The following is a 450974-nucleotide window of genomic DNA, read 5'->3' as shown; positions in this document are numbered from 1 at the left end:
ACGATTCAGGCGGGTGAAGATTTCTTCGATGCTGTCGGCGGTCTCGATCTGCAGCTTGACGCCGAGATGGCTGGCGAAGCGCTTGACCAGCTCATACTCGAAGCCGGCTTCGCCGTTGCGATCCTGGAAATAGGTGGAAGGGCTGTTGCGGGTGATCACGCGCAGAACGCCTTCCTCCTTTATTCGCTCGAGTGCGCTGGGCGGTTCAGCGCAGCTGCTGAGCATCAGGAAGAGTCCGGCCGCCAGCAACCAGGAGGTGCAGCGAGTGCGGAATGCAGTTTGGGCAAACATCGGCGCAGTATACGCAAAGGCGAACCGCCACCATATCTCGACAGGATCGACGGACTTTGCTAGGCGAAACGGCGAACCCTTGCAGCCACTGCTACCCGCGGCTTGGCTGCCGGTCGCTCGCTGACGACAACTGTGTCGGAACATTGCGGCAGCGTTCAAACGCGACGGATTCGAGACCACGCTGCACACTTTCGGCTTTTCGGTCGGCAAGAGCAGTCTTGCCCTGGCAGGCGCGGCCCGGGAAAATCCAACCGTCTTCTCGAGAGCCTGCTACATGAGCATCGCTGCTAGCAAACCCTGGTTCGTCTATCTGGTACGCGCCGCCAACGGCTCGCTTTATTGCGGGATCAGTGACGATGTACAGCGCCGCTTTGCCGCTCACCAAAGTGGGCGAGGGGCGCGGTTCTTCCATTCCAGCCCGGCGGTGGCACTGGTCTATGTCGAGACGCTTGGCAGCAAGAGCGACGCGTTGCGGCGTGAGCGCGCCATTAAGCAAATGAAAAAATCGGCCAAGGAGGCGCTGGTTTCGGTGCAGTCCGGCAGTGGCCCGGTGAATGTCCAGGCAATCAGCTGAACGGGTAGGCTGCCTCCGTTCGCGCGGGTAAGCTGCCGTTCTACCTAACGACTGGCGGAGCCTGCTATGCACGAAGTGATCCTGCACCACTATCCCACCTCGCCCTTTGCCGAAAAAGCGCGACTGATGCTGGGTTTCAAGCAGCTGTCCTGGCGTTCGGTGCAAATTCCTCCGGTCATGCCCAAGCCTGATCTCACGGCTCTGACAGGCGGCTACCGGCGTACTCCGGTGCTTCAGGTCGGCGCCGACATCTATTGCGATACCGCACTGATTGCGCGTCGCCTCGAAGCCGAGAAAGCCACACCCGCGCTGTTTCCCGAAGGGCAGGAGTTCGTTGCGGCGACGCTGGCACAGTGGGCTGACTCGGTGCTGTTCCTGCATGCCGTGAGCCTGGTGTTCCAGCCGGAATCCATGGCCATGCGTTTCGCCCAAGTGCCTAAAGCGTTCATCGAAGTGTTCAGCAAGGACCGCGCCGCCTTGTTCAGCAGCGGCTCGGTGGCCCGCATTCCGCTTGAACAGGCGAAGAATCACTGGCCGGTCCTGATGGCGCGCCTGCAACAGCAATTAGCGCGTGGTAGCGGAGAGTTTCTGCTTGGTGCTGCACCTTGCGTGGCGGACTTCGCTGTCGCCCATTGCCTTTGGTTCCTTAAAGGCACACCAGTGACCGCGCCGCTGGTCGATGCCTATCCGGACGTGGCGGCCTGGCTTGGCAAGGTGCTGGCAGTGGGGCATGGCTCGCTGTCCGAACTATCGGCGGAAGAGGCCGTGTCTATTGCCCGCGACGCGACGCCCGCGGACTTGCCGGATGAGCCGTTCTCCGAGCCTAATGGATTCGAGGCGGGGCAAGCCGTGACCATATCCGCAGTGGATTACGGGACCGATCCGGTTGAAGGTGAGCTGGTCTTCGCTGGCGTGGAAGAGCTGATTCTGCGACGTGAGGATGAGCGTGCCGGCGTCGTCCATGTGCACTTCCCTCGCATCGGCTATCGCATCGACGCCCGTTGATGCTTCTGGCCCGCGCAAACCCGTTGCGCGGGCCTTCTTAAGTCGCTCGTCAGAGCGCGATGAATAGCAGCGTCACACCCAGCAGCAAGCGATAAATCACGAAGGGCAGCATACCCAAGGCGTCGAGCGCCTTGAGGAACAGCTTGATGCAGAGAAACGCCGCAACGAACGACAGTGCGGCGCCAATGAAAATGTCATTCCACGGCGCGGCTTCACCTGACTGGGCTAACTCGACCGCTTTCAACCCGCCTGCAGCGAGGATCAGCGGTATCGACAGTAAGAAGGAGAAGCGTGCCGCGGTCTGCCGGGTGAAACCGAGCAGCAGGGCCGCAGTCATGGTGATACCCGAGCGCGAGGTGCCGGGAATCAGCGCTAGCGCTTGCGCAAAGCCGATGATCAGTGCGCTTTTCCAGGTCAGCTGATCCATTTCGGCGACACGCCGTCCCTTGACGTCCGCGTACCACAGCAGCAGGCCGAAGATGATGGTCGTAGCCGCGATGAAGAGCATTGATCGGGTGTACTGCTCGATGTAGTCCTCCAGCAGCAAGCCGATGATGCCCGCCGGCAATGTGCCGATGATGATCGCCCAGCCGAGACGGCTTTCAGCGCTGACCTGTCGGCGGAACACGTGTGCCAGCCAGCCACGGGTGGTCGCGATCACCTCGTGACGGAAACAGATCAATACGGCGAGCAAGGTGCCGACGTGTACCGCGACGTCGAATGCCTGGCCCTGGTCGGGCCATCCAAGCACTTGCGAAGGAAGGATCAGGTGGGCGGAAGATGAAATCGGGAGAAATTCAGTGATGCCCTGGACCAGGGACAGAATAATCAGGTGCAGCCAATCCATTGTGAATCCTTAGCCGTAGCGGGTCGTACAGGGTTGCAGCAGCGATGAGCAGCCATCTGACTGGCAGATGGCCGTTTCATTCCAGCGAGGAGACAGATTTTCGTAGCGGCGTGCTTGGCTCGGGCTTCCGACACCCCTCAGGAGCTGCGGCATGTACAGGCGTCGCCCCTCAGGGCTTATCCCTTGCGCCGCTTGAGCTGATCGGTCAGCTGCGTTGGCAGGTTGCGAATAATCAACATGTCGCGGGCTTCGTCGTATTCGACTTTCGAGCCCAGCAGGTGTGATTCGAAGCTGATCGACAGTCCTTCGGCCCGGCCAGTGAACCGCTGAAACTGGTTCAGGGTGCGCTTGTCAGCGGGAATCTCCGGCGAAAGTCCATAGTCCTTGTTGCGGATGTGATCGTAGAAGGCGCGTGGGCGCTCCTCGTCGATGACCCCGGACAGCTCCTCCAGCGACATGGGCTCGCCGATCTTGGCCTGACTGCTGGCATAGCCCACCAGCGCGCTGGTCTTCTCGCGTGCCTTTTCGTCAGGCAGGTCTTCGCTTTCGACATAGTCGCTGAAGGCTTTGAGCAGCGTGCGCGTTTCACCGGGGCCGTCGACACCTTCCTGGCAGCCGATGAAATCGCGGAAATACTCCGAGACCTTCTTGCCGTTTTTCCCTTTTATGAAGGAAATGTACTGCCGGGACTGCTTGTTGTTCTTCCACTCGGACAGATTGATCCGCGTCGCCAGGTGCAGTTGACCCAGGTCCAGGTGCCGGGCTTCGGCGACATCCAGCGTGTCGGTAACGGTCACGCCATTGCTGTGGTGCAGCAATGCGATCGCCAGGTAATCGGTCATGCCTTGCTGGTAGTGGGCGAACAGAACATGGCCGCCGGTGGAAAGGTTGGATTCCTCCATCAGCTTTTGCAGGTGTTCCACGGCTTGCCGGCTGAACGCAGTGAAATTCTGGTTGCCGTCCATGTACTGCGTCAGCCAACCGCTAAAGGGGTAGGCGCCCGATTCGTCATGAAAGTAGCCCCAAGCTTTGCCCTGCTTGGCGTTATAGCTTTCGTTTAGATCGGCCAGCAGGTTCTCAATGGCCTGTGAATCGCCCAGCTCCGAGTCACGGGCATGAAGAACGGCAGGTGTGCCGTCCGGCTTTTTTTCGATCAGGTGAACGATGCAGTGGCGAATCGGCATGGAGGTACTCGCGTCGAGAAGGCAGACAGGCGGCAGTTTACCCGAGCAACCCTCCGCTCGCCGTTCGCCTGAGTAAAAAGGGGGAGGTGGATGACGAGGTGGTTGCGAGTAAGATGGATCCCCCTCGATTTTTGCAAAGCGTGTCAGTGATGAATGCGATTTGGCGCAACAGTACCTGGATCCTGCTGGGTGGCTCCTTGATCCTTGCCCTTTCCCTGGGAATCCGACACGGATTCGGCCTTTTCCTGCCACCCATGAGCGCGGAATTTGGCTGGGGGCGTGAGACCTTTGCCTTTGCCATCGCCCTGCAGAATCTGATCTGGGGGCTGGCGCAGCCGGTTACCGGCGCGCTGGCGGACCGTTTCGGTGTGGCCCGTGCGGTGCTGCTCGGTGGCGTGCTTTATGCGGTCGGCCTGTTGCTGATGGCGGGTGCGGATTCCCCGGTATCGTTGTCCCTCAGTGCAGGCCTGCTGATTGGGCTGGGGCTTTCCGGAACATCGTTTTCCGTGATCCTTGGCGCAGTCGGGCGCGCGGTGCCGGTCGAAAAACGCAGCATGGCGATGGGTATTGCCAGCGCAGCGGGGTCGTTCGGTCAGTTTGCCATGCTGCCCGGCACGCTCGGTCTGATCGGCTGGCTTGGCTGGTCGTCGGCCTTGCTGGCGCTGGGGCTTTTGGTGGCGCTGATCATGCCGCTGGCGTTGATGCTGCGCAGCGGGCCAGCAGCGCCAGTGACCGGCCCGCAGCAGACGCTGATGGAGGCGCTGCGTGAAGCGGTCAGCCACTCGGGCTTCCGCCTGCTTGCGCTGGGTTTCTTCGTCTGCGGGTTTCAGGTCGTATTCATCGGCATACACCTGCCCGCATATCTGGTCGACAAGCAGCTACCTGCGATGGCCGGCACGACGGTGCTGGCGCTGGTCGGGCTGTTCAACATCGTCGGTACCTACACAGCGGGCTGGCTGGGCGGTTGTTATTCGAAGCCGAAATTGCTGACCGCGCTTTATCTGGCCCGAGCGGTTGTGATCAGCGCGTTCTTCTTCGCTCCGCTGACGCTCTGGACCGCCTATGCCTTCGGCATCGCCATGGGGTTGCTGTGGCTGTCCACCGTGCCCTTGACCAATGGCACGGTCGCTACGCTGTTCGGCGTGCGCAATCTGTCGATGTTGGGCGGCATCGTGTTTCTGTTCCACCAGATCGGCTCGTTCTTCGGTGGCTGGCTGGGCGGGTGGGTCTATGACACGACTGGCAGTTACGATCTGGTCTGGCAGATTTCCATCGCGCTGAGCTTGATGGCGGCTGCGCTCAACTGGCCAATTCGTGAGCAACCCGTCGAGCGCGTGCGCTTGGCTGCAGGTACGGCCTGATGCGCCGCGCCTGGTTATGGACAGGCGGCGCCGTGTTGGCGTCGCTGCTCTTGGTTGCGGCTTGGTGGGGCTGGCAGCAGGGCGGCCTGGCTCTGCTACAGCTGGGTGTAGGTATCTGCTGATCAATCGTTCGGGTAGTTTTTGCCTCTGGTAGGGAATCAATTGCGCAACGGGTGGCTCCAACAGGCGAGACGAAGGAAGGTTGTCGTTGAATCGTAACCTAAGGCCTGTAAAAAGCTGCGGCATGCAGTTATCTGGAGCTACCGAACCATGTCCACTCTTACCGAACTCGCCCAACAGATCGCCCAGCTCTATCCGCTGCAGGACAAGCGCGTCGGCAAGCGCTATCGCGTTGTCGGCGAACTCGCCGGGATGACCGAGCTGGAGGAAATCAACGGGGAGCCTCGGTATATCCAGACGCTGGCCCTGAAAGATCGCCAACGCTGGGATATTGCCGTCTGAGGTGAAATGCTTCAGCTGATCGTAGCGGAAACGATCAGCCTGCCTAGCGGTTCGACCAGCGATCAGCACGCCACTTCGCGCGCTGTTCATCATCGAGGTAGCTCCAGGCCACGAAGCGACTGCGCTTTTGCCCCTGGGACATTTCGCATACGCGGACCTGCTGGGCGCCGAGCTTTTTGAGCCGAGCCTGTAGCGGCTGTACGTTGCTTGCTTTCGACACCAGCGTGCTGAACCAGCAGACCTGCTGGCTCACGCCGCGACTTTCTTCCGCCAGCAGCGCAATGAATGCTGCCTCCCCGCCTTCACACCAAAGTTCTGCCGCCTGACCGCCGAAATTAAGGGTGGGCAGTTTGCGCTTGGGGTCGAGCTTGCCAAGGTTGCGCCACTTGCGCTGGCTGCCACTGCTGGCCTCTGCTTGGGAAGCATGGAAGGGCGGATTGCAAAGCGTGACGTCGAAGCGGTCGTCGGCCTGCACCAGGTTTTCAAATATGTGGCGGGGGTGCTGCTGCGGGCGCAGCGCAATGCTCTTGCCCAGCTTATTTGCGGTGACGATCGTACGGGCCGACGCCAGTGCAGTTGCGTCGATATCCGACCCCGTGAAGTGCCAGCCGTATTCGCGCAGACCGATCAATGGATAGATGCAGTTGGCGCCAGTGCCAACGTCCAGCGCATGAATGCCTGTGCCGCGAGGAATCTCTCCAGCGTTTTCGGCCGCCAGCAAGTCGGCTAGACCGTGCAGATAGTCGGCCCGGCCTGGTACCGGTGGGCACAGGTAACCCGGCGGTATATCCCAATGCGCGATTCCGTAGAACTGCTTGAGCAGTGCCCGGTTGAATACGCGGACCGCATCCGGGTCGGCAAAATCGATGCTCTCCTTGCCGTAGGGATTGATGACGACGAACTTCGCCAACTCGGGGTTGCCCGCTATCAGCGCTTGAAAGTCATAGCGCCCGGTGTGGCGGTTCCGTGAGTGCAGCACGGCCTTTTTGACCGCAGGCTTGGCCTTCTGCGATGGCGGTGTGGCGGGTCTGGATGTCATGTTCGGCTGTCGCTAGCGGTAAAAACCGTATTGTCCCAGCTTTCAGGCTCGACGTGGCACCAGCAGCATCCAGATCAGCCCCCACAACAGCGCGCCGGCACCGAGCCAGAACGCGCTGTGCAGTGAGCCGCCCATGCCTAGCCAGACGCCAGTGAGCCAAGGGCCGGCCAGCTGGGTCAGGCTGTAGAGCGCAATCAGTGCTGCTGACAGTCGCGGTCCCTGGTGCGGATGAAGGGCGCGTGCCAGGCGTTGGGTCAGCAACACGGTGCCAAGAAAGGTCCCGCCGACCAGTACGGCACATAACAAAATCCCCCACGCGCCGGGCAGCAAGAGCGCAGCCAGGACACCGGCCAGTTGCGTGACATAGCTTAAGCGCAGTGCCAGTGTGTCGCCGAACAGAGCGCCGAGGCGATTCCAGAGCCAGGGTGAAGGCAGGGTGGCCACTGCCACCACCAACCAGCTGCTTTCCACCAGCAAGTCGCCTGGTTCAACCTGCAGCCGGGCAACCATGGGCAGAAAGGTCATCGGCAAGATATAGCCCATGCCGGCGCCGGCATACGAGAGAAACAGGGGAGTGCTGGCACGATCCAGCAGGCGTCCGCTTGGAGGCTGTGTCGTTTCCGTGGGCGGCTCGTCCGGCGGCATGTCGAGGTTCGCCAACTGACGCCAGCCCCACCAGGCTAGCGGGATAGAGAGCAGTGCTGCGGGCCACCAGCGGTCGGCGCCCTGCAGTACACCGTTGCTCAGGCTAACCATGAAGCTGGACAGGATCAGCCCCACGCAGACGCCGAGATAGACTAGGCCGCTGGACGACACGCGACGATGACGCGCTAACCATTCCAGAATCAACGAAGGTGCCTGGACAAAGACCAGGCCGTTGCTGATGCCATTGAGCAGGCGCAGCGTCGAAAGGGCTTCCACCGATTCGGCCTGGGTCTGCGCCAGCGTTGTCACGACGTGCAGTACCAGTGCCCACGGCAGGCTGCGACGTATCTGCGTGACCTGATGCCAGCGCAGGGCGAGTAGCGCGCCGACCAAATAACCCAAGTAGTTCCAGGTGGCGATACTAGCGCCCTGTTGTACGGTCAGTAAGCCGTCCTCTACCAGCCACGGAAGAAGTGGTGTGTAGACAAAACGTCCCAGCCCATGGACAACCAGCAGCAAGGCGGCACCAGCGAGCAGAACCGGGAACAGGGTGGGGCGTTGAGACATTGACGACTAACCGTGCAGGCGAAGAGGTCCACAGCTTAGCGGCACGCCTGGCAAAGGACCACGCTACTGATGGTTAAAGGAGGCTTTGCGAGCACGCGGATGACGTGAGTACGCACCCGCTCGTCCTGCCGGGTTCACTGAGCGGAATTGGAGCAGTTAGGTATTCTGCGGGCAGTCACGGATAGCCGAGAACGGATTTGATCTGCGCCAGGTTGCGTTCGATCCATAGCCGGTCAATCGCGCCCCAGTTATGGATCTGGTAATGGCCGGCGTTATGCCGCTCACCGTCGTCCTGAGTGAATCGGCAATCAATGTCCAGATCGGCAAGGGCCGCTAAGGTGTCCTGTGCCGTCCTGCGCGGCATTCCGGTCGCTTCTACCAGAGCAGGCACGCTCGTGGCGGCACCGCTGTCAATCAGCCAGGCGACATATAAACGGCGATAGAAACTGCTCTTGGTTTTGCTGACTGTCATCACGATTCCCAGAACTTTAACGGCTAGGCTCGCTGACCGGCTTTGTGCGCTCAGCGAGCTAGACGGTAGTGCATCAACGCAGTGCGAGCATGCCTATATAGGTCACGGCGCCGGCTGTGTAACCAAGGAAAGCCAGCAGGCTGACGCGCTTGACGTACCAGGTGAAGCTGATCTTTTCCATGCCCATGGCTGCTACGCCCGCGGCTGAACCAATGATGAGCGTGCTGCCACCCGTCCCGGCGCAATACGCCAGCATCTCCCAGAAATTGCCGTCGACCACGAATTGCGACAGCCAGGCGACTTCGGCGGCGGGCGCTGCATCAAGCGTCTCCGGGCTGATCAGCGGATACATCTTCATCGAGCCGGCAACAAGTGGCACGTTGTCCACCACCGCCGACAGCAGGCCGATGCTGTAGTTGATCGGATAAATATGTCCGAGGGTGTCACGCAGCGCCGTGGCGACCTGGGTCAGGTGACCGGCTGTAGCGAGCGCCGCAACCGCCAGAAGGATGCCAAGGAAGAACAGTACGCTCGGAGTATCGACCTTGCGCAGAACGCCCACGACCGAGAGCGGGTGCTTGTGATCGTCTTCTTTGTGACGATGTAGAAATTCGGTAGTGACCCAGAGCACGCCGAGTCCGAACAGGATGCCCATATACGGCGGCAAGTGGGTGACGGTCTTGAAGACCGGCACGAACACCAGCGCGCCAATACCGAGCGCCAATACCAGATTGCGCTCGAATGCCGTAGTCGCTGGCGGATTGCTTTCGGCCAGGTGCGCTCGAGCGCCAGGGCGGGGCACTTCGCCGCGCATGCTAAAACTGAGAATCAACAGTGGGACCAGCAGGCAGACCAGGCTCGGGATAAACAGCCCGACGATCACGCCAGAGGCGGTGATCTGGTTACCGATCCAGAGCATGGTCGTCGTAACGTCGCCAATCGGTGACCAGGCGCCGCCAGCGTTGGCAGCTATCACCACGACGCCGACGAACAACCAGCGTTCTGGGCGGCCGCGGATCAGTTTGCGCAGCAGCGAGACCATGACGATGGTGGTGGTCAGGTTGTCCAGTGCGGCGGACAGGAAGAAGGTTAGGAAGCCGATGATCCACAGTAGATGCACGCGCTTTCGCGTCTGGATACGGTCAGTGATGACCTTGAAACCTTCGTGCGAATCGATGAGTTCGACGATGGTCATGGCGCCGAGCAGGAAGAACAGGATCTCCGAGATTTCGCCCAGATGATGCCGCAGTGATTCGACTACATAGGCTGACGGATCGGCGAGGTCATGGCCGGCTGACGGCAACAGCGGCACGATGGATTCTGCGCCAAGTATCAGTGCGGTCCAGCACAGCACTGCTGTGAGAATTGCCGCGGCGGCCTTGTCGATTTTCAGCGGATGCTCGAAGGCTATGCATAGATAGCCCAGAACAAATAGAACAGCCATGAGTACATACATCGGAGGGGCTCCATTTTTTTAAAAACCGTACCGGGCCATTCGGATTGTTGTTCTGGCTCGGGGCTGACAGGCTTAAAAATGGGCGACTTGCGGTGCGAGAGAATTAAGTAACCGTGATACGGAAGGTCATACCTGCGTCGTGGACGGCTGCGCGTAAAGCAAACTACCTGGGCTTACTTCGCTGCTGACTTACTTCATGTCGTGGAGCTTTCCGCGTTGGTTCAGGCCTGTCAGTTGCAATTCGTTATTGTCGTGTGCGGCATAGTGTATCAGCGGCACTGAAGGCGACTTGTCATCAATCAAGAGCAGATGCCTAAGCAAAAAGGCCAGCACATCAAGTGCTGGCCTCTGGCTTCATTACAGGCTGGCGATGCGCTCGCGCTGCTCGAGCAGCCTGGCTTTGGCCTGCTCGGCCTCGGCCAGTTTGGCGCGCTCCTTGTCGATGACTTCGGCCGGCGCCTTGTCGACGAAGCCGGCATTGCCGAGCTTGCCACCGACCCGCTTCACTTCGCCGTCCAAGCGGCCAATTTCCTTGTCGAGGCGGGCAAGTTCGGCGTCCTTGTCGATCAGGCCTGCCATGGGCACCAGCACCTGCATGTCGCCCACCAGCGCCGTTGCTGACAGCGGCGGTTCTTCGCCTTGAGTAAGGGCGCGAACGCTTTCCAGTTTGGCCAGTTTCTTCAGTAGCGGCTCGTTATCGGCGAGGCGACGCTGGTCTTCGGCCGAGGCGTTGGCCAGCACTACGTCGATGCGTTTGGCCATTGAGATATTCATCTCGCCGCGGATCTGGCGGACACCCAACATGAAGGCCTTGACCCACTCGATATCACCTTCGGCGGCTTCATCGATGCGCTCCGGGTTGAATTCTGGCCACGGCTGCAGCATCAGGGTCGGGCCGGATTTGCCTGCGAGCGGCGCGACGCGCTGCCAGATTTCCTCAGTGATGAACGGCATGAACGGATGTGCCAGACGCAGTGCCGTTTCGAGTACGCGCACCAGGGTGCGGCGCGTGCCGCGCTGGCGTCCAACGCTGGCGGTCTCGTCCCAGAGCACTGGCTTGACCAGCTCCAGATACCAGGCGCAGTACTCATCCCAGATGAACTCGTAGAGCGCCTGCGCTGCCAGGTCGAAGCGGAAAGCCTCGAGCTGACGGGTGACTTCGGCTTCGGTGCGCTGCAGCGCGGAAATGATCCAGCGATCCACCGACGACAGCTCATCAGGCTCGTCATTGATCCCTGTGTCTTTGTCTTCGGTGTTCTCGAAGACGAAGTTGGCGGCGTTCCAGATCTTGTTGCAGAAGTTGCGGTAACCCTCGACGCGGCCCATGTCGAACTTGATGTCGCGCCCGGTGGAGGCCAGCGAGCAGAAAGTGAAGCGCAGGGCGTCGGTGCCGTAGCTGGCGATGCCCTCAGGAAACTCGGAGCGGGTCTGCTTGGCGATCTTCTCCGCCAGCTTGGGCTGCATCATGCCGCTGGTGCGCTTGGTCAGCAGCTCGTCGAGGGTGATGCCGTCGACGATGTCCAGTGGGTCTAGCACGTTGCCCTTGGACTTGGACATCTTCTGACCTTGGCCATCACGCACCAGGCCGTGTACGTACACGGTTTTGAACGGGATTTGCCCGGTCAGGTGCGTGGACAACATGATCATCCGTGCGACCCAGAAGAAGATGATGTCGAAGCCGGTGACTAGTACGTCAGTGGGGTGGAAGGTCTTGAGGAATTCGGTCTGCTCTGGCCAGCCGAGGGTGGAGAAGGTCCACAGCCCGGAGCTGAACCAGGTGTCCAGCACGTCCTCGTCCTGGCGCAGTTCGACGTTGTTGCAGAGGTTGTACTTGCTGCGCACCTCCACTTCGTCACGGCCGACATAGACGTTGCCCGCTTCGTCATACCAGGCTGGAATGCGGTGGCCCCACCAGAGCTGACGGCTGATGCACCAGTCCTGAATGTCGCGCATCCAGCTGAAGTACATGTTCTCATACGGCTTGGGCACGAACTGAATCTCGCCGCTTTCCACGGCCGCGATGGCTTTCTCGGCCAGCGGCTTGGTGGAGACGTACCACTGATCGGTCAGCCACGGCTCGATGATGGTGCCCGAGCGGTCGCCGCGCGGCACTTTCAGCGCGTGGTCGTCGATCTTTTCCAGCAGGCTCATGGCGTCGAACTCGGCGACGATGGCCTTGCGTGCATCGAAGCGGTCCATGTGCGCGTAGCCGTCCGGTAGGCTGGCGTCGACCTTGTCGTTTACTGAACCGTCAATGTTGAACACCTGGGCGCGAGCCAGGATGCAGGCGTTCTGGTCGAAGATGTTGATCAGCGGCAGGTGATGGCGCTTGCCGACCTCGTAGTCATTGAAGTCATGGGCCGGGGTGATCTTCACGCAGCCAGTGCCGAACTCGAGGTCGACGTAATCGTCGGCAACGATCGGGATCAGGCGATTGACCAGCGGCAGCATGACGTGGCGGCCAATCAGGCTCTTGTAGCGCTCGTCCTCAGGGTGCACGGCGATAGCGGCGTCGCCCAGCATGGTTTCCGGACGAGTCGTGGCGACCACTAGATAATCCAGACCGTCGGCGGTCTTGCAGCCATCGGCCAACGGGTAGCGCAGGTGCCAGAGGTGACCTTTCTCGTCGTGGTTTTCCACTTCCAGATCAGAGATTGCGGTGTGCAGCTTGGTGTCCCAGTTAACCAGGCGCTTGCCACGGTAGATCAGGCCATCCTCATGCAGCCGCACGAAGGCTTCCTTTACGGCGTTAGACAGGCCCGCATCCATGGTGAAGCGTTCGCGCGACCAGTCCACCGAGGAACCCAGACGGCGGATCTGGCGGGTGATGTTGCCGCCGGACTCTTCCTTCCACTCCCAGACCTTGTCGAGAAACTTCTCGCGGCCCAGGTCGTGGCGGTTGACGCCCTGCGCGCTCAGCTGGCGCTCGACTACCATCTGAGTGGCGATGCCGGCGTGATCTGTACCCGGCTGCCACAAGGTGTTGCGACCCTGCATCCGCCGGAAGCGAATCAGTGCATCCATGATGGCGTTGTTGAACCCATGGCCCATATGCAGGCTGCCGGTGACGTTCGGCGGCGGGATCATGATGGTGTAGGGCTCGCCTGAACCTTGGGGTGCGAAATAGTTATTCGTTTCCCAAGTCTGGTACCAGGAGGTTTCGATGGCGTGCGGCTGGTAGGTCTTGTCCATGCGGCGGGACCCTTAGAACGGCTGATCGGAAAAGCGGGCAAGTATAAAGGCAAAGTGGATGATCGGCAGGATTGCGACGCCGCTTTTGTCCCGCCGGCACAGCTGAGCCGTGCGTAAGTGTCTATTCCGGCGTGGCGTTTGCCTCGGTTGGCTGCAACTCAGGAACGATGGGACTTGATCAGCTGCTCGGCGCGCGCTTCCAGGCGGGCGCGCAGCTCGGCTTCGATCTGCGGGACATAGTCGTCGATGACCTCCTGCAGAATGAGTTGCGCAGCATTGCGCAATTCATGGTCGAGATGACGCTCGGCGAGCGTCCTAAAAGCTGTACGCACGGCAGGTTCGCGCGGCTCGACCTCAGGTTCGGCGGCCGGTGCGGGTGGGTGTTCGACGATTTCCGAAAGCAAGGGAAAGCTGTCCGGGTCCAGCGTATCGCTCAGCAGTGGCGGGTCTTGGTCACCCAGCAGCGCACGAATGGATTCCAGATCATCAAGAAGATGGGCTTTTGGGGGGCGCGATTGCGTCATGTACGGGGCATCCGGAATTGAGCGTCCAGGCGTGTAAGGGGGTGGTCCTGATCGGGCATTAGCCCAGTAACTATCGTTGCTGATCGGCGCTGACTTGGCGGCTCCATCGCGTTCGGCCAGTGCGCCTTAAAGCTCGACTCTCTTTGGATCATAGCCACGCTGCCGATAGAGGCGAAAATTGTCCCGGCAGACGGTCAGCAGCTCAGGCTGCTGATTGACGATTTCGATCACCCGGCTGAACTGATCAGTGTGCGGCGATAGCATAGGTGAGAGGTTGATCAGCAGGCCTTGTGCCGCAGCGGGTGGCTGCTCCGTGCCAATCACCACGGGTGCGTGGGGATCGTCATCATGAAACTCATGCGGTATGAAGCGCTCTGCACGAAACGTCCAGAGCAGCTCGTCCAGTTCGCTGCACTGCTGGTTATCCTGACAGCGAATAAATACCGATATGCCGTGCTGCCAGCCTTTGCTCGCCAACTGGCAGGCCGCTCTAGCACGACCCACCGGCTGGCTGTCCGGCAGCACGTAAAACTCGATTCGAGTCATGCCCGGTATCCGCTCGCTTTGCTCATGCCTGCTCGGCTCGGTCCAGCAGGTACTGGGTCAGCAAGGGGACCGGGCGTCCCGTCGCGCCTTTTTCTTTACCGCCACTGATCCATGCGGTACCAGCGACGTCCAGATGCGCCCAGGGGTAGGCCTTGGTAAAGCGTGATAGGAAGCAGGCCGCGGTGATGGTGCCGGCCTTGGGGCCACCGATATTGGCAATGTCGGCGAAGGGGCTGTCGAGCTGTTCCTGATACTCATCGAACAATGGCAGTTGCCAGGCGCGGTCGTCGGCTTTCTGGCCGGCGCCCAGTACTTGCTGCAGCAGTTCGTCGTTGTTGCCCAGCAGGCCGGACGTGTTGCTGCCCAGCGCTACGATGCAGGCACCGGTCAGGGTGGCGACATCAATTACCGCGCGCGGCTTGAAACGCTCGGCATAGGTCAGGGTATCGCAGAGCACTAATCGACCTTCGGCGTCGGTGTTGAGGATCTCAACGGTCTGCCCGCTCATGGTGGTGACAATGTCGCCGGGGCGGGTGGCGTTGCCGCTCGGCATGTTTTCTGCGCAGGCGAGCAAGCCGACCAGATTGATCGGCAACTGAAGTTCCAATGCGGCGCGGAAGGTGCCGAGCACGCTGGCAGCACCGCACATGTCGTACTTCATTTCGTCCATGCCCTGGCCGGGCTTGAGGCTGATGCCGCCCGTGTCGAACGTGATGCCTTTGCCGACCAGTGCGTAGGGCTGCTCGCCTTTTTTGCCGCCGTTGTATTGCATGACTACGATGCAACCGGGCTGATCGCTGCCCTGGGACACGGCGAGAAACGAACCCGCGCCAAGTTCACGCAGCTTCTTTTCGTCCAGAACCTCGACTTTAAGGCCTTTGAAGGTTTTGCCGAGCTGCTTGGCCTGCTCGGCCACATAGCTGGGATGGCAAATATTCGGCGGCAGGTTGCCAAGGTCGCGGGCGAAGCTCATGCCGGCGGCAATCGCTGCGGCGTGACGAGCAGCCTGCTCGACGCGTGCCTGATCCGCTTTGTCAGTTAATAGGGTGATCTTGCCGAGCTTGGGTTCGTCGTTCTTCTTGCTCTTGAACTGGTCAAAAACGTACTGACCATCGGCCAATACTTCGACCAGCATGCGAGCGCGTGCATAGGTGTCACGGTCTTTGACCTGGACATCCTGCAGCGCGAAGGTCGCATCGTTGCCGGCCAGGCCTTTAAGCACGCCGAGGGCGGCTGCGGCGATCTTGCGCCACTGGCGCCCGTCGCGCTCGTCATCCTTGCCGGTGCCAACCAACAGGACGCGATCCGCCTTGAGGTTTGGCAAGTTATGCAGCAGCAGGGTCTGTCCCGGTTTCCCTTTCAGGTCGCCGCGCTTGAGCACCGCACTTATGGCGCCTCCACTGGCCTGGTCCACAGTCTGGGCTGTCGCGCCGAGCAGACCCTCTTCGCCAACAGGCAGAACAAGGGTGGCTGTTTTGGCTGCAGCGGCTTTGGTGTTCTTTACAACGAATTCCATGGCGTCGAGTCCCCAAGACAAAGAGTCGGGTTTGCAGGATAATGCCGGGCTTGTTTTCCGGTGGTTCGTCTACCGGGGCGTTGGAAAATGCTGAGTGAATCCAACGTCCTGTTACGGGCGGGCCGGCTGCTTGGTGGCTAGTTTGATCGTAGCCGCCGGAGCCTGACAACCCTGGAGTGTCCGGTTTGATCGTCTTTCGTTACCTGTCCCGTGAGCTTCTGGTTACCCTGAGCGCTGTAAGTGCCGTGCTGCTGGTGATCATCATGAGCGGCCGTTTCATCAAATATCTGGCGCAGGCCGCACAGGGGCTGCTCGATCCGGGTGTACTGCTAATGATCATGGGGTTCCGCCTGCCGGGGTTCCTGCAGCTGATTCTGCCGCTGGGCCTGTTTCTCGGCATTTTGCTGGCCTACGGCAGGCTGTACCTCGACAGTGAAATGACTGTTCTCTCGGCTACCGGCATGAGTCAGCGCCGCCTGCTGACCTATAGCCTGGCGCCGGCTGCACTGGTTGCCGGCCTGGTCGGTTGGTTGAGCCTCGGACTGGCGCCGCAGGGTGTGGCTGAGGTGGATCGCATCCTCAACGAGCAGGACTCGCTGACCGAGTTCGACACGCTGGTGCCGGGCCGCTTCCAGACCCTGCGCGACGGTACCCGTGTGACCTATACCCGCGAGCTGACTGCTGATCGCACCGAGTTGGCTGGTGTGTTCATCTCCGAAACCAACCTTTCCAGCTCCACTGGCGATAAGCGCGGGCTCTCAGTGCTGGTGGCCGAACGCGGACGTCAGGAAATTCAGCCTGATGGAAGCCGCTATCTCATTCTTGAAAACGGCTATCGCTACGACGGCAATCCGGGTCAGGCAAACTACCGGGCGATCCAGTACGACACCTATGGCGTGCTGTTGCCCAGGCCGGAGGTCAGTGTCGAGCTGAGCGAGCGTGAGTCAATGCCGACGCTCGATCTGCTTGGGCGCGACGATATTCGCTTGCAATCCGAACTGCAGTGGCGCCTTTCTTTGCCGCTATTGGTGTTCATTGTCACGCTGCTCGCGGTCCCGCTGTCGAAGGTCAATCCACGCCAGGGGCGCTTCCTGAAGCTGCTACCTGCAATTCTTCTGTATATGGCTTACCTCGCGTTACTCATCGCTGCACGTGGCGCTTTGGACAAGGGTCGAATACCCCCGGCCTTGGGGCTCTGGTGGGTCCATGGAATCTTCTTTGCCATAGGGATGTTGATGTTGTACTGGGAACCGCTGAGACTTGCCATTAGCAAGCGCCGCAGCCTGTCGAGGGCCGCCCATGCGTAAGCTTGATCGCTACATTGGCATCCATGTTCTGCTGGCGATTCTGACGGTGCTCGGCATCATTGTCGGTCTGGCCTTGTTGTTCGCCTTCATTGACGAGTTGGGTGATGTGAAGGGTGGTTACGGCACCTTGAACGCCGCCGTTTACGTATTACTGACCACGCCGTCGCGGATCTACGAGATGCTGCCTATGGCGGCGTTGATTGGCTGCCTTATTGGCCTTGGCACGCTTGCGAGCAGTAGCGAGCTGACCATCATGCGTGCCGCAGGCGTGTCTTTGGGGCGAATCGTGTTGGCCGTAATGAAGCCAATGCTACTGCTGCTGCTGATAGGGGTGCTGATCGGGGAATATGTATCGCCGTGGAGCGAGAATATTGCGCAAGCCAGCCGTTCCTCGGCACAGGGTGCTGGTGAGGCGCAAAGCAGTAAACGCGGGCTCTGGCATCGTCAAGGTGATGAATTTGTGCATATCAATGCAGTGCAGCCGAGTGGTTTGCTCCTTGGAGTTACCCGCTATCGTTTCGATGAGCAACGGCAGCTGCTGTCGGCAAGCTTCGCCCGCCGAGCCCGTTACGACGGTGATCAGTGGCTACTCAGTGATGTCGCGACGACGCACTTTCGAGGTGATCATACCGAGGTCACGAAGGCGGCTCAGGAGGCGTGGGATGTGCAGTTGACGCCCCAGCTGGTCAGTACTGTTGTGATGGAGCCGGATGCATTGTCCATCACGGGGTTGTGGCGCTATATCCACTATCTGGGTGAGCAAGGGTTGAACAATGGCCGCTATTGGTTGGCGTTCTGGAGCAAGGTGTTGCAGCCGGCGGTAACGGTGGCGCTGGTATTGCTGGCGATCTCGTTTATCTTTGGGCCGTTGCGCTCCGTAACGCTCGGCCAGCGCATTTTTACCGGTGTCATTGTTGGCTTCGTGTTCCGCATTTTGCAGGACCTGCTGGGTCCGGCTAGCCAGGTGTTCGGCTTCTCGCCGCTGCTGGCGGTGGCTGTGCCAGCGGGCATCTGTGCGCTGGCAGGTGTCTGGTTGTTGCGGCGTGCGGGTTGATTGGAATCCGCAGCAAGCTCCAAAGCCTTGAGCTGTCTCAGTCGTGCAGGAGAGGGAGATTGATTCCGGGCTTAAGGCTATTTCTTATGGATGTTTTTCGGTAGCTGCACGACTTGGCTCTCCGAATAGATGTCGTGCCAGGTTCGGTGTTGCTTGTCCCAGAGCATCCACCAATAGCCCAATCCCAGGGCGAGCCAGGACATGATCGCAATCAGGAAGCGTAGCAGGGCCTGCCACAGGTCGATGGCGCTGCCATCGGAGTTCTGGATGCGCACACCCCAGACCTGCATGCCGAGCGTCTGACCGTTATGCGTCCAGAATTTGGCAAAAAAAGCGAACAGGGCGAACAGTAAGAGTGTCGAGAGGATGGGGTCTATATCCAGGCCGCCTGCTTCCGCTACTGCTCTAAGTCCTTCGCTCCCATAAAAAAAACGCAAGATCACTTGTTGGTAGAAAAGCGTGACCACCATCATCAGTGCAATCGACAGAAAAGCATCGTAGAAGAGAGCGGCGAGTCTACGAATCAGGCCGGCGGCAGGAAACTGGCCCTGCGGGCTTAGCGGGTGGTTGCGCATGCTTGTTGTCTCGCGAGGAAAGGCGGTGGCGCATTCTACGGAAACGCGCGCATAAAAAAGCCCCTGATGTTGTCATCAGGGGCTTTTCGGGGTGGGGCTTATTCCTGGATTTGAACCTGGTCAGCCTGCATGCCCTTTTGACCTTGTACAGCTACGAAGCTGACCTTCTGGCCTTCTTTCAGGCTCTTGAAACCGTTGCCTTCGATCGCGCGGAAGTGCACGAACAGATCCGGACCGCTTTCGGGAGTGATGAAACCAAAACCTTTTTCGTCGTTAAACCACTTGACGGTACCGTTCTGACGATTCGACATAGCTTTGTATCCTTGAAACTCAATAGTGGAAACGCCCCTGCATGCGCAGAAAGCGGAAACTGGTTGCAAGGAGAAAAGAGTCGAACGGATGTAGCGGATCTGAAGATCTACTGCATCAGGCCACGATTCAACAGCGACCCATGCAAACACAGTGGGCACACTCTACGATAACTCGCTGGGCGATGCCAAGCCCTTTGGAGCCATAGAATTAGCCCACTGCAAGCGGTGCTTTCAGTGCTGTTTGGTGTTGCCGAAATTCGGGTTATCGCAGTTTGATTCAGCTGATGCAGCCAGCGGTGTCGCCAGTACGAATCTGCATTTCGATGATGCGTAAGGCTTGCTTCGGCAGGCTGCTGTTGGCCTGTCGTAGGGGTGAAGCCGCTGTTCAGATGCGGTTTCCCTTCACCAGAAGTAATAGCTGCCTCTGGTCACTGATAATGGTGCCTCGAGAGAGACTCGAACTCTCACGTTGTTACCAACGGCGGATTTTGAATCCGCTGCGTCTACCGATTCCGCCATCGAGGCACAGTGGCGGCGCAGTATAGGGATGCATTGCGAAGCGGTCAATCGTCTGGCGTGGTCAGAATGAGGTGTTTCCGCTAAGCTTTGCGCCCCTGATGCCCCGTGCTGATCTTTCAATGCAAGTCTCCGCTTTTTCCTTCGATCTCCCCGATTCGCTAATTGCCCGACATCCTTTAGCCGAGCGTCGTGCCAGTCGGTTGCTAACGCTCGATGGTCCGACCGGTTCTTTGGGTCACCATGGTTTCGTCGAGTTGCTCGATTACTTGCGTCCCGGCGACCTGATGGTGTTCAACAACACGCGGGTCATTCCGGCGCGCCTGTTCGGCCAGAAAGACACTGGCGGCAAAGTCGAGGTGCTTATCGAGCGCGTGCTCGATGGTCGTCGGGTGCTGGCGCATATCCGCTCCAGTAAATCCCCTAAGGCAGGCGCCAGAATTCATATTGAGGGGGGCGGTAAGGCCGTGATGCTGGCGCGGCAAGATACATTGTTCGAACTGGAATTCGAGGAAGACGTGCTGCCGTTGCTTGAGCGCGTCGGCCATATGCCTTTGCCGCCCTACATAGATCGGCCGGACGACGTGGCAGACCGAGAACGCTACCAAACGGTTTATGCGCAACGGGCGGGCGCAGTTGCTGCACCAACGGCGGGATTGCATTTCGATACGGAATTGCTGGCGGCCCTACGTGATAAAGGTGTTGAGAGTGCGTTTGTGACGCTGCACGTAGGGGCCGGAACCTTTCAGCCGGTGCGTGTCGAGCGTATCGAAGAGCACCATATGCATCGCGAATGGCTCGAGGTCGACCAGGGTGTCGTCGATGCCGTGGCGGCTTGCCATGCTCGCGGTGGTCGGGTGGTAGCCGTCGGTACCACCAGCGTGCGATCGCTTGAGAGTGCTGCGCGCGACGGTGTGCTCAAGCCATTCAGTGGCGATACCGACATCTTTCTTTACCCGGGCAAGCCGTTTCATGTTGTCGATGCGCTCGTCACTAACTTCCATCTGCCTGAATCAACCCTCTTGATGCTGGTGTCCGCGTTCGCTGGCTATCCAGAAACGATGGCCGCCTATGCCGAGGCTATTGCCAAGGGTTATCGCTTTTTCAGCTACGGTGATGCCATGTTCATCACTCGCAATCCGGCCCCGCGCGGCCCCGAGGATTCCCAATGAGTCGTACCTGCCACATGTCTTTCGAGCTGCTCGCGACCGAGGGGCGGGCGCGCCGCGGGCGCCTGACCTTCCCGCGTGGCAGCGTGGAAACCCCAGCGTTCATGCCGGTGGGTACCTACGGTACTGTGAAAGGCATGCTACCGCGTGACATTGAAGGGATCGGTGCCCAGATCATCCTCGGCAATACCTTCCATTTGTGGCTGCGCCCCGGTACCGAAGTGATCAAGGCGCACGGAGACCTGCATGATTTCATGCAGTGGCAGGGTCCGATCCTGACTGACTCCGGCGGTTTCCAGGTGTTCAGCCTGGGTGCGATGCGCAAGATCAAGGAAGAGGGCGTTTATTTCGCCTCGCCGGTGGATGGGGCCAAGGTTTTCATGGGGCCGGAAGAGTCGATGCAGGTGCAGCGTGATCTTGGCTCCGACATCGTGATGATCTTTGATGAGTGCACCCCCTATCCGGCTGACGAAGACGTCGCACGGCGTTCAATGGAGTTGTCGCTGCGCTGGGCCAAGCGCTCCAAGGATGCTCACGGCGACAGTCCAGCTGCACTCTTCGGCATCGTGCAAGGCGGCATGCACGAGTCGCTGCGCAAGCGCTCACTAGAAGGGCTGTGCGAGATCGGCTTTGACGGTCTGGCGATCGGCGGGCTCTCCGTCGGGGAGCCGAAAGAGGAGATGATCCGCGTGCTGGACTTTCTGCCGCCACTGATGCCGGCGGACAAGCCGCGTTACCTGATGGGCGTCGGCAAGCCAGAAGACCTCGTTGAGGGCGTGCGCCGAGGGGTGGACATGTTCGATTGCGTGATGCCAACCCGCAATGCGCGAAACGGGCACTTGTTTACCGATGTCGGGGTGGTCAAGATCCGCAACGCTTCGCACCGCTACGACGATTCTCCACTGGATGCCGGTTGTGATTGTTACACCTGCAAACACTTCTCTCGGGCCTATCTGCACCATCTGGATAAATGCGGCGAAATGTTGGGCAGTATGCTCAATACCATCCACAACTTGCGGCACTACCAGCGCCTGATGGCTGGTTTACGCGACGCTATCCAACAGGGTACATTGGCGGCCTTTGTCGACGCCTTCTATGCCAAGCGTGGCCTGCCAACGCCGCCGCTTGCGTGACGAATCCATAACTAAATTGATCTCTGCAACAGGAGTGCTACATGAGCTTTCTGATTCCCGCCGCCTATGCTCAAGAGGCTGCCGCTGGTCCCGCTGGTAGCGGTTTCGAGTGGCTGTTTCTGGTCGGCTTTCTGGTCATTTTCTATCTGATGATCTGGCGCCCGCAGGCCAAGCGCGCGAAAGAGCATAAGAACCTGATCGGCGGCCTGCAGAAGGGCGACGAAGTGGTGACTTCCGGTGGTATCGCTGGCAAGGTCACCAAGGTTTCCGATGACTTCGTCGTGATCGAAGTCTCCGACTCGGTGGAGCTGAAGTTCCAGAAGGTGGCGATCGCCGCAACGCTGCCCAAGGGCACGCTGAAGGCGATCTGAGCTGACTTCTACTCAACACCAACGACGGGGCGCGCAAGGCGCCCCGCGTCATTAGACGGGCTGCGTCATGCTCAATAGATTCCCCCTCTGGAAATACCTGCTGATAGTGGTAGTGCTTGGCATTGCCTTCATTTATTCGGCACCCAACCTTTATCCGGATGATCCTGCGGTGCAGATCACTGGCGCTGCGACTTCGCTCAATGTCACTGAAGCCGATCTAGATCGTGCCAGCAAGGCACTTGCCGAAGCCGGTATCGAGGTCAAGTCGGCGAACCTGGACGAGCAGGGGCGGGGCGGCCTGTTGCGATTGACCGTTCAGGACGATCAGCTGCCTGCCAAGGACGTAGTGCGTCGGGCGCTGGGCGACGCCTATGTGGTTGCGCTCAATCTCGCACCCACGACCCCAGAGTGGCTACGCGATCTGGGTGCAAGCCCGATGAAGCTAGGCCTGGATTTGTCTGGCGGTGTGCATTTCCTGCTCGAAGTCGACATGGAAAAAGCCATCGAGACCCGCCTCAACGTATACGAAGGCGAGGTCAAGAGTTTGTTGCGCAAGGAGCGAGTGCGCTATCGCAGCCTCCCTCAGCTGGAAAATGCTGTGCAACTCGGTTTCGCTGACGAGGCCACGCTTTCTGCTGCCCAGTCTCTGATTCGCAAGAGCTTCAACGATTTCGAGCTGACCTCCACTGAGCGTAATGGCCAGCAGGTACTGCGCTTGGCGATTACCGAGGCCAAGCTGGCGGAAATTCGTGAATATTCAATCAAACAGAACCTGACCACGGTCCGTAACCGGGTCAATGAGCTGGGCGTTTCCGAGCCGCTGGTTCAGCGTCAGGGTGCCAACCGCATCGTCGTTGAGCTTCCAGGTGTACAGGATACAGCCGAAGCCAAGCGTATTCTGGGCAAGACCGCCAACCTTGAGTTCCGACTGGCCGCCGAAGCCGATGCTGCCCGTGCATCAACGGAGAGCTTTGAGTTTCGTGAGGAGGGGCGTCCGCCTGTCCAGCTTGAGCGCAACCTGATTATTACCGGGGACCAAGTTACCGACGCTCAGGCCAGCTATGACGAGAATGGCCGGCCTCAGGTCAACATTCGCCTGGATGGCCATGGCGGCGATCTGATGAATCGTGCCACTCGCAACAATGTCGGGCGCAGCATGGCAGTGGTGTTCATCGAGCAGCGGCCTACTACTCGCTACGTCAAGCAGATGGTTGACGGTGTAGAGCAGGAAGTTCGCGTCGAGACCTTCCAAGAAGAAAAGAAAGTCATCAGCTTGGCGACCATCCAGTCGCCACTGGGTAGTCAGTTCCGTATCACGGGTCTGGACGGCCAAGGCGAGTCGTCCGAACTGGCACTGCTGCTTCGTGCCGGTGGCCTGGCCGCGCCAATGTACTTTGCCGAAGAGCGCACCATCGGTCCGAGTCTGGGCGCCGAAAACATCCAGCTCGGTGTTGAGGCGGCGATGTGGGGCTTCCTCTTCGTCGCGGTGTTCATGGTGCTGATCTACAAGTTCTTCGGGGTGCTGGCTACGGTCGCGCTGCTGTTCAATATGATCGTGCTGACGGCTTTGATGTCGATGCTGGGTGCCACGCTGACGCTTCCGGGTATCGCCGGTATCGTGTTGACGATGGGCATGGCGGTTGACGCCAACGTGCTGATTTTCTCGCGTATCCGGGAGGAAATAGCCAACGGCATGTCGGTGCAGCGTGCCATTCATGAAGGCTTCGATCGGGCATTTTCGGCGATCGTTGACGGGAACCTGACGACCTTGCTGGTTGGGGGCATCCTGTTCGCAATGGGAACCGGTCCTATCAAGGGGTTCGCCGTTACGCTCTCGCTCGGGATCATGACTTCCATGTTCACCGCCGTCATCGTGACTCGCGCCATGGTCAACCTGATCTACGGTGGCCGTGATCTCAAGAAATTGTGGATTTAAGGGGCTAGCACGATGAAACGCGTAATTAATTTCATGGGCGTACGTCACGTGGCGTTTGCCCTGACCGTAGTGCTCACGCTTGTGTCCCTAGCTAGTCTGGCGGTGAAAGGACTGAATTTTGGTCTGGATTTCACTGGCGGCACGCTTATCGAACTCTCGTACGAGCAGCCGATCGCTCTGGATCAGGTGCGCTCTCAACTAGCTGGTTCCGGTTTCAATGAGGCGGTAGTTCAGAGCTTTGGCGCCACCACTGACGTCCTGGTGCGCATGCCGGGCGATGATCCGCTGCTGGGCGAGCGCATTGCCGAAGCGTTGAGAGGTGGCGACGCGGGCAGCGCTGTAACGGTTAAGCGAGTCGAGTTCGTTGGGCCGGCGGTGGGTGAAGAACTGCGGGATCAGGGCGGTCTGGGCATGTTGCTCGCGCTCGGCGGCATTTTGGTCTATGTCGCATTCCGCTTTCAGTGGAAGTTTGGCCTTGGTGCCGTGCTGTCGTTGTTCCATGACGTGATTCTGGTGCTGGGAGTGTTTTCCCTGTTTCAGATCTCCTTTGATTTGACGGTGCTGGCGGCGGTGTTGGCAGTGATCGGTTATTCATTGAACGACACCATCGTCATCTTCGACCGAATCCGGGAAAACTTCCGCATGCTGCGTAAGGCGGAGTTGCTCGAGAACATCAATATATCCACCACCCAAACACTGTTGCGGACCCTTGCTACCTCCGTGTCCACACTGCTTGCAGTGGGCTCGCTGATGTTTTTCGGCGGCGAGAATTTGTGGGGGTTCTCGCTGGCACTGTTGATCGGGGTTGGTGCTGGTACCTACTCATCTGTCTACGTGGCTGGCATGTTGCTGGTGTGGCTGAATCTGACGCGTGAAGATCTCATCCCCCCTGTTGTCGAAGAGGTGGACGAACTTCCCTGACTTGGAACTTCTCGCGGCGTAACAGGTCCAACGCGCCGCCGCGGGCCTCGCCCGTAGAAGAAGGAAGACGCAGTGAACAAGTCGATGCTGGTGGGTGCTGTTCTGGGGGCGGTTGTGGTGAGCGCTGGCGGTGCCTTTGCAACTTATACCTTGGTCGATCGAGGGCCTGAATTTGCCAGCGTGCTGGCCGTGAGGCCAGTCAAGGAGACCATCCAGGCGCCTCGTGAGGTGTGCAAGGATGTGACGGTCACGCGCCAGAGGCCCGTGCAGGACAGCAATCGTCTTGCTGGCACGGCCGTGGGTGCGGTCGTTGGTGGGCTGCTCGGTAACCAGGTTGGCGGCGGCAATGGCAAGAAGATTGCCACGGTCGCTGGAGCCGTAGGCGGTGGCTACGCTGGCAATCAGGTGCAAGGCCGCATGCAGGCGAATGACACCTATAGCACAACGGAAACTCGCTGCAGTACGGTCACCGATAGCCATGAAAAAATCGTCGGCTACGAGGTGGAGTACGATCTCGAGGGCAAGACTGGGCAGGTTCGGATGGATCGCGATCCTGGTCAGAGAATTCCGGTCCATGATGGTCAGCTGGTGCTGACGCAGCAGTGACAAGACATAAAAAAACGCCCAGAAGGGCGTTTTTTTTGGGGGATTGTGGTTACCGCTTCAATGCTGGAGTCAGATGAGGCTGGATGGCGGTTAGCACCGCCTTAAAGCACTTAGTGTTGCCCGCGACGATCTGGCCTTTCTCCAGATATTCATGGCTGCCGCTGAAATCGCTGACCAAGCCGCCAGCTTCTTGAATCAATAGCGCGCCTGCGGCCATGTCCCATTCGGACAGGCCGAACTCCCAGAACGCGTCATAGCGACCGGCTGCGACGTAGGCCAGATCAAGACTGGCCGCTCCGGCGCGGCGAAGCCCGGCGGTTTGGCCTACCAGGCTTCGGAACATATTGAGATAGCTATCGAGGTTGTCCAGCTGGCTGTCGCGGAACGGGAATCCCGTGCCAAGGAGTGCACCTTCCAGGCTTTTCCGAGCGCTGACACGCAGGCGGCGCCCGTTGAGTGCGGCACCACGGCCCCGGCTGGCAGTGAATTCTTCCTGGCGAACCGGATCGATCACCACGGCGTGTTCGAGGCGACCACGGTATTTGCAAGCGATGCTGACTGCGTAGTGAGGCACGCCACGCAGGAAGTTGGTGGTGCCGTCCAGCGGGTCGATCACCCAGAGGTAATCTTTGCCGTCCCCGCTGCCTTCCAGCTGTCCGCCTTCCTCGCCAAGGATTCCATGGTTTGGATAGGCTTTGCGCAGCGCAGCAACGATCAGTTGTTCGGCTGTGCGGTCGATTTCCGAGACGTAATCGCGCGCGTCCTTTTCGCTAACCGAGATCACGTCCAGGCGCTCGGTGGAGCGAACAATCATTTCGCCAGCGCTACGGGCGGCGCGCAGCGCGATATTCAGCATGGGCTGCATCGATCAAATACCTGGTCGTTTAAAGAAAGCCGGCAATTCTATCAGAAACCTATGCGGCGTGTTGCTCGGCAAGGGGTCGTTCAGACGGTTAATGGCGAAGCTGCGGATCCTTCCTGTAAGCTTTCGGTCTGCTTCCTGATAGAGAAAAAACCGTGTCGCTACAGAGCATTCGCGTGGTGTTGGTCAATACCAGTCACGCCGGGAATATCGGGGGTGCGGCCCGTGCCATGAAAAATATGGGTTTGTCCCGCTTGGTGCTGGTGGATCCGGAGGACTTTCCGAGCCCGAACGCCGTCGCTCGGGCCTCGGGTGCAACCGATATTCTTGACTCCGCGGAGATCGTTGCGACGCTCGAGGAGGCGTTGGTGGGCTGCAGTCTCGTGCTGGGCACCAGCGCACGCGATCGCCGCATACCCTGGCCGCTGCTGGATCCGCGCGAAACCGGAACGGTCTGTCTTGAGCAGGTCGAGCGGGGCGGTGAGGTTGCGTTGGTGTTTGGGCGGGAATACGCCGGGCTTACCAACGAAGAGCTTCAGCGTTGCCAGTACCATGTGCATATCCCATCAGATCCTGACTTCAGTTCGTTGAACCTGGCTGCTGCGGTGCAGGTGCTCGCTTATGAAGTGCGCATGGCCTGGCTGGCAGCGAACGATCAGCCGACCAAGCAGGAGAAACTCGAAACAACCTCGATGCTTGATACCCAGCCGGTTACCGCTGATGAGCTCGAGCTTTATTACGGTCATCTAGAGCAGACCTTGGTCGAAATTGGCTTCCTCGATCCCCAGAAGCCCCGGCATCTTATGCCTCGCCTGCGCAGGCTTTACGGCCGTAGCGGTATAAGCAAGCTGGAGATGAATATTCTGCGCGGAATCCTTACCGAAACCCAGAAGGCCGTCCGCGGCGAACCCCACAAGCGGAGAAGTGATTGATGTTCGAAGGCATGCGCGAAGATATCCAGAGCGTTTTCCATCGCGATCCGGCAGCGCGTAACGCATTCGAGGTCATCACTTGTTATCCGGGTCTGCACGCTGTCTGGTTTCATCGGGTGTCTCACTGGCTTTGGGTGCACGACTGCAAGTGGCTGGCACGGATGAATTCGAATCTGGCGCGTTGGCTGACGGGCATCGAAATCCATCCAGGCGCGCAGATAGGACGCCGTTTCTTTATCGATCACGGGATGGGCATCGTCATCGGTGAGACGGCGCAGATCGGCGATGACGTGACGCTCTACCATGGGGTGACCTTGGGCGGTACAAGTTGGAGCAAGGGCAAGCGTCACCCAACACTTGAGGATGGGGTAATCGTTGGGGCAGGTGCGAAAATTCTCGGCCCGTTTACGGTGGGTGCAGGCGCTAAGATTGGGTCCAATGCGGTAGTGACTCGTGCGGTTCCGGCCGGCGCCACCGCAGTCGGTATTCCGGGTCGGGTTATTGCCAAGTCCGATGACGAGCAAGAGGCCAAGCGCAAGGCCATCGCAGAGAAGATCGGTTTCGATGCATACGGTGTGACCGAGGATATGCCGGATCCGGTGGCGCGCGCTATCGGCCAGTTGCTCGATCATGTTCAGGCAGTCGAGGAGCGCATGGACGGTATGTGTAAGGCGTTGACCGCACTTGGCAGCGATTATTGTGCAAAGCAGATGCCCGAGCTGCGTGAGGAGGATTTCGCTGAGGTCAAGCGGGCGGGCGAAGAGCCCCGCTCCTGAAAGTGCGGTAGGGCGGGCGTGCTGTTATGATGATTTCCTGTCTGCGGGCAAGTCGGTGGAGTCTACGCCCCGTAGAAATCATCTCATGCGGCTAAAGTCCGAGTGATTTAATGGGGCTTATAGTTGATCTAAATAGTCGGGTATTGCATACTTGCCTCAAACCATGATGCTTGGTGCGAACCGATGCGATTGACTACCAAAGGCCGTTACGCCGTCACTGCGATGCTCGACCTTGCGCTGCATGCGCAACACGGGCCGGTATCCCTTGCGGATATTTCCGAACGGCAAGGCATCTCGCTTTCCTATCTCGAGCAGCTGTTCGCCAAGTTGCGTCGTGGCAGCCTGGTGACCAGTGTTCGCGGGCCAGGTGGTGGCTATCAGCTCTCGCGTGAAATGGCGGGCATTCAGGTCGCACAAGTCATCGACGCGGTCAACGAGTCGGTAGATGCAACACGCTGCCAGGGGCTGGGTGACTGTCATTCGGGAGACACCTGTCTGACCCACCATCTCTGGTGCGATTTGAGTCAGCAGATCCATGAGTTTCTGACTGGCATCAGTCTGGCGGATCTGGTGATGCGCCGCGAGGTTCAGGAAGTGGCTCTGCGTCAGGATATGCGCCGCGCCAATGGACAGACTCCGCAACTGGATAAGATTGAAGCGTCCGCCATTGAATGAGCAGGACGACAGCCTGATAGGAGATACCTGATGAAGTTGCCGATTTACCTGGACTACTCCGCTACCACGCCGGTTGACCCTCGCGTCGCCGAGAAGATGGTTGAATGCCTGACAGCTGAAGGTAACTTCGGTAACCCGGCTTCGCGCTCCCACGCTTTCGGCTGGAAAGCCGAGGAAGCAGTCGAGAATGCGCGCCGTCAAGTTGCCGAGCTGGTCAATGCAGATCCTCGCGAAATCGTGTGGACCTCTGGTGCGACCGAGTCGGATAACCTGGCTATAAAGGGTGCGGCGCATTTCTACGCGTCCAAGGGCAAGCACATTGTTACCAGCAAGATCGAGCATAAAGCCGTTCTTGATACAACCCGCCAGCTCGAGCGCGAGGGCTTCGAAGTAACCTACATCGAGCCTGGCGAAGATGGTGTGATCACGCCGGCGATGGTTGAAGCTGCGCTACGCGACGACACTGTGCTGGTGTCCATCATGCACGTGAACAACGAAATCGGAACGATCAACGATATCGCGGCTATTGGTGAGCTCACCCGTTCGCGTGGTGTGCTGTTCCACGTCGATGCCGCGCAGTCGACCGGGAAGGTGGAGATCGATCTGGAGAACATGAAGGTCGATCTGATGTCCTTCTCTGCTCACAAGACATACGGTCCCAAAGGGGTCGGCGCCCTGTACGTGCGGCGCAAGCCGCGTGTGCGTCTTGAAGCGCAGATGCATGGCGGCGGACATGAGCGTGGCATGCGCTCGGGAACGCTGGCAGCGCATCAGTCAGTGGGCATGGGTGAGGCGTTCCGCATTGCTAAAGAAGAAATGGCTGCAGAAAACGAGCGTATTACTCAGCTGCGCGACCGCTTCTTCAAGCAGGTTGAGCACCTAGAAGAGCTTTATGTGAATGGCAGTATGACTGCGCGGGTGCCGCACAACCTGAACCTGAGTTTCAACTACGTTGAAGGCGAGTCGCTGATCATGGCGCTCAAGGACCTGGCGGTTTCTTCTGGTTCGGCCTGTACCTCTGCTTCGCTGGAGCCGTCTTACGTGCTCCGCGCGTTGGGTCGTAATGACGAATTGGCACACAGCTCGATCCGTTTTACCTTCGGTCGCTTCACCACCGAAGAGGAAGTCGATTACGCCGCGCAGAAGGTCAGCGAGGCGGTCACGAAATTGCGTGAGCTTTCACCCTTGTGGGACATGTTCAAGGATGGCGTCGATATATCTCAGGTCGAGTGGGCTGCCCACTGATTCGAGACGTCGAGTTCCGCATAGCCTGATTCAAAGAGGATTGCACCATGGCATACAGTGATAAGGTCATTGACCATTACGAAAATCCCCGCAACGTCGGCAAGTTCGACGCTGAGGATCCTTCCATCGGTACCGGCATGGTCGGCGCGCCGGCTTGCGGCGATGTGATGCGACTGCAGATCAAGGTCAACGAGCAAGGCGTGATCGAAGATGCCAAGTTCAAGACCTATGGCTGCGGTTCGGCCATTGCTTCCAGCTCCCTTGCTACCGAGTGGATGAAGGGCAAGACGCTGGAAGAAGCGGAAACCATCAAGAACACTCAGCTCGCTGAAGAGCTGGCACTGCCGCCGGTGAAAATCCATTGCTCGGTATTGGCAGAGGATGCCATCAAGGCAGCCGTTCGCGATTACCGCGAGAAAAAAGGGTTGCCGCAGGCCTAAGGGGGTATCGATGGCTATCAGCATGACAACCGCCGCTGCCGATCACGTGCGCCGCTCTCTGGAAGGGCGCGGCAAGGGGCTTGGGGTCCGGTTGGGCGTACGGACCACGGGCTGTTCCGGCCTGGCTTATGTGCTCGAGTTCGTGGACGAAGCAGCTACAGAGGACTCGGTCTTCGACAGTCATGGCGTGAAGGTGATCATCGATCCGAAGAGCCTCGTGTACCTCAACGGGACGGAGCTCGACTTTGTCCGCGAGGGGCTGAACGAGGGCTTTAAGTTCAACAACCCTAACGTGCGTGGCGAATGCGGCTGCGGCGAAAGCTTCAACATCTGAGGACGCTGTGGGAACTCCCTGTCACTACGCGCTGTTCGAGCTGCAGCCGACATTCGATATCGATCCGGGGATGCTGTCGTCTCGTTACCGCGAGCTGGCGCGTAAGGTTCATCCCGACCGGTTTGCTGATGCTGGTGAGGCCGAGCAGCGTTACGCAATCGAGCGCTCGACGAATCTGAACGAGGCCTATCAGACCTTGAAAAGCCCGTCGCGTCGGGCTCGTTACCTGCTGACGCTCGAAGGTCGTGAGATGCCGTTGGAGGCGACCGTTCAGGATCCTGCTTTCCTTATGCAGCAGATGCAGTGGCGCGAAGAGCTCGAGGAGTTGCAAAACGATGCGGATATCGCAGGCGTAGCTTCCTTCAAGGCTCGCCTCAAAGTGGCTCAGCAAAATCTCAATGATTCTTTCGCCGGCATCTGGCGGGATGAGTCGCAGCGCGAGGAGGCGGAACGGCTGGTGCGCCGCATGCAATTCCTCGACAAGCTGTCCCAGGAAGTGCGCCAGTTAGAAGAGCGCCTCGACGATTAACCCCGCGTAGCGCCAGACGCTGCGCCCGATATCAGACAGACATGGCCTTACTTCAGATAGCTGAACCCGGACAAAGCCCGCAACCTCACCAGCGTCGCCTGGCGGTTGGCATAGATCTGGGCACTACCAATTCACTCGTTGCAGCCCTGCGTAGTGGCGTTACGGCGCCGTTGGCCGATGCAGATGGAGAGGTCATTCTGCCGTCCGCTGTGCGTTATCACAGCGCTCAGGTTGAGGTGGGGCGCGCGGCGAAAGCTGCTGCGGCCAGCGATCCGTTGAATACCATTCTGTCCGTCAAGCGTTTGATGGGGCGCGGTATTGGTGACGTGAAGCAACTGGGTGGGCAGCTGCCGTATCGATTCAGTGAGGGGCAATCACAGATGCCCTTCATCGAGACGGTGCAGGGCGCGAAAAGTCCGGTAGAGGTCTCTGCGGAGATTCTTCGCGCGTTGCGTGAGCGTGCGGAGGCAGTCTTGGGGGGCGAGCTGGTCGGTGCGGTGATCACGGTGCCGGCATATTTCGATGATGCGCAACGTCAAGCGACCAAGGATGCTGCGCGTCTCGCTAATCTCAACGTGCTGCGCCTGCTAAACGAGCCTACCGCCGCTGCCGTTGCCTATGGTCTGGACCGCGAAGCTGAAGGGGTCGTGGCGATCTATGACCTGGGGGGCGGCACCTTCGATATTTCCATCCTACGTCTGACCAAGGGTGTGTTCGAGGTACTGGCTACTGGTGGCGATACAGCGCTAGGTGGGGATGACTTCGATCATGCGGTTGCCGGCTGGATTCTGGCTAAGGCTGGTGCCTCACAGGATCTCGATCCGGGCACCCAGCGTGAAGTGCTGAAAATCGCCTGTGATGCCAAGGAGCAGCTCAGCGAAACCGAAGCTGTCGAAGTACGCTACGCCGGTTGGCAGGGCGTTCTGACACGTGCCATGTTCAACGAACTCATCGATCCGATGATCGCTCGCAGTCTCAAGTCGTGCAGGCGCGCGCTGCGTGATTCGTCTGTAGAGCTGGAAGAGGTCCATGCGGTGGTCATGGTAGGCGGCTCCACTCGTGTGCCGCGGGTTCGTGAGCGGGTTGGAGAGATGTTTGGCCAGGATCCGCTGACCGATATCGATCCCGATCAGGTCGTCGCGATCGGTGCAGCAATTCAGGCTGAGACGCTGGCCGGCAACAATCGCGATGGAGAGGAGTTGTTGCTGCTGGATGTGATCCCTCTGTCGCTCGGGCTGGAAACAATGGGTGGTCTGATGGAAAAAATCATTCCGCGCAATACCACCATTCCGGTCGCCCGAGCACAGGAGTTCACCACGTACAAAGACGGCCAAACGGCCATGATGATTCATGTGCTGCAAGGCGAGCGTGAGCTCATTGCCGATTGCAGGTCTTTGGCTCGCTTCGAGCTGCGGGGCATCCCGCCAATGGTGGCCGGGGCGGCGAAGATACGTGTCACCTTCCAGGTCGATGCGGACGGCCTGCTCAGTGTATCGGCGCGTGAGCTGGCGTCCGGTGTCGAGTCGAGTATCCAGGTGAGGCCGTCTTATGGGCTGACTGATGGTGAGATTGCTCGCATGTTGGAAGATTCGTTTCATAAGGCCAGTGAAGACAAAACGGCCCGAGCGCTTCGTGAGCAGTTGGTCGATGCGCAGCGATTGCTTGAGGCGGTTGAGGGGGCATTGGCGGTTGATGGCGAGCGTTTGCTAGATGATGAAGAGCGCGCGGCGATCAAGTCGCAGGTGCACGAATTGCGTGGTCTTCTTGATAGTCAGGATGGCCTCGCCATCGAACGCCAGGTCAAGCGTCTTAGCCAGATTACGGATGCTTTTGCAGCACGCCGACTAGATTCCACCGTCAAGGCCGCGTTGGCCGGCCGGCGGCTTAACGATATCGAGGATTGAACCAGATGCCGCAGATTGTTTTCCTGCCTCATGCCGACCATTGTCCGGAAGGGGCGGTAGTAGATGCTCAGCCCGGTGAAACGGTGCTCGACGCTGCGCTGCGAAATGGCATCGATATCGAGCATGCTTGTGAAAAATCCTGTGCCTGCACGACGTGCCATGTGGTGATCCGTGAGGGCTTTGCTTCTCTGGAAGCCTCCGACGAGCTGGAAGATGACATGTTGGACAAGGCGTGGGGGCTCGAGCCTACGTCCAGGCTGTCCTGTCAGGCTGCTGTCGCGGATATCGATCTGGTGGTCGAGATTCCGAAATACACCATCAATCAAGTGTCCGAAGGTCATTAAGGCGAGGTGAATCATGGCGCTTAAATGGTCTGACGTATTGGATATCGCGATTGAGCTGGCTGAGCGCAAGCCTGACGTGGATCCCCGCTACGTGAATTTCGTCGAGCTGCATCGTTGGGTTGTCGAGCTACCGGGTTTTTCTGACGATCCGACGCGCGGCGGCGAGAAGGTTCTGGAAGCCATACAGGCGGCCTGGATCGAAGAAGCCTAATCGCACGCCGCCCGCTGGGCGCTGTTACAGAGTCAACCGGCGCTGACTGCTTATGGTGGTCAAGTTCGGGCTTGAGGCTACCCTTATATTTTTCGTCGTGACCCGCGTATAATTCGCGGGTTTACTCGTTCGCTTTAACCTATCGTTTTCTGGAGTTTCAAATGGCCCTGCAACGCACTTTCTCCATCATCAAGCCTGACGCCGTCGCCAAGAATGTTATCGGTGAAATCACCTCTCGTTTCGAGAAGGCTGGTCTGCGCGTCGTCGCTTCGAAGATGGTCCAATTGTCCGAGCGTGAAGCGGGCGGTTTCTATGCCGAGCACAGCGAGCGCGGTTTCTTCAAAGATCTGGTCGCTTTCATGGTTTCTGGTCCGGTCATCGTTCAGGTTCTAGAAGGTGAAGACGCGATCGCCAAAAACCGTGAGCTGATGGGCGCTACCAACCCGAAGGAAGCAGCTCCTGGCACTATCCGCGCCGATTTCGCCGTCTCCATCGATGAGAACGCTGTTCATGGTTCCGACTCCGAGGCGTCCGCCGCTCGCGAAATCGCCTACTTCTTCTCTGCCACCGAAGTGTGTGCCCGCATTCGCTGATCAGGCGAAGGTGAATCCAGATGACTCCGATTACCGGTAAAGTAAATCTGCTGGGGCTGACCCAGCCTCAGCTGGAAAGCTTCTTCGATTCAATAGGGGAGAAGCGCTTTCGTGCCGGTCAGGTCATGAAATGGATTCACCACTTTGGCGTCGATGACTTCGATGCCATGAGCAATATTGGCAAGGCCTTGCGCGAAAAGCTCAAGGCCACTGCCGAGATCCGCGGCCCCGAAATTGTAAGCGAAGACATTTCCACCGACGGCACCCGTAAATGGGTGGTGCGGGTGGCTTCGGGTAGCTGTGTGGAAACTGTCTATATTCCCCAAGGTGGACGGGGTACGCTCTGCGTTTCCTCCCAGGCTGGCTGCGCGTTGGATTGCAGTTTCTGCTCGACGGGCAAGCAAGGTTTCAATAGCAACCTCACCGCTGCCGAAGTGATCGGTCAGGTGTGGATTGCCAACAAGTCGTTCGGCACGATACCGGCGAAGGTTGATCGCGCCATCACCAATGTCGTCATGATGGGCATGGGCGAGCCCTTGCTCAACTTCGATAATGTCGTAGCCGCCATGCAAATCATGATGGACGACCTCGGCTACGGTATATCCAAGCGCAAGGTGACGCTTTCTACATCAGGCGTGGTGCCGATGATCGAGGAACTGTCCAAGGTCATCGACGTGTCGCTGGCGCTGTCACTGCACGCGCCGAATGATGAATTGCGTGATCAGTTGGTCCCGATCAACAAGAAATACCCGTTGGAGATGCTGCTCGCGGCTTGTCAGCGCTATATTTCCAATCTCGGCGAAAAGCGTGTTCTAACGATCGAATACACGATGCTGCAGGGCGTCAACGATCAGCCTGAACATGCGGAGCAGATGATCGCCCTGCTGGCGAAAATTCCCTGCAAGATCAACCTGATTCCCTTCAACCCCTTTCCGCATTCCGGATATGAGCGGCCGAGCAACAATGCGATCCGTCGTTTTCAGGACATCCTGCACAAAGCCGGGCACAATGTGACGGTGCGTACCACTCGCGGTGAGGATATCGATGCGGCCTGCGGCCAGCTAGTCGGGCAGGTGTTGGATAGAACACGCCGAAGCGAGCGCTACATCGCAGTGCGCCAGCTGCAGTCCGAGCCAGTGACGGCGCCCATTGCTACGAACCGTTCCTGAGGGGGATTTTGATGACCTTGCGCGTCGCGCTGCTGTTTGTGTTCGCCAGCCTAATGGTTGGCTGCGTATCTTCCGGGTCGGTAAATCCGATGCGTACCTCCGAAGGTCGCGACGAAGCGCGAGATGCCTATATTCAGCTTGGCATCGGCTATTTGCAGCAAGGCGAGGCTTCTCGTGCCAAATCTCCGCTACGCAAAGCGCTCGAGTTGGATCCAAACAGTGCAGATGCCCACGCGGCATTGGCCTTGGTATTCCAAAACGAGATGGAAAATCAGTTGGCAGACGAGCATTACCGCAAGGCCCTGTCTGGCCACAGCGACGCCCGTATCCTCAATAACTACGGCAGCTTTCTTTTCGAGCAGAAGCGCTACCCCGAGGCGATGGAACGGTTCGCAAAGGCAGCCGAAGATAATCTCTATTCTGGGCGCTCCCATGTCTTTCAGAACATGGGCATGACCGCATTGATGCTGGGTCAGCGAGAGCAGGCCGAAACCTATTTCACTCGCGCCCTGCGCCTCGACAGTCGGCAACCACGCGCACTGCTCGAACTGGCCATGATGGCGTATGAAGACAAGCAGTACGTTCCTGCAAAACGCTACTACGACGGTTTCAGCAGTCTTTCTGAGCAGAATGCCCGCAGTCTGTTGCTGGGCATCCGTTTGGCGAAAATCCATCAGGACCGCGATCAGGCCGCAAGCCTGGGTTTGCAGCTCAAGCGCCTGTATCCGGGGACGCCTGAATATCAACAGTTTCTTTCGGAGCAACGATGATAGCGCCCCATTCTGAAGCCGCTGCCCCGACGGCCTTGGCCAACCCTGGCGAAACGTTACGCGCCGCACGCGAAGGCAAAAACTGGTCCCTCTCTTCGGTAGCCAAGCAGCTTAATTTGTCGGAACGATCGCTCACCCAGATCGAAGCGGGTGACTTCAGTCAGCTGCCTGGTCACACATTTGCCCGCGGTTACGTTCGTGCTTACGCCAAGCTTCTGGGCCTGGACCAGAATCGTCTGGTACAGCAGTTCGACCAACATACCGGTACGGATGCAACCGGCAGCAGCGTCAATAGCCTCGGCCACATCGATCAGCCCGTGCGCCTATCGCGCAGCATGGTGCGCTTCTTTACCTTCATCCTGACGCTAGTAATCGGCGTAGGTGCATTCTTGTGGTGGCAGGATCGCTCGGCCCGTACCGAGTCAGGCCCGTCGGTCTCCGCGCTTGAGCGAATTGAGGTCGAGGCTGCAGACGGTACCACCGAGATTCATCTGCTCGACCGAGCTGAGGAGCCTGTTGAGCCTGTAATCGAGGAGCCGGTTAACCCGATCCCATCGGAAACCGGCGACGAGGCCCAGGTAGCCAGCACCGAAACGTTGCAGTCAGATGCGCAGCCGGCAGTCGAAACGGCAGCTGGAATGCCAATGCAACAGGACGAGACTGCACCGTCCAGTGAGGCGCCTGCCGCTGCGGAGGCCGATGCGACGCCAGCCCAGGTCGCCGAAGTGGAGGCGGTCGCACCGGGGGAGGGTCGTCTGACTTTGGACTATACGGCGGATTGTTGGACGCGGGTTACCGATGCGAACGGCGAAGTTCTCTACAGCGGCCTGGCTAAGGCTGGCAGCAGTCGCACCCTGGTCGGTGAAACCCCGCTAGATCTGCATCTGGGCTTCGCGTCTGGTGTGCAGGTCAGCTTCAACGGTGAAGCCGTCAGTCTTTCTGGCAAAACGCGCGGCGAGACTGCGCGTCTAAAGCTCGGACAGTAATCATGCATAGTGAGTCCCCTATCAAGCGTCGCCCTACTCGAAAGATCTGGGTAGGCAACGTACCGGTCGGCGGCGATGCGCCTATCGCCGTACAAAGCATGACCAATACCGAAACCTGCGATGTGGATGCCACGGTTGCCCAGATCGAGCGGCTAGGGAATGCCGGAGCTGACATCGTGCGTGTGTCAGTACCTTCGATGGAAGCAGCCGAAGCGTTCGGCAAGATCAAGCAGCGCGTCAGTTTGCCGTTGGTAGCAGACATTCATTTCGACTATCAGATTGCTCTACGCGTCGCCGAGCTTGGTGTCGATTGCCTGCGCATCAACCCAGGTAACATCGGGCGCGAAGACCGTGTCCGCGCCGTCGTCGAAGCTGCGCGGGACCGCGGCATCCCGATCCGCATTGGCGTCAATGCCGGTTCGTTGGAAAAGGATCTGCAGAAAAAGTACGGCGAACCAACACCCGAAGCGCTCGTGGAATCTGCGTTGCGCCATGTCGAGCATCTCGACCGGCTGAACTTCCCTGATTTCAAAGTCAGCGTTAAGGCCTCTGACGTGTTCATGGCTGTGGCTGCCTATCGTCTCTTGGCTGACAAAATCGAGCAGCCTTTGCACTTGGGCATTACCGAAGCCGGTGGCTTGCGTTCGGGTACGGTGAAGTCGTCGGTGGGTTTGGGCATGTTGCTCGCCGAAGGCATCGGCGACACCATCCGTATTTCGCTGGCAGCCGACCCGGTAGAAGAAATCAAGGTCGGTTTCGACATTCTCAAGTCGCTTCGTCTACGTTCACGCGGGATCAATTTCATCGCCTGCCCGAGTTGCTCGCGCCAGAACTTCGACGTGGTCAAGACCATGAACGAGCTTGAGGGCCGGCTTGATGATTTGCTTGTGCCTATGGACGTCGCGGTGATCGGCTGCGTCGTTAACGGTCCTGGGGAAGCGAAAGAGGCGCACATCGGCCTTACCGGCGGATCGCCGAACAACCTCATCTATATCGATGGCAAGCCGGCACAGAAGTTGAGCAACGACAATCTGGTCGATGAACTGGAGCAGCTGATTCGTCGCAAGGCTGCGGAAAAAGTCGAGACAGACGCTGCGCTGATTCTGCGCAGCTGAACTAAGGAAACGAATTGAGCAAGTCCCTGCAAGCCATTCGTGGCATGAACGATATTCTGCCGGCCCAGACGCCGGTCTGGCGCTACCTCGAGACGACCTTCGCACAGCTGCTCGATAGCTACGGCTACAGCGAGATTCGTCTTCCGATTCTTGAGTTTACCGATCTGTTCGCCCGTGGAATCGGTGAAGGGACCGACGTGGTCGACAAGGAAATGTACACCTTCCTAGACCGTAACGAGGAATCACTGACGCTGCGTCCTGAGGGCACTGCCGGTTGCGTGCGCGCGGTGCTCGAGCATGGCATGACTGGGGGCGGGCAGGTACAGAAACTCTGGTATGCGGGGCCCATGTTCCGCTATGAAAAGCCACAGAAAGGCCGCTATCGTCAGTTCCACCAGATCGGCGTTGAGGTATTCAATCAGCCGGGGCCGGATATCGATGCCGAGCTGATCGTGCTTACGGCTCGACTCTGGAAGAAGCTTGGCCTATCCGGTGCAGTCACCCTGCAGCTGAACAGCTTAGGTTCCAGCGAGGCGCGGGCGACCTATCGGGACGCGCTGGTGGCGTACCTGCAACAGCATTTCGAGCAACTCGACGAAGACAGTCAGCGCCGTCTGACGAGCAACCCGCTGCGTATTCTCGATAGCAAGAATGCGCAGACCCAAGCACTGCTCGCCGATGCGCCGACCTTGCATGATTATCTCGACGAAGAGTCACGTACACACTTCGAAGGCCTCAAGGCCCATCTCGAAGTGGCAGGAATCGACTACCAGATCAATCCCAAGCTGGTGCGGGGCCTGGATTACTACGGCAGGACCGTGTTCGAGTGGGTGACCGATAAACTGGGCTCGCAAGGTACCGTTTGTGCGGGTGGTCGCTATGACGGGCTTGTCACTCAATTTGGCGGCAAGCCGACGCCGGGCGTAGGTTTCGCCATGGGCATCGAGCGTCTGGTGTTGCTACTCGAGACGCTCGAATTGGTGCCTGCGGAGCTTAATCGGCCGGCCCATGCCTACATCTGTGCCTTTGGTGAGGCGTCCGAACTGGCTGCACTCGGCCTGGCGGAGCGATTGCGCGATGCGCTGCCCGGCCTGCGCTTGCTGGTCAACGCGGGCGGCGGAAGTTTTAAGAGTCAGTTCAAGAAAGCTGACAAGAGCGGCGCCCGGTTCGCACTGATTCTGGGTGACGACGAACTGGCCGGTCGCGTGGTAGGTTGCAAGCCGCTGCGCGACGATAGCGAGCAACAAAGCATTGCCTGGGATGCTCTGCCCGAGTGTCTGGCTGCCTGTTTGGCGTGAGCAAACAGGTCCGATTTCAGCGAATGTAAGGAGTGACAGTGTGACCTCGGGTACCGAAGAAGAACAACTGGCGCAAATCAAGGAATGGTGGCAGCGGAACGGCAAACCATTGCTGATGGGGGGCGCGCTTGCTCTGGTGCTGGTATTTGGCTGGCAGTTCTGGCAGAAGCACCAGCTCAATCAGTCCCAGAGCGCCTCGACGATCTACCAGCAGTTGCTGAATGCCGCGTTGGAAGAAGGGAAAGCAGATACCGCCGAGATTTCGCGCTTGGGCAATCTGCTGCAGAAAGAATTTGCAGGTTCTCACTACGCTCAGTACGGCAGTCTCTTTGTCGCCAAGGTGGCGGTGGAGTCCGGACGTCTCGACGAGGCCGCAACAGAGTTGCAGGCGGTGCTGGACAAGCCTGCCGACAAAACTCTGGAAGAGCTGGCTCGCCAACGTTTGGCCCGTATCCTGGCGGCTCAGGACAAAGCCGAAGAAGGGCTCGCGCTATTGGAAGGCGACGCGGTTGAAGCATTTGCCGCCAGCCGCGAAGAGTTGCGGGGTGATCTGCTGGTCAAGCTTGAGCGTCCTGACGAGGCCCACGCTGCCTATTCCAAGGCGAAAGAATTGCTGTCGCAGGATGCTGCAATTGGTGGCCTGCAGCTGAAACTTGACGATCTGGCTCGTGGAGAGGCGTGAATTGATGCATTGGAAAACTGCAGCATTGCTGACCCTGGCCGTCCTGGCGGCAGGTTGCAGCAGCAATGACAAGAAAGAACCCGAGCCCGCCGAACTGGTCAAGTTTGACGCTGAAATCCAGCTGAAAGAACAGTGGAGCCGCTCCATCGGCGATGGTCAGGGCGAGACCTATAATCTGCTGGCTCCCGTTGTCTACGGTAACGAGATATTTGCTGCCGACGTTGAAGGGTTGGTCGTGGCAATGGACCGTACGACCGGCAAGGTCAACTGGAAGAACGACCTGGAGGTCCCGATCTCCGGTGCAGTGGGCGCTGGCTATGGTCTGGTTCTGGTCGGTACGCTACGGGGTGAGGTGTTGGCGCTGGATGTTTCGACCGGCGAAGAGCGTTGGCGCAGCCAGGTCAGCAGCGAGGTACTTGCTGCGCCTGCCGTGAACGGCGATGTCGTAGTGGTGCAGACTCAGGATGATCGCGTCATTGCGCTCGAAATCGACACCGGAGCGCAACGTTGGAGCTACGAAAGTTCGCCGGCGGTGCTGACGCTACGCGGTACTGGAGCGCCACTGCTGACCAATGAACTGGCAATCGCCGGCCTTTCCAGTGGAAAGGTGGTGGCGCTTGACACCCGTCGCGGGTTGCCGATCTGGGAGCAGCGGGTCGCCATTCCACAAGGCCGTTCCGAGCTTGAACGCGTAGTCGATATCGACGGCGGGCTGCTACTTTCAGGCGGAACCTTGTATGTCGCGTCCTTCCAAGGGCGCGCCGCAGCGTTGGATCTCGAAAGCGGTCGGATTCTCTGGCAACGCGATGCGTCCACCGCGACCGGCCTTGCGATGGGGTATGGCAGTGTCTACGTGAGCCAAGCCGACGGTACGGTGCTAGGCATCGATGAGCGATCGACAACCGTGCTGTGGAGCAATGATTCGCTGCTACGTCGGCAGCTTTCCGCCCCGGCGGTTTTTTCCAGCTACGTCGTGGTGGGAGACAAGGAGGGCTATTTGCACTTCCTCAGCCAGGTTGATGGGCGTTTCGTCGCGCGAACTCGCGTCGATAGCGCCGGGGTGCGAGCTCGACCCGTGGTCGAAGGTGACTGGCTGTATGCCTACGGCAACGATGGCAAGCTTGTCGCGATGACCATTCGCCAGGCGGATTGACAGCCTCACGTCATGCGCCTTGTTCCGTCCAGGCGGAACAACAAATATTCGGCCGCTGCCTTGCAGCGGCCTTCGTGTTTTCTGAAATATCGCAGTGGAGAGCCGTATGGTTCCCGTAATCGCCCTGGTGGGCCGCCCGAACGTTGGCAAGTCCACCCTGTTTAATCGTCTGACCAAAAGCCGTGACGCCATTGTCGCGGAATATGCCGGTCTGACCCGTGACCGCCAGTATGGCGAGGCCAAATGGCAGGGCCGAACTTACATCGTCATCGATACCGGCGGCCTTACCGGGGACGAGCAGGGCATTGACGTCAAGATGGCCGAGCAGTCTTTGCAAGCCATGCAAGAGGCCGATGCGGTCATGTTCATGGTCGATGCACGTGCCGGTATGACACCCGGCGACCAGATGATTGCCGAGCACCTGCGCAAGATGAACAAGCGCCACTTCCTAGTGGCGAACAAGGTCGACAGCATCGATCCAGATATCGCCCGAGCGGAATTCAGCCCGTTGGGCCTGGGTGACGCCCTGCCGATCGCCGCTGCCCATGGCCGTGGCATCACCCATATGCTCGAGCAGGCACTCGGTGTGTTTCCCAAGGACAACGCCGAAGTTGCCGAAGACGAGGGTGAAGAGGGCGAGGCGGTTGCCGAAGGAGAAGAGCCCAAGCGCATCCCTGGACCGAGCGAAAAGGATGGCATCAAAATCGCCATCATCGGCCGGCCCAACGTGGGCAAGTCGACATTGGTCAACCGCATGCTCGGTGAGGAGCGGGTCATTGTTTATGACCAGGCCGGTACAACCCGCGACAGCATCTACATTCCGTTCGAGCGTGATGACGAAAAGTACACACTGATCGACACGGCCGGCGTGCGTCGCCGCGGCAAGATCTTCGAGGCCGTGGAAAAGTTCTCGGTGGTCAAGACGCTGCAGGCGATTCAGGACTCCAACGTCGTGATTTTCGTCATGGATGCCCGCGAAGGCGTGGTCGAACACGATCTGAACCTGCTCGGCTTCGTGCTGGAAAGCGGCCGCGCGCTGGTTATCGCGCTGAACAAGTGGGACGGCATGGAGCCGAGTGAGCGAGACTATGTGAAGACCGAGCTGGAGCGCCGGTTGTTCTTCGTCGAGTTCGCCGACATCCACTTCATCTCCGCTAAACATGGCACCGGCGTTGGCAATTTGTACAAGTCGGTGCAGGCCTCGTTCGCTTCAGCCGTGACCCGGTGGCCCACCAGCCGTTTGACGCAGATTCTTGAAGACGCGGTTCGCGAGCATGCGCCACCGATGGTCGCCAGCCGTCGAATCAAGCTTCGCTACGCACACCTGGGCGGCGCCAACCCGCCGCTGATCGTGATCCATGGCAACCAGGTCGACTCGATTCCAAAGTCCTACACCCGTTATCTGGAAAATACCTACCGACGCGTTCTGAAGCTGGTCGGTACGCCCATCCGTATCGAGTACAAGGGCGGAGAAAACCCTTACGAGGGCAAGAAAAATACGCTTACCGACCGCCAGGTCAACAAGAAGCGCCGTCTCATGTCGCACCACAAGAAGGCCGAGAAGAAGCGCCGCGACAAGCGCTAGTTTCTCAGGTCTCGTCGAACGACTGGTCCATGTCCAAGACCGGTCGTGCATGCCTCGGCTTGCCGACTTGGCGGGGCGGGTTGCCGACACACGGTCGTGTGTGGTGAAACGGCTTGCAGCAACACGCTTCCGGCACCGACACTCGTGTCCTCGCCGATTGCGATATTGCCGAGTATCTTCGCGCCTGCGTCGATCATCACACCGCTGCGTATCTTAGGGTGCCGGTCGCTGCTCACCCTGCCGGTCCCGCCCAACTCCAGAAGCTAATGCCGCAGGCCCGGACGCCCTCGTATCCGCCCGCCATGATCGGCTATTCTGTTTTCCCCTGCCGAAGCCCCGTACGGCAGGCCTGTCGGAAAGCTGTCATGCTCATCAGTAAGTTGCCTAATGTCGGCACCACCATCTTCACCACCATGTCGCAGCTGGCGGCTGAAACCGGCGCGTTAAACTTGTCGCAGGGATTCCCCGACTTCGATGGGCCTGATGCGCTGCGCGAAGCGGTTGCCCGTCATGTGATGGAAGGGCACAACCAATACGCGCCAATGACCGGCTTACCAGCACTGCGCGAGCAGGTGGCACTCAAGGTCAGCTCGCTATATGGCCGTCAGGTCAGCGCCGAGGCCGAGGTCACGATCACGCCCGGGGCGACGCAAGCAATCTTCTGTGCGATTCACGCGGTCATCCGCCCAGGCGATGAGGTCATCGTTTTCGACCCCTGCTATGACAGCTACGAACCTGCCGTGGAACTCGCCGGCGGCGTCTGTGTGCATCAGGCGCTGAGCCTGCCGGACTTTGCCATCGACTGGCAGAAGCTCGCCGATGCGATTACCCCACGCACCCGAATGATCGTGTTGAACACGCCGCACAATCCCAGTGGCGCCTTGATCGAAATGGCTGATCTGGATCGCCTGGCGGTGCTGATCCGCGACCGCGACATCTATCTGCTCAGCGACGAAGTCTACGAGCACCTGGTCTTTGATGGTCGGGAGCACGCCAGTGTGTTGCGTCATGCTGAGCTGTATCAGCGCGCCTTCGTCATCAGCTCCTTCGGCAAGACTTACCATGTCACCGGCTGGAAAACCGGCTATGTAGTGGCGCCCGCCCCGCTCACCAACGAGCTGCGCAAGGTGCATCAGTATGTCAGCTTTACCGGCGTAACCCCGTTGCAGTGGGCGCTTGCCGATTTCATGGCGGCGCATCCTGAGCATCTGGCGGAACTGCCTGCGTTCTACCAGGCCAAGCGTGATCTGTTCTGCGATCTGCTGGCCAACTCGCGCTTCCGCTTCACGCGCGCCGCGGGCACCTATTTCCAATTGGCCGATTATTCCGCGATTCGCCCGGATCTCGGAGATGTCGCCATGGCTGAGTGGCTCACCCGTGAACACGGTGTGGCCAGTATTCCGATTTCGGTGTTCTACCAAACGCCTCCTGCAGAGTCGCGGCTCGTCCGCTTCTGCTTCGCCAAACGAGAGGAGACGCTGCGCCAAGCAGCAGAACGACTATGCGCGATCTGAATAATTTACCCGACCTTGAACTGGCCCTGATCCAGACGACGCTCGTCTGGCAGGATGCCGCTGCCAATCGTGAGCGCTTCATCGGGTTGCTGGATGACGCCCGCGGCGCGGACTTGATCGTGCTGCCCGAGATGTTCACCACGGCCTTTTCGATGAACTCCGCCGAGCTCGCCGAGCCTGAAGAAGGCCCGACCTACGCCTGGTTGCGCGAGCAGGCGGCCCGTATGGAGGCGGTGATCACCGGCAGCGTAATCATCGAGGCCGCCGATGGCAGCCATCGCAACCGTCTGCTCTGGGCCCGGCCGAACGGCGAAATTCTGCATTATGACAAGCGCCATCTGTTTCGCATGGCGGGGGAGCATAAGCACTACACGGCGGGCGAAAAACAGGCTCTGTTCGAACTCAACGGCTGGCACGTGCGCCCTCTGATCTGTTATGACCTGCGCTTTCCGGTGTGGAGCCGCGATCCCCACGACACCGACCTGCTCCTTTATACAGCGAATTGGCCGGCAGCCCGGCGTAATGCCTGGAATCGCCTGTTGCCCGCGCGCGCGATCGAGAACCTCTGCTATGTCGCGGCGGTGAATCGGGTCGGGGAAGATGGTAAAGGCTACCCTTACAGTGGTGACAGCCAAGTACTGGACTATCTCGGTGACCCGCTGCTGGAGGCCGGTGATGCCGATGGGGTGTTTCGCGTTTCACTTCGCGCTGCCGATCTGGCCAAGTTCCGCAGCAAATTCCCCGCCTACCACGATGGCGACGCGTTTGAACTGAGCCTATAGGCGCTCAGCCATGCTTACGATGGTATGGCTGCTAGCGCGGCCAAACGGCTTCAGCGTTCTGCGGCCTGTCGGTGACGATTGCGCCACAGCAGGCCCCCGTAGATCAGTAGGTTGACGACGACCACCACGGCGGCCAGCAGGTACTGCACCGGTACGCTCAACCAGGCCGGGTAGATCAGCGGCAGCAAATAGTGCTCGACGAAGCCGGCCTCGTAGCCTGCGTTCCCGGCCAGCCGCCTCAGCAGGTTTTCCCAATGAGTGAGTGGGCAGGGGCGCCCGCTCAGCTCGACAAATATTCCCCACGCCATCGCGGGCAGATGCAACAGCAAAAAGCCACGCTTCCAGGCGACCAGCAAGCCCCCCAGCAATACGAAGAGGATAAAGCCGAGGTGCAGCATCAGCACGGCATCGGCCCCAATACGATAAAGCATGGCTTACTCAGCCCTGCCCGAACGCTCCAGCTGAGCGATGTGTTTGTCTTGAATGCGCGCCAGAAGGGTGACAGAGAGCCCTGCGCCGATCAGCGCCATGAGCATGTCCGACTGGGTATCCCATGGATCGCCCTGCGTTCCCAGGAAGTCCTCGGCACCTTGGCCGGCGATAAGCGCTACCCACCATTCGATCAGCTCATAAAAGGCACTGAATGCCAGCGCGACGCAAAGCGCTAAAAAGCCCAGCATTTTGCCGCCGGCGATGAAGCGACGACGCAGCAGAACTTCCCGCGCCAGCAAGGCAGGTGTTACGCCCTGTATGAAATGGCCCAGCTTGTCATAAGGGTTGCGGGCCAGATCAAACCAGTCCTGCACCCAGAACCCCGGCGGCACGCGGGCATAGGTATAGGTGCCACCAAGAATCAACACCAGCGCATGGATGGCGATCACCCAATAAAGCAGGTGGGTCAACGGAAAGCGCCGATGACTCCAGATCAGCAGTGGGGCGGCGATCAGCACTGGCGCTACCTCAAGCAGCCAGGTTGCGCGGTCGTAGGGAGCAACAGCGGAACAGATCAATGCCAGCAGTACACCCGATCCCAGCGCTGCGTAAAGCGTACGGTCTTGCATTGGCGTCGCCATGATTAACGGTAGAGCCGGCAGCATGCAGTGCTTGCCGGGTTAGCCGCAACTGTAAGCGCGGCGAGCCCCGGCTTGGCAAAGGTGTGCCAGCTAACCTTCTCGGCCAGGTGCTGAGGCCGCACGCGAAAGCGAACGGCCGCAGCGCCGCAAATCGACTGCACCGATGTATGGGTTGGCGTTGCCCTGAATGCAGGCGACGCTGCGGTTGCGCCACCGTTCCCACTCGTCGATTGGGAATTGGCGATTCCATATGTCATACAGGCGGCGATCCTGCTTCGACAGCCGCAGGCCGTAGCGCTCGCTCATGTACAGGTAAGTGCGGGCAATGGCGCCGCGGGCGTAGGCCGGTGGCATGGCCGTGCGCTGCTTGAAGTTCACCACGAAGGGGCAAGCGCCGTACTGGCTGGGCTTTTCGCTGAGCATGCCGAAGCCGTAATTGCTGCGGTCGCCGTTCACTTCACCAACCACCGGTACCAGATTGTGCAGATCCGCTTCCGCCTGGCTGAACACCGGGTCGGTAGACGTGCAGTGTTTGCGTCCACCGTCCTGCCAGCATTGGCGCTGATGGCCGATAACCCATGCGGGAACGATGTGTTCCCATTCCACCCTCGCGGCACGCTTGGGCTGCTTGCGCGGAATGTAGCCACAACTGGCCAGATCGATCTGTTTGCCCTTGAAGGCGCAGCGGCAATAGAAATCCATGGGTCGCTCGGCGTATAACTGCCAGGCGATTTTCTTGGCCTCGCGAAAGGTGCGTGGAGCATCAGCGTGTAGCTGAACAGGAAAAAGCAGGGCGAGCAGAAGCAGGCTGTAACAGCGCATGGGATTCTCGACGACTGACTGAGAAATGCATCCATGCGGGGCGCGCTATCTTACCTATTGCGCTGATAAATCCACATATAACAATAACTTACATAATGTCATTGAGCCTGCTTGTGACCCAGCCGGTTGATCTGCAGCGAGGCCAGGATGATCAGCCCGCCAACCGTCAGCAGCAGAAGATTGGTCTGCGTGCCCCAGAACAGCAGATTGAGCACCAGCCCCACAGGCACCGCCATGTTGTTCATCACCGCCAGGGTGCCGGCATCCACCAGAGTGGCGCCCTTGTTCCAGCAGAACTGCCCGAGCGCGGTGGCCAGCACACCCATCCATATCAACACTGCCCATTGTTCGGTTGTGGTGGGCAGTTTTTCCGGGTTGCCGAACAGTAGCCAGGCCGGCAGTACGATCAGCAGCGCACCCATGAAGAAGTAGCCGAAGCGACGATGGAGTGGAATATCGGATGGATAACGCTGTGCCAGATGCTTGTAGCCAACCTGGCCGGCGGCAAAGGTGAAGTTAGCCAACTGCATCAGCAGGAAACCACCTAGAAAGTCGCGAGAAACGCCGTCATAGCGAATCAGCCCGGCACCGAATACCGCAACGGCGGCCGCTACCAGCGCCCAGGGGTTGAAACGGCGGTTCAACGCGTCGTCAATCAACGTCACGTGCAACGGCGTCAGTACTGTGAATAACAGGACTTCGGCGACCGTCAGTACGTTGAAGCTCAGGTACAGGCAGAGGTAGGTGACGCCGAACTGCAACGCGCCGACGAGCGTGACGCCCGCTATGAAGCCCGGTGCAACGCCGCGCCAGCGAGTCAGAGGCAGGAATACCAGGCCGGCCAGCACTACGCGGGTCAGCACAGCGAAATAGCTGTCCACCTGGCCGGCGAGGTAGGCACCAATCAGGTTGAAGGAAAACGCCCACAGCAGGGTGACGAAAATCAGGTAGCGCATGCCGACTCCTCAGAAGGTCGGCGACCTTAGCGGCTCGGCGGCAAAGAAGGAAGGGCCGGTTTGAGCCCGCTGTTTTTGATCACGGGCGCGCTTCGGCCAGGCGCGCCCGTGGTGGGTGGATTACGCGGGCTTCAGCGAGGCCATGTCGATGACGAAGCGGTACTTCACGTCACTCTTGAGCATGCGCTCGTAGGCCTCGTTGATGGTCTGGATATCGATCATCTCGATATCCGAGACGATGTTGTGTTCGGCGCAAAAGTCGAGCATCTCCTGGGTTTCGGCAATGCCGCCAATCAGCGAGCCGGCCAAACGACGGCGCTTAAAAATCAAGCCGAACACGCTCGGCGAGGGATGCGGCGAAGCCGGTGCGCCCACCAGGGTCATGGTCGCGTCGCGCTTGAGCAGCGACAGGAAAGCATCAAGATTGTGGGGCGCTGCAACGGTATTGAGAATGAAGTCGAAGCTGTTCAAGTGCGCGCTCATCTCGTCCTGGTTCTTCGACACCACGACTTCGCTGGCCCCCAGACGCAGGGCGTCTTCCTTCTTGTCGGGCGAGGTGGTGAAAAGCACGACATGCGCGCCCATGGCATTGGCGATCTTCACCGCCATATGCCCAAGGCCTCCGAGACCGACCACGCCGACCTTTTGACCAGGGCCGACCTTCCACTGGCGCAGCGGCGAATAGGTGGTGATGCCTGCACATAGCAAGGGCGCGACAGCGGCAAGCTTGTCTTCGGTATGCGAGATGCGCAGGACAAATTTCTCGTTCACCACGATGTTGTCGGAATAGCCGCCAAAGGTGTTCTCGCCACCGCCGAACGCGGGACCATTGTAGGTGCCGACAAAACCATTCTCGCAATACTGCTCGAGGCCCTCGCCGCAAGAGGGGCAGTTCTGACAGCTGTCGACCAGGCAGCCGACGCCAGCGATGTCGCCGACCTTGAAGCGGTTGACCGACTCGCCAACGGCACTGACCCGGCCAACGATCTCGTGGCCCGGAACGGAGGGGTAGAGGGTGTTGTGCCATTCGTTGCGGGCGGTGTGCAGATCCGAATGGCAGACGCCGCAGAAGAGAATGTCGATCTGCACATCGTTCGGCCCTACGGCACGGCGCGAGAAGGTATGAGGTGCGAGTGGTGTGCTTGGATCAAATGCGGCGTAACCGATGGTTGTGCTCATGAGCGCTCCTGTGGCGTTTTATCGGGTGGCGGAAGTGCTCAAGCCTATGCCTATAGCGAACAGGACCGGTTGCACAATCCTGCCGATGACTCACGCATTTCTGCTGGAATGAGATAGACCTGGCCCAGGCGCAGGTGTTCGGTACGTGATGCGCCGGGTTCTTTGGCGAGGGATTGATCGTCTGTCATGCTGCGACGAAACGCTGGGGCAGATGCTGCCGTCAGAGTAGCGGCAAGCGGTGGGCCATCGTGCCGCCTCCCAGGCGGCTCTAGTTGCAGCGTGGCGGGCCCTACGCAGAACCCGCCATTTCCGGTCAGGCTGCTTTCAGCTCGGCCTCACGCAGTGCCCGGTTGAGGGCGCTGAACAAGGCGCGAATGCTGGCGGTGGTGATGTTTTCGTCAATGCCGATGCCATGCAGCGGGCGCTCGCCATCCAGACGCACTTCGATATAGGCCGCGGCCCGTGCATTGCTGCCGGCACCGATCGAGTGCTCGTGGTAATCCATGATCTCCAGCTTCACCGGCAAGCCGGCGACCAGCGCTTCCAGCGGCCCCTTGCCGATCCCGCGCCAGTGCATGGTTTCACCCTCGCTGGTGACTTCCACCTCCACAGCGCTGGTGCCGTTTTCTTCCTGCAAACGATGGCTCTTCAGGGCGTACGGCGCCGTGGCTTGCAGGTATTCACCCTCCAGCAGGGAGTAGATCTGCTTGGCGTTCATCTCCAGTCCCAGACGATCGGTTTCCTTCTGCACCACCTGGCTGAACTCGATCTGCATCCGGCGCGGCAAGCTGATGCCGTACTCCTGCTCCAGCAAGTAGGTGATGCCGCCTTTGCCGGACTGACTGTTGACGCGAATCACCGCCTCGTAGCTGCGACCGATGTCAGCCGGGTCGATTGGCAGGTAGGGCACTTCCCACACGCCATTCGGATCCTGTTGGCTGAAGCCTTTGCGAATCGCGTCCTGGTGTGAGCCGGAGAAAGCTGTGTGAACCAGATCGCCGACATAGGGATGGCGCGGATGGACCGGCAGCTGGTTGCATTCCTCGACGACCTTGCGCACGGCATCGATGTCGGAAAAATCCAGCTGCGGATCGACGCCCTGGCTGTACATGTTCAGCGCTACGGTCACCAGATCGACATTGCCGGTGCGCTCGCCGTTGCCGAACAGGCAGCCCTCGACGCGATCCGCACCGGCCATCAGGCCCAGTTCGGTGGCGGCCACGCCCGTGCCGCGGTCGTTGTGGGTGTGCAGGCTAATCAGCACGCAGTCGCGCTTGTTGATCTGGCGGCCGAAATATTCGATCTGGTCGGCATAGATATTCGGCGTGGCGGCCTCAACGGTGGCCGGCAGGTTGAGGATCAGCTTCTTCTCAGGCGTCGGTTGGAATACGTCGATCACCGCGTTGCAGACCTCGACGGCGAAGTCGGTCTCAGTGGAGCTGAACACCTCGGGCGAATATTCGAAGCGCCAATCGGTTTCCGGCGCCGCATCGGCGAGACGCTTGACCACCTGCGCAGCGGCGACGGCGATGTTCACCACACCAGCCTTGTCCTGGTTGAACACGATGCGGCGGAAGCTCGGTGCCGTCGCGTTGTAGTAATGAACGATGGCCCGCTTGGCACCCTTGAGCGATTCGAAGGTGCGGATGATCAGGTCCTCGCGAGCCTGGGTCAGCACTTGAATGGTGACGTCATCCGGAATGTGCCCGCCCTGAATCAGCTCGCGAACGAAATCAAAATCGGTCTGCGATGCCGAGGGAAAGCCCACTTCGATCTCCTTCAGGCCGATCTGCACCAGCGTCTTGAAGAAACGCATCTTCTTCGCCGCGTCCATCGGCTCGATCAGCGACTGGTTGCCGTCGCGCAAATCGGAGCTCAGCCAGATCGGAGCCTGAGTGATGGTCTGCGATGGCCAGGTACGGTCAGGCAGATTGATCACCGGAAACGCGCGATATTTGTTTGAAGGATCTTTGAGCATGGTCATGGCGATTTCCTTGAGCAGCTCCCCGAAGCGCGGCGCGAAGCAGGGAGGGCAGAGCAGGTCGATGCGTATTTATGGTCCGAATGTAGGGCGCGCATATCGGATATTGCAACTGTCTTGAAAAAAATGGTGGAAAACACTAATAAAAATCCATAAATGAAAATAAGCAGTCGATTAGTCGCCGTAATCGAAGATTGATTGCTCGGCTCGATTGCGGCCCCGTGTCGCACTCACCCTGCGCCTCGGGGCGTGCGATCATCCGGCCACGATGAGCAGTAGCCGATCCACGGCAGGATTTACGTGAGACGCAAAGGACAGTTCACAGCGGGTCTCTGGCTTGGCCTTTTTGCCATGCTGATGATCCATGTGGGACCGCTCTATTCAGCGTCGCAGCTTAAGGCTGCCCAGCCCGACGCTGCAGCTCCGATCGCGCACCAGCATCATCATCACGATGCAAAAGCTCATCCGACAGCGGTGCATTCTCCATCGCGCTCGGATAGCCAGCCGGCCTGGCTCGCTTCGCTCGACCTCTGCGGTTACTGTGAGCTGTTGACGCTGAGTCCGCCGTTGGTGCTGGCCTTCGCACCTGCGTTGCCTTATTTCGCGCCTGTTTACGCACGGCTGATTCCCCAACAGCCCCTGCCGGCCATGCCACGCCTCACCGGCGGACATGCGCGGGCACCCCCCGTATTCCACTGCTGATTTCCGAGCCGCTAACGCGCGGTTCCTCCTAAATCTCAGAAGTGGAAGATCTTTATGTCCAGAATCATTCCTGTGCGGGCGGTAGCCTCGCGTCTGCCCGTCAACCTTTCCCTGCAGCCTTTGCGCTTGCGTTGGCAGTTGGCTCACCTCGCGCTGTTAAGCGCCTTGGCGGGCCAAGGCATGGCCGCTGAAGCCAACCCCGAATCGACCATCCAGCTCACGCCCATGATCATTACCGGCGTGGCGCAGCAATCCCCGCTTAAAGTGGTCACCGATCCGAAGATCCCGCGCCAGCCAATGCCGGCCAGCGACGGCGCGGATTATCTGAAGACCATTCCGGGCTTCTCCGCGGTGCGCAACGGTGGAGTAAACGGCGATCCGGTGTTCCGCGGTATGTTCGGCTCTCGGTTGAAACTGCTCAGCAATGGCGGCGAAATGCTGGGTGCGTGTCCGAACCGCATGGATTCGCCGAGCTCCTATATCAGCCCGGACACCTTCGACAAGCTAACCGTCATCAAAGGGCCGCAAACCGTGCTCTGGGGGCCCGGCGCTTCGGCGGCCACGGTGCTTTTCGAGCGCGAGCCGGAGCAGTTCAGCGAACCCGACTATCGCCTCAACGCCAGTCTGCTGACCGGCTCTAACGGTCGCTTCGACCGCAACCTGGACGCCGCCGCGGGTAGCACGCAGGGCTACGCGCGGCTGATGGCCAACAGCTCGCAGGCTGACGACTACGCGGACGGCGATGGCGATACCGTGCCGTCGCGCTATGACAAGTGGAACACCGATGTCGCGCTCGGCTGGATGCCGGATGCGGACACCTTGGTCGAGCTGACCGCAGGCCGTGGCGACGGCTTCGCCCGCTACGCCGGACGGGGCATGGATGGCAGCCAGTTCCAGCGTGAAAGTCTCGGGCTGCGCTTCGAGAAGAACAATATCGGCGAGACCTTCTACGGGCTGGAGGCGCAGGTCTATTACAACTACGCCGACCACGTCATGGACAACTACAGCCTGCGCGACTTCGTTCCGACAATGATGATGACCCAGCCGACCCTGTCGCGGGTCGACCGCCGCACGCTCGGTGGCCGACTGGTCGGCACCTGGCAATGGTCCGATGTCGACTTGAAGGCCGGCATTGATGCGCAGCGCAGCGAGCATCGCAAGGTCATGAACCCGGCCGGTGCGGTCAATCAGATGGTGGCGGCGGCGGGTAGCGACACGCTGCCCTGGGTGCCGGATGCCGTCCTGCACAGTTACGGCCTGTTCGGCGAGCTGACCTGGCAGCTCAGCGAACGCGAGAAAGTCATCAGCGGTCTGCGGCTGGATCTGCACGAGGCGACCGATGAGCGAGCATTCTTCAACAGCCATCACCCGACGCTGAAGAACATGATGGGCATGCCGGTCAGTCAGGATTGGACCAATCCGACGGCAGGGGATACCCGGCGTGACACGCTCTACAGCGGCTTCATGCGCTACGAAAAAGAGCTCGCCAGCATGCCGGTCACCGGGTACGCCGGCCTCGGTCATGCCGAACGGTTCCCTGATTACTGGGAGCTGTTCGTCTCCAACCCCGGTCCGGTCGGCAGCGTGCAGCCGTTCGATTCGGTGCGGCCGGAGAAGACCACGCAGCTGGATATCGGCCTGCAGTATGCCGATGGCCCGCTGCAGGCCTGGGTCTCCGCGTACGCCGGTTTGGTCGAAGACTACATCCTGTTCAGCTATGTGCCCGGCGTGATGCCCAGCATGCTCCGCGCGGAGGTAAGCAACATTGACGCCGCCATTGCCGGTGGCGAGATGGGCGCAAGCTACAGGTTCACCCGCAACTGGAAAGGCGATGCGAGCCTTGCCTACGCATGGGGAAAGAACCGCAGCGATGACCGAGCCATGCCGCAGATTCCACCGTTGGAGGGGCGGTTTGGTCTGACCTACGAGCGTGACGACTGGAGCACCAGTGGCCTCTGGCGAGTGGTCGCGTCGCAGGGCCGGGTTGCAAAAAACCAGGGTACCGTCGTCGGCAAGGACTTCGACGAGAGTGCCGGCTTTGGCGTGCTGGCGGTCAACGGTGCCTATCGTTTGGATCAGCACTTCAAGGTAAGCGCGGGTGTGGACAATCTGTTGGACAAAGCCTACAGCGAGCACCTCAACCTAGCCGGCAGCGCGGGCTTCGCCGACTACGGGCTCGACGCAACCCGTCGTGTCAACGAGCCGGGCCGCACCTATTGGGCGCGGGTCGACATGAGCTTCTGACGCGCATTTTCAGCAGGCATGAAGCAGCCAGCGGTGGTCTTTCCACTGCTGGCTGCAATCAGCCGTCCTGGGTCTTGTCGTCGTCGAGCCGGTCGCTCGGTTGGGGCAACTGCGGCATCGGTCGGCTAAGCAGCTGGCTGACCGAGCCATAGCCCTCGCGCATGTCCGCACCGCTCGGGTGCTGGAACACGCGCAGACCGAACTCGGGCAGAATCGCCAGCAGGTGATCGAAAATGTCTGACTGGATGGCCTCGTACTGGGTCCAGGCGACGGTGTTGGTGAAACAGTAAATCTCGAGCGGCAAGCCGTCAGCGGTAGGGCTGAGCTGGCGCACCATCAGGGTCATGCCTTGGTGAATGCCTCCATGGCTGCGCAGGTAGCGCTCTACGTAGGCACGGAAGCTGCCAATGTTAGTGATGCGTCGAGTATTCACCGGCTCCTTGCCGCGCTCTTCAAGCTTGGCATTCCACTCGTCAATCTCTCGGCGTTTTTCGGTGAGGTATTCATCGAGCAGGTTGAAACGATGCAGGCGCTCGCATTCGTCGCTGCTGAGAAAATGCACGCTTTGCTGATCCAGAAATAGGCTGCGCTTGATCCTGCGGCCGCCGCTTTCCTGCATGCCCCGCCAGTTCTTGAACGAGTCGCTGATAAAGCGCTTGGTCGGGATGTTGCTGATGGTCTTGTCCCAGTTCTGGACTTTTACCGTATGCAGAGCAATGTCGATGACATCGCCGTCGGCGTTTAGCTGAGGCATTTCCACCCAGTCGCCAACACGGATCAGGTCGTTGGAGGTGATCTGCACGCTGGCCACCAACGAAAGAATGGTGTCCTGAAATATCAACATCAGTACCGCCGCCATGGCGCCAAGGCCGGACAGCAGGATCAGTGGCGAACGGTCGATTAGGGTGGCGATGATGAGGATGGTGGCGACCGCGTACAGCACGATCTTGACCACCTGCAGATAGCCCTTGATGGGGTGCACATGCGCATCGGCGCGGCGCTGGTACATCATGTTGATGATGTCCAGCAACGCACCCAGGGCGAGGGCGATGGTCAGCACGATGAAGCCGCCGCAGACATTGCGCACGACGGTGACGGCCGCTTCCGGCAGGCCCGGTACGGCATTCACTCCAATCGACAGCACCAGCGCCGGCACGATGTTGGACAACCGGCGAATGATGCCGAAGTCCTGCAGCTGAGTTTCGCGTGTGCTGCGCAGTATTTTGTACAGACCGCTCACCAGGATCCGCTTGACCACCCAGTTGGCCAGCCAGGCCGCGAACACCAGCGCCGCGCTGGCGACCAGCGTCTCCAGTTCGGCATGCTCGCCCAGCCATTCCAGCCAGACCTTCATTTCTTCCTGCATCGTACCGCTCCGTCAGTTGGCGTCAGACCACAACCACATGCCAGCGGGTGTCCTGTCAGCGGATGAACTCGCGGCTAATCGAGCGGAAGAGGTCGGTCCCTGCCTGTTCCATCCATTCAAACGCAACCATTTCTCGCGAAACGATGCTGGCACCGGCTTGTTGCATGCGTGCCAGACCAAGCGCTTTGTCGCTGGCGCGGCGCGATCCGACAGCCTCTTCGACCACGAACACCTGATTGCCGCGGGCCAGCAGGTCGAGCACGGTCTGCAGTACGCAGATATGGGTTTCGATGCCGCTGATGATGAACTGCTTGCGGTCGCCACCGGGACGCCTGAACAGTTCGCCATCGCGCGCTGCGGAAAAATGCAGCTTCTCGATGATCGCCACGTCAGCCATGCCATCGCGCAGGGCTGCGATCGTAGGCCCGAGGCCCTTGCTGTACTGCTCGGTGACCAGCACCGGCACGCCGACGCGTTGGGCAACCTGGATCAGCCAGGCGCTGTGCTCGGCCAACGTGGTGTGGTCTTCGATGGCGGGAAATAGCCGTTCCTGAATGTCGATGATGACAAGCGTCGAATCCTGCGCATTGATGAGCATAAGGGGTCCTTGGGGCGGGTCAGGGTTTGAACGCACCGATGAAGATCGACGGGTCGACCCGTGCATCGTTGAGGCTGACGTTCCAGTGTAGATGCGGGCCGGTGGCTCGGCCGGTGGAGCCGACCTTGCCGAGCACGGCACCACGGAAAAGCTCGTCGCCGACCTTCACATCAATCTGCGACAAATGACAGAACATGCTGATCAGGCCTTGGCCGTGGTCGACGAACACAGTTTTGCCATTGAAGAAGTAATTGCCGGTGAGAATGACCTTGCCGGCAGCCGGTGTCTTGATCGGTGTACCGGCCTTCGCAGCGAAGTCCAGCCCGGAATGCGGGTTGCGCTCTTCACCATTGAAGAAGCGGCGCAGCCCGAACGGCGAGGACAGCGGGCCGTTGACCGGCTTGTCGAACAACAGGTTACTGGGCTGGCGTGGGCTGAACTGCCTATAGGCCCGTGTCTGTTCGTCCAGTTCGCGCTCGATACGTTTGAGGTCGGCCGGGTTGGGGTTGACCTGGCGCTGGTTCTTTAAGGTGATGCGCTGTTCGCGGTAGGTGCGAGGTTCGACACGGAAGCTATGTGCTTGGCCGTCGACATCCAGCGACTGCTGACCGGCTTTGACCGACAGCGGGATGCCGACAATGGCGATCCAGCGCTGGTCATCTTCGCGAACCACCAGCACGGGTTTGCCGTCGTACCGTGCTGTTGGCGCGCTGGCATCGTTACCGAGGTCGATTACCGCGACGCCGCCGGGTACGGGTTTGTTCAGCAGGCGGGTGAGAAAACCTTCGGCGTGGACGGGAAGTGAAAGGCAGAGCAGCAGGGCAAGGGCAAAACGCATAAGAGTCCTGGGCAAAAAGTGGGTTAGTCCAGCAGTGACAAGGTGACGGGCGTCTGATGGTTGTCTTCGACCCTGACGTCCAGCTCGCCTTCGCCCAGACGCGCCTTGAGTCGTTGGCCGGGCTGGGTCTGGCCCGCATGCCGAATAGCCTGGCCGCGCTCGTCGAGCAGGATGCTGTAGCCACGTGACAAGGTGGCGAGCGGGCTGACGACATTCAGCGTCTGCGCCAGTCCCTGTAATTGTCGGCGATGGCCTTTCAGGGTGTCCTGCATTGCTCGGGGTAGGCGGCTGGACAGATGATCGAGGCGTTGGCGTAACAGGTTCAGGTTTCGGCCTGGGTGCTGGCCCGCAAGGCGTGTTTCGAGGAGGGCGAGGCGTTCCTGCCCGGCGCAGAGTCGACGGTCGATGCCGCGCAGCAGGCGTTGTTCAAGATCGTCGATGCGCTGGGCCTGTTGTTGCAGGCGCTCGCCGGGGTGTCGCAGCCGGCGTGTCAGGCCTTCGAGGCGCGATGCATCGCGGTGTAAACGGTCCCGCATCCGCAGCAGCAAGCGCTGGCGCAGGCCATCGAGTCGCTGGCGCACGTCGGCGCTGCTGGGTGCCAGGAGTTCGGCTGCCGCGGAAGGCGTCGGTGCGCGTACGTCGGCGACGAAGTCGGCAATGGAAACGTCGGTTTCATGACCTACGGCGCAAACGATCGGCGTCTCGCAGGCTGCCACGGCGCGTGCGACCACTTCTTCGTTAAAGCACCACAGGTCTTCCAATGAGCCGCCGCCGCGCGCCAGGATCAGCGCATCGAAGCCGCCACGGTCGGCCAGTTCCAGCGCACGGACGATTTGTGCCGTCGCTTCGCGGCCCTGGACCGGGGTCGGTACCAGCGTCAGGGCAACATGCGGCGCCCGTCGACGGAACACCGAAATGATGTCGCGGATCACCGCACCGGTGGGCGAGCTGACGATGCCAATACGTTGCGGGTGAGCGGGCAGGGCGCGCTTGCCGGCGGCGTCGAACAAGCCTTCGGCGCTCAGCTTCTCCTTTAGCGCTTCGAATGCCAGGCGCAGCGAGCCGTCGCCCGCTGGCTCGACGTTGTCGAGAATCAACTGGTAGTCGCCGCGGCCCTCGAACAAGGACACTCGTCCGCGTACTTTTACCGCGAGGCCGTCGCGCAATGCCTGCCGCACACGCAAGGCATTCTGTCGGAATAGCGCGCAGCGCACCTGGGCGCTCTTGTCCTTCAGCGTGAAGTAGACGTGGCCTGATGCCGGCTTGGACAAGTTGGATATTTCGCCTTCTACCCACACCTGGGCGAAGACATCTTCGAGCAGCAGCCGCGCGCGACCGTTGAGCTGGCTGACGGTCAGCACCTCACGGTCGAGATTGAGGCGTTGGAAAGGATCTTTGAGCATGCCGGGATGATAAGGGAAAACTATGGTTAGGGGCTGAGGGCGAATGGCCAAACGGACAACAGGCGACGCCGCGTCGTTGACCTACGCTGAGTAGTCATTATGCTGCGCCGCTTTCTTCGCCTCCTTTCGAGTCACTCATGAGTCACAGTCAAGCGATCGTCGTGCCGCGTATCTCATCCTTTCCTGGCCATGAAGCCAAGGCGCGAATGATCCTGCGTTGGCTTGCCGAGCGGCGCATCGTCGAGGCGCTGCCTACCACCTGTGGGCGCGGTGTTGGCGGCATGGCCTATGCGCTTGGATCGGGTGCGCGCAACGTTGTGCTGCACCCTGAGCGGTTGCCGTTCGCTGAGCCGATCAATGGCTTGGAGGTTGTGACCAAGCGCTGCATCTACACGCCGACCCGGGCGTTTGCCGAGGAGGCCGGATGCCCTGAATGTCGGCAAGAAATTGGTGAGGCGCTGTTCGAGAGTCTCGACGAGTGGATGCCTGCACAGACCGACACCTTCACCTGTCCGGAATGCGGGTACGAGGATGACATCAATGGCTTCCTGTTCATTCCGGCCTGCGGCTTTTCCAATCTTGGCTTCATCTTCAACGGGTGGGGCGAGGCTGTATTTGCCCAGTCCTTTCTTGACGAGTTCGCTGGACGGCTGGGATTCAAGGTGGCGGTGGTGGTTGCGTAGGCGGGACCGGTCAGTCATTTTTTCGGCGTAGCGAAGCGAAACGCGCGCGGCGGACCTTACAACTGCATTGAGCGTAATGGTGTGCGTGGGTATAATGCCGCGCTTCCTTTTTCCCGCCTGGGAGCCCCCGCCATGCTGCGTATCAGCCAAGAAGCCTTGACTTTCGATGATGTTCTCCTGATCCCGGGTTATTCCGAGGTCCTGCCGAAGGATGTCAGCCTCAAGACCCGCCTGACCCGCGAAATCGAGCTGAACATTCCCCTTGTTTCGGCGGCAATGGACACCGTCACCGAAGCCCGTCTGGCCATCGCCATGGCGCAGGAAGGCGGCATCGGCATCATTCACAAGAACATGAATGTCGAGCAGCAGGCTGCCGAAGTGCGCAAGGTCAAGCGCCACGAGACGGCCATCGTTCACGATCCGGCGACCGTGACGCCTGAAACCAAGATCAGCGAACTGCTGCGCAAGGCGCGGGAGCTTGGTTTCTCTGGCTTTCCTGTGGTCTCGGGCAAAGAGCTGGTGGGTATCGTCACCGGGCGCGACCTGCGCTTCACGCCGAACGTCGGTGATTCGGTTGCCGCGATCATGACGCCGAAGGAAAAGCTGATCACCGTTCAGGAAGGCACCGGGCTCGAGGAAATCAAAACCAAACTCTACGAGCACCGCATCGAAAAGATGCTGGTGGTCGACGGCAATTTCCATTTGCGCGGCCTGGTGACCTTCCGCGATATCGAGAAGGCCAAGACTTACCCGCTGGCCTCCAAGGATGATCAGGGCCGCCTGCGTGTCGGTGCTGCCGTTGGGACTGGCGCTGATACCGCTGAACGTGTCGAAGCGTTGGCTGCTGCCGGCGTCGATGTGATCGTCGTCGACACCGCACACGGCCACTCTCGCGGTGTGCTCGATCGCGTTCGTTGGGTCAAGGATAACTTCCCGCAGGTCCAGGTCATCGGCGGCAACATCGCCACTGCCGAAGCCGCGCTGGACCTGGTCAAGGCTGGCGCCGACGCGGTCAAGGTCGGCATTGGCCCAGGCTCGATCTGCACCACCCGCATCGTTGCTGGTGTCGGCGTGCCGCAGATCTCCGCCATCGCCAACGTCTCCGCCGCGCTCGAAGGCACCGGCGTGCCGATGATCGCCGATGGCGGCATCCGCTTCTCCGGTGATCTGTCCAAGGCCATCGTGGCCGGCGCCAACGCCGTGATGATGGGCTCGATGTTTGCCGGTACCGAGGAAGCTCCGGGCGAGATCGAGTTGTTCCAGGGCCGCTCCTACAAGGCCTACCGCGGCATGGGCTCGCTGGGCGCCATGTCCCAGGCGCAGGGTTCGTCGGATCGTTACTTCCAGGATTCCTCCGCTGGTGCCGAAAAGCTGGTGCCGGAAGGCATCGAAGGGCGCGTGCCGTACAAGGGCTCGCTGGCAGCAATCATTCACCAGCTGATGGGCGGCCTGCGCGCCTCCATGGGCTATACCGGTAGCGCGACCATCGATCACATGCGCACCCACCCGCAGTTCGTGCGCATCACCGGTGCCGGCATGGCCGAGTCCCATGTGCATGATGTGCAGATCACCAAGGAAGCGCCCAACTACCGGGTTGGTTGATATTTCTGTCGCTGGAGGCTGATCGCCGAGCGGCTGGATGGGCAATGCCTCGTTCAGCCGCTTGCGTTCAGCCTTCAGCCGTTTTTCCCAGGGGAAAAAAATGGCCCATCAAGACATTCACGCTCACCGCATCCTGATTCTGGACTTCGGCTCGCAGTACACCCAGCTGATCGCCCGTCGCGTGCGCGAACTCGGCGTTTACTGCGAATTGCATCCGTTCGACATGAGCGATGAGGACATTCGCGACTTCGCGCCGCGCGGCATCATCCTGGCTGGCGGCCCGGAGTCGGTGCACGCCGAAGGTAGCCCTCGCGCGCCGCAGGCCGTGTTCGATCTCGGCGTACCGCTGTTCGGTATCTGTTACGGCATGCAGACCATGTCGGAGCAGCTGGGTGGCAAGGTGCAGGGTTCGGATGAACGCGAGTTCGGTTACGCACGCGTCGATCTGGTTGGCAAGTCCAAGCTGTTCGACGGCATCGAAGATCACATGGACGACGACGGCGTCTTCGGCCTCGACGTCTGGATGAGTCACGGCGACAAGGTAACGACGCTGCCGGAAGGCTTCCACATCCTGGCCAGCACACCGAGCTGCCCAATTGCTTCCATGGGTGATGATGACCGTCGCTACTATGGCGTGCAGTTCCACCCGGAAGTGACCCATACCCGTCAGGGCGGGCGCATTCTGTCGCGTTTCCTGCTGGAAATCTGCGGCTGCGAAGCGCTGTGGACGCCGTCCAACATCGTCGATGATCTGGTCGAGCAGGTTCGCAATCAGGTCGGTTCGGCCAACGTACTGCTCGGTCTGTCCGGCGGTGTCGACTCCTCGGTGGTTGCGGCGCTGCTGCACAAGGCCATCGGTGATCAGCTGACCTGCGTGTTCGTCGACAACGGCCTGCTGCGCCTGCACGAAGGCGACCAGGTAATGGCGATGTTCGCTGAGAACATGGGCGTCAAGGTGATCCGTGCCGACGCCGAAGCCCAGTTCCTCGATAACCTCGCCGGCGAAGCTGATCCGGAAAAGAAGCGCAAGATCATCGGCCGTACCTTTATCGACGTGTTCGATGCACAGGCCAGCAAGCTCGACAACATCCAGTACCTCGCTCAGGGCACCATTTACCCGGACGTCATCGAGTCCGCGGGTGCCAAGAGCGGCAAGGCCCATGTAATCAAGTCGCACCACAACGTCGGTGGCCTGCCGGAGGAGATGAACCTCAAGCTGGTCGAGCCCCTGCGCGAGCTGTTCAAGGACGAAGTCCGCAAGATCGGCCTTGAACTCGGCCTGCCTTACGACATGGTCTACCGCCATCCCTTCCCAGGCCCGGGTCTGGGCGTGCGCATCCTCGGCGAAGTGAAAAAGGAATACGCCGACCTGCTGCGTCGTGCTGACCACATTTTCATCCAGGAACTGCGCAACTTCGACTGGTACCACAAGACCAGCCAGGCCTTCGTGGTGTTCCAGCCGGTTAAGTCGGTGGGTGTCGTGGGCGATGGCCGCCGCTACGCCTGGGTCGTCGCGCTGCGTGCGGTCGAAACCATCGACTTCATGACGGCCCGCTGGGCACATCTGCCGTATGAGCTGCTGGAGAAGGTATCCAACCGCATCATCAACGAAATCGACGGTATCTCGCGCGTGACATACGACGTATCGAGCAAGCCGCCGGCGACTATTGAGTGGGAATGATCGGGTGTCTGGCGCCGGCCGACACTGATTAGCAGAAAAGCTGAAGCCCGCGTAACTGCGGGCTTCTGATTGTTTGTCGCTAAACCACAGCGACCTCAACCCTGTTACGCCCAGCGGATTTGCTTTCGTAGAGCGCAACGTCGGCGCGTGCGATCGCATCACTGAGCAACTCGTCTGCACGATACTGGGTGATGCCGATCGACAGCGTAATGCAGACTCGTATGTCATCGCTGTAGAGTTCCAGTTCCTCGACACTCTTGCGTATACGCTCGGCACTGTCGCCCGCATGGCTGAAATCCGTATCCGGCAGAATCGACAGAAACTCTTCGCCGCCCCAACGGCCGATGAAGTCCTGGTCACGCATTGATTGTTTGAGTAGATCGCTCACCGCTTGGAGAACGCGATCGCCCATGTCGTGACCATACTGGTCATTGACCTGCTTGAAGTGGTCAATGTCCATCAGCATCAAGGTGAGGTTGGTGGGGTGGCGCTGGTGTCGCGCCAGGACCTTTTCAGCGAGTTCAATCATGTGTCGACGATTGAATAGACCGGTCAGTGAGTCGGTGGTTGCCATTGACGCCAGCTTCCTGTGTGCCCGGGTCACCGTGGCCACATAGAACAGCGCAAGATAGCTGAACATGCAGAAGACCACGGTAAGGTTGAACACGTGCACGCCCAGCAGCGCACTGGAGGAGATGGGTTGCAGCGGTTCAATGAACCACATCAATACGTCCAGTCCGACGTAGTAGGCCCATAGCCACCCCGCGTATATCCAGGCGGTGCGCGTGGGCATGCTGACGAACAGGGCAGGAATAAACATCAGCAGAAAATAGTGGAAGCCGCTTTCCCAACCAATCAGCACCGTTCCCAGTCCGGCATGAACAAGCACTTCAATGCGTATCAGCATGACCGCGAGCTGATTTCTTCGCTGTTGGAATGCGCGATAGGCATAGATATACATCGCCACGCTGACCACGTTTATCCAGGCCAGAATCGGTGAGCCAAGAATGAGGAAGATGAATAAAAAGGCTACATCGACGCTACCCGCCAACTGACAGCAACGCATTGAAAGCTGCCAGAACTCCGGGCGGGCGTCGCGCTGGCGAAGGTGTTCCGGTTGTGTTCCTTGCATCAATGCTGTTCCTTGAAATCCGGTTCTATCGCGTCGGCTGTTTGAGTTGACTGCCTCGGAAACACAGTAAAAGAGGGAGGGAAGAGAGCCGTTCGCAGCGCATCTGAAGCACGGTACGAGCCTGGAGGGCGGCTGTCTAGTGGCCACTGGCCCTGTGCTTGATAGCCATATGTCCCAACAGGTTTACGATCCAGTCGCAGCTGGCGCCGACGACATGCCAATGTCGTACCTGCTTTTTTCAGCAGTTCAGAGGGGAGTGAATCAACGCGGGGCGTTCGTCCATGCTTGTGTTCGTACTCGATTGGCCGCAAAGCTCAAGCGCGCAGGGCAAACACTTATATCACTAAACAGCGGTAGCTTTTGGAAACGTTGCGCTGCGAGTTTCGAGAGCCTTAGTAACCGCTGGCGATCCCTGTATTCACTCGCGTTCGAACAAAACTTTCTTGGTTCGGTCGTGTTCCAGCGAGGACGGTAGGGCGGTCGCGTCTACGTTTTCGGCACCGCTCGCGTCCGAGTTCTGCGAACCGCTCTGGTCGAAAATTGCCGTCCGCGTCGAAGGTAACCTAGCCGTACCATCCCCGGACCGCCTTGGCGAGTAGAAGCCCCGACGTGCCGGAGCTTCTACTCGCGTTTAGTCAGTGCATGACGGCCGGCGTATCGATACGGCGCCAGATCGCTTCGGAGAAGCTGTAAATAGCGAAGGCCACTAATCCAAGGCCAACCAGCGATAGCCAGAACGTGCCGAAGGGCAAGTTTTGCAGAGCGTTCAGAGCGTCTTCCAGGCCCGGCGGGTTGGTTGGCTCGTAGTGGCTGCCACCTGTGAAGAGCATGCCGGCAACAACGAGAAAGGCGACGCCGCGTGCGATGAGACCTGCGCGGGAAATGGGGCGAACCCATTTCATGACGTGTTCGGATGCGTAGAAGTACTTTTCGAACTTGGCTTTCCAGCCCTTGATGATGTGGGCAATACCAACGCCCAAGGGTACCAGCGCAACCAGATAGATCAGGTAGTTCGAGTATTTCCAACCAAGCAGGCCCGAGAGGAAATCGCCGCCTGACCCGCCGCTGCCGCCTGATCCGCCGATGGAGCTACCAAGCAGGCCAAGGGTGAATAGAGCAAGCAGGGTATAGGCCACGGCACTTCCTACGAGACCTGCCCGGATCACTAAGCCCTTGGCATCGGTGCCATGGCCTTCCGGGTCGGTAATCGCCTGAGTTAGGCGCCACGCCACGTAAGCCACGAGTCCGACAACCATGATCCAGAGCAAGGTCTCCCCAAAGGGCTGCCCTAACAATTGTTGAATGGCGCCTTTGGTACCGACGGTATTTCCGCTGCCGATGCCGGCCATAAAGGCAAATATGCCGACGATCAGATAGACAACGCCTCGTGCGGCGTAGCCGCTTCGAGCGAGCCAGGTGATGCCTCGGCTGACTTCACCTTTGGCCTGGGCTGCAGTGGGGTGCATGGCGCCTCCTCGATATGGATGGATGTCTTCTTAAGTAGACGCGGGATTAGGCGCTAGGGTTCGCTGTTATTAATTGAGGGGCTTGCTAGGGGCATTGCTTGCATGCTGCGACATAGCGCACGAAGCTGTAGCATGATGCAAATGCGAGCGATTCCAATCTAGTTGTTTGTGCCACTGCTCGTGCCAGTTTTGATGAGAATGAAATGACTTTTACCCGAAGGAAAGTGCTGTCCGGGTTAGCTGGGCTAGCGGCGTTGGGCGTTGCCGGTGGCGGCGCACGCTATTGGCTTGGGCGTCCCGCTGATCCCGTGACCCATGATTACGAGCTGATCGCAGCTCCAGCTGAGATCGAGTTGATCGCCGGCACCAAGACCCAAGCATGGTGCTACGGTGGGCAGGCGCCGGGCGTCGAACTGCGCGCCAGACAGGGGGAGTGGTTGCGGGTGCGCTTCACCAATCACCTGCCGGAGCCCACCACTATCCATTGGCATGGCATCCGCCTGCCGCTGAACATGGATGGGGTTCCTTATGTTTCCCAGCTGCCTGTCTTGCCCGGCGAGTCGTTCGATTATTTGTTTCAAGTGCCGGACGCAGGTAGTTTCTGGTATCACCCACACACGTCGAGCGCCGAGCAGCTGGGGCGCGGCCTGGTAGGGCCGATGATTGTCGAAGAGCGCGAGCCGAGCGGGTTTCGCCATGAGCGAACGCTTAGCCTTAAGAACTGGCATGTCGACAAGCAGGGACACTTCACCGATTTCAGCGTACCGCGAGAAGCTGCCCGAGGAGGAACACCTGGCGTGTTGTCGACCATTAATGGGGAGCACGCGCCAACCCTTGAACTGCCGGCGGGCCAAGTGGTGCGTTTGCGCATCATCAACCTCACCAACACCGTCACCTATCGGGTGAACCTGCCGGGTGGTAATGCGCGTATCTATGCAATCGATGGCAACCCGATCGCGCCGCGCCCGCTGGGCAAATCCTATTGGCTGGGCCCGGGCATGCGCATCGACCTGGCCTTGAAAGTGCCGCCTGCGGGCGAGCAGCTATCTTTGCGCAATGGCCCATTGCGGCTGGCGACGCTCGCTTCGATCGCCACGACAGAAGACGAGGGTAACTGGCCGGCACCGCTGCCAGCCAACCCAATCGCTGAACCGGACCTGCAGCGGGCCGAAACGCTGCGCTTCAACTTCGAGTGGGCCGGCACGTTGTCCAGTGACGCGGGGCAGGGCGACGCGTTCACGTTCTGGCAGATCAATGGTCAGGCTTGGGACATCAATGACAAGACCTGTGCGGATCGGCCCATTGCCACGTTGAAGAAAAACGGTCATTACATATTCGAGCTGCGCAACCTCAGCCAATATCAGCACCCAATTCATCTACACGGCATGACCTTCAAGGTCATCTCGTCCAACCGCAAACGAATCGATCCCTGGTATACCGACACCTACTTGCTCGGCAAGAACGAGACGGCACGAATCGCGCTGGTGGCGGATAATCCAGGTGTATGGATGTTCCACTGTCATGTGATCGATCACATGGAAACCGGGCTAATGGCGGCGATTGAAGTGGTTTGATGGAAGCGACAGTCGGGTGGAATAGATGAAGAAGCCGATGATCATTGATCGTTCCCGCGATGATGAGTTCATGCGCGAGGCGTTGTCGCTTGCGGCCGAAGGCGCAAGACGAGGGGAGGTGCCGGTCGGTGCGGTGGTCGTACAGGATGGCAAGGTTATCGGCCGCGGTTTCAATTGTCCGATCTCCACTCACGACCCCAGTGCTCACGCTGAGATGGTCGCTATTCGCGATGCAGCGGCGAGCCTGGAAAACTATCGGTTGCCGGGCAGCACGCTGTACGTGACGCTGGAGCCTTGCAGCATGTGCGCAGGCTTGATCGTCCACTCGCGTATTCAGCGGGTGGTGTATGGCGCCACGGAGCCCAAGGCTGGCGTTGCGGTCAGTCGCGGAGAGTTCTTTTCGCAGCATTTCCTCAACCACCGCGTATTGATCGAAGGTGGGGTGAGCGCGGAGGCGTGCAGCCAGGTGCTGAGCGAGTTCTTCAAGGGGCGCCGCCTCAAGACACACGGTGGCGAGGCGGCGCAAGGATCGTTGGAGGGCTAAGGCGCAGCGCTGTCAGCGATCAGACGCTGCTGCTGTAGCGGCGCACGCCCGCGTCTGGCAGCTTTTCATGGGCGGCCACGCTGCCCTGCGCAGGAAACACCACCAAATGGTCGGCAGCAATGGCAATACCGACTTCCTGGCCAGTCGGATAGTCCGCGTGGCTGGGAAATATCCCCTCCAGCTGATTGCCGGTAGGGAGCTGCAGGCGATACAGCGTCGAGGCGCCAAGGAATGTCTTGCCGACAATGAGCGCCTTGAGTCTGCTTTCCGGCGAATAGACGATGTCATCCGGACGCAACAGGACGTCCACCGAGCTGCCAGCCGGCATGGTGTAGGCGCGGTTGCCGCGAATGACGCCCAGTTCGGTCTGTACCGTCTCCGGGTCAATCAGCTGGCCGCGGATGAAATACCCCTGGCCTATGAAACTCGCCACGAAGGGTGTAAGCGGCTCATGGTAGAGATTGAACGGCGTGTCCCACTGTTCCAGCCGACCATCCTTGAACACACCGACCTGATCGCTGACGGCGAAGGCCTCTTCCTGATCGTGGGTGACGAGAATGGCGCTGGTGCCACGCGCCTTGAGAATTTCGCGAACCTCGTGGCTCAAGCGCCGGCGCAGGTCGCCATCGAGGTTGGAGAAAGGCTCGTCTAGTAAAAGCAGTTCCGGCTCGGGTGCAAGGGCTCGGGCGAGCGCAACACGTTGTTGCTGGCCGCCGGAAAGCTCGTGCGGATAGCGCTTACCGAGCGGCGAGAGGTGCACCAAGTCAAGCATCTCTCGCACGATGCGTTGCGATTGCGGATGCTTGCGGATGCCGAAGCCAATGTTTTCCGTCACGGTCAGATGCGGGAACAGGGCATAGTCCTGAAACACCATGCCGACCCTGCGCTTCTCGGGCGCCAGGGTGAAACCACGGCGCGAAAGCACGGCGTCGCCGAGTTGGATCTCGCCTTCGTTGACGTGCTCGAATCCGGCGATAGCCCGTAATGTAGTGGTTTTACCGCAACCGGACGGCCCCAGGAGACAGCCGATATCGCCGCGATTCAGGTGCAGATTGAGACTCTGCACGATGCTCTGGCCGCCATAGCCGCAATCGAGGTTGCGCAGATGCAGCAGCGGTTCATGGCTCATGCGTGGTGGTAAGCCGGCTCGACCAGAAACTCAAGCAGAGCTTTTTGTACATGCAGACGGTTTTCGGCCTGTTGCCAAGCGACTGCTCGCTTGTCGTCGAGCAGGTCGTGGCTGATCTCCTCGCCGCGATGCGCCGGCAGGCAATGCATGAACAGGACGTCTTCGGCTGCCGCGTCGAGCAAGGCGCGGTCGACTTGATAGGGGCGGAAGGTGGCAATACGAGCGGCGACTTCGTCTTCCTGGCCCATGGAGGCCCAGACGTCTGTGCTGACCAGGTGTGCACCCGCTACCGCTTCGCGTGGGTCACGGAAAACCTGCACTCGGTCTCCAGCCTTCGCGAGCAGCTCGCCTTTGGGCTCATAGCCCTCCGGGCAAGCGATGCGCAGCTGGAAATCGAACTGAAGCGCGGCCTCCATATAGGAGTTGCACATGTTGTTGCCATCCCCGACCCAGGCGACGGTCTTGCCCGCGATACTGCCGCGCAGCTCATGAAAAGTCTGCATGTCGGCCATCAGTTGGCAGGGGTGCAGATCGTCTGAAAGACCGTTGATCACCGGCACCGAGGAGTTCGCTGCAAACTCGGTCAGCGTTGAATGAGCGAAGGTGCGGATCATGATGGCGTCGAGCATGCTCGACATGACGATGGCTGAGTCGCTGATCGGTTCGCCGCGCCCCAATTGCGTGTCGCGCGGCGAGAGAAACACGGCTTGGCCACCGAGCTGAATCATCCCCGCTTCGAAAGACAGTCTCGTGCGGGTCGAGGCTTTTTCGAAGATCATGCCCAGGACGCGGTTTTTCAGCGGCTCGAACAGAATGCCGCGCTCGCGCAGATCCTTCAGCTCGATGCCGCGACGGACCAGGCCTAACAGCTCCTGGGGCGTGCAATCCATCAGTGAGAGAAAATGCCTTGCGCTCATATCAACTACCTTTCATTGCCGCAGTCGAGGCCGGAGATTTCGACGAAAAAGAAGGGCCTACGACAGGGGTCGCATAGATGGCGACGAAACGGGAAAGGCGCGATCTTATCCAGAAAGTCTCAGCCGGCGCAAATCGGCCTCAGCGCGCCAGATTCCTGCGCTGCAGGCGAGCTGTGTCGGATGCGAGCTGATAAAAGCCGAGCCCGTGACTCGGCTTTTAGGCTGCTGTTCTGTACAATGCGCGGCAACCGAGACTAGCCGAGGTGCCCCATGGATATCATCGAAACCATCAAAGAGCAGATCGAAAAGAACCCGGTGCTGCTTTATATGAAAGGCTCGCCCAACGCCCCGCAGTGTGGCTTTTCTGCCCGTGCGACCCAGGCTGTGATGGGCTGTGGCGAGAAGTTCGCCTACGTCGACATCCTGCAAAATCCTGAAATTCGCACCAATCTGCCGAAGTATGCCAACTGGCCGACCTTCCCCCAGCTGTGGGTGGATGGCGAGTTGGTCGGTGGCAGCGACATCATCCTGGAAATGTTCGAAAAGGGTGAGCTGCAACCGCTGATCAAGCAAGCCGTTGAGAAAGCTAACGCCTGATCGCGACTCCAAAAAGAGAACCCGCCTGGCCGCGGGTTTTTTTTCGTCTGCATCTCGGCTCGCTCAGGTCAAAAAGCGGCTCGTGTTTACAGCGAGGTGCTAGGCAATAACGAAGAAACGGGAGCCGAGGCTCCCGTTTCATTACAGCTCGAACGCTTTTACTCGTCCATCTGCGACTGCAGATAGTTCTCCATGCCGACCTTGCCGATCAGGCTCAGCTGGGTTTCCAGCCAGTCGATATGTTCTTCTTCGGATTCCAAGATGTCTTCGAGCAATTCGCGGGTGCCGTAGTCACCGACGCTCTCACAGTAGGCGATCGCGACCTTGAGATCCTGGATGCCACTCTGCTCGAGCTTGAGGTCACATTCGAGCATTTCGCGAGTGTTTTCACCGATCAGCAATTTGCCGAGGTCCTGCAGGTTAGGCAGGCCTTCGAGGAACAGGATGCGCTTGATCAGCTTGTCAGCATGCTTCATCTCGTCGATGGATTCTTTGTACTCATGCTTGCCGAGCTTGCCGAGTCCCCAGTCTTCATACATGCGCGCATGCAGGAAATACTGGTTGATTGCGACCAGTTCGTTGCCAAGGATCTTGTTCAGATGCTGAATGACCAGCTTGTCGCCTTTCATGTTGGTGCCCTGCGTCGAATCGGGTTCGTTGATAAGCGCAGTCTGGCCACGAACCTAGGCACTGTCAAACCTAAGTCCTTGAATGATAAAGGGTAAAGCGGAATAAGAATAAGTCTGTTCCGCGACTTGGCGCCAAGGCGTTGATTCGCGGGCAGAAAAAAGCCGGCATGTGCCCGGCTCCGGAATATCGACAGGGTTTCAGGCGGGCGCAAAACCTGCAGGGTAAGCGAGAGAAGTGTTGGCGCTCTGGATATCGCTCAGGGTTTCGCGAACAACCTGCTTGGCAACGCACGCGCATTTACCGCATTGCGTGGCCACGCCAGTAGCATCTCGCACTTCACGATAGCTGCAGCAACCTTCGTAAATGGCTTCACGGATCTGGCCGTCGGTAACGCCCTGGCAAAGACACACGTACATATGAACTTCCCGTTGGGTCTGCGAATAAGCGGATGCTAAATATAATGAGAACGATTGTCAAAGAACGCTCGTCGGATTTTACCCTCTCCGGGCGGCGCGGGAACCCACGCTGCGGTCGCCTCTGAGGCTGTGCCAATAGGCTAAACTGCGCCTCCTTTTGCCGCCTGGAGCTGTCATGGCCCTGCAAGCCACACCTTATAAGGTAGAGATCAATCTCACCGATCTTGACCGCCACGTGTATCAGGATCTGCGCTTCACTGTTGCTCGGCATCCCTCGGAAACCGAGGAGCGGCTGGTGGCACGGCTGATCGCTTACGTGCTTTGGTATGACGAAAAGCTCGCGTTCGGCCGGGGGCTGTCGGATGTCGATGAGCCGGCGCTCTGGGAGAAGAGCCTCGATGACCGCGTGCTGCACTGGATCGAGGTCGGCCAGCCGGATGCCGAGCGGATCACTTGGTGCTCGCGGCGCGCCGAACGTTTCAGCCTGGTGGCCTACGGCAATCTGCGGGTATGGCAGACGAAGGTGCTCGACAGCGTGCGCAGCCTGAAAAAGATCAACGTGGTAGCGGTGGGGCAAGAAGCGCTGGAAGCCGTCGCGCGCGATCTGCCAAGGTCGGTCAGCTGGAGCGTGATGGTCAGCGAGGGCGCACTGTTTATCACCGACGAGCGTGGCCAGCACGAAGTGCCGTTGGAGTGGTTGGTTGGCGATCGCGGCTGAGCCTTCAGCGGCTGACAAGTCTGGCTTCTAGGCCTGAGCCAGGATTGTCAGTACTGCGCCTGCTCGGACACTTACAGGCTGGTCAGCCGTGCATGGTTTCGCGCCGCTGACGCCGTTAGTGCCACTGGGCGAGCAACAGCCGTTGCTCGCGTTGCGCGGCTTGCAGTGCCACCGGTTTCAATTGCACCTCGGTGCCTGGCAGGCACTGCGCCAGGCGTGCGACCGCAAGTGGTGTCAGCGCTCCCAGTCTCGGGTAGCCGCCAATCGTCTGCCGGTCATTGAGCAATACGATGGGCTGGCCATCTGGCGGGACCTGGATGGCGCCCAGCGGCACGCCTTCTGAAATCATCGTTTGCCGTGAACAGCGCAGCATTGGCCCTAGCAGACGAATGCCCATGCGGTCGGCACGCTGATCCACTGTCCATGAACAATTGAACGCCTCGAACAGGCTCTGGCCGCTGAAGTCTCCGATCTGCGCCCCTAACACGACATGGAGCTGGGTTTCGGTAAACAGTGCTGGGGTCTGTTCAGGCCTCAATTCGCGCTTGCTAGCTAGGGCGCCATTCCAGGCCAGAAGGTCGCCTGTAACCAGTGGCTGGCCATTGCCGTGCAAGCCGCCGAGTCCCTCTCTGCGTACCGTGGCGCAGCTGCCCAGAAGTTGCGGCGCCGTGAATCCGCCGGGGGCGGCGAGATAGGCGCGCGCGCCCAGCTGCGGCGCGCCGAAACGCAGGCGCTGGCCCTTGCGGATGTTGAAGTTGCGTCCTGGCGTGATGGGTTTGTCTTCCAGTGTTGCGGCGAGGTCGGCGCCGCACAAGGCCAGGTAGCCGTCCGCTTCAGCAAGCAGAACAAGATTGCCCAGGGTGATTTCCACTGTCGCGGCCTGAAGCGGATTACCCAGCAGCCAGTTGGCCGATGCTTGCGACACCCAATCGGCAGCGCCACCCTGAGTCACGCCCAGATGACGAACGCCAAATCGACCGCCGTCCTGCAGACTGGCCAGGGCGCCGCTGCGCTCGATCAACAGGCTCATGGCGCTTCCTCGTAGGGCGTGTCGTCCCCGCCAAGCCGCAGGAATTCGGCGCGATCAATGGGTTGGAAACAGACCCGGTCACCGGGTTGCCAGATGCTGTAGCCGTCCAACTCCCGGTCAAACAGGCGAGTTGGGCTGCGTCCTATGAGGTTCCAGCCGCCTGGCGATACCAGCGGGTAAATGGCCGTCTGGCGATCGGCGATCCCCAGGCTGCCGGCTGGCACTCGTTTACGCGGCGTTTGCAGGCGCGGGCTGGCGAGGCGTTCGTCGACCAAGCCCATGAAGGCGAAGCCCGGTGCAAAGCCGAGCGCAAAGACCTGATAGGTGCGCGCGCTATGCCTTTCGATCACGCCTGCCGTGCCGAGCCCGCTGCGTCGGCCCAATACCTCCAGTTCAGGTCCGACGCTCGGGTCGTACCACACCGGAATGTTCAGTTCGCGTACCTGTCCGCCTGTATCCGGCTGCAGATCATGCAGCGCTTCAGCCACTCGCTGACGCGCCTGATCATCATCCAGTTGGCTCAGGTCGTAATGCACCAGCAAGGTTGTGTAGGAGGGCACGAGATCTAGCAGCGCCCCACCGAAAGCCTCGCGTAGCCGCCGGGCCGCTGCGAGTAGCCACGGCATGTGGGTTTCGTCGATCTCGTCGAACAGGCGCAGCATCAGACAATCGATGCCGACCACTTCGATTCGTGGCTTCATCCTGCCAGGCTCTGGAGTGTCTGGCGTATCCGCTGGACTGCGGCGACGGAGCCGGCGTTGTCCCCATGTACGCAGAGGCTGTCGGCGCGCAGCACCAGCGCGCTGCCGTCGCTGGCGGTAAGTGCTTCGCCTTTAGCCAGGCGTAAGGCTTGGGATGCGACTATATCGGCGTCGTGATGAACGGCGCCGGGCTGACTGCGAGAGATCAGCATGCCGTCCGGGTCGTAGGCGCGGTCGGCGAACACTTCGAACCACAGGGTCACACCAAGCTCGTCGGCTAGCATCTGGGCAGTGCTGTTGGCACGAGTGGACATCAGCATCAAGGGCAGCGCCGGCGAGTAGGCGATCACGGCTTTCATCACCGCGCGGAGCAGTTCGGGCTTGCGCATCATGTCGTTGTAGAGCGCGCCGTGCGGTTTGACGTAGCGAACCTGAGTGCCTTCGGCGCGGCAGATGCCGTCCAGTGCGCCGATCTGATAGAGCAGCATGTTCTCTACTTCATCCGGGCTGCAGGCCATGGAGCGCCGACCGAAGCCGACCAAATCGGGGTAGGCGGGGTGCGCGCCGATCTTCACCTCATGTTGCGTTGCCAAGGCGACGGTGCGGCGCATGATCTGCGGGTCCGACGCGTGAAAGCCGCAGGCGATGTTGGCGCAATCGATGAAGGGCATGACCTCGGCGTCCAAGCCCATCGTCCAGGCCCCGAAACTTTCGCCGATATCGCAATTAAGTAGCAGGCGCTTCATGGCGGTCTCCGGGGTAATGGCGGGTTTCGTATGGCCTAGTGCGGTCGCCACGATGATAAAGCATTGATCTGCGATTGCTGATCATTGGGCACACGTCGGCGGGCGGCCCGGCAACATTTCATTCCTGTATGCTTGCGGCCGGTCCAAGCGGCGCAGGTCGCGTCAGCGCTTCCCGCTGCGACTGTCTGGCCCTTTGCGTCAATAGCCGACCCTGCCAGTCGCGTCTGCCACGTCCTGCGTTTGGCTGCCCGGCCCCGCTCGCTACATCAATGTCACTCACTTCAGTTGCACTGGATAATCAACAGATGCGCATCGAACCCCGTCCTCTTCCCGAACAGCTCCCCGACCTGGGCGACCTGCCGCCGCTGCTGACGCGTCTCTACGCAGCCCGTGGTGTGCAGTCGATCAGCGAGCTGGACAAGGGCCTGGCGCGGTTGATCCCCTATGGCCAGCTCAAGGGCATCGATGCCGCCGTGGTATTGCTGGTCGATGCGCTGGAGGCCCGCCAGCGCATCCTCTTCGTTGGCGACTTCGATGCCGACGGCGCCACCGCCAGTACGGTGGGTGTGCTGGGGCTGCGCCAGCTGGGCGCAGCGCATGTAGATTATCTGGTGCCCAATCGCTTCGAGTACGGCTACGGCCTGACGCCGGAAATCGTTGCTGTCGCCCTCGAGCGCCAGCCTGATCTGCTGGTGACCGTGGACAACGGCATCTCCAGCGTGGATGGCGTCGCGGCGGCCAAAGCGGCGGGGCTCAAGGTGCTGGTGACCGACCATCACCTGCCGGGCGCAGAACTGCCGGCGGCCGATGCCATCGTCAACCCCAATCAGCCGGAATGCGCCTTCCCGAGCAAGTGCATCGCCGGGGTCGGGGTAATTTTTTATGTGCTGCTGGCCTTGCGCGCCGCGCTACGTGATAGAGGCTGGTTTACCCGCAATGGCTGGGCCGAGCCGAACCTGGCCGAGCTGCTGGACTTGGTTGCGCTCGGCAGCGTTGCCGATGTGGTGCCGCTGGACGCGAACAATCGAATCCTCGTTCATCAAGGTTTGGCTCGGATCCGTGCTGGTCGTGCACGGCCCGGGTTAAGGGCAATTCTGGAGGTCGCCGGGCGCGATCATAGCCGCATCACCTCGACTGATCTTGGCTTCATCCTTGGCCCGCGATTGAACGCAGCGGGGCGGCTGGACGACATGGCGCTGGGTATCGAATGCCTGCTTTGTGAAGACGAAACACTGGCGCGCGACATGGCCGTTCAGCTCGATCAGCTCAACCAGGACCGCAAGGGTATCGAGCAGGGCATGCAGCGCGAGGCGCTGGCGCAGTTGAAGGATTTGCCACTCGAAGACATGCCATTTGGCCTCTGCCTGTTCGAACCGGACTGGCACCAGGGCGTAATCGGCATCCTCGCTTCACGGCTCAAGGAACGCTATCACCGTCCGACCATCGCCTTTGCCGACGCTGGCGAGGGCGTGCTGAAAGGCTCCGCGCGTTCGGTGCCGGGCTTTCATATCCGTGATGCACTGGATGCTGTCGCGGCGCGCCATCCCGGCCTGATCAGCAAGTTCGGCGGCCACGCGATGGCGGCTGGTCTGTCGTTGCCGGAAGCGAATTTCGGTGCGTTCGCGGCGGCCTTCGACGCTGAGGTGCGGCGTCAGCTGTGCGAAGACGACCTCACCGGGCGACTGTTAACCGATGGGCAGCTGAGCATTGAGGAGTTCCATCTGGAGTTGGCCAAGGCGTTGCGCAATGCCGGGCCCTGGGGGCAGCACTTTCCCGAGCCGGTGTTTCACGGGGTGTTCCAGCTGGTGCAGCAGCGACTGGTCGGCGAGAAGCACCTGAAGATGGTGCTCAAGAGCGAATGCGGCTCGCTGACCCTCGATGGCATCGCCTTCAACATCGATCGCGAGCTTTGGCCCAACCCCACAGTGCGCTGGGCCGATCTGGCCTACAAGTTGGATGTGAACGAGTTTCGCGGTCGGGAAAGCGTGCAGCTACTTGTGGCGCATATAGCGGCGCGCTGACCGATCGAATCTGCCCGCTGGGCATGTAGAGGCTCAGGAGCCTTAGGTGAGTTTCTGCTGCGTGGAGGCCTTGATCGCGAGCAAGCTCGCTCCTACAACGCGCTGATCAATGCCAATTCCGGGCTCGCGCAGCAGGTGCGCGACGTGGATGAGCAGATCAACGACATGGAGCGCGACATCGACGAAGAGTGCATTCGTATCCTCGCGCGCCGGATAGCGGCTCGCTCCACATCGATGCTGCCAGCTTGTCGGTGGCTCGGTGTTGGGATGTCTCCGGCAGAAAGGCTGCTCTCGCTCCAAGGGTAACGGGCAGCTGACGAAGATCGGTTATCTGAATCGCCCCATATATGCCACGACGTGCATGATTGGCGCCGGCCTGGCTCCGGCCTAGAGTGATTGGATTACAAGAACAATCCTCCGGAGCCTGCGATGAGCGAAACGACCCAGCACCACCGTGCCTGCCACCTGTGCGAGGCTATCTGTGGCCTGACCATCGAAACCCGCGATGAGCAGATCGTCTCCATCAAAGGCGACGCTCAGGACAGCTTCAGTCGCGGTCACATCTGCCCCAAGGCCGTCGCGTTGCAGGACATCCAGAACGATCCGGACCGCCTGCGCCATCCGATGCGTCGTGTCGGCAACGAGTGGCAGGCGATCGAGTGGGACGAGGCGTTTGCGCTGGTCGCCGAGCGCCTGGCTGAGATCCGCGAGCGGCATGGCAATAACGCCGTGGCGGTCTACCAGGGCAACCCCAGCGTGCACAACTACGGGCTGATGACCCACAGCAACTATTTTCTCGGTCAGCTGAAAACCCGCAATCGCTTCTCCGCCACCTCGGTCGATCAGCTGCCCCACCACCTGACCAGTCTGATGATGTACGGCCACGGCCTGCTAATCCCGATTCCCGACATCGACCATACGGATTTCATGCTCATTCTCGGTGGCAATCCGCTGGCCTCCAACGGCAGCATCATGACCGTCCCAGACGTGGAAAAGCGCCTCAAGGCCGTGCAGGCGCGCGGCGGCAAGCTGGTGGTAGTCGATCCGCGCCGTAGTGAAACCGCCGCTATTGCCGATCAGCATGTGTTCGTCCGCCCGGGTGAAGATGCGGCGTTGCTGTTCGGCTTGCTCAATACGTTGTTCGATGAAGGCCTGACACGTGCCAGCCATCTTCCGGTAGAGGGGCTGGATGAACTCCAAGCCGCGGTTACGCCGTTCACTGCGGAAGCGATGGGGCCGCGCTGCGGCGTGCCGGCAGAGCAGATTCGACAACTGGCGCGGGACTTCGCTGCCGCAGACAAGGCGGTCTGCTACGGGCGGATGGGCGTCTCGACTCAGGCGTTCGGGACGCTGTGTCAGTGGCTCGTGCAGTCGATCAACCTGGTGACAGGCAACCTGGATCGTGTGGGCGGCGCGCTTTGCACGGAGCCGGCGGTGGACCTGGTCGCGAACACCTCAGGTGGGCACTTCAACCGCTGGCAGAGCCGCGTATCGGGCCTGCCGGAATACGGTGGCGAGTTGCCGGTATCAGCATTGGCCGAAGAAATGCTCACCGAAGGGGAAGGACAGATTCGGGCGCTGGTCACCGTTGCCGGCAACCCGGTGCTTTCCACGCCGAACGGGCGAAAAATGGAACAGGCGCTGGACGGATTGGAGTTCATGCTCAGCGTCGATTTTTACATCAACGAAACCACCCGCTACGCCGACCTGATCCTGCCGCCGACAGCGCCGCTGGAGCATGATCACTACGACACTACCTTCAACGTCTTCGCCGTGCGCAACGTTACCCGCTTCAACGAGCCGGTCCTCCGCAAGCCGGCGGGTGCGCTGCATGACTGGGAAATCTTCGTCGGTCTGGCCCGGGCCTTCGCAGCGCGGGTCGGCGCTGAGCTCAAGCCCACCATGGCGCCAGATCAGATGATTGACCGTGGCTTGCGCGCCGGCCCGTATGGCGAACAAAGCGAGCTCAACTTGAGCCTCTCCAAGCTGCGCGACTATCCGCACGGGCTCGATCTCGGTGCGCTGAAGCCGAATCTGGCCAGCCGCTTGAAAACCGAGGGGCAGCGGGTCCAGGTGGCGCCATCGCTGTTCCTCGGTGATCTCCAGCGTTTCGCTGCGGCGACCAGTGTGCCTGCCGGTCAGTTGTTGCTGATTGGGCGCCGTCATGTGCGCAGCAATAACTCCTGGATGCACAACTATCACCGTCTGGTGAAGGGTAAGCCGCGTCATCAACTGCTGATGAATCGGGCAGATTTGAGTCGGCTGGGACTGCATGACGGTCAGCGCGTGCGGGTGCGCTCGCGGGTTGGCATGATCGAAGTTGAAGTCGCCACCAGCGACGAGATGATGCCCGGTGTGGTCAGCCTGCCGCATGGCTGGGGCCATGGTCGTCCCGGCGTCCAGCTGGAGATCGCCAATCGTCAGCCGGGCGCCAGTGCCAACGACCTTACCGATGAGCGCCAGCTCGATGCCTTGTCTGGAAACGCAGCGCTCAATGGTGTGCCGGTCGAGGTTGAGGCGGCGTAACTGAAAGCATTGGTTGATCGGGGCGGGCAAGCCGATCTTCTGATGCTCTAACTCTTTCTAGACAAGCTGGAGCCCGAAGCCCGCGGCATTAGCCAACGTTGCGCGCGACGCCGCCCCGGATGCATCTTCACGTTGTGCGGGCGTTGCGCCGCACCGGTGACGGGATTTCGCTCGCGCACAGCTTGCAACACCCCGTCACCGATTCTTCGGCAAACACAGTCCAAGCCGAGCAAAGTCACCGAAACAGTCTGTACTGAAGGATGTCCAAAACGCATCCCATGCAGTCGAGGTTTCCATGACACAGCTCTTCCAGCCGCTCACCCTGCGCCAGCTGACCCTGCCCAATCGTATTGCCGTATCGCCCATGTGCCAGTACTCGGCTAAGGCTGGCATGGCCAACGATTGGCATCTGGTGCATCTGGGCAGTCGTGCGGTGGGTGGCGCGGGGCTGGTGATTATCGAGGCAACTGCAGTTACAGCCAACGGGCGGATTTCGCCAGAGGATCTGGGCATATGGTCGGATGAGCACGTGGAGCCGCTGCGGCGTATTACGCGCTTCATCGAGGCTCAGGGTTCGGTCGCGGGCATTCAGCTGGCGCATGCTGGCCGCAAGGCCAGCACCTGGCAGCCGTGGCTAGGACGCCACGGTAGCGTTCCCATCGCCGCTGGAGGCTGGACACCGGTGGGGCCGTCGACCATTGCCTTCGACCCGGAGCATGCGGTGCCCACTGCGCTCGATGACGCAGGGATCGCAGACGTCATCCAGGCATTCGTTCGTGCCGCCGAGCGTTCCCTGGCGGCGGGCTTCAAGATCGCAGAGATACACGCCGCCCACGGCTACTTGCTGCATCAGTTTCTCTCACCGCTTTCCAACCAGCGTCAGGATGGCTATGGCGGTTCGTTTGAAAACCGCATTCGGCTGCTACTGGAGGTTACCCAGGCGGTGCGCACCGTATGGCCGGAGGAGCTGCCGCTATTCGTTCGCCTGTCGGCAACCGACTGGGTTCAGGACGGATGGAATTCGGAAGAAACCGTCGAACTGGCGCGTCGGCTGAAGACGCTGGGCGTCGACTTGATCGACGTATCGTCCGGCGGTACAGCGGTCAACGCCGAGATTCCCGTTGGGCCGGGTTATCAAACCCAGTTTGCCGAGCAGGTCCGCCGCGAAGCGGGTATCGCCACTGGCACGGTCGGCATGATCACCGAGGCGGTCCAGGCCGAACACATTCTGCGCACAGGTCAGGCGGACCTGATCCTGCTCGCCCGCGAGCTGCTGCGCGACCCTTACTGGCCGCTGCATGCGGCCGAAGATCTGGGTGATAACTCGGTGCCCTGGCCTGCCCAATATGTACGTGCAGCCCATCGTAATACGCCGATCCGGCAGGTCCCCGATTCGCTCGACTAACCCCTCCATTCGTAAGCAGGAAATATTATGAAAGCCTCCGGTTTGCTCGATCAGCTGCTCAAGTCTGGGCAGGACCTTCTACAAAAACAGCAGAACTTCGTTACGCCTCCAGGCGCTCCGAAGGGCAGCAGCAGCGGCTCGCTCGGTGACATGCTTTCCGGCGCAGGCGGACCACTCGGCAGCTTGCTCGGAGGTGCGGGCGGCGGTGGGAAAGGTGCGCTGGCAACCGGCGCGCTTGGCATGTTGCTCGGTAGCCGACGAGGGCGTCGCATGGGTGGCAAGGCCGTCACCTATGGCGGGCTGGCCGCGCTCGGCATGCTGGCCTACAAAGCCTACGGCAACTGGCAGGCACAACAGGCGCAGCAGGGTGGGGCTGGGGTGAATCAGCCGAACCCCGTTCAGACCGAGCCAAAGACCGTGGACCGGCTGCCACCCGAGCAAGTGGAAGAGCACAGCCGGGGCATCCTCAAGGCGCTGGTCGCCGCGGCCAAAGCCGATGGACACGTCGACGAGCAGGAACGCAAGATGATTGAGGCTGAACTGGCCCAGCTCACTGATGACCCAGCTTTGCAGCATTGGCTTGAAGCCGAGCTGAACAAACCACTCGATCCGGTAGACGTCGCCGCGGCTGCTACCACGCCCGAAATGGCGTCGGAGATGTATATCGCCAGCGTGCTGATGGTGGACGAGGAACAGTTCATGGAGCGTGCCTACCTGGACGAACTGGCCCGCCAGTTGAAACTCGATGCGGGGCTGAAGGCCGAGCTGGAAAGCCAAGTGCGCGGCGTCTCCGCCTGACCGCATGCGGGGCGGTCACTGGGCCGCCTCCGCTCGTTCCTAAACTAAGTCCGCTTGACTTTTGCCGCTCCGGCGGTCCCGTGTGGGCTGTCAGCGGCGGCCTGCTGCGCTATAATCGCCGGCTTTTCGCACCGTCCGATTGAGAGCTGCCGACCTATGGAAATCAACCCGATCCTCAACAGCATCAAGGACCTGTCCGAGCGCACCCAGTCAATTCGGGGGTATCTTTGACTACGATCAGAAGCATGATCGTCTCGTCGAAGTAAACCGCGAACTCGAAGACCCGAACGTCTGGAACAAACCTGAGTACGCCCAGAACCTGGGCCGCGAGCGCGCCACCCTGGCGCAGATCGTCGAGACCATCGACGACCTCGAGGGTGGCCTGGCCGATTCCCGCGACCTGCTCGACATGGCTGTCGAAGAAGACGACCAGAGCGCCGTGGACGATGTCGCCGCCGAACTCGACCGCCTGCGCGGCATCCTCGAAGGGCTGGAATTCCGTCGCATGTTCAGCGGCGAAATGGACCCCAACAACGCCTACCTCGACATCCAAGCCGGTTCCGGCGGCACCGAAGCCCAGGACTGGGCCAACATCCTGCTGCGCATGTACCTGCGCTGGGCCGACAAGCGCGGTTTCAGCGCCGAGATTGTCGAGCTGTCCGAGGGCGAAGTCGCCGGTATCAAGGGCGCCACTGTGCACATCAAAGGCGAGTACGCCTTTGGTTGGTTGCGCACCGAGATCGGCGTGCACCGCCTGGTGCGCAAGAGCCCGTTCGACTCTGGCGCCCGCCGCCACACCTCATTCTCAGCAGTGTTCGTCTCGCCCGAGATCGACGACAGGGTCGAGATCGACATCAATCCGGCCGACCTGCGCATCGACACCTACCGCTCTTCCGGTGCCGGTGGTCAGCACGTCAACACCACCGACTCGGCGGTACGTATTACCCACGTACCAACCAACACGGTGGTGGCCTGCCAGAACGAGCGCTCCCAGCACGCCAACAAGGACACCGCCATGAAAATGCTGCGGGCCCGGTTGTACGAGCAGGAAATGCAGAAGCGCAACGCGGCCTCCCAGGCGCTGGAAGACACCAAATCCGATATCGGCTGGGGTCATCAGATTCGCTCCTATGTGCTCGACGACTCGCGCATCAAGGATTTGCGTACCGGCGTGGAACGTAGCGACTGCCAGAAGGTGCTGGACGGCGACATCGACCAGTACCTCGAAGCCAGTCTGAAGCAAGGGCTTTAACGCTACTGAGCTTGGCCAGCGTGGGTGGGCCGAAGCGGAACGCCGCCCGGCCCACCCAACTCGAGTTCCAGTGTCCAGATGTAGGGTGGGCTTCAGCCCACCAAAGTAGGGGCAGGCCATGGTGGGCTGAAGTGAAACGCCTTCCAACACACCCTCCCCGGGATTCATTCATTCGATCTAGGCATTTTTAAACCATGAGCGAACAACCGCTGAACCAGCACGCCATCCACGAGGAAGAAAACAGCCTGATCCTTCAGCGCAAGGAAAAACTGGCTGCCGAACGCGCCAAGGGCAACGTTTTCCCCAACGACTTCCGTCGCGACAGCTATTGCAACGACCTGCAGCAGAAGTACGTCGACAAGACCAAGGAAGAGCTGGCTGAAGCGGCGATCCCGGTAAAGGTTGCCGGACGCATCATGCTCAATCGCGGCGCCTTCATGGTCCTGCAAGACATGACCGGGCGCATCCAGGTCTACGTCAATCGCAAGACGCTTCCGGCCGATACCCTGGAAGCGATCAAGCACTGGGACCTGGGCGACATCATCGCTGCTGAAGGCACCCTGGCGCGTTCAGGCAAGGGCGATCTTTATGTCGAGATGACCGACGTACGCCTGCTGACCAAATCGCTACGCCCGCTGCCGGACAAGCACCACGGCCTGACCGACACCGAGCAGCGCTATCGCCAGCGTTATGTCGACCTGATCGTCAACGAGGAGACTCGCCACACCTTTCGCGTGCGTTCGCAGGTGATCGGCCATATCCGCAAGTTCCTCAACGAGCGCGACTTCCTCGAAGTCGAAACGCCGATGCTGCAGACCATCCCCGGTGGCGCCGCGGCCAAGCCGTTCGAAACTCACCACAATGCGCTGGACCTGCCGATGTTCCTGCGTATCGCGCCGGAGCTGTACCTCAAGCGCCTGGTGGTCGGTGGCTTCGAGCGTGTCTTCGAGATCAACCGCAACTTCCGTAACGAAGGCGTTTCGACCCGGCATAACCCCGAATTCACCATGCTCGAGTTCTACCAGGCCTACGCCGACTACGAAGACAACATGGACCTCACCGAAGAGCTGTTCCGCGAGCTGGCGCAGCTGGTCCTGGGCAGTACCGATGTGCCGTACGGCGACAAGCTGTTCCACTTCGGCGAGCCCTTCGCCCGGCTCTCGGTGTTCGATGCGATTCTGAAGTACAACCCCGAAATCAGCGCCGCCGACCTGCAGGACATCGACACCGCACGTGGCATCGCCAAAAAGGCCGGCGCCAAGGTGCTCGGCTTCGAAGGGCTAGGCAAGCTGCAGGTGATGATTTTCGAGGAGTTGGTCGAGCACAAGCTGGAGCAGCCGACCTTCATCACCCGTTATCCGTTCGAAGTCTCGCCGCTGGCGCGTCGCAGCAACGACGACCCAAGCGTCACCGACCGCTTCGAGCTGTTCATCGGCGGCCGTGAAATTGCCAACGCTTATTCCGAGTTGAACGATGCCGAAGACCAGGCCGAGCGCTTCCATGCACAGGTCCGCGACAAGGACGCTGGCGACGACGAGGCCATGCATTTCGATGCCGACTTCGTCCGTGCGCTGGAATACGGCATGCCGCCGACCGCGGGCGAAGGCATCGGCATCGACCGTCTGGTGATGCTGCTGACCAACTCGCCATCGATCCGCGACGTGATCCTGTTCCCGCACATGCGTCCCGAAGTCTGACCATGGCGCGCAGCCGCTCGGATGTTCGGTCGAGCGGCCGTCTTACCCACGCTGTGATTTGAGGTCGCGGCGCGGGTTACAAGGGGAACTCCGCCAAGGTCATGCTCAGGCCTAAGCGGCATCGCTGGGGTTACCCAGCTGGCCTCTTCGGCCGGGTTCAGATCGGTCGATGTCCGCCGACACACTTCCATACGCTTAGCGGGCCGTTCGCGAACCGGGCACGGATTGCCATGGCCCGCTGGTGTATAACTTGAAGGCGACGGCTCATCACTGACGAGGTACGGATGAATACCCGCAACAACCTGGATGAATACCAACTCACGGTGCGCGGCCTGTCCGATCGCATCGTCGAGGCGCAAACCCCGGTGCGGGTGCTCGATGCGGTGAAGTGGGACGACAACGTCCGCCAGGGCTTTTTCGCCGCCGGCGGCCGTGAGCTGCCCAAGGTCGACCGCGCCTACTACGAGGGCCGTCCGCTGGGCTTCGATTCCAGCGCCAAGAAGGAAGAGTTCCAGAACATCGAGCGCGACATCACCCGTCAGCTGGGGCAATTCAACCCGGTCGGGCAGATCATGCGACGCATGTGCAAGGAATACCGCATGGTGATCCGCATGCTCGAGGCCCGCGGCACCGCCGATTTCGGCCTGATTTCCCAAGAGCTTTATGGTGCCGCTTCGGACGCCTTCCATGCCGGTGATCCGACGCTCGCCGACCTCGGGCTGATGCTTTCCGACTACCTGAACAACATCGCCGACCGCGGCGACCTGAAAGACGAAGCCAAGATCCTGACCGCACCGCAGGCGGTGGATATGCTCCAGCGTCGCCTGGACTTGGTGTTCGGTGAAGGCGAGGGCGTGATCCGGGTGTTCGAGTCCGACGGCATCCTCGCTGATGCCGCCGCTGGCGCCGACTACATCAAAATCCGCAGCGATGCGATGTTCAACGAACGCGACGTGCGTGCGCTGGAGGTCCACGAGGGGCTGGTGCATGTCGGCACCACGCTCAACGGGCAAAACCAGCCGATCTGCACCTTCCTCGCCAAGGGGCCGCCGTCGTCGACGGTGACCCAGGAAGGCCTCGCAATCCTGATGGAAGTCATCGCATTCGCGTCTTACCCGACCCGCCTGCGCAAGCTCACCAACCGCACCCGCGCCATCCACATGGCCGAAGAGGGCGCGGATTTTCTGGATGTGTTCGGCTTCTTCCGTGAGCAGGGTTATTCGGAGGAAGACAGCTACGGCAATGCCAGCCGCGTCTTCCGCGGGTCGACGCCCGATGGCTTGCCCTTCACCAAGGACCTGTCCTATCTGAAGGGCTTCATCATGATCTACAACTACATCCAGCTGGCGGTGCGCAAGGGCAAGCTGGAGCAGATTCCGCTGCTGTTCTGTGGCAAGACCACGCTGGAAGACATGCGCACCCTGCGCCAGTTGGTTGAGGAGGGCATGGTGGTGCCGCCCAAGTATCTGCCACAGCAATTCCAGGATCTGAATGCACTGTCGGCCTGGATGTGTTTTTCAAACTTCCTCAATCACCTGAGCCTGGATCGGATCGAAGCGGATTACGCCAATATCATCTGACCGGAGCGCACAAAAAAGCCGGAGCTTTCGCTCCGGCTTTTTCGTTTCAGCGACCCGTCGTCAGAACAGCGTATTCGGCAGGTAGGTTGCGATCTCCGGGAATAGCATGATGATGCCCATGCCAATGATGTTGACGATCACGAAGGGTATGACCGACCAGTAGATGTCTTTCATGGTGATGCCGGGCGGCACGATGCCTTTCAGGTAGAACAGGTTGAACCCGAACGGTGGCGTCATGTAGCCGATTTCCATGTTGATCACGAACAGCACGCCGAACCAGATCGGATCGAAGCCGAGTGAAGCGACGATTGGCAGGAATACCGGCAGCGTGATCAGCATGATGCCGACGGGGTCGAGCAGCATGCCCATGACAAAGACGATCGCCATCATGACGATGATGATGGCCCAGCGGCCCCCAGGCAGATCCATCATCAGCCCTTCGATCAGCGACTGCGCGCCCATACCCTGATACGCCGAGCTGAACGCGTGGGCGGCGAACAGGATCCAGGCGATCATGCCGGTCAGTTTGAACGTGCGGATGGCGGCTTCCTGCAGCACAGGCCAGTTCAGCTTGCGGTAGACGGCAGCGGAGATCAGCGCGCCGAATACACCCATTGCGGCTGCCTCGGTCGGGGTCGTCAAGCCGCCAATGATCGAGCCGAGCACCATGACAACGATGCCGATGGGCAGCAGCACTGCACGTATCGCGCGCAGCTTGTCGCCCCAACTGCCTCGCTCTTCCTTAGGCAGTGCGGGTGCCAGATGGGGCTGCAGGAACGAGCGCACCAGCACGTAGGTAACGGTCAGCGCGACCAGTAGCAGACCCGGCAAGACGCCTGCCGCGAACATCTTGCCGACCGACTGGCCGCTGATCATCGCGTAAAGGATCATCATGATGCTCGGTGGAATCAGGATGCCCCAGCCGCCGCCGGTGTTGATGCAGCCAAGCACCATCCGTTTGTCGTAGCCGCGTTCGAGCATCGCAGGCAGGGCAATAGTGCCCATCGCCACGACCGCCGCGCCGCTGATGCCGACCATGGCACCGAACACCGCGCAGATCCCCAGCGTGCCGATTGCCAGCCCGCCACGCATGCCGCCGCACCACAGGTGCATCATGCGATAGAGGTCGCGTGCTACGCCGGTTCGTTCGAGCAGCATGGCCATGAATACGAAGAGCGGAATGGCGACCAGCGTGAAGCTTTCCATGGTGCCCCACATCTGCGAGGCGACCATATAAAAGGCGTCAACGCCCCAGGTGAAGTAAAGGAACAGCACCGAGACACCGCCCAACACAAAGGCCAGCGGCAAGCCAAGTACCAGAAAGAAGACCAGTGTCAGGAAGAACAGCAGCGTGGTGATTTCGATGCTCATTGCGCATCCCCCGCGTGACTGGTGTCGCTGGGTGATTCATGTCCTAGCGCAATAAGGATGTCCTGCAGCAGCTTGGCGATCCCCTGCAGCAACAACAGCAAGGTGCCGAGCGGGATCATCGCCTTGATCGGCCAGACCGGCGGATTCCAGGCGGAGTAGGAGGTTTCCATGCCTTGAACCGACTCCCAGGCCATGGAGCTGCCGAAATACAGCAGTGCGGCCATAAACAGGAAAAACATGCTTGAGGTGAAGATATCGACCCAAGCGCGTGTGCGCGGACCGAAGGAGGCGTAGAGCAAATCCACATTGACGTGGTCCCGGTGCGCCATGACATAGCCACCAGACAGCACGACATAGGCCCCGAACAGCATCTGTCCGAGTTCGTTGGTCCAGGAGGTCGGGCTCGAGAACAGATAGCGCATGAAGACTTCGAGCAGCAGCAGCATGAAAATCAGGAAGATTAGATAGGCCACCCAGCGGCCAATGAATTCGTTGAGCCGGGTGATGCCGTTGATGTAGGCATGAATCAGGCGCATGACAGGCCCCACGAGCAAGGATTGAGCGAATCACACCCCCGGCGCGTGATCGCGCCGAGGATGGGTCAGGCGAGGGGTTTACTGGTAGCCGAGGTCACTGAGGAAAGTCTTGAGCTTTTGCAGGGCTTCGGCCGACTTGTCACTGCGCTTGCCTTCTTCTTCCCAGGTCTTCTTCGCCACTTCGCGGAGCCGAGCCTGAACGTCTTCCGGCAATACGTTGACCGTTACGCCCTGTTCCTTGATGGCTTTCTGCAAGGCGATCTGTTCCTGATACAGGTACTCGTTGGTGCGATACCAGAACTGCTCATCAAGGATCTGTTTGACGATCTCCTGGTCGCGCTCGGACAGCTTGTCCAGCGCTTTCTGGCTGATGATGATCACATCGGTGCCGGCGATGTTCAGTGCTGGCCGCACGTGATTCTTCGCCACTTCGTAGAAGCTCATGCTGGCGGCACCTTGCACGGCACCCCAATGGGCACCGTCAACCACGCCGGTATCGAGCGCCGGGTACAGTTCGCCGCCAGGCAGATAGGTGGTCGAAGCGCCAGCCTCGTCGAGAAACTTCTGCAGCGCACCGGATGAACGAATCTTCAGCTTGGTGAAATCCTCCCAGCTGTTGATCGGCTTCTTCACCACCATTTCAGTTGGGTAGACCTTGTCGGTCGACCAGTACACGCCGTGTTGCGCGGCTTCTTCACGAAGCATGTCCTCGAAGCCCATCTGCTTATGGAAGTACGCGGCCTCCCAGACATTCTGGAAAGCGAAGGGCAGGCCGGAGGCGATACCGGCGAGGGTCATCTTGTCCTGTGCGTAACCGGGGGAGATGGTGCCCATCTGGACGATACCGCGGCTGACGGCATTGAAGGTTTCCTGCGGCTTGAACAGCGCGCCGGACTCGAACAGCTGCAACTCCAAACGACCATCGGTGCGCCGCTCGATTTCGTTCTTGAGTCTGACGAGGCTGTCTTGATAGGAACTGCTGGCACTCGGCCAATGCGATTGCACGCGCCATTTGGTGACGTCTTGTGCGGCCGCCATCTGCGGAGCCATGGCGGAAACCGCCAGTGCTACCAGACCGGCGGGAACGAGTAGCTTTTTGAGCATGGATTTCATAACGCGTCCTCTTGTTGTAATTGTCTGGCTGAGGCCATCTTCGTATCACGTGCGTCGCATGCTTGTTTCGCACAGCAGAACTGACTTTTGCAAAGCTGATCGAAAGCTAACATAGCGCGGGGCTTTTTCAAGCGCTAGCAGAAGGCTATCGCGCCCTTTCTCGATAATGAGTTCGGCGTCCTGCGACTGGCTAATCATTGCCTGTCCAGCAAAGGTTGAGCTTAGACGGTTCTGTTTGTGGGGCATCATAATTCTGCCTGATGGAACTGGATTCCGAATTGACTCAGCGTTTCCTACATGCCAGCTTCGAAAAGAAGAGGACTCCCCACGAAAACAATCGAGATGACTCGTCATGCGCCTCGACGCAAGAGACACCCAGACGCAAGGTCCGCGCTCCGGTTATCCAGCTGCCGGTGGCTATGCGGTAGTGACACGATGAAAGGGCAGGAGACGGAGCTGCCGGTTGACGATAGCCGGACGAATCATTTGCCGATCAGCGGAGGCAGCGACCTGCCTGGCTTTCACCAGGTGCTTGGCTATCGTCAGGTGTCCTGGACTGAAGACGAAGCCGTGATCGAGCTCGATGTGCAGGCCTGCCACCTGAATATGGCCGGCGTGCTTCATGGCGGCGTGATAACTGCGCTGCTGGATGTGGTGCTCGCGGAAGCTGGCACCTATTGCCCTTATCCGGGACGCGTTCGCAAGGCCATCACCCTGGTGCTCAACACCACCTTTACCGGCCAATGCTCGGGCGGTGTGATACGCGCCATTGGACGGCGACGTGCCGGTGGGACTCGCATTTTCAACAGCTCTGGTGAGGTGCGCGACGCAGATGATCGCCTGCTGGCGATTGGTGAGGCGACCTTCCGACTGCGCTCCGGCAGCGAGCAGGCGCAAGGCGTGCCGATGGATTTCCTCGCTCCTAACAACAAGAAGGAAGATGGCAATGTATGAACTGACCGGCAAGGCGCTGGAACTCCAGCAGCAACTCACGGCGTTCATGGATGAACATATCTACCCGAACGAACATGTCTTTCACGAGCAGGTCGCCACCGCCAGCAATCGCTGGGCACCGCCGCCTATCCTCGAAACACTCAAGGCTAAAGCCCGAGCGCAGGGACTGTGGAATCTGTTCCTTCCGGAAAGCGAACACGGCGCCGGGCTGACCAATTTCGAGTATGCCCACCTCTGCGAAATCATGGGCCGCTCGCATGTCGCTGCTGAAGTCTTCAATTGCTCCGCACCGGATACCGGCAACATGGAGGTGCTGGCCCGCTATGGCACGCCAGAGCAGCAGGAACAGTGGCTCAAGCCGCTGCTCAACGGCGAGATTCGCTCCTGCTTCTCCATGACCGAACCCGAGGTTGCGTCATCCGACGCGACCAACATCGCCTGTGAGATCCGCCGCGAAGGCGACGAATACGTGATCAACGGGCAGAAGTGGTGGTCGTCAGGCGCAATGACCACCACCTGCAAGATCGCCATCGTCATGGGCAAGACCGATCCCTCGGCCGAGCGGCATCGGCAACAGTCAATGATCCTCGTGCCGCTGGATGCACCTGGCGTCGAGATCGTCCGTGCGCTCCACGTGTTCGGTTACGACCACGCGCCTCATGGCCATGCCGAAATCCACTACAACAATGTCCGGGTGCCTGCCAGCAACATGCTGCTCGGCGAAGGCCGCGGCTTCGAAATTGCCCAAGGGCGACTCGGCCCAGGGCGCATCCACCATTGCATGCGCACCATCGGCGTAGCCGAGCGGGCGCTGCAAGCCATGTGCGAGCGGGTGCATTCGCGCGTCGCGTTTGGTAAGCCGCTGGCTGACTTCGACTCCATCCGCAAGGACATCGCACGTTCGCGCATCGAAATCGAACAGACCCGCCTGCTGACGCTAAATGCGGCACGCATGATGGATACCGTCGGCAACAAGGTGGCGCGTCAGGAGATCGCGATGATCAAGGCCGCCGCACCGAGCATGGCGCTGCGGGTGCTGGACCGCGCGATTCAGGTCCACGGCGCCAAGGGCGTCAGCCAGGATAGTTTTCTGGCAGCGGCTTGGGCGCACCAGCGCACCCTGCGTCTGGCCGACGGCCCGGACGAGGTACACCTAGACACCATCGCCAAGCTGGAACTGAAGAACTACGCCAGCAAGCGCTGAGCCTCCGACAAAACCAACAAAAGGATGCCGTCCGATGACCAACCCATTATTCGACCTGTCCGGAAAGGTGGCGCTGATCACGGGTTCCACTCGCGGTATCGGTCGCTCCATCGCCGAAGAAATGGCTCGTTGCGGCGCACGGGTGGTGATTTCCAGTCGTAAGGCTGACGCCTGCGAAGCGGTGGCTGCCGAGCTGAAAGCGGCTGGTTACGAGGCCATCGCCGTGCCGTGCCATGTGGGGCGCAAGGAAGACCTGCAGCGGCTGGTCGACACCACGCTGCAGGCTTGGGGGCGCATCGACGTGCTGGTCTGCAATGCTGCTACCAATCCGGTTTATGGACCGACCAGCGAGCTGACCGACGACGCCTGGGACAAGATCATGGACACCAACGTCAAGGGCACCTTCTGGCTCTCGAACATGGTGTTGCCACAGATGGCCGAGCGAGGGGAGGGGGCGGTGATCATGCTCTCGAGCATCGCCGGGCTGCGCGGCAATACGGTGATCGGCACCTACGGCGTATCCAAGGCCGCCGAGGCGGCGCTGGCGCGCAATCTGGCGGCGGAATGGGGGCCGAAAGGCATCCGCGTCAACGCCATCGCCCCGGGACTTGTACGTACCGATTTCGCCAAGGCCTTGCTCGATGATCCGGAGCGAGTCCGCCGAGCTGCTGAGAAAACGCCACTGCGGCGTATCGGCGAACCGGTGGACATCGCCGGGCTGGCCGTCTTTCTCGCGGCGCCCGCCAGTGCGTACATCACCGGGCAGGTGATCGTCGCGGATGGCGGCGAAACCGCATGCTGAGGGCGCAGCGATGAACGAACCCGAACTGATCGACGTGCTTCCCGCGCATCGTTTTGATGAGGCGGCGCTGGCTCAATACCTTCGGCAGCAGCTGCCCGAATTGGGCCCCGAGCTAAAGGTTCGGCAGTTCCAGGGCGGCCAGTCCAACCCCACCTACCTTCTGGAAAGCGCCGGGCGCCGTTACGTGCTGCGCAAGAAACCGCCGGGCAAGGTGCTGCCCTCGGCGCATATGGTCGAACGCGAGTACAAGGTGATCCGCGCGCTCTCCGAACACAGCAGCGTGCCGGTGCCCTCTGTGCATCTGCTGTGCGAAGACGAAAGCATCATCGGCACCGCGTTCTACGTAATGGACCATATTGAAGGACGAATCTTTAGTCACCCGGCCCTGGACGAATTGCCGGTCGCCGAACGCCGATCTATCCACCTGGCCGCTATCGATACGCTGGCCGCGCTGCATCAGGTCGACGTTGAAGCGGCGGGGTTGAGCGATTTCGGCAAGGCTCAGGGCTACTTCGCCCGTCAGGTGAAACGCTGGTCCGGTCAGTATCAAGCGTCTCGCACCGGCGACATGCCGGCGATGGAAAGTCTGATGCAATGGCTGCCGGAGCAGGTCCCGCAGCATGACGAATGCGCCATTGCCCACGGTGACTACCGCCTCGGCAATCTGATCTTCGCGCCGGGCGAGGCGAAGGTCGCGGCGATTCTGGATTGGGAGCTGTCCACCGTCGGCCATCCGCTGGCGGACCTGGCCTACTTCTGCCTGCCGTATCACCTGCCAGCCGGCGTCGACGGTTTGCGTGGTCTGATCGGCATCGATCTGCAGGCGCAGGGTATTCCGTCAGAGCACGAGGTGCTGCAACGGTATTGCCTGAAGAGCGGGCGTGACGGCATCGACGACTGGCATGTGTTCGTGGCGTTTTCACTGTTCCGGCTCGCAGCAATTCTGCAGGGCGTCTATGCGCGGGCGTTGCAGGGCAATGCCAGCAATGCCGATGCGTTGCAGGTTGGCCAGCGCGCCGGCCTGCTGGCAGAAGCAGGTTGGCGTATCGCCCAGAATGGCAGCGGGGTAACCGTATGAGCGCTCCGTTGCTACGCCGCGTTTTATTGACCAATGATGACGGTATTGCTGCGCCGGGGCTGGCGTTGCTCGAGCGGATCGCCGCGCAACTGGCCGAAGAGGTCTGGGTGGTGGCGCCCGAGCACGACCAGAGCGGTACCGGTCAGGGCATTTCCGTGCACGCGCCGCTGCGGGTGTATCACCATGGTGAGCGGCGTTTCGCCGTCTCGGGTACGCCATCGGATTGCGTGATGTTCGCCATGGCTGAATGGCTGCAGGACTCGCCGCCTGATCTGGTGCTGTCCGGCGTCAACAGCGGGGCGAACATCGGCGATTCGGTGCCTTATTCGGGCACCCTCGGCGCGGTACTCAGCGCCGACCTGCTGGGCATTCCGGCCATCGGCCTGAGCCAGGCCTTTCTTGATCGCACAGGAATCGATTGGTCCTGTGTCGAGACCTACGCGGAAACCACGATCCGTGCGCTCTGGGCGCGTCGTGAAGAAAACGGCTGTTGCTGGAACGTGAATTTCCCGGCTTGTTCAGCTGACCTCGTCAGCCATCTGCGAATGACCCAGCAATCGCGCGGCTCGATCACCCGGCCGCGTTTGCAGGCAGGGCGTGACGGGCGTGGCTTGCCGTACTGGTGGCTTGGCTTCGAGCATTCGTCTGCACATATCGTCGCCCCTGAGGCCGACGTCGCTGCGCTGCGTGAAAAGCGCATCGCGATCACACCTTTGCGCGACACCCGGGGCTGGCTCGAGTGGGGCGAAGAAAGGGCCATGGCCGACCTGGCCCTTTAACAGCGATTCAGGAGTTCAGAAATGTTCACTCGCCATCATGCGGTCTGGCCCGAGGATCTGCCTAAGCACCTGAGCGTGCCGGAAACCAGCCTGTTCACCAATCTCGAGATTTCCACGCGCCGTTTTCCGGACAAGACGGCGATCGTTTTCTACGACACCCTGATCACCTACGCTGAACTGCTGCGTGAAGTCGAAGCGATGGCCGGTTATCTGCAGCAGTTGGGCGTCGCCAAGGGCGATCGGGTGCTGCTGTATATGCAGAACTCGCCGCAATTCACCATCGCCTACTACGCGATCCTGCGCGCGGACGCGGTGGTGGTGCCGGTTAACCCGATGAACCACAGCGCCGAGTTGGAGCACTACCTGCACGACACGGGCGCGGCCGTATGTATTTGCGGACAGGAGCTGACCGGCTTCATCGCACCGCTGGTCGGCACGGCGCAGCTGCGTCAGGTAATCGTTGCGGCCTACTCGGAGTATGTCCGCCAGCCCACCGACCTGGCGCTGCCGGCCGAAGTGCAGGCGCCCGTCGCCGCGCCGACGTTCTCAGGCGGCACCGCCTGGCGCGAGGCTATCGCGGCCGGCCACGCACCCGGTCCGCACACGGCCGGTCCGGACGATCTCTGTGTGTTCCCCTACAGCTCCGGCACCACGGGCGCGCCGAAAGGCTGCATGCACACCCATCGTTCGGCCATGGCCACCATCATCCACCGCGTGGTGTGGACGAACAGCTCCAGCGAATCGGTAATCCTCGCGACACTGCCGTACTTTCATGTCACGGGCATGCAGGGCGCCATGAGCGGGCCGATCTACAACGGCGGAACCGCCGTGATCATGACCCGCTGGGACCGCAAGGTTGCGGCGCAACTGATCGAGCGCCACGCCGTGACCGGCTGGGTGAATATCGCCACGATGGCCATCGACTTTCTCTCCGATCCGGACCTGGAGCGCTACAACCTGTCCAGCCTGGTCAGCGTCGGCGGCGGTGGCGCCGCGATGCCCAAGGCGGTTGAGGAGAAGCTGCATCGGCTTACCGGCCTGCGTTACATCGAAGGCTATGGGCTTTCCGAAACCATCGCGGCCACCCATATCAACCCGGTGCCGCGACCCAAGGCGCAGTGCCTCGGCATTCCGGTGTTCGATGTCGACAGCCGCGTCATCGATCTGAATACCGGGCAAGAGCTTGGCCCCGATGAAGTAGGCGAAATCATCAGCCGTGGGCCACAGCTGTTCCAGGGTTACTGGAACCGTCCGGAAGAGACCGAGCGCGCATTCATCGAACTGGACGGCCACAGGTTTTTCCGCACCGGCGACATGGGCTACTACGATGAAGAGGGCTATTTCTTCCTCGTCGACCGGGTCAAGCGGATGATCAACGCCTCCGGTTTCAAGGTCTGGCCATCGGAAGTGGAAAGCCTGATGTACCGCCACCCGGCGATTCAGGAGTGCTGCGTCATTTCCTGCCCCGACCCCAAGCGCGGCGAGACGGTCAAGGCATGCGTCGTGCTACGCGATGGGCAGGCCGGGCAGGTCAGCGAGCAGGACATCATCGACTGGTGCAAGGCCGAGATGGCGGCGTACAAGGCGCCGGTCTACGTGGAGTTCGTCGCATCGTTGCCGCGGTCCTCCACGGGCAAGCTGATGTGGCGTGCACTGCAGGAAGAAGAAAACCGCAAACACGCCGCCAGCACCGAGCAGGCCTGACGGCAGCGAAGCCATTGCAAGGCCACGCGCCGGCTGGCGCCTTCGAAATCAACGGAGCAGATGCTATGCAAGATTCAACCGCTACGAACCGGGAAGCCGAATGGCAGGTGCGCAAGGATCTGGCGGCGGCCTATCGACTGGTCGCGCATTTTGGCTGGGATGACTTGGTGTTCACCCATCTCTCCGCCCGTGTACCCGGGCCGGAACACCATTTTCTGATCAACCCCTACGGTCTGCTGTTTCAGGAGATCACCGCCTCGTCGCTGGTCAAGGTCGATCAGGAGGGGCAGATCGTTCAGAGCGGCAGTCTGCATCGGGTCAACCCGGCCGGTTTCACCATCCACAGCGCGGTACACATGGGCCGCGAAGATGCGGGTGCGGTCATGCACCTTCATGCCGCTGACGGTGTCGCGGTTTCGGCGCATCGCGATGGGCTCCTGCCGCTGAGCCAGACGGCCATGCTCTGCCTCGATCACCTCTGCTATCACGAGTACGAAGGCGTCGCGCTGGACCTGAGCGAGCGCGAGCGGCTGATCCGCGACCTCGGTGACAAGCGAATGATGATGCTGCGCAACCACGGCGTGCTGACGGCAGGCGGCACGGTCGCCGAAGCCTTCACCTACCTCTATTTTCTGATGAAGGCCTGCGAGATTCAGGTGCGCGCTCAGGCCTGCGGCCCGACCCATATGCCTTCAGCGGCTGCCATCGAGACGACTCGCCAGCAATCGGCCGAGCTGGGCAGCGCCGCCAAGCTGACCTGGCCCGCATTGTTGCGTCTGCTGGAAGCCAATGGTCATGTCTATGCGATATAGCGCTACGCTAGCGCGCTCCGGACGTCTTCCAAGGAATAAAGCTGAGTGACCATGAAAATCCTTTTCGTCGCCGCCGACCCCAAGCCAGAGCGTTGGACCAGTCTGATCCAGCAACACCTGCCAGACGCCGAAATCCAAGTCTGGCAGCCGGACAATCCGAGTTGCGCCGCTGACTACGCCATCGTCTGGCATCCGCCCGCGACGCTGTTCGATAAGGAGCCGCAACTGAAGGCGGTGTTCAACCTTGGCGCAGGCGTGGATGCGTTGGTGCGGATACCTAACCTGCCGCGTGATATCCCGATAGTGCGCCTGGAAGATGCGGGTATGGCGGTGCAGATGGCGGAGTACGTTGCCTATCACGTGATAGGCATCAGTCGCGACATGGACGCCTATCGTGAGCAGCAGGCGGCCGGACAGTGGAAGTTACGGCGGCCCATCGAGCGCAGCGACTGGCCGATCGGTGTGCTCGGGCTCGGGCATATCGGCCAGCGGGTCGCCAAGACGCTTGCGACGCTGGATTATCCGGTTATGGGATGGTCGCGTTCCGCACATGGCATAGACGGGGTGCGCAGTTTTGCTGGCGAGGTGGAGCTCGATGACTTTCTGGCTGAAACGCGCGTGCTGGTCAACACGCTGCCGCTGACCGACAGTACGCGCGATCTGATTGACCACTCGCTGCTGTCGCGGCTAAGGCCTGACGCGGTAATCATCAACGTTGGGCGCGGCGAGCACCTGGTCGACGAAGATCTTTGCCGTGCCATCGAAGAGGGCAAGGTGACCCGAGCAGTGCTCGACGTGTTCCGGGAAGAACCGCTGCCGTCGTCGCATCCGTTCTGGCAGATGCCGCAGGTCACTATCACTCCGCATGTTTCGGCGCGAACCCTGCGCGAAGCGACCATTGCCCAGATCGCGGACAAGATCGTGGCGCTGGAAGACGGGCGACCTATCAGCGGCGTGATCGACATCCAGCGCGGATACTGACCAGCTTCGGCTGAAATTGAGGAGGGGCGCGCCGGGACGCGGCCCTCACCCCGATACGATACGCGAGTAATTGCACACCGAATCCCATCGCGTGCAAGCCGCAGCGATGGGCTGTACAGCAATTAGCGGCGATGGGGCAGCCGATGGCGATCAATCAGCTGTTCCATGCTCGGCCAGGTATCGATCGCGAAGTTCCCGCTTGAGTATTTTGCCGATGGCGCTCCGCGGTAGCTCGTCGATCAGCTCCAGCCGGGCCAGTCGCTGCGTCTTGCCCACGCGGCTGTTGAACCAATCCAGCAGCGCCTCGGGCGCCTCCGGCTGACGCTCCGAAAGCACCACGAAGGCCACCGGCGTTTCGCCCCAACGCGTTGATGGCACGCCGACCACAGCAACGTCCGCTATGGCCGGATGATCACGCAGTATTGCCTCGAGATCGCTTGGATAGAGATTGAAGCCGCCGGAAATGATCATGTCTTTCTTGCGGTCGACCAGCGTCAGGAAGCCTTCAGTATCGAAGCGGCCGATGTCGCCGGTACGAATGAACCGCTTGCCGTCGGGGGCGAACCATTCGGCTTCAGCCGTTTTGTCAGGCTTGTTCAGGTAGCCGGTCATCATCGCTGGCGAATGCCCGACGATCTCGCCAATGGCACCTTCGGGTAATTCGTTACCCGCATCATCTATCACGCGGATATCATGCCCCTCGGCTGGCTTGCCGACGGTGTGCAGTTTGTCCGGATGCTCGTGGGCGGCGAGGATGCAGGTGCCGCCGCCTTCGGTCATCCCATAGGTGTCGATCAGCCCGCCCGGCCAGCGAGCCAGAACATCCGCTTTCAACGCCGCGCCGAACGGCGCGCTGGTACACATCTTGTAGCGGAAGTGGCTGAGGTCGTACTGCGAGAAGTCCTCGCGTGCCATCAGCCGCTGGTATTGCACCGGCACCAACATCGTATGGGTCACAGCGTGCTGCTGGGCCAGGCGCAGGTATTCGCCAGCCTCGAACTTGCTCATCAGTACAACGCAGCCGCCCAGGGCCAGCGTTGGGAGAAAGGCCACCAGCGTGGTGTTGGAGTACAGCGGCGTGGAGATAAGCGTGGTGGCGTCATCACCGTATCCGTAGGCGGCACTGCGGCGTACATGGGCCCAACGCATGGAATGCGATTGCACGATGCCTTTGGGCTCGCCGGTGGTACCGGAGGAATAGATGATGTTGAACGCCCATTCCGGCTGGGTCGCTACGGGCTCCGGCGTTGCATCACTCAGCCAGGCGGACAAGCCGTCCTCTGTCGTCTGCTCCAGGCGCAGGGCTGGGCAACGAAGGCGAGTTGCCACCGGCTCCAGATGCTGGGCCGCATGGGTGTCGACGAACAGCAGGCGGGGCGCGGCGTCAGCCAGCATAGTGAGCAGGCTTTCGGCGCTGGCAGAGGGCGCCAAAGGGGCAACTGCCACGCCGGCGCGCAACGCACCGAGAAACACGACGGCGTATTCGATGGAGTTGTATGCACAGATCGCCAGCACATCGCCGGCGTGCATCCCATCGCGCTGCAGGGCCGCAGCAACGCTGCTCATCAGCGCATCGAGTTCGGCGTAACTCACGCGGCGCTCATCCTGTATCAACGCGGCACGGTCGGGCCGATGCCGGGCCCAATAGGCGATAAGGTCTGGGACCGCAGCGAATGGTTGGTTCAGATCGAGAGCGTCGGGGCTGGCGGAAAGATCCATTGCGGACTCGTTCTATCGAAGGCAAGAGGACGCTTGCATGCAACGGCAAGCATGGCAACACAGCAGATCGAACAACCTTCGGCAATTAGCGCCTGCGCTGGAAGCGCTATTCGCCTCGGCAATGACGGGTGATTACTGATATTCACGATTGCTGGCATTTGCATGGCAAACCCGCGATGCCAGACGCGCGCTTAGCTTGGTCGATTGGTGTCGGGCGGTCAGCGGATTTCGCGCTGAGGCCGTTATTTTTGCGACAATGCCGGCTCTTTGATCAGGCGAACCCGTCATGTCCGAACGCAACCCCATCCCGCTGATTCTCACCGCTATCGGCAGCGTCATCGGCACCGTTGCGGTGCTGTCCTACTACGGTTATGTGCACATCGCCAAGCCGGAGGACGCCCTCTTGCTGGCCGACTACACCATGCTCAAAACCGTTCCCGGCGAGGACTATCGGGTCTCGCTCAAACCCGCGCCACAGGTCGCAGAGTGCATAGACGGCGTGCTGGTGCTTTTCGATACCGAGCAGAAGGGCTTGACTGGCGTGCTGGTTGACAATCGCAAGCGCGCGATCCGCTGTATGGGGCAGCAGGTGCCGACCGAGAGGGCGCCGGCAAACAAGCCATAGCGTCGCTGTTTAAGGCTGCAAAACAAGAAGCCCGCCATAACGGCGGGCTTCGGTGTCACCGTATGGTTCGTGACGCCGTCACTCCATCGAAGAGCGCGGTGCTACACGCTTGTCGTCGTTGGAGATCGTCACTTCAACGCGGCGGTTTCTTGCCCGGCTGGCAGGCGAGTCGTTGCTCGCAACCGGATACGCTTCACCGTAACCGACGGTCTGGATTCGATCGATTTCTACACCGGAATGGACGAGCGCGCGGCGCACCGCTTCAGCTCGACGCTCGGATAGCTGCTGGTTGTACGAATCCGAGCCCGTGCTATCGGTATAGCCTTCGACCATGACCTTGCGCTCCGGATTCTCGTTGAGAAACTCGGCGAGCTTCTGGACGTCGCGCATACCGGCAGCCTTGAGCTCAGCCTTGTTCAGGTCGAACAGCACGTCGCCGAAGGTCACCAGGGTGCCGCGCTCAGTTTGCTTGGCCTGCAAATCCTGCTGTAGCTGGCGGATCTCGTTCTGCTGACGCTTGAGCATCGCTTCACGGGATTCCAGCCGCGCTTGTGCGCGCTGCGTGGAAGCCTGCTCGATCGCTTGCTCGGCCTTGCGCAGTTCGATGGTCTGTTCGGCCAGGTCAATCCGACGGTTGGCCAGGTAGGCTAGCTGGTTGACGCGCTCTTCATCCGCGTCGTTCAGATAGGCCTTGTTGGCTTCGTCGAGTTGCTTGGAGGCGTCCTGAGTTTCCAGAGCGGCGTATTTCTGTGACAGCGGATTGCTCTGCAGTGACGAGAACTCGCTGCGTGCCGTTTCCAGATTCTGGTTTGGCTGCGACGAGCAGGCAGCAAGGCCGATGCTCATGGCGATCGCTGTGGGGATGGCTACTAGCTTATGCATGTCGATTCATCCTCTGCTAAATGAGAGTGCGGAAGGGAAGGGGTTATTGCTGAAGGCCGCGCATGCTTTCTTCGCGCAGCTCCTGAATCCCCTTCTGAGCGTCCTCAACGGCCTTCTGGGCCTTGGCGGCTTGTGCCTTGCGCTCTGCAACCCGGGCGTCCCACTCGGCCTGCTGGGCGAGTCGACGGGCTTCCTCATAGTTTTCTTTCTGCATCGCGAGTTCGGCCTGCTTCCACTTTTCCTGAGCGGCGCGCATGTCCACAGGGGCGTATTGGGTGGCCCCAGCGCTCACCGCGCCACGCACGGCCGATTCGGTCACGGCGAACTGCTCGTTTGGTGGATTGCCGGCACAACCAACCAGCAACAGGCCCCCAAGTGCAACGGCTGCCAGCTTGGGCAGCTGAAATCGCGATAGAGGGCTTTCGATGGTGTTCATTTTCATGGCCAGTCTCCAGTGGGATATCGGATGGGATATCGAGAACAGTGCCCGTTAGGCTGTGCTTTGAACTCGTCAGGAGCGGTCAGCAAATAAAACGGGCATGTTTTTGTGAGGCCGGCTGGGCGTAATCGTTCCAGTAAAAACAAGCCCAACGAGTAGAAAAGGGCTGCCTAGAGCCATTTAGCAGGCGCGAGGGGACGATGACACGTCACCTCAGTACGCCCATTTGACGTTGGTGCCCACGTTCGAAATCGATCAGGCTTGCTCTGCGCGCTCGGCAAGCAGGCGCTCAAGATGCTTGCGTGACAAGGCCAGGAAGCGCGGCGTTGGCCCGATGTCTTCATAGATCGGGTCGCCTTGCTCGTCCGTCGAGATCACCTTGGAGCCCTGCTCGTAGGGGAGGCTGGTCTCGATCCCTTCGAGAGCCGCACCCACCAGTTCGCCTAACAGCTCTTCAGTGCTGCGCTTGGGATACATCTCGGCAAGCGCTGCCAGCCTTGCCGCGCTTTCGACATCCAGCGGAATGGTGTACTGCGCGGCGCTCATGCGGCCGGTGGCGCTGCTTTCCCATTCCCGGACCAGTTCTGAAATTTTCATCTAGCTCAATCCTTAGCTCGCTTGGCGAGCAATATTGGCGGGTATTGCGAGCCAGCATCGACAGGCTTGTTCTGCTATGCCTTGTCTTCGTCGTAGACGCTGTGCACTCTGTTTGGACGGTTCATACAGCGTAGCCGTTCAGCATGGGCAGCATTGTTTACGTGCGTCCGATGCGGCGGCCTGTAAAAGAGAGGCGAACATGGCGAAGATCGACGCGCGTTTGCGCGAAAACGTTCATCTGCTCGGTGAGCTACTGGGCAATGCAATTCGCGAGCAACACGGCGATGCCTTCTTCGACAAGATCGAGCGCATTCGCAAGGGCGCCAAAGGCGCGCGCCGTGGCTCGGCTGATGGGGCCCAGCTGTTGCAGAACACGCTCGACGGGCTGGGCGATGACGAGCTGCTGCCGATGACCCGCGCCTTTAGCCAGTTTCTCAACTTGGCCAATATCGCCGAGCAGTATCACCAGGTGCGCAGGCGTGGACCTGACGAAGCGGCCCCGACCGAAGCTGGTGCATTAGGTGACTTGCTCGAGCGCCTGAAGGGTGAAGACTTCGGTCAGGAGTTTCTGGCGCGCCAGGTTGGCCGCCTGGACATCGAGCTGGTGTTGACCGCGCACCCGACTGAAGTCTCACGACGGACCCTGATCCAGAAATACGACGCCATCGCCGCGCAATTGGCGGCGCGGGACCACACCGATCTTGGCCAAGGAGAACTGGCCAAGATCGAGCTGCGTCTGCAGCGGCTCGTGGCCGAGGCCTGGCACACCGAGGAGATTCGTCGCAGCCGACCGACACCGGTAGAAGAGGCGAAGTGGGGCTTCGCCGTCATCGAGAATTCATTGTGGCAAGCGCTGCCGAACGTGCTGCGCCAGACCGATCAAGCACTCAAACGCAGCACTGGTCTGCACCTGCCGCTGGACGTCGCGCCGATCCGTTTCGCGTCCTGGATGGGCGGCGATCGTGACGGCAACCCCAATGTGACGGCGAAGGTGACCCGTGAGGTTTTGCTGTTGGCACGCTGGGTCGCGGCAGACCTGTTCCTGCGCGATATCGACGGCCTGATCACGGCATTGTCGATGCAGACCGCCAGCGATGAACTGCTCAACCGCAGCGGGCAGTCGGCCGAGCCTTACCGGACCTTGCTCAAGACCCTGCGCGAGCGCCTGCAAGCCACGCGTGACTGGGCGAACGGTGCAATCGAGCATGACCAGCCGGCACCAGCGCAAGTGTTGTTCGATAATCAGGACCTGTGCGAGCCGTTGGAGCTCTGTTACCACTCGCTGCACGCCTGCGGCATGGGCATGATCGCTGATGGCGACTTACTCGATACGTTGCGCCGGGCTGCTGCCTTCGGTCTGTTTCTGGTGCGCCTGGATGTCCGCCAGGACTCGTCCCGGCATGTTGCCGCGTTGGCCGAAATTACCGATTACCTGGGGATCGGCCATTACGATCAGTGGGACGAGCAGCAGCGTCTCGACTTCCTGCAATCGGAGTTGGACAACCGTCGGCCCTTGCTACCTCCGAACTTCCAGCCCTCGGCCGAAACGGCCGAAGTGCTGGATACCTGCCGCGTGGTGGCACAGGCGCCAGCTGCATCGCTCGGCTCCTATGTCATCTCCATGGCAAGGGGCGCCTCGGATGTACTCGCCGTACAGCTGTTGCTCAAGGAGGCTGGGCTGCGACGGCCGATGCGGGTCGTGCCGCTGTTCGAGACGCTCGCCGATCTCGACAATGCCGGGCCGACCATCGACAAACTGCTCGGGTTGCCGGGGTATCGTCAGCGGCTCCACGGCCCGCAAGAGGTAATGATCGGCTACTCGGATTCGGCCAAGGATGCCGGCACCACTGCGGCTGCCTGGGCGCAATACCGTGCGCAGGAAAGCCTGGTCGAGATCTGCCGCGCTCACCAGGTTGAATTGCTGTTGTTCCATGGCCGTGGCGGCACGGTTGGGCGTGGCGGCGGACCGGCGCATGCGGCGATTCTTTCGCAGCCACCCGGATCGGTAGCGGGGCGATTCCGCACCACCGAGCAGGGCGAGATGATCCGCTTCAAGTTCGGCCTGCCGGATATCGCCGAGCAGAACCTCAGCCTGTATCTGGCTGCCGTGCTTGAAGCGACCCTGCTACCGCCGCCTATGCCCGAGCCGGACTGGCGCGAAACCATGGAGCAGCTTGCAGCGGACGGCGTGTCGACCTACCGCAGCGTGGTGCGCGATCATCCGCAGTTCGTCGAGTATTTCCGCCAGGCGACGCCCGAACAGGAGCTTGGGCGTCTGCCGCTGGGTAGCCGCCCATCGAAGCGCCGAGAGGGGGGTGTTGAAAGCCTGCGAGCGATTCCATGGATCTTCGCCTGGACCCAGACGCGACTAATGCTGCCCGCCTGGCTGGGCTGGGAGCAGGCGCTGCGCGGGGCGCTGGAGCGAGGCGAAAGTGAACGCCTCAAGACAATGCGCCAGCACTGGCCGTTTTTCAGCACCCGCATCGACATGCTCGAAATGGTACTGGCCAAGGCTGACGCGGAAATAGCCGAACGCTACGATGCGCGACTGGTCAGCGCAGAGCTACAACCGTTGGGGCGCGATTTACGTGACAGATTGTCGCAGGCTGTAGCGGCGGTGCTTGAGTTGACCGGGCAGTCAGAGCTGCTGGCGCACAGCCCTACAACGTTGGAGGCGTTCAGTCTGCGCAACACCTATCTCGATCCGCTGCATCTGATGCAGACCGAACTGCTGGCGCGTTCACGGCAACAGCAAAGTCCGGCGGAAAGCCCTCTGGAGCAGGCCTTGCTGGTCAGCGTCGCGGGTATTGCCGCAGGGCTGCGCAACACTGGCTGATCCTTCGCAGGCTCGCTCAGGTGGCGTCTGGCAACCGCCACCATGGGCAGTGAGCGGCATTTTATCGCCACCTCACGCTGTGCGGGATCGGCATGCCAAGACGCAAATGGCGCCGCTTGTCTGCATTCTGTGCGCTGTGTATCGTGTTCAACCTTTTGTCGCATGGCGGCAAACCAGAATTTTTGATTCGCCAGAGGTGAGGGTGCGTTGCATCGATCCTGGCGGCATCCCTTTGCAAACTTGAGGACTCACTCCATGCGCGTCATTCTGCTGGGAGCGCCGGGTGCCGGGAAAGGCACACAGGCACGCTTCATCACCGAGAAGTTCGCCGTTCCGCAAATCTCCACCGGCGACATGTTGCGTGCAGCGGTCAAGGCCGGCACGCCCCTGGGCCTGCAGGTCAAGGACGTGATGGATAGCGGTGGTCTGGTTTCCGACGAGATCATCATCGCGCTGATCCAGGAGCGTCTGCAGCAGCCCGATTGTGCCAACGGTTTCCTCTTCGACGGCTTCCCGCGCACCATTCCACAGGCCGAAGCGCTGCGTGATGCCGGCGTCAAGTTGGACCACGTACTGGAAATCGCAGTAGACGATGAAGAAATCGTGGGTCGCCTGTCCGGTCGCCGTGTGCATCCGGCTTCAGGTCGCGTCTATCACACCGAACACAACCCGCCAAAGGTGGCTGGGGTCGATGATCTGACAGGCGAAGAGCTGATTCAGCGCAAGGACGATCTGGAAGAAACCATCCGTCATCGTCTGAGCCTTTACCATTCCCAGACCAAGCCGCTGGTTGCGTTCTATCAGAACCTCGAAGCGGCCCAAGGCACGCCGAAGTGCAGCCGCGTCGAAGGCGTCGGTTCCGTGGAAGAGATCACCTCGAAGGTTATGGCAGCGCTCAGCTGATATCGCCTGATTCCCAGAACGGCCCGCTTGCGGGCCGTTTTCGTTTTTCCCAGATTTGCAGGACGGCGGGGCCGTCATTGTTCAGTCGGCCCAAGCGCAACTGCTACAATCGCCGCCCTTTTTCCTGCTGACCGGAACATCTGATGACCACGCTGCTGGCCCTGGATACCGCCACCGAAGCCTGCTCCGTCGCGCTGCTGCATGACGGTCAGGTGCTGAGCCATTACGAGGTGATTCCGCGGCTGCATGCCCAGCGTCTTCTACCCATGATCCAGACGCTCCTGAGCGAGGCGGGCATCGCGCTGTCGGCGGTAGATGCCCTGGCATTCGGCCGTGGCCCCGGTGCTTTTACCGGGGTGCGTATTGCCGTCGGTGTGGTGCAGGGCCTGGCGTTCGCCCTGGAGCGGCCGGTGCTGCCAGTCTCGACCCTGGCAACCATCGCCCAGCGCGCTTACCGCGAACAGGGTGCGGAGCAGGTTGCGGTGGCGATCGACGCCCGCATGGACGAGGTCTACTGGGGTTGCTATCGGGCGCAGCAGGGTGAAATGCAGCTGGCCGGCAGCGAAGCGGTGTTGCCACCGGAACAGGTCAGCCTTCCCCGTGGAAGCGAAGGGCAATGGTTCGGTGCGGGCACGGGCTGGGGTTATAGCGCGCGTCTCGCCGTTCAGCCCTCCGCGAGCGACGCGACCCTGCTACCGCATGCTTTGGATCTGCTTACGTTGGCCGGCTTTGCCTGGCAGCGTGGGGAAGCGGTGGAAGCCGATCAGGCCCAGCCGATCTACCTGCGTGACAATGTCGCCACTCCCAAGGCCCCTCGGTGACAAGCGGCATTGCCAATTGCGGAGCGGCTCGCTAGAGTCGGCGAACTTGAACAGGTGAATGATGCGCCTTAACGGTCTCGCCCCCTCTGCCTATCCCATTGAACGTCCTGCCCACCCTGGCAGTGCGCCGGTCCCTTATCGTGAAAGCGAAAGGGCTGCGGAGCAGGCACGCGAGTCCATCGTTACACCGGCTAGCCAAGCCGATGCCACCTACGAACACCTCGCACGACGCAATAAAAGCGAGTCGACTGACTACGGTTCGGTTATCTCCGGTGATTTTATGCCGGCGCGCTTCGAAGCCATGATGGAGCGACCGCTTACCAGCCGCGCCACCCAGGCGTTGCAGAGCTATGGCACCACCGCCAGCTTCACGGCTGACCTGGACGCTCACGAAGTGCTAGGTCTGGATCTCTATGCCTGAGGCGTAGCAGGCTGTTGAAAAACTACCTGCGTTGCCATTGCTGCGTTAAAAACAGGCTCAAAATGCTCATTTACAACTCGTAAACTCCGCTTTTTCGCCTGTTTTTGCCTTGCACTGGCTGCCTCGCCCACGTTTATCAACGGCCTGCTAGTGAGCCGCGTTTGAATCTTCCTTATTTTCTCGGCTGTCCCTCCTGGAACGATGCCGCCTGGCGTGGCTCGCTCTATCCGCCGGGCTTGCCCGCCAGTGAATACCTTGCGCGCTATTGCTCCGTATTCAACACGGTCGAGGGCAATACCACGCTTTATGCCTGGCCTTCGGTGCAGAAGATCGAGCGGTGGGCAGCGCTGATGCCTGAGGGTTTTCGCTTCTGCGCCAAACTGCCTCGCGAGATTAGTCAGGCGCCGAACCTGTACGAAGTCGAAGATCTGATCCGGTCGTTCCGCACCTTGTTGGCACCGCTTGGCGCGCGGGTGACGCCATTCTGGCTGCAGTTGCCTGCTTCGTTCGGCCCTGCTCGGCTGGCAGAGCTGGCGCAGCTGATCGAGACGCTAGACAGACCGCTTGCCGTGGAGGTACGCCATAGTGCCTTTTTTGCCAAGGGTGAGGAGGAGCGGGCGCTGAACCGGTTGCTGCATGAGCGGGGCGTCGAACGGATCTGCATGGACACGCGCGCGCTCTTCAGCTGCCAGTCCAGCGATCCGGCGCTGCTGCATGCCCAGAGCAAGAAGCCACGGCTGCCGGTGCGGCCGGCGGCGTTCAGCGAGTCTCCGCAGCTTCGCTTCGTCGGGCATCCGGCATTGGAAGCCAATGACCGCTTCATGGCGCCTTGGCTAGGCAAGGTCGCGGACTGGATCGAAGCTGGGAAGTGTCCACACGTTTAGTTGCATACCCCAGACAATCGCCTGGCGCCCGAGCTGGCCATGCGCTTCCATGAGCAGCTCAGCGAGCGGCTACCCGGCTTGCCACCGCTGGCCGCGCCGCCCATGCAAACCGAGTCGCAGCTCTCTCTGCTCGGCGTGGCTGGGGAAGGCTGACAGCACAGGCCGCAATCGCCAGCGCTGCAACCTTCATGTCTCAACGTTGCCGAAACGGCTATGACATTTGGCCGTTTCTTTCTGCTGCTGCTCGTCGCACTGGCTGGGTTTGCCTACGCGGTGTGGCGCGGGCACGTCGATGTCCCGGCGAAGTGGGACCCCTGGGCGCCGCTGGACATCCGCGAGGCGCCAAACCTGCTGACCTCGTTCAAACTGCAGCGCTTGCAGCAGGATCGTGCCCTGTGTGAACAGGCTTTGAAGGCGTCCGACTTGGACTATGTGGCCGTTCCCGACAGCACGCCGCAGCCTGGCTGCCCGGTCCAGAACGCCGTTCGCGTCAGCGGTTCGGCGGTACGCTTCAACGGCGCGTTTCTGGCCACCTGTCCTCTGGCCGCAGCTTATGCGATGTTCGAACGGCATGGTCTGCAGCCTGCGGCACAGCGGGTATTCGGTCAGCCGGTTGCTCGAATCGATCACTTCGGCAGCTTTGCCTGCCGCAACATTGCGCGAAGCAACAGGCGCAGTCAGCACGCCTCGGCCAATGCGCTGGATCTGGCCGGGTTCCGCCTGGAAGATGGCACGCGCATCACCGTTGCGCGCGACTGGAAGGGCGACGACGATAAGGCGCGCTTTCTCCGCGAGGTCAAGGCAGCCGCCTGTGATGCGTTCAAGATCACCCTGAGCCCTGAGTACAACGCTGCCCATCACGATCATTTTCATGTGGATATGGGCGGTTTCGGCATGTGCCGCTGAGGCAGCCCGGCGTCGCCTCTGGCAAAATGCGGCGTTTTTCCGCTTCCGAGTTTTCCTATGACCGCCTCTTCTCCGTTGGTTCGCGTCGAAGCCCTCGCTCCTCGATTCGCCGAAGAGGCTGACGCCTGGGCGGTGCGGCTGGGCTTGCCGATACGAGCGGACTACGCGGAGTTCGCGCTCCAGCTTGGGGAAGACGGTCTGCAGCTGCAGTTGCTCGGGCCGAACGCGCCAGGGCCGGTGCGGGTGGATTTCGTCGAAGGCGGTGCTGCGCATCGTCGGCAGTTTGGCGGGGGCAGCGGGCAGATGATCGCCAAGGCGGTTGGCATCCAGTCCGGCATCCGTCCCAGCGTCTTGGACGCGACGGCTGGCCTGGGGCGCGATGCGTTCGTGCTGGCGACATTGGGCTGCGAAATGGTGCTATTCGAGCGGCAGCCGCTGATTGCCGCACTGTTGGAAGACGGTCTGAGGCGTGGTCGCGATGATGCCGAGGTGCGGCCCATCGTCGAACGCATGCGTTTGCAGCAGGGCAACGCCATCGAATTGATGGGGCACTGGCAGGGCGAACCGCCCCAGGTCGTCTATCTCGATCCGATGTTTCCGCACAGGGAAAAAAGCGCACTGGTGAAAAAGGAGATGCGCCTGTTCCGGCCTTTTGTTGGTGATGATCTGGATGCGGGCGTCTTGCTCGAACAGGCGCTGGCGCTGGCCAGCCATCGGGTGGTGGTGAAGCGACCACGCAAGGCTCCGGCCATCGACGGACGAAATCCGGGCTACAGCCTGGAGGGCAAGTCGAGCCGTTACGATATCTACCCGAAAAAGAAACTGGCATCTGGCAGCTGATTTACGTCTCGTAACGAACCGGCCGCATCAGGCCGGTGATCACAAGCGAAACGCGACTTTCTTGGTCTTGCTTATTCTGCGCAATAGTGGCATTCCTAGATCAGGCCGTTTGTGGCTGAACGGTGGTTACCAGATCGCGTAGAAGGAAGAGCATATGCAGATCCAAGTTCATAGCGATAACCACATCGAAGGCAGCGCCCGTCTCGTAGATTGGGTCAGTGGCAGTGTTGCCGATAAGCTGGATCGATTCGACGATGAAGTCACCCGCGTCGTGGTGCACCTGAACGACGAGAACGGCGTGAAGGCCGGCGCGCAGGACAAGCGCTGCCAGATCGAGGCACGGCCGAAGGGCCAACAACCCGTTTCCGTTACGCACAAAGCAGCCTCGCTTGAGCTGGCGGTCGATGGCGCCATCGACAAGCTTAACAACGCGCTGAGTCACCAGTTCGGTAAGCTGCGCAGCAAGCGCGCCTCGGCGCCGACTCCCCTGGAAGGCGAGACCCTGGAAGTGGAAGGCCGCGACGCCTTGCTGGAAGAAGACTTCCTTGCCGACGAGCAGCTGCGCAGCTCTGATACCTAACGTCACCTCGCAACAGGCAGGCATCGCTCCGCGAAGCCTGCCCCCTCGCTACACCTCGCCATCATCTGTTCTCGCATGACCCCGTCGATCCGATGGCCGGGCCTCTGAGCGTTCGTGCCTGTGCTATACCCCATGGAGCTGCATTGGAAGCCGGGCCGTAGCGCGCTCGGGAATGTGCGGCAATTGGATGACGAAAAGGGGGATCATCAGGCACGTGGGCGAGCTCCAGTGGCTAACCCGTGCCACCAGCAGGCGAGGTGACACCATGACCATGATGCAGTGTGAATACCGTGATCACATCATTACCGCGGAGGTAATGGAACATCCCGGCACACCGACCCCTTGGGCCGGCGGTTGCCGTATCAGCAATTCCCAGGGGCAGACAACCCGGCGCATGGCGCTTCCGGTTGGGCACGCCTTCATGGCGGAACTCGAACAGGCACAGCGGGCATCCATCGCCCATGGCAAGTGGCTGGTCGATCAGTGCCTCGATCAGGGACGGCAGCTGTTCGACAGGGCTGCCTGACCCTTTCTAACCTGTCGCAGCCCATTGGCTGCGGCGGGTTTTTTGACTCCCTCGTGATACGCACAAAGTGCTGGCATTGGCTCCTTGCCGGCTTCGGGTTGAACTGTGCGGTACTCCATCGTCTCTATCTAGAACAGGGATCGCCAGCGAGGCGGTCGAATTTTTCTGCATAGCCTGATGGAGCCCGCTCATGGAATTACCTAACAAAGATCTCGGTACACTTTTCGAACAGCTCGGCCTGCCGTCGGACCCGGCCAGCATCGATGCGTTCATCGCCAGCCACCGCCCGATTCCCAACCATATGAAAGTCTCCGAGGCGCCATTCTGGAGCCAAGCTCAGGGCTCCTTTCTTAAGGAGCTGTTGATGGACGACGCCGAATGGGCGCCGGTAGTGGATGAACTCAACGTGCGCCTGCACGAGCAGGGCGAAGAACTGCCGTGAGTCGACACGGGCGGCTCTGCCTGGCCGGTCAGGTCAGGTCAGGTGGACAACGCCTTGGCGCGCCAGTGAGCCAAGGCGCTCTGTATGCCCATCGCGATCGATTGACTAGAATCCGCCTTTCCGCGCGACTACCGCGCAGCCGCTTCACAGGACGGACATGACTTCCCAGCAATTGCTCGATATCGACGCGCGCTATGCCAGCGCCAAAGCCCTTGCTCTCGAGGCCGCGCAGCTTGGCATGGACTTCTACCGCAAGCGCGAGGCACTGACCATCGAACACAAAGGCGACGACCTGCAGGATGTGGTCAGCATTGCCGACAAGCAGATCGAAGCCTTTATTCGCGAGCGACTGACCCAGCTTTTTCCCGAGGACGGATTCCTGGGGGAAGAAAGCGGTTCGGCCGATCTGGGCGCCCGCTGCGTCTGGGTCATCGACCCGATCGATGGCACTGCCTGCTTCGTCAATGGCCTGCATAACTGGTGCGTTTCGATCGGCCTGCTGATTGACGGTGAGCCGCACCTTGGTGCGATTGCCGACCCCAACCACAATGAACTGTTTCATGGTTGCCTGGGCAAGGGCGCCTTCGTCAACGACACCCCATTGAAAGTCAGCGCGGCGACCCACGTCGGCCAAGGCGTGATCGCGACTGGCACCTTTCATCCTCGCGGGAAAGAGCACTTCATTCCGTTCATGGAAAAGCTGTTGGCCGAAGGCGGCATGTTCTTCCGCAATGGCTCCGGCGCGCTGATGACCGCCTATGTGGCAGCGGGGCGGCTGCTCGGTTACTACGAGACCGAGCTGAAAAGCTGGGACTGCATGGCGGGGCTGGTGCTGGTGAAGGAGGCGGGCGGTCGGGTCAACGACTTCTTCCGTAACGACGGGCTGCTGCTTGGCAATCCGTATCTCGTCGCCTGTCCGGGCGTGTATCCACAGTTGGCGGAGATGATCGGGCCATCGCTCGACGATTGAACGTGCCGTTAGCTGATCTCGCATTGGCAGCTAGGTTCTAGGGGCGCGCGGCCTATCGTTGCTACGAGGTGCCTGAAGGTTGATCGCGAGCAAGCTCGCTCCTACGGGTGTGCGCGGTGTTTTTGTAGGAGCCAGCTTGCTGGTGATCCGGGTCTGCGGGCTAACGGTGCTACGAGGTGCCTGAAGGTTGATCGCGAGCAAGCTCGCGCCTACGGGTGTGCGCGGTGTTTTTGTAGGAGCCAGCTTGCTGGCGATCCGGGTTTGCGGGCTAAAGGTGCTACGAAGTGCCTGAAGGTTAACCGCGAGCAAGCTCGCTCCAACGGGTATGCGCGGTGTCTTGTAGGAGCCAGCTTGCTGGCGAACAATGCCCGCCGAGTGACCAGCACCCGGCGAGGCCCAGACCTTTATCAGGTACGTAGTTCAGGTGGAACGGTGCCGCCATGTTCGGCGAGCTTGTGCATCACGGTGCGATGCAGCCAGCTGTTCATCTGGGCCGAATCGCCCATCTTGTCTGACGGGCAGCCCAGTTCGGTGGCGAGTTCCTTACGCGATTCCAAGCTGCTGTCCAGCCCCAACAACTTGAGCAGATCGACGATCGAGGTGCGCCAGTTCAACGGCTCTGAATGGTTGGCAGCCATTGCGTCGAGCTTTGCTGGAACATCCACAGCACTGGTTGATTGGCCCGTCGAGTGAGCCACCCCTTCGGGGCTGGGCGCAGTTCCGGGTGGTGTCGTGGTGGCGTTGTGTGCAGCGGTCGGCCGCTCCGAATCAACCACGGTATCCGGCGCATGCTGGTTCGGCGTGTTGTTCGGATCGACCGGCTTGTGCGCTTCGTTGCTCACGCCGCCCATGCCGAGTTTTTCTTTGATCGTGTCGAACAGGCCCATTTCAATTCCTCTAGTCATTACGTGGTGATTTTTGGACCGCCATGACACGTCGAGGATTCGGCGCCGCAGGTCGGGAAGCGCGCTGCTCCGGGCCTTAGCGACCAGAGGTCGCGGCCCGCTGCGTCGTATCGGTTGGTACTGCGGGCGATGGACTCTCGGTACCGCCGCCCAGCGCGATGTACAGGCTCACCAGGTTCTGAATCTGAGCACGCTTGACCTGGATAAACGCCTGTTCGGCATCGAACAGGTTGCGCTCTGCATCGAGCACCTGAAGGTAGTTCACCACGCCTTCGGCGTAGCGTTCGCGGGCGAGGTCGGCAATACGGCGCAGCGTGGCGACGTTCTCCGCTTGCGCGGCAACCTGCTCTGCGAGCCAGCGGCGGCCTGCCAGTGCGTCGGCTACCTCACGAAAGGCGGTTTCGATGGCGCTTTCGTACTGCGCCACCGCCGCGTTTTCCCGTGCCTCGGCGACGGTCAGGTTGCCGCGGTTGCGGCCGAAGTCGAACAACGGGAGGTAGAGGCTCGGGCCGATGCTCCAAGTGCGATTGTCGCGGCTGACCAGGTTGTCCAGCTCATTGGAGATATAGCCGAAGCTGCCAGTCAGCGAGATCTGCGGGAAGAACGCCGCTCTCGCCACGCCGATGTTGGCGCGGGCCGCACGCAGGTCCAGCTCGGCGCCAAGAATGTCCGGGCGTACCAGCAACAGCTCCGACGGTAGCCCCGCATCCAGGCGCAGCGGTTCGATCTGTTCGTTCAGTGGCAGCGGCTCCGGCAACGGCTGTTGCAGCGGCCCCCCTATCAGCTGGGTGAGGTAGTTGACCTGCTCGGCTCGGACCAGGTGCAGGTTGGCCAGCTCGGTCTTGGCCTGGGTCAGCAGCGCCTGTGCCTGGTTCAGATCCAAGGCCGAGGTGATCCCGGCCTCGAAGCGCACGCGGGCAATGCGCAGGCCGTCGCGGCGGCTTTGCAGGGTCGCTTCGGCCAGGTCAATGCGCGCCTCAGCGCCACGCACAGCGAGGTAGGTCAAGGCCACATCGGCTATCAACGACAGTCTGAAGGCCCGCTGTGCCTCGATGGTCGACAGGTATTGCGCGCGCGCTGCCTCGGTAAGGTTGCGCACCCGTCCCCAGAAATCGAGTTCAAACGCTGAGATACCGAGCCCTACGGAGAATTGCTCAGTGATCTGGCCACTCGATGTTCCCGAGGTCGCACCGCCTGCGGAGCCGCGACCGGCACTACCGGTTGGAAAGCGGCCACGGCTGGCATCGGCCGTAGTGGCCAGCGTCGGGTAGCGGTCGGCGCCTTGTACGCCGAACTGGCCGCGGGCCTCTTCAATTCGGGCTACGGCGATCTGCAGGTCCCGATTTCGCTGCAGCGCCGTTTCGATGTACCGCTCGAGGCGTGGGTCTTCAAGAAACTCGCGCCAGCCGATCTCGTTAGCCAACACCTCGCCGTCCATGGGCTGATAATCCGCCGGGTACTGCGCAGCGGTGGGCGGGGGCGGTGGCTCATGGGACGGCGCAAGCTGGCAGCCCGTCAGGGCGCCGATCAGCAGCAAGGGCGCAAACCTAGGCATTGTCTGGCGCCTCCTCTTCCTCGGCTGGGTGCGCCTTGTCTTCGGCAGTCGGCGGGCGACGCTTGGTCAGCCAGCGACGTACGGAGAGATAGAACAGCGGGATGTAGAACAGACCCAGCAGCGTGGCGACGATCATGCCGCCCATGACGCCAGTACCGACCGCGACGCGGCCAGCCGCGCCGGCACCGGTGGACAACACCAGCGGCAGCATGCCGAGGATGAAGGTCAGCGACGTCATGAGGATCGGACGGAAACGCAGACGCACCGCGTTCATCACGGCATCGGTCAGGCTCTTGCCGTGGCCTTCCTCTTCGATGGCGAACTCGACGATGAGAATTGCGTTTTTGGCCGACAGGCCGATGATGGTCACCAGGCCGACATTGAAATAGACGTCCGCCGGCAGGTCACGAAACATCGCGAACAGCACGGCCCCCAGCGCGCCGAAGGGCACCACCAGCAATACCGCGATGGGCACTGTCCAGCTTTCATACAGCGCTGCCAATACCATCAGCACCACCAGCAATGACAGCCCCAGCAGCATCCCGACCTGCCCGGACGCCTGCTGTTCCTCCAGCGAGGCGCCGGTCCATTCGTAGCTGAATCCGCCGGGCAGCTCGCTCGCCAGTCGTTCCATTTCGGTCATGGCTTCGCCGGTGGTCGAACCAGGCGCGGCGCTGCCGGACAAGGTCAGTGCGGGGTAACCGTTGTAGCGCTGCAACTGAGTCGGCCCTTCGGTCCACTCCACGGTGGTAAAGGCGCCGAATGGCACGCTTTCGCCCTCGTCGTTGATCACCTTCAGGTCGAGCACATCCTGAGGGGTCATGCGATAGGGCGCATCCGCCTGCAGCAGCACCTGCAGGACGCGACCGTCACGGTTGAAGTCGTTGGCATAAGCGCTGCCGAAAGCGATAGCCAGTGTCGCGTTGACCTCGCTGATCGAAAGACCCAGTGCTCGGGCCTTGATACGGTCGATATTGACCCGCAGGCGCGGAGCGTCGTCAGCACCTTCTGGCCGGACGCTCTGCAACACCGGGCTTTCGCTCGCCTTACCCAACAACTGGTTTCGTGCATCGAGCAGTGCCTGGTAGCCCAGACCACCGCGGTCCTCGAGCTTGAAGGTGAATCCGCCGGCCACGCCCAGTCCGGGAATCGAAGGCGGGTTCAGGGCGAACACGCGGGCTTCGTTGATCTGCGAGAAACGGCCCATGGCTTCGCGTACCAATGCCTGAGCGGAGCTGCCCTCTTCGGTGCGTTGCTCCCAGGGGATCAGTCGCACGAACGACATCGCATGGGCCTGGCCCTGGCCGAAGAAGCTGAAGCCGTAGACCGTAATGGCGTCGTCGACCAATGGATGATCCGCGTAGAACGCCTTGACCTGTTCGATGGCTTCTTCGGTCCGCTCGACCGTCGCGCCGGCAGGGGCCTGGATGACGGTCATCAACGAGCCTTGGTCTTCGTCCGGTAGGAAGGCACCGGGCATTCGCAGGTAGAGAAAGGCTGTCAGCGCCAGCAAGCCGACAAAGGCCAATAGAAACCAGATCGGCCGTGCGAGCATGCCGCCGACCGCATGGTGATAGTGGTCAGTGGTGCGCTCCATCCAGCGGTTGAACGGACCGAAGATACGCTGGCCCAGTCCAGGCTTACCATTGTCCGGCTGGCTTGGTTTCAGCAACGCTGCGCAGAGTGCGGGAGTCAGCACCAGCGCCAGAACCGTCGAGGTGGCAACGGCAATCGACAGTGTCACGGCAAACTGCCGATAGATGCCGCCGGTCGAGCCTGGGAAAAACGCCAGCGGCACGAACACCGCGATCAGCGCCAGGGTCGTGCCGATGATGGGCGCGGTCACCTGCTCCATGGCTTTGACGGTCGCCTGATAGGGCGGCAGCTGCTCCTCGTCCATGATCCGTTTGACGTTTTCCACCACCACGATGGCATCGTCCACGAGGGTGCCGATCGCCAGGACCATGCCGAACAGGCTCAACAGATTGATCGAGAACCCGGCGATCCACAGCCCGAGGCAAGTACCGGCCAGGGTGATTGGGATGACGATGGTGGGGATGACCGTGGTGCGCCAGTTCTGCAGGAACAGCAGCATGACCAGCACCACCAGTGCCATTGCCTGGAGCAGCGTGACGACCACCTGCTGGATCGACGAGGCGATAAAAGGGGTCGAGTCGAACGGTACCGTCCAGGAAACGTCCTCCGGGAAGCCCTCAGCCAGTTCTCGCATTCGCTGTTTGACAGCAGCCGCCGTATCCAGGGCATTAGCACCCGGCGACAGCTGCACCGCCAGGCCCGCTGCTGGCTGGCCATTGAGTTCGCTGCGTGATGTGTAATTCTGCGCGCCAAGCTCCACCCGCGCGACGTCGCGCAGGCGGATTGCCGAACCGTCCGGGCCAGCACGCAGGATGATCGAGGCGAACTCTTCCGGGGTGCTGAAGCGACCGCGGGTTTCCAGCGGCGCGTTGATCTCGATTCCCTCTGCCAGCGGCAGGGCACCCAGTGCACCGCCTGCAGACTGGCTGTTCTGCTCTTGCACCGCGGCCAGCACGTCGGCAGCGGAAAGGCCGAAGCTGGCCAGCCGATCCGGGTTTAGCCAGATCCGCATGGCATAGGCGGTATAGAACTCGCGGATGTCACCCACGCCCTGCACGCGGCGCAGCTCGTCGAGGACGTGGGTGGTCGCGAAATGCCCGAGCTCCAGCGTGCTCATGGTGCCGTTTTCGGAGAACAGCGAGATGATCAGCAGGAAATCCTGCGAGGCCTGGAAGACCTGGATGCCCTGTCGGCGGACTTCCTCCGGCAGGCGTTGCTCGACCCGGCTCAGGCGGTTCTGCACCTCCATCTGGGCAATGTCGATGTCGGTGCCGGCCTCGAACGTCAGCTCGATCGACGCACTGCCATTGGAGCGGCTCGACGAGTCCATATAGAGGAAGCCTTCGACGCCATTGAGCTCCTGCTCGATCACCTGGGTGACGTTGGTTTCCAGCACCGATGCGTCTGCGCCGGGGTAAGTCACGCTGATGCGCAGCGTCGGGGGGGCAATACTCGGGTATTGCTCGACGGGCAATGAACGCAGGGCCAACACGCCACCCAGCAGGATGCCGAGCGCAATGACCCAGGCAAAGACCGGACGCCGGATGAAGAACGCCGGCGTCATTGGCTGGACTCGGTCGCCATGGAGGACTCTGGCGCTTCCGGTGGGCCTTCAGGCTGGTAGGGGGTGGTGCGTACCGCTGCGCCGCTGCGGACGCTGCCGCCGCCTTCGACGATCACCACCTCGCCGGCCTTCAGTCCCTCACGAATGACCCATTTGCTGCCCTGGAGCTCGCCGAGCTCGATTTCACGCGAGACGACCTTGTCGTCCTCGCCCACGAGCAGTACGCGCGCGGCCTGGTCGTTGACCATGACGGCACGCTGCGGAATCAGCACGCCATCAGGCCGGATGCCGGCATTGATGCGCCCGCGAACGAACTGGCCGGGTAGGAGCAACCTGTCCGGGTTGGGGAACTCGGCGCGCAAGGCCACGGTGCCGGTGTTCTCGTCGATGCTCATGGCGTAGAAGTTGACGTAGCCGAGATGCGGGTATTCGTGGCCGTTCTCCAGGATCAGCTTGACCTCCACACGCCCTCCCTCCGGTAGCTCAAGGGCGCCGGAGGCGAGCCGTGCACGGATCTGCAGGAGATCGGAGCTGGATTGGGCGAAGTTCACATAGACCGGGTCGAACTTCTCCACAGTGGTCAGCAGGGTGCCCTCGCTGGCGCTGACCAGCGCGCCTTCGGTGACCTGCGCGCGCCCAGCCCGACCTTCGATGGGGGACTCGACTGTGGTGTATTCCAATTCGAGCTCGGCCGATTGCACGTTGGCCTCGGCTTGCGATACATCCGCTTTGGCGGTGCGTAAGGTGGCCAGAGCGGTGTCGTATTCCTGCTGGCTGATGGCCTGTTTGGCGACCAGGCCTTTGTAGCGTTTGACGTCCTGCGCGGCATTCAACGCGGTGGCTTCGGCACGCTCTAGCGCTGCCTTGGCTGCCTTGAGGTTGGCGCGCATCTCTCGTGGGTCGATCTGGAACAGTGGCGTGCCGACCTCGACATCGGTGCCTTCTTCGTAAAGCCGTTCCTGGATGATGCCGTTGACCCGCGCGCGGATCTCGGCGATGCGAATGGCCTGGACGCGCCCTGGTAGCTCGATGATGTTGGGGATCGGCTTGGGATCGACCGTCACGACCTCCACCTTGGGCGGTGGCGGTGGCGGTGCGGCTTGCTTGGTTTTTTTGTCGTCGGAGCAGGCCGCCATGAGCAGCGCCGTGGCGCTGATCAGCACAGCGTTTTGCAGTAACTGCCTCATTCAGTCGGACCTTTTGTCTCGTACTGTCTTCGCCGCGGTATAGCGCGCTGACCTACACTCGACCGCGGGTGGCGGGCACGGTTCCGGTTAAATCCCCCGTCTCGGCTCGATAGCGGCCACGCTGCCGCAAATGCTCGACGCGATGGGCGGTCAGCTTTTCGGCGTATGCACCACGATGTGTTGTCGCGCCTGGTCCGGCAGCGCTATGCCGGCCGAGCGCAGCGCGGCGACCAGCGCCTTGCGCACCTCCGACGCGGTGGTGACGAAATCCGAGCGGCGCGAGTCGCACCAGAACAGGACGTCGAATACCAGCTGACTCTCGCCCAGATCGTTGAGCAGCACCTCGGCGTGCGGAGTGGCCAACACACCGGGCGTCTGCTGGGCGGCGTCGCGCATGACCACGCTGATAGCGTCGATATCGATGCCGTAATACAGCATGCAGACTACCTTGCCGCGGCGGATCGGCGCCGCTGTGTTGTTGGTGACGCGCGAGGTGAAGGTCTCAGCGTTGGGCACCAGTACCCGGCGCCCGTCATAGGTGCGGATCTGGGTGGCGCGCAGTTCGATGCGCTCCACGCTCCCTTCGGTTTCACCAATGATGATCTGGTCGCCCAGCTGAAACGGCCGCAGCGTCAGGATCAGCAGGCCGCTGACGAAGTTGGAGAGGATGTCCTTGAGGGCAAAACCCAGCGCCAGGCTGGTCAGGCCAAGCCCGGTGGCGAGGGTGCTCGGTTCCAAGCCAAAGGCGCTTGCGGCAACGATGATGCCGAGCACCCATATCGCGTAATAGCTCACCTGCCGGACCAGATTTTCGACGGTCAGGTCGTTGGCCAGGCGGCTCACTATCTTCTTCATAAGCGCGCGTACAGCAGTAGCCAGCCCCCAGAACAGCAGCAGCACCAGGAGAGCGGCCAGTACTCGCGGAATGATATTGATCGCTGACTCGAGCAGGCGCGCAAAAGCATTTTCGACGCTCGACTGTACCGAGGTTATAAACCGTCCACGGTCCGAATCGCGGCGTTTGGCCGCCGTCGCCAGGGCCCGGTCGAGTATCGCTGCCCAGTCTCGGGCGAGCCGGTCGAGCGGTTGTCCATTGGCTTCGGCATCAGCTGGTGCGACCACCATCAATGGGCGGCCGGCCACGCTGATCTGCAGGCCGTCGTCGTCCTCGGCTTCGGTGGGCTCGATGCGCGCTTTCGTGATGCCCTTCGGCGTTTCCAGCACAGCCGCCAATTGCCGTTCGATCTGTCGTGCTCGCGGGCGCGCTTCAAGCTCTTCGTAGGGGCCGATGCGAAACAGGGCGCGGCCGTCCAGGCGCACGGTCGCGACGCCTTCCTGCGCCCAGGCGCGTGATGTCGGCAGCATTGCGACGCAGAGCAGCGCCAGCAGGCCAAGCGTTCGTAGCAGGGCGGGAAAAGCAGTCACGAGGCGAGGAGACAGGGTCATCATGGTTGAAATGCCGTAGCCGTAAACAAACAGGCCGCCGGGTTGGCGGCGGCCTGTTGATGAAACTTGCAACCTGCGGTTGTGCGTACCGAGGGACTGTGGTTGCTATGCGATCGTCTTCAGTTGGCGTTAGAAAATCAGCGCGAACAAGCCGATCACAACCAACAGACCGATCAGAAAGATGATGCCTACTGTGCTGCCCAGAAACTTCAGCATGAGGATGACTCCTTTGCATTGGGTTCACTGAATCCGACTGGGCATGCGCGCGAAACGTTCAGAAAACCGGGCGGCCGGTCGTAGCCGCTGCAATTTCAGAGGTTTTTCCAGATCAGCTGCAGCCCGGCCAGAAGCATGCCCACGCGGGCGATTCGGTAAAACAGTTTGTGGTCGATGCGCTTGTGCAACCAGAGCCCGGCCCAGACGCCAAACGGCACCACTGGTGCCAGCGTCAGGCTGAGTAGCAGGTTTTCGCGGCTGAACTGGCCGAGCGCGGCATAGGGAATCAGCTTGATCGCGTTGGTCATCAGGAAGAACAGGTTGATGGTCGCCACATAGCGCAGCTTGTCCAGCTGCTGCGGCAGCAGGTGCATCATGATTGGCGGCCCGCCGGCGTGGGCGACGAAACTGGTGAAACCGGCAATCGAGGAAAGCAACGTACCGCGACCCCGCTGCAGCGGTCGCGGTTTGTCGTTGTTGGTGAACAGACCCAACAGCACGAAGCCGACCGCAATCGCGCCCATCATCAGCCCGATCATGCGCTCGTCGAGCATGCCGAAGGTCAGCGAACCCAGCGCGATGCCGATCAACGCACCGGGCATCATCACTTTCAGGTTCGCCTTGTCCCAGTGACCGACATAGGCCTTGAGACCCACCACATCGGCCAGACAGAGAATCGGCAGCATTACCGCGGCGGCCTGTTTCGGCGAGATTGCCAGGGCCAGCAACGGTACGGCGATCCCGCCCAGAGCGCCACCGAAGCCGCCTTTGGACAGGCCGGTCAGAAAGATCGCCGGCAGGGCGAACAGCAGAAAGTCAGAAAGCGTCATGAGTGTGATCAGGCGTGCAGGGTCAGGGGTTGGCTTCGTTGTGCATCATCGCATCTTCGCCACGTGCCTGGCCGCGCGGCAATGTGCGAGAGAGAGGATCGCTTGCAGTGGATCGTGGTCAGCATCTTTAACGCAGACTGACAGGTGATCCATGAGCCCATTTAACGCGATTCCATTTCACGCCTCCGCATGCATGGAGCCGTCCCGCGCGGCAGCTGGCGTTCTGCTGGTACTGGCGACAAGCCTGGCGTGCCAGGCGCAAGCTCAGGAGCCTCACCCATTGATTGGCTTGATAAACGAATTCCGTGAGGCGGAAGAAAGTTGCGGGGACGGCAAGGGCCAAACTGTCGGGCCTCTGGCGCCGAACGAGGCACTGAATGTGCAGCCGGCCGCCAGCGGCGCTCAGCTGCAGAAAGCGCTGCAAGCTGCGGACTATCGACCGGCCAAGCTGCAGGCCATGTCCGTTGCAGGCCCGGCGGACGCGAAAACAGCCATGCAAGCGTTGAAGCAGCGTTATTGCGCGCCGCTACGTAGTCACGAGTTCGCTGAGATCGGCGTGTCGCGCAAGGGCAACACCTGGCAGGTGCTACTGGCCCAGCCGCTGCTGTCGCCTGATCTAGGGGACTGGCAGCAGGTGGGCAAGAACATTCTGCAACGGGTCAACGAAGCGCGGTCCAAGCCGCGAACCTGCGGCAGCCGTTCCTTCAAGGCGGCTCCCGCACTGACCTGGAATGCCAAGCTGGGCGATGCCGCGCTCGCTCACAGCCGTGACATGGCAGCGCAGAATTACTTCAGCCATCGGGCTCCGGATGGCAGTCAGGTCAGCGACCGCGCCAGCCGTGCCGGCTATAGCTGGCAGCGGATCGGCGAAAACATTGCGGCTGGGCAAGGCTCGGAGAAGCAGGTGATGGCAGGTTGGCTGGCCAGCCCTGGGCACTGCAGCAACATCATGAACCCGGATTTCACCGAGATGGGCGCGGCCTATGCGATCGATAAGTCCAGCGCCGCCGGCAGCTACTGGACCCAGGTATTTGGCACGCCTCGCTAGGCTACTGGTGAGGGCACGCGTTCAGTTCTGGCTCTCCAGCCAGTTGTGCGCTTCGGTGTTCTGGTTTTCGTCGAAGGCCTTGATCGTCAAACCGGGAAACAGTGCCCCCTCGATCTCGCTGGCCTTGCGTAGCCACTCCTTGCTGGACACCACTGCGCAGCGATCGAAACGGCGGATGAAGCGAAACAGTTGGGGAATTCGTGCCAGTTCGACACCCATCGCGCCCAGCGTCGGAACATCGAAGTCGCCGATGCGATAGAGCATCTGGCCGTGACTGATGCCTTCTGACTTTCGCAGCAGTTCGTCCAAGGCAAAGCGCATCTCGCTGCTGTCGAGTTTGCCGGAGAAATCCACGTCGATGCGTTTATCACCAATGCGGGTTACATGAAACATGACGAGTCCTCAATGAAATGGGTGGCAGCCAAGTAGCCCTGCCATTACCTGACCATAGTCGTTATGTGGCGTTCGGTTGAGCAAAAAAACTACTTCAACCAGCCTCTTTAGTGATCTGGATCAAGGCGCTGACCCGCCGGTCATGAGCGATTAAAATCGGCTCAAACCCTTGTGTGGCGGGCTTTTGCGAAAGTTTGTCTGTGGCTATCAAGTTGCCTCGGCTGCAGCCGAGAAGTGTGTAATCGCGATCCTTTCTGTCGACTGTGTCGCATCCTCTCCAGCAGTTGGATATCCCCATGACCAGCACCTTGGCGAACGTCATTCAATCTCTCTTGCGCGGGCTGGGTCTGCGTACCATCAATCAGCAATTCTTCTTTTCCTACAGCCTGATCTTTCTGTGCGCGGCGCTAACGGCCGGTGTGCTGTTCATGTCCAGTAAGGACGCCAGCCAGATCGACATGGCCGGTGCCCAGCGCATGCTCAGCCAGAAGATGATGAAAGAGGCGTTGCTGGCCGCACAGGGTATCGGTGGCCCGGCTGAAGTGGATAAAACCATCCAGCGCTTCGAGCAGTCTCATCGTCTCCTGCTCAATGGTGATGGTAGCCAGGGCATCGCCCCGGTGGAGTTGGCCAGCGCCAAGCCTCATCTGCAGCGCGTCGACCAGATATGGCAGCGCTATCGTCCAGCCGTACAGTTGTTGGCCGCTGGCCAGCAGGCTGACCTCAAAACGGTCGCGGCGGATGCCAATGAGATTCTCGCCGCCTCCAACGAGGTGGTGTCTCTGATTTCGGCTGAAGTGAACCGCAATACGACCCAGCAGCTCTGGGTTGCGATGGGTTCGACTCTGACCATTTTGTTATTGGTTGTCCTCGGTCGGGTGGCTGGCATGAACTGGTTGATGCGGCATGTCGATCAGCTCCGTGAGCGGCTGGAGAAGGTTAGCCAGGGCGACTTCTCTTCGCCTATGCAGGTGCGCTATGCCGACGACGAAATCGGCATGATCACCCTCGCTTACAACCGTCTGCTGGGAGAGGTTGGCGAGATGATCCGTGGCGTGCGCCAGGCCGCCGATGACGCTGATGGTCAGTGCGTGCGCATGGCAAGCCTGGCGGGCGACAGTGCGCGCAACGTTGAAAGTCAGCAGGCCGAGATCGATCAGGTCGCCACTGCCATGAACGAGATGCTCGCGACCTCGCAGGAAGTCGCGCGGAGCACTGTCGAAGCGGCCAGCGCCGCCGACGTCGCCGAGCAGGAAACCAGCGCTGGTAACGCAGTGATGAACCAATCGGTTACGGCTATTCGCGCCCTGACCGGGCATGTCGATGGCTTGGCCGGCGTGATGCAGCAGCTGGTGCAGGACAGCCACGAGATCGGCAAGGTGCTCAATGTGATCAGCGGCATCGCCGAGCAGACCAACCTGCTGGCGCTTAACGCTGCCATCGAGGCTGCGCGCGCGGGTGAGCAGGGTCGCGGCTTTGCCGTTGTGGCAGATGAGGTCCGCAGCCTGGCCAGCCGCACGCAGGATTCAGCCAAGGAAGTCAGTGTGTTGGTCGAGCGGCTTCAGAGCCAGGCTACACGTGCCGGCGAAGCCATGGACGCTTCACGGCAGAGCAGCACGACAACGCTTACACAGATCGAAGCGGCGCAACATGCCCTGGGACAGATTGTCGGCGCGGTGCAGACCATTCGCGGCATGACCAACCAGATTGCGACGGCGGCGGAGGAGCAGTCGCATGTTGCCGAGGACATGAATCAGTCGCTGACCCGTATCGCCCAGGTGGCCGATCAGGCGGCCAGCGCCACGCACGACACGGCGGCGTCAGGCAACACCATCATGCAGAGCATGAACGGGCTCAAGGCGTTGACGGGGCGTTTCCGTCTGCAGGCGTGATCATCAAGGTGGAGCGGGGAGGTGCTGCTGGGAGGAGGGCGCTTCTCTGCATCGGTAGCAAAGAGCGGCGCCCCCGCATTTGAGGTGCAGGGGCCGAGGGATCAGTCCTGGCGGCTGGTCACTTCCAGCAGGTGATAACCGAACTGGGTTTTCACTGGGCCTTGGACTTCATTGATTGGGGCGCTGAAAACTACGGTGTCGAATTCCTTGACCATCTGACCGGGGCCGAACGAGCCCAGGTCGCCGCCCTGACGGCTGGACGGGCAGGTGGAATTGTCCTTGGCAACCTGAGCGAAATCGGCACCGCCTTCGATGGCAGCCTTCAGCTCGTTGCACTTTGCTTCGGTGGGAACAAGGATGTGGCGGGCGGTGGCTCGTGCCATGTGGGTCTACTCCAGTGGGAAAGGTGCGAGCCTACCGGATTTGCTCAGCGATTCAAGCATCGGTTCAGTTCGGCTCGGGCGAGGGCTGCTTCGGTGAGTTCTGCAGGGTCGCCAGGCTGCGTTCGTATTGCTCGGCACTGAGTGGCATGTAGCCGGTGAAGTGAATCCAGCCGGGCAACCCCTGCAGATAGTGTTCAACGAATGCGCGGGTGATCGGTTTGCGCTGCAGGCTCTCTTCGTTCAGGTATACAAACAGCGGGCGCGTCAGTGGCTGATAGCGTCCTTCGCTGACCGTGGCGAGCGTCGGGTAAACCGGTCCGTTGCCGTTGTCCACGGCGAGCAACTTCAGTTCGTCCCAATGCCGATGGTACGCACCGATGCCAAAGAAACCGAGCGCATCGGGCTCGGCCGCAATCCCGGCGGCCAGTTGTTCCTCGTTTTCGCTGGCGGTGTAGTCCTGACGGCTGCGGTGCGTCGCGCCGACGATCTCGCGGGTAAAGACATCGTAGGTGCCCGAGTCCTGACCCCGTCCGAACAGTTTCACGGGGCGGTCAGGCCATTCGGGGCGGATCTGGTTCCAGCGCGTGACCCGACCTTCTGCATCCGGTGCCCATAGGGCCTTGAGTTCATCTACCGTGATGTCTTTCGCCCAGTGGTTGCTGGGATGTGCCACTACCGCAATGGAGTCCATGGCCAGGGGGATCTTGCGGTAGCGGACGCCATTCTTGGCGCACTCTGCCTGTTCTTCGGTGTTCATTTCGCGCGACGCATCATTGATATCCGTCTCGCCGGCGCAGAATCGACGAAAACCTGCGGTGGTCCCGGAAAACTCAACGTTGATCGGATGACCGGGGCGGGCACGCTGAAACCGCTTTATCGCTTCACGGGTTAGCGGGTAAACCGTGCTCGATCCATCGATGAGCAGCCCTTCGGATGCCGCTGCCTCCGTTGCTCTCTCGGCTGATGCGAGCGTGGTGTGCAGGGCAAGCAAGAGGCTGATCAGCAGGAAAGCGCTGGATTTGGCGATGTGCATGGAGAGTTCCTTCTACCGGCTCAGGATTTCGGTTTCAGCCAGTCAGCCTTGAGCGTGGTCCAGAACAGCTGGAGGCTGTTGAAGCGCGTGTCCACGGCATTGATGTAGTCATCCAGATGGTCGATTTCACGGTGTTGCGCTTGTTGTTCCTGTCCGTCGATGCGTTCGAGCTGGGCCTCGAGTTCGTTCAGCGATTCACGGAGTTCGCGGATGCGGTTCTCGGTCTGGATGCGGCGTTCGCTTTGCATGATTGGCTCCAGGCAGGATCAGAGTTGGCTACCGCCAATAAGCAGCAACGGAAGGCCGAAGAACACGCCGCCGATATAGGCCCCGACATACAGCTTGTTGCGCTGAGCCAGGTCCGCGAGGAAGTTGGCAATCGCCGGAGGCACGCCGCGCAGGAACGGCAGCACGTAGATGATGGAGATCCCCAGGAGGTTGAACATCAGATGCACCAGCGCGATCTGCATCGCCAGTTCTGCCGTGGGGCCGGCGATTGCCGTGGCGGCCAGCAGGGCGGTGACGCAGGTGCCAATGTTCGTACCCAGGGTGAATGGATAGACCTGCCTGAGCGTGAACACGCCCGTGCCGGCCAGCGGCACAATCAGTGCTGTTGTGGTGGATGACGATTGCACCAGTATGGTGATGACCGTTCCAGAGGCAATGCCGGACACCGGTCCGCGTCCGACGCTTGCATGCATGATGTCTTTGGCGCGACCCACCATCACCTTGCGCAGCACCTTGCCAATCGCCTGGACCACGAAGAGGATCAGCCCGATCCCGATGATGATCAGCCCGACACCGGCCCACACCTTGCTCGGTAGCCAGGACACGCTGGCTTCGAGCAGCTCGCTGGCAGGGGTCAGTATGGTCTTCATGAAGTTCATGCTCTTCATGTCGACGCCGGCACTGTCATGCACCAGCAGGCCCGCAAGCGCCTGTGACATGCGCTCCAGTGGATGAAAGAGCAACTCCACCGGCAGCAGGATGGTCACCGCTGTGATGTTGAAGGCGTCATGCACCGTGGCCGCCGCGAAGGCTCGGTGAAACTCTTCACCACTGCGGATATGACCGAGGCTGACAATGGTGCTGGTCAGCGATGTGCCGATGTTTGCGCCCATGATCAACGGAATCGCGATAGGGATCGGCAGGCCACCGGCGACCATGCCCACGATGATCGAGGTCACCGTGCTGGAACTCTGAATCAGCGCCGTGGCAGCCAGGCCGATCATCAGTCCGACAAAGGGATTGGTGGCGAAAGCGAACAATTCTTTTGCGTTGTCGCCCACCGCGGCCTTGAAGCCGTCGCCGATCGCGCCGACCGCAGCCAGCAGCAGATAGATCAGCGTGACCACCAGCAGCCAGGACAGCCATTGACGCGTAATCGGAGTGGAGTATTTTGCCGCCAGGGCACCGGCGTTCATCGTCATCAGGCAACTCCCGTGAGCGTGTCAGTTGCTCGACGGTGTGCCTTGGCTGTGAATACTTGATGACCGCAACGGCAGAGGCAGACTAACGGTCAGTGGGCTCAGCGATAGGAAGGCTATCAGCGCCCGCGCAGCGTCATTTCGTGTGGATTGCAATTCGTAGGCGGTGAGTCGCTGACAGGAATTGGGAGGGAGGAGCCTGCTGCTAACAGGCTCCGTTCGCTACCGCTCGTGAACCACACTCAGGCGGCGTTGCTGCTGCGTGTGGCTTCGGCTGTGGGGCGCTCGGCCAGATACCGCTCCAGGCGTGATTTGTCAGCGTCATCGAACGCCAGACCGAGCTTGGTCCGGCGCCAGAGGATATCGTCAAGCTGCGTCGCCCATTCTTCACGACGAAGGTAGTCGACTTCCAGGGCATACAGGTGCTGGCCGAGGTCTTCACCCAGTGCATCGATCGAGCGGGCATCGCCAAGCATGCGCCAAACGCGATTGCCGTAGAGGGTCGCCCAGCGTTTGGCCAGCGGTTGATCGATGCCTTTCACCTCGGCCATCAACTCAGCAGCAAGCGCCTCGGCGGTGGTCATGCCTTCCCCACCAGGCAACGTATCCTTGGCGGTCCAACTTGGGCCCATTTTCGGGAAAAAGGGCTTGAGCTGAGCCATCGCCGATTCGGCGAGTTTGCGGTAGGTGGTCAGCTTGCCGCCGAACACCGAGAGCAAGGGCGCCTGCTTCTCTTCGGCAGCCAGAGACAAGGTGTAATCGCGCGTCACCGCCGATGGGTTATCCGACTCGTCGTCACACAATGGCCGAACACCGGCAAACGTATGAACGATGTCATCCGCTTTCAGCTGCTTGCGGAAATGGCTATTGGCGACGCCCAGAACATAGGCGATCTCTTCTTCACTGATGCTGACCTTGGCCGGGTCGCCGCGGTATTCGCGGTCGGTGGTCCCGATCATGGTGTAGCGGTCGAGATAGGGGATGGCGAAGACGATGCGCCGATCCTCGTTCTGCATGATGTAGGCCTGCTCACCTTCGTACAGTTTCGGCACGATGATGTGGCTGCCCTGAATCAGGCGGATGCCGTAAGGCGAGCGCTGCTGCAGGTTCTCACCGATGAACTGCGCCACCCAGGGCCCGGCTGCGTTGACCAGCGCCTTGGCGCGTAGGGAGAAACGGCTGCCATCCTGACGCTGCAGTTCGACATGCCAGATGCCGCCGGCGCGCTTGGCGCTCAGGCATTGGGTACGAGTGTGGATGTGCGCGCCTTTTTCCCGCGCAGCCATGGCATTAAGCACGACCAGTCGCGCATCGTCGACCCAGCAGTCGGAATACTCGAAGCCGCGCTTGATGGCGGGCTTGAGCGGGCTTTCACTACCAAAGCGCAGGCCGCGCGAAGCAGGCAGCTTCTCGCGCTTGCCAAGGTTGTCGTAAAGGAACAGACCGGCGCGAATCATCCAGGCGGGGCGCAGGTGCGGACGATGCGGCAGGACGAAACGCATGGGTTTGACGATATGCGGCGCTTTCGCCAGGAGCACTTCACGCTCGGCCAGGGCTTCGCGCACGAGGCGGAATTCGTAGTGCTCCAGATAGCGAAGGCCACCATGAATCAGTTTGCTGCTGGCCGACGACGTGTGGCTGGCCAGGTCATCACGCTCGCATAGAAACACCGACAGGCCGCGTCCGGCTGCATCAGCAGCGATGCCTACACCATTGATGCCACCGCCAATTACAGCGATGTCGTACAGCTCGGAGACGGTCTCAGTCACGGGATTCTCCTCAAGAACGAACATTAATTTTCGAATGTGAACATCCTAGCGCACATATGAATGACGCTCTAGAGCTGATGTTCATTTTTTATATCAAAAGAAAATAATCGAACCGATACGAACAGCTAATTGGTGCTTAGCCGGGCATTGAGATAATGCCGGTCAGCGAATGCGCGCCGTCAGTGTGAGCGTGAGAGGTTATGGCAATGCTATTGGTGGGCTGAAGCCCACCCTGCTGCTGCGGCGGGCTGACGATCACCGGCACGAAGGTATCGGCGGTTAGAGGCCGTGTAGGGTGGGCTTCAGCCCACCGGTGCCGCCACTGCAAGGTCAGGTATTAGCCACCGTCAAATCAAGAGTCGGCGCGAGGTGCGCCATCAGGCGCATGGTGCAGCTGAGGGCGAGTTGGTGTTGGTCTTGCCGCAGGCTGACGAACACCGACACGAACGTATCGGCAGTTAGAGGGTGGGCTGCGGCCGAGTAGGGTGGGCTTCAGCCCACCGGTGCCGCCACTGCAAGGTCAGGTATTAGCCACCGTCAAATCAAGAGTCGGCGCGAGGTGCGCCATTAGACGCATGGTGCAGCTAAGGGCGAGTCGGTGTTGGTCTCGCCGCGGGCTGACGAACACCGACACGAACGCTTCAGCCAGTCACTTCCAGTTTGACCTTGTGCCGGCTGAGCAACTCGAGAAACGCCTCGGGTGGCTGGGCCTCGGTAAACAACATGTCGATCTGTTCAAGCGAGCCGAGGCGGGTCATGGCGTTGCGGCCGAATTTGCTCGAGTCGGCGGCGAGGAAGACCTGGCGGGCGTTGTTGATGATGGCCTGCGAGACGCGTACTTCCTGATAGTCGAAATCCAGCAGGGTGCCGTCTTCATCGATCCCGCTGATGCCGATCAATGCGAAGTCGACCTTGAACTGACCGATGAAATCCGCCGTGGCCTGGCCGACCACACCGCCATCGCTGCGCACGTTGCCGCCTGCGATCAGCACGTCGAAATCTTCCTTGGGGCTGAGGATGCTCGCCACGTGCAGGTTGTTGGTGATGACTTTGAGATCGCGATGGTTGAGCAGAGCGTGTGCGATGGCTTCGGTGGTGGTGCCGATGTTGATGAACAGCGACGCCTGATCGGGAATGTGTGCAGCCATGGCGTCGGCGATGCGGCGCTTCTCGTCGCGCATCTGCCGGGCGCGTTGGGTATAGGCGGTGTTCTGTACGCTGGAATCGTGGGCGGCGCCGCCATGGTAGCGGCGAAGCAAGCCGGCTTCGCCTAGCTGGTTGATATCACGGCGGATGGTCTGGGGCGTGACTGCAAACTGCTGCGCCAGCTCTTCGATGCTGACGTAGCCGCGTTCGCGGACCAGTTCGAGAATGCTTTGCTGTCGTGGGGCCAGACTCATGGAGGCTTCCTTCTTATCGATATGCCGTGAAGGATGCCGCAGTCTGGGATTTGATTAAAGAATTGTTCGTTTGCGAATAAGCGCGCCCGGCGCGGTTAAGATCCGGGCCGGGCGCGAGGTGTGGTGCGTTTGGTCGTCGAGGCTTATTCCTCTTCCCAGTCGCGGGTGCGGCCAACCGCCTTCTTCCAGCCTTTATAGAGTGCTTCGCGCTTCTCATCGTCGCAGGCCGGTTCGAACACGCGCTCGATGGTGGCCTTGCTGCGCAATTCGTCCAGGCTGCTCCAGAAGCCGGTCGCCAAGCCTGCCAGGTAGGCAGCGCCGAGAGCGGTGGTTTCCTTCATTTCCGGGCGTTCGACTTGGGTGCCGAGCAGGTCGGCCTGGAACTGCATGAGGAAGTTGTTCGCCACTGCACCGCCATCCACGCGCAGTGAACGCAGGCGCTCGCCGGCGTCCTGCTGCATGGCGTCGAGCACGTCGCGGGTCTGGTAGGCGATGGATTCCAGCGCGGCACGGATGATGTGGTCGACCTTTACACCCCGCGTCAGGCCGAACAATGCGCCGCGGGCACGGGGGTCCCAGTAGGGGGCGCCAAGGCCAGTGAAGGCCGGGACCAGGTAAACACCATTGCTGTCCTTGACCTTGGTGGCGAAATACTCGGAATCCAGCGAGTCGTTGATCACCTTCAGCTCGTCGCGCAGCCACTGCACGGTGGAACCACCATTGAAGATGGCGCCTTCAAGGGCGTAGTTGACCTCGCCCTTTGGGCCGCAGGCGATGGTGGTGAGCAGCCCGTGTTCGGACTGCACGGCCTTAGTGCCGGTGTTCATCAGCAGGAAGCAGCCGGTGCCGTAGGTGTTCTTCGCCTGGCCGGGCTCGACGCACATCTGGCCGAACAGCGCGGCCTGCTGATCGCCCGCAATGCCGGCGATGGGAATGCCGGTGCTCTGGCCGGAGCCGAGATAGGCGTGGCCGTAGACTTCTGAGGAGGAACGCACTTCCGGCAGCATTTCGCGCGGAATATCCAGCGTCTCCAGCATCACCGGGTCCCAGTCCAGCTTGTGGATGTCGAACAGCATGGTGCGCGAAGCGTTGGTGTAGTCGGTGACGTGGGCCTTGCCCTGGGTCATTTTCCAGATCAGCCAGCAATCAACGGTGCCGAACAGCAGCTCGCCTCGACGCGCGCGTTCGCGGCTGCCTTCGACGTGGTCGAGAATCCACTTGATCTTGGTGCCGGAGAAGTAGGGGTCGATGACCAGGCCGGTGGTCTTGCGGATATGGTCTTGCATACCGTCGCGTTTGAGCTGATCGCAGATCGGCGTGCTCTGGCGGCTCTGCCAGACAATGGCGTTGTAGATCGGCCGGCCGGTGTTCTTGTCCCAGACAATGGTGGTTTCGCGCTGGTTGGTAATGCCGATGGCAGCAACCTGCTCATTGGTGATGCCGGCCTGTGCCAGCGCCTCGACGAACACGCCGCTCTGAGTGGCCCAGATTTCCATAGGGTCATGCTCGACCCAGCTCGGTTGTGGGTAGATCTGTGCGAACTCGCGCTGAGCGATGGTGATCACGTTGGCGTTGCGGTCGAGCACGATGGCCCGCGAGCTGGTGGTCCCCTGGTCGAGGGCGACGATGAATTGCTTGTTGTTCTGGTTGCTCATGGTGTCGATTCCTTAACGAGCTTCTTGGGCAGTGACATCGTGTTTGGAGTAGCGGTCGGCCTCTGGTTTTGGTTCCGGTTCCGGAACAGCGCAAGCACCGCCAACGCCCGGTAGATGCTTGCAGATCAGTGCCTTGTAACCAGCGGCCCCGAGGCAGGCGCCAATGACCGGGGCGATCAGCGGGACCAGGAAGTAGGGGATATCCCGGCCGCCGGTGAATGCGACCTGTCCCCACCCTGCGAAAAAGGTCATCAGCTTGGGACCGAAGTCGCGTGCCGGGTTCATCGCGAACCCGGTCAGCGGCCCCATCGCGCCGCCGATCACCGCAATCAGCAGGCCGATCAGCAGAGGCGCCAGCGGCCCGCGTGGCAGACCGTTACCGTCATCGGTCAGGGCCATGATCATCCCCAGCAGGATAGCGGTAATCACCACTTCCACCAGAAACGCCTGGCCGATCGAAAGCGACGGGTGCGGGTAGGTGGAGAACACCGATGCGAGCTCGAGGCTGGCAACACTGCCGCGAGTCATTTGCTGGGCCTGTTCGAAATCGAAAAACAGGCTGCTGTAAAGTCCATAAACCAACGCAGCGGCACAGAAGGCGCCGGCGGTCTGGGCGAGGATATAGGCCGGCACCTTGTTACGCTCGAAAGTGCCGAACAGCCAGAGCGCAATGGATACCGCAGGGTTCAGGTGAGCACCGGATACACCGGCCGCGAGGTAGACGCCCATGCTCACGCCAATACCCCATATAACGCTTATTTCCCAAAGACCTAGATCTGCGCCGCCGAGCTTGAGTGCCGCCACGCAGCCGGTACCGAAGAAGATCAACAGGGCGGTGCCGAGAAACTCGGCGATGCATTGCCCCCGAAGCGTCGGGGTGGACGGGTTACTCATGCGCAGAACCTCTTTGTGGGACTGTTGTTTTTATGATCCGAATACTGCGAGGGTTCGGAAATGTTCGGAAGTGAAAACTTAAAGTCAAAAGTACGGGCTGTCAAAGTAAAAAGCTGAACATTTCAACGGAAAGCTGACGAAACAGCGTGGTGTCTGTCGAGAGTGGCAAATTTCCGGCGCGCAAATGATGGCCTGAGCGGCTGGCGACCAGGTTTTGATGTGGCAGCCGCTGGAACTTGCAGGCCGACAAAAGCATGGCCATTGACGCAGTCGGATCGCAACGAGCTCGGAGGCTGGCTGCGATCCGCTGGTTGGAAGGGTTAACTGATCAGTGGTTCCTCGACCTGCGCGGCCCCACGCTCAGTTTTCTGCGGCATGGCTTCGAAGCTGTCTGCCTGGGCCATGCTCCAGATCCTGGCGAAGAACTCGCTGTCGATCTTTGGCCTCAACAGCGCACCGGGCTGGACGAAATAGTAGAGCTGCGAGAACAGCTTGATTTCCGTAGAGCTGACGCGTCGGATCAGGTGATGCGGGCCCAGTTCGGCAGGATGTGACAAGCCGGCAGCTGCAAGCAGTTCGGCCAGCGCGTGCACGGTGTTGCGGTGAAAGCTGAACACTCGATTGGCCTTGTCCGGAACCACCAGCGCGCGTTGGCGCAGCGGGTCCTGGGTGGCAACGCCGGTGGGGCAGCGATTGGTGTGGCAATGCTGCGACTGAATGCAGCCGATCGCGAACATGAACCCACGAGCCGAGTTCACCCAGTCGGCGCCCATGGCCAGGACGCTGGCGATATCGAAGGCGCTGACGATCTTGCCGCTGGCACCGATGCGAATGTGCTCGCGCAGACTGCAGCCGACCAGCACGTTATGCACGAACAGCAGGCTTTCGCGCAGTGGCATGCCGATGTGGTTGGTGAACTCGACGGGCGCCGCGCCCGTGCCGCCTTCCTTGCCGTCGACCACAATGAAATCCGGATAGATACCGCTCCCCAGCATCGCCTTGACGATGCCGACGAACTCCCACGGATGGCCGATGCACAGCTTGAAACCGACCGGCTTGCCGCCGGACAGTTCGCGCAGGCTGGCGATAAAATTCATCAACTCCAACGGTGTGCTGAAGGCGCTATGGCTCGCGGGGGAAATGCAGTCCACGCCCTCCGGCACGCCGCGGGTGGACGCGATTTCCGCGTTGACCTTGCGCCCCGGCAAGATTCCGCCGTGCCCTGGTTTGGCGCCTTGGCTCAGCTTGATCTCGATCATCTTGACCTGCGGATCCCGTGCCTGAACGGCGAATCGATCCGGATCGAATGCACCGCTTTCGGTTCGACAACCGAAATAGCCGCTGCCCAGTTCCCAGACCAGATCCCCGCCGTGCTGGCGATGGTAGCTGCTGATGCTGCCTTCGCCTGTGTCGTGGTAGAAGCCACCGAGTTTGGCGCCTCGGTTCAACGCCTGAATCGCATTGCCACTGAGCGAGCCGAAGCTCATCGCTGAAATGTTGAACACCGAAGCGGAGTAGGGCTGCTCACACTGCGGCCCGCCGATCGATACGCGGAAGGTTTCGGGATCGCTGACCGCTGCGGTGCGGATCGAATGGCCGATGCATTCGTATCCCGGTTCGTATACGTCGATAAGGGTGCCGAAGGGTTTGTCATCCACCTCGTTTTTCGCCCGTGCATAGACGAGCGAGCGTTGTGCGCGGGAAAACGGTACGCGCTCCTGATCGCTTTCAAGCAGGTACTGACGAATCTCCGGGCGGATGCCTTCGACCAGGTATCGAATGTTGCCGAGGATCGGGTAATTGCGCCGAACCGCATGTTCGCACTGGCGAAGATCACGAATGCCGATAAGGGTCAGCAGCGCCGTGACGACGAACAACGGCCACACCCAAGGGTGGCTCAGGAAAGGGAGGCACAACACGGCAGTGGCAGCGCACAGGACGAAAAAAGCGTAACGGCTGAACAGCGAGAGATTCATCTGTGCACCTGTAAGGGGCGGCGGACCTGCCATAAAGCGAGAAGCCTATCGTACCGGCCTCGGTCCGCCTATCGGAGGTCTGCGCCCGAGCCGCTTAACGATCCAAGCGTGATAGCGTCGCCGAGTCGGGATCGGCCGCGAAGAACGCATCCAGCACCGCTTGAAACGTCTCCCGTTCAGGCGCAACGGCAGCGAACAGCGTCATGCTCGAGCGCAGCTTCATGTCGTCGGGCGAACCCAGAATCTGCCGTGCCGGACGCTCGGCATGGGCGAGCAGTGCTTGCGCGCATTGCTCCAGGCGAGGTCCGAGCAGAGGGTGCTCTAGATACGCGGTCGCTTCGTCCGCATCCTTGATGGCGTAGCGACGCGCCATGTCGCTGTGGCCGAGGCCTGCTATCTGCGGAAAGATGAACCACATCCAGTGGCTTTGTTTGTAGCCGGCGTTGAGTTCCGCCAGCGCGCGGTCGTAGATCGATTGCTGGGCGTCGACGAATCGCTGCAGATCGTGTGGGTCGCTCATGGTACCTCCCGATTGCTCAGACTGTCCTAATCAGAGCCGGGATGTCGGGGTTGATTCCCGAGATGGAGGGAGCGAGAGCCGGGTGTCGTCGATTGCAGGCCAGGTGAGTCAACGCCCGCGGGGCTTCAACGGGCTCATCGGCGTTCGTAGGGCCGAACACGTTCTGCCCTACAGGCGCATGTCTGCTTGGCGCAGCGTCATGCTCAGCTGGCGTCACCCAGGCCGGCGAGGCGTGTGTTGGCGATATAGAACAGCTCGCCGCCGCGTACCGGGGTGTCGTTGGACGGATTGATGGTCGGCTGGGTCTGGTCCTTGGCGCGGTAGCCAATCAGCGTCGCGTTGTGCCGGTCTTTCAATTGCTTGTACAGCGCGCCGACCGTGCTTTCGTAGCTCTCGGGCAGTAGCAGGCGGTATTGGGTCGCGCCCTGGCCAACGCTCAGCAGCTCATTGATGATCACCGAGGAGCCTGGGTCCTGAGACGAACGCACCAGCATCTCGATGGCCATGCTGGAGGTGCATTCCAGTTTGGGCGCATAGCTGCGCGCCAGTCGGGCGGTCTCGCTGCTGCTGAAATGGGCAACCACATGACCGACCGGATTGAGCTGGTTGATGGTCAGCACGACCGCGAGCGTCAGGTCGTCCGAGCCGGTGCGCACCAGTGTGCGTTCGGCCCCTTTCACCCCGGCGCGCTGCAGCAGTGCCAGGGACGACAGGCTCTCGCCATGGATGAACTCAGTTTTGCCTGGCATCGGGTTTTCTTCGAGCACCGTGTCGCAGATGACGATCAGGTGGTCATTGGAGGTTTCGTCTTCATGCAGCAGCTCGACGACACGCTCGCTGATTTCGCCTTCCCAGCCGATCACAACGGTATGGCCCGTGCAGGTGGCGAACGTTCCTTTGCCTTTCATGCCTTTCCTCCAGACTGCAATGATGGAATTGGTGGTTTTGCCGATGACGGCGGTCAGCAGCGCGATGCCGCCGACCATCAGCCAGGTGGAAACAAAGATGCGACCGCCAGCGGTCTGCGGCGAGAAGTCACCGTAGCCGACCGTTAGTGCGGTGGTCAGATAGAAGTAAATGAACGTCTTAAGCTCGGTGAGCGGCGCCTCGGCGAACAGGCGCAGGCCGAGATAGGACACGCCGGCGTGCACCGCGAGCGCGAATAAAAGTGCGGCCCAGCCAAATCGGCTGGTAACCGCCGCCAGTTGCCTGCGCAACTGAATGATGATCGACATCGGCCCTGACTCCATGGCTTTCGGTAATGGCCATCGCAACGAGGCTCTGAATGGCCCCGGTCACGCTATAGACCTGCCGCATCCTAAGGGCCGAAGCCGCAGCTTGCCAGCCTCGCTACCCGCCATGGGCTAGCACCGGTACCTGGGTGGCGTAGTGGTGGGCGCCTGAGCGGCGGTTCCGCCAAGCGCCCGAACTGGCCTAGCGCTGCTCACGGAAACAGCTCTGGCACAGCCGAAACTTGCGTGCGGCCATCGGCATCGCCTTGCCACAGCCCTTGCAATTGCGGTTGTCGCCGGATCCGCGGCGGCGGTCCGAGCTGCGTGGCTTGCGCTGGCGCGACAACTCGCGGGTGATGGCGCCATTAAGGAGACTGCGATGCTCTTCGGCCTGCTCCAGCGCCGGAAAGTGTGCCGGCAGCGTGCGCGCCAGATGCAGGTAGGTTTCGATGACGTGCAGCGAGCTTTCCAGCGTCGCCAGGTCGGCATCGATGATCAGCCGCGGCAATGGGATCTCTTTGTCCTGCGCGACCTTTTTCAACCACTGCTGGGCGAAAACGGCGGCCGGGCTGTCCAGCCCCCCGCGAATCGGCGTGCAGGCGAAGATCCAGCGCAACGGCAGGTCGATGGTCGGGTCGTCGATCAGCTTGATCCACTCCGCCAGCTCGTCGGGCAGGATCGAGATGAATTCGTCGCCATAGTTGATGTTGCGGTTGAACGTCAGCCAGGCCCGCAACAGGCTCGGCTCGTTCATCAGTTCCGAGATGGCTTGCAGGTGCTCGATGGACGGCCTTACCTGGAACTGCGTCAGGTCCACCGGTAAGTCGTCGCTGTGGAACAGCCGCTTGATCGACTGCAGCGTCTGCCCGTCCAGCGCGGTGATGAGGCCGCTGTCGTGATGACCGAAGCGCCCGGCGCGGCCGCCGATCTGCTTGACCTCCTGCACCTTCAGCTGGCGGTTCTGGATGCCGTCGTACTTTTCGTCGGTGTAGAAGCACAGCGTGTGCGCCGGCAGGTTGAGGCCCATACCCACAGCATCCGTGGCGACCATGAGGTCCGCTTCGCCTTCGCGAAAACGGCGTGCCTGCTCACGGCGAACTTCCGGTGACAGCGCACCGTAGACCACCGAAACGCTCTTGCCGGTCATCTCCAGCATCGCCTTGAGTTCCAGCACCGTCTTGCGGCTGAAGGCGACCAGCATCGAGCCGGCATCGAGCTGCTTGAGGTTGGTCGAGCGGCGCGCCACGTCCACGGGTGAAAGTCGTTTGGTGCGTTTGATTACCAGTTGGTCTTCGCAGAGATCACAGAGGGTTTTCAGCGACGGCTGGATCAGCTCGGGGCCGGTCATGATCAGGTCCTGGGTGTAGGCGCTGACCAGCGCATCGACCCAGGCCCAGCCGCGTTGCGAGTCGGCCATCATCTGCACTTCGTCGATCACCACCACGTCCCAGGACTCGTGACGGAAGCGGGCGAATTCCTCGACGGTGCAGCAATAGTGGGTGGCACCTTCGCGGATGATTTCCTCTTCCCCGGTGACCAACGAGCAGGGCACGCCCATGGATTCGATGCGTTCCTGGTTTTCCAGGGCCATCAGGCGCAGCGGCGACAGGTAGATAGCGTGGGTCACGCCGGTCATGGCCTGGATCGCCTGGTACGTCTTGCCGCTGTTGGTCGGGCCGAGCAGGGCGGTCCAGGTGCGAGTGATGCGCCGCGCGGCGTAGAGCTTGTGGTAATGGACGAAGCGCGGGTTGTTCTCCAGTAGCACGGCGAAGGCCATCTTTTCGCGATTGTCCTCGCGGGCGAAACGGATGGTCCGGCGCAGCTTTTTTGGCTCCATCATGAAGACTTCGGTCAGGCGCTTCTCGCCGAGCAGCTGCAGATCGAAGTCCTGCGCTTCCTCGATCATCATCTCGAACTTGGCATTCATCGCCTGACGGTCTTCGTCTTTGAGCTGCGCGACTTCTTGCTCGCTGAGCACATGGCCTTGGCCGCCCGGAATGCGCCTTTGCATGTCCAGGGCGACCTCGCCGTGGCGCAGCTCGACCACATAGCGCAGCTCGTGTTTGACCTCGTTGACGATGTCGGCGGCGCGCGCCGCAAAATCGTCGAGGCGTGAAAGCCGCACGGGCAGGCGCTCCAGGCATTGGGCTTTGTGTTCTTCGCTGAGGCTGGTGAACGGCTTCTCCAAGACATGCAGGCGATCCCGGACCAGGGCCTGCACCGCAGCGCAGACGTTGCGTTCAAAGTCCTCGGTCGACTGGCTATCGTCGATGCGCAGCGCAAGTTCGGGTTCCAGCAGGTTCTGCACCGGGCCGCAATCCAGCGATTTCTCAATACCGAAGATATCGACGGTACAACTGAAATCGTTCACGTCCCGGTTCAGCAGTCGGCCGATCAGGCCAGTCGGTTCGGCGTCCTCAAGATTCGCCTCGACCGTAGGCTCGTCCAGCCCAAGCCAGAACAACCGCGCTGCACGGCCAATTTCGGGTGGCTGATGGCCGAGGTAGGTGCTGAACCATTTCTCCTGGTGATTTTTCTTCGGTACGAAATCGGGATGGCGCTCGCTGGCCCAGTCCAAAAAGCGCTGAAGTCTTTCGAGTTTGTGGGTGTGGCGGTGTTTGGCTTCGGCCTTGCGCATGATCGACGCCTCTCTGATCAGGGGTCCTGCAAGTTTGGACAATCGGGCCGCGCAATACGAGCGGCACGGCAGGCGGCCATGCGTCGGCTCGCAGACGAACGTATGGGGATGCTCGGAGTCGCAAATTCTATACATCCGAAACCGACTCGCGGGAGACAACGGCTATGGTGCTTCGCAACGGAGAAAGCAGCTGCTCACTACAGGCCGTTTCAGTGGGCGATGGTCCTTCATGGCGCGCCAACGATCTGTTCGGGCGGGTCATCTGTGCGGTCATGCTCGGGATGTTGATGCTGGCCGGTGCTGGCGTCGGGAGCGTTCAGGCTGAGGATCTGAAGCACCCCAGCGATCTCCTACGGGTCACCAATTATCCGGGCGGTCTGGCGATAGCCGAACTCTCGCGCTGGCGTGAAGCAACGCCGGAAATAAAAGACATAAAGATCCCATCCAGTGCCGACGATAGTGAGCAGGCGGCGCTGTTCTACGACTCAGGTTCAGACAAGGAAAAGCCGCTGCTCATGGTGCTGCACAGCTGGAGCACCGATTACCTGCAGAACATCGACATTCCGCTGGGCCAGTTCGCAATTGCGAACGACTGGGTGTTCATTCACCCGAACTTCCGAGGTCAGAATGATGGTCGTCCCGAATCGACCGCCTCTGAACTGGCGATTTCTGACATGCAGGACGCGCTCGAATACGCGCGCGAACATGCCGAAATTGACGAGTCGCGGATCTATCTGCTCGGCTACTCGGGCGGTGCGATGAATGCACTGCACCTGGCGAGTCGTAATCCCGATGTGTTTGCCGGCGTTGCGGCTTGGGTGCCGGTTTATGACCTGGTGACCTGGCACCAGTGGAACAAAGCGCGCGGCGAAAAGTACGCCGGTGAAATCGAGCAGGTCTGTGGTGGTGAGCCAACTCAGGGCTCCAGCGCCTTTGATGAATGCCGCAAGCGCAGCCCGAGTCGCTATGTGCCGGAGGTGGCGGGCGATATTCGCGTACTCATCGCTCACGGCATCGACGACACCACCGTCCCGCCTGAGCAGGCGCTTCATGCCTTCAACGACCTGGCGAAGGAAGACGATCGAATCCCTCAGAAGCAGATCGACCAGTTGATGGAGACTCGCCAGGTCCCGGATGCCTTGCGTCAACGATCGGCCAAGGGCAGCGATGAATTCCCGCAGTTCGCCGAGGCGGATGCTGATGTGTTGCTGTACCTGAAATCGGGCCCTACCGAGCTGGTGCTGTTCGAAGGCGAGCACGACATGCTTTACCGGCCTGGGCTGGAATGGCTTTCTCGTCAGCAGCGGTGATGCAAGGTTCAGATCGATACAAGGACTCCGAAGTCGCTATGAGCAGTCAACACATCAGCATGTCGAGTCGCCTTTGCAGGCGGGTACTGGCGGCCTGTGGTCTGGCCGGATGGATGGTTTCTGCGGTCAACGCGGCGGACCGGGACTGGTCCAGCGTCACCGAGCCGCTACCCGGAGAGCCGCGAATCATCGGTAAGCATGGCGCGGCGTGTCTGGTTGGCGCAGTACAACTGCCGCCCGAAGGTGAGGGTTACCAGGCCGTCGATATGCAGCGTAACCGTCACTACGGACATCCCGCGCTGCTTGATTACATCCAGGACCTGGGTCGCCGGCTGGATGGGGCTGGCATCGGGCCCATGCTCGTCGGCGATATGGCGCAGCCGCGCGGCGGCCCGATGTCCTATGGGCACGTTAGCCACCAGAGCGGTCTGGACGTCGACATCTGGTTCCGTCTGGATCTGCCGCCGCTGGCCCGCAGCGAGCGCGAGGGCGTCGAACAACCCATCCTGGTCGACGAAACCACCGGGGAGCTGGACAGCAAACGATGGACCGAACAGCACGCCGAGCTGATCCGCCTTGCCGCGCAAGATCCGCGGGTGACGCGCATCTTCGTCGATGCCGCGGTCAAACGAGACCTCTGCGAGCGTGAGTGGAACGACCGCTCCTGGCTGCAACGCATCCGCCCATGGCCGTTTCATGACGAACACTTGCATGTTCGTCTGCGCTGTCCGGAGGGCTCGACAGAGTGTGTCGACCAGCCACCGCCGCCACCGGGCGAGGGCTGCAAAGCGATTCTCCCGACCCCGCGCCCGGTGGCAATGGCCAGCCCAAGTCGCCGCCTGCCCGCTGCCTGCGCCGCTGTGTTCAGTCAGTAGACGGCTGGGATGCAAAACGTAACGGGAGCGGTCCGGTGAGTATCGCCAGCGAAACATCCTCCGTTCTGCTCGGCACTGCCGGTTGGAGCTTGCCGCGCGAGCAATGGCCGGCGTTTCCAGCGGAGGGCACGCACCTGCAGCGGTACGCGGCTCGTTTACCCGCTGTCGAGATCAACAGCTCGTTTTACCGTGCCCATCGGCCCACGACCTATGCCAAGTGGGCGGAAAGCGTGCCGGCTGGGTTTCGCTTCAGCGTCAAGGTACCCAAGCAGATCACCCATGAACGGCGCCTGGATGGCTGCGATCAACTGATCGAACAGTTTCTGCACGAGTGCGGCCATTTGGCTGACAAGCTAGGCTGCCTGCTGGTGCAGCTGCCCCCTTCGCTGGTTTACGAGCCGAGCGTCGCCCAAGCGTTCATCGACTCGTTGAGAGCACGTTATGGCGGGTTGGTGGCGATCGAGCCGCGCCATCCGAGCTGGCTCGATGCCGAGCCAGTGCTGCAGCACGCTCGAATCGCACGGGTCGCGGCTGACCCGGCACCCTTTCCGGCGGCAGCCGAGCCGGGCGGTTGGGATGGCTTCACTTATTACCGTCTGCATGGCTCGCCGCGCATCTACTCCTCCTCGTATGGTGAAGAATGGCTCGACAGCTTGACCGAGCGGCTGGCCGAGCGAAGCGCTACGCAACCAGCGGACACAGCCTGCTGGTGCATTTTCGACAACACCGCCAGCGGGGCGGCGACCGCTAATGCGCTAGCACTGCAGCATCGCCTCAAGCAGATCTGACTCTGCTCGCAAGGTGGCGACACAAACCGAAATGGTCTGAGGGTAAGGCCAGCCGGTACGGTCTGGGTTTTCCGCTACCGTTGAACAGTCGTCTCACTGAGCAGGAACGCCTCCATGAACAAGACGTGTATTGCCCTGGCGCTGGCCGGGATGGTCGGTGCCGCCGAAGCGGCGGTGGTGGTCAAGCCACATGCCTATGAGATCGCCGGTGAAACCTATGAGGGGCTGCTCGTCTATGACGACTCGGTAACCACGCCGCGGCCCGGCTTGCTGATGGTGCCCAACTGGCTGGGCGTCACCGAGCGCTCCGCTGAAAAGGCGGCGCGCGCGGCGGGGGATAAGTACGTCGTGTTCATGGCTGACCTGTATGGCAAGGCGGTGCGGCCATCCAATCCGGATGAAGCCAAGGCCGCTGCCACATCGGTACGTGGCGATCGGCCACTGATGCGCAAACGGGCCCAGGCTGCGGTCGAGGCGTTCAGGTCGCAGCAGGTGGTGGCGCTGGATACCGGCAAGATGGCGGCGATCGGTTTCTGCTTTGGCGGCGGTGCAGTTCTTGAGTTGGCCCGGTCCGGCTCCGATCTGGACGCCTTTGTCTCGTTCCATGGCAACCTCGATACGCCGAACCCGGACGACGCCAAACAGATCAAGGCACCGGTGCTGGTGCTGCACGGTGCCGACGACCCGGCGGTACCGAAAGAACAGGTCGATGCGTTCATCGCCGAGATGAAAGCCACCGATGTGGATTGGCAGATGAATATCTATGGCAACGCCGTGCATTCCTTCACCGACCCTTACGCCAACGTGCCTGGGCGCAACGAGTTCAATCCGGAAGTGGCCGAGCGGGCATTTCAGGCCATGAACAGACTGCTCGATGAGGTGTTTGTCTCGCAGTGATGCGACCGGAGGTTGCGGTCGGTTGCGTCAGGTCAGCCGCTATTCAGAAAGGTGGAGGCTGACCTGCGGGGGTCGTCCAATGATCTCAGCGCGGAACGATCCGCACACGCCCAGCCGTGTTGTCACGCCGCCCGGCCTTGTCGTTTTCGGCACGCCCGGGAATCGAGCCGTCTGCTGCGCCGCGGTCACCGCTGGCCGTTCCGTCCAGTTTGCGTTCGTCGACACTGAGTGAGGTGGCATCGGGATAGCCGGTGGTCAGTGTTTCGGTGCTGGCGGTGACAGGGGTCGCTTCCTCTTCACCCCAGCTGGCGCTGCGCTCGTCGATATCGATCGCGCCGTTGCGCTCCATCAACTCTTCGACCATGGAGACTTCATCATCGGTATCCAGCGTGACGGTCACGATGGTCGAGCCGCGCCGGGCGGCTTCCGGATAACGGCCGGCATGCTTGCTTGAGTCGTCACCGAACACCTTGCCGACGAAACTGCCGATCTTCTCCGCTACCGAGGCGTCATCGTTCGGCTCTTCGCCGATTACCTCCACGCGACTGCTGTCCACAGTGTCCGGGTTGAAGGACGCGGAAATCTGTATGGCGTCGCTGGTTATTCCTTTGCTCAGAATTTCGGTTTTGACTTGCTCGGCTTCGGCGTAACGATCAAACGCCGCTATGAGGATCTGTGGCATGACTTCACCTTTCTCTGCAGGCTTGGCTGCGGTTGATATGCGCGGCGAGCGTTTCGACCTGTAAGTGCTCGCTGTCCTGTCTATTGGGCGAGACCAGCGAGGCGAAGGTTCCGTGCGTTCTCATTACGTGATGCTTCGGCTGCTCGCGTTGCCCGGTTACCGCGGTCGAATCGCCGCCATCGCTGGCTGCAGCTAGCCATTCACCACCTTGCCGCCGTTGATATGGATCGTCTGGCCGCTGACGTAGGACGAATCCTCGCATGCCAGATAGACGTAGGCCGGGCCTAGCTCGGATGGCTGGCCGCAGCGCCCCATTGGCATCTGGCTGCCGAAGTCTTCGAGCAGTTCCGGGTCGTGCTTGCCCAGCGATGGCGGTTGCAGCGGGGTCCAGATCGGTCCGGGAGCGATCTGGTTGACGCGGATATCGCGTTCGATCAGTTGTTGCGACAGGGCGCGGGTAAACCCGTCGATGGCGCCCTTGGTCGAGGTGTAATCGACCAGCATCGGGTTGCCGATAAAGGAATTGATCGACGTAGTGTTGATGATCGAGGCGCCAGCCTTGAGGTGGGGCAGTGCAGCACGGGTGAGGTAGAAGTAGCCATGAATGTTGGTGGCGAAGGTCTTCTCCCACTGCTCATCGGTGATGTCTTCGAGTCGCGTCTGGACTTCCTGGCGTCCGGCATTGTTCACCAGCACGTCCAGTTGGCCGAACGTCTTCACCGTTTGCTCCACCGCGTCGTTGCAGTGGCTGCTGTCGCGGATGTCGCCTGGCAGCAGCAGGCAGCGCTGCCCCTCGGCTTCGATCATGCGCTTGGCGTCTTCGGCATCCTGATGCTCATCGAGGTACATGATCGCTACGTCCGCGCCTTCTCGGGCGAAGTGCACCGCTGCCGCACGGCCGATGCCGCTGTCTCCACCGCTGACCAATGCGACCTTGCCAGCGAGCTTTCCGCTGCCCTTGTAACTGTCGCGAATGAACTCGGCCGATGGCTGCAGCTCGTGTTCCTGACCGGGCAAGCGGTCCTGTTTCTGCGCGTGGATCTTCGGATAAGCCATAGGTACTCCAGACATGAAAGTGGGTTCTGTAAGTACGGCTGGTGCCTGGCGGGAAAGTTTCGGCAGAGTGCCGAGTGGGCGTCCGGTGGTGACCGATGATCGGGAACGGCGCTGTATCGCTAGATGGCGCTTGGCCATGTATTTGCGCTGGCCTATAGTGCCGTCCGCCACGGACGGCTGCTGCACCCCAGCGTAGGGAGGTCATGGCCGTTCACGCCTATCATCTACAAGGGTATGACCATGAAAACCAAGCAACTCCTGGCACTGCCGCTGCTCGCTGCGCTGTTGTCCGCCTGCACCGCCACCACTTCGCTGCGCTCCAGCGACCCGAGCCTCGCTGTCAAGATCAACGACGATGCTCCGCTGGTACTGAAAAACCCCGTAAACAAGACCTACAAGGCGACCAGCTTCGGTCAGTACCGCTTCCGCGCTACGCAGGACGGCATGGAACCGATGTACGGGATCGTCCCGCTCAAGTTCAACAGTGGCTATCTTGTCGCTGACATCCTGTTCTTCGCGCCGGCCGCGTTCTACAACCTGCGGGAGGTCTATCCGTTCTACGAGTTCGACGTGGCCCAGGGCGTGGTTCGCTACAAGAAGAAAGAGCAGGATCAGTGGACCAACTACAAGCCGACGGCTGCCGAGGTCGAGCGCGCCCGCGCTTACTTCAATCGATAACGCTCACGCCTGAACGCCCCTAGCAGCGCCGCGAATGCCTTCGCTGGCATTGTCCCCTGTAGGAGCCAGCTTGCTGGCGATCTTTTCGGCACCGCAGAGGCGTGGATCGCCAGCAAGCTGGCTCCTACAAAAGCGTGATGTCGTAAGGGTTCGCGCAGTTCGCTACGGGTACGGGGCAGGTCTGCCACTGGTCGCGAGTTGCCTGCTCGGCCTAACAGCGACCGACTGCAGAAATCCGCACGCAGCGCCACGACTACCTTCGCTGGCGTTGTCCCCTGTAGGAGCCAGCTTGCTGGCGATCTTTTCGGCACCGCGCAGGCGCGGATCGCCAGCAAGCTGGCTCCTACAACAGCGTGATCCGCGACTTGTCCATGTCGTACGGGTTCGCGCAATTCGCTACAGGTGCGCTGCAGGGGCTTCCACTGGTCTCCAGATACTTTTCCGGCCTGACATCGACCGACTGCAGAAATCCGCACGCAGCGCCACGACTACCTTCGCTGGCGTTGTCCCCTGTAAGAGCCAGCTTGCTGGCGATCTTTTCGGCACCGCGCAGGCGTGGATCGCCAGCAAGCTGGCTCCTACAAAAGCGTGATCCGCGGCTTGTCCATGTCGTACCGGTGCGGACAGTTCGCTGCAGGTGCGCTGCAGGTGCGCTGCAGGTGCGCTGCAGGTCTGCCACCGGTCGCCAGATACTTTTCCGGCCTGACATCGACCGACTGCAGGCGTAGAATCCGCGCCGCTCCAGCTGTCCCTCTTCGCACCTCCAACGCTTACGTTGCCATCCTGCGTGCATTACCTGCGCCGCGGGCGATCTGCGTTGTGGCAAGTGATGGAACGGCCATCCCTTACACCTTCTTCGTCACACTGCACTGTGCCGTCCTGGCGCGTTGCGGTTGCCGAGTGAACAGCAGTTTTCAGACGTCGCCCACATGAACGAATCGCAAAGCTCCCACGGCGGGAGTTGGCTCAGCGTTATCGCGCTGGCCCTGGCCGCTTTTATTTTCAACACGACGGAATTCGTCCCGGTCGCCTTGTTGAGCGACATCGGTCGGTCGTTCGATATGCCGCCGTCTCAGGTCGGGCTGATGTTGACCATCTACGCTTGGGTGGTCGCGCTGATGTCGCTGCCGATGATGCTGCTGACCCGCAATGTCGAGCGGCGAACCCTGCTTATCTTCGTGTTCGTGGTGTTCATCGGCAGCCATCTGGTCTCCAGCGTAGCGTCGAGTTTCAGCATGCTGATGATCAGCCGCATCGGCATCGCGCTTTCACACGCCGTGTTCTGGTCGATTACTGCGTCGCTGGCCGTGCGCGTCGCCCCTGCCGGCAAGCAGGCGCAGGCGCTCGGCTTGCTTGCAACTGGTAGCGCGCTGGCCATGGTGCTGGGCATTCCGCTGGGGCGGGTTGTCGGCGAGCTGCTGGACTGGCGTACCACCTTCCTGTCGATCGCGGTGGTCGCTGCATTGGTCGTGCTCTGCCTGGCGCGCACCTTGCCGCTGCTTCCGAGCCAGAATTCCGGTTCTCTGCGCAGTTTGCCGATGCTGTTCAAGCGGCCAGCCCTGGTGGCGGCCTATGTACTGACCGCGCTGGTGATTACCGCGCAGTTCACCGCCTACACCTATATCGAACCCTTCGTGCAAACCATCGCGCACCTGAGTGGCAACATGACCACGGCGCTGCTGCTGCTGTTCGGTGGGGCCGGCATTCTCGGGACGGTGCTCTTCAGCCGTTACAGCAACCGGTATCCGAAAGGCTTCCTGATCGCAGCGATTTCGATCATGGCTATGTGCCTGTTGCTGCTGTTGCCCGCATCGCGCGACAGCTCGCTGCTGGCTGCTCTGGTGGTGGTATGGGGGATCGCCGGCATGTGCTTTGGCCTGGCACTACAGGCGAAAGTACTGAACCTCGCCTCCGATGCGACGGATGTCGCCATGGCCTTGTTCTCAGGCATCTATAACGTCGGCATTGGCGGCGGCGCACTGCTGGGCAGCTTGGTCACCGCTCATCTCGGCCTCAGCGATGTTGGCATCGTTGGCGGTCTTTTGGCCCTGAGCGGGGTCGTGCTGTGCTGCTTTGCGACCTATCGCTTCGCCAGACCGGTGGGCAGCGCCGCGCTCTGGCGTGCTGGGGCAGGGGGCAGCGGCAGTGATCCCTCGTCGCTGCGCGGGTTAGGCTTGGCCGAGGAGCTGGGTGCTCCGTTGACGCCAAGCCCTGGCGATGTCGATTCCGGTATCAGCCGCCAATGATGGGGGCTGGCGTACCGTAGCCAGCCGTCCGGTCAATGCAGTTCGTTGGCGAAGCGACCCACCGCACTCACGACCTGTTTGGCACCGTCCTGGATCTCGACGATCACCTCGCCCGCCTGGTTGGCCAGCGACAGCCCTTGGGCTGCTTGCTCGCGGCTGTTGGCCATTTCCCGTACGGCTTCGTCGACCAGCGCCTGGTTCTTCTGCACCACACTGACGATCTCTTCGGTAGCGGCGCTGGTGCGGCCAGCCAGTTGGCGAACTTCGTCCGCGACTACGGCAAACCCGCGACCCTGTTCACCGGCGCGTGCGGCTTCGATGGCGGCGTTGAGTGCAAGCAGGTTGGTTTGTGCAGCGATGCCGCCAATGGTCTGGACGATGGAGCTGATCAGGTGCGATTGCTGGCCCAGCGCCTCGATACCCTGGGTGGCCGATTCGACCTCTTCGGCAATGCGCTGCATGGTCGCGACCGTATCCTTGACCACCACGGCGCCACGCTCGGCGCTGGTGTCGGTTTTGCGCGACACGTCATAGGCGATGCTTGCCGCTTCCCTGACTTCCTCCTCGCGTGCGACCTGCTCGGTCACCACGCTGGCGAATTTGACCACTTTGCAAAGCTTGTCTTCGGCGTCATAGACCGGGTTGTAGGTCGCTTCGAGCCAGACATCGCGGCCCATGCTGTCGATGCGCTTGAAGCGGTCGGCAACGAATTCGCCGCGATTGAGCGTTTGCCAGAAGGCTTTGTACTGCTGGGACGACGCTTCCTCGGCGGTGCAGAACATGCTGTGGTGCTTGCCTGCGATCTGCTTGAGCGAATAGCCCATCCCCTGCAGGAACTGCTCGTTGGCCGTAACCACGGTGCCGTCCAGATTGAACTGGATGACCGCCGTGGAGCGCAGCAGCGCATTGATGAACGCTTCGTTTTCCTTGGCCTGCTGAAGCTCGCGGGTCACTTCACGTCCATAGCCGCTCATGTGCAGCAAGCTGCCCTGGGCGTTCCGAATCGGATACCAGTCGATGTGTAGCCACGCCAAGCTGCCGTCTGAGCGCAGAAAGCGGTAGTCGTCGCTGACCGGAGCAAGCTTGGACACCGCTGAGCGGAAGTCGTGGAAGCACGGCAGGTTCTTCACATAGGCCGGCACGATCTCCGCCATGGGGCGACCTTGCAGTTGCTCCGGGGTGTAGCCGAGCGTCTTGGCGAATGCCCGGTTGACGGCCACCATTCGAAACTCTGAGTCGAGTGTGATCGACAGCAGCGTCTCGTTCATCTGGTCCCGCAGCTGGCGGAGCAGGGATAGCTCTGCGGCTTGTTCTTCGATTTGTTTTTTGAGCGGGCCGTTAAACATGGAAGCACCAGGAGCTGAGTGGACGTGTCTATCTATCGGCACACCACGGCCTTACTTGATGCCGCCCTTGGGTGATTCGTCGCCTCAGTCAACCCTTTCCAGGCGTACCCGGATCACGCCGGAGCGGGTGCTGGCGATGCTCTGAAAAGCTGCTTTCGACAGGTCGATAATCCGCCCACGGACGAAAGGTCCACGGTCATTGATGCGCACCACCACGCTTTTACCGTTACCGTCATTGATGACCCGTACCTGGCTGCCAAAGGGCAGGGTGCGATGTGCAGCCGTCAACGCGTTCTGGTCGAAGCGCTCGCCACTGGCGGTTAGCTTGTTGTGGTGTCGATTTCCGTAGTAAGAGGCCTTGCCTGAACCAATCTGTGCGCCCGTCTCGGTAGGCGATTCCTGCGGTGCGGGCGCCTTCGGTCGCGGGGTGCTACAGCCGGCGAGGGCTATGACCGTTAGCAGCGTGATCAACCAAACGGTTGGCCTGATGAGCATCGTCGATCCTTGTCTTCAGCATGGGGGCCCGCGCAGCGCCGTTTGAGAGGCAAGGCGCGGTGCCATTAGGAGTGTCGCAGTGCCAGTAAGTTTTCGAAAACCAGGCCAATCGGCCTCTTCGTCAACGATTCGGCGCTCGTGTACAGAACAGGGCGAGAGCCGAGCGGTGCCAGCATGGCGGACCCGAATCGCTCGGGTCCGCCTCGGCGAACTACTCGCTCGGCTTGGCCAGCCAGGTGTCAGCGATGCGCTGGTATTCCCCCGTGGCCTTGCTCAGGTGCAGCCACTGGTCGACATAAGCCTTGAACGCCACATCCCCGCGCGGCAGCAGAAAGGCCTTTTCGCTGTACTGCAGCGGCTTGTCGGGGTTCACCGCGCACAGCGTCGGGTAGTTGCGCTGCTGGTACTGCGCTTCGGACGAGTCGGTGATCATCACGTCGGCCTTGTTCTCGGCGACGGATTTGAAGATCCCGGTGTTGTCGTGGAACAGCTCCAGCTGCGCCTTGGGCAGTTCGCGGTGGACGAAGGCTTCGTTGGTGCCACCTGGCGGCTCGATCAGGCGGACCGAAGGCTGATTGAGCTGGTCGATGGTCTGGTACTTCTCGACCTCGTCGCAACGGACGAAAGGAATCTTGCCGTCCACCGTTATCGGGTCGCTGAAGAATGCCTTCTTTTGCCGCTCGAGCGAGATGGAAACGCCGCCCACCGCCATGTCGCACTGGGCGAGGAAGTCTGGCATCAGGGTCTTCCAGGTGGTGGGTACCCATTCGATCTTGACGTTCAGGCTTTTGGCCAGCGACTCGGCCAGCGCGATGTCGATGCCCTCGTACCCCTTGTCGTCGCGCAGGAAGGTGTAGGGCTTGTAGTCGCCAGTGGTGCAGACCTTCAGCGTCCCACGCTGCTGGACCTCATCAAGCAGCGAAGAGGAAGGCGCGGCGAGACTCGCGCCGCTGGCCAGCAAGACGCCGGCCGCAATCAGAGATTTCATGGGTGTTCCTTGCAAGGGCATGCCTGAGAAGGCCGCGGTTATTGTTCTGACCCGTCAGTCGGGCACGTCGAACGTAACGGAGAGCGACCAAACCTCACAAGGGATTTGCGTGACGACGTGCCACGGTCTAAAACACCGCAACGCGGCCGAACAAGTTCGGCCCTACATATCTGCGGCGATTATCCGGTCGCTCGGGTCATTCGGCGGTCGTTGTAGGGCCGAATTCACTCGGCCACTCTGCGTAATTCCGGGCCGATTCCCGACAGCGCCTCAGGCGTGCGGCTTGCTACGAATGGTCTTCATCAGATCGGCCGGGGTGATGTGCCCGACCACGCTGCTGGCGCTACCCGGCTGCGGCAGGTTGAGGATGTTGCCCTTGATCTTGCCGATGACATGCATTTCGCAGGGCTTGCAGTCGAACTTCAGGGTCAGCACCTCGTCACCGTGCACCAGCTGCATCGGCGCGACCTTTGTGCGCACACCTGTGACGCCCTTGGCCTGTTTCGGGCAGAGGTTGAAGGAGAAACGCAGGCAGTGCTTGGTGATCATCACCGGCACTTCGCCGGTTTCCTCATGGGCCTCGAAGGCCGCATCGATCAACTGCACGCCGTAGCGCTGGTAAAAGGCGCGGGCTTTCTGGTTGTAGACGTTGGCGAGGAAGGTGAGGTGCGATTCCGGGTAGACCGGCGGTGGCACGCTGACCGCCTTGCGGCTGCCGAGCGGGCGGATCGCCTCGCGGGCGTCGGTGAGCGCCTCGATGGCTTCGCGGCGCAGGGCCTTGAGTTGCGAGTTGGGGATGAAGAAGGCCTGGGGCGCGTCTACGTCCGCTTCTTCGGCGTGGTAGATCGTCGTGCCGAGCTGGCTCAGCAAATCAGCAATCTGGCCGGGCACCTGTTCCGGCTTCTTCGCTTCGCCGAACGGGCCGGCCAGCGAAACCGTGGCGTAAGCGCCTTCTTTGCTGGTGACGTGCAGCTCCAGTTGATCGGCGCGCAGCTTGGCCAGCCAGCGCACACCGATGCGGCGCTCGGCGGAGATCTTGAGCAAGGCGTTCTGCCAGTTGTGGTCCAGGTTGCGATTGAGCGGATGGTTTGGCCGCACCTGATGCATCGCGGCGGGCATTTCGTTGGGTTCGACGCGGTATTGCCAGAACGATTGACCGTCTTCCTCGAACTGCTTCAGCGGCTCGACCACGCTGGCGCGAAAACCCACCACCTCGCGCTTGATCAGCACGTTCAAGCCATCACCGTTGGACAGTGGCTCGCGGGTCTGCACGGTGAGGTCGTGCTTGCCAACCTTGAGCACTTCACCCACAGCGAGGCCGGTGAAGGTTGGCGAGTCGAAGGCGCCAATGTCGATCTTGCGGTCAGTGACGAAGTAGTCGGTGCTCCCGCGGTGAAAGGTCTTGTCCGGGTCCGGCACGAAGAAGTGATCGGTGCGGCCACTGGACGCGCGGGCCAGGTCAGGGCGGTCTTCAAGGATTTCGTCGAGTCGCTGACGGTAGTAAGCGGTGATGTTCTTCACGTAGCTCACATCCTTGTAGCGGCCTTCGATCTTGAACGAGCGCACGCCGGCATCGACCAGCGCCCGCAGGTTGGCGCTCTGATTGTTGTCCTTCATCGACAGCAGGTGCTTGTCGAAGGCGACCACGCGGCCCTGGTCATCTTTCAGCGTGTAGGGCAGGCGGCAGGCCTGGGAGCAGTCGCCGCGATTGGCACTGCGGCCGTTTTGCGCGTGGGAAATATTGCACTGGCCGGAGAACGCCACGCATAGGGCGCCGTGGATGAAGAACTCGATGGCCGCGTCGGTGGCATCGCTGATCGCGCGGATTTCCTGCAGGTTCAGCTCGCGGGCCAACACCAGCTGCGAGAAGCCAGCCTGATCCAGAAACTTGGCGCGCTCCAGGGTACGGATGTCGGTCTGGGTGCTGGCGTGCAGCTCGATCGGCGGAATGTCCATTTCCATCACGCCCATGTCCTGCACGATCAGCGCATCGACACCGATCTCGTACAGCTGCCAGATCAGCGTTCGCGCGGCTTCCAGCTCGTCGTCATGCAGGATCGTATTGATCGTGACGAACACGCGCGCATGGAACAGGTGGGCGAATTTCACCAGCTCGGCAATGTCCGCCACGCTGTTCTCGGCGTTGTGCCGTGCCCCGAAACTCGGCCCGCCGATGTACACCGCATCGGCACCATGCAGGATGGCCTCGCGAGCGATGGTCGTGTCCCGGGCAGGGGAGAGCAGTTCGAGGTGATGTTGTGGCAAGGACATGAGCGCGGACCGGGTGCAGATCGAAGCCGCGCATTGTAATGGCTTAAGGGCCTTTTGGGACTGGCCGCCGGGCGAGTGATTGAGGCCCGAATATCGATTGCGATGATGAACGCCTCTGACTCGGCGATTCGCGCTACGGCGAGTGGCGGCTACCTAGCCAGGTAAATCCACCAGTTTTAGTGGTGTGGACGAGAAAGTTTGTCATTTACCTAAATAAATGATTACTTATCTCATTCGCGATTGATTATTATCCGTTGCCCGCGACTCAATGTGTAACAAAAATCAGAAGACGCGGCTGCCACCCACTAAATAAAGAGGATCTCAAGTATGACTGGTAGTAAGGCCGGGCTTTCCAAGGCGCAGACACCTTGGCGACTCACCACCACCGCGTTTCTGTGCTGTGCGGTAGCCGCTCCCTTGAGCGTTAGCGCGCAAGAGTCGGCCCGCACGGATATTGAAGAGCCGTTTCGCCTCGCTCCCATCATCGTCAATGCCAGCGCCTCTGCCGGAGACGACGCCAGCACGGTTGTTGCTCAGGAGCTTTGGGTCGGTGGCAAGGTCCCTACCAGCATCCTCAACACGCCCGCTTCGGTTTCCGTGGTCACCCAGAAGGAAATCGAGCAGCGCAGTGCCAGTACCACTGAGGAAGTTCTGCAATACACCCCGGGCGTCATCGCCGACTACTACGGCACTGATGATCGCAACGATTACTTCAAGATCCGCGGCTTCCAGGCCACCACGTACCGTGACGGCTTGACCCTGGGGTCGATGCGCGGCGTACGCGAAGAGCCCTTCGCCTATGAGCGCGTCGAAATCCTCCGTGGTGCCAACTCAACCTTGTTTGGCCCGGCAGATCCGGGTGGCTCGGTGAACTTCGTCACCAAGCAGCCGCGGTTCGACAAGTTCGGCCAGGGCTACGTGACCTACGGTTCCTATGATCATGTTGAAACCGGCATCGATGTCGGGGACTCGTTGAACGAAGATCAGACGCTGGCCTACCGCTTCACGGGCAAGATCCAGAACAGTGATCGTGAGTACGATCACTCAGAGGACGACAACAAGTTCTTGATGGGCGGCCTGACTTGGGCACCGACCGCGTTCACCTCGGCAACGGTGATTCTCGACTACCTCAAGACAACCAGCACGCCCAACAGCGGCGGATATCCGAAAGATAAGGAGTATGACCGCAGCAAATTCTATGGCGAATCTGATTACAACTTTCATGATGTCGAACGCACCAGTCTAAGCGGCAACTTCACTCATGATTTCGACAATGGTTTCGTCCTGCGCAGCAATCTGCGTTACAGCGAGCTGACTGATGATTTCGGCTACGTGTACCTGAACGGCACGGGGACCGGAACCTTACTCAATCGTGATGCTTTTGGTACCGACACTGACGCCGACCAGCTAAACGGCAACTTGATGCTTCAGTACGATGCCCGATTTGAAAACATTGATAGCAGCACCATGGTAGGGGTGGAGTATCGCGATGCCTCGTCCGAGGATAGTTCTGTCTATCAAGGCGTTTCTCCCATCGACATCGCCAATCCCGTTTACGGCGGTGCCCCGGTCGGTCTGGTCCCCTACAGCCGTAACAAACAGGACTACACCACCAAGTCGGTTTTTGTGCAGCAGAACCTGTCATTTTTCGAGCGCTTCATCGTTACGGGTGGTATCCGCAACGACTCACTGGATCTTTCCAGCACCGACATCACCAACGTCAGAGCCTCGGATACCTTCTCGGAGAACTCTGTTCGCGGGGCATTGACCTACATCGTGAACGACGAAGTTTCCACCTACGTCAGCATGGTGGAATCCGTCGCGCCGCCAACCATTGGCGTCACCCCAGAGCGCGGCAAGCAGTACGAAGTGGGGCTGAAGTACTCGCCCACGAACATGAATGCGTTGTTCTCTGCAGCCGTTTACGACCTGACTCAGGAAGACATCACCGTCGCGGTCGTACAGCCTAATGGCACTATCGAACGGGAAACCATTGGTGAGTCGCGTGTGCGCGGTCTGGATCTGGAAGCCAAGGCTGAACTGACTGAAAACCTGAGCCTGATTGGTGGCTACTCCTACATGGAATCGGAGGTGCTCCGCGGAACGTTGCGCAGTGGCGCTTCGCTCGAGGGTAATGAGTTCGAAGCGGCGCCCAAGCACTCGGCATCACTGTGGAGCTACTACAACTTGCCAGGGACGACAATGAGCGTTGGTTTGGGTGCGCGCTACACGGGCGCGTATTACTTCAACCCCGCCAACAGCGCTAAAAGCGATGCCACCACGCTGTTTGATGCCGCTTTCAACTACCAGATCCTCAAGGACACCGATCTGGCCATCAACGTCAGCAACCTGCTGGATGAGCAGCACGTAGTCGGCTCGGGCACCGCGGACTACTACAACCCTGGCCGCGAGATCACGGCCAAGGTCAGCTATAACTGGTAAACGACAAGTCTTGTCTGGCGGCTCCAACGTCGGCCAGGCAGGACTTACGTAGACCTTGCTGCTTGCCGCCCCGGTGAGCAGCAGAGTTGGGAAGTACCAGATAGCTTGCAGACGATCGAGCTGCACGTTGCCGATGAAGCGAAACTATCTGGCCGTTACGCTCCTCTGACACGTCCCTCCAAGCGTTACTCCGTGCTCGGCGCCAATACCTTGCGGCTCGGCCGGCCCCCGCCCGATGATTTCTACATTTATCGGGTGAGGATCAGGGGAAGCATCGACTCCGGTACATTCTTGCGTTCTACAGCGTTAACACCACCTGATGCCGCTCCCCATCCAGCGCAAGCCGTACATACCCGTTGGCACAATCGAGTGCCTGCTCATCCAATAGGGCCGTCTTGATGCCGTTATTGGCCTGGGCTGGGTTTTCCACGCGAATGGCATAGCGGGTTTCACCCAGGGTGATGGTGGCTTCGAATCCGGGCCACTGACTGCTGATGCAGGGGTCGACGATCAACCATTCGCCTTCACGACGAATACCGAGGATGCCCTCGACGCCGGCGCGGTGCATCCAGCCGGCTGCACCGGTGTACCAGGTCCAGCCGCCGCGGCCGTTATGCGGGGCGACGCCATAGACGTCCGCCGCTACCACGTAGGGTTCGACCTTGTAGCGTCGGCTTTCTTCAGGCGTCAGCGCGTGGTTGATCGGGTTGAGTAGCTTGAACATGCGGCACGCCGCATCACCGTCGCCGAGCTTGGCAAAGGCGAGCATGGCCCACATCGCGGCGTGGCTGTATTGCCCGCCGTTTTCGCGCAGGCCCGCTGGATAGCCCTTGATATAACCCGGCTCCTTGTCGGTCTTGTCGAACGGTGGCGTGAACAGCAGCGCCAGCCCGTCGTCCTCACGGATCAGGTGCTTGCGCACCGAAGCCATGGCCTGCTTCGCACGGGCGGGGTCTGCCGCGCCGGACAGCACGGCCCAGGACTGGGCAATGGAGTCGATACGGCACTCGTCGCTGTCCTTAGAACCGAGCCAGGTGCCGTCGTCAAAGGTTGCGCGGCGGTACCATTCGCCATCCCAAGCCTTTTCCTCCAGTGCATCACTCAACGCCAGTGCATGCGAGCGCCAGCGCTCGGCGCGTTGGGCGTCCGCCACCGTGCCGCGCCCGTCAGCCAGCGGCGCAAAGAGCTCGATGGTTCGCAGCAGCAACCAGCCAAGCCAGACGCTCTCGCCCTTGCCGTTTTCGCCGACGCGGTTCATGCCGTCGTTCCAGTCGCCGCCGCCAATCAGCGGCAGACCGAGTTCGCCGTGCAGTTCCAGGCACTGGTCAAGGCCGCGCGCGCAATGCTCGAACAGCGGTGCGGCATCGCCAGCCATCATCGGTTGGAAGAAGGCATCGTGCTCGCCAGGCTTGAGCAGCGGCCCTTCGAGGAAGGTGACTGGCTCGTCGAGAATCGCCAGATCGCCCGCGACCTGGATATAGGTCGCCGTGGCGAACGATAGCCAGACACGGTCATCGGAAATGCGCGTACGCACGCCCTGACCGGAGTGCGGCAGCCACCAGTGTTGTACGTCGCCCTCGGCGAACTGGCGGCTGGCCGCGCGCAGAATGTGGCTGCGGGTGGCCTCAGGCCGCGAGAAGGTCAGTGCCATGCCGTCCTGCAACTGGTCGCGGAAGCCGTAGGCGCCGCTGGCCTGATAGAACGCCGAGCGCGCCCAGATGCGGCAGGCGAGGGTCTGATACAGCAGCCAGCCGTTGAGCATGATATCCATCGTGCGGTCCGGCGTTTTCACCTGTATCGCACCCAGTGCTGTGCGCCAGTGCTCGGTGACTTCCAGCAGCACGGCATCCAGATCCGCTTGGCGATAACGCTCGACCAGTGCCCGCGCAGCCTCTGCCGATGGGCATTGACCGATAAAGGCGACGATTTCAATGCTTTCCCCGGCAGCCAGTTCGACGCTTGTCTGCAAGGCCGAGCAAGGGTCCATGCCGGCGCCCGTGATACCCGACAGCGTCGCACCCGCGAGAAGCACCGCTGGCGTAGCGGGCCCGCTGTTGCGGCCGAGAAATTCGCGGCGATTGGCGGTCCAACTGGTTTGCCGGCCACCGAGGTCGGCAAAGGCTACGCGCCCGGGGAAAGCGCTGCTCCAAGGGTTGCGGGCGAGAAGCATGCCGTTGCTGTCATCGTGCCCGGTGATGATGAAGGGCGCGTTGGCGCCGCGCGCCGTACCGAGCACCCACTCGCTGTAGCGGGTGACCGACAACCGGCGCGGCACGGCCGACAGGTTGCGCAGGGTCAGGCGGGAAATCTTGATGGGATCTGCCAGCGGCACGTATTCGAGCAGGTCCATGGCGATGCCGTCGGCCTGGTGTTCGAAGCGGCTGTAGCCGTGTCCGTGCCGCGCAATGTAGAGCCCGCCATCACGAATCGGCTGTGCGGTCGGGCTGAACAGCGCACCGCTGTCCTCGTCGCGCACATAGAAGGCTTCGCCGCAGGGGTCGGTGACCGGGTCGTTGGACCAGGGCGTGAGCTGGTTTTCCCGGCTGTTCTCGGCCCAGGTGTAGCCGCTGCCCTGCGCCGAAACCTGAAAGCCGAACTGCGGATTGGCGATCACGTTGATCCAGGGGGCGGGCGTATTGGCGTCACCTTCCAGCAGCGTCACGTACTCGCGGCCATCCTTATCGAAACCGCCCAGCCCGTTGAAGCATTCGAGGTGCTGGGAAGTTTCGGCGGCCGATGGGCGTGCAGCAACTGACGTACCCATCCCAGTCGTTCGGCGATCGGCAAGGCGAGGCGGCGAAGCCTGAGCCTGCGACGCAACCAGTTGGTTGGCCAGCTGATTGGCAATTGGTCCGCGGCGGGCGATCAGTGAAAGGCGGGCAACACTGCGCAGCAGCGCACGCGCTTCGGTGCTCAGCAGGTCGGCGCGCAGCATGTACACCGTGCCTTGAGCAAGTTCGGCACCAAAACGCGGGCGCGACTGGCTGCTGCGCACGGCGGTTTCGATAGCGATCTGCAGGTCCTGCAGGTAGGAGCTGGCGTGCTCGTTGAGGATCACCAGATCCACCGCCAGGCGCTTCATGCGCCAGTACTCATGGGCACGCAGCAGCTGGCGAACCTGGGCGATGTCCTGAATGTCGTCGATGCGCAGCAGGACGATGGGCAGGTCACCGGAGATCGCGTGTGGCCAGAGGCCCGACTGAGCGCCAGCGCCCTCGATAATGGCCGCCGAGGGCGCGCGGAACTGCGGATCGGCATACAGAATTGGCGCGGCCAGGCGCTGGAAGTCGGCCGCTTCGGCCGGCTTGATGTCCAGGTGCCGCAGCTGTACCTGCGCCTGGGTCCAGGCCAGGGTTTTGGCGCGGTCGTAGGCGCTGCGGTCGTGGTGCTTCTCGATCAGGTTGAGCAACTCGTCTCGCGAGTCGGCAACCAGGGTCCAGAAGGCCAAGCGGGCGACCTTGCCCGGCGCCACCTTGAGGCGGTACTTGAGCGCGAAGATCGGGTCAAGCACGGTGCCCACGGTATTCGACAGCGCCAGCCCTTCGGCAACGACCGCGGCAGCGGCAACGCTTGGCCGCTGGCCGATGAAACGGGCCCGGTCGGTTTCATACTGCGGATCGGCCACGACCTCGCCTTCGGCCACGGCAAAATGCGCGGCCCAGATCGGGCGTTCGCCCTCGCTGCGCAGGCGTCGGGTGGCCAGCAGCGCGCCGAACTCTGGCAGGTATTCGGTGACTACGAAGAGCTTGGCAAAGGCCGGGTGCGCGTTGTCGGTGGATGGCGTCGTAAGCACCACTTCGCTGTAGGAGGTCAGCTCGATCTCACGAGCGTCCGGGCCGCTGTTGGCGAGCGAGACGCGGCGTACTTCGCCGTCATCCTCACCGGACACCAGGACATCGAGGATGGTGGACAGGTCCTTGTCGTGACGAATGAACTCGGCACGATCCTCGCCAAATATCACCTCATGGCTCAGAGCATCGCTGCCGATGGGCTGTCCGCCCGCCGGCCAGACGCGGCCGTCTGCCGTATCGCGGAGGAAGATGAACGAGCCGTAATCGTCACGGCTGGCATCTTCACGCCAGCGGGTGACCGCGATATCGCGCCAGCGACTGTAACCGGCGCCGGCGGCGGTGAGCATCACGGCGTAGCGGCCATTGGTGAGCAGGTGGGTGACGGGCGCGGCCCCGGCGGCGGCTGCGTTGAGCCTGCGCAGAGCTTGCGGGTCGCCGCTGCCCTCGACAGCACGGATCTTCACTTCTTCGGCGCGCGGATGGGCTATGGCCACGTCACGCGGCATGCGCTCCTGCAGAAGCAGTTCACAGGCCTGGATCATCGGTTCGCGATGGAAGCGGGCGCGCATCGGCCCGTCCAGCAGGGTGTTGGCGATGGCGACGATGGTCATGCCCTGATGGTGAGCCATGTAGTTGCGCACGATGACGAACGATTGGCCGTCCGGCAGTCGCGCCGGGGTGAAGTCCAGTGCCTCGTAGAAACCGTAGCGGCCGACCGCGCCCATCTCTGCCATGCGGCGGAAGTTCGCTTGCGCGCCCGGAGCGTCGACCATGGTGGCAAGGCCGGTGGCGTAGGGCGCAATGACCAGGTTCTCAGCCAGCCCGCGCTTGAGGCCCAAGCCCGGCACGCCGAAGTTGGAATACTGGTAGGTGAATTCCATGTCGCGAGCGTGATACGCCGACTCCGATACGCCCCATGGGACGTTGCGGTCGTTGCCGTAATCTTGCTGGCGCTGCACCACGAGGCTGTTGGTCTGCTCCAGCAGACTGCCTGCCGGCGCACGCATGACCAGCGAGGGCATCAGGTATTCGAACATCGAACCCGACCAGGAAATCAACGCTGAGCCGTTGCCCAGCGGCGTCGCGGTGCGGCCCAGGCGGAACCAGTGACGGGTGGTCACGTCGCCCTTGGCGATGGCGAACAGGCTGGCCAGACGCGCTTCCGATGCCAGCAAGTCGTAGCAACTGGGGTCGAGGCTGTTTTCAGCCAGACCGTAGCCGATCGACAACAGCTTGCGTTCGGGGTCGAGCAGAAAGGCGAAGTCCATTTCCAGCGCCATCTGCCGGGTGCTGCGAGAAAGCTCGCGCAGGCGGTTCTGCGCATCGCTGAGCGTTTCGCCTTGTAGCTGACGGTCGCGAGCGTGCTCGGCCAGGGTCTGGCCCAATGCGTCGATCCAGAATCGCAGGTCGGATGACTCGTCGTCTTCACCCGGCGGGCAGAGTTCCAGGCCCAGGCGAGCGGCCTTTTCGGCCCGTTGCTGGAGCGTCGCGGACAGCGTATCGAGCGCCTGCTCCTCGTCGATCTGCGCGCTGATCTCGTCGAGCAGCTCGGAAAGTGGACGGCCACGCTCGCCACTGGCGGACGGCAGCGCGGTCATAGCCTGGCGAATCAATACCAGGGTGTCCTGCAGGCCCGCGCGTGCATTCGGTGCGGTGGGTGCGTCGAGCCATTCCTCGCAGGCATTGGCGAGCGCGATCAGGTGGCCGGCAAGGTTGCCGCTATCCACGGCCGACACATAAGGCGGCTCTAGCGCACGCATGTCTTCGGTGGCGTACCAGTTGAAGAAGTGGCCGCGGTGGCGCTGCAGACGGCTCATGCTGTCCAGCGTTGCTTCCAGGCGGTCGAGAGTCTGCAGGGTGCCGGCCCAGCCGAAATCACGCGCGGTAATGGCCGAGAGCAGGTAAAGGCCCATGTTGGTGGGCGAGGTCCGGCGGGCGACGACCGGCTTGGGGTCTTCCTGGAAATTGTCCGGCGGCAGCATGTTGTCGGCCGGCGTGACGAAGGTTTCGAAGAAGCGCCAGGTGCGTCGAGCGATCAGGCGCAGTTCCTCGGCGTCCGGTTCGGCGAGCGTCTGCCGGGGCGCGATGCGCGGTGAGCGGCTGGCCCACAGGGCGATGGCGGGTGCGCCTAGCCAGAGCAGGGCGAAGGGCAGCACTACGGGCCAGGAGCCGGGAGCGATCAGCAGCGCGAAGAGCGCAGCGCCAACGCCCAAGGCCGTGCCGCCGGCCATACCACGATAGAAACCGCTGAGCTTCAGGCGTGGGCTGATGGCCGATTGGGCGGCAGTGGTCCATTCCAGCAGATTGCGTCGGCTCGATAGGCGAGACAGCGTCCGCACGATGGCATCGACCATGCGCCAGGCCTGGTCCGGCAAAAAGACCAGGTTCAACCCTGTTTGCGAGGCAGCCAGGCGCAGGTCGTCGCGCAGCCTTCGCAGGTGGCTTTGCATGCAAATGCCGCTGCGGGCGGGCAGCAGTGCAAAGCAGATCGGCAGTACGGCGGGAATGGCCATCGTCGCGAGTATGAGCAAGGTGCCGACAAGCGCGGCCGGGAGAGGCAGCAGCCAGCACAGCGTCAATGCGAGCAGGGTGAGCGGTGCGACCAATGAGCGACGCAGGTTGTCGAGCATCTTGAAGCGGCCAATATCCGGCAGCGCCTGAGTGCCGCTGCGGGCGCCGAATATCCATGGCAATAGCTGCCAGTCGCCACGGGTCCAGCGGTGCTGGCGCTTACCGGAGACGTCATAGCGCGACGGAAATTCCTCGACCACCTCCACATCCGTTGCCAGCCCTGCACGAGCAAAGACGCCCTCGAAAAGGTCGTGGCTGAGCATGGTGTTTTCCGGTACCCGACCGGCGAGTGCTGCCTCGAACGCATCAATGTCATAGATGCCCTTGCCGGTGTACGAGCCTTCACCGAACAGGTCCTGATAGACATCGGAGACGGCGGCAGCATAAGGGTCCATGCCGCCCGGGCTGGAGAACACCCGCTGGTAGAACGAACCTTCGCGACCCACCGGCAGCGATGGCGTGACCCGTGGTTGCAGGATCGCGTACCCGTTGACTACCCGTTGTTCGGACACGCTGAAGCGCGGGCGATTGAGCGGATGCGCCATTTTGCCGATCAGGCGCATGGCGGCATCGCGCGGCAGCCGGGTGTCGGCGTCCAGCGTGATCACATAGCGCACATCGGTGGGCACTTGCTGTGTGCAACCGGCCAACGGCATATAGCTGGTGTCGGTGGCGCCACGCAGCAGCTGGTTCAGCTCATGCAGCTTGCCGCGCTTGCGCTCCCAGCCCATCCAACGTCCCTCGCTGGGATTGAACTGGCGTCGGCGGTGCAAGATCAGAAACCGGCTGCCGCCAGGTGCCGGGCCATAGCGTTCGTTCAGGGCGGCAATGGCGCCAACGGCGACGGCGAGCAGATGCGCATCGCCAGGCATGGTTTCCGACTCGGCATCCAGCCCATCGGTCAGCAGCGCAAAGGTGAGGTCACCACCAGCGCCCGCCAGGTGATGCACCTCGATGCGTTCGATCTGCTCCAGCAGGTCCGCTTCGTTGGTCAGCAACGTGGGTACGGCGACCAGGGTGCGTAGCGATTGCGGCACGCCGGTGGTCAGGTCCAGCCCGGGCAGGGTTATGGCACCGAAACGCCAGGTCACCACGCGGTTGACCAGCGTGGTGGCCACATCGGTAATCGGCAGGAATGCGACCACGGCCAGCAGTGCGAGCCATCCGGCACCAACGCCGACGCTGGTCAGCGCTTGCAGGCCGACCGACAGCAGCAGCGCGGTCACCAGCAGAATCGAGCCGACATAGCCGACGATCCCGAGCTGTATATGGAATCGGCTCAGGCGCAATCCCAGCGGCGGGCTGAAACCGATGCTGCGTTCTAGGGCCAGGCGGCCCTCGCCGATCAGGTGATAGCCCGGATCGCCCACGCGCTCGTCCTGCGCGAGATCGTGCGTGGGGGCAGCCGCTGCGGCGCTGAGCGCGGCGCTGGCGACGTCCAGCTCGGTCGCGCTGGAGCCACGCGCCAGTTGTTCGATAGCGCTGCGGTACAGGTTGCGTGTGGGGAAATCCATGATGGCGAAAGCGCTGCCGGCGCGCAGTCGCTCGTCGACCAGGCTGACGCTCTCGAACAGCTCGGTCCAATCGATGTCCGAGATCAGCCGCATGCTGGTCATCACGTTGCGCACACTGACGTTGGACGCGCCCTGGCGTTGCTGCGAATGCTGCACCACCTGATCGATGGAGCTGTCTTGCTGACCCAGTAACTCTTCCAGCCAGCCCAGAGCAGGTGTGGTGTTCGGGTCCTGGTCGCGTAGCCGTTTGGCCAGCTCCGCCGCGAACACTTCGGACATCGGCGCGCTACCACGCGAGGCAATTTCGTCCTCCAGCGCTTTTTTCGCAGAGACGGCCGACAGCAACCGGTTGGCCATGTCATCGGCCGCAGCACGGGTAGCACGGCCATCGGTGATCTGGTCGCTCAGGCGCCGCAGATTCTCGATTAGTACGATGCGCAGGGTGATCGCCACCGCCCACAACTCACCGATGCTCAGCGGCTGGACCTGCTGGTAGGCGCTGATGAAGCGGCGCAGCGTCTCGGGGTCGAAATGGCTGTCGGTATGGGCGACGAACGCCCAGGCGATGCCGAATACACGGGGATAGCCGGTGAAGGGGCCTTCGGCCAGCTTCGGTAACTGGCGGTAGAAGCCCGGTGGCAAGTCGTCACGAATCTCGCGGATCTGCGCTTCGACCAGGTGATAGTTGTCCAGCAGCCATTCTGCGGCGGGTACCACGCTGCGCCCACTTTCCAGCTCCGCGGCACTGGCGCGGTAAGCTGCCAGCAAGACCGCCGCGTTGTCGTTCAGCCGAGCGTGCAGTGGCATGACGGCGGGTGGGCTGTCGGTGACGGGCTGGGCCGCGGCCAGGCTACGGGCGTGGTGTTCCAGCCGTTCGATACCGAACAGCTCGTCGCGCACGGGCGCACGGTCGTTCCAGAGGGGCGAGCGCTTGTGGCGTCCGAGAATGTGACGGAAAACTGAGGTCATGTGCGCCTGTCCGACTAGCGGATATAGGGGAGCAGGCGTAGAGGCGCCGGATCCTGTCGAGAGGAACCACGGCGGCAAGCTTTCGGAACAACGGGAAACCGATTGCCGGTTTCTGCCAAATCGCCGTACGGCCTCGTGAATACGCCATACCGCATGGCGGTGTGGCAGAGGCGTCAAGATTCGGCGAGCCATGCAAGCGGAGGGCGTAAACGCCGCCCCGCTTGCAGGAAGAATGCTGTCGCAGCAATGGACTCACGATACAGCAACGTCGGTTTTATTGTCGGTGCTTGGTTGAGAGGCGATTTTGTCCGGTGGTCAGGTGAGGGCTGCGGCTGCCCAAACCAGTCCTCCCAACAGCGGCAGGCTCACGGCCAAAAGCGGCGCGTAGGGAAGTAATAACAGCAAGGCAAAGCCAGCCAGTGAGATAAGGCCGAACCAGCCAACCACCGCCATGCCGCCGGGCCAGACCTGGCAGGACGCATATATCGCGAGCCCGAGCAGAAGCCCGCCCAATGGCGCGCATAGCCGACGAAGCCAGGTTGGCACGTGCGGATTGGCCAACTGCTTCCAATGACGCTCCTTACCCAGGCAAAAGCCAAGCATGCCGGCGTAAGCGAGCAGAAGGCTGGCGAACAGCGCGGAAGCGTTCATGAGGAGGCTCCGGCAGCGGGACGATCAAGGCGAGCCGAACGGGCATTTCGGGCGGCGATGACCGTCGGGATTTTCCAAACGGTCCAGCCTAGCAGCAGGCCCATCGAAGCCACGCTTGCTAGCAGGGACAGCCGCATGACGTCCAGCGTGTCCTGGGCGCTCCACAGGTCGAGGGCCGGCAGGGTAATAGCCAGGAGTGCAGCGGCCATGAGCTGTTCGCGCCAAGCTGACAATGGCTTGCGCAGCCAGCCGTGCAGCCAACTGAGCGCCCAGACGCCGAAGAACAGCCGCAGCTCCCAGTTCTGACGTGCGGCCAGTTCTGCCGGTAGTAGCCGGTTGGCCCACAACAGCGTGATACAGGCCAGCAAAAGACCGGCGACTACCGCTACGTTGAGGCTCTCTACCACGCGCAGGAATTGCGGGTTGGCCTTGGCCTGCTTGCGCTGCTTGACCGCGTAGAGCACGAGGCCTGTGCCAATCATGGCGCAGCTCACCAGGCCGCAGATGAAGTACAGCCAGCGCATCGGATAGCCGCCGAACTGCGCGAAGTGCAGGCCCGCCATCACCCGTTGGGTCAGTTGGCTGGTGCGTGACGGCTCCGGCGCCTGGATCAGTTTGCCGCTGACGCCGTCGAAGACCATGCCTTCGCCCTTGGTCAGTTCGATGCGGTTACCCAGCACGGGGCGCGCCGTGACCTGGGCATTGGCTCGGCCGGGATTGCTCACCGCCAGGCTGCCGATCATGCCTTGACCGTAGTGGGCCTCGGCCCGGCTGACAATGTCGCTCAGCGGGAGCAGCGGCACCTCCGGTGCCGAGACGGCCTTGCTGCCACGGCCTTCGCCTCGCGGCGTCTGCTCGGCTGTTCGGCCCGATTGCGCATCGCGGAAATAGGCTTGGCGATCACCGTCGTACAGGGCGTTCACCGCCGCTGGCATATAGAGCAGAAAGAAGATCGCCAGCCCCGTGTAGGTGATCATCAGGTGAAACGGCAACAGCAGCACGGCGCTGGCGTTATGCGCGTCGAGCCAGGATCGCTGGCCTTTGGCGGGACGGAAGGTGAAGAACTCCTTGAAGATCTTCTTGTGGATGATGATGCCGCTGATCAGCGCCACCAGCATCGCCATGGCCGCGAACCCCACCACCCATACGCCCAGTGTGCGTGGGAGATGCAGGGTGTAATGGAAATGGAAGAAGAAGTTGCCGCCGATGGTTTCCCGCGGCTCGACAGTCTCCCCGCTCAACGGGTCGAGGTGGGTCACACCGCCGCCACCCCGGCGCCGTTCACCGACCGAGACGGCCAGGTCAGGCGCACGCGCGGTCGGCAGGCTGATATTCCAGTTCGTTTCGTCGGGGTGACGCTCTGCTAGCCAGCGCTGCGCCACATTGGCCGCAGCGGCAGGTGACAGCGCCTGATCGCTCAGCTCAGGCTGCATCCACCAGTTGATCTCCTTGTCGAACACCGCCAGGGTGCCGGTGAGAAAGATGGCGAAGAGCATCCAGCCGAGTAGAAGCCCGCACCAGGTGTGAAGCCAGGACATGGATTGCGTCAGACTGCCTTTCATCCCAGCACCTCCAGCAGCTGCGGCCAGAAGCCTACGATGGCCAAGGGGATCGCGACCCCTACGGCCACCAGCACCCGCCGCAGCGAGGCTGCCGCGAACGCCCAGAGCATGAACACCAGATACACCACGAACGACAGCAGCGAAGCAGCGGTGACGGCGTCCACCGGGTCGAGCGGCAATAGTCGCGCCAGCGCGGCAGTAAAGGCGTAGGTGAAGGCGTAACCGCCGAGAAGGGCCAGTGCGATGCGGGCCGCGATGGCAGGCCAGGCGCTTCGCGATTGAATGGCAGAACGGGTCACGACGGGATTCCGAGCAAGGTCGTACGAAAAAATGCCCAACCGTCACAAGAGTCGGCCTGGCACAGATGCTGTGATGAACCGAGACGGGTATCACCCATACGCTCGGCCCAAATTGGCGATGGTTAGTGCAAGACTGGAGCGAAGCGAGCCGCCTTGCGCGGGCAGGGCGGCTCTTTCATCCATCACGCCTCAGAACGAAACGTTCATCCCGACCGTGTATCGACGCCCGTCGAGCACGGTTTCGTAGCTGTCGTATTCAATCTGCTCGTTGAAAACGTTGTAGACGCCAGCAAGCAGCTTGACGTTGCGGTTCACGTCATAGGTACCGCCCAGGTCAACCAGCGTGTAAGAAGGGGTGCTTTCCGCCATGCTGGTACGTGACAGGTACTCGGAGGTTTCGCTGCGGTAATTGAGTCGCGCCCAGGTGCCGAGGCGGTCGCTGGCTTGCCAGTCCAGCATGGTGTTGAACATATGCTTGGGCATCTTGTTCAGCGGCTCGCCGCGGAAGTCGCCGCTGCGCTGCTCCGATTCGGTATAGGTGTAGTTGGCGCCCAGGGATATGGTTTCGGTGATCGCCCAATCGAAGGTCGCCTCGACGCCGCGCATGCGTGCTTCGTCGACGTTTACGCGATCGCTGATAAAGCGGTACGCCTCGCCATTGACGACGCACTGGCCCGACGCATTGCCGGTGGTGTCCGAGCAACGGCGAAGCTCGGTGATCTTGTCTTCGAAGTCGGTGTTGAACAGTGTCACGCCGGCCGACAAACCGTTCAGGCTGTCCCACAGCACGCCGATTTCCTGGCTCAGGCTTTCCTCTGGCTTGAGCCCCGAGTTGCCCACGATCACGGCCGGATCGCCCCGACCACCACCGGTGATCTGCCCCCAGTTATCCACCGCGGCGCGAATATCCGGCGAGCGATAGCCGCTGGATACGCCGCCTTTTACTGTCCATTGCTCGGCCGCTTGCCATACGCCATAAACGCGCGGCGACCAATGAGTCCCGTAGTTTTCATCGCGATCCATACGCAGGCCGGTGGTGAGTGCGAAGCTGTCGGTCAGGCTCCACTCGTCTTCGGCGAAAAGCGCCCAGGACCAGCGTGTCAGTTGGGTCACGTCTTCGGCGCCAGCCAACTGGTTGCCCTTGTCCGAGAGATCCTCGTATTTGTACTGGCCGCCGAGCGTGGCGATGTGGTCACCCAGGAAGAGCGAGGTCTGCGTATTGAAGACGCTGTTCTCCAGCTCCATCTCGCGCCCCGGGTTCTCGATGCGCTCCTGCTGCACGTAGCTTTCCGACTGGCCCGAGTCCCAGCGCCCGGTATGGCTGATCGAGTAGTGAGTACGGTCGTAATCCGACAGCGAATCGCTGTTACCCGTACCGGATCGGCCTACGCTGGCGTTGCGTTCCTGCTCGGTCTTGCCCACTTCCAGAACGATGTCGTTGGCCTCGTTCGGCGTGAACGACAATTTGGCCGTTGCGCTGTCGGTTTTCTGCTCGTTGAACCCGCGAGGGATGTCATCTTCGTCCCGGCGAGACGTCTGTCCATAGACCTGGAGCCCTAGCAGGCCGTCGACCAGGGGGCCGGAGAGATAGCCGTTAAGGGTGTGGTAATCACCGGAATCGGAGCGGTCCTGGAAGGTCTTTTCGGTCCGCACGCCGCCGCGCCAGGTGTCGGCTACCTTGCGCGTGATGATGTTGATCACGCCGCCCATGGCGTCGGAGCCATACAGGGAGGACATCGGCCCACGCACCACCTCGATACGCTCGATGGCTTCCAAGGGCGGCGTCCAGCCTTGCTCGATGCCAGGGCCATCGCTGTTGGGGCGAGTCGCGCGCGACTCCATACGTTTGCCGTCGATGAGGATCAGGGTGTACTTGGACGCCATGCCGCGAATGCTGATATCGCTGGAGCTGGCGCCGCCGGTGACAACGACACCCGGGATGTCCCGCAGGGCATCGGTGACGTCGCGATAGGATTTGTTTTCCAGTTCTTCCCGCGTGACGACGGAGATGGAGGCGGGGGCCTGCTTGATCTGTTGCTCGAAACCTGACGCGGTCACGACGACGTTCGATAATTCGACTGGTTCTGCAGCGTTGGCTGGCAAGCTCGTCCAGGTTGCTAATGCGATCGCGCAAGCCAGCCGATGCCGATTGAAAGTCACCATGTACTGCCATCTCCCTGAGAAAACTTACGTCATCTGCGGCCATGAACGACATGGCGCATGCATGTGAGCCGCGGTGCGAGCCGCTAGCCGACCGCAATGCTAAGTATTCTCATTTGAGAGTAAAGCGCATTTACAATCTATACAGTTTTCAACCGAATGGTCAGGCGCAGGCCGGGTTGGTTGTTCTCGGCCCAGATCGCACCGCCTTGCATCACCACCATGCTGCGCGCAATGGCAAGGCCCAGCCCGAAGCCGTCACCTCCTGGGCGGGCTGCGCTGAGTCGCGCGAAGGGCCTGAAGATGACGGCCAGTTTCGCCTCTGGCACGCCCGGTCCCTGGTCTTGAATGCGCAGACGCCAGCTGTCCCCGTCTCGAGCGGCCGTGAGGCAAACCACGCCATGCGCGGGGGAATAGCGAATGGCATTGCGCAGGATGTTTTCCATGGCTTGCGCCAATGCGTTGAGGTTGCCGAGCACCTGGCAGCCTTCCGGTACCTGCGCCTGGATGCGTTCACGCGGCCAGCCGGCCTCGAAACAAGCGTTCTCGCACAGCAGGTCCCAAAGCGCCGCCACATCCACAGGCTCGCACTCGAAGCGGGGCTGCTCGCTGTCCAGCCAGGCGAACTCCAGGGTGTTATCGACCAGTTGCTGCATGCTGTTGATTTCACGCTCGGTGCGGTTGCGCATGTCTCCGGCGCTCAGCTCGCTCTCGCAGGCGACACGCAGCCGGCTCAGTGGTGTGCGCAGCTCGTGGGACAGATCGCGTAACAGCTGTTGCTGCTGGGCGACCGAATCGCGCAGGCGCTGCGTGAGGTACTCCAGTGAACGGCCCAGTTCTCCCAGCTCATCGTTGCGCCGCGCAATGGAGGGCGGGAGCAACGAGTCGAGGCGGTTGCCGCGTAATGCGTTGGCCTGCCGGCGCAGGCGGTCCAGCGGGGATACCAGCATCCGATAGAGAAGCCAGCAGAACAGCAGTGACAGCAACACCAGCGGCAGATACACGCCGCCCGCGGTGAGTAGCGCATGGTTACGCCAGGGGCGGAATCGTTCCGGCAGCTGAATGATCAACTGGGCACCGGTGCCCTCCAGCGGTACGGACACCAGGGGCAGGCCGTCATAGCGCCTGCTCATAGGCCAGTCGTAGTGCCGCACAAACGTGAGCCTCTGCCGTTCCTCGTCGCTCAATGACTGGCCGCCGAGAGGTTGCAGCTGTTCGTCCACCACCACCAGCCAAGTCGGCTCACGCTCCTTCATCACCGCCAGCCATTGCGCCATCGCTTCTGGACCCGCTTGCAGAGCGGCTTGAGCTTCAGTCGCATAGCCGCTGAGGGTGTCGCGCGCCTGTTCAGACAGAAATGAACTGGTCCTGTCGATATAACGGCTCACGTAGCCGCTGGCCCAGATCATCGACAGACAGAACCCGGCAACCAGCACCACCAGGCGCCAGAACAACGAATGACGATTGGGCATCAGCTCGCCTGCAGTTCCAGCACGTAGCCTTTGCCCCACACGGACGCCAGGCGCAGGGTTGCCACCTGTTCACGCGCCAGCTTGCGGCGGATATTGCTGATATGCATGTCCAGGCTGCGATCATGCTGTGAATAGCCGCGGCGCAACGCCTGCTGGTAGAGAAACGGCTTGCTCAGCACCTCGCCAGCGGCGTCGTGCAGGACCTTCATCAGTCGATATTCGGTGGCCGTCAGGCCGACCCATCGGCCTTCGTGCAGCAGGTCGCTGCGTTGGTCATCGAAGCGCACCGCACCCTGATTCGGCGCTGCCGGTACGCTGCGCTCATAGGCCACCCGCCGCAGGATCGCCGCGATGCGCACCTGCAACTCCTCGATGCTGAAGGGCTTGGGCAGGTAGTCGTCGGCGCCGCTGTCGAAGCCCTGTATGCGGTGCGCCTCGTTGCCCAACGCGGACATCATCAGCACAGGTGTGCGGCGTTGCTCGCGCAACCGGGTCAGCAACTCCATGCCGCTGAGTTCAGGCAGCATCACATCCAGCAGGATCAGGTCATACGTCGCTTCGCTGGCCAATGCGAGGCCGGTCGGGCCGTCATCGGCGAGGGTGACGTGAAAGCCACGATGTTCCAGAGAGGTTTTCAGGTGAGGGCCGAGGATCGGGTCGTCTTCGATCGCCAGTATCTGACGAGCTGCGCAGGAGGACATGCAGGGTTCCGGTGCAAATAAGAACGATTATAGATTGCAGTAGGGGCGGAACGGCAAGCATGGTCCCTGGTTCAAGGGTTGGTTCGCCACATGGGCTCGACTTCCGGGGCGTGCCCGGTGCATCTTCAGCGTTCGCATCCGTGCTATCTGGAGATCTTCATGCGCCTGCTTTCCCTCTCACTGCTTTTGGTAACGCTCACTGGCAGCGCTATGGCGATTGCGGCCAGCGCAGCGGAGGAGGCGCAATTGATCGAGACGATCAACGCCTACCGCAGCGAAGTGCAGCGTTGCGAAGACCGGGCGAGTGAGGAGCTGACGGCCCTTTCGTCCGACCCGCGCCTGGTTTTGCCTGCCACTGGTGCCGGTGATCTGCAGGGCTCATTGGCCCGCAACGGTTATCCGATGGCCAATGTTCAGGCCGTCAGCCTGTCCGGGCCGCGTGATGCACAAGCCGCGATGCAGGCGCTGCGCGAAAGCTTCTGTCGCGTGGTGCTCGATCCGCAGTACGCCGACATCGGCGTCAGTCGCGAGGGGCGCGACTGGCGCATCGTACTGGCGCGGCCGATGCTGGGCGGGCATTTGAAAGACGCGCAGGCAGAAGGGCGGGCGCTACTCGACGAAATCAATCGCGTGCGTGCCAGCGCGCGCCAGTGTGCTGGCAAACCCTTCGCTGTAGCCGCTCCGCTTAACTGGAACACAACGCTTGCCGGCCTCTCCGAGGCCCACAGCCGAGCCATGGCCAACGGCAACTTCTTCAGCCACCTGGATCGGGATGGACGTACGCCGGGCGACAGGGCGGAGCTGGCCGGTTATCCCGGTGCGCCGGTCGCCCAGAACATCGCTGCCGCGCTGGATCGACCCCGCGAGATCGTTGAAGGCTGGCTGGCGAACCCAGGACACTGCGCCAATCTGATGAACCCGCAATTCAGTGAGCTGGGTGCGGCCTATGCGGTAGATCCGCAGAGCGATGCGGGCATCTACTGGGTCGCACTCTTCGGTGCGCCCTAACCGGTGCCGCACGAACGCAACGCCTGACCTAAACGATGGCGAGTATTTTCGGATCCTGATCGGTCGCCTGCGAACATTTCGTAGAGAGGAGCGTTCGAACAACTGAGCTGTTCATCTTTCACGTAACAGATCAGGACCACTGACATGACAGACCCTAACGACCCACTCAAGGATGGCCTGACCCCACCGGACTATGACGAATATGGCGACGCGCCTGATTCGGGCGAAAACGACCCGGAGGAAACGGTAGAGCCCAAAGACGAGCCGAATGCTGGAGAGAGTCCGCTCGGATAGCCGGCGGCACCTGTTCCATTGGTTGCAGAGGGCCCTTCGCCAAGCAGCGTACTGGACAATTCGATCGGCCCAGCCTAAAAAGACGCGCCTTAAGCTCGGTAGCGCAACTTGCTAGTCAGCAGTCGTGTTTTTTTCAAAAGCAGGTAGATCGTGAGAAAGAAAAAGCCAGTAGACCCTGTTCGGCAAGCAGAAAAGAACCGTGCGCATCGGATCGGCTGGGCAATTGCCGCTGCCGGCATCGTGGTGGGCTTCATCGTGATAATGATGAAGCCGGCTTGATGCAGCCGTAGCCGCGTGCTCAGGTTAGTTCGTCAACGGGCGGCGCGACCGACCGGCCTCTCCGTCATCATCAGCAGCACGGGAATGGCCCCGGCGGGTTTGGCTATCGCCGCCTGTTCTTGCTTGCTGGACAGCTCAGCTGTCATGCCGGCCACCGCTAACAGCAGCAACAATGCCAGCGTCGTCAGCGGGACCCGCCGAGCGTTTGCCAGGAGTGCGCCCCAACCCTGCACTCCAGCTGGCACTGGGTAATCGGTTCGCTCCGGTTGGCTGCCTGCATCGTTCTGCACCTGCTTAAGCCCAACAGACATGTTCAATCCTCAAAAAGAACCCGCAGCCATCGAGCTTGTATAAGCGTCGTTCTGTCCTTGGCAGGCGGAGCCGACTGTATAGGGGGACCATATGGCCATCAATCGCCCGAATGATGGATGGAAGAGCCAGATTCCCACGCTGCGCGTGGGAAGGGTCGAGGGGCGGGGCCGTCAGGCGAACACGAAGTACTTGCGTACGGTTTCCACGACTTCCCAGGTGCCTGTCATGCCAGGCACTACCACGAAGATATCGTCAGCCTTGAGGTGGATGGGTCCATGCCGCCCGGGGTGATGATGCGGTAGCCTTCCTGGAAGTGGCAGTACTCCCATTTGACGTACTCCGCGCGCCACTTACCTGGCGTGCAGATCCAGGTGCCCATTATCTTGCTGCCATCATCGGAGGTGTAGGCGTTGACGTTGACAATATGCGGGTCGCTTTCGATACGTTCCCACTTGCAGGCGTCGACGACAGGCATCGGCTGAGTGTCGCGGAGTACGGTGATTGGTGCGTTGGCCATGGGTGCTTCGGGTGAGGGTATGGGCCGCTCACGTTACTAGCGGGCTACGCTGGCCAATTGTCTGGAGTCGACACCTTGATGCTCATCTGCGCTGTAAGCCGCATGCACATTGTCGTTCTTTCAAGCGCTTACATCCGTGCAGCGAGTCGCCCAGATGATGAAGGTGTGCAGTTCAGCACGGTTTACGCGCTGCTCCAAATCCAGGGCCCGAGCGGGTGTTGTTGCCCTTGGCCAGGCGGTCGTAGAGCACCACGTTGACCGTTGCCGCGAGGTTCATGCAGCCGTTGGTGGGGATGTAAACGACGTCTTCGCACCAGTCGCGGATCTCCTTGCTGAGCGACCCATCCTCTGCACCGAAGATGTACAGCGCGCGATCCGGATGGGTGTACTCGGGGAGGGCGCGAGCACCCTCGACTAACTCCACAGCGACCGGCACGCAGCCGAGTGGCAGGATCTTGCGCAGGTCATCGATGTTTATCAGTGGGATGTCCTGATGGACTTTCTTGGTGTCGGTGACGAAATCCCTGGCGCGGTCATAGCGAGTCCCGGTGTAGAACACCGAAGCCGCACCATAGCAACCGGCCGCTCGCATGATCGCGCCAACGTTGGATGGCGATTTCGGGTTGCTCAGGCCGATGCAGGCGTATCGTTTGTTGCTCACTGGAAAAGACTCGCGCGGAAAACGCGCGAGTATACGGGACAGCCCAATCGTCGGTGGGCCCGGAATACCCGGCTCCGATCAGGGGATGAGTTTGCTGGCGCGCAGCTTGGTGAACACGTCGAAGAACGCGTCGTCACTTGCCTGATAGTCCAGAAACCCGAGCTTTCGGCTCTTCGACATGTCTGTCACCACCTCGATAGGCCGACCCAGGTCTGCATCGGTGTGCCATGGCGAGGTGAGCTTGCCGATATCCGCTTCAGCCAAACCGAACTGCTTGGCCATCTTTGCCCAGACCTCGGCATCGTTTGCCATCTGTTGTTCCAGCGGAGCGGGCTGGCCATCGAAGGGGGCCGCGTCGATGCCGAACCACTCGGCAATTCGCGCCCACATCCACTTCCAGCGGAAGACGTCACCGTTGACGATGTTGAAGGCCTGGTTGGCGGCGGCCGGTGTGGTCGACGCCCAGTGCAGGTGCCGGGCCAGCTGGCCCGCATCGGTCATATCGGTCAGGCTGTTCCACTGCACTTCCGAGCCCGGAAAGCGGAAGGGCCGACCGGTCTGACGGCAGATCGAGGCGTACACGGCCAGCGTCGTTGCCATGTTCATCGCGTTGCCGACTGCAATTCCGGTGACGGTGTGGGGGCGGTGAACGCTCCAAGTGAAGCCATCGCGTTCGGCCGCCGCAAATACCTCGTCTTCCTGGGCATAGTAGAAGTTCTCGACGTCGAGTCGCCCTTGTTCCTCACGAAACGGCGTTTGTGGCAGCGTGCCCTTGCCGTAGGCTTCGAATGGGCCGAGGTAATGTTTAAGCCCGGTAACCAGCGCCACATGGCGAACAGAGCCTGAAGCTCGAACGGCTTCGAGCACATTGCGAATCATCATTGCATTGACGCGGATGTTCTCCGCTTCACTGGCTTGGCGCGCCCAGGTGGTCAGAAAGAGGTGAGTGGGCGAAACGTCGGCCAGCGCCGAAGACAGGGCCGTCGGGTCCAGCAGATCCGCGCTGATCGGAGTAACCCCGGATTCCTGACTCGGGCGACGGGCGAGGCCGGCAACGGACCAGCCTTCCTTGGCCAACAGGCGAGACACCGCGCTGCCAACGATCCCACTCGAGCCGACCACCAGTGCTTGATTTGTCATGTTCAAAACCCCACAAAGCGAAACAGGCCTGCACCTTACTCACTCGAAAATGCCGATCCAAGTCGGCACCAAATGGTAACCAGCCCCCATGCAACCCGGCTCTGACGAAGAACAATGGCGTGAAGATTGCGCCCCAAGACGCGTGCTCGAGATCTTCTCGACCAAGTGGACCAGCATGATTCTGCACACCCTGCACGCGCGCCACGACGGCGTGGCGCGTAGCGGTGCGCTGCATCGCAGCTTGCCGGGAATCTCCAAAAAGATGCTGGTGCAAACGCTGCGAGAGCTGGAGGCCAGCGGCTTGATCGAACGCCACACGCTCGACTCCGTCCCGCCAGCGGTGAGCTACGCGCTCTCACCGCTCGGCAAGCTGATGGTCCAACCTATCGAAATGATCTACGACTGGGCGAGGCAAAACTCCAGCGCGCTGGATCAGCTGCAGCCGAGAAGCACGTCGCGCAGGCGGGGCTGAAGCCTTACAGCCGATGCGTTGCTGCCAGCGTTCGTCTTTCTACGGGCGCCCCGACACCGCTGTTTTATGGTGCATCGCTTCACACTTCCAGCACGCAGCGCTGTAGCTTCCGGCCTCTGCAAGGTTCGAGAAAGGTTGGGCGAATCCAATGCCGGGCTGAGCGGCGCATCAACGCGATTGTTTGCGGCGGGCTCAGACGCTGGTCGCAGACGCGGCCTGCGCTCATCTTCAAAACCAGAAAGGATTTACCGTGTTGATCAAGAAATCTCTGCGCGCGCTGCTATTGGGTTGCAGCCTGCTGAGTGCGACCTGCTGGGCGGATATGGCGCCTTTGGAAATCATGAACATGGCCGGCCTGCAGCGCAGCCTGGGGCAGATCGTCGCCAAGGATTACCTCATGATCGGCGCCGGCGTGAAAGTGGACGAAGCCACCAAACAACGTGCCGCAAGCCTGGCCTTGTTCGAAGATCACCATGCCCAGCTCAAGGCGGCTGCGCCGAGTGACGCCATTCGCGTTGCGTTGAACGACGTGGAGCGCACCTGGGTCGATTACCGCGCTCTGGCGGCCAGTACGCCGGACAAGGCCCAGGCTCCGCTCGTACTGGCGAAGGCCGAAGAGCTGGTTCGCCAGACCCAGCAAGTCACCGATCTGTTCGAGCAACACAATGGCGATGCCGCGTCGCATTCGATCAACCGCAGTGGCTGGAACCGTGTGCTGACCCAGCGCACCGCCATGTTCTACATGGCCCGTGCCTGGGGCGTGCAGGATACGGATCTTGAAAAGGAGTTTGCAGCTTCGGTTGAAGAGTTCGGCGTCATCATGGCTGAGCTGCAGACAGCCGATGCGCCCAACGCGGAAATCGCCGAAGCCCTGCGCAAGACCGACGCCCGCTGGAAGTTCGCGAGCAAGGCGTTCACCTCCAAGCAGTTCGTGCCCACCATCGTGGCGGTGAATGCCGAATCGATGTTCCGTCAGCTCAACGAAATGACCCGACTCTACGCCGGGCTGCACGACAACCGGCTTTGAATCCTGCTCCCGGTGCGTTTGACGATCAGGTGCGCCGGGATTCGCCAGCACCGTACCAGTCGGTCAGGCGCAGCGCATTCTGACGGCCCACTCGATCAGAGTTGGTCGCCAACAGTGGCCTTGTCGATCACGGACCAAACGTTCCGGATCTTTCCCTCGCTGAACGCGTAGAACACGTTTTCGGTGAAGGCCACCCGTTTTCCGTTTACTGCAAAGCCGAACAAGTCCGCTATGGGCGTGCAGTCGAACAGCAGCTGCGCCGCCACGTGGGGCGGTTCGGCGATGAGCAGGCCAATCGTGAACTGCAAATCGGAAATCGCCCGAAAGTCCTCTTCAAGCATCCGGCGATAGCCGTCCAGCCCCACGAACTTGCCGTTGTAGTGCACCTCGTCATGGACGAAGTGTCCCAGCTCCGGCCAGTTCTTGCTGTTCAAACAGGCGATGTAGCCTTGGTAGCAATCGGTGATCTCGTCGCCAGTCATCATCGCTCCTCAGAGTCAGTCTGATAGTCAGGCTAGCGACGGGCGCAATAGGCGCCAGCCTCACGCTCAATAGGTTCGGCTGGCACACCATAAAACGGCAGTGTTAGAGGATCAGTCGAGGACCACGGCGTGCCCTTCCAATGGATTGACATCGCCTTTGATCAAGGACTCGGCCAGCGTTTGTGCCGCTTCAAGGCCGGCGTGCTCGTTCACCTGCATCCAGGGCTGCTGCGCATCGCTCACCCGAGCGATAAAGGCCAGCTGCGCTTCGTTGAAGCGGCGTGTCACCTCGGCTGGCCCCCAGTCGGCGTTGCGTTTCTTGATCTGGTAAGGCGCGAAATAGGGCTGTGGTTGCGGTCCGGCCAACGTCTGGTCACGTTTGCTGTATTCATGGCTTTGGGCAGACCCGGCGTAGCAGTCGTACACCAGAGCGTCTTTGAAATGTCCATGGATTTGCTGGCGAAGGCTGGCGCTACCCGAGAAGTCCACGTACAGCGTGGGCACGCTTGGGTCCAGCGATGCGAGCTGGTCGTAGCCGAGCGTCTGGCGGTAGCAACCCAGGCGTTGTACGAAATCGATGTTGCCCGGGGAGGTGAGGCCGATCAGCTGCACAGCTGGATTGTCCTGCAGGCAGAACGCAGTCCCGTACGCCGTCTTGCTTGAGGCACTGGAGACCAGGATCTGGCGCGCACCGAAGAAGGCGTTGTCATCGAGAAAGTCGGCCAGCATGAACGAGGTGATGAACAGCGGGCGCAACAACATCTGGTAGTTCTCGCTCTCGGCGCGATAGGCGTCATCGCTGCTGATGCGCTGGTACTGGTTGTAGGCTGACGTGAGTTCAAGTCGATGCTCGGCACCGTCGTAGAATCCGCGCTCGGAGACCCGCACCGGTTGCATGACCAGATGGCTGGCGATTGGCCAGAAGCCATAGAATCGCTCGCCCTTCGCCAGGCCATCGACGGTGCTCTCCACGACCTCGGCGAACCCCCAGGCAGGCATGTGAAACCACTCGGCATCGCCCGTCGGGAAGAAGTCCCAGTAGCGCAGGTGAGGGGTTTCGCCGAATGCAGCGTAAGTGACATTGTTCGTCGTCAGCGCCAGTCGGCTGATGCGCAGCAGGGCTTCGCCGGGTTTCAGCTCAGGCATCGCCAGGGTCTGAAGGCGAGTCTGCTCCATGTTTTTCTTGTTGTTCTGCAACTGGCGGATGACGCTCATCGATGGCACCTTGGGTTCGTAAATGGACGGCATTGACTGTAGCCCTTTCGTTTCTCCGCCGGGTTCGGATTTCATGAACACACGATTGCCGAGCGCCAAGCCGCTCAAACGGCCCACTCAGCAGCGCGCCAAGGTCACCGTTCAGGCGATTTTCGACAGCTATGTTCGGATATGGCAGCGCGACGGCTGGTCTCGATTGACGACCCGGGCGGTCGCCCTGGAAGCCGGTGTGGCCATCGGCACCCTGTACGACTATTTCCCCAGCAAACACGCGCTGCACTCGGGTTACGTGCGCTACTGCGTCGAGCAGCTGCTGGAAACCATCGATGCGCAAGCCGTAGCGCCGACCGCGCTTGCCTGGCCCGAGCGCATCCGGCGACTGGTGCGCGCCCTTGCCGGAGTTGAGCCGCAGCTGCCCTGGTTTCATCCGGACATGCTCGAATTGGAAACGCTAGTGGCTGAGCCCAAGCACCAGCGCCGGGTCTATGAGGACCTGTTGGGCGCCTGGCAGCGCGTCATCGACGCGGCGACCGACCTGCCGGCGCGTCCGTCTGCGGCAACCCTGGAAACGCTGCATCTTTCTGTATGGGGCGGACGCCGCTACGCCATGCTGGTGCAGCTCGAAGCGGATCGAGCCCAAGCCTGGGCACGCTGCATGGAACAGCTGTGCCTGGACAGGCTGGCGGGGCCGGTCGCCCCGGTCTGAACGCTATCGATCATCGGCCCGTGCAAACTTACTGAAGGGGAATCAAACGGGACGCGCTGGCCGTCGGGAGGGCGGGGCCGCCGTGCCAGCTCATGCGTAATTGCCAGGCGATTTCCAGTCGGCCGGGATAATATGCGCGCCCCATCCAGCCCTCGCACCTCAGGCCATCATGCCCGGCACCGCCATCTATACCGACCTGTCGGGTTACTACGACCTCATGTGCGCCGATATCGACTACCGCGCGCAAAGCCACTGTGTTCATCGTCTGCAGAAGCTGTTCGGTAACGGCGGCGACCGACACCTGGATCTCGCCTGTGGCACAGGTCCGCATGTACGGCACTTTCTTGATGCTGGGTATCAGAGCAGTGGACTCGATATCAATCAGCCCATGCTGGACAGGGCGGCTCTTCGCTGCCCGGACGCTCGCTTCTCCCGGCAGGACATGTGTGGCTTCGCAGTAAGCCAGCCGGTCGATCTGATCACCTGTTTCCTGTATTCAATTCACTACAGTGCCGAAATCGCACGATTGCAGGCCTGCATCGCCAGCGTGCATGGCGCATTGGCAACCGGTGGGCTGTTTTGCTTCAACGCCGTCGACAAACACACCATCGACAACGCGTCATTCGTAGCGCACGACGCGAACCATCCCGATGGGTTGTTCAGCTTCAGCTCGGGTTGGCACTACGCTGGGGCGGGCGAGCAACAGCTGTTGAAACTGCGGATCGAAAGAACGACAGCAGGGCAAAGTCAGACATGGCACGACGAGCATCGCATGGTGGCGGTGAGTTTCGCCGAGCTGAGCGAGCTGTTGCAGCCGTACTTCGACGTGCATGTGCTGGAGCACGATTACGAAAAGATCCTTCCCTGGAACGGGACGTCCGGCAACGCGATCTTCGCCTGTGTGAAGACGTAACGGGCTGGCATTGACGTGAGGTTTACCGTTTAGCATCCAAGTTAGGCTTTGCAACGATGGAGCTGTTTATCTAGTTTTCGGAACGCGCGATGCTTGTATATCAACAATAAAAAGCCCCGCATTTGCGGGGCCTTTACATCTGCTTTCATCGATTGTCTAAGTCGAAAACTGAATCACCTGCGTACCGTTCATAGGGGCTGTCAGCGAGCGAGTTCGGTATTCGCCACGGCCTTCTGGCCTTCGCTTTCAGCTACTTCGGTCAGCTTGGCACCGCCGACGAACACTCCCATTTTGATTGACTGGCGAACATAGTGGTTCTTGCCGCCTTGCGCGTTCAGCTCCAGCAGGTTGTCACTGAATTCCGATTCGGTGGCAAGCGTATGCGGGCCCGGCGAGACGAGGCGGTAGAAGTAAGTGTTTGCTGCGGTTTCGCCGATGACTTCTCCGTCTATCTTCACTGACTTCTTGAGCGCGGCTCCGAGCATTGAGTCGCGGAATATATACAGACCGGCCTGATCTTTCGGTGGTGCCGGGAAGGATTTGAACGCCTGGTCCTTCTCGGGAGATTCCATCGGTACCGACGCGCAGCCGGTCAGTACGGCGAAGCTCAGCGCTGCGGCGCTCATCATGAAGTGCTTGAACATATGTACTCGTTCCTGAGTGTAAGGCGGAAGCTGGTTAGCTATTAAATTGCCAGCACGCGCACATTAACCTTGGAACTTATACGGACAAGGCTTGCAAATCGATTTGGTGCTGTGGATCACGTTTTTCCAGAGGGACCGGATAGGCGGTGAACCAGTCAGCGAGGGATGCACAGAGACCGCGGCCGAATTAATTTCCGTCTCTAAAAAGCATCTGTCAGGTGCATCGGATGGAAAGTAAACAGCCGTACGGCAAATGGGTTTGCACGCACAGTCAAATCAATGCAACCGATTGGCCGTCGAGGACGTCTGCGTCAGATGAATCGCCTGTTGAGCCAGCTCATCGAGTAATTGATCGCGGCTTTTTTCCGCGTCGCTCATGGCTTCGGCGCCGTGTTGTTTGACCAGATAGTTATGAATCTGGCGAACTTCCTCTGACTGGAAAATGGGCACCAGATCCTGCACCGCCACCAGACCGCTGGACGCCTGGCTCCGGGTGTTCATGACGACCTGAGGGCCACGGGCCGCCAACGGCTGAAAGCCCAGCGATTGAAAGTACGGCACCTTGCTCGCCACGCACGCCACTTCTGCATGCGGATAGCGCGCCAGCATCGCCTCGACCATGGCCCGCCCGATGCCCTGTCGGCGATGGCTGGATTGCACCGCCAGATAGAGCAACGCACTGGCCTCTGGGTCGTCCACGTAAGGCAGATAGAGCGCAAAGCCGAGCAGACGCGCCGGGTCTTCGGCGTCCAGCGCCATGATCAGTTCTGGCTTGCCGTTCTGCGCGCCGTCCATGCTGTCCAGATAGCGATGCACCTCGAAGCCCACCACGTATTGATACAGCTGATACAGCGGGTTGCTGGATGGAAGCGAAACCGGGCTTATGTCGCTGAGATAGTCCACCACCATCTGCAGCAGCTGGCTCTCCATCGATTCCGGCGGTGGGGTATCCAGGTGGGCGAGGGTGAACATGGGCTTGGCTCCGGACGGGGTGGAACGCCGAATTGTACCGGGCGTCACACGTGAACGACGACGCAGAAGAAGGATTCCCACTTACCCGCAGTGACATAGAGGGCAAACCTATCGTGGCGATAGGCAAATATGCTGTTCACCGCTTTGCATGCCGCGGCGCGCTATAAAGCCGCTTGATGGCAGCATTTTTAGAGCGTTTTAAAGATTATGGCGACAAACATCCGTTAATTATGTCGTTCAGGCTGTCTGGGACTGTTTGCTAAGTTCTGTTCAGCGGCGCTCGAACGCGTCAACGACAACCCTAAGGAGCAGAATATGAATGCTGAAACTGGAGAAAACACTGGTGGCGGCTGCCCGTTCGGCCACGGCGCGGGTGCGCCACGCAAACGCCCGAGTAATAAAGACTGGTGGCCCGAGGCACTGAGCCTCAATTCACTCAACCAGCACTCGCCGCGCTCCAATCCTTATGGCGGCGATTTCGACTACGCGGCCGCGTTCAAATCCCTCGACCTTGACGCGGTGATCGCTGACCTGCATGCCCTGATGACTGACTCTCAGGACTGGTGGCCGGCCGATTTCGGCCACTACGGCGGCCTGTTCATCCGGCTTGCCTGGCACAGTGCCGGGACCTACCGCATCACCGATGGTCGCGGCGGCGCCGGCGGCGGTCAGCAGCGCTTCGCCCCGCTCAACAGCTGGCCGGACAACGCCTCGCTGGACAAGGCCCGGCGCCTGCTGTGGCCGATCAAGCAGAAGTACGGGCGCAACCTCTCCTGGGCCGACCTCTACGTGCTCACCGGTAACGTGGCGCTGGAATCCATGGGCTTCAAAACCTTTGGCTTCGCTGGCGGCCGTGCCGACACCTGGGAGCCGGAAGAACTCTTCTGGGGGCCGGAAGGCACCTGGCTGGGCGACGAGCGCTACAGCGGCGAACGCCAGTTGCACCCGGGTCTCGGCGCGGTACAGATGGGTTTGATCTACGTGAACCCGGAAGGCCCGAATGGCAACCCGGACCCGAAAGCCTCGGCGATCGACATTCGTGAAACCTTCGCCCGCATGGCGATGGACGATTACGAAACCGTCGCGCTGATCGCTGGTGGTCACACCTTCGGCAAGACCCACGGTGCTGGCGACCCCTCCTTGCTGGGCCCGGACCCGGAAGGCGCTGTGATCGAAGATCAGGGCCTGGGCTGGCGCAGTCGGTTCCAGACCGGAGCGGGCGCAGACGCCATCACCTCCGGCCTCGAAGTCATTTGGAGCCAGACGCCGACCCAGTGGTCCAACTACTTCTTCGAAAACCTGTTCAACTTCGAATGGGAGCTGACCAAGAGCCCGGCCGGCGCGCACCAGTGGGTCGCGAAGGACGCACCGGAGGTCATGCCGGACCCGTTCGACTCGAACAAGAAGCGCAAGCCGACCATGCTCACCTCCGACCTGGCACTGCGCTTCGATCCAATCTACGAACCGATCTCGCGGCACTTCCTGGAGAACCCGGAGGAATTCGCCGATGCGTTCGCTAAGGCCTGGTTCAAGCTGACCCACCGCGACATGGGGCCCATTGGCCGCTACCTCGGCCCGCTGGTGCCGCAGGAAACGCAGATCTGGCAGGACCCGATTCCCGAGTGTGACCATCCTCTGATCGATGATGCCGATATCGCTGCGCTGAAGCAGAAGATTCTGGGATTGGGCTTTTCCGTGTCCGAGTTGGTGTCGGTGGCCTGGGCTTCGGCATCAACCTATCGCGGCTCGGACAAGCGCGGCGGCGCCAATGGCGCGCGTATCCGCTTCGCACCGCAGAAGGATTGGGAAACCAACAACCCGGCGCTGCTGGCACGTGTGCTGGAAAAACTGACCGAGGTCCAGACCGAGTTCAACGCGTCGGCAACCGGTGGCAAGAAGGTCTCCATGGCCGACTTGATCGTGCTGGCCGGCTGCGCCGCGATCGAAAAAGCGGCTCAGGATGGCGGTGTGAACGTCACCGTGCCGTTTACACCGGGTCGGATGGATGCCTCGGAAGAGTGGACCGATGCGCAATCCTTCGAAGCGCTACGCCCGGTCGCCGATGGCTTCCGCAACTACTACCACGAGTCGCACTTCATGGCGCCCGAGGAAGCGCTGGTCGACAAGGCGCACCTGCTTCGCCTCAGCGCGCCGGAAATGACTGCGCTGGTGGGCGGCATGCGGGTACTGGGCACCAATGCGGACGGCGGCCAGGAGGGCGTCTTCACCAACCGCGTGGGGACACTGTCCAATGACTTCTTCGTCAATCTGCTGGGCATGCAGAACGAGTGGGTCGCAACCGAGCACAAGAACCGCTATCAGGGGCTCGACCGCAAAACCCGTCAGCCCACCTGGACCGCCACCCGCGTGGACCTGATCTTCGGCGCGCAATCGGAGCTGCGTGCGCAGGCCGAGGTTTACGGCATGGCGGACGGCAACGAGAAGTTCGTGCAGGACTTCGTCAAAGCCTGGGACAAGGTGATGAACGCGGACCGGCTCGACATCGGCAAACCTGCCGATAATTTCAGCCAGAAGCTCTCAGCGTAAGGCAATAAGGCGGCGCCTTCGAGGCGCCGCCGACGCTGTCATGCACCTCGACGCAGAGCGGGCGGCCATAGCGGTTGCCCGCGGCGAGCGGCTTCTTTTGATCCTTCCGGCGGTCCAGTCCTGGCCCGCCCATCGCGCAGCTGGCGGACAGCTCAGCTGTTCGGCCGACGCTGCCGTAGCACCAAGCCGATGCGCGTCCTGCGCACGGTCATTCAGGCAAACACGAAGTACTTGCGGACGGTCTCGACGACTTCCCAGGTGCCGGTCATGCCGGGTTCCACCACGAAGATGTCCCCGGCCTTGAGGTGGATGGGCGCCATGCCGTCGGGTGTAATGATGCAGTAGCCTTCCTGGAAGTGGCAGTACTCCCATTTGACGTATTCCACGCGCCATTTGCCGGGCGTGCAGATCCATGTCCCCATGATCTTGCTGCCGTCATCGGAGGTGTAGGCGTTGAGGTTGACGGTGTGCGGCTCGCCTTCGATTCGCTCCCACTTGCAGGCATCGACGACAGGCATGGGCTGGGTATCGCGCAGTACGGTGATCGGTGGGTTGGCCATGGGGCGCTCCGGGTAAGACGTGATCGGGCGCTTACCATAGGGCGCCGCTGCCTTTGCCGGTTGTCTGGGGTCGACGCCGGGATGCCCATCAGCGCAAGGAGCGTCGTTGGGCACGCGGTCGTCTTCTGCCAACGCGTAACCCTGTCACAGCCGAGCGGGGCAGCCCCGAAGGGCTGGCCGCTTCAAGCGTTACTGCGTGCGGAAGCGTCCGACCAACTGCCGGAGTGCGCTGCTGAGTTGCCGCTGCTGCTGGGAGTAGCTTTCGACCTCCGAGGCCTGGCTCGACACTTGGGCAACCGCGTCGCTGATGGCCACCACGTTCCGGTTGATGTCCTCGGTGACCAGATGCTGTTCCTCGGTGGCAGTGGCGACCTGCGTGGTCATGTCACGGATCATCTCGACTGCATTCTCGATCTCTTCGAACGCTCCCATGACCTCACCGGATAGCTCGATGGCTTTGCTCGATTCGGTCAGGCTGCGATCCATGCTCGCGGTCACCTCGCTGATGCGGCTGACCAGCAGGTTGAGGATCTTGTTGATTTCGCCGGTTGAATCCTGAGTGCGCCTGGCCAGATTACGCACCTCGTCGGCCACCACGGCGAAGCCGCGTCCCTGTTCGCCGGCACGTGCCGCTTCGATGGCCGCGTTGAGCGCCAGCAGGTTGGTCTGTTCGGCGATCTGCTGGATGCTCGATAGGATGGTGTTGATGCTCACCGTTTCGCGCTCGAGCTCTCGAATCACCTTGCTCGAACTCTGAATGCTGGCGCCAAGATCGTTCACCCCTACGGTACTGCGAGCGATCACCTCCTTGCCATTGCGCGTCGCGTCCAGACCCTGCGCGGAGACTTCCGCCGTCTTGACACAGTTATGCGCCACCTCGTTGGCCGCCGAGGCCATCTCGGTGACGGCGGTGACGATCTGCTCCACCGCGCTCGACTGGCGCTGCAAGCTGTCCGACATGGCAGTGGTGCGCTCGTTGGTCTGGCTTGAAACGCTGTCGATGCTCACCGCGTTGTCCTTGATGACGGTGATCATCGACTGCGTCGACTCGATGAACTGGTTGAACCACTTGGCCAGTTCCCCGGTTTCGTCCCGCGCCAGCACGGGGAGGCGGTGGGTCAGATCACCCTCGCCCTGGGCAATCGTGCGCAGCCCGTCCTTGACCAGATTGATCGGAGTGACGATGCGGTTGGCAAATATGACCCCGGCGATACCGAACAGCACCACCAGCACGGCGCACGCCACCAGCGTCAGCCACGCCAGCCTGCGCGCGCCGGCCAGGATTTCGTCGACCTGCATGAAGCCGATGAATTTCCAGCCCAGGGTCGGCGAGGTGAAGACGTTGGCCAGATAGTCGACGCCATCGATGTTTACCTCGATCAGGCCGTTCTCTGTGTTCGCGATGTTCGCGACGTAATCGCCTGGCAGCTCGCTGAGCTTCTTGAAGTTGTTCTCGGGTTGGTGGCCGTCGACCAGCAAGGTTCCGCTGTTCTCGACAAGCATGAAGAAACCGGTCTCGCCGAAGCGGATTTTCTGGATCATGTCGGTCAGTGCCTTGAGCGACACGTCCGTCGCCACGACCCCAGCGAAGTTACCAGTCTGGTCCTTGAACGCTTTAATCACCGACACGTAGACGGCGTCGTCCGGTCCCCAGTAATAGCCATCCAGGCGCGTCAGCTGGAAATTGGCGTCCTTGCCCAGGGTAAACCAGGGACGTCCGCGTGGGTCCCAGTCGCCGTAGTCTGCGGTGCCCGGCCACTCTACGTAGCCACCCTGGGCGTCGCCCATGTAGACGTAGCCGAAGTTCGGGTTGTTGTTACCGATACCGGAGAAGTAATCGAAGATCTGTTTTTCGCGACCCCCATTGGCCGTGGCGGTGGCGCCGGGTTTGCTGGGTGACCCGAAGTAGGTGGTCAGCTCGCCAGCCTCGGTGTCCCGGACGGCGGCAAAGTCGGCCATGGCCGACACGGTATGGCTGACCGAATCGAACAGGGTCACGAAGGTATTGTTCACCAGCTGGACGTCCAGGCTGCTGCTTTCCTGAAACTGGACCTTGGCCTCCTCGGTTACGTTGCGGATGGTGAACAGGGCGACGACAAGGACCGGAACGAGCGTCGCGACCAGAAAGCTTGCTAGCAGTTTGTGTTTTATTTTCATCGTTAAACGGCCTCTGGCCAGTTCATCAAGACGTCCACGCCGACCTGCGCTTCGTCCCTCGGGGAACCCTCGCGCAATCCAGTGCGCTTCGCGGCCGCGCACGCCCGATTCCTCGTCGAATCGATCGCTGGCGAGTCGCGGCCGGCAAGACGTTATCGGCACGGGTCTGTCAAGCCTTGAGGTGACCCCGCACTTTTCCGTCCGATGCGCTTATTGCGCCAGGACGCGGCATACAGGGACACCGGGTGTTTCGATGCACGTCACCTCACGGGCGCTCAGCCAAGCGCCATCGGCAGTTTCTCCAGGGGCCGTATCGGTCTGTGAAGTCTTGATCCGCTATCGCTGCTCAGTCTTCCGCGCTTCGGCGCTTATCGGCGGCCGATCTGCGGCCGGAGTGGTCGCGGTCCCGCAGCGACTTAAAGGCGGCACCCGGCGCTTATGGCGTCTCCCTTGCCGGTCACTTGTCCGCTACCAGGCAAGGCTTCGCGCCGGGGCGGGACGGTCCGGGCGATGCGGGGCGCCGACGCAGGCTCAGTCCGGCGTGAACCACCAGTGTCGCGATGACCAGCGCGCCGCCATAAAGCGTCGAGGTTGCGGGTGTCTCGTTCAGGAAATACCAGGCCCACAGCGACCCCAGCAGGCTTTCCAATAGATAGAAGAGCGCGACTTCGGCAGACGGCAGATAGCGGGTCGCGTTATTGATCAGCAGCGTGGCCAGCGGCATCTGGATCAGGCCCATGATTGCCAGCGCCCAATAGCTCGTCGTACCCAGGCCCAACGGCTCGGCCTTGGGCCAGGCGATCACCGCAGCCGCCAGGCCGCCGAGCGCGATGAGGGGCATCCGTTCGATGGCAGGGTTGCGGCGCAGCAGGGTGAGATTGGCGCCCACTGCTGCCGAGGACAACAGTGCATAACCGTTTCCGGCCAGATCGGTGGGGGTGAAGGCTCCGGCAAATACAATCATGATCCCCAGCGCCGCCACGCCGATGGCCAGCCAGGTGTGCAACGCCACCGACTCGCCCAGGATAAAGCGTGTAAACAGGGCGGCGAACAGGGGCGCTGTGCTGAGCACGACCACCACGTTGGCCACCGTGGTATGGATGACCGCGAGCACGAAAAAGATCGAAGTAAAGGCCAACAGCAAGGCCGAGGCGGCGCTGATCAGCGGTTGAGCCTTAAGACTCGCCCGGCTTTTGGTCGACAGCGAGAACGCACCCAGCGCCAGAAACATCAACAGGCCCCGCCAGAACACGATGCTCCAGCCATCGGCCTGTGCCAGGCGCACCAACAGGCCATCGAAGCTGAGTACGACGATGCCGCTGCTCACCAGAAGCAGGCCGCGCGTTGAATCGTTCAATCGTGGCTCCTCCGGTTACCGCTGCCCAGCGCCTGTCGTTGCCCTGGCGCGGCCTCCCTCTAAGCCGCGTCCGGACGCTGCGGCAATGATGGCTGCTTTGTTCGCCAAGCACCTGCCCAGAAGCGCCCCGGCACACTGCAGTTCGCGACTTCAGGGGCTGCTATTGCTTGCCCTGCGGCGTGGCAGCCGATCCGTAAGCGGCCGTATTGGCCGGCGCATGTCACGCCGTCAGATCTCTCCCCACGAGCGCCTCGAAGGCCAAGTTATCCGTTCTTGCGGCTGATAAAGATTCGCATATACGAGCCGTTTCGCATGGCCCTATAATCCGCGACTCATTTTTTGAGGCGGCCAGACCATGGGCGTTCTTGAATCCCTCCATCATTACCTTGCCGAACCGCTGATCGAGCAGTTTCTCAGTGTTTTCGATCTGAATGGCCGTCTCGGCGTGCTGTTTCTTGCCATCTCCTACGCCACCGCTTATGGCCTGTTTCGCTTCCGATCGAGCCGCGGCCTGACTGACGCACCCTCGTTCTGGCAGTTCATCGGTGGGAATAGGGTGCACCTGCACCGTTCGGCCCTGCTCGATTACCGCTACTACTTTGTGCGCGGCGTCATAAAGGTGTTACTGGTGGTCCCCATCGTAGGCCTGGTTGACCCCTACATCCTCCGCTCGGGCGACTACATCAGCTTCTTCACCAACCTGTGGGGCGAGCGGCCACGGGTCGGGCACAACCTGTCGCTGGCGCTGCTGTATGGGCTCGGCGTATTCCTGATCAGCGACTTCACCCACTACTGGGTTCATCGCGCCTTTCACTGCAGTTGGCTGTGGGAGTTTCACAAGGTCCATCACTCGGCGCCGGTGATGGTTCCGCTGACGGCGAGCCGCGTCCATTTTCTGGAAAAAGTAGTCGGCAGGCTCGTCGATCTGGTTTTCCTCGGCGCCTATGCCGGTGCGTTCTGGTATGTCTGCGGCGGGGAGATCAGCCGCTACACCCTGTTCGGCGTGACCTATCTGGTATTCATCTTCAACGGCCTGGCCTCGAACCTGCGGCATAGCCATGTATGGCTATCATTCGGGCCGCGCCTCGAACACATCTTCAACAGCCCAGCCCAGCATCAGATTCACCACAGCGATGGCCCGCGGCATTTTCACAAGAACTTCAGCACCAACCTGTCACTGTGGGACTGGATGTTCGGCACCCTCTACGTCACCAGCCTGGTGCCGGAACGCATCGAATTCGGCACTGCCGAACGCGACTCGCATCGCTACCTGACGCTCTACAGCCTGATCGTGATGCCCTTCGTGGACACGGCACTCAAGCTCGTATCCCGCCGGCGCGCCTTCATTACGCCGAACAGCGCTCCCGACGCCTGAGATTGGCGCTGGCTTCTGCTCATAACTGGGCGAACGGGGCGGCTGTGTTGCTAGACGGGTTCGATCTGCCTCTGCTGATGGGAGCTCACCGGCGCCCTGGCAAGCGCCGCCTGCAGCTTCGCCACCCTCGCCCCCAACTTCACCTAGCAATTCGATAGCTGGCGCGAGGCAGTTAGATTCAACCGTTCGGTTTATGGTTGGCGGAGAAGCCGCAGGCTATGTTGCGCATGCCGCGCCGCAACAGGTCTGTATTCCCCAATCCTCGGCGGATTGGTTGTGGGAACAGGATGTGAACCACTATCCCAAATGGAGCTACACCATGTTCAATAAAAAGACCCTGCTCGCCCTTCTTATCTCTGCCGCTGCTGCCAATGCCATGGCCGCGTCCAGCGAAGCCTACGTAGACCAGGATGGCAACAATCAACAAGCTACCGTGACTCAGGAGGGCGGCGCCCAGCTCGCTCTGGTCTTCCAGGACGGTGAAGGCAACATCGGTACTACCTATCAAGCTGGCTCCGACAACCGTTCCGGTGTCTACCAGTCGGGCAATTTGAACACGGCTGCTGTTTCACAAAACAGCGTGAACTCGGACTCCACGGTCGCTCAATCTGGCATCGCGAACAACGCCGAGATCAAACAGGTTGCGGCTAACAACGCGTCGCTCGTTTTCCAAACGGGCGAAGCCAACAACGCCGAGGTTACTCACGGTGGCGGCGGCGGCCACTACTCCTTGGTGACTCAGAACGGCTTGAGCAACGATGCCACCCTGAAGCAAGGTGGCAATGGAAATTGGTCATATATCACCCAAGCCGGTAACGACAACAAGGCCAATGTCGGACAGTACGGTAATAACAACCTGTCAGACGTATCTCAGAACGGTAACGACAACGTCGCCACCGTCAGCCAGAAAGATACTGGTATCGTCAATGCCGACCAGATCGGAACGGGCAACGAGTTGCTCGTTACCCAAGGCGATTTGGCCGTCGCAGATATTCTCCAGACTGGTGAATTCAACGACGTTGAAATTGAGCAAAAAGGCAGTGGCAATTACGCCAATGTCGACCAGTACGGTCAGTCGAACAACGCCGAAATCGGCCAATCTGGCACCGATAATGATGCCTATATCGTTCAAAGCGGCGTGAGCAACATGGCTGTCGCTATGCAGTCTGGCGTGGGTGATCTGGCCTCTATCATCCAGGCTGGTTCGAACAACATGGCTACCGTTACTCAGAAGTAAAAGTGACTGCAGTGACACCCAGCCCGGCGAATGCCGGGCTTCTTGCTTTTAACCGATGGAGAATTGCAGCGGCTATCGAAGCGGTTTGGCGCGCTTCGTCGGCGCAGTACCGGTGGCCGCATGAACAGCTCTCGCTGAGCACGCGGCGTTGCAGCAAGCTGGCCGGCAGCGTGCGACTCCTTGTCTGGAGCTGGTCTTCAAGGCTGGAATCGCCCAACGCCTGCTGCACCTGCTCCGTAGTTTGCGCTCAGCAAGCCTCAGCCTGTCGTTCGTAGGGCTGGCTCAGAGGCGTCGCGTCAAGCGTCCCCTGAAGCTCCGCCACCAGCACATCCACCTGATGCAACGCCTCGGCCACCGAGGCCGCCAACACGTCGCCGCCTGTTTCCTGCCCTTCGATGGCGATCTGGTGGATGCGGGTGATGCCGATGAAATTAAGTGCGGTCACCAGATTCGGCTCCAGGTGGTTCATGTGCGCCATCTCCCCACCGGGACCAAAGCCGATGCCGCCCCTCGCGCTGAGGATGACCGCATGCCGTGGTCGGTCCGCCAGCAAAGGTACGTAAGGTTCAGGTAGTTTGGTTTCGTCGACCTCGACCGTCCGGCCCGGCCGCACGATCAGGTCAATCCAGGCCTTCAGTGCGGCGGGCATGCCGAAGTTGTAAAGCGGCGTGCCGATGACCAATACATCGGCGGCAATTAGCTCATCGACCAACCGGTCGCTTTCCGCCAATGTTTCCGTCATCCAAGGCTCACGGCGTTCTTCCGGCGTGAAACTGGAGGCGATCCAGTCATGGCTGATGTAGGAGGGCGGGTTCTGCCCGATGTCCCGGTAGGTCACGCTGTCCTGCGCGCGGTGGGCTCGCCACTGGCTGACGAAACGGTGGGTGAGATTACGGCTGTGGGAGCCGTGCTCGTCTTTGCCAGCGAAGCCGGGGCGGGCGCTGGCGTCGAGGTGCAGAAGGTGCGTCATGGTGGGTCTCCTCTGTGACTGAATTCATCTGTCATTCGCGGTAGATCCAGCCTAGGGTTAGGCTGCATAGGCGACAAACGACCATTTCTTTCGGTTACAGATGAGGAAAACTCAGCCATGGCGCACCGCTGGTTACCTTCGCTTTCTGCGCTACGTGCCTTCGAAGCCGCCGCCCGCCACGAGAGCGCCAAGCAGGCCGCCGAGGAGTTGAATGTCACCGCTACGGCCATCAGTCACCAGATTCGCTCGCTGGAAGAATCCCTCGGCGTGGCGCTGTTTCTGCGCAAACCCCGGCAGCTGGAACTCACCGCCCAAGGCCGTGACCTGCAGCAGACGCTGGAGACCGCGTTCGACAGCATCAGCGCCACGGTCGAACGCCTTAGTGCGGGGCCCTGCCGGCAGGCGATCACCCTCAGCACCACGCCGGCCATTGCCGTGCGCTGGCTGGTGCCCTGGGTCTGCCTGCTACGAGATTCGCATCCCGATATCGACCTGCGCTTCCAGACCTCGCACGAGCCGGTGGCGCTGGATGGCGTTACGGCGGATATCGCCATTCGCTACGGCGACGGGCGCTGGCCAGGGCTGGTGGCCGAGAAGCTGATCGACAACACCTTCGTCCCGGTCTGCAGCCCGCTTTTGGGCCTTCGCGACGTCGCCGACCTGCCCAACCACCCGCTGATCCACTTCCACGCCCGGGGTGCCGCCTCGGCTCCGATTCATTGGGCGTCATGGCAAAAGCTCGCCAACGTGCCGGGGCTGGACGTCAGCGCCGGGCTGGTCTTCTCCGACGAGACCCACGCCATCTCAGCCGCCATCGGCGCGCAGGGCGTGGCGCTGATGAGCCGTCAGTTGATCGAGGATGAATTAAGAGAAGGGCGGTTGGTGCAGCCGTTCGGCCCGGAGATGCCGGGCAAGCCGTTTCACCTCGTGTACCCGGAGAGCCGCCGAGATGATTCGACGGTGCTGGCGGTGAGGGAGTGGGTCATGAAGGTGCCGGGTGGGTTGTGTGAAGTGGGGGGTTGACGCCGCCAGCGCCTTGCAGCTGTAGGGTGGAAAACGGCGAAGCCTTTTCCACACGTCACTTCCAGGCTACCTCGCTGTCTGTGGCTGTGTCCCGCTTGCCTCCCATGTCGTATCTGCCCGGCATTGGGGTCGTGATTGGTGTCTATCAAAACTTACCGGTCGGTATAGTCAACGACACACCCACGTCGGAGGGTTCACAAATGGATAAAACCCGTAAGCGCCTGGTTGATGCCGCGCTAACTCTCTTTGTCTCGCAGGGCGTCCACATTACCGGTGTGGTGGCGATCGCAGCGTTGGCGGGCGTGACCAAAATGACGCTATACAGTCATTTCCCTTCCAAGGATGCGCTGATCGTGGCGTGCCTTGATGAACGTGACCGTCGTTGGCGTGAAGAGGTGGTGAGCACCTTGGCGAAGCATGCCGAACCGATTAGCGGCATGCTTGCGTTCTTCGATTTGTATGAGCGCTTTCTGATGCGCGACAGCGGCCGTGGCTGCGTGTTCGTCAACAGCGCAGCCGAATTCCCATCGTGTAGCCACCCGGTGCGTTTGGCCGTGAGTCGCCATAAGCAAGGGATTCGTGACAACCTCGTTGCACTGGCCATCAAGGCAGGCGTTAGCGACCCGACCTCGGTTGTCGATGGGCTGTTCATCTTGTTAGAAGGCAGTTTTGTCAGCGGCGCCATGGGCGAGACCACAAAGCAGTTCGACACAGCAAGACGCATGGCACTTTGCTGGATCACAGCGCAACGCCAGCAGGAGCAGAGCGCATGAAAGTGGGATTGCTTGCTGCCATCGCCGCCACGTTTTCCTGGTCGCTGCTGTATATCTTTCCAAGCCTGATTGGCGAATACAGCCTCTTCGATCTTGCTGTTGTGAGCTATGGCTTCGCCGGGCTGGGTAGCCTGCTTGTTCTGTTCGTATATCGAAGCGAAGTCAAGAAACTCAAATTGACTGATTGGGCATGGGCCGCGCTATTGGGATTTCTTGGCTACATCGGCTATTTCTTTCTGATTACCACCGCCGTTTTGGCAGCCGGGCCGGTGATCCCTCCAGTGATGATGGGTTCGGTACCCATCGTTCTCGCTATTGCTGGCAACATGCGCAGCGCCAGCGTGCCTTGGCGCGCCATTGCCGGACCATTGATGGTGGCGGCTTTGGGTATAGGCCTGGTCAACTTGAGCGTGTTTGATTTCAGCAGTGCAACGCAAATGCGCTCTACCAGTTCGATACTGCTTGGGCTGTTGGTTTCCCTGCTGGCAATCGCCTCCTGGACTGGCTTCGGCTTGTTGAACGAAAGCGCCCTGGCCCGACGCCCAGGCATGTCACCCATGCTCTGGTCCGCCATGCTGATTTTTATGTGCAGCGTAGAGATGCTGGCTTTCATCCCGGTGGGGCTGTATCTGAAGCTTTCCAATTACGCCAGCCAACCAAGCGGGTTGGTTGGTACAGATGCGCTCTTTATATGCGGGTTGATCCAAGGATTCGGCGCGACGCTTGCCGGTGCCTGGGCGTGGTCTGTCGCAACCCGGCGTCTGCCTCTGGCGCTCAGCGCGCAGTTGATTGCCAGCCAAACGCTCTATGCAACCGCACTTGGCCTGCTCGTTCACGACCGCTGGCCCGCTCCCACCGAAGCCATCGGGACAGGCTTGCTCTTTTGCGGGGTGGTATGGGCCATTCAAGCCTTCTATCGCAGGCAGGCTCGCGCATACAGCATCGATGGTTCCCTGGCGAACGAAACGGCGACCTGATGCAGCCAGTGCGTATTCGGCAGCCGCCTTGCAAACGAATACTGGGTGATCTTCCAGCGCAGCGCTAAAGCGGCATCGCCGTCCGGTAGTGTTCAGATGCAATGCATGTGATCAGGCAGGACGACCCAGGCATCGATATGGACGGGGGCCGGTCTTAGGTGGCGCGGACAGTTTCGCCTAGCAGATCGACATGGCGGACCGAGTAGCTCGCGTCGACGGTTACGCAGATTGACCGTGAAGAGAGGTGGCACCTGGCACATCGGCGCGGGAATCGGGACATGGCGGCTCATCCTTGAGCGTTGTGTTGGTGGGAGGGTCCGTATCGGTGGATTAGCAAAGCGTTATCCACCCTCGTCATTTCACCTGACCTCACCCTGACGCATCGACGTTGCCGGAGCGTAGGGTGGAAAACGGCGAAGCCTTTTCCACGCGTCGTTTCCAGGCTACCTCGCTGCGTTTCCACGCAGAGCGTGGGAACGATCAAAACTTTACTATCAAGGTGTGAAAACTCAGGTTTACTCTCTCATCGACAGGGACATGACTGATTTCCAACACGCCGGGCATCGCTATAAGAGATCGGGCGGGGAAGAGAAGCACACAGTCTGAGAGGAGATGCCATGAACGAAATAGACCTTATCGCCAGATCACGAGGCATCGCGGAAAAAGAGCACCTCGCTTCGGTTGTCGCATGCCAACGTATTGGTCCCGAAAACGCCAGGCGCGCAACATTGCGTCGGTATGAAGATGTGCTGCAAGCTTCCGCTAGCCTTGATGACCGAGCGGTAGCCTGCCAAACCGGTTGCTCGTACTGTTGCTACATCCGTGTGGTTGCGTCTCCAGTAGAGATATTTGGCCTGATCGACTACCTGCAGACGGCTTTAGATAAAACGGCCTATCAGGAATTCGAGCAGCGCGTCCGCGATGCAGCGGAAGTGGTGCGCCCACTGTCCCGTGAAGTGCATATGAGAACCAACGTCGCCTGTCCTGCGTTGCAGGATAACAAGTGTATCGCTTATGCCGCGCGGCCATTGCGCTGTCGTGGGCACCATTCCTGGGATACCCAAATCTGTATTGACGAGTACGATAATCCAGAAATAGTTGTTGGGCCCGTTAGCCACCTGCCTGTACGTGGATACAGCTCTGGTGCCCATATCCAAGGGTTTGAGGCTGCGTTGGCGCGTAATGGTTACGATGCAGGAGCTTATGAGCTCATTGCAGGGTTACATGAAGCCATCACCGATCCCGAGTGTAAGAAGCGCTTCAGCCGCAGAGAGAGTGCTTTCTTGCAGGCTACTTGTGATCGCGAATCACCGTTGACCGAGTAGGGGGAATGCATAACACCAACACCCATCCGGCCGCGAGCGGTTCCGCACTCTGCATGGGACGTTGTAGTGGACGCTTGGAGTTCGCTGCTACGGATTCAGCGTGTTAGGGGACTGCTTATCAGGTTAGGCCAACTGCCTGATCGACGCGGAGCGTCTGGCGCTACGTTCCCACGCAGAGCGTGGCAACGATCAATAGTGGCTCATCCTTGAGTGTTGTGTTGTGTTGTGTTGTGTTGCGGTGCTTTGGTTTCGGTGGATAAGCGAAGCGTTATCCACCCTACGCCATCACGCCCGCCCACACCGCCGACGCATCGACGTTGCCGGAGATAGGGTGGAAAACGGCGAAGCCTTTTCCACGCGTTTCTTCCAGGCTACCTCGCTAGAAGGGAATGTCGTCATCAAATTGTGAGTAATCTGGGGTCGAAGCTTGTGGTTTATAAGCGCCAACCCTAGCGATAATGTTTTTAAGTTCAATTTGCTCGTGCATTGAAAGCGAGGCGATTTCTAGCAGGTTTTTAATTTGATCATCTGTCGCCACAGACCATTCATCAAAAGTTGCTATTAAACTAATTTTTTTACTTGATTCTTGGAGGAGAAGCGCTCTGCCTAGGCTTTGTATGCATCGCTCTCTATGTTTTGGTTTCTTAAATAGTAACTTGGCAATTTCGTTCGCTACGGTTTCTGGGATTTTTCCACTTATAGGGATTCCTTGGAACTTCCCAAAAAAACCAAACGGATCCAATCCTGCACGAAGAGGAATGATATCTATTTTTCTACCAAGCGCATATCCGACTTCCTGCGCGCACCAGTCAGACTCTTTAAAACCAGGTTCCACAACTGCGGCAAGGATTTCCATGGTCTCTAGTCCTGCCTCTACTTCATCTCTCCATTCTCTAGAGGCTTCAATGTCTTCATGAGCAATAAAGGCACATATTCCCCAGTGCGCTAGTGATGTCTTGAGCGCGGACATTCTTGCTCTGTTCGATGACAGATGACTCACAAAAAGTCTTATATATCCTTCTGTCCAGAAATCAGCATTTGTAATTTTAGCTTCGACAAAAACTCTTTTGTATTTTTCAGGATATTTTTGTTGATACCATAAATCTATATCAAAATAATCTACGACTTCATGTATTAGGCTCGAGTCCTCTGAGAAAACAGAGTTCAATATTTCTGCTACGCAAGAGTTGTAATCATCATCGCCGAAGCTCAGTGACCTAAGTAATCTTCCGTGGCCTGTTATTTCCTTAATTTTTCCGGTGATTTGGCCTAGCGTCAGCCAGTCACCTTCGTTGAAAGAGTCAATTGCATACTTGGAGATAACAGATACTTTTTTCCGTTCTTCTGAGTTCATAATTCACGGCTGTAGTGGTTGTGCTGGTTTTTGCATTTTTATAGGGTGGGGTTCGATATTGCCCTGTCTATGTAATGCACCGTTTTAAGTATTAACTAAATTTGACGGTATTTTTTAGCTCAAAAAAAAGCCCCGCACAAGGCGGGGCTCTTAGACTTTCTAATCGCAACCCCAAATATCCATTTCAGGTAAAGCGCTCTTAACTCTTCGGCGAGTAGGCCAGTATCAATCCCAGCTCAACGCCCCACCCGTCTGATACTCAATAACCCGCGTCTCAAAGAAGTTCTTCTCCTTCTTCAAGTCCATGATCTCGCTCATCCACGGGAACGGGTTGGTGGTGCCTGGATACTCTTCCTTCAACCCAATCTGCGTCAGACGACGGTTGGCGATGAACTTGAGGTAGTCCTCCATCATCGAGGCGTTCATGCCGAGGACGCCACGGGGCATGGTGTCGCGGGCGTATTCGATTTCGAGCTGCGTACCCTGGAGGATCATCTGGGTCGCTTCGTCCTTCATGGCGGCGTCCCACAGGTGTGGGTTTTCGATCTTGATCTGGTTGATTACGTCGATGCCGAAGTTCAGGTGCATGGACTCGTCGCGCAAGATGTACTGGAACTGCTCGGCGGTGCCGGTCATCTTGTTGCGGCGGCCCATGGAGAGGATCTGGGTGAAGCCGCAGTAGAAGAAGATGCCTTCCAGTACGCAGTAGTAGGCGATGAGGTTGCGCAGGAACTCTTTATCCGTCTCGACGGTGCCGGTCTGGAAGGTCGGGTCGGAGATCGAGCGGGTGTACTTGAGGCCCCAGGAGGCCTTCTTCGCGACGCTCGGGATCTCGTGGTACATGTTGAAGATCTCGCCTTCATCCATGCCCAGCGATTCGATGCAGTACTGGTAGGCGTGAGTGTGGATCGCCTCTTCGAAGGCCTGGCGCAGGATGTACTGGCGGCACTCGGGGTTGGTGATCAGGCGGTACACGGCCAGCACGAGGTTGTTGGCGACCAGGCTGTCGGCGGTGGAGAAGAAGCCGAGATTGCGCTTAACGATGCGGCGCTCGTCCTCGGAGAGGCCGTCCGGCGTCTTCCACAGGGCGATGTCGGCGTTCATGTTCACTTCCTGCGGCATCCAGTGGTTGGCGCAACCATCCAGATACTTCTGCCAGGCCCAGTCGTACTTGAAGGGTACGAGCTGGTTGAGGTCGGCGCGGGCGTTGATCATCTGCTTGTCGCCGACGTGAACGCGGGCGGATTCGCCTTCCAGTTCGTCGAGGCCTTCCTGGATGTCGAGGTCGTCCAGGGCTTTCTTGGCGCGAGCGACGGCAGCGGAGTCATCGGCGGCAACGGCGCGGGCTTCTTCGACGGAGCCAGCGGCGTCCTTGTCGAGCTTGGCCGGCGCGTCAGTATTTGCAGCAGCGGCTTGGGGGGCGGCCTGCGTGGCGGTGGTGGTGTCTTCTTCGTCGAATTCGTCCCAGCTCAGCATGGCGGTTCTCCTGATTGGGGACCGGTCGTGGCCGGTCGGAAGTGTTTGGGCTTTTGGTTTGCACGCAAAAGCGGGTGTTTTGTTGGGGGAGGGTGGTGGTGCCCTGCGCCCTTTGTGTTCTGTATCAAGGTCGGGGTTTGGGCCCGGCCTTTGTGTTGTCTAGTGGGCTGCCCCTCACCCTAGCCCTCTCCCCGGGGAGGCGAGGGGACTGGATCAGGGCTGGCCTCTGGCTATTGCACTAACTCGGATCGGGAGTTGGCGGATAGTGGATCGCGAGCAAGCTCGCTCCTACGAAAAGCTAATCAACAGCAGACGCAGCGGTGGCTCGGTGTAAGCGGTTTCCAGAGCGAGGCAGCGCTAGGCGCCTGGCAGGTCGGAGCCCCTGAGCGTACGCATGTACGTGATGGGGGCCGGCCTGCCGGGCAACAACGCGCGGTCCGCTCTGGGGACCGCGACTTTCTACTACTTACTGGCAGGCTTCGCAGTCTGGTTCATCAATCGCGCACGCTTTTGGAACCGGTGCTGGGCCGGCGGCCATTTCTGGCGCTGGTGCAGCTTTCGCCGGAGCAGGGCTGGCGCTGCCGTTGCCACCGCTGGACACGGCGTTGAGCTTGCCGGTGTTGACGGTGGACTTCTCGGTGCTGGTCGCGGCCAGTGCACGGAGGTAGTAGGTGGTTTTCAGGCCACGGAACCAGGCCATGCGGTAGGTCACGTCCAGCTTCTTGCCGCTGGCGCCGGCGATGTAGAGGTTCAGCGACTGGGCCTGGTCGATCCACTTCTGGCGGCGGCTGGCGGCGTCGACGATCCACTTGGTTTCCACTTCGAAGGCGGTTGCGTAGAGGTCTTTCAACTCCTGCGGGATGCGCTCGATCTGCTGCACGGAACCGTCGTAGTACTTGAGGTCGTTGATCATGACCGCGTCCCACAGGCCACGCGCCTTGAGGTCGCGAACCAGGTAGGGGTTGATCACGGTGAATTCGCCCGAGAGGTTCGATTTCACGTACAGGTTCTGGTAGGTCGGCTCGATGGACTGCGACACGCCGGTGATGTTGGCGATGGTCGCGGTCGGTGCGATCGCCATAATGTTCGAGTTACGGATGCCATTCTTGACGCGGGCACGCACCGGGGCCCAGTCCAGGGACTCGGTCAGGTCGACGTCGATGTACTTCTGGCCACGCGCTTCGATGAGGATCTGCTGCGAATCCAGCGGCAGGATGCCCTGGCTCCACAACGAACCCTGGAAGGTTTCGTAGGCGCCGCGCTCGTCGGCCAGGTCACAGGAGGCCTGAATGGCGTAGTAGCTGACCGCTTCCATGGACTTGTCGGCGAAGTCGATGGCGGCATCGGAGCCGTAAGGGATGTGCTGCAGGTACAGCGCATCTTGGAAGCCCATGATGCCCAGGCCCACCGGGCGGTGCTTGAGGTTGGAGTTGCGCGCCTGCGGCACCGAGTAATAGTTGATGTCGATGACGTTATCGAGCATCCGCACGGCGGTGCGCACGGTGCGCTCCAGCTTGGCGGTGTCCAGCTTGCCGTCGACGATGTGGCGCGGCAGGTTGATCGAGCCCAGGTTGCAGACGGCGATCTCGTCCTTGTTGGTGTTCAGCGTGATCTCGGTGCAGAGGTTGGAGCTGTGCACCACGCCGACGTGCTGCTGCGGGCTGCGCAGGTTGCACGGGTCCTTGAAGGTCAGCCATGGGTGGCCGGTTTCGAACAGCATGGAGAGCATCTTGCGCCACAGGTCTTTGGCCTGCAGGGTCTTGTAGTTCTTGATCTTGCCGTATTCGATCAGGGCTTCGTAGTACTCGTAGCGCTCCTCGAAGGCCTTGCCGGTGAGGTCGTGCAGGTCGGGTACTTCGCTTGGCGAGAACAGGGTCCACTTGCCGTCGTCGAAGACGCGCTTCATGAACAGGTCCGGAATCCAGTTGGCAGTGTTCATGTCGTGGGTGCGGCGACGGTCGTCACCGGTGTTCTTGCGCAGTTCGAGGAATTCCTCGATGTCCAGGTGCCAGGTTTCCAGGTAGGCGCAGACCGCGCCCTTGCGCTTGCCGCCCTGGTTGACCGCAACGGCGGTGTCGTTGACCACTTTCAGGAAGGGCACGACGCCCTGGGATTTGCCGTTGGTGCCCTTGATGTAGGCGCCCAGTGCGCGCACCGGGGTCCAGTCGTTGCCCAGGCCGCCGGCGAACTTGGAGAGCAGGGCGTTATCGCGGATGGCGTCGTAGATTCCGCCCAGGTCGTCCGGCACGGTGGTCAGGTAGCACGAGGACAGCTGCGGACGCAGGGTGCCGGCGTTGAACAGGGTCGGCGTGGAGGCCATGTAGTCGAAGGACGACAGCAGGTTGTAGAACTCGATGGCACGGGCTTCGCGGTTTTCTTCCTCGATGGCCAGGCCCATGGCGACGCGCATGAAGAAGATCTGCGGCAGCTCGAAACGCACGCCATCCTTGTGGATGAAGTAACGGTCGTAGAGGGTCTGCAGGCCGAGGTAGGTGAACTGCTGGTCCTGCTCGTGGTTGATCGCGGCGCCCAGCTTGGCCAGGTCGTATTCCTTCAGGCGCGGGTCGAGCAGCTCGAACTGCACACCTTTGGCCACATAAGCGGGAAGCGCCTTGGCGTAGAGGTCAGCCATTTCGTGATGGGTGGCGGACTCGGCGACTTCCAGAAAGCTCAGGGCTTCGGCGCGCAGGGTGTCCATCAAGAGGCGGGCGGTGACGTAGGAGTAGTTCGGCTCACGCTCGACCAGGGTCCGGGCGGTCATCACCAGGGCGGTGTTGACGTCGGTCTGCTCGACACCGTCGTAGAGGTTCTTCAGGGTTTCTTTCTGGATCAGCGAGCCATCGACTTCTTCGAGGCCTTCGCAGGCTTCGGTGATGATGGTGTTCAGGCGGCCCAGGTCCAGCGGCGCCATGCTGCCGTCGGCACGCTTGATGCGGATGCTCGGATGCGCGTCGACCGGTGCGTCGACTGCGCCGCGCTTGCGCTCCTGGCTACGGGATTCGCGATAGATCACGTAGTCGCGGGCGACTTTCTGCTCGCCGGAACGCATCAGGGCCAATTCGACCTGGTCCTGGATTTCTTCGATATGGATAGTGCCGCCGGAGGGCATGCGGCGCTTGAAGGTGGCGGTGACCTGTTCGGTCAGGCGCGCGACGGTGTCATGGATGCGCGACGAGGCGGAGGCGCTGTTGCCTTCCACTGCGAGAAACGCCTTGGTGATGGCGACGGTGATCTTGTCATCGGTGTAAGGGACGACTGTACCGTTGCGCTTGATCACGCGCAGCTGGCCCGGCGCGGTGGCGGCCAGGTCCAGCGTGCTGTCGTTGGCGTGCGGGTTCTCGCGAATGGACTCGTTCTGCATGGGGTCTCCGGATTCTCTCTGTCTCGGTAGCACGTTAGGTGTCGGGCTCGCTTCGTGGGCGGCCCTGATCTGTATTGCGTGTCTCGTATTGCATGAACCATGCCCCGGCGAACCGGCCCATGGGTGACTCAAAACTGGAAACGATCCGGCACCTGAGGTGGCGAATCGAATGTGCCGAAGCATAGTCAGGCGTTGTGAAGATCACAACCTCAAAACACAACATGTAGTGTGACGCGCTTGGCGCATACGCTACTGCTGGACTTGAGCGAAATCAACGTTGGGCTGCGCAGGATCGCGGTCTGTGGCGACGATCTATCGCGCCCGTGCGGACGCGGGCCGGGTAAAAATCAGAGCGAATTTATTTTGCTTGCTTTTTTCGGCGTTTGTGTCTGTTTGGCTTTCGACACCCAACATATGGGGTAAAAGGCGCCTGGAGCGACACGATAGTGGCGGTTCAGACACAGCGCAAGGCGCTCGAAATGAACAACCTGTGGATAAGATGTGGGTGAGCTGTGCGCGATCAGGGCGCAGCCCGCGCCGTTTCGGGGCTGCACGATGTTCAGATGAAATGCGTGCTCGCCAGCGCTTTCGGATGCCCGGCGGCGTTCAAGCGAAAACACTATATGTGGTGTTTTGTCAAAGACGGATTTATTGCGTTTTGCAGCCCGCAAGGCTTGATTTTGACGGAGCGGGCAGACGTGATGGCCTTTTGCTTAGCGCCGGACCGGGCGCAGCGATGTGCCAGTCCTGCGAAGCGGTCCTCACCGGGCGCAACTTCCCTCGTTTCTTCCAAGCCGTGCGCCAAGCGGAGCATGTCAACCGCTGCCATCTGGCTATGCGCTGGCGCTACAATGCCGGCCGGTGTCTCGGGAGGGCGCGTGGTGGATCAAGAGTCTTGGAACATCCTGATTGTCGAAGATGACCAGCGGTTGGCCGAGCTGACCCGTGAGTATCTTGAAAGTAACGGCATGCAGGTCTCCATTGAGGCGGACGGCGCCCAGGCGGCCGAACGCATCATTAATGAGCGTCCCGATCTGGTGGTGCTCGACCTGATGCTGCCCGGCGAAGATGGGCTGTCTATCTGTCGCAAGGTGCGCGATCGCTATGACGGGCCGATCCTGATGCTCACCGCGCGCGCCGACGATCTCGATCAGGTGCTCGGCCTGGAAATCGGTGCTGACGACTACGTTTGCAAGCCCGTGCGGCCGCGGTTGTTGCTGGCGCGCATCCGGGCCTTGCTGCGGCGGCGTGAAGGGGCAGAGGCACCATCAGCTGTGGGTGGGAAACGCGTCCAGTACGGCCCATTGGTGGTCGACAACGCGTTGCGCGAGGCCTGGTTGCGCGGGGAGGGCATCGAGCTGACCGGCGCGGAGTTCGACCTGCTGTGGCTGCTGACCTCCAACCCGGGACGGATCATGTCCCGCGAACAGATCTTCTCTGAACTGCGCGGCATCGAATATGACGGGCAGGACCGTTCCATCGATGTGCGTATCTCACGCATCCGCCCGAAGATTGGTGACGACCCCGATCACCCGCGCCTGATCAAGACAGTGCGGGGCAAGGGCTACCTGTTCGTCTCCGAAGCGGCTGAAGCGCTGCAGTGAATTCGATCTTCCTGCGCATCTACGGCGGCATGCTCGCCGTGCTGGTGCTGGTGGGGTTGCTGGGCGCCGGTGGTCTGCATCTGCTCAATCAGGTCCGGGCCGATCAGCATCGCGAGGCGCTGGCGGCCGGTACCTTTCGCCTGATGGCGCACAACATGAGCAGCATGACGCCCATCGAGCGGCGCCAGGCGGCGAACCTCTGGGGGCGGCTGCTGGGCATACCGCTGCGCGTGCGAACCCTGGAGGACATCAGGCTCGAGAGCGGCCTGGAAACGCGACTGTTGCGCGGTCAGGTTCTGGTGGAGCAGATCCGCCCTGGCAGCGTGACGATCTATTCCCTGGTCAGTGCTGAAGACCGTCTGGCGCTGACCGGCGAGGTCGAGCAGCTCAGCGAGCAGCTGGCACGCGCCACCATCTATCTGCTGATCGACGAGCTGATTCGCTACCCCGAAGCCGAACAACCCCAGCGCCTGGCCGAACTGAAGGCGGCGCGCGGTTTCGGCTACCCGCTGGAGCTGCTGACCCGCGACAGCGCCAGTCTCGATGATGATCAGCGGCGCCGGCTGGATGAAGGGGACACGGTGATGGCGCTGGTCAACGGCGGCGAGGCCATCCGGGTGTTCGCAGCAATTGCCGGAACCCCCTGGATCATGTCGCTGGGGCCGCTGCGTCAGCTCAATCCCTATCCGCCCGAGCTGCTGATTTTGATCGGTGTGCTGGGTCTGTCGCTGATCGGGCTGACCGTGTATCTGCTGGTGCGCCAGCTGGAGCGGCGTCTGCGAAGCGTCGAGCGCGCTGCCACGCGCATCGCGACCGGCCAGCTGGAAGCGCGCGTGCCGGATGCCGGCACCGATTCGGTGGGGCGATTGGCCAAGGCCTTCAATGGCATGGCGAGCCATCTGCAGCGCTTGCTCGCGGTGCAGCGGGAGATGGTCAGCGCGGTAGCCCATGAGCTGCGAACGCCAGTCGCCCGGTTGCGTTTCGGCCTGGAGATGGCCGGCTCGGCGCAGACGCCGGAAGCACGCCACCGCTATCTGGAAGACATGGACGGCGACATCGACGATCTGGATCGACTGGTGGACGAGATGCTGGTCTACACGCGCCTCGAGCGAGGGTCGCCGGAGCTGACGTTCCAATCGGTCGATTTGAGCGCGCTGGTCGATCAGGTGATCGGGGAACTGGCACCGTTGCGCCCGGCGGTGTTGGTCGAGCGCGGGCCCTGTAAACCGGCATTGGACGGGAGCAGCGTGGTCGATGCCGAGCCACACTATATGCGCCGCGCCTTGAGCAATCTGATCAGCAACGCCATGCGCCACGCCGAAACGCGGGTTGAAGTCAGCTTCGTCATCGATGCTGACCGGGCGAAGCTGGTGGTCGACGATGACGGCCCAGGCGTACCCGAGGAAGCGTGGGAGAAGGTCTTTGCACCTTTCCTGCGCCTGGATGACAGCCGCACCCGTGCTTCCGGCGGGCATGGTTTGGGCCTGTCCATCGTCCGGCGGATTACCTACTGGCACGGCGGCCGGTCGCAGATTGGGCACAGCGAGCTCGGCGGCGCGCGTTTCACTCTGGTCTGGCCGCGCAAGCGGGTGAAGTAGCCGTTGGGATCGGCCCCTTGCGCTTACTGAAAGGTCGTTGGGTTACCCGCACTGGGCTGAGTAAACATTAGCCTCCCGAGTCGGATTGAGGCGACTCGCGATGGGTTTGCGCTTGGCTGTGAAGATCAGGCCGGAATGCTTACAAGACTTAGCAGGTAGTCATCGAATTGGACGAACTGGCCGTCCAGCTCAGCGCCGGTCTTCCAGTCTCCGGATAAATCAGTAAGCAGGCGCAGGCGGGCGTAGCCGCTGCTGTCGTGATGAATCAGTTCGGCTTCCTGAAAATAGAAGCGCTTGTTCACCAGCGGGTAGAGCGCCTTGAACAGGCTTTCTTTGAGGGAGAAGGTCAGGGTGACGCGCAGGGCGCGCTGGGTGTCGTCGAGAGCGGCGTAACCTTCCAATTCGTATGGGGTGAGGATTTCAGCGACCAGGCGGTCGGCCCGTGTGGTGGGGATCTGCTTCTCTACATCCAGCCCGATGCCGCGCCACTGCTCGCGCCGCGCCACTGCGGCCGCAGCCCAGCCGGCGCCATGGGTGATCGAACCGACCACTCCGGCAGGCCAACAGGGCGAGCGGTCTTCGTTTACAGCCGGAACGCACGGTGTGCCGGTCGCTCGGCGCAAGGCTTCGCAAGCGCATAGACGGCCGGCGAGAAATTCGGTCTGGCGTTTGCTCACCGCCGTCATGCCTGGCACGCCGCAGCGGGTGAAATCCTCGGGGTCGAGCAGGGCCGGGTCGAAGCGGGTGCTGATCAACTGCACGCCGGGCAAGGCGAGCGGCAGCGGCCAGTGATCGCTCAGGGGCGAGCAGCAGGCCGGGTGATAAAGGGTAGAAGTCATGGGCGTTAGTTTGCCTCAGGGCCGGGCCCGGCGCAGTCCCGGCGGTGCACTTCCCCTGTAAATGGGACTGTTAGCGAGCAAGCTCGCACCGATGCGGGCCAGGTTAACGCCACACGTTTAGGTAGGAGCGTGCCTGCTCGCGAACCAGGACACATCGACGGGTAATCATTCATCAAGCCCCCTCGGGCCGCGCAAGGATTTTCGGCGCCGCTTCGATGATCTGGCGGGACAGGCTTTCCATGCGCGGCGACTGCACCTTCCAGGTGTGCCAGTACAGTGAGATGTCAAGCGGCGCGTCCACGGCCAGGTCGACCACGATGCCCTCGGCCAGTGCATCCTGCAGCAACGGCTGCGGCACCATGCCATAGCCCAGCCCGTAGCGGATCGCATTGAAGCGTGGCTCGGCGCCAGGCACGTAGTGGCAAGGGTAGGCGCCCTCGGGCAGGCCCAGCTGCCGCAGTAGGAACGAAGAGGTGAGGCGGTCCTTGCTGGTGTAGGCGATCACTGGCGCCTTGCGCGCGGCATTGCGGTTCAGGCCGTTGGGAAAGTACTGCTGCCGAAAGGCGGCGGACGCCACCAAGCGATAGCGCATGCTCCCCAGCGGGCTGGCCGTACAGCCGCGCATGGGCTTGGGTTCGGTGCTAATACAGCCGATGGCAAGGCCGGTTTCCAGCAGGCGGTAGGTGTGGTCCTGATCTTCGACGGTGAGGTCCAATAGTACGCGCTCCTTGATCAGCACCTCGGCTAGAGCTGGAAAGAACCAGGTACCAAGACTGTCGGCATTGAGTGCCGCGACGACCACCAGCGGGGCATCGCTACGTTCGGCAAGCTCTGCCATCAGATCCGCTTCCAGCAGCGTGGCGCGCTTGAGGTATTGCATCAGCCGCTGACCGGTTTCTGTGGGGCGGCAAGGCCGGCTACGTACAACCAGCGCGCTGCCCAAGGTACTTTCCAAGGCGCGCACCCGCTGCGATATCGCAGGCGGTGTCAGATGCAGGCGCAGGGCCGCTTGCTCGAAACTGCCCGTCTTGATCACGGTGCGGAAGGCTTCGGTCTGCTTGGGGTCGAGAATCAAGAGCTGCAACTCAGATTAAGTAAATATTGGTATAGCCTAAATTTACTTAGCCACACCGATTAAACAGGAGTGTGCCCCATAATTGCGCGCCTTTCAGCTTTATGCCCCTTGGAGTCGCGCCGTGACCCTGTTACACATCATCTACCTTGTTGCCATTACGGCTGAAGCCATGTCTGGCGCCATCATGGGCATGCGCCGCGGCATGGATCTGTTCGGTATCTGCATGCTCGGCACGGTGACGGCGCTGGGCGGCGGCACGGCGCGCGATGTGCTGCTGGGGCATTACCCGATCGGCTGGATCGCCCACCCCGAGTACCTTGGTTTCACCGTGGGCGCGGCGATCATCACGGCGATGGTTGCGCGGCACATGCATCACCTGCGGCAGGTGTTTCTGCTGGTCGACGGGCTCGGCCTGGTGGCCTTTACCGTGATCGGTTGCGGCGTGGCGATGGATATGGGCGTGCACCTTTCGATCGTCGTGCTGGCTGGGGTCATCACCGGCGTGTTTGGCGGGCTGCTGCGCGACATTCTCTGCAACCGGGTGCCGATGGTGTTGCGGCGCGAGCTCTATGCCACGGTGGCGCTGTTCACTGGCGTGCTCTACGTAACGCTGCTCTGGCTCGGGATCGACACCTCCATCGCCTCGCTGGCCACGCTCTGTGCGGGCTTCCTGTTCCGGGTGCTGGCGATGACCTTCCAGTGGCAGCTGCCGCACTTCCAGGAGCGCGACATCCGCGGGCTGGACTGAGTCCGCTACGCCAGGCGCCCAATCGGAACACGCCTGGTTCTGCCTGACACGCGTTTGTCTTGCAACGCAGATTCCCGCCGTTCGAGCCGCTACACTAGCGCACTGGCCACCAGGGGAATGGAACCGTGCTGAAAGACCTAGGAATAAAGAGTCGGGTGCTGGTGCTGATCTTGTTGCCCAGCACGGTGCTAGCCGTGGCGCTGGGCATCTACTTCACCTGGATGCAGCTGTCGGAGATGCGCCATCAGCTCGATGCGCGCGGCCAGCTGATCGCCGAGCAGTTGGCCCCGTTGGCGGCGCCGGCCATGGCGCAGGGCTACGGCAAGCGGCTGCAGCGTATTCTCAATCAGGTGCTGGATCAGCCTGACGTGCGTGCGGTGTCCATCCTCGATGCCGAGCGCAATCTGCAGGCCCATGCCGGGCCAAACATGATCACCCCGTCGCCGCCAACCGATCCCGAAGCGCTGACTCAGGTCAGCAGCGTCGACACCACGCGCATCCTCCTGCCGGTGCTTGGCAAGCATCTGAATCTCGCCGAAGACAATCCCGACAACGACCTCCGCCTGATTGGCTGGCTGGAATTGGAGCTGTCGCACCAAGGCACGCTGCTGCGCGGTTACCGCAGCCTGTTTGCCAGCCTGTTGCTGATTGGCGCAGGGCTGATCATTACTGCGCTGCTGGCGCTGCGCATGAGTACGGCAATCAGCAAGCCGCTGCACAGGGTCAAGGTGGCCGTGGCGCAGCTCAAGGACGGTCACCTGGAAACTCGTTTGCCAGCGCTCGGCAGCCATGAAATGGACGAAGTGGCGGCAGGCATCAACCGTATGGCCGAAGCCTTGCTGGCCGCTCGTGAAGAATTGCAACAGAGCATCGACCAGGCCACCGAAGACGTGCAGCAGAACCTCGAGACCATCGAGATCCAGAACATCGAGCTGGACCTGGCGCGTAAGGAAGCGCTGGAGGCCAGTCGGATCAAGTCCGAGTTCCTGGCCAACATGAGCCACGAAATCCGCACGCCGCTCAACGGCATCCTCGGCTTTACCCATCTGCTGCAGAAAAGCGACCTGACGCCACGCCAGCAGGACTACTTGTCGACCATCGAAAAATCCGCTGACAGCCTGCTCGGGATCATCAATGAGATCCTCGACTTCTCGAAGATCGAGGCTGGCAAGCTGGTCCTCGACAACATCCCGTTCAATTTGCGCGATTTGATCGAGGACACCCTGACCATCCTCGGCCCTGCGGCGCACCAGAAGCATCTGGAGCTGGTTAGCCTGGTCTATCGCGACACGCCGCTGTCGCTGGTCGGCGATCCGCTGCGGCTCAAGCAGGTCCTGACCAACCTGGTCAGCAACGCCATCAAGTTCACCAATGAAGGCACCGTCATCGTCCGTGCGATGGTCGAGGATGAACGCTCCGACCGTGCGCAGTTGCGCATCAGCGTGCAGGACACCGGCATCGGTCTGACCGATCAGGACTTGCGTGCCTTGTTCCAGGCGTTCAGCCAGGCGGACAATTCGCTGTCGCGCCAACCCGGCGGTACCGGCCTCGGGCTGGTGATTTCCAAGCGGCTGATCGAGCAGATGGGCGGGGAAATCGGGGTCGACAGCATTCCTGAAGAGGGCTCCGAATTCTGGATCAGCCTGAGCCTGCCCAAAGCGCGTGACGATATCGAGGATCTGCCGCGCGCAGCGCTGCTCGGGCGCAAGGTCGGCTTGCTTGAACAGCATCCGCTGACACGTCAGGCCCTGCAGCATCAGCTGGAAAGCTGCGGCATGGAGGTGTTGCCGTTCGACAGTCTGGATCAGCTGCAGGCGGCGGTGTTCGAGGCGCATACCAGCGATAAACCGATCGAAATAGCCGTGCTCGGCGTGACTCATCGAGAAATCGCACCGCAACAGCTATGCCTGCGGCTGTGGGAGTTCGAAGGGCTGGGCTGCAAATGCATCGTGCTTTGCCCGACCAGCGAGCAGGCGCAGTATCACGAGGCATTGCCTGAATCGCACACCCATGCCCAGCTGCAAAGCAAGCCGGCCTGTACGCGCAAGTTGCAGCGAGTGCTGCTTGATCTGCTGCGCCCGCCACAGACCATGATCGAGAACGTCGCAGTGCCGGAAACCCGACCGCCACGTGTGCTGTGCGTCGATGACAACCCTGCCAACCTGCTGCTGCTGGAAACCTTGCTGACCGATATGGGCGGTGAAGTCGAAGCGGTAAGCAGCGGTGCCGAAGCATTGGAGGCGGTCAAGCACAAGCCCTTCGATCTGGTGTTCATGGACGTGCAGATGCCTGGCATGGACGGGCGCCAGACCACCGAGGCGATTCGTCGCTGGGAGGACGACAGCGCACAGCCACCCATGCCGATCGTCGCGCTCACCGCTCACGCGTTGTCCAACGAAAAGCGCTCGCTCTTGCAAAGCGGGCTCGACGATTACCTGACCAAGCCGATCAGCGAGCGGCAGCTGGCTCAGGTGATCTTGAAGTGGACCGGCCTACCGCTGGCGCGCAGCTTTGTCGCAGCCCCCCTCGAGACACAGACGCCGGAAAACAACCTCAAAGTGCTCGATGCGGAAGAGGGATTGCGCCTGGCCGCCGGCAAAGCCGATCTGGCCGCGGACATGCTGAGCATGCTGCTGGCCTCGCTGGAGGATGATCGCCAGGTGATCCGCGAAACGCGTCTGGCCAATGACCGGCAGGCCACCATCGACCGTGTGCACCGTTTGCACGGCGCTACCCGCTATTGCGGTGTCCCGCAGCTGCGGGCGGCCTGCGAACGCAGCGAAACATTGCTCAAGCAGAATCACCCGAGCGCGGCCCAGGCACTGGATGAGCTGGACAGCGCCATTGAGCGGCTGGAGATCGAGGCGCGCGTGGTCTAGCGCAGAAGTCGTCCCTGAGTGCACTACCCGAAGAGGCTCCTCCGGCGGTGACGTCCATCACGCACTCGAACGTGTAGGTTTCGCCCCGCGGCGACTGCCAGCCGCAGGGCTGCCTGACGGCTGGCAGTCGCCGAGGCGTTACTCGCCCATCACCACACCTTCGCGGCGCGGGTCGGCACCGCCGAACCAGCCACTGTCGGTGCGTTGAATAGCTTGAAGTCCACTGGTCATTTCCGTCTCGTTGACCTCATGGCCGCGTACTTTCAGCGCCTGTACCGTGCTCGCTGGAAAGCGTCCTGCTTCGAGCACCGTCGGGCCGTTGAAGCTGCCGAAGTTGGGCAGGTCGATTGCCCGTTGCGCATCCAGACCCCAGTCATACATGCCCAGCAGGGTCTTCGCGGTGAAGTGGATGATCGACGCGCCGCCAGGGGAACCGAGGCTCGCCAGAAACTGCTCGCCGGTGACGTCGAATACCAGCGTCGGGCTCATGCTCGAGCGTGGGCGCTTGTTCGGCTCGACCCGGTTGGCCACCTGCCGACCAAAAGCGTCGTAGGGTTCGAAGGAAAAGTCGGTGAGTTCGTTGTTCAGCAGGTAGCCACCGGGGAGGCCGGTGCCGCCATCGTTGAGCAGACGTGAGCCGAAGGCTTGCTCGATGGTTGTGGTCATCGCCAACGCGTTGCCCTCGGCGTCGACGATGCTGATATGGCTGGTGCCGTATTCCGGTTGTGCCGCCTGCGGGGCGAACACGATCGGCATTTCGCCGGGTTCGCCCGCCTCGGCAGTGCCCATGCTGCGTGGGCCGATCAGTGCAGCGCGCTGCTTGAGGTAACTCGGTGCAAGCATGCTGTTCCAGGTGCGGCCCGGTACCGGCACGAAATCCGGGTCAGCCAGGTATTTGGCGCGGTCGGCATACGCCAGTCGTGAAGCCTCGGTATAGCGGTGCAGGAATTCGACAGAAGGCACGCCCTGATCGAGCGGCTGCACCGTTGGCAGCTGTTCCAGCATGCCAAGGATCTGCATCTGCGTAATGTGCCCCGACGACGGCGGCGGGAAACCGCAGACCTGATAGCGCTTCTGCCAGAGCGTGCAGATCGCGTCCCGCTCGCGCGGCTGGTATCCCTCGAGATCGTTCAGGCTGATGCGGCCTGGGTTGGTCGGGTGAGTGTTCACCTGCAGGACCAGCGAGCGGGCGTTAGCGCCGGTGTAGAACGCCTCGCTGCCGCGTTCGGCGATGTCCTTGAGCAGCGCAGCGAGAGCTGGATTGCGCAAGCGATGGCCGACCGGCAGAGGCTCGCCATCGTCCTGGTAGTAGAACGCCGCGGCGCGCGGGTCCTTGCGCAGGGCCGGATCGCTGACCAGCAGGCCATGCAAGCGTGGGCTGACTTCGAAACCGTTTTCAGCAAGTTCGATAGCTGGTTGGAACAAGGCTTTCCAAGGCAAGTTGCCGTACTGGTCGTGCGCGCGCTCAAGCATCCTCACCACGCCTGGCACACCCACCGAACGACCACCGACGACGGCGTCGAGAAATGCCATCGGCTTGCCGTCGGCACTCAGGAACAGTCGTTCGTCGACCGCTGCCGGTGCGGTCTCTCGGCCATCCAGTGCTGCGATGTGTTCGCCATCCCAATGCAACAGAAAGGCACCGCCGCCAAGCCCGCTGGATTGCGGCTCGACCAGGCTCAACACCATCTGTACCGCCACGGCGGCGTCCATTGCGCTGCCGCCAGCCTTGAGCATTTCGTAGCCGGCTTCGGTCGCCAGCGGGTTGGCAGCGGCAACGGCAAAGCGCTGCAGGGCCCAGCCCGGCTTGGTCGAGTAGCCGCTGGACGCTTCCGGGGCGGGTGGGATTTCGCTGGATGGGCCGTCCGGTTGGGTGCAGGCGGTGAGGCTGAACAACAGAATCGAGGGAACCAGGGCGGCTCGTCCGACATGCATGGGATGTTCCTTGTCTGGGCGGAAGGAAAAAGATGTAGCTGTTTACAGGGCTAGTTCACTGACCCCGGTTTGCCAAGCCTGATCGCTGCGGTTGGTAATATCTTCGTACATTCGTTGTGCTGAGCCGTTCGTCTGCCTGCTTCGCCGAACGGGTGTGGCGTGTGGCGCATCGGCAGCGGATTCGTGACCCCCGCCAGACCGACACGAGGGTAGCGCGGTCTGCCCGTGGCCGATGGTTGCCGCTATCATGTGCGCCTCTCAAAGGCTGTGCGGTCCATCGAAGCCATGACAATTCAGTACCCGACCATTGCCGATTGTGTCGGCAACACGCCCCTGGTTCGCCTGCAGCGTCTGCCCGGCGAAACCAGCAACACCATCCTGGTGAAACTCGAAGGCAACAACCCGGCCGGCTCGGTCAAAGACCGTCCCGCGTTGTCGATGATCGCGCGGGCCGAAGCGCGGGGCGACATCAAGCCCGGTGACACGCTGATCGAAGCCACGTCCGGCAACACCGGCATCGCCCTGGCCATGGCTGCGGCGATCAAGGGCTACAGGTTCATCCTGATCATGCCGGACAACTCCAGCGCCGAGCGCAAAGCGGCCATGACGGCCTATGGCGCCGAGCTGATTCTGGTGAGCAAGGAAGAGGGCATGGAAGGCGCTCGCGACCTGGCGGTGAAAATGGCTGCCGAAGGGCGCGGCAAGGTGCTCGATCAGTTCGCCAACGGCGACAATCCTGAGGCCCACTTCACCAGTACCGGACCGGAACTGTGGCAGCAGACTCAGGGCAGCATCACCCATTTCGTCAGTTCGATGGGCACCACCGGCACCATCATGGGTGTCTCTCGCTACCTCAAGCAGCAGAATCCGGACATCCAGATCGTCGGTCTGCAGCCCATGGAAGGTGCAGCGATCCCCGGCATCCGCCGCTGGCCGCAGGAGTATCTGCCTAAGATCTACCAGGCGGAACGCGTCGACCGAATCGTCGATATGGCGCAGGACGAGGCCGAGCACGTCATGCGCCGCCTGGCTCGCGAGGAAGGCATCTTTTGCGGCGTGTCGTCAGGTGGGTCAGTGGCGGCGGCGCTGCGTCTGTCCAAGGAAGTCGAGAATGCGGTGATCGTTGCGATCATCTGTGACCGCGGCGATCGCTACCTGTCGACAGGCGTCTATGACCAGCCCAATTGATCCTATCGTGCCGGTTGAAGGCGGTATTTGCTGATGGCCAAACGCAGTGGTGGCTTGCGCTTCCAGCCTAGCGGTGGCGAGAAGAAGCCTCAGGTTCCGACCGGCAAGAAGCAGCGGCTGAGCATTGAGCGGCTGGCGAACGATGGTCGCGGCATCGCCTTTCTCGATAACCGCACCTGGTTCGTTGATGGGGCCTTGCCCGAGGAAGACGTCGAGGCGCGCGTACTGAACGCCCGCAGCCAGATCGTCGAAGCCCGTACCGAGCGGGTGCTGGCTGCCAGCGACCGGCGGCGTGCCGAGCCGTGCCCGCATGCGCGGGTTTGCGGAGGCTGCAACCTGCAGCACCTGAGCGCGGCCGATCAACTCGAACTGAAACAGCGCAGCCTCGCCGAGCAATTGTCCCGGGTGGCCTCGATCGAGCCGCAGCAATGGGCGGCGCCGCTCAGTGGCCCCGAGTTCGGCTATCGCCGGCGCGCACGGTTGGCAGTGCGCTGGGACCACAAGGCGCGGCGGCTCGACGTCGGTTTCCGCGCCAGTGCCAGCCAGGACATTGTCGCCATTCGCGAATGTCAGGTGCTGGTACAACCCTTGCAGACGCTGTTGCCGGCTTTACTGGCCGTGTTGCACGCATTGGACAAGCCGCAAGTGATCGGGCATCTGGAGATGTTCAGCGGGACGGCCGAGGCGGTGCTGGTGCGCCATACCGCTGCGCTGGGGTCGGGCGATCTACAACGTTTGGTCGACTTCGCGAATGAGCAGAACGCGCAGCTCTGGCTGCAAGGCGAGGGTCCGGCGCAGCCATTGGACCCCGCGTACAGGTTGGGCTACCGCTTGCCGGCATGGGATCTGGAATTGGCCTGGCGACCAGGCGACTTTGTCCAGGTGAACGCGCCGGTCAACGAGGCAATGGTGGCGCAGGCCCTTGAATGGCTGGCACCGGAAGCGGGCGAGCGGGTGCTCGACCTGTTCTGCGGGCTGGGCAACTTCAGCTTGCCGCTGGCTCGAAAGGGTGCAGAAGTGGTGGCCATCGAAGGTATTGGCGAGATGGTCGAGCGCGCGCGCACCAATGCGGAGCAAAACGGCCTTCAGAGTGCGCACTTTTATCAGGCGGACCTGTCGAACCCGCTTATCGAGGCGCAGTGGGCCAAGGGCGGCTTCGCGGCGGTGCTGCTCGATCCGCCGCGTGATGGTGCGTTGGAAATTGTGCGGCAGATGGCGACTTTAGGCGCACGGCGCGTGGTCTATGTTTCGTGCAATCCTGCAACGCTGGCGCGCGATGCCGCTGAGTTGGTCGGGCAGGGCTATGAATTGAAGCAAGCAGGCGTGCTGGACATGTTTCCGCAAACCGCGCACGTCGAGGCCATGGCACTCTTCGAGCGGCCAGCGTAGTTCAGTTTTTTTGACAGGCGATCGGCCTGTGGTTCAACCGACCGGCTCCGAGAAAGCCGGCGTATTCGACGCAGATGATGCGTAGAGGGAAGGTATTAGATGGTCCAGGTCAGAGCGCTTCAGCCGATCAACACCGACGGCAGCATCAACCTCGATGGCTGGCTCGATCATGTGCTGGGGATGGACCCGGCACTCGACCGCGACGCACTCAAGCAGGCCTGCGAGTTCGCCCGAGCGGCGGAGCAGCAGGCGAACGCGGCAAAGAACCTCTGGAGTGAAGGCACCTCCAGTTACCAGATTGGGCTGGAAATCGCAGAGATTCTCGCCGACCTCAAGCTTGATCAGGACAGCCTGGTCGCGGCCGTCATCTACCGCGGCGTGCGCGAAGGCAAGATCCAGCTGGCCGAGGTGCACCAGCACTTCGGCCCGGTGGTGGCCAAGCTGATCGAGGGTGTGCTGCGCATGGCGGCCATCAGCGACAGCCTCAACCCGCGCGAGTCGCTGGTGCTGGGCACACAAACCCAAGTGGAAAACCTGCGCAAGATGCTGGTGGCGATGGTCGACGACGTGCGCGTCGCGCTGATCAAACTGGCCGAGCGAACCTGCGCCATCCGTGCGGTAAAGAACGCCGATGACGACAAGCGCCACCGCGTTGCGCGGGAAGTGTTCGATATCTATGCACCGCTGGCCCATCGCCTGGGCATCGGTCACATCAAGTGGGAGCTGGAGGACCTGTCCTTCCGCTACCTTGAGCCTGAACAGTACAAGCAGATCGCTCAGTTGCTGCATGAGCGCCGGCTGGATCGTGAGCAGTACATCCAGAACGTGGTCCAGCAGCTCAAGGACGAACTGACCGCCACCGGGATTCACCCCGAAATCGACGGGCGTGCCAAGCACATCTATTCGATCTGGCGAAAGATGCAGAAGAAAGGCCTGCAATTCAGCCAGATCTACGACGTTCGCGCCGTTCGCGTGCTGGTGCCCGAGGTTCGCGATTGCTACACCGCGCTCGGCATCGTGCATACCTTGTGGCGGCACATTCCCAAAGAGTTCGACGATTACATCGCCAACCCCAAGGAAAACGGCTATCGCTCGCTGCATACCGCAGTGCTTGGGCCGGAGGGCAAGGTGCTGGAAGTGCAGATCCGCACCCAGGCCATGCACGAAGAAGCCGAGCTGGGCGTTTGCGCGCACTGGCGTTACAAGGGCACCGACGTCAAGAGCACCTCGAACCACTACGAGGAAAAGATCTCCTGGCTGCGTCAGGTGCTCGAATGGCATGAAGAGCTGGGTGATATTGGTGGTCTGGCCGATCAGCTGCGCGTCGACATCGAACCCGATCGCGTCTACGTATTCACCCCGGACGGCCATGCCATCGATCTACCCAAGGGCGCCACACCGCTGGACTTCGCCTACCGCGTGCACACCGAGATCGGCCACAACTGCCGGGGTGCCAAGGTCAATGGGCGCATCGTGCCGCTCAATTACAGCCTGCAGACTGGCGAGCAGGTCGAGATCATCACCAGCAAGCACGGCTCGCCGAGCCGCGACTGGCTGAACCCCAACCTGGGTTACATCACCACCTCGCGCTCGCGGGCGAAGATCGTCCACTGGTTCAAGCTGCAGGCCCGAGACCAGAACGTCGCGGCCGGCAAGGCGTTGCTGGAACGCGAGCTGGGTCGCCTCGATCTGCCGCCGGTGGACTTCGACAAACTGGCGGAAAAAGCCAACCTGAAGACCGCCGAAGACATGTTCGCCGCATTGGGTGCCGGCGACCTGCGTCTGGCGCAGTTGGTCAATCATGCCCAGCAGCTGGTGGAACCGGATAGCCATAGCGACGATCAGCTTGAGCTGATCCCGAAGCGCCCCACCAGCACCAAACCGGGCAAGCGCGGCGACGTGCAGATCCAGGGTGTCGGCAATCTGCTCACGCAAATGGCGGGCTGCTGCCAGCCGCTGCCGGGCGATCCGATTGTCGGTTACATCACCCTCGGGCGCGGTGTCAGCATCCACCGCCAGGATTGCGCTTCGGTGTTGCAGCTGTCCGGACGTGAGCCGGAGCGGATCATTCAGGTCAGCTGGGGGCCGATCCCCGAGAAGACCTATCCGGCAGACATCAGCATTCGTGCCTACGACCGTTCCGGCCTGCTGCGTGACGTTTCGCAGATCCTACTCAACGAGCGGATCAACGTACTGGCCGTCAACACCCGCTCGAACAAGGAAGACAGCACCGCGCAGATGACACTGACCATTGAGATACCTGGGCTGGATGCGCTGGGGCGACTACTCAGCCGAATCTCGCAGCTGCCCAATATCATCGAGGCGAAGCGCCAGCGTACCTCCTGACCTGCTCCGAGCTGCTGCGCTCGATCTGGCGTTGTTGAAGTCCAGCCGAAAAATGCTCATTGGCAAAAGCCAACTCCGCTTTTTCGGTTGGGCTTCGCCTAGCCAGCTCTTCGCTCGCGACGCTCGGGGCCGGACGCATGAATGAGGTGGTTCGATAGAATGTTTACCCTGAGGCCTGGACATGCTCAGTGGAGCAGCCAACTCCGTTTTTTCAGCAAGCTTGCGCCTTGTCTGGCCTTCGCTCGCGACGGTCAGGTCTGTTTTTGTTTGGTATCTGCTCCGAGCTGCTGCGCTCGATCTGACGTTGAAGCTCAACCGAAAAATGCTCATTGGCAACAGCCAACTCCGCTTTTTCGGTTGAGCTTCGCCTAGCCAGCTCTTTGCTCGTGACGCTCGGCGCCGTACGGTCGCTGCAAGAGCTCGTAACACCGTAGGGTGGATGTCGCTGTTTACATCCACCATGACGACGCTGCGGTGGATGGATGAAGCGTCATCCACCCTACAATGGGCTCAGCTTCACTCTCAGGCTTTCACCGAGGAATCTCATGTACCAGCTCAATGACCTTCTGCACCTGATGGCCCGGCTGCGTGATCCGCAGCATGGCTGCCCGTGGGATCTGCAGCAGGATTACGCCAGCATCGTGCCGCATACTCTGGAAGAAGCCTACGAGGTGGCGGATGCCATCGAGAGCGGTGACTTCGATCATTTGCCGGGTGAGCTGGGCGACCTGCTGTTCCAGGTCGTCTATTACAGCCAGCTGGCGAAGGAGGAGGGCCGCTTCGAGTTCGATGCGGTCGTTGATGGCATTACCCGCAAGCTGTTGCGTCGGCACCCGCACGTGTTCCCTGACGGCGATCTCTACGGCTCGCCGGAGTTGCCCCGTCTCGACGAAGCGCAGATCAAGCAGCGCTGGGAAGCGATTAAAACCGAGGAACGTGCCGAGAAATCCGTCGCTCCCGAGCAACTGTCGCTGCTCGATGATGTGCCCAGCGCGTTGCCCGCCTTGAGTCGCGCCGCCAAGCTGCAGAAGCGCACCGCTCAGGTCGGCTTCGACTGGCCGGACGCGTTGCCGGTGGTGGACAAGGTGCGTGAGGAACTCGACGAAGTCCTCGAGGCCATGAGCGAGAACGACCCGGAGGCCATTGCCGAGGAAATCGGCGATTTGCTGTTCGTCACGGTCAATCTGGCGCGGCACCTGAAGGTCGATCCGGAGAATGCATTGCGAGCGGCCAATCGCAAGTTTGAGCGACGCTTTCGCTTTATCGAACAAGCCTTGCGGGATAGCGGTCGGCCCATTGAAAATTGCGACCTGGAAGAGCTCGACGCGCTATGGGGCGAGGCCAAGAAAGCCGAAAAGATACCGACCTGCGGTTGATAGCCGGAGCGTAATCGTGGAAGTTGTCAGGGCCACGAACCCGCTCGGTGGATCCTGGTTGATCCGCCCTTACGTCTAATTTGAATTCACGACGAGACGAGCCGACACATGAGTCTTTCCCTTCGCGATCAGCTGCTCAAAGCCGGGCTGGTCAATGAAAAACAGGCCAAGCAGGCCGGCAAGCAACAGCAGAAACAGCAGCGCCTGGTGAAGAAAGGCCAGGCTGAACAGGACACCTCGCAACGCGATGCGGCACTTAAGGCTCATGCCGAAAAACTCGCCCGCGACCAGGAGCTGAACCGTCAGCAGCAGGAAAAAGCCGAACAGAAGGCCCGTATCGCGCAGGTCAAGCAACTGATCGAAGGTAGCCGCTTGCCTAAGTTGACAACCGAGGACTACTACAACTTCGTCGACGACAAGAAGGTCAAGCGCCTGTCGGTGAACAAGCTGATGCGCGACAAGCTCTCCAGTGGCTCGCTGGCTATCGTCCGCCATGGCGGCGGTTATGAAGTGATCCCGCGTGAGGCGGCACTGAAGATTCAGGAGCGCGACCCGCGCCGCATCGTGCAGCTCAATGTTCAGACCGAAGCGCCGGATGCCGATGATCCTTATGCCGCTTACCAGATCCCTGACGATCTGATGTGGTAAGAGCCCGTCGATCCTCGGTGCGGCCAGTCAGTAAGGCGTATTGTCGAGGCGGGTGACCTGTTGGCTGTCGTAAGGGTCACTTTCCTTGGCTAGTGCGTTCTGCGCTCACCACGACCACCGTCAGCCGCCTGCCTATGTAGGAGCCAGCTTGCTGGCGAATGCGTATATCGGTTCGCGAGCAAGCTCTTTTGGCGACTGCGCTTGCGGATGTAGCCGTTAGAAGCGTTCCCGAGCACCTCCGACGAGAGGATGGATTTATGGCCGCCTAGTGGCGTCTACTGCAATAGCCCGACCGGGCTTTCGGTTACAGCAGGAGGACTCAAATGGAAACCACACGTTATTCGGACGAGATCGATACGCTCAGCTGGCAAGCCCAAGGTGTGCCCGGTGACCCCGAAGAGCCTGGCGTGCCGGACCTGCCGAGCGAGCCCGGCGAGCCGACTATCCCGGATCAGCCGCCGCCAGACCCGGTAGCCTGACAGCCGTCATCACGCCGGACCAGCGGCCCGCGCGAGCAGGTCGACCACCTGCTCGTCGCTGGTTTGTTCGAAGTTGCCGTAATGACAACCAACCCCGATGAACGGCTCGGGCATTGCCAGGCAGATCAGCTCGTCCACTTCTGTTTTCAACATTTCGATCACATCCCGTGGGCCCACTGGCACGGCTAGGACCACGTGGCTCGGCTTCGATTGCTTGAGCCCCTTCAACGCTGCCCGCACCGTGGCACCGGTGGCGATGCCATCATCGATCACGATGACGCAGCGATCCGTGAGCACGGGGGCAGGTCGCTCGCCACAATAGCGATGCCGACGGCGTTCCAGCTCGGTCAGTTGGCGCTGCATTTCTTCTTCGAACCAGCTCGGTGGTGGTGCGATCTGGTTAAGCAATTCCTGGTTGATCACCCACTTCGGCTCGGCGCCGTCGATCACCGCGCCCAGCGCCAGCTCTTCGTTACCCGGCGCGCCGATCTTGCGCACCAGCACCAGATCCAGTGGCGCCCTCAAGCGCTGCGCCACTTCGAAGGCGACCGGAACCCCTCCGCGCGGCAGGGCCAGCACCAGGGGCGAATCCGGCGCAAGGTGCTGCAGGGCTTCGGCCAGCTCCTGGCCGGCATGGGTGCGGTCGCGAAACAGTTGCGATTCGGGCATTAAGACGCGCATGACTCACTCTCCGAATGGGTAGGTATCCGGAACGCTCTCTTCATCGATCTGCTGGGGGCCGATCGGTTTGACCGCGTGGGTCTGTTCGAGCCAGAGCAGGGCGTCGAACTGTTCTGACAGTATGGCTTGGAAATAATGGCTCTGGCGTTCGGTAGCCGGACGGTAGATCACCCCAATGGCCCGCTCGAGGCGCGGCCTGGCCAATGCTTTGCGGAGCTGCGGATCGTCGCGCCACGTGGTTAGCGAAGCCGGTAGTGCAGTGCGCAAGAACAGCTGCTCCCAGCTGTCCGGGCGCGACGGCCGAACCTGTTTGACCTGCATGGGTTCGTCCCAGTTGTCAGCCGCTGCCACCTCGCCGCGGTCGGTGCCCATGCCGATCAGCACCGCATCGCGACCGAAGGCAGTGCGGCACAGCTCACCGATATTGAATTCGCCGCCCCAGCCCATGGAGGTCGAAGCGGCGTTGCCGATGTGCGAGTTGTGCGCCCAGACCACCGCCTTGGCACCCTCACCGCGATGCGCCAGAAGGGCCTGCAGGGTGTCGAACATGTGCCGATCACGCAGGTTCCACGATTCGGTCGAGCCCTGGTACATGGCTCGGTAGTACTGCTCGGCGGCGAGCACGACGCGTGCATTCTGCTCGGCATTGAAGAAGCTGCAGCCATCCTTCTTCATGTATTCCAGCCGCTGGTCGAGCAAGGCGCGTAGCTGTTCGACCACGGCGCCCTCGCAGGAGGGTTCGCCGCGCATCACGTTGCGACCGTAGATCGCCGGCTCGTCATGCCAAGGGCTGAGACAGCCATATCGGCGCCGCGCGGTCATGGCAGCGTCCGGGTCGACCCGGTCGAGATAGCCGAGCACCTCCTGGATCGAGGCACCCAGGCTGTAGACGTCCAGCCCACGAAATTCCACCCGTTGTTCGGCGGGTAGGCCATCGTTGTGGTCACGCAGCCAACGGGCGAAATCAGCGACCTCCTGGTTGCGCCACATCCAGGTCGGAAAGCGTTTGAAGCCTTCCTCGACCCAGGCGGGTGGTTGCTGCTGGCGTACGTAGCGGTCGATCTTTGCCGCATCCGGCCAGTCGGCTTCAGCGGCGACGATGCTGAAGCCGTGTCGCTCGATCAATCGGCGGGTTATCGCCGCTCGGGCGCGGTAGAACTCCGACGTGCCGTGGCTGGCTTCGCCGATCAACACCACCCGTGCGTCAGCGAACTGCTCGAAGGCGTCGGCAAATTCCGGATCATCAATGTCGGGCAATACGATTGCGCTACGGCGCAGCAGCTCTACCAGCTGTTCCTCAGTCGATTCTTTAGGTCGTGGACGTGACTGGATCATGGTCTCGTCTCCTGGTCTGCTTTCTAGGATGACCGGCGGCGGATTGCCCCGTTCAGACCGTCCGGCAGCTGATTCAACAAGCACAAGCGGCAGAACTGAATGCGACGAACTAGTCTCTAACCAAAGCGACGCCAATCTCGGCGAGCGAGTTTCCGCCGAAGGCGCTAAGACACGAGGGGCACCCATGACGACCTGGATCATCGCTTACAGCAAAGACGGCAATACCTCCATTCTGCGGACCGAATCCGATCGCCAGCCGGATATAGACGAGGCAGTAGAGCTGGTCACCCGCAAGGCCGAGCAGGATTACGCCGGAGAAGAAGATGCCTACGAGCACGACCCCGATGTGGAGGAGACCCCTGCCACACGTTTGAGCGAGCGCTTTGGTATCACCGTAACCGGCATCTCACAGGCTTAAACCCACGTCACGCCACCTGCCATACCCCATCACCCCCAACCACGAAAAGACGCCGGCCCGGGTCGGCGTCTACTTCCATCATTCCGGTGAAGCTGCCGAAGGCCGGCAGTAGGCTGACCCGCTCGCCTAGGCAGAAACAGGGTAGGCGCAACGACTGACGGCCGCGTCCATGCAGGCGGAACGCCGGGTGCAGATGGCCTGCCAGGACGTGATGGCTGGGATGCGGATCGGATTCGTGCTGCAGGGCGAACGGACCGAGCAGCAGCGGTTCGGGCACCACGGTCATTGCCAGGCTGGCAGGCGGGTCGCCGGCGCGGCGGTCGTGGTTGCCCCGTATCAGGGTCACCGCAAGCGCTGGGTGCTTGGCGCGCCAGTCGAGCAATTGGCTGAGCGTGGCGGGCGTCTGTGATTCCGGCGCATGCAGGAAATCACCGAGGAAAATCAGCTGCTCGCAGCGGTAGCGGTCGAGCAGGGCGTCGAGCCGTTGCAGGTTGGCCTGGGTGGTGCCGTGTGGCACCGGTTGGCCAAGACGACGATAGGCGGCGGCCTTGCCGAAATGGATATCGGCGATCAGCAGTGCTTTTCGATCAGGCCAGTAGATGGCTTTTTCGGGGAGCAACCAGAGCTCCGTCTGCTCGAGTTCGATGGGTAAGTGCGGGGTCATGTGGCCGAGTTTATCGCGGGCGGATGCGGGTTCCCATCGCTGGGCGGCGTTCGCTGCGTTGCGCTGCAGGGCCAGCACCGGCTCAGTTGGCGGGGCAGTGGTGAGCGTTCGCGAGCAAGCTCGCTCCTACGGTTCCCTGTATGGGTCCCGAGGCCTCGAGAGCGCTCATGGGGGCGGCAAAGTGATGTGTCCGATGGCGTATGCCAGTAGGCCGAGCGTGGATTAGGGGTGAACTGAGCGTACTTCAGCAAGTTGCGCTTCCCCGGGCGTAGGGAACCTGCATGGGTCGCTCCTCACGTAGCTGCGGAGCGATCCGTAGGTCGTGGCTATCGGGTGGCGCGTCGCGCCTTTTTCGGCCTTGGCGTGCCGTCCTTGGTTGCGCGCGGTTTGCGCTTGGGGCTGGTTTCCCGTTCCACGGCAATACTGGCGTCGCCCTCTGGCTGATAGCCACCGGGACCTGCTGCCTTGTCCAATTCCGCGACCATGCGGCGGATGCGGTCAGCGAGTTTTTCCGAACTCATGCTTTCGCGGAAGCGTTCGACCATCAGCGGGAACGCGAGCGGCGTTGTGCGTTTGACCGGGTGAATGTCCAACTGCCGCTGTTGCAGACGGCTCATGGTTTGTTCCAGCCGCTCGACTTCCAGTTCCTGGCGCAGCACTTCTTCCTCGGCCTGGTTCAACAGGAGATTGGCCGGGTCGTACTGGCGAAACACGTCGAAGAACAGGCCGCTGGAGGCCTGCAGTTGGCGCGCGCTTTTCTGAGCGCCGGGGTAGCCTGAGAAGACCAGTCCGGCGATCCGCGCAATCTCCCTGAAGCGGCGGCGCGCGAGCTCACCGGCATTGAGACTGGCAAGCACGTCATGCAGCAGATTGTCCTGACTGAACAGTTCGGGCGTCAGCCACTGCAACCAGTCCACTTCGGTCGCCGAGAGCAGTTCGAACCCGTAGTCATTCACGGCGATGGAGAAGGTCAGCGGCTGGCGCTGGCCCATCCGCCAGGCCAGTAGGCTGGCGAGCCCTAGATGTACGTGGCGCCCGGCGAAGGGATAGAGGAACAGGTGCCAGCCCTCACGAGACTGCATCACCTCGGCCAGCAAGGTGGTTTCGGTGGGCAGCGCCGACCAGTCCATCTGCACGCGCAGCAAGGGCTCGACCAGGCGCATCTCGGGCGTGGTGAACTGCCCGCGAGAGGCGGCGCCGAGCTGCTCGACCACGGCATCGGCCAGTTCGCTGGACAGTGGCATCCGCCCGCCATTCCAGCGTGGCACCGCGGCTTTCTTGCCCGTGGCGCGACTGACGTAGGCGGTCATGTTCTCCACCCGCACCAGTTCCAGCAGTCGGCCCCCGAAGAGAAAATTGTCGCCGGGCCGCAAGCGCGCGATGAACCCTTCCTCGATGGTGCCCAGTGAGCGGCCACTGCCACCCTTGGCCCAGAATTTCACCGTCAGGCTGGCATCGCTGACGATGGTGCCGATGCCCATGCGATGACGCAGCGCCACGCGGCGGCTGGGGACCTTCCACAGCCCGGTCTCGTCCGGCTCGACACGCTGATAATCCGGGTAGGCGGTGAGCGAATGCCCGCCATGACGGACGAAGGCCAGTGCCCACTGCCAGTGGTCATCGGTGAGCTCGCGATATGACCAGGCATGGCGAACTTCGGCAAACAACTCATCAGGCCGAAAACCGCCGCCCAGCGCCATGCTCACCAGGTGTTGCACCAATACATCCAGTGGGAGATGGGGCGCGCTGCGCGCTTCAATGCGGCGTTCGGCAATGGCGACCTGCGCTGCGGCCGCTTCCACGACTTCGACGCTATGGGTGGGTACCAGCGTGACCCGAGAGGTACGGCCCGGCGCATGACCGGAACGCCCGGCCCGTTGCATCAGCCGCGCCACGCCTTTTGGCGAACCGATCTGCAGCACCCGCTCGACCGGCAGAAAGTCGACCCCAAGATCCAGGCTCGAAGTGCAGACCACCGCCTTGAGCGCGCCTTGCTTGAGGCCCTGTTCGACCCAGTCACGTACCTCGCGCGCCAGCGAGCCGTGGTGCAGCGCGATCAGCCCGGCCCAGTCCGGCCGCGCGCCGAGGATCGCCTGATACCAGATCTCCGACTGCGAGCGGGTGTTGGTGAAGACCAGCGTGGTGGCGGCGGAGTCGATCTGCTCGACCACCTGCGGCAGCATGCGCAGGCCCAAGTGCCCAGCCCACGGAAAGCGCTCGATAGTTGGGGGCAGCAGGGTGTCGACCCTCAGATCCTTATCGACTCGGCCTTGTACCAGCTTGCCGCTGTTCGGATGAAGCAACACGTCCAGTGCGTGGGGCTGATTGCCCAAGGTGGCCGACAGCCCCCAGGCGATCAGTTCTGGCGTCCACTGCCGCAACCGTGCCAATGCCAGTTGCAGTTGCACGCCGCGCTTGTTGCCCAGCAGCTCATGCCACTCGTCCACCACCAGCATGCGCAGCCCGGCGAATGCTTGGCGCGCGTCGGCACGGGTCAGCAACAGGGTGAGGCTTTCCGGGGTCGTCACCAGCGCACTGGGCAGGCGTCGCCCCTGGCGCGCACGTTCTGAACTACTGGTATCACCGGTTCGCAGGCCGATGCTCCAGTTGATGCCGCGGTCGTCCAACGGGGCTTGCAACGCGCGGGCCGTGTCAGCGGCCAGCGCGCGCATCGGGGTAATCCAGAGGACAGTGAGCGGCGCAGGTTTGTCCGATGGCTTGGCAGACGGCTGCGGGTCTTCGGCGGAGCAATCGGCTCGGGGAGAAGCGAAACGATTTAGCGCGCCAAGCCAGACGGCGTAAGTCTTGCCCGAGCCCGTGGTGGCATGGAGCAGGCCCGATTCGCCCTTGTGTATTGCCTGCCAGACCTGCTGCTGGAAAGGGAACGGCTGCCAGTCGCGGTTGGCAAACCAACGTTCGGCAAGCGACGCGGGCGTCGTACTCATAACCTGAAGGCCACCCGATACAAGCGAAGGTCGTGCTTCCGCTTTTCGTAGGAGCGAGCTTGCTCGCGATCTTGGGGCTCCGCGTGGATGGAGATCGCCAGCAAGCTGGCTCCTACCTGGGCGTCGTGCTTCCGCTTTTGGTAGGAGCGAGCTCGTTCGCGATCCTCGGGTTCCGTGGGAGTGGTGATCGCCAGCAAGCTGGCTCCTACAGGGGAGTCGTGCTTCTGCTTTTGGTAGGAGCGAGCTTGCTCGCGAAGCTCGGACTCCGTAGGGCTGCTGATCGCCAGCAAGCTGGCTCCTACACGGGAGTCATGCTTCTGCTCGACTTCTCTAGGCCGCTTCATCCGAGCAATTCCTTCAGCGTCTCCAGCGTATCGGCCTCATCCACCGGCTTGTCGAGACGCCAGCGCAGCATGCGGGGGAAGCGCACGGCGATGCCGCTTTTGTGCCGGCTGCTGGCGGCGATGCCCTCGAAGCCGAGTTCGAACACCAGCGTTGGCGTCACGCTGCGCACGGGGCCGAACTTCTCTACGGTGGTCTTGCGCACGATGGCGTCGACCTTGCGCATTTCCTCGTCGGTCAGCCCGGAATACGCCTTGGCGAAGGGCACCAGCTTGCGCTCGGGGTCGCCTAGCTCGCCGTCCCATACGGCAAAGGTGTGGTCGGTATAGAGGCTGGCGCGGCGGCCGTGGCCGCGTTGGGCGTAGATCAGTACGGCATCGATGGAATACGGATCAATCTTCCATTTCCACCAGACGCCGACGTCCTTGGTCCGGCCAACGCCGTACTGTGCGGCGCGCGCCTTGATCATCATGCCCTCGACACCGCGCTCACGGGACGCCTCGCGCTGGCGTGCTAAGTCAGCCCAATCGCTGCCTGTGACCAGCGGCGACAGCATCAGCCGTGGATTAGGGCATTGCGCGACGACGGCTTCGAGCTGTTGCCGACGTTCGTGGTGCGCTCGCTGGCGCCAGTCGTCGCCCTGCCATTCCAAGAGGTCATAACTGAGCACCGCAACCGGGGCGTCCTGCAGCACTTTGGCGGTCAGGTTCTTGCGGCCGATCCGCTGTTGCAGCAGGGCGAAGGGCTGCACGCCGAAGCGCTCGGTTGCTTCGCTATCGTCGCGAGCGGGCTGCTGGAAAAAGTCGGTCACACGCTCGCCGGGCGCGTGCTTCCAGACCAGTATCTCGCCATCGATCACCGTGCCGTCCGGTAGGCAGCCGGCCAGCTCGCAGAGTTCCGGAAAGCGCTCGCTGACCAGCTCTTCGCCGCGCGACCAGACCCAGATCTGCCCGTCGCGCTTGACCAGCTGGGCGCGGATGCCGTCCCACTTCCACTCGATGAACCAGTTCTCTGGCGCACCGAGCAGCGTGTCGAACTCCTCGACCGGCGCCTGCAACGGATGGGCGAGGAAAAACGGGTAGGGCTGGCCGCCACGTTGTGCGTGCTCGTGTTCGGACTCTTCGGCGATCAGTGTGCGGTAGCCTTCAGCGCTGGGGCGATGAGACAGGTCGGTGTATCCCACCAGCCGTTGCGCGACGCGTTTGGGGTCGAGATCGCCCAGCGAGGCCAGCGCCCGAGTGACCAGTAGTTTCGACACGCCGACGCGAAAGGCGCCAGTGATCAGCTTGATGCAGACCATCAGGCTCAGTCGATCCAACTGTGCCCAGAGTGCGGGCAGGCGCTCGGTCAGCTCTTCCGGTGGCAGGCCGCGCAGCGGCAGCAACTTGTCCTGCATCCACACGGCCAGCCCGTCGTCGGAGCTGTGCTCGGCTTCGGGCATCAGCAGTGAGATGGTTTCGGCCATATCGCCGACCGCCTGGTAACTTTCCTCGAACAGCCATTCCGGCAAGCCCGAGGCATGCATGGCGGTTTCGCGCAGGACACGGGTCGGGACCAGTTGGCGCGGGCGGCCGCCAGCCAGAAAGTAGACCGCCCAGGCCGCGTCGGCCGGATCGGCGTCGCGGAAGTAGTCCCGCATCGCCGCGAGCTTGGCGTTGCTCGAGGTGGTGGCGTCGAGGCGGCTGTATAGAGTGGCGAAAGCTTTCATCTCGGCCCGCCTTTAGCGGCGGAGGCAGCCCCTTCGCGCGCAAGCTCGCTCCTGCAAGGGTGGTGGCGAAGCTCGGTGTTGATGCTCTTTGGCAGGAGCCAGCTTGCTGGCGATCCCTGGCGGCGCAATGGTTCCGGATCGCGAGCAAGCTCGCTCCTACAGGGGCGGCGTCGTATTTCAGCGGCGGTTTTCTTCCGTAGGAAGCGTAAGGCATGACTGCGGGTCATTCGGCCTCCTGGGACGTGGCGTCATCCTCATCACCGTATTCGGTCTCGAAGGCCTGGGCGTCGAGGCCGCGCATCTCCCGCAGGTAGCGCACCAGGACCGCAACTGAACCATGGGTCACCATCACCCGCTCGGCGCCGGTCTGCTCGATGGCCCAGAGCAGGCCCGGCCAGTCGGCATGATCGGAGAGCACAAAGCCGCGGTCGACCCCGCGCCGACGACGGGTGCCGCGCAGCATCATCCAGCCACTGGCAAAGGCGTCGGCGTAGTCACCGAAGCGGCGCATCCAGGTGCTGCCGCCGGCGGAGGGCGGGGCGAGGATGATGGCGTGCTTCAAACGCGGGTCACCTTTTTTCAGGTCGCCTGCATAGACGGTGGGTGGCAGATAGATGCCGCCTTCGCGGTAAACCTTGTTCAGCGGCTCGACGGCGCCATGGACGACGATGGTGCCGATGCTTTCGTCCAGGCCATGCAGGATGCGCTGCGCTTTGCCGAAGGCGTAGCAGAACAGCACGCTGGCGCGCCCGGCCGCTGCGTTGGCTCGCCACCAGTCGTTGATCTCGCGGAATATCTCGGCTTGGGAGGGCCATTTGTAGATCGGCAGGCCAAAGGTCGATTCAGTGATGAAGGTGTGGCAGCGCACCGGCTCGAAGGGTGCGCAAGTGCCGTCCGGCTCCACCTTGTAGTCGCCCGAGGCGACCCAGACTTCGCCCCTGTATTCCAGTCGGACCTGGGCGGAACCGAGCACATGGCCGGCGGGATGGAAGCTGAGCCTGACCCCGTGGTGCTCGATGAACTCGCCATACGCCAGCGTCTGCAGCGGCATGTCAGCGGCGATGCGTGAGCGCAGGATGCCTTCGCTGTCGCGGGAGGCCAGGTAATGGCCCATGCCCCAGCGCGCGTGGTCGCCGTGGGCGTGGGTGATGACGGCGCGCTCTACCGGCCGCCAAGGGTCGATGTAGAAATCACCAGGCGGGCAATACAGGCCTTCAGGGCGGGCAACGACAAGATCCATGAATACAGACACTTTGCGGGCTTGTAGCGTTGGAGCCCGGGTCGGCGTTGGGAGTTCGCCTGCAAGGTCGCGTCGGTGGGCTGAAGCCCACCCTACAGGGCCGGGAGGTCGCCTCTGGTCAGGTGGGTGGAGTAAAAGCCATCCTGCGGGGCGGGGATCAGTCCACCAACTTCAGATGGGAGGTGTCCGGCACAGGCGCATCGCTGGCACGGCGCCGTTCGCCCATATCGCTGCCCACCGGTGCCAGGCTGAACTGTGACAAGTCGACAACAGGCGGCTGCACGGGCGCGCGGGCGTCCTGAAGATCGACGCCGACCGGTGCAATGCCGAAGTCCGGCGCCTCGACGTCGACGAAGGCCGCCATGTATTCGTCGCGCGGAGCGACCCTCAACGGTTGTGGCGATGCTGCAGGGGCAGACGGCTGTTGTGCCGGAACTGCGTCTTCCGACGGCGGCGGGGCGAGCTCGATTTCCTCGACTTCCACCGGCATCGGTCGCACTTCGGCAATGGCACCCGCGCGGGCCATGGCCTGGCGATACTTCTCGACGCTGGCATGGTCGAGGTCCTGCTTTATCACGATCCGCCGACCGGAAAACAGCACGGCGATGCGCTGGGCGTCGGCCTGAAACAGGCGAGTCAGGTTGGCCTCGACCTGCTCCAGCTTTGCGCCCGGAGCGAGTTCGCCGGAAAACGATATTTCATAGCGGCTCATGATAGAGGCCCTTTTGACTGCCAAGGAAAGGATGCGCTGATCATAGAGCCTGGCACTGACGCTTGAAAGCCAGCGGGTTGGTCGTGCTGTCTGTGCTGCGACGTCGTTGGCATGCCGGGTCCGTCAGCCCCGATGGTGGTCTTCGACGGGCGACACAAAGGCTGTCCCGTATCAGCTGCCCAAAGCTTGGCTGGGTAATAATGCAACGCCGTCGGCACTTTCTCCCCGTCCAGCCCAAGGATCGCGAACTCATGGTGGTATTCGAAATCAAGTCGCTCAGCCCGGAAACCTACCGGCAGAAGACGCGACGCAGCACGCTGGTTGTAGCCGTGACCTTTGCAGTGCTGGCGATGGGGCTGGCGACCCTGGCCGTTGCGCTGTTCGGCGAGGCGGGCGCGGATAACCTGAAATGGAACGTGGCAGGGGTCGTGGCCGGTTTGCTGCTGACTGCCGCATTGGTGCGCTTTGTCTATCTGCAGCAGTCTTGGATGGCTTGCGCTGCTTACGGCTGGAACCTCAAACGCAGCCTGATGAGCGTCACTAACGTCATGCACCATGTCACGGCGGGTGTGGCAGCGGGTGATCCCGAGGCGATAAAACTGCTGCGCTTCTACCATCTCGGACTGACGCAGATGCATCAGCTGGATGGCAACAGCGCCTCGCTCAGCGAAGTGACAGGGGAAATCAGTCAGCATCGCGACATGATGGAAGCGCGCGGGATGGATATCGATCAAAACCGTCTGGATGACGCCTGGCTAGCCTCCATGAAGCGTTTCCCCGCAGGAAAGTGACCCTGTGAGGCGGGTCACTGACGAAGTGGCCCGATCCCGTCCATGCCAGCCGCGCTTGCCGATTGGGTTGAGGGGTGACGTACCCCTGGCGGCCTGATCAACTGATCGCTGTCGGTTCCTGGTGGGACGAACGGCGTGCCTCGCACACCTGTAATCCCGAATGCCCATAGCGGCACGCTGCAATGGCTGCGCCGCCGTTGGATAGCGCTGGTTGTAATCCATCGGAAAACTCATACTCGGCAACGCTTAATCCGGCGATGCCAGAATCAGATGGTTCGTCCCATTAGCCTCTCAGGCTCAGGAATCTCCCAATAATGAAACGGCTGTTTATGCTCGGCCTGATGGCCGGTCTTTCGCTGCAATCTATCGCCGCCGAACCTCGTTCCCCTTTGCTGGATGACAAGCCGGCCTTTATTGCCAGCCTTATCGAGCAGATGACGCTGGAAGAGAAAATCGGCCAGTTGCGGTTGATCAGCATCGGCGGCGACATGCCGCGCGAACGCATCCTCGATGAACTGAAAGCGGGCCATATTGGCGGCACCTTCAATACCGTCACCCGCCACGACAACCGGCCGATGCAACAGGCAGCCCTGCGCAGCCGGATGAAGATCCCGATCTTCTTTGCCTATGACGTGGTGCATGGTCATCGGACGATCTTTCCCATCGGTTTGGGCCTGGCCTCAAGCTGGGATCTCGACACAATCGCCACCAGTGGCCGCGTGCAGGCCATCGAAGCCAGTGCTGACGGCCTGGACATGACCTTCGCGCCTATGGTCGACATTTCCCGCGATCCACGCTGGGGCCGTACATCCGAAGGCTTCGGTGAAGATCCTTATCTGGTTTCGGAAATCGCGCGCACCATGGTGCAGGCCTATCAGGGCGATTCGCCAGCTGCGGCGGACAGCGTGACCGCGAGCGTCAAGCATTTCGCCCTGTACGGTGCGGTCGAGGGCGGGCGTGACTACAACGTGGTGGATATGAGCCCGATGCGCATGCATCAGGACTACCTGCCGCCTTATCACGCTGCTATCGAAGCCGGGGCGGGGGGCGTGATGGTGGCGCTCAATTCCATCAACGGAGTGCCGGCCAGCGCCAACACCTGGCTACTGCAGGATCTGCTAAGGCGCGACTGGGGCTTCGACGGCGTTGCTCTCAGCGATCACGGCGCGATCAGCGAGCTGATGCGTCATGGCGTAGCCAAAGACGGCCGCGAGGCGGCAAAGCTGGCGATCAAGGCCGGCATCGATATGAGCATGGCCGACTCGCTGTATCGCGAGGAACTGCCGGGGCTGGTGGCATCGGGTGAGGTCGGTATCGGCGAAATCGACACGGCAGTGCGCGAGGTGCTTGGCGCCAAGTACGACATGGGCCTGTTCCACGACCCGTTCCGACGCATTGGCTCGGCCAACGACGATCCGGCAGACGTCAACGCGGAAAGCCGTTTGCATCGCGAGGCCGCCAGAGCCGTCGCGCGTGAATCGATCGTGCTGCTGGAAAACAAGGGTCAGACCTTGCCGCTGCAAAAGCGCGGGACCATTGCGCTGGTCGGTCCGCTGGCCGATTCGCCGGTCGACATGATGGGCAGCTGGTCCGCTGCGGGCGTCGCTAAACAGTCGGTGACCCTGCGCCAGGGCTTGCTCGACGCGTTGGGTGACAAAGCCGTTCTGCGTCACGCCCGCGGCGCCAATATTACCGACGACCCGCACATGGTCGAGTACCTGAACTTTCTCAACTGGGACAACCCCGAGGTGGTGCAAGACCCACGCTCACCCGAAACGATGGTTGCCGAAGCGGTCGCCATTGCCAAACAGGCCGACGTGATCGTTGCCGCAGTCGGTGAATCGCGCGGCATGTCCCATGAAGCGTCGAGTCGTACCAGTCTGCAGATCCCGAAAAGCCAGCAAGCACTTCTGAAAGCGCTCAAGAACACCGGCAAGCCGCTGGTGCTGGTGCTGATGAATGGCCGTCCGCTGGATCTCAACTGGGCGAAGGCCAATGCCGATGCGGTTGTAGAAACCTGGTTCAGTGGTACCGAAGGGGGACATGCCATCGCGGATGTGCTCTTTGGCGATCAGAATCCCGCTGGCAAGCTGCCGATCTCTTTCCCGCGTTCGGTGGGGCAGATTCCTACCTATTACAACCACCTGCGCGTCGGCCGGCCCTATGTCGAGGGCAAGCCGGGCAACTACACCTCTCAGTACTTTGAGGAGCCCAATGGGCCGCTTTATCCCTTCGGCTATGGCCTGAGCTACACCGACTTCGAATTGTCCGAGGTGCGCTTGTCCAGCCCGAACATGCCGCGCGGCGGCGGCCTGGAAGCAAGCGTGACGCTCAAAAACGCCGGGTCGCGTGACGGTGCGACGATCGTGCAGTTGTACGTACGGGACGAGGTGGCATCGGTGATTCGTCCGGTGAAGGAGCTCAAAGGGTTTCGCAAGGTTTTCCTCAAGGCCGGCGAGACGCGGGAGGTCCGATTCAAGCTCGAAGAGGAGGACCTGAAATTCGTTAACGCGCAACTCGAGCGGGTTGCCGAGCCCGGCGTGTTCGAGGTGCAGATCGGGTTGGATTCGGAACGGGTCAAGCGGGGGCAGTTCACCCTTCTGTAAGATATCGAACTGACCGCAGGTCGCCTGGCCTCAGCCCTTTACCGCTGGGCGTTAGGCGACGGCATGCGATGTGAAAAAAGACCTCTCCAGGTAGCTATCCGGCGCACATGCGGCGTGGGATGATTTGCCGCTTTGCTTGGCTCCGCAGGGAATCATTTGTCGCTGCGGAAGACCAACAACAGCAAACCGGGCCGCAACGCGGTCAGCGGTAATCGTGATTGCTCAGGAGGCGATGTGTCACGTACCTATCATTTCAAATCAGGGGCTCGCTCAGGTCGGGCACTGGGAATGACGTTGAGTCTGTGTTTGGGTCTGTTTGCCTGCAGTAGCTGGGCATTCAGCCTCGATGATGTCGCGGCCAAGGCGGAAAAACTGGCGGCCGAAGGCTATGCAGCGCCGAAGAGCAATCTGCCGCCGGTGTTCCGCAACATGGCGTTTGCTGACTATCAGCAGCTGCGCTTCCGCGGTGACAAGGCGCTCTGGCATGACGCGCCGACGCCTTTCGAAGTGCAGTTCTACCATCAGGGCATGCACTTCGATGTTCCGGTGCGGATCAACGAGATCACCGCCAACGGCGTCGAGAAGGTGCGCTATAGCCCGGAGATGTTCGAGTTCGGCAACGTTGAGATCGAACCTGCTGCGCTGGAAAACCTTGGGTTTGCCGGTTTCAAAGTGCTTTATCCGCTGAACAAGCCGGATAAGGCCGATGAGCTGATGACGCTGCTCGGCGCCAGCTATTTCCGGGTAATCGGCAAGGATCAGGTATACGGCCTGTCTGCACGCGGTCTGGCTATCGATACAGCGCTGCCGAGCGGAGAGGAGTTTCCACGCTTCCGCGAATTCTGGATCGAACGCCCCGAAGCTGACCGTCGCAACCTGGTGATCTATGCGCTGCTTGACTCTCCGCGCGCCACCGGTGCTTATCGGATGGTGGTCACGCCGGGCAAGGACAGCACGGTCGATGTCAAAGCGCGGGTCTATCTGCGTGAGCCGGTGGAGAAGCTGGGCATCGCTGCGCTCACCAGCATGTATCTGTTCGGCGCCAACCAGCCAAGCGAACTGCTCAACTACCGGCCGCAGCTGCACGACTCCGAGGGGCTGGCGATTCATACCGGCGCTGACGAGTGGATCTGGCGGCCGCTGAACAATCCCAAACGGCTGGCTATCAGCAGCTACGCAGTCGAGAACCCGCGCGGTTTCGGGCTGCTCCAGCGTACCCGCGACTTCGGCCGCTACGAGGATCTGGACGACCGCTATGAGCTGCGGCCCAGCGGCTGGGTCGAGCCCAAGGGCGATTGGGGCAAGGGTCGCGTGGAACTGATCGAAATTCCTACGCCTGATGAAACAAACGACAATATCGTTGCCTTCTGGGTCCCAGAGCAGCGACCGGAGCCCGGCGAGCCGCTGGATTTCGAGTACCGGCTGCACTTCACTATGGATGAACCTGCGCTGCATGATCCGAAACTTGCCTGGGTCAGCCAGACACGCCTGTCGGCAGGCGATGTCAAACAGTCCAACCTGATTCGCCAGCCTGACGGCAGCACGGCGCTGATCGTGGATTTCATCGGCCCCAACCTGGCCGAGCTGCCTGCAGACGCGCCGGTCAGCACGCGGGTCAGCATTGGTGACAATGCCGAGCTGGTTGAAAACAACCTGCGGCATAACCCGGTGACCGACGGCTGGCGTCTGACCTTGCGTTTGAAGGTTCGAGATCCCAAACAACCGGTTGAACTAAGGGCAGCGCTGGTGGATGGCGAAAAGACGCTTTCCGAAACCTGGAGCTACCAGATCCCGACCAATGAATAGTCCCGTGGACCCTTCGATAACAGGGCGCTATATCAGCCAGTTGCCCCTTGATGACCCGCAACGCCAAGCCCTGATCAAGAATATGGCTCAGGGCGATGGAGCGCTGGAGGATATTCATCGGGCATTGGGCCGGGCTGTGCCAACTGCCAGTGACGTCGAGCCGAGCGGAGGCGATTTGCTGGGCTCGGTCGCCGCTCGCCTGAAACTCGGCTGGGGCGAAACCCTGGAGCGTGCCAAGGCGCTAACGCGCGACCATCAGGGGCGCGTCTGCATTGAGTCGACACCTCCCATCGTGCGTACGCGCATGGTGCCGGAGCCTTGGCACACCAACGTGTTACGACTCAGCTGGTGGCGCTTGCTGCGCAAGAAGAACCGCACGGTGGAAATGCCTCCGGCTCAGTCCGCCGATCGTTCGGGTTGGCGCAGGGTGGCGGCGGTCCGGCGGGCTACATTGCTGGTGCTAATGCTGCTGCAGACAGTGGTTGCCACCTGGCACATGAAATCGGTGCTGCCGTATCAGGGCTGGGCGCTGGTCGATCTGCAGGAGGTGTTCCAGCAGCCGCTGCAAGAATCGGCACGGCAGATTCTTCCGTATGTTGTGCAAACCAGCATTCTGTTGCTGTTCGCCCTGTTGTTCTGCTGGGTGTCGGTGGGTTTCTGGACCGCGCTGATGGGCTTCTTTCAGCTGCTCAAGGGCAATGACCGCTACAACATTTCGGCGACTACCCTTGGCGACGAGCCAATCCCACGCGAGGCGCGCACGGCGTTGGTGATGCCGATTGCCAACGAGGATGTGCCGCGTGTATTCGCCGGGCTGCGCGCGACGTTCGAGTCGCTCAAGGCGACGGGACAGCTAGAGCATTTCGACATCTTCGTGCTCAGCGACAGCAATGATCCCGACACCTGTGTCGCCGAGCAGAAGGCCTGGCTGGAGGTCTGTCGCGAAGTCGATGGCTTCGGCCATATCTTCTACCGACGTCGCCGCCGCCGTGTGAAGCGCAAGAGTGGCAACATCGATGACTTCTGCCGTCGCTGGGGCAGCAGCTACCGCTACATGGTGGTGCTCGATGCCGACAGCGTGATGAGCGGCGATTGCCTGACCAGTCTGGTGCGGCTGATGGAGGCCAACCCTGGCGCAGGTATCATCCAGACGGCGCCGAAGGCTTCGGGCATGGATACGCTGTACGCGCGCATGCAGCAGTTCGCCACACGGGTCTACGGTCCGCTGTTCACGGCCGGGCTCAATTTCTGGCAGCTGGGCGAGTCGCACTACTGGGGCCACAACGCGATCATCAGGGTCAAGCCGTTCATTGAGCATTGCGCCTTGGCGCCCTTGCCCGGCACGGGCTCGTTCGCTGGCGACATCCTCTCCCACGACTTTGTCGAGGCGGCTCTGATGCGTCGCGCAGGGTGGGGCGTGTGGATTGCCTATGATTTGCCGGGAAGTTACGAGGAACTGCCACCGAACCTGCTCGACGAACTCAAACGCGACCGTCGCTGGTGCCACGGCAACCTGATGAACTTCCGGCTGTTTCTGGTCAAGGGCATGCACACGGTGCACCGATTCGTGTTCTTGACCGGGGTGATGTCCTACCTGTCTGCGCCGCTGTGGTTCGTCTTCCTGGCGTTGTCGACGGGGCTGCTGGCGATTCACACCCTGATGGTGCCGGAATATTTCCTGCAGCCGAACCAGCTGTATCCCTTGTGGCCGCAATGGCACCCGCAGGAAGCCATCGCGCTGTTCACGGCGACCTTGACGCTGCTGTTCCTGCCGAAGCTGCTCAGCGTTTTGCTGATCTGTATTCAGGGCGCTCACGAGTACGGCGGGCGCACTCGTCTGTTGTTGTCGATGCTGCTGGAGAGCCTGTTCTCGATGCTGGCCGCGCCGGTGCGCATGTTGTTCCACACGGTATTCGTCAGCGCTGCGTTTCTAGGCTGGTCGGTGCAGTGGAATTCACCGCAGCGCGCCGATAACGCGACACCGTGGAGCGAAGCCTTGCGTCGGCACGGCCCGCAAATGCTGCTGGGCGTGCTCTGGACGGCATTGGTGGGCTGGCTCGACCCTGCCTTCCTCTGGTGGCTGGCGCCAATCGTGGTTTCGCTGATCCTGTCGGCGCCTGTATCGGTTATCACCAGCCGTACCGGTCTCGGTCTTGCGGCGTTTCGCCGTAAGCTGTTCCTGATCCCGGAGGAGTTCAAGCCGCCGCAGGAGCTGGCATCGACCGACCGCTATACGCGGGAGAACCAGGCCAATGCCCTGACGAAAGGCTTTATCGCGGCCACTGTCGATCCGATCTACAACGCGCTGGTGTGCGGGATGGCGCGGGCGCGGCATGCCAAGGTGGTGCCGGGTGCCGAGTTGCTGCGTGAGCAGCGGATGCAGCAGATCCTCGATGCAGGACCGAACGGTGCTGCCGAAGCGGCCCGCTGGCGCTTGCTGAACGATCCGGACGGTATGGCGCAGCTGCACTCGCGGGTCTGGCAGGATCAGCGCTACCAGGCGTGGCGCGACGCCTACCGCCAGCCTGACTTCGGTAAAGAAGCCTCCGGCATCGAACCAGTTGCAGCGTCCTAGGGCTAAACCGAAAGGCCTCCGCGGCGTCTGATCGAGACGCGGCGGGGCAGCCGATCAATGAGCGTGATCGCTGCCGTCGGCGTGACGGTAAATATCAGGCTTGGCCTCCATCGCCCGATGATGGTCTTCAGCCGAGCGCATGTCGCCATGGTGATCGGCTGTAGCACCGGGTGCACCGCTGGGCATGTGAGTCTCGCCGCCGCCGTGATGATGGCCATTGCTGGTTGCCACCAGTGTTCTATATTCCATGGCTGTTAGCGCTGGCAGCTGCTCGAGCAGGGCGACCAGTTCCCAGATGTAGCGATCTTCCATGCTCTGGCCCCAGGCGGGCATGCCGGTGGCTTTGATCCCGTGTTTGATCGTCCAGAAATCCTCAGCCGGGTCGCGCTTGCGGTTGACGTCAGCCAGATTCGGCGGCGCAGGGTTGAGGTTCTCACTCAGTTCTGTCGGGCCGGACCCTGGCGCGAGATGGCAGGCGACGCACATGGCCTCGTAGTTACCGGCGCCCGAGCGAATCAGTTCAGCATCGCTCAGTTCTGGCACTTCTATAGCTTCGGCGCGAACCGCGACGGAGCGTTGGCGGGCTGTCTCCAATAGCGCCCGGATCGGGCCGCTATGCGGAACGTCGGCCGCGACATTGACGACTCCAAAGTACACCACGGCAGTAGCTGCCAGAATCAAGGCCAACGCAGCCAGTAGCAATGTCGTCAGGGTTTTGAGCATCATCCATTACCTCAGAACCAGAATCGGATGCCCGCCACCAGGCGGGCCTCGCTTGTGTCTTCACCTTCAGCCCGCTGCAGCTCGGCGCTGTTGCCGTAAGCCCGGCTCCAGCTGACGCCCACGTAAGGCGCAAACTGTCGACTGATTTCATAGCGCAGCCGTAGCCCAATGCTGGCATCGCTGAGTCCGGAGCCGATGCCACGGGATTCGTCCGTGCGACCATGTAGATTGATCTCTGCCGTGGGCTGAAGCACCCAGCGCTGAGTCAGCAGCATGTCGTATTCGGCTTCCAACCGGAGCGCTGACTGGCCGCCCTCGCCAATAAACGCCGTGGCTTCGGTTTCCAGCCCATACAGTGGCATTCCCTGCAGGCCGAATGCAGCCCAGGTTTGCGGCGAGCCGGGTTTGAAGTCCTGGCGGACACCGGCGACGGTTTCCCACCAGGGTCCGATGGCATGGCTCCAGAGCAGCTGCAGTTCCGCTTCTTCGGTATGCCCATTGGTTCGCTCGCCTTCCGAGCGAAAGGCCAGCCGATCGATGTCCCCGCCAGCCCAGCCGCTCAGATCCCAGGCCAGCGTGCTTCCGGCGTCGGCGTCCTGCCATTCCAGCTCGTCGGCGACAAACATGAAATGGCTGCTGCCCTGATGCATGCCGTGATCGGGCAGGTCGGGAAAGGCCGCCTCGATGTCGGCGGGGCTAAGGGTTGGGACCGGGGGGCGTGTTGCCTCTCCCGGCGGGATCCCCGTTGGTGGGGGATGCGGCATTGCATGCCCTGAATGATCCATCGTGCGATGGTCCATCATGCCGTGGTCCGGCTGCATGTGATCCTGACCATGCTGTTCAGCGGGCGCGGGCACCGCCGGTGGGTGACCGGCATGACCCGAGTGGTTCATCGCTTCCTGCGCGTGGCTAGTGGCCGCAGCCAGGCAGAGCGCGCCGAGCAGCGCGACCTTAATGGTCATGCTCGGGGCTCTTTTCGTCGCTCCCTTGGGGTGGCTGCGGGCCCTTGCCCATGCTGCCGTGGTCCATCTGCCCGGACCCCATGTGCTCTTTGTGCATCTGCATCATCGTGTCGTGATCCATGCCCTCGTGGTCCATCCCCATCCCCTCATGGGACATCATTCCACCTTGTTGCGTCTGCGGGTGGCCGGCCTTGGGAGCGGTTTGCTGCGGCGAGGCTCCTTCCGGATGATGGCTGTCGTGCTCGGTCTGCGCCTGCAGCGCAGTAAAGGGCAAGGCCGTGAGGAAGCCGAAAGCAATCAGCGAGTTGCGTTTGAAAATGCTCATGAGGTTCTCCTTCATTCTTCGACCCGGACTTCGCGGAACATCCCGAGGTCCATGTGCATCAGCATGTGGCAGTGATAGGCCCAGCGCCCCAGTGCGTCAGCCGTGACGCGATAGCTGCGTTTGGAGCCGGGTGGCATGTCGATGGTGTGCTTGCGTACCTGGAACTGACCCTTTTCGTCCTCCAGGTCGCTCCACAACCCGTGCAGGTGAATGGGGTGGTGCATCATGGTGTCGTTGACCAGCACGAAGCGCACCCGCTCGCCGTACTTGAGACGGATCGGCTCGGATTTCGCGTACGGAATGCCGTCGAATGACCAGGCGAAGCGCTCCATGTGGCCCGTGAGGTGCAGCTCGATGGTGCGTGTCGGCTCACGGCCGTCCGGGTCGGGAAAGGTGCTGCGCAGGTCTGCGTAGGTCAGTACTCGGCGGCCGTTGTCGCGCAGGCCGATACCCGGATCATCCAGCTTTGGCAACGGCATCATCGTCTGCATGTCGACCAGCGGATTGCCGCTCTCACTGGCAGGGTGCGTCTGCATCTGAGCGCTGGCTACGGCGCTGCCACCATGGCCCATAGCCGAATGATCCATGCCGCCCATGCTCGATGGTTGCATCTGGCTGTGGTCCATCTGGCCGAGTTGTGGCGCTTCGTGCTGCATGGACGGCTGGGCCGCATGCGCGCCATGATCGCCATGGCCCATGTCTTCCATGCTCAGCTCGGGACGCGCGTCGAGCTCGGGCACCGGCGCGCTCAGTCCTTGGCGAACGGCCAGCGTGCCGCGAGCGTAGCCGCTGCGATCCATCGACTGGGCGAAAAGCGTGTAGGCCGGCTGGCTGCCGTCCGGCGAGACGATGACGTCGACCGTTTCAGCCACAGCCAGGCGCAGTTCGTCGACCTCGACCGGCTCGACTAGCTGGCCGTCGACAGCCACCACGGTGAGCTTCAGGCCGGGAATGCGAAAGTCGAAATAGGTCATCGCCGAGCCGTTGATCAGACGCAGGCGCACCGGTTCGCCTGGCTCGAAAACGCCAGTCCAGTTGTCGTCCGGAGCCTGACCGTTGAGCAGGTATGTGTAGGTTTCGCCGCTGATGTCGGCGAGATCGGTGGGCGTCATCTTCATCTTCGCCCAGGCCCAGCGATTACTCATCGTCTCGCGCCAGCCCTGGTCCGCCACATCATTGATAAAGTCGCCCAAAGTCCGCCGTCCGCGGTTGTAGTAGTCGGACTGCTTTTTCAGCTTGTCGAGTACGCGCGCCGGGCCTTCATCGGTCCAGTCGGTGAGCATCACCACGTAGTCCCGCGCATATTCGAAGGGCTCGGGCTCGAGCGGATCGATAACCAGTGGTCCGTAGACACCAAGCTGTTCTTGGAAGGCCGAATGGCTGTGATACCAGTAGGTGCCGCTCTGTTTGACGTGGAACCGGTACTCGTACATGCCGTTCGGCGCGATGCCGGCGAAGCTGAAGCCCGGCACGCCATCCATGTTGGCGGGCAGCAGGATGCCGTGCCAGTGGATCGAGGTGTCCTGCGGCAGGCGGTTACGCACCCGTAGCGTCACGGTGTCGCCTTCGCGCCAGCGCAGCAGCGGGCCCGGGATGCTCCCGTTGATCGCCATCGCGGTGCGTTCACGGCCGCTGAAGTTCACGCCGAGCGAGTCGATGGTCAGGTCGAATTCGGTGCCTGCCAATATACCTTGGTCGTTCGACTGGCCGGGGCGTGCCACAGCCCAAACGGGCTGACGCCAAACGCCCAGCCCGGCGACAAGGCCTCCGGCGGCCAGGCTTTTGACGAAGGTACGGCGCGAGGATGTACTGCGCATGGAGATCCTGTTTGGTCAGCTTTGAGTGCAATTACGCCCGCCAACGCTGAGGCAGGCGGGCGAAGAGGTTTCGGCCAGATTCACTCTGCCGGGTAGTTTGCCAGGACTAGGTCAGTGCCCTTGGCAGTCAGGCCGATGACCTGATAGGCCTGGGCCGGCTGGCCATAATCCATGCCGGGCGAGCCAGCTGGCATGCCGGGCGCAGCGACACCAAGCAGGTCGTCGCGCTGCTGCAGCTCACGGATCTGTGCGACTGGCACGTGACCTTCAACGAATTTGCCGTCGATCACGCCGGTGTGGCACGAGCCTAGCCTCGGGGCGACGCCCAGGCGCTGCTTGACGGCCGACATGTTGCTTTCTACGTGGTCGCGGACTTCGTAGCCATTGTCCTGCAGGTACTTGACCCAGTCCTTACAGCAACCGCAGTTGGCGTCCCGGTGCACGTCGATCACATCGGCGGCATGGGCGCTGCCGGCCATGAACAGAGCGGCGATGATCGCGAGTTTGGGTTTGATGAAACGCATGACAGCTCTCCTGAATGAGAAATCAACGACAACCGCAGCCGCTGCCGCAGCCTTTCTTGGGTGCGGCGTCCGGGGTAGTCTGGGTCGCGAGCTGAGCGGGATAGCCGGCCTCGTCCAGCGCGGCAATCAGCGCAGCATTGTCGGCATCCCCGTCGACGCGTACCCGTCCGCTTTGCAGGTCGACCTCGACGGCATTGACTCCGCTAACGGTGTTCAATGCTAGAGTGACGTGTCGAACGCAGGCACCGCACGTCATGCCTTGAACCTGAAGCTGGGTGAAATTCATGAGAAGCCCTCCGTTGGTGCCGGTCAGTCCGGCTAGGCTTGATCATCAACCTTGTCCTTATGGCAAGGTCAAGGTGCTACAACGAACGCTTTATCTGGATACCACCATAGCCTGATGCGGCTTTCTGCAAGCTGAGCGGAACATTACTTTTCTGTCAGCTTGTGGTTCGTTAGCGGTGATACCGGCAGACTTGGGCGATGAAAAAGAGGACGAGCCGAATGAAGCTTCTGGTCGCTGAAGACGAACCGAAAACCGGGACCTATCTGCAACAGGGCCTCAGCGAGGCAGGATTCTCAGTCGACCGCGTTACCAGCGGCACCGACGCCTTGCAGCATGTGCTGAGTACGCCCTACGACCTGCTGATCCTGGACGTGATGATGCCGGGGCTGGACGGATGGGAAGTGCTGCGTATGGTTCGTGCGGCAGGGCAGGAGGTGCCGGTGTTGTTTCTCACCGCGCGCGATCGCGTAGAGGACCGGGTCAAGGGGCTGGAACTGGGCGCTGATGACTACCTGATCAAACCCTTCGCCTTCTCCGAACTGCTGGCGCGGGTACGCACGCTGCTGCGCAGAGGCAGTGCGGCTACCTTGCAGACCCAGCTGAGCATTGCCGATCTGGAGGTGGATCTGCTCAAGCGCCGCGCTATCCGTGCCGGTCAGCGAATTGACCTGACCGCGAAGGAGTTCGCCTTGCTGGAGCTGCTGCTGCGTCGGCGCGGCGAGGTACTTCCCAAATCGCTGATCGCGTCGCAGGTCTGGGACATGAATTTCGACAGCGATACCAACGTCATCGAGGTGGCGATTCGCAGGCTTCGCGCCAAAATCGACGATGGTTTCGAGCCCAAGCTCATCCACACCGCGCGAGGCATGGGCTACATGCTCGACGAGCCGGACCCAAGCTGATGAAGCAGTTGTCGCTAACCGCCAGGCTGAGCCTGATGTTCATGTTGGCGGTCACCGGCGTACTCGGCGCGGCGGGCTTCTTCTTCTATCAGCTGAGTCAGCACCATTTCGACGAACTGGACCGGCACACGCTGGAAGACAAGCTCCGGGCCGGCCGCGAGCTGCTGAAAGGCGTCGATGACCTAGCCCAATTCGATGCGCTGCGCCCGCAACTGCAGGCCTTGCTCGGCGGCCATAGTGATCTGGTGGTAAGGATTGTCGACGCCAAGGACAGGTTGCTGTTCGCCGCGAGCGGTGCCACTAGTTCGGCGAAAACGCATGCGCACGGCTCCGCCGACGGCGGGGTGCGGCGTGAAACCCGGGTATGGCGCCGCAAAGCCGGTGTGGTCGAGGTGGCGGGGAAGCCCCTGAGCATCGAGTTGGCGCTCGATATCACCACACACAAGGTGTTCTTGCGCACCCTTGCGGGTTGGCTTTGGGGGGCGCTGGTGCTCTGTGCCCTGCTCAGTGGCGTGCTCGGCTGGCTGTTGGCGCGCAGCGGCCTGAAGCCGTTACGCGAGGTCACCTTGGTGGCGGCATCGGTGTCGGCGAAGTCGCTGACCGAGCGCATTCCGACCGAGTCGACACCGGCCGAACTGCAGCAACTGGTGGTGGCCTTCAATGCGATGCTGGCGCGGTTGGAGGATGCCTTCGTGCGGCTGTCGAACTTCTCAGCCGACATCGCCCACGAGTTGCGCACGCCGCTGTCCAACCTGATGACGCACACCGAGGTGGTGCTGACCCGTGCACGCAGCCGCGAGGATTATCAGGAGAACCTCTATTCGAACCTGGAAGAATTGCGCCGCATGGCGCGGATGATCGACGACATGTTGTTCCTGGCGAAAGCTGATAACGGCCTGATCATCCCCGAGGAGCAATCGATCGAATTGCACGCGTTGTGCGAAAAACTGCTGGATTTCTACCAGCTGACCGCCGATGAGCGCGGTATCCGCTTCCTGCTATCAGGTGATGCGCAGCTCCGGGGCGATCCCGCCATGCTGCACCGGGCACTGTCGAATCTGCTGTCCAACGCACTGCGTTACACGCCCGATGGCGGCACGATCCGGCTGGATATCACGGCGACCGGCCAGAATGTGGCGTTGAGCATCGGCAATCCCGGTGCGAGCATCCCAGAACAGCACTTGCCGCGACTGTTCGACCGTTTCTATCGCGTCGACCCGGCGCGGCGTGAGGGCAACCCGAACAACGCTGGACTGGGCCTGGCCATCACCCGTTCGATCATCGAAGCGCACCATGGCGAGATCCATTGCAGCAGCCGCGACGGCTGGACGTCGTTCGACATCCTGTTCCACACCCGTGGCTGATCATGGGCGGTAGCGTTCGCTGGCTTTGGAGCGGTTCGTTAACGGTGAACACGTCGCTGATCGATACCCAGCACTGGCCAATCCGGGCTGCACGTGTTTGCATCGGTCTACCGCTTTACCTGCAACTTGCTGGCTATCCTGCTCGGCAAACAGACGCGGCGGATGGAGGTGCCATGAACATCGAACGATGCGAAGAGCTGCTCGACTGGACCAGCCACGCCCATACCCGACTGTCCACCTGCATGACCGAGGGCGCAGAGGACCGCAGCGACTCGTTGGCCAAGATGCTGCTGGTCTATCTCGCGCAGCACGAGCAAGAGTTGACCCGTACGATTGCACGGATCAAGGAACACGCCGACCCGCGCGCCCTGCAAGCCCGGCTGCCCGAGGCGCTAGAGGGTGACGTGGTTGCGCTGGACCTCGACGGTGAGGCCTATGCACAGATGGGTGTCGACGATATCTCACGAGAAGTGTTCGCCATCCACAACCGGATCATCGATCTGTATCGCTCGCTGGAAAAACGGCCTGGACTGGGCAAGGCGAGCGAGCTGCTCGGCGAGATGCTCCAGCTCGAGGAGCACGAGACCATGCGGCTGGCGCAACAGGTCAATCGTATGCACGAACTGTGATCGACACGCTCAGCTGAACGGGGTCAGACCACATAGCGCAGGATGGCCACGAAATGCAGCAGGCTGCCGCCGATGACAAACAGGTGCCAGATGCCGTGCCAGTGGCGGAAGCGCTGATCATAGGCAAAGAAGACGATGCCCACCGTATAGAGCACGCCGCCGGCAACCAGCCAGCTGAAGCCGGCAGTGCCGAGTGCGGCGAGCAGTGGTTTGACCGCCACTAGCACAATCCAGCCCATGACCGCGTAGATGACAATCGACAGCACCCGCGCTTCCGACCGTGGTTTGATCTCCTGCAGCATGCCGATGACCGCCAGTGACCAGACGATCCCGAACAGCCACCAGCCCCAGCTGCCGCGCAGGGTGACCAGGCAGAAGGGTGTGTAACTGCCGGCGATCAACAGATAGATCGACAGGTGATCGAGCTTTTGCATCACCGCTTTGGCGCGGCCTCGAACGCTGTGATAAAGCGTGGAGGTGCTATACAGCAACACCAGGGTAAAACCGTAGATGGCGACGCTGACGATCTTCGCCAGGTCTCCATCCATGGCTGCCAGGGCCAGCAACCAGACCGTTCCGATGAGCGCTAGCACGCCACCGGTCAGGTGCGTCCAGGCGTTGAATTTTTCTCCGTGATACATCGTGTGCAGCCTTGAAACCTTTGATCAATTACCCATCAATGCGCCGAACACCTTTTTCGCCACACTGGTGGCGGCCTGTGCTGGATTCTGGCGAATGGCTGCCTCCTGCTCGGCAATGACGGTGAACAGCCCGTCAAGCGCCTGTTCGGCTACGTAGCCTTCGACAGTGCCGTACTTGGCGTCGATCGCGCCCAGCCCGGATGCCTTACCGGCCAGCGCGTTGTACTGCTGGGCGACGCCGACTTTGTCGGTCGCTTGCTTGATGATCGGCATGAACCTGGCACGAATCTCGTCACGGCTGGTCTTGTTCAGGTATTGCGTTGCCGAGTCGTTGCCACCGGCAAGAATGGCCTTGGCGTCGGCTACGGTCATCTTCTTCACCGCATCCAGCAGCAACGCCTGCGCTTGCGGTACGGCTGCTTCGGCGGCCTTGTTCATGCCGGTTTCCAACTCTTCGACCTGAGCGCCCATGCCCATCATTTTCAGCAAGCTCGAGGCCTTGCCAATGTTGCCCGGCAGCTCGATGCGCAGCTCCGGGTCATTGCCGAAACCGCCTGGTCGCCCGAGCTGCTGCACCGCGACTTTGGTGCCCTGACTGAGCGCGTCTTTGAGTGCCTTGCTGGCATCGCCCTGGCTGAGGTCGGATAGCGAAAGCGCCCAAGCGCTGGCGGAGAGGATCAAACCGGTGAGCAAAGCAGTGGTGCGTAGCATGGACAAATCCTCTGAGTGATGCAGCGAGCTTAATAGGCCGGGCGCGGCGTGCCAAACGGTGGCAGCAGCTTGTTTCGACCGTTTCGTTGACGCTTGTCCGCGACATTCGCTGCCGGCCGGCGGCATCCAGCGATGTCTGCCGCTCGGTTTAGCGCAGGTGCGGGGCGCTATAACGGTCGCGTTGGTGCAACTTTTAGCCGCTTTACGGCTACAAAAGACCATCATGAGGCGGATTCATCAATCTGCCAAAGCGAACATCCGCTACGCGCTGACCGACGACACGATCGCGGCTGAACCTTCGCCGCGGATCCGTTCGAATACCAATCCGTGTAGAGGAATGAAACCATGCTCAAAGCACTTAAGTCGCTGTTCGACCGCAGTGGGGAAGATCAGCCTACGGGACACAGCGTTGAAGTGGCCGCAGCGGCGCTGCTGATCGAAGTCGGCCGTGCGGATTACGAAAGCGATGCAGACGAACAAAAAGCCATTATCGAAGCCATCCGCCTCGGCTCGGGGTTGGAAGACGGCGAGCTCGAATCCCTGGTCGCCTCCGCGCAGGAATCCGCCGAGCGATCAACGTCACTGTATGAATTCACTACGCTGATCAACGCTCAATATTCGATGGACGAAAAATTTGTTCTGATCAAAACGCTATGGCGCGTCGCCGCCGCCGATGGCGATATCCACCGATACGAAGACCACCTGATCCGCCGTATCGCCGATCTGTTGTATGTGCCGCATTCAGACTTCATACGTGCCAAGCTGGAGGTGCTCGGCACCTGACTGCCGGCCATGCGGGTCAGAATTCGAAAGCGCCCGGGTCGCATTGCCGATCGTCACGCGGGGTGCCGCGCTGGTCGGTGTCCGGGCAAAGCACGCCGCCCATGTCGATGGGGTCGAAATAGGGGCTGTCTTCGAACGGCTCGCGCAGCGCGACGGTGCGGGTCGGACCTCCGTTGTCCTGCAGTGATCCGAGCGCCAGGCGAACCCCCGCTTCGTCCGCGGTGGTGGGTGTGAAGCCGCAGCCACCCAAGAAGTCGAAGAGTCCTCCTCCGGAGCCACCGATGGCATTGAAACTGCCACTGGTCAGCGCGCCACTGCAGAACGGCATGTCGCCGAAGGTGCGGATTTCGACCAGGCTGTTGGCCAGGCGGAACTCGCCAGTACCCGAATGGCTGAACAGCTGCGAGTGATTGCTGAAGGTCGCGTTGCGGACCGAGACTTTGCCGTCGATGTTGCCGATTTCTGCGGCTTGGACACCACCGGTGGTACTGCGATTGTCGACAAAGGTGCTGTTCAAAATGTCGACGGTGCCCTGATAGTTCAGCAGCCCACCCCAAAAGCGAGCGTCATTGGCGGTTATCAGGCTGTTGCGCAGATACAGCTGCGCCGCCGAGCCCATATTGGAAATGCCACCGCCATGGCCGGACTGGTGCCCGGTCGAATTCTGTTCGATGGTCGAGCGCGCCACCAGCGCCTGTCCCTCGTTGAACAATCCTGCGCCACGGTTGCACAGGCGTAGGCTGGGAAAGGCCGCGCAGGAGGTTTCCAGTTCATGGTCGATGGTGTTGCCACGTAACAGCATCCGGTCCATGCGCAGGTTGCCTCGATTCCATATCGCGCCGCCGCCGCTGCCCCATGGGCCTGCCGTTTTCCAGCCGCAGATAGCTGAGCGTTACCGCCCTCGGCGCGGCAGCATAAATATCGAAAATCCGGTCGATGGCCCCGCCGTCGATGATGACTTGCAAGTCATCGTTTTTCGCGGCTCGCCCGAGGCCCGATAGCGTCAGACCGTCCGTGATGTCCAGATCGCCAACCGCGTCGTTCGGCACGTCTGCGGTCTCTGTGCCGGTCAACGAGAGCACGTAATGCCCTGACGGCACCTCTATCAAATCGTGGCCCTGGTGCGCGTTGCTCTCCATCACCGCCGCTCTCAGTGTGCAGCGATTGGAAATGGATAGGCAGTTGCCGTCGCCCGGCTCGGTATCCACCTCGTCGGCCGTACTATCCACACGCAGGGTCAGGCCGATGGAGGCGGCGCAATCACTGGGCAGCGGGTCGCCAGTGACGTTCATGACGTAACCGGATGCTTCCGGAAAGCGTTTCTCATGGACGGTGCTCGAATAGCCGGAGCCGAGCCAGTGGCGGCGCTGATAACCGACACTGAAGTGATAGGGAATGTTGGTTTCGCAGGTGTCGGCGAAGTAGCCCACCGCGTATTGATTACTCAGCAACGGCATCATGGCCCAGGGCGTGCCATGGATGACCACGTTGACCTGTGCGATGCGATTGCCACGCTCATCCACTTGCGCTCGCAACGGGTAGAGCGGCACCGGTGAGCGGGCAACCGAGGAGGGTGTTAGGTTGGTCAGGCTGGGCGTCGCGCAACCGCCCATCCCCAAGACGAGCGACAAGGCGATCACACGGCTGTGCGTCATACAGTCCCCTTTCGGCAGGTCGCCGACGTTTTCGGTGGGTGACCTGCTGAGTATGGGTGCCGCATCTGTCATCAATCGAACGTTTCGGCATTAAGCCTGGCCGTCCTTAGCGTGGTTGCCACTGAGGACTTGGCTGGGAGCGTCCGTGCTTGAGCTTCGAGCGCAATCAGTCCGAGGGGTGTTCCTCGTCGTGTCGCTCCAGCGCCACCTGGCGAATCGACAGGCGAATCTCAGCCGGGAGCACACGTTTGGCCACGCCTTCAGCCAGTTCGCCCAGCTTGGCGTGGTAGCCGAGCTTGCCCGCGCCGTCCTGCTGAAGCACGTCCTGGTCCAGCAGGCTCTTGATAAAGTGGCGGAACAGGCTCTTGTCGAAGAACTCCGGCGCGTTCAGGCCATGCAAGATCGACAGGCGCTGAGCCATGACCGTGCAGAGGTTTTCCAACTCTTCAGCGTCAAGGGTGTTCTGGCCGCTGTTGAGCAGCAGCGCAATGGCCATGTAGAACCGTTGCAACGTCTGCATGATCGTCCGCGCCAGCAGGGTCAGCAGGACGAACTGACGCGAGCTTGGCGCCGGTCGCACGTAGGTTTCGCCGTCGCGCTTGAGTAGCCCCTGTTCGACGAAGGCTGCCAGCCATTGATCAATCACGGCGGGCAACTCTTCTGGCTCCCAGCGGATGAACAGCTCGGCGCGCAGATAGGGGTAGAGCGCCTCGGTGAAACGCAGAATTTGTTCTCGGCTGATGCGTGAGCTGCTCTGGAAGAAGCTCGCCAGCAACGCTGGCAGGGCGAAGATGTGCATTACGTTGTTGCGGTAATAGGTCATCAGAACGGCGTTTTGCTCATTCAGATAGAGGATGTTGCCCAGCGCATCCTTCTGTTCGGCCAACAGGTCGAGTTCTTTCACGTAGCTGATCAGCGCCTCGCCATCACCGTCCGGCAGTGTGGTGTGGGGCGAGTAGGGCACGGCCCTCAGCAGGTTCTGGTAGAGGTCGAGGATTCGCGCCAGTGAACGGCGATCCAAGGCCTGACGGCTGGTGGAGAGCATTGCCAGCGCCACCAGGTTGACCGGGTTGACCGCGGCGGCTTCGTTGAGCCGCTGGGCGATGCGTTCGGACAGTTTATTGGTGGCCTCGTTGAGCCAGTCGGGGCGGAAGTTCGGTGCCAAATCCTGTTTGCGCCAGCCCGGCTGCTGCTGGTCGAGAAATTCGTTGAGTTTCAGCGGTTCACCGAAGTTCACCCAGACCTGGCCGAAGCGCTGCTTCAGCGCGCCGATGACCTTGAAGATGTCGAAGATCGATTCCTTTTTCTTCGCCGCGCCGCGTAATTCGCCCAGATAGGTGCGGCCTTCGAGCACTCGCTCGTAACCGATGTAGACTGGCACGAAGAGGATTGGCAGACGCGACGAGCGCAGGTAGCTGCGCAGGGTGATGGCGAGCATGCCGGTCTTTGGCTGCAACATCCGCCCGGTCCGTGAGCGACCGCCTTCAACGAAGTACTCGACCGGAAAGCCCCGGCTGAACAAGGTGTGCAGGTATTCGTTGAACACCGAGGTATAAAGCGGGTTGCCCTTGAACGAACGGCGCATGAAGAAGGCGCCGCCGCGGCGAAGCAGGCTGCCGATGACCGGCATGTTGAGGTTGATGCCGGCGGCGATGTGCGGCGGTGTAAGGCCGTTGCGGAACAGCAGGTAGGAGAGCAGCAGATAGTCAATATGGCTGCGGTGGCAAGGCACGTAGATGACCTCGTAACCCTGGACGGCTTCCTGCAGCGGCTCCAGATGATTGACCCGGATGCCGTCGTAGATCTTGTTCCAGAACCAGGACAGCACCACCTCGAGAAAGCGCACGGCGGTGTAGGCGTAGTCCGAGGCGATTTCGTTGCCGTAGCGCAGCGCACGGGCTTCGGCCTTTTCCAGTGAAATGTTTTCGCGCTCGGCCTCGTCCTTGATCGCCTGACGCACCTGCGGTGCGTGCACCAGACCCTTGACCAGGTTGCGACGGTGCGACAAGTCGGGACCGATCACCGTCGTCTTCTGGTGGCGGAAATGCACGCGCAGCATGCGATGGGCCATGCGCAGGGTGCGCTCGTGGCCCTTGTTCTGCGCGACCAGTTCGTTCAGTTGGATGGGCGCGGAAAACTGCACACGGGTCTGGCGCCCGAGCATGACGATGCTGAGCAGCTTGCGCATCCGTCCCGTCACGGCCCAGCTGTCGGCGAAAAGCAGCTTCCAGGCACTGGTCTCGCGAGCCGGCGAGCGACCCCAGAATACGGTCACCGGGATGATTTGCGCGTTGTCTACTGCGTTCTGTTCCAGTGCACCGACCAAGCGCACCAGTGGCTCTGGCGTAACAGCACGCGTCCGCGTGCCGAACCAGCTGGCGGCCGGGTTGAGAAAAATGAAGGCTGCCGGTTCGATGTGATCGCCCACCGCCACATCGGCCACCGGTCGCGGCAGCCCAGCTTTATTGCACTCATGATCGAGCACCGCCAGATCGCTCAGCGAGGCGCGTTGCAACACGTAGAACACCGGTTTGCTGCGGTCCAGCTTGAGCGTGAAAGCGGACTGGTTGATCGTCTCCGAGCGCACCCAGAAATAGAGCAGGCGACGCACGATGGAGAAGACGAGACGGCGGAGCGGGGAACGAGTCATACGGCAGATTCGACTGTAGAAGGGTTAATGCCCTTGAGGCGCGCAAGTGTGCCGCATGCGGTGTTGGTGAGCAAAATCTCTGGTAAGAGAGAAGGGCGCTGGTCAGTGTGCTGACGCGCCGGGTAGAGGGATAGTGTTGTCATTCAAAATCGCTGTTATCGGCCGTCCCGGCTCACTTCATGTTTTTCCATGCGTAGACGGCCGAGAACACCACCAGGCTTACGGCCGCTCCGAAATACAGTGTTTCCAGTTGTGCGCCCACTTCGACCGCATGCTCAAGAAACAGGATGACGATGATCACTACCGAAACCTGGATCAGGGTCTTCTTCAGGTCATGGAAAGATCTGATATCCAGCGGCCCGAGAGAGGCGCTTTGTTCTGCGGGCAGTGGTTTGACAAAAAGTCGGTACAGGCTGATGGCAATCAGCTGAAAGGTGATCGCGATCAGCAGGAGGTCCAGCAGCTTTAACAGTTTTACGGCGAGACTCTTGCTGTCGTTCGCGCTGCTAGGAAACTGCTGAGTCAGCTCTAGCAGCAGGTAAATCATGGTGTTCAGGCTGACCCCATACAGCAGTACGGCAGAGACCGCCGTAGTGGCAACGGCAACCAGTACCAGAAAGCGGCTGCTGCGAAAGATTCGTTCGATCATGTCGTGAGCTCCGCGTTGCTCGTTGCTTCGCTTGAGGCTAGTGCAAGTCGCGAAACTGCGATGAAGATATCGAACGCCCGCCCGGCCCGGTTGCAATAGCGCTGCGGCTCTCCTTATATTTCGGCGCGCATTGGGCCGGTCTCGGCTCACGCGGATACCGACCTGCTTGCCGATCGCATGTGGGTGCAAATCGATGATTTCTTTGGCCAGCGTATGCCCCAGCCCTGGGCAGACAACGGCACCTTCGTGATCAATGCGCTGGACAATCTGTCTGGCACCGACGCGTTGATCAGCGTGCGCTCACGAGGTCGATTCGCTCGCCGTTTACAGTCGTCGAGGACTTACAGCGCCAGGCGGAGAATCGCTTTCGTGAGAAGGAAGAAGTGCTGCAGCAGCGTCTGGCTGCCACCGAGGCACAATTTGCTGAGCTGCAGGAGCCGGACGCCGAAGAGGCTGTACAGCTGACGGCTGAGCAACAGGCCGCGCTGCAGGATTTCATGCAGCAGAAGCTGCTCATTCGCAAGGAATTGCGTGAGGTGCGTTACCAGCTCAACGCGGACATCGAGGCGCTGGGGCGGGTGCTGAAATTCTTCAATATCGGTCTGGTGCCGCTGATACTCACGCTCGGGATGCTGCTGCTGTGGTTCTGGCGCAGGCGCCGATCAGTATGAGCGTGGTGAGCTGGCTGGCCTGGCGGTTTGCTTGGCTTGTGTTGCGTGCTGAGCGCCCCGCCCCCAATCGGGCCGACGCTGATGCGCCGGCGAACGCCAGAAACGTACTTGTCATGACCGCTGCGCTATATTTGGCGCTGGCGTTGATTCTAAGAAGATCACGCCTATCCGTTGATCCCCGAGCGGGAATAATAAGAATCGAGTTGGAGAAGTAGGATGGCTGAGCGCGAAACCGGAACCGTTAAGTGGTTCAACGATGCCAAGGGTTATGGATTCATCCAGCGTGGCAGTGGTGCGGATGTGTTTGTGCATTACCAGGCGATTCGTGGCGAAGGCCACCGCTCTCTGGCCGAGGGGCAACAGGTCGAGTTTTCGGTCACCCAGGGGCAGAAGGGCCTGCAGGCGGAGGATGTGGCTGGGTTGTAACCGCCGGCTATTCGCTAAACAGCCCTTCGGCTGTTAGCGGAACTGTGACAGAGCCCTGGCCCAGGCCGGGGCTTTCGTTTTCAGGGCTTTTTGCCAGGTGGCTGCGCTCTGGTGACCTTCTCGATGGAAGATGTTTCTTTCGCAGTCGCCGAAGTGGTGGATCTTAAAAAGCAAAACCCCGCCGAGGCGGGGTTCGCTAAGCTGCAGGGCAGCCTTATCACATGTTGGGGTAGTTCGGTCCCCCGGTGCCTTCCGGCGCGACCCAGACGATGTTCTGCGCCGGGTCTTTGATGTCACAGGTCTTGCAGTGCACGCAGTTCTGCGCGTTGATCTGGAAGCGTTTGCCACCGTCATCGCTGTCCACCACCTCGTAGACGCCGGCCGGGCAGTAACGCTGGGCAGGTTCGTCGTACATCGGCAGGTTCTTTTCGATCGGAATGCTCGGATCGATCAGTTTGAGGTGAACCGGCTGCTCCTCTTCATGGTTGGTGTTGGAGAGGAATACTGAACTCAGCTTGTCGAAGCTGAGCTTACCGTCCGGCTTGGGATAGTCGATCTTCTTCGACTCTGCGGCAGTCTTCAAGCACGCGTAGTCCGGCTTGGTGTCGTGCAGCGTGAACGGAATCTTACCGCTAAAAATGTTCTGGTCGATGAAGTTGAACGCACCGCCCTTGACGGCGCCCCACTTGTGAATCGCTGCGCCAAAATTGCGGCTGGCATATAGCTCCTGGTAAAGCCAGCTGGCTTTGAAACCCTCTTCATAGCCGGTCAGCTCGTCGCCGCCTTCACGTCCGGCGAACAACGCGTCCGCTACCGCTTCTGCCGCCAGCATGCCGGACTTCATGGCGGTATGGCTGCCCTTGATCTTGGCGAAGTTCAGGGTGCCGGCATCGCAACCGATCAATGCGCCGCCATTGAACACCATCTTCGGCAGCGAATTGATGCCGCCTTTGGCGATCGCCCGCGCGCCATAGGAAACGCGCTTGCCGCCCTCCAGGTACTGCTTGATCACCGGATGATGCTTGTAGCGCTGGAACTCATCGAACGGGGAGAGGTACGGGTTGCTGTAGGAGAGATCGACGATCAGCCCGACCACGACCTGGTTGTTCTCCAGGTGATAAAGGAACGAGCCGCCGGTGTTGTCGTCGTTCAGCGGCCAGCCTGCAGTGTGCACGACCAAACCCTGCTCGTGCTTGGCTGGGTCGATGTCCCAGAGCTCCTTGATGCCTATCCCGTAGTGCTGCGGATCGACATTGGCGTTGAGCTGAAAGCGGTTGATCAGCTGCTTGCCGATATGACCACGGCAGCCTTCGGCGAACAGGGTGTACTTGGCACGCAGTTCCATGCCGGGGGTGTACATGCCTTCCTTCGGATTGCCTTCACGGTCCACGCCGAGGTCGCCGGTAAGGATGCCGCGAACCACACCCTGCTCGTCGATCAGCGCTTCCTGGGCTGCGAAGCCGGGATAGATCTCGACGCCGAGATTTTCAGCCTGCTGGGCCAGCCAGCGGCAAAAGTTGCCCAGCGAAATGATGTAATTGCCTTCGTTGTGCATGGTTTTGGGGACCAGCGCATTGGGCAGCTTGCGAGCAGCTTCGGCAGTCTTGAGCAGGTAGATGTCGTCACGCTTGACTGGCGTGTTGAGCGGCGCCTCCAGTTCTTTCCAGTTGGGAAAGAGTTCATTCAGCGCACGCGGCTCGAACACCGCACCGGATAGGATGTGGGCGCCAACTTCGGAACCCTTCTCAACGACGCAGACGCTGATTTCCTTTCCGGCATCGGCGGCTCGCTGCTTCAGTCGGCAGGCAGCGGACAGGCCCGCGGGGCCGGCGCCGACGATGACTACGTCGAATTCCATGTATTCGCGTTCCATTGGCTATCTCCTACTCAAGGCTTGATTGTTTTATAGATAGTGGAGGGCTGGATCGTATCCCTGACCAAGCCGAGCTGCCGCATTATATATAGACGCCCGAAAGGGTCCAATACAAACGTTTGTTTGAATTTTTCTCAAGCCTGATAGAATCCGGAAACAGCGGCTTATAACGGGTCATTTGCGTTGTTGACCCCAGCTGTTGCCTGCAGTCAAGATACGGGCAGTTTTGTGCTCGCCGAACAGGTCCGAAGGCTAATGGCGGCCCGGTCCTTGAGCATGGCTCGGTTCGCCTCGGCGAAATTCTATTCACCGGAGAGTAACGAGGAATCCATGAAGATTCTTGTAGCTGTCAAACGAGTGGTCGATTACAACGTCAAGGTTCGCGTCAAGGCGGACAACTCCGGCGTCGACCTCGCCAACGTCAAAATGTCGATGAACCCCTTCTGCGAAATCGCTGTTGAAGAAGCCGTACGCCTGAAAGAGAAGGGCGTGGCGAGCGAAATCGTCGTGGTTTCCATCGGTCCGACCGCTGCCCAGGAGCAGCTGCGCACCGCGCTGGCATTGGGTGCCGACCGCGCCGTGCTGGTCGAGTCCAGCGAAGAGCTCAATTCCTTGGCCGTTGCCAAGCTTCTGAAGGCTGTTGTTGACAAGGAGCAGCCGCAGCTGGTGATCCTTGGCAAACAGGCCATCGACAGTGACAACAACCAGACTGGCCAGATGCTCGGTGCGCTGACTGGGTTCGCTCAGGGCACTTTCGCCTCGAAAGTTGAAGTGTCGGGCGACAAGGTGAACGTTGAGCGCGAAATCGACGGCGGCGCGCAAACCGTTGCGTTGAATCTGCCGGCAATCGTGACCACCGATTTGCGCCTGAACGAGCCGCGCTATGCGTCGCTGCCTAACATCATGAAGGCCAAGAAGAAGCCGCTGGAAGTGCTGACGCCGGACGCGCTCGGCGTAACCACCACTTCCACCGTGAAGACCCTGAAAGTCGAAGCGCCGGCCGCACGCAGCGCAGGTATCAAGGTCAAGTCCGTGGCTGAACTGGTCGAGAAACTGAAGAACGAGGCGAAGGTAATCTAAATGACTATCCTGGTTATCGCTGAACACAACAACGCCGTTCTGGCTGCTGCCACCCTGAACACCGTGGCCGCGGCCAAGGCGATCGGCGGCGACATTCATGTGCTGGTTGCCGGTGCCGGTTGCGCTGCGATCGGTGAAGCTGCAGCCAAGATCGAAGGCGTTTCCAAGGTACTTGTCGCCGACGATGCTGCCTACGCCAATCAGCTGCCGGAAAACGTAGCGCCGCTGATTGCCGATCTGGCGAAGGATTACAGCCACGTACTGGCTGCTGCCACTACCAACGGCAAGAACTTCCTGCCGCGCGTCGCCGCCAAGCTGGACGTTGATCAGATCTCTGAAATCATCGCCGTTGAAAGCCCGGACACCTTCAAGCGTCCGATCTATGCCGGTAACGCCATTGCTACCGTGCAATCCAGCGCGGCGATCAAGGTTATTACCGTACGTGCCACTGGTTTTGATCCGGTCAATGCTGAAGGGGGTTCGGCAGCTGTCGAGCAGGTTTCCGGTACTGGCGATGCGGGCGTTTCCTCGTTCGTTGGCGAGGAACTGGCCAAGTCTGATCGTCCTGAGCTGACAGCTGCGAAGATCGTTGTCTCCGGTGGTCGCGGCATGCAGAACGGTGACAACTTCAAGCACCTCTACTCGCTGGCCGACAAGCTCGGCGCCGCCGTTGGTGCCTCGCGTGCCGCGGTCGATGCCGGTTTCGTGCCGAACGACATGCAGGTCGGTCAGACGGGCAAGATCGTTGCGCCGCAGCTGTACATCGCAGTCGGTATCTCTGGAGCGATCCAGCACCTCGCGGGCATGAAGGACTCCAAGGTAATCGTCGCGATCAACAAGGACGAGGAAGCGCCTATCTTCCAGGTTGCCGACTATGGCCTGGTTGGCGATCTATTCGAGATCCTGCCAGAGCTTGAAGAGCTGGTGTGACCGAGTAGGTTGAAAAACCCGCTCTCGCAGCGGGTTTTTTTATGGGCGCTTGGCTGCGTTGCCCAATGGTAAGATTCCTGCAGGCGCGAGAAGGCGCCTGTCCGATTTTGAACAATGAGGTTTTCCATGCGCTGTGCCGTTCCGCTGATGTCCGCCTTGCTCGCCTTGTTGTTGGCAACACCTCTCGCGGCGCACGCGGCGGCAGCAAAGTGTGATCGGCTGATTGCGACTGGCGGTGCGGACAACCCACCTTTTCTCTGGCGTGATCCGCAAAATCCCAAGCGTCTAGTAGGTGCGAATGCCGATCTGCTGAAAAAGATCACCGACTCGCTCGATTTGAAACTTGAAGTGCTCTACACAGGTGACGCGCCGAAGGCGCTTGAGCAAGTGCGCAGCGGCCGAGTGGACGTACTGGCCGATGCGGTACTGTCTCCCAGCGAGCTGGCCTATCTGGACTTTATCCATCCATCGATCATTAACTTGCAGATGTCTGCCTGGGTACGTCAAGAGCCGGGGTTCCTCTACTCTAATCGGGAGGATCTGGCAGGTCGCTCGGGCATTTATGTCACGACGGCTGGCTTTGGCAGTGCATTCGACAGCTATGCCAAAGACAACCTCAATCTGCGCTCGGTGCCGAGCCTGGCCAAGGCGCTAAGCGCACTGTTGGCGGGCAAAGCTGATTATGTGCTGCATGAGCGCTACAGCCTGATTGCATATGCAGCCCGACAGGGATTGCTAGCCGATATACAGCGGTTGGACCCACCGGTTTTCATCCGCGGTTTGCATTTTGCGGTCGCTCACGACTCGGCCTGCAACGGGCCATGGCTGCGCGGACAGCTGGCGATAAAAATGACAGAATTGCGCGCCGCGGGAGTGCCGCAGCAACTGCTGGTGGACAACATCGAGCGCTGGAAGCAGCAGTCAGCGTCGACACGCAATTCGCAACGGTAGGATTTTCACTTGATAAAACATCTTTGCGGCACGCTCGTGCTGTTCGCAATGGTTGGTTGTGCCAGCGATCCCGCTCCAATTGAACAGCTACAACTTACCGAGCAGGCGTTGAACCAGGCACGCTCGCTGGGCGCTTCGGAACTGACACTGGCTGAGCAGAAACTGGCGGCTGCGGAGGCAGCGATGAAGAGCGAGCATTATCGAGAGGCACGCCTGCAAGCCGAGCAAGCCGAACTTGACGCGCGACTTGCCGAGGCCCGCGTGCTTAATGAGAAAAGTCAGCAGGGGCTGGCGGAGTTGCACCGCCGCATCGCGCGCTTGCGAGAACAGCTGGGAGCGTTGCAGTGAAGCCGGTCTATCTAATACCCGCGCTGCTGGTAGCGCTTGGCGCACTTTCAGGTTGCGCGACGCACGAGTCGCAGCAACAGCTGGAAGACGCAGCCATGACTTTTCAGAACATCAGTGAAGTGCCGCAGATCCTTCAGGATGCGCCCAAGGACGTGATGCGGGCGGGCGAGTCACTGGAGCGCGCAAAGCGCTTCGCTGGCTACTGGGGCAGCGCAGAGGATGTCATTCATTATGCCTACCTCAGCAAACGTTATAGCGAGATTGCCCGCCAGCACAGCGAACAGTTACAGAATCAAAGGCGAGCGACCCAGCTGAGCATGGAGCTAGAGCGTCTACGTCAGGCTGTACAGGAAGCCAGGATTCTCGACATGCAACATCAGGGGCGCTGGCTGGAGGATCAGATGGTCAGCCTGGCGGCGGCCGAGACCGATCGCGGTCTGGTCATGACCCTGGGTGACGTGCTGTTCAGGGCGGCCAGTGCCGAACTAGGCGCATCCGCCAACCGCACGCTGCTCAAGGTCGTCCATTTCCTGCAGCTCAATCCCAAGCGGCGGGTCCGGATTGAGGGCTATACGGACAATCGCGGGGATGCGGCCGAAAACCTCGCCTTGTCCAAGGCGCGTGCGCAAACGGTCGGCGACTTCATGCAAAGCCTCGGGATTGATGCGGGGCGTATCGAGGTGGTCGGCTATGGCGAGCAATATCGCGTCGCCGAGAACGCGTCGGCGCGCGGGCGTGCACAGAATCGGCGGGTAGAGATTTTGTTTTCTGACGAGCAAGGACGTCTGAGCAGCCCCCGTTGAACTCAAATAGTTATAAAAGTAACTGACTGTGTCGGCGAGTTAGCGGATAACTGTATTGGTCGTGCATAACGGTGTTGTACTACTGTTATGGTCCAGTTGGCGGAGACGGACGAAATGACCAATCTGTTGCTTTATCAGCGTATTGCACACCAGCTCGCCGACGATATCCGGCGAGGCGTCTATCGCCCGGGTGAGCGGGTGCCCTCAGTGCGCAAAATGAGCATGCAGCTGAACGTCAGCCACGCGACGGTCCTGCAGGCCTATGCCAATCTGGAAGACCAGGGCATGATCCGCGCCCGTCCGCAATCCGGTTTCTACGTTCATCACACCCCCACACTGACCGCGCCTACACCGGATATCGCTCAGGTCGAACGGCCTACGCTGGTCACCCGCAGCAGCATCATCAATCAGGTGCTCAGTGAATCGCGCCGTGACGGGCTTATACCGCTGGGTGCCGCCGTACCGCACGTAGCCTATCTACCGGCTCGTGCGTTACATCAACAGCTCGCCAAGGTCACTCGTTTCCAGAGTCAGCAGGCGTTCAGCTACATGTTCAGCCCCGGCTACGAGCCGCTGCGCCGGCAGGTGGCGATTCGCATGCGCGACGCGGGCGTGGTCGTCGGACCTGATGACGTGGTGATTACGCACGGCTGCGTCGATGCGCTGCAGATGTCCTTGCGCGTGTTGACCAAGCCCGGCGATTTGATTGCAGCGGAGTCGCCCAGTTACTACGGTTTGCTGCAACTGGCCGATTTGCTCGGGCTCAAGGTGATCGAGATCCCTTGTGATCCGGATACTGGGCTTAGCCTCGAAGCGTTGCAGCTGGCGGCCAGCCAGTGGCCGATCAAGGCGCTGGTACTGACGGCGCGTTTAAGCAATCCGCTCGGTGGCAGTGTTCCCGACGTACGGCAGAAGCAGTTGCTGAAGCTGGCAGCGAATTTCGACATTCAGATTGTCGAAGACGATATCTACGGCGAGTTGTTGTTCGACGTAGGATCGATCCGGGCGCTCAAATCCAATGATACCGAGGGGCGGGTGATTTATTGCTCAAGCTTCTCCAAGACCATTTCACCCGGTGTGCGTATTGGCTGGATCATTCCTGGCCGCTACCGTGAAGAGATTAAGCGTTTGCAGACCTTCAGCACGCATTCGGCCTGCAGCGTTACGCAGATGGGCGTTGCCGCGTATCTGGAAAATGGGGGTTATGACCGCCATTTGCGCTACATCCGCCACGAGTACCGGAAGAACCTCAGCGCTTTCCAATTGGCCGTGCAACGTTACTTCCCGGAAGGCACTCAGATGACTCGACCTACGGGCGGTTTCATCCTCTGGGTCAGTTTACCGGCCCGGGTGAATACCAAGGATCTGCATGTCCAGGCGTTGCAGCGTGGGATCAGCATCGCGCCGGGTCTGATTTTCAGCAACACTGAGCAGTTCAATCACTGTGTGCGGCTCAACTGCGCGCTGCCCTGGACGGCCGAGGCGGAGCGAGCATTGAAGACCTTGGGTGAGCTTGCTGGAGAGCTTTGCCGACAATCGAGCTAATTGATACGAGGAGGACGGGAGATGAGATGGCTGATGCTGGTGGGGCTATCGCTCCTTGGCGCCTGCGACAAGGTTCCGGATGAGCCTGCGCCTCCTGCACCGCCCAAGGTCACTGTTTCGATGCCTGATACTGCTGCGCCGGTAATAGCCGAGCCCAAGCTGGATGCGAGGGATCGCCCGGAGAGTATCGAGATCGAAACCGAGTCGGCTTTGGTAGCGAACCCCGAACCATCACCAGCCGAACCCGCGGCCCCTCCGCCAAAGGTGAAGGGTGCACCCGCCGCTGCGCCAAAGACCAAGCTGGAGAAGGTGGAACTGCCCGAGCCGGATCTCGACCTGAGCCTACCGGAGGATTGGACCGAAAGCCTCGGGCCAGCGGACGAACCGACGTCCCTGAGTTTGCTTCCGCCGCTGTTCGAATCCAGCCAGGACGCTCGCTCGCTGCAGATGAGCGGCGAGCTTTTGCCAGGAATGGCCCAGGACGAAGCCATCATCGATGGGGCGCAGATCAATTTCGAACTCAAGCGTTGAATGTGCTGACGGATTATGGATTCGTCTCGTCGGCCGGACGGGCCTTGCTGAGCAACGCGCTGAGCTCCTTCGCGGGCAGCGGATGGCTCATGTGGAACCCTTGCAGTTCGCTACAACCGTCAGCCAGCAGTAGGTTCAGCTGTTCCAGCGTTTCCACACCTTCAGCGGTAACGCGCATACGCAAACCACGGCCGAGGTCGATCAACGCTTTGACAATGGAATGGTTTTCTACTGAGAGGGACATGCCCGCAATGAAACTGCCGTCGATCTTGATCATGTCGAACGGGTAGTTACGTAGGTTGCTCAGCGATGAGTAGCCAGTGCCGAAGTCATCCATTGCCAGTCGCAGGCCGAGCGATTTCAGCCGATTGAGCACGTCCAGAGTGCTCTCATTTTCCTGCAGCAGCGCGGTTTCGGTAATCTCCAGTTCCAGTCGGTTTGCGGGCAAGCCACTATCACCGAGCGCGCTGAGTATCATCTGGTAGAGATCGCCAATGCGAAGTTGCAGCGGCGATAGATTGACAGACACAACCAGGTCATCACTCCAGTTTGCCGCCTCGAAGCAGGCCTCGCGCAGCACCCATTCGCCCAGTGGCACGATCAGCCCGGTCTCTTCTGCCAGCGGAATGAATTGTTCGGGTAGCAGCAGACCCCGGCTGGGATGGTGCCAGCGCAGCAACGCTTCAGCACCATTGATACGCATGTCTTCGCTCAGATAACGGGGCTGGTAATACGCTTCGAACTGACCTTCGGCAATTGCTTGGCGCAGCTCGTCTTCCTGATTGCGCCGTTCGTGCAGGCGCTTGTCCATCTCAATGCCATAGAAGCACCAAGTGCCACGCCCGTCGGCCTTGGCCTGATACAGGGCAATGTCGGCGCACCGCAGCAGCTCGCTGGCCTGGCTGGCATCGGTAGGCGCCAAGGCAATTCCGACGCTGGCGCCTATGTGGATCTGCTTGTCCTCATAGCTGAATGGCTCGCTGATGGCACCGACAACGCGGGCACATAGCGCCTCGATGTCTTCATTGTGTTGTAGGCGGCTCATCACCATGACGAACTCATCGCCGCCCAGGCGGGCGACCAGATCGTCCCCTCGGATGCACTGTTTTAGACGGTTGGCGACGCCGATAAGGACCTCGTCTCCGGCGCCATGCCCGAGAGTGTCATTCACCGGCTTGAAGCGATCCAGATCGATATAGAGAACGGTCAGCCGCGACGCGGTGGTCAGTGAATTGACTTTGCTCTCGAGGTAATCGCGCAGCCGGTTACGGTTGGGCAAGCCGGTCAAGGCGTCATGCTGAGACAAGTATTGGACACGAGCCTGTGCCTTGGTCTCCTCGGTGACATCGCTGGCAGTGCCACGATATCCCAGCAGTCGGCCGCCATCATGGATCCCCCGGGCAGACAAGCGGCAATACCGCACGCATCCATCCGCGGCGTGATAGCTGCAACGCAGCGGCACGTTGTGTTTACCGCTCAGCCATTCCTGCAGTGCGGCGTGATCCGTTACCAGCAGGTCGATCAGCGGGCGGCCAATCCAGGTCGCAGGCACATGCCCGGTAATTTCCTCGAAGCGGGCAGACAGGTAGGTGAGATGGACGTGCTGATCCGTTTCCCATATCCAGTCGGAAGCAGCTTCCGCCACGTCACGAAAACGCTCTTCGCTGGCCGCCAGTGCGGTGCGGCTGATCACCAGACGCCTGTAGCTGGCGTCCATGATGCGCACGGTTTTGAGGGCCTGGCACAACAGCAGCCAGGCCAGCAGGCTGAGCCCGAGAGTGACTGCACCGAGCACCGGCAACGTGATCCACAGCAGAGATGCACCGGGTTGCGACACGCTCCAGGTAAAACGCACTGGCGAGCCATCGAGCCTGTTGAGTTCGACCTGTGCAGCACCCTCGATATGCTCGTTGCCGCGGTCTACGCGCAGGCCTTCGACGGTGTAGGCTTCTCCGAGGTCAAGCAGCCACTCGGGGTCCATCAGGTCAACGAAGACCAATACCGAGGCAGGGCCGGGTTGCTCTTCGATATCGCTGCCGCCGGTGGTCATCACTGCAGCAGTCGCCATGGCCGGATGGCCTTCGGCGGTGAGTATGCCAGCGGACGTCTCGTCATCCTCAAGGGCTATCCGCGCATCGATCAGCAGCGTTTTTAGCCCGTTCTTGAGCCATTGCTGCGCATCGACCTGAAGGAGTTCCCCGCGAATGACTGAGTAGGTGGTTTTCCCGTCCGGATCGATCACGAAAACGGCGTCGTAGCCAAAATCCTGGTACAGCGAAGGCCCCAGGTTTTCCTGTTCGTATGCCCAGTTCAGGTTCACCCGACTGCTCAGATTGGCATAGGCATCACCCCAGAACGCGTTATCCGCCACGTGGCGACTCATGCCGCGTTGGTGCGCTTCAAACGCCTTGCCCGTCAGGAAGCGCTCCCGCACAAGCGCATCACTGTCAATAGTGCTGGCGATTTGGATAACCGCAACCGCAGCCGCCAAAAGCGCGGCCGCCAATAGGCAGGCAATGCCGGGCAGGGTGCGACGAGCGAAGGCGCTTTTAGCGTTGGGGTCGAGATTATCGGTGAGGGAGCGAGATGCTGACATTCAATCATCCTGTTGAGAGGATGAATGATCGCCTGAATCATGGCTAAAGGCCATCGGCGGCCGCTGATTGCAGCACTTTATAGACGCGCGGTTCATGGGCGCCAAGCCGAGTGGACGCGGTGCCAAGCCAAGGCTGAGTTCAGCGATCCCGAGCGTCTTGGGCGTCTGCCTCGGCATTACGCTGAGCGATGCGCTGTTTTTGCTCCTCGGTCAGCGGAATCTTGCGGGCCCCTGCGCGCAACATCAGCAAGCCGCCGATGATTGTTCCGATTACGAGAGCCAGTAAAAGCCAGATATACCAAGGCATGTGAGTTCTCCAGTAGCTTGATCGGTATGTACACCACCTTACGCCCGGCTGCAGCGTTAGGCCACCCGAGGCAGAGTGTGGCCTTGTGGGCGTCTGAGCAGCTCCGCCGGTTACCGGTTTTTCTGCGACAATACGCGCCGAATTTTGCCGAGGACGTGCCATGCCCTGCCAGACTCCGATCATCGTTGCGCTCGATTTCCCCTCCCGTGATGCTGCGCTGGCATTGGCCGGCCAACTGGACCCGGCTCTGTGTCGCGTCAAGGTGGGCAAGGAACTGTTCACCCGTTGCGGCCCACCGGTGGTGGAAGCTTTGCAGGCCAAAGGCTTCGAGGTGTTTCTCGACTTGAAATTCCACGACATCCCCAACACCACGGCGATGGCCGTCAAGGCGGCAGCAGAGCTGGGCGTGTGGATGGTCAACGTGCATTGCTCCGGCGGCCTGCGGATGATGACTGCTTGCCGGGAAGCGCTGGATAAGCTGAGCGGGCAGAAACCGCTGCTGATCGGCGTTACGGTGTTGACCAGCATGGAGCAGGCAGACCTTGCTGACATCGGCCTGGATCTGCCACCGCAGCAGCAAGTATTGCGTCTTGCAGGGCTGGCGGAGAAGGCGGGGCTGGATGGGTTGGTCTGTTCGGCCCAGGAGGCGCAACCATTGAAGGCGCAGTTCGCCGGGTTGCAGCTGGTGACGCCGGGCATTCGTCCCGCCGGCAGCGCAGCGGATGATCAGCGGCGCATTCTCACCCCTGCGCAGGCGATTACAGCAGGTTCGGATTATCTAGTGATCGGCCGTCCGATCGCCCAGGCCGCCGATCCAGCTCAGGCGTTGGCAGCAGTCGTTGCAGAACTGGCGTGATCGACTAGCCGGCCGCCATCGCGGCGACCGGCGATTTAGCGCGCTCAGCTGACCTTGAGCACCAGCTTGCCGAAGTTGCCGCCGGTGAACAGCTTCATCAATGTATCGGGGAAAGTCTCCAGGCCCTCGACGACATCTTCCTTGCTCTTCAGCTCGCCGCTCTGCATCCAGCCAGCCATGTCTTTCATGGCTTCTGGATAACGTGAGACATAATCCATCACTACCATGCCTTGCATACGCCCGCGGTTGACCAGCAACGACAGGTAGTTGGCCGGGCCTTTGACTGCCTCCTTGTTGTTGTACTGGCTGATAGCACCGCAGATGACGATGCGCGCGCCAACGGCAATGCGCGTCAGCACTGCATCAAGGATGTCGCCGCCCACGTTGTCGAAGTACACGTCAACGCCTTTCGGGCATTCGCGCTTCAGGCCTGCTGCCACATCCTCGCTCTTGTAATCGATGGCGGCGTCGAATCCGAGCTCCTCGGTGAGGAAGCGGCACTTGTCGGCGCCACCGGCGATCCCAACTACGCGACAGCCTTTGATTTTGGCGATCTGGCCCGCGACGCTGCCAACTGCTCCGGCTGCACCGGAAATCACCACCGTTTCGCCGGCTTTCGGCTCACCCACAGACAGCAGGCCGAAATAGGCGGTCATGCCAGTCATGCCTAGTGCAGACAGGTAGCGGGGCAGCGGCGCCTGATTCGGATCAACCTTGTAGAAGCCTTTCGGCTCGCCGAGGAAGTAGTCCTGCACGCCCAGCGCGCCATTGACGTAATCGCCTTCGGCAAACCCTGGATGTTGGGAGGCGATGACCTTTCCCAAGCCGAGGGCACGCATCACCTCGCCAATGCCGACCGGGGGAATGTAGGACTTGGCATCGTTCATCCAGCCTCGCATGGCTGGGTCAAGCGACAGGTATTCGTTCTTGACCAGTATCTGGTTCTGGCCGAGTTCGCCCAGCGGTTTTTCCGCGTACTCGAAGGTTTCGCGGTTAGGCGCGCCGACCGGGCGCTTGGCCAGCAGGAACTGGCGATTGGTCTTGTCCATGGAAACCTCTTGTGTATGCAAACCCTTGGTTTAGCCTCCCTGGAGCAGCACTGCAAGCAAGGCGGGCGTGCTGGAATGCATTGGCATCCGCGTGAGTGATATCGCCATCCCCTGCTTAATCGGAGGGAAGGATGGCGGTATAACCATGACCAGGTTTTGGCTTGCAGTCACATTCGGACTCGGCGCCTTCATTAAATCGATCAGGGTATCTAGCATGAGCATGTCTTTTTCCGGTCAGGTTGCATTGGTTACCGGCGGTGCGGCAGGCATTGGCCGCGCGACAGCATTGGCGTTCGCCGAACAGGGGCTGAAGGTAGTCGTGGCTGATGTGGATGAGCAAGGCGGGGCGGCTTGCGCCGAAGCCATTCGTGAGGCTGGCGGCGAGGCTGTATTCGTGCGCTGTGACGTCACCCGCGACGCGGAGGTCAAGGCGATGGTCGAGCAGGCGGTGGCGACTTATGGTCGCATCGACTACGCCTTCAACAATGCCGGAATCGAAATCGAACAGGGCCGCCTGGCTGAAGGCAGTGAAGCTGAGTTCGACGCCATTATGGGGGTCAACGTCAAAGGCGTCTGGCTGTGCATGAAGCACCAGCTACCGCTAATGCTCGCACAGGGCGGCGGCGCCATCGTTAATACGGCGTCGGTGGCTGGCCTGGGGGCAGCACCGAAGATGAGCATCTATTCGGCGTCCAAGCATGCGGTCATCGGCCTGACCAAGTCGGCAGCCATTGAGTACGCCAAGAAGAAAATCAGGGTGAACGCCGTCTGCCCGGCGGTGATCGATACCGACATGTTTCGTCGTGCTTATGAGGCGGACCCACGCAAGGCAGAGTTTGCCGCTGCCATGCATCCGGTAGGTCGTGTAGGCAAGGTTGAAGAAATTGCCGCTGCAGTGCTCTATCTCTGCAGCGATGGTGCGGCCTTTACCACCGGCCACGCGCTGGCGGTCGACGGTGGTGCCACGGCAATCTGATTCGCTGGGGCGATTCAGGTCGATCCCTTGGGTGCGCTGACGATCAATAGCGTCAGCACACCCGCTACCAACCCCCACAGCGCTGAGCCGATGCCGAATAGGGTCAAGCCCGACGCCGTCACCATGAAGGTAATCAGCGCCGCTTCGCGCTCACGCGGCGTTTGCATGGCCTGGGTCAGGCCGCTCCCGATCGAGCCGAGCAGCGCCAATGCTGCGATGGATAACACCAGGGCAGCCGGGAAGGAGGCGAAGAGGGCGGCTAGGGTGGCGCCGAAAATTCCGGCGATGCCATAGAAGACGCCGCACCAGACGGCTGCGGTATAGCGCCTTGCCGGGTCCGGATGTGCTTCCGGGCCACTGCAGATGGCCATGGTGATCGCGGCCAGATGGATGCCATGAGAGCCAAAGGGTGCCAGCAGCACTGAGGCGATGCCGGTCACCGAGATCAGTGGCGATGCCGGCACCTGGTAGCCCTCAGCGCGAAGCACGGCCAGCCCCGGCATGTTCTGCGAGGCCATGGCGATCACGAATAGCGGAATGCCAATACTGAAGATGGCGGCAAGCGATAGATCCGGTGTAGTCCAGACCGGCGCCGCGACTTTCAGGCTCAGCTCACTGAAGTTCAGCAGACCCATCATTGCCGACAGGCCGCAGCCAATTAGCAGCGCCGAGAGCACCGCATAGCGGGGCTGAAAGCGCTTGGCGAGCAGGTAACTGAAGAACATACCCAGCACCAGCACTGGCTGAACTTCCACGGCGCGAAAAATCTCGCTGCCGATGTTGAACAACACCCCCGCCAGCAAGGCCGCCGCCAGCGAAGCAGGCACCTTGCGCATCAGCCGCTCGAAGCTGCCGGTAAGCCCGCAGAGCGCGATCAACGCTGAGGCGAAGATGAAGGCACCGATCGCTTCGCCGTACGGAACGCCAGGGAGGCTACTAATCAATAGCGCCGCACCGGGCGTCGACCAAGCGATGACAACCGGCGTCCGGTAGCGCAATGACAGTCCAATGCTGCAGATCGCCATGCCGATCGACAGCGCCCATATCCAGGAAGAGATTTGTCCGCCGCTGAGCCCAGCGGCTTGCCCGGCCTGAAACATCAGCACCAGCGAGCTGGTATAGCCGGTGAGCATGGCAATGAAGCCGGCCACGACGGTTGAGGCCGAGCTGTCCTTGATTAGGCGGTGAGGCGGGGCGGCGGTGGCGGTCATCGTCAGCTTTGGGTCCGGATTCAGGGATGGATACGCGGGGGCAAAATCGCTGACGGGCCAGGGCTTGGCCTACTTCAACGCATCGCGCCGGCGATACACGACAGGCTAGGGGGTTGCGCGCTTCGCGTCGCGGTACAGCCAGCAGCGTGATCAGCGTAACAGTGCCCTGACCCTGCTTGGCGCCGTTCGTCTCCCGCGCGGCCGCGGATCGGAATGGTCGTGCGGACACTGGCACCGATGTTGCTATTACTCCTGTGCCTGCTGCGAGGCGTCAAAAAAACCGCAGCTGTTGGAGGAATGATGAGTCAGGGTATTGAATTCAATCGCTTGATGCTGGAAATGCGGGCCATGCAGACCGATGCAATGGCACGCTCCAAGCCCGTGACTGCGGCTCCAGAAGTGGGCGCGGCGAGCTTTTCCGACATGCTCGGCCAAGCCGTCAATAAAGTGAACGAAACCCAGCAGGCGTCCAATCAGTTAGCTACTGCTTTCGAGATGGGCCAGGGTGGCATTGATCTGACCGAAGTCATGATCGCGTCACAGAAAGCCAGTGTTTCCTTTCAGGCCATAACCCAGGTCCGCAACAAGCTGGTCCAGGCGTATCAAGACATCATGCAGATGCCGGTCTAAGGTAGGATTTGAACTATGGCTGACGCGCTAAGCAATGCCCCGGTGCCGGTTGGTTCGGATGCTCCGAAGAAGCCTTTGCTGGGTCTTTCCTTTCTGGAAAACCTGTCTGAAATGTCGATGCTGCGGCAGATCGGCCTGCTGGTCGGTTTGGCGGCGAGCGTTGCTATCGGTTTTGCAGTCGTGCTTTGGTCGCAGCAGCCGGACTACCGGCCATTGCTGGGCAGCCTTGCCGGAATGGATGCCAACCAGGTGATGGAAACCTTGGCGGCCGCCGACATTTCCTACACGGTCGAGCCCAATTCCGGCGCCTTGCTGGTCAAGGCCGATGACCTTGCGCGTGCGCGGTTGAAGCTGGCCAGTGCTGGTATCGCTCCGACCGACAGCAATATCGGTTTTGAAATTCTCGACAAAGAGCAAGGCCTCGGCACGAGCCAGTTCATGGAAGCGACCCGCTATCGCCGTGGTCTTGAAGGCGAGCTGGGTCGCACCATTTCCAGTCTGAATAACGTCAAGGGCGCGCGCGTCCACCTGGCCATTCCGAAGAGCTCGGTATTCGTCCGCGACGAGCGTAAGCCGAGCGCATCGGTACTGGTCGAACTCTATCCGGGCCGCAATCTTGAGCCAAGCCAGGTGATGGCGATCATCAATCTGGTCGCGACCAGCGTGCCTGAGCTGACCAAGTCACAGATCACCGTAGTCGACCAGAAGGGCAACCTGCTATCCGATCAGCAGGAGTTGACCGAGCTGAGCATGGCCGGCAAGCAGTTCGACTACAGCCGTCGTATGGAAAGCCTTTACACCCAGCGGGTGCACAACATCCTGCAGCCGGTGCTGGGCAGCGGCCGCTACAAGGCTGAAGTGTCTGCCGATGTGGATTTCAGTGCAGTCGAATCCACGTCCGAGACCTTCAACCCCGATCAGCCCGCGCTGCGCAGCGAGCAGAGCGTCAGCGAGCAGCGTCAGAGCAGCCTCGGCCCGCAAGGTGTGCCTGGGGCCCTCAGCAATCAACCACCGGGACCCGCTGCTGCGCCCGAGAATGCTGTTGCCGGGCAGGCCGGCGCGGCGGGTGCGATCGCTCCGGGCCAGCCGTTGCTGGATGCCAATGGTCAGCAAGTCATGGACCCCGCGACCGGTCAACCGATGCTGGCGCCGTATCCGGCAGACAAGCGTGAGCAGGCGACCCGCAACTATGAGTTGGATCGGTCGATCAGCTACACCAAGCAGCAACAGGGACGCCTGCGTCGGCTGTCGGTTGCCGTGGTGCTCGACGACCAGATGACCATTGCCGCTGACGGCACCACCACTCGGGTACCGCGTACCGCCGAAGAACTGGCGCGCTTCACCCGGCTGGTACAGGACGCGGTCGGTTTTGATGCAAGCCGTGGTGACAGCGTCAGTGTGATCAATGCGCCGTTCGCCGCTGACTCGCTCGACGAGACCTTTATTGAAAGTCCGTTCTACTCGCAGCCGTGGTTCTGGGACATCGTCAAGCAGGTGCTCGGTGTCCTGTTCATCCTGGTACTGGTGTTCGGCGTGCTGCGGCCCGTGCTGAACAACCTGACCAACGCCGGCAAGAGCAAGGAACTGCAAACAGTGGGCGGTGATGCCGAGCTCGGTGACATGGAAGGCATCGACGGGGCGCTGTCCAATGATCGAGTCAGTTTGAGCGGGCCGCAGAGCATCATGCTGCCAAGCCCGACCGAGGGATACGATGCGCAATTGAATGCCATCAAGAATCTGGTAGCAGAAGATCCGGGCCGGGTGGCTCAGGTCGTCAAAGAGTGGATCAACGCAGATGAGTGATGCTCGAGTTCCGGTCAAGCTGAACAAAATCGACAAGGCGGCGGTCTTGCTGCTTTCGCTGGGCGAGGCCGACGCGGCGCAGGTGCTGCGGCATCTCGGCCCGAAGGAAGTCCAGAAGGTCGGCACGGCAATGGCGCAATTGCGCAACGTGCAGAAGAACCAGATCGAACAGGTGATGGGGGAGTTTGTCGAGATCGTCGGCGACCAGACCAGCCTTGGAGTGGGTTCGGACGGCTATATCCGCAAGATGCTCACGCAGGCCCTCGGTGAGGACAAGGCGGGTGGCCTGATCGACCGCATCCTGCTCGGTGGCAACACCAGCGGCCTGGACAGCCTGAAGTGGATGGAGCCGCGTGCCGTTGCCGATGTGATCCGCTATGAACACCCGCAGATCCAGGCAATTGTGGTGGCCTATCTGGACCCCGATCAGGCTGGCGAGGTGCTCTCTCACTTCGACCACAAGGTGCGGCTGGACATCGTCCTGCGTGTATCGTCGCTCAACACGGTGCAGCCCGCCGCGCTGAAGGAGCTGAACCTGATCCTTGAGAAACAGTTCTCCGGCAACGCCAATACCACGCGAGCAACGCTGGGCGGCGTCAAGCGCGCCGCGGACATCATGAACTACCTCGACAGCTCCGTTGAAGGTCAGCTGATGGACGCCATCCGGGATGTCGACGAGGATCTGTCGTCGCAGATCGAGGACCTGATGTTCGTGTTCGACAATCTTGCCGATGTCGACGACCGGGGCATTCAAGTGCTGCTGCGCGAAGTATCCTCCGATGTGCTGGTATTGGCGCTCAAGGGCGCCGATGAAGCAATCAAGGAGAAGGTCTTCAAGAACATGTCCAAGCGCGCCGGCGAATTGCTGCGTGACGATCTGGAAGCCAAAGGGCCGGTGCGCATCAGCGAAGTCGAAGGCGCCCAGAAGGAAATTCTCACTATCGCTCGCCGCATGGCCGAAGCCGGAGAAATCGTGCTCGGTGGCAAAGGCGGCGAGGAAATGGTCTAGCAAGGCACTGAAACTGAATGTCCAAGGAAAACCCCAGCGATGTGATCCGCGCGAAAGACGTCAACGTTTTCGATCGCTGGGCCTTACCGAGCTTCGACCCTCTGGGTGCGGCACCGGAAGACCCAGAGATTGGCGAGGAGCCGGTTGAAGACGAGGACTTGTCACGCAGCGAAGACGTGCCGATCGAGGAAGTCAAACCTCTGACGCTCGACGAGCTCGAGGCCATTCGTCAGGAGGCTTACAACGAAGGTTTCAGTACGGGCGAAAAGGATGGCTTTCACGCCGGTCAGCTCAAGGCCAGGCAAGAAGCCGAGGCGGCTCTGAACCCCAAGCTGGAGAGCTTGGAAAAGCTGATGACGCAGCTGCTCGAACCCATCGCCGATCAGGATCGAAACCTCGAACACGCGATGGTCACACTGGTCAGCCAACTGGCGCGCGAAGTGATTCAGCGCGATCTGCTGGTCGACTCCAGCCAGATCCGCCAGGTGCTGCGCGAAGCGCTCAAGCTGTTGCCCATGGGGGCCAGCAACGTGCGCATCTACATCAACCCGCAGGATTTCGACTTGGTCAAAGCGCTGCGCGAGCGCCACGAAGAGACCTGGCGCATTGTAGAAGACAGTGATCTGCTGCCGGGTGGTTGCCGGATCGAGACCGAACAGAGCCGTATCGACGCGAGTGTCGAAACGCGCCTGGGCCAGGCGATCAGTCAGCTATTCGAACAGCAGCGGGAAAACGCCACCAGCCCGCCCGAGGCTGACCTGCATCTTGATCTCGGCTCGGGTGCGGAGCCAGCCGATGCGCCTTGAACGAACCAGCTTCGCCAAGCGCTTTGAAACCTACGGCGAGGCGATCAAGCTGCCCAGCCAACCGATCCTCGAGGGTCGGTTGTTGCGTATGGTCGGGCTGACGCTGGAAGCCGAAGGCCTGCGTGCTGCGGTCGGCAGCCGCTGCCTGGTGATCAACGAAGACAGCTACCATCCGACCCAGGTCGAAGCCGAGGTGATGGGGTTTTCCGGTGGCAAGCTTTACCTGATGCCGGTCGGCAGCCTAGCGGGCATCGCCCCCGGCGCGCGCGTGGTGCCCTTGGCCAATACTGGGCGTCTACCCATGGGGACGTCGATGCTAGGGCGCGTGCTGGACGGTGCTGGCCGTGCACTGGACGGCAAGGGCGGAATGAAAGCCGAGGACTGGGTCCCCATGGACGGCCCGGTGATCAACCCACTCAAGCGCCACCCCATCAGCGAGCCGCTGGATGTCGGGATCCGCAGCATCAACGGCTTGCTAACCGTCGGCCGCGGGCAGCGCCTGGGGCTGTTCGCCGGCACCGGCGTGGGTAAGTCCGTCCTGCTCGGCATGATGACGCGCTTCACCGAGGCCGACATCATCGTCGTCGGGCTCATCGGCGAACGGGGCCGGGAAGTAAAAGAGTTCATTGAGAACATTCTCACCGAAGAAAGCATCAAGCGTTCGGTTGTCGTCGCCTCGCCGGCGGATGACGCGCCCTTGATGCGCTTGCGAGCCGCCATGTACTGCACGCGCATCGCCGAGTATTTCCGCGACAAGGGCAAGAACGTCCTGCTGCTGATGGACTCGCTGACCCGCTTCGCCCAGGCACAGCGCGAGATCGCCCTGGCCATTGGCGAGCCGCCTGCGACAAAGGGTTATCCACCATCGGTGTTCGCCAAGCTGCCCAGCCTGGTGGAGCGCGCCGGCAATGCGGAAGAGGGCGGCGGCTCGATTACGGCGTTCTACACCGTCTTGTCGGAGGGCGACGATCAGCAGGACCCGATCGCCGACGCCGCGCGAGGGGTGTTGGACGGCCATTTTGTGTTGTCTCGCCGGTTGGCGGAGGAGGGGCATTACCCCGCCATCGACATCGAGGCCTCAATCAGCCGGGTCATGCCGCAGGTGGTCAGCGCTGAACATATGCGCAATGCCCAGCGCTTCAAACAGCTCTGGTCGCGTTTTCAGCAGAGCCGCGATCTGATCAGCGTCGGCGCGTACGTGCCGGGAGGCGATCCGGAAACCGACCTCGCCATCGCCCGACAGGCGGAGATGGTTCGCTACCTTCGGCAGGGTCTGGACGAAGCCGAGCATTTGGCCCAGAGCGAAGCGCTGCTGGCCAACGTATTCAATCCCAAGGCCGCAGGCTAATCCTTGCCAGCCAGCCGAGCGGCGCGCCTGGCGCCGGTGATCGATATGGCCGAGCGTGCCGAGCGAGAGGCCGCTAAGCTATTTGGCCAAGGCCAGACGCAAGTTGCCCAGGCCGAAGCCAAGCTGGGCGAGTTACGGCAATACTTCGCCGATTACCAGCAGCAGTGGATGGCTCAAGGCAGCCAGGGCGTGTCCGGCCAATGGCTGATGAACTACCAACGTTTTCTCTCCCAACTCGAATCCGCCATCGGGCAGCAGCAGCGCAGCCTGGATTGGCATCGCAACAACCTCGACAAGCTGCGCGAACAATGGCAGCAGCGACGAGCGCGGCTCGACGGACTGCGCAGACTGGTCGAGCGTTATCTGCAAGAGGCAAGGACCGCGGCGGACAAGCGAGAGCAAAAACTGCTGGACGAATTTTCCCAGCGACTCTCGAGTCGCCCTAAACAGGATTGAGGCTTGCTGCGCTGGGCTTAGGGTGCTAAATCTTCATCAGCTTCTTTACATTAGCGCGGTTGGAATTGAAGCTGCAGGCCGTGGACGTGGCGCCATGCTGCGCGTCGGCACCAACCCCAGCAATAACGACAGCCGTGGCGAAAGGCCACGACCTCGTTCGGATCAGGAGTGCTAGATGACCATCAGTTCACAGCTATCGGCAGATGGACAGGAGCTGACCATAACGATTCGAGGGCGCTTCGATTTCAACACGCACCAGGCATTTCGCGATGCCTATCAATGCGCTGGGAGTTCGCCCCGACGCTATGTGGTCGACCTCAACGGCGCGATCTATCTCGACAGTTCTGCCCTTGGGATGTTGTTACTGTTGCGCGATCATGCGGGCAGCGATAAGGCCGATATCCGCCTGATCAATTGCAATCCTGACGTCCGCAAAGTCCTTTCGGTTTCCAACTTCGAACAACTGTTCGCGATCGCCTGATGCCACGTCGGCTCTCCATACTCATTGCCGAGGATGGTGCGGCTGATCGCATGCTGTTGGCGGCTATCGTCCGCCGCCAGGGCCATCACGTGGTGACCGCCGCCAATGGCGCCGAAGCGGTGGAGCTGTTCGAGCGCGAGCGCCCACAGCTGGTATTGATGGATGCATTGATGCCGGTGATGGACGGCTTCGAAGCGGCACAACAGATCAAGCAATTGGCTGGCAATGAGCTGGTGCCAATCATCTTTCTTACTTCGTTGACCGAAAACGAAGCGCTGGTTCGCTGCCTCGAGGCGGGCGGCGATGACTTTATCGCCAAGCCCTACAACCCGATCATTCTGGAGGCGAAGATCCAGGCCATGCATCGCTTGCGCCGACTGCAAGCGACGGTGCTGGAGCAGCGTGATCTGATCGGCCGCCGCAATCAGCAATTGCTCGACGAGCAGCGCGCGGCCAAGGCCATTTTCGACAAGGTCGCTCACGCCGGCTGTCTTAACGCGCCCAACATCCGTTATCGACAATCCCCTCGGGCGCTGTTCAATGGCGACCTGCTGCTCGCTGCCCAAGCGCCGGCCGGCAGGATGTTCGTGCTACTCGGTGACTTCACCGGCCATGGTTTGCCGGCCGCGATCGGCGCCATGCCGCTGGCGGAAACTTTTTACGGAATGACCGCCAAGGGCTACTCGAGTAATCAGATCCTTCGCGATATCAACGCCAAGCTAAAGCTGATCCTGCCGGTCGAGATGTTTTGCTGCGCCACTTTTCTCGACATCAACCTCGAGCAAGGAATCTTGCGGGTGTGGAACGGTGGCTTGCCAGACGGTTATCTGATCAAGGCCGTGGACGGCGCACGGTTGCCCTTGCGGTCCAGGCATTTGCCGCTAGGGGTACGAGAGGCGACGTCATTCGATGACACCTTCGAGACACTGCCTTTGGCGCTGGGTGATCGCCTGCTGTTGCTGTCGGACGGTTTGCTGGAGAGTTGCAACGCCGATGATCAGCTGTTCGGCGAGCAACGGCTGCTATCCGTGCTGGAGTCCAACTCCGACCCCGCGACGCTGTTCGACGACATTCAGGAGGCGTTGCATGCCTTCCATGGTCAAATACTTGACGACCTGAGCTTGGTTGAAGTGAGCATGATCGGTGAGCCGGGGGCGGTTGCGCCTCATCCGCTCCATGTTTACCCACTCGGAAGCCGAGAGCTGCGCCCGAGAGATTGGTCGACTTGCTTCGAACTACGACCCGGCAGCCTGCGCTCGGCTGACCCATTGCCGATGGCGATGCAGCTTTTGCTGCAGATTTCGCCTCTGCGGTACCGTGTCGGCACCATTTTTACGGTGTTGACTGAGCTTTATGCCAACGCGGTGGAGCATGGGGTGTTGTTGCTCGATTCGTCCATCAAGGCTGACGCGGAAGGCTTTGCCAGCTATTACCGGGAACGCCAGCGGCGGCTGGACGCACTTGACGAAGGCTTCGTGTCTATCGAGTTTACCGTCAAGTCTGAAGGGGCCAAGGGCTACCTGCGCATCGCTGTTCGCGACAGCGGACCGGGCTTCGATGTGCAGCGTGCATTGAACCAGCAATACCGCAGCGAATACCTGGGAGGGCGAGGACTACGCATGATTCGCCAGTTAAGCGAGCGATTTTATTGGCAGCCCGATGGCAAGGTGCTCAACGTGGAGTTTCACTGGTCCGGTCATGCATAATCCGCCGTTTACCGCCAGGAGCATCTCCGTGGCCGAACATCTCGACACCAGCGTGCTGGTTACCCTTCAGGAAGTGATGGAGGCGGAGTACCCGGTGCTGCTGGACACCTTTCTCGTCGATTCCGAAGAGCGACTGCGGCTGTTGCAGGCGGCCTGTCGGAGCGGCGAAGCAGAGAGCTTGCGTCAGGCTGCGCACAGTTTCAAAGGTAGCTGCAGCAACATGGGCGCCGCGCTGCTGGCAGAACTTTGTCGTGAGATGGAGGAATCCGCCAGGCGCGACCAACTGGATGAGGCGCCGGTCCTGATTGAGCGCATCGAACGGGAATTTGCCATTGTGCGCATTCTCTATCGCGCCGAACGCCAGCGTTGGGGAGGACCTGGCTAACAGGAACCTTTTCTCTGCAGTCCCGCAGGGGTCGCGACGCTGCCGCTGAACCTTCATTCGCCACCGAGTGGCCCGGAGTTTGCTTGAGCATGAGCACGTCTCCATCCTCAGCGGAAAGATCCATGGCCGTTTCCCCCGATCTGTTGCTCAATATCAAGGCCCCGACCGCCGCCGCCAAGGCAGCGAACACATCCCCCAAGCCGGCCCAACAATCCAGTCGTGACGAGGCCTCCAGCTTCGCTAACGTCTACGCGAAAGAGCGCCAGGGTAAGCCTGCCGAGGCGCAAAACGCGGCGGCGAAGCCGGCCCGGGACAAGCCGACTAGCGAGGAGCCGAGTCAGGAAACCGACAAGGCAAGCGGCACCGAAAAGCCGGCAACGGCCGAAACCGGCAATGACTTGCCTGCCAGCCTCGAGACGGTCGATGACAGCGTGCCGAACCCCGAGGCCGAGCTTGATCCGCTGTTGCTGTTCGGCATGGGCGGGCAGGGTACGGTCAGCGAGGCGCCGCCCGTCGACGAACTGCCGCTGCCAGACAACGAGTTACTGGTTGGCCTGGCACAGCCGGTTGTGGCTGCCGAGAGTCTCGAGGCAGAAGGCGAGACGGTACTGGCAGGGCAACGTACGCTGGAGCTTCAGTCGGCGACCCAGAAAAGCCCTGTCATGACTTCCGTCTTGGTTGAGGAAGGCGCGAGCGATGCGCAAGAAACCCTCCCCGCGGCTCTGCTTGAAGGCGAGGCCCTGGTCGACGAGAGCGAAGATCGCTCGCTGGAGGAAGGTTTCGGTGAACTGCTCGAGAAGTTGGACGCGTCGAAGGATAGTCGCCCAAGCGCCAGCGGAGAGGCGGCACTCAACCGGCTCAACCCATTGACTCAGGCGCTTGCTCAGCAGAATCAGACCCAGCAACTGCAGCGGCCTACGATGGTGCCAGGACAACCTGTGCAGATGCAGCAGACCGGCTGGAGCGAAGCCGTGGTCGATCGGGTGATGTGGTTGTCCAGCCAGAACCTTAAGTCGGCCGAAATTCAGCTTGATCCGGCCGAGCTGGGCCGCATGGAGGTTCGTATCGACATGACCAAGGATCAAACCCAGGTGACCTTCCTCAGCCCGCATGCAGCCGTACGCGATGCGCTGGAAGGGCAGATGCAGCGGCTGCGCGATATGTTCACTCAGCAGGGAATGACGATGGACGTGAACGTCTCTGACCAGTCCCGAGGTTGGCGCGGTGACGGCGGCGGCGAATCGCGTGATCGTGGCGCCGCCGGTGTATCGACTGCAGGGGATGATGAGGTCGTTCAGGGCAGCATGGAGATCAGCTCCGCGCGTACCGGTGGCGATCGCGGCTTGGTGGATTACTACGCGTGACCGTAACGTGCTGACAGGAACCGGGCTTTGCGCCCGGTTTTTTTTGCTCACGGCAACCTGAGTCTCCTGCTATTCGTCTACAAAAGACGGACGCGCCATGGCAATCGTTTACGCTGCCTGTTCGCTAGCCGATACTTTGGCACAGCAGTTGCTCGCTTCCTTAATGAGGCGAGTGAAAACACTTGTAATGACGGATATTTGGCATGGCAAAGAAACAAGGACCTCCGGACGTTCCGAGTCCTGCGGCTGCGACCGAAGGAAAGGGCAAACTCAAGCTGATCATTCTGATTGTCTTAGGATTGCTGTTGGCCGTCGGGGTGTCGGTGGGCGCTACCTTGTACTTCATGTCTCAAGGCGAGGCAGACAAGCCGGCGGACGATGCTGCCAGCGAGGATGCTGCGCCCCAGCGCCAAGCGGCAATCTACGAAGTGCTGGCGCCGGCTTTCATTGTCAACTTCACCAATGCAGGTGGGCGCCAGCGCTACATGCAAGTCAGCGTTGCGCTGATGTCGCGTGATCAGGCGGCGCTCGACGGAATAAAGGAACACATGCCCCTGTTACGCAATCAATTGGTCATGTTGTTCTCCAGTCAGGACTTCGCCAGCCTGGCGACGCCTGTCGGCCAAGAGATGCTGCGGCAGCAGGCGACCGCCAGCGTGCAGGAGCTGGCGCAGAAGGAAATCGGCAAGCTCGCGATCGAGCAAGTCCTGTTCACCAACTTCGTATTGCAATAGGGGTCGTTTCAGATGGCTGTTCAAGACCTGCTCTCGCAAGACGAGATCGACGCGCTCCTGCATGGAGTCGATGACGGTCTGGTCGATACCGAAAGCGATTCCGAACCGGGCAGCATCAAGAGTTACGACCTGACCAGCCAGGACCGGATCGTCCGTGGGCGCATGCCTACCCTGGAAATGATCAACGAACGTTTTGCCCGCTACACACGCATCAGCATGTTCAACCTGCTGCGCCGTTCGGCAGACGTATCAGTAGGCGGTGTGCAGGTGATGAAGTTTGGCGAGTACATTCACTCGCTGTATGTGCCGACCAGCCTCAATCTGGTGAAGATCAAGCCGCTGCGCGGAACGTCACTGTTCATCCTCGACGCCAAGCTGGTGTTCAAGCTGGTGGATAACTTCTTTGGAGGTGACGGGCGCCATGCAAAGATCGAGGGCCGTGAATTCACGCCCACCGAGCTGCGTGTGGTGCGCATGGTTCTGGACCAGGCATTCGTCGATCTGAAGGAAGCCTGGCACGCGGTACTCGACGTCAATTTCGAATACGTGCATTCGGAAGTGAATCCGGCGTTGGCCAACATCGTCAGCCCCAGCGAAGTGGTGGTCGTGTCGACGTTCCATATCGAGCTCGAGAGTGGCGGTGGCGATCTTCACATCACCATGCCGTACTCGATGATCGAGCCGATCCGCGAAATGCTCGATGCCGGTTTCCAATCCGATGTAAGCGATCAGGACGAGCGCTGGGTAAACGCGCTGCGCGAGGACGTCCTCGATGTGAGCGTGCCGCTCAGTGCGACGGTGGTGCGGCGTCAGCTCAAGCTGCGCGAGATTCTCAATATGCAGCCGGGCGATGTCATCCCGGTGGAAATGCCGGAAGACATGATCATGCGTGCCAATGGCATGCCGGCTTTCAAGGTCAAGCTGGGTGCGCACAAGGGCAACCTGGCACTGCAAGTGCTCGAATCCGTATTGCGACCACGTTGATTCAGTCTTTATTCAATTACCCGCCGGTCGAGGATTAGCGATGGCAGACGAACACGAAAACACTTCCCCCGAGGAGCAGGCGCTGGCCGACGAGTGGGCTTCGGCACTGGCCGAGGCCGGTGACGCCAATCAGGATGATATCGATGCCATGCTGAACCAGGGCCCGGCGGCAGCGCCGGCGCCGCCTCGTGCGCCGCTGGAGGAGTTTGGTAGCAGCCCGAAGTCGGCTGCTGTGCCCGCAGGACTCGAAGGGCCGAACCTGGACGTCATTCTGGATATCCCGGTGTCGATCTCGATGGAGGTCGGCAGTACCGAAATCAGCATTCGCAACCTGTTGCAGCTCAATCAGGGTTCGGTGGTCGAGCTCGACCGCCTGGCCGGCGAGCCGCTGGATGTGCTGGTCAACGGCACGCTGATTGCTCACGGCGAAGTGGTGGTGGTGAACGAAAAGTTTGGCATTCGTCTGACTGACGTGATCAGTCCGAGCGAACGCATCAAGAAGTTGCGCTGACATGCGGTTCCTGGCGCTCCCCTCGCTGTTACTGGCTTTGCCAGCGGTGGCCGCTGAGCCCGCAGCAAGCATGAGCAGCACTGGCATGGGCACACAGATGACCAAGTTGCTGCTTGGGCTGCTGCTGGTGATCGGCCTGATCTTTCTGCTTGCCTGGTTACTTCGCCGGATGCAGCAGCTGAACCCGCGCAGCAACCAGGCGATCAAGCTGATTTCCAGCCACGCGCTGGGCCCTCGCGAGCGGCTAGTGCTGGTGCAGGTCGGCAGTGAACAAGTGCTGCTCGGCCTGAGCGCCGGTCGGATCACCCCACTGCATGTGCTTGAGGAACCGGTACACCTACCGGATGCCGAGCCCGCCAACCCGGAGTTTGCCCAGCGCCTGATGGAGCTGCTCGGGCGGGACCATAAGGACAAGCCCTGATGCTTCGATTGTTGTTGGCGGCCCTGTTGATTCTGGCCGCCCCGTTCGCCGTGGGCCAGGATGCGGGTGGTTTGATCGCGCAGGGAGACAACCCTCTGTCGATACCGGCCATTACCCTAAGCACGGACGCCCAAGGACAGCAGGAATATTCGGTCAGCCTGCAGATTCTGCTGATCATGACAGCGCTGAGTTTCATCCCTGCGTTCGTCATGCTGATGACCAGTTTCACCCGCATCATCATTGTCTTTTCGATCTTGCGTCAGGCGCTGGGCCTGCAGCAGACACCGTCGAACCAGATCCTGGTGGGCCTCACCATTTTTCTGACGTTGTTCATCATGGCGCCGGTATTCGAGCGCATTAACAACGAGGCGGTGCAGCCCTATCTAAACCAGCAGCTATCTGCGCCAGAGGCGATTTCACGGGCCGAGGTGCCGTTGAAGAACTTCATGCTCGCGCAGACCCGCGAAAGCGATCTGGAGCTGTTCGTGCGGCTGTCGCGCCGGACCGATATTCAGACCCCTGACGCGGCGCCGCTGACCATCCTGGTTCCGGCATTCGTGACCTCCGAACTGAAAACCGCGTTCCAGATCGGCTTCATGATCTTTATCCCGTTCCTGATCATCGACATGGTGGTCGCCAGCGTGCTGATGGCGATGGGCATGATGATGCTCTCGCCGCTGATCATCTCGCTGCCGTTCAAGATCATGCTGTTCGTGCTGGTCGATGGCTGGGGTTTGATCATCGGTACGCTGGCCAGCAGTTTCGGCACGCTCTAGGGCCTATACGGAGACACGCATGACACCCGAAGTCGCGGTTGACCTGTTTCGTGAGGCCCTCTGGATGACCGCCATGATCGTCGGCGTGCTGGTCGTGCCCAGTCTGCTGGTCGGCCTCGTGGTGGCGATGTTTCAGGCGGCTACCCAGATCAACGAACAAACCCTGAGTTTTCTGCCGCGCCTGTTGGTCATGCTGTTAACGCTGATCTGGGCCGGGCCTTGGCTGGTTCGAGAGCTGATGGAGTACACCCAGGGGCTGGTCCAGAACATTCCGCTGATCATCGGTTGATCGTGATGATCCATACCTCGCGCAAGGTGCGCGCCCGTGCTTGAACTCAGCGATGCCCAGATCGGCGCCTGGGTCGGGCAGTTTCTGCTGCCGTTGTTTCGCATTGCGGCACTGCTGATGAGCATGCCGATCATCGGTACCCAGCTGGTGCCGATGCGGGTTCGGCTCTATCTGGCGGTCGCGATTGCGGTCGTCCTCGTGCCTGGGCTGCCAGCAGTGCCGATGGTGGACGCGTTGAGCGGGCAGGCGCTGGTGCTAATTGCGGAGCAGATCCTGATCGGGGTGATGCTGGGCTTTGTGCTTCAGCTGTTCTTTCAGGTGTTCATCGTTTCCGGACAGCTGCTTGCCATGCAAATGGGTCTGGGCTTTGCGTCGATGATCGATCCGGCTAATGGTGTTTCGGTGCCGGTGATCGGCCAGTTCTTCAATATGCTGGTGATTCTGCTGTTCTTCGCGATGAATGGGCACCTGGTGGTGCTGGAAATCCTCACCGAAAGCTTCGTTACCCTGCCGATCGGCGGCTGGCTGGTTGGCACCAACCATTTCTGGGAAGTGGCCGGCAAGCTTGGCTGGGTGCTCGGCGCCGGCCTGTTGTTGGTACTGCCAGCAATCACGGCACTGCTTGTGGTCAACCTGGCGTTCGGCCTGATGACCCGCGCTGCACCGCAGCTGAACATTTTTTCGATTGGTTTTCCGCTGACGCTGGTGCTCGGCTTGATCATCGTCTGGATCGGCATGGCCGACATTCTTGCCCAATACCAGACCTTCGTCAGCGAAGCGCTGGCGATGCTGCGCGAATTGATCGGTCTACGCTGATGCTGATTCGTTCCTTAATGCTGGCGGAGGCCGTACATGGCTGAGAGCGAAAGCGGTGCCGATAAAAGCGAGGAACCCACGGAGAAACGCATCCGTGAGTCCCGTGAGAAAGGCCAGCTGGCCCGCTCTCGTGAATTGAACACCGTGGCGGTGACGTTGGGTGGTATTGGCGGTTTATTGGCGTCTGGTGGCAGCCTGGCCGGCAGCCTGATGGCCATCATGCAGGGCAGCTTCGAACTCAGCCGCGAAACCCTGCTGGACGAAGGCTCCATGGTGAGGCTGTTGATGGGCAGCGGCATGATTGCGCTGGAAGCCATCATGCCGCTGCTGATCGTGCTGCTGCTCGTCTCGATCATCGGCCCGATTTCGCTGGGTGGCTGGCTTTTTTCAGCCAAGGCGATGGCGCCCAAGTTCAGCCGTATGAACCCCGGGCCGGGCCTTAAACGGATGTTCTCGACCAAAGCGCTGGTCGAGCTGCTAAAGGCGCTGGGTAAGTTTGTCGTGGTGCTGATGGTGGCGCTTGCCGTACTCAGTGCCTATCAGGACGATCTGCTGTCGATCGCCAAACAGCCATTGGATCTGGCCATCATGCACAGTGTCGAGGTGGTGGGATGGTGTGCACTGTGGATGGCCTGCGGGCTGATTCTGATTGCCGCGGTGGATGTCCCTTTCCAGCTTTGGGACAACAAGCAGAAGCTGATGATGACCAAGCAGGAGGTGCGCGACGAGTACAAAGACAGCGAGGGTAAGCCCGAAGTCAAATCGCGGATTCGGCAGCTGCAACGTGATGCCGCTCAACGCCGGATGATGCAGGCCGTCCCTGACGCCGATGTGGTTATCACCAACCCGACCCACTTCGCCGTAGCGCTGAAATACGACGGCAGCAAAGGCGGGGCGCCGATGCTCGTGGCCAAGGGTGGGGATTTCGTCGCTTTGAAAATCCGCGAAATTGCCAACGAGCATAAGGTGACGGTGCTCGAATCCCCTGCTCTGGCCCGAGCGGTGTACTACTCAACCGAACTCGACCGGGAAATTCCAGCGGGGCTGTACCTAGCTGTGGCCCAGGTACTGGCGTACGTGTATCAGCTACGCCAGTACCGCTCCGGCAAGGGCAAGCGGCCAGATCCGTTGAGCAGCCTGCCGATTCCGCCAGACTTGCGCCGCGATGAATGATCGAGTGGAAGTGCGCTCTCTCTATGAAGTTTGATGTTTCGAGGTTTGAAACGTTGGAACGTTGGAACGTTGGGCGTGGGTGCCTTCCGGTAGGTTAGTCCGCCGTCGCCTCCGTGTTCATCTTCTTGGCGGGTTGAGCCGTCCTACCGGGCTGGTGGGCTGAAGCCCACCCTACGACGGTCATCATTCGACTTGTACCCGGTAGGGTGGGCTTCAGCCCACCAATTCGAATCTGAACCGGGTCGCAGAAGCCCAACCCCGACGAAGCCTGAAGCCGCTTTACTCGATCACGCCACAGGCGACCCGAGCACCGCCACCGCCTAGCGGTTTGGGTTCATCAGAATAATTGTCGCCGCCTTCATGAACCATCAGTGCGTGGCCTTTGAGATCGCCAAGGCTTTTCAGGCGGGGCGCCAGGACTGGCTGGTTGGCCTTGCCTTCGGCGTCAACTATCAGGACCGGCAGATCACCCATATGGCCTTCGCCCCAAGGTTCGCCGTGCTTGCCAGCATTCTTCGGATCCCAGTGGCCGCCGGCTGCAACGGCTGCGGCCTGCTTGCCGTCTTTCTCCGCGGGCTGGCAGCTGCCATTGGCGTGGACGTGGAAGCCATGCGCACCCGCGTTTAGGCCAGACAGATTCGGACGAAATACAAGACCCTGGTCGGTGGTTTCGATCTTCACGGTGCCGACAGAGCTGGCAACGCCTTGATCGTTGACCTTGTTCATTTCGACTGAAAGGGTTTCGGCCTGTACGCCAACCGCGGCGCAGCTAGCCATTGCGGCGATTAACCACTGTTTCATAGCACGCTCCTGTTTGACTGAAGGAGGGCGGCGTCACGCCACCCGTCGACTGTCTGACTGCCTCAGCCCAGGCGCGTTCGATTGGCCCGTTATGGCCTGGTGGGGCGGTATCGATGCGGGATCAAAATTGGACTCCTTCTTGCTATAGCTCGAACAGGATGCGTTTTCGCGTCAATTCTTTGTTCTTGTCTGACGGGGTCTACGTGGATCGCACGCAACTCATCAATTTCGGCAATGGTCTAGCGGGCGCAGGGCGGGGCAACCTGGGTGTGCCGCTGCTGTTGCTGGTGATGATGGGCATGATGATGTTGTCGGTGCCGCCGTTCCTCCTGGATCTGCTGTTCACCTTCAACATCGCCTTGTCGATCGTCGTGCTGCTGGTCAGCGTCTATGCATTGCGGCCGTTGGATTTCGCCGTGTTCCCAACGATTCTGCTGGTCGCCACGCTGATGCGTCTCGCGCTCAACGTGGCGTCGACGCGAGTGGTGCTGATCAACGGCCATGAGGGCGGATCGGCGGCGGGCCATGTGATCGAGGCCTTCGGTAACGTAGTAATCGGCGGCAACTACGTCGTCGGTATCGTTGTCTTCGCGATCCTGATGATCATCAACTTCGTCGTGGTCACCAAGGGTGCCGGGCGAATCTCCGAAGTTAGCGCGCGCTTCACCCTTGATGCCATGCCAGGCAAGCAAATGGCCATCGACGCCGACCTCAACGCCGGTTTGATTGATCAAACCGAAGCGAAGTTGCGCCGGGTCGAAGTCGCCTCCGAGGCGGATTTCTATGGCTCGATGGACGGTGCGAGCAAGTTTGTGCGTGGTGATGCCATCGCCGGACTGCTGATCCTGTTCATCAACCTGATCGGCGGTGTCGGCATTGGCATGGTGCAGCACGGCATGAGTTTCAGCGACGCAGGCCAGGTATATGCGCTTCTGACCATTGGCGACGGCCTTGTGGCGCAAATACCGTCGCTGTTGCTGTCGACCGCTGCAGCCATCATGGTGACCCGTGTCACCAGCTCCGAAGACATGGGGCAGCAGATCAACCGGCAGATGTTCGCATCGCCGAAAGCACTGGCGGTTTCGGCAGGCATCATGATCGCCATGGGTTTGGTGCCTGGCATGCCGCACATGTCCTTTCTTGGTCTCGGTGGAGCTGCAGCCGGCGCCGCTTACTGGATATGGCACCGCCAGAGGCAGGTCAAACAACTGGCCGAACAGGACGTGCAGAAGCAGCAGGAAATGCTCCCTGCCCAGCGCACCGCCGAGACCAAAGAGCTGGGCTGGGATGATGTGACAGCGGTGGACATGGTTGGTCTGGAGGTCGGTTACCGGCTCATCCCGCTGGTCGACCGCAACCAGGGTGGACAGCTGCTAGCTCGAATCAAGGGTGTGCGCAAGAAGCTGTCCCAGGACCTCGGATTTTTAATGCCGTCGGTGCATATTCGCGACAATCTTGACTTGCTGCCCAACGCCTATCGCTTGACGCTGATGGGTGTAAGCCTAGCGGAAGCAGAGGTGTATCCGGATCGTGAGTTGGCGATCAATCCGGGTCAGGTGTTCGGTCCGCTCAACGGCATCGCCGCCAAGGATCCGGCCTTCGGCCTGGAAGCAGTGTGGATCGAGGCCAGCCAGCGCGATCAGGCGCAATCGCTCGGCTACACGGTGGTGGACGCCAGCACCGTGGTGGCGACCCACCTCAACCAGATACTGCACAAGCATGCCCATGAACTGCTCGGCCACGAGGAAGTCCAGCAACTGCTGCAGTTGCTGGCCAAGAGCTCACCCAAGCTTGCCGAGGAGCTGGTGCCTGGGATGATCTCGCTGTCTACGTTGCTCAAAGTGCTGCAGGCGCTACTGCAGGAGCAGGTGCCGGTGCGTGACATCCGAACCATCGCTGAGGCTATCGCCAACGTTGCCGCCAAGAGTCAAGATCCCGCCGCGATGGTGGCTGCGGTACGTGTCGCGCTGTCTCGTGCAATTGTGCAAAACGTTGTCGGGCTTGAGCCGCAGCTGCCTGTCATCACGCTTGAGCCCAGATTGGAACAGATATTGCTCAATAGCCTTCAGAAGGCAGGACAAGGTTCGGAAGATGGCATCCTCCTCGAGCCGGGAATGGCCGAAAAGTTGCAACGTTCTCTGGTAGAAGCGGCACAGCGTCAAGAAATGTTAGGTAAGCCGGCAATTTTGCTGGTGGCAGGTCCGGTCCGCGCGATGCTGTCGCGATTCGCCCGGCTCGCTGTACCGAACATTCATGTCCTGGCCTATCAAGAAATACCGGATAACAAGCAGGTCACCATCGTTTCGACGGTGGGTCAGAATTAACTGAGGGCTACAGGCCATGCAGGTCAAACGTTTCTTCGCAGCCGACATGCGTATCGCCATGAAGATGATTCGTGACGAGCTGGGCGCCGATGCCGTGATCACGGGAAACCGTCGGGTCGCTGGCGGCGTCGAGTTGACCGCAGTGCTTGATTATCCGATGGAGTCGGCGGCGGCGAAGCAGCCGAACCCGGCCCTGGAAGCCGAGCTGCGCAAGACTCAGGCTCGTCTTGCCAGCGCGCATGCCGAAATGAGCGCGCCATCGCGTGGTTCGGTCGGCCAGGATCGTCAGCTGCTTGACGAAAAGCCGGCAGCGGCTGCCCAAGCAGCTCCGGTTGCCGCAAGTTCGTCGTTCGAGACGCGTGCGGTCGAGGCGATGCAGTCAGAGCTACAGGGGCTGCGCGAACTGATCGAAGTGCAGCTTGGTTCGATTGCCTGGGGACAGGAGCAGAGCCGCCGTCCTCAACAGGCTGGCCTCTGGCGCCGCTTGCAGCGCATTGGCTTGCCAGCCGAACTGTCGCGCGCTTTGCTGGAGAAGGTTTCGACCGTATCGGAGCCACGCCAGGCCTGGCGCATGCTGTTGGCGTATCTGGCGCAATCAATCAAGGTCAGCAAGATCGAGCCGCTGGAGGAGGGGGGCGTGATTGCCTTGGTCGGTCCGGCCGGCGCAGGCAAGACCACTACCCTGGCCAAGCTCGCCGCGCGCTACGTGCTCAAGCACGGCCCGCAAAGCATCGCTTTGGCGAGCATGGACAACTACCGCATCGGTGCTCAGGAACAGCTGAAAACCCTGGGACGGATTCTCGACGTCCCGGTCATTCAGCTGGACCCCAGCCAGCCGTTGAGCAAAACCTTGGCGCCGCTAGCCCGTAAGCGCCTGATTCTTGTCGACACCGCCGGCCTGCCAGCGGGTGACTCGATGATGAAGGTGCAACTCGAGGCCCTGGCGGACCGCGGCATCAAAGCGAAGAATTATCTGGTCCTGCCTGCAACTAGCCAGAGTCAGGTGCTCAAGGCAACTTGGCACAACTACCGTCGTTGCGGGCTGGCTGGCTGCATTCTGACTAAACTGGATGAAGCCGGGAGCTTGGGTGACGTACTTGGTCTTATCATCAGTCAGCACCTGCCCATCGCTTACCTCGCTGATGGGCCGCGCATTCCTGATGACCTGCATCTGCCACGCAGTCACCAGTTGGTCAGCCGCGCGGTGAGCCTGCAATCGGAAGAGGCTCCTAGCGAGGAAACCATGGCTGACATGTTCTCCGATCTGTACAACGGTTCTAGGAAGGTCGGATGAACGCAATGCTCCGAGAGACACACAAAGAAGACGCGTTCCCGCTGAACGCATCGATGGCCCAAGGGCTCCAGCAAGAGATAGGCGTGTGAAAATGGGTATGCATCCCGTACAGGTTATTGCAGTGACCGGCGGCAAGGGTGGCGTCGGCAAGACCAACGTGTCGGTCAATCTGGCCTTGGCGCTGGCCGATCTCGGGCGTCGAGTGGTATTGCTCGATGCCGACCTTGGTCTGGCTAACGTCGACGTGTTGCTCGGCCTGACGACAAAACGCACCCTGGCTGATGTCATTTCCGGTGAATGTGACCTGCGCGATGTGCTGATTCAGGGGCCGGGCGGCATACGTGTTGTTCCGGCCGCTTCCGGCACTCAGAGCATGGTGCAGCTGTCGACGCTTCAACACTCCGGTTTGATCCAGGCTTTCAGCGACATCGGCGATGATATCGATGTGCTGATCATCGACACCGCCGCTGGCATTGGTGACGGTGTGGTGAGCTTTGTTCGCGCCGCGCAGGAAGTGTTGCTGGTGGTCACCGATGAGCCCACGTCAATCACCGATGCCTATGCGCTGATCAAACTGCTCAATCGTGACTACGGCATCAGCCGCTTCCGGGTCTTGGCCAACATGGCCCATGCGCCGCAGGAAGGGCGCAACCTGTTTGCCAAGCTGACCAAGGTGACTGAGCGCTTCTTGGACGTGGCGCTGCAGTACGTCGGCGCCATCCCATATGACGAAGCGGTGCGCAAGGCCGTGCAGAAGCAGCGTGCCGTTTACGAGGCCTACCCGCGTGCAAAGTGCTCGCTGGCGTTCAGGGCTATCGCGCAGAAGGTGGACACTTGGCCGTTGCCGGCAACGCCACGCGGTCATCTGGAGTTCTTTGTGGAGCGCCTGGTTAGGCCCGCCGCAGAGCCTAACGAACAATAGCGGCTGGATTCGGTATGTATTACAGCAAAGCTCAGGCTAAAGACTCGCAATATCAACTCATCGATCAGTACGCACCGCTGGTCAAGCGCATTGCCTATCACCTCCTGGCGCGTTTGCCGGCAAGCGTGCAGGTCGACGACCTGATGCAGGCCGGCATGATCGGCTTGCTGGAGGCGTCAAAAAAATATGACGCCGGAAAAGGGGCGAGTTTCGAGACCTACGCTGGTATCCGCATCCGCGGCGCCATGCTCGACGAGGTGCGCAAAGGTGACTGGGCGCCGCGATCGGTACACAGAAACTCGCGCATGGTCAGTGAGGCGATTCGGGCAATTGAGGCTAGAACAGGACGCGACGCTAAAGATCAGGACGTTGCGGCCGAACTTAAATTGAGTCTCGATGAGTACTACGGCATTCTGGGCGACACCCTGGGCAGCCGCCTGTTCAGCTTCGATGATCTGCTTCAGGAAGGCGAGCACGGGGAGTTCGAGGAGGATGCAGCCAGCACCCATCCGGAACCGTCCCGCGATCTTGAAGACGAGCGTTTCCAACAGGCGTTGGCCGAGGCCATCAGTAACCTGCCCGAACGTGAAAAGTTGGTGCTTTCGCTGTATTACGACGAAGAGTTGAACTTGAAGGAAATCGGTCAGGTACTGGGCGTCAGTGAATCACGGGTGAGCCAGTTGCACAGTCAGTGCGCGGCCCGTCTGCGGGCTCGTCTTGGCGAGTGGCGCGCGCGTTAACGACCGGTTTGCGACAAAAGCATTAGAGACCGCTTACGAGCTTCATTCATGAGGCTCGCAAACAGACCGTGAGCAGGTCTCGATTCGGGATTTACGGAGGTGTACTTGGACAAGAACATGAAAATCCTCATCGTCGACGACTTTTCGACCATGAGACGGATCATCAAGAACCTCTTGCGCGATCTGGGCTTTACCAACACCGCCGAAGCGGACGACGGCACTACCGCTCTGCCGATGCTCAAGAGCGGCAGTTTCGATTTTCTCGTCACTGACTGGAATATGCCCGGCATGAGCGGCATCGATTTGCTGCGCGCGGTGCGTGCTGACGAACGCCTGAAGCACCTTCCGGTGTTGATGGTGACCGCTGAAGCCAAGCGCGACCAGATCATCGAAGCCGCGCAGGCTGGCGTTAACGGATACGTGGTCAAGCCATTCACGGCTCAAGTGCTCAAAGAGAAGATCGAAAAGATCTTCGAGCGCGTCAACGGCTGAAGCAGTAACGCCGCGAGGGCACTATGACGCAAGCAGACCAAACCCTGGCAGAGTTCGAAGCAACTCTGAAGGCTCACGCACCCCAATTGATTGAAAGTCTGCAACAGGGTCGTTTCGACGAAGCGACGCAGATGTTCAATGAGCTCAATCAGGCGCGCAATCACGGGATCTACCTGGAAGTTGGCAAGCTCACACGCGAGCTGCACAACGCCATCGTAAAACTCGAGATGGATACCTGTGCCACCGGGGGGGATCCGTCACCGATCACCGATGCGACTGATCGGCTGTCGTACGTGGTGGAGATGACCGAGAAAGCGGCCAACCGCACCATGGACCTGGTTGAAGAATCGGCGCCCCTGGTCAATTACGTGAGTTACGAGGCGCAGAGCCTCACTGCTGATTGGCAGCGTTTCATGCGGCGCGATATGAACGCTGAGCAGTTCCGTGAGCTGGTTAAGCGCATCGACCAGTTTCTCCAGCGCAGCATGAACGATGGCAGTCAGCTGTCGCAGAACCTTAGCGAAATCATGCTGGCTCAGGATTTCCAAGACCTTACCGGTCAGGTGATCAAAAGAGTGACCCGGCTCATTACCGAACTCGAAAGTAACCTGCTTAATCTGGTGCTGATGGCCGGCCAGGTTGACCGCGTGGCGGGCATCCAGCACGACCGCGACGCGATGCGCGCCGAGCAGGAAATGAAAAAACAAGAAAAACAGCCTTCCAATGGTGAAGGTCCGCAGATGCATGCCGATATACGTGAAGATGTCGTATCCGGGCAGGACGACGTTGATGATCTGCTTTCGAGCCTGGGCTTTTAGGGGAAGTTAAATATGAGCTTCGACGCCGATGAAGAAATCCTCCAGGATTTCCTGGTAGAGGCCGGCGAGATTCTCGAACTATTGTCAGAGCAGCTGGTGGAGCTGGAAAGCAGCCCCGATGACACAGCCTTGCTCAATGCGATTTTTCGCGGTTTCCATACGGTAAAAGGCGGTGCCGGGTTTCTCCAGCTGCATGAGTTGGTGGAGTGCTGCCACATCGCTGAAAACGTCTTCGACATCCTGCGCAAGGGTGAGCGTCGCGTCGACTCGGAATTGATGGATGTCGTGCTGCAGGCCTTGGACTCCGTCAATGAAATGTTTAGCCAGGTGCGCGAGCGTACCGAAGTAACCCCGGCGACGCCCGAGCTGCTGGCAGCGCTGGCCCGTTTGGCCGAGCCGGCCGGAGCGCAGGAGCCCATAGTCGAAGCGTCTGTCGAGACTCAGGCTGAGTCTGAGCCCGCTACGACCGCCGACACCGAGTTCGAACAGTTCCTTGGCGCGCTAGACGAATCTGCCGAGGCGCCGTCTTCAAACGCCCCAGATGAAATTACCGACGAGGAGTTCGAATCGCTGCTCGATCAGCTCCAGGGAAAGGGTCATTTCGCGACGGAGCAGCAATCGACTCCGGTCGCTCCTGCTGCTGCGGTGGCGGGACAGTCTGCCAGCGACGAGATTACCGACGACGAATTCGAGGCATTGCTCGATCAACTGCATGGCAAAGGCCAGTTCGCCGAACCGGTTGCCGCTGCGCCTGCAGCCCCCGCCGGGTCCGTTGACAAGCCTGCCGCGGCGGGTGGCGATGACATCAGCGATGACGAATTCGAAGCGCTGCTGGACCAGCTGCATGGTAAGGGCAAGTTTGAACCCGATGCGGCCGCGCCAGTCGCGGCTGCAGCTGTGCCTGCCACCAAGCCCGCACCGGCTGCCGCGCCTGCCGAGAAAAAGGCTGCGCCAGCGAAACCGGCAGCAAATGCCGTAGCGAGCAAGGCTGCTGCCCCGGCGAAAGCGGAGCTTGCATCCAAGCCTGTTGCAGCTCCGGAGAAGCCGGCGAGTGAAGCTGAGACCACCGTTCGAGTCGACACTGCGCGGCTCGATGAAATCATGAACATGGTGGGTGAACTGGTACTGGTGCGTAACCGCTTGGTGCGCCTGGGCTCCAACAGCGCCGACGAGGCCATGGCCAAGGCCGTGTCCAACCTCGATGTGGTGACCGCTGACCTGCAGAGCGCCGTGATGAAAACGCGCATGCAGCCCATCAAGAAGGTCTTTGGTCGATTCCCCCGTCTGGTCCGTGATCTGGCTCGCAGCCTCAAGAAAGAAATCAATCTGGAACTAGTCGGCGAAGAAACCGACTTGGACAAGAATCTCGTCGAAGCCTTGGCTGATCCGCTGGTGCACTTGGTGCGCAACGCAGTCGACCACGGTATCGAAACACCGGAAGAGCGCGAAGCTGCCGGCAAGCCACGCACCGGCAAGGTCGTGCTCTCCGCCGAACAGGAAGGCGACCACATCCTGTTGCTGATCACCGATGACGGCAAAGGCATGGATGCAGATGTTCTGCGCGCCAAGGCGGTAGAGAAGGGCTTGCTCGATAAGGACGCCGCCGATCGCCTGAGCGATCTGGAATCCTACAATCTGATCTTTGCGCCGGGCTTCTCGACCAAGACGGAGATCTCCGACGTGTCCGGCCGCGGCGTTGGCATGGACGTGGTCAAGACCAAGATTTCGCAGCTCAACGGCACGGTCAACGTCTTCTCCAACAAAGGCCAGGGCTCACGCGTTGTAATCAAAGTGCCCCTGACGCTGGCGATCATGCCAACCCTGATGGTGATGCTGGGCAACCAGGCATTCGCTTTCCCGCTGGTCAGTGTTAACGAGATCTTCCACCTCGACCTGTCCCGTACCAACGTGGTTGATGGTCAGGAAGTGGTGATCGTTCGCGACAAGGCGCTGCCATTGTTCTATCTCAAGCGCTGGCTGGTGCGCGGTGCCGAGCTCGAAGAGCAACGTGAAGGGCACGTGGTGATCCTCAACGTCGGCAACCAGAGTATCGGCTTCGTCGTCGATCAGCTGGTGGGGCAGGAAGAGGTAGTGATCAAGCCGTTGGGCAAGATGCTGCAGGGCACTCCGGGAATGTCCGGTGCGACTATCACTGGCGACGGTCGTATCGCCTTGATCCTGGATGTCCCGAGCATGCTTAAGCGTTACGCACGCCGGATCTGATCAGTAGGCAGCGGTTTTTCACGGACCGCTGCCGCTAGGAGTTGTTTATGGCAGTCAAGGTCCTGGTGGTGGACGATTCCGGCTTTTTCCGCCGCCGTGTATCGGAGATCCTTTCTTCAGATTCGAATATCCAGGTGATCGGAACCGCGACCAACGGGCGCGAGGCAATCGACCAGGCGCTGGCGTTGAAACCGGACGTCATCACGATGGACTACGAGATGCCGATGATGGACGGCATTACCGCGGTCCGGCAAATCATGCAGCGCTGTCCAACACCCGTACTGATGTTCTCATCGCTAACCCACGAAGGCGCACGGGTCACACTCGACGCGCTGGATGCGGGAGCCGTCGACTTTCTGCCGAAGAACTTCGAGGACATCTCGCGAAATCCGGACAAGGTCAAGCAACTGCTTTGCGAAAAGGTTCACTCCATTTCTCGCAGCAATCGCCGCTTCAGCAGTACCAGTGTCGCTCCGGCTGCTACGGTGCCGGGCCCCCGGTCAGCTAGCGTCGTGTCGGGCACGGCTCCTGTTGCCCGGCATACGACGCCCGCCCATACGGCGCCGGCTTCGGCGCCTCGTCGGAAATCGTACCGGCTGGTCGCCATTGGCACTTCAACTGGTGGGCCGGTGGCGCTTCAGCGCGTGCTAACGCAGCTGCCCGGCAATTTTCCGGCGCCTATCGTGCTGATCCAGCACATGCCGGCCGCGTTTACCAAAGCCTTCGCCGAACGTCTGGACAAGCTCTGCAAGATCCGCGTCAAGGAGGCCGAAGACGGCGATCTATTACGTCCAGGCTTGGCACTGCTGGCGCCGGGCGGCAAACAAATGATGGTCGACGGGCGAGGTACGGTGCGTATCCTGCCGGGCGACGAACGCCTCAACTACAGGCCCTGCGTCGACGTCACCTTTGGATCAGCCGCCAAGGCGTACGGAGACAAGGTACTGGCGGTCGTGCTGACCGGTATGGGGGCTGATGGCCGTGAAGGCGCGCGGATGCTCAAGCAGAGCGGCAGCCAGGTCTGGGCGCAGGATGAGGCCAGTTGTGTGATTTATGGGATGCCGATGGCAGTGGTCAAGGCCAACCTCAGCGATGCTGTCTACGGGCTCGATGACATCGGTCGCCATTTGAGCGAGGCGTGCATCTGATGGATGTACTCAGCCTGATCGGGCTGGTCCTTGCGTTTGTTGCCATTGTGGGAGGTAACTTCCTCGAAGGCGGGCATGTGTCGGCGCTACTCAATGGCCCGGCCGCACTGATCGTGCTCGGCGGTACGCTCGGTGCCGTGCTGCTGCAGACGCCAATGGCGGTGTTCATGCGAGCGATGTCGGTGATGGGGTGGATTTTGTTTCCCCCGCGTATCGACATGGTCCGTGGTATCAGCTTGGTCACGAGCTGGAGTGCAACGGCGCGAAAGGAGGGTTTGCTGGGGCTTGAGCCGATCGCCGAAACTGAGCCTGATCCCTACGCACGCAAAGGCTTGCAGCTGCTGGTCGATGGTGCTGAGCCGGAAGTGATTCGCAGCATTCTCGAGGTTGACCTGTACACGCAGGAAACCCGCGATCTGAGGGCGGCGAAAGTATTCGAGAGCATGGGTGGCTATTCGCCCACGGTAGGCATCATCGGCGCGGTGATGGGGCTGATACATGTCATGGGCAATCTCGCCGATCCCAGTCAGCTGGGCAGTGGTATTGCGGTTGCATTCGTTGCCACGATTTACGGTGTGGCCTTTGCCAACCTGCTGGTTTTGCCGATGGGCAACAAGCTCAAAAGCGTGGTGCAGAAGCAGACCGCTTATCGCGAAATGTTGCTCGAAGGCGTTCTGTCGATTGCCGAAGGAGAAAACCCTCGTTCAATCGAAATGAAGCTCCAGGGTTTCATCGATTAACTGACGGAATGCCAACGGCACCCTTGCCGCTGCGGTCCTGGGAACGAAGATGGAAAAGGCTCCAGTCAAGACGATCATCCGCTCAGGCTCTGAAAAGCCTAGCTCGATGAGTTGCGCGCTAAACGCTGGAGGCATCTGAATGGCCCGTCGCCGCACTCACGAAGAGCCAGAGAATCACGAACGTTGGCTGGTGTCCTACGCGGATTTCATCACCCTGCTGTTTGCTTTCTTCGTGGTGATGTATTCGATCTCTTCGCTCAACGAGGGCAAATACAAGATTCTGTCCGATTCGTTGGTAGGCGTTTTCAATCAGGTCGACCGAGCGGTCAAGCCGATTCCGATCGGTGAAGAGAGACCACGCACCACGCAGCCGGATGCATCTCAGATCGACGAGCCGCAATCGTCTCAGCAGCCAATCGATCCGCTGCAAAGCATCATGCAGAGCATGCAGGCGGCCTTTGCCGATCTGATCGATTCGAAGCAACTGACGATTCGCGGCAACGAGCTCTGGGTTGAAATCGAACTGAATTCGAGCCTGCTGTTTCCCAGCGGCGATGCGTTGCCTAACGATCATGCGTTCGATCTGCTAGAGAAGATTGCCGGGATTCTGGCGCCTTTCGACAATCCCATCCATGTCGAAGGATTCACCGATAACCTGCCGATCAACACCGAAAAGTTTCCTACCAACTGGGAGCTTTCCGCCGCACGTGCAGGCAGTGTGGTGCGAATGCTAGCGGCCGACGGTGTCGACCCGGCACGCCTGGCCGCAGTGGGTTACGGCGAATTTCAACCCATTGCGGATAATTCGACCGCCGAGGGCAGGGCGCGTAATCGTCGGGTGATTCTGGTTGTTTCACGCAACCTGGACGTTCGCCGCAGCGTCAGTGGCGTGGGAAGTGGGAATGCTCGACCTGTCGGGGTGGCCCCGCAACCTGGCACACAACGTGCTGTTCCTTCTGATCGTTAGGTGCCGCTCGCGGCGTCGTCAATTCTCCGTCGCCGGCCAAGGCCGAGACGGCCGATCCCGGTCTGGTTCGATCCGGATGGAAAGACACATATGAGAGTCTGGGCTGTAGCCAATCAAAAAGGTGGAGTGGGCAAGACCACTACCTCCATAGCACTCGCCGGTTTGCTGGCCGATTCGGGCAAGCGGGTCGTGGCGCTGGATCTCGACCCCCATGGCTCGATGACGAGCTATTTCGGTCATGACCCGGATAACCTCGATCACAGCGTCTTCGATCTGTTCCAGCACCAGGGCACGGTTCCCGAGGGTTTGCCTTGGCAACTGCTGCTGCCGACTAGTCATGAGCGCCTTTCCCTGTTGCCATCCAGCACGGTACTGGCGACGCTGGAGCGTCAGTCCCCCGGCCAGAACGGTCTCGGTCTGGTCATCGCCAAGAGTCTTTCTCAGCTCTGGCAGGATTTCGACTACGCCATCATCGACAGCCCGCCGCTGCTTGGCGTCCTGATGGTAAACGCGCTGGCAGCCAGCCAGCAGTTGATCATTCCGGTGCAGACTGAGTTTCTGGCCATGAAGGGCTTGGAGCGGATGGTCAGCACGCTGAGCATGATCAATCGGTCGCGCCGGCAGGCCTTGCCTTACACCATCGTGCCGACGATGTTTGATCGCCGCACTGCAGCCTCGATGAGCACACTCAGGGTCTTGCGTAATGGCTACCAGGACAACCTCTGGCAAGCCTTCATTCCGATCGATACACGTTTGCGCGATGCCAGTCGTGCCGGCCTGACGCCGTCCCAGCATGATCCGAGCAGCCGGGGCGTGCTCGCCTATCGCGCGCTGCTCAAAACACTTCTGGCGGCTCAAGCTTCGCCGCAGGTGGCCTGAATGACGACGTACGGCCGCGTTCGCCGTTCAAGTTCGACATGGGTGCGGCCGATAGCCTATCCAGTGGGTTCGCGCGAGTTGGTTCCATGAGTAGTACCGTTCTTAAAGAAAGCCGATCGCAACAGACGCTGCAGTCATATCTCGACGCCCTGTTGCAGGACGCCGTCATTGGATTGGCCGAATCGGTCAGTGCAGACGAGTTTCAGGCTGCTGTGCTCGAGGAGCAACAGCGCGATACACAGCGGGTGGTTGCGCTGCGCCCGGTTACTCCGCCCGAACCCGAAGCTGTTGCCGTTCCGGTGATAGTCGAGGCGCAGCCGTTGCTCGAATTGCCACCCGAGTTACCCGCGAAAGCGCCGCCTGTACCAGTCGAACCCGTTGCTGTTCTTGAGTCGCAGGGCCAGGCGCCGGGCGGTCCGCCAGCGATCCTGAGCCGCCAGCCAGAGTGGGGCGAGGAGCCGTTCGAGTGCCTATTGTTCGACGTGGCCGGGCTGACGCTGGCGGTGCCGCTGGTCAGTCTCGGCTCGATCTATCCGCTTGCCGGGCAGGAGTTGACGCCGTTGTTCGGCCAGCCGGCCTGGTTCCTCGGCATCTTGCCGAGCCAGGCTGGCAATCTGAAAGTTCTGGATACCGCACGCTGGGTGATGGCTGAGCGGTATCGCGATGATTTCCGCGACGGACTTCAGTATGTAATTTCGGTGCAGGGCTATGAGTGGGGGCTGGCGGTACACCAGGTCAGCCGCTCGATTCGTCTGGACCCGAAAGAAGTGAAGTGGCGCACTCAGCGTACTCAGCGCCCTTGGCTCGCCGGGACGGTGATTGACCACATGTGTGCGCTGGTGGACGTGACCGCGCTCGCCGAGCTAATCGCCAGTGGAGCGACCCGACATCTCAAGGGCGTTCCGTCGTAACGACTTGAACAAACAGAGGGGCACGTAAGCGCCCCGAGTAACCGATAGAATCAACCGCCAGTGCGGTACATGAAGAGGTGGGGCTATGAAGATGACTTCCGCACAGGGTTCCGATGATCCGGTCCTGCAATGGGTAACCTTCCGTCTGGATAACGAGACCTATGGCATCAACGTGATGCAGGTTCAGGAAGTGCTGCGCTATACCGAAATCGCCCCCGTGCCGGGTGCGCCCAGCTATGTGCTGGGCATCATCAACCTGCGCGGCAACGTCGTTACGGTGATCGATACGCGCCAGCGCTTTGGTCTCGACACGGCGCCGGTATCGGACAACACTCGTATTGTCATCATAGAGGCAGACCGCCAGGTGGTCGGCATCCTGGTCGACAGCGTTGCCGAGGTGGTCTACCTGCGCCAATCGGAGATCGAAACCGCACCGAACGTCGGTAACGATGAATCCGCGAAGTTTATCCAAGGCGTGTGCAACAAGAACAATGAGCTGCTGATTCTGGTCGAACTGGATAAGATGATGAGCGAAGAAGAATGGGCGGAACTTGAGAGCATCTGAAACATGATCGCGTCGCTGGTAGCGGCGGTCGTTGCGCTTGCCTTGTGCTGCCTCGCATTGCTCGGCTGCTGCATCTGGCTGTTCCGCCGCCAGCGACAGCAGGCAGAAACGCAAGCGCTCGCAGACGCTGCCCGTGACAAGCGCATCAAGGCGCTCACCACCCGGCTGGATAACTACCTGGAAAGCAACGTTCGGATGGGCAAAGACCTGCATGAGCTGTCGCGCATCGTTGCCCCGTTGCCAGAAAAGCTGGGCCAGCTCGAGCAGCGCGATCCGAACAATTTCTCCTTTTCCCAAGCGGCCAAACTGGTTGGTATGGGTGCCAGCGTCGATGATCTGACGCAATCCTGCGGTCTGTCCCAGTCCGAAGCCGAGCTGATGCGCAAGTTGCATCAGGCGCGCCGCAATCCTGATTAGTGCCAGGAAGGTGTGTCGCCGCCCTCCGGTGACAACCGTCGGCCCTCTGGCCGTGGCAGTGAACGATATGACTATTGCTTCCTCCAAACTGGACAAGGTTTCGCCATGTCTGGTGCAGCCCTGTGCCCGAGGGCAAGGAGGATGTGATGCTGCGCATTCTAATGCTGTGCCTGCTGGCGAGCCCTGCTTGGCTCTGCGCAGCGGAAGCGCCGCCGCAAGTAAACGGTGCAATGACCGTCAATGTTTACCAGGCTCGGCAGCTCCATGCGCTTGGCGCCGTGTTCATCGACGTGCGCCCGCGGCACGAGTGGGCCTGGGGGCACGTTGAAGGCGCGGTGCACATGAGTCTAGCGCGTGAGTTCTTCGAACTGTCGCGGACCGAATGGCCAAGAAGCGTCCCCCTGGTGGTCTACTGCAACAGCGAGGTCTGTCCGGCCAGTGCCGAGGCGGTTCGCCTCGCGGTCGCGTGGGGTTACCAGCAGGTGTTTTACTTCCGAGAAGGCTATTTCGCGTGGATGCTGGCTGATTTTCCTCAGGAGAAGGGCCAGATCAACAGCATCGCAACGCTTAATGCCCAGGCCCATTGAGTCGCGGGACGTCCGGTGTGTCTTTGGGACCGCTAAAGCCTGGCGGACATTTGCCTTTCAGGTACCAGGCGAAGGCGATGATCTCGGCGATGGTGCGATAAAGCGCTTCCGGAATCGCATCGCCCAGTTCCAGGCGCGCCAGCAATTTAACCAGTTCGGCATTTTCGTAGATCGGCACGTCGTGTTCGCGGGCGATCGCCAGTATCGCTTCGGCCAATTCGTCGTCCCCCTTCGCTGAAAGGGTTGGTGCGGTGGCACCATCATAGGTGAGTGCGATGGCCTGGCGCGGTGTGCTGGTGGTCATGCGGTTTCATCCACGAAGCGTTGATCCAATGAAGTACGCGGCCCCTGAGGCGGCGTTCCCTGCCGGCAGGCTAATTCGCCGACATTCAACCCGGCCGTGACCAGCCGCTGACGTAGGTGGTCAAGCTCTGCCGAGATCAGCTCGGCGGTACCGCTGCGTTCGGCCCATATCTGGCTCGAAAGGCTGCCCTGTAGCAATTGTGCCTGGACTTGCAGCGGGCCGAGGGGAGCGACATCGAATGCGAGCTCTACCTTCCACAGCGTTTCCGGTTTGTCCTTGCGGTTCTGCTGAGGTTCGTCTTCACGTTGGAATTTCACCTGCAGTGGCACGATATCGCGCTGGTCGCGCATCGGTACCTCAAGCTGCCAGGTTGTGACTTGGGTACCGTCCGGGTTGGTCTGCGTCTGGGCAAGGCTGGACAACTGATGTGTCTGTAGCCGCGACACTGCAGCCGCGGCCAGTTTTAGCAGGATCTCAAGGTCGGCTTCTTCATCGGCGTTGGGCAGCAGTCGGCTCGGCAAAGGGAAGTTTTGCGCCAACTGGCGCGGATTTGGCTGGCCAAGCGCACCGAGTGCATTACGGGCGAAAGCCGGCAGAGCCTGGCCGAGGTTTGCACCGGCCTGCGCCGCTGTTAGCGGCCCTCCACCCGGCAGGCCCGGTAGTTGCGCGATTAGGCGTAGCAGAGCGGCTTTCATGTCTGTCGGCAGATTGCTTGCTTCGCCACGCAGAAGACTACTTTCGAGAAACACCCCGCTGCGCGCCAATGCCTGCGACAACGTCTTGGTATCGCCAAGCTGTTGCATATCCGGCACCAGGCCGAGCAGCCGCTCGGCTGCCCCGCGCAACTGGTCGGGCAGAGCCGAGCTGGATCCGAGCGCGCTGAGCAGCCCCTCAATTGAGCCTTGGCGGCCATGCTGCGCGGTCAGCTGTTGACCCAGCACCAACTGATCGAGGCGGCCACTCAGTGGCACGAAAGCCAACGACTGGTCGCCCTGAACGCGTGCTGTGATCAGGCTGCCCGGCGCGAGCGGCATTGCCGATTCGACGTTGAGCTTCTGTCCAGCGAGCGGCGAATTGAGCAGAGTGATCACGACCTTGAAAAGAACCTTGCCGTCCTGCTGGGTCTGCTGGCTGGCCGTCACCTTCCCTTGCACCACGCTGCCCATTGGCAGTTGCGAAAGATCGATGCTGCTCTGCGGCTGGCGATGGCCGGGCTGCAGCGTGGCCATCAGGCGCGAATCGGACACGGCGGTGATGAGCAGGGCGGCTCCGGGAGTGGCAGCCTTCGGGCTGGTCGTTTCGACCGTTGCCTGTCGTCCGTTGGTCAGGGTCAGGCGCAGCGTCAGCTGAAAGCTCTGCAGCGCCTCCTTGATACTGATGACTTCCGCCTCGGCACTCTCGCCAGCGGCAAGCAGTCCCTGCATCGGCTGTAGCAATTTCAACGCGAGGTCAGCAGGCGCCACTGCCGGGCGAGCTGGACCAGCGGCGGGAATTGCCTGAGTGCTTTTGATCTCGGTCATCTTACTTAAATGCTCTTACAACCTTTCTACGTTGTGGTCTTTGGCGCCAGGGTTCGGCATGTATAATTCCGCCGCCCGCCCGATCACGATGTAGCGGCCGGGCTCCTTTCATCTTGAGGTTGCCCTAGCGTGTCCAGTCCCTTTCTTGAAACTGTGGCGCTTTCCTGCGAGCGAGACTGGCGCCTGCTGTTCGAGAGGTTAGACCTGCAGATCGTCAAAGAGGAAATGTTGCAGATCGCCGGCCCCAATGGCAGTGGCAAGACGAGCCTGCTGCGGTTGCTGTCTGGCTTGATGCAGCCAACCGCCGGGGAGGTCTTGCTACAGGGGAAAACGTTAGAAAGCCAGCGCGGCGAATTGGCCCGCAATTTGTTGTGGATCGGTCATGCGGCTGGCATCAAGGGCTTGCTAAGCGCCGAGGAAAATCTCACCTGGCTATGCGCATTGCATCAGCCGGCGTCGCGTGATGCCATCTGGCAGGCGCTCGATGCTGTGGGACTGCGCGGTTTCGAAGACGTGCCCTGCCATACGCTCTCCGCCGGTCAACAGCGCCGGGTTGGGTTGGCCCGGCTGTACCTATCGCCGCCCCCTTTGTGGATTCTCGATGAGCCCTTCACGGCGCTCGATAAGGGTGGCGTGGCCCAGCTTGAACGGCATCTGGCGACCCACTGCGAACAAGGCGGCATGGTCGTGCTGACCACTCATCATTCGCTCGTTGAGAAGCCCGCGGGCTTCCGCGAGATCGATCTGGGGCAGCGAGCCGCATGAGCAACGTCTTTACGCTGTTGCTGGCTCGCGAAAGTCGGCTGTTGTTCCGTCGACCGGCAGAACTGGCCAATCCATTGGTGTTCTTTGCCATCGTCATCGCTCTGTTCCCGCTGGCGGTCGGTCCTGAGTCGCAGCTGTTGCAGACTATTTCGCCCGGGCTGATCTGGGTCGCCGCGTTATTGGCAGTGCTGCTTTCGCTGGACGGCCTGTTTCGCAGTGATTTCGAAGATGGATCGCTTGAGCAGTGGGTCGTTTCGCCGCACCCCTTAGCGCTTCTGGTTCTCGCCAAGGTGCTGGCACACTGGATGTTCTCCGGATTGGCGCTGGTGCTTCTGGCGCCGTTGCTGGGCCTCATGCTGGGCATGCCGGTCAGCGCACTGCCGGTGCTGCTGATGTCGCTGCTGCTGGGTACGCCGGTGCTGAGCCTATTGGGGGCAGTCGGGGCGGCCTTGACCGTCGGGCTCAAGCGCGGCGGTTTGCTGCTGGCGCTGCTTATCCTCCCGCTATATATCCCCGTTTTGATCCTGGGCAGCGGAGCATTGCAGGCAGCCCTGCAAGGGTTGCCTGCGCTCGGCTATCTGTTGTGGCTTTCCAGCTTGACTGCCCTGGCAGTTACCCTGACACCCTTTGCAATAGCGGCCGGCCTGAGAATCAGTGTCGGCGAATGACGGATTGGCAGAATGTTTCTATCCAATAGCGGAACGCAGTTAGCCGATGCGAGGCGAGCGGTTATCGCAACGATGGGTTTCATGATCCCGAACAAGCGGCGGTTGCCCAGTTTCGGCGCAGTATCGGCAAACGTAGCAGGCGTGAGGCAGGCTCTATGAACTGGACATGGTTCCACAAGCTGGGTTCGCCTAAATGGTTCTACGGCATCAGCGGTCGTTGGCTGCCATGGTTGACCTGGGCCGCATTGTTGTTGGTTGGGATCGGGGTGATCTGGGGCTTGGCGTTTGCCCCGGAGGATTACCAACAGGGCAACAGTTTCCGGATCATCTATATCCACGTTCCGGCAGCGTTTCTAGCGCAGTCCATATATGTGATGCTGGCGGTGGCGGGGCTGGTCGGGCTGGTGTGGAAAATGAAGCTGGCCGACGTTGCACTCCAGCAAGCGGCGCCCATTGGTGCCTGGATGACCTTCATCGCACTGGTCACCGGTGCGGTTTGGGGCAAGCCCACCTGGGGGGCTTGGTGGGTGTGGGATGCTCGTCTGACTTCGATGCTGATCCTGCTGTTTTTGTATTTCGGCATTATTGCGCTGGGGCAGGCCATTTCCAATCGCGACAGCGCAGCCAAGGCTTGTGCCGTGCTCTCGATCGTGGGAGTAGTGAACATCCCGATCATCAAATATTCGGTTGAATGGTGGAACACGCTTCACCAACCGGCCACCTTCACCGTGACGGAAAAGCCGGCCATGCCGATGGAAATGTGGCTGCCTCTGCTGGTTATGGTGCTGGGCTTCTACTGTTTCTTTGCGGTGGTTCTGCTGATGCGCATGCGCCTCGAGGTGCTACGGCGTGAGTCGAGAAGCAGCTGGGTCAAAGCGGAAGTGAAAGCACTGGTGGGTAAAGCATGAATTTTTCGTCGTTTTCGGAATTCATCGCCATGGGTAACCATGGTCTGTACGTCTGGACGTCCTACGGCATCAGCCTGGCGGTTCTGATTCTCAACGTGGCGCTGCCAGTCATGGCGCGTCGGCGTTATCTGCAAGACGAGGCGCGTCGTTTGCGCCGGGAGGAAATGAAGTGAATCCTGTGCGCAAGAAGCGTCTGTTCATCATTCTGGCGATTCTGGCTGGCGTCGGTGTTGCGGTAACGCTGGCATTGTCCGCCCTGCAAGAGAATATCAACCTCTTCTACACACCGACGCAGATCGCGGCAGGCGAAGCGCCTGAAGGCACGCGAATTCGGGCAGGCGGAATGGTCGAAGAGGGCTCGGTACAACGCAGTAACGATTCGCTGACGGTGACCTTTCGTGTCACCGATTATGCTGAAGCGGTCACTATCCAGTACCAGGGGATCTTGCCTGATCTGTTTCGTGAGGGGCAGGGCATCGTTGCCTTGGGGCGCGTGAACGCGGACGGCGTCCTGGTCGCTGACGAAGTGCTGGCCAAGCATGACGAAAACTACATGCCGCCTGAAGTCACCGCAGCGCTGGAGAAAAGTGGCAAGAGCAAGCCCTACAGCAGTGGCGAGCAGGAGTACGCGAAATGATCCCTGAACTCGGTCATCTCGCGATGATTCTGGCGCTGTGTCTGGCCGTTGTGCAGGGCACGCTGCCGTTGATCGGTGCCTGGCGCGGCGACAGCCAATGGATGGGGCTGGCGCAACCGGCCGCCTGGGGCCAGTTCTCATTTTTGGCGTTTTCTTTCGCCTGTCTCACCTATGCCTTCATGGTGGACGATTTCTCCGTTGCTTACGTGGCGCAGAATTCCAACAGCGCTTTGCCCTGGTACTACAAGTTCAGCGCCGTATGGGGCGCGCACGAGGGCTCGCTACTACTATGGGCGTTTATTCTGTCCGCCTGGACCTTCGCGGTTGCGATCTTCTCGCGCCAGTTGCCGGAGGACATGCTGGCGCGGGTGTTGGGTGTAATGGGTCTGATCAGCATCGGCTTTTTGCTGTTCCTGATCGTCACGTCGAATCCGTTCGAGCGGCTACTGCCGCAGGCGCCGATGGACGGGCGAGATCTCAACCCGCTGCTTCAGGACTTCGGGCTGGTGGTGCATCCACCCATGCTCTACATGGGCTATGTCGGCTTCTCGGTAGCCTTTGCGTTCGCCATCGCCGCATTGCTCGGTGGACGTCTGGACGCGGCCTGGGCGCGCTGGTCGCGTCCTTGGACGTTGATCGCCTGGGCCTTTCTGGGTACCGGCATCGCCCTGGGTTCTTGGTGGGCCTACTATGAGCTCGGTTGGGGCGGCTGGTGGTTCTGGGATCCGGTAGAAAACGCATCCTTCATGCCGTGGTTGGTGGGCACCGCTTTGATCCACTCGCTGGCGGTTACGGAAAAGCGTGGCGTGTTCAAAAGCTGGACCGTCTTGCTGGCAATCGCTGCCTTCTCGCTCAGCTTGCTAGGCACTTTTCTGGTCCGCTCTGGGGTGCTTACGTCGGTACATGCCTTCGCCACTGACCCGGCGCGCGGCGTCTTCATTCTGGCTTTTCTTCTGGTCGTGATCGGCGGCTCGCTCACGCTGTTCGCACTGCGTGCGCCGGTTGTAAAGAGCCAGATCGGTTTTGGCCTGTGGTCGCGTGAAACGCTGCTGCTGGTAAATAACCTGCTGTTGGTCGTTGCCACCTCGATGATCCTGCTGGGCACCTTGTATCCGCTGCTGCTAGACGCACTATCCGATACCAAGCTTTCGGTCGGCCCGCCTTATTTCAACGCGATGTTCCTGCCGCTGGTTGGCGCCCTGATGCTTGCCCTTGGTGTGGGCGTGCTGGTGCGCTGGAAGAACACGCCGGTCAAATGGTTGATCGGCATGCTGACCCCCGTGCTGATCACCAGCGCCATTCTTGGCGGTCTGGGCTCGATGCTCTTCGGTGACTTCCACTGGGCTGTGCTGGCTGTATGCATGCTTGCCGGCTGGGTGGTGAGCGCTGGTGTGCGCGATATCCTCGACAAGACCCGCCACAAGGGATTGCTGAAGGGATTGCGTAGCCTTGCGCCGAGTTACTGGGGCATGCAGCTAGCGCATTTCGGTCTGGTGGTCTGCGCGTTGGGTGTGGTGCTGACGAGTCAGCAGAGCGACGAGCGCGATCTGCGCCTGGCTCCAGGCGAGTCGCTGCAGCTCGGTGGTTACAGTTTCGTGTTCGACGGTGCCAAGCACTTCGAAGGTCCCAACTTCACCTCTGACAAAGGCACCATTCGCGTCTTCGAAGGTGACAAGCAGGTGGCGACACTGTATCCGGAGAAACGCCTCTACACCGTGCAACAGATGCCGATGACCGAAGCGGGCATTGACGCGGGCTTCACTCGGGATCTCTACGTGGCGTTGGGTGAGCCGCTGGAAAACGGTGCTTGGGCGGTCCGGGTGCATATCAAGCCGTTCGTGCGCTGGATCTGGTTAGGTGCGCTGATGATGTCGCTGGGGGGCGTGCTGTCGGTGAGCGACAAACGTTACCGGGTGAAGGTCAGGACCCGTGTACGTGAGGCGCTCGGTTTGGCGCAGCAAGGAGCCTGAGATGAAAAGATTGTTGATGTTGCTACCGCTGGCGATTTTCCTACTCGTCGCCGTGTTTCTTTATCGCGGTCTGTTTCTGGACCCGACCGAGTTGCCATCGGCGTTGATCGGCAAGCCGCTGCCTTCGTTCTCGCTGCCCTCGGTCGAGGATCCCCAGAGGGTCGTTACCGCCGAGGACATTAAGGGCAAGCCAGCGTTGGTTAACGTTTGGGCAACCTGGTGCGTCGCCTGCAAGGTCGAACACCCAGTGTTGAACAAGCTTGCAGAGCAGGGCGTGGTCATCCATGGCGTCAATTACAAGGATGACAATGCGGCAGCGCAGAAATGGCTTAAAGACTTTCACGATCCCTACCAGCTGAACATTCGCGACGAGCAGGGCAGCTTGGGGCTGGATCTGGGTGTGTATGGTGCGCCCGAAACCTTCTTCGTCGACAAGCAGGGCATCATCCGTCACAAGTATGTCGGCGTCATAGACGAGCGTGTGTGGCGTGAACAGCTTGCCGCGCTTTATCAACAACTGGTGGACGAATGAAGCAGCTGATTCAGGGGCTTCTGCTGACTCTCTGTCTGCTGGGCAGCGCGTCGGCGGCGATTGATGCCTACGAGTTCAAAAACGAGGCCGAGCGCGAGCGGTACCGGACGTTGGTGGAAGAGTTGCGCTGTCCGAAGTGCCAGAACCAGAACATTGCCGATTCCAATGCGCCGATCGCCATGGACCTGCGCCGTGAAATCTACCGCATGTTGGAAGACGGGCAGAGCAACGAGCAGATCGTCGACTACCTGGTCGCCCGTTACGGCGACTTCGTTCTTTACAAACCGCCCGTCAATGCCAAAACGCTTGTTCTCTGGTATGGACCGATTGTCCTGCTGGTGATTGGATTCGCCGTCTTGGCGTTCATCCTGATACGTCGTCGCCGTGCGTCCGATAAGCCCGCGTCGAACACCCTTTCCGAGGCCGAGCGTGAGCGCCTGGCCACGTTGTTGGATAGAAAAGAACCATGATCGATTTCTGGATAGGTGCAGGCCTGTTGCTGCTGGCCGCCCTGGCGTTCCTGCTGCTGCCGTTGTTGCGTGGGCGTGGTGTGCAGGCCGAAGAAGACCGGACGGCGTTGAATGTCGCGCTTTACCAGGAGCGGCTTGGAGAGCTGGCGGCGCAACAGGCGGCCGGAACCCTTGATTCAGAACAGCTCGAGGCCGGGCGCGCCGATGCGGCGCGCGAGTTGCTTGATGACACCGAGGGCACCACCACTATTCGCCACAATAACCATTTGGGTCGGGCTGTGCCGCTGATCGCGGCTATCCTTGTGCCGTTGGTTGCATATGGTCTCTACCTGCACTGGGGTGCGAGCGACAAGCTGCAGTTGGCGCGGGAGTTCACTGAGCAGCCCGCGACGATGGAAGAGATGGTCGGACGGCTGGAGCGCGCCGTAAAGGCTCAGCCCGAGTCCGCGGAGGCCTGGTATTTCCTGGCCAAGACCTATATGAACCGAGAGCGCCCAGCGGATGCTGCTACCGCTTTCGAGCAGGTCGTCCAGCTGGCGGGGCGTCAGCCGGAACTCCTGGGACAGTGGGCGCAGGCGCTCTATTTCGCTGGTGACCGTCAATGGTCCAAGCAGCTGCAACAGCTGACCGACGAGGCCTTACGCGGTGATCCACACGAGGTCACTAGTCTCGGGCTGTTGGGTATTGCGGCCTACGAAGAAGAGCGGTTCGCGGAGGCGATAGGGTTTTGGGAGCGGTTGGTGGCAACGCTGCCAGCTGAAGATCCATCGCGTGAAGCCATTCAGGGCGGTATCGCTCGTGCGCGCGAGCAGCTCGGCGAGTCGGCTCCGGCGAGCGTGACCAAGCCGGCCGGCGAGATGGTTGCCGAGACCGGGGCGGGACTGACGGTCGAAGTGCAACTGGCTGCCGAGGTGGTCGACAAGGTTCGACCGACCGATGCCGTATTCATCTTCGCCCGTGCGTTGTCCGGCCCGCCGATGCCCTTGGCTGTGAAACGTATAACGGTTGCCGATTTACCCGCGACGGTTAACTTGAGTGACGCAGATGCAATGACTCCGCAGCTTCGATTGTCCAACTTTGAACAAGTCAAATTGTTTGCCCGCGTATCCCGAGATGGGAACGCTACTCACGGTGAGTGGCAAGGCAGTAGCGAACCGTTGGCGCCGGATGATGCGGATGCGATCAAGCTGACTATCGACCAACCTGTAGCACCCTGATCGCAGGGGTTCGGGAGACGACTGATTATGCTGGAGGAGCGGGTTTCAACAAGGTTTCAGCGCCTGGCCAGAGTTAGCGCAGTAGTAACGCTGGCGTTGCTGCTTGGGGCCTGTGCGGGCAATCCTTACCAGGCGTCCGGACCTACACGCGACCCGGCACCGCCCGAATCGGCGCCGCCTCGCGAACCGGTTGCTACGCCTCCCCCAGTGCGCACCCCACCGGCACCGCGCCCGCCGGCAACCCAGAAAAGCCATCCACGTTATGCGCCGCCTCCTCATGCTGCTGCGCATTGGGACAACCGTCTGGGCGTCTACGTTGTGGAAGGGCAGGACTTGTTCTATCGCGAGCGTCTCTACTACCGCTGGGATGGCGACTGGTATTGCGCCGGTCGGCCTGGTGGTCCCTGGGAGCCGGTAGCGCCACCTAGCGTCCCGACGGGGCTGCGCAGCCTGCACTGACCGTACATTTTTCCGCTGTGGCAATTAAAGGCGACGTGGACGTTGCCGATAAGGTATCAGGCGCCGCGGACAGAGGTTCAGGCGGTATCGGTTCGGCCTTGTTGCCAGTTCATTCGGAGCGGATTCATGAGTGCAGCAGTCAAACGTCTTGAGGAAACCGGCAACGCCTTGCGTGACGCCATGGCTCAGCAGGACTGGACAGCGATCAGCGTGCTTGACCTGCAATGCCGTCAAGTTGTTGAGGCTGCGATGGTCGAGCCTCGTGAGGACGACTCAGCAATTCGGCAGCGTCTGCAAGAGCTGGTGTACCTCTACCGTGAACTGGTCACCACTTGTCAGAGCGAGAAGCAGCGTGTTGCAGATGAGCTGATACAGCTCAACCAGTCGCAGCAAGGAGCCAATATCTACAAATTATTCGGCTGATAGTTCTCGAAAGCTGCCGCGACCATTGGTCGCGGAGAGTTGCCGATTTTCACCGCCCGATTTTAACGGATCAGGTAGACCAAAGCAGTTCAAACGCACGCGTCAGCAACGGTATTCTTAGGCGTACAGTTGAGCTTTCCGCTCGAAATCAGACGGTTCTGTCTCGATCTCCTGAGCTAGTCCAAACGCGCCAAAGCCGAACGCGTTATCTCCCGGCTCGTTCATAACGAGTTGCTCTACGTCAATAACAGAATGCATTCCTTGCTATTTTGTCGTTGAATCACGTCATAAATTTGACTCAGGCCGTTTTTTTTAATTAACTACCGGCTATCTGCCGATGACGCTGCCGTTCTGCCAAGGACGTGTGCGGGCTTTCTTTCAGCCTCTAGAGCTATAAACAAGATGTGGCGTGAAACCAAAATTTTGTTGATAGACGACGATCAGGATCGTCGCCGGGATCTGACGGTCATTCTGAACTTTCTCAGCGAAGATCATTTGTCGTGCGCCAGCAGCGAATGGCAGGCTGCGGTCGATTCACTGGAATCAAGCCGCAGCATACTCGGCGTGATGCTTGGTGATGTTGCAGCGAAGGGCGGCGCCGTGGAGTTGCTCAAGCAGATCAGCAAGTGGGACGAGAACCTGCCCCTGCTGTTGATTGGAGAGCCCGCACCGGCTGAATGGCCGGATGAGATACGCCAGCGCGTGCTGACTAGCCTGGAGATGCCGCCGAGCTACAACAAACTGCTCGATTCGCTTCACCGGGCCCAGATCTACCGGGACATGAACGATAAGGCGAAGGCGCGTGGTCGGCAGCGCGAGCCAAATCTGTTTCGTAGCCTGGTAGGCACCAGTCGTGCAGTTCAGCATGTACGTCAGATGATGCAGCAGGTTGCAGACACTGAAGCGAGCGTACTGATTCTCGGTGAGTCGGGAACCGGCAAAGAGGTTGTTGCACGCAACCTGCACTATCATTCCAAGCGTCGTAATGGGCCTTTCGTTCCTGTCAATTGCGGAGCGATTCCGGCGGAGTTGCTTGAGAGCGAGCTGTTCGGTCATGAAAAGGGGGCGTTTACCGGCGCGATCACCTCGCGAGCCGGTCGTTTCGAGCTGGCCGAAGGCGGGACGCTGTTCCTCGATGAGATCGGCGACATGCCGCTGCCTATGCAGGTCAAGCTGCTGCGCGTCCTGCAGGAGCGCACCTTCGAGCGCGTGGGCAGCAACCGTACGCAAAACGCCGACGTACGCATCATCGCTGCAACGCACAAAGACCTGGAAAAAATGATCGTGGATGGCAGCTTCCGCGAGGATCTCTATTACCGGCTTAACGTGTTTCCCATCGAAATGGCCCCTTTGCGCGAGCGCATCGAGGATATTCCGCTGCTGATGAACGAGCTCATCTCGCGCATGGAACACGAGAAGCGGGGCTCCATCCGTTTCAATTCGGCGGCGATCATGTCCCTCTGTCGCCACGATTGGCCCGGTAACGTACGGGAGCTGGCTAACCTCGTCGAGCGCATGGCCATCATGCACCCGTACGGCGTGATTGGTGTGATGGAGCTGCCAAAGAAATTCCGCCACGTCGATGACGACGATGAGCAGTACGCGACCAGCCTGCATGACGAGATGGAAGAGCGTGCAGCAATAAACGCCCCGATCATTCCGGCGGATGCGCATGCCATGCTTCCCGTAGAAGGCCTTGATTTGAAGGATTACCTGGGCAACCTAGAGCAAGGGCTTATCCAGCAGGCGCTGGAAGATGCAGGCGGCGTTGTGGCGCGTGCTGCAGAGCGTCTGCGGGTACGGCGAACCACGCTGGTAGAAAAGATGCGTAAATACGGAATGAACCGTCGCGAAGACGATCTCGACGAGTAATTTCCTTTGCCACGCCGCTCTTGCTTGCGGCGTGGCCCTTCCTTGATCTGTCATCTCGGGCATGATCCTTGCTGACCTTCACGTTACCGACCATCTTTTGACGGAAACGTGTGCCAGTGACTTCAGCGACCTGCTCTCCTGATCCCGTCCAATTCCCGGCCAAGGCCGGCTCAAGCGACGAGCTTGAACAATCGCTCGCACTGTTCCATCACATGTCCGGCCGGTTGGGCGAGTCCCAGTTCATGCTGCAGGCACGGGTAGCCGAGTTGAAGGATCAGCTTGCGGAGAGCGCTGCGCAGCGCCTGCAGGAATTCGACGAGAAGGAGCGCCTGGCGAGCCGCTTGCGAAGCCTGCTGGACCTGTTGCCTGGCGGTGTGATTGTCATCGACGGCCAGGGTATGGTTCGCGAAGCGAATCCGGTTGCGCTCGAGCTGCTTGGCGCACCGCTCGAAGGGGCGCTCTGGCGCGAGGTGATCGCGCGGAGTTTCTCGCCTCGTAGGGATGACGGTCACGAAATCTCATTGAGGGATGGGCGTCGCGTTTCTATCGCTACCCGTTCCTTGAACGTTGAGCCTGGGCAGCTGGTGCTGCTGACCGATCTGACGGAGACACGGCGGCTGCAAGAGCAACTGGCGCGTCATGAGCGTTTGTCTGCGCTGGGCCGTATGGTGGCGTCGCTGGCTCATCAGATCCGCACCCCGCTATCGACAGCACTGCTGTATGCAAGCCATCTGGAACAGGGCGGATTGTCGGTCGAGCATCAGCAGCGGTTTGCTGGTCGTTTGAAGGACCGGCTGAACGAGTTGGAACACCAGGTTCGTGACATGCTGGTTTTCGCGCGGGGTGATCTGCCGCTGGAGGACCGGCTAACACCCGCTGAGTTGCTGGGAGCGCTGCGTGCGGCGACCGAGATGAAGTTAGAGGGCGTCGCCGTTCGCTGGCAATGCGACGCCCGGACCGGTGCACTGTTGTGCAATCGCGACACCTTGGTCGGTGCACTGCTCAACCTGATCGAAAATGCGCTCCAGGCGGCGACTGGCGATACAAAACTGAAGGTTCATCTCTTTGCACGAGGTTCAATGCTGCGTATCAGCATCAGCGACAACGGTGTAGGCATCGATGCAGCGACCTTGGCCCGACTTGGCGAGCCCTTTTTCACCACACGGGCAACCGGGACCGGCCTCGGCCTGGCCGTCGTCAGCTCGGTAGCGCGAGCGCATTCGGGCGCGCTTGAACTGCGTTCTCGCCCGGGCAGAGGAACCTGCGCCACGTTGCAGCTACCGCTGCTTCCGCTGGCCTCGCTTGCACATTCGGAGTAGCCCTATGGGCGTTAAAGTTCTACTGGTCGAAGATGATCGTGCTTTGCGCGAAGCGCTGGGCGATACCCTCGAACTGGGCGGCTATGCCTACCGCGCGGTGGAGTCCGCTGAGGCCGCGTTGCATGCGCTTGATCAGGAGAGTTTCGGCCTGCTGGTCAGTGATGTAAACATGCCTGGCATAGACGGCCATGCCTTGCAGGCAATTGTGCGCGAACGGTATCCGCAAACGCCTGTCTTGTTGATGACTGCCTATGGTGCCGTCGAGCGCGCCGTCGAGGCCATGCGCCTAGGGGCTGTGGATTACCTGGTCAAACCGTTCGAACCCAAGGTGTTGCTCGACCTGGTCGGCCGGCATGCCTTTGGCCAGCTTGGTGCGACCGAAATGCAGGGGCCTGTGGCGGTTGAACCTGCGAGTCGGCAACTGCTGGCGCTGGCGGCACGGGTGGCACAAAGCGATTCGACGGTGCTGGTTTCAGGAGAGTCGGGCACTGGCAAAGAAGTGCTAGCTCGTTTTATTCATCAGCAGTCATCGCGAGCCGACAAGCCGTTCGTGGCCATCAACTGCGCTGCGATTCCAGAAAACATGCTGGAGGCGACGCTCTTCGGTCATGAGAAGGGCGCCTTCACTGGTGCCATCGCGACGCAGCCAGGCAAGTTCGAGTTGGCTGATCACGGTACGCTACTGCTTGACGAGATCTCCGAAATGCCGCTGGCATTACAAGCCAAGTTGCTGCGTGTATTGCAGGAGCGTGAGGTCGAGCGTGTGGGTGGACGCAAGCCGATACCGCTCGACATCCGTATCGTCGCCACGACCAACCGTGATCTGGCTGAGGAGGTTCGCAGCGGGCGCTTCCGTGAAGACCTGTTCTACCGTCTCTCGGTCTTTCCGCTCGCCTGGCCGGCATTGCGCGATCGGCCGGCGGATATCGTGCCGCTGGCCGAGCGGTTGCTGGCCAATCATGCGGCAAAGATGCGTCAGCCAGGCGCGAGACTGACAGCTGAGGCGCGTCAGTGCCTGCTCGGATATTCCTGGCCCGGCAACGTGCGTGAGCTCGACAACGCGATTCAGCGAGCCCTTATCCTGCAGCAGGGCGGATTTATTCGGCCGGATGACCTCTATCTGACAGCTGCTGCCGGCTTCGCCTCGCTGGCGCGTACTGCCGCTAGCGCAATCGTGTCGACGCAATCTGCCCCGGCGACCGTTTCAGTGCCGGCCGAGGTCGCTGGCGCGTTGGGTGAAGACCTGCGCCGTCGTGAGTTCGAACTCATTCTCGAGACCCTGCGTGCCGAGCGCGGGCGCCGTAAGGAGACGGCTGACCGTCTAGGTATCAGTGCACGGACGCTTCGTTACAAACTGGCTCAGATGCGCGATGCCGGTATGGACCCGGAGTCGGCGCTGCGCTCCGGTTGAAGCGGGGTTCCGGACGAAGGTGGCTCTGATAAGCTCCCCGACCAACATCGCTCAAGAGGGTCTCTACATGGACGAAGCGTTCTGGCAGCGTCGCTGGGCACGTAACGAAATCGGCTTCCATCTAAACGAGGTCAACCCCTACCTGCGCCGCCATTGGCCCAGCTTGAAGTTAGCGCAAGGGACTCGTGTCCTGGTGCCGTTGTGTGGGAAAAGTCTCGACATGGCCTGGCTCGCCGATCAGGGTTTTGCGGTGTTGGGCGTAGAGCTGAGCGAGCGCGCAGCCGAGGATTTTTTCTCCGAGCACGGGCTAGTCCCGAACGTCAGCATCCAGGGTGAGTTCAAGGTTTACCGGGCAGGTATGGTGGAAATCCGCTGTGGCGATTTCTTCGCCATGACACCGGCTGATGTGGCCGACTGCCAGGCGCTATACGACCGGGCTGCGCTGATCGCATTGCCCGCCGACATGCGTCGGCGTTACGTCAACCATCTAGCCAGCATCCTTGCGCCAAACTGTCAGGGGCTGCTGATCACGTTGGATTACCAGCAGGAGCAGATGTCCGGCCCGCCATTCGCGGTGAGTACTGCTGAAGTTCGAATGTCTTTGGGCGCGCACTGGAAAGTCGACCTGCTGGAGCGCGCCAACGTGTTGAACGAAAGCAATTGGAGATTTCTTCAGCGTGGCCTCACTCGCCTAGAAGAAAGCTGCTACCGACTCGGTGAACTCTCCTAGCGCGCATCGACTGTCGTGCTGACAGCTGTTGAGATGACGGGCGCGCCGCGGTGTGCCCGTTGTGGTTTTCGCCCGACCATTTCGCCACCAGCGTTAGCCGGTTATCTCGGTTATTGGTTGCGCTGGAGTTGACGGATAAACACGTCGGCTTCGTCTATGGCCCGTTGCATTTCAGCGAGGAGCTGATCGACATTCCCTTCCAGCGTGCGGTATTCGCCCTGCAAGGCGCCGATCGCGCGTGCATTGAGGTTGTGCTTGAGAAACAGTACCTGGTCGCGCAATACGTCTAACACCGGATCGATACGCTTTTCCGCTGCCTTCATGCGTTGCAGCAGCACACGATAGTCTTTCTGGGTGCGTTCCAGATTTCGTTGACTGGCCGCTTTCAAGCTTGCGTTGCTGTACTCGCCGAGTTCCTGTTTCCATTCCTCGAAAAGCGCCTCGGCGACATCCTCGACGGCTTCGACCCTTTCCCGCACTTCGCGAGCGCTGTTTTCGCTGGCTTCGAACTCATTGTTCAGCGCCTCGTAGCGCTCTTCAAGCTCACCGCCTTTAACCTGAACCACACTGCGATAACGCTCCAAGGCATCCTTGAACTGCTCCTTGGCTTCCTGCTGTGAGTCGCGCGCATCCTCGACGCGGTCAACCAGAATGTCGCGCTTATGCAATCCGACCTTCTCCATTGCCGAGTAATAGGCGCTCTGGCAGCCGGCCAGGGTGAGCAGGGCGATGGCGAGTAGAAAGAAGCGGCGCATGTTGAGATGTTCCTTTTCTGAAGACGGCGCTTGCTTCGACAGGCATACAGCCACTACGTGCAAATCGCAGACGAAAAAAAAGGGCGGCTTGTGTATGCCGCCCTTGTTTCGGTTCGCTCGCTTAGCCGCGCTGGCGCAAGGCTTCGATACGATCTTCCAGCGTTGGGTGAGTCATCAGCAGGCCGGCCAGGCCGTTGCGCAGGGCACCGTTGATGCTGAAGGCCTTGAGGCTGTCCGGCATGTCGACTGGCACGCCCTGTTCTGCGCGCAGACGCTGCAGGGCGCCGATCATCGCGCTGGTCCCGGCAAGCTGAGCCCCCGCTTCGTCAGCGCGGAACTCACGCTTGCGTGAGAACCACATGACAATGATGCTGGCTAGGATCCCCAGCACAAGTTCGGCGAAGATCGTCGCAACGAAATAGCCGATGCCATGGCCATCTTCGTTCTTCAGGATCGCCTTATCGACGAAGCTGCCGAAGATGCGTGCAAAAAACATGACGAAGGTGTTTACCACGCCCTGGATCAATGCAAGCGTGACCATGTCGCCGTTGGAAACGTGGCCAATCTCGTGGGCCAGTACGGCCCTGACTTCGTCCGGGGAAAAGCGCTCGAGCAACCCTTGGCTGACTGCGACAAGCGCATCGTTCTTGTTCCAGCCGGTGGCGAAGGCGTTGGCTTCATAAGCAGGGAAGATACCCACTTCTGGCATCTTGATGCCGGCATCACGGGCCAGCTGCTCGACGGTTTGCAACAACCACTGTTCGTGACGCGTGCGCGGCTGGGTGATGATCTCTGTACGGGTACTCATTTTCGCCATCCATTTGGAGATGAACAGCGAAATCAGTGCACCAGCGAAACCAAAGACGGCGCAGAAAGCCAGCAGGCTGCCGTAGTTCTGACCCGTGTAGCGATCTACTCCAAGCAACTTGAGGGTGATGCTAGCGACGACCAGCACAGCCAGGTTGGTGGCCAGAAACAAGAAAATGCGCATCATGTTGCGGCAGACTCCAAGAGGAACAGTAAAGAACGATAGGCTATATAAGGGGCGGCCCGGCTCGATTCAACCGAGCGACTATTTCAAGCTATGTCGCCTGCCGCCCGGCTGGGCTTAGCTGCGCTCAGGCAGTGAGCTGTCGAACAGCTGGCGCGTCAGTTGTGCCAGCCGCTCGCTGTCCGCTTCACGCAACGCTTCGCGTAGCTGATGCGCCAGGCTGGACTGGACCCGACGGACACTCGGCGGCAGTGAGTCGAGACCGGCAAAGGCATCGCGGATGGTGCCAGTCAGTCGCAGGAATGCCTTCTCGGTGAGAACAGCCTGGTCGAGCGCCTGAAAATGAATGGTGCTCTCGAAGCGCAGATAGCCCTCCTCGGCGAGCCATATCAGCGCGCTGAGGCAGCCTTGATGGCGCTTGCTGGGCAGGCCGAACTCATCGGGTTCTTCATGGCCGATGAGGTCCTCGACGTACAGCGCGACTTTCCGCGGAAAGGCCTGATAGAGCGTCAGCAGCCCGGCCGCGGCGTCCCGGTAGAAGTCATCGATTTGCAGATCCATCCAACACTACTGACTGTAGGTCTTGAGGAAGTTGCCGATTCGGCCAATAGCCTGCTCAAGGTCGTCCACGCGGGGCAGGGTGACCACGCGGAAGTGATCCGGCCACGGCCAATTGAAGGCCGTCCCCTGAACAATCAGTAGCTTCTCTGATAACAGCAAGTCTAGGACGAACTTCTCGTCGTTGTGGATGGGGCAGATTTTCGGATCAATCCGTGGGAACGCATAAAGCGCACCCATCGGCTTGACGCAGCTGACGCCGGGAATGTCGTTGAGTAGTTCCCAGGTCCGGTTACGCTGCTCAAGCAGGCGGCCTGGTGGTAACACCAGATCGTTGATGCTCTGGTAGCCGCCCAAGGCGGTCTGGATGGCGTGCTGAGACGGCACGTTGGCACATAGGCGCATGTTGGCCAGGATGTCGATGCCTTCGATGTAGCTCTGCGCTTTGTGCTTGGGACCGGAGATCGCTACCCAGCCGGAGCGGAAGCCAGCAACGCGGTAGGACTTCGATAGCCCGTTGAAGGTCAGACACAGTACGTCAGGGGCAAGCGATGCGGTGCAGATGTGCACTGCCTCGTCATACAGAATCTTGTCGTAGATCTCGTCGGAGAAAAGTACCAGCTTGTGTTGACGGGCCAGTTCGACCATCCCTGCCAATATTTCGCGTGGGTATACCGCACCGGTCGGGTTGTTCGGGTTGATCAGCACCAGCGCTTTGGTGTTGGGCGTGATTTTGGCTTTGATATCGGCCAGGTCCGGCCACCAGTTGGCCTGCTCGTCGCAGAGGTAATGCACCGGTTTGCCGCCCGCCAAGCTGACGGCGGCCGTCCACAGCGGGTAATCCGGGGCCGGGATCAGCACTTCATCGCCGTTGTTGAGCAGGGCCTGCATGGACATCACGATAAGCTCGGACACGCCGTTACCGAGATAGATGTCTTCGATGGTGATGCCTTCTACCTGCTTCTGCTGGTAGTACTGCATGATCGCCTTGCGTGCGCTGAATAGGCCTTTGGAATCGCTGTAGCCCTGGGCGGTGGGCAGATTGCGGATCACGTCCTGAAGAATTTCCTCAGGGGCTTCGAAACCGAATGGCGCCGGATTGCCGATGTTCAGCTTGAGGATGCGATGGCCTTCCTCTTCCAGGCGTTTGGCGTGCTTGAGCACTGGCCCACGGATGTCATAACAGACATTGGCGAGCTTGTTCGATTTGCTGACCTGCATGATCCTTGTGTCCCGAAGTGATGACGCGCCTGCCGTTCTGAAGGGCTGGCTGCGTACGGCGTGAACCCGGGCGCCTTGGCAGTGTGAAACCCCGCTGCCAGACTAGGCGTCTTAAGAGCACCGCATCATACGTGCGGCCTGATCCCCGGAAAAGGTACAGAGGTGCCTTTTTAAGCTCATGAGGTGTACCGATGGATAAGCTTGAGAAACCGCTCGAAACCTGGCGTGAAGAACTTTCCGACGAGCAATTTCAGGTCTGCCGTCTGGGTGCGACCGAGCGACCGTTCACCGGCAAGTACAACGACACCAAGGCGCCCGGCATCTACCACTGCGCCTGCTGTGATGCACCGCTGTTCGATTCTGACGCCAAGTTCGATTCAGGCTGTGGCTGGCCGAGCTACTTTCAGCCGGTTAGCGATACAGCCATTGCCAGCATTGACGACTTCAGCCACGGCATGCATCGCATTGAGGTCAAGTGCGCTCGCTGTGATGCCCATTTGGGGCATGTATTCCCGGATGGTCCGGCACCGACCGGGCTGCGCTACTGCATCAATTCAGCGTCTCTCAATCACAAGCCGCGCGACGCGTAAAGGCGCTTCGCAACGCTTCAATGGAGCACCCCATGAACGATGCGCTCTTGGATATTCCCTGCCTCACGATCGATGGCCAACAGAAGACTTTGTCTGATTTTGGCGCCAAGGCTCTGCTGGTGGTTAATACGGCCAGTCAATGTGGCTTCACGTCCCAATACAAGGGCCTTGAAGCGCTCTGGAAGCGCTATCGCGAGCAGGGGCTGGTGGTGATCGGGTTTCCCTGTGATCAGTTCGGCCATCAGGAGCCGGGGGACGAGGCGCAGATCGCTGCGTTCTGCGAGCGTAACTTCGGCGTCAGCTTTCCGATGTTCGCCAAGATCCGGGTCAACGGAGGCGATGCTCACCCTTTGTTCATGGAGTTGAAAAAGCGCGCGCCCGGTTTGCTGGGCAGCAAGGCGATCAAGTGGAATTTCACTAAGTTTCTGGTCACCGACGATGGGCGTTCGGTGAGGCGCTTTTCGTCTCGAACCGCGCCGGACGCGCTGACAGCGCATATCGAAGCTTGCTTGTAACCTATATTTCCCGGCCGCCACAGCGCTTTTGTACGCTGCAGCCGCGATCGTTTTGGAGACGTTGAATGGATGCCGAGCTCAAAGCTTTTTTACAGCGTGCTGATGCGCTGATGTCGCGCCTGGAACCCTTGCTTCCTGCGCAGCGTGCGCCGCTGGATTGGGATACGAGCTTGGCCGCGCGTTGGTATCGTGAAGGGCAGGGCGGCTACCTGCAGGCGCTAAATGTGTCGCTCGACATGAAGCTAAACGATTTGATCGGCATTGACCGGCAGTGCGAGCTGTTGTCGCGCAACACCCGTCAGTTCGTTTCAGGGCTGCCGGCGAATCATGTCCTGCTCTGGGGCGCGCGCGGTACCGGAAAATCTTCTTTGATCCGAGCATTGTTGGCTGAATATGCACCGGCGGGCCTGCGCCTTATAGAAATCGAACGCGACCATCTGGCTGATCTGCCGAAACTGGTCGATCAGCTTGCCGGGCAGGCACAACATTTTGTGGTGTTCTGTGATGATCTTTCGTTCGAGGCGGGCGAGGGCGAGTATCGGGTCTTGAAAAGCGTGTTGGACGGCTCGCTGGAGCGGGCCCCCGAGAATGTCTTGCTGTATGCCACTTCGAATCGCCGGCACCTTGTGCCTGAGCGTCAGAGCGACAACGAAAACTGGCAGATGGTGGATGGAGAGCTGCATCCAAACGAGGCGGTAGAGGACAAGATTGCGCTGTCGGATCGCTTTGGACTTTGGCTGTCGTTCTACCCGTTCAGCCAGGCGCATTACCTCAACGTGGTGCGGCACTGGATCGGCTCGCTGGCGACACGGGCGGGGCTGAGCTGGAGCTGGGACGACGAGCTGGAAAAGGACGCCATTCGCTGGGCCACAGCTCGCGGCAATCGCAATGGCCGTTGCGCTTATCAGTTTGCTCGGCAGTGGGCGGGGATTCGCCTGCTGTAGGCAAGCGGTTAGGCTGCTGCCGGACCTCCAATTGACCAACGCGTGCGTTATAAACAGGCCATGCCCTGCGGGACACACCTGTTGGTGAGCCTCGGCGCTCTACTGCTCATTTGCGGGAGGCCCGCCTAGGAACCGAAGCTGGTGCTTGGTTCCGGGGCGGCGCTCGTCAGGTTCAGTTCGGCGGTGTTGGCCTTTTGCCCATTTCGATGAGCTTGGCGGTCATACGCTGCTCGCCGGGCAGCACGTTCTCTATCGATGCGCGTGCTTTCAAACGCGAGTAGTGCGCGACCAGGGCCGGCCAGCGACCCGCGTCGACCACCTCGCCGCCGTGTTCCATGTTGATCAGCTGGCACGCAACGGCGATGTCGGCCATCGACAGTTGCTCGCCAATGAAAAAGTCGTTCTCCCCCAGCTGACGCTCAAGGTAGTCGAAGTGCGGTGGCAGCTTCTCGTTCAATGCGGCCTGTACGGTTTCCTCGTTGCAGGGCTTGCCCGAGCTCGGCTTCAGGACGCGGTTGCGGAAAACCCCGAATGTCGTCAGCGGTGCGAGCTCGTAATCGGCATATTTTTCCAGCCAGCGTATCTGCGCTTGATCGGTCGGGTTAGCGCCATACAGCCGAACAGTTTGATCGTAAGCTTCGTCGAGGTATTGGCAGATCACGCTGGAGTCGGCCAGGCAGAGCTCGTCATCCTTCATGGCTGGGATGCGGCCGAGTGGATTGAGTTGCAGATACCATTCGGGCGGCGTGAATGGCATTACGATTTCTAGCCCATAGTCCAGGCCTTTTTCCTGCAGGCAAAGGCGTACCTTGCGAACGAAGGGCGATAGGGGGGCACCGAATACGGTTATGGGCATGACGAGTTCTCCACGGCAGGGCAGGGCAGCAGGCGGACGCCGGAGGTTCAGTTGAGCATGGCGCTCGGAGCGCCGTCTCAATTCGTCCGCTCTGTACCTAGTAGATGTTGTTCTTTTTCCAATCGTCTTCGCTTTCGAGGCTCTTCAGACCTTCGGCGAGCTGGCTCGGTTCGTCAAGCTTCGGCTGTTGTTCCGTCTGCTCGAGCTTATTAGCGTGGCTGTAGCTTGCTTCGAGCTTGCTCAACTGGGTTTGATACTCGGCCGGGTTGGGCTGTTTGCGGATGTGCTGGATACCGCGCTCGAAAGCCAGGCGCGCTTTGTGCGCACTACCCTGCTGAAGCGACTGCTGACCGATATTGCTGAAGTACTCGACATGCAGCATCACCATCATCCGCTGGATCTGTTGGATCCAGCGCTTGGCAGCGGTGGTATCCAACTGGTTCTGCTTGTTGGCCCAGACAATCTGAGCATGCAGGTCTTCCATCAGCAGGCGAATCTCCTTCGCTTGTGCTTCGGTGGTGACCTTGACTGGCGCGTTTGCTACGGGAATGTCTTCGCCTTCGGCAACAGCGCTACGTAGAGCAGCGAGCCGGGGGCCGAGCGTGGCGTTCTTCTTGTCTAGGGGAAGCAGTTGCTCGCCCAGACCCAGCTCCAGGCGCGTCAGCAACAGCTTGAGTGCCGGCGTCATCATCTGGCCTGGAAAACTCTCGGAGAGGTTGGCACAGCGGCGCATGCGGTCGCTGAGTTCGGCGCGGACGCGCGCCTTTTCCAAGCCGTTCTTCTCTACGATCTGATTGATGACGCCAATTGCAATCAGGATGAACAGGCCGGCAATGACCAATCCAGTAATCAGAACTGGGGACACGAAACGCACCTCTCTGACCGAGCGATTTTTTCCGAGTGTAGAGCGTTGGCTGGCAAGCTGATAGCTCAACGCTTGCTATACGTTGGGTTCATAAAATATTTCTAGATGGTGCTTGACGACCATGAACGACCTCCATAGAATGCGCGCCACTTGCAGCGTGAAGCCCTAAAGCGAAACGTTGAAAGCCGGATAAAAGCAGTAGCTTCCGGGCAGCGTCCCCTTCGTCTAGTGGCCTAGGACACCGCCCTTTCACGGCGGTAACAGGGGTTCGAGTCCCCTAGGGGACGCCATTATTTGCGGGAATAGCTCAGTTGGTAGAGCACGACCTTGCCAAGGTCGGGGTCGCGAGTTCGAGTCTCGTTTCCCGCTCCAAATTTGCTCCGAGTCTTTTTGAAAGATATCGAAGCGCTAAAAAAGCGACCTAAAGGGTCGCTTTTTTCGTTTCTGGACACTCGTTTATCCGCTTGCCGCTGCGGATATCTGGATGGTCCGGGTAGTCGCCTTCTGACGTTTCTTCGAAGGTTTTGGCTATCTCACAGACGCCACTGCGCGCACCTTTTTGTTCAGGTGTACTTGGTAAAAATGCTGCGCACGCGCGCCAGCGTCTCGCCTGTGTCCTGAGCCTGATCGTGCATAGCCTCTTCAATCAGGCAAGTCAGCATCAGCCGATAGGCCTTGTCCAATGCGCTGCGAGCGGCGGAAAACTGCTGGGCTATCGATTCGCAGTCCTCGCCGCGTTTGATCATGGCCTGGATGCCCCGCACCTGCCCTTCAACCCTCGCCAGCCGTTTCAGCATGGCCTGCTGTTGATCCTGTAACTTTACGGATTCGGTGGGAGTTGTCTGATCATTCATGCTGATACCTGGCGTCACGAAAAGGGCGTCTGCTGACATGCTCGGTCGCCGGGATCGGTCAGCCTGGCATACCGGTAGGGGCATGCTATCGATGCCACCGCTTACGGCCAACTTCTTTCAGTCTATGCGGCATAACAATATATTGATAAATATATTGTCATGCGATTAACTATGTTCATTGATGGCGGCCAGGCTGGATAAGCCTGTGACGCTGTTGCGAACACTCCTCGGCATCGGGCGTCAGGGCGAACAGGCCCGTCGGAGAGCCGGGCTTCGGTGGTGTCGGGCATGACATCTCCCATTGCCACCTGTTTCGGAAATGACCAGCTATGACGATCGATTGGGGCAACTTCACTCCTTGGACCGCGCTGGCCGGCGGCGTGCTGATTGGTGCGGCGGCCGGGCTGTTCGTTCTGCTCAATGGCCGTATCGCCGGTATCAGCGGTCTGCTTGCCAGCCTGCTGGAGCGCGATGCTGAGGGGCGGGGGGAAAAGTTGGTGTTCATTGTTGGCGTGTTGCTGGCGCCGTTGTTATGGGTGTCGTTTACCTCCTTACCAGCCTTGGAGTTTCAGTCGGGTTGGCTTGGGCTAGGAGTGGCTGGATTGCTGGTCGGCATCGGTACTCGTTATGGCTCCGGTTGCACCAGTGGCCATGGAGTGTGCGGCATCTCCCGGCTGTCCCCGCGCTCGATCGTGGCGACCCTGACCTTCATGGCAGCCGGTTTCGCTACCGTGTTTGTCCTTCGTCATCTTCTAGGGGGCTGACTATGCGTAAGCTGACCTCGTTTGCCGCCGGCCTGCTATTCGGGCTGGGGTTGCTGCTTTCGGGCATGGCCAACCCAGCCAAGGTGATTGGCTTTCTTGATCTGTTCGGCGCCTGGGATCCGTCGCTGGCGATGGTCATGGTCGGAGCGATCGGGACGGCGCTGGTGCCCTTCAGCCTGGCCAAGGCGCGCCAGCGCTCGTTGCTTGACGCCCCGATGCAATTGCCCAGCAAACGCGAGATTGATGGTCGTTTGGTCGGCGGTAGTTTGCTGTTCGGTGTGGGCTGGGGCATTGCCGGTATTTGTCCGGGCCCGGCGATCGCCGTGTTGCTCAGCGGTCACTGGCAGGTGCTCTTGTTTGTCCTTGCCATGCTCGGCGGGATGTTGCTGTTCTCCGCGCTGGAACGCCGGCGCGCTTGCTGACCTGGAGGTCATTATGAAAGCCAACATCGGAACCATCGACCGCACACTGCGGATCGTCATCGGCCTTGCGCTAATCGGCCTTACTCTAGCTGGCATGATTGGCGTCTGGGGCTGGATTGGTCTGCTGCCCCTAGCCACCGGCCTTTTCCGCTTTTGCCCGGCCTATACGCTGCTCGGAATCAAGACTTGCAAGGCGTGCAGTACCAAGCCCTGACCAGGATGCGGAGGCAGGCTTGTCCAGCAGAAGACCGACGTTGACGTCGGTTTTCTGCTTTATGGACATACTGATTTTGCGAGGTTACTCAAAGCTCGGCAGGCTCGGTTTCGCTACCGGCTTGCCGGCTTCGGTCCAAGCATCGAAACCGCCGGCGATCGATTTCACGTGTAGATAGCCCATGTCTTGCAGCGATGCAGCTGACAGCGCTGCGCGGCCACTGGTCTTGCAGTAGAGCACGATGTTCATGTCTCGTGCGCCCAGCTCGGGTGTACCGCTTAGCTTGAATTCCAACAGGCCACGCGGAATGTTTGTGGCGCCATTGATATGGCCTTCGCGAAACTCATCGGCTTCGCGTACATCGATCACAATATCCGCCGCCTGGATTGCCGCTTCGGCATCGCCAAGGAGTATTTCCTGGATACGGGTCCGGGCCTGTTCGACGAGGTCGTGTGCATTTTTCATCTACGGTCTCCCATGCTGGTTCAGTTGCAACGTTGCCGTTCAAGGGCGTGTCGAGTGGTCTGCGAATCCAGGGCGAGCAGCGCTTCGTACTGGCTGATGAACACCTGCCCGCCGAAGTGTTCGAGGAAATCGGTGCGGCGCAGCCGGTCCATCACGGGCCCCTTTACTTCGGAGAGGTGAAGCTGGACGCCAGCAGTGTGAAGACGTGCGGAGATGGCTTCGAGGCTTTCCAGTGCGCTGGCATCTATCAGATTGACCCCGGGACACATCAGCACGAGATGCTCGGCGTGCGGGTATTGGCCCAACAGCTCGGCAATGCGGTCCTCGAGAAACCGCGCGTTGGGAAAATAGAGGCTTTCATCGACCCGCACCGAAAGCACCCTGGGGCTCTGTACCACGGCGAAACGCTCGATGTTGCGAAAGTGCTCGCTGCCGGGGAGCTGTCCTACGACCGCAATATGCGGTTGGCTGGTTCTCCAGAGAAACAGCAGCAATGATAGGCCCACGCCCATGATGATGCCGGTCTCGACGCCGATCAGCAGTACGCCGAGCATGGTGGCAGCCATGGCGGCCGCATCCTGGCGGGAGTAACGCCAAGTGCGGGTGAGCGCGGTGAGATCCACCAGGCTGAGTACGGCCACGATGATGGTGGCGGCCAACACAGCATGTGGCAGGTTGTGAAACAGCGGTGTGAAGAACAATACCGTCACGCCGATGCCGAATGCTGTTAGCGCACCAGCCAGTGGCGTCTGTGCACCGGCATCGAAGTTAACCACCGAGCGGGCGAAACCGCCGGTGACCGGAAAACCTCCGCTCAGCGCCGCGGCTATATTGGCACCACCCAGGGCGACTAGCTCCTGATTGGGTTCGATGCGTTCGCGGCGTTTGGCGGCCAGGGTTTGTGCCACTGAGACCGACTCGACGAAGCCAACCAGACTGATCAGCACTGCCGCAGGCAGAAGCTGAGCAATAAGGGCCAGGTCTAGCGGTGGCAGGCTCAATGATGGAAGCCCCTGGGGCACTTCGCCGACCACCCGAACCCCTGCAGCGGCGAGGTGAAAGCCGCTGACCGCCGCTATCGCCAGGAGCAGGGCAACGACCGGCCCGATTTTGGTCAGCGTGCCAGCGGTGCGGGCGTCCATGCCCAGCCGTTGCAGCCAGCGGCCCAGGCGGCTACGCACTAAAAACAGGAAAACCAGACTGCTGGTGCCGATGGCGAGTGTGGGCAGGTGCGTTTCTGGCAGGCCTTGGATCAATCCTCGTAGCAGCTGCAGCGCGTTGTCACCAGTGACTGGGATGCCGAGAATGTGCTTGAACTGACCGAGGGCAATCAGTATGCCCGAGGCGCTGATGAAGCCGGAGATCACCGGATGGCTAAGGAAATTGGCGAGGAAACCCAGCCGTAGAACCGCCATGGCCAGCAGGGTCGCGCCGGACATCAGTGCCAGCAGCAGTGCTGCGCCTGCATACGCGGCGCTGCCGGAAGCGAACAAAGGGCCGAGGGCGGCAGCCGTCATCAGCGATACCACGGCGACGGGGCCGACCGCCAAAGTGCGGCTGGTGCCGAAAAGCGTGTATGCGATCAGTGGCAGGATACTGGCGTACAGGCCTGCCACCGGTGGCAGGCCTGCAAGCATCGCGTAGGCCAGGCTCTGCGGGATCAGCATTAGCGTTACGATCAGCGCGGCCAGGCTGTCCTTGGCCGCATCGGCCTTGTCATACTGTTTCCCCCATTCCAGACACGGTAGGTGGCGGGCGAGCCGCTGCATCATCCTTTCTTCTCCTGAGTAAAATCACAGGCGTTGAGCGCCTCGGCTGGCCGTGGCTCGAAGTCCAGATGTTTCGGCTCGGCCAGCCACTCATGGCCCTTGAGCATCATGTCGAAGTAGATCGACGGCATCCACCGTGTTTTCAGTTTCCAGGCCAGACGCCGGGGCACCCTGGGGTCAAGGGGGAAAGTCGGCAACAGTTTGCCGCCGTATCCAAACTCGGCGAGGATCACTTTGCCAAACTCGACAGTTAGTGGGCAGGAGCCATAGCCGTCATAGATGGCTTGCGGTCCCTTGCCGCTGAGCACGCTCAGTACGTTCTCCGCCACAACCGGTGCTTGCTTGCGCACTGCTGCAGCAGTCTTCGCGTTTGGTGCAGAGCACACGTCACCGAGACTGAAGATATTGCCGAAGCGGGGGTGGCGAAGGGTTTCATGCTCGGCTTCGAACCAGCCATCGGCGTTGCTCAGTGGGCTTCGGCGAATGAAATCGGGTGCATGCTGCGGCGGCACGACGTGCAGCAGATCGAACTCGCGTTCGACCGTGCTGCTCTGGCCGGTTCCGTCAGACACCTTGAACCAGGCTTTACGCGCCGGGCCGTCTACTGCGATCAGGTTGTTATTGAAGTTGAGTGTGGCGCCGTAACGTTCCACGTAGCGCATCAGGTCAGGCACGAACTCGGCGACGCCGAACAGCACCGCCCCAGCTGAGCAGAAGTCCACCTGTATGTCCTTCAGCACGCTTCCCTTGAGCCAGTGGTCGCAGGATAGGTACATGGCCTTCTGCGGTGCACCGGCACACTTGATGGGCATGGGCGGCTGGGTGAACAGGGCTTTGCCATGGCGCAGATGCTGTACCAGTTGCCAGGTGTAAGGCGCCAGCTCGAAGGCGTAATTGGACGTCACGCCGAATTTTCCGAGACTGTCACGCACGCCTTCGATAGCGTCCCAGTCGAGGCTCAGGCCCGGACAGACCACCAGCGAGCGGTAACCGATGCGGCTGCCGTCCTCAAGCACCACCTGCTGATGCTCCGGATCGAAGGCCTCGACGGCTGCGCGAATCCACTGTGCCTTTGTCGGGATACAACGGCTCATGGCGCGTTCGGTGTTGGCGCGATCGAACACGCCGGCACCGACGAGCGTCCAGCCCGGCTGATAGTAATGCTGTTCCCGTGGTTCGATGATTGCGATGCGCAGGTCGGGATCGCGCTTGAGCAAACTGGCCGTCACGGCGCAGCCAGCCGCTCCGCCGCCGACTACCAGCACGTCATAACGTGGCGTGGCGGCGAACGTGGGGGTAGGGCTCAGCGGCGGTCCGCCCGCTGCATATTGCCAGTACTGCTCCAGGCGCGGTCGCAGGGCAGTCAAATCGTAATCAGCCTGTCGAGCGGTTTGGATGAGTTGATCAGGGTCCAGATGATGAGCCTCGGCCAACGCCCAGAGAGATGCTGAACGGGTGCCGGTCCGGCAGAACGCCAACACGGGGCCTTTGACCCGCTCCAGAAGCGCGCGAAAGGCTGCGACATCGGTATCGCTGATCTGCCCGGAAACTACCGGAAGGTGGTGGTACTCAAGGCCTGATTGCTCGGCCGCAGCGCGTATAGCATTACTGGACGGCTGGCCTTCGCCCTCGTTGTCCGGACGGTTGTTGATGACGCAGCGAAAGCCGCTTCCCGCCAGCAGGGCCATATCGGCCGGATCCAGCTGGGCGGCCACCGAGATGAAGGGTGTCAGGCGTTTTAGGGTTTGCATGTGACGTCCTCCACGCAGGCAGTTACAGCGCGTCCAAAGGAATCTTCAAATAGCGAGTACCGTTGCTTTCAGGCGCTGGCAGCTCACCGCCGCGCATGTTGATCTGCACCGACGGCAGAATCAGCGCGGGCATCGCCAGGGTGGCGTCGCGCGCGGTGCGCATGGCGACGAAGTCGTCTTCGCTGACGCCGCTGTGTACGTGGATGTTGTGCTCACGTTCGGCTGCAATGCTGGTCTCGTAGCGAAACTCTTCGCGTCCCGGTGCCTTGTAGTCGTGGCACATGAACACCCGGGTCTCGGCTGGTAGCGTGAACAATTTTTGGATCGACTGGTACAGCGTCCGCGCATTTCCACCGGGGAAGTCGCAGCGCGCGGTGCCGTAATCGGGCATGAACAAGGTGTCACCGACGAACGCGGCGTCGCCGATCACATAGGTCATGCAGGCTGGCGTGTGGCCTGGCGTATGAATCGCCCGCGCCTGGATGTGGCCAACCTGAAAGACATCACCGTCGTGGAAGAGACGATCGAACTGACGGCCATCCGTGGCGAACTCGCTACCAGCGTTGAACAGGGCGCCAAAGGTGTCCTGTACCACGGTGATCTGATCACCGATCGCTAATGTCCCCCCCAGCCGCTGTTTTAGGTATGGCGCGGCGCTCAGGTGGTCGGCATGCACATGGGTTTCGAGCAGCCATTGCACCTTCAGGTCGTGTTCGCGCACGTAATCGACCAACCGCTCAGCCCCGGCATGCGAGGTGCGGCCCGACGCCGGATCATAATCCAGCACCGAGTCAATCAACGCACACTGACGCGTTTCTGGGTCGCTGACTACATAGCTGTACGTAAAGGTCGCGGGATCGAAGAACGCTTCAACACGGGCATTCATGGCTTGCTCCTTCGCTTGGCTTGATACGGGTGGGGGTATGCCTGGAAGGATCTTAGCGCTAGATACGGTTATATGCTTAGACTTAATAGTTATTAAGCGGGGCGAGCCAATTCTGCCGGTATTTCAAGGCGAAGCTGAGTTCGCTGACGAAAGCTTTGACCGGCTCGGGCGGGGGGCAGGGATCAGCGTGTTTCGGTGCGGGAGTGGTCGCTGACGATACGGCCATCAACCAATTGAATGGTTCGCGCGCAGTCGGCGGCCAGTCGCGGATCATGGGTCACAACCAGTACGGCGCAACCGAACTGGACATTAATACGGTGGAACAGCTCGAACACGCTTTGCGCGGTGCGAGTGTCGAGATTCCCGGTCGGCTCGTCGGCCAGCAGCAGCGGAGGGCGGGTAACCAGCGCGCGGGCAATCGCGACCCTTTGTTGCTGACCACCGGATATTTGCGTGGGTTTCTTGTCGGCGAACGCGTCGAGCCCGACTTCGTTCAACAGACTGCGGGCCAGGTCGATATCCGCACTCGAGGGCTTGCCATGTCGGATCATCAATGGCATCAGCACATTCTCCAGTACGCTGAACGCAGAAATCAGATGGTGAAACTGAAACACGAAACCGATGGCCTGATTGCGCAGACGTGTGCGGGTTTCATCATCACTGATGCGGGTGGGCTGGCCGAGCAGATAAAGCTCGCCTGAGCTGGGCGCGTCGAGCAGCCCGATCAGGTTAAGCAGGGTGCTTTTGCCGGAGCCGGATGGCCCGATGAGCGCGGTCAGTTCACCGCGGTACAGACGTAAGTCGATACCGTGCAGCACTTCCGTTTCCAGAGGGGTTCCGAAGTTGAATGCCTTGCGTACCTGTTCGAGACGCAGCACTTCTTCGACGTTCTGGCTGGCATCGGATTCAGACATAGCGGATCGCCACGGCAGGGTCGTAGCGCGCCGCGCGGCGCGCTGGCATGGCGGCAGCCAGCACACCGGTAACCGTTGCGACCAGCATTGCCAGAGGTACAAGCGTCGGGTCGACCGGTATGAAAAACAGGCGTGGCCCCGCCAGATTGAAGGCCTGTACCAGACCCCAGCCGACGGCGCCGCCACAAGCTGAGCCGAGCAAACCGAGCAAGCCCCCTTGCAGCAGGAACACGCGGAGTATCTGCCCACGCGGGCTGCCCATCGCCCGTAGAATGCCGATCTCGCGGGTACGTTGGACGACGCTCACGGCCAACACGCTGGCGATGCCAAAGGCAACGGAAATCCCGACAAAGATGCGGATCATCTCAGTGGTCATGCTTTGCGAACTGAGCGCGTTGAGCAGCTGACCGTTGGTTTCCATCCAACTTTCGGCACGCAGGCCGGTCAGGCGGGCCAGTCGTTTGGCGATGCGGTCGGCTTCGAAGATTTCACCGACGGTGGTGTCGATGACAGTGACGCCTCCAGCCAGGTCGAGCAGCGTCTGGGTTTGCTTCAGGTCGAGGTAGACATAGCGCGCATCCAGCTCGCGCACCCCTAGTTCGAAGATCCCGGCGATGTCGACCACCGCCTCGCGGCCTTCGCCGGCGTCTAGCTTTAGCTTGTCGCCGATGCCAAGGCCCAGGTCACGGGCGAGTTCTTTGCCAATCACTGCATTGCCGGCGCCGACAGTGAACTGGCCGGCTATCAGGTCATCGGTCAGTGGGATGATCTGCTGATAACGCACCGGATCGATACCGAGCAGCGCGACGGATGCCCGCGCGACGCCGCGTCGGGCGATAGCCGGACCGCTGATGACGGGCGACACGGCAAGTACCTGCGGATCTTCATCGAGCACGTCGCGAATGTCCTGCCAGTTAATGATCGAGCGCAGGCGCTGCGCTCGTGGATTCTCCAGTACTAACGACCAGCTGCCATCGTCGGCAGGCAGAACGCGGTTGACCTCATCGGGCGGCAGGATACGGATATGCGCCTGGGTGCCCAGGGTCCGTTCGATGACGTTGGCCTGCAGCCCAGTGATCAATGCGGTGATGAACACGATGACCGCAGAGCCGACTGCAATGCCGAAGATGATCAGAAGCGACTGCATGCGGTTGTCCAGGAGGAAGCGCAGGGCAATCAACCATTCCGTCCAGATTGAGTCTGCCAGGCGCACGGCGGTCAATCCTGGATGCCGCGAGGCATCGGTTGCTCACGAACTCGCACGCGCTGGCCAGCTTCGGCATCGCCGGCGAGCACCAGGTCGCCAGCAGCCAGGCCTTCGACCACCTCGCTCAGTGCAGTACCCAGCAGGCCCAGGCGAACATCGACGCGCTCGACCACACCGTCGTTTACCCGTAGCACCTGAGCACGATTGCCGTTGCGGGCGAGGAGGGCATCGTTGGGTAACACCAGCGCCTGTTCACGGCGACCCGTCTCGATGTTCACCGATACCGTCATGCCCTGACGCAAGAAATCGGCTGGCCCCTGCAGGTCGAGGTGGACATCGAGGGTGCCGCGAGCCGTATCGACGCTCGGCGCGATGAAGCTGACCCGTGCTTGCAGCACCCGTTCGGGATAAGCATCAGCGACAACTTTGGCTGCCTGCCCGAGCTCGACTGGCGCCAGGTTCTTCTCGTCCAGAGGCAGGAGGATTTCCCTGCTGCCGGAGCGCGCGATAGTCAGCAGTGTGCGGCCTGGCTGGACCAGGTCACCGGGTTCGACGTCGCGTGTCTGTACGATGCCCTCCACCTGCGCTTGGATGCGGGTTTTCGCCAGCGCCGCGCGTGCCGCTTCCAGGCGCTGGCGCTGCACCTGCTCTTCGCTACCGCCCGCGGCCAGCGCTGCAGCGGCGAACCGTGCACGATCACGCACAGCGCGCGCCGTCAGTTCCGCGCGGCGCGCCTGTTCAAGCGGTTCGGAAGCCAGCAACTTGCGGTCGAACAGTACTTGCCGGCGTTTCAGCTCGCGGCTTGCCTGCTCGAAGTTGTGTTGGGTCTCGCGTGCTGATGCTTCTGCCTGCGGGCGAGTGGAGTCGATCAGTTGCTGCAGGGCAGCTTCGGCTTCGCGCAAACGGGCCCGCTGCTCGTCGTCGCGCAGCTCCAGCAGCAAGTCACCGGCTTTCACCGCATCGCCTTCACGCACATGCCGCTCGGCAACGACGCCAGTGATCTCGCTGCCGATCTGGACCAGCGACTGGGTGTCCACCTCTCCACTGGCGACCACGCGTTGCACCAATGGCCGTGTTTCCAACCGGTAACCAGGCAGCTCCGGTCCTTGCAACTGACGCCAGCCCAGCCAGCCTGCAATCAAAAGCAGCACAATGAGTAATACAAACGCGCGGCGGATTGATTTGGCGGCAGGCAAAACGGACCACTCCCTGTGCGGCACATGACGACCATCAGACGCCACAAGCTTACGGACAATCACGCGTTATGGGTACAGCGCAGGCATCACTCGGCGGAGACAGCCCAACAGCGTTGAATCATCAGCAGACTCTTGGGTTCAAACAGTGAGTCCCTTCGTAGTGCAGGACTATCACAGCCATAGCCTCGCCCTGATAAGAGGCTGCGTACAATCAACCTTCCCGCTGTCAGGATTTACTGATCATGGCGTCAACCGCTCAAAGCCCCGCTGCCGCTTTACGCTCCGTCTGGCTCGCTCAGGCCCAGGCCAGTCCGTGGATTACCCTCAGTCTTGCCGCTGCCGCGGTGGTCGTCCTCCTACTGCTGGTGGCCGGTGGTGTCAACGCTTTCAATAATGAGTCCAGTAACGTTCGCTACGCCATGCTGGGCGGGAGCGCCGGTTTCGTTGCCACGGCTGTTGGCGCTTTTTTGGCGATCGGCCTGCGCGACCTCTCTAGTCGCAGCCAGGACAGCATGCTGGGTTTCGCGGCCGGGATGATGCTGGCAGCCAGTGCATTTTCGTTGATCCTGCCGGGACTGGAAGCCGGCCGTGAGCTGTTTGGCAACGGGCCCGCTGCGGCTTTGACCGTAGTGGTCGGGCTCGGCCTCGGCGTTTTGCTGATGCTCGGGTTGGACCACTTCACACCGCATGAGCATGAGAGCACAGGACCCCGCGGCCCCGAATTCGCGCGGCTTAACCGAGTGTGGCTGTTCGTTCTCGCCATCGCCCTGCACAACATTCCAGAGGGCATGGCCATTGGCGTGAGTTTCGCCAATGGCGACTTGAGTGTTGGTCTGCCATTGACCACTGCGATCTCGATTCAGGACATCCCGGAGGGCCTTGCCGTTGCACTGGCACTGCGCACGACAGGGTTGTCCGCGCGTGCCTCCGTACTGATAGCGGCAGCCTCCGGGCTGATGGAGCCCATCGGTGCGCTGGTTGGCATCGGCATGTCCAGCGGATTCGCCATTGCTTATCCGGTCAGTCTCGGCTTGGCTGCTGGTGCCATGATCTTCGTGGTGTCCCATGAGGTTATCCCTGAGACCCACCGCAACGGCCATCAGACGCCCGCGACGCTCGGATTGATGTTGGGCTTCGCCGTGATGATGTTTCTGGACACCGCGCTGGGTTGAGCTCAGCTAGCGCCAGGCTGCCGCATTAAGGCAGCCCGGCGGATGTGATCGAGCAGGCGCAAGGCTTTGCTTATAGATTTTCCAGTAGCCGGCGGGCTGCTTCCTGGCCGCTGAGCCAGGCACCTTCGACCCGGCCGGACAGGCACCAGTCACCACATGCATACAGGCCCAGTCCGGCGTCGGCTAGCGCCGTCCACTCATGGGCCTGGGCCGGTCGGGCATACAGCCAGCGATGTGCCAGGGTGAACTCCGGTGCCGGCACTACGCAGTCGATCAGCTCCGCGAAAGCGCCGTGCAGGCGCTCGATCACCGCTTCCTTTGATAGGTCGAGATGCTGGCGGCTCCAGTTGCTGGTGCCGTGCAGCACCCAAGTGTCGAATTCGCCGTCTCGCCCCGGTTTGCTGCGGTTGCGAGCGATCCAGTCCAGTGCATCGTCCTGAACGAAACAGCCTTCTACCTGGGTGCTCAACGGTGTGGCAAATCCCAGCGAAACCGCCCATGTCGGTTCCATAGCGACGCTTGCCGCAACGGCCGCGAGCTTGGGGGCGCTTGGTAGCAACGCCGCAGCCTGGGGTGCCGGAACCGCAACCACCACGTGGCTGAAGGGGCCGTGGCTGGCACCGGAGGCGTCGACTAGTGTCCAAAACTGCTCACCGCGAAACACCTCTGTGATGCGGCAACTGAAGGTGACCGGCAGTTCGCCCAACAGGCCGCGGGTGATTGCGCTCATGGTCGGCGTGCCAACCCAGCGCACTTGCTCGTCGGCAGAAGGCGTCAGCTGTCCGTCGCGAGCCTGGAAAAGGCTCGGCGACCACTGGTCGACCCAGCCCTCGGCGTGCCACTGGCGCAGGGCGTCGGTGAAGCGGCGATCCCTGGCGGTAAAGTACTGCGCGCCCAGATCAAGCGAGCCTGCATCGCTGCGTTTACTGGCCATGCGGCCACCACTGCCGCGGCTCTTGTCGAACAGATGTACGGGCTGCCCGGCATCGTGAAGTGTACGGGCTGCGGAAAGGCCCGCGATCCCGGTACCGATGATGGCGATTGGAGCCTTGCTCATGATTACCTCGTGTGCTGGTGCGATCAGCCGCACAAACGATTGGTTGCGGCATGATTTCATGACAAGCGTTCGATAGCGCTTAGCCTCCCCATCCTCTGACAGACGCCTGTCTTTGGCTAGAGGGTTTCGACGCAATGCGGTAAACAGCTCCCCGGTTTCCGGGGTTGCTGACCGACGGTCACGCTCCCTTCGAGCAGCGCATTCGGCCAGGGTATCCGCTGTTCGTAGGCAGTGGTTGTAAGTTGCTGATAAGCCGGTACAATGGCGCCGCTCGCCGCCAGGCGGGTTTGTCATGGTGGGCCCTGCCGGTCCCCCCGCAACGATCAACCGTGAACCCGGTCAGGCCTGGAAGGGAGCAGCCGCAGCGGTGACATTGTGTGCCGGGGTGTGGCTGGTAGGGTTCACCTCCATGACGATAGTATTTTTCCCTCTTTATATTCCCCTAGCATCGGCTTCCTGTGAGTCGGAAAGATTCGTCACGCCTTCTTATCGGCATGATGGGCGACAGCTTGCCGACTGCAATGCTCGAAAAAACCATACAAGTTCGCCCATGGAAGCAGCCGAGAGCGCTTGGCATTGTCGACACGCGCCTCGCTTTAAACGTGGTTGGTAGGACGTAGTCAGTATTCTTTTGCAGGCATCCTGCAGGCACAAACAGCCTGGAATGGATCATTCGAGGGGTTTCGTTTGGCAGTTAAAACAAGCTGGGACATCTTTTGCGTCGTCGTTGACAACTACGGTGACATTGGCGTGACCTGGCGGCTGGCGCGGCAGTTGGTGGCAGAGCACGGCCAGCGCGTGCGGCTGTGGGTCGATGATCTCGATACCTTCGCTCGGCTTTGTCCGGGTAGCAGCACCACCGCCGATCAGCAATGGCATGAAGGTGTCGAGGTGCGTCATTGGACACCTGTTTGGCCCGGCGCAGAGCTGGCCGATGTGGTGATTGAGGCTTTTGCCTGCCAGCTCCCCGACGCATATATAAAGGAAATGGCTTGCAGTGGGCGCCGCATCCTCTGGCTCAACTTGGAATACCTCAGTGCAGAAGATTGGGTGGTGGGCTGCCATGCGCTGCCTTCTATGCAGCCCGATGGCTTGCAGAAGTATTTCTTCTTTCCGGGCTTCGAGCAGGGCACCGGCGGATTGATTCGCGAGGGCGATCTACTGGCACGCCGGGAGGCGTTTCAAGCCAACCCGGTGCTACGTGAAGCCTTTCTCCAGAGCTTCGATTTGACCGCGCCGGCCGGCGCGCGCTTGCTCTCACTGTTCGCCTATGAGAATCGCGCCGTCGCCGGATGGCTCGATGCGCTGGCTGCTGATGCGCGCCCATCGCAGCTGCTGGTGCCTGAGGGCCGGGTTCTGGGCGACGTGGCTGCCTGGCTGGGGCTCGAGCAGTTGCGAGCCGGTGACCGTCATGCCCGTGGTGCGCTGCAGATTGCAGTGCTGCCGTTCATGACCCAGAACCAGTACGACATGCTGCTCTGGTGCTGCGAGTTCAATGCCGTGCGCGGTGAAGAATCCTTCATCCGGGCGCAGTGGGCAGGGCGGCCGTTGGTCTGGCATATCTATCCTCAGGATGAAGATGCGCACTGGGACAAGCTCAACGCTTATCTGGACCTATACGTGCGCGACCTTTCCCCGCAGGCCGAGCTAGCGCTACGTGAGTTCTGGCGGGCCTGGAACGAGGGCACAGGCAGCGGCAAGGCCTGGACCGCGATATTGGAGCATGAGGCAGAGCTGCAGGCGCATGCTGACCGCTGGACACACAAGCAGGTTGCCAACGGCGATCTGGCCGGGAAACTGATGCTTTTTTACGCAGACTGGTTAGGGCCTGCTTCGGTCCGACCCGTGGCTGCTCCGGCTTGACCGTTCGGCAAGGCTGCCAATATAGGGGCGGCAATGGCGCCATACGTCGCAGTAACGCGGCTTGCGACGAAACAGGAACAGACCCTATGATACGCGGCCTGTTTTATGTCTCTAATTCCATTCGGATATTCGTATGAAAACCGCACAAGAGTTCCGTGCCGGCCAAGTGGCCGTTATCAACGGCGCACCCTGGATCATCCAGAAAGCCGAGTTCAACAAGTCCGGTCGTAACAGTGCCGTGGTCAAGATGAAGCTGAAGAACCTGCTCAATGGTTCGGCGACCGAGACCGTTTACAAGGCTGATGACAAGCTGGAGCCGGTCATTCTCGAGCGCAAGGAAGTGACCTATTCCTACTTCGCTGACCCGCTGTACGTCTTCATGGACGAAGAGTTCAACCAGTACGAAATCGAAAAAGATGACCTCGAAGGCGTGATGACCTTCATCGAAGACGGCATGAGTGACGTCTGCGAAGCCACTTTCTATAACGACAAGGTGATCTCGGTCGAACTGCCGAACACCATCGTTCGTGAAATCGTTTACACCGAGCCGTCCGTTCGCGGCGACACGTCCGGCAAGGTGATGAAGACTGCGCGCCTGAAGAATGGCGCCGAGCTGCAGGTTTCTGCTTTTTGCGAAATCGGCGACTCGATCGAAATCGACACTCGCACCGGCGAGTACAAGTCCCGTATCAAGGCCTGATTTCAGCCCTGCGCGGACAAGCCCGGCCTGGCGCCGGTTGACTTGAGACCGAACCCCGCTTAATGCGGGGTTTCGTTTTTTTGGGGGGCGGTGACTAGTGGCGGCCGCCTGCACGGTGTCTGCGTTCATCGCGGTACGCAGGAAACGCGTCATGTAGAAGGTTTCATACTGAAGCGTGGAAGCTGGCATGAGAGGGGTGCGCTTACCCTGCGAAGAAGCGTTCCTTCAACTTGCTTCGGGAGGGTGGCTGTATGCTCAGCCGAATAGGCGCGTCTCCAGCCCGGAACCCCAAGCAGCGGCATTGCGACTGATGTGAGATCAGGCCCTCGGAACAGAGCAGCGGGGGTACCGATTCCGGCGCTGTACCGGTTGAAACGAGTCGACGCGCTGGAGTATGGTTCGGACATCCTTTGGAGAACAGCATGCTGCTCAACCTGATTCCTTTGATCCTTGAACACACTGGCGCCATGCGCTCGGCGTTGCTGCGTGGTCAGGCGATTGCGGCTGACGGTTATTTGTTTGGGTATTGGTTTAGCCATCGGCGCGCCTGATACCCCACAGGCGCCCTAGCAATCAGGGTCGCCACCAGACAGTTTTCGAACCCCCGGTCGGCCACCCGACCGGGGGTTTTGTTTTTTCTGGCCTGAGAAGGCCTCACGTATCGAGGGCAGCACCATGTACAACGAGACCAGCGCTTACCGCACCTACCGCTATGACTGGCGATTTAGCCGCTTCACCGCCGCCGCACCGACACACCTAGACCGAACACTTCGCTAGCGCCGACGCGGCATGCCGCGCCGGCCAAAGGACCGCCAGTCATGAATGCACCACTCAACGCTCCAGCCATCACCTGCAACGTTTCCTCCGCCCCAGCCAGACGTAGCGCTCTTCCGTTACCGAGTCCCGCTTTACTGCGGCAACGGCTGCCCCTCAGCGCATCGCTTGACGAGCGCGTTCGAGATCAACGAGAAGCCATTCGCGCCGTACTCAACGGCGATGACCCGCGCCTGCTGGTGGTGGTTGGCCCTTGTTCGTTGCACGATCCGGTGTCCGCGCTCGAATATGCGGCGCGGCTGGCTGAATTGGCCCCGCAGGTCAGCGATCAGCTGCTGCTGGTGATGCGTGCCTATGTCGAGAAACCACGTACAACGGTCGGCTGGAAGGGGCTGGTTTACGATCCGCAGCTCGATGGTAGCGGTGACATGGCGGAAGGGCTGCACATATCGCGCCGGTTGATGCTAGATATTCTGGCGTGTGGGCTGCCGATCGCGACCGAACTGTTACAACCCCTGGCGGCGGGCTATTTCGATGACCTGCTTGGCTGGGCGGCGATCGGAGCACGTACCAGCGAGTCGCAAATCCATCGTGAAATGGTCAGCGGGCTCGACCTGCCGGTGGGTTTCAAGAACGGCACCGATGGCAGCCTCGGGATTGCTTGCGATGCCATGCGCTCAGCTGAGCATCCGCATCAGCACTTCGGAATCGACGAACTCGGGCATCCAGCGCTGCTGAGCACGAGTGGCAATGCGGACACCCACCTGGTGTTACGTGGCGGGCACTCGGGGCCAAACTATGATGAAGACAGCGTCGCAAAGGCGCGGGATACGTTGCAGCGCCAGGGTATTGCCCAGCGCATCATGGTCGACTGCAGTCATGCCAACAGCGGTAAAAACCCACTGAGTCAGCCAGCGGTGCTGGCGTCCGTTGTCGATCAGCGCATGGCTGGCGATTCGAGTCTGCGCGGCGTGATGCTCGAAAGCCACCTGTTCGACGGCTGCCAGCCACTGTCCGGCGAGCTGAGATATGGCGTATCCATTACCGACGGCTGCCTTGGCTGGAGTGCGACCGAGCGGATGCTGCTTCGCGAGGCGGATCGACTGCGCCGCTAGAGTGAACGAGCCCGGCCGCGACGGTCGGGCTTGCGACGTTGGGTAGCCGAGGGCAACCTGTGCGGCTCGTTCGATCGATGACTCAGGACCTGCATGCGCGACTACAAATGGCTGCACGAATACTGCCTCAATCGTTTCGGCTCGGCCGCAGCGCTGGAGAGCCGCCTGCCACAGCCCAACAGTGGCGATGAGCTTCGCGCGATTGCGGATGACCGTTACCTTTCGCTGATCAGCCTCAGAATCTTCCGGGCTGGGCTCAAGCACAGTCTGGTCGACGCCAAGTGGCCGGCGTTCGAAGAGGTTTTCTTTCGTTTCGATCCCGAAAAGCTGGTGCTAATGGGGGGCGAACACATCGAGCGACTGATGCAGGACGCCCGGATCATCCGCCACCTAGGCAAACTCAAGAGCGTGCCGCGCAACGCCCAGTTCGTGCTAGACGTGGCGAAAGAGAAGGGGAGTTTCGGCAACCTGATCGCTGATTGGCCGATCACCGATATCGTCGGTCTGTGGCGCTATCTGGCCAAGCACGGCACCCAGCTGGGAGGCCTGTCGGCGCCGCGTCTGCTGCGCATGGCGGGTAAGGATACGTTCATCCCCAGCAATGACGTTGTCGCTGCGCTCAAGGCGCAAAAGGTAGTGGACAAGGTGCCCAGCAGCCAGCGGGATCAGGCGGCCGTGCAATCGGTGTTCAACCAATGGCACAGCGAGAGCGGCCGACCCATGTCTCAGCTCTCGGCAATGCTGGCGTTTACGGTCAACCACTGACGAGCTGGGCCTATGAGCGGAGTGTCGAAGCCTGTACGCGTGGCATCGTTGGCCGGCGATGCCGCTCGTGACAGGAACAGCGCATAGCCTGATGTTCTGCGGCGGTTTGGCGCAGCGCCGCCAAAGCGCAGGCGGTGTACAGTCAAAACATGACCATCGTCAAAGACAAGCGTATTCAGATCATATGGGTGCTCTTCACGTGCATCCTGCTCAACGCTTTTGTCTGCAGCCTTAACCACGGCTCCCACATGGGATTCGAGCTGGCCATGGGGCAGGAGCCGTTCTGTGCCAGCAATGCATCGTCAGCTGGCGGCGATGCGTTCCCCGTCGATGTTCATGAGCTGGCTGAGCACGGGCTGGATTGCCCGCTATGCGGCTCGGTCTTTCTTGCCATCGCTGTGTTGTTTGCGCTGGGTTGGCTGGGGTTTCCGGCAACCGTGCCGCTGCCTCGACCTGGCCCGCAACAGCGTGGTCCGCGTTACCACTGGCCATCGCTGAATCCCCGCGCACCCTGATACTCCTGACCGGACTCCCTCGCCGTCCGAATGCAGCCTGGCTGTGGAGCGGACGAAAAGATCGTCGGTGACCCGACGGGATGGTCAATACAGGGGCTTTCACCATGGCCATGATGGAAAAATTTGCTCGCACCGAAGGCCGCATCGGCTTTCGGCTTCCCTTCCCGGATTACCCCAGCAATGCCCGCAGTTTTGTCCACCTGGACGCCCGGTTATTGCCGTACTGGCATGCCTTGTTCGACGTTTGCCCGAGGTTGCTCAAACTCGATCCGCCAGATGGCCTGAACGTCTTTCGTCAGTTCATGACCTGGGCCTACGGCTGCCAACTGGCGCTTGGCTGGACCTTTCACCTCGGCGTCTGCCGCTGGCTGCTGAGTTCCGGTTACCGCGATCTGGTCGAGCCGGAGCATATCGAAACCATGATGATCGCCGCTGCGGCGCGCTGGGTGGCCAGCGACGACAGCGCGGCAATCGGCATCGTGCTTGGCTGGCAAGGCGGTGATCAGCACGTATTCGACTGGAAGCCGCGGGTGCGCCTGGGGATGCGGTCACCCGCGGCCGAGCAGGAGGAGCTTCCTCCCGCCCCTTGGGATTTCGCCTGGAGCCCGCTTTCCACTACGAGTGGCAACGGCTTTCGACGCTGGCTGAGGGTGCCCTGACTGCGACAGTGCGCCGCGGGGGTGTTTTGGCGTTTGTCAGCCAGGCGTTGGGCGCGCGTTGTGATGTTGTGGCCAGACCTCGCGAGGCCTCTAGCGGGCACCGTGCTGCCAATGTTGCGTCTGCTCCGGTCGCGTGGTTTGGCCGCGCTCGCGTTTGACGGCCTGCCTGAAGTCTGCGGTGTTGCTGCGGCGAGGCAGGTTGTCGCAGTTGCCGCTGTGACGGCCGCACCGGACACTTTCCCTGCCTCGGATCCGAGCAGAGTTCCACGGTAGATTCGAGGTGAAGCGATTGGGCCCGGACCGCGACAACCGGGCTTCAGCCCCCTCCCCAAAAGGGGGCTTCAATCGCCTCATGCGGTCGGAGTTCGATGCGCTCGCACAGGGTTCGACACTGAAATGCAAGGAGCTAGGCATGTTTAGGTCATCGCTCAGACGGGACATCGCGCTGGTTCTGCTGGTCAAGCTCGCGATCCTCATAACCATAAAAACGATCTGGTTCGATGCGCCCAGCACTCCGGAAAACGGCTCGGCGCGAGTTGCCGAGTATTTGCTTTATTCACGGGATTCTATCCCTGAGGGAGGACCGAGATGATCTCGGAAAGCGTTGTCGATCTGTCACGCCTGCAGTTCGCCATGACGGCGATGTATCACTTTCTTTTCGTGCCGCTGACCTTGGGGCTGGCCTTCCTGCTGGCCATCATGGAGTCGGTCTACGTCATGACCGGCAAGCAGGTCTACAAGGACATGACCCAGTTCTGGGGCAAGCTGTTCGGTATCAATTTCGCCCTCGGCGTCACCACCGGACTGACCATGGAGTTCCAGTTCGGCACCAACTGGGCCTACTACAGCCACTACGTGGGCGACATCTTTGGCGCCCCGCTGGCGATCGAAGGCCTGATGGCGTTCTTCCTCGAGTCGACCTTTATCGGTCTGTTCTTCTTCGGCTGGGATCGACTGAGCCGGGTGCAACATCTGGCGGTCACCTGGTTGGTGGCGCTAGGGTCGAACCTGTCGGCATTGTGGATCCTGATCGCCAACGGCTGGATGCAAAATCCGGTGGGCTCGGAATTCAACTTCGAAACCATGCGCATGGAACTGGTGGATTTCGGCGCGCTGCTGTTCAACCCCGTGGCACAAGTCAAATTCGTGCACACGGTGTCGGCCGGTTACGTCACTGGGGCGGTCTTTGTGTTGGCGATTTCGTCCTTCTATATGCTGAAGAAGCGTGACCTGGGCTTCGCTCGTCGCTCCTTCGCCATCGCTGCGGTGTTCGGTCTGGCTTCGACCCTCTCCGTGATCATCCTCGGCGACGAGTCCGGCTATGAGATTGGCGACGTGCAGAAGGTCAAGCTGGCCGCCATCGAGGCCGAGTGGGAAACCCACCCGGCACCGGCCGGCTTCACCCTGTTCGGTTTGCCCAATCAGCAGGAACAGCGAACCGACTATGCGGTGAAGATTCCCTATGCGCTGGGGCTGATCGCGACGCGCTCGCTGGACGAGGAGGTCAAGGGCATCAAGCAGCTAGTCGCCGAGCACGAGTTGCGCATCCGCAACGGCATGCTTGCCTATCAGCGTTTGCAAACACTGCGTGCCGGCGATAAGTCACCGCAGGCCATCGCCGCGTTCAACGAGGTCAAGCAGGACCTGGGTTACGGCCTGCTGCTCAAGCGCTATACCGACAAGGTGGTTGATGCCAGTGACGAGCAGATCCGCCTGGCCGCACTGGATACCATCCCCGATGTGTTCAGCCTGTTCTGGACCTTTCGCGCCATGGTCCTGGCGGGTTTCCTCATGTTGCTGCTGTTTGGTCTGGCCAGCTGGGCTTCGATCAAGCGCAATGCCGAGAACAGGCCTTGGCTGCTCAAGTTCGCCTTGTTCAGCCTGCCGCTGCCATGGATCGCAGCGCAGACCGGCTGGTACGTCGCCGAGCATGGCCGTCAGCCCTGGTCGATCGCCGAACTGCTGCCGACGCATCTGTCCGCCTCGACGTTGGCGGCGGGGGATATCTGGGGTTCGCTGGTGGCGCTGGTGGCTTTCTACACGCTGCTGCTGGTGGTGGAAATGTTCCTCATGATCCGTTTCGCCCGCCTCGGGCCAAGCAGCTTGCACACCGGCCGCTATCACTTCGAGCTCGAAGCAGCCGCCGCCAACCACATGCGCAAGCTGCGCGACGCCGTTGCCGTGCCGAAAGCTGCAAAAGACGCGCCCACCGAACCGACCGCTGTGTGAGGTAAACAAGATGTTCGACTACGAAGTTCTCAAGCTCATCTGGTGGGTATTGATCGGCGTGTTGCTGATCGGCTTCGCTCTGACCGATGGCTTCGACATGGGCGCCATGGCGTTGATGCCTTTCGTCGGCAAGACCGATAACGAGCGTCGCGTGGCGATCAATACGATTGCGCCGCACTGGGATGGCAACCAGGTGTGGTTCATTACCGCTGGCGGTGCGCTGTTTGCAGCCTGGCCGATGGTCTATGCAGTGGCGTTTTCCGGGCTTTACTGGGCAATGCTGCTGGTGCTCTTCGCACTGTTCTGCCGGCCGGTGGGCTTCGACTACCGTAGCAAGGTGGAAGACCCGCGCTGGCGCAGTGCCTGGGACTGGGCTCTGTTCGTCGGAGGCGCGGTGCCAGCGCTGGTGTTCGGTGTGGCCTTCGGCAACCTGTTTCTCGGCCTGCCGTTCCAGCTCGACGAGCTGATGCGGTCCAGTTATCACGGCTCGTTCTTCGATTTGCTCAACCCCTTCGCGCTGCTTTGCGGCATCGTCAGCCTGAGCATGCTCTGCGCCCATGGCGGTGCCTGGCTGATGATGCGCACTGAAGGTGCATTGGGCGAGCGCTCGCGTCTGGCCACCCGCTTGTGTGCGCTGGTATTTCTGATTGGCTTCGTCGGGGCGGGCCTGTGGCTGGCGTTCGGCATTCAAGGCTTTAACCAGTTATCGGTCACGGATCCGGGGGCGGCGCTCAATCCCCTGCTGGACAAGCAGGTGATGCAGGACAACGCGGGTTGGCTCGGCAACTACAGTCGTTACCCCAGCACCCAGATCGCACCAATCGCCGGAATCATCGGCGCGCTGATAGCGCTGCTGGGCGCCCGTCGCAACAGCGGCGGGGTGAGCTTCCTCGGTACCAGTCTGATGATTGTCGGCAGCATCTGCACCGCGGGCTTCGCCTTGTTTCCCTTCGTCTTCCCGTCAAGCCTCGATCCGGCCTCCAGCCTCACCCTGTGGGACGCCGTTTCGAGCTACAAGACGCTGGGCATCATGTTCGTCGTGGTCTGCATCTTCGTGCCGCTGATTCTCTGCTACACGCTGTGGAGCTATATCCGCATGTGGGGCCGGCTAAACGATAAGACCATCGAAGCCAACCCGCACGGTTTGTACTGAACCCCTGGCTTGGCGCCAGCGCGCCTGGCTCTGACGTCCCAATGGAGAAATCATCATGTGGTACTTCACCTGGATTCTCGGCGTACTGCTGGCTTGCAGTTTCGGCATCATCAGCGCGCTCTGGTTCGAAGCGACCCAAGACCTCGATGCGGAGCTGAGCAGTGATCGGCTCAGCCAATAGCGTCTTCTACCGCAGGCCCGGTTGCGTGCTCTCGCTGCTGCTGGCCACGCCGCTGGCCCTGCTGCTGCTGATTCACCCTGCGGCGATGCTCGACGGAGCAGGTGGATATGACCATTCGCGGCTGATGCTGGTGATGTGGGGCATATCGGCGGGCTTCATTCATGGCGTCGGCTTCGTGCCGCAGCATTGGCTTTGGCGCCTGCTGTTCCATCCAGCCGCCGCCTGGCTGCTGATGGGGCTTGGCTACCTGATCCTGTGGCGTGCGCAGCAGTAGCGCGGCTGGCCGATCTGCCGCGGCGGCACAGTTCTTTGCAACCGGTTCGGCTTATTCAGAGGAGCAATACGTGAACGCAACCGTTGAGCCCACTCCTTACCAGCAACTGGGCGGCGATACGCCGCTACGCCAGTTGGTCGACCGCTTCTATGACGTCATGCTCAGCGAGCCCAGCGTCGAGACAGTGCGCGCCATGCACTGCGCGGATACCACTCAAATCCGCGAGCGGCTCTTCGACTTTCTCTCCGGATGGCTGGGCGGACCTTCCCGCTTCATTGAAAAGCACGGCCATCCGCGGCTGCGAATGCGACATCGCTTTTTCCAGATAGGTGAGGCCGAGCGCGACCAGTGGATGCTGTGCATGCGCCAAGCATTGGCAGAGATCACCATGGACGCCAGCCTGAGGGATCGCCTCGAGCAGGCGATCATGCAAATGGCCGAGATGCTGCGCAATGATGCGCCACGTACTTGCGATGGTGGCGGCTTCGGCTGCTCGGCCTCGACGCCTTGGGGCGAGCGCTGTGGGCGTTGAACAGCGGGACGATCATGGCTGAACGTTGGGATATCAAGTTGCGCCTGTTGCACTGGGCCGTCGCCGTGACCGCGATGTTCCAGCAGTTCAGCAGCTTGTGGATGTCTGATCCTGGTAGCCAATACCTGTTTCCCTGGCATCGGTTGGTCGGCATGCTGGCGGCACTGATCGTGCTGCTGTTCTGGCTTTACAGCTATGCCGTGTACGACCTGCAGCGCTTGTTTCCGTGGGGGCGCGACGGGCGCCGTATGGTGTTGCGTGAGGGTTTTGATCTGGTGCACGGCAAGTTGCCGCCAAGCGGCCCGCGTCGTGGGCTTTCCAGCTTCGTGCATGGGCTGGGCCTGCTGGCACTCAGCGGCTGTGCAGCTACCGGTATGGTTCTGTTCGCGATTATTCCGCCCGGGCACGTCGGCCCACCAGCCGATGGTTTGGCGTTCACCCGCTACACCTTGCAGCATAAATTCTTCGGCCAGCTGCTCTGATACTACTGGTATGGCCACGTAATGTTCGCTGTGGTCCACCAACTCAGAGGCGATAACCTGTTAGGGACGATCTTCGGTTTGGGCCGAGAAAATCGCCGCGACGGATGATCAACTGTGAGTTGAAGTGCAGGTCGCTTAGACGTTTTGTCGCAGCTAGTCGGTCACATTTTCCGCAATAGAATTTGCTCATCGGAACGATGGCAGGCATAGTTTCGCCACTTTCGACTTCCCGGCCTGTCAGTGCTATGCGCCAACGCCTCGCACCCCTGTTGCCCTTTGCTCTGATCACGTTGTTGACGGCCTGTGCCATGCAGCCGGAGCAAACCGAAAGTCCGCTGCTGACGCAGCGCTTTCAATTCGATTTCCCGATTGCAACGTCGGAGGCGGATGCCGACCCTGAAGCGGTAACAGCCGAACCCACCGAGCAGCAACTTCCTGAGTTCGCCGATGACGAGAGCTACGAGTTGCCGGCTCTGGCCGACAGCCTGCTTGAGCGCGGTTTCACGCTGGTGGGCACCCCGTACCGCTATGGTGGTAGCTCCAGAAAAACCGGCTTTGATTGCAGTGGCTTCGTCAGCTTCCTGTTTCGCAAGGAGGCTGGCATCGAGCTGCCACGCTCGACCCGCGAAATGATCAATCTGGATGCGCCGAAGATCAAACGCAGCGAGCTGGAGCCGGGCGATGTGGTCTTCTTCAATAACCGCGGGCGCGGCCAGGTCAGCCATGCCGGCATCTACATTGGCGGTGACCAGTTCATTCACTCGTCCAGCAGTCGCAGCGGCGGCGTTCGCGTCGATAGCCTTGATGACAAGTACTGGCGTTCCAGCTTCATGCAAGCCAAGCGCGTCCTGGCGCTGGCCCATAATTCAAGCACCATCCCCACTCATCACTGAGTGTTGAGATAGGCCCGCATCAGGCTTGCATCCACTTCCGCATGCCGGCAGAGTGATGGCTCATTTGTCTGGACTGCTCTGCCATGCCTTCTCTGGCTCGTTCTACAGCTGTTCTGCTGGCCGCGATGCTGCTTGCTGCTTGTTCCAGCCAAGCACCGGTCGAGCCCATCGTCGTCGCGCCTTCACCACCACCCCAACACTTTCCCGGCACAGCTGAGGAAGTTCTGTTCTCCGCTTTGGGTCTGGTCGGTACGCCGTATCGCTACGGCGGCAACACCCCGGATGGCGGCTTCGATTGCAGCGGTCTGATCAACTATGTCTACCGAGGCGCGGCCGGTGTCGCTTTGCCACGTACGACTCGTGAGATGAACGCCATGCGGGGCGCCACTATCAGGCGTAATGACTTGAAAGCGGGTGATCTGCTGTTCTTTGCCACCAGCGGCGGGCGTCGTGTCAGCCACGCGGCCATCTATGTCGGCGAAGGGCGTTTCGTCCATGCGCCCTCAACCGGCGGAACGGTACGTCTGGACAGTCTTTCCAACAGTTACTGGCAGAAGAACTACCTCAGCGCCAAGCGCGTGCTCGACAGTGAGCGTCTCGCGCAAAATCCGTAACGCTGGCTGGAGCCGAACATGACAGGCGCGGTCACTACTTTCTGTTTGGGGCTGCGACTGTGGAATCGTTAGATGACGCCTCTCCTGCGTTTGCCTGACCCACCTGAAGCGTGCGAGCTGTGCCTACGTCAGACGCCTTTGACCCGCCATCACCTGATTCCCAAGGCATTACACGGCAAAAGCTACGTACGCAAACGATTCGGGCGCGAAGAACGAATCACCGCAACACTGTGGGTCTGCCGGCCCTGTCATAACCAGATTCATCGCCTGTTCAGCGAGAAGGAGCTGGCGCTCCGCTATAACAGCCGCGATGCATTATTGGCCGATCCAGGTCTGCGCACCTTTGTGGACTGGCTGTCGACCAAGCCGGCCGGGTTCGTGCCGCGCCATTAGTTTCGACCGCGTCTGGGTCAGCGCGTCGGAATAATTCGAAATACTCTCCGGTTTGACATTTGCCAGGTGTCGAGTTGTCGCACTTTGGCTATGATCGGCGCCCCAACTTCTCGGGTGCGCATCCTGCGCACAAACCGTTCCCCTTATGCCCTAGGTGCCCCATGCCTGAAATACTTCAGTACGTGCTGATCGGCCTTGCCGTTGCCGCTCTGCTCGGTGTCGTTCTTGAAGAAATCACCCACATCAACAAAGCCAAGGTCACGCTGTTTTTTGGCACCTTTGCTTGGATGTTGCTGTTCATTTTTTCCCCAGAAGGCGCCGAGCGCGATCTGGTCCTGGAAAGCCTCAACGAGAACATTGCCGAAATCGCCGGGCTGTGGATATTCCTCGTCGCCGCGATGACCTTCGTCGCCTATCTGAACAAGAAAGGGTTGATTGAAAACCTGATCTATCTGGTCCTGCCCAAACAAATCAGCGAACGGCAGTTGCTGTTCCTGACCGCGACGTTCTGCTTCGTGTTTTCCTCGTTGGCGGACAACATTACCGCCACGCTGGTATCGATCACGCTGATCATGTCGCTCAAGCTCAGCGCCGAAAAGACCATCAAATATGCGGCGCTGGTGGTGTTTGCGGTTAACTCGGGTGGCGTGGCGCTGATCACTGGTGACGTAACCACCTTGATGATCTTCCTTGCGGGGAAAGTACAGATTCTGCAACTGCTGCTGTTGGCGCTTCCGGCGTTTCTGGCGGTCATGCTGCTGGCGGCGATGCTCTCGCTGGGCATGAACGGTCAGGTGGTGGTGGAAAGCCATCGCACCGATGTCCGCCGGGTCGATATTGCCATCGCGCTGATTTTCCTTGGCACTATTCTGTGCACCATCGCTGGTAACTTCTTCTTCCAGATACCGCCCGTGCTGACCTTCCTGACCGGCTTGTCGATCATGTTTCTGGTGGCGCGCTTCTTCAGCGATGACATCGAAACCGATCCGATTCTGGAATACGTACGCCAAGTCGAATTCGAGACCCTGCTGTTCTTCCTCGGCATCCTGCTCTTGGTCGGCATGCTCAAGGAAATCCATGTGCTCGATGGGTTGGTGCAAATCTACGATCAGGTGCCTGCAGTGGTGGCCAACTACCTGATGGGCATCTTGTCCGCAGCGATCGACAACGTACCCCTGACCGCTGCACTGCTGAAGTCTGGGCTCGAGATGGGGATTGCCGAGTGGATGGTGCTTACCTATGCAGTCGGCGTGGGCGGTTCGCTGCTGGTCATCGGGTCCGCGGCGGGCATTGTGGCCATGAGCAAGGTGCCGGGGCTCACCTTCGGTAGCTATCTCAAGTACAGCCTGTACCTGTTCATCGCATTCAATCTTGGCTTCGCCGGCGTCTATCTGACCGGCCTGGTGGTGGCGGGCGCGCTGGGCTGAGTCGCGCTTGGGCGCGGTCGCTCATAGCCGTTGGGTGAGCTGCCGCGCTTACCAGTGCAGGTTGAAGTGCGAACCGAGCACAAATTGATCATCGAGCAGGTCCCAGCGTTCGACGCAGACCTTCTTGTCAGCGCCAGGGTGCAGCTTCATACGATTGAACGAGTTCGGCGATGTACCACGGACTCGTGATGACAGGGTGGTTCCGGCCTGAACCATCCAGATCTCCCGTGACAGCGCGGTGTACTGCTTGGACAACGGCAATACATAGGGCAGGTGGATGTGCCCGCCCATAACCAGGTCCAATCCTTCATCGGCCCAGCGGTGCAGCGCAGCATCGGCGTTGTGCTGCAGATTGCTCAGATCGCTCAGCACCATCGCGCCGAAAGGCTGGTGCGCCACGACAATACGCACCTTGTTCGGATCGCTCTGCTTGAGCCGCCGCGTGACGGCCTGCACTTGCTCGTCCGTCACCAGCCCATCCTTGTGCCGCCGTGGGTGGGTGGTATTGAGACCGATCACCAACATCTCGTCATTCTCGAAGGTTGGCTCCAGATCCTCACCGAAGTGGCGGCGATAGTTGCGGTAGGGCATGAGGAAGCGAGCAAAGACGTTGTACAGCGGGATGTCATGGTTACCCGGAATCACCAGCGCTTCTGGGATGCCGTGACCATGCAGGCGCTTGACGAAGGCCTGGGCGTCGGCGAACTGTTCGGCCTTGGCGCGCTGCGTGATGTCGCCGGAAAAGATCAGCAGATCTGCGCCATGCTCGCGCACGTGGTCTTCCATGGCTTGCACGACGGCGGCCTGTTCGGTGCCGAAGTGGGTGTCGGAAATCTGCACGATGCTGGTCATGGGTGGGCGTATTCTCGTCTGGTGTGCGTGACGGGTGGCATTGTTGCATTCGAAGCCATTCGGCGCCCGGCGTTCCGGTAAATCGCAGGCAGCGGTATCGAAACGTGTTGCGGCGTTGGCCCTGATCGCTTTCGGTTGCGCTGTGCAGGGCCTTGGACTAACCTCCGCGCTGCTTCAGGTGCCCCCTGGCTAAAAGCCAGTGGGTGAAACAGGGAAGCCGGTTCATTCGATGAAGATTCCGGCGCTGCCCCCGCAACGGTAGGCGAGACAGGACACCGCTCACAGCCACTGTGCCACAGGCATGGGAAGGCCGCGGTTCCGGGATGCAAGGCATCCGCTCGCAAGCCCGGAGACCGGCCTGTCGCATTCCACGGCAGTGCGGCGGGCGCTGATCGGGGTGCGGCTGCTTGCACCTGCGCTCCTTTCGCATTCTCCGTCTTCCCTTATCGACTGATGTCGTGCGGCGGGCACGACGGAGACCTGAACTTGATCTGCAAGACCCTTAGCACCCCAGCGGCGTGCCTGCTGCTTGGCTATGTTTCGCTTTCCCATGCTCAGCCGGTCCAACCGCTGAACCTCAACGACCAGGTGGTTACAGCCACGCGCACCGAGCAGGCGCTCAGCCGTATTGCTTCCACCAGCGTCATTACTCGCGAACAGATTGTACGCAGCCAGGCGCAGAGCGTTTCCGAACTGCTGCGCGGCCTCGCGGGCGTCAATGTGGCCGCCAACGGCGGCCGTGGCAAGACTTCGGCCGTCTATGTACGTGGCACCAGCAGCCAGCATCTGCTGGTTTTGGTCGATGGGGTGAAAATCGGTTCGGCCACATCAGGCGGTGCATCGCTGGAGAACATTCCTGTCGAGCAAATCGAGCGCATTGAACTGGTCCGCGGCCCTCGTTCCAGCCTGTACGGTTCGGAAGCGGTAGGCGGCGTCATGCAGATCTTCACGCGGCGAGGAGAGGGCGAAGGGTTCAAGCCCTATTTTTCCGCTGGCGCGGGCAGCCGCTCCAGCTTCGACGGTACCGCAGGCATATCCGGTAGCCAGGGTGCCGGATGGTTCAATCTCGGCGTGGCGAGCGCGTCAACCGACGGTATCAATTCCAGGGCCTATCGGCCGTCAGCACCACGCTCCTACGAACCCGATGCGGACGGTTATCGCGAGCTCTCCGGTGCCTTGCGAGGTGGATATCGCTTCGACAATGGATTGGAGCTGGACGGCAGTTGGCTTCACGTCGACACCCACAGTGACTACGACTCTCGGTCTACCTCAGGTGCGACAGGTCGCTTCGCCTATAGCGACGGAAGCCAGCAAGTCATCGGTGGCCGGGCACGATTCAAGCCGCTCGAGCCGTGGTTGGTGACCCTGCAGGCCGGTCACAGCGAAGACAACACAGACAACTTCCGCGACGGTCGTTTCTATTCTCGCTTTGACACCAAGCGTGATTCTTTCAATTGGCAGAACGACTTCAGCGTGGCCGACGACCAGTTGCTCACCCTGGGTTTTGATTACCAGCAAGACCGCATCGACGTCACGGACGACTATGCAGTGGACGCCCGCGATAACAAGGGCGCCTACCTGCAGTATCAGGGCCGCTTCGGCCGCCACGGCTTGTTGGCTGGCCTGCGTCGCGATGACAACGAGCAGTTCGGGAACCATGACACCGGCAATCTCGGTTGGAGCTATGACCTGCGCGACAACCTGATGCTGAGCGCGTCCTACGGCACGGCTTTCAAGGCGCCCACTTTCAATGATCTCTACGCACCGGACACCGGCTTCACGGCGGGCAATCCTGACCTGCTGCCGGAAGAGTCGCAAAGCTATGAGCTGGGCCTGAAGGGTGAGCAGCAATGGGGCGAGTGGAGCCTCAACGCGTTCGAAAATCAGATTGAGGACCTGATCATCTGGAGTGGCAGCAGTCCGATGCAGCCGCAGAACGTCGATGTGGCGCGCATTCGCGGGATAGAAGGCGTGGTCGGCACCGAGCTGCTGGGCTGGGATGTCGTCACCTCGGTGACCGTCCTCGACCCGCAGGACCGTAGCAAAGCCAATCACGGGCATCTGCTGCCGCGGCGCGCCAAACGGACGCTGAATGTCGTCCTGGACCGTGCCATTGGCCGCTTTGCTGTCGGCACAACGCTGTACGCAGCGAGTGAGCGTTTCGACAAATCCAGCAATACCGAAGCCGAGCGTTTGCCCGGCTACGCCCTCGTAGACCTGCGTGGTGAGTACCGTCTCGATGATGCCTGGCGACTGCAAGCAAAGCTGAGCAACCTGTTCGACCGCGATTACGAAACCGCCCAGACCTATGAACAGCCAGGCCGCGCGATCCATTTCACGATCCGCTACCAGGCACTCTAATCGCGCCCGCTGGCGCGTTGCCCCAAAGGAGAACACCGATGATAAAACTGTCCCCAAGAGCCCAACTGGCTGTCGGTATTGCGCTGGCGGTGCTGATGGCTATGACCCGTGGCCAACACTTCGCCTCGGTAAATTTGCCAAGCGCTTCATGGGCGGTGTTCTTTCTGGCGGGTGTGCTGCTGGCGCCGCGCTGGGTGTTTCCGGCTCTGTTCGTCGAGGCGTCGCTGCTGGATTTCGCCGCCATCGAATGGCAGGGCGTCAGCAGCTACTGCATGTCACCGGCGTACTGGATGCTTGTGCCTGCCTACGGCTCGCTGTATCTCGGCGGGCGCACTTACGCGCGCTTGCACCGTGACCAGTTGAGCAGCCTGGCATTGCTGGCGGGCGTCGTGGTGCTCAGTGCCTTCGTGTGCTACCTGTTTTCGGGCGGCGGTTTCCTGTTTTTCTCCGGCCGCTATCCAGACCCGAGTCTGGCGCAGCTGGCCGAGCGCATTGGCGTGTACTACCCGCGCTACCTGGGTAACTTGGCGCTGTATGTGGGAACCGCAGCGGTCATGTTCGTCGGCCTGCGTGCTTGGAGCGCACAGCGTGAAGGCGCTCGCGCATGAATGAGTCCAGCGCACGCGATGATCGCCATAAGGCACGGATGCAACGCAAGAAGGCAGTCGTCGACGAGAAGATCGCCGAAGCGCAGGACGAGTACGGCCTGCTGCTGGTGCATACCGGTAACGGCAAAGGCAAGAGCAGCTCGGCGTTCGGCATGGTCGCCCGCGCACTCGGTCATGGCATCAAGGTGGGCGTGGTTCAGTTCATCAAGGGCGCGGCCAGTACCGGCGAAGAACGCTTTTTTCGTCGATTTCCTGATGAGGTCCGCTACCACGTGATGGGGGAAGGCTTCACCTGGGAAACCCAGGACCGCCAGCGTGACATCGCCAAGGCAAAGGAGGCGTGGAACGTCGCCGCACAGCTACTGGCTGATCCGGACGTTGGTCTTGTCGTGCTGGATGAGCTGAACATTGCCCTTAAGTACGGCTATCTGGAGCTCGACCCGATCCTCGCTGACATCGAGTCGCGACCGCTATTGCAGCATGTGGTGGTCACCGGCCGCGGCGCGCCGCCGGGTTTGATCGAGGCAGCCGACACCGTGACTGAAATGAGCCTGGTCAAACATGCCTTCAAAGCTGGCGTGAAGGCGCAGAAGGGAATCGAGTTCTGATGTTTGCAATCAAGGCATACGCAGTTGCTGAGCGCTGGGGATGGCAATGAATACGCCACATGACTGTCCGGCGCTGCTCATTGCCGCGCCAGCCTCCGGCCAGGGTAAAACGACCGTGACCGCTGGCCTGGCTCGCTTGCATACGCGCCAAGGCAAACGCGTGCGTGTCTTCAAGTGCGGCCCGGATTTCCTCGATCCCATGGTGCTGGCCCGTGCCAGTGGTCACCCGGTCTATCAACTCGATCTGTGGATGGTGGGGGAAGCTGAAAGCCGCCGCCTGCTATGGGAAGCGGCGCGTGATGCTGACCTGATCCTCATCGAAGGCGTGATGGGGCTGTTTGACGGCACGCCGTCGGCTGCCGATCTGGCGCGGCAGTTTGGCGTGCCGGTATTGGCGGTGGTCGATGGATCGTCCATGGCGCAGACCTTCGGGGCGCTGGCTCACGGTTTGGCCAGCTATCAGCCGGATCTTCCGTTTGCCGGTGTGTTGGCCAATCGGGTCGGCAGCAGTCGCCATGGCGAGATCCTGCGCGACTGTTTGCCAAAGCAGATTGGTTGGTTCGGAGCCCTGCCGCGCGGCGATTCGGTAGGCCTGCCCAGCCGCCACCTGGGGCTTGTACAGGCGCAGGAACTGGCAGATCTGGACGCCCGGCTCGACGCGGCTGCCGACGCTCTGGCGGCGAGCGCGGATTGCAGACTGCCGACGGCGATCAGCTTTCCACCACCGGCACCCGAGACGCTGCCGAAACTGTTGAGCGGTGTGCGTATAGGTGTGGCACGTGACGCTGCCTTCTCCTTCGTCTATCAGGCTAACCTCGACCTGCTGCAAGCGCTCGGTGCAGAACTGTTGTTCTTCTCGCCACTGCGATTCGCCCGCCTGCCCGCAGTCGACAGTCTGTATCTTCCGGGCGGCTACCCGGAGCTGCATATGCGGGCATTGAGCAGAAACCGCACGATGGCTGAGGCGATACGCGCCCATCACGAAGCGGGCAAACCGACCCTTGCCGAGTGCGGGGGCATGCTCTATCTGCTCGACGGCCTGACCGGCCAGGATGGGGTGCGTGAAAGCATGCTTGGCCTGATGCCCGGCGAAGCGACGATGCAGAAGCGTTATACCGCGATGGCGCTGCAGGAAGTACAGCTGCCGGAAGGGCGCCTGCGCGGCCACACCTTTCACCATTCTTCCCTTGAGTCGCCGATGCAGCCGCTGGCGCGAGGTGAATGTCCGAATTACAAGCGCACGGCCGAGGCGGTTTACCGGCAGGACCGGCTGACGGCTTCCTACATCCATTTCTACATGCCGTCCGATCCGTTCGCGGCTGCGGCGATGCTTAGTCCATGAGCGAGTTTGCCTTTACCGCGGAGCAGCGCGCCGGCGTTTACCGGGCGATTGGCGAACGTCGTGACATGCGGCATTTCAGCGGAGGCGAGGTTGCACCCGAGTTGCTGGCGCGCCTGCTCGAGGCCGCGCATCAGGCGCCTAGCGTGGGCTTGATGCAGCCTTGGCGGTTTCTTCGCATCAGCCGTCCCGACTTGCGCAGCGCCATTGCCAGGCTAGTCGAGGAGGAGCGCTTGCTCACTGCCGCTGCGCTGGGCGAGCGGGGCGAGGCATTCATGAAGCTCAAGGTCGAGGGCATTCACGATTGCGCCGAACTACTGGTCGTCGCGCTGATGGATGGCCGCGAGACACACGTGTTTGGTCGTCGCACGCTGCCGGAAATGGACCTCGCTTCGGCCGCCTGCGCGATCCAGAATCTCTGGCTCGCAGCGCGGGCCGAGGGCCTGGGCATGGGTTGGGTATCGCTGTTTGATCCCCAGGCACTGGCGGATCTGCTGCAGATGCCCGCTGGGGCTAAACCCGTTGCGGTGATCTGCTTGGGGCCGGTGGCTGAGTTTTATCCTGCGCCAATGCTTGCGCTCGAAGGCTGGACCGAGCCGCGACCGCTCTGTGAGTTGCTATTCGACAACCTTTGGGGCCAGCAGTCATGAGCGTTGCCCTTAGCTGCTTGGGCGGTGTTGCACTCGACGTACTGCTCGGCGAACCCCGTCGCGGCCATCCCCTGGTTGCGTTCGGCAAGCTGGCCGATCGGCTCGAACATCACTTCAACGGCCCCGGCGGTCGCGGCTGGCGCAGCCATGGCGTTACCGCCTGGTGCCTCGCCGTGCTGCCGCTGACGGCAGTGGCGTGGCTGCTCGGTTCGTTGCCGACTGTTGGCTGGCTGGTTGAGATCTGCTTGCTCTACATGGCTTTGGGACTGCGCAGCCTTGGCGACCATCTGCTACCGGTAGCACGGGCGCTGCGTCAGGGTGACTTGGCTGAAGCGCGCCAGCGCGTCGGTTTCATTGTCAGCCGCGATACACGCGAGCTCGACGAGCAGGGTGTCGCCCGAGCCGCGACCGAGTCTGCATTGGAGAATGGTAGCGACGCGGTATTTGCCGCGCTGTTCTGGTTCGTGCTGGCAGGCGCACCCGGTGTGGTGCTGTACCGGCTGAGCAATACGCTCGATGCCATGTGGGGCTACCGCAACGAGCGCTTCGAGCGATTCGGCTGGGCCGCGGCGCGTATCGATGATGTGTTGAATTTCATTCCGGCCAGGCTGGTTGCGCTCACATATGCGCTGTTGGGCCAGACGCGGCGAGCCTGGCGTTGCTGGCGCACGCAAGCGCCGCTGTGGGACAGCCCCAACGCCGGCCCGGTAATGGCTGCTGGCGCCGGTGCGTTAGGCGTGGCGTTGGGCGGTCCAGCCGTCTACCACGGCGAGGTGCATCATCGACCCGTGCTCGGAGAAGGCGAAGCGCCTCAGGCTCGAGATATCGAGCGCGCACTGGACATGGTCTGGGCCGGCGTCGGTCTTTGGTTGCTGGCATTGCTGCTTGGAGGCTGGCTGGATGCTTGAGCACGGCGGAAAACTGCGTAGGGCGGCCGAGCACTTTGATATACCGCTGCACGACTGGCTGGATCTATCTACCGGCATTGCGCCATACGGTTTCGATCTGCCAGCCATTCCCACCGAAGCCTGGCTACGCCTGCCGGAAACCGAAGACGAACTGGAGACAGCTGCGCAGGGCTATTTTGGTGCCGCCTCGCTGTTGCCAGTGGCTGGCTCTCAGGCTGCGATCCAGATGTTGCCGCGCTTGCGCAGGCCATTGCAGGTCGGAATCGTCTCGCCCTGTTATGCGGAACATGCCGAGGCCTGGCGCCGCGAAGGACATCGTCTCAGCGAATTCAGCGAGGGCAGTGTGCCGCGGGCGCTCGATGGGCTTGACGTGCTGGTCGTGGTCAATCCCAACAACCCCACCGGCCGGCTTTTACCGCCGGAGCAACTGCTCGCCTGGCATGGCCGTCTTGCCGAGCGTGGCGGCTGGTTGATCGTTGACGAAGCGTTCATGGATCCGACCCCGTCTCACAGCCTGGCGCCCCATAGCCATTTGCCGGGGCTGATTGTGCTGCGTTCGTTCGGCAAATTTTTTGGTATGGCCGGTGCGCGGCTCGGGTTCGTGCTGGCGGAACAGAGTTTGCTGTCTGTGCTGAGCGATGCACTCGGGCCATGGCCGATTGCCGGCCCGTCACGCTTCATTGGCAGCGTATTGCTTGCCGATCGCGACGGGCAGCGTCGTCAACGCGAGCGCTTGCTCGGCGACAGCGCGCGTCTCGCCCAGCTGCTCTCAGAGCACGGGTTGTCACCTGCCGGCGGCTGCGGGCTTTTCCACTGGGTTGTAACGGAGGAGGCGACGATGCTCCGCGAGTTTCTAGCCTGCCAGGGCATTCTGGTGCGCCGCTTTCTACATCCGCCGAGTGTGCGCTTCGGGCTGCCGGCAGACGAAGCGGGATGGGCGAGGCTGACGCGGGCGCTGAGCAATTATCAGGCGTTGAGCGCATGAGCACCTTGATGGTTCAGGGCACAACCTCCGATGCCGGCAAGAGCACCTTGGTGACCGCGCTGTGTCGCTGGCTCAAGCGCCAAGGTGTCGCCGTCGTGCCGTTCAAGCCGCAGAACATGGCACTGAACAGTGCGGTAACCGCTGACGGCGGCGAGATCGGCCGCGCACAAGCGGTGCAGGCCCAGGCCGCAGGATTGCCGCCGCATACCGACATGAATCCCATCCTGCTCAAGCCCAACAGCGATGTCGGTGCGCAGGTGATCATCCACGGTCGCGCCGTCAGCAACATGGATGCCGTGGCCTACCACGACTATAAGCGCGTGGCGATGGAGGCGGTGCTGGCTTCGCACCGGCGCCTGCGCGATGCCTATCAGGTGGTGATGGTCGAAGGCGCGGGTTCGCCGGCCGAGATCAATCTGCGCGCCAACGATATCGCCAACATGGGCTTCGCCGAAGCGGTCGACTGCCCGGTGATCCTGATCGCCGATATCGACAAGGGCGGCGTGTTCGCGCACTTGGTCGGCACGCTGGAATTGCTCAGCCCCAGTGAGCAGGCGCGGGTCAAAGGTTTCGTGATCAACCGTTTTCGCGGCGATATTGCCCTACTGCAGCCGGGCCTCGACTGGCTCGAACAGCGTACAGGCAAGCCCGTTCTCGGGGTGCTGCCGTACCTTATGGATTTCCACCTCGAAGCAGAGGACGCCGTCGACGTGCGTCAGTCCGCGAAGAACAAGCAGACCTTGAAGGTCGTGGTGCCGGTGCTGCCGCGAATCAGCAATCACACCGACTTCGATCCGCTGCGTTTGCATCCTCAGGTTGATCTCTGCTTTGTTGGGCCCGGACAAGCAGTGCCGCCTGCCGATCTGATTATCCTGCCGGGCTCTAAAAGCGTGCGGGCGGATCTTGCCTGGCTGCGCGAGCAAGGTTGGGAATCGGCGATACAGCGGCATCTGCGTTACGGCGGCAAGCTGCTCGGAATCTGCGGCGGACTGCAAATGCTCGGCGAATGCATTGCTGATCCGCTTGGCCTGGAAGGGCCAGCAGGGCAGAGCGACGGGTTGGGATTGCTTCGGTTTTCCACAACGCTGGCTGCCCACAAGCAGCTGCGGAACGTGCATGGACGACTGGGAATCGATGACGTCGAGATCAGCGGCTACGAGATTCACGCAGGTATCAGTGACGGACCGGCACTGGAGCGTGCCGCCGTACGACTCGACGATGGCCGCCCGGATGGTGCTATCAGCGAGGACGGTCAGGTGATCGGCACCTACCTCCACGGCCTGTTCGAGTCACCAGCTGCCTGCGAGGCGCTGTTGCGCTGGGCGGGGCTGGAGAGGCCGCAGCGGGTCGACTACCAGGCATTGCGAGAACGCGACATCGAACGTCTGGCGGACCTGGTCGAGAAGCACTTGGATGTCGGGCGACTGCTGACGCTTTGCGGCCTACCAACGGAGACGGATGCATGATCGAACTTATCCTCGGCGGCGCGCGGTCCGGCAAGAGTCGTTTGGCCGAGCGGCTTGCGGTTGAAAGTGGCCTGGCGGTTACCTATATCGCCACGAGCCAGCCATTGGATGGCGAGATGAACGAACGCATCGCTCATCACCGTGCCCGGCGCCCCGCCAGCTGGGCCTTGATTGAAGAACCGCTGACGCTGGCATCTGTCCTGCGTGAACACACCCGTGCGGACCGCTGCCTGCTAGTGGACTGCCTGACGCTTTGGCTGACCAATCTGCTGATGCTGGACGACCAGGTTCGCCTGACGGAAGAACGTGAGGCCTTGCTTGAGTGCCTCGCTGACCTACCGGGGCGGGTGCTATTGGTCAGTAACGAAACAGGGCTGGGCGTGGTGCCGCTGGGGGAGTTGACTCGCCGATATGTCGATGAGGCGGGCCTGTTGCACCAGGCCCTCGCCGAGCGTTGTCAGCGCGTGGTGTTTACCGTGGCGGGTTTGCCAATGACCCTGAAAGGAGCGGCGCTTTGAACAAGCAATGGTGGCTGGAACCCTGCCGGGTACCGGATGAAGCGGCACGCCAGGCGGCACGCCAGCGCGATGCCCTGTTGACCAAGCCTGCGGGTTCGCTGGGACGTATCGAAGCGGTAGTGCCGCAGTTGGCGGCTTTGCAGGGTCGCGCTCGTCCGTCAGCGGAGCACGTTTTCATCGCCATTTTTGCGGGTGATCATGGCGTTGCCGAAGAAGGCGTCTCGGCGTTCCCGCAATCGGTGACTGGGCAGATGCTTGCCAACTTCGTCAACGGTGGAGCAGCGATCAGTGTGCTGGCGAAGCAGCTCGAGGCGACCCTGGAAGTGGTTGATTTGGGCACGGCGGTTGCGTTGTCGTTGCCTCGGGTGCGCCATCTTTCGCTGGGGCCGGGCACCCGCAATTTCGCCAAGGAATCGGCGATGAGTGCCGAGACCTGCCAGCTCGCCATGCAGGCCGGGCGCGACAGCGTGCTGCGGGCGCAACAGCAGCGGAGCGAGCTGTTCATTGGTGGCGAGATGGGCATCGGCAATACCACTACTGCGGCCGCGCTGGCCTGCGCTTTGCTGGGTTGCGCGCCGCACGAATTGGCGGGGCCAGGCACCGGCTTGGACGAGGCTGGAGTGGCGCGTAAGCGTGTAGTCATCGAGCGGGCACTGGCGCTGCACGCGGGATCGCACGGCACCCTCGGCTGGATGCAGCGGCTCGGTGGTTTCGAACTCGCTGCGCTCACTGGGGCCTATTTAGCGTGCGCGCAGCAAGGCATCGTTGTGCTGGTCGACGGCTTTATCTGCAGTGTGGCGGCGCTGTGTGCGGTGCGTCTGAACCCAGCCTGTCGTGACTGGCTGCTGTTCGCCCACCGCTCGGCTGAGCCAGGCCATGTCGCTGTGCTCGGCGCATTGGATGCTCAGCCGTTGCTCGACCTTGGCCTGCGTCTGGGCGAGGGCAGCGGCGCGGCGTTGGCGGTTCCGCTGCTCCGGATGGCCTGTGCGCTGCACGACGGTATGGCCACATTCGAAGAAGCCGCCGTTGCGGTGAAACACTCATGAGCGTGCAGCTGGAGTTGCTGCGTCACGGTGAAACCGAAGCCGGCGGCGGTTTTCGCGGGCGGCTGGATGATGCCCTCACCGCAACAGGTTGGCAGCAGTTGCGAGCAGCCGTTGTCGCCGCCGGGCCCTGGGACCGCATCATCAGTTCACCCCTGCGCCGCTGCGCGGATTTCGCAGCTGAGCTCGCCGAGCAACGGTCACTTGAGCTCGAACTTGAACCCGACCTTCGCGAACTGGACTTCGGCGATTGGGAAGGGCGCACCGCTGCGGACCTGATGGTGGATCAGAGCGAAGCCCTGGGCCGCTTCTGGAGCGACCCGTACGGCTTCACTCCTCCCGGGGCGGAGCCCGTCGCTGACTTCGAGGCCCGCGTGCTGGCAGCAATCGAGCGGCTGACCGATCGATGCGCAGGCGAACGCGTATTGCTGATCACGCACGCGGGCGTGATGCGGCTGCTCCTGGCGCAGGCGCGTGGGTTCCCGCGCGAATGTCTGCTGCAGGTTGAGGTCAGTCATGGGGCATTGTTCGGGCTGAGAACCGGGTTCGCCGACGCCACGCTCTGGCTGGAAGAACGATGCAGGCCTTTCTGATCGCGCTGCAGTTTCTCACCTGCCTCCCGGTACGGCTGCGCGGCATGCCCGAGCCGCAGCAGATCGGCAGGTCGCTGCTGTATTACCCGCTGGTGGGGTTGCTGCTCGGCGGCATGCTCTTTTTGCTCGGCATGGCTCTCGGCAATGCGGCGCCGCCCTTGAAGGCCGCTTTACTGTTGGCCGCGTGGGTTTGGCTCACCGGTGCGCTGCACCTCGACGGCCTCGCCGACAGTGCGGATGCTTGGCTGGGCGGCTTCGGCGACCGGGAGCGAACCCTGGCGATCATGAAAGACCCCTGCAGCGGCCCGGTTGCGGTCGCCGTGCTGGTGTTAGTCCTGCTGCTGAAATTCGTCGCCTTATGGACCCTGCTTGCGCAAGGCAACCCATGGGTGATTTTGGCGGTGCCGCTGGTAGGGCGAAGCGCGATGTTGGGGTTGTTTCTGACTACACCCTACGTGCGGCCCGGCGGTTTGGGCCAGGCCCTGGCCGAGCACATGCCGCGATCAGAAGCGCGGCTGGTGTTGGGGCTGATTGTGCTCGGTGGCGTCCTGATGGGTGCTGGTGGTTGGGTTGCGCTGGCCGTTGCCGCTTGCGTGGGATTGCTGGTGCGCCGCGCCCTGGTTCAGCGGTTGGGCGGTACCACGGGTGACACTGCTGGTGCGTTGTTGGAGCTGGTGGAGTGTGCGGTGCTGGTCGGCTTGGCGCTGCTGGGCTAGGGCGGACGCTCAGCCCAGCAATGCGACTGTCTTGATCTGCGCCCAGAGCGCCTTGCCCTCGGTAACCCCGAGCTGATCGGCCGAACGCCGCGTAATGCGCGCCAGCAGTGGTGTGCCTTGCGCGTCCAGGCGAACCAGAACATGGGCTGGCGTATCGGCGGAGACCACTTCAGCAACCCGCACCGGTAGCAGGTTGCTGATGCTGGTGCCTTCCGCACGTTCCAGCGTCAAGCTGACATCCCGCGCATGGACGCGAAAGCGCAGCCGATGACCGACCGCTTCGCTTCGTTGTGCCACCAGGACGTTACCGCCCTGAAACGTCAGGCGAGTGAGGTGGTAATTGATGTCGTGCCCGGCAATTTCCGATTCGATGACGACGCCTGCATCCTCACCGAACGCAGTCGGTAGATCGAGGCGGGCGAGGGTTTCGTGCAGCGGCCCCTGCGCAACGACCTGGCCCTCATCGAGCAGAACCAGGTGATCAGCCAGTCGCGCCACTTCGTCTGGTGCGTGGCTGACATAAAGCAGCGGTATCTCCAGCTCGTCGTGCAAACGTTCGAGGTACGGCAGGATTTCCTGTTTGCGCTTCACGTCGAGGGCAGCCAGCGGCTCGTCCATCAGCAGCAGACGGGGGCTGGTCAGCAGTGCACGTGCAATGCCGACCCGTTGTCGCTCGCCACCGGAAAGTCGCTCTGGCATGCGATCCAGAAGATGCTCAATGCCAAGCAGTTCGACAGCCTGTTCCCAGACAACACGCCGGTCCTGTGATGGGGCGCGCTTCATGCCGAATTCGAGATTGCCTTTGACGGACAGATGGGCGAACAGATTGGCATCCTGAAACACGTAACCAATCGGGCGCTGGTGCGGTGGCACGAACCACTGGCGGCTCGAGTCTTGCCAGCAGTCACCATTGACCACCAGTATTCCGGTGCTGCTGCGCTCGAGCCCTGCGATGCAGCGCAAGCAACTGGTCTTGCCCGAGCCCGAGGGGCCGAACAGGGCGCTGACACCACGGCCCGGTAGGTTGACGTCCACCTCGAGAGCGAAGCCTGGATGGGCCAGACGCAGCTGTGCATGTATCCCGCTCAGGTTGTTGTTCATCCGCGCCACCCCTGCCGCAGCGGGCTTGCATAGAGAATGAGTAGCACCAGAAAGGAAAACAGCAGCATCCCGCCGGCAAGCCAGTGCGCCTGGGTGTATTCCAAGGCTTCGACGTGATCGTAGATCTGTACGGACAACACGCGGGTTTTCTCGGGGATGTTCCCGCCGATCATCAGCACGACACCAAACTCGCCCACCGTATGGGCGAAGCCGAGAATGCTGGCCGTTACGAAACCTGGCCGTGCCAGTGGCAATACGACGGTGAAGAAGGTGTCCAGCGGGCCCGCACGCAAGGTTGCTGCGGCTTCCAATGGACGTTCGCCAATCGCTTCGAAGGCGTTCTGCAATGGTTGCACCACGAAGGGCATCGAGTAGAAAACCGAGCCCACGACCAGGCCGGCAAAGGTGAACGGCAGGACGCCCAGACCGAGCGTTTGGGTCAGTTGCCCAACGGGACCATTGGGGCCCATCGCTACCAGCAGATAGAAGCCGAGCACACTGGGTGGAAGTACGAGGGGGAGCGCCACCACGGCGCCAATGGGGCCTTTCAGGCGTGAGCGGGTCCTCGCCAGCCACCATGCGACGGGGGTTCCGAGTAGTAACAGCAGAACGGTGGTGATGCTGGCGAGTTTGAGCGTCAGCCAGATCGCCGAAAGACTGGCGTCATCCAGGGCGGGCAGTACCATCACCTACCGACCATAACCGTAGGCGTTGATCACCTCGGTTGCCTTTGCGCTTCGCAGGTAATCGAGCAGTGCGAGCGCCGCCGGGTTGTCGCGACCTTTGGTCAGCAGCAGAGCGTCCTGGCGAATCGATGGATGATAGGTGGCGGGTACAACCCAGCCGGACCCCTGCCGGATTTCACCGCTTTCGATTACCTGAGAGAGCGCGACGAAGCCGAGTTCGGCGTTGCCGCTGGCGACGAATTGATGGGTTTGTGCAATGTTTTCGCCTTGCACCAGCTTGCCCCTGACCGAATCGGCAAGACCCAGCTTTGTCAGCGTCGCCATCGCTGCGGCGCCGTAGGGTGCGGTTTTTGGGTTGGCGATCGCGAGGTAACGATATGCCTGATGGGTAAGCACCTTGCCCTGATTGTCGACATAACCTTCATTCGCTGACCACAACACCAATGTACCGATGGCGTAGGTGAAGCGGCTTCCAGCAACACCCAACCCTTCGTCTTCCAGCCTGGCTGGAATCTGTTCATCCGCTGCCAGCAGTATCGAGAAAGGCGCACCGTTACGAATCTGCGCGTAGAGCTTTCCAGTCGAGCCGAAGGACAGCAGTACCTTATGGCCGGTGTCGCGTTCGAACTGTTCAGTGATGACGCGCATGGGCGCGGTGAAATTCGACGCCACCGCGACCTGGATTTCATCGGCATGGCCGATCAAAGACGTAAGTGCAGCCAGCGCTGCGACTAGGGTCATACGCATACGATTCATCATGCTCATCAATCTACCGCGATGATTACGTGAGAGGCTTTGATCAGCGCCGTACAGGGCTGACCGACGGCCAATCCGAGCGCTTCGGTGCTTTCATTGGTGATGACTGCCCCCAGCGTTCGGTTGCCGGAAAGTAGCAGCTTGACCTCGCAGCTGACCGCGCCAGGCGTGATGGTGCCGATGGTTCCGCTCAGGCGATTGCGGGCGCTGATCTTCACGTCGGGATCAGGTGACAGCAGGACAAAGCTGGCTTTGACCAGCGCCATGGCGATCTTGCCCGGTGCCAGCTGAAGCTCGTCGATACTGTCGTTGGTCAGCGTCGCGGTCATCGTTTGTCCGTCGCCGATATCCAGGCTGACGCTGCCGTTCACCGCGCCTCGTTCGACCTGGGTAATGCGGCCCCGAAACTGGTTGCGTGCGCTGGTTTTCATGGCGATTGCCCTGAGCAGTTTGTCGAAATCCTCGAACCCATCGATACCCTGGGCGACCTGCGCCAGGAAGCGTTCGTACTCGTGTTGCATGCGCTGCCAGATATGCAGCATTTCCCGACCGAATTCTGTCAGTTGCGTCCCGCCGCCCTTGGTGCCGCCCGCTGAGCGTATGACCAGCGGGCGCTCGGACAGATTGTTCATGGCATCCACCGCATCCCAGGCCGCCTTGTAGCTGAGCTTGATGGCCTTGGCGGCGCGACTGATCGAGCCCGTCGCTTCGATCTGTTCGAGCAGCTCGATGCGCTTGCCACCGAGATAGCCCTTCTCGCCACGGTTGAACCAGAGCTGCCCGTCTATGCGCAACGGCTCGAATTGTCTCGGATCGCTCATGTCTGCCTCCCATAAGGAGCGGTCATTTTGGCAATCGCTATATAGGTTTGTATATAGCGCAATCGCGTTGGCCTCAGTTATTGCGGTTGGGCGGCCATTGCTCGTGACGGGACTCGGGAGTAGCGTGGCCTCGATTCCGTTTTTGGAGCTTCGTTATGAAAATTGAATGGGTTGCCGCCTCACTTGCGTTGCTCCTGTTGTCTGGTCCCGCAGTTGCCGAACAGTGCCCGGCATTGCTGCAGCATGAACTTCCGAAGCTGCGATCAAAGGAAACCATCGACCTGTGCGAGCAGTTTCAGGGTAAGGCGTTGGTCGTGGTCAACACCGCCAGCTTTTGTGGCTTCGCACCGCAGTTCAAGGGTCTGGAGGTGCTGTATCAGCGCTACAAAGATGATGGGTTGATGATTCTTGGCGTGCCGTCCGATGATTTCTTTCAGGAGTCAGACGATGCGGCAGAGACGGCTGAGGTTTGCTATGTAAATTACGGGGTGACCTTCCCTATGGCTGAGACTCAGTCAGTGCGCGGCAGCGATGCGATACCACTGTTTCGGCAGTTGGCCGAGCAGGCCGGTGGGGCGCCGCGCTGGAATTTTTATAAATATGTGGTCGATCGCAACGGCAAAGTGGTCGACTACTTCTCGAGCAAAGTCGAGCCGGACGATCCAGAACTGATCGGTGCAGTAGAGAAGGCGTTGGCCGAGTAGCGGAAGGGGTGCCCCGACCGAGTGGTCGGGGCGAGGTGCATTAGAAGCGGTAGGTCAAGCCTGCGCCGAAGCCGTGGGCGCTGTTTTCGTAGGTGGAGTTGTAGTTTTGGGTCAGCGCACCGCCTGCATAATCCCTGCTGCGATTAACCTCGACGCTCTCTTCCCAAAGATAGGAGTACGCCAAGTCAACGGTGACGTCATCGCTTGGGCTCCAGGCAACTCCGAAACTCACCGCTGTGCGATCACCGCTTGGGATGCGTGGTGAACGATGGGTGTTGTTGGTTGGGCTTTGATCCAGTGCGACACCTGAACGCAGCGTCCACTGATCGTTCAGCTTGTAGGCAGCGCCTAATGCGTAAGACCAGGTATCGTGCCAATCTTGCTCTTCGACGATAGGTGCAAGACTGCCTTGTAACAGAGCTGGAACACCATCATTATCAATAGTGATCGATTCGAAGCGACTCCACCGTGTCAACATGGCGCCAGCGTAAACCGTCCAGGCGTCGTTGAGTTCGTGCGTAAGAGAGAAATCGATCGTCTCTGGAGTGGTCAGGTCGAGCGATGCGTCGTACTTGGTTCCAGAAGCAGCGCCAAAGCCAGTCCCCGTGATTTTTGTATCGCCCTCCAGCGTGTATTCAACTTTGGAACGGTAGGTCACGCCGGCGCGGGTGCTAGGGCTGAACTCGTAGAGGACGCCGACGTTGAAGCCAACGGCTGTGTCGTCACCCGTCACTTTGACCCGGCCATCAGATCCGCCCAATTGTGCTGCGTTGGGTGAAGCGCTCTGCAACTCACCGTTGACCCGGTTGATCGTTGGGCCAAAGCCGACAGACAGCTTCTCATTGAAGCGGTAGCTCACGGTGGGTTGAACCGTTATCACACGGACTTCGCTGTAATCGCCGAAGTATCGGCCCTGAAAGCCGCTTTCGTAGTCGGTAATGACACCGTATGGCACATAGAGGCCGACACCGATAGCCCATTTGTCATCAATTGGTTTGACGTAATAACCCATGGGTACGGCAGTGAACGGAACGATATCGCCGTCATTGCTTCCCGTAGTCGGGCCCTGGAGAAGGCCACCCCCAGCGCTAAAGGAGCCCGTGGCATCGGAAATATCGGTGTTGGCATTGATGGCCGCGATGCCGACTGTGGTCTGCTCGCGGGTCAGACGAGCCATGCCAGCTGGGTTGCCATAGACGGTGGCGGCGTCTTCAGCAGAAGAAGAGCGACCGGCAAATGAGGTGCCCATGCCGCTGATGCTTTGTTCGTTTAGCGCGAAGCCGGCAGCCGTGACCTGAGTCGAAAGGGCGCCTACGGCTACTGCAATCGCGGTCTTCAACCATGTTTTTTTCATTGTTGTACTCCAGGGGAAAAAGCGGCTCGGACCCTACCAAGCTTCTCTGATCTGTCGCAAACGAAAGAGTGCAATTTTTCGTAAAGAACGACGATCGGCGCCGATAAAAGGTCGAATTGCCGATAAAACCCGCTGGGCTGAAGCTGACCGATCAGTCGCGTTTGATCGCCTGGATCAGCCGATAGGTCGTTGTGGATCGGTGATCCATTCGCTCCAGGAACCTGGGTACAGTTTGGCCAGCGGGTAGCCGGCCAGGCAGAGGGCAAACAGGTTATGGCAGGCCGTCACGCCAGATCCGCAATAGGCCACCAGATCATCTGCTGGCTGGTCGGCCAGGTGCCGGTCGAATCGTGAACGCAGCTGTTCGGGGGAGAGAAAATATCCGGCGGCATCAAGGTTTTCGGTAAACGGCACACAGCGAGCACCAGGAATATGCCCAGCCACAGGATCGATAGGCTCTTGTTCGCCAAGAAAGCGAGGCAGGGCACGCGCATCGAATAAGGTCAGACCAGGCTGCCCGAGGCGTTTTGCCAGCTGTTGCGTGGAAACCAGCAAAAGGTCGTCGGGAGTCCCGTTGAACTGGCCGGGCTGAGCGTTGGCCGGTTCTCCAGTTACCGGCCCGCTGGCATCACGCCAGGCTTTGAATCCACCATCCAGCAAATACACACCGCTGCGTTTGCCCAGCCATGCCAGCAGCCACCATGCCCTTGCGGCAAATGCGCCGGGGCCGTCGTCGTAGATCACGACTTCGCTGTCATCATTCAGGCCTGCCGCGCGGAGTCGCGCAACCAACTGCCCCGGCTGCGGCAACGGGTGTCGACCGGTCTGGCCGCGGACAACCGGGCCTGACAGGTCGTTTTCCAGATCAAGAAAGCGCGCACCGGGAATATGCGCCTGTTCGTAGCTACGCCTCCCGTATTCAGGGTCTTCAAGGGCGAATCGGCAATCGAAAATGCACAGATTCGGCTGCGAAAGGCGTGCGGTCAGTCCCGCAGTGTCGATCAGTTGAGCAAGCGGCATGGCAGGGCTCCGTTCGAATTCGGGGGAAACGTTATCACGCAGGCGGACACGGCGATCAAAGCGCTGGAGTTGGGGGGCGCGATATATACTGCGTGCCTTTTCGCCCGCTCGTCGGTCGTAACATCGGACAACAAGGAGGGCCTAGTGGCCATCGAAACTCAATGGGTGCTGGATGATGCGCAACTGACCCGCCTGTGTGCCGAATGGCGCCAGCTGCCTTATATAGCAGTGGATACGGAGTTTATGCGGGTCGATACCTTCTACCCGATCGCCGCGCTGCTGCAGGTGGGTGATGGACGTTGTGCCTATCTGATCGATCCATTGCTGATTACCGATTGGGCTGCTTTTGCCGGTCTGCTGACGGATCCGACGGTCGTGAAAGTCTTGCATGCGTGCAGTGAAGATCTGGAAGTGCTCTGGCGGTTGACCGGTAGCCTTCCGGTGCCGTTGTTCGATACGCAGCTGGCTGCTGGCTATCTGAATATCGGTTTTTCCATGGGCTACTCGCGGTTGGTGCAGAGCGTGCTGAACATCGAGCTGCCCAAGGGTGAGACGCGCTCCGATTGGCTTCAGCGACCCTTGAGCGAGATGCAGGTGCGCTATGCAGCCGAAGACGCCCAGCATCTGGCTGAGCTGTACGAGGCCCTGCTGCCGAAGCTGTCCGATGAGAAGCGTGCCTGGGTCATGGAAGACGGCGCCGAGTTGGTCGCCAATCTCCAGCGCGAGACCGATCCGGATGAAGCCTATCGTGACGTCAAGCAGGCCTGGCGCTTGAAGCCGCGTCAGCTGGCGGTGTTGCGAGTCTTGACGGCCTGGCGTGAGCGGCAGGCGCGTGCACGTAACCAACCCCGTAATCGCGTATTGCGTGAACACAGCTTGTGGCCACTGGCCCGCACCCAGCCAACCGATCTGGTAAGCCTGGCGCGTATCGATGACATGCACCCGCGAACGGTACGCCAGGATGGCGAGGCGTTACTCGAGCTGATCCGTACTGCCGCTGCGACGCCCGAGCAGGACTGGCCTGAATCTTTACCGGAGCCATTGCCACTCGACGCGTCGGCGCTGCTGAAAAAATTGCGTACTGTCGGTCAGCGCGAAGCCCAAGCCATGAACATCGCGCCGGAATTGATGCTGCGCAAGAAGGTGCTGGAAGCCTTGTTGAAATCCGGATATCCCGACGGTCCTTATCAGTTGCCTGAGTCGCTGCGCGGTTGGCGCCGCGAACGAATGGGGCAAGCCCTTCTCGACGTGCTGGAAGAGAAATCATGAAACGCATCTGCTCCATCTATAGAAGCCCGCGTAAAAAAGGAATGTACCTGTACGTCGAGCGCAGCGAAGCGCTCGCCCGGGTGCCGGAAGCTTTGCTTGCCGCTTTCGGTCCGCCGCAGCTTGCCTTCGATATCGTCCTTACGCCTGAACGCAAGCTGGCGCAGGAGGACATCGCGACGGTGCTCGATAACCTCGAGAAACAGGGTTATCACCTGCAAATGCCACCGCCTGAGGATGACTATATCGAGCACCTGCCTGAAGAGCTTTTGCGCAGAAACGACCCGATGTAAACCGTACGCGTTACTGACGAGCGACAAGAAACAATAGCAGGGGCGGGCCTATGCTCAGATGACATCAACAAAACGGAGATGGCTCATGAACATTCGCTCTTGGATTATTGTTCCTGTTCTGACTGGTCTGGTAATGACAGCTCAGGCTCAGCCTGCGCCAGACTATGATGAGCAAGCTTGGCAGCAACACTGGCAGAAGATGCAGGAGTACCGTCAGGCTTGGGAGAATGCAAAGACACCTGATGAGAGGCAAAAGCTTCGCGATCAGCACTGGCAGAGCATGCAGTCAGGGTTCGGCATGATGGATGGCTGCCCGATGGGTGGGGCGGGTGCCGGCATGGGCAAGTCTGGAGGTAAGGCCATGCAGGGCGGGATGAGCGGCGGTCGTATGATGGGCATGCAGCCTTCCAAGGAAATGCTGGACCTGCGCATCCAGCAGATGGAGCGGATGCTCGAGCAAATGCGGAGTCACCGGGATTTGCTGGACAAAAGTTGACGGTGCGAGGGCCGTCTTAGTAGTCAAAGACGGCCTTGCATGTCGTTGGTCTACCGGCAGGCCCTTTGCTATTGGCCGGCCGTCTGCTGCCGGCTAGACTCGCAAGTTTCCGAGATGGCTATTCATGGCAGCAAAAGTCGAACCCTTCTGGATGCGCAAGACTCTGGCCGAGCTGGACTCAGCCGAGTGGGAGTCGCTTTGCGATGGCTGTGGTCTTTGCTGTCTGCAAAAGCTTGAGGATGAAGAGGATGGAAGCGTTTACTACACCCGTATCGCCTGCAAACTGCTCGATCTGAAAAGCTGCCGTTGCACCGACTATCCCAACCGCCGCGCCAGTGTCCCTGACTGCGTCCAACTGACAGCGGTGGACGCTGCGCAATTCAAATGGCTGCCGCCTACCTGTGGCTACCGGCTCGTAGCCGAAGGTAAGGATCTACCGCTTTGGCATCATCTGGTGTGTGGCGATCCAGATGCCGTGCATGCCGAGCGGATTTCTCAATCGGGCCGCATGATTACCGAGGGCTCTGTGGCTGATGAGGACTGGGAAGATCATCTGATATTCCGGGCCGGTTGAATCTACCTCAGTCCGCGTCGTCATAGCACTGAACCCAATCTGGAGCCGCTCGATGTCCCGCCGTCAGTTACCGCTGCTTGCCGTTCTGTTGCTTTCGTTCGTTGCGCCACTTCAGGCGGCCAAGCGGGTCGACCTGGACTACACCGTCAAGTTCGTTCCCGAGCAGGGCATTGCGGAAGTGGAGCTCGCCCTCGAAGACGGCGGCGCGGTTAAATTTCTAGATCTGAATCTTGGCAAGGAACAGCTCTATAGCGATTTCCAGACCAACAGCGAAAGCAGCTGGGAGGAAAAGGGTGGACGCGGAGTCTGGCGGCCAGGGCCTGGCAAAGCACATTTGAGTTATGAGGTTAAGGTCAGTCATCAGCGCAAAAGTGGCCGCTTCGATGCGCGGATGACGGATGACTGGACATTACTGCGCGGAGACGATCTGGTGCCCGCCGGTCGCCTTGATCAGCAGGACGGAGTCAGACTGGTTTCTCGGCTGCAGTTCGAACTACCCAGCGGCTGGAAGAGCGTCGAGACCGGTTGGCCACGTATCGGGAAGAATCGCTTTCGCATCGACAATCCCGAGCGCCTGTTCGATCGCCCGACCGGATGGATCCTCGCCGGCAAGCTTGGCAGTCGCCGGGCCCGACTCGGTGAAACCGACGTGGCGGTTTCTGCCCCGGTGGGCGAAGGGATGCGCAGGATGGACATCCTTACGCTACTGACCTTCGTCTGGCCCGAAATGCAGAACGTATTCCCCCGGGATCCTGAGAAGCTGCTGGTTGTGGGGGCCGGCGACCCGATGTGGAGAGGCGGTTTGTCTGGCCCCAATTCGCTGTTCATGCACGCCGACCGTCCACTGGTCAGCGAGAACGGCACCAGTTCGCTGGTGCATGAGCTGGTGCACGTGTTCAGTCGAATCTCCGATGCCGATCGCAGTGACTGGATAAGCGAAGGGCTGGCCGAGTATTACGCGATCGAGCTTATGCGCCGCGCCGGTGGCATGAGCGAGGATCGCTACCAGGCGGTTCGAGAGCATCTGACTGAATGGAGCCGCAAGGTCGATAGCCTGCGAACCGAGCGATCCAGTGGTCCGGTCACAGCCAGAGCCGTGCTTCTGCTGCAGGAACTCGATCGGGAGATCCGCCAGCGCAGCAAAGGACGCCACTCGCTCGATGATGTTGCGCGGGGTTTGATGCGACTGGATCGGGTAACCACTGACGACTTCATCAACATCACTGAAACCATGCTGGGTGGCGGATCGAAGGTTCTTGATAGCCGGTTGTTGCGCTAGGGGCGGGGTGGTGCGTAGGCGGTGCCTGTCTTGGTGATGAATCCATTCGAGCAAGGACCCTGTGATGAGTCTGATTGATCTTAGGAGTGATACAGTCACCCAGCCGACCTTGGGCATGCGCGACGCCATGCTGGGTGCAACCACTGGCGATGATGTGTATGGCGAGGATCCGACGGTCCGCCAGCTGGAACAGACGTTGGCGGCGCAGCTGGGTTTACAGGCTGGATTGTTTGTGCCCAGCGGAACCATGAGCAATTTGTTGGCGCTGATGGCGCATTGTGAACGGGGCGATGAGTACATCGCTGGGCAGTTGGCGCACGCCTACAAGTACGAAGCCGGCGGTGCTGCAGTGCTTGGCTCGATCCAGCCGCAGCCGATCGAGATGGAGCCGGATGGCTCGTTGGATCTGGCGCGCGTCGCGGCGGCGATCAAGCCGGACGACTTTCATTTCGCCCGCACGCGTTTGCTGGCGCTTGAAAACACGATGCACGGCAAGGTCCTGCCGCTCGCCTACCTGGCTGAGGCAAGAGCGTTCACGCATGAACGTGGGCTTGCACTTCATCTAGACGGGGCTCGCTTGTTCAACGCGGTGGTCAAGCTGGGTTGCACGGCTGGTGAGATAGGGCGCCACTTCGATTCGGTGTCGGTGTGTCTGTCAAAAGGCCTGGGGGCGCCTGTCGGTTCGGTGCTCTGTGGTGATGAGTCCTTTGTTGCCAAGGCACGGCGATTGCGCAAGATGGTTGGCGGCGGCATGCGCCAGGCCGGAGTGCTGGCCGCGGCAGGCCTCTACGCTTTGGATCATCAGGTCCAACGTTTGGCAGACGATCACCAGCGCGCCAACGACATCGCCGAGGGACTGCGAGCGCTGGGCTATCGCGTCGAGCCAGTCCAGACCAATATGGTCTACGTCGATATGGGTGACCGCGCGACGTCGCTGAAAGCGTTCTGCGCCGAGCGCGGCATCGTCATCACTGCGGCGCCTCGGCTGCGGTTGGTGACGCATTTGAACGTGCTGCCAGAGCATGTCGATCCGATTCTCGAGAGCTTTGCAGCATTCCTGAAAGCATAGGTTCGAATCGCTGTCGAATAGCTTGATTCAATCTTATTTATCCTCTATGCGTGCGGCACAGGGCCGATATAATGCGGCCCTTTGCCGGCTATCCGTTTGGGTAGCTGTGAACCGGCTCCCGGTGCCGCCTCGCCGCGTCGTTTTGCAGCCGTTCGGCCGCAGTCCTCTGGAAGAGATCTATGAAAAGCGCAGAAATCCGTGAAGCCTTCCTCCGCTTCTTCGAAGAGAAGGGCCACACTCGCGTGGCCTCCAGTTCGCTGATTCCCGCGAACGATCCGACACTGCTGTTTACCAACGCCGGCATGAATCAGTTCAAAGACTGCTTCCTCGGGCTGGAAAAGCGCGCCTATACCCGCGCCACCACCAGCCAGAAATGCGTACGCGCCGGCGGCAAGCACAACGACCTGGAGAACGTCGGCTATACCGCACGCCATCACACCTTCTTCGAGATGCTCGGCAACTTCAGTTTTGGCGACTATTTCAAGCGCGACGCGATCACCTTCGCCTGGGAGTTTTTGACGTCCGATAAATGGCTGAGCCTGCCGAAAGAAAAGCTCTGGGTCACCGTCTACGCCAGCGATGACGAAGCCTATGACATCTGGACAAAAGAGGTGGGCGTGCCGGCCGAGCGCATGGTTCGAATCGGTGATAACAAGGGGGCGCCGTACGCGTCTGACAACTTCTGGGCAATGGGTGATACCGGACCCTGCGGTCCCTGTACCGAGATCTTCTTCGACCATGGTGAACATATCTGGGGTGGCCCGCCGGGTTCGCCAGAAGAAGATGGCGACCGTTACATCGAGATCTGGAATAACGTCTTCATGCAATTCAATCGCACCGCAGATGGCGTGATGCATCCGCTGCCGGCGCCGAGTGTCGACACCGGTATGGGCCTGGAGCGCATCAGTGCGGTGCTGCAACACGTCAACTCGAACTACGAGATCGACCTCTTCCAGAGCTTGCTGAATGCCGCCGCTCAGGCCATCGGTTGCGGTAATGAGGGTCAGGCTTCGCTCAAGGTGGTTGCTGACCACATCCGCTCTTGTGGCTTCCTGATTGCCGACGGCGTGACGCCATCCAATGAAGGACGCGGCTATGTGCTTCGCCGCATCGTTCGCCGCGCCTGCCGCCATGGCAACAAACTCGGAGCCAAGGGCAGCTTCTTTCACAAGATCGTCGCCGCGCTGGTGGCTGAGATGGGTGACGCTTTCTCCGAGCTGAAAACCCAGCAGGCGCACATAGAGCGCGTGCTGAAAACCGAAGAGGAGCAGTTCGCCAAGACGCTGGAGCAAGGTCTGAGGATCCTCGAGCAGGATCTGGCTGATCTTCAGGGAAGCGTGATTCCTGGCGAAGTGATATTCAAGCTGTATGACACCTACGGTTTTCCGATGGACCTGACCGGCGACATCGCCCGTGAGCGTGAACTGACGCTGGACGAAGAAGGGTTCGAACGCGAGATGCAGGCGCAGCGTGAGCGGGCGCGTTCGGCCAGTGCCTTTGGCTTGGACTACAACAGCTTGGTCAAGGTCGAGGGCGAAACGCGGTTCACGGGTTACCTCGGTACATCCGGCAGCGGTAAGGTGCTGGCGCTGTTCAAAGAAGGCATGGCGGTGCAGAGCCTGTCGGCGGGCGAGGAGGGCGTGGTCGTGCTCGACCAGACGCCGTTCTACGCCGAGTCAGGTGGGCAGGTGGGCGATTGCGGATACCTCTCGGCGGACGGTCTGCGCTTCGATGTGCGTGACACCAGCAAGGCCGGGTGTGCGTTCCTGCACCACGGCATTCTGGACAGCGGCAGCCTGCAGGTCGGCGCGACCGTCGAGGCTACGGTCGACGCATCAGTACGTCAGTCCACTGCACTGAACCACTCTGCGACTCATCTTCTGCACGCGGCACTGCGCCAGATTCTCGGTGAGCATGTCGGTCAGAAAGGGTCATTGGTCGACAGTCAGCGGCTACGCTTCGACTTCAGCCATTTCGAGGCGATTAAGCCTGAACAGTTGAAGGCCCTGGAAGAAAAGGTCAATGCCGAAATTCGCGGCAACACGGCAGTAGAGATCGAGGAGACCGACATCGAGACTGCTAAGAGCAAAGGCGCTATGGCCCTGTTTGGCGAAAAGTATGGGAACCAGGTGCGCGTATTGACCATGGGGGGCGGCTTCTCAGTCGAGCTGTGCGGCGGAACTCACGTCAAGCGTACCGGAGACATCGGTCTGTTCAAGATCATCAGCGAAGGTGGTGTGGCTGCGGGTGTGCGACGTATTGAGGCAGTTACTGGTGAGCAGGCGCTGGCCTATCTGAACACTGCGGAAGAGCAGCTGAAAGAAGCAGCATCGCTGGTCAAAGGCACTCGTGACAATGTGCTGGACAAGCTGGGCGCCGTCCTCGAGCGCAATCGGCAGTTGGAAAAGGAACTCGAGCAGCTCAAGGCCAAAGCGGCCAGCGCCACCGGCAATGACCTAGCCAGTTCCGCTGTCGAAGTGAAGGGCGTCAAAACCCTGGCCGCGCGCGTGGATGGCCTGGATGGCAAGGCGCTGCTGGCATTGGTCGATCAACTGAAGAACAAGCTTGGCAGCGGCGTCATTCTTCTCGGTGGCGTGCAGGATGAAAAAGTCGTACTGGTCGCTGGCGTTACTCAGGATCTCACCGGCCGTTTGAAGGCCGGCGATCTGATGAGACAAGCTGCTGCGGTTGTTGGTGGCAAAGGCGGTGGTCGCCCGGATATGGCGCAAGGCGGTGGGAGCGACGCGAATCGCCTCGACGAAGCATTAGCCATTGCCGCGGCGTTCGTCGAGCAGGGCGTGTAGCAGGAGCGTGTCAGGTTGGGTTGGTCGCGATGGGCTGTTTGTCTGGTGACCACCTCGGTCAGCGGCTGGTCCGGTCGCTGTCCGTAGGCACTTTGCGGTGCTGGGTTGATTGTTTAATAAGCGCCCTTGACGGGCTTAGGCGGCGATGAGATGGCTTTGATCGTACAGAAGTTTGGAGGTACCTCGGTGGGCTCCGTCGAGCGCATCGAGCAAGTGGCGGCGAAGGTCAAAAAATTCCGTGATAACGGAGACGACATTGTCGTGGTGGTCTCGGCCATGAGCGGTGAAACCAACCGGCTGATCGATCTTGCCAAACAGATCAGCGAACAGCCGGTCGCCCGCGAGTTGGACGTGATGGTGTCGACGGGTGAGCAGGTCACTATCGCTCTGCTCGCGATGGCGCTGATGAAAATCGGCGTCCCAGCGGTGTCCTATACGGGCTCCCAGGTCCGGATCCTGACCGACAGTGCCCATACCAAAGCGCGCATCCTGCAGATTGATTCGCAGCAGATTCAGAAGGAGCTCAAGGCCGGGCGAGTCGTTGTCGTGGCCGGATTCCAGGGCGTGGATGAAGCCGGCAATATCACCACGCTTGGCCGTGGCGGTTCAGACACTACCGGTGTGGCTCTCGCTGCAGCGTTGAAGGCAGACGAGTGCCAGATCTATACCGATGTCGATGGGGTTTACACGACCGATCCTCGCGTCGTTGCCAAGGCGCAGCGCCTGGACAAGATTACCTTTGAAGAAATGCTTGAGATGGCAAGTCTCGGGTCGAAAGTGTTACAGATTCGCGCCGTGGAATTCGCAGGTAAATACAGCGTTCCGTTGCGCGTGTTGCATAGTTTTCAAGAGGGTCCAGGAACCCTCATTACCCTTGATGAAGAGGAATCCATGGAACAGCCCATCATTTCCGGCATCGCTTTCAATCGTGATGAAGCCAAGCTGACCATTCGTGGTGTGCCGGATACCCCCGGGGTGGCCTTCAAGATCCTTGGCCCGGTCAGTGCGGCCAATGTCGAGGTGGACATGATCGTGCAGAACGTCGCGCACGATAACACCACGGATTTCACCTTCACTGTCCACCGGAACGATTACCATAACGCGCTGCAAGTGCTGGAAGGTATCGCCCGTGACATGGGCGCCCGCGAAGTCATTGGTGATATCGACATCGCCAAGGTATCGATTGTCGGCGTAGGTATGCGTTCTCATGCGGGCGTCGCGAGTCGGATGTTTGAGGCACTGGCGAAGGAGAACATCAACATACAGATGATCTCTACCTCTGAAATCAAGGTCTCGGTAGTGATTGAGGAAAAATACCTGGAATTGGCGGTACGGGCATTGCACACCGCATTCGAGCTGGATGCTCCCGCTGGCAAGGGGGAATGACGCGCTGACTGCGGACTGATTCGAGCCTTCCGTCGTTTTCGCCGGGGGTAAAGGAACTTTAGAGTCGTTGTTACTGGTCAATAGCTGGTGAAAGGCTCTAGGTCGATGTTTCACGGAACATTATCCGTCTTTATCTTTGCAGACTGTTTACTGAATTGAATCCGTTTTAAGGAGAAAGGAATGCTGATTCTGACTCGCCGGGTCGGAGAGACCCTGATGGTGGGTGACGATGTGACTGTCACTGTACTGGGTGTCAAAGGAAATCAAGTGCGTATAGGAGTGAATGCACCCAAAGAGGTAGCGGTGCATCGCGAGGAGATTTATCAACGGATCCAGAAAGAAAAAGATCAAGAACCAAGCCATTAATATTTATGTGATTTTTGGCTTTGCAAGCGGGGCGAAGATGGGTATCATGCGCCCCGTGTTGCGGAGAGGTGGCCGAGTGGCCGAAGGCGCTCCCCTGCTAAGGGAGTACATCTCAAAAGGGTGTCGGGGGTTCGAATCCCCCCCTCTCCGCCATTTTGCATGATTGGTTTGTGGGTCGGTTTTAGCGGTGCGGTTTGATAAAAAACATTGAACCAAAAAGCTTGACCACCGAGTTCACAAACTTATAATGCGCACCCTCAGTGCACTCATAGCTCAGCTGGATAGAGTACTCGGCTACGAACCGAGCGGTCGGAGGTTCGAATCCTCCTGAGTGCACCATATTGTCGGACCTCAGAAATGTGGTTCGTGTTGTAGCCAGCGGTGACCTGGTTTATCAATCGCCTTTGCACTCATAGCTCAGCTGGATAGAGTACTCGGCTACGAACCGAGCGGTCGGAGGTTCGAATCCTCCTGAGTGCACCAAATCGGAAAAGGGTCTGCAGCGATGCAGACCCTTTTTTCGTTTGTGGAGTTAGCGTTTCCCTCGAACGCAGCCGTTTTCATCGAAGGTGACGGTGCGTGTCCTGCCCTTATCGTTGCTGTAGCGGTACTGCATCTGGCCATTGCGAGTGGCCACTGTGTCGGGTGTGCCGAAGGTGCTCTCGATATCGGTGCGGGTCATGCCGGGATGAATCTGCTTTTTGATCAGCGCATCTCGCCTTGCGCTCCCGGTTATGCGGTTTCCGCATCCATCATCCTGTGCGCCTACAACGGTAAGGCTTCGCGCCGACTCTTTCTTTGACGTCTTATGTCGTCCTTTAGATTTGGCCAGAGGTACGGCTTTGCCGGAACCGGGTGTGGGATTCGCTGCCTCCTGAATCTGAGCGGTCTGATCGATCGGGCATCCCTGTCGAGTAAACGTGAGGTTCCCTGCGGCGTCACTGCAGCGATAGATGCTTGCAGCAAACGTTGGGGCGGTGGAGAGGAGAAGGGCACAGCAGCTTCCTGCGATCAGTTTGTTCATAGTCGTCCTCCTTGACGATGGGTCGAACCAGCCTAGCCAAATACCGCTTGGCTCGCAGCGGTGCCTTTCCGCAACGTGAATGCGTCCACATTGATAGCGCGATCCTTCGGTGGCGACGCGCAAGCGATTGTATTGCCTGTATTTCGCGGTCGTGCATCACAGTTGCGGTGGTATTATTGCGCGGTCCGCCCGTTTGGGCTTCTGGATCCGCCTCATGGATTTGCCCAGTAGTCGTATAAAACCCTCGCTTGCCAATCACGTTTTGAATGATTGATCCCCTGGCGCGCTCCAACCGCTGGGGGTGGAGTGCGCCATGACTGAAGTTGAAGCAAAAAAGCCGCAGGAAAGTCTCCAGGATCGTCTGGCGCAGGTCGTCGAGTTGCTCCACCGGCACAGGATCGTCGAGGATCTGGCGCATCGTCAGAGTCAGGAAGGGCAGCATCAGGATCTTGTCGAAAACCTGGTGCATCGTCAGAACCTCGTCGAACTGCAGCGCAAGCTGGAGGCGCTGCACCCCGCTGACATCGCGCATATTCTCGAAGCTTTGCCCCTTGATGACCGCCTGACGGTCTGGCAGCTGGTCAAGTCCGATCGCGATGGCGATATCTTGCTCGAGGTTTCCGACGCGGTCCGCGAGACGCTGATCGCCGACATGGACGATCACGAGCTCCTCGCTGCTGCCAAGGAAATGGACGCCGACGAACTGGCGGACCTGGCGGCCGAGTTGCCGCGAGACGTCGTTCACGAGCTAATGGAAACGCTTGATGCGCAACAGCGTGAGCGTGTCCGATCGGCATTGTCTTACGAGGAAGATCAGGTTGGCGCTCTGATGGACTTCGAGATGGTCACGATCCGCGAGGACGTAAGCCTTGAAGTCGTGCTGCGCTACCTGCGGCGGCTGAAGGAGCTGCCCGGCCATACTGACAAGTTATTCGTAGTCGATTACGACGGCGTGCTCAAGGGCGTTCTACCCATCAAGCGATTGCTGGTCAATGATCCGGAGCGGCATGTGGCTGAGGTGATGGCCAGTGACCCGGTGACATTCCATCCGGATGAGGATGCGTATGAGGCAGCCCAGGCATTCGAGCGCTACGACTTGGTTTCGACACCGGTAGTAGACAAAAGCGGCAAGCTTATCGGGCGCCTGACCATTGACGAGATGGTTGACCTGATCCGTGAGGAGAGCGAAAGCGAAGTGCTCAATATGGCGGGTCTGCGCGAAGAAGAAGACATCTTCGCCTCGGTCTGGAAATCGCTGCGTAACCGTTGGGCCTGGCTTGCAGTCAATCTCATCACTGCCTTTGTTGCCTCGCGTGTGATCGGCCTATTCGATGGCTCGATCGAGAAGCTAGTTGCATTGGCTGCGCTGATGCCGATAGTCGCTGGCATTGGCGGCAATTCAGGCAATCAGACCATCACCATGATTGTCCGAGCAATGGCCCTCGACCAGATGGGTACCGGCAACAGTGCTCGCTTGCTGCGCAAGGAGGCCGGTGTTGGGATGCTGAATGGCTTGATATGGGGTGGGGTTATCGGTGTCGTGGTCTACTGGCTTTACGGCAGCTGGTCGTTGGGTGTGGTGATGACTGCGGCGATGACGCTCAATCTTTTGCTGGCGGCCTTGATGGGCGTGCTGATTCCGGTGACCTTGGCGCGAATGGGGCGAGACCCGGCGCTGGGTGCCAGTGTCATGATCACTGCCGTTACCGACAGTGGCGGTTTCTTTATTTTTCTCGGGCTCGCAACAATTTTTCTACTCTGACTCGTTCCGCCTGCGTCGACTTGGCGTTTGCCTTGCGCCTGTTGTTCGGGCTACTGTTCTGAGGTTTCGCGCTAGCGAACGCCCTAACTCGAAGCGAATAACAGGCGGCTTGAGCCGCTGATAGAAAGGGAATCCCGATGACCCCCAGCGAACTCCTCCTAGAAGGCGTCGAACTTATGCTGTTCGGCTTAGGTTCCGTTTTTGTCTTCCTCGTGTTGTTGATTGCTTGCATTCGCCTGATGTCTTTTGTGATCGGCCGCTTCGACAGTGCGCCCACCGCTCAGTTGGCTTCCAGCGAACCCGCTGTGGCTGAAGTGGATGCCGATCTCATTACGGCAATCCAGACCGCTATCCATCAGCACCGCGCTCGTCGTGGTTGATTCAGAACAGGGAGTTCCCTTCATGACATCTGTCAAACAGCCGCTCGGCATTACCGATGTGGTGCTTCGTGATGCGCATCAATCCATTCTGGCTACCCGCGTTCGCCTTGAAGACATGCTACCGATTGCCGGCAAGCTCGATCAGGTTGGCTTCTGGTCGGTCGAGTCCTGGGGCGGGGCAACCTTTGATTCTTGCATTCGTTATCTGGGCGAAGATCCCTGGGAGCGCATCCGCGAACTGAAGAAGGCGATGCCCAACACTCGGCAGCAAATGCTGCTGCGTGGCCAGAACCTGCTGGGCTATCGGCATTACGCCGATGATGTGGTTGAAAAGTTCGTCGAGCGAGCTGCGGCTAACGGCGTCGATGTGTTCCGTGTGTTCGATGCGATGAACGATCCACGCAACCTGGAAACCGCTCTGCGCGCGGTCAAGCTGCAGGGCAAGCATGCGCAAGGTACCATTTCCTACACCACCAGCCCGGTGCATACCCTGGAAATGTGGGTCGACCTGGCCAAGCAGATCGAGGACATGGGTGCCGACTCGGTGGCGATCAAGGACATGGCCGGCATTCTCACGCCGTATATGGCCTATGAGCTGGTCTCGCGCTTGAAGGCAAGCCTGTCCATTCCGATCCATATGCAGTGTCACGCCACGGCGGGCCTTTCCACAGCTTCCATTCTCAAAGCGGTCGAGGCGGGCATCGATAATGTCGATACAGCCATTTCCTCCCTCTCAATGACCTATGGACATTCGCCAACCGAGTCGGTGGTGGCGATTTTCCAGGGCACCGAGCGTGATACCGGGCTCGATCTGCTGCTGCTGGAAGAGATCGCTGCGTACTTCCGCGAGGTGCGCAAGAAGTACGCAAAGTTCGAAGGCACGCTCAAGGGCGTCGACTCGCGCATCCTTGTGGCTCAAGTGCCGGGTGGCATGCTGACCAATATGGAGGGCCAATTAAAGGAGCAGGGCGCACTCGACAAGTTCGATGAGGTGCTCGCCGAGATTCCTCGCGTTCGTGAAGATCTGGGGTTCATTCCGTTGGTAACGCCGACCTCGCAAATCGTCGGTACCCAGGCCGTCATAAACGTGCTCACTGGTGAGCGCTTCAAATCTATTACCAAGGAAACCGCAGGTATCCTCAAGGGCGAGTACGGAGCGGCACCAGCCCCGTTCAATGTCGAACTGCAGCAGCGCGTCCTCGACGGTGCAGATGTCATCACCTGCCGCCCGGCCGACCTGCTGCAGCCGGAAATGGAGAAGCTAACGGCCGAGCTGAAGGGGTTGGCGCTGGAAAAAGGCATCAAGCTGGCCGAGAACGAGATTGATGACGTCCTCACCTATGCGTTGTTTCCTCAGATCGGCCTTAAGTTCCTTGAAAACCGAGGCAACGCCTCTGCTTTCGAGCCGGTGCCGACCGGCAAGGAGCAAGCGCCACGGGAAGCGGGCGTACCCGAGGTCTACACCGTCGAAGTCAACGGCAAGTCCTTCGTCGTTCAGGTCAATGAAGGCGGCGACATCGAGGGCATCAAGGCTGTTGGCAGTGGCTCGGCCGTCCCGTCGACGGTCGCTAGCGCGCCGGCGTCTGGTACAGGCGAACCTCAACCGGCTCCGTTAGCTGGCAATATCTTTAAGGTTCTCGTGCAGCCCGGTCAGCTGGTTCAGGAAGGAGATCTGGTGATCATCCTCGAAGCCATGAAGATGGAAACTGAAATCCGTGCGTTCAAAGCCGGCACCGTTTCAGGTGTGAACGTTAAGGTCGGCGACGCGGTGTCGGTGGGCGATAGCCTGCTGACCATCGCTTAAGGAGCGCTGCATGGATAAGTTGCTCAAGCTGTGGCACAGCACTGGTCTTTATCATATAGAGCCCGGTCAGCTGCTGATGATCGTGGTGTGTCTGGGGCTGATCTATCTGGCAATTCGCAAGGGGTTCGAACCCTTGCTGCTGATCCCAATCGGATTTGGCGGCGTGCTTGCCAATATTCCCGTTGCCAACATGGCCGAGGGTGCGGGCATCCTCCACCTGTTCTATGAAGTGGGTCTGCCGACCAGTGTGTTCCCGTTGTTGATATTCATGGGCGTCGGCGCCATGACAGACTTCGGTCCAATGCTGGCTAACCCCAAGACTCTGCTGCTCGGTGCGGCGGCGCAATTCGGTATCTTCGCCACCTTGCTTGGTGCTCTGTCACTTGCGGCAATGGGGGTTCCGGGGATGGAATTCACACTGCGTGAGGCTGCTTCGATTGCGATCATTGGCGGTGCAGACGGCCCCACTTCAATCTTCGTTACGGCAAAGCTCGCGCCGCATCTGCTGGGGCCGATCGCTGTTGCGGCCTACTCTTACATGGCGCTGGTTCCGTTGATTCAGCCACCCATCATGCGAGCGCTGACGACCAAGGAAGAACGCGCCATTGTCATGACGCAGCTGCGCCATGTCGGTCAGGCAGAAAAGATCGTCTTTCCGCTCATGCTTGCTCTGCTGGTGGGTTTGCTACTGCCGGATGCCGCGCCGCTAGTAGGCATGTTCGCCTTTGGTAACCTGTTGCGCGAGTGCGGGGTCGTGGATCGTCTGGCCGACACCTCACGTAACGCGCTGATAAACATCGTGACCATCGCGTTGGGGCTGACTGTTGGCTCTAAGCTGTCCGCAGAAGCCTTCCTGCAGATGAAAACCCTTGGGATCTTGCTGCTCGGAATGGTTGCCTTCTGTGGCGGTACGGCGGCGGGCGTGCTGATGGCCAAGGTCATGAACATGTTCAGCGCGAACAAGATCAACCCGCTGATTGGGTCGGCCGGCGTTTCGGCAGTGCCAATGGCGGCGAGAGTATCGAACAAGGTCGGGCTTGAGGCGAATGCTCAGAACTTCCTACTCATGCATGCCATGGGCCCGAACGTAGCAGGGGTGATTGGCTCGGCTGTTGCGGCGGGCGTTCTGCTTAGCTTTGTAGGCTAGCGCCACTGCTGATGCGTGGCGTGGGAAAGAGACACGAGAAAATGCCTACGCTGATAAGGCGTAGGCATTTTCGTTTCATGTTGCTAGTAAATCCACCCTATCGCCAAGGTGGCTAACAATGCGTCTTACCAAATGCAAACTGCTCTGTCGTGCTGTCAGGGCGGTTTGCGCTAGTCGTCAGTACTGAACGGATTCAATCTTCTTCTTTCGCAGCTTCGGCATCCTGCGCGATAAGGGCGATCAGTGCGTTTTGCTGGCGGTGGGCCAGCTGGCGAAAGCGTTGCAGCAGTTCGCGCTCATGCAGCGACAGTTCCGGGCTGTCCAGGCGCATTGCGGAATCGTCATCAAGCGCACCTTCTTGAAGAAGGCTTTGCTCTAGGCGAGCAATGATCTCGGAGTTCATGCTTCGATGGTGGTTCCGCGCAACCTCTGCAATGCGCTCTCGCATTCCGTCTGGGAGCCGAACCACGAATTTGTCAGCCGTGCGGCTGGAGTAAACTGCCTGCTTCATTGGGCGCATATTAAACCGGTTAGTCAGGTGGGCGATGGTGGCTTATTGCCGTTCTAGTCACCGGTCTGACACCAAACAGCACATGCTGTTCCACGACCTGCGAAAAAGATGCTGGACAACTTAATGGCGCCAATTATACGGCGACAAAAGTAGGAGTAAAGGCTCTGTGGTGGCCAATAGCCTTTATTGTGATCCAGCGCTTATCTCGTCTGCGTCGCTAGCGCAGCACTGGGTCGAATTTGATTCGCCGACCTAGCAGCAGCGTAATCGTAAACAGCACCGCGAATAGCACTGTGCCGCCTGTGACAAGCGTATCCCAGAACTCAGGAAGGGTTGAGCCGATACTCAGGGCGCCGCACAGCATGCCAAGCGCAAGGAATAGATATCCGTAAATAGACATTTTCATCTCCGATAAAGCCTGCATGCAGCCATCTTGGTCTAGAAAATCCAGCGCTGTGCCTGAACGGGCTTGCTTTGCGCGCTGCTGCTAATGGTGCTTGCCGGCACAGAAAGCCTAGGTGTGGTCACCTGGGAGGGGGTCGATGCTGTCTTCATAAGGTCCGTTGTTGGCATGGTCTCAAGCAGCGGAATTGCGACAGCGGCCAAAAGGGCGGTGCTGAGTAGGTAGGCTGGGCGTGGCATCGGCGTCTCCTTCGCGTTACGGTCAGGTAATTAAGCACCTCTCGTGCCAACAGGTTGTTGGTAAATAACTGTTATATATCAATGATTTATCAGTTATTTTCAGATTTGGCCAATGCGCTTTGCAAGATTTCCGCTTCTCGTTCATGCAAAATGCAATGGGTGGTGTGTGCTGTCATCGTCAGCCATTGGGCGTTGCTGCTTTATAAGTGGGGCGGGCATGACAAACGAGCCAATGGTCGCTAACATGCTGCCGCCCGCGTGTCCCAGTAGCTCAATTGGATAGAGCATCCCCCTCCTAAGGGGAAGGTTGTGAGTTCGAACCTCGCCTGGGACGCCACATAGGAGCATTTAGCCCCCTGGCCTAGATGGACAGCTCCTGCAAGTCATTGCCTTTGGGTCTGCTTCGATGGCACATTTCCGTGCTGATTGAAGCCGGCTTCGGCCCCTCCGTTCCGGCCTATCCTCACAGCTGGCGCTTAGTGCTAGACCTACGTGCCTACTGCAGTGTCACAGCTGCACGGACGCTCGGCGGCTCCATAGCGGACCGCGAGCCAGCGGGTCCTCTCATGCAGCTGGCATGTTTCGTAGAAGGCGTGCCATTGCCATCGTCTATGCTGCCACCGATCGGGTCGATCTCTGTCTCAGCCGACTGCAGGCGCCATCGACACGTACCGACTGCGCGATAGTTCAGGCCTTCCAAGGTGGTCTGGACGTGCGGGGACGCGTTTGCGGGGGCATATGAAGATGGTCGCTGGCTCAACATTCGAGCCTCTAGCTAATCACACCGTGCATAGGGTCAGCTATCAATACGAGCCGGCGTTTTGCGCTGTCGTTTTCTGCGCAGACTCACTCGCCGTTTGCTTTGGTCGCGAGCTGACGAGTAGGTGCCGGGTAGAGAGGGTGGCTTTTGATGAACGCCGATCAGTAGCGTGCGTGTTGCTGTATCAACTAAAGCGGTCGGTCACCTGATCACGTCGGGCTTCGCGTTGTAGCTGATAGACGAACCGTTCAACCTGTCTCTGCGTTAAACCGCTGATTCGATGGAAGCGTATCCCGCAGAACGTCAGATCAAGTTTCTCATCGTAGATAACGTGGCGCAGCTCAGCTGCGGTTGTTATGGCGCCGAAAGGCAAGTCTACGGAAAGTTGATCATAGACTTGGCCGGGCTGTAGGCCAGCTTGTAGATTCCCTGGGAAGCTCAGCTTGCAACCTGTTGCGGACATGTCCAGGACCTTGCCCGCCAGGGGTTTCCTGATCGTCTTTCCGTTCAGTTGCGCTGCGATTGGCTGCCCGCTCAGTGTGGCGCGATAGGCGTTTCGCCGCTGGTGGTAGAGAATTTCGTCTGGCAGGTGAGCCCAATAGCATCGCGCATCGTCCAGTTCGCCAACATGAACCGGATGTGGATTATTCCAAGCAATTCGCACGCCCTCGTAAAAGCCTTCAATTTGGAAAGCTTCTCCTAACTCCATCAGTCGCTCACCATCGCTAGGTATTAGCTCGTCTAACGCAAGCCAGCCCTTTTCGCGGTTTATCTCTACCAGGTAAGTCTGGTACCGCTGAGCGCGCTCGGCAAAACGGACCTGCAGTGGGATATGGTTATCCAGCAGGGGGCGTAAATTTGCCTGAATTTCGACTGGAGTCTTGAGTATCTGAGGGGGCTGAGGGCCTTCTCCCTCGGCGAAAGGACTAGACACTTTGGCGTTGCTCTCCGGCATGTAACGACGACAGTCCAATGATAGCACTTTGATGCTACGCGGCTGCGGATGGTTCAGGCCTGGCTGAGCGGGCGATGATGAGTGCTTTTGGCGGCAGCTCCCCGGCGATCATAAACGTCCGGGGTCTGGGAGGTGCCTTGCAGTATTTGCAGCATGGTGCCTACGGCGCTCTGGTTGGCCCGGATAAGCTTGCCATTGCGTTCATTGGCTTTGCGGCAGTCCTCAAGGATGATCTCCAGCTGTTCTGCCTGGGCAAGAATCTCGCCGCCTATCTCCGAAGCTGCGGCAAACTGTGCCAAGCCGTTCCGGTCGGCGCTCAGCTGTGCCCTAGCTAATGCCTGGCTGCGTAGTGTGCCGTGTTGGCCCAAAAGTGCCAGCAGTGCCTGCTTTTGCGTGAGCAGCTGCTCCAGTCCACCGAGATTACGCTCAGACAGCGCCAGATATTCCGCGTCGGTGAGCTCGCGTAGCGTTCTGGCGGTGTCGATATCGTTGGTCAGCTGCTGGAGCAATTCGGAATCTAGCATAGTGGCCTCTGTTGCACTCACGCCCGCTCGCATTGGTGTCAGGCTCAGCGCTGGCTTTCGAACGACAGTAGCTTCGATGCCACTCGCTGGCTGTCCACCTGATAGCTACCATCGGCGATTGCCTGCTTGATCTGAGCAACACGCTCTTGATCAACGGCGGGCTGCTGGTTCAACTTCTCGGTGGTCTGCTGAAGGCGCTGGGCTTCGGGGCTCAGCTGAACGCTCTCCCCCGATACCGGGCTGTTGCCGGTGGTCTTTGCTTCGTCAGTGGAGGGCTGCTGAGCCGTTGGTCGCTCAGTGTTCTGGACGTTGCTGCTACGCCCATTGCTGGTTGAATTGACGGCGCTGTTGGGCCGATTGAAATCGATAACCATGATCGAAACCTCGAATAAGTCAGGACGCTTGCCTGCTTTTCGGCAAATCCAAATAAAACTTTAGTCTTTTTTCATATGGGCGGCTGGCGTAGCGGCGCCCGACTTCACATTGCGACTTCTACCTGCCCGGGACCAACGACGCGGGCTTTGATGGTTCGTCCGGAGCGCTGGTTTTTGACTCTGATCTGAGAGCCAAGCGCGCCGTCGGACAGTGCCTCACCAGGCATTCTTACATTTATCGTAGAGTTTTTCGCGCTGATTACCACCTGGTCGCCTTTGCGGACTATTTCAGCTGCGGATAAATAGGTTGGAGGTAGCACCTGGTCGGGGAGGGCGCTGCGGGTAATCTTATTGCCCAGCACTTGGTCGAACGAGGTTAGATAGCCTTGATTGAGCAAGCTGACGTCGCGCTCGGCAAGGGTGACATCGGCTAGCTCTACGACACTTTCTCGGGCCAGGGGTCGTTTGGCTACGATTACCTCGCGGAACAAATGGACCTGTGCAGGGACGAAAACGGACCAGGGCGAAGCAGCTTCACAGCTAACTCGCACGGTAATGCGACCAACGGGTTGTGCCGGGCTTTCGAGTCTGGTCGTCAATTCTTGATCGCAGGCCGCTAGCCGGAGGCGCGGGTCCAGCCTGTTCAGCTCGATCTCGTAGCGCGCCTGAATTTGACTACGCTGTAAATAGTCAGTTACTTCCTGCTCAAGAAAAGCGCGGGTCGCGTCGATAAGCTGTTCAGGTCGCGTAAAGCTTGCTGAGTCAGCCAGCTGACTCAGCCCGCACAGAGTCGCCAATAGAAACGTTTGGAAAAGCGTCTTGCACGGATGCCGGAAAAAAGTCGTCTGTCTGCTCATGTCTTGGTTGAAGCAAGGGACGTGCCGTTTGTTAGCCATTCAGAAACTGACTGGGCAGGCGAGACAGGTACTTTGCAAACCCGTGTTAGTAATGCATGCCACTTCAGCGCCAGATAGTCTGAGCTACAGATGTCTGCCCGCCCATCTCACACGCAAGAGGAAACTGGCATGGCCGGTGTATTGGATTCGGTTAACCAGCGTACGCAGCTGGTGGGACAGAACCGTCTGGAGCTGCTGCTGTTCAGACTGGACGGCAAACAGCTTTATGGCATCAACGTGTTCAAGGTCAAAGAGGTGCTGCAGTGCCCTCGGCTCACGGTCATGCCTCGGTCGAGCCCGGTGGTGAGAGGGGTGGCGAACATTCGGGGAAGCACGCTTTCTATCCTCGATCTGTCCGCTGCTACCGGAAAGCCAGTGCTACAGGATTTGCCGAATAGCTTTGCCATCATTGTCGAATACAACACCAAGGTGCTTGGTTTTCTGGTCCGCTCGGTGGAGCGGATAGTCAACATGAACTGGGAAGACATTCTTCCGCCGCCTAAGGGTGTTGGGCACGACCATTATTTGACGGCCGTGACTCATGTAGATCAACAGATGGTGGAAATCATCGACGTTGAAAAGATACTCGCCGAAGTGGCGCCGGTGTCCGAAGTGCTCTCGGTCAGCATTGCGGACGAGGCAACCAGTAACAAGGCGTCAACCAGCCGGGTACTGATTGTCGATGACTCGTCTGTGGCGCGAAAGCAGATCATGCGTTGTCTACAAAATCTGGGAATCGAGGTCGTTGCGCACAATGATGGGCGGCAGGCGCTCACCTATCTGCGGAAGCTTGTAGCGGAGGGCAAGAAGCCGTCTGACGAATTCATAATGATGATTTCCGATATCGAAATGCCAGAAATGGATGGTTACACCCTGACGACGGAGGTTCGTCAGGATCCGGCTATGCGTGATATGCATATTCTGCTGCATACTTCGCTTTCCGGTGTGTTCAACCAGAGCATGGTCAAGCGGGTCGGAGCGGACGATTTTCTCGCCAAGTTTCAGGCAGATGATCTGGCCAATCGAGTGATAGAGCGGATCCGGACTACGGATAAGAATTGAGGCTTCGTCCTCTTAATATGACTGGTGGGCATTATTAGTGTCAGGTGATCCGGATTTCGATCAGTTCCGAATATTCCTCGAGAAGACGTGCGGCATTCTGCTGGGCAGCAACAAGCAGTACCTGGTGTCCAGCAGGTTGAACAAGCTTATGGAGCAGCAAGGGCTCAAAACGCTTGGCGATTTGGTCAGGAAGATTCAGTCCCAGCCACGTAGCGGCCTGCGCGAGCAGGTCGTGGACGCCATGACAACCAACGAGACGCTCTGGTTTCGTGACACCTATCCTTTTGAGGTGATGAAAAACCGCGTTCTGCCTGAGCTGCTGAAAAACGCGCCGGGACAGCGCTTGCGTATCTGGTCGGCGGCTTGTTCATCAGGGCAAGAGCCTTACTCGCTGTCGATGACCATCGACGAGTACGAGCGCAGTAGTCCTAGCCAGCCGAAAACGGCAGTTCAGATCGTGGCTACTGAATTGTCAGGCGCCATGCTTGCTGCATCGAAGGCAGCCGAATATGACAGTCTCGCTATCGCTCGAGGTTTATCCAGTGAGCGGCTGCAGCGTCATTTCGAGGTGAAAAGCCCGGGTCGTTGGGTGGTTAAGCCGGCAATTCGTAGTCGTGTTGAGTTTCGGGTGCAGAACCTTCTCGACAGCTATGCAGTGCTCGGCAAGTTCGATGTGGTGTTCTGCCGCAACGTGCTGATTTATTTTTCTGCTGATGTAAAGAAAGACATCCTCAAACGAATCCACGCGACGTTGAAGCCAGGCGGATACCTCTTTCTGGGAGCATCAGAAGCGCTGAACGGTCTTCCTGAGCTCTATCAGATGGTGCAATGCAGCCCGGGCATCATCTACAAAGCAAAGTAATGGTTTCATAGCAAAAGGCGGCAGGAATCTGTCGCTATGGGCTGGATGAGCGGCAAAAACATAGGTGACGCTTTGCCGCTTTTGACGCCTAGTCCAATCCACTCTTCGTAAAAAGCTTATAAATCAGTCAGTTGCCGAAATGGCATGGGCTTTGCTGTGAGTTTGCTAAGCAGACTTGTACCCGGCAAAGGGCTAGATCATGAGCATCAGTTTCGACAAGGCACTCGGCATCCATGAGAAGGCGCTCGGTTTTCGCGCTCAGCGTGCCGAGGTGCTTGCCAACAACATTGCCAACGCTGACACCCCTAACTACAAAGCGCGTGATTTGGATTTCAGCTCGGTGCTTGCTGCGCAAAACAGCAAGAACCAGGGCGGATTCGGCGTGGCCGTGACCAGCAGCAAGCATATTGCCGCCGAAGGCATGGAGATTGCCGATCCCGGCTTGCGTTTCCGCACGCCGGCGCACGCTTCGCTCGACCAAAACACTGTTGATGCCCAGGTTGAGCAAGCGGCCTATGCCGAGAATGCTATCGACTTTCAGGCAAGTTTCACATTGCTCAACAGTAAATTCCGGGGGCTCATGAGCGCCCTGCGCGGCGAATAAAAGGAGCAAAAACGATGTCCCTCAGCAGTGTATTCAGCATCGCCGGCAGCGGCATGAGTGCCCAGAGCACTCGTCTCAACACCATTTCCAGCAACATTGCTAACGCCGAAACGGTGTCGTCTAGCGTCGATCAGACTTATCGCGCGCGTCACCCCGTGTTCGCAACCGTACTGCAGCAGGCCAACGGGTCGCCGAACGAGTCGTTGTTCGCTGAGCAGGACCAGGCAGGGGCAGGCGTGCAGGTGCTGGGAGTGGTGGAAGACCAGAGCGAACTGCAAGCCCGGTACGAGCCCAGCCATCCGGCGGCGAATGCCGAAGGCTACGTGTATTACCCGAACGTCAATGTCGTTGAAGAAATGGCCGACATGATTTCTGCCAGCCGGTCGTTTCAAACCAATGCTGAGCTGATGAATACAGCCAAAACCATGTTGCAGAAAGTACTGACCCTGGGCCAGTAACCACTACGAGATATAGCCATGAGCACGACAGGCGGCGTCAGCGGTACCGGCTCGGTACTTGACCAATACCAGATCAAAGATCGCGAAGTAAAAAGCAACGACCTCGGCAAAAACGAGTTTCTTGAGTTGCTGGTTACTCAGCTGAACAACCAGAACCCGCTGGAGCCGCAAGAGAACGGTGAGTTCATCGCGCAGCTGGCACAGTTCAGCACCGTTGAAGGCGTGGAAAAACTGAACTCGAGCATGGAAACCATGCTGTCCGGGTATCAGTCATCCCAGGCGCTGCAAGCATCGTCACTCGTCGGCCGCAAAGTAATCGTGCCAACCGATAAAGCCGTTGTGGATACCAGCGAAACCTTCAAGGCCAGCATCGTTCTCCCGACAACCAGCAGCAACGTGGCGGTCAACGTCTATGACAGCGCCGGTACGGTAGTGAATCGGATCAACATGGGTCAGCAGGAAGCTGGCAATGTTTCGTTTATATGGGATGGCAAAGACTCGAGCGGCAAAACCTTGCCGCCGGGTACCTATCGATTTGAGGCGCAAGCCACTTATCAAGGCGAGACGAAGGGGTTGTACACCTTGCTTCCTGCCAACGTAGACAGCGTCACTCTCGGACAAAACGGCGGTGAGCTTCAGCTCAATCTGGCCGGTGTCGGCAGCATCGGGCTATCTCAAGTCCAGGTTATCGGTCAGTAACTACCGGCGCGCCCGGTAACAGGAGCAATTCATGTCGTTCAATATCGGCCTTAGCGGCATGCGTGCCGCCAGCAAAGACCTCAATGTCACGGGTAACAACATTGCCAACGCTGGCACGGCGGGCTTCAAGCAGTCGCGGGCGGAGTTCTCGGATGTGTACGCAGCGTCAGTAATGGGGACCGGCAAAAACCCCGTTGGCAGTGGAGTTTTGCTTTCGAACATTTCACAGCAGTTCAATCAAGGCAATGTCAACTATACCCAGAACGCGTTAGATCTCGCAATAAATGGGAATGGTTTCTTCGAGGTTAGCAATAATGGTGCGTTAAGTTATACGCGCGCTGGTTATTTCGGAACTGACAAGGATGGTTTTTTGGTTGATAACTTTGGATATAACTTGCGAGGCTATTCAGCTACTGATGGTGTGCTGGGAAAAGATCTTCAGAATTTAAAAATACAAGCGACGAGCCAAGAGCCGAAAGCGACGACTAAGATGGATCAGGCCTTCAACCTCAATTCCAGCGATAGTCCGCCAGCTATAGGTTTTGATAGTGCTGATCCCTCTACTTACAATTCGTCAACATCGACTAGAGTCTACGACTCGCTGGGTAATTCTCACGTTCTAACCCAGTACTTTGTTAAGGCAGCTCCTAATCAGTGGGAAATGCACAGCTCTCTAGACGGTGTGGGTGCAGCCGGATTTGATCTGTTAAATTTCGATACGTCAGGAAAAATTGTGCCCCCCGCACAAAAAAATTATAGCTGGCCTCTTGCCAATGGAGCTGTTACTCCGGCAGTTTTTAGTCTTGATATGAAAGAAGCTACGCAATACGCGAGCGCTTTTGCTGTTAATAGTGTTGCGCAGGATGGTTACACGACCGGCGATTTGGCGGGTCTCGAAATTGGCGATGACGGAAAGATCTTTGCTCGGTATACGAATGGGCAGTCTAAGGTGCAAGGGCAGGTTGTTTTGGCGAACTTTGCGAACGTTCAAGGGCTTACTCCGGTAGGTAAGACTCAATGGGTGCAGTCCTTGGATTCCGGTGAGCCTGTTCGTAACCCGCCAGGAACCGGTACGCTCGGTGCGTTGCAATCAGGGGCTCTCGAAGACTCCAACGTCGAGCTTTCAGATCAGCTCGTCAACCTGATCGTGGCGCAGCGTAACTACCAGGCGAACGCCAAGACCATCGAAACAGAAAGCGCGATTACCCAGACGATCATCAATCTGCGGTAATTGCTACCTAGCACTGCGCGGGGCGGCGGGAAACTGCCGCTTCGTTTTCAGAAGGCCCTCCGGGGCCTTTTTTTTGTTAGAAAAGGTTTTGTATTTCAAAGGTTTAAGCCTTGGTTTACTGGTTGGCACATGGCTTGCTTTGTTTCGCTACATAAGTCTGATTAGTGTCAATTCGGGTGCAGCGGAGGTTCCATGGACAAGATGCTTTATGTGGCGATGACGGGAGCGAGCCAGAACGCTCAAGCCCAGCAGGCGCATGCCAACAACCTGGCAAACATCTCGACCACGGGCTTCCGGCGTGACTTCGAGCAGGCGCGCTCCATGCAGGTCTTTGGCGACACTTTTCCAGCACGTGTGTATGCCATGACCGAGCGGCCGGGTACGGACTTCAGCTCCGGCACCTTGCAAGAGACAGGTCGGGATCTGGACGTTGCGATCGAAGGGGATGGCTGGATTGCCGTGCAGGCGCCTGACGGCAGCGAAGCCTATGCCCGTACTGGCAGCCTGAACATCGACACACTCGGCATGCTCCGGACCGGCGATGGTTTGCCGGTGCTCGGCAACGCCGGGCCGATTGCCGTGCCACCGGAAGAGAAAGTGGAGATCGGCGCTGACGGCTCAATCAGCATCCGTGCGCTGGGTGAAGATCCGAACGTAGTGGTAACCGTCGATCGTCTCAAGCTGGTCAACCCTGATCTCAAGCAGCTGGAGAAGGGCACCGACGGCCTTATACGTATGAAGGATGGACAGCCTGTCGAGGCTGACGCCGCGGTTCGTGTGACCTCAGGCTTCCTTGAGGCAAGTAACGTCAACGCTGTTGCCGAGATGACATCGATGCTGGCTCTGTCCCGGCAGTTCGAGCTGCACGTGAAAATGATGCGTACTGCCGAAGAAGATGGTGCCGCTGCGGCCCGAGTCTTGCAGATCAGCTAATCAAACTAGTCGGCGCGACCAGATTCCGGCGCCATAGGAGAACGACATGCTTCCAGCACTGTGGGTGAGTAAGACCGGTCTGTCCGCGCAGGATATGAACCTGACCACCATTTCCAACAACCTGGCCAACGTCTCGACCACCGGCTTCAAGAAAGATCGGGCTGAGTTTCAGGACTTGCTATATCAGATCCGCCGCCAGCCTGGTGGCCAGTCCAGCCAGGACAGTGAGCTGCCATCGGGTCTGCAATTGGGTACCGGTGTGCGGATCGTCGGTACGCAGAAGCAGTTCACCGCCGGCAGTCTGCAGACCACCGAACAGCCGCTCGACATGGCAATCAACGGCCGTGGCTTCTTTCAGGTGCTGCTGCCCGACGGCACAGTTTCCTACTCGCGTGACGGCAGTTTCCATCTGAACGCAGAAGGCCAGATCGTGACCTCGAACGGTTACTCACTGGAGCCGGCGATTGTCGTGCCGCCGGAAACGCAGACATTCACCGTGGGCGAGGACGGCACTGTTTCCGTCACAACGCTGGGTAACCCGGCACCACAAATCATTGGCAACATCCAGACCGCTGACTTCGTAAACCCGGCTGGTCTGCAGGCGATGGGCAGCAACCTGTTTCTGGAAACCGCCGCAAGCGGTGCGCCACAAGTCAGTACACCTGGTCTCAATGGCCTGGGTACCGTGCTGCAAAACACCTTGGAAAACTCCAACGTCAGTGTGGTCGAGGAGCTGGTGAACATGATCACCACTCAGCGCGCCTATGAGATGAACTCGAAAGTCATCTCCACGGCCGACCAGATGCTGTCCTTTGTTACCCAGCAGCTTTAACCGCTGTCAGCCGCTGGATTGAGGTGAATATGCGCCGCTTGTTGATTGTCCTTCCGCTGGTGTCCGCCGTGATTGTGTCTGGTTGCGTGGCGCCAGCTCCGAAGCCTAACGATCCTTACTACTCGCCAGTTCTGCCGCGCACACCGCTGCCTGCTGCGCAGAACAACGGGGCGATCTACCAGGCGGGCTTCGAGACTAATTTCTACGACGATCGGAAGGCCTACCGCGTTGGCGACATCATCACCGTCACGCTCAACGAGAAGACACAGGCCAGCAAAAATTCAAACTCGAAAATCTCCAAGGACAGCAGTGCCAACATCGGGCTCGGGTCTCTCTTTGGCGGCGCCGTTTCGATGGCCAATCCGCTGGCCGGCAGCGGTCTGCTTACCGGCGACAAGCTGAGCCTGGGTGCGGAATACGATGCGTCACGTGATACATCCGGTTCCGGTCAGGCCGGGCAGAGCAACAGTCTCTCCGGTTCGATCACAGTGACCGTGTCGGACGTGCTGCCTAACGGCATCCTAGCGATCCGTGGAGAAAAATGGATGACGCTCAATACGGGCGATGAGCTGGTGCGAATTGCCGGTTTGGTACGTTCGGACGATATCGCCACCGACAACACCGTCCCGTCGACCCGTATCGCTGATGCTCGCATTACCTATTCTGGCACCGGCGCCTTTGCCGATGCCAGCCAGCCAGGTTGGCTGGACCGTTTCTTCATCAGCCCGTTGTGGCCGTTCTAAGCAGGTGCAGGCAATGAAACTGTTCAGCTCGATTCTGATTGCCTTGCTTTGCTTTGCAGTGCTTCCTGCCCATGCCGAGCGGTTGAAGGACATCGCCACCATTCAAGGCGTACGTAGCAACCAGCTGATCGGTTACGGTCTTGTGGTTGGTTTGAACGGCAGCGGCGACCAGACGACCCAAACGCCTTTCACGGTGCAGACCTTCAATAACATGATGGCGCAGTTTGGTATCAAGGTGCCCGCGGGCGGCAACGTTCAGCTGAAAAACGTGGCGGCTGTGTCGATACACGCCGAGCTTCCGCCGTTCGCCAAGCCGGGCCAGACGATCGATATCACCGTTTCGTCGATCGGTAACGCCAAAAGCCTGCGCGGCGGCAGTCTGTTGATGGCACCGCTTAAAGGGATTGACGGAAACGTCTACGCCATTGCCCAGGGCAACCTGGTGGTTGGTGGTTTCGATGCGGGCGGCGCGGATGGTTCGCGGATCACCGTCAACATCCCGTCGGCCGGTCGGATCCCTGGAGGGGCGACGGTGGAGCGGCCAGTGCCGAGCGCATTCAACCAGGGTACGACCCTGACGATGAATCTCAATCGCCCCGACTTCACTACCGCCAAGAACGTTGTCGATCATATCAATGAGCTGCTCGGCCCAGGCGTGGCTCAGGCACTCGATGGTGGCTCGATCAGCATCACGGCACCGCTGGATCCAAGCCAACGTGTGGATTACCTGTCCATCCTGGAAAATCTGGAAGTGGACGTGGGCCAGGCGGTCGCAAAGGTCATCATCAATTCGCGCACCGGCACCATCGTGATCGGTCAGAACGTCCGAGTTCAACCTGCAGCTGTTACTCACGGCAGCCTGACTGTGACCATTTCGGAAGATCCGCAGGTGAGCCAACCGAACCCGCTTTCGGACGGCCAGACAGTCGTCGTCCCTAACTCCAAAGTGAAGGCTGAGCAGGAGGCCAAACCGATGTTCAAGTTCGGCCCTGGCACCACGCTCGATGAAATCGTCCGCGCCGTGAATCAGGTAGGTGCTGCCCCCAGCGACCTGATGGCGATCCTCGAAGCGCTCAAGCAAGCCGGTGCGCTGCAAGCCGACCTGATCGTTATCTGAGGAACGGGACATGGAAAATCGTCTGGGACTGGGTCGTCGTACCCCTGATAGCGGTAGTTACTCCGACCTCAACCGGCTGAACCAGCTCAAGGTTGGCAAGGACCGCGACGGCGCCGAGAACGTGCGCAAGGTCGCTCAGGAGTTCGAGTCCTTGTTCATGAACGAGATGCTGAAGTCGATGCGTTCGGCCACCGAGGTCATGGCGAAGGACAATCCGTTCAACAGCCAGGCCAGCAAGCAGTACCAAGATATGCATGACCAGCAGCTCTCAGTCACGCTGTCCAAGGAAGGCGGTGGCATAGGGCTGGCCGATGTACTGATTCGCCAGTTGAGCAAGGATCAGAAACCTGTCGAGAAGCCTAATCCGTTCGCACAGGTTGCGCAGACTGAAGGTGCCAAATGGTCGAGCAACCCTAACGCCAACACGACGCTCGCTAAGGTTGACCCTGCCCGTAACGATACCCAGATGCTCAACCAGCGTCGTCTGGCCCTGCCGGGCCGTCTGGCCGAGCGGGCGCAGGCGGATGTCGCTGCCGCGATTCCCCAGGCCGAGCAAGCAAACCAAGCGGGAGTGACTCAGCCGTTGGTCAATCTTGACTGGAAGCCAGCCACCGCTTTCGCTGCGCCCAAAGAAGCAGCTTTGACCATCAATGGCGTCGAAGCGAGCGCCCCAAGCGCCCCAAGCAAGACGCGCTTCAGCTCTCCGGCTGAATTCATTGCGACCATGTTGCCCATGGCAGAAAAAGCAGCCAAGCGTCTCGGCGTAGAACCGCGTTTCCTCGTGGCCCAGGCTGCGCTCGAGACAGGTTGGGGCAAGTCAATGATCAAGCAGAAAGACGGTAGCAACAGCCACAACCTGTTTGGTATTAAGGCTAATGGCTGGAGCGGGGAGTCGGCGAAAGTCACCACGACCGAATACGTAAACGGCAAAGCGACCAAGCAGGTAGCCGGGTTCCGGGCTTACGACTCGTTCGAGCAGAGCTTTAACGATTACGTCCGGCTGTTGGAGAACAACGAGCGCTATAAGCCCGCGATCCAGGTCGCCAGCGTCTCTGGTGATTCCGAGCGTTTCGTCAACGAATTGCAGCGGGCCGGTTACGCAACCGATCCGCAGTACGCGAACAAGATCAACCAGATCGCTCGTAAAGTGCAGACCTATCAGACAATTGCCGACGCCAGCACGTCGCCCGCGATGCGGACTAGGGGTTAAACATGGCTGACTTACTGAATATTGGCCTGTCTGGCCTGAGTGCCAGCAAGAGCCAGTTGTCCATTACCGGCCACAACATCAGCAACGTCAACACACCGGGCTTCAGCCGGCAGGATGCCTCGCAAGCGACCCGCACGCCGCAATTCAGTGGTGCTGGATACGTCGGTTCAGGTACGACGCTGGTCGAGATCCGCCGTAGCTACAGCGAATTCCTCACCAGTCAGCTGCGCAGCAGCACGTCGCTCAGCAGTGACGTTGAAGCCTACGAAAGCCAGATTGACCAGCTTGATTCATTGCTAGCCGGCAGCACGACAGGTATCACCCCATCGTTGCAGAAGTTCTTTTCAGCGCTGCAAACGGCGGCGGAAGACCCCGCCAATATTCCAGCACGCCAGTTGGTCCTTGCTGAAGCCGAAGGCCTGGCGCGCCGCTTCAATACGGTTTCGAATCGCTTGACCGAGCAAAACAACTTTACCAACAAGCAGATGGCGGCGGTGACCGACCAAGTCAATCGGCTCGCTGGCAGTATTGGCAGCTTGAACGACGCCATCGCGACCGCTTCGGCCAATGGTAAACAGCCCAATGATTTGCTCGACGCGCGCGACGAGGCCGTGCGGCAATTGTCGACGTATATCGGCATCAGCGTGACGCCCCAGGATGACAACAGCTTCAATATTTCGGTTGGCAGTGGTCAGCCTTTGGTTGTCGGGAAGACGGTGAGTCAGCTCAAGGTGGTTCCGGGGCTCAGCGATCCCAACCGTCATGAGATCCGATTTGTCAGCGGTGGCTCGGAGCAGGGCATTACCTCGCAGATCACCGGCGGTGAGTTGGGCGGGTTGATTCGCTATCGCGAGGAAGTACTGGATTCGACGATGAATTCGTTGGGACGGCTGGCGCTGGTCGTGAGTGATCAGGTCAATACCCAGTTGGGACAAGGGTTGGATCTAAAGGGGCAGGTGGGTGTTGATCTGTTCAAAGATATCAATTCGTCTGATCTAGTCGGCAGGCGCACGTACCCAACAGGGTTGGACGTACGAATCGAAACCCCATCAAGTCTGACGACCAGCGATTATCAGATTGAGTTCGTTTCAGGGTCTACGGAACAGTTTCGCGTGCGTCCCGTAGGCGGCGCTTGGCTGCAAACAAGCGGTGTGCCGACGGTCTTTGATGTCAGTAACGGTGAAATAGCGGGCCTGGGATTTAGTGTCGGACCGGCTAGTGTGGCCGGCGCAACCTACACGGCAATGCCGACGCGCCGGGGCGCGACCGATATCGCCGTTGATTTGGATCAGGCGGACCAGTTGGCCTTCGCGTCGATTGTGCGCGGTGAGTCGAGCCTGCAGAACCGGGGCACTGGCAATATCAGTCAACCGCGACTCCTATCGGGGCCGTCGCCGATTGATGTACCCGGTTTGAAAAGTGCGTTCGCCGCACTTCCCGCCTTTGAAGCCACGGCGGCAAACGGAACTTATACTTTTAGTTCGTCTAGCACCTTGCCGCCCGAGTGGCAGCTGATCGATAGCAATGGCAATCCGCTCTCCAGCTTAGCGCCCGGCACTACCAATACTGTACGGCTGGCGTATACACCACCCCTAATCCCTCCATCGACTAGCTCTGATCCTTACCTATTCGAGTTTTCCCTAAGTGGTCGTCCGCAGTCGGGGGATGCGTTCAGCTTAGGCTTCAATACAAACGGAGTATCGGATAACCGGAACGCGCTAGCGCTGGTCAATTTACAGACCAAACAGACGGTCGGGGTTGATAGTGCGATTGTAGGATCCGGCTTCAGCTTCACAGATGGTTATGGCGAACTGGTTGAGCGAGTCGGCACCCTGACGGCTCAGGCCCGTATGGACAGCGAAGCGACCGGCGCGATTCTCAAGCAGGCCACGGATAATCGCGATTCGCTGTCGGCTGTAAACCTCGATGAGGAGGCCGCGAACTTGATTAAGTTCGAGCAGTACTACAACGCTTCGGCTCAGATCATTCAAGTTGCCCGCTCCATGTTCGATACATTGATCAGTACCTTCAGGTAACAGGCCCGCCCATGCGCATCTCGACCTTGCAAGCATTCAATAACGGCGTAGCCGGCATTCAACGGAACTACTCCAATGCAACCCGCACACAGGAACAGATCAGCACGGGTAACCGAATCCTGACGCCGGCAGACGATCCGGTCGCGTCGGTGCGTCTGTTGCAGCTTGAGCAGCAGCAGAATGTGCTGAGCCAGTACAACTCCAACCTCACTGCGGCAAAGAACAGCCTGACCCAGGAAGAGGTGACGCTGAATTCGGTTAATACCGTGCTGCAGCGTGTTCGTGAGCTGGCTGTACAGGCTGGCAACGGTGCGCTGGATCCTCAGGATCGAAAGTCGATCTCGGCGGAGCTGGGCGAGAGGGAGGACGAGCTGCTCTCGCTGATGAATACCCGAAACGCGCGTGGTGAGTACCTGTTTTCCGGATTTCAGGGCAAGACGCAACCGTTCGTTCGCGCTGGCGATGGCAGCTACAGCTACCAGGGCGACGAAGGGCAGCGGAAATTGCAGATCGCAAGCTCTCTGGGAATACCGATCAGCGATAACGGAAAGTCTATTTTTCAGAACGTAACAGATGCGGGGCGCTTGGAAAAACAGCCAGCCGCATCGTTTCCGCCTGGTTCAACTCTCGCCGTTTCAGCTCCACTCGTTAGTGACGAGATTGCTTTTTCCGGAGCCAATGGTTTTCCTGCCAATGGAGTTCAACTCCAGTTCAACGCGGACGGCAGCTACGATATTTACGAGCTGGACAATAGCGGCTTGCCTGCAGCGGCCCCGCTTACGGACGGAACTGGCTTAAGAATGGATAGTAACTCTAGCAAGAGCGATTCGTTGGTGTTTCGCGGCATGACGTTGCAACTCGACGGAGCGGCTATAGGCGGGGAAGCGGTAAACATCACTCCGAAGCTATCTGGCCCCAGTGCAACACAGCAGAAGCAGGGCATCCTCGATACCATTGCTAACCTCCGCTCATCTCTGGAAAACCCGTCAACTGGCAATGCCGGCGTTCGCGACGCCGTAGCAGTAGCCCTAACCAACCTTGACCACGGCATGGTCAGTGTTGACCAGGCGCGCGGAAACATCGGGGCTCGACTCAATGTAATCGAAACAACACAAACTGATAACGAAGATGTTGCGCTGGTCAACAAAGGTGTGCAGGCCGAGCTGCGTGAGCTCGACTACGCTGAAGCGCTGTCTCGGCTATCGATGCAGACGGTGGTGCTTGAAGCAGCCCAGCAGAGTTATGTGAAGATCGCGGGATTGAGTCTGTTCAACGTGATGCGTTGAGTCGCCCGGAGGGCACGGTTCACAGAATAAGCAGCCCGATTTGACTTGCTATTGGTGCGACTTAGAGTGTCATTGCGGCGCATGGAGTACCGCGTCGCTAATCCGACACTCATAAGGACATGAACAATGCTTAAGTCATTTATATCCGCTTCAATATTCGCACTGCTCGCTGGCGTCTCGCTCAGCAGTTTCGCTGGCCCGACCAAGTCTGCTGACCCAGTAGTGGTTGCAACGGCCCAGCAAGCTGCGCCGATCAACATCAATTCGGCCGACGCCGAAACCCTGACCCGCGAACTCAAGGGTATTGGCGCAACAAAGGCCAAGGCGATCGTTGCTTATCGCGAAGCGCATGGCCCATTCACCGCCGTCGATGAGCTCCTCGAAGTTAAAGGAATCGGTGCGGCCACTTTAGAAAAAAATCGAACCAAACTGGGCGTTAACTGACCAGCCTATTTTTGAATAAACGAAGCCGGTCATTCGACCGGCTTTTTTATGCCTGTAACGGTGCTGCGCAGACCCGCTCTCAAATCGGGCCGGTTCTGCTGCGTTGGCTATCCCGGTCCGGTAGGTAGGAACGCGGGCCTACGCGCGCTGTCCTTGTTAGAACGCTCAGCTAACTTTGTCTACCGCCTTTGAGGCCGAATTAGCCTTAAAAAGGCGTTGACATGTTACGGTTATTCACATTGATACCGTCTTGTCTGGGAAGACACCTGTACGCGGCGCAGCAGATCGCTGGGGTTTGCTAACTTACTGATTGTAAAGATTTATTTGCGCTGAGTAAAAAGCTGCCGATCTGTTTAGAGGCCACGTCACGCGGGCGTTCCAGCCAGTCATCCAGCCGCTGTTCACAAGCTTATCCACAGGTTCTGTGGATATTTTCAGAGAACGAGCAAAGCAGCTCTAGTCGGAGGTATCTGATGAAAACACCTTGGAATCTCTTTAAATACCTACCGATGGCGCAACGTGTGCTCGCTCGGGGCCGGTTGCCCATCGTGCTACTTGCGGTCGCGCGCAAACGCTCGGCTCAGGGTGGGTTGATGAAAGGTCTGCGTGAAGATCTTGGTTTGCTGCAGCAACTGTGTGTGGCGTGGTGGCGAGGCGAATATCGGCAGGTCAGCAGACCAGCGCTGGTGGCTGCGGTAGCTGGTTTGTTGTATTTCCTGTCCCCCTTGGACGCTATCCCCGACTGGATTCCAGGTCTTGGCTTCGTTGATGATCTGGCAGTACTGGGTTGGATAATCCGCAAGTGGTCTGGCGAGTTGCAGGCGTTTCGGACCTGGAGAGACAGCCAGTCAGCGGATGTTCGAGCAAGTATCGACCGGTTACCCTCCTTGGACGAACCAATGGATAGTGACGTCAGCAACGGGCGGAATGTCGGGCGCTAAAAAAGACCCTGGATTAGTTCTTTCGAATGGCTCGTGCAGCCCCTTTCCTCATTCTTTGGTGCGACCGGCTGGTGTCGAAAAAATAGCCGCGCGGACTGGTAAGATCCCGACTTTCCAATTTGAGACTACGGTCGGGGTAGCGGATGAGTGTTCAGGTCATCATGCGGGACGGTAAGCCAGAGTATGCCGTGCTGCCGTGGGAGGAGTATCAGGCTCTGCTGACGAACGGGCGTGACGTAAGCGCCGCAAAGCCAGTGGAGGCAAGTGATACTGCTCTAGGCGCATTGCCAACTTTCGGAACGTTGCCGATGTTGCGGGAGGCTAAGGGGTTGAGCCAAGAAGCGCTGGCGCGCTCGGTGGGTATCAGCCCTGCTTATCTCGCCCTCATCGAAAGCGGTGAACGCGATCCCGATAATGCGATACGTCGCGCACTCGCCCGCGCATTGGAGATCGAAGGATGGCAGCAGGAGGCGTGACAGGCACCGCAGCGTCAATTCGCATCAGCCGTCCACATTGGCAGGCATTGTTGGACGAGTTGGCTGAGGTGCGGCGACAGCGCCATCTGGTCACTTACCGGGCGTTGGTCGAACGGCTCCAGTTACCAGCGCCTGCCATGCAAACCTTGACAGCCGCGCTGGAACATCTGGCTGCGCTGGATGCCCGTGCGGATCGGCCGCTACGTAGTGCGTTGGTGGTGAGCCAAGGGGCAAGTCGTCTGCCAAGAACCGGTTTTTTCGAATGTGCTACTCGCCTCGGGCGCTTTTCTGGTCCGGCAGACGGTTCTGCGGCCGCATCCTGGCACGCAGGTGAGGTTGCGCGAGTGTTCGAGTTTGATTATCCAGGGATTCCGTAATGCTGAATAACATCCGTGCGCGAGTCGGTTATCTGTTTGCTCGCAAATTGATGAGCTCACGTTGGGCCGTTCAGCAACCGAAACTGTGGCGCTGGATGGAGGGCCAATTTTCGCGCATGGCTGCGATTGGCGATTCGAAGGCGCAAAGCTTTTATGGCCATATCCTGCTGTTTCGAGGACAGGGATTTGGTGCTAGGCAAGAGGGTATACGTCTGCTGCGTCTGGCTGCCGAAAAGGGCGACGCCAAGGCCGCTTACCAGATGGGTGTCATCAGCCTGGGCGAAGACGCTACTCACGGCCCAGACGGCGCCAAGGCCGCGCATTGGTGGAAGCTTGCCGTCGAGGCAGGGCACCCCTTAGCGGCGGCCAGGTTGGCTCAGCTGTACATGGCGGGCGGCCATGGCCTCGCACGAGACGTGCAGCAGGCGGAGCATTACAAGGCCAGTGCAGCCAGACTCGGACTTTGATTACTTGTGACTGAGATAAAGCGTCCGCGTTTGCAGGCTCAACCCCAGTACCTTTTGGCTTAGTGCCTGGTGTCGGATGTAGTCTGCCGATTGGCGTGACGCGGACATTTCTTACCATGGCTGGCGTCCGTACAATGCAGCGCTTTCTCGGTTGGGTCGTTTCTAATGCAGATCGCCTTGGCGCCTATGGAAGGGCTCGTTGATGACATTCTCCGCGACGTTCTCACCCGTGTTGGCGCTGTTGACTGGTGCGTGACCGAATTCATCCGTGTGTCGGATCGTCTGTTACCGGCATCTAGTTTTCTTAAGCTTGCTTCCGAGCTTGAACACGGCGCTGCAACCGGCGCAGGTACGCCGTTGCGTGTGCAGTTGCTGGGCTCGGATCCGCTCTGCCTGGCTGACAACGCGGCGTTCGCGTGTAGCCTCGGCGCCCCTGCAATCGATCTAAATTTCGGCTGCCCAGCCAAAACGGTCAATAAATCCCGCGGTGGCGCCGTTCTGCTCAGGGAGCCGGATCTGCTTCATTCCATCCTTCACGAAGTACGTAAGGCGGTTCCGGCGCATATACCGGTTACCGCGAAGATGCGTTTGGGTTTTGACCACAAGGACGGCGCGCTCGACTGTGCCCGTGCGCTGGTTGATGGCGGTGCTGCGCAACTGGTTGTGCATGCGCGGACCAAGGTCGAGGGATATAAGCCTCCAGCGCATTGGGAGTGGGTGGCTAAGGTTAGGGACGTCGTCAATGTGCCGGTGTTTGCCAATGGCGATATTTGGTCGGTCGAGGACTGGCGACGTTGCCGTGAGGTCAGCGGAGTTGAGGACATCATGCTAGGCCGCGGACTGGTTTGTCGGCCGGATCTGGCTCGGCAGATCGCGGCGGCAAAGGCCGGTGCGCTGCTCGAGCCGCTGAGTTGGGAAGATCTGCAACCGCTTTTGGCCGATTTCTGGATGCAGGCGCGACGCAAGATGTCTCCGCGCTATGCGCCAGGTCGTTTCAAACAATGGTTATCCCTGCTTACCCGTAACTATCCGCAAGCCGTTACGCTGTTCGCTCAGGTTCGGCGGGAAAACGATTGCGATCGGCTCGACGCACTGCTGGGTCTAGGCGTAAACGCGCAGGGTTTTAAGGCGGCTGTTTAGCGTCCTCCGCTCACATCAAGAAAAGCGCCGCTGGTGTAGCTGGCCTTGTCGCTGGCCAACCAGAGGATCGCTTCAGCGACCTCTTTCGCTTCACCACCCCGGCCCATGGGTACGCTGCTCCTTACGCGCTCGATGCGATCAGGCTCGCCACCGCTGGCGTGAATTTCTGTATGGATCACGCCGGGCCGTACGGCATTGACCCGGACGCCCTCTGCAGCGACTTCCTTGGCCAGCCCGAGGGTCATGCTATCTATCGCGCCCTTGGCGGCCGCGTAGTCGATGTACTCGTTGGGCGCGCCGAGTTTGGCTGCAATTGAGGAGACGTTGACGATGGCACCGCCGGTACCACCGTTGCGAGTGGACATGCGCTTGACCGCCTCGCGGGCGCAGAGAAAGCTACCGAATACATTTACCGCGAATACGCGTTCCAGGCGTGCTTTGTCCATGTCTTCCAGGCGCGTCTGGCGTTCGAGCATGCCGGCGTTATTGACTAGTACGTCGAGCCTGCCGAATTCGGCATCAAGCGCTTCGAACAAGCGTATGACTTGCGACTCCTCCGCTACGTCCGCCTCGACCGCAATTGCGCGCGCGCCCCGGCTGTGCAGCTCGTTCAATAGCTTGTCGGCTGCGTCCTGGCGCGATCGAAAGTTCAAGCACAACGCGTAGCCTTCAGCCGCTGCGAGCCTGGCTGTGGCAGCGCCGATGCCACGGCTGGCCCCCGTTATCAACATCACTTTCGACATAAAAAATCCTCGACGACCGGGCTTGAAAACAGGCGAGCAGTTCCTATTTTGGGCATCACAGGATGCCGAATTCGGGTCCTGTATGAACCACTCGCTGAATATCAGGAGACAGCAAAATGACTAGTTTTTCGATGGCCCCACTGTTTCGTCAGTCCATTGGTTTCGATCGCTTCAACGATCTGTTCGAGTCCGCGCTGCGCAATGATGCAAACGGCTCGTTCCCGCCCTACAACGTGGAAAAGCACGGCGATGATCAGTACCGCATCATCGTAGCCGCCGCTGGGTTCCATGAGTCCGACCTGGATTTGCAGGTCGAGCGAGGCGTGCTGACTGTGAGCGGTGGCAAGCGTGAGAACAGTGGCGAAAACGTTACCTACCTGCACCAGGGTATCGCCCAGCGTGCTTTCAAGCTCTCGTTCCGCCTCGCCGACCATATTGAAGTGAAGAGCGCAGAGCTGAGAAATGGGCTTCTCAGCATCGAGCTCGAGCGTGTCGTGCCAGAGGAGGCCAAGCCCAAGCGCATCCCAATTAACGGTGAGCGTTTGGCGTTGGAGGGCTGAGCGAGCCGCCAGCGCGTAACTTGAACAGTAACCCCGCCTGCGCATTTCGCACGGCGGGGTTTTCTTTTTCTGGCAACGCCGTTCAGCTGAGCGAATAGGTTTTAAGCAGTGCTCCGAAATCTGCCGGCGGGATAGGGCGGCTGAAGAGATATCCCTGATACAGGTAGCAGCCTTGCGCTTGGAGCAGGTCAAGCTGCGCCTGTTGTTCGACCCCTTCGGCAATCACTTCCAGCCTTAGACTTCGCGCCATTGCGACAATGGCGCGAATGATCTCGGCGTCGTTTGGATCATCCAGTGCATCGCGAACGAAGGACTGATCGATCTTAAGGACATCGACTGGTAGCCGCTTCAGGTAGGTGAGGGAAGAATAACCAGTGCCGAAATCGTCCATGGCGAAGCTCACGCCCTGTCGGCAGAGGCGGCGCATCTTGGCGATGGTGTCGTCCAGGTTCTGGATAACGATGCCTTCAGTGATTTCCAGTTTGATCATTGTGTGCGGAAGGCTGACGGCTTTGAGCGCTTCGAGAACCCGTTCGACGAAATCGCTCTGGCGGAACTGCCGTGGACTGATGTTGACGCAGAGGCTGAAGCTGTCCGAATCAACGATGCCGTTGGCCAACAGCGATGCGGCGATGCGACAGGCCTCCCTGATGACCCAATTGCCCACTTCGACAATCAGGCCGCTTTCTTCGAGCACGTCGATGAATTGGGCAGGGGAACGCACGCCATCCACCGGGTGATGCCAGCGCAACAGGACCTCGGCGCCGATCACCCTGGCGGAGCGCGCGTCGACCTGTGGTTGAAGGTACAACTCGAATTCGTTGCGCTGTAGGGCAAGACGCAGTTCGCTCTCAAGCTGGAGGCGTGCACTGGCGGCTTGTTGCATTGTGGTGCGGAACAGCTGAATCGCATTGCGTCCGGCGTCCTTTGCCCGATATAGCGCAATGTCGGCGCGCTTCAGCAGGTCGGCAGGCGTCTCGCCGTGATCAGGCATCAAGGCGATACCGATACTGGGCGTTACCTGCAGCCTGTTGCCTTCGAACACCATAGGCTCGGCGAGGAGGGTGCGAAGTTTTTCGGCGACCTGGCGGACATGGCGGGTCACCTCCGAGCGCTTGCCCGTCAAACCGGTGAGTAGCACAACGAATTCGTCGCCACCCAGACGGGCTACGGTGTCCTCCTGTCGGATGCTGGCCTCGAGGCGGGCAGTGATCATTTTCAATACCGCGTCACCGACAGGATGTCCAAGCGAGTCGTTGATGTGTTTGAAGTGGTCGAGGTCGAGAAACAGTAGGGCGCCACGCAGCTTGTGGCGTTTATGCAACGCCGTCTGCTGAGTCAGGCGATCCATCAACAGCGTTCGGTTAGGCAGGTTCGTCAACGGGTCGTGATAGGCCAAGTGGTGAATTTGCGCGTGGGCGGCCTTGAGTTGGCTGATGTCCCGTGCGGATAACAGCAGACAATCTGTGTTGTTCAGCACGATGGGCTCTACCGACACTTCAATGTGCTTTAAACGACCGTGACGATCCTGGCCGACCATCTCCCAGTTCGTCACCCGGCCGTCACGTTCGAGCCGTTCGAGAATCTCCTGGCGCTGCGTGCTGGGCCAGACGCCCAATTCATAAGAGGTTCTGCCGATGGCTTCTTCGGGACTGTAGCCTGAGAGGCGTTGGAAACCTTCGTTAACCTCGATGAATCGTCCCGTGCCGCGCTCGCTGATGATGATGGCGTCAGGGCTCGAATGAAAAGCCTTGGCGAATTTAACCTCGCTGGCCTTCAGCGCCGCCTCAGCCTGTTGTCGTTTGGTAATGTCACGAAAAGTGGTAACGATGCACAGGCGGCGGTCGACGCGGATGAACCGGCTGGAAACCACGCAAGTGACGATCTGTCCTGTCCTGGTGCGAAACTGTGCCTCGGCGTTCTCTAGACGTTGATCACGCATCAGTTGCTCGAACAGCGATTTTCGCTGGCGTTCGTCCTGCCAGATGCCGATTTCCGGAGCAGATCGCCCGACGATATCGGTGCTCTCCCAGCCGAACACAACGCTAAAGCTCGGGTTGATCTCCATGAAAACCCCGTCGCGGATGCGGGACAGAGAGATCGGGTCTGGACTGCCTTGAAACAAAGCTGAGAACTTCGCTTCCGACGCCGCCAGGTGCTGTGCACGTAGGACCCGTTCGGTGGCGTCGATGATAATTCCGGCCATGCGCAAGGGCGCGCCACGCTCGTCTCGGTAGAGCTTGGCGGTGCTTTCGAGGTGCCGAATCGTGCCGTCTGGATGGTTGGCCTGGTAGGTGGCCTGATAGGTTTGTCGACGCCCGGCGAGGAGGTCGCTGTATGCCGCTCGCATGGTCTTGCGGTCGTTCGCAGCGACGCTGCGGAAAAACTCACGAAACGATCCATCGAATGGGCCTTCTACCAGACCTTGCAGCTCGGAGGCCCTTGAAGAGGCGTAGAGCCGGTCGCTTGGAATGTGCCATTCCCAGTTGCCTAGCTCTGCGGAGGCGAGTGCCAGCTCAAGGCGTTCTTGGCTGTCTTCAAGCGCCTGCGCCTGAATGTGGCGGTCGGTGATGTCGCGGATGACGCCCACCAGCGTCGTCTCCCCATTCTCATTGACCTGTCGTTGCCCATCGATTTCAAGCCACCGCACACTGGCGTCTGGCCAGCAGACGCGATGGCGGAAGCTGAATCGTGATTCGGCGCCAGTGAGCATCGAACATATTGCGGTCTCGACGTGCGGCCGGTCTTCAGGTACGACGAGTTCGAGATACCGAGCTGGAGAAAGCTCTACGAGCGGCGCGCTCAGGCCGAACAGCTTCCCCGTGCCGAGGGACCAATGCATAGCGTCGCGTTGAACATCCCAGGACCACAGGCCGAGCCCTGCACCGTCAAGCATCGATAATAGGCGCGCAACGTCCTGCCATGGTTGTGGTGCGCCGCTTGGGGAGGAATCAGACGTGGCATCAGGCGGCAACATGAGCGGCCTCGAAGAGCTGGATCTGCGTAATGTTTTGACGGTAGGCGATGCTCATGGCTCTCTTGGATCTTGTTGTTGTCCCGCGAACTTATCCGTAGCTAGTGGCAAAGTGCAAGTGCGCTTAGTCGGCCTCCAGCAGTGACATGAAGGTCTTTGCCGCGTTGGACAGGGTGCGCTCGGTATGGGTGATGTAGCCGAGCTCCCTCGCCAGTTGAATGCCAGAGAGGGGCAATCGTACTACCTGATCATCAAGCATGGTGCGGGGCAACACACTCCAGGCGATCCCAATCGAGACCATCATCTTGATGGTCTCCATGTAATTGGTGCTCATCGTGATGTTAGGCGTCAGCCTCTCACGCTCGAACAGCCGGTGGGCGATGTGATGGGTGAACGTGTTGCCGCCTGGAAATACCGCGGGAAAGCCGGCGACGTCGGCCAGCGTTATGTCAGGCTTCTGGGCTAGCGGATGTTCGGGAGCGACGACGAAGTCCAGTGGATCGTCCCAGACCTTGACCGCGCGAATCGGCGATGCAGTCTGCGGCGCCAGCGTGATTACGGCCAGTTCGGCTCGACCGTGCAGAACTTCATCGTAAGCGACCTCCGAATCAAGGAAACGAATATCCAGATTCACCTTCGGATAGGCGCGTGTGAAGGCTCTCAGCAACGGTGGTAGACGATGGAGCCCGATGTGGTGACTGGTCGCCAGGCTCAGCTGTCCGCTGACGTCGCCGTTGAGGTTGGTCAGTGCACGACGGGTATCGTCCAGCACGTTGAGGATCTGATAAGCGCGAGGTAGCAGCGCGCGGCCAGCTTCAGTCAGTCCGATTTCCCGGCCAAGCCGATCAAATAGTCGCACGCTCAGTTGTGATTCCAGCGAAGCCAGGCGCTTGCTCACGGCCGGCTGAGTCAGATGCAGACGCTCAGCGGCGAGGGAGAAGCTGCCCATCTCGGCGATTGCTATAAAAGCGTTAAGGCTGGCGAGGTCCATGGCTGGCTCCGGTCATCGGTTTTGGACTGACGTCATTAGCATGAGGATAGGTGTCAGTATTCCGATAAGGAATGAGTAAGATGAAAAATATGAATTTGAGTAATCAATTGCAAGTCCCTAGCATGACCTCATAAGCAAAAGGGCTATTGCCCAACGCACTGATGAGGAAAAGTCCGATGGCTGGCAAAACGCTCTACGACAAGCTCTGGGAAATGCACGAGGTCAAGCGCCGCGATGATGGCTCGTCACTGATTTATATCGACCGTCATATCCTGCACGAAGTGACCTCACCGCAAGCGTTTGAAGGGCTTCGCCTGGCCGGGCGCAAGCCATGGCGCATCGATGCCAACATTGCCACCCCGGATCACAATGTGCCGACTACCAAGGGCGAGCGTCAGGGCGGCCTGGAAGCGATCGCCGATGAGGTTTCCCGTATCCAAGTGCAGACTTTGGACGAGAACTGCGACGACTTTGGCATTCTTGAATTTAAGATGAACGACGTTCGTCAGGGCATCGTTCATGTGATCGGCCCAGAGCAGGGCGCAACCCTGCCGGGGATGACAGTGGTCTGCGGGGACTCGCACACCTCTACGCATGGCGCTTTCGCTGCACTGGCCCATGGCATCGGCACTTCGGAAGTCGAGCATGTGCTCGCCACGCAGTGCCTGGTCGCTAAAAAAATGAAGAACATGCAGGTGCGCGTCGAGGGCAAGCTGCCCTTTGGCGTGACTGCCAAAGACATCGTTCTGGCCGTGATTGGCAAGATCGGCACGGCCGGTGGCAACGGTCATGCGCTGGAGTTCGCCGGCAGTGCCATCCGTGACCTTTCGATGGAAGGGCGCATGACCATCTGCAATATGTCCATCGAGGCCGGGGCGCGCGTGGGGATGGTGGCTGCAGACGAGAAAACCATCGCTTATGTGGACGGTCGGCCCTTTGCGCCCAAAGGCGCCGATTGGGCGCGGGCTGTCGAACTCTGGAAGACGCTGGTTTCCGACGAAGACGCCGTTTTTGACACGGTCGTGGAGTTGAATGCCGAAGACATTAAGCCACAGGTTAGCTGGGGTACTTCACCTGAAATGGTGCTGGCGGTTGACCAGAACGTGCCGGATCCGGCTGTTGAAGCTGACCCTGTCAAGCGTGACTCCATCACTCGCGCGCTGAAGTACATGGGGCTGCAAGCCAACCAACCGATTACTGACATTCAACTCGATCGCGTTTTCATCGGTTCTTGCACCAACTCCCGGATCGAAGACCTGCGCGCCGCAGCGGAAGTGGCGAAGGGTCGTAAGGTTGCCGCAACGGTCAAGCAAGCGATGGTGGTGCCGGGGTCCGGGCTGGTCAAGCGGCAGGCCGAGGCGGAGGGGCTGGACAAGATTTTCGTTGAGGCAGGCTTTGAATGGCGCGAGCCTGGCTGCTCCATGTGTCTGGCGATGAACCCGGACAAGCTGGGCAGCGGCGAGCACTGCGCGTCCACCTCCAACCGCAACTTCGAAGGTCGGCAGGGTGCCGGTGGCAGGACGCATCTGGTGAGCCCGGCAATGGCGGCCGCGGCTGCGGTGACCGGTCGTTTCGTAGACGTTCGTGAACTGATGCAGGCCTGAGGAGACCACCATGAGAGCATTTACCCAGCACACCGGTCTCGTCGCGCCGCTCGACCGCGCCAACGTCGACACCGATCAGATCATCCCCAAGCAGTTTCTCAAGTCGATCAAGCGTACCGGTTTCGGACCCAATCTGTTCGATGAGTGGCGCTATCTGGATGTCGGGCAGCCCAATCAGGATTGTTCGACTCGCCCCGTGAACCAGGATTTCGTGTTGAATTTTCCGCGTTATCAGGGGGCTAGCGTCCTGCTTGCGCGTGAGAACTTCGGTTGCGGTTCATCCCGTGAGCACGCGCCCTGGGCGCTGGAAGAATATGGCTTCCGGACGATCATCGCGCCGAGCTTTGCCGACATCTTCTACAACAACAGTTTCAAGAATGGCCTGCTGCCGATCGTCCTGAAGGAAGACGAGGTCGACGAACTGTTCGGACAGGCAGAGGCCAATGAGGGTTATCAGCTCACTGTAGACCTTGCTGCTCAGACGGTTACCCGTCCGGACGGTGTTCAGTACGGCTTCGAGGTCGATGCATTTCGCAAGCACTGCCTGCTTAACGGATTGGATGATATCGGCCTGACTCTGCAAGACGCTGAGGCCATCAAGACGTTTGAAACCCGTCATCAACAGAACCAGCCCTGGTTGTTTGGCGCTATTAAGTAAATAGAGAAGCGGCGAGCACAAGCAAGTTGCCCGCGGCTTTCAGTTATTCCAAAGGGAAATTTTTCAATGTCCAAGCAGATTTTAATTCTTCCCGGCGACGGTATCGGCCCTGAAATCATGGCCGAAGCGGTCAAGGTGCTGGAACTGGCCAACAAAAAGTTTCAGCTCGATTTCGAGCTGAGCTATGACGAGCTGGGTGGCGCGGCGGTCGATAAATATGGCGTTCCACTGGCTGACGAGACGCTGGAGCGTGCTCGTGCGGCGGATGCCATTCTGCTGGGCGCGGTTGGCGGGCCGAAGTGGGACGCCATCGATCCGGCCATCCGCCCCGAGCGTGGCTTGTTGAAAATTCGCTCCCAGCTGGGCCTGTTCGGGAATCTGCGACCGGCGCTGCTGTACCCGCAGCTGGCGGCTGCCTCTAGCCTTAAGCCGGAGATCGTGTCCGGTCTGGATATTCTCATTGTCCGGGAGCTGACTGGCGGCATCTATTTCGGCCAGCCGCGCGAGAGCAAAACGCTGGAAAATGGCGAGCGTATGGCGTTCGATACGCTGCCTTACAGCGAAAGTGAAATCCGTCGGATCGCCAAGGTCGGGTTCGACATGGCTCTTGTTCGAGGCAAGAAGCTCTGCTCGGTGGACAAGGCGAACGTACTGGCATCCAGTCAGCTGTGGCGCGCTGTTGTGGAGGAGGTCGGCAAAGATTATCCGGATGTCGAACTTAGCCATATGTATGTCGATAACGCAGCGATGCAGTTAGTACGTGCGCCGAAGCAGTTCGACGTAATCGTCACCGACAACATGTTCGGCGACATTCTGTCGGACGAAGCTTCCATGTTGACCGGCTCGATCGGCATGCTGCCTTCTGCTTCTCTCGACTCGAACAACAAAGGCATGTTCGAGCCTTGCCATGGTTCAGCTCCGGATATAGCCGGGAAGGGTATCGCCAATCCGCTGGCAACGATCCTCTCGGTGTCGATGATGCTTCGCTACAGCTTCAACCAGGTCGCTGCCGCAGATGCGATCGAGAAGGCAGTTAGCAACGTGCTCGACCAGGGATTGCGAACAGGTGATATCTGGTCCGAAGGTTGTGAAAAAGCGAATACTCAGGTGATGGGCGATGCGGTAGTCGCGGCGCTCGCGAAGTTGTAATCTCTCTGGCCCCATTGCACCGGCCGTTGATAGCGCTAGCGGGCGACGGCTAGGCGGAAACGCCGAATAGTGCGAGGCGTGGTGTTTGATGTGTATGAACAACGCGCCCGCGCTTTTGAACCCGAAAGCGTCTTTGTTTATCGACGGCCCGTCACGCGGGCCACATATATATAGGTGTAGTTGCGATGAAACGTGTAGGTCTGATCGGTTGGCGCGGTATGGTTGGTTCCGTGCTCATGCAGCGGATGCTGGAGGAGCGGGATTTCGACCTGATCGAGCCGGTGTTCTTTACCACCTCCAACGTCGGCGGTCAGGGTCCTTCGATCGGCAAGGAAATAGCGCCGCTGAAGGATGCCTACAGCATCGACGAGCTGAAAACTCTCGATGTAATTCTCACTTGCCAAGGTGGTGACTACACCAGTGAAGTCTTCCCGAAGCTGCGTGAGGCGGGCTGGAAAGGCTACTGGATCGATGCGGCGTCCACGCTGCGCATGCACGACGACGCGGTTATCGTGCTGGATCCGGTGAACCGCAAGGTCATCGACCATCAGCTGGATGCGGGCACACTCAACTACATCGGTGGCAATTGCACCGTCAGCTTGATGCTGATGGGGCTTGGCGGTCTGTTCGAGCATGGGCTGGTCGACTGGATGAGTGCGATGACTTATCAGGCCGCGTCTGGTGCCGGTGCGCAGAACATGCGTGAGCTGATCAAGCAGATGGGTAGTATCAATGCTTCGGTCGCTGACGAGCTTGCTGATCCGGCTAGCGCCATTCTGGACATTGATCGAAAAGTTGCCGAATGCCAGCGCTCGGAGGCGTTCCCGGTCGATAACTTTGGCGTTCCACTGGCCGGTAGCTTGATCCCTTACATCGACAAGGAACTACCGAACGGGCAGAGCCGCGAAGAATGGAAGGCCCAGGCGGAAACCAACAAGATCCTGGGTCGATTCAAAAGCCCGATTCCGGTGGATGGTATTTGTGTTCGTGTCGGCGCCATGCGTTGCCACAGCCAAGCGTTGACCATCAAGCTGAACAAGGACGTGCCTATCTCCGATATCGAAGGCATGATTAGCCAGCACAACCCTTGGGTAAAGCTTGTTCCGAACCATCGTGACGCAAGCATGCAGGAGCTGAGTCCGACTTCGGTGACTGGCACATTGAGTGTCCCGGTCGGCCGCCTGCGCAAGCTGAACATGGGGTCGCATTACCTCGGTGCATTTACCGTCGGCGATCAGCTGCTTTGGGGGGCGGCCGAGCCGTTACGCCGCATGTTGCGCATTCTCCTAGAGCGTTAATCCTAGACAAAAGCGATACCAGAAGCGCCTCGGCAACCCCGCGGCGCTTTTTTTGTGCCGGAACCCACCGAGACGCATGCGAAGTGGCATAGTCGAGGTGGCGTTTCCCTGGTATTTCGTCGGGTTAAGTCTCGAATGTTCAGTGTCAAGAATGCTTTCCGCTACAGTGGTGCGCTTAAGTGGTTTGAAAAAGCCAGCACTCGGCGAACGCAGGTCGCCAGCAGTTGCGACTTGCTTGAAGCCCGCGGAGCTAATTTGTGGATTGGGTCTGATAACGTGCGAAAAGGCGTAGTGGGCGACGCTGCCTAGTCTGGTGAGTTGTTGATAAAACACTATCTGTAAAAGATACTTGCTGGAAGTTCGAAGAATTATTCTAGCTAACAACGCTGTTTAGGCTTATCGCTGACGGGGGACCGCCACCTGGCGGGCGCAGGCAGTGACTATAAGACCCTCTCGAAGATCCGAGAAAAGTTAAAAAACAAGGATTTACACAATGGTTCGGGTTCGCAATCTGGTGCTGGCAATCGCGGCTGCTACCGCGCTGACTTCCGAAATGGCTTATGCGCTGGGTTTGGGCGAGGTCACGCTGAAGTCCTCGCTGAATCAACCGCTGGTGGCTGAAATCGAACTGCTGGACGCGAAAACGTTAGCGCCCGGTGAAGTTGTGCCGGTTCTGGCGTCCGCTGAAGACTTCAATCGGGCAGGTGTCGATCGCCAATACTTCCTGACGGACCTGACTTTTACCCCGATTTTGCGCCCAGACGGCAAAAGCGTCATTCGGGTGTCTTCGACCAAACCGGTCCGCGAACCCTATCTAAATTTCCTGATCGAAGTGCTCTGGCCAAGCGGGCGGCTCCTGCGTGAGTACACGTTGCTTCTGGACCCGCCACTTTACTCACCGGAGATTGCCGCTTCGGTCGCGCCGCAACTGCCTGTTGCTGCTCCGATTTCCCGGCCTGCCGCAGCTCCGCAAGTCGCGACACGATCCGCTTCCTCCTCCGCCTCCAGCGCTGCGTCGTCAAGCGACCAGTACAAGGTCACGCCTAACGACACGCTGTGGGAGATTGCTGAGCGTGCACGCCAGGGCGGCACGGTCCATCAAACAATGTTGGCCATTCAGGATCTTAATCCCAACGCCTTTATTGGCAATAACATCAACCGCATGAAGAATGGTCAGGTGCTCCGTCTTCCTAATGCCGAGCAAATTGGCAGTCGTTCGCAAGCCGAGGCGATTCAGCAGGTCGCGCAGCAGAACGCGAGCTGGCGCCAGGCTTCAGGCTCGGCAGCACCAGCTGCTCGTCAGCTCGACGCCACTCAGCGTGGCTCGGCAGATGCTGCGCCGTCGCGCAGCGAACAGGGTGACAATCTCCGGCTAGTTGCTCCAGAACCTGGCAAGTCGACCGTTGGAAGTGATGAAGGGGCTGGTGGTGATGCGGCCGCATTGCGCGACAAGCTGGCTGTTAGCGAAGAGAGCCTCGATTCCAGCCGTCGCGAAAATCTCGACCTGAAGGATCGTCTCAACGACCTGCAGGGGCAGCTGGACAAGCTGCAGCGTCTGATGCAGCTGAAAGACGACCAGTTAGCAAAATTGCAGGCACAGCTCGCGGCCGGGACGGAAGCTGGAGCAGGTGTCGCTGCGCCGTTGACCCCTTCGGCCGAAGAGACTGGCACAAGCGCTGAGCTTGCGCCCGAGGCTGCTGAAGGGGGTTCTCAGCTTGGTGATGGAGCCAATGCTAGCCCGGACGCAGCGTCGCAGGCCCCTCAGAGCGAAACCATAGAGCCTCCTACGCAGGCCGAGCAAGCACCTGTTGTGCCGGCCGAGCCGGTTGCCGCTCCGCAAGAGCCAGAGACCGATGGCTACATCGACGAGTTGTTGGCCAGTCCCGTTCTGCTCGGCGTTCTGGGCGGCAGCGCGTTGCTGCTATTGCTGGTCGGATTAATGGTGCTGTCACGTCGTAACGCGATGAAAGAGGCCGAACTGCAGGAAAGCCTTCTTGCCGACAATTCGACTGATAATTTTTATGTCGCTCAGGCGGAGCTGGAGTCGTCTGAGAGCGATTCGGCCGATCTAGGCGCCGCGCACGATGCTGAACAGGTATCAGCAGATTCGCTTGCTGGCGCGGGTAGTGATCCCTTGGCCGAGGCGGATATCTATATTGCTTACGGTCGCTTTAATCAGGCTGCCGAACTGCTACAGAACGCGTTAAACGACGAGCCTCAGCGTAGCGACCTGCGGCTGAAGCTCATGGAGGTCTATGCCGAACTGGGCGATCGAGATGGATTCGCGAGGCAAGAGGCTGAGCTTCGCGAAATAGGTGGTTCGTTTGCGGAGATCGAGCAGACAAAGGCCCGTTATCCAGCGATGGCGGCCGCCGGTTTTGGTGCTGCGGCTGCCTCTGCCTCTACAAGCGATGATTTTGACACCTTCAGTCTGGATGATCTCGAGCTGGAAGAGCCAGCCCCGGTGACGGAGCAAAAGGCGGACGATGACTTCGATCTGAGCCTCGATGATCTCGAGCTGGACGATGACCTGGCGGTTGCACCCGTAGCGCCAGCTAGCGAAGCCACGCCGGAATTGGATGATGTCAACTTCGACGAAATCAGTCTCGAGGTCGCAGCCCAAGAGCAATCTGCCGACGATTTCTCCTTCGATCTAGACGAGCCGGCAGCAACCGAGAATGTGTCATTGGACGATGAGCTGGCCGGCTTCTCGCTTGATCTAGACGAGCAGCCCAGCAGTTCTACTCGTGACGAAGACCTGATGCTGGGTCTCGGTGACGAGGCAAAGCCAGCCTCGACCGAGTCGGTGGATGAGTTTGACTTTGAGCTTACTGACGCAGCGCAGCCCGCTGACATGCCGGACGAGTTCGACCTGTCGTTGGATGACGAGCCTGTAGCACCGGCAGCACCAGAAACCTTGTCATCAGAATTGGAAGTGGTAGAGGCCGAGCTTGAGGATCTATCGCGGGACGTCAATGAGCCGGTTGATCCGTCGCCCGAAGTGGCGGCGGCTGCAGCAGAGCCTGCCGCTTCGGCGCCTGAGGCTCTGGATGACGATTTCGACTTCTTTGCCGATACCGACGAAACCACCACCAAGCTGGACCTCGCGCGGGCTTACATCGATATGGGCGATGCCGAGGGCGCTCGCGATATTCTTGACGAGGTCATGAGCGAGGGAAGTGACACCCAGCAGCAAGAAGCGCGAGAGATGCTCGCTAAACTAGCCTGACTATGATCGAAGCAGTACACCAAGCGGCAGCCTCATCGGCTGCCGCTGACGTTTTCAGAATTGCCCTCGGGGTTGAATACAAAGGCGCCCGGTATCGTGGCTTCCAAAGGCAGCGTGACGGCGTGCCCTCCATTCAGCTGTCTTTAGAAAACGCCTTGAGCAAGGTCGCCGGGGGGCATTCGGTCACGTTGAGTTGTGCTGGGCGTACCGATGCGCTCGTTCATGCGTGTGCCCAGGTCGTGCATTTCGATACGCCGGTAAAACGATCCATGCACGCCTGGGTGATGGGTGCGAATCAAAACCTGCCCAGCGATATCAGCGTGACTTGGGCCAAGGAGATGCCTAGCAGCTTCGATGCACGGTTCAGTGCCATGGCCCGCCGTTACCGTTACGTGATTTACAACGATCATATCCGGCCTGCCCACCTAGCAGAGGAAGTGACCTGGAATCACCGTCCCCTGGATATCGCACTCATGCGTGAAGCGGCGAAGACCTTCGTCGGAACTCATGACTTCAGCGCATTTCGGGCGCGCCAATGCCAGGCAAAGTCGCCCATCAAGACGATTCATCATTTTGAATTGCTCCAGCATGGCAGGCTTATTGTGCTCGACGTACGTGCCAACGCATTTCTGCATCATATGGTCCGGAACTTCGCTGGCGTGCTCATGACAATCGGCGCCGGCGAGCAACCTGTCAAATGGGCGCGGGAGGTATTGGAGTCACGTGTAAGGCGAACTGGTGGGGTGACGGCTCACCCCTTCGGGCTGTACCTCGTCCAGGTGGACTATCCCGATCAGTTCCAATTACCTGAACGCTATTTGGGGCCGCACTTTCTGTCCGGTCTGCCGGATGTACGGGCACTCCCGCGCTGAGGCAAAAAAGCCCAAACTGAAACTGGCGCGGCGCAGGTGGTGATGCGGCTGATCGATGCAGGTTGCAGCCTCTGGTGCTTTTGTTACCATCCTGGGTCTTCTATCGCAGGTGTCCGCCGTTGCCTATCGTTCGTAGCAAGATATGTGGAATAACCCGAGTCGAGGATGCGCTTGTCGCAGCTGATGCCGGGGCGGACGCAATCGGCCTTGTGTTCTATGCCAAGAGCCCTCGGGCCGTCAGCATTCAGCAGGCGCAGAGAATCGTTGCCGCACTGCCGCCGTTCGTCACCACTGTAGGCTTGTTCGTTAACGCGTCGCGTTGCGAGATCAACGAAACGTTAGATGCGGTGCCGCTGGACGTGATTCAGTTTCACGGTGACGAAGCCCCCGCCGACTGCGAAGGGTTCTGTCGGCCTTGGTACAAGGCACTCCGAGTCCAGGCGGGCGAGGATGTTCGACGGCAGGCTGCGCGCTATGCTGGCGCCAGTGCCATTCTGCTCGATACCTTCGTTGCAGGCGTTCCAGGTGGGACTGGAGAAGTTTTCGACTGGTCACTGATCCCGGCTGACCTGCCTAAGCCCTTGATACTCGCTGGCGGGCTCACGTGCCAAAACGTCCAGCAGGCTGTGGCCGAGGTGCGGCCATTTGCCGTCGATGTCAGCGGCGGAGTGGAGCTCAGCAAAGGCATTAAAGATCCTGATTGTGTTAGGGAATTCGTTCGGTTGATAAGGGCGTCGATGTGACGAACCTAAGGCGTTTGCCGTCCAGTTACAGTTCGCTGTGCTGGCGAGCCGCCATTCATGCATCGCCGTTGATGCGCGATGACTCGAGTCTCAGCGACAGCGCCTTAAGGCCTATCGCTTACGCGACGCAGTGAGCTCCGATTGGAGACCGGTCGCAACGATGAATTTGCCGTGCAGACGTTACGCGCGGGACTGACAAGCTGTGGAGAATAAAAGCATGAGCAACTGGCTGGTAGACAAGCTGATCCCCTCGATCATGCGCTCGGAAACGCAGAAAAGCTCAGTGCCCGAAGGGCTGTGGCACAAATGCCCGTCGTGTGAGGCAGTCCTCTATCGGCCGGAGCTTGAAAAAACTCTGGACGTTTGCCCGAAGTGTCAGCATCACATGCGGATTGACGCACGCACCCGTCTGGACATCTTCCTTGATAAGGAAGGGCGTGAAGAAATAGCTGCGGACCTCGAGCCTGTTGACCGATTGAAATTCCGGGACAGCAAAAAGTATAAGGATCGCCTCTCCGCTGCGCAGAAACAAACCGGGGAAAAGGATGCTCTGATTGCGATGCGCGGAACCTTGATGCATATGCCAGTAGTAGCCTGTGCATTCGAGTTTTCCTTCATGGGCGGCTCCATGGGCGCAATAGTCGGCGAGCGTTTTGTGCGTGCTGCGAACGCTGCGCTTGAGCAGCGTTGCCCTCTGGTCTGCTTCGCAGCATCCGGTGGTGCTCGTATGCAAGAGGCGCTGATCTCCTTGATGCAGATGGCCAAAACCTCCGCTGTCCTGGCTCGTATGCGCGAAGAGGGGTTGCCATTCATCTCCGTCCTCACCGACCCGGTTTATGGTGGCGTATCGGCGAGTCTGGCCATGCTGGGGGATGTCATTGTTGCGGAGCCTAAAGCGCTCATCGGTTTTGCTGGCCCGCGTGTGATCGAGCAGACTGTGCGCGAAAAACTACCGGAAGGGTTCCAGCGCAGTGAGTTCTTGCTTGATCACGGCGCTATTGACCTGATCGTTCCTCGTTCCGAGTTGCGCGCTCGTCTGTCGCGTCTTCTGGCTCAGCTGCAGCAAATGCCTACTCCAGGTGAGCCTGCTTTGGTCACGGCTGACGCATGACCCAGCGGAGCCTGGAGGACTGGCTCGGATACCTTGAACAGCTGCATCCCGTTGCCATTGATATGGGCCTTGAACGATGCCGGGAGGTGGCCGCGAGGCTTGGGCTAACGCGTCCAGCTCGCCAGGTCGTCACCGTTACAGGTACCAATGGCAAGGGATCCACCTGCGCCTTCATTGCTCGAATGCTGGTGGGGCAGGGCAAGACGGTCGGTGTCTACAGCTCGCCGCATCTGTTGCGCTACAACGAGCGGGTTCGTTTCAACCAAGTCGATGCGACAGACGAGGCATTGTGCGAAGCGTTCGAGGCGGTCGAGCAAGCGCGTGGCTCTGTTTCTCTCACCTATTTCGAAATGGGCACGCTGGCTGCTTTCTGGCTTTTCGAGCGTGAGGCGCTCGATGCCGTGGTATTGGAGGTCGGGCTTGGTGGGCGTCTCGACGCGGTGAATATCGTGGATGCCGACGTGGTAGTGGTAACCAATATCGGCTTGGATCATGCCGAATGGCTTGGAACGACCCGCGAAAGCGTGGCGTTTGAAAAGGCCGGAATATTTCGTGCTGCAAAGCCCGCGGTATGTGGTGACGCCGACCCTCCAGAATCGATGCTGGAAAGCGCGGCTCGGTCCGCTGTGCCGCTTATCGTCCGTGGGCGCGATTTCGACCTGCATAGGGAAGCAACCTGCTGGCATTGGCGTGGCATTGACGCCCAAGGCGCCGTCCGAGAGCTGTCAGATCTGCCGATGCTGACCCTGCCACTGGATAACGCTGCGCTAGCGCTACAGGCGTTTGCATTGCTCGAGTCGTCTTGGCAGCCTGAGCGACTGGTCGAGGCGCTACAGAGCACCCGAGTTACCGGACGCCTGGACCGCCGCACCGTCTACTGCCGCGGCGTTGAGCTTTCGGTAATGCTAGACGTTGGGCATAACCCGCACGCAGCTGTCTATCTGGCTGAGCAGCTCCTTCGGGAGTCGAAGCCCGGTCGCCGCCTCGCGGTGTTCGGTCTTTTGGCTGACAAGGATCTCTCGGGTGTCATTGACGCGCTGGCGACTGTTTTTGATGCTTGGGCAGTCGCACCATTACCCACCCATCGCTCGCGCTCTGCGGACGAGTTGCGTTCGGCATTGATGGAACGCGGCGAGGCAGTCACTATCTACACTGGCATATCCGAGGCGCTCCAGCGGCAATGTGATGAGGCGCGCGAGGGCGATGAGATAGTGGTGTTTGGGTCTTTTTATTGCGTGGCTGAAGCGCTGGCCTGGCTTGATCGGCACGCATCGAGTGGAGGGCATGCTCTTGGTGGATAGAGGATTGTTGCAGCGTATCGTCGGCGCGTTGGTGCTTGTTGCGCTGGCAGTGATATTCGTGCCTATGCTTTTCAATCGTGATGATGCCGGCCAGCAGGTTGCCGTCGATGCGCCCGCAATGCCAGAAACACCAGCTATACCGGCAATCGAGACACAGCCTGTAGAGGTGCCTGAGCCAGAGGTCGACCCGTTCCCAGAAAATTACGAAATTATCGAAGAAGGGCCTGTGGCTGAATCCAATAGCCCGGCGGACCCCATCAATCCTGCTCCTGTGGGATCACAGCCTGCTCCGGTCACTCCCGAGTCGGCAAGCGCTCCGCCTCCACCGGTCAAGCCGGCAGCGACTGATGAGCAGCGGTTGGACGCAGCCAATCTGCCGGTCAGTTGGTCCGTTCAGCTGGCCAGCCTTTCCAGCCGTGAAAACGCCGACAAGCTCGAGAAAACACTACGATCTCAAGGCTACAACGCCTACATACGTACTGCGGACGGGATGAACCGGGTGTTCGTGGGGCCTTTGGTGGAGCGGGCAGAAGCCAATCGTCTGCGGGACCAATTGCAGCGACAGCAGAAGCTCGACGGGTTCGTTGTACGTTTCAAGCCAGAGCAAGGCTGACTCATAACGGCGTTCCAGTTCGTTTAAGCGGTAGCCTGGGGGCACCTACGCGGTGCTTACTCCCTGGCTTGCGCTCTGGTAAAATGCGCCGCCTTTCTCCTTTGCAGGAAACCCTGTGACATTCACCTGGGTCGATTGGGCGTTCATCGCCGTTGTGGTCATTTCCAGCCTGATCAGTTTGAAGCGCGGTTTCGTCAAGGAAGCGCTTTCCCTGCTCACCTGGATCATTGCCGGCGTCATCGCCTGGATGTTCGGTGGTGCGCTTTCGCACCATCTCGCGGACTTCATCAGCACACCTTCCTTTCAAGTCATCGCAGCGTGCGTAATTCTGTTCGTAGTGACGTTACTAGTTGGCGCACTGGTTAATTTTCTCGTGGGAGAGCTGGTACGCGTCACCGGCCTTTCCGGTACGGATCGCTTCCTTGGAATGGTATTCGGGGCAGCTCGAGGGGGCTTGCTGGTCGTGGTGTTGGTTGGTCTGCTCAGCCTCGCCCCCGTCCAGCAGGATCCCTGGTGGCGAGAGTCAACGTTGCTACCGCACTTTCTGTTGGTTGCCGACTGGTCGAAGAACCTAATCCTTGGGTTTGGAAGCCAGTGGGTGGCCGGCTCGCTCGATGCTTCAAGCTAAGACGAGCAATCTTTAGAAGGACTCGGCACGGCTAAAACCTGTGTGATGTCCGGATCAGCCTGTAACAACTGAGAGGTTCCTTGCATGTGTGGCATTGTCGGCATTGTCGGTAAGTCGAACGTCAATCAGGCGTTGTATGACGCGCTTACCGTTCTGCAACATCGTGGGCAGGACGCAGCCGGAATCGTGACCAGCGACAGCGGCAAGCTGTTTCTGCGCAAGGACAACGGGCTGGTTCGGGACGTGTTTCAGCAGCGTCACATGCAGCGACTGGTGGGCAACATGGGTATCGGTCACGTGCGTTACCCCACCGCGGGCAGCTCTAGCTCGGCGGAAGCACAGCCGTTTTATGTGAACTCGCCTTATGGCATAACACTGGCGCATAACGGCAACTTGACCAACGTCGACCAGTTGACCAAGGAGATTTACGAGTCCGACCTGCGCCATGTAAACACCAATTCCGACTCGGAAGTGCTGCTCAACGTCTTCGCCCATGAGCTGGCAGTGCGTGGCAAGCTGCAGCCCACCGAGGAGGATGTCTTTGCTGCCGTCGCCAAGGTGCATGAACGTTGTGTAGGTGGTTATGCAGTGGTGGCCATGGTGACCGGCTATGGCATCGTTGGCTTCCGCGATCCGCATGCCATCCGTCCAATCGTGTTCGGGCAACGGCACACCGATCAGGGTGTGGAGTACATGATCGCGTCCGAAAGCGTTGCGCTGGACGTGCTGGGCTTTTCGCTGATCCGAGATCTGGCACCGGGCGAGGCCGTATACATCACGGCAGATGGCAAGCTGCACACCCGTCAGTGCGCGCCGAATCCGCGCTACGCGCCTTGTATCTTCGAGCATGTCTATCTTGCGCGTTCAGACTCGCTGATGGATGGCGTTTCCGTATACAAAGCGCGCCTGCGCATGGGCGAGAAGCTGGCCGACAAGATCCTCCGGGAGCGGCCCGAGCACGATATTGACGTCGTCATTCCAATTCCCGACACCAGCCGTACGGCTGCATTGGAACTAGCCAACCGACTGGGCGTGAAGTTCCGCGAAGGCTTCGTCAAAAATCGCTACATCGGTCGGACCTTCATCATGCCCGGCCAGGCCGCACGCAAGAAATCGGTACGGCAAAAGCTCAACGCCATCGACCTTGAGTTTCGCGGTAAGAACGTCATGCTCGTGGACGATTCCATCGTCCGGGGAACGACCTGCAAGCAAATCATTCAGATGGCCCGGGAAGCTGGGGCGAAAAACGTCTATTTCTGTTCTGCAGCGCCAGCCGTTCGCTACCCGAACGTTTATGGGATCGACATGCCCAGTGCACACGAACTCATCGCGCACAATCGCAGCACCGAGGAGGTCGCAGAGCTGATAGGCGCCGACTGGCTGATCTACCAGGATTTGCCGGACCTGATAGATGCAGTTGGTGGCGGTAAGGTAAAGATAGAGAACTTCGATTGCGCAGTGTTTGACGGTAAGTATGTGACTGGCGACATCGATGATGTCTATTTGCACAAGATCGAACAGGCCCGCAATGACCTCAGCAAGAGCAAGGGTGTCGCTGGCAGCGCGATAATCGACCTCTATAACAACTGATCGACAACCTGGCGGCCATGCCGCCTCGGTTCAAGGTGGAAAACGACTATGACAACCGACTGGGACGCAGGCCGGCTGGACAGTGATTTGTCTGGTGCGAGCATGGATACGCTGGCTGTTCGAGCGGGCCAGCGCCGCTCGCCTGAGGGTGAGCATGGCGAAGCGCTGTTCTTCACCTCCAGCTATGTGTTCCGGAGTGCCGCTGACGCTGCCTCACGTTTTTCCGGTGAGGTGTCGGGTAATGTCTATTCACGCTATACCAACCCCACCGTGCGGGCGTTCGAAGAGCGTATCGCTGCTATGGAGGGCGCCGAGCAGGCGGTAGCGACCGCCTCTGGGATGTCGGCGATTCTGGCCATGGTGATGAGCTTGTGTTCTGCTGGCGATCATGTGCTCGTGTCGCGCAGCGTTTTCGGTGCTACGGTTTCGTTGTTCGAAAAATATCTCAAGCGCTTCGGGCTCGAGGTCGACTACGTACCGCTTACCGAGCTTGCAGCCTGGGCGCCGGCATTCAAGCCCAACACCAAGTTGGTCTTCGTCGAGTCGCCATCCAACCCGCTGGCTGAGCTGGTCGACATCGCTGAACTAGCGGCGTTGTGTCACAGCAATGGTGCGATGCTCGCCGTGGATAATTGTTTCTGCACGCCAGTTCTCCAGCAGCCTTTGGCACTGGGTGCTGACATCGTCATTCATTCCGCCACGAAGTACATAGATGGTCAGGGCCGTTGTTTGGGCGGTGTGGTTGCCGGTCGTGCGGAGCAGATGAAGGAAGTCGTGGGCTTTTTGCGCACGGCAGGACCAACACTGAGCCCGTTCAACGCCTGGATATTTCTCAAGGGCCTGGAAACCCTGCGCCTGCGTATGCAGGCCCATTGCGCCAGCGCTCGTACGTTAGCCGAGTGGCTAGAGCAACAACCGGGGATTGAGAAAGTCTACTACGCAGGCTTGCCCAGCCACCCTCAACACGAATTGGCCAAGCGCCAACAGAAAGACTTTGGCGCGGTGCTGAGCTTTGAGGTAGCGGGGGGCAAGGAGGGTGCCTGGCGTTTCATCGATGCCACCCGCTTGATTTCCATCACGGCGAACCTAGGCGATAGCAAGACCACCATCACCCATCCTGGCTCGACGACCCACGGGCGGCTCTCTGCCGAAGACCGTGCCAAAGCAGGCATTCGCGATAGCTTGATAAGGGTGGCAGTGGGGCTCGAGGACGTGGTTGATCTACAAGCTGATCTCGCCCGAGGGTTGGCGGCGCTCTAAATCAATACGCTCAAGCAAAAAGGACCCCGCTACGAGGAGGGTCCTTTTTTTATGGAATACGGGTCAGTGCGAGCGTCGTGTGCTGAAATTGCGATTTCAGTCCTTTGCCGGCTCGAAGTTCACCACGAAACCGTCAAGGCGCTGTTCAGTCGCTAGTTCTTCTCGAACCCGATTGGCCTCCTGGCGACTGTCTATCGGACCCACGAACACCCGATGCGTACGGCCGGTAATGCGCAGGTAGGCGTCAAAGCCCTCCTCGCGAAGCTTGCTCGCCAGCGCCTGAGCACTGTCACCGTTTTGCAGGCTTGCCAGTTGCACTGCCCAGCCTGAGCGAGAGGACGCCTGAATCGGCGGCTGCGTTTGCGGTGTGAAGCTTTGCGGTGCACGTTGCGTTGCGGGAGTAGAGGGCATGCGGCTGCGTTGCTCGGGCTCGTTGGAGCGCAGGTCGATCGCCGGGGCTGGTTGTCCCTGTCCATCGAATAAGCCTTCCGGGGTGGCCGGAAGAATAGTCGGGCTGCCGGGGTTGGTTTCGATGACTCGGATGTCGCTGTACTTCTTACCCGACAATGCTGCCAGACCAGCACGGTCGCGAATCACGGTCGGTCGCAAAAACACCATCAAATTGCGTTTGATATGACTTTCCTGCGTTGAGCGGAACAGCGCTCCTAGCAGTGGGATGTCGCCAAGCAGAGGCACCTTCGAATCGGTTCGGGTCACATCGTCCTGAATCAATCCCCCCAGTACGATGACCTGGCCATCCTCAGCGAGGATAGTGCTCTTGATGGATCGTTTGTTGGTGACCAGGTCGACGGCCTGAGCAGAAAGGCTGGCGGATGGCGCAATCGAGGAGATCTCCTGCTCGATTTCCAGCCGTAGCGTGGCGCCCTCATTGATATGCGGAACCACCTTGAGCGTGACACCAATGTCCTCCCGCTCAATGGTCGTGAACGGGTTGTTCGCGCCGGAAGCGTCGGTTGTGTAGGTGCCGGTTTGGAACGGCACGTTCTGGCCAACCAGGATTTCGGCTTCCTGATTGTCCAGCGTCAACAAGCTCGGGGTGGAGAGTAGGTTGCTTTTGCTGTTGGCGGAAAGTGCGGTGATCAGTGCACCAAAGCTACGGGTGCCAACGCCAATGATCGCGCCGTCAGGCAGATTGTTGGGGATTTCATTGTCATTGATGGCGTTGAGCACGGTACCAATGGAAAGGCCTGTATTGCCAAAACTGACTCCGCCTACGCCGCCCGTGCCACCTCGTGCATCTACGGCCCACTGCACGCCAAGGGCGTCGGTGATATCGCCAGATACCTCAACGATGGCCGCCTCCACCATCACCTGCGCCCGCGGCACATCGAGCTGGCGCACGATTGATTCGAGAGTCGATATCAATTCGGGTTCCGCCAGCATGACCAGTGCGTTGAGGCTCTCGTCCGCGCGAATGAGAATGTTCTGCTGACGTCCCGCTCCCCCTTGGACCTCGCCATCCCCTTGTTCGGCGAGGCCTTCGGAAATGTCGCCGAGCATCTCGGCCAGCGACTTGGCGTCATTGTGGCGAAGGCGAATCACCCGCGTATTGGCTGAGCGCGTGCTGGGCGTATCGAGTGTCTTGGCCAGGCTGGCCAGCTTCTGGCGCGCCAGTTCCGGTCCGGTGAAGATCAGGCGATTGGTGCGCGAATCGGCAATGATCTGCGCACCTGCGGTGTCCTTGGCCTCGCCGCGTGCCAAGGTATTGCGCAGGACTTCAGCGATGTCGACGGCCCAGCCATATTGCAAATTCACCACTGAGTAATCGTCGTTCTGGGCTTGGTCGAGCTGTCGGACCAGCTCTTCGATGCGTGCAATGTTGGCGCTACGGTCGCTGATGATCAACGCGTTCGCCGAGCTGACCGCAGCGAGATGTCCGTACTGTGGAACCAGTGGGCGGATCAGTGGGATCAGCTCGGTCGCGGAGGTGTGTTGGACCTGGATGACACGGGTTTCCAGCAGATCCCCTCCAGTCGGACCGCCACCGGCCTCCGATTTCGCTTCGGCATTCGGCACAATTCTGGCGACCTCACCCTGTGTGAGTACGCTGAAGCCGTGAGTTGCCATGACCGACAGGAACAATTGGTAGACCTCTTCCAGCGAGAGGGTCGTAGACGATACGACGCTCACCTGACCCTTTACGCGAGGATCAACGATGAAGGTCTGTCCGGTCAGTTGGCTGATCTGGTCAATGAAGGCCCGAATGTCGGCGTCCTTAAGGTTGATCGTCCAGCCGTCCTGTTGGGTCTCGCTTGGTTCGATTCCGGGATCGGCCGCGTACAGGGGCAGGGGGGCGGCGAGCAGACCGGCGGCGAGCAATGCAATGAGCGGGCGGGAGGAAAAAGGCAGCATCGGTCAGTTGTCTTCCGTGGTCTGTTCGTCGGAGGGCATGGTTTCTGGCGGGCTTGTAGCCCCTTCCATTTGTTGCCGGAGTGCTTCCATTTGCTGTTGAAGCATCTCCGCTTGCGGATCGAGAGCTTCCATCTCCGCTGGTTCACTGTAGTCGGGCAGGCTATCGGGCACGGCCGTCGGAGAACGGACGCTTGGGAAGAACAGGCTATCAATACGGCCGCCACGCTTTACCTCAACCCTGTCGGGTTGAACGCTGTACAGGCGTACCCCTGACTCCAGTTCTTGATCGACCCGATAAAGCTGTGGCGGTTGGCCGCTTAACTGAATGATCGCAGTCGACCGAGCCGGGTCTGCATGAACGAAGCTGCCTAGCAAGGTTAGATCAGAACTCGATTCGCCGGGCCTATAGCTTTGTCCGCTCGAGGCCGGGGAACCGAACAACCCTTCCATTCGCTCCAGATCAGGCGCGGCCCCGGCGGGTTGGCTGCTGTCCGTGATGGCTGCAGGCGGTGTTTGGGTCAGTCTGAGCCAGGCCATGACCTGACTGGCCAGGTAGAGACCAAATAGCACGACAATGACTGCGCTGAGGATCAGGGGCGCAAACCGGCGAATTTTCTGCAGTGCTGCGGGGGAAGCCAAGCTAGGCACTCCGTGAAACCAAATGTTTGATGGTCATGAACGCTAACTCGCGGCGGCGGTTGCTGACAGTATGAACAGCGGGCTTGGGTTGCCAGTGTAGACCCGGACCATGACAAAGAAGCACTTGAGTATGCCAGTGCAACTGACTGTTTTTCAGGCAAAAGGTGCCCGGAGGTCGTGGAATGAGCGATGGGGCCACGAGGGCTTGGAATATTTTTGAAAAAATCGCGACACACTGTTGACTTGATTTCCCTTGGTGCGTAAATTGCGCGCCTCGCAGGGCGATCAGCCATCAGCCTTAACGGTTGACACTAAACGCCTTGCGAGTCGGACGAAAGTCCAGCCGACGCGCAGCGGTAGTTCAGTCGGTTAGAATACCGGCCTGTCACGCCGGGGGTCGCGGGTTCGAGTCCCGTCCGCTGCGCCATATTTGCTTCCCTTCTGCGGAAGCCACGCGAAAAGCGGCCTTTGGGCCGCTTTTTTCGTTTCTATCGTCTGTATTTCTCCTTCGCTTCATCGAGCGTCAGGCGCTTGCGTCTGGCCGCGATGCGCTTGCCTGTCGTCAACTCAGACGACTCTAAAAAATTGTACATCGTGGGTTTAAAGTAGCAGTTTGCACTGCTTGGATGGCGTTATAGCGCCTAAAAGCCGGCTGTTTTCGATTGTAAGAGCTAAATACTTGTACAAACATATGTCATTGTGACATCTTGTTGTACAAGTTATGGGTGGACTAGAGCTTTCTCTTGCCGCGGCGTAACGACATTCATCCCCGGCTGCCGCGCAGCACGTATGCAGAGATTCTCAATGAACAAGCAGATGTCAGTATCCAAGCGCCTCGGTCTCGGATTTTTCGTCATTCTCGCGTTGATGGCAGTCGTGGCCATGGTCAGTGCGCTAAAGGTCGACACGATCGATCGAACCATGAAAAGCATCAGCTCTCAGGCGGGCCTGAAGCAGCGCTACGCGATCAACTTCCGGGGAAGCGTTCATGATCGCGCAATTGCCGTGCGGGACGCGGTTAGCGCGGCTGACGCTGATTTCGCACGAGGTCGGGTAGCGGAGATCGATCATCTTGCAAAGTTATATGCCGACTCCGCCGGCCCGATGAAGGCGATGCTTGCGCAGCGCACGGCTGACCCGGTCGAGCTTCAGCTGATGGGGCAGATCGAAGCGATCGAAGCGAAGACCAACGACCTGACCCGAAAAGTCGTCGACATGCGTTTCGCTCAAGGCTCGGAGCAAGCTTATGCCTTTCTCTTGGAAAATGTCGCTGGCGCATACAGCGAGTGGCTTCGGCTGATCAATGCCTTTATCGACCACCAAGAAACGTCGATAAGCGAGCAAGTGACTGTGGTGCGCGATACGGCTAGCGGTTTTCTAGTGCTTATCATCACAGTCACTGGTCTAGCGATTTTGCTGGGCACAGCTATCGCTATGCTGATCATCCGCAAGTTGCGATCGACCCTTGGTGCTGAGCCTGATGAGGTGGCGCGGGTAATTGGCAACCTTGCCGACGGCGATCTCGGCCAGGTGATCCTCACCCGCTACCCGGACAGCGTAATGGGGGCAACTGCGAAGATGGCCGGTCGACTGACCGGCATCATCGCCGAGGTTCGTGCTGCTGCAGACGGGCTGGGTGTCGCGTCGGGAGAACTGCTTACCTCATCGTCCAACAGCAGTCAGCAGATTCAGCAGCAGTCCGCAGAGGCTGAGCAGGTGGCGACCGCCATCAATCAGATGGCGGCGACTGTCAGTGAAGTCGCAAACTTTGCGGCCCGGGCCGCGATGGCCGCCAAGAGCGCCGACGAGCAAGTCGAGACCGGCACGCGAGTGGTGGGTGAAACGGCGATATCGATCCACAATCTGGCCAAGGTGCTCGAGCAAGCCACCGAGACGGTTAGCCAGGTCTCCAAGCAAAGCGGCAGCATCGAAGAGATTCTTCAGGTCATTACCGCCATTGCGGAGCAGACCAATTTGCTGGCGCTTAATGCTGCCATCGAGGCCGCACGCGCCGGTGAGCATGGTCGAGGCTTTGCAGTGGTGGCGGACGAGGTGCGGTCGTTGGCGAACCGGACTCAGCAATCGTCAAGCGAGATCAGCGAAATGATCGAGTCGTTGCAGGCGGGAGCAAGCAAGGCGGCTGAGGTGATGCAAACCAGCAAGCGAATGGCGCAGCAGACGGTCGAGCAGACCCTCGAGGCGGAGGGCGCTCTGTCGAAGATCCGCCAGGAGGTTGGCTCGATCAACGAAATGAATGCCCAGATCGCCACGGCATCCGAGGAGCAGAGCGCGGTGGCCGAGGAGGTCAACCAGAGCGTGACGCGCATCCATGACTCCGCAGTGGCCAGCTCGGCCGCCTCTAATCAGGTTGCCGCTTCGAGCAGAGACCTGACGACGCTCGCCCAGGAATTGAATCGAAAGGTTGGTTACTTCCGGGGCTGATGCAGGAGGCCTAAGCCTTGCTGGTGCACGGCATAGTGACCTTCGGACGCGTTAGGCGTATTGCCGGCGCGGCTGATGGCCGCAGCTGAGCCACAAAAAAGGCCAAAGTGGAGGGGCATGGCCACATCCTTGGCTGTTTTACCTTGACCTGCGTCAACCTGTAACGGGGTATCCGGCGCACCCTTGCGGTTAAATGCTGTCAGTAATGCGTGTTGTGACTAACAAGCCAGGGGCTGATGGCGTACTGACGAGGGGTGGTTAATGTTCGGTTTGGAAGCGCTTGAACTTGCGCGGATCCAGTTTGCTTTCACGATTTCCTTCCACATCATCTTTCCAGCGATCACCATCGGGTTGGCGAGTTTCCTGGCAGTGCTGGAAGGGTTGTGGCTGAAAACCAAGCGCCAGGTCTATCGAGATCTCTACCATTTCTGGCTCAAGATATTCGCCGTCAACTTCGGAATGGGTGTGGTATCAGGGATCGTCATGGCCTACCAGTTCGGTACGAACTGGAGCGCCTATTCCGAGTTCGCTGGAAGCGTCACGGGGCCATTGCTGGCTTACGAGGTGCTGACAGCTTTCTTCCTTGAAGCCGGTTTCCTCGGCGTCATGCTGTTTGGCTGGAATCGCGTGGGCGCCGGGCTGCATTTCTTTTCGACGCTGATGGTGGCAGTCGGCACCCTGATCTCCACGTTCTGGATCCTGGCTTCGAACAGCTGGATGCACACACCGCAAGGGCACGAGATCATCGATGGCATCGTGATCCCAGTGGACTGGTTTGCCATCGTATTCAACCCCTCGTTCCCGTACCGTCTGACGCACATGGCGATTGCTGCCTTTCTCGCGACTGCGTTCATGGTCGGCGCATCTGCCGCCTGGCACCTGCTGCGCGGCAATGACAACCCGGCGGTGCGAAAGATGCTTTCCATGGCGATGTGGATGGCGCTGATCGTTGCGCCGATCCAGGCCGTGGTTGGAGATTTTCACGGGCTCAACACGCTTGAATACCAGCCAGCGAAGATCGCCGCGATGGAAGGTCATTGGGACAACTCGTCAGGTGAGCCTACTCCGTTGTTGCTGTTTGGCTGGCCGGATATGGAGCGCGAAGAAACCCGCTACAAGGTCGAAATTCCGTACCTCGGTAGCCTGATTCTCAAGCACAGCCTGACCGAGCAGATCCCGGCGCTGAAGGATTTCCCCAAAGAAGACCGGCCCAATTCCACGATTGTGTTCTGGACCTTCCGTGTGATGGTCGCGCTCGGTCTGCTGATGATCTTCACAGGCTTCTGGAGTCTGTGGCTGCGTCGGGGTGGCAGGCTGTTCCACTCCAAGCCCTTCTTGCGCCTCGCATTGCTGATGGGCCCGTCGGGGATTATCGCAATTCTCGCCGGCTGGTTTACCACCGAGGTTGGGCGGCAGCCGTGGGTGGTGTACGGGATCATGCGGACCGCCGATGCAGTATCCAACCATGGCGCCGGGCAGCTTGGTCTGACCCTGGCGATGTTCGTCCTGATCTACCTTGCGGTGTTCGGCATCGGGTTCGTCTACGTCCTGCGTCTGATCGGCAAAGGGCCAATCATCAACGAGGGAGACGAGAAGGGCGCCGGTGGGCCAGGGGAGAAGCGCACACCGATGCGGCCGCTGTCTGCCGCAGACGAGGCGATACCGCACGATCATGGCGACAAACTGGGCGAGAGGAACTGAGTTATGGGTATTGATCTTTCGCTGATCTGGGCCGTCATCATCATCTTCGGCATCATGATGTACGTGGTGATGGATGGGTTCGATCTGGGTATCGGCATTCTCTTTCCGTTCCTGGCCGATACCTCCGAGCGGGACGTCGCGATGAACACCGTGGCGCCAATTTGGGACGGCAACGAGACATGGCTGGTACTGGGCGGTGCAGGGCTGTTCGCAGCGTTCCCGCTTGCCTATTCCGTCGTGCTTTCGGCGCTCTACCTGCCGATCATCTTCATGCTGATGGGGTTGATCTTCCGTGGTGTGGCGTTCGAATTTCGCTTCAAGGCCAGCGCGTCTCGTCAGCATGTGTGGGACAAGGCCTTCGTTGGCGGCTCGCTGGCGGCGACCTTCTTCCAGGGTGTCGCACTTGGCGCCTTCATTCATGGCTTCCCCGTGGTCGATCGAGCTTATGCCGGTGGTCCGCTGGACTGGCTGACACCGTTCTCGGTGTTCTGCGGTGTGGCGCTAATCGCGGCGTATGCCCTGCTGGGCTGCACCTGGCTGATCATGAAGACCGCTGGCGATCTGCAAAAGCGCATGCATGACATCGGCATTCCGCTGGTCTGGGCCGTGCTGGCCGTAACCGGGATCGTCAGTATCTGGACACCGCTGACCCATCCGGATATCGCTGAGCGCTGGTTCAGCATGCCGAACCTAATCCTGTTCCTGCCGGTGCCGATTCTGGTGCTGGCATGTACGTTCGGGCTGCTTCGATCGATCAAGCGTTACGCTCACTACTCGCCATTCCTGTTCACCCTGGCGCTGATTTTCCTGGGCTACAGCGGACTCGGAATCAGCCTCTGGCCGAACATCATTCCGCCGTCCATCAGTATCTGGGACGCCGCCGCACCGCCTCAGAGCCAGGGGTTCACCCTGGTCGGGGCGTTGCTGATCATCCCGCTGATCCTGATGTACACCGCGTGGAGTTACTACGTATTCCGCGGCAAGGTCAGTGCAGACGACGGCTACCACTGAAACGGGCCGTCACGGAGCGATATATGCAAAACAAGCACGAAAGCGGTGCAGCCAGACCCAAACCGCTGTGGAAGCGCATGACCTGGTTGGTTTTGATCTGGTCGGCCAGCGTTCTCGCCCTGGGCGTGGTTGCCTGGCTGCTGCGCCAGGCGATGACCGCGGCGGGTCTGACATCGCCCTAACCGCCGCGCTAGAGCCTATCTGTCGCCTGCGGCGATATGGCGCGTTGTGGCAGCAGCCCGCTCGGGCTATTTATTGGTCATCCGCCGTGTGAAGCGCTTCATGTTTCGGTCATGTACGCAGGTTAGTTTCGCTGGCATGGACTTTGAAACGCAGAACTGGGCAAACCGAAGAAGAGGATCGTTTCTATGGATGACTATCAAGACGAAATTCTCGAGTGGCACGCATCTGAGCAGGACGGGCCGGAGCCTGCTGACGACGCCTTCGAGCTTTGACGGAATCAGTCGGCGCGCCGTTGTGCGCGCCGATATTCTCCCGGTGTCTGGCCGCTCCAGCGTTTGAATGCGCGCTGGAAGGCTTCCGCCGAAGAGAATCCGAGTAACCAGGCAATCTCGCCGAACGCCGATTCGGTGTCCCGGATGTAGGCCATGGCAAGATCGCGGCGGGTGTCGTTGAGAATCGCGCGGTAACTGGTGCCTTCTTCATCCAGCTTTCGACGCAGCGTCCAGGGCGGTAACTGCAATCGTCCTGCAACTTGCTGCAGATCGGGCTCCTGGCCCTTGAGCATCGGACCGAGAAGCTGAGCCACTCGCTCGCGGATGCTGCGGGTTCGAGTGCGTATCTCCAGTTCCGCCTCGCAGAGTTCGAGAAGCTGGCGCCAGGTGCCCGGGCAGTGCTCCGGGTTGCGGAGCGCCAGTGTCGCCTGGTCCAGTCGCAGTTGATTGTGCTCGGCGCCGAATTCGATCGGTCTTGCGAAGAACGCTTCGTAGCGTGCAGCGTAATCGGGGCGTTGAAATTCAATTTGCACTGCAACCGGGGTCAACGGCTGGCCCGCGACCGCGCCAAGTTGCGTAACCCAGCTGGCCAAGACGGTGTCCACGACGAACCGGTTGTAGCTGTTGTACGGGCTGATCGAATAGAACCTGAGCCAGGCACCAGATGCATCCTCGTGGAACCCTGAGGCGCCCCGGTAATTGGACGCATAAAGCGGCTCGTAGCGAATCAGTGCACGTGCGGCTTCGCGCACCGTAGGGGCTTGCGTCGAGGTCACGCCGACGAGGCCAAGGTGGCCGGCCTTGCGCAGCCGCCCCATTTCAAGCCCTAGCCCTGGGTCACCCGCCAGCTGCATGGCCGCATGGCCCAGACGCATGTAGCGAGGAATAGACAGCCGCGCTCGCGGCTCCGATAGCCGCGCATGATCGAGGCCATACGCATCCAGCAGCGGTTGGGGGTCGATCTGCTTTTCCTGCAGGGCACTGACCAGGCTGTGCACGAAGCCAACCGAGAGATCACCAAGGCGGACCCGTTGACGGTTCATGGTCGATTCGGCAGCCACTGGTTGCGCAAACGCACCGGCTCGCCGTGATGGTGTCGTGTCGGCCTGCGAGGCGAACCGACCAGATTCCAGGGCAGCCCCAGCGTATGGACATCCATTCGCGCCAGTTTTGCAGTTACGCCCAGGTTCTCGCCGCAGGTGGCCAGCGGTTCGTCACGTGCGCCCGGTACTGCAATTAGCTCCGCTTCGTCGGCAACATGCCGGGCATAGGCATCGCAGCCGAGCAAAACGATCAACCGACCGGCCGGCGTCTGCAGTACCGATGGCGCCTGACCTTCGAGCGCTTCGCTGTAACGGCGCTCATAACGACTCAGTTTCTGCTTGTACTGCAGTGGCCCCAGTACCTCGCCGTCCGGCGTGAAACTGAGGCTGACCTGCCGAAGCGGCCCGGTACCGCTCCGTAGTCGACCCTCGTCCAGATAGGGTTCGGGCAGCACGATCGAGCCGGCGACGAGTGTCACACCGTACGCCTTCGCCAGGCCTCCGAAAATTAGCTGATAGTCATCAGCCATCTTCCGTGCCTTGATCTTTAGAACGGCCTCAGTACGGTGATCATCCCCTTCGTTGCCCAGTAGCGCACGCAAGTAGTCCCAAGGGTTGCTCAGCGCCATCCACTGCACGGCGTCGCGCAGCGTGCGGGCCTGCTGGACTTCAGGCTTCTCGCCGAGGGCGAACAGGCCCGTGCCGACATGCTCTGGCAGCACGACAACCGTTCGGGGATTGAGCAGTCCGGCTTTTCGCGCCTGGTCCAGGTAGGTGGCGAACTTCAATTGCAACCGCTCGCGGCTCTGGTAGTCCGCCGGCATCAGTCGGGTTTCGATCCCGAGCAGGTTGCCGGTTTCACCCGGCTGGCCCTGGCTCTCGATAGGCAGAATCCGAAGGTCAGACAGCAGAGGGCCGCTGCCCCGGTCTTGGGTCCAGTCGAGGTAGATGAGGAGCGCCACGAGGGCGAGCACGGCGAGGCCGAGCAACTTGCTATAGGTGCGCATGGGTTACAGAGCTGGATATGTTCCCGCAGAGACTAGGCATCGCACAGCCGCTTGCCAAGCGTTTTGCGCATTTGAGTCATGTAGTTGTGATTTTCGGTCATTGAGCGCGTGGCGGGTGCTGTTTATCGTCACGGCACTGCGACTGCGCCCGACAGAGGCGCGGCGATCCAACCGACGAACTCTGGCACTGGCTGTGCCGCCTGATCGAGGAACGAACATGACTGCTTTTCCGCATCTGCTGGCTCCGCTGGACCTGGGGTTTACCACGCTGCGCAACCGCACGCTGATGGGCTCGATGCATACAGGGCTGGAAGAAATGCCCAATGGTTTCGAGCGCATGGCCGCGTTCTTCGCCGAGCGGGCACGTGGAGGCGTGGGTCTGATTGTCACGGGTGGGGTAGGCCCGAACGAGGAAGGTTCGGTGCGCGCCGGAGCAGCTAAGTTGTCGACCCTCGAGGAAGCCGAAGAGCACAAGGTGGTCACTCAGGCGGTGCACGAGGCAGGTGGCAAGATCTGCATGCAGATTCTCCACGCCGGGCGTTATGCCTACAGCCCTCAGCTGGTGGGCCCAAGCGCCATCCAGGCGCCGATCAACCCCTTTACCCCACGCGAGCTGGACGAGGAGGGCATCGAGAAGCAGATCCGTGACTTCGTCAATTGCGCAGGTTTGGCTCAAAAGGCTGGCTATGACGGCGTCGAGATAATGGGATCGGAAGGCTACTTCATTAACCAGTTCCTGGTGTCTCATACCAATCACCGCACCGACCGTTGGGGTGGCAGCTACGAAAACCGTATGCGTCTGCCTGTAGAAATCGTCCGTCGTGTACGCGAAGCGGTAGGCCGCGAGTTCATCATCATCTATCGCCTGTCGATGCTCGATCTAATGGAAGGCGGTAGTACTTGGGACGAGGTACTGATGCTGGCCAAGGCCATAGAACAGGCCGGTGCCACCTTGATCAATACCGGCATTGGCTGGCACGAGGCCCGCATTCCCACTATCGCCACTAAGGTGCCACGCGCGGCGTTTACCAAGGTAACGGCGAAACTGCGCGGCCACGTCGGCATCCCGCTGGTAACGACGAACCGCATCAACACGCCGGAAGTCGCCGAGCAGGTCTTGGCAGAAGGTGATGCAGACATGGTCTCCATGGCTCGTCCGTTCCTTGCCGATCCAGATTTCGTCAACAAGGCAGCAGCGGACCGCAGCGACACTATTAACACCTGTATCGGCTGCAACCAGGCCTGCCTGGATCACACGTTCAGCGGCAAACTGACCACCTGCCTGGTCAACCCACGGGCGTGTTACGAAACAGAGCTGAATTACATCCCCACCACCACGATCAAGAAAATTGCCGTTGTGGGAGCCGGCCCGGCCGGCCTGGCAGCTGCTACCGTAGCGGCGGAGCGCGGTCATCAGGTAACGCTGTTCGATTCCGCCAATGAGATTGGTGGTCAGTTCAATATCGCCAAGCTCGTGCCGGGCAAGGAAGAGTTCTTCGAAACCCTACGCTACTTCAAGAGCAAGCTGCAGAGCACTGGCGTTGACGTCCGCCTGAACACGCGCGTTAGCGCTGCTGATCTGCTAGCCGGCGGTTTTGATGAGATCATCCTGGCAACCGGGATTGCGCCGCGCACGCCCGATATCCCAGGTATCGATCATCCAATGGTGATCAGCTACATCGACGCAATCCTGCAACGTAAGCCCGTTGGGCAGCACGTAGCAGTCATCGGTGCCGGCGGGATCGGCTTCGATGTGTCGGAGTTCATCACTCACAACGGCCTCTCGACCAGTCTCGACAGAGAGGCGTTCTGGCGCGAATGGGGTATCGACCTCGCGCTGGAAGCTCGGGGTGGGGTGGCCGGCGTTCAGCCTGAGCCACACGCACCGGCACGGCAGGTGTATCTGCTGCAACGCAAGAAGTCCAAGGTTGGCAACGGCCTGGGCAAGACGACCGGTTGGATTCACCGCACAGGGCTAAAGAACAAGCACGTGCAGATGATCAGCGCCGTCGATTATCTGGGGGTCGACGATAAGGGCCTGCATATCCGTGTGGCAGATGGTGAGCCGCAGGTGCTTGCAGTCGATACGGTCATCGTCTGCGCCGGCCAGGACCCGTTGCGGGAGCTGCAAGCCGAACTGGAGGCGGCTGGGCGCAAGGTCCATCTGATCGGAGGGGCCGACGTTGCCGCAGAGCTCGATGCCAAGCGCGCCATCAATCAGGGTTCGCGGCTAGCTGCCGAAGTGTGATGCCGAAGCCCCGCTTTCAAGCGGGGCTTTTTCGTACAGGAGCAACGACTTGAACACATCTCTTCCGCTACACCCGGCCGCTGCTGCAACTTTACAGCGCTGGCATCAGATGATTGCAGCTGGCGATCTCAGCCGATTACCCGAGCTGCTGCACCCGCATGCGGTGTTTCGCTCGCCGATGGCCTTCACGCCCTATGAGAGCGCTGCGGCAGTCAATCTGATCCTGAATACCGTGGTCAGGGTATTCGAAGACTTCGCCTATCACCGCGAGCTGGCCAGCACCGATGGCACAGACGTCGTGTTGGAGTTCAGTGCTCGGGTCGGTGATCGTCAGCTGAAGGGTATCGACATGATTCGCTTCGATGAGACCGGGCTGATTACCGATTTCGAAGTCATGATCCGGCCGATGAGTGGGCTGCAGGCGCTCGGTGAGGAAATGGGCAGGCGTCTCGCACCTCAGCTTGCCGCAATGAAGGGCCGACCGGCTTAGTCCAACCCGTTCACAGTTTGCCGGTGGCGTTTCGATAGCCAATCCTGGCGCCGAAGTCGCTGCCAACCCAGTCACATTGCCGGTTTCGCTTTTTCCCCTACACTTCGGCCCAACCATGGGCTAGCGAGCGCCGAGCGCCGAGCGCCTGCAGCGCGGATATCCCGCGGGCCGTTCAAGTTGTTGAGGAACCGAGCATGCAGATCAAACCGCAGACGGTCGAAGCCGTACTGTTCTTCAATGATGGCGGCGTCTGCAAGGAAATGCTCTACCCAGAATTCGAGGCCATGCTCGATGGGGTGGTGAGCATGCTGGAGTTCGCCGATCAGCAGATGCGGGTCGCGTATGTGCTGGTCAATGCACGGCTGCAGATTCGCGCGGCGGTGTTCTTCTATCTCGATTTCAACGAGGACGGATCAGCCGACAGTGGCTGGAATATCCCGCTGCGCAGCCTTGCCGAACGCACCGGGCGCGGGCCGGATCTCGGTGCTGGGCCGATCCGCCTGGCCTGTCGCAGCCAGTGCCCGGTGTCCTGGCACCAGATGCACTTGTGGGACCCGGACCTGACGCCCGGCAAGAACCACTTCGTCATGTTGCGTGATCGCATCAAGCGCAACCAGCTTGGACTGCTGGTGGAAGAAGAGGCACCACAAACCCTGCCCACCGAGCGTCTGCAAATGGTGGCTGAAGACACTTGGTACGCGCCGGATGCGGCCAAGCAGGCTGCTACTCGCCGCACCGAGCAGCTCGAAAAGGAACAGCGGCTCAAGGCTGCGCAGTTGATCAAGCAGCAGCGTTTGCGCATTGCCAGCCTGGAACAAATGCGCGAGGCCGACCTCGCTAAACTGCGGGATTTGGCCGCCCAACAGCAGGCAACGCTGCAAAATGAAATCACCCGATTGCGTGGGCAGCTGCTTGAGCGTGAGCAGCAAACAGTGAACCATCGCGCCCAGCTCGCAGAACAGGCCGAGGGCTTCCAGAAGACCCGTGAAGAGATGAGCCAGCAGCTGCGCGCGGTTGAGCAGAACAGTCGTGACGAAGCCGATGCTTCACGGGCGCGCTTCAACACCGAGCTGCAGGTGCAGGTCGCCGCAGCGGTTGCTGAATACAAGGAGCAGATTGCTATTCGGGACGTCGAGCTGGCTTATCGCAACGAGCTGGATGCGCAACTGCAGGAAGAGATCGAAGCGCTACAGAAGCAGGTGGGCGTGCTGGCCGAGCAATCGGGGGACCGAGTGCTCGAAAGGCTGTCGCGGATCGGCGTGGTGTTCATGGCTTATCATCCCGGCGCCGGACACCTGACGATCGCGCTTCAGGATATGGCGCGCTATCAGGAGAATCCGCTAGCGTACGCCGCCGCTAAATGTGCGGTCTCCGAGGAGCAGTACGGCCAATGGGTTCAGCATTATCAACAACCTACCTGCGTGGCCAGCCTCTCGACTGGGGAGCGCTGCAACATGCCCTTGGACAAAGTCGACTCGCCTGCACGCTTCGTGATCGGCGAGTCCAATTGTTGCGCCAGGCACCGGTCTCAGGATCGACTGCGTACCGGTAGCTGACAGGGTTTCTATCATTTCTGCGTTTATCCCCAGCCTGGCCTCAGTGCCGCTGCAGCGGCTTGATCTGCCCTGGCTGCGCGAGGCCGATGTTCAGGTTGCCGTGCTGCGGCTGGATCTGGTCGATCCAGAGCTGTCCGGGAACAAGTGGTTCAAGCTCGCGCATCACCTTGCTGCGGCACAAGCATGCGGCGCATCAGGGTTGATCAGCCTTGGTGGCCCTCACTCCAACCATCTGCATGCGCTAGCCGCAGCGGCCAAGCGTTACGGGCTATCCAGCGTCGGGCTACTGCGTGGCAATCCGCAGCAGACAGCCACTGTCGAAGATTTGCAGCGCTTCGGCATGCAGCTGCATTGGCTAGGTTATGGCGGCTATCGCGAACGGCACCGGGCGGATTTCTTCAATCCCTGGCAGGAGCGGTTCCCCGGTTACTACTGCGTACCCGAAGGCGGCGGCGGGCTTGCTGGAGCACGGGGTTGCACCCCGCTGGTCGACCACGTGCAAACTCGCCTGGCCGACATCGGCTGGGAGGATTATGAAGGCTGGTGGCTTGCCGCGGGTACGGGTACCACCTTGGCTGGGTTAGTGATCGGCGAGGCGCAGCGGCGCAGAAGGATGGTCCACGGAGCGCTGGCAGGCCCGCCTTCGCACGGCGTTGCAGACGAAGTCAGCCGGCTGTTGCGAGACGCCGGCACTGCTGACTCCGGGTATCAGCTGGTCGACGCCAGCCGTGGAGGCTTCGGTCGATTCGACGAGCCGCTGGCCCGGTTTCTGCTGGAGACTGAAGCGGTTTCAGGCGTTCCTCTGGAGCCTGTTTACACGGCTAAGGCAATGATGGCATTGCGCCTTTACGTGCGGGGCGGTTATTTTGCCTGCGGCACGCGGCTCATCTTCGTGCATACCGGCGGTTTGCAAGGCCGGAGAGCTGCCCAGGCGCAGCTGGACGAGCTGCTGCGCTGACCTCTCGCCCCTTTGGAAATCATGGATGAATAAGCCGCTGCCTCCCGATCTTCTCCACCGCCTGGTTCCGCTCAATACACTGTCGCCTCGATATCTCCAAGAGATTCGCCATCAATTGGTGCCGCGCGCCCTGGCAGCAGGCGAAGTGCTGTTCGATAAGCAGACGCCATCGGGTTTGAGCTATTTCCTGCTCAGCGGCGTCCTTTCGCTGCTGACGCCGGAAGGCGAGCGGCGGTTGGTTGCCGGCTCGTCTGAAAGTTGCCATATGTTGGTTTCCGGCGCCCGGCTGAGCAGAGCCTGCGCGCTGGTAGATGTCAGCGTGCTGTGCATCGACAGTGAGCAGCTCAGTCGCCTAGTGTCCTGGCAGCATGCCAATGCCGATCTGCTGCTGGAGCTGGCGACGGCAGGCGAGTTGACCGACTGGCTTGAGACGTTGCTGGAGAATCCGCTGTTCGCCAAAGTGCCTCCTGCAAACATACGCGACATGCTCGGCAGACTTGAGGCCATCGATATGCCAGCCGGCCATGTGCTGTTGCGCGAAGGTGAGGCCGGCGATTGTTGCTACTTCCTCAAGAGCGGCCGCGCCGAGGTCATGATTGGCCTTGGCAGCGCCGGGCAAGTGGTAGCGGAGCTGGACGTCGGGGCCTGCTTCGGTGAAGAGGCGCTGCTTACCGACGGACCGCGCAATGCTACCGTTACGCTGATCGAGGATGCGTGTGTGCTGAAGCTGGCACGCGAGAACTTCGTTTCGCTGTTGAAGGCGCCGGTAGTCGATGAGCTCAGCCTGGAACAGGCGAATGCGCTGATGGAGCAAGGCGCCCAATGGCTGGATGTCCGGCTGTTGGAGGAGTATCAACAGGGACATGCTCCGCAAGCGCTGACGATGCCGCTGCATCTATTGCGGCTTAAGGCGCGATTGTTGAAACAGGATCGGCTGTATCTTTGCTACTGCTACAGCGGCAAACGCAGCGCCAGCGCGGTGTTCCTGCTGACGCAGCTAGGCTTCACCGCTTATCCGCTGCGAGGCGGCCTCGACGGGCTGTCGGCCGAGGATTATGCAACCTTGCTCTGTGAGCAGGGCAACGGTTATCTTGCGCGCTCCGGCGGGCGAACCGAACGCAGCGGCTGAACCGACGAGAGTCTAGCTCAGCATGGCGAGCAACCAGCCGGCGATGCCGCCAGCCATTACCACCAGCCAGGGCGGCAACTTCCACACCATCAAGGCAGCTAAGGCAATGGCCGCCAAGACAAAATCGCCTTGGCCAAAAATCGCGCTGGTCCAGACCGGATCGTATAGCGCTGCCAGCAACAGCCCGACGACCGCAGCATTCACCCCGCCCAGTGCTGCTTGCATGCGCCGATTGGCACGCAACCGGTCCCAGAATGGCATGGCGCCGAACACCAGCAGAAACGATGGTATGAACACGGCGATCAGGCACAGCGCGGCGTTGATCAGGCTGCTACTGCCGCCGTGAATCGAGGCCCCAAGAAAGGCAGAAAACGTGAATAGCGGCCCTGGTACTGCTTGGGCTGCGCCGTAGCCGGCCATAAAAATGTCATTGCTGACCCAGCCGTTGGGCACGACTTCTGCTTCCAGCAGCGGGAGCACCACATGACCGCCACCGAATACCAACGCGCCAGCGCGATAGAAGCTGTCGAACATTTCCAGTAGCTGGCTGGACGAGGCGGCAGCCAATGCTGGCAGCAGAAGCAGCGATGCAAAGAACAGCAGCAAGGCCAAGGCGCCGGTTGTTTGCCCCACGCGAGGCCGGAAAGGGGTGAGGTTGGACAGGGCAGCAGGGCGAAACAACACCAATCCCGCCAGGCCGGCGATTGCGATGACGGCCAGCTGCGCCCAGGCACTGGCCAACAGCAGAACAGCGCAGGCAGCCAGCAGCGCGATCGCGATTCGCGGGCCATCGGTGCATAGGTTACGCGCCATTCCCCATACCGCCTGAGCGACTACGGCGACCGCGACGATTTTAAGGCCGTGGAGAAGCCCCTCGGGCAAACCATCGCCCAAATGGCCGATGCCCAGCGCGAACAACGCCAAGGCGATTGCTGACGGCAGCGTGAATCCTGTCCAGGCCGCCAGCGAACCGCGATAGCCGCCCCTCAGCAGGCCGATGGCAATTCCGACCTGGCTGCTCGCCGGGCCGGGTAGAAACTGACAGAGGGCTACCAGATCCGCATAGCACTGCTCGTCAAGCCAGCGCTGGCGGTGAACGAACTCTTCACGAAAATAGCTCAAGTGGGCCACCGGACCGCCGAATGACGTCAGCCCGAGGCGCAGGAATAGCAGGAAAATTGTCCACGGACTCGATTGTTCCGGTGCGAATGACTGGACCTGGTCCGAATTCATCGAGCTGACCCTGACGGTGGAAGAAGGTGCTGTTGCCGCACAAGTCTGCCGGATGCAGATGACGGTTTCACGTCAGGTGCAGTTCAGCGGGCCGGCCAGGTGCTTGGGACCAGGAACAGACGCTCCTGTTCGAGCCAGTGTCCATCTGCGTGCTCCTCCAGGCGAACCAGCATTTTCGCCTGACGTTGGCCCTCGACGTCGATGACCCACCGATCGAAATCGGGACGCTGCCAGACGGCGCTCCACGGCACGCGAGCGGGAGCCAACCAGGCATGGCGAGGCAAGGGTTGCCAGACTGCTTCGTGGTCGCTTCCAGCGAATGCCGGCCAATCGTGGTGACGCAGCCAGCGCCCGCCGAGGTGATGGGGGCTGGCGCCGGCAGGCGCGGAGCAGGCGCTTGCTAGCGGCTGGAACAGATAGCCGCCTAGCCACAGCGCGCTGTTGATCGGAGCGCTGGTCAGTTCGCTGAGCAATAGTTGCGCTGCGGGCACCGAGGGCAGCCTCAACTGGTGGTCACAGAGGCGCCTCAGCTTGATGTCGAGTCGGTCGTGGCTGCCGGGGCCCAGCCAGCGATCGTGCCGCGCGCTGTCGTCGCCCAGTCCGAGGTAGAACTTGACGGCCAGTTCCAGATGATGGACACCTTCCCGGTCACGCAGAAGCAGGTCAATCTCGCCCAAGGTATGGCCGCCATGGCGAATCGGCAGGTTCGCCACCAGCAGATCGACATCGGGCGCCTGACACAGGGCGAATTGCCAGAGGCGCTCGTAGTAAAGCCCCAACCGCCTGATGCTGCGTTGCGCGAGCCAGGCCTCGAGAATCCCCGGCTGCGTGTCGAGCAGGCGCAGCCAGTCGGCCAGTTCTTCAGGGTGCTCAGCCCAGCGGCTGACCGTTAAAGGGTGTCGTTGTTGCGCCGGGGCCTCGCTCAGCAACGGTGGTGAGAGCAGCGCCCAAGCGAGATCCCGCACGGCCGGGTGCATCAGGCTAGGGAGCAAATCGCCAAGATAGGGAAGGTTCATGCAAGCAGCATAGCCGAGGTTGGTTTGCTGCCACTTCCAGCTTTCGCCCATAATCCGCCGGCCGCACTGCAACGGGGAGTCCGAGCCGACCAGTTTGTTGAACTCGAACGTGCCTGCGCGACACCAAACTGATGCCAGATACGTTTCGGCCGATTGGTGTTTCTCCTGTCCCGCAACCGCTTTCACCCGTCTCGCCTACAGGGAGCTTCAATGGACCAGTTCCGCAATATCGGCATCATCGGTCGCCTGGGCAGCTCCCAGGTGCTGGATACCATCCGCCGGTTGAAGAGATTCCTCGTGGAGCGCCACCTGCACGTGATTCTCGAAGAAAACATCGCCGAGGTGTTGCCTGGTCATGGCATGCAGACCTCCTCGCGGCAGCGCCTCGGCGACTCCTGCGATCTGGTGATCGTAGTGGGCGGTGACGGCAGCCTGCTAGGCGCGGCGCGGGCGCTGGCCAAGCATCGGGTGCCGGTGTTGGGGATCAACCGGGGCAGCCTCGGGTTCCTGACCGACATTCGCCCGGATGAGCTGGAAGAGAAGGTTGCCGAGGTGCTAAGTGGGCAATACACGCTGGAGAATCGCTTCCTGCTCGAGGCCCAGGTGCGGCGCTTCGAGGAGTCCATTGGCGAAGGCGACGCGCTCAACGACGTGGTGCTGCATCCCGGCAAGTCGACCCGGATGATCGAATTCGAGCTGTATATCGACGGTCAGTTCGTCTGCAGTCAGAAGGCCGACGGGCTGATCATCGCCACCCCCACGGGCTCAACTGCGTACGCACTTTCCGCTGGCGGGCCGATCATGCACCCCCGACTGGATGCGATCGTGGTTGTTCCGATGTATCCGCACACCTTGTCGAGCCGGCCCATCGTGGTGGATGGCAACAGCGAACTGAAAATCGTCGTCTCGCCGAACATGCAGATCTACCCGCAGGTCTCCTGCGATGGCCAGAACCATTTCACCTGCGCGCCAGGCGATACCGTCACGGTGCGCAAGAAACCGCAGAAGCTTCACCTGATCCACCCGCTCGACCACAACTACTACGAGGTCTGCCGCACCAAGCTTGGCTGGGGCAGCCGCCTCGGTGGAGGGGAATAGTGCTTGTCGACCCGGAGCGCAGCTACGACCTGATCGGGGACGTGCATGGTTGCGCCCACACACTGGCTCGTCTGCTTGAACAGCTGGGCTATAGCCGGCACGGCGACGTGTGGCGGCATCCTCGTCGGCAAGTGATCTTTCTTGGCGACATCATTGATCGCGGTCCTCGAATTCGCGAAGCGCTGCACCTGGTCCATGCAATGGTCGACGCGGGGCAGGCGCATTGCATCATGGGCAATCACGAGTTCAACGCACTGGGCTGGCACACCCCGGCGCCCCCCGAGAGCGGCAAGGCCTTCGTTCGCGATCACACGCCGCGGTACGCCATGCTATTGCAGCATACCTTTCAGCAGTTCGAGCACTATCCGCAAGAATGGACCGACTTCCGTGAATGGTTCATGACGTTGCCGCTGTATCTTGAAAACGAGCGTTTTCGTGTCGTTCATGCCTGCTGGGACAATGCGGTGATCAGTCAGCTGCGCGAGCGGTTGGTCAATGGATGCGTTGATCCCGCATTCTTGCGGGACGCGGCGTTCGCCCAAGGCTTCGCTGCCAAGGCACTGGACCGCCTGCTGCGCGGCACCGATATGCCGTTGCCCGAAGGGCTGACGCTGACCAGCGCGGAGGGCTTCACCCGCAGCTTCTTCCGGACGAAATTCTGGGAGGAAAATCCCCAGACCTACGGTGATATCGTCTTCCAGCCCGACGGCCTGCCGGAAAACGCCGCACGGGTGCCACTCAGCGATAGCCAGAAGAGCAAACTGTTTCTCTATGGACCGGATGACCCGCTATTGTTCGTCGGGCACTACTGGCGTAGCGGAACACCCGCGCCGATCCGACCCAACCTCGCCTGTCTCGATTACAGCGCGGTGAAATACGGCAAGCTCGTCGCCTATCGGCTTGATGAGGAAACCAGACTCGACCCGGCGAAGTTCGTCTGGGTGGACGTGGAGCGATAGATGGCCATCATCGAGGCGTTGCGCCTGCCATTGTCAGAGGACCTAAGCGGTTTCATCGTCTTGTTGCAGCGGTTGCAGGTGCCTTGCCGCGTCTCCGAGGAGTCTGGCGAGCAGGTGTTGCGGGTTCCGGCAGAGACGGCCGAACAGGTCCGCGAGCTCTACCAGCGCTATCCCCAGGGCGACGGCGCCGTGGTGGCCGAACAACCGCCACGGCGCGGCGGCGGTTTTGTCGCCAGCCTTCGCCGCAGTCCGCTGACTGCAGCGGTATTGCTGCTGACGATAATCGCAGCCGCCATCACCATGCTTGGCGAGAACTTCGAGACCATTCGCTGGTTCAGCTTCGGTGACTTCCGCATCGACGGTGAGTACGCCTACTTTGCGACGTTCCAACAAACCCTCGCAGCAGGGGAGTGGTGGCGGCTGGTAACACCAATCTTCGTGCATTTCGGCTTCCTGCACCTGGCCATGAACTCGATGTGGTACTGGGAGCTAGGGCGGCGCATCGAATATCGACAAGGCGGGCTGATGTTGCTTGGCCTGACGCTGGTGTTCGGCGTCGTTTCCAATGTGGCTCAATACACCTACGGTGGCCCCGGGATTTTCGGAGGATTATCCGGCGTTCTGTACGGGCTGCTCGGGCATTGCTGGCTATTCCAAAAACTCTCTCCCGATGAGGCCTATCGGCTGCCGCCCGGCGTTGTGGTGCTGATGCTGGTCTGGCTGGTGGTCTGCCTGACGGGCGTGATCGAAGTGGTGAGCTTCGGCGCATTGGCGATCGCCAACGCGGCGCATGTTGGCGGTCTGGTTGCCGGCTGTTTGACTGGCGTTCTCGGCGGGCTGCTGTCCCGCCGCAGAGCGGTGCGCATGGGCGACTGAAAGGCCGATCGGTTTTTCCCTAAAGCTGCGCTGCTCGGTAGAATGCACGCTTGATTCCCTGGGAGCCGGCCATGTCGTCCTTTATCGAAGCCATCGAAAACATCACCCCTGAAATCTACGAAAACCTGAAGACCGCCGTCGAGCTGGGTAAGTGGGGCGACGGCCGCAAGCTGACGCCCGAGCAAAAGGAAACCTGCCTCGGTGCGATGATCGCCTGGGAAATCCAGAACCTGCCGGAAGAACAGCGCACCGGCTACATGGGCGGTCAGGAATGCGCCTCCAAGAGCAAGAACAAGGCGCCGATCGATACCAGCCTGTTCACACCCGCTTCCGGAACGCGCCACTGATGCTTGAAATCGGACGCGGCGCGCTGAGCAAGATGTCGATTCAGCTCGGCGAGCAGGCACAGTATTCATTCCGTTTGAACGACCAGTTGGTGCCGGTCAATCCGCTGATCGGCAAGACCCTGCGGTTGGAATACCTAGGTGCCATCCATTGCAGCCATTGCGGGCGCAAGACCAACAAGAGTTTCAGCCAGGGCTATTGCTACCCCTGCTTCAAGAAGCTGCCGCAGTGCGACATCTGCATCATGAGCCCGGAGAAGTGCCACCACGACTTCGGCACCTGCCGCGACCCACAGTGGGGCATGGACTTCTGCATGACCGACCACGTGGTGTACCTGGCCAACTCGTCGGGCATCAAGGTCGGCATCACCCGCGCCACCCAACTGCCCACGCGCTGGCTCGATCAGGGTGCCAGCCAGGCGCTGCCGATCATGCGCGTTGCGACTCGCCAGCAGTCAGGAATGGTAGAAGACCTGTTGCGCAGCCAAGTGGCAGATCGCACCAACTGGCGCGCACTGCTCAAGGGTGATGCCGAACCCATCGACCTGATCGAGATCCGCGAACAGATCTTCGATGCCTGCGCCGAGGGCCTGCGTGAACTGCAACAGCGCTACGGACTGCAGGCGATCCAGCCTGTGGCCAATGCCGAGGTGCTTGAAATCCGCTACCCGGTCGAGGCCTATCCGACCAAGGTCGTCAGCCTGGATCTGGAAAAGACGCCGGTCGTCGAAGGCACCCTGCGCGGCATTAAGGGTCAATATCTGATCCTCGACACGGGCGTAATCAACATCCGCAAGTTCACCTCGTATCAGGTAGCTGCAAGCAGCGCGGCGTAGGGTGGATCATGCTTCACCGATCCACGGGTGGCCATCCACCAAAATGAACACAGCGGCAGATATTGGTGGATGTAGAAAGTGACAGCCACCCTACGGATCGATCATGCAGTTACTGGTTGGATCACGCATGACGATCCGCCCAACCAATGCTATTCACTCGCAGCTTCAAGCTCGCCGCTTTTAGCTGCCTCGAAGAGGCCCAGCCGATGCGCACCGAACAACCGAAAGTCATTCATCTCAAGGACTATCAGGTTCCGGAATACCTGATCGATGAAACCCACCTGACCT

General features: G+C 60.4%; 422 protein-coding genes, 8 tRNA genes, 1 other RNA gene, 11 pseudogenes and 1 riboswitch (2 of these 443 running past the window's edge). Of the genes and pseudogenes, 280 read left to right on the top strand and 162 right to left on the bottom strand.

The features are described from left to right. A protein-coding gene (gene mltF / locus ACQKIK_RS13425) for a membrane-bound lytic murein transglycosylase MltF (RefSeq protein WP_499136293.1) crosses the window boundary here: on the bottom strand, positions 1-291 show its start. Its footprint begins 1170 nt before the window's first position; only the first 291 of its 1461 coding nucleotides appear in the window; its start codon is at positions 289-291; the stop codon falls past the left edge of the window. Positions 292-565: 274 nt separating this feature from the next. Between mltF and ACQKIK_RS13420 the strand changes: the two genes are divergently transcribed. Further along, positions 566-865 carry a GIY-YIG nuclease family protein gene (locus ACQKIK_RS13420; RefSeq protein ID WP_499136292.1) on the top strand — a complete coding sequence of 100 codons (300 nt, stop codon included), beginning with the start codon at positions 566-568 and terminating at the stop codon, positions 863-865. Positions 866-931: 66 nt separating this feature from the next. Then, positions 932-1870: a glutathione S-transferase family protein gene (locus tag ACQKIK_RS13415; protein WP_499136290.1), complete on the top strand. Its 939-nt coding sequence runs from the start codon at positions 932-934 to the stop codon at positions 1868-1870. A gap of 49 nt (positions 1871-1919) precedes the next feature. Here ACQKIK_RS13415 and ACQKIK_RS13410 read toward each other — a convergent pair whose 3' ends face one another. Both ACQKIK_RS13410 and yejK read right to left on the bottom strand, forming a co-directional pair. Then, the gene (locus ACQKIK_RS13410; protein WP_073302376.1) at positions 1920-2717 is read right to left on the bottom strand and encodes an undecaprenyl-diphosphate phosphatase; all 798 of its coding nucleotides are present in this window, start codon (positions 2715-2717) and stop codon (positions 1920-1922) included. Between the two features lie 176 nt (positions 2718-2893). Beyond that, entirely contained in the window at positions 2894-3901 is a 1008-nt protein-coding gene (gene yejK, locus ACQKIK_RS13405) for a nucleoid-associated protein YejK (protein ID WP_499136289.1), read from the bottom strand. Between the two features lie 149 nt (positions 3902-4050). Between yejK and ACQKIK_RS13400 the strand changes: the two genes are divergently transcribed. The 3 genes from ACQKIK_RS13400 (at position 4051) to ACQKIK_RS13390 (ending at position 5724) form a co-directional block, all read left to right on the top strand. After that, the gene (locus ACQKIK_RS13400) at positions 4051-5262 is read left to right on the top strand and encodes an MFS transporter (RefSeq protein WP_045425195.1); all 1212 of its coding nucleotides are present in this window, start codon (positions 4051-4053) and stop codon (positions 5260-5262) included. Then, entirely contained in the window at positions 5262-5384 is a 123-nt protein-coding gene (locus tag ACQKIK_RS13395) for a hypothetical protein (RefSeq protein WP_256044768.1), read from the top strand. The genes ACQKIK_RS13400 and ACQKIK_RS13395 overlap by 1 nt, the downstream gene beginning before the upstream one ends. Before the next feature lie 148 nt (positions 5385-5532). Further along, positions 5533-5724, top strand: a complete 192-nt coding sequence (locus ACQKIK_RS13390) for a hypothetical protein (RefSeq protein WP_045425197.1) — start codon at positions 5533-5535, stop codon at positions 5722-5724. A 43-nt stretch (positions 5725-5767) separates the two neighbouring features. On the opposite strand, the gene rlmF is transcribed toward ACQKIK_RS13390, so the two are convergent. The 8 genes from rlmF to ACQKIK_RS13350 form a co-directional block, all read right to left on the bottom strand. Further along, positions 5768-6763 carry a 23S rRNA (adenine(1618)-N(6))-methyltransferase RlmF gene (gene rlmF, locus ACQKIK_RS13385; RefSeq protein ID WP_499136288.1) on the bottom strand — a complete coding sequence of 332 codons (996 nt, stop codon included), beginning with the start codon at positions 6761-6763 and terminating at the stop codon, positions 5768-5770. A 42-nt stretch (positions 6764-6805) separates the two neighbouring features. Further along, a complete protein-coding gene (locus ACQKIK_RS13380) occupies positions 6806-7975 on the bottom strand; it encodes a YbfB/YjiJ family MFS transporter (RefSeq protein ID WP_499136287.1) in 1170 nt (389 codons plus the stop codon). A gap of 175 nt (positions 7976-8150) precedes the next feature. Further along, complete coding sequence (locus tag ACQKIK_RS13375; protein ID WP_046162472.1) at positions 8151-8447, bottom strand: winged helix-turn-helix domain-containing protein; 297 nt, start codon at positions 8445-8447, stop codon at positions 8151-8153. Positions 8448-8520: 73 nt separating this feature from the next. Continuing rightward, the gene (nhaD, locus tag ACQKIK_RS13370; RefSeq protein ID WP_045425201.1) at positions 8521-9903 is read right to left on the bottom strand and encodes a sodium:proton antiporter NhaD; all 1383 of its coding nucleotides are present in this window, start codon (positions 9901-9903) and stop codon (positions 8521-8523) included. Positions 9904-10260: 357 nt separating this feature from the next. After that, on the bottom strand, positions 10261-13095 hold the full coding sequence (locus ACQKIK_RS13365; protein WP_499136286.1) for a valine--tRNA ligase: 2835 nt from the start codon (positions 13093-13095) through the stop codon (positions 10261-10263). Positions 13096-13253: 158 nt separating this feature from the next. Beyond that, complete coding sequence (locus ACQKIK_RS13360; protein ID WP_499136285.1) at positions 13254-13619, bottom strand: DNA polymerase III subunit chi; 366 nt, start codon at positions 13617-13619, stop codon at positions 13254-13256. A gap of 126 nt (positions 13620-13745) precedes the next feature. Next, complete coding sequence (locus ACQKIK_RS13355) at positions 13746-14165, bottom strand: DNA polymerase III subunit chi (RefSeq protein WP_499136284.1); 420 nt, start codon at positions 14163-14165, stop codon at positions 13746-13748. Between the two features lie 22 nt (positions 14166-14187). Next, positions 14188-15681, bottom strand: a complete 1494-nt coding sequence (locus tag ACQKIK_RS13350) for a leucyl aminopeptidase (RefSeq protein ID WP_499136283.1) — start codon at positions 15679-15681, stop codon at positions 14188-14190. Positions 15682-15866: 185 nt separating this feature from the next. Between ACQKIK_RS13350 and lptF (ACQKIK_RS13345) the strand changes: the two genes are divergently transcribed. Next, the gene (lptF, locus tag ACQKIK_RS13345) at positions 15867-16988 is read left to right on the top strand and encodes an LPS export ABC transporter permease LptF (protein ID WP_499136282.1); all 1122 of its coding nucleotides are present in this window, start codon (positions 15867-15869) and stop codon (positions 16986-16988) included. Further along, positions 16981-18042, top strand: a complete 1062-nt coding sequence (gene lptG, locus ACQKIK_RS13340) for an LPS export ABC transporter permease LptG (protein WP_463285928.1) — start codon at positions 16981-16983, stop codon at positions 18040-18042. Before lptF (ACQKIK_RS13345) ends, lptG begins: the two co-directional genes overlap by 8 nt. A 77-nt stretch (positions 18043-18119) precedes the next feature. Here lptG and ACQKIK_RS13335 read toward each other — a convergent pair whose 3' ends face one another. The 3 genes from ACQKIK_RS13335 to ACQKIK_RS13325 all read right to left on the bottom strand — a co-directional run bounded on the left by ACQKIK_RS13335 (position 18120) and on the right by ACQKIK_RS13325 (position 19453). Then, on the bottom strand, positions 18120-18617 hold the full coding sequence (locus tag ACQKIK_RS13335) for an RDD family protein (RefSeq protein WP_463285929.1): 498 nt from the start codon (positions 18615-18617) through the stop codon (positions 18120-18122). 98 nt (positions 18618-18715) lie between these two features. After that, positions 18716-18928, bottom strand: a complete 213-nt coding sequence (locus tag ACQKIK_RS13330; protein WP_003284681.1) for a cold-shock protein — start codon at positions 18926-18928, stop codon at positions 18716-18718. A gap of 438 nt (positions 18929-19366) precedes the next feature. Next, a tRNA-Leu gene (locus ACQKIK_RS13325) sits at positions 19367-19453 on the bottom strand. 113 nt (positions 19454-19566) lie between these two features. On the opposite strand from ACQKIK_RS13325, the gene queA reads away from it, so the two are divergent. From queA to ACQKIK_RS13295, 6 genes are all read left to right on the top strand, one after another. Continuing rightward, positions 19567-20616: a tRNA preQ1(34) S-adenosylmethionine ribosyltransferase-isomerase QueA gene (queA, locus tag ACQKIK_RS13320; protein WP_499136281.1), complete on the top strand. Its 1050-nt coding sequence runs from the start codon at positions 19567-19569 to the stop codon at positions 20614-20616. A gap of 14 nt (positions 20617-20630) precedes the next feature. Then, positions 20631-21746: a tRNA guanosine(34) transglycosylase Tgt gene (gene tgt / locus ACQKIK_RS13315; protein WP_177327078.1), complete on the top strand. Its 1116-nt coding sequence runs from the start codon at positions 20631-20633 to the stop codon at positions 21744-21746. A gap of 41 nt (positions 21747-21787) precedes the next feature. Further along, positions 21788-22117: a preprotein translocase subunit YajC gene (gene yajC / locus ACQKIK_RS13310; protein WP_021209500.1), complete on the top strand. Its 330-nt coding sequence runs from the start codon at positions 21788-21790 to the stop codon at positions 22115-22117. Positions 22118-22184: 67 nt separating this feature from the next. Then, positions 22185-24053, top strand: a complete 1869-nt coding sequence (secD, locus tag ACQKIK_RS13305; protein WP_499136280.1) for a protein translocase subunit SecD — start codon at positions 22185-22187, stop codon at positions 24051-24053. A 12-nt stretch (positions 24054-24065) separates the two neighbouring features. Further along, a complete protein-coding gene (gene secF, locus ACQKIK_RS13300; RefSeq protein ID WP_499136279.1) occupies positions 24066-24974 on the top strand; it encodes a protein translocase subunit SecF in 909 nt (302 codons plus the stop codon). A gap of 72 nt (positions 24975-25046) precedes the next feature. Continuing rightward, a complete protein-coding gene (locus ACQKIK_RS13295; protein ID WP_499136278.1) occupies positions 25047-25580 on the top strand; it encodes a glycine zipper 2TM domain-containing protein in 534 nt (177 codons plus the stop codon). A 49-nt stretch (positions 25581-25629) separates the two neighbouring features. Here ACQKIK_RS13295 and suhB read toward each other — a convergent pair whose 3' ends face one another. Further along, positions 25630-26445: a type III secretion system regulator SuhB gene (gene suhB / locus ACQKIK_RS13290; RefSeq protein ID WP_045425233.1), complete on the bottom strand. Its 816-nt coding sequence runs from the start codon at positions 26443-26445 to the stop codon at positions 25630-25632. 152 nt (positions 26446-26597) lie between these two features. On the opposite strand from suhB, the gene trmJ reads away from it, so the two are divergent. From trmJ to der, 19 genes are all read left to right on the top strand, one after another. Then, on the top strand, positions 26598-27374 hold the full coding sequence (gene trmJ, locus ACQKIK_RS13285) for a tRNA (cytosine(32)/uridine(32)-2'-O)-methyltransferase TrmJ (RefSeq protein WP_045425235.1): 777 nt from the start codon (positions 26598-26600) through the stop codon (positions 27372-27374). After that, a complete protein-coding gene (gene cysE, locus ACQKIK_RS13280; RefSeq protein ID WP_499136277.1) occupies positions 27374-28150 on the top strand; it encodes a serine O-acetyltransferase in 777 nt (258 codons plus the stop codon). The genes trmJ and cysE overlap by 1 nt, the downstream gene beginning before the upstream one ends. Before the next feature lie 183 nt (positions 28151-28333). Further along, a complete protein-coding gene (gene iscR / locus ACQKIK_RS13275; protein WP_102835904.1) occupies positions 28334-28825 on the top strand; it encodes a Fe-S cluster assembly transcriptional regulator IscR in 492 nt (163 codons plus the stop codon). Positions 28826-28855: 30 nt separating this feature from the next. Continuing rightward, positions 28856-30070: an IscS subfamily cysteine desulfurase gene (locus ACQKIK_RS13270; RefSeq protein WP_499136276.1), complete on the top strand. Its 1215-nt coding sequence runs from the start codon at positions 28856-28858 to the stop codon at positions 30068-30070. A 47-nt stretch (positions 30071-30117) separates the two neighbouring features. Next, positions 30118-30510, top strand: a complete 393-nt coding sequence (iscU, locus tag ACQKIK_RS13265; protein ID WP_045425243.1) for a Fe-S cluster assembly scaffold IscU — start codon at positions 30118-30120, stop codon at positions 30508-30510. A gap of 10 nt (positions 30511-30520) precedes the next feature. Beyond that, positions 30521-30844, top strand: a complete 324-nt coding sequence (iscA, locus tag ACQKIK_RS13260) for an iron-sulfur cluster assembly protein IscA (RefSeq protein WP_499136274.1) — start codon at positions 30521-30523, stop codon at positions 30842-30844. Positions 30845-30851: 7 nt separating this feature from the next. Beyond that, on the top strand, positions 30852-31373 hold the full coding sequence (gene hscB, locus ACQKIK_RS13255) for a co-chaperone HscB (RefSeq protein WP_463309516.1): 522 nt from the start codon (positions 30852-30854) through the stop codon (positions 31371-31373). 41 nt (positions 31374-31414) lie between these two features. Continuing rightward, complete coding sequence (gene hscA, locus ACQKIK_RS13250; protein ID WP_045425247.1) at positions 31415-33277, top strand: Fe-S protein assembly chaperone HscA; 1863 nt, start codon at positions 31415-31417, stop codon at positions 33275-33277. A gap of 5 nt (positions 33278-33282) precedes the next feature. Next, the gene (gene fdx / locus ACQKIK_RS13245) at positions 33283-33621 is read left to right on the top strand and encodes an ISC system 2Fe-2S type ferredoxin (protein WP_045425250.1); all 339 of its coding nucleotides are present in this window, start codon (positions 33283-33285) and stop codon (positions 33619-33621) included. Positions 33622-33634: 13 nt separating this feature from the next. Next, on the top strand, positions 33635-33832 hold the full coding sequence (gene iscX, locus ACQKIK_RS13240; RefSeq protein WP_045425251.1) for a Fe-S cluster assembly protein IscX: 198 nt from the start codon (positions 33635-33637) through the stop codon (positions 33830-33832). 161 nt (positions 33833-33993) lie between these two features. Beyond that, positions 33994-34425 (top strand): nucleoside-diphosphate kinase, encoded by a 432-nt coding sequence (gene ndk, locus ACQKIK_RS13235; protein ID WP_021209485.1) that lies wholly within the window; start codon positions 33994-33996, stop codon positions 34423-34425. Positions 34426-34445: 20 nt separating this feature from the next. Further along, complete coding sequence (gene rlmN, locus ACQKIK_RS13230) at positions 34446-35594, top strand: dual-specificity RNA methyltransferase RlmN (RefSeq protein ID WP_499136273.1); 1149 nt, start codon at positions 34446-34448, stop codon at positions 35592-35594. Between the two features lie 11 nt (positions 35595-35605). Further along, positions 35606-36364 carry a type IV pilus biogenesis/stability protein PilW gene (gene pilW / locus ACQKIK_RS13225; RefSeq protein WP_499136272.1) on the top strand — a complete coding sequence of 253 codons (759 nt, stop codon included), beginning with the start codon at positions 35606-35608 and terminating at the stop codon, positions 36362-36364. Beyond that, on the top strand, positions 36361-37350 hold the full coding sequence (locus ACQKIK_RS13220) for a RodZ domain-containing protein (RefSeq protein WP_499136271.1): 990 nt from the start codon (positions 36361-36363) through the stop codon (positions 37348-37350). Before pilW ends, ACQKIK_RS13220 begins: the two co-directional genes overlap by 4 nt. Positions 37351-37352: 2 nt before the next feature. Continuing rightward, the gene (gene ispG, locus ACQKIK_RS13215) at positions 37353-38465 is read left to right on the top strand and encodes a flavodoxin-dependent (E)-4-hydroxy-3-methylbut-2-enyl-diphosphate synthase (RefSeq protein ID WP_046162458.1); all 1113 of its coding nucleotides are present in this window, start codon (positions 37353-37355) and stop codon (positions 38463-38465) included. Between the two features lie 14 nt (positions 38466-38479). Next, the gene (hisS, locus tag ACQKIK_RS13210; RefSeq protein ID WP_499136270.1) at positions 38480-39763 is read left to right on the top strand and encodes a histidine--tRNA ligase; all 1284 of its coding nucleotides are present in this window, start codon (positions 38480-38482) and stop codon (positions 39761-39763) included. A 40-nt stretch (positions 39764-39803) separates the two neighbouring features. After that, positions 39804-40445: a YfgM family protein gene (locus ACQKIK_RS13205; protein WP_127839826.1), complete on the top strand. Its 642-nt coding sequence runs from the start codon at positions 39804-39806 to the stop codon at positions 40443-40445. Positions 40446-40449: 4 nt separating this feature from the next. Then, positions 40450-41598, top strand: a complete 1149-nt coding sequence (gene bamB / locus ACQKIK_RS13200; protein WP_499136269.1) for an outer membrane protein assembly factor BamB — start codon at positions 40450-40452, stop codon at positions 41596-41598. Between the two features lie 106 nt (positions 41599-41704). Beyond that, entirely contained in the window at positions 41705-43183 is a 1479-nt protein-coding gene (gene der / locus ACQKIK_RS13195; RefSeq protein ID WP_499136268.1) for a ribosome biogenesis GTPase Der, read from the top strand. Positions 43184-43187: 4 nt separating this feature from the next. Here der and ACQKIK_RS13190 read toward each other — a convergent pair. After that, positions 43188-43437: pseudogene (locus tag ACQKIK_RS13190) on the bottom strand (serine O-acetyltransferase); the annotation flags it as partial. 111 nt (positions 43438-43548) lie between these two features. Here ACQKIK_RS13190 and ACQKIK_RS13185 point away from each other — a divergent pair. Together ACQKIK_RS13185 and ACQKIK_RS13180 are read left to right on the top strand one after the other, a co-directional pair. Next, positions 43549-44697, top strand: a complete 1149-nt coding sequence (locus ACQKIK_RS13185; protein WP_499136267.1) for a pyridoxal phosphate-dependent aminotransferase — start codon at positions 43549-43551, stop codon at positions 44695-44697. After that, the gene (locus ACQKIK_RS13180; RefSeq protein WP_064480377.1) at positions 44685-45479 is read left to right on the top strand and encodes an amidohydrolase; all 795 of its coding nucleotides are present in this window, start codon (positions 44685-44687) and stop codon (positions 45477-45479) included. The genes ACQKIK_RS13185 and ACQKIK_RS13180 overlap by 13 nt, the downstream gene beginning before the upstream one ends. A 50-nt stretch (positions 45480-45529) precedes the next feature. Here the strand turns inward: ACQKIK_RS13180 and ACQKIK_RS13175 are convergent, their stop codons facing one another. From ACQKIK_RS13175 to leuA, 6 genes are all read right to left on the bottom strand, one after another. Then, the gene (locus ACQKIK_RS13175; RefSeq protein ID WP_499136266.1) at positions 45530-45910 is read right to left on the bottom strand and encodes a DUF2784 domain-containing protein; all 381 of its coding nucleotides are present in this window, start codon (positions 45908-45910) and stop codon (positions 45530-45532) included. A gap of 3 nt (positions 45911-45913) precedes the next feature. Beyond that, complete coding sequence (locus ACQKIK_RS13170) at positions 45914-46540, bottom strand: DUF2238 domain-containing protein (RefSeq protein WP_046162449.1); 627 nt, start codon at positions 46538-46540, stop codon at positions 45914-45916. A 102-nt stretch (positions 46541-46642) separates the two neighbouring features. Continuing rightward, on the bottom strand, positions 46643-47374 hold the full coding sequence (locus ACQKIK_RS13165; protein WP_499136265.1) for an endonuclease: 732 nt from the start codon (positions 47372-47374) through the stop codon (positions 46643-46645). Positions 47375-47472: 98 nt separating this feature from the next. After that, entirely contained in the window at positions 47473-48330 is an 858-nt protein-coding gene (locus tag ACQKIK_RS13160; protein ID WP_499136264.1) for a carboxylate/amino acid/amine transporter, read from the bottom strand. Between the two features lie 120 nt (positions 48331-48450). After that, a complete protein-coding gene (locus ACQKIK_RS13155) occupies positions 48451-49509 on the bottom strand; it encodes an NAD(P)-dependent alcohol dehydrogenase (RefSeq protein WP_499136263.1) in 1059 nt (352 codons plus the stop codon). Positions 49510-49822: 313 nt separating this feature from the next. After that, entirely contained in the window at positions 49823-51493 is a 1671-nt protein-coding gene (leuA, locus tag ACQKIK_RS13150; RefSeq protein WP_499136262.1) for a 2-isopropylmalate synthase, read from the bottom strand. 297 nt (positions 51494-51790) lie between these two features. Between leuA and ACQKIK_RS13145 the strand changes: the two genes are divergently transcribed. Further along, positions 51791-52192, top strand: a complete 402-nt coding sequence (locus ACQKIK_RS13145; RefSeq protein WP_045425289.1) for a DUF2946 domain-containing protein — start codon at positions 51791-51793, stop codon at positions 52190-52192. 54 nt (positions 52193-52246) lie between these two features. Then, positions 52247-54436, top strand: a complete 2190-nt coding sequence (locus ACQKIK_RS13140) for a TonB-dependent copper receptor (protein WP_499136261.1) — start codon at positions 52247-52249, stop codon at positions 54434-54436. A 58-nt stretch (positions 54437-54494) separates the two neighbouring features. Here the strand turns inward: ACQKIK_RS13140 and ACQKIK_RS13135 are convergent, their stop codons facing one another. From ACQKIK_RS13135 to xseA, 4 genes are read right to left on the bottom strand one after another with little or no spacing between them, the layout of a single operon-like run. Further along, positions 54495-55802, bottom strand: coding sequence for a mechanosensitive ion channel family protein (locus tag ACQKIK_RS13135; RefSeq protein ID WP_499136260.1), 1308 nt, complete (start codon positions 55800-55802; stop codon positions 54495-54497). Between the two features lie 55 nt (positions 55803-55857). Continuing rightward, positions 55858-56400: a hydrolase gene (locus ACQKIK_RS13130; RefSeq protein ID WP_499136259.1), complete on the bottom strand. Its 543-nt coding sequence runs from the start codon at positions 56398-56400 to the stop codon at positions 55858-55860. Between the two features lie 19 nt (positions 56401-56419). After that, a complete protein-coding gene (locus ACQKIK_RS13125) occupies positions 56420-57238 on the bottom strand; it encodes a peptidoglycan DD-metalloendopeptidase family protein (RefSeq protein WP_499136258.1) in 819 nt (272 codons plus the stop codon). Positions 57239-57261: 23 nt separating this feature from the next. Next, entirely contained in the window at positions 57262-58641 is a 1380-nt protein-coding gene (xseA, locus tag ACQKIK_RS13120) for an exodeoxyribonuclease VII large subunit (protein ID WP_499136256.1), read from the bottom strand. 137 nt (positions 58642-58778) lie between these two features. On the opposite strand from xseA, the gene ACQKIK_RS13115 reads away from it, so the two are divergent. The 3 genes from ACQKIK_RS13115 (at position 58779) to guaA (ending at position 62607) form a co-directional block, all read left to right on the top strand. After that, positions 58779-59324 (top strand): sugar ABC transporter ATPase, encoded by a 546-nt coding sequence (locus ACQKIK_RS13115; RefSeq protein WP_499136255.1) that lies wholly within the window; start codon positions 58779-58781, stop codon positions 59322-59324. A gap of 132 nt (positions 59325-59456) precedes the next feature. Further along, on the top strand, positions 59457-60926 hold the full coding sequence (gene guaB / locus ACQKIK_RS13110; protein ID WP_045425305.1) for an IMP dehydrogenase: 1470 nt from the start codon (positions 59457-59459) through the stop codon (positions 60924-60926). Between the two features lie 100 nt (positions 60927-61026). Continuing rightward, the gene (gene guaA / locus ACQKIK_RS13105) at positions 61027-62607 is read left to right on the top strand and encodes a glutamine-hydrolyzing GMP synthase (protein WP_499136254.1); all 1581 of its coding nucleotides are present in this window, start codon (positions 61027-61029) and stop codon (positions 62605-62607) included. 79 nt (positions 62608-62686) lie between these two features. On the opposite strand, the gene ACQKIK_RS13100 is transcribed toward guaA, so the two are convergent. After that, a complete protein-coding gene (locus ACQKIK_RS13100; protein ID WP_128118963.1) occupies positions 62687-63739 on the bottom strand; it encodes a GGDEF domain-containing protein in 1053 nt (350 codons plus the stop codon). 635 nt (positions 63740-64374) lie between these two features. Next, a complete protein-coding gene (locus ACQKIK_RS13095; RefSeq protein WP_045425308.1) occupies positions 64375-65205 on the bottom strand; it encodes a DUF1206 domain-containing protein in 831 nt (276 codons plus the stop codon). A gap of 203 nt (positions 65206-65408) precedes the next feature. On the opposite strand from ACQKIK_RS13095, the gene ACQKIK_RS13090 reads away from it, so the two are divergent. After that, positions 65409-66779 carry a multicopper oxidase family protein gene (locus tag ACQKIK_RS13090; RefSeq protein WP_499136253.1) on the top strand — a complete coding sequence of 457 codons (1371 nt, stop codon included), beginning with the start codon at positions 65409-65411 and terminating at the stop codon, positions 66777-66779. A gap of 25 nt (positions 66780-66804) precedes the next feature. Next, the gene (tadA, locus tag ACQKIK_RS13085) at positions 66805-67323 is read left to right on the top strand and encodes a tRNA adenosine(34) deaminase TadA (protein WP_499136252.1); all 519 of its coding nucleotides are present in this window, start codon (positions 66805-66807) and stop codon (positions 67321-67323) included. A gap of 19 nt (positions 67324-67342) precedes the next feature. On the opposite strand, the gene ACQKIK_RS13080 is transcribed toward tadA, so the two are convergent. Further along, entirely contained in the window at positions 67343-68452 is a 1110-nt protein-coding gene (locus ACQKIK_RS13080) for an ABC transporter ATP-binding protein (protein WP_241528866.1), read from the bottom strand. Continuing rightward, entirely contained in the window at positions 68449-69369 is a 921-nt protein-coding gene (argF, locus tag ACQKIK_RS13075; RefSeq protein WP_045425318.1) for an ornithine carbamoyltransferase, read from the bottom strand. Before argF ends, ACQKIK_RS13080 begins: the two co-directional genes overlap by 4 nt. A gap of 270 nt (positions 69370-69639) precedes the next feature. Between argF and grxD the strand changes: the two genes are divergently transcribed. Continuing rightward, positions 69640-69966: a Grx4 family monothiol glutaredoxin gene (gene grxD / locus ACQKIK_RS13070; protein ID WP_463285960.1), complete on the top strand. Its 327-nt coding sequence runs from the start codon at positions 69640-69642 to the stop codon at positions 69964-69966. A gap of 158 nt (positions 69967-70124) precedes the next feature. Here the strand turns inward: grxD and bfr are convergent, their stop codons facing one another. After that, positions 70125-70595, bottom strand: a complete 471-nt coding sequence (gene bfr / locus ACQKIK_RS13065) for a bacterioferritin (RefSeq protein ID WP_046162435.1) — start codon at positions 70593-70595, stop codon at positions 70125-70127. Positions 70596-70793: 198 nt separating this feature from the next. Continuing rightward, entirely contained in the window at positions 70794-71012 is a 219-nt protein-coding gene (locus ACQKIK_RS13060) for a bacterioferritin-associated ferredoxin (RefSeq protein WP_499136251.1), read from the bottom strand. A 175-nt stretch (positions 71013-71187) separates the two neighbouring features. Between ACQKIK_RS13060 and ACQKIK_RS13055 the strand changes: the two genes are divergently transcribed. Then, on the top strand, positions 71188-71730 hold the full coding sequence (locus tag ACQKIK_RS13055; RefSeq protein ID WP_499136250.1) for a YaeQ family protein: 543 nt from the start codon (positions 71188-71190) through the stop codon (positions 71728-71730). A gap of 115 nt (positions 71731-71845) precedes the next feature. Here ACQKIK_RS13055 and ACQKIK_RS13050 read toward each other — a convergent pair whose 3' ends face one another. The 3 genes from ACQKIK_RS13050 to ACQKIK_RS13040 are packed head-to-tail and all read right to left on the bottom strand — an operon-like array spanning position 71846 to position 74207. Next, positions 71846-72760, bottom strand: a complete 915-nt coding sequence (locus ACQKIK_RS13050; protein WP_499136249.1) for a 5-oxoprolinase subunit C family protein — start codon at positions 72758-72760, stop codon at positions 71846-71848. After that, complete coding sequence (gene pxpB / locus ACQKIK_RS13045; protein ID WP_499136248.1) at positions 72757-73461, bottom strand: 5-oxoprolinase subunit PxpB; 705 nt, start codon at positions 73459-73461, stop codon at positions 72757-72759. Before pxpB ends, ACQKIK_RS13050 begins: the two co-directional genes overlap by 4 nt. Continuing rightward, the gene (locus ACQKIK_RS13040) at positions 73458-74207 is read right to left on the bottom strand and encodes a 5-oxoprolinase subunit PxpA (RefSeq protein ID WP_463285964.1); all 750 of its coding nucleotides are present in this window, start codon (positions 74205-74207) and stop codon (positions 73458-73460) included. Before ACQKIK_RS13040 ends, pxpB begins: the two co-directional genes overlap by 4 nt. A gap of 305 nt (positions 74208-74512) precedes the next feature. On the opposite strand from ACQKIK_RS13040, the gene recJ reads away from it, so the two are divergent. From recJ to ACQKIK_RS13000, 8 genes and pseudogenes are all read left to right on the top strand, one after another. Beyond that, on the top strand, positions 74513-76228 hold the full coding sequence (gene recJ / locus ACQKIK_RS13035) for a single-stranded-DNA-specific exonuclease RecJ (RefSeq protein ID WP_499136247.1): 1716 nt from the start codon (positions 74513-74515) through the stop codon (positions 76226-76228). A gap of 54 nt (positions 76229-76282) precedes the next feature. Next, positions 76283-76456, top strand: a pseudogene (locus tag ACQKIK_RS13030) (PhoU domain-containing protein); the annotation flags it as partial. A gap of 201 nt (positions 76457-76657) precedes the next feature. Next, positions 76658-78754 (top strand): molybdopterin oxidoreductase family protein, encoded by a 2097-nt coding sequence (locus ACQKIK_RS13025; RefSeq protein WP_499136246.1) that lies wholly within the window; start codon positions 76658-76660, stop codon positions 78752-78754. A 295-nt stretch (positions 78755-79049) separates the two neighbouring features. Next, entirely contained in the window at positions 79050-80159 is a 1110-nt protein-coding gene (locus ACQKIK_RS13020; protein ID WP_463308587.1) for an NADH:flavin oxidoreductase/NADH oxidase, read from the top strand. Between the two features lie 27 nt (positions 80160-80186). Next, a complete protein-coding gene (locus ACQKIK_RS13015) occupies positions 80187-80957 on the top strand; it encodes a tellurite resistance TerB family protein (RefSeq protein ID WP_499136245.1) in 771 nt (256 codons plus the stop codon). Positions 80958-81113: 156 nt separating this feature from the next. After that, positions 81114-82209 (top strand): peptide chain release factor 2 gene (prfB, locus tag ACQKIK_RS13010; protein WP_101153256.1). Its coding sequence is split into 2 segments (ribosomal slippage): positions 81114-81185 and positions 81187-82209, totalling 1095 coding nucleotides; the frame shifts between segments, so codons are not numbered across the junction. Between the two features lie 194 nt (positions 82210-82403). Further along, entirely contained in the window at positions 82404-83906 is a 1503-nt protein-coding gene (lysS, locus tag ACQKIK_RS13005) for a lysine--tRNA ligase (RefSeq protein WP_463308585.1), read from the top strand. Positions 83907-84190: 284 nt separating this feature from the next. Further along, the gene (locus ACQKIK_RS13000; RefSeq protein WP_045425353.1) at positions 84191-85486 is read left to right on the top strand and encodes a flavohemoglobin expression-modulating QEGLA motif protein; all 1296 of its coding nucleotides are present in this window, start codon (positions 84191-84193) and stop codon (positions 85484-85486) included. Between the two features lie 60 nt (positions 85487-85546). Here ACQKIK_RS13000 and ACQKIK_RS12995 read toward each other — a convergent pair whose 3' ends face one another. The 3 genes from ACQKIK_RS12995 to dctP form a co-directional block, all read right to left on the bottom strand. After that, positions 85547-86857, bottom strand: a complete 1311-nt coding sequence (locus ACQKIK_RS12995; protein ID WP_045425356.1) for a TRAP transporter large permease — start codon at positions 86855-86857, stop codon at positions 85547-85549. Then, positions 86854-87393: a TRAP transporter small permease subunit gene (locus ACQKIK_RS12990; protein ID WP_045425359.1), complete on the bottom strand. Its 540-nt coding sequence runs from the start codon at positions 87391-87393 to the stop codon at positions 86854-86856. The genes ACQKIK_RS12995 and ACQKIK_RS12990 overlap by 4 nt, the downstream gene beginning before the upstream one ends. 78 nt (positions 87394-87471) lie before the next feature. Beyond that, positions 87472-88506 (bottom strand): TRAP transporter substrate-binding protein DctP, encoded by a 1035-nt coding sequence (gene dctP, locus ACQKIK_RS12985; protein ID WP_045425362.1) that lies wholly within the window; start codon positions 88504-88506, stop codon positions 87472-87474. A 435-nt stretch (positions 88507-88941) separates the two neighbouring features. Between dctP and ACQKIK_RS12980 the strand changes: the two genes are divergently transcribed. The 8 genes from ACQKIK_RS12980 (at position 88942) to ACQKIK_RS12945 (ending at position 96820) form a co-directional block, all read left to right on the top strand. Continuing rightward, a complete protein-coding gene (locus ACQKIK_RS12980) occupies positions 88942-89460 on the top strand; it encodes a PaaI family thioesterase (protein ID WP_463308582.1) in 519 nt (172 codons plus the stop codon). After that, positions 89453-90664: an acyl-CoA dehydrogenase family protein gene (locus ACQKIK_RS12975; RefSeq protein ID WP_499136243.1), complete on the top strand. Its 1212-nt coding sequence runs from the start codon at positions 89453-89455 to the stop codon at positions 90662-90664. The genes ACQKIK_RS12980 and ACQKIK_RS12975 overlap by 8 nt, the downstream gene beginning before the upstream one ends. Before the next feature lie 34 nt (positions 90665-90698). Beyond that, positions 90699-91466 carry an SDR family NAD(P)-dependent oxidoreductase gene (locus ACQKIK_RS12970; protein WP_499136242.1) on the top strand — a complete coding sequence of 256 codons (768 nt, stop codon included), beginning with the start codon at positions 90699-90701 and terminating at the stop codon, positions 91464-91466. Between the two features lie 10 nt (positions 91467-91476). Then, the gene (locus tag ACQKIK_RS12965) at positions 91477-92544 is read left to right on the top strand and encodes a phosphotransferase (RefSeq protein WP_499136241.1); all 1068 of its coding nucleotides are present in this window, start codon (positions 91477-91479) and stop codon (positions 92542-92544) included. After that, positions 92541-93323 carry a 5'/3'-nucleotidase SurE gene (surE, locus tag ACQKIK_RS12960; RefSeq protein WP_499136240.1) on the top strand — a complete coding sequence of 261 codons (783 nt, stop codon included), beginning with the start codon at positions 92541-92543 and terminating at the stop codon, positions 93321-93323. Before ACQKIK_RS12965 ends, surE begins: the two co-directional genes overlap by 4 nt. 21 nt (positions 93324-93344) lie before the next feature. Further along, positions 93345-95027, top strand: coding sequence for a long-chain fatty acid--CoA ligase (locus ACQKIK_RS12955; protein WP_499136239.1), 1683 nt, complete (start codon positions 93345-93347; stop codon positions 95025-95027). Between the two features lie 65 nt (positions 95028-95092). After that, positions 95093-95839, top strand: a complete 747-nt coding sequence (locus ACQKIK_RS12950; protein ID WP_045425379.1) for a class II aldolase/adducin family protein — start codon at positions 95093-95095, stop codon at positions 95837-95839. 51 nt (positions 95840-95890) lie between these two features. Then, positions 95891-96820 (top strand): 2-hydroxyacid dehydrogenase, encoded by a 930-nt coding sequence (locus ACQKIK_RS12945; RefSeq protein WP_499136238.1) that lies wholly within the window; start codon positions 95891-95893, stop codon positions 96818-96820. Between the two features lie 150 nt (positions 96821-96970). Here the strand turns inward: ACQKIK_RS12945 and ACQKIK_RS12940 are convergent, their stop codons facing one another. Then, a complete protein-coding gene (locus tag ACQKIK_RS12940; protein WP_499136237.1) occupies positions 96971-98539 on the bottom strand; it encodes a class I adenylate-forming enzyme family protein in 1569 nt (522 codons plus the stop codon). Between the two features lie 286 nt (positions 98540-98825). Here ACQKIK_RS12940 and ACQKIK_RS12935 point away from each other — a divergent pair, with 286 nt between their 5' ends. After that, positions 98826-99164, top strand: coding sequence for a PA3694 family proteiin (locus ACQKIK_RS12935; protein WP_045425387.1), 339 nt, complete (start codon positions 98826-98828; stop codon positions 99162-99164). A 78-nt stretch (positions 99165-99242) separates the two neighbouring features. On the opposite strand, the gene lptF (ACQKIK_RS12930) is transcribed toward ACQKIK_RS12935, so the two are convergent. The 3 genes from lptF (ACQKIK_RS12930) to ACQKIK_RS12920 all read right to left on the bottom strand — a co-directional run bounded on the left by lptF (ACQKIK_RS12930) (position 99243) and on the right by ACQKIK_RS12920 (position 101082). Further along, positions 99243-100046: a lipotoxin F family OmpA-related lipoprotein LptF gene (lptF, locus tag ACQKIK_RS12930; RefSeq protein ID WP_463308574.1), complete on the bottom strand. Its 804-nt coding sequence runs from the start codon at positions 100044-100046 to the stop codon at positions 99243-99245. A gap of 43 nt (positions 100047-100089) precedes the next feature. Next, complete coding sequence (locus ACQKIK_RS12925) at positions 100090-100488, bottom strand: DUF4398 domain-containing protein (protein ID WP_045425392.1); 399 nt, start codon at positions 100486-100488, stop codon at positions 100090-100092. Positions 100489-100740: 252 nt separating this feature from the next. Continuing rightward, positions 100741-101082 carry a hypothetical protein gene (locus tag ACQKIK_RS12920; protein WP_045425394.1) on the bottom strand — a complete coding sequence of 114 codons (342 nt, stop codon included), beginning with the start codon at positions 101080-101082 and terminating at the stop codon, positions 100741-100743. A 199-nt stretch (positions 101083-101281) separates the two neighbouring features. Here ACQKIK_RS12920 and ppc point away from each other — a divergent pair, with 199 nt between their 5' ends. The 11 genes and pseudogenes from ppc (at position 101282) to ACQKIK_RS12865 (ending at position 111211) form a co-directional block, all read left to right on the top strand. Then, the gene (gene ppc, locus ACQKIK_RS12915; RefSeq protein ID WP_499136236.1) at positions 101282-103918 is read left to right on the top strand and encodes a phosphoenolpyruvate carboxylase; all 2637 of its coding nucleotides are present in this window, start codon (positions 101282-101284) and stop codon (positions 103916-103918) included. A 255-nt stretch (positions 103919-104173) separates the two neighbouring features. Continuing rightward, a complete protein-coding gene (gene adk, locus ACQKIK_RS12910) occupies positions 104174-104821 on the top strand; it encodes an adenylate kinase (RefSeq protein ID WP_128118990.1) in 648 nt (215 codons plus the stop codon). Between the two features lie 143 nt (positions 104822-104964). After that, positions 104965-105642 (top strand): tRNA (adenosine(37)-N6)-threonylcarbamoyltransferase complex dimerization subunit type 1 TsaB, encoded by a 678-nt coding sequence (gene tsaB / locus ACQKIK_RS12905; RefSeq protein ID WP_499136235.1) that lies wholly within the window; start codon positions 104965-104967, stop codon positions 105640-105642. 58 nt (positions 105643-105700) lie between these two features. Then, on the top strand, positions 105701-106063 hold the full coding sequence (locus ACQKIK_RS12900) for a hypothetical protein (protein ID WP_241528846.1): 363 nt from the start codon (positions 105701-105703) through the stop codon (positions 106061-106063). Between the two features lie 161 nt (positions 106064-106224). After that, positions 106225-107100: pseudogene (locus ACQKIK_RS12895) on the top strand (DUF72 domain-containing protein). Between the two features lie 60 nt (positions 107101-107160). Continuing rightward, complete coding sequence (locus tag ACQKIK_RS12890; RefSeq protein WP_499136234.1) at positions 107161-107853, top strand: extensin-like domain-containing protein; 693 nt, start codon at positions 107161-107163, stop codon at positions 107851-107853. Between the two features lie 57 nt (positions 107854-107910). Then, the gene (locus ACQKIK_RS12885; RefSeq protein WP_499136233.1) at positions 107911-108693 is read left to right on the top strand and encodes a class I SAM-dependent methyltransferase; all 783 of its coding nucleotides are present in this window, start codon (positions 107911-107913) and stop codon (positions 108691-108693) included. Between the two features lie 154 nt (positions 108694-108847). After that, positions 108848-109273, top strand: coding sequence for an HPF/RaiA family ribosome-associated protein (locus ACQKIK_RS12880; RefSeq protein WP_045425410.1), 426 nt, complete (start codon positions 108848-108850; stop codon positions 109271-109273). Between the two features lie 265 nt (positions 109274-109538). Then, entirely contained in the window at positions 109539-109799 is a 261-nt protein-coding gene (locus ACQKIK_RS12875; protein ID WP_499136232.1) for a hypothetical protein, read from the top strand. A 190-nt stretch (positions 109800-109989) separates the two neighbouring features. Then, the gene (locus ACQKIK_RS12870; protein ID WP_046162406.1) at positions 109990-110241 is read left to right on the top strand and encodes a DUF2789 domain-containing protein; all 252 of its coding nucleotides are present in this window, start codon (positions 109990-109992) and stop codon (positions 110239-110241) included. Positions 110242-110398: 157 nt separating this feature from the next. Further along, complete coding sequence (locus tag ACQKIK_RS12865; RefSeq protein ID WP_499136231.1) at positions 110399-111211, top strand: inositol monophosphatase family protein; 813 nt, start codon at positions 110399-110401, stop codon at positions 111209-111211. 407 nt (positions 111212-111618) lie between these two features. On the opposite strand, the gene ACQKIK_RS12860 is transcribed toward ACQKIK_RS12865, so the two are convergent. The 7 genes from ACQKIK_RS12860 to ACQKIK_RS12830 all read right to left on the bottom strand — a co-directional run bounded on the left by ACQKIK_RS12860 (position 111619) and on the right by ACQKIK_RS12830 (position 120510). After that, positions 111619-112098 carry a DUF3597 domain-containing protein gene (locus ACQKIK_RS12860; RefSeq protein WP_463308566.1) on the bottom strand — a complete coding sequence of 160 codons (480 nt, stop codon included), beginning with the start codon at positions 112096-112098 and terminating at the stop codon, positions 111619-111621. A gap of 94 nt (positions 112099-112192) precedes the next feature. Next, on the bottom strand, positions 112193-113671 hold the full coding sequence (locus ACQKIK_RS12855; protein WP_499136230.1) for an efflux transporter outer membrane subunit: 1479 nt from the start codon (positions 113669-113671) through the stop codon (positions 112193-112195). Beyond that, positions 113664-116831, bottom strand: coding sequence for a multidrug efflux RND transporter permease subunit (locus ACQKIK_RS12850; protein ID WP_499136229.1), 3168 nt, complete (start codon positions 116829-116831; stop codon positions 113664-113666). The genes ACQKIK_RS12855 and ACQKIK_RS12850 overlap by 8 nt, the downstream gene beginning before the upstream one ends. Further along, positions 116828-118018, bottom strand: a complete 1191-nt coding sequence (locus ACQKIK_RS12845) for an efflux RND transporter periplasmic adaptor subunit (RefSeq protein ID WP_499136228.1) — start codon at positions 118016-118018, stop codon at positions 116828-116830. The genes ACQKIK_RS12850 and ACQKIK_RS12845 overlap by 4 nt, the downstream gene beginning before the upstream one ends. A gap of 150 nt (positions 118019-118168) precedes the next feature. Continuing rightward, positions 118169-119467, bottom strand: coding sequence for a mechanosensitive ion channel family protein (locus ACQKIK_RS12840; protein ID WP_499136227.1), 1299 nt, complete (start codon positions 119465-119467; stop codon positions 118169-118171). A 126-nt stretch (positions 119468-119593) separates the two neighbouring features. Beyond that, on the bottom strand, positions 119594-119680 hold the full coding sequence (locus tag ACQKIK_RS12835) for a small membrane protein YohP (RefSeq protein WP_101153254.1): 87 nt from the start codon (positions 119678-119680) through the stop codon (positions 119594-119596). Between the two features lie 95 nt (positions 119681-119775). After that, positions 119776-120510: a sulfite exporter TauE/SafE family protein gene (locus tag ACQKIK_RS12830; RefSeq protein WP_499136226.1), complete on the bottom strand. Its 735-nt coding sequence runs from the start codon at positions 120508-120510 to the stop codon at positions 119776-119778. Positions 120511-120661: 151 nt separating this feature from the next. Here ACQKIK_RS12830 and ACQKIK_RS12825 point away from each other — a divergent pair, with 151 nt between their 5' ends. Beyond that, complete coding sequence (locus tag ACQKIK_RS12825; RefSeq protein WP_499136225.1) at positions 120662-121558, top strand: CAP domain-containing protein; 897 nt, start codon at positions 120662-120664, stop codon at positions 121556-121558. 21 nt (positions 121559-121579) lie between these two features. Here the strand turns inward: ACQKIK_RS12825 and ACQKIK_RS12820 are convergent, their stop codons facing one another. Continuing rightward, positions 121580-121951 (bottom strand): SpoIIAA family protein, encoded by a 372-nt coding sequence (locus ACQKIK_RS12820; RefSeq protein ID WP_046164386.1) that lies wholly within the window; start codon positions 121949-121951, stop codon positions 121580-121582. Positions 121952-122247: 296 nt separating this feature from the next. Between ACQKIK_RS12820 and ACQKIK_RS12815 the strand changes: the two genes are divergently transcribed. Continuing rightward, positions 122248-123843, top strand: coding sequence for a methyl-accepting chemotaxis protein (locus ACQKIK_RS12815; protein WP_127839773.1), 1596 nt, complete (start codon positions 122248-122250; stop codon positions 123841-123843). A gap of 101 nt (positions 123844-123944) precedes the next feature. Here the strand turns inward: ACQKIK_RS12815 and ACQKIK_RS12810 are convergent, their stop codons facing one another. The 13 genes from ACQKIK_RS12810 to ACQKIK_RS12750 all read right to left on the bottom strand — a co-directional run bounded on the left by ACQKIK_RS12810 (position 123945) and on the right by ACQKIK_RS12750 (position 138770). After that, positions 123945-124226, bottom strand: coding sequence for a peptidylprolyl isomerase (locus tag ACQKIK_RS12810; RefSeq protein WP_127839772.1), 282 nt, complete (start codon positions 124224-124226; stop codon positions 123945-123947). Positions 124227-124290: 64 nt separating this feature from the next. Beyond that, positions 124291-125259 carry a PstS family phosphate ABC transporter substrate-binding protein gene (locus ACQKIK_RS12805; RefSeq protein ID WP_499136224.1) on the bottom strand — a complete coding sequence of 323 codons (969 nt, stop codon included), beginning with the start codon at positions 125257-125259 and terminating at the stop codon, positions 124291-124293. A 20-nt stretch (positions 125260-125279) separates the two neighbouring features. Beyond that, a complete protein-coding gene (locus ACQKIK_RS12800; protein ID WP_045425446.1) occupies positions 125280-125507 on the bottom strand; it encodes a hypothetical protein in 228 nt (75 codons plus the stop codon). A gap of 18 nt (positions 125508-125525) precedes the next feature. Then, complete coding sequence (locus tag ACQKIK_RS12795; protein WP_499136223.1) at positions 125526-126689, bottom strand: Na/Pi symporter; 1164 nt, start codon at positions 126687-126689, stop codon at positions 125526-125528. 239 nt (positions 126690-126928) lie between these two features. Then, positions 126929-128479 (bottom strand): glycerol-3-phosphate dehydrogenase, encoded by a 1551-nt coding sequence (glpD, locus tag ACQKIK_RS12790; protein WP_499136222.1) that lies wholly within the window; start codon positions 128477-128479, stop codon positions 126929-126931. A gap of 617 nt (positions 128480-129096) precedes the next feature. Beyond that, positions 129097-129855 (bottom strand): DeoR/GlpR family transcriptional regulator, encoded by a 759-nt coding sequence (locus tag ACQKIK_RS12785; RefSeq protein WP_046164381.1) that lies wholly within the window; start codon positions 129853-129855, stop codon positions 129097-129099. A gap of 143 nt (positions 129856-129998) precedes the next feature. Beyond that, complete coding sequence (gene glpK / locus ACQKIK_RS12780) at positions 129999-131510, bottom strand: glycerol kinase GlpK (protein WP_463286003.1); 1512 nt, start codon at positions 131508-131510, stop codon at positions 129999-130001. A gap of 12 nt (positions 131511-131522) precedes the next feature. Next, positions 131523-132404, bottom strand: coding sequence for an MIP/aquaporin family protein (locus ACQKIK_RS12775; protein WP_064480256.1), 882 nt, complete (start codon positions 132402-132404; stop codon positions 131523-131525). 100 nt (positions 132405-132504) lie between these two features. Further along, the gene (locus tag ACQKIK_RS12770) at positions 132505-132666 is read right to left on the bottom strand and encodes a hypothetical protein (RefSeq protein WP_241528829.1); all 162 of its coding nucleotides are present in this window, start codon (positions 132664-132666) and stop codon (positions 132505-132507) included. A gap of 58 nt (positions 132667-132724) precedes the next feature. Further along, complete coding sequence (locus ACQKIK_RS12765) at positions 132725-134380, bottom strand: FMN-binding glutamate synthase family protein (RefSeq protein WP_499136221.1); 1656 nt, start codon at positions 134378-134380, stop codon at positions 132725-132727. A 94-nt stretch (positions 134381-134474) separates the two neighbouring features. Further along, positions 134475-134900, bottom strand: a complete 426-nt coding sequence (locus ACQKIK_RS12760; protein ID WP_499136220.1) for a DUF1810 domain-containing protein — start codon at positions 134898-134900, stop codon at positions 134475-134477. Positions 134901-135103: 203 nt separating this feature from the next. After that, positions 135104-136135 (bottom strand): ion channel, encoded by a 1032-nt coding sequence (locus ACQKIK_RS12755; RefSeq protein WP_499136219.1) that lies wholly within the window; start codon positions 136133-136135, stop codon positions 135104-135106. A 199-nt stretch (positions 136136-136334) separates the two neighbouring features. Then, positions 136335-138770: a helicase-related protein gene (locus tag ACQKIK_RS12750; protein WP_499136218.1), complete on the bottom strand. Its 2436-nt coding sequence runs from the start codon at positions 138768-138770 to the stop codon at positions 136335-136337. A gap of 164 nt (positions 138771-138934) precedes the next feature. Here ACQKIK_RS12750 and ACQKIK_RS12745 point away from each other — a divergent pair, with 164 nt between their 5' ends. The 4 genes from ACQKIK_RS12745 to ACQKIK_RS12730 all read left to right on the top strand — a co-directional run bounded on the left by ACQKIK_RS12745 (position 138935) and on the right by ACQKIK_RS12730 (position 142640). After that, positions 138935-140080 carry an alpha/beta hydrolase family protein gene (locus ACQKIK_RS12745; RefSeq protein WP_499136217.1) on the top strand — a complete coding sequence of 382 codons (1146 nt, stop codon included), beginning with the start codon at positions 138935-138937 and terminating at the stop codon, positions 140078-140080. A gap of 38 nt (positions 140081-140118) precedes the next feature. Then, positions 140119-140955 (top strand): penicillin-insensitive murein endopeptidase, encoded by an 837-nt coding sequence (mepA, locus tag ACQKIK_RS12740; RefSeq protein ID WP_499136216.1) that lies wholly within the window; start codon positions 140119-140121, stop codon positions 140953-140955. A gap of 35 nt (positions 140956-140990) precedes the next feature. Beyond that, complete coding sequence (locus tag ACQKIK_RS12735; protein ID WP_499136215.1) at positions 140991-141743, top strand: DUF72 domain-containing protein; 753 nt, start codon at positions 140991-140993, stop codon at positions 141741-141743. A 150-nt stretch (positions 141744-141893) separates the two neighbouring features. After that, positions 141894-142640, top strand: a complete 747-nt coding sequence (locus ACQKIK_RS12730) for a dienelactone hydrolase family protein (RefSeq protein WP_499136436.1) — start codon at positions 141894-141896, stop codon at positions 142638-142640. A gap of 85 nt (positions 142641-142725) precedes the next feature. On the opposite strand, the gene ACQKIK_RS12725 is transcribed toward ACQKIK_RS12730, so the two are convergent. Continuing rightward, positions 142726-143322 carry a hypothetical protein gene (locus ACQKIK_RS12725; RefSeq protein WP_499136214.1) on the bottom strand — a complete coding sequence of 199 codons (597 nt, stop codon included), beginning with the start codon at positions 143320-143322 and terminating at the stop codon, positions 142726-142728. Between the two features lie 192 nt (positions 143323-143514). Further along, a complete protein-coding gene (locus ACQKIK_RS12720; RefSeq protein ID WP_499136213.1) occupies positions 143515-144378 on the bottom strand; it encodes an SDR family oxidoreductase in 864 nt (287 codons plus the stop codon). Positions 144379-144618: 240 nt separating this feature from the next. Between ACQKIK_RS12720 and ACQKIK_RS12715 the strand changes: the two genes are divergently transcribed. Continuing rightward, the gene (locus ACQKIK_RS12715) at positions 144619-145056 is read left to right on the top strand and encodes a hypothetical protein (protein ID WP_499136212.1); all 438 of its coding nucleotides are present in this window, start codon (positions 144619-144621) and stop codon (positions 145054-145056) included. 929 nt (positions 145057-145985) lie between these two features. After that, complete coding sequence (locus ACQKIK_RS12710) at positions 145986-147302, top strand: sugar transporter (RefSeq protein ID WP_499136211.1); 1317 nt, start codon at positions 145986-145988, stop codon at positions 147300-147302. A 32-nt stretch (positions 147303-147334) separates the two neighbouring features. On the opposite strand, the pseudogene ACQKIK_RS12705 reads toward ACQKIK_RS12710, so the two are convergent. The 5 genes and pseudogenes from ACQKIK_RS12705 to ACQKIK_RS12685 all read right to left on the bottom strand — a co-directional run. Then, positions 147335-147772: pseudogene (locus tag ACQKIK_RS12705) on the bottom strand (methyl-accepting chemotaxis protein); the annotation flags it as partial. Between the two features lie 99 nt (positions 147773-147871). Then, a pseudogene (locus tag ACQKIK_RS12700) lies at positions 147872-148648 on the bottom strand (PAS domain-containing protein); the annotation flags it as partial. An 84-nt stretch (positions 148649-148732) separates the two neighbouring features. Then, positions 148733-149143: a septal ring lytic transglycosylase RlpA family protein gene (locus ACQKIK_RS12695; RefSeq protein WP_499136210.1), complete on the bottom strand. Its 411-nt coding sequence runs from the start codon at positions 149141-149143 to the stop codon at positions 148733-148735. A 211-nt stretch (positions 149144-149354) separates the two neighbouring features. After that, complete coding sequence (locus tag ACQKIK_RS12690; protein ID WP_499136208.1) at positions 149355-150131, bottom strand: transporter substrate-binding domain-containing protein; 777 nt, start codon at positions 150129-150131, stop codon at positions 149355-149357. Between the two features lie 270 nt (positions 150132-150401). Beyond that, on the bottom strand, positions 150402-152402 hold the full coding sequence (locus ACQKIK_RS12685) for a peptidase U32 family protein (RefSeq protein WP_499136207.1): 2001 nt from the start codon (positions 152400-152402) through the stop codon (positions 150402-150404). A gap of 327 nt (positions 152403-152729) precedes the next feature. Between ACQKIK_RS12685 and ACQKIK_RS12680 the strand changes: the two genes are divergently transcribed. Then, positions 152730-154844: a TonB-dependent siderophore receptor gene (locus ACQKIK_RS12680; protein WP_499136205.1), complete on the top strand. Its 2115-nt coding sequence runs from the start codon at positions 152730-152732 to the stop codon at positions 154842-154844. 298 nt (positions 154845-155142) lie between these two features. On the opposite strand, the gene ACQKIK_RS12675 is transcribed toward ACQKIK_RS12680, so the two are convergent. From ACQKIK_RS12675 to ACQKIK_RS12645, 7 genes are all read right to left on the bottom strand, one after another. Next, positions 155143-163689, bottom strand: coding sequence for a glycoside hydrolase family 94 protein (locus ACQKIK_RS12675; protein WP_499136203.1), 8547 nt, complete (start codon positions 163687-163689; stop codon positions 155143-155145). A 315-nt stretch (positions 163690-164004) separates the two neighbouring features. Next, positions 164005-164340 (bottom strand): DUF3325 family protein, encoded by a 336-nt coding sequence (locus tag ACQKIK_RS12670; RefSeq protein WP_499136201.1) that lies wholly within the window; start codon positions 164338-164340, stop codon positions 164005-164007. Beyond that, positions 164337-165902 carry a PepSY-associated TM helix domain-containing protein gene (locus tag ACQKIK_RS12665; protein ID WP_499136200.1) on the bottom strand — a complete coding sequence of 522 codons (1566 nt, stop codon included), beginning with the start codon at positions 165900-165902 and terminating at the stop codon, positions 164337-164339. Before ACQKIK_RS12665 ends, ACQKIK_RS12670 begins: the two co-directional genes overlap by 4 nt. Continuing rightward, entirely contained in the window at positions 165899-166201 is a 303-nt protein-coding gene (locus ACQKIK_RS12660) for an iron transporter (protein WP_499136198.1), read from the bottom strand. Before ACQKIK_RS12660 ends, ACQKIK_RS12665 begins: the two co-directional genes overlap by 4 nt. A gap of 189 nt (positions 166202-166390) precedes the next feature. Further along, positions 166391-168364 carry a ligand-gated channel protein gene (locus ACQKIK_RS12655; protein ID WP_499136197.1) on the bottom strand — a complete coding sequence of 658 codons (1974 nt, stop codon included), beginning with the start codon at positions 168362-168364 and terminating at the stop codon, positions 166391-166393. Between the two features lie 137 nt (positions 168365-168501). After that, positions 168502-169833, bottom strand: a complete 1332-nt coding sequence (locus ACQKIK_RS12650) for a HAMP domain-containing sensor histidine kinase (RefSeq protein WP_499136196.1) — start codon at positions 169831-169833, stop codon at positions 168502-168504. Then, the gene (locus ACQKIK_RS12645; protein WP_499136194.1) at positions 169833-170534 is read right to left on the bottom strand and encodes a response regulator transcription factor; all 702 of its coding nucleotides are present in this window, start codon (positions 170532-170534) and stop codon (positions 169833-169835) included. The genes ACQKIK_RS12650 and ACQKIK_RS12645 overlap by 1 nt, the downstream gene beginning before the upstream one ends. Positions 170535-170693: 159 nt before the next feature. On the opposite strand from ACQKIK_RS12645, the gene ACQKIK_RS12640 reads away from it, so the two are divergent. The 3 genes from ACQKIK_RS12640 to ACQKIK_RS12630 all read left to right on the top strand — a co-directional run bounded on the left by ACQKIK_RS12640 (position 170694) and on the right by ACQKIK_RS12630 (position 172115). After that, positions 170694-171542 carry a CAP domain-containing protein gene (locus tag ACQKIK_RS12640; RefSeq protein WP_499136193.1) on the top strand — a complete coding sequence of 283 codons (849 nt, stop codon included), beginning with the start codon at positions 170694-170696 and terminating at the stop codon, positions 171540-171542. A 144-nt stretch (positions 171543-171686) separates the two neighbouring features. Next, a complete protein-coding gene (locus tag ACQKIK_RS12635) occupies positions 171687-171836 on the top strand; it encodes a hypothetical protein (protein WP_164863223.1) in 150 nt (49 codons plus the stop codon). Positions 171837-171986: 150 nt separating this feature from the next. Beyond that, entirely contained in the window at positions 171987-172115 is a 129-nt protein-coding gene (locus ACQKIK_RS12630; protein ID WP_499136192.1) for a hypothetical protein, read from the top strand. 32 nt (positions 172116-172147) lie between these two features. Here the strand turns inward: ACQKIK_RS12630 and ACQKIK_RS12625 are convergent, their stop codons facing one another. The 4 genes and pseudogenes from ACQKIK_RS12625 to ACQKIK_RS12610 form a co-directional block, all read right to left on the bottom strand. Further along, entirely contained in the window at positions 172148-172426 is a 279-nt protein-coding gene (locus ACQKIK_RS12625; protein ID WP_499136191.1) for a hypothetical protein, read from the bottom strand. Positions 172427-172597: 171 nt separating this feature from the next. Further along, positions 172598-172944, bottom strand: a pseudogene (locus tag ACQKIK_RS12620) (cupin domain-containing protein). Between the two features lie 172 nt (positions 172945-173116). Next, a complete protein-coding gene (locus ACQKIK_RS12615; protein ID WP_122164363.1) occupies positions 173117-173605 on the bottom strand; it encodes an RNA methyltransferase in 489 nt (162 codons plus the stop codon). A gap of 78 nt (positions 173606-173683) precedes the next feature. Beyond that, on the bottom strand, positions 173684-174745 hold the full coding sequence (locus ACQKIK_RS12610; RefSeq protein ID WP_499136188.1) for an SDR family oxidoreductase: 1062 nt from the start codon (positions 174743-174745) through the stop codon (positions 173684-173686). 88 nt (positions 174746-174833) lie between these two features. On the opposite strand from ACQKIK_RS12610, the gene ACQKIK_RS12605 reads away from it, so the two are divergent. Both ACQKIK_RS12605 and ACQKIK_RS12600 read left to right on the top strand, forming a co-directional pair. Then, the gene (locus ACQKIK_RS12605) at positions 174834-175217 is read left to right on the top strand and encodes a winged helix-turn-helix transcriptional regulator (RefSeq protein WP_045425524.1); all 384 of its coding nucleotides are present in this window, start codon (positions 174834-174836) and stop codon (positions 175215-175217) included. A gap of 253 nt (positions 175218-175470) precedes the next feature. Beyond that, complete coding sequence (locus ACQKIK_RS12600) at positions 175471-176244, top strand: type IV pili methyl-accepting chemotaxis transducer N-terminal domain-containing protein (RefSeq protein ID WP_499136187.1); 774 nt, start codon at positions 175471-175473, stop codon at positions 176242-176244. A gap of 95 nt (positions 176245-176339) precedes the next feature. On the opposite strand, the gene ACQKIK_RS12595 is transcribed toward ACQKIK_RS12600, so the two are convergent. Further along, positions 176340-176726, bottom strand: coding sequence for an ester cyclase (locus tag ACQKIK_RS12595; RefSeq protein ID WP_499136185.1), 387 nt, complete (start codon positions 176724-176726; stop codon positions 176340-176342). A 111-nt stretch (positions 176727-176837) separates the two neighbouring features. Then, positions 176838-177941, bottom strand: a complete 1104-nt coding sequence (locus ACQKIK_RS12590; RefSeq protein WP_499136183.1) for a DUF2855 family protein — start codon at positions 177939-177941, stop codon at positions 176838-176840. A gap of 73 nt (positions 177942-178014) precedes the next feature. On the opposite strand from ACQKIK_RS12590, the gene ACQKIK_RS12585 reads away from it, so the two are divergent. Both ACQKIK_RS12585 and ACQKIK_RS12580 read left to right on the top strand, forming a co-directional pair. Beyond that, positions 178015-178647, top strand: a complete 633-nt coding sequence (locus ACQKIK_RS12585) for a TetR/AcrR family transcriptional regulator (RefSeq protein WP_499136181.1) — start codon at positions 178015-178017, stop codon at positions 178645-178647. Positions 178648-178816: 169 nt separating this feature from the next. Further along, positions 178817-179560, top strand: a complete 744-nt coding sequence (locus ACQKIK_RS12580) for a class I SAM-dependent DNA methyltransferase (protein ID WP_499136180.1) — start codon at positions 178817-178819, stop codon at positions 179558-179560. A gap of 200 nt (positions 179561-179760) precedes the next feature. Here the strand turns inward: ACQKIK_RS12580 and ACQKIK_RS12575 are convergent, their stop codons facing one another. Both ACQKIK_RS12575 and ACQKIK_RS12570 read right to left on the bottom strand, forming a co-directional pair. Next, positions 179761-180204: a DUF2846 domain-containing protein gene (locus ACQKIK_RS12575; RefSeq protein WP_045425536.1), complete on the bottom strand. Its 444-nt coding sequence runs from the start codon at positions 180202-180204 to the stop codon at positions 179761-179763. Positions 180205-180480: 276 nt separating this feature from the next. Beyond that, entirely contained in the window at positions 180481-181176 is a 696-nt protein-coding gene (locus tag ACQKIK_RS12570) for a GNAT family N-acetyltransferase (RefSeq protein ID WP_499136178.1), read from the bottom strand. Between the two features lie 315 nt (positions 181177-181491). Here ACQKIK_RS12570 and katG point away from each other — a divergent pair, with 315 nt between their 5' ends. Next, a complete protein-coding gene (katG, locus tag ACQKIK_RS12565) occupies positions 181492-183723 on the top strand; it encodes a catalase/peroxidase HPI (protein WP_499136176.1) in 2232 nt (743 codons plus the stop codon). Between the two features lie 212 nt (positions 183724-183935). On the opposite strand, the gene ACQKIK_RS12560 is transcribed toward katG, so the two are convergent. The 4 genes and pseudogenes from ACQKIK_RS12560 to ACQKIK_RS12545 form a co-directional block, all read right to left on the bottom strand. Then, positions 183936-184283, bottom strand: coding sequence for a cupin domain-containing protein (locus ACQKIK_RS12560; protein ID WP_045425545.1), 348 nt, complete (start codon positions 184281-184283; stop codon positions 183936-183938). A 189-nt stretch (positions 184284-184472) separates the two neighbouring features. Further along, positions 184473-184991: pseudogene (locus tag ACQKIK_RS12555) on the bottom strand (methyl-accepting chemotaxis protein); the annotation flags it as partial. 393 nt (positions 184992-185384) lie between these two features. Further along, positions 185385-186440: pseudogene (locus tag ACQKIK_RS12550) on the bottom strand (cache domain-containing protein); the annotation flags it as partial. 457 nt (positions 186441-186897) lie between these two features. Beyond that, positions 186898-187797 (bottom strand): DMT family transporter, encoded by a 900-nt coding sequence (locus ACQKIK_RS12545; RefSeq protein WP_499136175.1) that lies wholly within the window; start codon positions 187795-187797, stop codon positions 186898-186900. Between the two features lie 355 nt (positions 187798-188152). Between ACQKIK_RS12545 and ACQKIK_RS12540 the strand changes: the two genes are divergently transcribed. Beyond that, positions 188153-189172: a sterol desaturase family protein gene (locus ACQKIK_RS12540; RefSeq protein ID WP_127839732.1), complete on the top strand. Its 1020-nt coding sequence runs from the start codon at positions 188153-188155 to the stop codon at positions 189170-189172. Between the two features lie 319 nt (positions 189173-189491). Continuing rightward, the gene (locus tag ACQKIK_RS12535) at positions 189492-190409 is read left to right on the top strand and encodes a hypothetical protein (RefSeq protein WP_499136173.1); all 918 of its coding nucleotides are present in this window, start codon (positions 189492-189494) and stop codon (positions 190407-190409) included. A 247-nt stretch (positions 190410-190656) separates the two neighbouring features. On the opposite strand, the gene ACQKIK_RS12530 is transcribed toward ACQKIK_RS12535, so the two are convergent. After that, the gene (locus ACQKIK_RS12530) at positions 190657-191379 is read right to left on the bottom strand and encodes an FMN-dependent NADH-azoreductase (protein WP_499136172.1); all 723 of its coding nucleotides are present in this window, start codon (positions 191377-191379) and stop codon (positions 190657-190659) included. Positions 191380-191496: 117 nt separating this feature from the next. On the opposite strand from ACQKIK_RS12530, the gene ACQKIK_RS12525 reads away from it, so the two are divergent. From ACQKIK_RS12525 to ACQKIK_RS12515, 3 genes are all read left to right on the top strand, one after another. Further along, positions 191497-192402, top strand: coding sequence for a LysR substrate-binding domain-containing protein (locus ACQKIK_RS12525; RefSeq protein WP_499136170.1), 906 nt, complete (start codon positions 191497-191499; stop codon positions 192400-192402). Between the two features lie 104 nt (positions 192403-192506). Beyond that, positions 192507-193175 (top strand): TetR/AcrR family transcriptional regulator, encoded by a 669-nt coding sequence (locus ACQKIK_RS12520; RefSeq protein ID WP_499136169.1) that lies wholly within the window; start codon positions 192507-192509, stop codon positions 193173-193175. Then, positions 193172-194152, top strand: a complete 981-nt coding sequence (locus ACQKIK_RS12515; RefSeq protein ID WP_499136167.1) for a DMT family transporter — start codon at positions 193172-193174, stop codon at positions 194150-194152. The genes ACQKIK_RS12520 and ACQKIK_RS12515 overlap by 4 nt, the downstream gene beginning before the upstream one ends. A 2-nt stretch (positions 194153-194154) precedes the next feature. Here the strand turns inward: ACQKIK_RS12515 and ACQKIK_RS12510 are convergent. Next, positions 194155-194410 (bottom strand): annotated as a pseudogene (locus ACQKIK_RS12510) (transposase); the annotation flags it as partial. A gap of 359 nt (positions 194411-194769) precedes the next feature. On the opposite strand from ACQKIK_RS12510, the gene ACQKIK_RS12505 reads away from it, so the two are divergent. Continuing rightward, entirely contained in the window at positions 194770-195477 is a 708-nt protein-coding gene (locus tag ACQKIK_RS12505; RefSeq protein ID WP_499136165.1) for a YkgJ family cysteine cluster protein, read from the top strand. A 379-nt stretch (positions 195478-195856) separates the two neighbouring features. Here ACQKIK_RS12505 and ACQKIK_RS12500 read toward each other — a convergent pair whose 3' ends face one another. From ACQKIK_RS12500 to ACQKIK_RS12490, 3 genes are all read right to left on the bottom strand, one after another. Beyond that, the gene (locus tag ACQKIK_RS12500; protein ID WP_499136164.1) at positions 195857-196831 is read right to left on the bottom strand and encodes a TIR domain-containing protein; all 975 of its coding nucleotides are present in this window, start codon (positions 196829-196831) and stop codon (positions 195857-195859) included. Between the two features lie 225 nt (positions 196832-197056). Continuing rightward, positions 197057-198307 (bottom strand): ribonucleotide-diphosphate reductase subunit beta, encoded by a 1251-nt coding sequence (locus tag ACQKIK_RS12495; RefSeq protein ID WP_499136163.1) that lies wholly within the window; start codon positions 198305-198307, stop codon positions 197057-197059. Positions 198308-198773: 466 nt separating this feature from the next. Continuing rightward, entirely contained in the window at positions 198774-201668 is a 2895-nt protein-coding gene (locus ACQKIK_RS12490; RefSeq protein ID WP_499136162.1) for a ribonucleoside-diphosphate reductase subunit alpha, read from the bottom strand. 881 nt (positions 201669-202549) lie between these two features. Between ACQKIK_RS12490 and ACQKIK_RS12485 the strand changes: the two genes are divergently transcribed. Together ACQKIK_RS12485 and ACQKIK_RS12480 are read left to right on the top strand one after the other, a co-directional pair. Next, positions 202550-203272, top strand: coding sequence for a response regulator (locus ACQKIK_RS12485; protein WP_045431681.1), 723 nt, complete (start codon positions 202550-202552; stop codon positions 203270-203272). Beyond that, entirely contained in the window at positions 203269-204870 is a 1602-nt protein-coding gene (locus ACQKIK_RS12480) for an ATP-binding protein (protein WP_499136159.1), read from the top strand. Before ACQKIK_RS12485 ends, ACQKIK_RS12480 begins: the two co-directional genes overlap by 4 nt. A gap of 125 nt (positions 204871-204995) precedes the next feature. On the opposite strand, the gene ACQKIK_RS12475 is transcribed toward ACQKIK_RS12480, so the two are convergent. After that, a complete protein-coding gene (locus ACQKIK_RS12475; RefSeq protein ID WP_499136157.1) occupies positions 204996-205709 on the bottom strand; it encodes a 4'-phosphopantetheinyl transferase family protein in 714 nt (237 codons plus the stop codon). Between the two features lie 172 nt (positions 205710-205881). After that, entirely contained in the window at positions 205882-206784 is a 903-nt protein-coding gene (locus tag ACQKIK_RS12470; protein WP_499136156.1) for an HTH-type transcriptional regulator ArgP, read from the bottom strand. Positions 206785-206905: 121 nt separating this feature from the next. Between ACQKIK_RS12470 and ACQKIK_RS12465 the strand changes: the two genes are divergently transcribed. Beyond that, the gene (locus ACQKIK_RS12465; protein ID WP_499136155.1) at positions 206906-207532 is read left to right on the top strand and encodes a trimeric intracellular cation channel family protein; all 627 of its coding nucleotides are present in this window, start codon (positions 206906-206908) and stop codon (positions 207530-207532) included. A 125-nt stretch (positions 207533-207657) separates the two neighbouring features. Next, positions 207658-210411 carry a response regulator gene (locus tag ACQKIK_RS12460; RefSeq protein ID WP_177327074.1) on the top strand — a complete coding sequence of 918 codons (2754 nt, stop codon included), beginning with the start codon at positions 207658-207660 and terminating at the stop codon, positions 210409-210411. A 138-nt stretch (positions 210412-210549) separates the two neighbouring features. Here the strand turns inward: ACQKIK_RS12460 and ACQKIK_RS12455 are convergent, their stop codons facing one another. After that, on the bottom strand, positions 210550-212346 hold the full coding sequence (locus tag ACQKIK_RS12455) for a gamma-glutamyltransferase family protein (RefSeq protein WP_499136154.1): 1797 nt from the start codon (positions 212344-212346) through the stop codon (positions 210550-210552). Positions 212347-212631: 285 nt separating this feature from the next. Here ACQKIK_RS12455 and cysM point away from each other — a divergent pair, with 285 nt between their 5' ends. From cysM to ACQKIK_RS12425, 6 genes are all read left to right on the top strand, one after another. Continuing rightward, positions 212632-213534, top strand: coding sequence for a cysteine synthase CysM (gene cysM / locus ACQKIK_RS12450; protein ID WP_045431684.1), 903 nt, complete (start codon positions 212632-212634; stop codon positions 213532-213534). Between the two features lie 33 nt (positions 213535-213567). Further along, positions 213568-214923, top strand: a complete 1356-nt coding sequence (gene rlmD, locus ACQKIK_RS12445; protein WP_499136153.1) for a 23S rRNA (uracil(1939)-C(5))-methyltransferase RlmD — start codon at positions 213568-213570, stop codon at positions 214921-214923. A gap of 99 nt (positions 214924-215022) precedes the next feature. Continuing rightward, positions 215023-217269, top strand: a complete 2247-nt coding sequence (gene relA, locus ACQKIK_RS12440; RefSeq protein ID WP_499136152.1) for a GTP diphosphokinase — start codon at positions 215023-215025, stop codon at positions 217267-217269. 545 nt (positions 217270-217814) lie between these two features. Next, positions 217815-218645: a nucleoside triphosphate pyrophosphohydrolase gene (mazG, locus tag ACQKIK_RS12435; RefSeq protein WP_499136150.1), complete on the top strand. Its 831-nt coding sequence runs from the start codon at positions 217815-217817 to the stop codon at positions 218643-218645. 108 nt (positions 218646-218753) lie between these two features. Beyond that, the gene (locus ACQKIK_RS12430) at positions 218754-219293 is read left to right on the top strand and encodes a DUF2058 domain-containing protein (protein WP_045425605.1); all 540 of its coding nucleotides are present in this window, start codon (positions 218754-218756) and stop codon (positions 219291-219293) included. 323 nt (positions 219294-219616) lie between these two features. Beyond that, the gene (locus ACQKIK_RS12425) at positions 219617-219772 is read left to right on the top strand and encodes a hypothetical protein (protein ID WP_167369788.1); all 156 of its coding nucleotides are present in this window, start codon (positions 219617-219619) and stop codon (positions 219770-219772) included. A 9-nt stretch (positions 219773-219781) separates the two neighbouring features. On the opposite strand, the gene ACQKIK_RS12420 is transcribed toward ACQKIK_RS12425, so the two are convergent. Then, the gene (locus ACQKIK_RS12420; RefSeq protein ID WP_499136148.1) at positions 219782-220453 is read right to left on the bottom strand and encodes a phosphoribosyltransferase; all 672 of its coding nucleotides are present in this window, start codon (positions 220451-220453) and stop codon (positions 219782-219784) included. A gap of 3 nt (positions 220454-220456) precedes the next feature. After that, entirely contained in the window at positions 220457-221788 is a 1332-nt protein-coding gene (locus ACQKIK_RS12415; RefSeq protein ID WP_499136146.1) for an erythromycin esterase family protein, read from the bottom strand. 184 nt (positions 221789-221972) lie between these two features. Between ACQKIK_RS12415 and ACQKIK_RS12410 the strand changes: the two genes are divergently transcribed. Beyond that, a complete protein-coding gene (locus ACQKIK_RS12410; RefSeq protein WP_045425613.1) occupies positions 221973-222206 on the top strand; it encodes a hypothetical protein in 234 nt (77 codons plus the stop codon). A gap of 7 nt (positions 222207-222213) precedes the next feature. On the opposite strand, the gene pdeM is transcribed toward ACQKIK_RS12410, so the two are convergent. The 5 genes from pdeM to ACQKIK_RS12385 all read right to left on the bottom strand — a co-directional run bounded on the left by pdeM (position 222214) and on the right by ACQKIK_RS12385 (position 229817). Continuing rightward, positions 222214-222870 (bottom strand): ligase-associated DNA damage response endonuclease PdeM, encoded by a 657-nt coding sequence (gene pdeM, locus ACQKIK_RS12405; protein WP_499136145.1) that lies wholly within the window; start codon positions 222868-222870, stop codon positions 222214-222216. A 326-nt stretch (positions 222871-223196) separates the two neighbouring features. Continuing rightward, positions 223197-225815 (bottom strand): ligase-associated DNA damage response DEXH box helicase, encoded by a 2619-nt coding sequence (locus tag ACQKIK_RS12400; protein WP_499136144.1) that lies wholly within the window; start codon positions 225813-225815, stop codon positions 223197-223199. 340 nt (positions 225816-226155) lie between these two features. After that, on the bottom strand, positions 226156-227865 hold the full coding sequence (locus ACQKIK_RS12395) for an ATP-dependent DNA ligase (RefSeq protein ID WP_499136143.1): 1710 nt from the start codon (positions 227863-227865) through the stop codon (positions 226156-226158). A gap of 223 nt (positions 227866-228088) precedes the next feature. Then, positions 228089-229105: a ligase-associated DNA damage response exonuclease gene (locus ACQKIK_RS12390; RefSeq protein ID WP_499136142.1), complete on the bottom strand. Its 1017-nt coding sequence runs from the start codon at positions 229103-229105 to the stop codon at positions 228089-228091. A 157-nt stretch (positions 229106-229262) separates the two neighbouring features. Further along, entirely contained in the window at positions 229263-229817 is a 555-nt protein-coding gene (locus ACQKIK_RS12385; protein WP_127839709.1) for a hypothetical protein, read from the bottom strand. 251 nt (positions 229818-230068) lie between these two features. On the opposite strand from ACQKIK_RS12385, the gene ACQKIK_RS12380 reads away from it, so the two are divergent. From ACQKIK_RS12380 to mdoH, 4 genes are all read left to right on the top strand, one after another. Then, positions 230069-230608, top strand: coding sequence for a DUF3087 domain-containing protein (locus tag ACQKIK_RS12380; RefSeq protein ID WP_064482629.1), 540 nt, complete (start codon positions 230069-230071; stop codon positions 230606-230608). A 314-nt stretch (positions 230609-230922) separates the two neighbouring features. Next, a complete protein-coding gene (gene bglX / locus ACQKIK_RS12375) occupies positions 230923-233214 on the top strand; it encodes a beta-glucosidase BglX (protein ID WP_499136141.1) in 2292 nt (763 codons plus the stop codon). Between the two features lie 288 nt (positions 233215-233502). Continuing rightward, positions 233503-235020 (top strand): glucan biosynthesis protein G, encoded by a 1518-nt coding sequence (locus ACQKIK_RS12370; RefSeq protein ID WP_499136435.1) that lies wholly within the window; start codon positions 233503-233505, stop codon positions 235018-235020. Beyond that, entirely contained in the window at positions 235013-237595 is a 2583-nt protein-coding gene (mdoH, locus tag ACQKIK_RS12365) for a glucans biosynthesis glucosyltransferase MdoH (protein WP_127839706.1), read from the top strand. Before ACQKIK_RS12370 ends, mdoH begins: the two co-directional genes overlap by 8 nt. A gap of 54 nt (positions 237596-237649) precedes the next feature. On the opposite strand, the gene ACQKIK_RS12360 is transcribed toward mdoH, so the two are convergent. From ACQKIK_RS12360 to ACQKIK_RS12335, 6 genes are all read right to left on the bottom strand, one after another. Beyond that, positions 237650-238318 carry a c-type cytochrome gene (locus ACQKIK_RS12360; RefSeq protein ID WP_499136434.1) on the bottom strand — a complete coding sequence of 223 codons (669 nt, stop codon included), beginning with the start codon at positions 238316-238318 and terminating at the stop codon, positions 237650-237652. An 11-nt stretch (positions 238319-238329) separates the two neighbouring features. Then, positions 238330-239280, bottom strand: coding sequence for a copper resistance protein B (locus ACQKIK_RS12355; protein WP_499136139.1), 951 nt, complete (start codon positions 239278-239280; stop codon positions 238330-238332). Next, on the bottom strand, positions 239270-239605 hold the full coding sequence (locus tag ACQKIK_RS12350; protein WP_499136138.1) for a hypothetical protein: 336 nt from the start codon (positions 239603-239605) through the stop codon (positions 239270-239272). The genes ACQKIK_RS12355 and ACQKIK_RS12350 overlap by 11 nt, the downstream gene beginning before the upstream one ends. An 11-nt stretch (positions 239606-239616) precedes the next feature. Continuing rightward, complete coding sequence (locus tag ACQKIK_RS12345; RefSeq protein ID WP_499136136.1) at positions 239617-241422, bottom strand: copper resistance system multicopper oxidase; 1806 nt, start codon at positions 241420-241422, stop codon at positions 239617-239619. Between the two features lie 80 nt (positions 241423-241502). Next, on the bottom strand, positions 241503-241946 hold the full coding sequence (locus ACQKIK_RS12340) for a DUF411 domain-containing protein (protein ID WP_216706768.1): 444 nt from the start codon (positions 241944-241946) through the stop codon (positions 241503-241505). Between the two features lie 22 nt (positions 241947-241968). Beyond that, a complete protein-coding gene (locus tag ACQKIK_RS12335; protein ID WP_499136135.1) occupies positions 241969-242232 on the bottom strand; it encodes a heavy-metal-associated domain-containing protein in 264 nt (87 codons plus the stop codon). Positions 242233-242450: 218 nt separating this feature from the next. Here ACQKIK_RS12335 and ACQKIK_RS12330 point away from each other — a divergent pair, with 218 nt between their 5' ends. From ACQKIK_RS12330 to ACQKIK_RS12320, 3 genes are all read left to right on the top strand, one after another. Further along, a complete protein-coding gene (locus ACQKIK_RS12330; protein WP_499136134.1) occupies positions 242451-243134 on the top strand; it encodes a heavy metal response regulator transcription factor in 684 nt (227 codons plus the stop codon). Continuing rightward, entirely contained in the window at positions 243134-244498 is a 1365-nt protein-coding gene (locus ACQKIK_RS12325) for a heavy metal sensor histidine kinase (protein WP_127839701.1), read from the top strand. The genes ACQKIK_RS12330 and ACQKIK_RS12325 overlap by 1 nt, the downstream gene beginning before the upstream one ends. Before the next feature lie 173 nt (positions 244499-244671). Next, positions 244672-245127, top strand: coding sequence for a hypothetical protein (locus ACQKIK_RS12320; RefSeq protein WP_127839700.1), 456 nt, complete (start codon positions 244672-244674; stop codon positions 245125-245127). A gap of 23 nt (positions 245128-245150) precedes the next feature. Here the strand turns inward: ACQKIK_RS12320 and trhA are convergent, their stop codons facing one another. Together trhA and ACQKIK_RS12310 are read right to left on the bottom strand one after the other, a co-directional pair. Further along, positions 245151-245768 (bottom strand): PAQR family membrane homeostasis protein TrhA, encoded by a 618-nt coding sequence (gene trhA, locus ACQKIK_RS12315; RefSeq protein WP_499136133.1) that lies wholly within the window; start codon positions 245766-245768, stop codon positions 245151-245153. A gap of 24 nt (positions 245769-245792) precedes the next feature. Continuing rightward, positions 245793-246479 carry a DUF4197 domain-containing protein gene (locus ACQKIK_RS12310; RefSeq protein ID WP_499136132.1) on the bottom strand — a complete coding sequence of 229 codons (687 nt, stop codon included), beginning with the start codon at positions 246477-246479 and terminating at the stop codon, positions 245793-245795. 345 nt (positions 246480-246824) lie between these two features. Between ACQKIK_RS12310 and ACQKIK_RS12305 the strand changes: the two genes are divergently transcribed. Beyond that, on the top strand, positions 246825-247262 hold the full coding sequence (locus ACQKIK_RS12305) for a tellurite resistance TerB family protein (RefSeq protein WP_046162324.1): 438 nt from the start codon (positions 246825-246827) through the stop codon (positions 247260-247262). Positions 247263-247278: 16 nt separating this feature from the next. Here the strand turns inward: ACQKIK_RS12305 and ACQKIK_RS12300 are convergent, their stop codons facing one another. The 4 genes from ACQKIK_RS12300 to ACQKIK_RS12285 form a co-directional block, all read right to left on the bottom strand. Then, positions 247279-248073: a choice-of-anchor Q domain-containing protein gene (locus ACQKIK_RS12300; protein ID WP_499136130.1), complete on the bottom strand. Its 795-nt coding sequence runs from the start codon at positions 248071-248073 to the stop codon at positions 247279-247281. Further along, complete coding sequence (locus tag ACQKIK_RS12295) at positions 248033-248917, bottom strand: hypothetical protein (RefSeq protein WP_499136129.1); 885 nt, start codon at positions 248915-248917, stop codon at positions 248033-248035. Before ACQKIK_RS12295 ends, ACQKIK_RS12300 begins: the two co-directional genes overlap by 41 nt. Positions 248918-249083: 166 nt before the next feature. Next, positions 249084-251567, bottom strand: a complete 2484-nt coding sequence (plsB, locus tag ACQKIK_RS12290; RefSeq protein WP_499136128.1) for a glycerol-3-phosphate 1-O-acyltransferase PlsB — start codon at positions 251565-251567, stop codon at positions 249084-249086. A 172-nt stretch (positions 251568-251739) separates the two neighbouring features. After that, positions 251740-252216: a YqhA family protein gene (locus ACQKIK_RS12285; RefSeq protein ID WP_499136127.1), complete on the bottom strand. Its 477-nt coding sequence runs from the start codon at positions 252214-252216 to the stop codon at positions 251740-251742. A 138-nt stretch (positions 252217-252354) separates the two neighbouring features. On the opposite strand from ACQKIK_RS12285, the pseudogene ACQKIK_RS12280 reads away from it, so the two are divergent. After that, a pseudogene (locus tag ACQKIK_RS12280) lies at positions 252355-252887 on the top strand (ABC transporter); the annotation flags it as partial. A 216-nt stretch (positions 252888-253103) separates the two neighbouring features. Further along, the gene (locus ACQKIK_RS12275; RefSeq protein WP_014852307.1) at positions 253104-253313 is read left to right on the top strand and encodes a cold-shock protein; all 210 of its coding nucleotides are present in this window, start codon (positions 253104-253106) and stop codon (positions 253311-253313) included. 217 nt (positions 253314-253530) lie between these two features. Here the strand turns inward: ACQKIK_RS12275 and ACQKIK_RS12270 are convergent, their stop codons facing one another. Further along, positions 253531-255186, bottom strand: a complete 1656-nt coding sequence (locus ACQKIK_RS12270; protein WP_046162319.1) for an electron transfer flavoprotein-ubiquinone oxidoreductase — start codon at positions 255184-255186, stop codon at positions 253531-253533. A gap of 330 nt (positions 255187-255516) precedes the next feature. On the opposite strand from ACQKIK_RS12270, the gene ACQKIK_RS12265 reads away from it, so the two are divergent. The 7 genes from ACQKIK_RS12265 (at position 255517) to ACQKIK_RS12235 (ending at position 261374) form a co-directional block, all read left to right on the top strand. Further along, positions 255517-256266: an electron transfer flavoprotein subunit beta/FixA family protein gene (locus ACQKIK_RS12265; RefSeq protein WP_045425680.1), complete on the top strand. Its 750-nt coding sequence runs from the start codon at positions 255517-255519 to the stop codon at positions 256264-256266. Further along, positions 256267-257196 (top strand): electron transfer flavoprotein subunit alpha/FixB family protein, encoded by a 930-nt coding sequence (locus ACQKIK_RS12260; RefSeq protein WP_241528748.1) that lies wholly within the window; start codon positions 256267-256269, stop codon positions 257194-257196. Positions 257197-257322: 126 nt separating this feature from the next. Next, positions 257323-258147 carry a substrate-binding periplasmic protein gene (locus ACQKIK_RS12255; protein ID WP_499136126.1) on the top strand — a complete coding sequence of 275 codons (825 nt, stop codon included), beginning with the start codon at positions 257323-257325 and terminating at the stop codon, positions 258145-258147. 48 nt (positions 258148-258195) lie between these two features. Next, positions 258196-258495 (top strand): DUF4398 domain-containing protein, encoded by a 300-nt coding sequence (locus ACQKIK_RS12250; protein WP_499136433.1) that lies wholly within the window; start codon positions 258196-258198, stop codon positions 258493-258495. Further along, positions 258492-259298 (top strand): OmpA family protein, encoded by an 807-nt coding sequence (locus tag ACQKIK_RS12245; RefSeq protein ID WP_499136125.1) that lies wholly within the window; start codon positions 258492-258494, stop codon positions 259296-259298. Before ACQKIK_RS12250 ends, ACQKIK_RS12245 begins: the two co-directional genes overlap by 4 nt. Before the next feature lie 114 nt (positions 259299-259412). Then, the gene (locus tag ACQKIK_RS12240; protein WP_499136124.1) at positions 259413-260843 is read left to right on the top strand and encodes an aminotransferase-like domain-containing protein; all 1431 of its coding nucleotides are present in this window, start codon (positions 259413-259415) and stop codon (positions 260841-260843) included. Positions 260844-260864: 21 nt separating this feature from the next. After that, on the top strand, positions 260865-261374 hold the full coding sequence (locus ACQKIK_RS12235) for a hypothetical protein (RefSeq protein WP_499136123.1): 510 nt from the start codon (positions 260865-260867) through the stop codon (positions 261372-261374). Positions 261375-261387: 13 nt separating this feature from the next. Here ACQKIK_RS12235 and ACQKIK_RS12230 read toward each other — a convergent pair whose 3' ends face one another. Both ACQKIK_RS12230 and ACQKIK_RS12225 read right to left on the bottom strand, forming a co-directional pair. Beyond that, the gene (locus tag ACQKIK_RS12230; protein WP_499136122.1) at positions 261388-263970 is read right to left on the bottom strand and encodes a bifunctional diguanylate cyclase/phosphodiesterase; all 2583 of its coding nucleotides are present in this window, start codon (positions 263968-263970) and stop codon (positions 261388-261390) included. 139 nt (positions 263971-264109) lie between these two features. Beyond that, complete coding sequence (locus ACQKIK_RS12225; protein ID WP_019340304.1) at positions 264110-264277, bottom strand: DUF2897 family protein; 168 nt, start codon at positions 264275-264277, stop codon at positions 264110-264112. Positions 264278-264437: 160 nt separating this feature from the next. Here ACQKIK_RS12225 and pyrF point away from each other — a divergent pair, with 160 nt between their 5' ends. Then, positions 264438-265133, top strand: a complete 696-nt coding sequence (gene pyrF, locus ACQKIK_RS12220; RefSeq protein WP_046162312.1) for an orotidine-5'-phosphate decarboxylase — start codon at positions 264438-264440, stop codon at positions 265131-265133. Between the two features lie 44 nt (positions 265134-265177). On the opposite strand, the gene ACQKIK_RS12215 is transcribed toward pyrF, so the two are convergent. Further along, positions 265178-266182 (bottom strand): NADP-dependent oxidoreductase, encoded by a 1005-nt coding sequence (locus tag ACQKIK_RS12215; protein WP_499136121.1) that lies wholly within the window; start codon positions 266180-266182, stop codon positions 265178-265180. Positions 266183-266396: 214 nt separating this feature from the next. On the opposite strand from ACQKIK_RS12215, the gene ACQKIK_RS12210 reads away from it, so the two are divergent. Continuing rightward, the gene (locus ACQKIK_RS12210) at positions 266397-267158 is read left to right on the top strand and encodes an SDR family oxidoreductase (protein WP_046162309.1); all 762 of its coding nucleotides are present in this window, start codon (positions 266397-266399) and stop codon (positions 267156-267158) included. 14 nt (positions 267159-267172) lie between these two features. Here the strand turns inward: ACQKIK_RS12210 and ACQKIK_RS12205 are convergent, their stop codons facing one another. Further along, complete coding sequence (locus ACQKIK_RS12205) at positions 267173-268369, bottom strand: benzoate/H(+) symporter BenE family transporter (protein ID WP_463308760.1); 1197 nt, start codon at positions 268367-268369, stop codon at positions 267173-267175. A gap of 300 nt (positions 268370-268669) precedes the next feature. Here ACQKIK_RS12205 and fliE point away from each other — a divergent pair, with 300 nt between their 5' ends. The 18 genes from fliE (at position 268670) to flhB (ending at position 284061) form a co-directional block, all read left to right on the top strand. Then, complete coding sequence (gene fliE, locus ACQKIK_RS12200) at positions 268670-268999, top strand: flagellar hook-basal body complex protein FliE (RefSeq protein ID WP_499136119.1); 330 nt, start codon at positions 268670-268672, stop codon at positions 268997-268999. Positions 269000-269014: 15 nt separating this feature from the next. After that, positions 269015-270802 carry a flagellar basal-body MS-ring/collar protein FliF gene (gene fliF, locus ACQKIK_RS12195; protein ID WP_127839686.1) on the top strand — a complete coding sequence of 596 codons (1788 nt, stop codon included), beginning with the start codon at positions 269015-269017 and terminating at the stop codon, positions 270800-270802. Further along, complete coding sequence (gene fliG, locus ACQKIK_RS12190) at positions 270795-271811, top strand: flagellar motor switch protein FliG (protein WP_045425720.1); 1017 nt, start codon at positions 270795-270797, stop codon at positions 271809-271811. The genes fliF and fliG overlap by 8 nt, the downstream gene beginning before the upstream one ends. 17 nt (positions 271812-271828) lie before the next feature. After that, positions 271829-272617, top strand: coding sequence for a flagellar assembly protein FliH (gene fliH, locus ACQKIK_RS12185; RefSeq protein WP_045425722.1), 789 nt, complete (start codon positions 271829-271831; stop codon positions 272615-272617). Beyond that, on the top strand, positions 272607-273965 hold the full coding sequence (fliI, locus tag ACQKIK_RS12180) for a flagellar protein export ATPase FliI (RefSeq protein ID WP_046162305.1): 1359 nt from the start codon (positions 272607-272609) through the stop codon (positions 273963-273965). Before fliH ends, fliI begins: the two co-directional genes overlap by 11 nt. A gap of 3 nt (positions 273966-273968) precedes the next feature. Continuing rightward, on the top strand, positions 273969-274421 hold the full coding sequence (gene fliJ, locus ACQKIK_RS12175; protein ID WP_081262942.1) for a flagellar export protein FliJ: 453 nt from the start codon (positions 273969-273971) through the stop codon (positions 274419-274421). 175 nt (positions 274422-274596) lie between these two features. Next, a complete protein-coding gene (locus ACQKIK_RS12170; protein WP_499136118.1) occupies positions 274597-274902 on the top strand; it encodes an STAS domain-containing protein in 306 nt (101 codons plus the stop codon). Next, complete coding sequence (locus ACQKIK_RS12165) at positions 274902-276608, top strand: SpoIIE family protein phosphatase (RefSeq protein WP_499136117.1); 1707 nt, start codon at positions 274902-274904, stop codon at positions 276606-276608. Before ACQKIK_RS12170 ends, ACQKIK_RS12165 begins: the two co-directional genes overlap by 1 nt. 76 nt (positions 276609-276684) lie before the next feature. After that, entirely contained in the window at positions 276685-276993 is a 309-nt protein-coding gene (locus tag ACQKIK_RS12160) for an Hpt domain-containing protein (RefSeq protein WP_413818239.1), read from the top strand. A 122-nt stretch (positions 276994-277115) separates the two neighbouring features. Beyond that, positions 277116-278357, top strand: coding sequence for a flagellar hook-length control protein FliK (locus ACQKIK_RS12155; RefSeq protein WP_499136116.1), 1242 nt, complete (start codon positions 277116-277118; stop codon positions 278355-278357). A 203-nt stretch (positions 278358-278560) separates the two neighbouring features. Next, the gene (gene fliL, locus ACQKIK_RS12150) at positions 278561-279091 is read left to right on the top strand and encodes a flagellar basal body-associated protein FliL (RefSeq protein WP_499136115.1); all 531 of its coding nucleotides are present in this window, start codon (positions 278561-278563) and stop codon (positions 279089-279091) included. Positions 279092-279103: 12 nt separating this feature from the next. Further along, positions 279104-280075: a flagellar motor switch protein FliM gene (gene fliM, locus ACQKIK_RS12145; protein WP_045425739.1), complete on the top strand. Its 972-nt coding sequence runs from the start codon at positions 279104-279106 to the stop codon at positions 280073-280075. Between the two features lie 40 nt (positions 280076-280115). After that, positions 280116-280586: a flagellar motor switch protein FliN gene (gene fliN / locus ACQKIK_RS12140; RefSeq protein ID WP_045425742.1), complete on the top strand. Its 471-nt coding sequence runs from the start codon at positions 280116-280118 to the stop codon at positions 280584-280586. 1 nt (position 280587) lies between these two features. Next, on the top strand, positions 280588-281007 hold the full coding sequence (gene fliO, locus ACQKIK_RS12135; protein WP_046162299.1) for a flagellar biosynthetic protein FliO: 420 nt from the start codon (positions 280588-280590) through the stop codon (positions 281005-281007). Continuing rightward, positions 281007-281783: a flagellar type III secretion system pore protein FliP gene (fliP, locus tag ACQKIK_RS12130; protein ID WP_045425746.1), complete on the top strand. Its 777-nt coding sequence runs from the start codon at positions 281007-281009 to the stop codon at positions 281781-281783. The genes fliO and fliP overlap by 1 nt, the downstream gene beginning before the upstream one ends. A 19-nt stretch (positions 281784-281802) precedes the next feature. Further along, on the top strand, positions 281803-282072 hold the full coding sequence (gene fliQ / locus ACQKIK_RS12125) for a flagellar biosynthesis protein FliQ (RefSeq protein WP_045425749.1): 270 nt from the start codon (positions 281803-281805) through the stop codon (positions 282070-282072). A gap of 36 nt (positions 282073-282108) precedes the next feature. Further along, positions 282109-282888: a flagellar biosynthetic protein FliR gene (fliR, locus tag ACQKIK_RS12120; protein ID WP_045425751.1), complete on the top strand. Its 780-nt coding sequence runs from the start codon at positions 282109-282111 to the stop codon at positions 282886-282888. A 36-nt stretch (positions 282889-282924) separates the two neighbouring features. Continuing rightward, complete coding sequence (gene flhB / locus ACQKIK_RS12115; RefSeq protein WP_045425754.1) at positions 282925-284061, top strand: flagellar biosynthesis protein FlhB; 1137 nt, start codon at positions 282925-282927, stop codon at positions 284059-284061. A 279-nt stretch (positions 284062-284340) separates the two neighbouring features. Here the strand turns inward: flhB and sodC are convergent, their stop codons facing one another. Beyond that, positions 284341-284862, bottom strand: a complete 522-nt coding sequence (gene sodC / locus ACQKIK_RS12110) for a superoxide dismutase family protein (protein ID WP_064482599.1) — start codon at positions 284860-284862, stop codon at positions 284341-284343. A 203-nt stretch (positions 284863-285065) separates the two neighbouring features. On the opposite strand from sodC, the gene flhA reads away from it, so the two are divergent. From flhA to ACQKIK_RS12035, 15 genes are all read left to right on the top strand, one after another. Then, positions 285066-287186: a flagellar biosynthesis protein FlhA gene (gene flhA / locus ACQKIK_RS12105; RefSeq protein ID WP_045431698.1), complete on the top strand. Its 2121-nt coding sequence runs from the start codon at positions 285066-285068 to the stop codon at positions 287184-287186. 16 nt (positions 287187-287202) lie between these two features. Beyond that, positions 287203-288480 carry a flagellar biosynthesis GTPase FlhF gene (flhF, locus tag ACQKIK_RS12100; protein WP_499136114.1) on the top strand — a complete coding sequence of 426 codons (1278 nt, stop codon included), beginning with the start codon at positions 287203-287205 and terminating at the stop codon, positions 288478-288480. Positions 288481-288571: 91 nt separating this feature from the next. Next, a complete protein-coding gene (gene fleN, locus ACQKIK_RS12095; RefSeq protein WP_045425761.1) occupies positions 288572-289402 on the top strand; it encodes a flagellar synthesis regulator FleN in 831 nt (276 codons plus the stop codon). A gap of 14 nt (positions 289403-289416) precedes the next feature. Then, positions 289417-290142, top strand: coding sequence for an RNA polymerase sigma factor FliA (gene fliA / locus ACQKIK_RS12090; RefSeq protein WP_045425763.1), 726 nt, complete (start codon positions 289417-289419; stop codon positions 290140-290142). A 117-nt stretch (positions 290143-290259) separates the two neighbouring features. Then, positions 290260-290634: a chemotaxis response regulator CheY gene (locus tag ACQKIK_RS12085; RefSeq protein WP_172830728.1), complete on the top strand. Its 375-nt coding sequence runs from the start codon at positions 290260-290262 to the stop codon at positions 290632-290634. 23 nt (positions 290635-290657) lie between these two features. Next, positions 290658-291452: a protein phosphatase CheZ gene (locus ACQKIK_RS12080; RefSeq protein ID WP_045425767.1), complete on the top strand. Its 795-nt coding sequence runs from the start codon at positions 290658-290660 to the stop codon at positions 291450-291452. A 12-nt stretch (positions 291453-291464) separates the two neighbouring features. Next, positions 291465-293675, top strand: a complete 2211-nt coding sequence (locus ACQKIK_RS12075) for a chemotaxis protein CheA (protein ID WP_499136113.1) — start codon at positions 291465-291467, stop codon at positions 293673-293675. 47 nt (positions 293676-293722) lie between these two features. Next, positions 293723-294823, top strand: coding sequence for a protein-glutamate methylesterase/protein-glutamine glutaminase (locus tag ACQKIK_RS12070; RefSeq protein WP_045425773.1), 1101 nt, complete (start codon positions 293723-293725; stop codon positions 294821-294823). Next, the gene (locus tag ACQKIK_RS12065) at positions 294823-295563 is read left to right on the top strand and encodes a flagellar motor protein (RefSeq protein ID WP_045425775.1); all 741 of its coding nucleotides are present in this window, start codon (positions 294823-294825) and stop codon (positions 295561-295563) included. The genes ACQKIK_RS12070 and ACQKIK_RS12065 overlap by 1 nt, the downstream gene beginning before the upstream one ends. A 139-nt stretch (positions 295564-295702) precedes the next feature. Further along, positions 295703-296530, top strand: coding sequence for a flagellar motor protein MotD (gene motD / locus ACQKIK_RS12060; RefSeq protein WP_064482598.1), 828 nt, complete (start codon positions 295703-295705; stop codon positions 296528-296530). A 90-nt stretch (positions 296531-296620) separates the two neighbouring features. Next, a complete protein-coding gene (locus ACQKIK_RS12055) occupies positions 296621-297409 on the top strand; it encodes a ParA family protein (protein ID WP_045425780.1) in 789 nt (262 codons plus the stop codon). A gap of 86 nt (positions 297410-297495) precedes the next feature. Further along, on the top strand, positions 297496-298320 hold the full coding sequence (locus ACQKIK_RS12050) for a CheW domain-containing protein (RefSeq protein ID WP_499136112.1): 825 nt from the start codon (positions 297496-297498) through the stop codon (positions 298318-298320). 85 nt (positions 298321-298405) lie between these two features. Further along, positions 298406-298885, top strand: a complete 480-nt coding sequence (locus ACQKIK_RS12045; RefSeq protein ID WP_019340623.1) for a chemotaxis protein CheW — start codon at positions 298406-298408, stop codon at positions 298883-298885. A 3-nt stretch (positions 298886-298888) separates the two neighbouring features. After that, positions 298889-299302: a DUF2802 domain-containing protein gene (locus ACQKIK_RS12040; RefSeq protein WP_241528730.1), complete on the top strand. Its 414-nt coding sequence runs from the start codon at positions 298889-298891 to the stop codon at positions 299300-299302. Positions 299303-299448: 146 nt separating this feature from the next. Next, positions 299449-299889, top strand: coding sequence for a rhodanese-like domain-containing protein (locus ACQKIK_RS12035; RefSeq protein WP_499136111.1), 441 nt, complete (start codon positions 299449-299451; stop codon positions 299887-299889). Here the strand turns inward: ACQKIK_RS12035 and ACQKIK_RS12030 are convergent. Continuing rightward, on the bottom strand, positions 299870-300193 hold the full coding sequence (locus ACQKIK_RS12030) for an EscU/YscU/HrcU family type III secretion system export apparatus switch protein (protein WP_499136110.1): 324 nt from the start codon (positions 300191-300193) through the stop codon (positions 299870-299872). The two genes, ACQKIK_RS12035 and ACQKIK_RS12030, sit on opposite strands and share 20 nt — an antisense overlap. Next, a complete protein-coding gene (fliK, locus tag ACQKIK_RS12025) occupies positions 300190-301713 on the bottom strand; it encodes a flagellar hook-length control protein FliK (protein WP_499136109.1) in 1524 nt (507 codons plus the stop codon). Before fliK ends, ACQKIK_RS12030 begins: the two co-directional genes overlap by 4 nt. Before the next feature lie 129 nt (positions 301714-301842). Between fliK and ccmA the strand changes: the two genes are divergently transcribed. The 15 genes from ccmA (at position 301843) to ACQKIK_RS11950 (ending at position 315094) form a co-directional block, all read left to right on the top strand. Then, on the top strand, positions 301843-302478 hold the full coding sequence (gene ccmA, locus ACQKIK_RS12020; RefSeq protein ID WP_499136108.1) for a cytochrome c biogenesis heme-transporting ATPase CcmA: 636 nt from the start codon (positions 301843-301845) through the stop codon (positions 302476-302478). After that, the gene (gene ccmB / locus ACQKIK_RS12015) at positions 302475-303146 is read left to right on the top strand and encodes a heme exporter protein CcmB (protein ID WP_045425801.1); all 672 of its coding nucleotides are present in this window, start codon (positions 302475-302477) and stop codon (positions 303144-303146) included. The genes ccmA and ccmB overlap by 4 nt, the downstream gene beginning before the upstream one ends. A 155-nt stretch (positions 303147-303301) precedes the next feature. After that, positions 303302-304054: a heme ABC transporter permease gene (locus tag ACQKIK_RS12010; RefSeq protein ID WP_499136107.1), complete on the top strand. Its 753-nt coding sequence runs from the start codon at positions 303302-303304 to the stop codon at positions 304052-304054. Then, entirely contained in the window at positions 304051-304227 is a 177-nt protein-coding gene (ccmD, locus tag ACQKIK_RS12005) for a heme exporter protein CcmD (RefSeq protein ID WP_045425807.1), read from the top strand. Before ACQKIK_RS12010 ends, ccmD begins: the two co-directional genes overlap by 4 nt. Further along, complete coding sequence (ccmE, locus tag ACQKIK_RS12000; RefSeq protein ID WP_499136106.1) at positions 304224-304691, top strand: cytochrome c maturation protein CcmE; 468 nt, start codon at positions 304224-304226, stop codon at positions 304689-304691. Before ccmD ends, ccmE begins: the two co-directional genes overlap by 4 nt. Next, positions 304688-306661, top strand: coding sequence for a heme lyase CcmF/NrfE family subunit (locus ACQKIK_RS11995; RefSeq protein ID WP_499136105.1), 1974 nt, complete (start codon positions 304688-304690; stop codon positions 306659-306661). The genes ccmE and ACQKIK_RS11995 overlap by 4 nt, the downstream gene beginning before the upstream one ends. 1 nt (position 306662) lies before the next feature. Further along, on the top strand, positions 306663-307193 hold the full coding sequence (locus ACQKIK_RS11990; protein WP_046162282.1) for a DsbE family thiol:disulfide interchange protein: 531 nt from the start codon (positions 306663-306665) through the stop codon (positions 307191-307193). Next, positions 307190-307663: a cytochrome c-type biogenesis protein gene (locus ACQKIK_RS11985; protein ID WP_499136103.1), complete on the top strand. Its 474-nt coding sequence runs from the start codon at positions 307190-307192 to the stop codon at positions 307661-307663. The genes ACQKIK_RS11990 and ACQKIK_RS11985 overlap by 4 nt, the downstream gene beginning before the upstream one ends. Beyond that, positions 307660-308880 (top strand): c-type cytochrome biogenesis protein CcmI, encoded by a 1221-nt coding sequence (gene ccmI / locus ACQKIK_RS11980; RefSeq protein WP_499136102.1) that lies wholly within the window; start codon positions 307660-307662, stop codon positions 308878-308880. Before ACQKIK_RS11985 ends, ccmI begins: the two co-directional genes overlap by 4 nt. Positions 308881-308907: 27 nt before the next feature. Beyond that, positions 308908-309339, top strand: coding sequence for a hypothetical protein (locus ACQKIK_RS11975; protein WP_081262941.1), 432 nt, complete (start codon positions 308908-308910; stop codon positions 309337-309339). A gap of 126 nt (positions 309340-309465) precedes the next feature. Then, on the top strand, positions 309466-309762 hold the full coding sequence (gene fliT / locus ACQKIK_RS11970; protein ID WP_045425823.1) for a flagellar protein FliT: 297 nt from the start codon (positions 309466-309468) through the stop codon (positions 309760-309762). A 402-nt stretch (positions 309763-310164) separates the two neighbouring features. Further along, positions 310165-311634 carry a sigma-54 dependent transcriptional regulator gene (locus tag ACQKIK_RS11965; RefSeq protein WP_499136101.1) on the top strand — a complete coding sequence of 490 codons (1470 nt, stop codon included), beginning with the start codon at positions 310165-310167 and terminating at the stop codon, positions 311632-311634. A 212-nt stretch (positions 311635-311846) separates the two neighbouring features. Beyond that, positions 311847-312953, top strand: coding sequence for a sensor histidine kinase (locus tag ACQKIK_RS11960; protein WP_499136432.1), 1107 nt, complete (start codon positions 311847-311849; stop codon positions 312951-312953). Between the two features lie 4 nt (positions 312954-312957). Further along, positions 312958-314364 carry a sigma-54-dependent transcriptional regulator gene (locus tag ACQKIK_RS11955; RefSeq protein WP_499136100.1) on the top strand — a complete coding sequence of 469 codons (1407 nt, stop codon included), beginning with the start codon at positions 312958-312960 and terminating at the stop codon, positions 314362-314364. A 67-nt stretch (positions 314365-314431) separates the two neighbouring features. After that, a complete protein-coding gene (locus ACQKIK_RS11950) occupies positions 314432-315094 on the top strand; it encodes a thiopurine S-methyltransferase (protein ID WP_499136430.1) in 663 nt (220 codons plus the stop codon). A gap of 110 nt (positions 315095-315204) precedes the next feature. Here ACQKIK_RS11950 and ACQKIK_RS11945 read toward each other — a convergent pair whose 3' ends face one another. The 4 genes from ACQKIK_RS11945 to ACQKIK_RS11930 all read right to left on the bottom strand — a co-directional run bounded on the left by ACQKIK_RS11945 (position 315205) and on the right by ACQKIK_RS11930 (position 318619). Then, entirely contained in the window at positions 315205-315849 is a 645-nt protein-coding gene (locus tag ACQKIK_RS11945) for a DUF2959 domain-containing protein (RefSeq protein ID WP_499136098.1), read from the bottom strand. Between the two features lie 121 nt (positions 315850-315970). Next, positions 315971-316843 (bottom strand): protease HtpX, encoded by an 873-nt coding sequence (htpX, locus tag ACQKIK_RS11940; protein WP_045425840.1) that lies wholly within the window; start codon positions 316841-316843, stop codon positions 315971-315973. Positions 316844-316957: 114 nt separating this feature from the next. Then, the gene (locus tag ACQKIK_RS11935; protein WP_499136096.1) at positions 316958-317401 is read right to left on the bottom strand and encodes a hypothetical protein; all 444 of its coding nucleotides are present in this window, start codon (positions 317399-317401) and stop codon (positions 316958-316960) included. Positions 317402-317407: 6 nt separating this feature from the next. After that, positions 317408-318619 (bottom strand): pyridoxal phosphate-dependent aminotransferase, encoded by a 1212-nt coding sequence (locus ACQKIK_RS11930; RefSeq protein WP_046162275.1) that lies wholly within the window; start codon positions 318617-318619, stop codon positions 317408-317410. A gap of 191 nt (positions 318620-318810) precedes the next feature. Between ACQKIK_RS11930 and msrB the strand changes: the two genes are divergently transcribed. From msrB to ACQKIK_RS11915, 3 genes are all read left to right on the top strand, one after another. Further along, the gene (gene msrB / locus ACQKIK_RS11925) at positions 318811-319209 is read left to right on the top strand and encodes a peptide-methionine (R)-S-oxide reductase MsrB (protein WP_045425848.1); all 399 of its coding nucleotides are present in this window, start codon (positions 318811-318813) and stop codon (positions 319207-319209) included. A 32-nt stretch (positions 319210-319241) separates the two neighbouring features. After that, on the top strand, positions 319242-319724 hold the full coding sequence (locus ACQKIK_RS11920) for a glutathione peroxidase (RefSeq protein WP_499136095.1): 483 nt from the start codon (positions 319242-319244) through the stop codon (positions 319722-319724). 65 nt (positions 319725-319789) lie between these two features. Further along, entirely contained in the window at positions 319790-320668 is an 879-nt protein-coding gene (locus ACQKIK_RS11915) for an ATP-binding protein (RefSeq protein ID WP_499136094.1), read from the top strand. A gap of 172 nt (positions 320669-320840) precedes the next feature. On the opposite strand, the gene ACQKIK_RS11910 is transcribed toward ACQKIK_RS11915, so the two are convergent. Together ACQKIK_RS11910 and ACQKIK_RS11905 are read right to left on the bottom strand one after the other, a co-directional pair. Then, entirely contained in the window at positions 320841-321524 is a 684-nt protein-coding gene (locus ACQKIK_RS11910; protein ID WP_499136093.1) for a glutathione S-transferase family protein, read from the bottom strand. Positions 321525-321621: 97 nt separating this feature from the next. After that, on the bottom strand, positions 321622-322389 hold the full coding sequence (locus tag ACQKIK_RS11905) for a hypothetical protein (RefSeq protein WP_177327073.1): 768 nt from the start codon (positions 322387-322389) through the stop codon (positions 321622-321624). 214 nt (positions 322390-322603) lie between these two features. Here ACQKIK_RS11905 and ACQKIK_RS11900 point away from each other — a divergent pair. Together ACQKIK_RS11900 and ACQKIK_RS11895 are read left to right on the top strand one after the other, a co-directional pair. Beyond that, a tRNA-Glu gene (locus ACQKIK_RS11900) sits at positions 322604-322679 on the top strand. A 6-nt stretch (positions 322680-322685) separates the two neighbouring features. Continuing rightward, a tRNA-Gly gene (locus tag ACQKIK_RS11895) sits at positions 322686-322761 on the top strand. 191 nt (positions 322762-322952) lie between these two features. Here ACQKIK_RS11895 and ACQKIK_RS11890 read toward each other — a convergent pair. After that, a complete protein-coding gene (locus ACQKIK_RS11890) occupies positions 322953-323243 on the bottom strand; it encodes a metal-sensing transcriptional repressor (protein WP_499136092.1) in 291 nt (96 codons plus the stop codon). A 329-nt stretch (positions 323244-323572) separates the two neighbouring features. Between ACQKIK_RS11890 and ACQKIK_RS11885 the strand changes: the two genes are divergently transcribed. From ACQKIK_RS11885 to ACQKIK_RS11875, 3 genes are read left to right on the top strand one after another with little or no spacing between them, the layout of a single operon-like run. After that, positions 323573-324007, top strand: a complete 435-nt coding sequence (locus tag ACQKIK_RS11885; RefSeq protein ID WP_046162270.1) for a YeeE/YedE family protein — start codon at positions 323573-323575, stop codon at positions 324005-324007. A gap of 2 nt (positions 324008-324009) precedes the next feature. After that, positions 324010-324429 (top strand): DUF6691 family protein, encoded by a 420-nt coding sequence (locus tag ACQKIK_RS11880; RefSeq protein WP_499136091.1) that lies wholly within the window; start codon positions 324010-324012, stop codon positions 324427-324429. 13 nt (positions 324430-324442) lie between these two features. Further along, positions 324443-324643, top strand: a complete 201-nt coding sequence (locus ACQKIK_RS11875) for a YgaP family membrane protein (protein ID WP_045425862.1) — start codon at positions 324443-324445, stop codon at positions 324641-324643. An 84-nt stretch (positions 324644-324727) separates the two neighbouring features. Here ACQKIK_RS11875 and ACQKIK_RS11870 read toward each other — a convergent pair whose 3' ends face one another. The 7 genes from ACQKIK_RS11870 to ACQKIK_RS11840 all read right to left on the bottom strand — a co-directional run bounded on the left by ACQKIK_RS11870 (position 324728) and on the right by ACQKIK_RS11840 (position 332831). Then, positions 324728-325108: a rhodanese-like domain-containing protein gene (locus tag ACQKIK_RS11870; RefSeq protein ID WP_127839654.1), complete on the bottom strand. Its 381-nt coding sequence runs from the start codon at positions 325106-325108 to the stop codon at positions 324728-324730. 20 nt (positions 325109-325128) lie between these two features. Next, entirely contained in the window at positions 325129-326880 is a 1752-nt protein-coding gene (locus ACQKIK_RS11865) for a SulP family inorganic anion transporter (RefSeq protein ID WP_127839653.1), read from the bottom strand. Beyond that, the gene (locus ACQKIK_RS11860; protein ID WP_127839652.1) at positions 326877-328628 is read right to left on the bottom strand and encodes a bifunctional protein tyrosine phosphatase family protein/NAD(P)/FAD-dependent oxidoreductase; all 1752 of its coding nucleotides are present in this window, start codon (positions 328626-328628) and stop codon (positions 326877-326879) included. The genes ACQKIK_RS11865 and ACQKIK_RS11860 overlap by 4 nt, the downstream gene beginning before the upstream one ends. Before the next feature lie 22 nt (positions 328629-328650). Then, complete coding sequence (locus tag ACQKIK_RS11855; RefSeq protein ID WP_499136090.1) at positions 328651-329514, bottom strand: MBL fold metallo-hydrolase; 864 nt, start codon at positions 329512-329514, stop codon at positions 328651-328653. A 182-nt stretch (positions 329515-329696) separates the two neighbouring features. Next, on the bottom strand, positions 329697-330428 hold the full coding sequence (locus tag ACQKIK_RS11850) for an ABC transporter ATP-binding protein (RefSeq protein WP_499136089.1): 732 nt from the start codon (positions 330426-330428) through the stop codon (positions 329697-329699). Beyond that, positions 330421-331641, bottom strand: a complete 1221-nt coding sequence (locus tag ACQKIK_RS11845; protein WP_499136088.1) for an ABC transporter permease — start codon at positions 331639-331641, stop codon at positions 330421-330423. The genes ACQKIK_RS11850 and ACQKIK_RS11845 overlap by 8 nt, the downstream gene beginning before the upstream one ends. Positions 331642-331646: 5 nt before the next feature. After that, positions 331647-332831, bottom strand: coding sequence for an efflux RND transporter periplasmic adaptor subunit (locus tag ACQKIK_RS11840; protein WP_463307631.1), 1185 nt, complete (start codon positions 332829-332831; stop codon positions 331647-331649). A gap of 242 nt (positions 332832-333073) precedes the next feature. On the opposite strand from ACQKIK_RS11840, the gene ACQKIK_RS11835 reads away from it, so the two are divergent. Continuing rightward, complete coding sequence (locus tag ACQKIK_RS11835; RefSeq protein WP_499136087.1) at positions 333074-334003, top strand: ZIP family metal transporter; 930 nt, start codon at positions 333074-333076, stop codon at positions 334001-334003. 70 nt (positions 334004-334073) lie between these two features. Here ACQKIK_RS11835 and ACQKIK_RS11830 read toward each other — a convergent pair whose 3' ends face one another. Then, positions 334074-335060: an NAD(P)/FAD-dependent oxidoreductase gene (locus tag ACQKIK_RS11830; protein WP_046162393.1), complete on the bottom strand. Its 987-nt coding sequence runs from the start codon at positions 335058-335060 to the stop codon at positions 334074-334076. 303 nt (positions 335061-335363) lie between these two features. Here ACQKIK_RS11830 and ffs point away from each other — a divergent pair. The 19 genes from ffs (at position 335364) to nhaD (ACQKIK_RS11735) (ending at position 349629) form a co-directional block, all read left to right on the top strand. Continuing rightward, positions 335364-335460: signal recognition particle sRNA small type (gene ffs, locus ACQKIK_RS11825), an RNA gene on the top strand. 287 nt (positions 335461-335747) lie between these two features. Then, on the top strand, positions 335748-336923 hold the full coding sequence (earP, locus tag ACQKIK_RS11820) for an elongation factor P maturation arginine rhamnosyltransferase EarP (RefSeq protein WP_499136085.1): 1176 nt from the start codon (positions 335748-335750) through the stop codon (positions 336921-336923). A gap of 133 nt (positions 336924-337056) precedes the next feature. Then, on the top strand, positions 337057-337623 hold the full coding sequence (gene efp, locus ACQKIK_RS11815) for an elongation factor P (RefSeq protein WP_045425888.1): 567 nt from the start codon (positions 337057-337059) through the stop codon (positions 337621-337623). Between the two features lie 422 nt (positions 337624-338045). Further along, positions 338046-338174: a hypothetical protein gene (locus ACQKIK_RS11810; protein ID WP_499136083.1), complete on the top strand. Its 129-nt coding sequence runs from the start codon at positions 338046-338048 to the stop codon at positions 338172-338174. A 267-nt stretch (positions 338175-338441) separates the two neighbouring features. Beyond that, a complete protein-coding gene (locus tag ACQKIK_RS11805; protein ID WP_499136082.1) occupies positions 338442-339512 on the top strand; it encodes a 3-deoxy-7-phosphoheptulonate synthase in 1071 nt (356 codons plus the stop codon). A 93-nt stretch (positions 339513-339605) separates the two neighbouring features. Further along, positions 339606-340277: a DNA-3-methyladenine glycosylase I gene (locus ACQKIK_RS11800; protein ID WP_499136080.1), complete on the top strand. Its 672-nt coding sequence runs from the start codon at positions 339606-339608 to the stop codon at positions 340275-340277. Between the two features lie 149 nt (positions 340278-340426). Continuing rightward, positions 340427-340792: a DUF2946 domain-containing protein gene (locus ACQKIK_RS11795; RefSeq protein WP_499136078.1), complete on the top strand. Its 366-nt coding sequence runs from the start codon at positions 340427-340429 to the stop codon at positions 340790-340792. Between the two features lie 104 nt (positions 340793-340896). Beyond that, positions 340897-341451, top strand: a complete 555-nt coding sequence (locus ACQKIK_RS11790) for a putative natural product biosynthesis protein (protein ID WP_499136076.1) — start codon at positions 340897-340899, stop codon at positions 341449-341451. Positions 341452-341803: 352 nt separating this feature from the next. Then, a complete protein-coding gene (gene cydP / locus ACQKIK_RS11785) occupies positions 341804-342043 on the top strand; it encodes a cytochrome oxidase putative small subunit CydP (protein WP_335743687.1) in 240 nt (79 codons plus the stop codon). Beyond that, complete coding sequence (locus ACQKIK_RS11780) at positions 342040-343680, top strand: cytochrome ubiquinol oxidase subunit I (protein WP_499136075.1); 1641 nt, start codon at positions 342040-342042, stop codon at positions 343678-343680. Before cydP ends, ACQKIK_RS11780 begins: the two co-directional genes overlap by 4 nt. Positions 343681-343690: 10 nt before the next feature. Beyond that, a complete protein-coding gene (cydB, locus tag ACQKIK_RS11775; protein WP_499136073.1) occupies positions 343691-344833 on the top strand; it encodes a cytochrome d ubiquinol oxidase subunit II in 1143 nt (380 codons plus the stop codon). A gap of 55 nt (positions 344834-344888) precedes the next feature. Beyond that, positions 344889-345014, top strand: coding sequence for a cytochrome bd-I oxidase subunit CydX (cydX, locus tag ACQKIK_RS11770; RefSeq protein WP_046162254.1), 126 nt, complete (start codon positions 344889-344891; stop codon positions 345012-345014). Next, on the top strand, positions 344995-345288 hold the full coding sequence (locus ACQKIK_RS11765; RefSeq protein WP_499136072.1) for a cyd operon YbgE family protein: 294 nt from the start codon (positions 344995-344997) through the stop codon (positions 345286-345288). The genes cydX and ACQKIK_RS11765 overlap by 20 nt, the downstream gene beginning before the upstream one ends. A gap of 70 nt (positions 345289-345358) precedes the next feature. Next, positions 345359-345820: a group II truncated hemoglobin gene (locus ACQKIK_RS11760; RefSeq protein WP_499136071.1), complete on the top strand. Its 462-nt coding sequence runs from the start codon at positions 345359-345361 to the stop codon at positions 345818-345820. A gap of 14 nt (positions 345821-345834) precedes the next feature. Further along, on the top strand, positions 345835-346302 hold the full coding sequence (locus tag ACQKIK_RS11755) for a cytochrome b/b6 domain-containing protein (RefSeq protein ID WP_499136070.1): 468 nt from the start codon (positions 345835-345837) through the stop codon (positions 346300-346302). Positions 346303-346547: 245 nt separating this feature from the next. Beyond that, a complete protein-coding gene (locus tag ACQKIK_RS11750; protein WP_499136069.1) occupies positions 346548-347195 on the top strand; it encodes a C40 family peptidase in 648 nt (215 codons plus the stop codon). A gap of 83 nt (positions 347196-347278) precedes the next feature. Further along, complete coding sequence (locus ACQKIK_RS11745) at positions 347279-347809, top strand: C40 family peptidase (RefSeq protein ID WP_499136068.1); 531 nt, start codon at positions 347279-347281, stop codon at positions 347807-347809. A gap of 72 nt (positions 347810-347881) precedes the next feature. Next, the gene (locus ACQKIK_RS11740) at positions 347882-348202 is read left to right on the top strand and encodes a hypothetical protein (RefSeq protein ID WP_045425909.1); all 321 of its coding nucleotides are present in this window, start codon (positions 347882-347884) and stop codon (positions 348200-348202) included. 161 nt (positions 348203-348363) lie between these two features. After that, positions 348364-349629 carry a sodium:proton antiporter NhaD gene (gene nhaD, locus ACQKIK_RS11735; protein WP_499136067.1) on the top strand — a complete coding sequence of 422 codons (1266 nt, stop codon included), beginning with the start codon at positions 348364-348366 and terminating at the stop codon, positions 349627-349629. Positions 349630-349677: 48 nt separating this feature from the next. On the opposite strand, the gene ACQKIK_RS11730 is transcribed toward nhaD (ACQKIK_RS11735), so the two are convergent. Beyond that, positions 349678-350481: a metallophosphoesterase family protein gene (locus tag ACQKIK_RS11730; protein ID WP_463307616.1), complete on the bottom strand. Its 804-nt coding sequence runs from the start codon at positions 350479-350481 to the stop codon at positions 349678-349680. Positions 350482-350640: 159 nt separating this feature from the next. Continuing rightward, positions 350641-350857: riboswitch (cobalamin riboswitch) on the top strand. Positions 350858-350970: 113 nt separating this feature from the next. On the opposite strand from ACQKIK_RS11730, the gene btuB reads away from it, so the two are divergent. The 12 genes from btuB to ACQKIK_RS11670 are packed head-to-tail and all read left to right on the top strand — an operon-like array spanning position 350971 to position 362276. Continuing rightward, entirely contained in the window at positions 350971-352842 is a 1872-nt protein-coding gene (btuB, locus tag ACQKIK_RS11725; RefSeq protein WP_499136429.1) for a TonB-dependent vitamin B12 receptor, read from the top strand. Between the two features lie 38 nt (positions 352843-352880). Continuing rightward, entirely contained in the window at positions 352881-353450 is a 570-nt protein-coding gene (locus ACQKIK_RS11720) for a hypothetical protein (protein WP_499136066.1), read from the top strand. Continuing rightward, positions 353447-354058, top strand: coding sequence for a cob(I)yrinic acid a,c-diamide adenosyltransferase (gene cobO, locus ACQKIK_RS11715; RefSeq protein ID WP_499136065.1), 612 nt, complete (start codon positions 353447-353449; stop codon positions 354056-354058). Before ACQKIK_RS11720 ends, cobO begins: the two co-directional genes overlap by 4 nt. Positions 354059-354104: 46 nt before the next feature. After that, positions 354105-355400, top strand: coding sequence for a cobyrinic acid a,c-diamide synthase CobB (locus ACQKIK_RS11710; RefSeq protein WP_046162244.1), 1296 nt, complete (start codon positions 354105-354107; stop codon positions 355398-355400). Then, entirely contained in the window at positions 355397-356047 is a 651-nt protein-coding gene (bluB, locus tag ACQKIK_RS11705; RefSeq protein WP_128119152.1) for a 5,6-dimethylbenzimidazole synthase, read from the top strand. Before ACQKIK_RS11710 ends, bluB begins: the two co-directional genes overlap by 4 nt. After that, positions 356044-356955: an adenosylcobinamide-phosphate synthase CbiB gene (cbiB, locus tag ACQKIK_RS11700; RefSeq protein WP_499136064.1), complete on the top strand. Its 912-nt coding sequence runs from the start codon at positions 356044-356046 to the stop codon at positions 356953-356955. Before bluB ends, cbiB begins: the two co-directional genes overlap by 4 nt. Then, positions 356948-357940: a threonine-phosphate decarboxylase CobD gene (gene cobD, locus ACQKIK_RS11695; protein ID WP_499136063.1), complete on the top strand. Its 993-nt coding sequence runs from the start codon at positions 356948-356950 to the stop codon at positions 357938-357940. The genes cbiB and cobD overlap by 8 nt, the downstream gene beginning before the upstream one ends. Then, positions 357937-359406: a cobyric acid synthase gene (locus tag ACQKIK_RS11690; RefSeq protein WP_499136062.1), complete on the top strand. Its 1470-nt coding sequence runs from the start codon at positions 357937-357939 to the stop codon at positions 359404-359406. Before cobD ends, ACQKIK_RS11690 begins: the two co-directional genes overlap by 4 nt. Beyond that, positions 359403-359924 carry a bifunctional adenosylcobinamide kinase/adenosylcobinamide-phosphate guanylyltransferase gene (gene cobU / locus ACQKIK_RS11685; protein ID WP_463286038.1) on the top strand — a complete coding sequence of 174 codons (522 nt, stop codon included), beginning with the start codon at positions 359403-359405 and terminating at the stop codon, positions 359922-359924. Before ACQKIK_RS11690 ends, cobU begins: the two co-directional genes overlap by 4 nt. Then, positions 359921-360970 (top strand): nicotinate-nucleotide--dimethylbenzimidazole phosphoribosyltransferase, encoded by a 1050-nt coding sequence (cobT, locus tag ACQKIK_RS11680; RefSeq protein WP_499136061.1) that lies wholly within the window; start codon positions 359921-359923, stop codon positions 360968-360970. The genes cobU and cobT overlap by 4 nt, the downstream gene beginning before the upstream one ends. Next, positions 360967-361560: an alpha-ribazole phosphatase family protein gene (gene cobC, locus ACQKIK_RS11675; RefSeq protein ID WP_499136060.1), complete on the top strand. Its 594-nt coding sequence runs from the start codon at positions 360967-360969 to the stop codon at positions 361558-361560. The genes cobT and cobC overlap by 4 nt, the downstream gene beginning before the upstream one ends. Continuing rightward, the gene (locus ACQKIK_RS11670) at positions 361545-362276 is read left to right on the top strand and encodes an adenosylcobinamide-GDP ribazoletransferase (protein WP_499136059.1); all 732 of its coding nucleotides are present in this window, start codon (positions 361545-361547) and stop codon (positions 362274-362276) included. The genes cobC and ACQKIK_RS11670 overlap by 16 nt, the downstream gene beginning before the upstream one ends. 9 nt (positions 362277-362285) lie before the next feature. On the opposite strand, the gene modC is transcribed toward ACQKIK_RS11670, so the two are convergent. From modC to ACQKIK_RS11650, 4 genes are read right to left on the bottom strand one after another with little or no spacing between them, the layout of a single operon-like run. Continuing rightward, positions 362286-363377 (bottom strand): molybdenum ABC transporter ATP-binding protein, encoded by a 1092-nt coding sequence (gene modC, locus ACQKIK_RS11665; RefSeq protein ID WP_499136058.1) that lies wholly within the window; start codon positions 363375-363377, stop codon positions 362286-362288. Continuing rightward, entirely contained in the window at positions 363374-364063 is a 690-nt protein-coding gene (gene modB / locus ACQKIK_RS11660; protein WP_499136057.1) for a molybdate ABC transporter permease subunit, read from the bottom strand. The genes modC and modB overlap by 4 nt, the downstream gene beginning before the upstream one ends. Before the next feature lie 3 nt (positions 364064-364066). Then, entirely contained in the window at positions 364067-364819 is a 753-nt protein-coding gene (gene modA, locus ACQKIK_RS11655; RefSeq protein WP_499136428.1) for a molybdate ABC transporter substrate-binding protein, read from the bottom strand. 8 nt (positions 364820-364827) lie between these two features. Continuing rightward, on the bottom strand, positions 364828-365640 hold the full coding sequence (locus ACQKIK_RS11650) for a TOBE domain-containing protein (RefSeq protein WP_499136056.1): 813 nt from the start codon (positions 365638-365640) through the stop codon (positions 364828-364830). Positions 365641-365795: 155 nt separating this feature from the next. Between ACQKIK_RS11650 and ACQKIK_RS11645 the strand changes: the two genes are divergently transcribed. Next, on the top strand, positions 365796-366344 hold the full coding sequence (locus ACQKIK_RS11645) for a glutathione peroxidase (protein ID WP_499136055.1): 549 nt from the start codon (positions 365796-365798) through the stop codon (positions 366342-366344). A 40-nt stretch (positions 366345-366384) separates the two neighbouring features. On the opposite strand, the gene ACQKIK_RS11640 is transcribed toward ACQKIK_RS11645, so the two are convergent. Then, positions 366385-367698, bottom strand: a complete 1314-nt coding sequence (locus tag ACQKIK_RS11640) for an OmpP1/FadL family transporter (protein ID WP_499136053.1) — start codon at positions 367696-367698, stop codon at positions 366385-366387. Positions 367699-367872: 174 nt separating this feature from the next. Next, positions 367873-368718, bottom strand: coding sequence for a sulfurtransferase (locus ACQKIK_RS11635; RefSeq protein WP_499136051.1), 846 nt, complete (start codon positions 368716-368718; stop codon positions 367873-367875). Positions 368719-368862: 144 nt separating this feature from the next. Between ACQKIK_RS11635 and rnd the strand changes: the two genes are divergently transcribed. The 12 genes from rnd to ACQKIK_RS11575 all read left to right on the top strand — a co-directional run bounded on the left by rnd (position 368863) and on the right by ACQKIK_RS11575 (position 378734). Further along, a complete protein-coding gene (gene rnd / locus ACQKIK_RS11630; RefSeq protein ID WP_499136050.1) occupies positions 368863-369987 on the top strand; it encodes a ribonuclease D in 1125 nt (374 codons plus the stop codon). Continuing rightward, complete coding sequence (locus ACQKIK_RS11625; RefSeq protein ID WP_045425964.1) at positions 369984-370277, top strand: YcgL domain-containing protein; 294 nt, start codon at positions 369984-369986, stop codon at positions 370275-370277. Before rnd ends, ACQKIK_RS11625 begins: the two co-directional genes overlap by 4 nt. 85 nt (positions 370278-370362) lie before the next feature. Further along, on the top strand, positions 370363-370773 hold the full coding sequence (locus ACQKIK_RS11620) for a hypothetical protein (RefSeq protein WP_463307598.1): 411 nt from the start codon (positions 370363-370365) through the stop codon (positions 370771-370773). Between the two features lie 124 nt (positions 370774-370897). Then, positions 370898-371347 (top strand): YcgN family cysteine cluster protein, encoded by a 450-nt coding sequence (locus ACQKIK_RS11615; protein WP_045425970.1) that lies wholly within the window; start codon positions 370898-370900, stop codon positions 371345-371347. Between the two features lie 52 nt (positions 371348-371399). Beyond that, positions 371400-372626, top strand: coding sequence for a hypothetical protein (locus tag ACQKIK_RS11610; protein ID WP_499136049.1), 1227 nt, complete (start codon positions 371400-371402; stop codon positions 372624-372626). A 64-nt stretch (positions 372627-372690) separates the two neighbouring features. Further along, entirely contained in the window at positions 372691-373695 is a 1005-nt protein-coding gene (ltaE, locus tag ACQKIK_RS11605) for a low-specificity L-threonine aldolase (protein ID WP_499136047.1), read from the top strand. Between the two features lie 179 nt (positions 373696-373874). Next, positions 373875-376499, top strand: a complete 2625-nt coding sequence (gene alaS / locus ACQKIK_RS11600; protein WP_499136046.1) for an alanine--tRNA ligase — start codon at positions 373875-373877, stop codon at positions 376497-376499. A gap of 150 nt (positions 376500-376649) precedes the next feature. Continuing rightward, complete coding sequence (locus tag ACQKIK_RS11595) at positions 376650-377885, top strand: aspartate kinase (protein ID WP_499136045.1); 1236 nt, start codon at positions 376650-376652, stop codon at positions 377883-377885. Between the two features lie 180 nt (positions 377886-378065). Then, a complete protein-coding gene (csrA, locus tag ACQKIK_RS11590; RefSeq protein ID WP_003283978.1) occupies positions 378066-378251 on the top strand; it encodes a carbon storage regulator CsrA in 186 nt (61 codons plus the stop codon). Positions 378252-378313: 62 nt separating this feature from the next. Then, positions 378314-378404: transfer RNA gene (locus ACQKIK_RS11585), tRNA-Ser, on the top strand. A 109-nt stretch (positions 378405-378513) separates the two neighbouring features. Then, a tRNA-Arg gene (locus ACQKIK_RS11580) sits at positions 378514-378590 on the top strand. A 67-nt stretch (positions 378591-378657) separates the two neighbouring features. Beyond that, a tRNA-Arg gene (locus ACQKIK_RS11575) sits at positions 378658-378734 on the top strand. A 49-nt stretch (positions 378735-378783) separates the two neighbouring features. On the opposite strand, the gene ACQKIK_RS11570 is transcribed toward ACQKIK_RS11575, so the two are convergent. Further along, a complete protein-coding gene (locus tag ACQKIK_RS11570; RefSeq protein ID WP_499136044.1) occupies positions 378784-379275 on the bottom strand; it encodes a DUF4124 domain-containing protein in 492 nt (163 codons plus the stop codon). A 313-nt stretch (positions 379276-379588) separates the two neighbouring features. Here ACQKIK_RS11570 and mgtE point away from each other — a divergent pair, with 313 nt between their 5' ends. The 4 genes from mgtE (at position 379589) to ACQKIK_RS11550 (ending at position 384368) form a co-directional block, all read left to right on the top strand. Next, on the top strand, positions 379589-381037 hold the full coding sequence (gene mgtE / locus ACQKIK_RS11565) for a magnesium transporter (protein ID WP_045425986.1): 1449 nt from the start codon (positions 379589-379591) through the stop codon (positions 381035-381037). A gap of 137 nt (positions 381038-381174) precedes the next feature. Continuing rightward, positions 381175-381417, top strand: coding sequence for an OadG family protein (locus ACQKIK_RS11560; RefSeq protein ID WP_045425989.1), 243 nt, complete (start codon positions 381175-381177; stop codon positions 381415-381417). A 22-nt stretch (positions 381418-381439) separates the two neighbouring features. Continuing rightward, complete coding sequence (oadA, locus tag ACQKIK_RS11555; protein ID WP_499136042.1) at positions 381440-383221, top strand: sodium-extruding oxaloacetate decarboxylase subunit alpha; 1782 nt, start codon at positions 381440-381442, stop codon at positions 383219-383221. Positions 383222-383231: 10 nt separating this feature from the next. Continuing rightward, positions 383232-384368, top strand: a complete 1137-nt coding sequence (locus ACQKIK_RS11550) for a sodium ion-translocating decarboxylase subunit beta (RefSeq protein WP_499136041.1) — start codon at positions 383232-383234, stop codon at positions 384366-384368. A 193-nt stretch (positions 384369-384561) separates the two neighbouring features. Here ACQKIK_RS11550 and ACQKIK_RS11545 read toward each other — a convergent pair whose 3' ends face one another. Further along, positions 384562-384888, bottom strand: coding sequence for an Arc family DNA-binding protein (locus ACQKIK_RS11545; RefSeq protein WP_045425999.1), 327 nt, complete (start codon positions 384886-384888; stop codon positions 384562-384564). A 208-nt stretch (positions 384889-385096) separates the two neighbouring features. Continuing rightward, on the bottom strand, positions 385097-385279 hold the full coding sequence (locus ACQKIK_RS11540) for a PA3371 family protein (protein WP_231107993.1): 183 nt from the start codon (positions 385277-385279) through the stop codon (positions 385097-385099). 502 nt (positions 385280-385781) lie between these two features. Here ACQKIK_RS11540 and ACQKIK_RS11535 point away from each other — a divergent pair. Further along, positions 385782-385858 (top strand) — tRNA-Arg (locus tag ACQKIK_RS11535). A 607-nt stretch (positions 385859-386465) separates the two neighbouring features. Here the strand turns inward: ACQKIK_RS11535 and ACQKIK_RS11530 are convergent. The 4 genes from ACQKIK_RS11530 to flgA form a co-directional block, all read right to left on the bottom strand. Then, entirely contained in the window at positions 386466-387215 is a 750-nt protein-coding gene (locus ACQKIK_RS11530) for a flagellar brake protein (RefSeq protein ID WP_499136427.1), read from the bottom strand. A gap of 74 nt (positions 387216-387289) precedes the next feature. Next, entirely contained in the window at positions 387290-387760 is a 471-nt protein-coding gene (locus ACQKIK_RS11525; RefSeq protein WP_045426010.1) for a flagella synthesis protein FlgN, read from the bottom strand. Positions 387761-387804: 44 nt separating this feature from the next. Next, positions 387805-388134, bottom strand: a complete 330-nt coding sequence (gene flgM / locus ACQKIK_RS11520) for a flagellar biosynthesis anti-sigma factor FlgM (RefSeq protein WP_045426013.1) — start codon at positions 388132-388134, stop codon at positions 387805-387807. 104 nt (positions 388135-388238) lie between these two features. Continuing rightward, a complete protein-coding gene (gene flgA, locus ACQKIK_RS11515; protein ID WP_499136039.1) occupies positions 388239-388991 on the bottom strand; it encodes a flagellar basal body P-ring formation chaperone FlgA in 753 nt (250 codons plus the stop codon). A 168-nt stretch (positions 388992-389159) separates the two neighbouring features. Here flgA and ACQKIK_RS11510 point away from each other — a divergent pair, with 168 nt between their 5' ends. From ACQKIK_RS11510 to ACQKIK_RS11420, 19 genes are all read left to right on the top strand, one after another. Next, complete coding sequence (locus tag ACQKIK_RS11510) at positions 389160-390092, top strand: chemotaxis protein CheV (RefSeq protein ID WP_046162218.1); 933 nt, start codon at positions 389160-389162, stop codon at positions 390090-390092. Between the two features lie 37 nt (positions 390093-390129). Continuing rightward, entirely contained in the window at positions 390130-390954 is an 825-nt protein-coding gene (locus ACQKIK_RS11505) for a CheR family methyltransferase (RefSeq protein ID WP_064482562.1), read from the top strand. A gap of 199 nt (positions 390955-391153) precedes the next feature. After that, positions 391154-391558, top strand: coding sequence for a flagellar basal body rod protein FlgB (gene flgB, locus ACQKIK_RS11500; RefSeq protein ID WP_045426025.1), 405 nt, complete (start codon positions 391154-391156; stop codon positions 391556-391558). Between the two features lie 14 nt (positions 391559-391572). Beyond that, positions 391573-392016, top strand: coding sequence for a flagellar basal body rod protein FlgC (gene flgC / locus ACQKIK_RS11495; protein WP_045426028.1), 444 nt, complete (start codon positions 391573-391575; stop codon positions 392014-392016). Positions 392017-392034: 18 nt separating this feature from the next. Next, positions 392035-392715: a flagellar hook assembly protein FlgD gene (gene flgD, locus ACQKIK_RS11490; RefSeq protein WP_499136037.1), complete on the top strand. Its 681-nt coding sequence runs from the start codon at positions 392035-392037 to the stop codon at positions 392713-392715. Between the two features lie 31 nt (positions 392716-392746). Then, a complete protein-coding gene (gene flgE / locus ACQKIK_RS11485) occupies positions 392747-393946 on the top strand; it encodes a flagellar hook protein FlgE (RefSeq protein WP_499136036.1) in 1200 nt (399 codons plus the stop codon). A 192-nt stretch (positions 393947-394138) separates the two neighbouring features. Continuing rightward, positions 394139-394879 (top strand): flagellar basal-body rod protein FlgF, encoded by a 741-nt coding sequence (gene flgF, locus ACQKIK_RS11480; RefSeq protein WP_045426036.1) that lies wholly within the window; start codon positions 394139-394141, stop codon positions 394877-394879. A 46-nt stretch (positions 394880-394925) separates the two neighbouring features. Next, positions 394926-395711, top strand: a complete 786-nt coding sequence (gene flgG / locus ACQKIK_RS11475) for a flagellar basal-body rod protein FlgG (protein WP_046162214.1) — start codon at positions 394926-394928, stop codon at positions 395709-395711. Positions 395712-395740: 29 nt separating this feature from the next. Beyond that, on the top strand, positions 395741-396454 hold the full coding sequence (gene flgH / locus ACQKIK_RS11470; RefSeq protein ID WP_499136034.1) for a flagellar basal body L-ring protein FlgH: 714 nt from the start codon (positions 395741-395743) through the stop codon (positions 396452-396454). Between the two features lie 13 nt (positions 396455-396467). Further along, positions 396468-397571, top strand: coding sequence for a flagellar basal body P-ring protein FlgI (locus tag ACQKIK_RS11465; RefSeq protein WP_499136033.1), 1104 nt, complete (start codon positions 396468-396470; stop codon positions 397569-397571). A 10-nt stretch (positions 397572-397581) separates the two neighbouring features. Beyond that, entirely contained in the window at positions 397582-398781 is a 1200-nt protein-coding gene (gene flgJ, locus ACQKIK_RS11460; RefSeq protein WP_046162211.1) for a flagellar assembly peptidoglycan hydrolase FlgJ, read from the top strand. A gap of 2 nt (positions 398782-398783) precedes the next feature. Further along, positions 398784-400817, top strand: coding sequence for a flagellar hook-associated protein FlgK (gene flgK / locus ACQKIK_RS11455; RefSeq protein ID WP_499136032.1), 2034 nt, complete (start codon positions 398784-398786; stop codon positions 400815-400817). Between the two features lie 11 nt (positions 400818-400828). Beyond that, entirely contained in the window at positions 400829-402103 is a 1275-nt protein-coding gene (gene flgL / locus ACQKIK_RS11450; protein WP_499136030.1) for a flagellar hook-associated protein FlgL, read from the top strand. 126 nt (positions 402104-402229) lie between these two features. Continuing rightward, on the top strand, positions 402230-402547 hold the full coding sequence (locus ACQKIK_RS11445) for a ComEA family DNA-binding protein (RefSeq protein ID WP_045426055.1): 318 nt from the start codon (positions 402230-402232) through the stop codon (positions 402545-402547). Between the two features lie 473 nt (positions 402548-403020). Beyond that, positions 403021-403488: a YkvA family protein gene (locus ACQKIK_RS11440; RefSeq protein WP_499136029.1), complete on the top strand. Its 468-nt coding sequence runs from the start codon at positions 403021-403023 to the stop codon at positions 403486-403488. A gap of 143 nt (positions 403489-403631) precedes the next feature. Continuing rightward, positions 403632-403964: a helix-turn-helix domain-containing protein gene (locus ACQKIK_RS11435; RefSeq protein WP_499136027.1), complete on the top strand. Its 333-nt coding sequence runs from the start codon at positions 403632-403634 to the stop codon at positions 403962-403964. Then, positions 403946-404341 carry a hypothetical protein gene (locus tag ACQKIK_RS11430; protein WP_045426063.1) on the top strand — a complete coding sequence of 132 codons (396 nt, stop codon included), beginning with the start codon at positions 403946-403948 and terminating at the stop codon, positions 404339-404341. Before ACQKIK_RS11435 ends, ACQKIK_RS11430 begins: the two co-directional genes overlap by 19 nt. Next, on the top strand, positions 404341-404808 hold the full coding sequence (locus tag ACQKIK_RS11425) for a tetratricopeptide repeat protein (RefSeq protein WP_499136025.1): 468 nt from the start codon (positions 404341-404343) through the stop codon (positions 404806-404808). Before ACQKIK_RS11430 ends, ACQKIK_RS11425 begins: the two co-directional genes overlap by 1 nt. Before the next feature lie 165 nt (positions 404809-404973). After that, positions 404974-405948 carry a tRNA dihydrouridine synthase gene (locus ACQKIK_RS11420; RefSeq protein ID WP_499136023.1) on the top strand — a complete coding sequence of 325 codons (975 nt, stop codon included), beginning with the start codon at positions 404974-404976 and terminating at the stop codon, positions 405946-405948. Here the strand turns inward: ACQKIK_RS11420 and ACQKIK_RS11415 are convergent. Next, positions 405945-406691 (bottom strand): SDR family oxidoreductase, encoded by a 747-nt coding sequence (locus tag ACQKIK_RS11415; RefSeq protein WP_499136022.1) that lies wholly within the window; start codon positions 406689-406691, stop codon positions 405945-405947. The two genes, ACQKIK_RS11420 and ACQKIK_RS11415, sit on opposite strands and share 4 nt — an antisense overlap. Before the next feature lie 116 nt (positions 406692-406807). On the opposite strand from ACQKIK_RS11415, the gene ACQKIK_RS11410 reads away from it, so the two are divergent. Then, entirely contained in the window at positions 406808-407251 is a 444-nt protein-coding gene (locus ACQKIK_RS11410) for an Hsp20 family protein (protein WP_499136021.1), read from the top strand. A gap of 82 nt (positions 407252-407333) precedes the next feature. On the opposite strand, the gene ACQKIK_RS11405 is transcribed toward ACQKIK_RS11410, so the two are convergent. Both ACQKIK_RS11405 and ACQKIK_RS11400 read right to left on the bottom strand, forming a co-directional pair. Further along, positions 407334-410228 (bottom strand): EAL domain-containing protein, encoded by a 2895-nt coding sequence (locus ACQKIK_RS11405; RefSeq protein WP_499136020.1) that lies wholly within the window; start codon positions 410226-410228, stop codon positions 407334-407336. A gap of 121 nt (positions 410229-410349) precedes the next feature. Further along, entirely contained in the window at positions 410350-411216 is an 867-nt protein-coding gene (locus ACQKIK_RS11400; protein WP_499136019.1) for a LysR family transcriptional regulator, read from the bottom strand. Positions 411217-411392: 176 nt separating this feature from the next. Between ACQKIK_RS11400 and leuC the strand changes: the two genes are divergently transcribed. The 13 genes from leuC to ACQKIK_RS11335 all read left to right on the top strand — a co-directional run bounded on the left by leuC (position 411393) and on the right by ACQKIK_RS11335 (position 427272). Beyond that, positions 411393-412820 (top strand): 3-isopropylmalate dehydratase large subunit, encoded by a 1428-nt coding sequence (gene leuC, locus ACQKIK_RS11395; RefSeq protein ID WP_463308448.1) that lies wholly within the window; start codon positions 411393-411395, stop codon positions 412818-412820. Between the two features lie 10 nt (positions 412821-412830). After that, entirely contained in the window at positions 412831-413478 is a 648-nt protein-coding gene (gene leuD / locus ACQKIK_RS11390; protein WP_241528636.1) for a 3-isopropylmalate dehydratase small subunit, read from the top strand. A gap of 66 nt (positions 413479-413544) precedes the next feature. Next, a complete protein-coding gene (leuB, locus tag ACQKIK_RS11385; protein WP_045426085.1) occupies positions 413545-414627 on the top strand; it encodes a 3-isopropylmalate dehydrogenase in 1083 nt (360 codons plus the stop codon). Positions 414628-414812: 185 nt separating this feature from the next. Next, on the top strand, positions 414813-415925 hold the full coding sequence (gene asd / locus ACQKIK_RS11380) for an aspartate-semialdehyde dehydrogenase (protein ID WP_045426088.1): 1113 nt from the start codon (positions 414813-414815) through the stop codon (positions 415923-415925). A 493-nt stretch (positions 415926-416418) separates the two neighbouring features. Then, the gene (locus ACQKIK_RS11375) at positions 416419-419154 is read left to right on the top strand and encodes a motility hub landmark protein FimV (protein ID WP_499136018.1); all 2736 of its coding nucleotides are present in this window, start codon (positions 416419-416421) and stop codon (positions 419152-419154) included. A 2-nt stretch (positions 419155-419156) separates the two neighbouring features. After that, positions 419157-420026, top strand: coding sequence for a tRNA pseudouridine(38-40) synthase TruA (gene truA, locus ACQKIK_RS11370; protein WP_045426094.1), 870 nt, complete (start codon positions 419157-419159; stop codon positions 420024-420026). Positions 420027-420145: 119 nt separating this feature from the next. Beyond that, positions 420146-420769, top strand: coding sequence for a phosphoribosylanthranilate isomerase (locus ACQKIK_RS11365; RefSeq protein WP_499136016.1), 624 nt, complete (start codon positions 420146-420148; stop codon positions 420767-420769). Between the two features lie 217 nt (positions 420770-420986). Then, complete coding sequence (accD, locus tag ACQKIK_RS11360) at positions 420987-421880, top strand: acetyl-CoA carboxylase, carboxyltransferase subunit beta (protein ID WP_045426099.1); 894 nt, start codon at positions 420987-420989, stop codon at positions 421878-421880. Continuing rightward, the gene (gene folC / locus ACQKIK_RS11355; RefSeq protein ID WP_499136014.1) at positions 421877-423181 is read left to right on the top strand and encodes a bifunctional tetrahydrofolate synthase/dihydrofolate synthase; all 1305 of its coding nucleotides are present in this window, start codon (positions 421877-421879) and stop codon (positions 423179-423181) included. Before accD ends, folC begins: the two co-directional genes overlap by 4 nt. After that, positions 423165-423794, top strand: a complete 630-nt coding sequence (locus ACQKIK_RS11350) for an SPOR domain-containing protein (RefSeq protein ID WP_499136013.1) — start codon at positions 423165-423167, stop codon at positions 423792-423794. The genes folC and ACQKIK_RS11350 overlap by 17 nt, the downstream gene beginning before the upstream one ends. Positions 423795-423909: 115 nt before the next feature. Further along, a complete protein-coding gene (locus tag ACQKIK_RS11345) occupies positions 423910-424422 on the top strand; it encodes a CvpA family protein (RefSeq protein ID WP_045426108.1) in 513 nt (170 codons plus the stop codon). Positions 424423-424506: 84 nt separating this feature from the next. Next, positions 424507-426012 carry an amidophosphoribosyltransferase gene (gene purF / locus ACQKIK_RS11340; protein ID WP_045426111.1) on the top strand — a complete coding sequence of 502 codons (1506 nt, stop codon included), beginning with the start codon at positions 424507-424509 and terminating at the stop codon, positions 426010-426012. Positions 426013-426060: 48 nt separating this feature from the next. Continuing rightward, positions 426061-427272, top strand: coding sequence for an O-succinylhomoserine sulfhydrylase (locus ACQKIK_RS11335; protein ID WP_064482553.1), 1212 nt, complete (start codon positions 426061-426063; stop codon positions 427270-427272). Positions 427273-427368: 96 nt separating this feature from the next. Here ACQKIK_RS11335 and gspD read toward each other — a convergent pair whose 3' ends face one another. Then, positions 427369-429645: a type II secretion system secretin GspD gene (gene gspD, locus ACQKIK_RS11330; protein ID WP_499136011.1), complete on the bottom strand. Its 2277-nt coding sequence runs from the start codon at positions 429643-429645 to the stop codon at positions 427369-427371. Positions 429646-429648: 3 nt separating this feature from the next. After that, positions 429649-430284, bottom strand: a complete 636-nt coding sequence (locus tag ACQKIK_RS11325; protein WP_499136010.1) for a type II secretion system protein N — start codon at positions 430282-430284, stop codon at positions 429649-429651. A 350-nt stretch (positions 430285-430634) separates the two neighbouring features. Here ACQKIK_RS11325 and ACQKIK_RS11320 point away from each other — a divergent pair. The 6 genes and pseudogenes from ACQKIK_RS11320 to ACQKIK_RS11295 all read left to right on the top strand — a co-directional run bounded on the left by ACQKIK_RS11320 (position 430635) and on the right by ACQKIK_RS11295 (position 435620). Further along, positions 430635-430711 (top strand) — tRNA-Asp (locus ACQKIK_RS11320). A 362-nt stretch (positions 430712-431073) separates the two neighbouring features. Beyond that, positions 431074-431601: pseudogene (locus ACQKIK_RS11315) on the top strand (MCP four helix bundle domain-containing protein); the annotation flags it as partial. A gap of 117 nt (positions 431602-431718) precedes the next feature. Further along, the gene (locus ACQKIK_RS11310; protein ID WP_499136426.1) at positions 431719-432726 is read left to right on the top strand and encodes a methyl-accepting chemotaxis protein; all 1008 of its coding nucleotides are present in this window, start codon (positions 431719-431721) and stop codon (positions 432724-432726) included. A 261-nt stretch (positions 432727-432987) separates the two neighbouring features. Then, positions 432988-434427 (top strand): cytochrome ubiquinol oxidase subunit I, encoded by a 1440-nt coding sequence (locus ACQKIK_RS11305; RefSeq protein WP_499136009.1) that lies wholly within the window; start codon positions 432988-432990, stop codon positions 434425-434427. A 3-nt stretch (positions 434428-434430) separates the two neighbouring features. Then, complete coding sequence (cydB, locus tag ACQKIK_RS11300) at positions 434431-435438, top strand: cytochrome d ubiquinol oxidase subunit II (RefSeq protein WP_064482548.1); 1008 nt, start codon at positions 434431-434433, stop codon at positions 435436-435438. Between the two features lie 23 nt (positions 435439-435461). Then, complete coding sequence (locus tag ACQKIK_RS11295) at positions 435462-435620, top strand: DUF2474 domain-containing protein (RefSeq protein ID WP_045426130.1); 159 nt, start codon at positions 435462-435464, stop codon at positions 435618-435620. 278 nt (positions 435621-435898) lie between these two features. Here ACQKIK_RS11295 and ACQKIK_RS11290 read toward each other — a convergent pair whose 3' ends face one another. Continuing rightward, on the bottom strand, positions 435899-436936 hold the full coding sequence (locus ACQKIK_RS11290; RefSeq protein ID WP_046162184.1) for an AraC family transcriptional regulator: 1038 nt from the start codon (positions 436934-436936) through the stop codon (positions 435899-435901). Continuing rightward, positions 436933-437943 carry a carbon-nitrogen hydrolase family protein gene (locus tag ACQKIK_RS11285; RefSeq protein ID WP_499136008.1) on the bottom strand — a complete coding sequence of 337 codons (1011 nt, stop codon included), beginning with the start codon at positions 437941-437943 and terminating at the stop codon, positions 436933-436935. Before ACQKIK_RS11285 ends, ACQKIK_RS11290 begins: the two co-directional genes overlap by 4 nt. Before the next feature lie 217 nt (positions 437944-438160). Between ACQKIK_RS11285 and ACQKIK_RS11280 the strand changes: the two genes are divergently transcribed. The 5 genes from ACQKIK_RS11280 to ACQKIK_RS11260 all read left to right on the top strand — a co-directional run bounded on the left by ACQKIK_RS11280 (position 438161) and on the right by ACQKIK_RS11260 (position 444324). After that, entirely contained in the window at positions 438161-440191 is a 2031-nt protein-coding gene (locus ACQKIK_RS11280; protein WP_127839576.1) for an NADPH-dependent 2,4-dienoyl-CoA reductase, read from the top strand. 49 nt (positions 440192-440240) lie between these two features. Then, entirely contained in the window at positions 440241-440681 is a 441-nt protein-coding gene (locus tag ACQKIK_RS11275; RefSeq protein ID WP_499136007.1) for a nuclear transport factor 2 family protein, read from the top strand. 194 nt (positions 440682-440875) lie between these two features. After that, positions 440876-442237 carry a chromosome partitioning protein ParA gene (locus tag ACQKIK_RS11270; protein WP_499136005.1) on the top strand — a complete coding sequence of 454 codons (1362 nt, stop codon included), beginning with the start codon at positions 440876-440878 and terminating at the stop codon, positions 442235-442237. 43 nt (positions 442238-442280) lie between these two features. Beyond that, entirely contained in the window at positions 442281-443195 is a 915-nt protein-coding gene (locus ACQKIK_RS11265) for a 1-aminocyclopropane-1-carboxylate deaminase/D-cysteine desulfhydrase (protein ID WP_499136004.1), read from the top strand. A 25-nt stretch (positions 443196-443220) separates the two neighbouring features. After that, positions 443221-444324 carry a cyclic nucleotide-binding domain-containing protein gene (locus ACQKIK_RS11260; RefSeq protein WP_499136002.1) on the top strand — a complete coding sequence of 368 codons (1104 nt, stop codon included), beginning with the start codon at positions 443221-443223 and terminating at the stop codon, positions 444322-444324. Between the two features lie 12 nt (positions 444325-444336). Here ACQKIK_RS11260 and chrA read toward each other — a convergent pair whose 3' ends face one another. Both chrA and ACQKIK_RS11250 read right to left on the bottom strand, forming a co-directional pair. Continuing rightward, positions 444337-445557, bottom strand: coding sequence for a chromate efflux transporter (chrA, locus tag ACQKIK_RS11255; RefSeq protein ID WP_499136001.1), 1221 nt, complete (start codon positions 445555-445557; stop codon positions 444337-444339). An 83-nt stretch (positions 445558-445640) separates the two neighbouring features. After that, on the bottom strand, positions 445641-446573 hold the full coding sequence (locus ACQKIK_RS11250) for a DUF1853 family protein (protein WP_499136000.1): 933 nt from the start codon (positions 446571-446573) through the stop codon (positions 445641-445643). A gap of 210 nt (positions 446574-446783) precedes the next feature. Between ACQKIK_RS11250 and ACQKIK_RS11245 the strand changes: the two genes are divergently transcribed. From ACQKIK_RS11245 to pepN, 6 genes are all read left to right on the top strand, one after another. Continuing rightward, entirely contained in the window at positions 446784-447671 is an 888-nt protein-coding gene (locus ACQKIK_RS11245; protein ID WP_045426155.1) for an NAD(+) kinase, read from the top strand. Next, complete coding sequence (locus ACQKIK_RS11240) at positions 447671-448630, top strand: metallophosphoesterase (protein ID WP_499135999.1); 960 nt, start codon at positions 447671-447673, stop codon at positions 448628-448630. Before ACQKIK_RS11245 ends, ACQKIK_RS11240 begins: the two co-directional genes overlap by 1 nt. Then, a complete protein-coding gene (locus tag ACQKIK_RS11235; protein WP_499135998.1) occupies positions 448631-449506 on the top strand; it encodes a rhomboid family intramembrane serine protease in 876 nt (291 codons plus the stop codon). It begins immediately after the preceding gene. Positions 449507-449577: 71 nt separating this feature from the next. Next, on the top strand, positions 449578-449853 hold the full coding sequence (locus tag ACQKIK_RS11230; protein ID WP_499135997.1) for a YeaC family protein: 276 nt from the start codon (positions 449578-449580) through the stop codon (positions 449851-449853). Continuing rightward, positions 449853-450686, top strand: a complete 834-nt coding sequence (locus ACQKIK_RS11225) for a DUF2797 domain-containing protein (protein WP_499135996.1) — start codon at positions 449853-449855, stop codon at positions 450684-450686. Before ACQKIK_RS11230 ends, ACQKIK_RS11225 begins: the two co-directional genes overlap by 1 nt. Positions 450687-450892: 206 nt before the next feature. Further along, positions 450893-450974 carry the 5' portion of an aminopeptidase N gene (gene pepN, locus ACQKIK_RS11220; protein ID WP_499135994.1) on the top strand. Its footprint extends 2576 nt past the window's final position, so the window shows 82 of its 2658 coding nt (coding positions 1-82); it begins with the start codon at positions 450893-450895; its stop codon lies off the right edge, out of view.

Origin of the sequence: Pseudomonas sp. NPDC047961 (assembly GCF_050272435.1) — a bacterium.
Classification (GTDB): domain Bacteria; phylum Pseudomonadota; class Gammaproteobacteria; order Pseudomonadales; family Pseudomonadaceae; genus Stutzerimonas.
This window is presented reverse-complemented; position numbering and strand designations above follow the sequence as displayed.

Excerpts from the sequence above, each read along its gene's own strand:
- modB (WP_499136057.1), bottom strand. The coding sequence starts at position 364,063 with ATGGTACTGCCCGCCCTGGATGACGCCAGTCTTTCGGCGATCTGGCTG.
- ACQKIK_RS12580 (WP_499136180.1), top strand. The coding sequence starts at position 178,817 with ATGCCCGGCACCGCCATCTATACCGACCTGTCGGGTTACTACGACCTC.
- ACQKIK_RS11645 (WP_499136055.1), top strand. The coding sequence starts at position 365,796 with ATGAAAATTGAATGGGTTGCCGCCTCACTTGCGTTGCTCCTGTTGTCT.
- lysS (WP_463308585.1), top strand. The coding sequence starts at position 82,404 with ATGAGCGAACAACCGCTGAACCAGCACGCCATCCACGAGGAAGAAAAC.
- ACQKIK_RS11270 (WP_499136005.1), top strand. The coding sequence starts at position 440,876 with ATGCAGATCAAACCGCAGACGGTCGAAGCCGTACTGTTCTTCAATGAT.
- ACQKIK_RS12745 (WP_499136217.1), top strand. The coding sequence starts at position 138,935 with ATGGTGCTTCGCAACGGAGAAAGCAGCTGCTCACTACAGGCCGTTTCA.
- surE (WP_499136240.1), top strand. The coding sequence starts at position 92,541 with ATGAGCGCTCCGTTGCTACGCCGCGTTTTATTGACCAATGATGACGGT.
- ACQKIK_RS12645 (WP_499136194.1), bottom strand. The coding sequence starts at position 170,534 with ATGTCCTCCTGCGCAGCTCGTCAGATACTGGCGATCGAAGACGACCCG.
- ACQKIK_RS12505 (WP_499136165.1), top strand. The coding sequence starts at position 194,770 with ATGAACGAAATAGACCTTATCGCCAGATCACGAGGCATCGCGGAAAAA.
- ACQKIK_RS12995 (WP_045425356.1), bottom strand. The coding sequence starts at position 86,857 with ATGAGCATCGAAATCACCACGCTGCTGTTCTTCCTGACACTGGTCTTC.
- ACQKIK_RS12955 (WP_499136239.1), top strand. The coding sequence starts at position 93,345 with ATGTTCACTCGCCATCATGCGGTCTGGCCCGAGGATCTGCCTAAGCAC.
- ACQKIK_RS13175 (WP_499136266.1), bottom strand. The coding sequence starts at position 45,910 with ATGCTTTATCGTATTGGGGCCGATGCCGTGCTGATGCTGCACCTCGGC.
- ACQKIK_RS13020 (WP_463308587.1), top strand. The coding sequence starts at position 79,050 with ATGACACAGCTCTTCCAGCCGCTCACCCTGCGCCAGCTGACCCTGCCC.
- ACQKIK_RS12680 (WP_499136205.1), top strand. The coding sequence starts at position 152,730 with ATGACTGGTAGTAAGGCCGGGCTTTCCAAGGCGCAGACACCTTGGCGA.
- modC (WP_499136058.1), bottom strand. The coding sequence starts at position 363,377 with ATGAACAACAACCTGAGCGGGATACATGCACAGCTGCGTCTGGCCCAT.
- ACQKIK_RS12500 (WP_499136164.1), bottom strand. The coding sequence starts at position 196,831 with ATGAACTCAGAAGAACGGAAAAAAGTATCTGTTATCTCCAAGTATGCA.
- ACQKIK_RS11910 (WP_499136093.1), bottom strand. The coding sequence starts at position 321,524 with ATGCCCATAACCGTATTCGGTGCCCCCCTATCGCCCTTCGTTCGCAAG.
- modA (WP_499136428.1), bottom strand. The coding sequence starts at position 364,819 with ATGAATCGTATGCGTATGACCCTAGTCGCAGCGCTGGCTGCACTTACG.
- ACQKIK_RS11780 (WP_499136075.1), top strand. The coding sequence starts at position 342,040 with ATGATCTCGGAAAGCGTTGTCGATCTGTCACGCCTGCAGTTCGCCATG.
- ACQKIK_RS12650 (WP_499136196.1), bottom strand. The coding sequence starts at position 169,833 with ATGCCCAATCGTCATTCGTTGTTCTGGCGCCTGGTGGTGCTGGTTGCC.
- efp (WP_045425888.1), top strand. The coding sequence starts at position 337,057 with ATGAAAACCGCACAAGAGTTCCGTGCCGGCCAAGTGGCCGTTATCAAC.
- flgK (WP_499136032.1), top strand. The coding sequence starts at position 398,784 with ATGGCTGACTTACTGAATATTGGCCTGTCTGGCCTGAGTGCCAGCAAG.
- ACQKIK_RS12400 (WP_499136144.1), bottom strand. The coding sequence starts at position 225,815 with ATGAGTACGACGCCCGCGTCGCTTGCCGAACGTTGGTTTGCCAACCGC.
- ACQKIK_RS12230 (WP_499136122.1), bottom strand. The coding sequence starts at position 263,970 with ATGTCAGCATCTCGCTCCCTCACCGATAATCTCGACCCCAACGCTAAA.
- ACQKIK_RS12040 (WP_241528730.1), top strand. The coding sequence starts at position 298,889 with ATGATCGCGTCGCTGGTAGCGGCGGTCGTTGCGCTTGCCTTGTGCTGC.
- ACQKIK_RS12165 (WP_499136117.1), top strand. The coding sequence starts at position 274,902 with ATGCCACGTCGGCTCTCCATACTCATTGCCGAGGATGGTGCGGCTGAT.
- nhaD (WP_045425201.1), bottom strand. The coding sequence starts at position 9,903 with ATGTATGTACTCATGGCTGTTCTATTTGTTCTGGGCTATCTATGCATA.
- queA (WP_499136281.1), top strand. The coding sequence starts at position 19,567 with ATGCAAGTCTCCGCTTTTTCCTTCGATCTCCCCGATTCGCTAATTGCC.
- glpK (WP_463286003.1), bottom strand. The coding sequence starts at position 131,510 with ATGAGCAACCAGAACAACAAGCAATTCATCGTCGCCCTCGACCAGGGG.
- ACQKIK_RS11880 (WP_499136091.1), top strand. The coding sequence starts at position 324,010 with ATGCGTAAGCTGACCTCGTTTGCCGCCGGCCTGCTATTCGGGCTGGGG.
- ACQKIK_RS11295 (WP_045426130.1), top strand. The coding sequence starts at position 435,462 with ATGCAAAACAAGCACGAAAGCGGTGCAGCCAGACCCAAACCGCTGTGG.
- ACQKIK_RS12810 (WP_127839772.1), bottom strand. The coding sequence starts at position 124,226 with ATGGCACGAGCCACCGCCCGCCACATCCTTGTTCCCACCGAAGCAAAG.
- ccmD (WP_045425807.1), top strand. The coding sequence starts at position 304,051 with ATGAATTTTTCGTCGTTTTCGGAATTCATCGCCATGGGTAACCATGGT.
- leuB (WP_045426085.1), top strand. The coding sequence starts at position 413,545 with ATGTCCAAGCAGATTTTAATTCTTCCCGGCGACGGTATCGGCCCTGAA.
- ACQKIK_RS13420 (WP_499136292.1), top strand. The coding sequence starts at position 566 with ATGAGCATCGCTGCTAGCAAACCCTGGTTCGTCTATCTGGTACGCGCC.
- ACQKIK_RS12310 (WP_499136132.1), bottom strand. The coding sequence starts at position 246,479 with ATGCTACGCACCACTGCTTTGCTCACCGGTTTGATCCTCTCCGCCAGC.
- ACQKIK_RS11960 (WP_499136432.1), top strand. The coding sequence starts at position 311,847 with ATGTCCGGCCGGTTGGGCGAGTCCCAGTTCATGCTGCAGGCACGGGTA.
- leuA (WP_499136262.1), bottom strand. The coding sequence starts at position 51,493 with ATGACCATGCTCAAAGATCCTTCAAACAAATATCGCGCGTTTCCGGTG.
- ACQKIK_RS11620 (WP_463307598.1), top strand. The coding sequence starts at position 370,363 with ATGAACATTCGCTCTTGGATTATTGTTCCTGTTCTGACTGGTCTGGTA.
- ACQKIK_RS13050 (WP_499136249.1), bottom strand. The coding sequence starts at position 72,760 with ATGAGCCTGTTGATCGAGCGCAGCGGCGCCCTGGCCAGTCTGCAGGAC.
- rlmF (WP_499136288.1), bottom strand. The coding sequence starts at position 6,763 with ATGACATCCAGACCCGCCACACCGCCATCGCAGAAGGCCAAGCCTGCG.
- ACQKIK_RS11610 (WP_499136049.1), top strand. The coding sequence starts at position 371,400 with ATGTCCCGCCGTCAGTTACCGCTGCTTGCCGTTCTGTTGCTTTCGTTC.
- ACQKIK_RS13160 (WP_499136264.1), bottom strand. The coding sequence starts at position 48,330 with ATGCGCTACCTGATTTTCGTCACCCTGCTGTGGGCGTTTTCCTTCAAC.
- ACQKIK_RS12395 (WP_499136143.1), bottom strand. The coding sequence starts at position 227,865 with ATGAAAGCTTTCGCCACTCTATACAGCCGCCTCGACGCCACCACCTCG.
- ACQKIK_RS12795 (WP_499136223.1), bottom strand. The coding sequence starts at position 126,689 with ATGACGATGAACGCCGGTGCCCTGGCGGCAAAATACTCCACTCCGATT.
- ACQKIK_RS12535 (WP_499136173.1), top strand. The coding sequence starts at position 189,492 with ATGTTCAATAAAAAGACCCTGCTCGCCCTTCTTATCTCTGCCGCTGCT.
- ACQKIK_RS13185 (WP_499136267.1), top strand. The coding sequence starts at position 43,549 with ATGCTCATCAGTAAGTTGCCTAATGTCGGCACCACCATCTTCACCACC.
- ACQKIK_RS11875 (WP_045425862.1), top strand. The coding sequence starts at position 324,443 with ATGAAAGCCAACATCGGAACCATCGACCGCACACTGCGGATCGTCATC.
- ACQKIK_RS13100 (WP_128118963.1), bottom strand. The coding sequence starts at position 63,739 with ATGCAAGGAACACAACCGGAACACCTTCGCCAGCGCGACGCCCGCCCG.
- ACQKIK_RS11280 (WP_127839576.1), top strand. The coding sequence starts at position 438,161 with ATGACTGCTTTTCCGCATCTGCTGGCTCCGCTGGACCTGGGGTTTACC.
- ACQKIK_RS12875 (WP_499136232.1), top strand. The coding sequence starts at position 109,539 with ATGACCATGATGCAGTGTGAATACCGTGATCACATCATTACCGCGGAG.
- ACQKIK_RS12035 (WP_499136111.1), top strand. The coding sequence starts at position 299,449 with ATGCTGCGCATTCTAATGCTGTGCCTGCTGGCGAGCCCTGCTTGGCTC.
- ACQKIK_RS12885 (WP_499136233.1), top strand. The coding sequence starts at position 107,911 with ATGACCGCCTCTTCTCCGTTGGTTCGCGTCGAAGCCCTCGCTCCTCGA.
- ACQKIK_RS11435 (WP_499136027.1), top strand. The coding sequence starts at position 403,632 with ATGAGTGTTCAGGTCATCATGCGGGACGGTAAGCCAGAGTATGCCGTG.
- ppc (WP_499136236.1), top strand. The coding sequence starts at position 101,282 with ATGGCGAAGATCGACGCGCGTTTGCGCGAAAACGTTCATCTGCTCGGT.
- ACQKIK_RS11965 (WP_499136101.1), top strand. The coding sequence starts at position 310,165 with ATGTGGCGTGAAACCAAAATTTTGTTGATAGACGACGATCAGGATCGT.
- ACQKIK_RS12590 (WP_499136183.1), bottom strand. The coding sequence starts at position 177,941 with ATGAGCGTCATCCGCCAGTTGCAGAACAACAAGAAAAACATGGAGCAG.
- tgt (WP_177327078.1), top strand. The coding sequence starts at position 20,631 with ATGTCTTTCGAGCTGCTCGCGACCGAGGGGCGGGCGCGCCGCGGGCGC.
- ACQKIK_RS12685 (WP_499136207.1), bottom strand. The coding sequence starts at position 152,402 with ATGTCCTTGCCACAACATCACCTCGAACTGCTCTCCCCTGCCCGGGAC.
- ACQKIK_RS13130 (WP_499136259.1), bottom strand. The coding sequence starts at position 56,400 with ATGCTCATCAATGCGCAGGATTCGACGCTTGTCATCATCGACATTCAG.
- ACQKIK_RS11830 (WP_046162393.1), bottom strand. The coding sequence starts at position 335,060 with ATGAGCAAGGCTCCAATCGCCATCATCGGTACCGGGATCGCGGGCCTT.
- ACQKIK_RS12205 (WP_463308760.1), bottom strand. The coding sequence starts at position 268,369 with ATGACCGCCACCGCCGCCCCGCCTCACCGCCTAATCAAGGACAGCTCG.
- ACQKIK_RS11410 (WP_499136021.1), top strand. The coding sequence starts at position 406,808 with ATGACTAGTTTTTCGATGGCCCCACTGTTTCGTCAGTCCATTGGTTTC.
- ACQKIK_RS11290 (WP_046162184.1), bottom strand. The coding sequence starts at position 436,936 with ATGAACCGTCAACGGGTCCGCCTTGGTGATCTCTCGGTTGGCTTCGTG.
- ACQKIK_RS12415 (WP_499136146.1), bottom strand. The coding sequence starts at position 221,788 with ATGATCCAGTCACGTCCACGACCTAAAGAATCGACTGAGGAACAGCTG.
- fliO (WP_046162299.1), top strand. The coding sequence starts at position 280,588 with ATGCGGTTCCTGGCGCTCCCCTCGCTGTTACTGGCTTTGCCAGCGGTG.
- katG (WP_499136176.1), top strand. The coding sequence starts at position 181,492 with ATGAATGCTGAAACTGGAGAAAACACTGGTGGCGGCTGCCCGTTCGGC.
- bfr (WP_046162435.1), bottom strand. The coding sequence starts at position 70,595 with ATGAAAGGCGACAAGCTGGTCATTCAGCATCTGAACAAGATCCTTGGC.
- mgtE (WP_045425986.1), top strand. The coding sequence starts at position 379,589 with ATGACTGAAGTTGAAGCAAAAAAGCCGCAGGAAAGTCTCCAGGATCGT.
- ACQKIK_RS12300 (WP_499136130.1), bottom strand. The coding sequence starts at position 248,073 with ATGGACCGGATGCTGTTACGTGGCAACACCATCGACCATGAACTGGAA.
- alaS (WP_499136046.1), top strand. The coding sequence starts at position 373,875 with ATGAAAAGCGCAGAAATCCGTGAAGCCTTCCTCCGCTTCTTCGAAGAG.
- ACQKIK_RS12860 (WP_463308566.1), bottom strand. The coding sequence starts at position 112,098 with ATGGGCCTGTTCGACACGATCAAAGAAAAACTCGGCATGGGCGGCGTG.
- yejK (WP_499136289.1), bottom strand. The coding sequence starts at position 3,901 with ATGCCGATTCGCCACTGCATCGTTCACCTGATCGAAAAAAAGCCGGAC.
- cobC (WP_499136060.1), top strand. The coding sequence starts at position 360,967 with ATGAGCGTGCAGCTGGAGTTGCTGCGTCACGGTGAAACCGAAGCCGGC.
- ACQKIK_RS12965 (WP_499136241.1), top strand. The coding sequence starts at position 91,477 with ATGAACGAACCCGAACTGATCGACGTGCTTCCCGCGCATCGTTTTGAT.
- ACQKIK_RS11930 (WP_046162275.1), bottom strand. The coding sequence starts at position 318,619 with ATGCAGGTCAGCAAATCGAACAAGCTCGCCAATGTCTGTTATGACATC.
- ACQKIK_RS12805 (WP_499136224.1), bottom strand. The coding sequence starts at position 125,259 with ATGCACATCGCCAAATCCAGCGCTTTCCTGCTGATCAGCCTCTTGCTT.
- ACQKIK_RS12260 (WP_241528748.1), top strand. The coding sequence starts at position 256,267 with ATGACTATCCTGGTTATCGCTGAACACAACAACGCCGTTCTGGCTGCT.
- ACQKIK_RS11915 (WP_499136094.1), top strand. The coding sequence starts at position 319,790 with ATGGATGCCGAGCTCAAAGCTTTTTTACAGCGTGCTGATGCGCTGATG.
- ACQKIK_RS11550 (WP_499136041.1), top strand. The coding sequence starts at position 383,232 with ATGGATAAGTTGCTCAAGCTGTGGCACAGCACTGGTCTTTATCATATA.
- ACQKIK_RS12045 (WP_019340623.1), top strand. The coding sequence starts at position 298,406 with ATGAAGATGACTTCCGCACAGGGTTCCGATGATCCGGTCCTGCAATGG.
- ACQKIK_RS13355 (WP_499136284.1), bottom strand. The coding sequence starts at position 14,165 with ATGACTCGAATCGAGTTTTACGTGCTGCCGGACAGCCAGCCGGTGGGT.
- ACQKIK_RS11245 (WP_045426155.1), top strand. The coding sequence starts at position 446,784 with ATGGACCAGTTCCGCAATATCGGCATCATCGGTCGCCTGGGCAGCTCC.
- ACQKIK_RS13395 (WP_256044768.1), top strand. The coding sequence starts at position 5,262 with ATGCGCCGCGCCTGGTTATGGACAGGCGGCGCCGTGTTGGCGTCGCTG.
- ndk (WP_021209485.1), top strand. The coding sequence starts at position 33,994 with ATGGCCCTGCAACGCACTTTCTCCATCATCAAGCCTGACGCCGTCGCC.
- ACQKIK_RS12825 (WP_499136225.1), top strand. The coding sequence starts at position 120,662 with ATGAGCCCATTTAACGCGATTCCATTTCACGCCTCCGCATGCATGGAG.
- fliI (WP_046162305.1), top strand. The coding sequence starts at position 272,607 with ATGCGCCTTGAACGAACCAGCTTCGCCAAGCGCTTTGAAACCTACGGC.
- trhA (WP_499136133.1), bottom strand. The coding sequence starts at position 245,768 with ATGTATCACGGAGAAAAATTCAACGCCTGGACGCACCTGACCGGTGGC.
- flgB (WP_045426025.1), top strand. The coding sequence starts at position 391,154 with ATGAGCATCAGTTTCGACAAGGCACTCGGCATCCATGAGAAGGCGCTC.
- yajC (WP_021209500.1), top strand. The coding sequence starts at position 21,788 with ATGAGCTTTCTGATTCCCGCCGCCTATGCTCAAGAGGCTGCCGCTGGT.
- ACQKIK_RS12820 (WP_046164386.1), bottom strand. The coding sequence starts at position 121,951 with ATGTTTCATGTAACCCGCATTGGTGATAAACGCATCGACGTGGATTTC.
- ACQKIK_RS12425 (WP_167369788.1), top strand. The coding sequence starts at position 219,617 with ATGGAAACCACACGTTATTCGGACGAGATCGATACGCTCAGCTGGCAA.
- ACQKIK_RS12170 (WP_499136118.1), top strand. The coding sequence starts at position 274,597 with ATGACCATCAGTTCACAGCTATCGGCAGATGGACAGGAGCTGACCATA.
- ACQKIK_RS13000 (WP_045425353.1), top strand. The coding sequence starts at position 84,191 with ATGAATACCCGCAACAACCTGGATGAATACCAACTCACGGTGCGCGGC.
- ACQKIK_RS12265 (WP_045425680.1), top strand. The coding sequence starts at position 255,517 with ATGAAGATTCTTGTAGCTGTCAAACGAGTGGTCGATTACAACGTCAAG.
- fliK (WP_499136109.1), bottom strand. The coding sequence starts at position 301,713 with ATGACCGAGATCAAAAGCACTCAGGCAATTCCCGCCGCTGGTCCAGCT.
- ACQKIK_RS11335 (WP_064482553.1), top strand. The coding sequence starts at position 426,061 with ATGACAACCGACTGGGACGCAGGCCGGCTGGACAGTGATTTGTCTGGT.
- ACQKIK_RS12520 (WP_499136169.1), top strand. The coding sequence starts at position 192,507 with ATGTCGTATCTGCCCGGCATTGGGGTCGTGATTGGTGTCTATCAAAAC.
- ACQKIK_RS12670 (WP_499136201.1), bottom strand. The coding sequence starts at position 164,340 with ATGAACGCTTCCGCGCTGTTCGCCAGCCTTCTGCTCGCTTACGCCGGC.
- ACQKIK_RS11750 (WP_499136069.1), top strand. The coding sequence starts at position 346,548 with ATGCGCCAACGCCTCGCACCCCTGTTGCCCTTTGCTCTGATCACGTTG.
- gspD (WP_499136011.1), bottom strand. The coding sequence starts at position 429,645 with ATGCTGCCTTTTTCCTCCCGCCCGCTCATTGCATTGCTCGCCGCCGGT.
- ACQKIK_RS11545 (WP_045425999.1), bottom strand. The coding sequence starts at position 384,888 with ATGCGCCCAATGAAGCAGGCAGTTTACTCCAGCCGCACGGCTGACAAA.
- htpX (WP_045425840.1), bottom strand. The coding sequence starts at position 316,843 with ATGATGCGCATTTTCTTGTTTCTGGCCACCAACCTGGCTGTGCTGGTC.
- ACQKIK_RS12075 (WP_499136113.1), top strand. The coding sequence starts at position 291,465 with ATGAGCTTCGACGCCGATGAAGAAATCCTCCAGGATTTCCTGGTAGAG.
- ACQKIK_RS11415 (WP_499136022.1), bottom strand. The coding sequence starts at position 406,691 with ATGTCGAAAGTGATGTTGATAACGGGGGCCAGCCGTGGCATCGGCGCT.
- ACQKIK_RS12760 (WP_499136220.1), bottom strand. The coding sequence starts at position 134,900 with ATGAGCGACCCACACGATCTGCAGCGATTCGTCGACGCCCAGCAATCG.
- ACQKIK_RS12255 (WP_499136126.1), top strand. The coding sequence starts at position 257,323 with ATGCGCTGTGCCGTTCCGCTGATGTCCGCCTTGCTCGCCTTGTTGTTG.
- ACQKIK_RS11405 (WP_499136020.1), bottom strand. The coding sequence starts at position 410,228 with ATGTTGCCGCCTGATGCCACGTCTGATTCCTCCCCAAGCGGCGCACCA.
- ACQKIK_RS12270 (WP_046162319.1), bottom strand. The coding sequence starts at position 255,186 with ATGGAACGCGAATACATGGAATTCGACGTAGTCATCGTCGGCGCCGGC.
- ltaE (WP_499136047.1), top strand. The coding sequence starts at position 372,691 with ATGAGTCTGATTGATCTTAGGAGTGATACAGTCACCCAGCCGACCTTG.
- ACQKIK_RS12250 (WP_499136433.1), top strand. The coding sequence starts at position 258,196 with ATGGTTGGTTGTGCCAGCGATCCCGCTCCAATTGAACAGCTACAACTT.
- ACQKIK_RS12925 (WP_045425392.1), bottom strand. The coding sequence starts at position 100,488 with ATGAAAATGAACACCATCGAAAGCCCTCTATCGCGATTTCAGCTGCCC.
- ACQKIK_RS12950 (WP_045425379.1), top strand. The coding sequence starts at position 95,093 with ATGCAAGATTCAACCGCTACGAACCGGGAAGCCGAATGGCAGGTGCGC.
- ACQKIK_RS13375 (WP_046162472.1), bottom strand. The coding sequence starts at position 8,447 with ATGACAGTCAGCAAAACCAAGAGCAGTTTCTATCGCCGTTTATATGTC.
- ACQKIK_RS12690 (WP_499136208.1), bottom strand. The coding sequence starts at position 150,131 with ATGAAATCTCTGATTGCGGCCGGCGTCTTGCTGGCCAGCGGCGCGAGT.
- ACQKIK_RS11870 (WP_127839654.1), bottom strand. The coding sequence starts at position 325,108 with ATGAAAAATGCACACGACCTCGTCGAACAGGCCCGGACCCGTATCCAG.
- ACQKIK_RS11950 (WP_499136430.1), top strand. The coding sequence starts at position 314,432 with ATGGACGAAGCGTTCTGGCAGCGTCGCTGGGCACGTAACGAAATCGGC.
- ACQKIK_RS12725 (WP_499136214.1), bottom strand. The coding sequence starts at position 143,322 with ATGCCACAGATCCTCATAGCGGCGTTTGATCGTTACGCCGAAGCCGAG.
- fdx (WP_045425250.1), top strand. The coding sequence starts at position 33,283 with ATGCCGCAGATTGTTTTCCTGCCTCATGCCGACCATTGTCCGGAAGGG.
- ACQKIK_RS13090 (WP_499136253.1), top strand. The coding sequence starts at position 65,409 with ATGACTTTTACCCGAAGGAAAGTGCTGTCCGGGTTAGCTGGGCTAGCG.
- leuD (WP_241528636.1), top strand. The coding sequence starts at position 412,831 with ATGAGAGCATTTACCCAGCACACCGGTCTCGTCGCGCCGCTCGACCGC.
- iscX (WP_045425251.1), top strand. The coding sequence starts at position 33,635 with ATGGCGCTTAAATGGTCTGACGTATTGGATATCGCGATTGAGCTGGCT.
- argF (WP_045425318.1), bottom strand. The coding sequence starts at position 69,369 with ATGAGCGCAAGGCATTTTCTCTCACTGATGGATTGCACGCCCCAGGAG.
- iscU (WP_045425243.1), top strand. The coding sequence starts at position 30,118 with ATGGCATACAGTGATAAGGTCATTGACCATTACGAAAATCCCCGCAAC.
- ACQKIK_RS12800 (WP_045425446.1), bottom strand. The coding sequence starts at position 125,507 with ATGCAAAGCGAACGCCGCATCCAGACCGAGAACCGCATCCGCGAACTC.
- suhB (WP_045425233.1), bottom strand. The coding sequence starts at position 26,445 with ATGCAGCCCATGCTGAATATCGCGCTGCGCGCCGCCCGTAGCGCTGGC.
- ACQKIK_RS12945 (WP_499136238.1), top strand. The coding sequence starts at position 95,891 with ATGAAAATCCTTTTCGTCGCCGCCGACCCCAAGCCAGAGCGTTGGACC.
- flgM (WP_045426013.1), bottom strand. The coding sequence starts at position 388,134 with ATGGTTATCGATTTCAATCGGCCCAACAGCGCCGTCAATTCAACCAGC.
- ACQKIK_RS12575 (WP_045425536.1), bottom strand. The coding sequence starts at position 180,204 with ATGTTCAAGCACTTCATGATGAGCGCCGCAGCGCTGAGCTTCGCCGTA.
- ACQKIK_RS11990 (WP_046162282.1), top strand. The coding sequence starts at position 306,663 with ATGAAAAGATTGTTGATGTTGCTACCGCTGGCGATTTTCCTACTCGTC.
- ACQKIK_RS12655 (WP_499136197.1), bottom strand. The coding sequence starts at position 168,364 with ATGGTGACTTTCAATCGGCATCGGCTGGCTTGCGCGATCGCATTAGCA.
- ACQKIK_RS13080 (WP_241528866.1), bottom strand. The coding sequence starts at position 68,452 with ATGAGCCATGAACCGCTGCTGCATCTGCGCAACCTCGATTGCGGCTAT.
- ACQKIK_RS12325 (WP_127839701.1), top strand. The coding sequence starts at position 243,134 with ATGAAGCAGTTGTCGCTAACCGCCAGGCTGAGCCTGATGTTCATGTTG.
- ACQKIK_RS11835 (WP_499136087.1), top strand. The coding sequence starts at position 333,074 with ATGGCGTCAACCGCTCAAAGCCCCGCTGCCGCTTTACGCTCCGTCTGG.
- cysM (WP_045431684.1), top strand. The coding sequence starts at position 212,632 with ATGACAATTCAGTACCCGACCATTGCCGATTGTGTCGGCAACACGCCC.
- ACQKIK_RS12275 (WP_014852307.1), top strand. The coding sequence starts at position 253,104 with ATGGCTGAGCGCGAAACCGGAACCGTTAAGTGGTTCAACGATGCCAAG.
- fliM (WP_045425739.1), top strand. The coding sequence starts at position 279,104 with ATGGCTGTTCAAGACCTGCTCTCGCAAGACGAGATCGACGCGCTCCTG.
- ACQKIK_RS13015 (WP_499136245.1), top strand. The coding sequence starts at position 80,187 with ATGAAAGCCTCCGGTTTGCTCGATCAGCTGCTCAAGTCTGGGCAGGAC.
- ACQKIK_RS12835 (WP_101153254.1), bottom strand. The coding sequence starts at position 119,680 with ATGCTGAAGTTTCTGGGCAGCACAGTAGGCATCATCTTTCTGATCGGT.
- leuC (WP_463308448.1), top strand. The coding sequence starts at position 411,393 with ATGGCTGGCAAAACGCTCTACGACAAGCTCTGGGAAATGCACGAGGTC.
- ACQKIK_RS11740 (WP_045425909.1), top strand. The coding sequence starts at position 347,882 with ATGACGCCTCTCCTGCGTTTGCCTGACCCACCTGAAGCGTGCGAGCTG.
- ACQKIK_RS13125 (WP_499136258.1), bottom strand. The coding sequence starts at position 57,238 with ATGCGTTTTGCCCTTGCCCTGCTGCTCTGCCTTTCACTTCCCGTCCAC.
- ACQKIK_RS12235 (WP_499136123.1), top strand. The coding sequence starts at position 260,865 with ATGAGATGGCTGATGCTGGTGGGGCTATCGCTCCTTGGCGCCTGCGAC.
- ACQKIK_RS11640 (WP_499136053.1), bottom strand. The coding sequence starts at position 367,698 with ATGAAAAAAACATGGTTGAAGACCGCGATTGCAGTAGCCGTAGGCGCC.
- ACQKIK_RS12595 (WP_499136185.1), bottom strand. The coding sequence starts at position 176,726 with ATGACTGGCGACGAGATCACCGATTGCTACCAAGGCTACATCGCCTGT.
- ACQKIK_RS11440 (WP_499136029.1), top strand. The coding sequence starts at position 403,021 with ATGAAAACACCTTGGAATCTCTTTAAATACCTACCGATGGCGCAACGT.
- ACQKIK_RS12855 (WP_499136230.1), bottom strand. The coding sequence starts at position 113,671 with ATGCCTAGGTTTGCGCCCTTGCTGCTGATCGGCGCCCTGACGGGCTGC.
- fliG (WP_045425720.1), top strand. The coding sequence starts at position 270,795 with ATGAGTGATGCTCGAGTTCCGGTCAAGCTGAACAAAATCGACAAGGCG.
- ACQKIK_RS12160 (WP_413818239.1), top strand. The coding sequence starts at position 276,685 with ATGGAGGCGGAGTACCCGGTGCTGCTGGACACCTTTCTCGTCGATTCC.
- ACQKIK_RS12410 (WP_045425613.1), top strand. The coding sequence starts at position 221,973 with ATGACGACCTGGATCATCGCTTACAGCAAAGACGGCAATACCTCCATT.
- der (WP_499136268.1), top strand. The coding sequence starts at position 41,705 with ATGGTTCCCGTAATCGCCCTGGTGGGCCGCCCGAACGTTGGCAAGTCC.
- ACQKIK_RS11850 (WP_499136089.1), bottom strand. The coding sequence starts at position 330,428 with ATGTCTGAATCCGATGCCAGCCAGAACGTCGAAGAAGTGCTGCGTCTC.
- ACQKIK_RS12785 (WP_046164381.1), bottom strand. The coding sequence starts at position 129,855 with ATGAGTCTGGCCCCACGACAGCAAAGCATTCTCGAACTGGTCCGCGAA.
- ACQKIK_RS13330 (WP_003284681.1), bottom strand. The coding sequence starts at position 18,928 with ATGTCGAATCGTCAGAACGGTACCGTCAAGTGGTTTAACGACGAAAAA.
- ACQKIK_RS11465 (WP_499136033.1), top strand. The coding sequence starts at position 396,468 with ATGAAACTGTTCAGCTCGATTCTGATTGCCTTGCTTTGCTTTGCAGTG.
- flgC (WP_045426028.1), top strand. The coding sequence starts at position 391,573 with ATGTCCCTCAGCAGTGTATTCAGCATCGCCGGCAGCGGCATGAGTGCC.
- ACQKIK_RS12755 (WP_499136219.1), bottom strand. The coding sequence starts at position 136,135 with ATGTCGATCATCATTCAGTTGCGCAGGCAACTGGCGGCGGTTACCAGC.
- ACQKIK_RS12455 (WP_499136154.1), bottom strand. The coding sequence starts at position 212,346 with ATGCATGTCGGACGAGCCGCCCTGGTTCCCTCGATTCTGTTGTTCAGC.
- ACQKIK_RS12710 (WP_499136211.1), top strand. The coding sequence starts at position 145,986 with ATGAACGAATCGCAAAGCTCCCACGGCGGGAGTTGGCTCAGCGTTATC.
- bamB (WP_499136269.1), top strand. The coding sequence starts at position 40,450 with ATGCATTGGAAAACTGCAGCATTGCTGACCCTGGCCGTCCTGGCGGCA.
- ACQKIK_RS11430 (WP_045426063.1), top strand. The coding sequence starts at position 403,946 with ATGGCAGCAGGAGGCGTGACAGGCACCGCAGCGTCAATTCGCATCAGC.
- ACQKIK_RS12065 (WP_045425775.1), top strand. The coding sequence starts at position 294,823 with ATGGATGTACTCAGCCTGATCGGGCTGGTCCTTGCGTTTGTTGCCATT.
- ACQKIK_RS12010 (WP_499136107.1), top strand. The coding sequence starts at position 303,302 with ATGAACTGGACATGGTTCCACAAGCTGGGTTCGCCTAAATGGTTCTAC.
- cydB (WP_499136073.1), top strand. The coding sequence starts at position 343,691 with ATGTTCGACTACGAAGTTCTCAAGCTCATCTGGTGGGTATTGATCGGC.
- ACQKIK_RS11595 (WP_499136045.1), top strand. The coding sequence starts at position 376,650 with ATGGCTTTGATCGTACAGAAGTTTGGAGGTACCTCGGTGGGCTCCGTC.
- flgH (WP_499136034.1), top strand. The coding sequence starts at position 395,741 with ATGCGCCGCTTGTTGATTGTCCTTCCGCTGGTGTCCGCCGTGATTGTG.
- ACQKIK_RS11755 (WP_499136070.1), top strand. The coding sequence starts at position 345,835 with ATGGCTGAACGTTGGGATATCAAGTTGCGCCTGTTGCACTGGGCCGTC.
- nhaD (WP_499136067.1), top strand. The coding sequence starts at position 348,364 with ATGCCTGAAATACTTCAGTACGTGCTGATCGGCCTTGCCGTTGCCGCT.
- chrA (WP_499136001.1), bottom strand. The coding sequence starts at position 445,557 with ATGAATTCGGACCAGGTCCAGTCATTCGCACCGGAACAATCGAGTCCG.
- pilW (WP_499136272.1), top strand. The coding sequence starts at position 35,606 with ATGACCTTGCGCGTCGCGCTGCTGTTTGTGTTCGCCAGCCTAATGGTT.
- flhB (WP_045425754.1), top strand. The coding sequence starts at position 282,925 with ATGGCTGAGAGCGAAAGCGGTGCCGATAAAAGCGAGGAACCCACGGAG.
- ACQKIK_RS11935 (WP_499136096.1), bottom strand. The coding sequence starts at position 317,401 with ATGGATCTGCAAATCGATGACTTCTACCGGGACGCCGCGGCCGGGCTG.
- ACQKIK_RS11250 (WP_499136000.1), bottom strand. The coding sequence starts at position 446,573 with ATGAACCTTCCCTATCTTGGCGATTTGCTCCCTAGCCTGATGCACCCG.
- mdoH (WP_127839706.1), top strand. The coding sequence starts at position 235,013 with ATGAATAGTCCCGTGGACCCTTCGATAACAGGGCGCTATATCAGCCAG.
- ACQKIK_RS12530 (WP_499136172.1), bottom strand. The coding sequence starts at position 191,379 with ATGACGCACCTTCTGCACCTCGACGCCAGCGCCCGCCCCGGCTTCGCT.
- pyrF (WP_046162312.1), top strand. The coding sequence starts at position 264,438 with ATGCCCTGCCAGACTCCGATCATCGTTGCGCTCGATTTCCCCTCCCGT.
- ACQKIK_RS12380 (WP_064482629.1), top strand. The coding sequence starts at position 230,069 with ATGGTGGTATTCGAAATCAAGTCGCTCAGCCCGGAAACCTACCGGCAG.
- ACQKIK_RS11860 (WP_127839652.1), bottom strand. The coding sequence starts at position 328,628 with ATGCAAACCCTAAAACGCCTGACACCCTTCATCTCGGTGGCCGCCCAG.
- ACQKIK_RS11720 (WP_499136066.1), top strand. The coding sequence starts at position 352,881 with ATGATAAAACTGTCCCCAAGAGCCCAACTGGCTGTCGGTATTGCGCTG.
- ACQKIK_RS13135 (WP_499136260.1), bottom strand. The coding sequence starts at position 55,802 with ATGCAGGAAGAAATGAAGGTCTGGCTGGAATGGCTGGGCGAGCATGCC.
- ACQKIK_RS11855 (WP_499136090.1), bottom strand. The coding sequence starts at position 329,514 with ATGAATGCCCGTGTTGAAGCGTTCTTCGATCCCGCGACCTTTACGTAC.
- fliA (WP_045425763.1), top strand. The coding sequence starts at position 289,417 with ATGTATTACAGCAAAGCTCAGGCTAAAGACTCGCAATATCAACTCATC.
- cbiB (WP_499136064.1), top strand. The coding sequence starts at position 356,044 with ATGAGCGTTGCCCTTAGCTGCTTGGGCGGTGTTGCACTCGACGTACTG.
- ACQKIK_RS12770 (WP_241528829.1), bottom strand. The coding sequence starts at position 132,666 with ATGGCCATGCTTTTGTCGGCCTGCAAGTTCCAGCGGCTGCCACATCAA.
- ACQKIK_RS13270 (WP_499136276.1), top strand. The coding sequence starts at position 28,856 with ATGAAGTTGCCGATTTACCTGGACTACTCCGCTACCACGCCGGTTGAC.
- ACQKIK_RS12840 (WP_499136227.1), bottom strand. The coding sequence starts at position 119,467 with ATGATGACCCTGTCTCCTCGCCTCGTGACTGCTTTTCCCGCCCTGCTA.
- cydX (WP_046162254.1), top strand. The coding sequence starts at position 344,889 with ATGTGGTACTTCACCTGGATTCTCGGCGTACTGCTGGCTTGCAGTTTC.
- ACQKIK_RS11810 (WP_499136083.1), top strand. The coding sequence starts at position 338,046 with ATGCTGCTCAACCTGATTCCTTTGATCCTTGAACACACTGGCGCCATG.
- ACQKIK_RS11730 (WP_463307616.1), bottom strand. The coding sequence starts at position 350,481 with ATGACCAGCATCGTGCAGATTTCCGACACCCACTTCGGCACCGAACAG.
- ACQKIK_RS12610 (WP_499136188.1), bottom strand. The coding sequence starts at position 174,745 with ATGACAAATCAAGCACTGGTGGTCGGCTCGAGTGGGATCGTTGGCAGC.
- xseA (WP_499136256.1), bottom strand. The coding sequence starts at position 58,641 with ATGCTCAAAGATCCTTTCCAACGCCTCAATCTCGACCGTGAGGTGCTG.
- ACQKIK_RS11795 (WP_499136078.1), top strand. The coding sequence starts at position 340,427 with ATGACCATCGTCAAAGACAAGCGTATTCAGATCATATGGGTGCTCTTC.
- ACQKIK_RS12355 (WP_499136139.1), bottom strand. The coding sequence starts at position 239,280 with ATGACCATTAAGGTCGCGCTGCTCGGCGCGCTCTGCCTGGCTGCGGCC.
- motD (WP_064482598.1), top strand. The coding sequence starts at position 295,703 with ATGGCCCGTCGCCGCACTCACGAAGAGCCAGAGAATCACGAACGTTGG.
- ACQKIK_RS11225 (WP_499135996.1), top strand. The coding sequence starts at position 449,853 with ATGCTTGAAATCGGACGCGGCGCGCTGAGCAAGATGTCGATTCAGCTC.
- ACQKIK_RS12030 (WP_499136110.1), bottom strand. The coding sequence starts at position 300,193 with ATGACCACCAGCACACCGCGCCAGGCCATCGCACTCACCTATGATGGT.
- ACQKIK_RS12605 (WP_045425524.1), top strand. The coding sequence starts at position 174,834 with ATGCAACCCGGCTCTGACGAAGAACAATGGCGTGAAGATTGCGCCCCA.
- ACQKIK_RS11445 (WP_045426055.1), top strand. The coding sequence starts at position 402,230 with ATGCTTAAGTCATTTATATCCGCTTCAATATTCGCACTGCTCGCTGGC.
- ACQKIK_RS12695 (WP_499136210.1), bottom strand. The coding sequence starts at position 149,143 with ATGCTCATCAGGCCAACCGTTTGGTTGATCACGCTGCTAACGGTCATA.
- cobU (WP_463286038.1), top strand. The coding sequence starts at position 359,403 with ATGATCGAACTTATCCTCGGCGGCGCGCGGTCCGGCAAGAGTCGTTTG.
- ACQKIK_RS11615 (WP_045425970.1), top strand. The coding sequence starts at position 370,898 with ATGGCAGCAAAAGTCGAACCCTTCTGGATGCGCAAGACTCTGGCCGAG.
- ACQKIK_RS11425 (WP_499136025.1), top strand. The coding sequence starts at position 404,341 with ATGCTGAATAACATCCGTGCGCGAGTCGGTTATCTGTTTGCTCGCAAA.
- ACQKIK_RS12920 (WP_045425394.1), bottom strand. The coding sequence starts at position 101,082 with ATGAAAATTTCAGAACTGGTCCGGGAATGGGAAAGCAGCGCCACCGGC.
- fliH (WP_045425722.1), top strand. The coding sequence starts at position 271,829 with ATGTCCAAGGAAAACCCCAGCGATGTGATCCGCGCGAAAGACGTCAAC.
- ACQKIK_RS12055 (WP_045425780.1), top strand. The coding sequence starts at position 296,621 with ATGAGAGTCTGGGCTGTAGCCAATCAAAAAGGTGGAGTGGGCAAGACC.
- fliE (WP_499136119.1), top strand. The coding sequence starts at position 268,670 with ATGAGTCAGGGTATTGAATTCAATCGCTTGATGCTGGAAATGCGGGCC.
- mepA (WP_499136216.1), top strand. The coding sequence starts at position 140,119 with ATGAGCAGTCAACACATCAGCATGTCGAGTCGCCTTTGCAGGCGGGTA.
- ACQKIK_RS11690 (WP_499136062.1), top strand. The coding sequence starts at position 357,937 with ATGAGCACCTTGATGGTTCAGGGCACAACCTCCGATGCCGGCAAGAGC.
- flgA (WP_499136039.1), bottom strand. The coding sequence starts at position 388,991 with ATGAGCAGACAGACGACTTTTTTCCGGCATCCGTGCAAGACGCTTTTC.
- ACQKIK_RS13410 (WP_073302376.1), bottom strand. The coding sequence starts at position 2,717 with ATGGATTGGCTGCACCTGATTATTCTGTCCCTGGTCCAGGGCATCACT.
- relA (WP_499136152.1), top strand. The coding sequence starts at position 215,023 with ATGGTCCAGGTCAGAGCGCTTCAGCCGATCAACACCGACGGCAGCATC.
- ACQKIK_RS11305 (WP_499136009.1), top strand. The coding sequence starts at position 432,988 with ATGTTCGGTTTGGAAGCGCTTGAACTTGCGCGGATCCAGTTTGCTTTC.
- fliP (WP_045425746.1), top strand. The coding sequence starts at position 281,007 with ATGCTTCGATTGTTGTTGGCGGCCCTGTTGATTCTGGCCGCCCCGTTC.
- ACQKIK_RS11920 (WP_499136095.1), top strand. The coding sequence starts at position 319,242 with ATGAACGATGCGCTCTTGGATATTCCCTGCCTCACGATCGATGGCCAA.
- ACQKIK_RS11975 (WP_081262941.1), top strand. The coding sequence starts at position 308,908 with ATGCTGGAGGAGCGGGTTTCAACAAGGTTTCAGCGCCTGGCCAGAGTT.
- ACQKIK_RS13040 (WP_463285964.1), bottom strand. The coding sequence starts at position 74,207 with ATGAAGCGCCTGCTACTTAATTGCGATATCGGCGAAAGTTTCGGGGCC.
- ACQKIK_RS12525 (WP_499136170.1), top strand. The coding sequence starts at position 191,497 with ATGGCGCACCGCTGGTTACCTTCGCTTTCTGCGCTACGTGCCTTCGAA.
- ACQKIK_RS12990 (WP_045425359.1), bottom strand. The coding sequence starts at position 87,393 with ATGCGCCTGATTCATGCCTACATCAACGGCATCACCCGGCTCAACGAA.
- tadA (WP_499136252.1), top strand. The coding sequence starts at position 66,805 with ATGAAGAAGCCGATGATCATTGATCGTTCCCGCGATGATGAGTTCATG.
- ACQKIK_RS12210 (WP_046162309.1), top strand. The coding sequence starts at position 266,397 with ATGAGCATGTCTTTTTCCGGTCAGGTTGCATTGGTTACCGGCGGTGCG.
- ACQKIK_RS11710 (WP_046162244.1), top strand. The coding sequence starts at position 354,105 with ATGAATACGCCACATGACTGTCCGGCGCTGCTCATTGCCGCGCCAGCC.
- ACQKIK_RS12635 (WP_164863223.1), top strand. The coding sequence starts at position 171,687 with ATGACAGACCCTAACGACCCACTCAAGGATGGCCTGACCCCACCGGAC.
- ACQKIK_RS12225 (WP_019340304.1), bottom strand. The coding sequence starts at position 264,277 with ATGCCTTGGTATATCTGGCTTTTACTGGCTCTCGTAATCGGAACAATC.
- ACQKIK_RS11285 (WP_499136008.1), bottom strand. The coding sequence starts at position 437,943 with ATGCGCACCTATAGCAAGTTGCTCGGCCTCGCCGTGCTCGCCCTCGTG.
- ACQKIK_RS13025 (WP_499136246.1), top strand. The coding sequence starts at position 76,658 with ATGAGCGAAACGACCCAGCACCACCGTGCCTGCCACCTGTGCGAGGCT.
- ACQKIK_RS11420 (WP_499136023.1), top strand. The coding sequence starts at position 404,974 with ATGCAGATCGCCTTGGCGCCTATGGAAGGGCTCGTTGATGACATTCTC.
- cobD (WP_499136063.1), top strand. The coding sequence starts at position 356,948 with ATGCTTGAGCACGGCGGAAAACTGCGTAGGGCGGCCGAGCACTTTGAT.
- ACQKIK_RS12330 (WP_499136134.1), top strand. The coding sequence starts at position 242,451 with ATGAAGCTTCTGGTCGCTGAAGACGAACCGAAAACCGGGACCTATCTG.
- ACQKIK_RS13350 (WP_499136283.1), bottom strand. The coding sequence starts at position 15,681 with ATGGAATTCGTTGTAAAGAACACCAAAGCCGCTGCAGCCAAAACAGCC.
- ACQKIK_RS12830 (WP_499136226.1), bottom strand. The coding sequence starts at position 120,510 with ATGACGCTTTCTGACTTTCTGCTGTTCGCCCTGCCGGCGATCTTTCTG.
- ACQKIK_RS12285 (WP_499136127.1), bottom strand. The coding sequence starts at position 252,216 with ATGATCGAACGAATCTTTCGCAGCAGCCGCTTTCTGGTACTGGTTGCC.
- fliF (WP_127839686.1), top strand. The coding sequence starts at position 269,015 with ATGGCTGACGCGCTAAGCAATGCCCCGGTGCCGGTTGGTTCGGATGCT.
- ACQKIK_RS11510 (WP_046162218.1), top strand. The coding sequence starts at position 389,160 with ATGGCCGGTGTATTGGATTCGGTTAACCAGCGTACGCAGCTGGTGGGA.
- ACQKIK_RS12970 (WP_499136242.1), top strand. The coding sequence starts at position 90,699 with ATGACCAACCCATTATTCGACCTGTCCGGAAAGGTGGCGCTGATCACG.
- ACQKIK_RS12570 (WP_499136178.1), bottom strand. The coding sequence starts at position 181,176 with ATGTTCACCCTCGCCCACCTGGATACCCCACCGCCGGAATCGATGGAG.
- ACQKIK_RS12890 (WP_499136234.1), top strand. The coding sequence starts at position 107,161 with ATGACATTTGGCCGTTTCTTTCTGCTGCTGCTCGTCGCACTGGCTGGG.
- tsaB (WP_499136235.1), top strand. The coding sequence starts at position 104,965 with ATGACCACGCTGCTGGCCCTGGATACCGCCACCGAAGCCTGCTCCGTC.
- adk (WP_128118990.1), top strand. The coding sequence starts at position 104,174 with ATGCGCGTCATTCTGCTGGGAGCGCCGGGTGCCGGGAAAGGCACACAG.
- ACQKIK_RS13380 (WP_499136287.1), bottom strand. The coding sequence starts at position 7,975 with ATGTCTCAACGCCCCACCCTGTTCCCGGTTCTGCTCGCTGGTGCCGCC.
- ACQKIK_RS12850 (WP_499136229.1), bottom strand. The coding sequence starts at position 116,831 with ATGACGCCGGCGTTCTTCATCCGGCGTCCGGTCTTTGCCTGGGTCATT.
- ACQKIK_RS12540 (WP_127839732.1), top strand. The coding sequence starts at position 188,153 with ATGGGCGTTCTTGAATCCCTCCATCATTACCTTGCCGAACCGCTGATC.
- rlmD (WP_499136153.1), top strand. The coding sequence starts at position 213,568 with ATGGCCAAACGCAGTGGTGGCTTGCGCTTCCAGCCTAGCGGTGGCGAG.
- ACQKIK_RS12305 (WP_046162324.1), top strand. The coding sequence starts at position 246,825 with ATGCTCAAAGCACTTAAGTCGCTGTTCGACCGCAGTGGGGAAGATCAG.
- fliT (WP_045425823.1), top strand. The coding sequence starts at position 309,466 with ATGAGTGCAGCAGTCAAACGTCTTGAGGAAACCGGCAACGCCTTGCGT.
- ACQKIK_RS12865 (WP_499136231.1), top strand. The coding sequence starts at position 110,399 with ATGACTTCCCAGCAATTGCTCGATATCGACGCGCGCTATGCCAGCGCC.
- ACQKIK_RS12775 (WP_064480256.1), bottom strand. The coding sequence starts at position 132,404 with ATGAGTAACCCGTCCACCCCGACGCTTCGGGGGCAATGCATCGCCGAG.
- ACQKIK_RS12900 (WP_241528846.1), top strand. The coding sequence starts at position 105,701 with ATGATGCGCCTTAACGGTCTCGCCCCCTCTGCCTATCCCATTGAACGT.
- ACQKIK_RS12980 (WP_463308582.1), top strand. The coding sequence starts at position 88,942 with ATGAAAGGGCAGGAGACGGAGCTGCCGGTTGACGATAGCCGGACGAAT.
- fliL (WP_499136115.1), top strand. The coding sequence starts at position 278,561 with ATGGCAAAGAAACAAGGACCTCCGGACGTTCCGAGTCCTGCGGCTGCG.
- secF (WP_499136279.1), top strand. The coding sequence starts at position 24,066 with ATGAAACGCGTAATTAATTTCATGGGCGTACGTCACGTGGCGTTTGCC.
- ACQKIK_RS13155 (WP_499136263.1), bottom strand. The coding sequence starts at position 49,509 with ATGAGCACAACCATCGGTTACGCCGCATTTGATCCAAGCACACCACTC.
- ACQKIK_RS13055 (WP_499136250.1), top strand. The coding sequence starts at position 71,188 with ATGGCCCTGCAAGCCACACCTTATAAGGTAGAGATCAATCTCACCGAT.
- asd (WP_045426088.1), top strand. The coding sequence starts at position 414,813 with ATGAAACGTGTAGGTCTGATCGGTTGGCGCGGTATGGTTGGTTCCGTG.
- bglX (WP_499136141.1), top strand. The coding sequence starts at position 230,923 with ATGAAACGGCTGTTTATGCTCGGCCTGATGGCCGGTCTTTCGCTGCAA.
- fliQ (WP_045425749.1), top strand. The coding sequence starts at position 281,803 with ATGACACCCGAAGTCGCGGTTGACCTGTTTCGTGAGGCCCTCTGGATG.
- ACQKIK_RS11235 (WP_499135998.1), top strand. The coding sequence starts at position 448,631 with ATGGCCATCATCGAGGCGTTGCGCCTGCCATTGTCAGAGGACCTAAGC.
- ACQKIK_RS12765 (WP_499136221.1), bottom strand. The coding sequence starts at position 134,380 with ATGAATCTCTCGCTGTTCAGCCGTTACGCTTTTTTCGTCCTGTGCGCT.
- ACQKIK_RS12360 (WP_499136434.1), bottom strand. The coding sequence starts at position 238,318 with ATGCTCAAAACCCTGACGACATTGCTACTGGCTGCGTTGGCCTTGATT.
- ACQKIK_RS12845 (WP_499136228.1), bottom strand. The coding sequence starts at position 118,018 with ATGAGGCAGTTACTGCAAAACGCTGTGCTGATCAGCGCCACGGCGCTG.
- ACQKIK_RS13095 (WP_045425308.1), bottom strand. The coding sequence starts at position 65,205 with ATGCACCCCACTGCAGCCCAGGCCAAAGGTGAAGTCAGCCGAGGCATC.
- ACQKIK_RS11310 (WP_499136426.1), top strand. The coding sequence starts at position 431,719 with ATGCTGATCATCCGCAAGTTGCGATCGACCCTTGGTGCTGAGCCTGAT.
- ACQKIK_RS13365 (WP_499136286.1), bottom strand. The coding sequence starts at position 13,095 with ATGGACAAGACCTACCAGCCGCACGCCATCGAAACCTCCTGGTACCAG.
- flgG (WP_046162214.1), top strand. The coding sequence starts at position 394,926 with ATGCTTCCAGCACTGTGGGTGAGTAAGACCGGTCTGTCCGCGCAGGAT.
- ACQKIK_RS12495 (WP_499136163.1), bottom strand. The coding sequence starts at position 198,307 with ATGCTGAGCTGGGACGAATTCGACGAAGAAGACACCACCACCGCCACG.
- ACQKIK_RS13400 (WP_045425195.1), top strand. The coding sequence starts at position 4,051 with ATGAATGCGATTTGGCGCAACAGTACCTGGATCCTGCTGGGTGGCTCC.
- ACQKIK_RS12320 (WP_127839700.1), top strand. The coding sequence starts at position 244,672 with ATGAACATCGAACGATGCGAAGAGCTGCTCGACTGGACCAGCCACGCC.
- ACQKIK_RS11955 (WP_499136100.1), top strand. The coding sequence starts at position 312,958 with ATGGGCGTTAAAGTTCTACTGGTCGAAGATGATCGTGCTTTGCGCGAA.
- flgL (WP_499136030.1), top strand. The coding sequence starts at position 400,829 with ATGCGCATCTCGACCTTGCAAGCATTCAATAACGGCGTAGCCGGCATT.
- accD (WP_045426099.1), top strand. The coding sequence starts at position 420,987 with ATGAGCAACTGGCTGGTAGACAAGCTGATCCCCTCGATCATGCGCTCG.
- ACQKIK_RS11885 (WP_046162270.1), top strand. The coding sequence starts at position 323,573 with ATGACGATCGATTGGGGCAACTTCACTCCTTGGACCGCGCTGGCCGGC.
- ACQKIK_RS11260 (WP_499136002.1), top strand. The coding sequence starts at position 443,221 with ATGAATAAGCCGCTGCCTCCCGATCTTCTCCACCGCCTGGTTCCGCTC.
- ispG (WP_046162458.1), top strand. The coding sequence starts at position 37,353 with ATGCATAGTGAGTCCCCTATCAAGCGTCGCCCTACTCGAAAGATCTGG.
- ACQKIK_RS11635 (WP_499136051.1), bottom strand. The coding sequence starts at position 368,718 with ATGCCGCTTGCTCAACTGATCGACACTGCGGGACTGACCGCACGCCTT.
- oadA (WP_499136042.1), top strand. The coding sequence starts at position 381,440 with ATGACATCTGTCAAACAGCCGCTCGGCATTACCGATGTGGTGCTTCGT.
- rlmN (WP_499136273.1), top strand. The coding sequence starts at position 34,446 with ATGACTCCGATTACCGGTAAAGTAAATCTGCTGGGGCTGACCCAGCCT.
- iscA (WP_499136274.1), top strand. The coding sequence starts at position 30,521 with ATGGCTATCAGCATGACAACCGCCGCTGCCGATCACGTGCGCCGCTCT.
- ACQKIK_RS12515 (WP_499136167.1), top strand. The coding sequence starts at position 193,172 with ATGAAAGTGGGATTGCTTGCTGCCATCGCCGCCACGTTTTCCTGGTCG.
- ACQKIK_RS11560 (WP_045425989.1), top strand. The coding sequence starts at position 381,175 with ATGACCCCCAGCGAACTCCTCCTAGAAGGCGTCGAACTTATGCTGTTC.
- lptF (WP_463308574.1), bottom strand. The coding sequence starts at position 100,046 with ATGCATAAGCTAGTAGCCATCCCCACAGCGATCGCCATGAGCATCGGC.
- ACQKIK_RS13360 (WP_499136285.1), bottom strand. The coding sequence starts at position 13,619 with ATGACGCAATCGCGCCCCCCAAAAGCCCATCTTCTTGATGATCTGGAA.
- truA (WP_045426094.1), top strand. The coding sequence starts at position 419,157 with ATGATCGAAGCAGTACACCAAGCGGCAGCCTCATCGGCTGCCGCTGAC.
- guaA (WP_499136254.1), top strand. The coding sequence starts at position 61,027 with ATGGCCCATCAAGACATTCACGCTCACCGCATCCTGATTCTGGACTTC.
- flhF (WP_499136114.1), top strand. The coding sequence starts at position 287,203 with ATGCAGGTCAAACGTTTCTTCGCAGCCGACATGCGTATCGCCATGAAG.
- guaB (WP_045425305.1), top strand. The coding sequence starts at position 59,457 with ATGCTGCGTATCAGCCAAGAAGCCTTGACTTTCGATGATGTTCTCCTG.
- ACQKIK_RS12080 (WP_045425767.1), top strand. The coding sequence starts at position 290,658 with ATGACGCAAGCAGACCAAACCCTGGCAGAGTTCGAAGCAACTCTGAAG.
- ACQKIK_RS12490 (WP_499136162.1), bottom strand. The coding sequence starts at position 201,668 with ATGCAGAACGAGTCCATTCGCGAGAACCCGCACGCCAACGACAGCACG.
- ACQKIK_RS11525 (WP_045426010.1), bottom strand. The coding sequence starts at position 387,760 with ATGCTAGATTCCGAATTGCTCCAGCAGCTGACCAACGATATCGACACC.
- flgF (WP_045426036.1), top strand. The coding sequence starts at position 394,139 with ATGGACAAGATGCTTTATGTGGCGATGACGGGAGCGAGCCAGAACGCT.
- ACQKIK_RS12155 (WP_499136116.1), top strand. The coding sequence starts at position 277,116 with ATGGCCGTTTCCCCCGATCTGTTGCTCAATATCAAGGCCCCGACCGCC.
- ccmI (WP_499136102.1), top strand. The coding sequence starts at position 307,660 with ATGATCGATTTCTGGATAGGTGCAGGCCTGTTGCTGCTGGCCGCCCTG.
- ACQKIK_RS11230 (WP_499135997.1), top strand. The coding sequence starts at position 449,578 with ATGTCGTCCTTTATCGAAGCCATCGAAAACATCACCCCTGAAATCTAC.
- ACQKIK_RS11670 (WP_499136059.1), top strand. The coding sequence starts at position 361,545 with ATGCAGGCCTTTCTGATCGCGCTGCAGTTTCTCACCTGCCTCCCGGTA.
- ccmB (WP_045425801.1), top strand. The coding sequence starts at position 302,475 with ATGAGCAACGTCTTTACGCTGTTGCTGGCTCGCGAAAGTCGGCTGTTG.
- ACQKIK_RS13415 (WP_499136290.1), top strand. The coding sequence starts at position 932 with ATGCACGAAGTGATCCTGCACCACTATCCCACCTCGCCCTTTGCCGAA.
- ACQKIK_RS11650 (WP_499136056.1), bottom strand. The coding sequence starts at position 365,640 with ATGAGCGATCCGAGACAATTCGAGCCGTTGCGCATAGACGGGCAGCTC.
- ACQKIK_RS12345 (WP_499136136.1), bottom strand. The coding sequence starts at position 241,422 with ATGCGCAGTACATCCTCGCGCCGTACCTTCGTCAAAAGCCTGGCCGCC.
- ACQKIK_RS13335 (WP_463285929.1), bottom strand. The coding sequence starts at position 18,617 with ATGCGCAACCACCCGCTAAGCCCGCAGGGCCAGTTTCCTGCCGCCGGC.
- ACQKIK_RS12420 (WP_499136148.1), bottom strand. The coding sequence starts at position 220,453 with ATGCGCGTCTTAATGCCCGAATCGCAACTGTTTCGCGACCGCACCCAT.
- ACQKIK_RS12675 (WP_499136203.1), bottom strand. The coding sequence starts at position 163,689 with ATGACCTCAGTTTTCCGTCACATTCTCGGACGCCACAAGCGCTCGCCC.
- ACQKIK_RS12070 (WP_045425773.1), top strand. The coding sequence starts at position 293,723 with ATGGCAGTCAAGGTCCTGGTGGTGGACGATTCCGGCTTTTTCCGCCGC.
- pdeM (WP_499136145.1), bottom strand. The coding sequence starts at position 222,870 with ATGACCCCGCACTTACCCATCGAACTCGAGCAGACGGAGCTCTGGTTG.
- glpD (WP_499136222.1), bottom strand. The coding sequence starts at position 128,479 with ATGTTCGTTCTTGAGGAGAATCCCGTGACTGAGACCGTCTCCGAGCTG.
- ACQKIK_RS12585 (WP_499136181.1), top strand. The coding sequence starts at position 178,015 with ATGAACACACGATTGCCGAGCGCCAAGCCGCTCAAACGGCCCACTCAG.
- ACQKIK_RS12715 (WP_499136212.1), top strand. The coding sequence starts at position 144,619 with ATGAAAACCAAGCAACTCCTGGCACTGCCGCTGCTCGCTGCGCTGTTG.
- ACQKIK_RS13220 (WP_499136271.1), top strand. The coding sequence starts at position 36,361 with ATGATAGCGCCCCATTCTGAAGCCGCTGCCCCGACGGCCTTGGCCAAC.
- ACQKIK_RS12050 (WP_499136112.1), top strand. The coding sequence starts at position 297,496 with ATGAGTAGTACCGTTCTTAAAGAAAGCCGATCGCAACAGACGCTGCAG.
- ACQKIK_RS12215 (WP_499136121.1), bottom strand. The coding sequence starts at position 266,182 with ATGGACAAGACCAATCGCCAGTTCCTGCTGGCCAAGCGCCCGGTCGGC.
- ACQKIK_RS12295 (WP_499136129.1), bottom strand. The coding sequence starts at position 248,917 with ATGACGCACAGCCGTGTGATCGCCTTGTCGCTCGTCTTGGGGATGGGC.
- ACQKIK_RS11790 (WP_499136076.1), top strand. The coding sequence starts at position 340,897 with ATGGCCATGATGGAAAAATTTGCTCGCACCGAAGGCCGCATCGGCTTT.
- ACQKIK_RS12085 (WP_172830728.1), top strand. The coding sequence starts at position 290,260 with ATGAAAATCCTCATCGTCGACGACTTTTCGACCATGAGACGGATCATC.
- lptG (WP_463285928.1), top strand. The coding sequence starts at position 16,981 with ATGCGTAAGCTTGATCGCTACATTGGCATCCATGTTCTGCTGGCGATT.
- msrB (WP_045425848.1), top strand. The coding sequence starts at position 318,811 with ATGGATAAGCTTGAGAAACCGCTCGAAACCTGGCGTGAAGAACTTTCC.
- mazG (WP_499136150.1), top strand. The coding sequence starts at position 217,815 with ATGTACCAGCTCAATGACCTTCTGCACCTGATGGCCCGGCTGCGTGAT.
- ACQKIK_RS11805 (WP_499136082.1), top strand. The coding sequence starts at position 338,442 with ATGAATGCACCACTCAACGCTCCAGCCATCACCTGCAACGTTTCCTCC.
- ACQKIK_RS13170 (WP_046162449.1), bottom strand. The coding sequence starts at position 46,540 with ATGCAAGACCGTACGCTTTACGCAGCGCTGGGATCGGGTGTACTGCTG.
- cysE (WP_499136277.1), top strand. The coding sequence starts at position 27,374 with ATGTTCGAAGGCATGCGCGAAGATATCCAGAGCGTTTTCCATCGCGAT.
- ACQKIK_RS12870 (WP_046162406.1), top strand. The coding sequence starts at position 109,990 with ATGGAATTACCTAACAAAGATCTCGGTACACTTTTCGAACAGCTCGGC.
- hscA (WP_045425247.1), top strand. The coding sequence starts at position 31,415 with ATGGCCTTACTTCAGATAGCTGAACCCGGACAAAGCCCGCAACCTCAC.
- flgJ (WP_046162211.1), top strand. The coding sequence starts at position 397,582 with ATGGAAAATCGTCTGGGACTGGGTCGTCGTACCCCTGATAGCGGTAGT.
- fleN (WP_045425761.1), top strand. The coding sequence starts at position 288,572 with ATGGGTATGCATCCCGTACAGGTTATTGCAGTGACCGGCGGCAAGGGT.
- csrA (WP_003283978.1), top strand. The coding sequence starts at position 378,066 with ATGCTGATTCTGACTCGCCGGGTCGGAGAGACCCTGATGGTGGGTGAC.
- ACQKIK_RS12625 (WP_499136191.1), bottom strand. The coding sequence starts at position 172,426 with ATGTCTGTTGGGCTTAAGCAGGTGCAGAACGATGCAGGCAGCCAACCG.
- ACQKIK_RS12730 (WP_499136436.1), top strand. The coding sequence starts at position 141,894 with ATGGTCGGTGCCGCCGAAGCGGCGGTGGTGGTCAAGCCACATGCCTAT.
- fliN (WP_045425742.1), top strand. The coding sequence starts at position 280,116 with ATGGCAGACGAACACGAAAACACTTCCCCCGAGGAGCAGGCGCTGGCC.
- ACQKIK_RS13180 (WP_064480377.1), top strand. The coding sequence starts at position 44,685 with ATGCGCGATCTGAATAATTTACCCGACCTTGAACTGGCCCTGATCCAG.
- ACQKIK_RS12560 (WP_045425545.1), bottom strand. The coding sequence starts at position 184,283 with ATGGCCAACCCACCGATCACCGTACTGCGCGATACCCAGCCCATGCCT.
- folC (WP_499136014.1), top strand. The coding sequence starts at position 421,877 with ATGACCCAGCGGAGCCTGGAGGACTGGCTCGGATACCTTGAACAGCTG.
- flgD (WP_499136037.1), top strand. The coding sequence starts at position 392,035 with ATGAGCACGACAGGCGGCGTCAGCGGTACCGGCTCGGTACTTGACCAA.
- ACQKIK_RS11865 (WP_127839653.1), bottom strand. The coding sequence starts at position 326,880 with ATGATGCAGCGGCTCGCCCGCCACCTACCGTGTCTGGAATGGGGGAAA.
- ACQKIK_RS11985 (WP_499136103.1), top strand. The coding sequence starts at position 307,190 with ATGAAGCAGCTGATTCAGGGGCTTCTGCTGACTCTCTGTCTGCTGGGC.
- ACQKIK_RS12240 (WP_499136124.1), top strand. The coding sequence starts at position 259,413 with ATGACCAATCTGTTGCTTTATCAGCGTATTGCACACCAGCTCGCCGAC.
- ACQKIK_RS12390 (WP_499136142.1), bottom strand. The coding sequence starts at position 229,105 with ATGGATCTTGTCGTTGCCCGCCCTGAAGGCCTGTATTGCCCGCCTGGT.
- ACQKIK_RS12720 (WP_499136213.1), bottom strand. The coding sequence starts at position 144,378 with ATGGCTTATCCGAAGATCCACGCGCAGAAACAGGACCGCTTGCCCGGT.
- ACQKIK_RS12880 (WP_045425410.1), top strand. The coding sequence starts at position 108,848 with ATGCAGATCCAAGTTCATAGCGATAACCACATCGAAGGCAGCGCCCGT.
- ACQKIK_RS11540 (WP_231107993.1), bottom strand. The coding sequence starts at position 385,279 with ATGTCTATTTACGGATATCTATTCCTTGCGCTTGGCATGCTGTGCGGC.
- ACQKIK_RS12370 (WP_499136435.1), top strand. The coding sequence starts at position 233,503 with ATGACGTTGAGTCTGTGTTTGGGTCTGTTTGCCTGCAGTAGCTGGGCA.
- ACQKIK_RS11995 (WP_499136105.1), top strand. The coding sequence starts at position 304,688 with ATGATCCCTGAACTCGGTCATCTCGCGATGATTCTGGCGCTGTGTCTG.
- ACQKIK_RS12335 (WP_499136135.1), bottom strand. The coding sequence starts at position 242,232 with ATGAATTTCACCCAGCTTCAGGTTCAAGGCATGACGTGCGGTGCCTGC.
- iscR (WP_102835904.1), top strand. The coding sequence starts at position 28,334 with ATGCGATTGACTACCAAAGGCCGTTACGCCGTCACTGCGATGCTCGAC.
- ACQKIK_RS13115 (WP_499136255.1), top strand. The coding sequence starts at position 58,779 with ATGAGTCACAGTCAAGCGATCGTCGTGCCGCGTATCTCATCCTTTCCT.
- ACQKIK_RS13140 (WP_499136261.1), top strand. The coding sequence starts at position 52,247 with ATGTCCAGAATCATTCCTGTGCGGGCGGTAGCCTCGCGTCTGCCCGTC.
- ACQKIK_RS12475 (WP_499136157.1), bottom strand. The coding sequence starts at position 205,709 with ATGACTTCTACCCTTTATCACCCGGCCTGCTGCTCGCCCCTGAGCGAT.
- cobO (WP_499136065.1), top strand. The coding sequence starts at position 353,447 with ATGAATGAGTCCAGCGCACGCGATGATCGCCATAAGGCACGGATGCAA.
- ACQKIK_RS12935 (WP_045425387.1), top strand. The coding sequence starts at position 98,826 with ATGTCCGAACGCAACCCCATCCCGCTGATTCTCACCGCTATCGGCAGC.
- pxpB (WP_499136248.1), bottom strand. The coding sequence starts at position 73,461 with ATGAAGCCACGAATCGAAGTGGTCGGCATCGATTGTCTGATGCTGCGC.
- ACQKIK_RS12665 (WP_499136200.1), bottom strand. The coding sequence starts at position 165,902 with ATGAAAGGCAGTCTGACGCAATCCATGTCCTGGCTTCACACCTGGTGC.
- flgE (WP_499136036.1), top strand. The coding sequence starts at position 392,747 with ATGTCGTTCAATATCGGCCTTAGCGGCATGCGTGCCGCCAGCAAAGAC.
- ACQKIK_RS12940 (WP_499136237.1), bottom strand. The coding sequence starts at position 98,539 with ATGGATCTTTCCGCCAGCCCCGACGCTCTCGATCTGAACCAACCATTC.
- dctP (WP_045425362.1), bottom strand. The coding sequence starts at position 88,506 with ATGAAATCCATGCTCAAAAAGCTACTCGTTCCCGCCGGTCTGGTAGCA.
- ACQKIK_RS12815 (WP_127839773.1), top strand. The coding sequence starts at position 122,248 with ATGACCAGCACCTTGGCGAACGTCATTCAATCTCTCTTGCGCGGGCTG.
- grxD (WP_463285960.1), top strand. The coding sequence starts at position 69,640 with ATGGATATCATCGAAACCATCAAAGAGCAGATCGAAAAGAACCCGGTG.
- ACQKIK_RS11350 (WP_499136013.1), top strand. The coding sequence starts at position 423,165 with ATGCTCTTGGTGGATAGAGGATTGTTGCAGCGTATCGTCGGCGCGTTG.
- ACQKIK_RS11800 (WP_499136080.1), top strand. The coding sequence starts at position 339,606 with ATGCGCGACTACAAATGGCTGCACGAATACTGCCTCAATCGTTTCGGC.
- recJ (WP_499136247.1), top strand. The coding sequence starts at position 74,513 with ATGCGCATCGAACCCCGTCCTCTTCCCGAACAGCTCCCCGACCTGGGC.
- ACQKIK_RS12340 (WP_216706768.1), bottom strand. The coding sequence starts at position 241,946 with ATGCGTTTCATCAAACCCAAACTCGCGATCATCGCCGCTCTGTTCATG.
- secD (WP_499136280.1), top strand. The coding sequence starts at position 22,185 with ATGCTCAATAGATTCCCCCTCTGGAAATACCTGCTGATAGTGGTAGTG.
- ACQKIK_RS11890 (WP_499136092.1), bottom strand. The coding sequence starts at position 323,243 with ATGAATGATCAGACAACTCCCACCGAATCCGTAAAGTTACAGGATCAA.
- ACQKIK_RS11745 (WP_499136068.1), top strand. The coding sequence starts at position 347,279 with ATGCCTTCTCTGGCTCGTTCTACAGCTGTTCTGCTGGCCGCGATGCTG.
- ACQKIK_RS12350 (WP_499136138.1), bottom strand. The coding sequence starts at position 239,605 with ATGAGCATTTTCAAACGCAACTCGCTGATTGCTTTCGGCTTCCTCACG.
- ACQKIK_RS11945 (WP_499136098.1), bottom strand. The coding sequence starts at position 315,849 with ATGCGCCGCTTCTTTCTACTCGCCATCGCCCTGCTCACCCTGGCCGGC.
- bluB (WP_128119152.1), top strand. The coding sequence starts at position 355,397 with ATGAGCGAGTTTGCCTTTACCGCGGAGCAGCGCGCCGGCGTTTACCGG.
- ACQKIK_RS11570 (WP_499136044.1), bottom strand. The coding sequence starts at position 379,275 with ATGAACAAACTGATCGCAGGAAGCTGCTGTGCCCTTCTCCTCTCCACC.
- ACQKIK_RS11400 (WP_499136019.1), bottom strand. The coding sequence starts at position 411,216 with ATGGACCTCGCCAGCCTTAACGCTTTTATAGCAATCGCCGAGATGGGC.
- purF (WP_045426111.1), top strand. The coding sequence starts at position 424,507 with ATGTGTGGCATTGTCGGCATTGTCGGTAAGTCGAACGTCAATCAGGCG.
- ACQKIK_RS13165 (WP_499136265.1), bottom strand. The coding sequence starts at position 47,374 with ATGCGCTGTTACAGCCTGCTTCTGCTCGCCCTGCTTTTTCCTGTTCAG.
- cydP (WP_335743687.1), top strand. The coding sequence starts at position 341,804 with ATGCGGTCGGAGTTCGATGCGCTCGCACAGGGTTCGACACTGAAATGC.
- cydB (WP_064482548.1), top strand. The coding sequence starts at position 434,431 with ATGGGTATTGATCTTTCGCTGATCTGGGCCGTCATCATCATCTTCGGC.
- ACQKIK_RS12975 (WP_499136243.1), top strand. The coding sequence starts at position 89,453 with ATGTATGAACTGACCGGCAAGGCGCTGGAACTCCAGCAGCAACTCACG.
- ACQKIK_RS13390 (WP_045425197.1), top strand. The coding sequence starts at position 5,533 with ATGTCCACTCTTACCGAACTCGCCCAACAGATCGCCCAGCTCTATCCG.
- ACQKIK_RS11625 (WP_045425964.1), top strand. The coding sequence starts at position 369,984 with ATGAAACGCATCTGCTCCATCTATAGAAGCCCGCGTAAAAAAGGAATG.
- ACQKIK_RS13060 (WP_499136251.1), bottom strand. The coding sequence starts at position 71,012 with ATGTACGTGTGTCTTTGCCAGGGCGTTACCGACGGCCAGATCCGTGAA.
- plsB (WP_499136128.1), bottom strand. The coding sequence starts at position 251,567 with ATGACTCGTTCCCCGCTCCGCCGTCTCGTCTTCTCCATCGTGCGTCGC.
- sodC (WP_064482599.1), bottom strand. The coding sequence starts at position 284,862 with ATGAAACAGTGGTTAATCGCCGCAATGGCTAGCTGCGCCGCGGTTGGC.
- ACQKIK_RS11375 (WP_499136018.1), top strand. The coding sequence starts at position 416,419 with ATGGTTCGGGTTCGCAATCTGGTGCTGGCAATCGCGGCTGCTACCGCG.
- ACQKIK_RS12385 (WP_127839709.1), bottom strand. The coding sequence starts at position 229,817 with ATGAGCCGCTATGAAATATCGTTTTCCGGCGAACTCGCTCCGGGCGCA.
- ACQKIK_RS12750 (WP_499136218.1), bottom strand. The coding sequence starts at position 138,770 with ATGCGCAAGGCCGAAGCCAAACACCGCCACACCCACAAACTCGAAAGA.
- ACQKIK_RS12430 (WP_045425605.1), top strand. The coding sequence starts at position 218,754 with ATGAGTCTTTCCCTTCGCGATCAGCTGCTCAAAGCCGGGCTGGTCAAT.
- ACQKIK_RS12640 (WP_499136193.1), top strand. The coding sequence starts at position 170,694 with ATGCGCCTGCTTTCCCTCTCACTGCTTTTGGTAACGCTCACTGGCAGC.